General features: G+C 69.4%; 440 protein-coding genes, 1 tRNA gene, 1 other RNA gene, 2 pseudogenes and 1 riboswitch (2 of these 445 cut by a window edge). Of the genes and pseudogenes, 249 read left to right on the forward strand and 195 right to left on the reverse strand.

All coding sequences use genetic code 11. The features are described 5' to 3' along the window. From AB0M51_RS35575 to AB0M51_RS35605, 7 genes are all read left to right on the forward strand, one after another. Positions 1–3,731, forward strand: partial view of an RHS repeat-associated core domain-containing protein gene (locus AB0M51_RS35575; protein WP_363752562.1) — the 3' portion only. It extends 2,614 nt beyond the left edge of the window; the window shows 3,731 of its 6,345 coding nt (coding positions 2,615–6,345); the start codon falls outside the window, past its left edge; its stop codon occupies positions 3,729–3,731. Beyond that, positions 3,728–4,324 carry a DUF416 family protein gene (locus AB0M51_RS35580; RefSeq protein WP_344198643.1) on the forward strand — a complete coding sequence of 199 codons (597 nt, stop codon included), beginning with the start codon at positions 3,728–3,730 and terminating at the stop codon, positions 4,322–4,324. Before AB0M51_RS35575 ends, AB0M51_RS35580 begins: the two co-directional genes overlap by 4 nt. A 49-nt stretch (positions 4,325–4,373) precedes the next feature. Continuing rightward, entirely contained in the window at positions 4,374–4,682 is a 309-nt protein-coding gene (locus tag AB0M51_RS35585) for an RHS repeat-associated core domain-containing protein (RefSeq protein WP_344198641.1), read from the forward strand. Positions 4,683–4,901: 219 nt separating this feature from the next. Beyond that, positions 4,902–5,216 carry a hypothetical protein gene (locus AB0M51_RS35590; protein ID WP_344198639.1) on the forward strand — a complete coding sequence of 105 codons (315 nt, stop codon included), beginning with the start codon at positions 4,902–4,904 and terminating at the stop codon, positions 5,214–5,216. Between the two features lie 118 nt (positions 5,217–5,334). Then, a complete protein-coding gene (locus AB0M51_RS35595; RefSeq protein ID WP_344198637.1) occupies positions 5,335–6,177 on the forward strand; it encodes a nitrilase-related carbon-nitrogen hydrolase in 843 nt (280 codons plus the stop codon). Between the two features lie 78 nt (positions 6,178–6,255). Then, complete coding sequence (gene hydA / locus AB0M51_RS35600; protein ID WP_344198635.1) at positions 6,256–7,662, forward strand: dihydropyrimidinase; 1,407 nt, start codon at positions 6,256–6,258, stop codon at positions 7,660–7,662. Positions 7,663–7,671: 9 nt separating this feature from the next. Beyond that, a complete protein-coding gene (locus AB0M51_RS35605; protein WP_344198633.1) occupies positions 7,672–8,664 on the forward strand; it encodes a TIGR03842 family LLM class F420-dependent oxidoreductase in 993 nt (330 codons plus the stop codon). On the opposite strand, the gene AB0M51_RS35610 is transcribed toward AB0M51_RS35605, so the two are convergent. Continuing rightward, on the reverse strand, positions 8,661–9,071 hold the full coding sequence (locus tag AB0M51_RS35610) for a cytidine deaminase (RefSeq protein WP_344198631.1): 411 nt from the start codon (positions 9,069–9,071) through the stop codon (positions 8,661–8,663). The two genes, AB0M51_RS35605 and AB0M51_RS35610, sit on opposite strands and share 4 nt — an antisense overlap. After that, entirely contained in the window at positions 9,068–10,333 is a 1,266-nt protein-coding gene (locus AB0M51_RS35615; protein WP_344198629.1) for a sugar ABC transporter substrate-binding protein, read from the reverse strand. The genes AB0M51_RS35610 and AB0M51_RS35615 overlap by 4 nt, the downstream gene beginning before the upstream one ends. A 190-nt stretch (positions 10,334–10,523) precedes the next feature. On the opposite strand from AB0M51_RS35615, the gene AB0M51_RS35620 reads away from it, so the two are divergent. From AB0M51_RS35620 to AB0M51_RS35630, 3 genes are read left to right on the forward strand one after another with little or no spacing between them, the layout of a single operon-like run. After that, positions 10,524–11,747 carry an MFS transporter gene (locus AB0M51_RS35620; RefSeq protein ID WP_344198626.1) on the forward strand — a complete coding sequence of 408 codons (1,224 nt, stop codon included), beginning with the start codon at positions 10,524–10,526 and terminating at the stop codon, positions 11,745–11,747. Between the two features lie 38 nt (positions 11,748–11,785). Further along, a complete protein-coding gene (locus tag AB0M51_RS35625) occupies positions 11,786–11,995 on the forward strand; it encodes a type II toxin-antitoxin system VapB family antitoxin (RefSeq protein WP_344198624.1) in 210 nt (69 codons plus the stop codon). Continuing rightward, positions 11,992–12,429: a PIN domain-containing protein gene (locus AB0M51_RS35630; protein WP_344198622.1), complete on the forward strand. Its 438-nt coding sequence runs from the start codon at positions 11,992–11,994 to the stop codon at positions 12,427–12,429. The genes AB0M51_RS35625 and AB0M51_RS35630 overlap by 4 nt, the downstream gene beginning before the upstream one ends. Here the strand turns inward: AB0M51_RS35630 and AB0M51_RS35635 are convergent, their stop codons facing one another. Beyond that, the gene (locus tag AB0M51_RS35635; RefSeq protein WP_344198620.1) at positions 12,430–12,597 is read right to left on the reverse strand and encodes a hypothetical protein; all 168 of its coding nucleotides are present in this window, start codon (positions 12,595–12,597) and stop codon (positions 12,430–12,432) included. It lies immediately after the preceding gene. Beyond that, entirely contained in the window at positions 12,590–12,970 is a 381-nt protein-coding gene (locus AB0M51_RS35640; protein ID WP_344198618.1) for a hypothetical protein, read from the reverse strand. The genes AB0M51_RS35635 and AB0M51_RS35640 overlap by 8 nt, the downstream gene beginning before the upstream one ends. 109 nt (positions 12,971–13,079) lie before the next feature. Here AB0M51_RS35640 and AB0M51_RS35645 point away from each other — a divergent pair, with 109 nt between their 5' ends. The 8 genes from AB0M51_RS35645 to ssrA all read left to right on the forward strand — a co-directional run bounded on the left by AB0M51_RS35645 (position 13,080) and on the right by ssrA (position 19,793). Next, positions 13,080–14,150, forward strand: coding sequence for a PfkB family carbohydrate kinase (locus AB0M51_RS35645; protein WP_344198616.1), 1,071 nt, complete (start codon positions 13,080–13,082; stop codon positions 14,148–14,150). 195 nt (positions 14,151–14,345) lie between these two features. Further along, positions 14,346–15,035: a cell division ATP-binding protein FtsE gene (gene ftsE / locus AB0M51_RS35650; protein ID WP_077013482.1), complete on the forward strand. Its 690-nt coding sequence runs from the start codon at positions 14,346–14,348 to the stop codon at positions 15,033–15,035. Between the two features lie 37 nt (positions 15,036–15,072). Continuing rightward, complete coding sequence (ftsX, locus tag AB0M51_RS35655; protein WP_344198614.1) at positions 15,073–15,984, forward strand: permease-like cell division protein FtsX; 912 nt, start codon at positions 15,073–15,075, stop codon at positions 15,982–15,984. A 207-nt stretch (positions 15,985–16,191) separates the two neighbouring features. Next, complete coding sequence (locus AB0M51_RS35660) at positions 16,192–17,511, forward strand: peptidoglycan DD-metalloendopeptidase family protein (protein ID WP_344198612.1); 1,320 nt, start codon at positions 16,192–16,194, stop codon at positions 17,509–17,511. A gap of 21 nt (positions 17,512–17,532) precedes the next feature. Further along, positions 17,533–18,006, forward strand: a complete 474-nt coding sequence (gene smpB / locus AB0M51_RS35665; RefSeq protein WP_363752577.1) for an SsrA-binding protein SmpB — start codon at positions 17,533–17,535, stop codon at positions 18,004–18,006. Between the two features lie 77 nt (positions 18,007–18,083). Further along, positions 18,084–18,644 (forward strand): DUF1707 and DUF4870 domain-containing protein, encoded by a 561-nt coding sequence (locus AB0M51_RS35670; protein ID WP_344198609.1) that lies wholly within the window; start codon positions 18,084–18,086, stop codon positions 18,642–18,644. 16 nt (positions 18,645–18,660) lie between these two features. Beyond that, complete coding sequence (locus AB0M51_RS35675; protein WP_363752581.1) at positions 18,661–19,329, forward strand: YoaK family protein; 669 nt, start codon at positions 18,661–18,663, stop codon at positions 19,327–19,329. Positions 19,330–19,415: 86 nt separating this feature from the next. Next, positions 19,416–19,793, forward strand: a transfer-messenger RNA (tmRNA) gene (gene ssrA / locus AB0M51_RS35680). A 129-nt stretch (positions 19,794–19,922) separates the two neighbouring features. Here ssrA and AB0M51_RS35685 read toward each other — a convergent pair. Together AB0M51_RS35685 and AB0M51_RS35690 are read right to left on the reverse strand one after the other, a co-directional pair. Further along, entirely contained in the window at positions 19,923–21,161 is a 1,239-nt protein-coding gene (locus tag AB0M51_RS35685) for a type II toxin-antitoxin system HipA family toxin (protein WP_363752584.1), read from the reverse strand. Next, positions 21,158–21,460 carry a helix-turn-helix transcriptional regulator gene (locus AB0M51_RS35690; protein WP_363752587.1) on the reverse strand — a complete coding sequence of 101 codons (303 nt, stop codon included), beginning with the start codon at positions 21,458–21,460 and terminating at the stop codon, positions 21,158–21,160. The genes AB0M51_RS35685 and AB0M51_RS35690 overlap by 4 nt, the downstream gene beginning before the upstream one ends. A gap of 163 nt (positions 21,461–21,623) precedes the next feature. On the opposite strand from AB0M51_RS35690, the gene AB0M51_RS35695 reads away from it, so the two are divergent. From AB0M51_RS35695 to AB0M51_RS35705, 3 genes are read left to right on the forward strand one after another with little or no spacing between them, the layout of a single operon-like run. After that, positions 21,624–22,262, forward strand: coding sequence for a VOC family protein (locus AB0M51_RS35695; RefSeq protein WP_344198605.1), 639 nt, complete (start codon positions 21,624–21,626; stop codon positions 22,260–22,262). A gap of 52 nt (positions 22,263–22,314) precedes the next feature. Next, a complete protein-coding gene (locus AB0M51_RS35700) occupies positions 22,315–23,130 on the forward strand; it encodes an alpha/beta hydrolase (RefSeq protein WP_344198603.1) in 816 nt (271 codons plus the stop codon). A 57-nt stretch (positions 23,131–23,187) separates the two neighbouring features. Then, entirely contained in the window at positions 23,188–24,774 is a 1,587-nt protein-coding gene (locus tag AB0M51_RS35705; protein ID WP_344198600.1) for an MBL fold metallo-hydrolase, read from the forward strand. On the opposite strand, the gene AB0M51_RS35710 is transcribed toward AB0M51_RS35705, so the two are convergent. The 18 genes from AB0M51_RS35710 to AB0M51_RS35795 all read right to left on the reverse strand — a co-directional run bounded on the left by AB0M51_RS35710 (position 24,713) and on the right by AB0M51_RS35795 (position 46,669). Continuing rightward, the gene (locus tag AB0M51_RS35710) at positions 24,713–25,399 is read right to left on the reverse strand and encodes a sugar transferase (protein ID WP_344198598.1); all 687 of its coding nucleotides are present in this window, start codon (positions 25,397–25,399) and stop codon (positions 24,713–24,715) included. The two genes, AB0M51_RS35705 and AB0M51_RS35710, sit on opposite strands and share 62 nt — an antisense overlap. Positions 25,400–25,408: 9 nt before the next feature. Continuing rightward, positions 25,409–26,488: a hypothetical protein gene (locus tag AB0M51_RS35715; RefSeq protein WP_344198596.1), complete on the reverse strand. Its 1,080-nt coding sequence runs from the start codon at positions 26,486–26,488 to the stop codon at positions 25,409–25,411. After that, positions 26,485–27,780: a polysaccharide biosynthesis C-terminal domain-containing protein gene (locus tag AB0M51_RS35720; protein WP_344198594.1), complete on the reverse strand. Its 1,296-nt coding sequence runs from the start codon at positions 27,778–27,780 to the stop codon at positions 26,485–26,487. The genes AB0M51_RS35715 and AB0M51_RS35720 overlap by 4 nt, the downstream gene beginning before the upstream one ends. Next, positions 27,777–29,099: an O-antigen ligase family protein gene (locus tag AB0M51_RS35725; RefSeq protein ID WP_344198592.1), complete on the reverse strand. Its 1,323-nt coding sequence runs from the start codon at positions 29,097–29,099 to the stop codon at positions 27,777–27,779. Before AB0M51_RS35725 ends, AB0M51_RS35720 begins: the two co-directional genes overlap by 4 nt. Beyond that, the gene (locus AB0M51_RS35730) at positions 29,096–30,157 is read right to left on the reverse strand and encodes an aminoglycoside phosphotransferase family protein (RefSeq protein WP_344198590.1); all 1,062 of its coding nucleotides are present in this window, start codon (positions 30,155–30,157) and stop codon (positions 29,096–29,098) included. Before AB0M51_RS35730 ends, AB0M51_RS35725 begins: the two co-directional genes overlap by 4 nt. Further along, positions 30,154–30,654, reverse strand: a complete 501-nt coding sequence (locus AB0M51_RS35735; RefSeq protein ID WP_344198588.1) for a hypothetical protein — start codon at positions 30,652–30,654, stop codon at positions 30,154–30,156. Before AB0M51_RS35735 ends, AB0M51_RS35730 begins: the two co-directional genes overlap by 4 nt. Beyond that, positions 30,651–31,805: a glycosyltransferase gene (locus AB0M51_RS35740; protein WP_344198586.1), complete on the reverse strand. Its 1,155-nt coding sequence runs from the start codon at positions 31,803–31,805 to the stop codon at positions 30,651–30,653. Before AB0M51_RS35740 ends, AB0M51_RS35735 begins: the two co-directional genes overlap by 4 nt. Beyond that, on the reverse strand, positions 31,805–32,806 hold the full coding sequence (locus AB0M51_RS35745) for a hypothetical protein (protein ID WP_344198584.1): 1,002 nt from the start codon (positions 32,804–32,806) through the stop codon (positions 31,805–31,807). The genes AB0M51_RS35740 and AB0M51_RS35745 overlap by 1 nt, the downstream gene beginning before the upstream one ends. After that, the gene (locus AB0M51_RS35750; protein WP_344198582.1) at positions 32,803–34,041 is read right to left on the reverse strand and encodes a hypothetical protein; all 1,239 of its coding nucleotides are present in this window, start codon (positions 34,039–34,041) and stop codon (positions 32,803–32,805) included. Before AB0M51_RS35750 ends, AB0M51_RS35745 begins: the two co-directional genes overlap by 4 nt. A 28-nt stretch (positions 34,042–34,069) precedes the next feature. Continuing rightward, complete coding sequence (locus tag AB0M51_RS35755) at positions 34,070–38,284, reverse strand: PKD domain-containing protein (RefSeq protein WP_363752597.1); 4,215 nt, start codon at positions 38,282–38,284, stop codon at positions 34,070–34,072. Positions 38,285–38,300: 16 nt separating this feature from the next. Further along, positions 38,301–39,761 (reverse strand): RtcB family protein, encoded by a 1,461-nt coding sequence (locus tag AB0M51_RS35760; RefSeq protein ID WP_344198578.1) that lies wholly within the window; start codon positions 39,759–39,761, stop codon positions 38,301–38,303. Further along, positions 39,751–41,217 (reverse strand): nucleoside-diphosphate sugar epimerase/dehydratase, encoded by a 1,467-nt coding sequence (locus AB0M51_RS35765; RefSeq protein ID WP_363752599.1) that lies wholly within the window; start codon positions 41,215–41,217, stop codon positions 39,751–39,753. Before AB0M51_RS35765 ends, AB0M51_RS35760 begins: the two co-directional genes overlap by 11 nt. Then, positions 41,214–42,440, reverse strand: coding sequence for a DegT/DnrJ/EryC1/StrS family aminotransferase (locus AB0M51_RS35770; protein ID WP_363752601.1), 1,227 nt, complete (start codon positions 42,438–42,440; stop codon positions 41,214–41,216). The genes AB0M51_RS35765 and AB0M51_RS35770 overlap by 4 nt, the downstream gene beginning before the upstream one ends. A 100-nt stretch (positions 42,441–42,540) precedes the next feature. Then, positions 42,541–43,254 carry a response regulator transcription factor gene (locus AB0M51_RS35775; RefSeq protein ID WP_363752604.1) on the reverse strand — a complete coding sequence of 238 codons (714 nt, stop codon included), beginning with the start codon at positions 43,252–43,254 and terminating at the stop codon, positions 42,541–42,543. Further along, positions 43,251–43,862 (reverse strand): response regulator transcription factor, encoded by a 612-nt coding sequence (locus AB0M51_RS35780; RefSeq protein WP_363752607.1) that lies wholly within the window; start codon positions 43,860–43,862, stop codon positions 43,251–43,253. Before AB0M51_RS35780 ends, AB0M51_RS35775 begins: the two co-directional genes overlap by 4 nt. Continuing rightward, entirely contained in the window at positions 43,859–44,488 is a 630-nt protein-coding gene (locus AB0M51_RS35785; RefSeq protein ID WP_344198568.1) for an ATP-binding protein, read from the reverse strand. The genes AB0M51_RS35780 and AB0M51_RS35785 overlap by 4 nt, the downstream gene beginning before the upstream one ends. A gap of 452 nt (positions 44,489–44,940) precedes the next feature. Further along, positions 44,941–46,002, reverse strand: coding sequence for a HAMP domain-containing sensor histidine kinase (locus tag AB0M51_RS35790; RefSeq protein ID WP_344198566.1), 1,062 nt, complete (start codon positions 46,000–46,002; stop codon positions 44,941–44,943). 1 nt (position 46,003) lies between these two features. Next, positions 46,004–46,669, reverse strand: a complete 666-nt coding sequence (locus tag AB0M51_RS35795) for a response regulator transcription factor (protein WP_344198564.1) — start codon at positions 46,667–46,669, stop codon at positions 46,004–46,006. A gap of 192 nt (positions 46,670–46,861) precedes the next feature. Here AB0M51_RS35795 and AB0M51_RS35800 point away from each other — a divergent pair, with 192 nt between their 5' ends. Together AB0M51_RS35800 and AB0M51_RS35805 are read left to right on the forward strand one after the other, a co-directional pair. Then, positions 46,862–47,656 (forward strand): alpha/beta hydrolase, encoded by a 795-nt coding sequence (locus AB0M51_RS35800; RefSeq protein ID WP_344198562.1) that lies wholly within the window; start codon positions 46,862–46,864, stop codon positions 47,654–47,656. A 10-nt stretch (positions 47,657–47,666) separates the two neighbouring features. Then, positions 47,667–48,443: a helix-turn-helix transcriptional regulator gene (locus AB0M51_RS35805; RefSeq protein WP_344198560.1), complete on the forward strand. Its 777-nt coding sequence runs from the start codon at positions 47,667–47,669 to the stop codon at positions 48,441–48,443. Here AB0M51_RS35805 and AB0M51_RS35810 read toward each other — a convergent pair. Further along, entirely contained in the window at positions 48,433–51,279 is a 2,847-nt protein-coding gene (locus AB0M51_RS35810) for an FHA domain-containing protein (RefSeq protein ID WP_363752613.1), read from the reverse strand. The genes AB0M51_RS35805 and AB0M51_RS35810 overlap by 11 nt on opposite strands. A gap of 450 nt (positions 51,280–51,729) precedes the next feature. Here AB0M51_RS35810 and AB0M51_RS35815 point away from each other — a divergent pair, with 450 nt between their 5' ends. After that, positions 51,730–54,030 carry a M4 family metallopeptidase gene (locus AB0M51_RS35815; protein WP_344198556.1) on the forward strand — a complete coding sequence of 767 codons (2,301 nt, stop codon included), beginning with the start codon at positions 51,730–51,732 and terminating at the stop codon, positions 54,028–54,030. A 57-nt stretch (positions 54,031–54,087) separates the two neighbouring features. Here AB0M51_RS35815 and AB0M51_RS35820 read toward each other — a convergent pair whose 3' ends face one another. Both AB0M51_RS35820 and AB0M51_RS35825 read right to left on the reverse strand, forming a co-directional pair. Then, positions 54,088–54,291 carry a hypothetical protein gene (locus AB0M51_RS35820; RefSeq protein WP_344198554.1) on the reverse strand — a complete coding sequence of 68 codons (204 nt, stop codon included), beginning with the start codon at positions 54,289–54,291 and terminating at the stop codon, positions 54,088–54,090. After that, positions 54,288–54,545: a hypothetical protein gene (locus tag AB0M51_RS35825; RefSeq protein ID WP_344198552.1), complete on the reverse strand. Its 258-nt coding sequence runs from the start codon at positions 54,543–54,545 to the stop codon at positions 54,288–54,290. The genes AB0M51_RS35820 and AB0M51_RS35825 overlap by 4 nt, the downstream gene beginning before the upstream one ends. Positions 54,546–54,644: 99 nt before the next feature. Here AB0M51_RS35825 and AB0M51_RS35830 point away from each other — a divergent pair, with 99 nt between their 5' ends. Further along, complete coding sequence (locus AB0M51_RS35830; RefSeq protein ID WP_344198550.1) at positions 54,645–55,229, forward strand: TetR/AcrR family transcriptional regulator; 585 nt, start codon at positions 54,645–54,647, stop codon at positions 55,227–55,229. A 35-nt stretch (positions 55,230–55,264) separates the two neighbouring features. On the opposite strand, the gene AB0M51_RS35835 is transcribed toward AB0M51_RS35830, so the two are convergent. After that, positions 55,265–56,443 (reverse strand): hypothetical protein, encoded by a 1,179-nt coding sequence (locus AB0M51_RS35835; protein ID WP_363752618.1) that lies wholly within the window; start codon positions 56,441–56,443, stop codon positions 55,265–55,267. A gap of 125 nt (positions 56,444–56,568) precedes the next feature. Between AB0M51_RS35835 and AB0M51_RS35840 the strand changes: the two genes are divergently transcribed. The 10 genes from AB0M51_RS35840 to AB0M51_RS35885 all read left to right on the forward strand — a co-directional run bounded on the left by AB0M51_RS35840 (position 56,569) and on the right by AB0M51_RS35885 (position 67,044). Further along, positions 56,569–57,486, forward strand: coding sequence for a nucleotidyltransferase domain-containing protein (locus tag AB0M51_RS35840; protein WP_363752621.1), 918 nt, complete (start codon positions 56,569–56,571; stop codon positions 57,484–57,486). Further along, the gene (locus AB0M51_RS35845) at positions 57,476–58,231 is read left to right on the forward strand and encodes a nucleotidyltransferase domain-containing protein (protein ID WP_363752624.1); all 756 of its coding nucleotides are present in this window, start codon (positions 57,476–57,478) and stop codon (positions 58,229–58,231) included. The genes AB0M51_RS35840 and AB0M51_RS35845 overlap by 11 nt, the downstream gene beginning before the upstream one ends. A gap of 127 nt (positions 58,232–58,358) precedes the next feature. Beyond that, entirely contained in the window at positions 58,359–60,476 is a 2,118-nt protein-coding gene (locus AB0M51_RS35850) for an alpha-galactosidase (RefSeq protein WP_363752627.1), read from the forward strand. A 39-nt stretch (positions 60,477–60,515) separates the two neighbouring features. Next, positions 60,516–61,457: a sugar ABC transporter permease gene (locus tag AB0M51_RS35855; protein WP_344198540.1), complete on the forward strand. Its 942-nt coding sequence runs from the start codon at positions 60,516–60,518 to the stop codon at positions 61,455–61,457. After that, a complete protein-coding gene (locus AB0M51_RS35860) occupies positions 61,454–62,335 on the forward strand; it encodes a carbohydrate ABC transporter permease (protein WP_344198537.1) in 882 nt (293 codons plus the stop codon). Before AB0M51_RS35855 ends, AB0M51_RS35860 begins: the two co-directional genes overlap by 4 nt. Continuing rightward, positions 62,332–63,687 carry a sugar ABC transporter substrate-binding protein gene (locus AB0M51_RS35865; protein ID WP_344198535.1) on the forward strand — a complete coding sequence of 452 codons (1,356 nt, stop codon included), beginning with the start codon at positions 62,332–62,334 and terminating at the stop codon, positions 63,685–63,687. Before AB0M51_RS35860 ends, AB0M51_RS35865 begins: the two co-directional genes overlap by 4 nt. Before the next feature lie 170 nt (positions 63,688–63,857). Next, positions 63,858–64,403, forward strand: coding sequence for a DUF1707 domain-containing protein (locus AB0M51_RS35870; protein WP_363752633.1), 546 nt, complete (start codon positions 63,858–63,860; stop codon positions 64,401–64,403). Next, positions 64,400–64,813: a hypothetical protein gene (locus AB0M51_RS35875; protein ID WP_344198531.1), complete on the forward strand. Its 414-nt coding sequence runs from the start codon at positions 64,400–64,402 to the stop codon at positions 64,811–64,813. The genes AB0M51_RS35870 and AB0M51_RS35875 overlap by 4 nt, the downstream gene beginning before the upstream one ends. After that, positions 64,806–66,266: a multicopper oxidase family protein gene (locus AB0M51_RS35880; protein ID WP_363752637.1), complete on the forward strand. Its 1,461-nt coding sequence runs from the start codon at positions 64,806–64,808 to the stop codon at positions 66,264–66,266. Before AB0M51_RS35875 ends, AB0M51_RS35880 begins: the two co-directional genes overlap by 8 nt. Before the next feature lie 43 nt (positions 66,267–66,309). Next, the gene (locus AB0M51_RS35885) at positions 66,310–67,044 is read left to right on the forward strand and encodes a DUF3592 domain-containing protein (protein ID WP_363752640.1); all 735 of its coding nucleotides are present in this window, start codon (positions 66,310–66,312) and stop codon (positions 67,042–67,044) included. Positions 67,045–67,047: 3 nt separating this feature from the next. Here AB0M51_RS35885 and AB0M51_RS35890 read toward each other — a convergent pair whose 3' ends face one another. From AB0M51_RS35890 to AB0M51_RS35915, 6 genes are all read right to left on the reverse strand, one after another. Beyond that, positions 67,048–67,227 (reverse strand): hypothetical protein, encoded by a 180-nt coding sequence (locus AB0M51_RS35890; protein WP_344198527.1) that lies wholly within the window; start codon positions 67,225–67,227, stop codon positions 67,048–67,050. A gap of 87 nt (positions 67,228–67,314) precedes the next feature. Then, the gene (locus AB0M51_RS35895) at positions 67,315–68,412 is read right to left on the reverse strand and encodes a sulfite oxidase (RefSeq protein ID WP_344198525.1); all 1,098 of its coding nucleotides are present in this window, start codon (positions 68,410–68,412) and stop codon (positions 67,315–67,317) included. 44 nt (positions 68,413–68,456) lie between these two features. Next, positions 68,457–69,065 carry a response regulator transcription factor gene (locus AB0M51_RS35900; RefSeq protein WP_344198523.1) on the reverse strand — a complete coding sequence of 203 codons (609 nt, stop codon included), beginning with the start codon at positions 69,063–69,065 and terminating at the stop codon, positions 68,457–68,459. 10 nt (positions 69,066–69,075) lie between these two features. Beyond that, the gene (locus tag AB0M51_RS35905; RefSeq protein WP_344198521.1) at positions 69,076–70,206 is read right to left on the reverse strand and encodes a sensor histidine kinase; all 1,131 of its coding nucleotides are present in this window, start codon (positions 70,204–70,206) and stop codon (positions 69,076–69,078) included. Between the two features lie 35 nt (positions 70,207–70,241). Continuing rightward, positions 70,242–70,976 (reverse strand): ABC transporter permease, encoded by a 735-nt coding sequence (locus AB0M51_RS35910; protein ID WP_344198519.1) that lies wholly within the window; start codon positions 70,974–70,976, stop codon positions 70,242–70,244. Continuing rightward, complete coding sequence (locus tag AB0M51_RS35915; protein ID WP_344198517.1) at positions 70,973–71,881, reverse strand: ABC transporter ATP-binding protein; 909 nt, start codon at positions 71,879–71,881, stop codon at positions 70,973–70,975. Before AB0M51_RS35915 ends, AB0M51_RS35910 begins: the two co-directional genes overlap by 4 nt. A gap of 194 nt (positions 71,882–72,075) precedes the next feature. On the opposite strand from AB0M51_RS35915, the gene AB0M51_RS35920 reads away from it, so the two are divergent. Then, positions 72,076–72,567, forward strand: coding sequence for a DUF1269 domain-containing protein (locus tag AB0M51_RS35920; RefSeq protein WP_344198515.1), 492 nt, complete (start codon positions 72,076–72,078; stop codon positions 72,565–72,567). Positions 72,568–72,603: 36 nt separating this feature from the next. Here the strand turns inward: AB0M51_RS35920 and AB0M51_RS35925 are convergent, their stop codons facing one another. Continuing rightward, positions 72,604–73,902: a hypothetical protein gene (locus AB0M51_RS35925; protein WP_344198513.1), complete on the reverse strand. Its 1,299-nt coding sequence runs from the start codon at positions 73,900–73,902 to the stop codon at positions 72,604–72,606. 255 nt (positions 73,903–74,157) lie between these two features. On the opposite strand from AB0M51_RS35925, the gene AB0M51_RS35930 reads away from it, so the two are divergent. Continuing rightward, entirely contained in the window at positions 74,158–76,389 is a 2,232-nt protein-coding gene (locus AB0M51_RS35930; protein WP_344198511.1) for a chitobiase/beta-hexosaminidase C-terminal domain-containing protein, read from the forward strand. A gap of 54 nt (positions 76,390–76,443) precedes the next feature. Here the strand turns inward: AB0M51_RS35930 and AB0M51_RS35935 are convergent, their stop codons facing one another. Next, positions 76,444–77,370 carry an acetylxylan esterase gene (locus AB0M51_RS35935; RefSeq protein WP_344198509.1) on the reverse strand — a complete coding sequence of 309 codons (927 nt, stop codon included), beginning with the start codon at positions 77,368–77,370 and terminating at the stop codon, positions 76,444–76,446. A gap of 111 nt (positions 77,371–77,481) precedes the next feature. Here AB0M51_RS35935 and AB0M51_RS35940 point away from each other — a divergent pair, with 111 nt between their 5' ends. Beyond that, positions 77,482–78,522, forward strand: a complete 1,041-nt coding sequence (locus AB0M51_RS35940) for a LacI family DNA-binding transcriptional regulator (RefSeq protein WP_344198507.1) — start codon at positions 77,482–77,484, stop codon at positions 78,520–78,522. 1 nt (position 78,523) lies between these two features. Here the strand turns inward: AB0M51_RS35940 and AB0M51_RS35945 are convergent, their stop codons facing one another. Together AB0M51_RS35945 and AB0M51_RS35950 are read right to left on the reverse strand one after the other, a co-directional pair. Continuing rightward, entirely contained in the window at positions 78,524–79,084 is a 561-nt protein-coding gene (locus AB0M51_RS35945) for a GNAT family N-acetyltransferase (protein WP_344198505.1), read from the reverse strand. Beyond that, positions 79,084–79,704: a TetR/AcrR family transcriptional regulator gene (locus AB0M51_RS35950; protein ID WP_344198503.1), complete on the reverse strand. Its 621-nt coding sequence runs from the start codon at positions 79,702–79,704 to the stop codon at positions 79,084–79,086. The genes AB0M51_RS35945 and AB0M51_RS35950 overlap by 1 nt, the downstream gene beginning before the upstream one ends. A 66-nt stretch (positions 79,705–79,770) precedes the next feature. Between AB0M51_RS35950 and AB0M51_RS35955 the strand changes: the two genes are divergently transcribed. The 3 genes from AB0M51_RS35955 to AB0M51_RS35965 are packed head-to-tail and all read left to right on the forward strand — an operon-like array spanning position 79,771 to position 82,760. Further along, positions 79,771–81,225 carry an NAD(P)/FAD-dependent oxidoreductase gene (locus AB0M51_RS35955; RefSeq protein ID WP_344198501.1) on the forward strand — a complete coding sequence of 485 codons (1,455 nt, stop codon included), beginning with the start codon at positions 79,771–79,773 and terminating at the stop codon, positions 81,223–81,225. Between the two features lie 48 nt (positions 81,226–81,273). Next, entirely contained in the window at positions 81,274–82,596 is a 1,323-nt protein-coding gene (locus tag AB0M51_RS35960; protein ID WP_344198499.1) for a hypothetical protein, read from the forward strand. Then, complete coding sequence (locus AB0M51_RS35965; protein ID WP_344198497.1) at positions 82,593–82,760, forward strand: hypothetical protein; 168 nt, start codon at positions 82,593–82,595, stop codon at positions 82,758–82,760. The genes AB0M51_RS35960 and AB0M51_RS35965 overlap by 4 nt, the downstream gene beginning before the upstream one ends. Before the next feature lie 321 nt (positions 82,761–83,081). Here AB0M51_RS35965 and AB0M51_RS35970 read toward each other — a convergent pair whose 3' ends face one another. Beyond that, positions 83,082–83,822, reverse strand: a complete 741-nt coding sequence (locus AB0M51_RS35970) for a MerR family transcriptional regulator (protein ID WP_344198495.1) — start codon at positions 83,820–83,822, stop codon at positions 83,082–83,084. Positions 83,823–83,907: 85 nt separating this feature from the next. Between AB0M51_RS35970 and AB0M51_RS35975 the strand changes: the two genes are divergently transcribed. Genes AB0M51_RS35975 through AB0M51_RS35985 form a run of 3 tightly spaced genes read left to right on the forward strand, consistent with a single transcriptional unit; the run spans position 83,908 to position 87,991 of the window. Beyond that, positions 83,908–85,737: a hypothetical protein gene (locus AB0M51_RS35975; RefSeq protein WP_363752659.1), complete on the forward strand. Its 1,830-nt coding sequence runs from the start codon at positions 83,908–83,910 to the stop codon at positions 85,735–85,737. After that, positions 85,734–86,795, forward strand: a complete 1,062-nt coding sequence (locus AB0M51_RS35980) for an alpha/beta hydrolase (protein ID WP_363752662.1) — start codon at positions 85,734–85,736, stop codon at positions 86,793–86,795. Before AB0M51_RS35975 ends, AB0M51_RS35980 begins: the two co-directional genes overlap by 4 nt. 47 nt (positions 86,796–86,842) lie before the next feature. Then, entirely contained in the window at positions 86,843–87,991 is a 1,149-nt protein-coding gene (locus AB0M51_RS35985; protein WP_363752665.1) for a CoA transferase, read from the forward strand. Here AB0M51_RS35985 and AB0M51_RS35990 read toward each other — a convergent pair. From AB0M51_RS35990 to AB0M51_RS36000, 3 genes are read right to left on the reverse strand one after another with little or no spacing between them, the layout of a single operon-like run. Next, complete coding sequence (locus AB0M51_RS35990) at positions 87,966–89,006, reverse strand: LacI family DNA-binding transcriptional regulator (RefSeq protein WP_344198487.1); 1,041 nt, start codon at positions 89,004–89,006, stop codon at positions 87,966–87,968. The genes AB0M51_RS35985 and AB0M51_RS35990 overlap by 26 nt on opposite strands. A gap of 9 nt (positions 89,007–89,015) precedes the next feature. After that, the gene (locus tag AB0M51_RS35995; RefSeq protein ID WP_344198485.1) at positions 89,016–89,333 is read right to left on the reverse strand and encodes a hypothetical protein; all 318 of its coding nucleotides are present in this window, start codon (positions 89,331–89,333) and stop codon (positions 89,016–89,018) included. Between the two features lie 4 nt (positions 89,334–89,337). Next, on the reverse strand, positions 89,338–90,282 hold the full coding sequence (locus tag AB0M51_RS36000; protein ID WP_363752670.1) for a DUF6772 family protein: 945 nt from the start codon (positions 90,280–90,282) through the stop codon (positions 89,338–89,340). A gap of 137 nt (positions 90,283–90,419) precedes the next feature. On the opposite strand from AB0M51_RS36000, the gene AB0M51_RS36005 reads away from it, so the two are divergent. From AB0M51_RS36005 to AB0M51_RS36055, 11 genes are all read left to right on the forward strand, one after another. Continuing rightward, positions 90,420–91,100: a helix-turn-helix domain-containing protein gene (locus AB0M51_RS36005; protein ID WP_363752673.1), complete on the forward strand. Its 681-nt coding sequence runs from the start codon at positions 90,420–90,422 to the stop codon at positions 91,098–91,100. Next, complete coding sequence (gene nikB, locus AB0M51_RS36010; RefSeq protein WP_344198479.1) at positions 91,100–92,026, forward strand: nickel ABC transporter permease; 927 nt, start codon at positions 91,100–91,102, stop codon at positions 92,024–92,026. Before AB0M51_RS36005 ends, nikB begins: the two co-directional genes overlap by 1 nt. A 2-nt stretch (positions 92,027–92,028) precedes the next feature. Beyond that, positions 92,029–92,910, forward strand: a complete 882-nt coding sequence (locus AB0M51_RS36015; RefSeq protein WP_344198477.1) for an ABC transporter permease — start codon at positions 92,029–92,031, stop codon at positions 92,908–92,910. After that, positions 92,911–93,888 (forward strand): ABC transporter ATP-binding protein, encoded by a 978-nt coding sequence (locus AB0M51_RS36020; RefSeq protein ID WP_344198475.1) that lies wholly within the window; start codon positions 92,911–92,913, stop codon positions 93,886–93,888. Beyond that, a complete protein-coding gene (locus AB0M51_RS36025) occupies positions 93,878–94,879 on the forward strand; it encodes an oligopeptide/dipeptide ABC transporter ATP-binding protein (protein WP_344198473.1) in 1,002 nt (333 codons plus the stop codon). Before AB0M51_RS36020 ends, AB0M51_RS36025 begins: the two co-directional genes overlap by 11 nt. Then, positions 94,876–95,472 carry a histidine phosphatase family protein gene (locus AB0M51_RS36030; RefSeq protein WP_363752680.1) on the forward strand — a complete coding sequence of 199 codons (597 nt, stop codon included), beginning with the start codon at positions 94,876–94,878 and terminating at the stop codon, positions 95,470–95,472. The genes AB0M51_RS36025 and AB0M51_RS36030 overlap by 4 nt, the downstream gene beginning before the upstream one ends. Then, complete coding sequence (locus AB0M51_RS36035; RefSeq protein ID WP_363752683.1) at positions 95,469–96,230, forward strand: endonuclease/exonuclease/phosphatase family protein; 762 nt, start codon at positions 95,469–95,471, stop codon at positions 96,228–96,230. Before AB0M51_RS36030 ends, AB0M51_RS36035 begins: the two co-directional genes overlap by 4 nt. 11 nt (positions 96,231–96,241) lie before the next feature. Beyond that, complete coding sequence (locus AB0M51_RS36040) at positions 96,242–97,744, forward strand: ABC transporter substrate-binding protein (protein WP_363752686.1); 1,503 nt, start codon at positions 96,242–96,244, stop codon at positions 97,742–97,744. A 153-nt stretch (positions 97,745–97,897) separates the two neighbouring features. Continuing rightward, complete coding sequence (locus AB0M51_RS36045; RefSeq protein ID WP_344198465.1) at positions 97,898–99,433, forward strand: sugar ABC transporter ATP-binding protein; 1,536 nt, start codon at positions 97,898–97,900, stop codon at positions 99,431–99,433. Further along, positions 99,430–100,455 (forward strand): ABC transporter permease, encoded by a 1,026-nt coding sequence (locus AB0M51_RS36050; RefSeq protein ID WP_344198463.1) that lies wholly within the window; start codon positions 99,430–99,432, stop codon positions 100,453–100,455. The genes AB0M51_RS36045 and AB0M51_RS36050 overlap by 4 nt, the downstream gene beginning before the upstream one ends. Before the next feature lie 13 nt (positions 100,456–100,468). Beyond that, positions 100,469–101,473, forward strand: coding sequence for a substrate-binding domain-containing protein (locus tag AB0M51_RS36055; RefSeq protein WP_344198461.1), 1,005 nt, complete (start codon positions 100,469–100,471; stop codon positions 101,471–101,473). A 4-nt stretch (positions 101,474–101,477) separates the two neighbouring features. On the opposite strand, the gene AB0M51_RS36060 is transcribed toward AB0M51_RS36055, so the two are convergent. After that, positions 101,478–102,470 carry a LacI family DNA-binding transcriptional regulator gene (locus AB0M51_RS36060; protein ID WP_363752692.1) on the reverse strand — a complete coding sequence of 331 codons (993 nt, stop codon included), beginning with the start codon at positions 102,468–102,470 and terminating at the stop codon, positions 101,478–101,480. Positions 102,471–102,587: 117 nt separating this feature from the next. Here AB0M51_RS36060 and AB0M51_RS36065 point away from each other — a divergent pair, with 117 nt between their 5' ends. From AB0M51_RS36065 to AB0M51_RS36075, 3 genes are read left to right on the forward strand one after another with little or no spacing between them, the layout of a single operon-like run. Next, positions 102,588–104,018, forward strand: a complete 1,431-nt coding sequence (locus AB0M51_RS36065) for an NAD-dependent malic enzyme (protein ID WP_344198457.1) — start codon at positions 102,588–102,590, stop codon at positions 104,016–104,018. Further along, positions 104,015–104,398, forward strand: coding sequence for a VanZ family protein (locus AB0M51_RS36070; protein WP_344198455.1), 384 nt, complete (start codon positions 104,015–104,017; stop codon positions 104,396–104,398). Before AB0M51_RS36065 ends, AB0M51_RS36070 begins: the two co-directional genes overlap by 4 nt. 7 nt (positions 104,399–104,405) lie before the next feature. Then, positions 104,406–104,963: a YqgE/AlgH family protein gene (locus AB0M51_RS36075; protein WP_363752697.1), complete on the forward strand. Its 558-nt coding sequence runs from the start codon at positions 104,406–104,408 to the stop codon at positions 104,961–104,963. 88 nt (positions 104,964–105,051) lie between these two features. Here AB0M51_RS36075 and AB0M51_RS36080 read toward each other — a convergent pair whose 3' ends face one another. Continuing rightward, positions 105,052–105,318, reverse strand: a complete 267-nt coding sequence (locus AB0M51_RS36080) for a DUF3039 domain-containing protein (protein WP_344198451.1) — start codon at positions 105,316–105,318, stop codon at positions 105,052–105,054. A gap of 121 nt (positions 105,319–105,439) precedes the next feature. On the opposite strand from AB0M51_RS36080, the gene AB0M51_RS36085 reads away from it, so the two are divergent. Next, a complete protein-coding gene (locus AB0M51_RS36085) occupies positions 105,440–106,012 on the forward strand; it encodes a Uma2 family endonuclease (protein WP_344198449.1) in 573 nt (190 codons plus the stop codon). 59 nt (positions 106,013–106,071) lie between these two features. Further along, positions 106,072–107,862: a DEAD/DEAH box helicase gene (locus AB0M51_RS36090; RefSeq protein WP_344198447.1), complete on the forward strand. Its 1,791-nt coding sequence runs from the start codon at positions 106,072–106,074 to the stop codon at positions 107,860–107,862. Between the two features lie 45 nt (positions 107,863–107,907). Here AB0M51_RS36090 and AB0M51_RS36095 read toward each other — a convergent pair whose 3' ends face one another. After that, positions 107,908–108,657 (reverse strand): family 16 glycosylhydrolase, encoded by a 750-nt coding sequence (locus AB0M51_RS36095; protein WP_344198445.1) that lies wholly within the window; start codon positions 108,655–108,657, stop codon positions 107,908–107,910. A gap of 47 nt (positions 108,658–108,704) precedes the next feature. Continuing rightward, positions 108,705–109,547 (reverse strand): helix-turn-helix transcriptional regulator, encoded by an 843-nt coding sequence (locus AB0M51_RS36100; protein WP_344198443.1) that lies wholly within the window; start codon positions 109,545–109,547, stop codon positions 108,705–108,707. A gap of 102 nt (positions 109,548–109,649) precedes the next feature. On the opposite strand from AB0M51_RS36100, the gene AB0M51_RS36105 reads away from it, so the two are divergent. Next, positions 109,650–110,378 carry an SDR family NAD(P)-dependent oxidoreductase gene (locus tag AB0M51_RS36105; protein WP_344198441.1) on the forward strand — a complete coding sequence of 243 codons (729 nt, stop codon included), beginning with the start codon at positions 109,650–109,652 and terminating at the stop codon, positions 110,376–110,378. Between the two features lie 34 nt (positions 110,379–110,412). Here the strand turns inward: AB0M51_RS36105 and AB0M51_RS36110 are convergent, their stop codons facing one another. Both AB0M51_RS36110 and AB0M51_RS36115 read right to left on the reverse strand, forming a co-directional pair. Further along, the gene (locus AB0M51_RS36110; RefSeq protein WP_344198439.1) at positions 110,413–110,961 is read right to left on the reverse strand and encodes an NUDIX hydrolase family protein; all 549 of its coding nucleotides are present in this window, start codon (positions 110,959–110,961) and stop codon (positions 110,413–110,415) included. 14 nt (positions 110,962–110,975) lie between these two features. Further along, positions 110,976–111,659: an AraC family transcriptional regulator gene (locus tag AB0M51_RS36115; protein ID WP_344198437.1), complete on the reverse strand. Its 684-nt coding sequence runs from the start codon at positions 111,657–111,659 to the stop codon at positions 110,976–110,978. Between the two features lie 120 nt (positions 111,660–111,779). Here AB0M51_RS36115 and AB0M51_RS36120 point away from each other — a divergent pair, with 120 nt between their 5' ends. Continuing rightward, complete coding sequence (locus tag AB0M51_RS36120) at positions 111,780–112,541, forward strand: phytanoyl-CoA dioxygenase family protein (protein ID WP_344198435.1); 762 nt, start codon at positions 111,780–111,782, stop codon at positions 112,539–112,541. A 29-nt stretch (positions 112,542–112,570) separates the two neighbouring features. Then, entirely contained in the window at positions 112,571–113,803 is a 1,233-nt protein-coding gene (locus AB0M51_RS36125; RefSeq protein WP_344198433.1) for an MFS transporter, read from the forward strand. A 6-nt stretch (positions 113,804–113,809) separates the two neighbouring features. Here the strand turns inward: AB0M51_RS36125 and AB0M51_RS36130 are convergent, their stop codons facing one another. Further along, the gene (locus AB0M51_RS36130) at positions 113,810–114,562 is read right to left on the reverse strand and encodes a hypothetical protein (protein ID WP_344198431.1); all 753 of its coding nucleotides are present in this window, start codon (positions 114,560–114,562) and stop codon (positions 113,810–113,812) included. Positions 114,563–114,617: 55 nt separating this feature from the next. Between AB0M51_RS36130 and AB0M51_RS36135 the strand changes: the two genes are divergently transcribed. Further along, a complete protein-coding gene (locus tag AB0M51_RS36135) occupies positions 114,618–115,262 on the forward strand; it encodes a helix-turn-helix domain-containing protein (RefSeq protein WP_344198428.1) in 645 nt (214 codons plus the stop codon). A 59-nt stretch (positions 115,263–115,321) separates the two neighbouring features. Here the strand turns inward: AB0M51_RS36135 and AB0M51_RS36140 are convergent, their stop codons facing one another. Further along, entirely contained in the window at positions 115,322–115,804 is a 483-nt protein-coding gene (locus AB0M51_RS36140; RefSeq protein WP_344198426.1) for an Lrp/AsnC family transcriptional regulator, read from the reverse strand. 152 nt (positions 115,805–115,956) lie between these two features. Here AB0M51_RS36140 and hppD point away from each other — a divergent pair, with 152 nt between their 5' ends. The 7 genes from hppD to AB0M51_RS36175 all read left to right on the forward strand — a co-directional run bounded on the left by hppD (position 115,957) and on the right by AB0M51_RS36175 (position 122,406). Then, complete coding sequence (gene hppD, locus AB0M51_RS36145; RefSeq protein ID WP_344198424.1) at positions 115,957–117,159, forward strand: 4-hydroxyphenylpyruvate dioxygenase; 1,203 nt, start codon at positions 115,957–115,959, stop codon at positions 117,157–117,159. Positions 117,160–117,298: 139 nt separating this feature from the next. Then, entirely contained in the window at positions 117,299–117,769 is a 471-nt protein-coding gene (locus AB0M51_RS36150) for a hypothetical protein (protein WP_344198422.1), read from the forward strand. Positions 117,770–117,836: 67 nt separating this feature from the next. Beyond that, positions 117,837–119,213, forward strand: a complete 1,377-nt coding sequence (locus AB0M51_RS36155; protein ID WP_344198421.1) for an FAD-linked oxidase C-terminal domain-containing protein — start codon at positions 117,837–117,839, stop codon at positions 119,211–119,213. Positions 119,214–119,341: 128 nt separating this feature from the next. Continuing rightward, positions 119,342–119,938, forward strand: a complete 597-nt coding sequence (locus AB0M51_RS36160; protein WP_344198419.1) for a hypothetical protein — start codon at positions 119,342–119,344, stop codon at positions 119,936–119,938. Between the two features lie 48 nt (positions 119,939–119,986). Continuing rightward, a complete protein-coding gene (gene cseB / locus AB0M51_RS36165; protein ID WP_185759410.1) occupies positions 119,987–120,652 on the forward strand; it encodes a two-component system response regulator CseB in 666 nt (221 codons plus the stop codon). Between the two features lie 17 nt (positions 120,653–120,669). Continuing rightward, positions 120,670–121,914 carry a HAMP domain-containing sensor histidine kinase gene (locus AB0M51_RS36170; RefSeq protein ID WP_344198417.1) on the forward strand — a complete coding sequence of 415 codons (1,245 nt, stop codon included), beginning with the start codon at positions 120,670–120,672 and terminating at the stop codon, positions 121,912–121,914. A 78-nt stretch (positions 121,915–121,992) separates the two neighbouring features. Then, positions 121,993–122,406, forward strand: coding sequence for a hypothetical protein (locus AB0M51_RS36175; RefSeq protein ID WP_344198415.1), 414 nt, complete (start codon positions 121,993–121,995; stop codon positions 122,404–122,406). Between the two features lie 54 nt (positions 122,407–122,460). Here AB0M51_RS36175 and AB0M51_RS36180 read toward each other — a convergent pair whose 3' ends face one another. The 3 genes from AB0M51_RS36180 to AB0M51_RS36190 form a co-directional block, all read right to left on the reverse strand. After that, positions 122,461–126,213 carry an endo-alpha-N-acetylgalactosaminidase family protein gene (locus tag AB0M51_RS36180; protein ID WP_363752714.1) on the reverse strand — a complete coding sequence of 1,251 codons (3,753 nt, stop codon included), beginning with the start codon at positions 126,211–126,213 and terminating at the stop codon, positions 122,461–122,463. A gap of 110 nt (positions 126,214–126,323) precedes the next feature. Beyond that, positions 126,324–127,532 (reverse strand): fumarylacetoacetase, encoded by a 1,209-nt coding sequence (fahA, locus tag AB0M51_RS36185; protein ID WP_344198411.1) that lies wholly within the window; start codon positions 127,530–127,532, stop codon positions 126,324–126,326. Further along, positions 127,532–128,431, reverse strand: coding sequence for a hypothetical protein (locus tag AB0M51_RS36190; protein ID WP_344198409.1), 900 nt, complete (start codon positions 128,429–128,431; stop codon positions 127,532–127,534). The genes fahA and AB0M51_RS36190 overlap by 1 nt, the downstream gene beginning before the upstream one ends. A gap of 69 nt (positions 128,432–128,500) precedes the next feature. Between AB0M51_RS36190 and AB0M51_RS36195 the strand changes: the two genes are divergently transcribed. Beyond that, entirely contained in the window at positions 128,501–129,694 is a 1,194-nt protein-coding gene (locus AB0M51_RS36195; protein ID WP_344198407.1) for a homogentisate 1,2-dioxygenase domain-containing protein, read from the forward strand. A 22-nt stretch (positions 129,695–129,716) separates the two neighbouring features. Next, the gene (locus AB0M51_RS36200; RefSeq protein ID WP_344198405.1) at positions 129,717–130,406 is read left to right on the forward strand and encodes a hypothetical protein; all 690 of its coding nucleotides are present in this window, start codon (positions 129,717–129,719) and stop codon (positions 130,404–130,406) included. 8 nt (positions 130,407–130,414) lie between these two features. Here AB0M51_RS36200 and AB0M51_RS36205 read toward each other — a convergent pair whose 3' ends face one another. Then, positions 130,415–131,206 (reverse strand): polysaccharide deacetylase family protein, encoded by a 792-nt coding sequence (locus AB0M51_RS36205; RefSeq protein ID WP_344198403.1) that lies wholly within the window; start codon positions 131,204–131,206, stop codon positions 130,415–130,417. Between the two features lie 105 nt (positions 131,207–131,311). Here AB0M51_RS36205 and AB0M51_RS36210 point away from each other — a divergent pair, with 105 nt between their 5' ends. After that, the gene (locus AB0M51_RS36210; protein ID WP_344198401.1) at positions 131,312–133,174 is read left to right on the forward strand and encodes a 5'-nucleotidase C-terminal domain-containing protein; all 1,863 of its coding nucleotides are present in this window, start codon (positions 131,312–131,314) and stop codon (positions 133,172–133,174) included. Here AB0M51_RS36210 and AB0M51_RS36215 read toward each other — a convergent pair whose 3' ends face one another. Continuing rightward, a complete protein-coding gene (locus AB0M51_RS36215; RefSeq protein ID WP_344198399.1) occupies positions 133,175–133,966 on the reverse strand; it encodes a hypothetical protein in 792 nt (263 codons plus the stop codon). 157 nt (positions 133,967–134,123) lie between these two features. Here AB0M51_RS36215 and AB0M51_RS36220 point away from each other — a divergent pair, with 157 nt between their 5' ends. Genes AB0M51_RS36220 through AB0M51_RS36240 form a run of 5 tightly spaced genes read left to right on the forward strand, consistent with a single transcriptional unit; the run spans position 134,124 to position 141,093 of the window. Continuing rightward, positions 134,124–136,016, forward strand: coding sequence for a right-handed parallel beta-helix repeat-containing protein (locus tag AB0M51_RS36220; RefSeq protein ID WP_344198397.1), 1,893 nt, complete (start codon positions 134,124–134,126; stop codon positions 136,014–136,016). Between the two features lie 55 nt (positions 136,017–136,071). After that, positions 136,072–137,322, forward strand: a complete 1,251-nt coding sequence (locus tag AB0M51_RS36225; RefSeq protein ID WP_344198395.1) for an extracellular solute-binding protein — start codon at positions 136,072–136,074, stop codon at positions 137,320–137,322. Continuing rightward, positions 137,304–138,218: a sugar ABC transporter permease gene (locus AB0M51_RS36230; protein ID WP_344198393.1), complete on the forward strand. Its 915-nt coding sequence runs from the start codon at positions 137,304–137,306 to the stop codon at positions 138,216–138,218. Before AB0M51_RS36225 ends, AB0M51_RS36230 begins: the two co-directional genes overlap by 19 nt. Before the next feature lie 4 nt (positions 138,219–138,222). Then, a complete protein-coding gene (locus tag AB0M51_RS36235) occupies positions 138,223–139,116 on the forward strand; it encodes a carbohydrate ABC transporter permease (protein ID WP_344198391.1) in 894 nt (297 codons plus the stop codon). Between the two features lie 21 nt (positions 139,117–139,137). Continuing rightward, positions 139,138–141,093 carry a right-handed parallel beta-helix repeat-containing protein gene (locus AB0M51_RS36240; protein WP_344198389.1) on the forward strand — a complete coding sequence of 652 codons (1,956 nt, stop codon included), beginning with the start codon at positions 139,138–139,140 and terminating at the stop codon, positions 141,091–141,093. 54 nt (positions 141,094–141,147) lie between these two features. Here AB0M51_RS36240 and AB0M51_RS36245 read toward each other — a convergent pair whose 3' ends face one another. Together AB0M51_RS36245 and AB0M51_RS36250 are read right to left on the reverse strand one after the other, a co-directional pair. Further along, the gene (locus AB0M51_RS36245) at positions 141,148–141,867 is read right to left on the reverse strand and encodes a GntR family transcriptional regulator (RefSeq protein WP_344198387.1); all 720 of its coding nucleotides are present in this window, start codon (positions 141,865–141,867) and stop codon (positions 141,148–141,150) included. Positions 141,868–141,924: 57 nt separating this feature from the next. Next, positions 141,925–142,725 carry an amidohydrolase family protein gene (locus tag AB0M51_RS36250; RefSeq protein WP_344198385.1) on the reverse strand — a complete coding sequence of 267 codons (801 nt, stop codon included), beginning with the start codon at positions 142,723–142,725 and terminating at the stop codon, positions 141,925–141,927. A gap of 88 nt (positions 142,726–142,813) precedes the next feature. Here AB0M51_RS36250 and AB0M51_RS36255 point away from each other — a divergent pair, with 88 nt between their 5' ends. From AB0M51_RS36255 to glnII, 9 genes are all read left to right on the forward strand, one after another. Beyond that, on the forward strand, positions 142,814–144,679 hold the full coding sequence (locus AB0M51_RS36255; RefSeq protein WP_344198383.1) for a hypothetical protein: 1,866 nt from the start codon (positions 142,814–142,816) through the stop codon (positions 144,677–144,679). Beyond that, complete coding sequence (locus tag AB0M51_RS36260; protein WP_344198381.1) at positions 144,679–145,557, forward strand: aldo/keto reductase; 879 nt, start codon at positions 144,679–144,681, stop codon at positions 145,555–145,557. Before AB0M51_RS36255 ends, AB0M51_RS36260 begins: the two co-directional genes overlap by 1 nt. Positions 145,558–145,630: 73 nt before the next feature. Then, positions 145,631–149,383: an Ig-like domain-containing protein gene (locus AB0M51_RS36265; protein ID WP_344198379.1), complete on the forward strand. Its 3,753-nt coding sequence runs from the start codon at positions 145,631–145,633 to the stop codon at positions 149,381–149,383. A gap of 89 nt (positions 149,384–149,472) precedes the next feature. Next, positions 149,473–150,831 carry a M1 family aminopeptidase gene (locus AB0M51_RS36270; protein ID WP_363752728.1) on the forward strand — a complete coding sequence of 453 codons (1,359 nt, stop codon included), beginning with the start codon at positions 149,473–149,475 and terminating at the stop codon, positions 150,829–150,831. 32 nt (positions 150,832–150,863) lie between these two features. Beyond that, on the forward strand, positions 150,864–151,553 hold the full coding sequence (locus AB0M51_RS36275; protein WP_344198376.1) for a GntR family transcriptional regulator: 690 nt from the start codon (positions 150,864–150,866) through the stop codon (positions 151,551–151,553). A gap of 11 nt (positions 151,554–151,564) precedes the next feature. After that, positions 151,565–152,293: a creatininase family protein gene (locus tag AB0M51_RS36280; protein ID WP_344198374.1), complete on the forward strand. Its 729-nt coding sequence runs from the start codon at positions 151,565–151,567 to the stop codon at positions 152,291–152,293. Positions 152,294–152,381: 88 nt separating this feature from the next. After that, complete coding sequence (locus AB0M51_RS36285; RefSeq protein WP_344198372.1) at positions 152,382–153,278, forward strand: prolyl oligopeptidase family serine peptidase; 897 nt, start codon at positions 152,382–152,384, stop codon at positions 153,276–153,278. Then, positions 153,275–154,807 carry an AbgT family transporter gene (locus tag AB0M51_RS36290; protein ID WP_344198370.1) on the forward strand — a complete coding sequence of 511 codons (1,533 nt, stop codon included), beginning with the start codon at positions 153,275–153,277 and terminating at the stop codon, positions 154,805–154,807. The genes AB0M51_RS36285 and AB0M51_RS36290 overlap by 4 nt, the downstream gene beginning before the upstream one ends. 149 nt (positions 154,808–154,956) lie before the next feature. After that, the gene (glnII, locus tag AB0M51_RS36295; RefSeq protein ID WP_344198367.1) at positions 154,957–155,976 is read left to right on the forward strand and encodes a glutamine synthetase; all 1,020 of its coding nucleotides are present in this window, start codon (positions 154,957–154,959) and stop codon (positions 155,974–155,976) included. Positions 155,977–155,986: 10 nt separating this feature from the next. Here the strand turns inward: glnII and AB0M51_RS36300 are convergent, their stop codons facing one another. From AB0M51_RS36300 to AB0M51_RS36310, 3 genes are all read right to left on the reverse strand, one after another. Then, a complete protein-coding gene (locus tag AB0M51_RS36300) occupies positions 155,987–156,565 on the reverse strand; it encodes a nicotinamidase (RefSeq protein ID WP_344198365.1) in 579 nt (192 codons plus the stop codon). A gap of 65 nt (positions 156,566–156,630) precedes the next feature. After that, a complete protein-coding gene (locus AB0M51_RS36305; protein WP_344198363.1) occupies positions 156,631–157,410 on the reverse strand; it encodes an SDR family oxidoreductase in 780 nt (259 codons plus the stop codon). A gap of 50 nt (positions 157,411–157,460) precedes the next feature. After that, positions 157,461–158,210, reverse strand: coding sequence for a class II aldolase/adducin family protein (locus AB0M51_RS36310; protein ID WP_363752736.1), 750 nt, complete (start codon positions 158,208–158,210; stop codon positions 157,461–157,463). A gap of 165 nt (positions 158,211–158,375) precedes the next feature. Between AB0M51_RS36310 and AB0M51_RS36315 the strand changes: the two genes are divergently transcribed. The 3 genes from AB0M51_RS36315 (at position 158,376) to rhaI (ending at position 162,982) form a co-directional block, all read left to right on the forward strand. After that, positions 158,376–160,664, forward strand: a complete 2,289-nt coding sequence (locus AB0M51_RS36315; RefSeq protein ID WP_363752739.1) for a DUF4838 domain-containing protein — start codon at positions 158,376–158,378, stop codon at positions 160,662–160,664. 68 nt (positions 160,665–160,732) lie between these two features. Further along, on the forward strand, positions 160,733–161,737 hold the full coding sequence (locus AB0M51_RS36320) for a LacI family DNA-binding transcriptional regulator (protein WP_363752741.1): 1,005 nt from the start codon (positions 160,733–160,735) through the stop codon (positions 161,735–161,737). 81 nt (positions 161,738–161,818) lie between these two features. Continuing rightward, complete coding sequence (gene rhaI / locus AB0M51_RS36325) at positions 161,819–162,982, forward strand: L-rhamnose isomerase (protein ID WP_363752744.1); 1,164 nt, start codon at positions 161,819–161,821, stop codon at positions 162,980–162,982. A gap of 18 nt (positions 162,983–163,000) precedes the next feature. Here the strand turns inward: rhaI and AB0M51_RS36330 are convergent, their stop codons facing one another. Continuing rightward, a complete protein-coding gene (locus AB0M51_RS36330; protein ID WP_363752747.1) occupies positions 163,001–164,161 on the reverse strand; it encodes a GDSL-type esterase/lipase family protein in 1,161 nt (386 codons plus the stop codon). Positions 164,162–164,227: 66 nt separating this feature from the next. On the opposite strand from AB0M51_RS36330, the gene AB0M51_RS36335 reads away from it, so the two are divergent. From AB0M51_RS36335 to AB0M51_RS36345, 3 genes are all read left to right on the forward strand, one after another. Beyond that, entirely contained in the window at positions 164,228–166,375 is a 2,148-nt protein-coding gene (locus AB0M51_RS36335; RefSeq protein WP_363752750.1) for a family 78 glycoside hydrolase catalytic domain, read from the forward strand. Next, the gene (locus AB0M51_RS36340; protein WP_363752753.1) at positions 166,372–167,703 is read left to right on the forward strand and encodes a rhamnulokinase family protein; all 1,332 of its coding nucleotides are present in this window, start codon (positions 166,372–166,374) and stop codon (positions 167,701–167,703) included. Before AB0M51_RS36335 ends, AB0M51_RS36340 begins: the two co-directional genes overlap by 4 nt. Before the next feature lie 80 nt (positions 167,704–167,783). Further along, complete coding sequence (locus tag AB0M51_RS36345; protein WP_344198361.1) at positions 167,784–169,328, forward strand: fibronectin type III domain-containing protein; 1,545 nt, start codon at positions 167,784–167,786, stop codon at positions 169,326–169,328. Here the strand turns inward: AB0M51_RS36345 and AB0M51_RS36350 are convergent. Beyond that, complete coding sequence (locus AB0M51_RS36350; RefSeq protein ID WP_344198359.1) at positions 169,325–170,698, reverse strand: alpha/beta fold hydrolase; 1,374 nt, start codon at positions 170,696–170,698, stop codon at positions 169,325–169,327. The two genes, AB0M51_RS36345 and AB0M51_RS36350, sit on opposite strands and share 4 nt — an antisense overlap. 100 nt (positions 170,699–170,798) lie before the next feature. On the opposite strand from AB0M51_RS36350, the gene AB0M51_RS36355 reads away from it, so the two are divergent. Genes AB0M51_RS36355 through AB0M51_RS36365 form a run of 3 tightly spaced genes read left to right on the forward strand, consistent with a single transcriptional unit; the run spans position 170,799 to position 173,344 of the window. Next, complete coding sequence (locus AB0M51_RS36355) at positions 170,799–171,899, forward strand: sensor histidine kinase (RefSeq protein WP_344198357.1); 1,101 nt, start codon at positions 170,799–170,801, stop codon at positions 171,897–171,899. Next, positions 171,892–172,572, forward strand: coding sequence for a response regulator transcription factor (locus tag AB0M51_RS36360; RefSeq protein ID WP_344198355.1), 681 nt, complete (start codon positions 171,892–171,894; stop codon positions 172,570–172,572). The genes AB0M51_RS36355 and AB0M51_RS36360 overlap by 8 nt, the downstream gene beginning before the upstream one ends. Positions 172,573–172,579: 7 nt before the next feature. Next, entirely contained in the window at positions 172,580–173,344 is a 765-nt protein-coding gene (locus AB0M51_RS36365) for a sulfite exporter TauE/SafE family protein (protein ID WP_344198353.1), read from the forward strand. Here AB0M51_RS36365 and AB0M51_RS36370 read toward each other — a convergent pair. Further along, positions 173,341–174,348: a YdcF family protein gene (locus AB0M51_RS36370; protein WP_344198351.1), complete on the reverse strand. Its 1,008-nt coding sequence runs from the start codon at positions 174,346–174,348 to the stop codon at positions 173,341–173,343. The two genes, AB0M51_RS36365 and AB0M51_RS36370, sit on opposite strands and share 4 nt — an antisense overlap. A gap of 36 nt (positions 174,349–174,384) precedes the next feature. Here AB0M51_RS36370 and AB0M51_RS36375 point away from each other — a divergent pair, with 36 nt between their 5' ends. Then, positions 174,385–175,662 (forward strand): D-arabinono-1,4-lactone oxidase, encoded by a 1,278-nt coding sequence (locus tag AB0M51_RS36375; RefSeq protein WP_344198349.1) that lies wholly within the window; start codon positions 174,385–174,387, stop codon positions 175,660–175,662. Here the strand turns inward: AB0M51_RS36375 and AB0M51_RS36380 are convergent. Both AB0M51_RS36380 and AB0M51_RS36385 read right to left on the reverse strand, forming a co-directional pair. Beyond that, positions 175,657–176,118: a MarR family transcriptional regulator gene (locus AB0M51_RS36380; RefSeq protein WP_344198347.1), complete on the reverse strand. Its 462-nt coding sequence runs from the start codon at positions 176,116–176,118 to the stop codon at positions 175,657–175,659. The two genes, AB0M51_RS36375 and AB0M51_RS36380, sit on opposite strands and share 6 nt — an antisense overlap. Beyond that, the gene (locus tag AB0M51_RS36385) at positions 176,115–177,449 is read right to left on the reverse strand and encodes a nicotinate phosphoribosyltransferase (RefSeq protein WP_344198345.1); all 1,335 of its coding nucleotides are present in this window, start codon (positions 177,447–177,449) and stop codon (positions 176,115–176,117) included. Before AB0M51_RS36385 ends, AB0M51_RS36380 begins: the two co-directional genes overlap by 4 nt. A 49-nt stretch (positions 177,450–177,498) precedes the next feature. On the opposite strand from AB0M51_RS36385, the gene clpS reads away from it, so the two are divergent. Next, the gene (clpS, locus tag AB0M51_RS36390; RefSeq protein WP_344198343.1) at positions 177,499–177,786 is read left to right on the forward strand and encodes an ATP-dependent Clp protease adapter ClpS; all 288 of its coding nucleotides are present in this window, start codon (positions 177,499–177,501) and stop codon (positions 177,784–177,786) included. Continuing rightward, positions 177,783–178,337: a DUF2017 domain-containing protein gene (locus AB0M51_RS36395; RefSeq protein ID WP_325042534.1), complete on the forward strand. Its 555-nt coding sequence runs from the start codon at positions 177,783–177,785 to the stop codon at positions 178,335–178,337. Before clpS ends, AB0M51_RS36395 begins: the two co-directional genes overlap by 4 nt. 1 nt (position 178,338) lies before the next feature. Here AB0M51_RS36395 and AB0M51_RS36400 read toward each other — a convergent pair whose 3' ends face one another. Next, the gene (locus AB0M51_RS36400) at positions 178,339–178,917 is read right to left on the reverse strand and encodes a helix-turn-helix domain-containing protein (protein WP_344198340.1); all 579 of its coding nucleotides are present in this window, start codon (positions 178,915–178,917) and stop codon (positions 178,339–178,341) included. A 52-nt stretch (positions 178,918–178,969) separates the two neighbouring features. Between AB0M51_RS36400 and AB0M51_RS36405 the strand changes: the two genes are divergently transcribed. The 5 genes from AB0M51_RS36405 to AB0M51_RS36425 all read left to right on the forward strand — a co-directional run bounded on the left by AB0M51_RS36405 (position 178,970) and on the right by AB0M51_RS36425 (position 182,128). Beyond that, positions 178,970–179,377 carry a nuclear transport factor 2 family protein gene (locus AB0M51_RS36405; protein ID WP_344198338.1) on the forward strand — a complete coding sequence of 136 codons (408 nt, stop codon included), beginning with the start codon at positions 178,970–178,972 and terminating at the stop codon, positions 179,375–179,377. Between the two features lie 10 nt (positions 179,378–179,387). Then, positions 179,388–180,365 carry an aldo/keto reductase gene (locus AB0M51_RS36410; RefSeq protein ID WP_344198336.1) on the forward strand — a complete coding sequence of 326 codons (978 nt, stop codon included), beginning with the start codon at positions 179,388–179,390 and terminating at the stop codon, positions 180,363–180,365. A gap of 71 nt (positions 180,366–180,436) precedes the next feature. Beyond that, positions 180,437–180,895, forward strand: coding sequence for a M67 family metallopeptidase (locus AB0M51_RS36415; protein WP_344198334.1), 459 nt, complete (start codon positions 180,437–180,439; stop codon positions 180,893–180,895). Between the two features lies 1 nt (position 180,896). Then, positions 180,897–181,181, forward strand: a complete 285-nt coding sequence (locus tag AB0M51_RS36420) for a MoaD/ThiS family protein (RefSeq protein WP_344198332.1) — start codon at positions 180,897–180,899, stop codon at positions 181,179–181,181. Beyond that, entirely contained in the window at positions 181,178–182,128 is a 951-nt protein-coding gene (locus AB0M51_RS36425; protein ID WP_344200686.1) for a cysteine synthase family protein, read from the forward strand. Before AB0M51_RS36420 ends, AB0M51_RS36425 begins: the two co-directional genes overlap by 4 nt. A gap of 82 nt (positions 182,129–182,210) precedes the next feature. Here the strand turns inward: AB0M51_RS36425 and AB0M51_RS36430 are convergent, their stop codons facing one another. Continuing rightward, positions 182,211–182,573 (reverse strand): hypothetical protein, encoded by a 363-nt coding sequence (locus AB0M51_RS36430; protein ID WP_344198330.1) that lies wholly within the window; start codon positions 182,571–182,573, stop codon positions 182,211–182,213. A 167-nt stretch (positions 182,574–182,740) separates the two neighbouring features. Between AB0M51_RS36430 and murI the strand changes: the two genes are divergently transcribed. The 5 genes from murI to AB0M51_RS36455 are packed head-to-tail and all read left to right on the forward strand — an operon-like array spanning position 182,741 to position 187,306. After that, complete coding sequence (gene murI, locus AB0M51_RS36435) at positions 182,741–183,544, forward strand: glutamate racemase (protein ID WP_344198328.1); 804 nt, start codon at positions 182,741–182,743, stop codon at positions 183,542–183,544. A gap of 57 nt (positions 183,545–183,601) precedes the next feature. Continuing rightward, positions 183,602–184,348 carry an MBL fold metallo-hydrolase gene (locus AB0M51_RS36440; protein ID WP_344198327.1) on the forward strand — a complete coding sequence of 249 codons (747 nt, stop codon included), beginning with the start codon at positions 183,602–183,604 and terminating at the stop codon, positions 184,346–184,348. Next, a complete protein-coding gene (locus AB0M51_RS36445; protein ID WP_344198325.1) occupies positions 184,329–185,159 on the forward strand; it encodes an alpha/beta hydrolase in 831 nt (276 codons plus the stop codon). Before AB0M51_RS36440 ends, AB0M51_RS36445 begins: the two co-directional genes overlap by 20 nt. A gap of 60 nt (positions 185,160–185,219) precedes the next feature. Continuing rightward, positions 185,220–186,716: a DHA2 family efflux MFS transporter permease subunit gene (locus tag AB0M51_RS36450; RefSeq protein WP_344198323.1), complete on the forward strand. Its 1,497-nt coding sequence runs from the start codon at positions 185,220–185,222 to the stop codon at positions 186,714–186,716. Continuing rightward, positions 186,713–187,306: a TetR family transcriptional regulator gene (locus AB0M51_RS36455; RefSeq protein WP_344198321.1), complete on the forward strand. Its 594-nt coding sequence runs from the start codon at positions 186,713–186,715 to the stop codon at positions 187,304–187,306. The genes AB0M51_RS36450 and AB0M51_RS36455 overlap by 4 nt, the downstream gene beginning before the upstream one ends. Here AB0M51_RS36455 and AB0M51_RS36460 read toward each other — a convergent pair. Together AB0M51_RS36460 and AB0M51_RS36465 are read right to left on the reverse strand one after the other, a co-directional pair. Next, positions 187,294–188,112: an SAM hydroxide adenosyltransferase gene (locus tag AB0M51_RS36460; protein ID WP_344198319.1), complete on the reverse strand. Its 819-nt coding sequence runs from the start codon at positions 188,110–188,112 to the stop codon at positions 187,294–187,296. The two genes, AB0M51_RS36455 and AB0M51_RS36460, sit on opposite strands and share 13 nt — an antisense overlap. Before the next feature lie 167 nt (positions 188,113–188,279). Further along, positions 188,280–189,452, reverse strand: coding sequence for a Gfo/Idh/MocA family oxidoreductase (locus tag AB0M51_RS36465; RefSeq protein ID WP_344198317.1), 1,173 nt, complete (start codon positions 189,450–189,452; stop codon positions 188,280–188,282). Between the two features lie 146 nt (positions 189,453–189,598). Here AB0M51_RS36465 and AB0M51_RS36470 point away from each other — a divergent pair, with 146 nt between their 5' ends. Genes AB0M51_RS36470 through AB0M51_RS36485 form a run of 4 tightly spaced genes read left to right on the forward strand, consistent with a single transcriptional unit; the run spans position 189,599 to position 192,377 of the window. Next, positions 189,599–190,453, forward strand: a complete 855-nt coding sequence (locus tag AB0M51_RS36470; protein WP_344198316.1) for an SGNH/GDSL hydrolase family protein — start codon at positions 189,599–189,601, stop codon at positions 190,451–190,453. 9 nt (positions 190,454–190,462) lie between these two features. Continuing rightward, positions 190,463–191,179, forward strand: a complete 717-nt coding sequence (gene rph / locus AB0M51_RS36475; RefSeq protein WP_344198314.1) for a ribonuclease PH — start codon at positions 190,463–190,465, stop codon at positions 191,177–191,179. Next, on the forward strand, positions 191,176–191,781 hold the full coding sequence (rdgB, locus tag AB0M51_RS36480; protein WP_344198312.1) for an RdgB/HAM1 family non-canonical purine NTP pyrophosphatase: 606 nt from the start codon (positions 191,176–191,178) through the stop codon (positions 191,779–191,781). Before rph ends, rdgB begins: the two co-directional genes overlap by 4 nt. Positions 191,782–191,783: 2 nt before the next feature. Continuing rightward, positions 191,784–192,377: a hypothetical protein gene (locus AB0M51_RS36485; protein ID WP_344198310.1), complete on the forward strand. Its 594-nt coding sequence runs from the start codon at positions 191,784–191,786 to the stop codon at positions 192,375–192,377. Here the strand turns inward: AB0M51_RS36485 and AB0M51_RS36490 are convergent. Together AB0M51_RS36490 and AB0M51_RS36495 are read right to left on the reverse strand one after the other, a co-directional pair. Next, complete coding sequence (locus tag AB0M51_RS36490; RefSeq protein WP_344198308.1) at positions 192,364–192,939, reverse strand: transcriptional regulator; 576 nt, start codon at positions 192,937–192,939, stop codon at positions 192,364–192,366. The two genes, AB0M51_RS36485 and AB0M51_RS36490, sit on opposite strands and share 14 nt — an antisense overlap. Then, a complete protein-coding gene (locus AB0M51_RS36495) occupies positions 192,939–193,316 on the reverse strand; it encodes a hypothetical protein (RefSeq protein WP_344198306.1) in 378 nt (125 codons plus the stop codon). The genes AB0M51_RS36490 and AB0M51_RS36495 overlap by 1 nt, the downstream gene beginning before the upstream one ends. A gap of 243 nt (positions 193,317–193,559) precedes the next feature. Between AB0M51_RS36495 and AB0M51_RS36500 the strand changes: the two genes are divergently transcribed. Next, the gene (locus tag AB0M51_RS36500; RefSeq protein WP_344198304.1) at positions 193,560–194,786 is read left to right on the forward strand and encodes a PEP/pyruvate-binding domain-containing protein; all 1,227 of its coding nucleotides are present in this window, start codon (positions 193,560–193,562) and stop codon (positions 194,784–194,786) included. Here the strand turns inward: AB0M51_RS36500 and AB0M51_RS36505 are convergent. Then, positions 194,764–194,931 (reverse strand): hypothetical protein, encoded by a 168-nt coding sequence (locus AB0M51_RS36505; protein ID WP_344198302.1) that lies wholly within the window; start codon positions 194,929–194,931, stop codon positions 194,764–194,766. The genes AB0M51_RS36500 and AB0M51_RS36505 overlap by 23 nt on opposite strands. A 132-nt stretch (positions 194,932–195,063) precedes the next feature. Here AB0M51_RS36505 and AB0M51_RS36510 point away from each other — a divergent pair, with 132 nt between their 5' ends. Continuing rightward, complete coding sequence (locus tag AB0M51_RS36510) at positions 195,064–196,794, forward strand: DUF222 domain-containing protein (RefSeq protein WP_363752779.1); 1,731 nt, start codon at positions 195,064–195,066, stop codon at positions 196,792–196,794. A 628-nt stretch (positions 196,795–197,422) separates the two neighbouring features. Here the strand turns inward: AB0M51_RS36510 and AB0M51_RS36515 are convergent. Continuing rightward, on the reverse strand, positions 197,423–198,817 hold the full coding sequence (locus AB0M51_RS36515; RefSeq protein ID WP_344191193.1) for an FAD-dependent oxidoreductase: 1,395 nt from the start codon (positions 198,815–198,817) through the stop codon (positions 197,423–197,425). 78 nt (positions 198,818–198,895) lie between these two features. Between AB0M51_RS36515 and AB0M51_RS36520 the strand changes: the two genes are divergently transcribed. The 4 genes from AB0M51_RS36520 (at position 198,896) to AB0M51_RS36535 (ending at position 200,738) form a co-directional block, all read left to right on the forward strand. Next, on the forward strand, positions 198,896–199,264 hold the full coding sequence (locus tag AB0M51_RS36520) for a metalloregulator ArsR/SmtB family transcription factor (RefSeq protein WP_344191191.1): 369 nt from the start codon (positions 198,896–198,898) through the stop codon (positions 199,262–199,264). Between the two features lie 21 nt (positions 199,265–199,285). After that, on the forward strand, positions 199,286–199,504 hold the full coding sequence (locus AB0M51_RS36525) for a MarR family transcriptional regulator (protein ID WP_344191189.1): 219 nt from the start codon (positions 199,286–199,288) through the stop codon (positions 199,502–199,504). Positions 199,505–199,629: 125 nt separating this feature from the next. Next, positions 199,630–200,343: an MIP/aquaporin family protein gene (locus AB0M51_RS36530; protein ID WP_344191187.1), complete on the forward strand. Its 714-nt coding sequence runs from the start codon at positions 199,630–199,632 to the stop codon at positions 200,341–200,343. Beyond that, entirely contained in the window at positions 200,334–200,738 is a 405-nt protein-coding gene (locus tag AB0M51_RS36535) for an arsenate reductase ArsC (RefSeq protein ID WP_325042164.1), read from the forward strand. The genes AB0M51_RS36530 and AB0M51_RS36535 overlap by 10 nt, the downstream gene beginning before the upstream one ends. A gap of 3 nt (positions 200,739–200,741) precedes the next feature. On the opposite strand, the gene AB0M51_RS36540 is transcribed toward AB0M51_RS36535, so the two are convergent. From AB0M51_RS36540 to bcp, 3 genes are all read right to left on the reverse strand, one after another. Beyond that, a tRNA-Leu gene (locus AB0M51_RS36540) sits at positions 200,742–200,822 on the reverse strand. Positions 200,823–200,875: 53 nt separating this feature from the next. Further along, complete coding sequence (locus AB0M51_RS36545; protein WP_344191153.1) at positions 200,876–202,507, reverse strand: substrate-binding and VWA domain-containing protein; 1,632 nt, start codon at positions 202,505–202,507, stop codon at positions 200,876–200,878. Between the two features lie 302 nt (positions 202,508–202,809). Next, a complete protein-coding gene (gene bcp, locus AB0M51_RS36550) occupies positions 202,810–203,277 on the reverse strand; it encodes a thioredoxin-dependent thiol peroxidase (RefSeq protein ID WP_344191151.1) in 468 nt (155 codons plus the stop codon). A gap of 58 nt (positions 203,278–203,335) precedes the next feature. On the opposite strand from bcp, the gene AB0M51_RS36555 reads away from it, so the two are divergent. From AB0M51_RS36555 to AB0M51_RS36565, 3 genes are all read left to right on the forward strand, one after another. Then, positions 203,336–204,379 carry a glucose 1-dehydrogenase gene (locus AB0M51_RS36555; RefSeq protein WP_344191149.1) on the forward strand — a complete coding sequence of 348 codons (1,044 nt, stop codon included), beginning with the start codon at positions 203,336–203,338 and terminating at the stop codon, positions 204,377–204,379. Positions 204,380–204,445: 66 nt separating this feature from the next. Further along, the gene (locus AB0M51_RS36560; protein ID WP_344191147.1) at positions 204,446–204,709 is read left to right on the forward strand and encodes a DUF3618 domain-containing protein; all 264 of its coding nucleotides are present in this window, start codon (positions 204,446–204,448) and stop codon (positions 204,707–204,709) included. Positions 204,710–204,750: 41 nt separating this feature from the next. Continuing rightward, a complete protein-coding gene (locus AB0M51_RS36565) occupies positions 204,751–205,044 on the forward strand; it encodes a co-chaperone GroES (protein ID WP_344191234.1) in 294 nt (97 codons plus the stop codon). A gap of 4 nt (positions 205,045–205,048) precedes the next feature. Here AB0M51_RS36565 and AB0M51_RS36570 read toward each other — a convergent pair whose 3' ends face one another. Continuing rightward, complete coding sequence (locus AB0M51_RS36570) at positions 205,049–206,113, reverse strand: FAD-dependent oxidoreductase (RefSeq protein ID WP_344191145.1); 1,065 nt, start codon at positions 206,111–206,113, stop codon at positions 205,049–205,051. A gap of 68 nt (positions 206,114–206,181) precedes the next feature. Between AB0M51_RS36570 and dapC the strand changes: the two genes are divergently transcribed. The 3 genes from dapC (at position 206,182) to AB0M51_RS36585 (ending at position 209,382) form a co-directional block, all read left to right on the forward strand. Next, positions 206,182–207,282 carry a succinyldiaminopimelate transaminase gene (gene dapC / locus AB0M51_RS36575; protein ID WP_344191232.1) on the forward strand — a complete coding sequence of 367 codons (1,101 nt, stop codon included), beginning with the start codon at positions 206,182–206,184 and terminating at the stop codon, positions 207,280–207,282. Between the two features lie 79 nt (positions 207,283–207,361). Beyond that, positions 207,362–208,621 carry a M15 family metallopeptidase gene (locus AB0M51_RS36580; protein WP_344191143.1) on the forward strand — a complete coding sequence of 420 codons (1,260 nt, stop codon included), beginning with the start codon at positions 207,362–207,364 and terminating at the stop codon, positions 208,619–208,621. Further along, positions 208,618–209,382, forward strand: coding sequence for a hypothetical protein (locus AB0M51_RS36585; RefSeq protein ID WP_344191141.1), 765 nt, complete (start codon positions 208,618–208,620; stop codon positions 209,380–209,382). Before AB0M51_RS36580 ends, AB0M51_RS36585 begins: the two co-directional genes overlap by 4 nt. On the opposite strand, the gene AB0M51_RS36590 is transcribed toward AB0M51_RS36585, so the two are convergent. Then, positions 209,372–210,358 (reverse strand): alpha/beta fold hydrolase, encoded by a 987-nt coding sequence (locus tag AB0M51_RS36590; protein WP_344191139.1) that lies wholly within the window; start codon positions 210,356–210,358, stop codon positions 209,372–209,374. The two genes, AB0M51_RS36585 and AB0M51_RS36590, sit on opposite strands and share 11 nt — an antisense overlap. 128 nt (positions 210,359–210,486) lie before the next feature. Between AB0M51_RS36590 and AB0M51_RS36595 the strand changes: the two genes are divergently transcribed. Genes AB0M51_RS36595 through AB0M51_RS36605 form a run of 3 tightly spaced genes read left to right on the forward strand, consistent with a single transcriptional unit; the run spans position 210,487 to position 213,659 of the window. Next, positions 210,487–211,641, forward strand: a complete 1,155-nt coding sequence (locus AB0M51_RS36595; RefSeq protein ID WP_344191137.1) for an amino acid deaminase/aldolase — start codon at positions 210,487–210,489, stop codon at positions 211,639–211,641. After that, on the forward strand, positions 211,638–212,939 hold the full coding sequence (locus AB0M51_RS36600) for a D-arabinono-1,4-lactone oxidase (protein WP_344191135.1): 1,302 nt from the start codon (positions 211,638–211,640) through the stop codon (positions 212,937–212,939). Before AB0M51_RS36595 ends, AB0M51_RS36600 begins: the two co-directional genes overlap by 4 nt. 9 nt (positions 212,940–212,948) lie before the next feature. Beyond that, the gene (locus AB0M51_RS36605; RefSeq protein WP_344191124.1) at positions 212,949–213,659 is read left to right on the forward strand and encodes a PIG-L deacetylase family protein; all 711 of its coding nucleotides are present in this window, start codon (positions 212,949–212,951) and stop codon (positions 213,657–213,659) included. Here the strand turns inward: AB0M51_RS36605 and AB0M51_RS36610 are convergent. From AB0M51_RS36610 to AB0M51_RS36625, 4 genes are all read right to left on the reverse strand, one after another. Next, positions 213,649–214,056, reverse strand: a complete 408-nt coding sequence (locus AB0M51_RS36610; protein ID WP_344191122.1) for a hypothetical protein — start codon at positions 214,054–214,056, stop codon at positions 213,649–213,651. The two genes, AB0M51_RS36605 and AB0M51_RS36610, sit on opposite strands and share 11 nt — an antisense overlap. A 210-nt stretch (positions 214,057–214,266) precedes the next feature. Next, complete coding sequence (locus AB0M51_RS36615; protein WP_344191120.1) at positions 214,267–215,196, reverse strand: alpha/beta hydrolase; 930 nt, start codon at positions 215,194–215,196, stop codon at positions 214,267–214,269. A gap of 10 nt (positions 215,197–215,206) precedes the next feature. Then, positions 215,207–215,743 (reverse strand): DUF6817 domain-containing protein, encoded by a 537-nt coding sequence (locus AB0M51_RS36620; protein WP_344191118.1) that lies wholly within the window; start codon positions 215,741–215,743, stop codon positions 215,207–215,209. 94 nt (positions 215,744–215,837) lie between these two features. Continuing rightward, positions 215,838–216,770, reverse strand: a complete 933-nt coding sequence (locus tag AB0M51_RS36625) for a LysR family transcriptional regulator (RefSeq protein ID WP_344191230.1) — start codon at positions 216,768–216,770, stop codon at positions 215,838–215,840. Positions 216,771–216,863: 93 nt separating this feature from the next. On the opposite strand from AB0M51_RS36625, the gene AB0M51_RS36630 reads away from it, so the two are divergent. Together AB0M51_RS36630 and AB0M51_RS36635 are read left to right on the forward strand one after the other, a co-directional pair. Then, complete coding sequence (locus AB0M51_RS36630) at positions 216,864–217,598, forward strand: SDR family oxidoreductase (protein ID WP_344191116.1); 735 nt, start codon at positions 216,864–216,866, stop codon at positions 217,596–217,598. Between the two features lie 27 nt (positions 217,599–217,625). After that, complete coding sequence (locus AB0M51_RS36635) at positions 217,626–218,639, forward strand: alcohol dehydrogenase catalytic domain-containing protein (RefSeq protein WP_344191114.1); 1,014 nt, start codon at positions 217,626–217,628, stop codon at positions 218,637–218,639. A 108-nt stretch (positions 218,640–218,747) separates the two neighbouring features. Here AB0M51_RS36635 and AB0M51_RS36640 read toward each other — a convergent pair whose 3' ends face one another. Beyond that, positions 218,748–219,146, reverse strand: coding sequence for a DUF6319 family protein (locus AB0M51_RS36640; protein WP_344191112.1), 399 nt, complete (start codon positions 219,144–219,146; stop codon positions 218,748–218,750). A gap of 39 nt (positions 219,147–219,185) precedes the next feature. Then, positions 219,186–219,803 carry a TetR/AcrR family transcriptional regulator gene (locus tag AB0M51_RS36645; RefSeq protein WP_344191110.1) on the reverse strand — a complete coding sequence of 206 codons (618 nt, stop codon included), beginning with the start codon at positions 219,801–219,803 and terminating at the stop codon, positions 219,186–219,188. Positions 219,804–219,874: 71 nt separating this feature from the next. Between AB0M51_RS36645 and AB0M51_RS36650 the strand changes: the two genes are divergently transcribed. After that, complete coding sequence (locus AB0M51_RS36650) at positions 219,875–220,252, forward strand: nuclear transport factor 2 family protein (RefSeq protein WP_344191108.1); 378 nt, start codon at positions 219,875–219,877, stop codon at positions 220,250–220,252. 96 nt (positions 220,253–220,348) lie between these two features. Here the strand turns inward: AB0M51_RS36650 and gndA are convergent, their stop codons facing one another. Then, on the reverse strand, positions 220,349–221,788 hold the full coding sequence (gndA, locus tag AB0M51_RS36655; protein ID WP_344191106.1) for an NADP-dependent phosphogluconate dehydrogenase: 1,440 nt from the start codon (positions 221,786–221,788) through the stop codon (positions 220,349–220,351). Between the two features lie 118 nt (positions 221,789–221,906). On the opposite strand from gndA, the gene AB0M51_RS36660 reads away from it, so the two are divergent. Genes AB0M51_RS36660 through AB0M51_RS36670 form a run of 3 tightly spaced genes read left to right on the forward strand, consistent with a single transcriptional unit; the run spans position 221,907 to position 226,050 of the window. Further along, on the forward strand, positions 221,907–225,044 hold the full coding sequence (locus tag AB0M51_RS36660; RefSeq protein WP_344191104.1) for a DUF2961 domain-containing protein: 3,138 nt from the start codon (positions 221,907–221,909) through the stop codon (positions 225,042–225,044). After that, complete coding sequence (locus tag AB0M51_RS36665; RefSeq protein WP_344191102.1) at positions 225,041–225,565, forward strand: isochorismatase family protein; 525 nt, start codon at positions 225,041–225,043, stop codon at positions 225,563–225,565. Before AB0M51_RS36660 ends, AB0M51_RS36665 begins: the two co-directional genes overlap by 4 nt. Next, positions 225,565–226,050 carry a DinB family protein gene (locus AB0M51_RS36670; protein WP_344191100.1) on the forward strand — a complete coding sequence of 162 codons (486 nt, stop codon included), beginning with the start codon at positions 225,565–225,567 and terminating at the stop codon, positions 226,048–226,050. Before AB0M51_RS36665 ends, AB0M51_RS36670 begins: the two co-directional genes overlap by 1 nt. Positions 226,051–226,197: 147 nt before the next feature. Here AB0M51_RS36670 and AB0M51_RS36675 read toward each other — a convergent pair whose 3' ends face one another. The 3 genes and pseudogenes from AB0M51_RS36675 to AB0M51_RS36685 all read right to left on the reverse strand — a co-directional run. Continuing rightward, positions 226,198–227,019, reverse strand: a complete 822-nt coding sequence (locus AB0M51_RS36675; protein ID WP_344191228.1) for an NAD(P)H-binding protein — start codon at positions 227,017–227,019, stop codon at positions 226,198–226,200. Positions 227,020–227,066: 47 nt separating this feature from the next. Beyond that, positions 227,067–228,074 carry a tyrosine--tRNA ligase gene (gene tyrS, locus AB0M51_RS36680; protein WP_344191098.1) on the reverse strand — a complete coding sequence of 336 codons (1,008 nt, stop codon included), beginning with the start codon at positions 228,072–228,074 and terminating at the stop codon, positions 227,067–227,069. 52 nt (positions 228,075–228,126) lie between these two features. After that, a pseudogene (locus AB0M51_RS36685) lies at positions 228,127–228,267 on the reverse strand (tyrosine--tRNA ligase); the annotation flags it as partial. A gap of 224 nt (positions 228,268–228,491) precedes the next feature. Here AB0M51_RS36685 and idi point away from each other — a divergent pair. Continuing rightward, the gene (gene idi, locus AB0M51_RS36690) at positions 228,492–229,049 is read left to right on the forward strand and encodes an isopentenyl-diphosphate Delta-isomerase (RefSeq protein WP_344191096.1); all 558 of its coding nucleotides are present in this window, start codon (positions 228,492–228,494) and stop codon (positions 229,047–229,049) included. Here idi and AB0M51_RS36695 read toward each other — a convergent pair. Continuing rightward, positions 229,026–229,895, reverse strand: coding sequence for an NAD(P)/FAD-dependent oxidoreductase (locus tag AB0M51_RS36695; RefSeq protein ID WP_344191094.1), 870 nt, complete (start codon positions 229,893–229,895; stop codon positions 229,026–229,028). The genes idi and AB0M51_RS36695 overlap by 24 nt on opposite strands. 80 nt (positions 229,896–229,975) lie before the next feature. On the opposite strand from AB0M51_RS36695, the gene AB0M51_RS36700 reads away from it, so the two are divergent. After that, positions 229,976–230,884: a GNAT family N-acetyltransferase gene (locus AB0M51_RS36700; RefSeq protein WP_344191091.1), complete on the forward strand. Its 909-nt coding sequence runs from the start codon at positions 229,976–229,978 to the stop codon at positions 230,882–230,884. On the opposite strand, the gene AB0M51_RS36705 is transcribed toward AB0M51_RS36700, so the two are convergent. The 7 genes from AB0M51_RS36705 to AB0M51_RS36735 all read right to left on the reverse strand — a co-directional run bounded on the left by AB0M51_RS36705 (position 230,849) and on the right by AB0M51_RS36735 (position 238,023). After that, on the reverse strand, positions 230,849–231,838 hold the full coding sequence (locus tag AB0M51_RS36705; protein ID WP_344191089.1) for a 2-dehydropantoate 2-reductase: 990 nt from the start codon (positions 231,836–231,838) through the stop codon (positions 230,849–230,851). The two genes, AB0M51_RS36700 and AB0M51_RS36705, sit on opposite strands and share 36 nt — an antisense overlap. Before the next feature lie 109 nt (positions 231,839–231,947). Continuing rightward, a complete protein-coding gene (locus tag AB0M51_RS36710) occupies positions 231,948–232,175 on the reverse strand; it encodes a hypothetical protein (RefSeq protein WP_344191087.1) in 228 nt (75 codons plus the stop codon). Between the two features lie 61 nt (positions 232,176–232,236). After that, positions 232,237–233,196, reverse strand: a complete 960-nt coding sequence (locus AB0M51_RS36715; protein ID WP_344191085.1) for an ABC transporter permease — start codon at positions 233,194–233,196, stop codon at positions 232,237–232,239. A gap of 2 nt (positions 233,197–233,198) precedes the next feature. After that, positions 233,199–234,125, reverse strand: a complete 927-nt coding sequence (locus AB0M51_RS36720; protein ID WP_344191083.1) for an ABC transporter permease — start codon at positions 234,123–234,125, stop codon at positions 233,199–233,201. After that, positions 234,122–235,138, reverse strand: a complete 1,017-nt coding sequence (locus AB0M51_RS36725; RefSeq protein ID WP_344191081.1) for an oligopeptide/dipeptide ABC transporter ATP-binding protein — start codon at positions 235,136–235,138, stop codon at positions 234,122–234,124. The genes AB0M51_RS36720 and AB0M51_RS36725 overlap by 4 nt, the downstream gene beginning before the upstream one ends. Further along, positions 235,135–236,112 carry an ABC transporter ATP-binding protein gene (locus AB0M51_RS36730; protein WP_363752807.1) on the reverse strand — a complete coding sequence of 326 codons (978 nt, stop codon included), beginning with the start codon at positions 236,110–236,112 and terminating at the stop codon, positions 235,135–235,137. The genes AB0M51_RS36725 and AB0M51_RS36730 overlap by 4 nt, the downstream gene beginning before the upstream one ends. A 123-nt stretch (positions 236,113–236,235) precedes the next feature. Further along, complete coding sequence (locus tag AB0M51_RS36735) at positions 236,236–238,023, reverse strand: ABC transporter substrate-binding protein (protein WP_344191077.1); 1,788 nt, start codon at positions 238,021–238,023, stop codon at positions 236,236–236,238. A gap of 166 nt (positions 238,024–238,189) precedes the next feature. On the opposite strand from AB0M51_RS36735, the gene AB0M51_RS36740 reads away from it, so the two are divergent. The 8 genes from AB0M51_RS36740 to AB0M51_RS36775 all read left to right on the forward strand — a co-directional run bounded on the left by AB0M51_RS36740 (position 238,190) and on the right by AB0M51_RS36775 (position 245,840). Then, the gene (locus AB0M51_RS36740; protein WP_363752810.1) at positions 238,190–238,873 is read left to right on the forward strand and encodes a response regulator transcription factor; all 684 of its coding nucleotides are present in this window, start codon (positions 238,190–238,192) and stop codon (positions 238,871–238,873) included. A 2-nt stretch (positions 238,874–238,875) separates the two neighbouring features. After that, complete coding sequence (locus tag AB0M51_RS36745) at positions 238,876–240,291, forward strand: HAMP domain-containing sensor histidine kinase (protein WP_344191073.1); 1,416 nt, start codon at positions 238,876–238,878, stop codon at positions 240,289–240,291. A gap of 117 nt (positions 240,292–240,408) precedes the next feature. Further along, positions 240,409–242,010, forward strand: a complete 1,602-nt coding sequence (locus AB0M51_RS36750) for an ABC-F family ATP-binding cassette domain-containing protein (protein ID WP_363752814.1) — start codon at positions 240,409–240,411, stop codon at positions 242,008–242,010. A gap of 117 nt (positions 242,011–242,127) precedes the next feature. Then, complete coding sequence (locus tag AB0M51_RS36755) at positions 242,128–242,610, forward strand: hypothetical protein (RefSeq protein WP_363752817.1); 483 nt, start codon at positions 242,128–242,130, stop codon at positions 242,608–242,610. A gap of 8 nt (positions 242,611–242,618) precedes the next feature. Beyond that, positions 242,619–243,770, forward strand: a complete 1,152-nt coding sequence (locus tag AB0M51_RS36760) for a histidine kinase (RefSeq protein ID WP_363752820.1) — start codon at positions 242,619–242,621, stop codon at positions 243,768–243,770. After that, positions 243,767–244,399 (forward strand): response regulator transcription factor, encoded by a 633-nt coding sequence (locus AB0M51_RS36765; protein ID WP_363752823.1) that lies wholly within the window; start codon positions 243,767–243,769, stop codon positions 244,397–244,399. The genes AB0M51_RS36760 and AB0M51_RS36765 overlap by 4 nt, the downstream gene beginning before the upstream one ends. A gap of 50 nt (positions 244,400–244,449) precedes the next feature. Next, positions 244,450–244,869: a metalloregulator ArsR/SmtB family transcription factor gene (locus tag AB0M51_RS36770; protein WP_344191062.1), complete on the forward strand. Its 420-nt coding sequence runs from the start codon at positions 244,450–244,452 to the stop codon at positions 244,867–244,869. Further along, positions 244,866–245,840 carry a cation diffusion facilitator family transporter gene (locus AB0M51_RS36775; RefSeq protein WP_363752827.1) on the forward strand — a complete coding sequence of 325 codons (975 nt, stop codon included), beginning with the start codon at positions 244,866–244,868 and terminating at the stop codon, positions 245,838–245,840. Before AB0M51_RS36770 ends, AB0M51_RS36775 begins: the two co-directional genes overlap by 4 nt. Here AB0M51_RS36775 and AB0M51_RS36780 read toward each other — a convergent pair. Then, complete coding sequence (locus AB0M51_RS36780) at positions 245,794–246,312, reverse strand: GNAT family N-acetyltransferase (RefSeq protein WP_363752830.1); 519 nt, start codon at positions 246,310–246,312, stop codon at positions 245,794–245,796. The two genes, AB0M51_RS36775 and AB0M51_RS36780, sit on opposite strands and share 47 nt — an antisense overlap. A gap of 66 nt (positions 246,313–246,378) precedes the next feature. Between AB0M51_RS36780 and AB0M51_RS36785 the strand changes: the two genes are divergently transcribed. The 3 genes from AB0M51_RS36785 (at position 246,379) to AB0M51_RS36795 (ending at position 248,288) form a co-directional block, all read left to right on the forward strand. Continuing rightward, complete coding sequence (locus tag AB0M51_RS36785) at positions 246,379–246,654, forward strand: DUF1905 domain-containing protein (RefSeq protein WP_344191056.1); 276 nt, start codon at positions 246,379–246,381, stop codon at positions 246,652–246,654. Positions 246,655–246,844: 190 nt separating this feature from the next. Then, positions 246,845–247,147, forward strand: coding sequence for a hypothetical protein (locus AB0M51_RS36790; RefSeq protein ID WP_363752834.1), 303 nt, complete (start codon positions 246,845–246,847; stop codon positions 247,145–247,147). Between the two features lie 28 nt (positions 247,148–247,175). Further along, entirely contained in the window at positions 247,176–248,288 is a 1,113-nt protein-coding gene (locus AB0M51_RS36795; RefSeq protein WP_363752837.1) for an epoxide hydrolase family protein, read from the forward strand. Here the strand turns inward: AB0M51_RS36795 and AB0M51_RS36800 are convergent. After that, on the reverse strand, positions 248,278–249,228 hold the full coding sequence (locus AB0M51_RS36800) for a zinc-binding dehydrogenase (protein ID WP_363752840.1): 951 nt from the start codon (positions 249,226–249,228) through the stop codon (positions 248,278–248,280). The two genes, AB0M51_RS36795 and AB0M51_RS36800, sit on opposite strands and share 11 nt — an antisense overlap. 42 nt (positions 249,229–249,270) lie before the next feature. Between AB0M51_RS36800 and AB0M51_RS36805 the strand changes: the two genes are divergently transcribed. Together AB0M51_RS36805 and AB0M51_RS36810 are read left to right on the forward strand one after the other, a co-directional pair. After that, on the forward strand, positions 249,271–249,897 hold the full coding sequence (locus tag AB0M51_RS36805; protein ID WP_344191048.1) for a DUF2461 domain-containing protein: 627 nt from the start codon (positions 249,271–249,273) through the stop codon (positions 249,895–249,897). A gap of 476 nt (positions 249,898–250,373) precedes the next feature. Beyond that, positions 250,374–251,249, forward strand: coding sequence for a helix-turn-helix transcriptional regulator (locus AB0M51_RS36810; RefSeq protein ID WP_363752843.1), 876 nt, complete (start codon positions 250,374–250,376; stop codon positions 251,247–251,249). Positions 251,250–251,629: 380 nt separating this feature from the next. On the opposite strand, the pseudogene AB0M51_RS36815 reads toward AB0M51_RS36810, so the two are convergent. Then, positions 251,630–251,986 (reverse strand): annotated as a pseudogene (locus AB0M51_RS36815) (Scr1 family TA system antitoxin-like transcriptional regulator); the annotation flags it as partial. Between the two features lie 488 nt (positions 251,987–252,474). Here AB0M51_RS36815 and AB0M51_RS36820 point away from each other — a divergent pair. After that, positions 252,475–252,669, forward strand: a complete 195-nt coding sequence (locus AB0M51_RS36820) for a hypothetical protein (RefSeq protein ID WP_344191040.1) — start codon at positions 252,475–252,477, stop codon at positions 252,667–252,669. After that, positions 252,666–252,884 (forward strand): hypothetical protein, encoded by a 219-nt coding sequence (locus AB0M51_RS36825; RefSeq protein WP_344191038.1) that lies wholly within the window; start codon positions 252,666–252,668, stop codon positions 252,882–252,884. The genes AB0M51_RS36820 and AB0M51_RS36825 overlap by 4 nt, the downstream gene beginning before the upstream one ends. Positions 252,885–253,090: 206 nt before the next feature. Here the strand turns inward: AB0M51_RS36825 and AB0M51_RS36830 are convergent, their stop codons facing one another. After that, a complete protein-coding gene (locus tag AB0M51_RS36830) occupies positions 253,091–253,324 on the reverse strand; it encodes a DUF397 domain-containing protein (protein WP_363752846.1) in 234 nt (77 codons plus the stop codon). Positions 253,325–253,607: 283 nt separating this feature from the next. Here AB0M51_RS36830 and AB0M51_RS36835 point away from each other — a divergent pair, with 283 nt between their 5' ends. Next, positions 253,608–254,429: a SigB/SigF/SigG family RNA polymerase sigma factor gene (locus tag AB0M51_RS36835; RefSeq protein WP_344191034.1), complete on the forward strand. Its 822-nt coding sequence runs from the start codon at positions 253,608–253,610 to the stop codon at positions 254,427–254,429. 189 nt (positions 254,430–254,618) lie between these two features. Next, positions 254,619–255,353 (forward strand): hypothetical protein, encoded by a 735-nt coding sequence (locus AB0M51_RS36840; protein ID WP_344191032.1) that lies wholly within the window; start codon positions 254,619–254,621, stop codon positions 255,351–255,353. A gap of 52 nt (positions 255,354–255,405) precedes the next feature. Here AB0M51_RS36840 and AB0M51_RS36845 read toward each other — a convergent pair whose 3' ends face one another. Further along, entirely contained in the window at positions 255,406–256,857 is a 1,452-nt protein-coding gene (locus AB0M51_RS36845) for an alpha/beta fold hydrolase (protein WP_344191030.1), read from the reverse strand. A 43-nt stretch (positions 256,858–256,900) separates the two neighbouring features. Here AB0M51_RS36845 and AB0M51_RS36850 point away from each other — a divergent pair, with 43 nt between their 5' ends. After that, positions 256,901–258,058, forward strand: coding sequence for a geranylgeranyl reductase family protein (locus tag AB0M51_RS36850; RefSeq protein WP_344191028.1), 1,158 nt, complete (start codon positions 256,901–256,903; stop codon positions 258,056–258,058). Here AB0M51_RS36850 and AB0M51_RS36855 read toward each other — a convergent pair. Continuing rightward, complete coding sequence (locus AB0M51_RS36855; protein ID WP_344191026.1) at positions 258,002–258,892, reverse strand: helix-turn-helix domain-containing protein; 891 nt, start codon at positions 258,890–258,892, stop codon at positions 258,002–258,004. The genes AB0M51_RS36850 and AB0M51_RS36855 overlap by 57 nt on opposite strands. Before the next feature lie 148 nt (positions 258,893–259,040). Here AB0M51_RS36855 and AB0M51_RS36860 point away from each other — a divergent pair, with 148 nt between their 5' ends. From AB0M51_RS36860 to AB0M51_RS36875, 4 genes are all read left to right on the forward strand, one after another. Then, entirely contained in the window at positions 259,041–259,883 is an 843-nt protein-coding gene (locus AB0M51_RS36860) for an ABC transporter ATP-binding protein (RefSeq protein ID WP_344191025.1), read from the forward strand. Beyond that, on the forward strand, positions 259,880–260,704 hold the full coding sequence (locus AB0M51_RS36865; protein ID WP_344191023.1) for an ABC transporter permease: 825 nt from the start codon (positions 259,880–259,882) through the stop codon (positions 260,702–260,704). Before AB0M51_RS36860 ends, AB0M51_RS36865 begins: the two co-directional genes overlap by 4 nt. Positions 260,705–260,711: 7 nt before the next feature. Continuing rightward, positions 260,712–261,782: a zinc-dependent alcohol dehydrogenase family protein gene (locus AB0M51_RS36870; RefSeq protein WP_344191021.1), complete on the forward strand. Its 1,071-nt coding sequence runs from the start codon at positions 260,712–260,714 to the stop codon at positions 261,780–261,782. A 210-nt stretch (positions 261,783–261,992) separates the two neighbouring features. Further along, complete coding sequence (locus tag AB0M51_RS36875; RefSeq protein WP_344191019.1) at positions 261,993–262,256, forward strand: hypothetical protein; 264 nt, start codon at positions 261,993–261,995, stop codon at positions 262,254–262,256. A 101-nt stretch (positions 262,257–262,357) separates the two neighbouring features. Here the strand turns inward: AB0M51_RS36875 and AB0M51_RS36880 are convergent, their stop codons facing one another. Then, positions 262,358–263,869: an alpha-L-arabinofuranosidase C-terminal domain-containing protein gene (locus tag AB0M51_RS36880; RefSeq protein ID WP_344191017.1), complete on the reverse strand. Its 1,512-nt coding sequence runs from the start codon at positions 263,867–263,869 to the stop codon at positions 262,358–262,360. A gap of 31 nt (positions 263,870–263,900) precedes the next feature. Here AB0M51_RS36880 and AB0M51_RS36885 point away from each other — a divergent pair, with 31 nt between their 5' ends. Further along, positions 263,901–264,917, forward strand: coding sequence for a LacI family DNA-binding transcriptional regulator (locus AB0M51_RS36885; RefSeq protein WP_344191014.1), 1,017 nt, complete (start codon positions 263,901–263,903; stop codon positions 264,915–264,917). 69 nt (positions 264,918–264,986) lie between these two features. On the opposite strand, the gene AB0M51_RS36890 is transcribed toward AB0M51_RS36885, so the two are convergent. Beyond that, positions 264,987–265,964, reverse strand: a complete 978-nt coding sequence (locus AB0M51_RS36890) for an aldo/keto reductase (RefSeq protein WP_363752855.1) — start codon at positions 265,962–265,964, stop codon at positions 264,987–264,989. Positions 265,965–266,121: 157 nt separating this feature from the next. Here AB0M51_RS36890 and AB0M51_RS36895 point away from each other — a divergent pair, with 157 nt between their 5' ends. From AB0M51_RS36895 to AB0M51_RS36905, 3 genes are read left to right on the forward strand one after another with little or no spacing between them, the layout of a single operon-like run. Then, positions 266,122–267,708: a discoidin domain-containing protein gene (locus tag AB0M51_RS36895; protein WP_344191012.1), complete on the forward strand. Its 1,587-nt coding sequence runs from the start codon at positions 266,122–266,124 to the stop codon at positions 267,706–267,708. Next, positions 267,708–269,120, forward strand: coding sequence for an MFS transporter (locus AB0M51_RS36900; RefSeq protein WP_363752859.1), 1,413 nt, complete (start codon positions 267,708–267,710; stop codon positions 269,118–269,120). The genes AB0M51_RS36895 and AB0M51_RS36900 overlap by 1 nt, the downstream gene beginning before the upstream one ends. Continuing rightward, the gene (locus tag AB0M51_RS36905; protein WP_363752862.1) at positions 269,117–270,106 is read left to right on the forward strand and encodes a hypothetical protein; all 990 of its coding nucleotides are present in this window, start codon (positions 269,117–269,119) and stop codon (positions 270,104–270,106) included. Before AB0M51_RS36900 ends, AB0M51_RS36905 begins: the two co-directional genes overlap by 4 nt. Before the next feature lie 33 nt (positions 270,107–270,139). On the opposite strand, the gene AB0M51_RS36910 is transcribed toward AB0M51_RS36905, so the two are convergent. After that, positions 270,140–270,661 carry an SRPBCC domain-containing protein gene (locus AB0M51_RS36910; protein WP_363752865.1) on the reverse strand — a complete coding sequence of 174 codons (522 nt, stop codon included), beginning with the start codon at positions 270,659–270,661 and terminating at the stop codon, positions 270,140–270,142. Then, on the reverse strand, positions 270,658–271,224 hold the full coding sequence (locus AB0M51_RS36915; protein ID WP_363752868.1) for a TetR/AcrR family transcriptional regulator: 567 nt from the start codon (positions 271,222–271,224) through the stop codon (positions 270,658–270,660). Before AB0M51_RS36915 ends, AB0M51_RS36910 begins: the two co-directional genes overlap by 4 nt. A 119-nt stretch (positions 271,225–271,343) precedes the next feature. Between AB0M51_RS36915 and AB0M51_RS36920 the strand changes: the two genes are divergently transcribed. From AB0M51_RS36920 to AB0M51_RS36930, 3 genes are read left to right on the forward strand one after another with little or no spacing between them, the layout of a single operon-like run. Beyond that, the gene (locus AB0M51_RS36920; RefSeq protein ID WP_363752871.1) at positions 271,344–272,549 is read left to right on the forward strand and encodes an MFS transporter; all 1,206 of its coding nucleotides are present in this window, start codon (positions 271,344–271,346) and stop codon (positions 272,547–272,549) included. 33 nt (positions 272,550–272,582) lie between these two features. Continuing rightward, the gene (locus tag AB0M51_RS36925) at positions 272,583–273,050 is read left to right on the forward strand and encodes a MarR family transcriptional regulator (RefSeq protein WP_344191000.1); all 468 of its coding nucleotides are present in this window, start codon (positions 272,583–272,585) and stop codon (positions 273,048–273,050) included. After that, positions 273,047–274,279, forward strand: a complete 1,233-nt coding sequence (locus tag AB0M51_RS36930; protein WP_363752875.1) for an MFS transporter — start codon at positions 273,047–273,049, stop codon at positions 274,277–274,279. Before AB0M51_RS36925 ends, AB0M51_RS36930 begins: the two co-directional genes overlap by 4 nt. Here the strand turns inward: AB0M51_RS36930 and AB0M51_RS36935 are convergent. The 3 genes from AB0M51_RS36935 to AB0M51_RS36945 are packed head-to-tail and all read right to left on the reverse strand — an operon-like array spanning position 274,241 to position 276,481. Next, positions 274,241–275,173: a formylglycine-generating enzyme family protein gene (locus tag AB0M51_RS36935; protein ID WP_363752878.1), complete on the reverse strand. Its 933-nt coding sequence runs from the start codon at positions 275,171–275,173 to the stop codon at positions 274,241–274,243. The two genes, AB0M51_RS36930 and AB0M51_RS36935, sit on opposite strands and share 39 nt — an antisense overlap. A gap of 10 nt (positions 275,174–275,183) precedes the next feature. Beyond that, positions 275,184–276,050: an LLM class flavin-dependent oxidoreductase gene (locus tag AB0M51_RS36940; RefSeq protein WP_363752881.1), complete on the reverse strand. Its 867-nt coding sequence runs from the start codon at positions 276,048–276,050 to the stop codon at positions 275,184–275,186. A 2-nt stretch (positions 276,051–276,052) separates the two neighbouring features. Next, a complete protein-coding gene (locus AB0M51_RS36945; protein WP_344190992.1) occupies positions 276,053–276,481 on the reverse strand; it encodes a GNAT family N-acetyltransferase in 429 nt (142 codons plus the stop codon). Between the two features lie 55 nt (positions 276,482–276,536). Here AB0M51_RS36945 and AB0M51_RS36950 point away from each other — a divergent pair, with 55 nt between their 5' ends. Next, positions 276,537–277,166, forward strand: coding sequence for a hypothetical protein (locus AB0M51_RS36950; RefSeq protein WP_344190990.1), 630 nt, complete (start codon positions 276,537–276,539; stop codon positions 277,164–277,166). Between the two features lie 2 nt (positions 277,167–277,168). Here the strand turns inward: AB0M51_RS36950 and AB0M51_RS36955 are convergent, their stop codons facing one another. From AB0M51_RS36955 to AB0M51_RS36980, 6 genes are read right to left on the reverse strand one after another with little or no spacing between them, the layout of a single operon-like run. Continuing rightward, complete coding sequence (locus tag AB0M51_RS36955) at positions 277,169–277,879, reverse strand: 2OG-Fe(II) oxygenase (protein WP_363752885.1); 711 nt, start codon at positions 277,877–277,879, stop codon at positions 277,169–277,171. A gap of 36 nt (positions 277,880–277,915) precedes the next feature. Then, a complete protein-coding gene (locus tag AB0M51_RS36960; RefSeq protein WP_363752888.1) occupies positions 277,916–278,929 on the reverse strand; it encodes a hypothetical protein in 1,014 nt (337 codons plus the stop codon). After that, a complete protein-coding gene (locus AB0M51_RS36965) occupies positions 278,926–279,744 on the reverse strand; it encodes a Gfo/Idh/MocA family oxidoreductase (protein WP_363752891.1) in 819 nt (272 codons plus the stop codon). Before AB0M51_RS36965 ends, AB0M51_RS36960 begins: the two co-directional genes overlap by 4 nt. After that, on the reverse strand, positions 279,744–280,754 hold the full coding sequence (locus tag AB0M51_RS36970; RefSeq protein WP_363752894.1) for a Gfo/Idh/MocA family oxidoreductase: 1,011 nt from the start codon (positions 280,752–280,754) through the stop codon (positions 279,744–279,746). Before AB0M51_RS36970 ends, AB0M51_RS36965 begins: the two co-directional genes overlap by 1 nt. Before the next feature lie 23 nt (positions 280,755–280,777). Then, complete coding sequence (locus AB0M51_RS36975) at positions 280,778–281,740, reverse strand: Gfo/Idh/MocA family oxidoreductase (protein WP_363752897.1); 963 nt, start codon at positions 281,738–281,740, stop codon at positions 280,778–280,780. 46 nt (positions 281,741–281,786) lie between these two features. Next, a complete protein-coding gene (locus tag AB0M51_RS36980; RefSeq protein ID WP_363752900.1) occupies positions 281,787–282,302 on the reverse strand; it encodes a dihydrofolate reductase family protein in 516 nt (171 codons plus the stop codon). Positions 282,303–282,377: 75 nt separating this feature from the next. Here AB0M51_RS36980 and AB0M51_RS36985 point away from each other — a divergent pair, with 75 nt between their 5' ends. From AB0M51_RS36985 to AB0M51_RS36995, 3 genes are read left to right on the forward strand one after another with little or no spacing between them, the layout of a single operon-like run. After that, positions 282,378–283,238, forward strand: a complete 861-nt coding sequence (locus AB0M51_RS36985; protein WP_363752903.1) for a LysR family transcriptional regulator — start codon at positions 282,378–282,380, stop codon at positions 283,236–283,238. 32 nt (positions 283,239–283,270) lie between these two features. Then, on the forward strand, positions 283,271–284,299 hold the full coding sequence (locus tag AB0M51_RS36990; RefSeq protein WP_363752906.1) for a hypothetical protein: 1,029 nt from the start codon (positions 283,271–283,273) through the stop codon (positions 284,297–284,299). A 13-nt stretch (positions 284,300–284,312) separates the two neighbouring features. Beyond that, positions 284,313–285,770 (forward strand): peptide MFS transporter, encoded by a 1,458-nt coding sequence (locus AB0M51_RS36995; RefSeq protein ID WP_363752909.1) that lies wholly within the window; start codon positions 284,313–284,315, stop codon positions 285,768–285,770. On the opposite strand, the gene AB0M51_RS37000 is transcribed toward AB0M51_RS36995, so the two are convergent. After that, on the reverse strand, positions 285,751–286,638 hold the full coding sequence (locus tag AB0M51_RS37000; RefSeq protein WP_363752912.1) for an alpha/beta hydrolase fold domain-containing protein: 888 nt from the start codon (positions 286,636–286,638) through the stop codon (positions 285,751–285,753). The genes AB0M51_RS36995 and AB0M51_RS37000 overlap by 20 nt on opposite strands. Then, positions 286,635–287,162 (reverse strand): maleylpyruvate isomerase N-terminal domain-containing protein, encoded by a 528-nt coding sequence (locus AB0M51_RS37005; protein ID WP_363752915.1) that lies wholly within the window; start codon positions 287,160–287,162, stop codon positions 286,635–286,637. Before AB0M51_RS37005 ends, AB0M51_RS37000 begins: the two co-directional genes overlap by 4 nt. Positions 287,163–287,267: 105 nt before the next feature. Between AB0M51_RS37005 and AB0M51_RS37010 the strand changes: the two genes are divergently transcribed. Beyond that, the gene (locus AB0M51_RS37010) at positions 287,268–288,185 is read left to right on the forward strand and encodes a 2-dehydropantoate 2-reductase (RefSeq protein ID WP_363752918.1); all 918 of its coding nucleotides are present in this window, start codon (positions 287,268–287,270) and stop codon (positions 288,183–288,185) included. On the opposite strand, the gene AB0M51_RS37015 is transcribed toward AB0M51_RS37010, so the two are convergent. Continuing rightward, positions 288,182–288,796, reverse strand: coding sequence for a hypothetical protein (locus AB0M51_RS37015; RefSeq protein ID WP_363752921.1), 615 nt, complete (start codon positions 288,794–288,796; stop codon positions 288,182–288,184). The genes AB0M51_RS37010 and AB0M51_RS37015 overlap by 4 nt on opposite strands. Before the next feature lie 131 nt (positions 288,797–288,927). Here AB0M51_RS37015 and AB0M51_RS37020 point away from each other — a divergent pair, with 131 nt between their 5' ends. Together AB0M51_RS37020 and AB0M51_RS37025 are read left to right on the forward strand one after the other, a co-directional pair. Beyond that, positions 288,928–290,934, forward strand: coding sequence for a histidine kinase (locus AB0M51_RS37020; protein ID WP_363752924.1), 2,007 nt, complete (start codon positions 288,928–288,930; stop codon positions 290,932–290,934). Beyond that, a complete protein-coding gene (locus AB0M51_RS37025) occupies positions 290,922–291,575 on the forward strand; it encodes a response regulator transcription factor (RefSeq protein WP_344190960.1) in 654 nt (217 codons plus the stop codon). Before AB0M51_RS37020 ends, AB0M51_RS37025 begins: the two co-directional genes overlap by 13 nt. Here AB0M51_RS37025 and AB0M51_RS37030 read toward each other — a convergent pair. Next, on the reverse strand, positions 291,541–292,248 hold the full coding sequence (locus tag AB0M51_RS37030; RefSeq protein ID WP_363752927.1) for a TetR/AcrR family transcriptional regulator: 708 nt from the start codon (positions 292,246–292,248) through the stop codon (positions 291,541–291,543). The two genes, AB0M51_RS37025 and AB0M51_RS37030, sit on opposite strands and share 35 nt — an antisense overlap. Positions 292,249–292,348: 100 nt before the next feature. Between AB0M51_RS37030 and AB0M51_RS37035 the strand changes: the two genes are divergently transcribed. After that, positions 292,349–293,332 carry an alpha/beta hydrolase-fold protein gene (locus AB0M51_RS37035; protein ID WP_363752930.1) on the forward strand — a complete coding sequence of 328 codons (984 nt, stop codon included), beginning with the start codon at positions 292,349–292,351 and terminating at the stop codon, positions 293,330–293,332. 20 nt (positions 293,333–293,352) lie between these two features. On the opposite strand, the gene AB0M51_RS37040 is transcribed toward AB0M51_RS37035, so the two are convergent. Beyond that, entirely contained in the window at positions 293,353–293,787 is a 435-nt protein-coding gene (locus tag AB0M51_RS37040; protein WP_344190954.1) for a MarR family transcriptional regulator, read from the reverse strand. A 128-nt stretch (positions 293,788–293,915) separates the two neighbouring features. Here AB0M51_RS37040 and AB0M51_RS37045 point away from each other — a divergent pair, with 128 nt between their 5' ends. From AB0M51_RS37045 to AB0M51_RS37060, 4 genes are all read left to right on the forward strand, one after another. Continuing rightward, positions 293,916–295,808: an ABC transporter ATP-binding protein gene (locus AB0M51_RS37045; RefSeq protein ID WP_363752934.1), complete on the forward strand. Its 1,893-nt coding sequence runs from the start codon at positions 293,916–293,918 to the stop codon at positions 295,806–295,808. Positions 295,809–295,888: 80 nt separating this feature from the next. Further along, positions 295,889–298,204, forward strand: a complete 2,316-nt coding sequence (locus AB0M51_RS37050) for a glycoside hydrolase N-terminal domain-containing protein (RefSeq protein ID WP_363752937.1) — start codon at positions 295,889–295,891, stop codon at positions 298,202–298,204. Beyond that, on the forward strand, positions 298,201–299,655 hold the full coding sequence (locus AB0M51_RS37055; RefSeq protein WP_363752940.1) for an FGGY-family carbohydrate kinase: 1,455 nt from the start codon (positions 298,201–298,203) through the stop codon (positions 299,653–299,655). The genes AB0M51_RS37050 and AB0M51_RS37055 overlap by 4 nt, the downstream gene beginning before the upstream one ends. Continuing rightward, the gene (locus AB0M51_RS37060; protein ID WP_363752943.1) at positions 299,648–300,481 is read left to right on the forward strand and encodes a class I SAM-dependent methyltransferase; all 834 of its coding nucleotides are present in this window, start codon (positions 299,648–299,650) and stop codon (positions 300,479–300,481) included. Before AB0M51_RS37055 ends, AB0M51_RS37060 begins: the two co-directional genes overlap by 8 nt. 77 nt (positions 300,482–300,558) lie before the next feature. Here the strand turns inward: AB0M51_RS37060 and AB0M51_RS37065 are convergent, their stop codons facing one another. The 8 genes from AB0M51_RS37065 to sigK form a co-directional block, all read right to left on the reverse strand. Further along, entirely contained in the window at positions 300,559–300,762 is a 204-nt protein-coding gene (locus AB0M51_RS37065) for an antitoxin (RefSeq protein ID WP_344190944.1), read from the reverse strand. A 106-nt stretch (positions 300,763–300,868) separates the two neighbouring features. Next, positions 300,869–301,624, reverse strand: coding sequence for an isocitrate lyase/phosphoenolpyruvate mutase family protein (locus AB0M51_RS37070; RefSeq protein ID WP_363752947.1), 756 nt, complete (start codon positions 301,622–301,624; stop codon positions 300,869–300,871). Further along, positions 301,624–302,574, reverse strand: coding sequence for a sigma-70 family RNA polymerase sigma factor (locus AB0M51_RS37075; RefSeq protein WP_344190940.1), 951 nt, complete (start codon positions 302,572–302,574; stop codon positions 301,624–301,626). Before AB0M51_RS37075 ends, AB0M51_RS37070 begins: the two co-directional genes overlap by 1 nt. After that, positions 302,574–303,902, reverse strand: coding sequence for a DHA2 family efflux MFS transporter permease subunit (locus AB0M51_RS37080; RefSeq protein ID WP_363752950.1), 1,329 nt, complete (start codon positions 303,900–303,902; stop codon positions 302,574–302,576). The genes AB0M51_RS37075 and AB0M51_RS37080 overlap by 1 nt, the downstream gene beginning before the upstream one ends. Before the next feature lie 152 nt (positions 303,903–304,054). Next, positions 304,055–304,690, reverse strand: coding sequence for a DUF3558 family protein (locus tag AB0M51_RS37085; RefSeq protein WP_363752953.1), 636 nt, complete (start codon positions 304,688–304,690; stop codon positions 304,055–304,057). A 113-nt stretch (positions 304,691–304,803) separates the two neighbouring features. Beyond that, positions 304,804–305,238: a PaaI family thioesterase gene (locus tag AB0M51_RS37090; protein ID WP_363752956.1), complete on the reverse strand. Its 435-nt coding sequence runs from the start codon at positions 305,236–305,238 to the stop codon at positions 304,804–304,806. A gap of 29 nt (positions 305,239–305,267) precedes the next feature. After that, a complete protein-coding gene (locus tag AB0M51_RS37095) occupies positions 305,268–305,981 on the reverse strand; it encodes an anti-sigma factor (RefSeq protein ID WP_363752959.1) in 714 nt (237 codons plus the stop codon). Beyond that, positions 305,981–306,589: an ECF RNA polymerase sigma factor SigK gene (gene sigK / locus AB0M51_RS37100; RefSeq protein ID WP_344190932.1), complete on the reverse strand. Its 609-nt coding sequence runs from the start codon at positions 306,587–306,589 to the stop codon at positions 305,981–305,983. Before sigK ends, AB0M51_RS37095 begins: the two co-directional genes overlap by 1 nt. Positions 306,590–306,787: 198 nt before the next feature. Here sigK and aroQ point away from each other — a divergent pair, with 198 nt between their 5' ends. Further along, positions 306,788–307,390 carry a gamma subclass chorismate mutase AroQ gene (gene aroQ, locus AB0M51_RS37105; RefSeq protein ID WP_363752962.1) on the forward strand — a complete coding sequence of 201 codons (603 nt, stop codon included), beginning with the start codon at positions 306,788–306,790 and terminating at the stop codon, positions 307,388–307,390. Here the strand turns inward: aroQ and AB0M51_RS37110 are convergent, their stop codons facing one another. The 6 genes from AB0M51_RS37110 to AB0M51_RS37135 all read right to left on the reverse strand — a co-directional run bounded on the left by AB0M51_RS37110 (position 307,391) and on the right by AB0M51_RS37135 (position 312,753). Continuing rightward, positions 307,391–308,386 carry a hydroxyacid dehydrogenase gene (locus AB0M51_RS37110; RefSeq protein WP_363752965.1) on the reverse strand — a complete coding sequence of 332 codons (996 nt, stop codon included), beginning with the start codon at positions 308,384–308,386 and terminating at the stop codon, positions 307,391–307,393. A 9-nt stretch (positions 308,387–308,395) separates the two neighbouring features. Beyond that, entirely contained in the window at positions 308,396–309,622 is a 1,227-nt protein-coding gene (locus tag AB0M51_RS37115) for an MFS transporter (protein ID WP_363752968.1), read from the reverse strand. A gap of 163 nt (positions 309,623–309,785) precedes the next feature. Continuing rightward, on the reverse strand, positions 309,786–310,688 hold the full coding sequence (locus tag AB0M51_RS37120) for a hypothetical protein (protein WP_344190926.1): 903 nt from the start codon (positions 310,686–310,688) through the stop codon (positions 309,786–309,788). Then, positions 310,685–311,248: a sigma-70 family RNA polymerase sigma factor gene (locus AB0M51_RS37125; protein ID WP_344190924.1), complete on the reverse strand. Its 564-nt coding sequence runs from the start codon at positions 311,246–311,248 to the stop codon at positions 310,685–310,687. The genes AB0M51_RS37120 and AB0M51_RS37125 overlap by 4 nt, the downstream gene beginning before the upstream one ends. A gap of 82 nt (positions 311,249–311,330) precedes the next feature. Further along, positions 311,331–312,269: a pyridoxal-phosphate dependent enzyme gene (locus AB0M51_RS37130; protein WP_363752972.1), complete on the reverse strand. Its 939-nt coding sequence runs from the start codon at positions 312,267–312,269 to the stop codon at positions 311,331–311,333. 73 nt (positions 312,270–312,342) lie between these two features. Further along, complete coding sequence (locus tag AB0M51_RS37135; protein ID WP_344190920.1) at positions 312,343–312,753, reverse strand: MarR family transcriptional regulator; 411 nt, start codon at positions 312,751–312,753, stop codon at positions 312,343–312,345. Between the two features lie 59 nt (positions 312,754–312,812). Between AB0M51_RS37135 and AB0M51_RS37140 the strand changes: the two genes are divergently transcribed. Together AB0M51_RS37140 and AB0M51_RS37145 are read left to right on the forward strand one after the other, a co-directional pair. Next, on the forward strand, positions 312,813–313,541 hold the full coding sequence (locus tag AB0M51_RS37140) for a hypothetical protein (protein ID WP_363752976.1): 729 nt from the start codon (positions 312,813–312,815) through the stop codon (positions 313,539–313,541). 167 nt (positions 313,542–313,708) lie between these two features. After that, positions 313,709–314,275, forward strand: coding sequence for a helix-turn-helix domain-containing protein (locus AB0M51_RS37145; RefSeq protein WP_344190916.1), 567 nt, complete (start codon positions 313,709–313,711; stop codon positions 314,273–314,275). On the opposite strand, the gene AB0M51_RS37150 is transcribed toward AB0M51_RS37145, so the two are convergent. Continuing rightward, the gene (locus AB0M51_RS37150) at positions 314,227–315,195 is read right to left on the reverse strand and encodes an AraC family transcriptional regulator (RefSeq protein WP_344190914.1); all 969 of its coding nucleotides are present in this window, start codon (positions 315,193–315,195) and stop codon (positions 314,227–314,229) included. The two genes, AB0M51_RS37145 and AB0M51_RS37150, sit on opposite strands and share 49 nt — an antisense overlap. A gap of 47 nt (positions 315,196–315,242) precedes the next feature. Here AB0M51_RS37150 and AB0M51_RS37155 point away from each other — a divergent pair, with 47 nt between their 5' ends. Then, complete coding sequence (locus AB0M51_RS37155; protein ID WP_344190912.1) at positions 315,243–316,280, forward strand: tellurite resistance/C4-dicarboxylate transporter family protein; 1,038 nt, start codon at positions 315,243–315,245, stop codon at positions 316,278–316,280. Between the two features lie 76 nt (positions 316,281–316,356). On the opposite strand, the gene AB0M51_RS37160 is transcribed toward AB0M51_RS37155, so the two are convergent. The 5 genes from AB0M51_RS37160 to AB0M51_RS37180 form a co-directional block, all read right to left on the reverse strand. After that, positions 316,357–318,147, reverse strand: coding sequence for a 5'-nucleotidase C-terminal domain-containing protein (locus tag AB0M51_RS37160; protein WP_344190910.1), 1,791 nt, complete (start codon positions 318,145–318,147; stop codon positions 316,357–316,359). A gap of 115 nt (positions 318,148–318,262) precedes the next feature. Then, entirely contained in the window at positions 318,263–319,468 is a 1,206-nt protein-coding gene (locus AB0M51_RS37165) for an ROK family protein (protein ID WP_344190908.1), read from the reverse strand. Between the two features lie 42 nt (positions 319,469–319,510). Beyond that, on the reverse strand, positions 319,511–319,858 hold the full coding sequence (locus AB0M51_RS37170; protein WP_344190906.1) for a DoxX family protein: 348 nt from the start codon (positions 319,856–319,858) through the stop codon (positions 319,511–319,513). A 39-nt stretch (positions 319,859–319,897) separates the two neighbouring features. Next, positions 319,898–320,752, reverse strand: a complete 855-nt coding sequence (locus tag AB0M51_RS37175) for an RNA polymerase sigma-70 factor (RefSeq protein WP_344190904.1) — start codon at positions 320,750–320,752, stop codon at positions 319,898–319,900. Next, positions 320,752–321,132, reverse strand: coding sequence for a VOC family protein (locus AB0M51_RS37180; RefSeq protein ID WP_363752983.1), 381 nt, complete (start codon positions 321,130–321,132; stop codon positions 320,752–320,754). Before AB0M51_RS37180 ends, AB0M51_RS37175 begins: the two co-directional genes overlap by 1 nt. Before the next feature lie 108 nt (positions 321,133–321,240). Here AB0M51_RS37180 and AB0M51_RS37185 point away from each other — a divergent pair, with 108 nt between their 5' ends. Both AB0M51_RS37185 and AB0M51_RS37190 read left to right on the forward strand, forming a co-directional pair. Next, positions 321,241–322,617 carry a nucleobase:cation symporter-2 family protein gene (locus AB0M51_RS37185; RefSeq protein WP_344190900.1) on the forward strand — a complete coding sequence of 459 codons (1,377 nt, stop codon included), beginning with the start codon at positions 321,241–321,243 and terminating at the stop codon, positions 322,615–322,617. A 75-nt stretch (positions 322,618–322,692) separates the two neighbouring features. Beyond that, positions 322,693–323,490 (forward strand): nuclease-related domain-containing protein, encoded by a 798-nt coding sequence (locus AB0M51_RS37190; protein ID WP_344190898.1) that lies wholly within the window; start codon positions 322,693–322,695, stop codon positions 323,488–323,490. Positions 323,491–323,529: 39 nt separating this feature from the next. Here the strand turns inward: AB0M51_RS37190 and AB0M51_RS37195 are convergent, their stop codons facing one another. From AB0M51_RS37195 to AB0M51_RS37225, 7 genes are all read right to left on the reverse strand, one after another. Continuing rightward, positions 323,530–324,246 (reverse strand): sulfite exporter TauE/SafE family protein, encoded by a 717-nt coding sequence (locus AB0M51_RS37195; protein ID WP_344190896.1) that lies wholly within the window; start codon positions 324,244–324,246, stop codon positions 323,530–323,532. Continuing rightward, a complete protein-coding gene (locus AB0M51_RS37200) occupies positions 324,246–325,976 on the reverse strand; it encodes a beta-galactosidase (RefSeq protein WP_363752988.1) in 1,731 nt (576 codons plus the stop codon). Before AB0M51_RS37200 ends, AB0M51_RS37195 begins: the two co-directional genes overlap by 1 nt. Before the next feature lie 25 nt (positions 325,977–326,001). Beyond that, positions 326,002–327,354 carry a sugar ABC transporter substrate-binding protein gene (locus AB0M51_RS37205; protein ID WP_344190892.1) on the reverse strand — a complete coding sequence of 451 codons (1,353 nt, stop codon included), beginning with the start codon at positions 327,352–327,354 and terminating at the stop codon, positions 326,002–326,004. A gap of 14 nt (positions 327,355–327,368) precedes the next feature. Beyond that, the gene (locus AB0M51_RS37210; protein ID WP_344190890.1) at positions 327,369–328,211 is read right to left on the reverse strand and encodes a carbohydrate ABC transporter permease; all 843 of its coding nucleotides are present in this window, start codon (positions 328,209–328,211) and stop codon (positions 327,369–327,371) included. Next, positions 328,208–329,128, reverse strand: a complete 921-nt coding sequence (locus AB0M51_RS37215; protein ID WP_344190888.1) for a sugar ABC transporter permease — start codon at positions 329,126–329,128, stop codon at positions 328,208–328,210. The genes AB0M51_RS37210 and AB0M51_RS37215 overlap by 4 nt, the downstream gene beginning before the upstream one ends. Before the next feature lie 117 nt (positions 329,129–329,245). After that, positions 329,246–330,301: a LacI family DNA-binding transcriptional regulator gene (locus AB0M51_RS37220; protein ID WP_344190886.1), complete on the reverse strand. Its 1,056-nt coding sequence runs from the start codon at positions 330,299–330,301 to the stop codon at positions 329,246–329,248. A gap of 36 nt (positions 330,302–330,337) precedes the next feature. Next, complete coding sequence (locus AB0M51_RS37225) at positions 330,338–332,269, reverse strand: glycoside hydrolase family 43 protein (RefSeq protein WP_344190884.1); 1,932 nt, start codon at positions 332,267–332,269, stop codon at positions 330,338–330,340. A 220-nt stretch (positions 332,270–332,489) separates the two neighbouring features. Here AB0M51_RS37225 and AB0M51_RS37230 point away from each other — a divergent pair, with 220 nt between their 5' ends. Both AB0M51_RS37230 and AB0M51_RS37235 read left to right on the forward strand, forming a co-directional pair. Further along, positions 332,490–335,288 carry a S8 family serine peptidase gene (locus AB0M51_RS37230; protein ID WP_344190882.1) on the forward strand — a complete coding sequence of 933 codons (2,799 nt, stop codon included), beginning with the start codon at positions 332,490–332,492 and terminating at the stop codon, positions 335,286–335,288. A gap of 112 nt (positions 335,289–335,400) precedes the next feature. Continuing rightward, on the forward strand, positions 335,401–336,093 hold the full coding sequence (locus AB0M51_RS37235) for a hypothetical protein (RefSeq protein WP_344190878.1): 693 nt from the start codon (positions 335,401–335,403) through the stop codon (positions 336,091–336,093). Here the strand turns inward: AB0M51_RS37235 and AB0M51_RS37240 are convergent. The 4 genes from AB0M51_RS37240 to AB0M51_RS37255 form a co-directional block, all read right to left on the reverse strand. Next, positions 336,090–336,716, reverse strand: a complete 627-nt coding sequence (locus AB0M51_RS37240; RefSeq protein ID WP_344190876.1) for a class E sortase — start codon at positions 336,714–336,716, stop codon at positions 336,090–336,092. The genes AB0M51_RS37235 and AB0M51_RS37240 overlap by 4 nt on opposite strands. 73 nt (positions 336,717–336,789) lie before the next feature. Beyond that, complete coding sequence (locus AB0M51_RS37245; protein ID WP_344190874.1) at positions 336,790–336,921, reverse strand: LPXTG cell wall anchor domain-containing protein; 132 nt, start codon at positions 336,919–336,921, stop codon at positions 336,790–336,792. Positions 336,922–336,933: 12 nt separating this feature from the next. Beyond that, positions 336,934–337,992, reverse strand: coding sequence for a glycosyltransferase family 2 protein (locus AB0M51_RS37250; protein ID WP_363752997.1), 1,059 nt, complete (start codon positions 337,990–337,992; stop codon positions 336,934–336,936). 206 nt (positions 337,993–338,198) lie between these two features. Further along, positions 338,199–341,621 carry a discoidin domain-containing protein gene (locus tag AB0M51_RS37255; protein ID WP_363753000.1) on the reverse strand — a complete coding sequence of 1,141 codons (3,423 nt, stop codon included), beginning with the start codon at positions 341,619–341,621 and terminating at the stop codon, positions 338,199–338,201. A gap of 140 nt (positions 341,622–341,761) precedes the next feature. On the opposite strand from AB0M51_RS37255, the gene AB0M51_RS37260 reads away from it, so the two are divergent. From AB0M51_RS37260 to AB0M51_RS37280, 5 genes are all read left to right on the forward strand, one after another. Then, the gene (locus AB0M51_RS37260; RefSeq protein ID WP_363753003.1) at positions 341,762–342,733 is read left to right on the forward strand and encodes a hydroxyacid dehydrogenase; all 972 of its coding nucleotides are present in this window, start codon (positions 341,762–341,764) and stop codon (positions 342,731–342,733) included. Between the two features lie 104 nt (positions 342,734–342,837). Further along, entirely contained in the window at positions 342,838–343,758 is a 921-nt protein-coding gene (locus AB0M51_RS37265) for an ABC transporter permease subunit (protein WP_363753006.1), read from the forward strand. Positions 343,759–343,763: 5 nt separating this feature from the next. Next, a complete protein-coding gene (locus AB0M51_RS37270) occupies positions 343,764–344,672 on the forward strand; it encodes a carbohydrate ABC transporter permease (RefSeq protein ID WP_363753394.1) in 909 nt (302 codons plus the stop codon). A gap of 24 nt (positions 344,673–344,696) precedes the next feature. Beyond that, a complete protein-coding gene (locus AB0M51_RS37275; protein WP_363753009.1) occupies positions 344,697–346,256 on the forward strand; it encodes an ABC transporter substrate-binding protein in 1,560 nt (519 codons plus the stop codon). Positions 346,257–346,261: 5 nt separating this feature from the next. After that, on the forward strand, positions 346,262–346,765 hold the full coding sequence (locus AB0M51_RS37280) for a LacI family DNA-binding transcriptional regulator (RefSeq protein WP_363753012.1): 504 nt from the start codon (positions 346,262–346,264) through the stop codon (positions 346,763–346,765). On the opposite strand, the gene AB0M51_RS37285 is transcribed toward AB0M51_RS37280, so the two are convergent. Both AB0M51_RS37285 and AB0M51_RS37290 read right to left on the reverse strand, forming a co-directional pair. After that, positions 346,749–347,813: a LacI family DNA-binding transcriptional regulator gene (locus AB0M51_RS37285; protein ID WP_363753015.1), complete on the reverse strand. Its 1,065-nt coding sequence runs from the start codon at positions 347,811–347,813 to the stop codon at positions 346,749–346,751. The genes AB0M51_RS37280 and AB0M51_RS37285 overlap by 17 nt on opposite strands. Then, positions 347,803–348,870, reverse strand: a complete 1,068-nt coding sequence (locus tag AB0M51_RS37290) for a LacI family DNA-binding transcriptional regulator (RefSeq protein WP_363753018.1) — start codon at positions 348,868–348,870, stop codon at positions 347,803–347,805. The genes AB0M51_RS37285 and AB0M51_RS37290 overlap by 11 nt, the downstream gene beginning before the upstream one ends. A gap of 72 nt (positions 348,871–348,942) precedes the next feature. Here AB0M51_RS37290 and AB0M51_RS37295 point away from each other — a divergent pair, with 72 nt between their 5' ends. Both AB0M51_RS37295 and AB0M51_RS37300 read left to right on the forward strand, forming a co-directional pair. After that, complete coding sequence (locus AB0M51_RS37295; protein ID WP_363753021.1) at positions 348,943–349,698, forward strand: alpha/beta hydrolase; 756 nt, start codon at positions 348,943–348,945, stop codon at positions 349,696–349,698. A gap of 11 nt (positions 349,699–349,709) precedes the next feature. After that, entirely contained in the window at positions 349,710–352,985 is a 3,276-nt protein-coding gene (locus AB0M51_RS37300) for an alginate lyase family protein (RefSeq protein WP_363753024.1), read from the forward strand. Positions 352,986–353,058: 73 nt separating this feature from the next. On the opposite strand, the gene AB0M51_RS37305 is transcribed toward AB0M51_RS37300, so the two are convergent. Next, positions 353,059–354,240 carry an alginate lyase family protein gene (locus AB0M51_RS37305; protein WP_363753027.1) on the reverse strand — a complete coding sequence of 394 codons (1,182 nt, stop codon included), beginning with the start codon at positions 354,238–354,240 and terminating at the stop codon, positions 353,059–353,061. Between the two features lie 26 nt (positions 354,241–354,266). Beyond that, entirely contained in the window at positions 354,267–356,012 is a 1,746-nt protein-coding gene (locus AB0M51_RS37310) for a glycosyl hydrolase family 28 protein (protein WP_363753030.1), read from the reverse strand. Positions 356,013–356,156: 144 nt separating this feature from the next. Between AB0M51_RS37310 and AB0M51_RS37315 the strand changes: the two genes are divergently transcribed. After that, positions 356,157–356,879, forward strand: coding sequence for a response regulator transcription factor (locus AB0M51_RS37315; RefSeq protein ID WP_363753033.1), 723 nt, complete (start codon positions 356,157–356,159; stop codon positions 356,877–356,879). On the opposite strand, the gene AB0M51_RS37320 is transcribed toward AB0M51_RS37315, so the two are convergent. Then, positions 356,880–357,557: a response regulator transcription factor gene (locus tag AB0M51_RS37320; RefSeq protein WP_344190868.1), complete on the reverse strand. Its 678-nt coding sequence runs from the start codon at positions 357,555–357,557 to the stop codon at positions 356,880–356,882. It abuts the gene before it with no gap. Positions 357,558–357,596: 39 nt separating this feature from the next. Beyond that, positions 357,597–358,979 (reverse strand): HAMP domain-containing sensor histidine kinase, encoded by a 1,383-nt coding sequence (locus AB0M51_RS37325; RefSeq protein WP_363753036.1) that lies wholly within the window; start codon positions 358,977–358,979, stop codon positions 357,597–357,599. A 113-nt stretch (positions 358,980–359,092) separates the two neighbouring features. Here AB0M51_RS37325 and AB0M51_RS37330 point away from each other — a divergent pair, with 113 nt between their 5' ends. Genes AB0M51_RS37330 through AB0M51_RS37355 form a run of 6 tightly spaced genes read left to right on the forward strand, consistent with a single transcriptional unit; the run spans position 359,093 to position 364,256 of the window. After that, entirely contained in the window at positions 359,093–360,463 is a 1,371-nt protein-coding gene (locus tag AB0M51_RS37330; protein WP_363753039.1) for an FAD-binding oxidoreductase, read from the forward strand. 2 nt (positions 360,464–360,465) lie between these two features. Continuing rightward, positions 360,466–361,158, forward strand: a complete 693-nt coding sequence (locus AB0M51_RS37335; RefSeq protein WP_344190862.1) for an SDR family NAD(P)-dependent oxidoreductase — start codon at positions 360,466–360,468, stop codon at positions 361,156–361,158. Further along, positions 361,155–362,276: a hypothetical protein gene (locus AB0M51_RS37340; protein ID WP_363753044.1), complete on the forward strand. Its 1,122-nt coding sequence runs from the start codon at positions 361,155–361,157 to the stop codon at positions 362,274–362,276. Before AB0M51_RS37335 ends, AB0M51_RS37340 begins: the two co-directional genes overlap by 4 nt. After that, a complete protein-coding gene (locus AB0M51_RS37345) occupies positions 362,273–363,178 on the forward strand; it encodes a decaprenyl-phosphate phosphoribosyltransferase (RefSeq protein ID WP_363753047.1) in 906 nt (301 codons plus the stop codon). The genes AB0M51_RS37340 and AB0M51_RS37345 overlap by 4 nt, the downstream gene beginning before the upstream one ends. Positions 363,179–363,204: 26 nt before the next feature. After that, positions 363,205–363,504: a PadR family transcriptional regulator gene (locus AB0M51_RS37350; RefSeq protein WP_363753050.1), complete on the forward strand. Its 300-nt coding sequence runs from the start codon at positions 363,205–363,207 to the stop codon at positions 363,502–363,504. Next, complete coding sequence (locus tag AB0M51_RS37355; protein WP_363753053.1) at positions 363,501–364,256, forward strand: hypothetical protein; 756 nt, start codon at positions 363,501–363,503, stop codon at positions 364,254–364,256. Before AB0M51_RS37350 ends, AB0M51_RS37355 begins: the two co-directional genes overlap by 4 nt. Before the next feature lie 6 nt (positions 364,257–364,262). Here AB0M51_RS37355 and AB0M51_RS37360 read toward each other — a convergent pair whose 3' ends face one another. Further along, a complete protein-coding gene (locus tag AB0M51_RS37360; RefSeq protein ID WP_363753056.1) occupies positions 364,263–365,462 on the reverse strand; it encodes a hypothetical protein in 1,200 nt (399 codons plus the stop codon). 83 nt (positions 365,463–365,545) lie between these two features. On the opposite strand from AB0M51_RS37360, the gene AB0M51_RS37365 reads away from it, so the two are divergent. Next, positions 365,546–367,525, forward strand: a complete 1,980-nt coding sequence (locus tag AB0M51_RS37365) for a hypothetical protein (protein ID WP_363753059.1) — start codon at positions 365,546–365,548, stop codon at positions 367,523–367,525. On the opposite strand, the gene AB0M51_RS37370 is transcribed toward AB0M51_RS37365, so the two are convergent. The 8 genes from AB0M51_RS37370 to AB0M51_RS37405 form a co-directional block, all read right to left on the reverse strand. Continuing rightward, positions 367,419–368,078, reverse strand: a complete 660-nt coding sequence (locus AB0M51_RS37370) for a response regulator transcription factor (RefSeq protein ID WP_363753062.1) — start codon at positions 368,076–368,078, stop codon at positions 367,419–367,421. The two genes, AB0M51_RS37365 and AB0M51_RS37370, sit on opposite strands and share 107 nt — an antisense overlap. 4 nt (positions 368,079–368,082) lie before the next feature. After that, a complete protein-coding gene (locus AB0M51_RS37375; protein WP_344191225.1) occupies positions 368,083–369,351 on the reverse strand; it encodes a histidine kinase in 1,269 nt (422 codons plus the stop codon). A gap of 62 nt (positions 369,352–369,413) precedes the next feature. Further along, the gene (locus tag AB0M51_RS37380) at positions 369,414–370,247 is read right to left on the reverse strand and encodes a hypothetical protein (protein ID WP_363753064.1); all 834 of its coding nucleotides are present in this window, start codon (positions 370,245–370,247) and stop codon (positions 369,414–369,416) included. Next, on the reverse strand, positions 370,244–371,173 hold the full coding sequence (locus tag AB0M51_RS37385) for an ATP-binding cassette domain-containing protein (protein ID WP_363753067.1): 930 nt from the start codon (positions 371,171–371,173) through the stop codon (positions 370,244–370,246). The genes AB0M51_RS37380 and AB0M51_RS37385 overlap by 4 nt, the downstream gene beginning before the upstream one ends. Before the next feature lie 85 nt (positions 371,174–371,258). After that, on the reverse strand, positions 371,259–372,509 hold the full coding sequence (locus AB0M51_RS37390; RefSeq protein ID WP_363753070.1) for a hypothetical protein: 1,251 nt from the start codon (positions 372,507–372,509) through the stop codon (positions 371,259–371,261). 39 nt (positions 372,510–372,548) lie between these two features. Then, positions 372,549–373,790: a HAMP domain-containing sensor histidine kinase gene (locus AB0M51_RS37395; RefSeq protein WP_363753073.1), complete on the reverse strand. Its 1,242-nt coding sequence runs from the start codon at positions 373,788–373,790 to the stop codon at positions 372,549–372,551. Beyond that, complete coding sequence (locus tag AB0M51_RS37400; RefSeq protein ID WP_363753076.1) at positions 373,781–374,434, reverse strand: response regulator transcription factor; 654 nt, start codon at positions 374,432–374,434, stop codon at positions 373,781–373,783. The genes AB0M51_RS37395 and AB0M51_RS37400 overlap by 10 nt, the downstream gene beginning before the upstream one ends. A 43-nt stretch (positions 374,435–374,477) precedes the next feature. Further along, complete coding sequence (locus AB0M51_RS37405) at positions 374,478–375,566, reverse strand: serine hydrolase domain-containing protein (protein ID WP_363753079.1); 1,089 nt, start codon at positions 375,564–375,566, stop codon at positions 374,478–374,480. Between the two features lie 161 nt (positions 375,567–375,727). Here AB0M51_RS37405 and AB0M51_RS37410 point away from each other — a divergent pair, with 161 nt between their 5' ends. From AB0M51_RS37410 to AB0M51_RS37420, 3 genes are all read left to right on the forward strand, one after another. After that, entirely contained in the window at positions 375,728–376,492 is a 765-nt protein-coding gene (locus tag AB0M51_RS37410; RefSeq protein WP_363753082.1) for an ABC transporter ATP-binding protein, read from the forward strand. Then, positions 376,489–378,912 carry an ABC transporter permease gene (locus AB0M51_RS37415; protein WP_363753085.1) on the forward strand — a complete coding sequence of 808 codons (2,424 nt, stop codon included), beginning with the start codon at positions 376,489–376,491 and terminating at the stop codon, positions 378,910–378,912. Before AB0M51_RS37410 ends, AB0M51_RS37415 begins: the two co-directional genes overlap by 4 nt. Before the next feature lie 117 nt (positions 378,913–379,029). Continuing rightward, the gene (locus tag AB0M51_RS37420) at positions 379,030–380,250 is read left to right on the forward strand and encodes an SGNH/GDSL hydrolase family protein (RefSeq protein ID WP_363753087.1); all 1,221 of its coding nucleotides are present in this window, start codon (positions 379,030–379,032) and stop codon (positions 380,248–380,250) included. Here AB0M51_RS37420 and AB0M51_RS37425 read toward each other — a convergent pair. Then, the gene (locus AB0M51_RS37425) at positions 380,238–381,212 is read right to left on the reverse strand and encodes a LacI family DNA-binding transcriptional regulator (protein WP_363753089.1); all 975 of its coding nucleotides are present in this window, start codon (positions 381,210–381,212) and stop codon (positions 380,238–380,240) included. The two genes, AB0M51_RS37420 and AB0M51_RS37425, sit on opposite strands and share 13 nt — an antisense overlap. Positions 381,213–381,427: 215 nt before the next feature. On the opposite strand from AB0M51_RS37425, the gene AB0M51_RS37430 reads away from it, so the two are divergent. The 6 genes from AB0M51_RS37430 to AB0M51_RS37455 are packed head-to-tail and all read left to right on the forward strand — an operon-like array spanning position 381,428 to position 390,148. After that, positions 381,428–382,318, forward strand: coding sequence for an ABC transporter permease subunit (locus AB0M51_RS37430; RefSeq protein WP_344190830.1), 891 nt, complete (start codon positions 381,428–381,430; stop codon positions 382,316–382,318). Beyond that, complete coding sequence (locus tag AB0M51_RS37435) at positions 382,315–383,217, forward strand: carbohydrate ABC transporter permease (protein ID WP_344190828.1); 903 nt, start codon at positions 382,315–382,317, stop codon at positions 383,215–383,217. The genes AB0M51_RS37430 and AB0M51_RS37435 overlap by 4 nt, the downstream gene beginning before the upstream one ends. 22 nt (positions 383,218–383,239) lie before the next feature. Beyond that, a complete protein-coding gene (locus AB0M51_RS37440; RefSeq protein WP_344190826.1) occupies positions 383,240–384,865 on the forward strand; it encodes an extracellular solute-binding protein in 1,626 nt (541 codons plus the stop codon). Between the two features lie 25 nt (positions 384,866–384,890). Continuing rightward, positions 384,891–385,943: a Gfo/Idh/MocA family oxidoreductase gene (locus AB0M51_RS37445; RefSeq protein ID WP_344190824.1), complete on the forward strand. Its 1,053-nt coding sequence runs from the start codon at positions 384,891–384,893 to the stop codon at positions 385,941–385,943. After that, a complete protein-coding gene (locus AB0M51_RS37450) occupies positions 385,940–387,118 on the forward strand; it encodes a Gfo/Idh/MocA family oxidoreductase (protein WP_344190822.1) in 1,179 nt (392 codons plus the stop codon). Before AB0M51_RS37445 ends, AB0M51_RS37450 begins: the two co-directional genes overlap by 4 nt. Positions 387,119–387,154: 36 nt before the next feature. Then, positions 387,155–390,148, forward strand: a complete 2,994-nt coding sequence (locus AB0M51_RS37455; RefSeq protein ID WP_344190820.1) for an alpha-N-acetylglucosaminidase TIM-barrel domain-containing protein — start codon at positions 387,155–387,157, stop codon at positions 390,146–390,148. A gap of 4 nt (positions 390,149–390,152) precedes the next feature. On the opposite strand, the gene AB0M51_RS37460 is transcribed toward AB0M51_RS37455, so the two are convergent. Continuing rightward, positions 390,153–390,992, reverse strand: a complete 840-nt coding sequence (locus AB0M51_RS37460) for an SAM-dependent methyltransferase (protein ID WP_344190818.1) — start codon at positions 390,990–390,992, stop codon at positions 390,153–390,155. Between the two features lie 233 nt (positions 390,993–391,225). Here AB0M51_RS37460 and AB0M51_RS37465 point away from each other — a divergent pair, with 233 nt between their 5' ends. The 8 genes from AB0M51_RS37465 (at position 391,226) to AB0M51_RS37500 (ending at position 398,308) form a co-directional block, all read left to right on the forward strand. Beyond that, positions 391,226–392,122, forward strand: a complete 897-nt coding sequence (locus AB0M51_RS37465; RefSeq protein WP_325040680.1) for a zinc ABC transporter substrate-binding protein — start codon at positions 391,226–391,228, stop codon at positions 392,120–392,122. Next, complete coding sequence (locus AB0M51_RS37470; RefSeq protein ID WP_344190815.1) at positions 392,119–392,910, forward strand: ATP-binding cassette domain-containing protein; 792 nt, start codon at positions 392,119–392,121, stop codon at positions 392,908–392,910. Before AB0M51_RS37465 ends, AB0M51_RS37470 begins: the two co-directional genes overlap by 4 nt. Continuing rightward, positions 392,907–393,734, forward strand: a complete 828-nt coding sequence (locus AB0M51_RS37475) for a metal ABC transporter permease (protein WP_344190813.1) — start codon at positions 392,907–392,909, stop codon at positions 393,732–393,734. The genes AB0M51_RS37470 and AB0M51_RS37475 overlap by 4 nt, the downstream gene beginning before the upstream one ends. Beyond that, positions 393,731–394,651, forward strand: a complete 921-nt coding sequence (locus AB0M51_RS37480) for a 5,10-methylenetetrahydrofolate reductase (RefSeq protein ID WP_344190811.1) — start codon at positions 393,731–393,733, stop codon at positions 394,649–394,651. Before AB0M51_RS37475 ends, AB0M51_RS37480 begins: the two co-directional genes overlap by 4 nt. A gap of 33 nt (positions 394,652–394,684) precedes the next feature. Continuing rightward, positions 394,685–394,773, forward strand: a riboswitch (adenosylcobalamin (AdoCbl) riboswitch). 48 nt (positions 394,774–394,821) lie between these two features. Then, complete coding sequence (locus tag AB0M51_RS37485; RefSeq protein ID WP_344190808.1) at positions 394,822–395,028, forward strand: CbtB-domain containing protein; 207 nt, start codon at positions 394,822–394,824, stop codon at positions 395,026–395,028. A gap of 1 nt (position 395,029) precedes the next feature. Beyond that, positions 395,030–395,824: a CbtA family protein gene (locus AB0M51_RS37490; RefSeq protein ID WP_344190806.1), complete on the forward strand. Its 795-nt coding sequence runs from the start codon at positions 395,030–395,032 to the stop codon at positions 395,822–395,824. Further along, a complete protein-coding gene (locus AB0M51_RS37495) occupies positions 395,821–396,492 on the forward strand; it encodes a (2Fe-2S)-binding protein (RefSeq protein ID WP_363753100.1) in 672 nt (223 codons plus the stop codon). The genes AB0M51_RS37490 and AB0M51_RS37495 overlap by 4 nt, the downstream gene beginning before the upstream one ends. Before the next feature lie 295 nt (positions 396,493–396,787). Next, a complete protein-coding gene (locus AB0M51_RS37500; RefSeq protein WP_363753103.1) occupies positions 396,788–398,308 on the forward strand; it encodes a DUF222 domain-containing protein in 1,521 nt (506 codons plus the stop codon). Between the two features lie 355 nt (positions 398,309–398,663). Here AB0M51_RS37500 and AB0M51_RS37505 read toward each other — a convergent pair whose 3' ends face one another. The 7 genes from AB0M51_RS37505 to AB0M51_RS37535 form a co-directional block, all read right to left on the reverse strand. After that, entirely contained in the window at positions 398,664–399,212 is a 549-nt protein-coding gene (locus AB0M51_RS37505) for a hypothetical protein (RefSeq protein WP_363753106.1), read from the reverse strand. A gap of 153 nt (positions 399,213–399,365) precedes the next feature. After that, complete coding sequence (locus AB0M51_RS37510; RefSeq protein WP_363753109.1) at positions 399,366–399,974, reverse strand: VOC family protein; 609 nt, start codon at positions 399,972–399,974, stop codon at positions 399,366–399,368. Beyond that, positions 399,974–400,972 (reverse strand): HEAT repeat domain-containing protein, encoded by a 999-nt coding sequence (locus AB0M51_RS37515; protein ID WP_344190796.1) that lies wholly within the window; start codon positions 400,970–400,972, stop codon positions 399,974–399,976. The genes AB0M51_RS37510 and AB0M51_RS37515 overlap by 1 nt, the downstream gene beginning before the upstream one ends. A 4-nt stretch (positions 400,973–400,976) precedes the next feature. Further along, complete coding sequence (locus AB0M51_RS37520; RefSeq protein ID WP_344190794.1) at positions 400,977–401,642, reverse strand: HEAT repeat domain-containing protein; 666 nt, start codon at positions 401,640–401,642, stop codon at positions 400,977–400,979. Further along, on the reverse strand, positions 401,639–403,720 hold the full coding sequence (locus AB0M51_RS37525; RefSeq protein WP_344190793.1) for an MMPL family transporter: 2,082 nt from the start codon (positions 403,718–403,720) through the stop codon (positions 401,639–401,641). Before AB0M51_RS37525 ends, AB0M51_RS37520 begins: the two co-directional genes overlap by 4 nt. A 65-nt stretch (positions 403,721–403,785) precedes the next feature. After that, the gene (locus tag AB0M51_RS37530) at positions 403,786–404,481 is read right to left on the reverse strand and encodes a response regulator transcription factor (protein ID WP_344190791.1); all 696 of its coding nucleotides are present in this window, start codon (positions 404,479–404,481) and stop codon (positions 403,786–403,788) included. Continuing rightward, positions 404,478–405,686 carry a histidine kinase gene (locus tag AB0M51_RS37535; RefSeq protein ID WP_344190789.1) on the reverse strand — a complete coding sequence of 403 codons (1,209 nt, stop codon included), beginning with the start codon at positions 405,684–405,686 and terminating at the stop codon, positions 404,478–404,480. Before AB0M51_RS37535 ends, AB0M51_RS37530 begins: the two co-directional genes overlap by 4 nt. Positions 405,687–405,850: 164 nt before the next feature. On the opposite strand from AB0M51_RS37535, the gene AB0M51_RS37540 reads away from it, so the two are divergent. Genes AB0M51_RS37540 through AB0M51_RS37550 form a run of 3 tightly spaced genes read left to right on the forward strand, consistent with a single transcriptional unit; the run spans position 405,851 to position 409,053 of the window. Then, complete coding sequence (locus tag AB0M51_RS37540) at positions 405,851–408,124, forward strand: CehA/McbA family metallohydrolase (protein ID WP_344190787.1); 2,274 nt, start codon at positions 405,851–405,853, stop codon at positions 408,122–408,124. Beyond that, positions 408,124–408,522, forward strand: coding sequence for a hypothetical protein (locus AB0M51_RS37545; RefSeq protein WP_344190785.1), 399 nt, complete (start codon positions 408,124–408,126; stop codon positions 408,520–408,522). Before AB0M51_RS37540 ends, AB0M51_RS37545 begins: the two co-directional genes overlap by 1 nt. A 39-nt stretch (positions 408,523–408,561) precedes the next feature. Further along, positions 408,562–409,053 carry a DUF5134 domain-containing protein gene (locus tag AB0M51_RS37550; RefSeq protein WP_344190783.1) on the forward strand — a complete coding sequence of 164 codons (492 nt, stop codon included), beginning with the start codon at positions 408,562–408,564 and terminating at the stop codon, positions 409,051–409,053. A 31-nt stretch (positions 409,054–409,084) separates the two neighbouring features. On the opposite strand, the gene AB0M51_RS37555 is transcribed toward AB0M51_RS37550, so the two are convergent. Further along, positions 409,085–410,092, reverse strand: coding sequence for a LacI family DNA-binding transcriptional regulator (locus tag AB0M51_RS37555; protein ID WP_344190781.1), 1,008 nt, complete (start codon positions 410,090–410,092; stop codon positions 409,085–409,087). Between the two features lie 109 nt (positions 410,093–410,201). On the opposite strand from AB0M51_RS37555, the gene AB0M51_RS37560 reads away from it, so the two are divergent. Together AB0M51_RS37560 and AB0M51_RS37565 are read left to right on the forward strand one after the other, a co-directional pair. After that, on the forward strand, positions 410,202–411,191 hold the full coding sequence (locus AB0M51_RS37560) for a twin-arginine translocation signal domain-containing protein (protein WP_344190779.1): 990 nt from the start codon (positions 410,202–410,204) through the stop codon (positions 411,189–411,191). Positions 411,192–411,214: 23 nt separating this feature from the next. Further along, entirely contained in the window at positions 411,215–413,884 is a 2,670-nt protein-coding gene (locus tag AB0M51_RS37565; protein WP_363753118.1) for a sugar-binding protein, read from the forward strand. A gap of 3 nt (positions 413,885–413,887) precedes the next feature. Here the strand turns inward: AB0M51_RS37565 and AB0M51_RS37570 are convergent, their stop codons facing one another. Next, a complete protein-coding gene (locus AB0M51_RS37570; RefSeq protein ID WP_363753121.1) occupies positions 413,888–414,805 on the reverse strand; it encodes an NADP-dependent oxidoreductase in 918 nt (305 codons plus the stop codon). Positions 414,806–414,880: 75 nt separating this feature from the next. Between AB0M51_RS37570 and AB0M51_RS37575 the strand changes: the two genes are divergently transcribed. Further along, on the forward strand, positions 414,881–415,513 hold the full coding sequence (locus AB0M51_RS37575) for a TetR family transcriptional regulator (RefSeq protein ID WP_363753124.1): 633 nt from the start codon (positions 414,881–414,883) through the stop codon (positions 415,511–415,513). A 28-nt stretch (positions 415,514–415,541) separates the two neighbouring features. On the opposite strand, the gene AB0M51_RS37580 is transcribed toward AB0M51_RS37575, so the two are convergent. Then, complete coding sequence (locus AB0M51_RS37580) at positions 415,542–416,264, reverse strand: hypothetical protein (RefSeq protein WP_363753127.1); 723 nt, start codon at positions 416,262–416,264, stop codon at positions 415,542–415,544. 108 nt (positions 416,265–416,372) lie between these two features. Here AB0M51_RS37580 and AB0M51_RS37585 point away from each other — a divergent pair, with 108 nt between their 5' ends. Next, positions 416,373–416,978: a glyoxalase gene (locus AB0M51_RS37585; RefSeq protein WP_363753130.1), complete on the forward strand. Its 606-nt coding sequence runs from the start codon at positions 416,373–416,375 to the stop codon at positions 416,976–416,978. Positions 416,979–417,109: 131 nt separating this feature from the next. Here AB0M51_RS37585 and AB0M51_RS37590 read toward each other — a convergent pair whose 3' ends face one another. The 3 genes from AB0M51_RS37590 to AB0M51_RS37600 form a co-directional block, all read right to left on the reverse strand. Next, the gene (locus AB0M51_RS37590) at positions 417,110–418,609 is read right to left on the reverse strand and encodes an alkaline phosphatase family protein (protein ID WP_363753133.1); all 1,500 of its coding nucleotides are present in this window, start codon (positions 418,607–418,609) and stop codon (positions 417,110–417,112) included. A gap of 110 nt (positions 418,610–418,719) precedes the next feature. After that, on the reverse strand, positions 418,720–419,649 hold the full coding sequence (locus tag AB0M51_RS37595; protein ID WP_363753136.1) for a phosphotransferase: 930 nt from the start codon (positions 419,647–419,649) through the stop codon (positions 418,720–418,722). 139 nt (positions 419,650–419,788) lie between these two features. Further along, on the reverse strand, positions 419,789–420,472 hold the full coding sequence (locus tag AB0M51_RS37600) for a fasciclin domain-containing protein (RefSeq protein WP_344190763.1): 684 nt from the start codon (positions 420,470–420,472) through the stop codon (positions 419,789–419,791). A gap of 140 nt (positions 420,473–420,612) precedes the next feature. Here AB0M51_RS37600 and AB0M51_RS37605 point away from each other — a divergent pair, with 140 nt between their 5' ends. The 3 genes from AB0M51_RS37605 to AB0M51_RS37615 are packed head-to-tail and all read left to right on the forward strand — an operon-like array spanning position 420,613 to position 423,785. Beyond that, positions 420,613–422,166, forward strand: a complete 1,554-nt coding sequence (locus AB0M51_RS37605; protein ID WP_344190761.1) for a molybdopterin-dependent oxidoreductase — start codon at positions 420,613–420,615, stop codon at positions 422,164–422,166. Between the two features lie 59 nt (positions 422,167–422,225). Next, complete coding sequence (locus AB0M51_RS37610; protein WP_363753141.1) at positions 422,226–423,029, forward strand: GntR family transcriptional regulator; 804 nt, start codon at positions 422,226–422,228, stop codon at positions 423,027–423,029. Then, complete coding sequence (locus AB0M51_RS37615; RefSeq protein ID WP_363753144.1) at positions 423,030–423,785, forward strand: sulfite exporter TauE/SafE family protein; 756 nt, start codon at positions 423,030–423,032, stop codon at positions 423,783–423,785. 51 nt (positions 423,786–423,836) lie between these two features. Here the strand turns inward: AB0M51_RS37615 and AB0M51_RS37620 are convergent, their stop codons facing one another. From AB0M51_RS37620 to AB0M51_RS37630, 3 genes are all read right to left on the reverse strand, one after another. Beyond that, complete coding sequence (locus tag AB0M51_RS37620) at positions 423,837–424,241, reverse strand: hypothetical protein (RefSeq protein WP_344190755.1); 405 nt, start codon at positions 424,239–424,241, stop codon at positions 423,837–423,839. A gap of 71 nt (positions 424,242–424,312) precedes the next feature. Next, complete coding sequence (locus AB0M51_RS37625) at positions 424,313–425,101, reverse strand: maleylpyruvate isomerase family mycothiol-dependent enzyme (protein ID WP_363753147.1); 789 nt, start codon at positions 425,099–425,101, stop codon at positions 424,313–424,315. A gap of 98 nt (positions 425,102–425,199) precedes the next feature. Continuing rightward, complete coding sequence (locus tag AB0M51_RS37630) at positions 425,200–425,457, reverse strand: metal-sensitive transcriptional regulator (RefSeq protein ID WP_363753150.1); 258 nt, start codon at positions 425,455–425,457, stop codon at positions 425,200–425,202. 130 nt (positions 425,458–425,587) lie between these two features. On the opposite strand from AB0M51_RS37630, the gene AB0M51_RS37635 reads away from it, so the two are divergent. The 4 genes from AB0M51_RS37635 (at position 425,588) to AB0M51_RS37650 (ending at position 428,393) form a co-directional block, all read left to right on the forward strand. Next, the gene (locus AB0M51_RS37635; RefSeq protein WP_363753154.1) at positions 425,588–425,890 is read left to right on the forward strand and encodes a rhodanese-like domain-containing protein; all 303 of its coding nucleotides are present in this window, start codon (positions 425,588–425,590) and stop codon (positions 425,888–425,890) included. A 7-nt stretch (positions 425,891–425,897) separates the two neighbouring features. Continuing rightward, a complete protein-coding gene (locus AB0M51_RS37640; protein ID WP_363753157.1) occupies positions 425,898–427,319 on the forward strand; it encodes an MBL fold metallo-hydrolase in 1,422 nt (473 codons plus the stop codon). A gap of 7 nt (positions 427,320–427,326) precedes the next feature. Next, positions 427,327–428,151, forward strand: coding sequence for a sulfite exporter TauE/SafE family protein (locus AB0M51_RS37645; protein ID WP_363753160.1), 825 nt, complete (start codon positions 427,327–427,329; stop codon positions 428,149–428,151). A gap of 74 nt (positions 428,152–428,225) precedes the next feature. Further along, positions 428,226–428,393 carry a hypothetical protein gene (locus AB0M51_RS37650; RefSeq protein WP_363753163.1) on the forward strand — a complete coding sequence of 56 codons (168 nt, stop codon included), beginning with the start codon at positions 428,226–428,228 and terminating at the stop codon, positions 428,391–428,393. A 74-nt stretch (positions 428,394–428,467) separates the two neighbouring features. Here AB0M51_RS37650 and AB0M51_RS37655 read toward each other — a convergent pair whose 3' ends face one another. Then, positions 428,468–428,590, reverse strand: coding sequence for a hypothetical protein (locus tag AB0M51_RS37655; protein ID WP_363753166.1), 123 nt, complete (start codon positions 428,588–428,590; stop codon positions 428,468–428,470). 93 nt (positions 428,591–428,683) lie between these two features. On the opposite strand from AB0M51_RS37655, the gene AB0M51_RS37660 reads away from it, so the two are divergent. From AB0M51_RS37660 to AB0M51_RS37700, 9 genes are all read left to right on the forward strand, one after another. Then, positions 428,684–429,322 (forward strand): HD domain-containing protein, encoded by a 639-nt coding sequence (locus AB0M51_RS37660; RefSeq protein ID WP_363753169.1) that lies wholly within the window; start codon positions 428,684–428,686, stop codon positions 429,320–429,322. 32 nt (positions 429,323–429,354) lie between these two features. Continuing rightward, entirely contained in the window at positions 429,355–429,813 is a 459-nt protein-coding gene (locus tag AB0M51_RS37665; RefSeq protein ID WP_344190745.1) for a carboxymuconolactone decarboxylase family protein, read from the forward strand. Positions 429,814–429,925: 112 nt separating this feature from the next. Beyond that, positions 429,926–431,185, forward strand: a complete 1,260-nt coding sequence (locus AB0M51_RS37670) for an NAD(P)/FAD-dependent oxidoreductase (protein ID WP_363753172.1) — start codon at positions 429,926–429,928, stop codon at positions 431,183–431,185. 258 nt (positions 431,186–431,443) lie between these two features. Further along, positions 431,444–431,833, forward strand: coding sequence for a MerR family transcriptional regulator (locus AB0M51_RS37675; protein WP_363753175.1), 390 nt, complete (start codon positions 431,444–431,446; stop codon positions 431,831–431,833). 170 nt (positions 431,834–432,003) lie between these two features. Next, a complete protein-coding gene (locus tag AB0M51_RS37680; RefSeq protein WP_363753178.1) occupies positions 432,004–432,330 on the forward strand; it encodes a hypothetical protein in 327 nt (108 codons plus the stop codon). Positions 432,331–432,382: 52 nt separating this feature from the next. Continuing rightward, positions 432,383–432,697 (forward strand): LysR family transcriptional regulator, encoded by a 315-nt coding sequence (locus AB0M51_RS37685; protein ID WP_363753398.1) that lies wholly within the window; start codon positions 432,383–432,385, stop codon positions 432,695–432,697. Next, entirely contained in the window at positions 432,594–433,046 is a 453-nt protein-coding gene (locus tag AB0M51_RS37690; RefSeq protein WP_363753181.1) for a LysR substrate-binding domain-containing protein, read from the forward strand. Before AB0M51_RS37685 ends, AB0M51_RS37690 begins: the two co-directional genes overlap by 104 nt. A gap of 65 nt (positions 433,047–433,111) precedes the next feature. Beyond that, entirely contained in the window at positions 433,112–433,672 is a 561-nt protein-coding gene (locus AB0M51_RS37695) for a hypothetical protein (RefSeq protein ID WP_363753183.1), read from the forward strand. Between the two features lie 100 nt (positions 433,673–433,772). Then, entirely contained in the window at positions 433,773–434,927 is a 1,155-nt protein-coding gene (locus AB0M51_RS37700) for a glycosyltransferase (RefSeq protein ID WP_363753186.1), read from the forward strand. On the opposite strand, the gene AB0M51_RS37705 is transcribed toward AB0M51_RS37700, so the two are convergent. Then, positions 434,924–435,496 carry a hypothetical protein gene (locus AB0M51_RS37705; RefSeq protein WP_363753189.1) on the reverse strand — a complete coding sequence of 191 codons (573 nt, stop codon included), beginning with the start codon at positions 435,494–435,496 and terminating at the stop codon, positions 434,924–434,926. The two genes, AB0M51_RS37700 and AB0M51_RS37705, sit on opposite strands and share 4 nt — an antisense overlap. Positions 435,497–435,920: 424 nt before the next feature. After that, positions 435,921–436,394 carry a DoxX family protein gene (locus tag AB0M51_RS37710; protein WP_363753192.1) on the reverse strand — a complete coding sequence of 158 codons (474 nt, stop codon included), beginning with the start codon at positions 436,392–436,394 and terminating at the stop codon, positions 435,921–435,923. A gap of 187 nt (positions 436,395–436,581) precedes the next feature. On the opposite strand from AB0M51_RS37710, the gene AB0M51_RS37715 reads away from it, so the two are divergent. Beyond that, positions 436,582–437,244 carry a hemerythrin domain-containing protein gene (locus tag AB0M51_RS37715; RefSeq protein WP_344190722.1) on the forward strand — a complete coding sequence of 221 codons (663 nt, stop codon included), beginning with the start codon at positions 436,582–436,584 and terminating at the stop codon, positions 437,242–437,244. A 4-nt stretch (positions 437,245–437,248) separates the two neighbouring features. Beyond that, positions 437,249–438,169: a sigma-70 family RNA polymerase sigma factor gene (locus AB0M51_RS37720; protein WP_344190720.1), complete on the forward strand. Its 921-nt coding sequence runs from the start codon at positions 437,249–437,251 to the stop codon at positions 438,167–438,169. A gap of 34 nt (positions 438,170–438,203) precedes the next feature. On the opposite strand, the gene AB0M51_RS37725 is transcribed toward AB0M51_RS37720, so the two are convergent. From AB0M51_RS37725 to AB0M51_RS37735, 3 genes are all read right to left on the reverse strand, one after another. Further along, positions 438,204–439,232 (reverse strand): phosphotransferase, encoded by a 1,029-nt coding sequence (locus AB0M51_RS37725; RefSeq protein ID WP_344190718.1) that lies wholly within the window; start codon positions 439,230–439,232, stop codon positions 438,204–438,206. A gap of 73 nt (positions 439,233–439,305) precedes the next feature. Then, positions 439,306–439,671: a DUF2255 family protein gene (locus AB0M51_RS37730; RefSeq protein WP_344190716.1), complete on the reverse strand. Its 366-nt coding sequence runs from the start codon at positions 439,669–439,671 to the stop codon at positions 439,306–439,308. A 51-nt stretch (positions 439,672–439,722) separates the two neighbouring features. After that, positions 439,723–440,646, reverse strand: coding sequence for a helix-turn-helix transcriptional regulator (locus tag AB0M51_RS37735; protein WP_344190714.1), 924 nt, complete (start codon positions 440,644–440,646; stop codon positions 439,723–439,725). 100 nt (positions 440,647–440,746) lie between these two features. Between AB0M51_RS37735 and AB0M51_RS37740 the strand changes: the two genes are divergently transcribed. Genes AB0M51_RS37740 through AB0M51_RS37755 form a run of 4 tightly spaced genes read left to right on the forward strand, consistent with a single transcriptional unit; the run spans position 440,747 to position 444,020 of the window. Further along, positions 440,747–442,174: an MFS transporter gene (locus tag AB0M51_RS37740; RefSeq protein ID WP_344190712.1), complete on the forward strand. Its 1,428-nt coding sequence runs from the start codon at positions 440,747–440,749 to the stop codon at positions 442,172–442,174. Positions 442,175–442,207: 33 nt separating this feature from the next. Next, the gene (locus AB0M51_RS37745) at positions 442,208–443,248 is read left to right on the forward strand and encodes a zinc-binding dehydrogenase (RefSeq protein ID WP_344190710.1); all 1,041 of its coding nucleotides are present in this window, start codon (positions 442,208–442,210) and stop codon (positions 443,246–443,248) included. A 26-nt stretch (positions 443,249–443,274) separates the two neighbouring features. Continuing rightward, positions 443,275–443,691: a cupin domain-containing protein gene (locus tag AB0M51_RS37750; protein ID WP_344190708.1), complete on the forward strand. Its 417-nt coding sequence runs from the start codon at positions 443,275–443,277 to the stop codon at positions 443,689–443,691. Then, positions 443,688–444,020 (forward strand): carboxymuconolactone decarboxylase family protein, encoded by a 333-nt coding sequence (locus AB0M51_RS37755; protein WP_344190706.1) that lies wholly within the window; start codon positions 443,688–443,690, stop codon positions 444,018–444,020. The genes AB0M51_RS37750 and AB0M51_RS37755 overlap by 4 nt, the downstream gene beginning before the upstream one ends. 1,059 nt (positions 444,021–445,079) lie before the next feature. On the opposite strand, the gene AB0M51_RS37760 is transcribed toward AB0M51_RS37755, so the two are convergent. Further along, a complete protein-coding gene (locus AB0M51_RS37760; RefSeq protein ID WP_363753202.1) occupies positions 445,080–445,376 on the reverse strand; it encodes a hypothetical protein in 297 nt (98 codons plus the stop codon). 46 nt (positions 445,377–445,422) lie between these two features. Here AB0M51_RS37760 and AB0M51_RS37765 point away from each other — a divergent pair, with 46 nt between their 5' ends. Beyond that, a complete protein-coding gene (locus AB0M51_RS37765) occupies positions 445,423–446,436 on the forward strand; it encodes a nucleotide kinase domain-containing protein (protein WP_363753205.1) in 1,014 nt (337 codons plus the stop codon). On the opposite strand, the gene AB0M51_RS37770 is transcribed toward AB0M51_RS37765, so the two are convergent. The 4 genes from AB0M51_RS37770 to AB0M51_RS37785 are packed head-to-tail and all read right to left on the reverse strand — an operon-like array spanning position 446,433 to position 448,824. Then, a complete protein-coding gene (locus AB0M51_RS37770; protein ID WP_363753208.1) occupies positions 446,433–447,257 on the reverse strand; it encodes a hypothetical protein in 825 nt (274 codons plus the stop codon). The genes AB0M51_RS37765 and AB0M51_RS37770 overlap by 4 nt on opposite strands. 35 nt (positions 447,258–447,292) lie before the next feature. Further along, positions 447,293–448,180, reverse strand: a complete 888-nt coding sequence (locus AB0M51_RS37775) for an ImmA/IrrE family metallo-endopeptidase (protein ID WP_363753211.1) — start codon at positions 448,178–448,180, stop codon at positions 447,293–447,295. A gap of 3 nt (positions 448,181–448,183) precedes the next feature. Next, positions 448,184–448,585 carry a helix-turn-helix transcriptional regulator gene (locus AB0M51_RS37780; protein WP_363753214.1) on the reverse strand — a complete coding sequence of 134 codons (402 nt, stop codon included), beginning with the start codon at positions 448,583–448,585 and terminating at the stop codon, positions 448,184–448,186. Continuing rightward, a complete protein-coding gene (locus tag AB0M51_RS37785) occupies positions 448,582–448,824 on the reverse strand; it encodes an acyl carrier protein (protein WP_363753401.1) in 243 nt (80 codons plus the stop codon). Before AB0M51_RS37785 ends, AB0M51_RS37780 begins: the two co-directional genes overlap by 4 nt. A gap of 138 nt (positions 448,825–448,962) precedes the next feature. Here AB0M51_RS37785 and AB0M51_RS37790 point away from each other — a divergent pair, with 138 nt between their 5' ends. Next, a protein-coding gene (locus tag AB0M51_RS37790; protein WP_363753217.1) for a nucleoside triphosphate pyrophosphohydrolase family protein crosses the window boundary here: on the forward strand, positions 448,963–449,599 show its 5' portion. Its footprint extends 236 nt past the window's final position; 637 of the gene's 873 nt are visible here — the first part of the coding sequence; the start codon lies at positions 448,963–448,965; the stop codon falls past the right edge of the window.

The following is a 449,599-nucleotide window of genomic DNA, read 5'->3' on the forward strand; positions in this document are numbered from 1 at the left end:
CGGACAACGACCTGCCGACCAAGGTCACCGACTACGGCGATGCGACCAAGGTCGACGAGACCTGCACGATCACGGCGTACGCGAAGAAGACAGTGCCGTGGCTGGTCGCCCTCCCGATGCGGATCGTCACCTCGACGGGCGCATGCGACTCGACGTCTGGCAACCCGCCGGAGGACCGGGTGTTGTCGGACGTCCGAACGTTCTACGACGGCCTGACGTACGGAGACGCGTCCAAGGGTGATGCCACCACGGTTCAGCGGGTGCACCACTACACGAGCGGTCTCCCGATCTACCAGACCACGGGCACCAAGGCGTACGACGCTCTCGGTCGGGCGACGTCGTCAGGGGATGCGCTCGGCCGGGTCACCACGACCGAGTACACCCCCGCGGCGTCCGGTCCGCTCACCCAGACCGTCGTGAAGCAGCCGACCGTCAACACCTACAGCGGAACCCCGGCGAACTTCGCCACGACCACCACCTACCGTCCCGAGTGGGGTCTGCCGTCCAAGACCGTGGATCCCAACGGCAAGGTCACCGAGATGGCGTACGACGCGCTGGGCCGGCTGACCGCGGTCTGGCTGCCGAGCCAGGCCCCGGCGTCGACGATGCTCGCGAACACGAAGTACACCTACACGCTGTCGCAGACGGCCGCGTCGACTGTGCGGACCGATCAGCTGAATGTCGAAGCGAACGGATACGTCACGTCGTACGCCCAGTTCGACTCGCTGCTACGGCCTCGGCAGACCCAGGCACCAGGCGCGAACGGCGGCCGGCTGATCACCGAGTCCCGCTACGACTCCCGCGGCCAGGTGGTCTACGACAACAAGGACATCTGGGACTCCGGAGCCCCCGCGGCGACGCTGGTGAACGTTGCCAACGCCTCCGTCCCGGATCAGACGTACAACGAGTACGACGGCACCGGCCGGGTCGTGAAGTCGACGTTCATGAGCATGCTCCAACCGAAGTGGTCCACCACCACGGTGTACGGCGGGGACACCACGACTGTGTTGCCGCCGGCCGGGGGGAGCGCGACCTCGACGGTGACGGATGTCCGCGGGCAGGTGGTCGAGCGGCGTGAGTACGACGGCAACGCCGCCACCGGTACGCCGGACGTCACGTCGTACACGTTCGACCTGGCCGGGCGGATGACCCGGATGCAAGGAGCCGGCGGCGTCTGGACGTCCACCTACGACCTCCGCGGCCGGAAGATCCAGAGCACCGATCCGGACACGGGGACGACGACCTCGACATACGACGAGGGCGACCGGATGGTCTCGACCACGGACTCGACCAACAACACGCTCGTGACGACCTACGACTCGCTGGACCGGAAGACCGGGCTCTACAGGTCGAGCGTCGATCCGGCCAATCTGCTCGCCGACTGGATGTACGACAAGACCGGTCTGCTGGGACAGTTGGCGATGTCGACCAGTTACACCGCCGGCAAGACCGGGCCGGCGTACCGGACGATCGTCAACAGCCGGAACGTGCTCTACAAACCGACCCAGGTGACCCGGGACATCCCGTCCGTCGAGGGTGTGGAGATCGATGGCAGCTACTGGACGAACTACGCGTACAAGCCGGACGCGAAGACGCCGGCGCTGATCAGCTACTCCGGTGGCGGCGGCCTGGGCGCCGACGACGTCCAGTTCGACTACAGCCCCCTGGGCCTGCCGACCCGGATGCACAGCACCCGCGGCACCTATGTGAACGACGTCGACTACAACCAGTTCGGCGACGTCACCCGGTACGACCTGGGATCGAACGCGGACATGTTCATCGCGAACGTGTACGAGGACGGGACCAGGCGGCTGAGCCGCACTACTGCGGGTGACGTGAAGGTCGTCTCCGACCACCTGTACAGCTACGACCCGGTCGGAAACGTCACCAAGGACCAGAATCTCGTCGACGGCGGCGACACCCAGTGCTTCGACTACGACGGGCACCTGCGACTGACGTCGGCCTGGACACCAGACGATGCGGACTGCACGAAGGCCCCGACGACCATGGCGCTGGGCGGCGTCGCGCCGTACTGGCAGTCGTGGACGTACACGCCGACCGGCCTGCGCCAGACCCAGACGGACCACTCGGCGGGCGGTGACGTCACCGGTACGTACGCCTACAACACGGATCAGCCGCACACGCTGGCGAAGGTGACGGGGGCCGGCGCCCAGAAGGACTATCAGTACGACGCGCGGGGCAACACGACCGTGCGGCCCGGGCAGACTCTGGCCTGGAACGCGCAAGGCAAGCTGTCCAAGCTGTCGAGCGCGTCGGGTGACACCAACTACGTGTACGACGCGGACGGCAATCTGCTGGTCCGCCGCGGCCCGGCGGAGACAACCCTGTTCCTGGGTGAGCTCGAACTGACCCTGAACAAGGCCACCCGGCAGGTGCTGGGCAAGCGCCAGTACGAGTTCAACGGGCAGACGATCGCCGTTCGCTCGGCCAACGGGACGGCGACCTCGGACTTCTCCTGGCTCGTGACCGACTACCACGAGACGTCGCAGGTCGCTGTGGACGCGGCGACGCTGGCAGCGACGAAGCGGTACGCCAAGCCGTTCGGCGACCCCCGCGGCGTCGCACCGGGCGGTTGGCCGGACGGACACGGCTTCCTCGGCAAACCGGAGGACAAGGACACCGGCCTGACCACGGTCGGTGCCCGCGAGTACGACCCGACCATCGGCCGCTTCCTCAGTGTCGACCCGGTGCTCGACATCGCCGACCCCCAGCAGATGCTCGGCTACACCTACGCCAACGACAACCCGACGTCAGGCTCCGACCCAACCGGCCTGCAGAACGCCCACGACGGCGACGGAGGCGGAGGCTACACCGACGACGACGTCGACAAGCAGTACCCAGTAGCCGGAGCCGTCAACGACAACCCCAACCCCCACCGCGACGACGACGGCGGCACCAACAACGGTAGCGGCGGCGGCAACCACGACGACGGAGGCCACCACAAGAAGAAGCACAGCGGCCTCGGCGGCTGGATCAAGAAACGCCTGAACGACGCCGAGGACAAGATCGACGAAGCCCACGAGTGGGCCGAGGAACATGCCTCGACGATCGGCACCGCCATCACTGTCGGCGCGGCCGTCGTGGGTGGAATTGCCTTCTGCGGAGCGACTGCGGGGATCGGATGCGTCATCGTCGCGGGGGCCATCGCGGGCGCCGCGGGGTCCGGCCTCGGCTACGGGGCGCGTGTCGCTCTGGACGACGAGGAAACCTTCAGCACTGCCAACCTGGCGAAGGAGACCGTCACAGGTGCCGTCACGGGCGCGATCGGTGCGGGTGCGGGTGCCGCTGCCGGAGCAGGCGCGGCCAAGGCTGTCGGCAAGCTTCTGACGGCGAAGCCGGCCCTGAACCTGGGGGCCGAGTTGGGCAGGTTGGAGGGACGCGCCAAGGAAGTGCACGGCGCACTCGACGACATCGCTCAGGCGAAGCGCACGACGGCGGTCGTGGGTACCAGAGAGGGCCGAGACGCCTTGGGAGGCGGGGCCAAGTCCGATCTCACGAGGGTGCAACAGGCACTCGCGAAGCCGGGTGAGGTCCTGGGACGCGAGCCGGGCGCGCATGCGGAGGTCACGGCCTACAACGCCGCCAAGGGGGCAGGACTGACGCCGCTGGGTATCGCAGCTTCGCGACCGTTCTGTCCGGATTGCCGACAGTTCCTGCGGGGAGCGGGTGCGACGATCGTGAGCTCGACGACGGCATACTTCCTAGGGTGACGGAATATGACGAACGGGAGTTGATCGAGCGGATCGGTGTGCTCGGACGGGCCGGGAAGGCGGCCTTCGCCGCGGCCTGTGCCGAGCGCCTGCTTCCGCTCTACCGCCGGTACGTCGACGCGGCCGGTGTGGGCGCCCCGGAGGAACTGGCCGGGATCGTCGAGCAGGTCTGGGAGGTGCTGGGGGGCGCGGATCGCGATCTGACCGACGCTCGACAGGTGGCAGTCGACTTGGTTCCGGACGATGACGCGCCGGGCGAGTGGGTCCTGGAGGGAGCCTATGCGCAGAACGCCGCGGCAGCGGTCGCCTACGCGGTCGGAGCCTGGCTGAGCGACGACGCCCAGCAGGCGGTCTGGGCTGCCCGACAGGTCTTCGACGCGGCCGAGTACGCCGCGCGTCCGCCGGCGAGAGGCCTGGTGATTCGTGAGGCCGGAGCGGACGATCCGACCTTGTCCAGCGCCGTCGTCCAGGCCGCGGTGCGGACCATCGGGGACGATCTGTCGGAGATCGAACGGTTCGGAACGAGCCGGCTGAACGACCTCCGGCAGCGGCTCCGGCGGGAATCGGCCGAGTGGCTCGCGCTCTTCCCGTGAAGCACGCAAATCGGCGATCGGGACGGCGACCTCGGACTTCTCCTGGCTGGTGACCGACTATCACGAGACGTCGCAGGTCGCTGTGGACGCGGCGACGCTGGCAGCGACGAAGCGGTACGCCAAGCCGTTCGGCGACCCCCGAGGCATCGCGCCGGCCGCCTGGCCGGACAAGCACGGCTTCCTGGGCAAACCGGAGGACAAGGACACCGGCCTGACCACGGTCGGTGCCCGGGAGTACGACCCGACCATCGGCCGGTTCCTGAGCGTCGACCCGGTGCTCGACATCGCCGACCCCCAGCAGATGCTCGGCTACACCTACGCCAACGACAACCCGACGTCAGGCTCCGATCCGGCCTGAGCATCCTGCGAACGTCCAGTCGTACATGAAGGAAGCGAGGTCCGGTTCGAGATACGTGGAGTTCGACGTTCCGAACGCGTCACTGGCTACGGCAGGTAAGCCTGGGTGGGCGCAGATACCAGGACCGAACTCGTTACGGGGTCGGCTGGCCGCCAAGAGAGGACAGCCACTTCCTCAGTTCCCGTCGGCACACAACATCGAATGGATCGCATCGAAGCTATGACCGACCTTCTGAGTTACGCGGCAGACTGGGTCGACGAGTCTCGAGCTGCCTTGGGCGACCGCGGGGTGGAGTTCGGTCTCAGCCGTTCGCCCGCTGATCGTGAGAATCCGTCACTTTGGATCGATGTTGATGGGAGCGATCGGATGGTCCGGGTGACGCTGTGGGCCAGTGGCGAGGCTGTACTTGCGGCGGCCGACGGCACCACTGGCTCGATCCTGCTGGAGGAGCAACTGACACTCGCCGACACTGCAGCAGTGGAGGAGACCCTCCGCCGCGCGGTCACGCTGGCGTCGGGCGGCTCGCCGAGCTGAGGATCCCTGCTGTCCGCGTGGGGCGGTCAAGTGGGGACCCGCCGGAACCGGGGGTATCCGTTGACGGGTGGGTGGTGGCGGATGGAGCATGGGGACTCGGCTACTTGGGGAGGTTCTTGTGGCGGAGGTTGTCAGGGCTGCGCTTGTTCAGACGTCGTGGACGGGTGACAAGGAGTCCATGATCAAGGCGCACGAGGACTACGCGCGGCAGGCCGCGGCTCAAGGGGCGCGGGTGATCTGTTTCCAGGAGTTGTTCTACGGGCCGTACTTCTGTCAGAAACAGGACGCGGAGTACTACGAGTACGCCGAGTCCGTGCCGGGCCCGACCACCGAGCGGTTCGCCGCGCTGGCGCGGGAGCTCGGGATGGTGATGGTGCTGCCGGAGTACGAGCAGGAGCAGCCGGGCGTGCTGTACAACACCGCCGCCGTAATCGATGCCGATGGCACCTACCTCGGGAAGTACCGGAAGAACCACATCCCGCAGGTGAAGGGTTTCTGGGAGAAGTTCTACTTCCGGCCGGGCAACCTGGGCTATCCGATCTTCGACACCGCGGTGGGCCGGATCGGCGTGTACATCTGCTACGACCGGCACTTCCCGGAGGGCTGGCGGGCGCTCGGGCTGGCCGGGGCGAAGATCGTGTTCAACCCGTCGGCGACCAGCCGCGGGCTCTCGGCGTACCTGTGGAAACTGGAGCAGCCGGCCTCCGCGGTCGCGAACGAGTACTTCATCGGCGCGATCAACCGGGTCGGCATCGAGTCCGAGTTCGGCGACAACGACTTCTACGGTACGTCGTACTTCGTCGACCCGGAGGGGAAGTTCGTCGGCGAGGTCGGGCACGACCACGACCCGGAACTGATTGTCCGCGACCTGGACCTCGGCCTGCTGGACACGGTCCGGGACCGCTGGCAGTTCTACCGTGATCGCCGCCCGGACGCGTACGGAGACCTGACGAAACCGTAGATACTCTCTTCCCCTCATCCTTCCCTTTCATCCTTCCGGTAGGTGCTCCAAGAGTTTCAAGAGGAGTTGTTGTCGAAGATGTCTTTGCTCGTCAAGGGTGGAACCGTCGTCGGTCCGACCGGGACCCGGCTCGCGGACGTGCTGGTCGAGGGCGAGAAGATCGTCGCGGTCCTCGACCCGTCCTTCACGCCGTCGATCACCGCGGACCGGGTGATCGATGCCGCCGGCAAGTACGTGATCCCGGGCGGGATCGACGCGCACACGCACATGGAGATGCCGTTCGGCGGTACGTCGGCCAGCGACACGTTCGACACCGGGACCCGGGCCGCGGCGTACGGCGGGACCACGACGATCATCGACTTCGCGATCCAGCGCACCGGCGAGGTGGTGCAGGACGGACTCGCGGCCTGGCACGCGAAGACCGAGGGCGAGTGCCACATCGACTACGCGTTCCACATGATCCTCGGCGGCGTTGACGCCGACGCGCTGAAGGCGATGGACCAACTGGTCGCCGACGAAGGCATCACGAGCTTCAAGTTGTTCATGGCCTACCCGGGCGTCTTCTACTCCGACGACGGCCAGATCCTGCGCGCGATGCAGACCGCCCGGGAGAACGGCGCGCTGATCATGATGCACGCCGAGAACGGGATCGCGATCGACGTCCTCGTCCAGCAGGCGATCGAGCGCGGCGAGACCGACCCGATCTACCACGGCATCACCCGCCCGGCGGCGCTCGAGGCGGAGGCGACGAACCGGGCGATCGCGCTCGCCGAGGTCGCCCGGGACTGCCCGCTGTACATCGTGCACCTGTCCGCGAGCGAGGCGCTGGAGAAGGTCGCGGCCGCGCGGCACCAGGGCCGCAACGTGTTCGCGGAGACCTGCCCGCAGTACCTGTACCTGACCCTCGAGGACCAGCTCGGCGCGCCCGGGTTCGAGGGCGCGAAGTGGGTCTGCTCGACCCCGCTGCGCAGCAAGCACGAGTCGCATCAGCGGGACCTGTGGAAGGGCCTGCGGACCAACGAGCTCGCGGTGGTGTCCACCGACCACTGCCCGTTCTGCATGAAGGACCAGAAGGAGCTCGGCCTCGGCGACTTCTCCAAGATCCCGAACGGGATCGGCGGCGTCGAGCACCGCGTCGACCTGGTCTTCCAGGGTGTTGCCGACGGCAAGCTGTCGCTGGAGCGCTGGGTGGAGACGATCGCGACCACACCGGCCCGGATGTTCGGGCTGTATCCGCGGAAGGGCGTCGTGCAGCCCGGCTCCGACGCGGACCTGGTGATCTACGACCCGAACGGTACGACGCGGATCGGCGTCGCGACGCACCACATGAACATGGACTACTCGGCGTACGAAGGGGTCGAGATCCAGGGCCGCGTGGGCACGGTGATCTCGCGCGGCGAGGTGATCGTGGCCGACGGCAACTACCATGGCCGCAAGGGACGCGGGAAGTTCCTGAAGCGCGGCCTCTCGTCGTATCTGATGTAGGGGGAGAGCGTGGACTTCGGTGTGGTGTTCCAGTGTGATCCGCCCGCGTCCACGGTCGTGCAGCTGGCCCGGCAGGCGGAGGACGCGGGGTTCGGCTACGTGTGGACGTTCGACTCGCATCTGCTCTGGCAGGAGCCGTTCGTCATCTACAGCCAGATCCTCGCCGCCACCCGGCGGGTGATCGTCGGGCCGATGGTGACGAACCCGGGGACGCGGGACTGGACCGTGATCGCGTCCCAGTTCGCCACGCTGAACGAGATGTTCGGCAACCGGACGATCTGCGGGATCGGCCGCGGCGACTCGGCCCTCCGGACGCTCGGTGCGAAGCCCGGCACGATCGCCGACCTGAAGGAGTGCGTCGAGGTCGTACGGGCGCTGGCCCGCGGCGAGACGGCCGAGTACCGCGGCCGGCAGCTGACGTTCGCGTGGGTCGACGACGGCGCGCTCGACGTCTGGGTGGCGGCGTACGGCCCCAAGGCCCTGGAGGCGACCGGGCAGGTCGGCGACGGGTACATCCTGCAACTGGCGGATCCGGACATCGCGGAGTGGATGATCACCGCGGTACGCCGGGCCGCGGAGCAGGCGGGCCGTGATCCGCAGGCGATCAAGTTCTGCGTCGCCGCGCCGGCGTACGTGGGGGACGACCTCGAGCACCAACGCGAGCAGACCCGCTGGTTCGGGGGGATGGTCGGGAACCACGTGGCCGACATCGTGGCGCGGTACGGGACGTCAAGCGCCGTGCCGAAGGCCCTGACCGACTACATCGAGGGGCGCAAGGGCTACGACTACGCCGAGCACGGGCGCGCCGGGAACACGCACACGGCGTTCGTCCCGGACGAGGTGGTGGACCGGTTCTGCCTCCTCGGCCCGGTCGAGAACCACCTGTCCCGGCTGGCCGAGCTGAAGGACCTGGGCGTCGACCAGTTCGCCCTGTACCTCCAGCACGACGCCAAGGAACAGACCCTGACGTCGTACGGGAAGGACATCATTCCCAGCGTCTAAGGCGTCCAGCGGTACGCGCCCGGGAGCAGGTCCGTGGCGAGGACCGAGCCGGGGCCGTCGGGTGACGGCAGGATGACGCGGATCGCCGGGTGGTAGTCGACGAAGACCTGGCGGTCGCGGCCGCACGGACCGACCACGCCGCGGCCTTGGTTGCCGACGGCCACGATCGTGGTGAGTTCCCGAGCGCCGTCGGCGCGGGCCCGGCCGAGCGCGACCAGCTCCGCACACGGGCCGCCGGTGAAGTGGTACAGGTTGATCCCGGCGTACATCCGGCCGTCGGTCCCGCGGACCGCGGCGCCCATCGTGTGGACGCCGTCGGGCCCGTCGGTGTTCGCGTCGACCGTACGGCGGGCCAGCTCGATCAGCTCGCGGTCGTCGTCGGTCAGCGGTTGCAGGGCGAGCGTCATCCGGCGATCCGCTTCAGCTCGGCCTCGGTGACCGTGCGGACGGTCTTGATCTCCGCGGCCGGGTCGGCGCCGCTGCGGATGATCTTGTTCAGCGCGTCGGAGTACGCCGAGCTCGCCTTCGGTGACCAGAGCATCGGGTTCTGCGGGTGGCCGTTGTCGTTCAGCAGCTTGACCGCGTCGGCGGCCGGGCCGGACTTCAGCTTCTCGGCCTTCGCCGACAGGCTCTTCCGGGCCGGTACGTGGAAGCCGTACGACTGCGCGAAGTCGAGCTGGTCGTCGGTCTGGTCCACCCACAGCCACTTGACGAACTTCTTCGCCGCGTCCAGGTTCTTCGACTTCGCGTTCACGCAGGCGCCGTACGCCCCGACCGGAACGCTCGGCGCGCCGGTGGTCGCGTTCAGCTTCGGCCACGGCAGTACGCCGTAGTCGCCGGGCAGCGCCTTCTCGATCACCGGCAGCGTCCACAGGCCGGTGAACTGCATCGCGGTCAGGCCCTGCGTGAACGCGGCCGGGTCGGACCAGTCGGTCGGTGCCCCGAGCAACAACACCTTCGACGTCCAGAACTCGCGCAGCTTGCGCAGCGACTCGAAGGCGACCGGGTCGTCGAACCCGAACTGGTTGTCCTTGGTCAGGTAGTCCACGCCGGCCGACCAGAGCGCCGGGCCGCCGAGCACACCGACTCCACCGTCGTTGCCGACGAACAGGCCCTTGACCTTGGCGGTGGTGAGCTTCTTCGCCGCGGCCAGCAGCTCGTCCACGGTCTGCGGCGGCTGGACGCCGGCCGCGCTCAGCATGCTCTTGCGGTACACGAGCAGTTGCATGTCGATGACCTGCGGAATCGCGTACAGCTTGCCCTGGTACGACATCCGGTCCAGCAGCGCGGAGTTGAAGTCGCTCTTCGCGTCGCCGAGCAGATCGGTCAGCTCGACGACCTGCTTGCCCTTGATCATGTCGATCGTCGGGCCGTTCGGATACTCGAAGACGTCCGGGCCTTGGTCGGTGAGCAGCGCGGTCGCGGCCTTCTTCTCGTAGTCGCCCGGAGACCACTGGATGGTCACGGTCGCGTCCGGGTACGCCTTCGCGTACTTCTCGACCGCCTGCTGCGTACCCGCTTCGCCGTACTGGTGGTACCACTGCTGCAAGGCCGGCTTCGACCCGCCGTTCGTGGAGGGCCGTCCGCTGTTGGAACCGCACCCCGCCACCGCCATCGCCGACAGGCCGGCGCCGATCCCCAGCAACCGCCGCCGCGTCATCCCGCTCATGTGCCGCCTCCGTTCAGCGCAGTCCCACAGCCTGCGCACCGAAGACGACCTTACGACCGGAACGGCTGATGCCGGGGCTATTTCTCGCGTATGCTGTGCGGCATGCATTCACCTCGTGACTAGAGAGCGGCTCCCACGCCTGGCGTGGTTCCGAGCCCTCATTCCGTCGTGAATCTCTAGGAGCGTTCCCGTGTCCGGCACCCTTCGTGCCGGGAGCTACCGTGATGTCCTGCTGTTGCCGTCGGCGCTGCGCACGTTCGTGCCCGCGCTGATCGGCCGGCTGTCGTACGGCCTGCTCCCGTTGTCGTTACTGATGACCGTCCGCCACTCCGCCGGTTCCTTCGCCACGGCCGGCGCCGCGGTGGCCGTGTTCGGCATCAGTTCGTTGTCGATGCCGTACAAGGCCCGCCTGGTCGACCGCTTCAGTCAGCGCCGGGTCCTCCCGTTCCTGGCCGCCGGTTCGTCCGCCGGCCTGTTCCTGATCGCCGGTACGCCGAACACCGCCGTACTGCTCGTCCTGGTCGGCGTGACCGGGCTGCTCGCGCCGCCGCTGGGGCCGTCCATGCGCTCGAACTGGCGCCTCCTCACCGACGGCCTCCCGCTGAAGGAGCGCGCGTACGCCCTGGACGCGGTCGCCGAAGAGTGCCTCTTCCTCGGCGGCCCGCTGATTGCCGGCACGTTGATCGGACTCTTCGGCGCACCGGTCGCCCTGGCCTGCTCAGCTGCCCTCATGCTCGTGGGGACCGTGGCGATGACCACCAGCCCGGTAACCACTCACACCGCGCCAGCAGCACCTGCCCGTCATCCACTGGGCCCGCTGGTCCTCCCTGGCCTTCGCCGGATCCTGCTGGTGATCCTGCTGACCGCAGCCGGCATCAGCACGGCGTACCTCTGCATCGCGGCCGTCGCTCAGCAGGCGGGCCACCCCGGCGCGGCAGGGTACGTGGAGGCGGCGATGGCGGCCGGCAGCGCGGTCGGCGGCATGCTCTGGGCCCGTCGCAACCACACTCGGCCCTGGCCGATCCACCTCGCCGGTCTGATCGCCGCACTCGCCGCCGGCCTGATCACGGCGGCGTTCCTGCCCGGGCTGATCGTGGCGTCGTTCGTTCCCGACCTGATCCTGCTCGGGGCGATCCTCGGCCTCGCGGGCGTTGCCGTAGCCCCACTCTTCGTGGTCTGCTACCTGGCCGCCGACCAGGTCACACCGCCGCACCAACGGACCGAGGCCAGCACCTGGATCAACACCTCCAACAACCTCGGCTCGGCGGCCGGCTCGGCACTCGCCGGCCTGCTGGTCCAACACACCGCACCGACCTGGGGCTTCCTCGGTGCAGGCGTCCTGCTCGCGATCGTCGCGCTCGCGTGCTGGTACTCCCGACGGTCCGGCAACGATTCGATCAATTTGTATATCTGATCCTACCGGGGTATATATACGCGCCTTAGGGTCGAACCATGAAGACGGTGATCGACGTGGACGACGAGGCGCTGGAGCTCGCGGCAAAGGAGCTGGGGACAGTGACGAAGAAGGACACGGTGAACGCCGCTCTCGCGTTCGTGGCCCGCCGGAGGGAGCGGATCGAAGCCTTGCTCGACGATCCGTACGGGTTGGGCGTCGGTCCGGACATCACCGACCCGGAGGTGATGCGTGAGGCCCGTCGTTGAGTACGCTCGCCGCTGTCGGCAAGCTGTACCTGGTCGACACGTCGGCCTTGACCCGGACGAAGAACCCGGCGGTGCGGTCGATCATCGCCGGCCTGATCGCCGACCGGGCCGCGGCGACCTGCGTCACCGTCGACCTGGAGACCGGCTACTCAGGACGTAACCACCGGGACGTGAAGACGACGAGGGAACGCCGGCGCTCCTTGTACGTGACGCTTCCGATCACCGAGGCAGTTGCCGAGCGTGCGCGTGACGTGCAGGTCCGGATGGCGTCCCGCGGCAAGCACCGGGCGGCCGGCGTGGTCGACGTACTCACGGCTGCTGTGGCCGAGGAGTACGGAGCGGTGATCCTGCACTACGACGCGGACTTCGAGCACATCGCCGCTGTCACCGGACAGCCCCATCTCTGGGTCGCGCCGCGGGGATCGCTGAACTGATCAGGCGGGGGCGGGGGTAGCGGACTCGTTGCCGTTGTCGGGGTGGGCGTTGGCGATCCGGGCGACCGCCTCGTCGGGCTTGCGGCCGGCGCGGCGGGCCGCTTCGACGTGCAGGCGGGCCAACTCGATCACCTGGCGGGAGACCTTCACGGTCCGCTTGTCAGCCATGGTCACTGTCTCCCTCGACGACCTCGATGTCAGCTTCCGCAATATCAGCGTACGCGTCTGCCCCGACCCGGTCGATCGCTACGGCCGCGGTCAGCGCGGCGACCAGGTCGTAGTCCTCCGGTTGTAACAGCTCCGACCGCATCAGTGAGCGGAGCGTGACCACACCGGCGTCCGTCCCGGCGTCCTCGCCCTCGAGGATCTGCTCGACCGCCCAGCGCACCATCCGCATCGTCTCCTCGCGGTGCCGCCAGGTGTCGAGCTCGCGGTCCGACTTGCGGGTCAGGTACGCGCCGAGCACCACGCCGCCGAGCGCGAGCAGCGGCGACAGCACGGTCACCACGACCCCGACGACCGAGATCCAGGTGGGAATCACAGACACACCCCGGTGCTCATCACTCGTCCTCCCAAATCCGTGGTCTTGACCGGTCGATGATGTTACGAAGGAGCATTCCACCCGCGACCGACAGACCAGCGTGCCCAGCATGACAAGGAGTAGTGTCACCGTGACGGACCAGCAGGACGGGTACGACGTCTTCGTACAAGGGACTGTGTTCTTCGACATCGTCATGACCGGCCTGGCGTCCGCCCCGACCACCGGTACCGAGATCTTCGCCGAGGGGATGGGCTCCTGCCCCGGCGGCGTCGCGAACTTCGCGATCGCGGCCGCCCGGCTGGGTCTGAAGAGCGGCCTGGCCGCGGTCTTCGGCGACGACGTGTACGCCGACTTCTGCTGGCGCACGCTCGCCGACCAGGAGGGCGTCGACCTGTCGCACTCCCGCCGGATCGGGCACTGGCACTCGCCGGTGACGGTGTCGATGTCGATCAACCGGGACCGCGCGATGGTCACCCATGCGCACGAGGCGCCGGGGGACCCGAGCAAGCTGGTCGGCCCGGGGCTGCGGACCCGGTCGGCGATCGTCCCGGTCGCGGAGGAGCTGCCCGGCTGGACCGTCGAGGCCCGGGAGTCCGGCGCGCTGCTGTTCGGGGACGTCGGCTGGGACCCGACGGACGAGTGGTCACCGGCTGTGCTCGACGTACTGGACGGTTTCCACGCGTTCACGCCGAACGCCGACGAGGCGATGGCGTACACCCGGACCGACAGCCCGAAGGCCGCGCTGCACAAGCTCGCCGAGCGGGTGCCGCTCGCGGTGGTCACGAACGGCGCGGACGGCGTCCTCGCGATCGACCAGGCCACCGGCGAGGAGGAGCAGGTCCCGGCGCTGCCGGTGCGCTCGTACGACCCGACCGGCGCCGGCGACGTGTTCCTGGCCTCCCTGGTGCTCGGCACGCTCCGCGGCTGGCCGCTCGCCCACCGGCTGGCGTTCGGCAACCTGTGCGCGGGGCTGTCCGTGCAGCACTTCGGCGGCTCGCTCGCGGCCCCGGGCTGGGGTGACATCATCGACTGGGTCCGCGACCACAGCCGGCACCGCCCCGGCGACGTCGACCCGGACATCCTCCGGTACTACTCGTTCATCGGCGACGTCCTCCCGGAGGGCCCGGTCCCGATCGTCCGCCGCGCCTCCGCGACGATCGCCCGCCTCTCCGACGCCTAGGGCGTGTCTGACACGTCCCTAGGGCATCCGTTTCAAACGCACCGGGTATCGGACGGGCCCGTTCGGACCGGCAGGTCTGGTCGGCGGCACGCCGTGGAACGCCTAGACTGATCGCCGGCCGCTCCGGTGGCGTACGGTGCACTTCGTGGTTACCGTCGCGTCGCTCCCTGTTCCCGACCACGGCCGGATGAATCCGTGATCCGCTTCGAGAATGTTTCCAAGACGTACGAGGGCCAGTCCAAGGCCGCTCTGCTGAACGTCAACGTCGAGATCGAGAAAGGCGAGTTCGTCTTCCTGGTCGGCACCTCCGGGTCCGGGAAGTCGACGTTCCTGCGCCTCGTGCTCCGTGAGCACCGGACGTCCAAGGGCCACATCATGGTGGCCGGTAAGGACCTGAACCGGCTCGCCAGTTGGCGGATCCCGCAGATGCGGCGGCAGATCGGAACCGTGTTCCAGGACTTCCGGCTGCTGCCGAACAAGACCGTCGCGGAGAACGTCGCGTTCGCGCTGCAGGTGATCGGCAAGCCGCGCTCGCACATCCGCAAGACGGTCCCCGAGGTGCTCGAGCTGGTCGGTCTGGACGGCAAGGAGGACCGGCTCCCGGACGAGTTGTCCGGCGGTGAGCAGCAGCGCGTCGCGATCGCCCGCGCGTTCGTGAACCGGCCGATGATCCTGATCGCCGACGAGCCGACCGGAAACCTCGACCCGGGTACGTCGGTGGGCATCATGAAGCTGCTGGACCGGATCAACCGCACCGGTACGACGGTCGTGATGGCCACCCACGACGTGTCGATCGTCGACCAGATGCGCAAACGCGTGATCGAGCTGGAGAACGGTCATGTCGTCCGCGACGAGTCGCGCGGCGTCTACGGCTACCAGCACTGACCGCCGAGCACGGTGACTTACAGGGACTGACTGAAGAATGCGCCTGAACTACATCCTCTCCGACCTCGGCATCGGTCTGAAGCGGAACCTCTCGATGACGATCGCGGTCGTCGTCACCATCTGGGTCTCGCTGTCGCTGTTCGGCAGCGCGCTGCTCGCCCACGAGCAGGTGAACCTGATGAAGGGGAACTGGTACGACAAGATCCAGATCTCGGTGTTCCTCTGCACCAAGGACTCCGGCGGCCGCGGCTGCTCCGGCGCCGAGGTGACCCAGGAGCAGAAGAACCGGATCCAGCAGGTCATCGAGTCGAACCCGGACACCGCGCCGGACGGGGTCTTCACCGAGTCCAAGGCGCAGGCGTTCGAGTCGTTCAAGAAGCTGTACAAGGACTCGCCGATCGTCAGCACGGTCACCCAGGACCAGATGCAGGAGTCGTTCCGGATCCGGCTGAAGGACCCGCAGCGCTACCAGAACCTGGTCAGCGCGGTCGCCGGCCTGCCCGGGGTGGACACGGTCCAGGACCTCCGGCAGTACCTCGACCCGCTGTTCAAGGCGCTGAACTGGCTCCAGGTCGGCTCGTACCTGGGAGCGGGTCTGCTGCTGGTCGCCGCGCTGATGCAGATCGCGAACACGATCCGGCTGGCGGCGTACGCGCGCAGACGTGAGATCGGCATCATGCGTCTCGTGGGTGCGTCCAACTTCTACATCCAGCTGCCGTTCCTGCTGGAGGCCGTGCTGGCGGCCGTCATCGGCGCCGCGCTGGCCTGCGGCACGCTGTGGATGATCGTGTACTTCATGGTCATGCGCCAGGCTCAGGCGACGTTCCGGGTCTGGCAGTGGGTCGGGGCGTCCGAGACGTTCCGCGTCACGCTGATCATGGTGCTGGTCGGACTGGTGCTCGCGGTCATCCCGACATTCCTGACAACGCGGAAATACCTCAAAGTCTGACCCGGGTGACTTATCGTGCAGTATCAGGAGTAACAGCAGTCACTCCAGTACCGCACAATTGCATCCAGAGCAAGGGGTCGACCTGTGGTCCCGCACTTCCCCGGTGCGAACCCGCCTGAGCGGGGGAGCATCAAGCGAGACGACAGCACCGGTACCCCAGCCCCGCCGTACCCGCGATCGAGCACGAGACCGCGGGGGCGGCAGAACGTGGTTACCGCTTGCTGCCTTGTCCTGTCCCTGTCCGCCGGCGTCCTGGCCGCGGTCCCGTACGCTCCGACCGCGGAGGCGAGACCGCCGGATCCAGCCGCCAAGAAGAAACAACTCGACTCGCAGATCAACCAGTCCAAGGCTGATCTCGACGACGCCTCCGACCAGCTCGGCAAGTCCGTTGCCGCGTACAACCAAGCCGTCACGAAGTACCAGGCGGTGCAGGCCCGGTACGCCGCCGCGCAGGGGCAGCTCGCCGCCGCGAAGGCCGCGGACGCGGTTGCCGCGGGCAAGCTTGCCGCGGCCGAGGCGGCACTCCGTACGGCGACCTCCGAGGTGGCGGCCGGTCAGCAGCAGATCGCCGAGAAGCGGTCCGTCGCGGGACGCGCCGTACGGTCTGCGTACCAGCAGCAGAACGGTCTGGTCGGATTGTCGATCGCGCTCCGCGGCGCGGCGCCGGCCGACATCGCGACCGGGATGCAGGTCCAGCGGAACGTGTTCGGCATCCAGAGCAACGCGATCGCGAACCTGAACACGGCGCAGGCGGAGCTGGCCAGCAAGCAGGTCAAGCTCACGGCCGCGGAGAAGGACGCCGAGTCCGCCCGCGCCGCGGCGGCCGCAACCGTCAAGAAGGTCACGGACCTGACCAAGCAGGTCGCGGCCGACCGGGCGGAGGCGGCATCGGTCGCGGCGGTCAAGCTGACCGCGTTCAAGGCCGCGGAGAAGGAGAAGAACTCCGAGCTCGCGCAGTACAACTCGCTGCTGCGGGAGCGGAACCGCGTCCAGCAGATGCTGATCGCGCAGGCGAAGGCCGAGAAGGCCGCGGCCGCCCGCCGGAAGGCGGCAGCCGAGGCGGCCGAGCGAGCGAAGGCTCGCAAGGAGCACCGGAAGCCACGGGACGTGCCGGATCCGGTGCCGTCCGGCGGCGGGCGGCTCGGATACCCGGTCAGCAGCTACATCACGTCGCCGTACGGCATGCGCTTCCACCCGGTGCTGCACATCTGGAAGCTGCACGACGGCACGGACTTCCGCGCTCCCTGCGGTACGCCGGTACGCGCCGCGGCGGACGGGGTGGTCACGGACAAGTACTACAACGGTGGTTACGGGAACCGGCTGTTCATCTCACACGGGGTGATGGGCGGGCACTCGATCACGACGGTCTACAACCACCTGTCGAAGTACAAGGCACATGTCGGTGAACGGGTGAAGCGCGGCGAGATCGTCGCGTGGTCCGGAACGACCGGCTACTCGACCGGCTGCCACTTGCACTTCATGGTCTACAAGGACGGCAACGTGGTTAATCCGATGGGGTGGTTGTAAGCGATCTGGGATACTGGCCGGATGGTGAAACAGTCCGGCCGGGAGAAGCCGATCGCGCAGAACCGCAAGGCGCGACACGACTACCACATCGATGACGTGGTGGAGGCCGGGCTGGTGCTGACCGGGACCGAGGTCAAGTCCCTGCGGCAGGGCCGGGCCTCCCTCGTCGACGCGTTCGCCGCCGTCCGCGGGAACGAGTTGTGGCTGCAGGGGATGCACATCCCGGAGTACGAGCACGGCACCTGGACGAACCACGAGCCCCGCCGGACCCGGAAGTTGCTGCTGCACAAGGACGAGGTGCAGAAACTGATCCGCGCCGTCGAGCAGCAGGGTGTCTCGCTGATCCCGCTGTCGCTGTACTTCAAGGACGGCTACGCCAAGGTCGAGCTGGCCACCGGGCGCGGCAAGAAGGACTACGACAAGCGCCACGCGCTGGCCGAGCGCCAGGCCAACCGCGAGGCCCAGCGAGCCCTCTCCGACCGCCGCCGGGGCTGACCGACTGGGGTCGGGTCAGGGGTCGGTCCGGGCTGAACCCGATGGGGCGGAGAAGCCCTGGCGCGCACAGTGGAAACATGTCCACTTCAGAGTTGCTGGTGACCTCGGCGCAGCGGGATCGGGCCGTCGAGATCCTCAAAGAGATGTACGCCGACGGCCGCCTGGACCACATGGAGTTCGACCTCCGGCTGGACAAGGCCCTGAAGGCGCGGACCCGGGCCGAGTTGAACAGCACGTTCGACGGCCTCGTCGCCCGCCCGGTGCCGACGTTCGCCCCGGCCGCCTTCACCCGGCCGGCGCCGCTGCAGACGTACCAGGGTGACGGCCGCGGGATGGGCACGATCGCGCACTGGCTCGGGTACCCGACGTTCTTCGTCGGCCCGGCGCTGGTCGTCGCCACGGCCGGCCAGAAGAACCCCGCCGTACGCCGGCACGCCGTCGAGGCGCTGAACTTCCAGCTGACGGCGGCCGGGGCGTTCGCGCTGCTCGGGGTGATGACCGGGTTCACGCACGGGTTCCTCGGGTTCCTGTTCCCGATCCTCGGGATCCTCTGGTTCCTGCTCACCGGGATCGGCGGCCTCGCCACCGCGGCCGGCGCCAAGTTCCGCTACCCGTTCACCCTGCGTCTGATCAAGTAGGCCCTACCCTGCTGGAATGGGTGTTCCGGTCGGGGTGCGGTGGGAGGTCGGGGGGTTCCTCGGCCTGACCGCGGCGACCGGGCTGATCGACGCGGTCAGTTACCTGAAGCTCGGACATACCTTCGTCGCGAACATGACCGGGAACGTGGTGTTCCTCGGCTTCGCGGTCGCACCCGGGTCGGGCTTCCGGCTCGGGCCGCCGGTGATCGCGGTCGTCGGCTTCGTCCTCGGCTCACTGCTCGGCGGCCGGGCCGCGCGGATCCTGGAGGCACGGCCTCGGCGCTGGCTCGGGATCGCCTTCGGGTCGCAGGCCGCGGTCCTGCTGCTGTGCGGGCTGCTGGTCGGGGTCGGCGTACTGCGGGAGTCCGGCGGTACGTCGTACCTGCTGATCCTCGCGCTGGCGGGCTGCTTCGGGCTGCAGAACGCGACCGTACGGCACGTCGCGCCGAAGGACATGACCACGACCGTACTCACGCTGACCCTGACCGGGCTCGCCGCGGACAGCGTCCTCGGCAACGGCCGCGCGGCCCCGCCGTACCGCCGGCTCGGTTCGATCTTCGCGATGCTGCTCGGCGCTGCCGCGGGTGCGCTGCTGCTCCAGGTGACCACCGCCTGGGTGATCGCGCTCGCCGGCGCGGTCGTCGCGGGCGCGGCCGCGGTCTTCGTCCTGGCTCCCGCGGGCTGAGGGAATGTCAGGTGCGGGTGGCTGGTTGGACTTGGTAGTGTGGAGCTTCCACCGAGCAGTACGGGTGGGAGTTTGACAACTCAACAGGGGGTGAACGGTTTCGACTTTGGACGTATGTTCGAAGAGAAGCGGGCCGAGGATCCAGGGTTATCTCGTTAACGATCTCTGGAAACCAATAAGTGCCAACGTAAAGCGCACTGACCTCGCTCTCGCCGCCTGACGGCCTGAGCACTTAAAGAGGTGGTCAGCCCGGGGATGCTCTCGCCCCGGTCACTGGCCTCATTTAGAGAGCTTGCTTTGTTAGCCCGGTCACGGGGCTAGCACGGGACATTTACAGTGACTGAGCCTGTCAGCGAGATGTCTGTACAAACGCTGGGGCCGAGAAAAGCGCTATTCAGACTGCGCCCGGAGAAGTCTTCGAGCAACGCCGAAGGACGCGGGTTCGATTCCCGCCACCTCCACCCCTGTGAGAACGCGCAGGTCAGCCCCGCTGACCTGCGCGTTCTGCTGTCTGCGACGACGTCACGGCGACTGGATGCTCGCGAGGTATCGTCCCGTCGGCCTGAAGCGAGTAGGGGCTATCCGGGCGGAGCTCAGTCCGCCAGGGTCTTCATCGGCTCTCGGAGGCCTTCCATCGCTTCCTCGAAACGAGGAAGTTCACGGCTGGGCACTCCGTTGCTGAGCGCGACTTCCTTCCAGGCCGCGGTTCCGTCGAGGATGTCCCGCAGGATCCGGCGAGCTTCTGCAGTCGTGACCCGGAACGAGTCCGCGTACGTCATCAGGCCGTTCAACTCGTCGTCGCGGTGGTACGCCCCTCCGATACCGGTCACCCGTTGCGTTCCGGCCTCGGGGTTCGGGTTGAGGTCGAACGCCGGTGACAGCCGCCAGCCGGACCGGCCGTCGCGGAGGAACCCGTGGTTGCGCAGGTGGTCGTCGGTGTTGTGGACGGCGATCGAGAAGGCGATCCGCCGCCACAGTTGACGCAGGTCTGCGCCGACCTGCGATCCGTACTCAGTCAGTGTCTCAGCCACCTCGAGGTAGTCACCTGGCGTGCCGTCGGATCCTTGGACCAGGGTCATCGCGCTGATGTACCCGATCCGCTGCTGCGACTCGCGGTCGAATCGCTCGAGTACGAGGACGGAACGGCTGCTCACTGAGATCAGTTGCCGGGCAGGCACCTCGATGCCAGATCTCTCGGCGAGGTCCAGGGTCGTCTTCTCCCAGCCGATGACGTCCCAGCCGTCGGCATGATGCGGGAACTTGGCTATGTACAGCCGGTTTCCGTCGCGAATGGATGCCTTTGGCCGGGCGCCGCCCAGTGAGCCCGAGCCGGCGTCGAGCAGGTCTTTCACAGCCGACAGATCGTCGGGATCGCGGGCCGCGGCGTCGGCTGCCTGCAGCAGTCTCGGAAGCTCCACCAATTTGGGAACTGTCAGATCCGGATCGAGGTACGGGCCGTCGGGCGAGGTGCGGAAACGGAGGGCTCCTTGGCGTGTCAGATCGCTGACGCCCAAGAGGTAGTCCACATCGCTCACGGCAGGGCTGGTTCTGCCTTCCCGGAGTGCTCGAAGCCGCACCAGCTTGGCAATGAGATTCCGGCCCCAGCGGTCAGGAGAACAGTCGCTGAGTGCTCCAGGCATCCCGCTGGAGGTGTGATTCCCTTGTGCGAGGGGCATTGCCGGATCGATGGCGTATGCATCTGGTCGCGCCAGATATGTCTCGTCGTACCGGAATGTTGTCGAGAGCACGCTGCGACGACGGCTGAAGTACGCCGTCCCAACGTCGACCGGCCGTCCGTCAAGATCTACCGAGACAATCACGGCGTCGCTCATCGCCGAACCCGTTTCGGCAGTGCCTGATCCGCGCGGGCGCGGCCGAGATCCGTCTCGTACGGGTCGAGCGTCCCGACCACACGGTCGAGAGTGCCGAGGACCCGAGCGACGTTGAGGAACACGTCGAGTCCGACCGTGGTCTCGCCGTGCTCCAGCCTGCGCAGCGTGTCGCGCGAAACGCCCGCACGATCCGCGACCTGTGCAGCCGTCAGGCCTTGCAGTTTGCGCCACGCAGTGAGGTGAGCACCGATCCTCTCCGCGGCCAGCCGCGTCCGCACCGGCACAGGCAACCGGGCCATGCCGTCATACCTCCCTCATAATGACGCTGATAGTCGTCATTATACGAGATAGTGGCTGATATGCTCGCCATTATATCCGTGCTCCGGCGCGAACCTTCACCTGCTGCTTCGCTGCGTTATCCGACTCTGCTTGCTATTCGGTCACGCTTGGTAGTGTCGAAGGGTGCTGAGTCCCGCGGTGGAGCCGAGGCTGGATCATCTGGTGTTCGGGACGCCGGATCTGCGGGGGACCGTGGAGGAGTTTGCGGCGGCTACCGGGATTCGGCCGGTGGACGGTGGGCGGCATGTGGAGCTGGGGACTCGGAACCACCTCGTGGCGTTGGGGCCGGCGTCGTACCTGGAGATCGTGGGGCCGGACGTCGAGAATCCGAAGCCGTTGGGGTCGGCTCCGTTCGGGGTGGATCGGCTGGTTCGGCCGCGGCTGGTGACGTGGTGTGTGCGGCCTCCGGAGATCGGCGAGGCGGTGTGGGCGGCCCGCAGGGCGGGGGTCGACTTCGGGGCGGTGCGGACCGTCGGGCGGGTCACTCCGGCGGGTACGGCGTTGAGTTGGCAGGTCGCGGCGGTCGATCCGCCGCCGTACGACGGGATCGTGCCGTTCCTGGTCGACTGGGGGACGACGCGGCATCCGGCCACGACCGGTGCGCCGACCGTGGAGTTGCTGACTTTCCGGGCGACCCATCCGAAGCCGGCCGACGTCACGGCCGTGACCGGCGCGCTCGGGATCAGCTTGATCGTTACATCGGGTCCGTCCGGGCTGGAAGCCACGGTCGCCGGGCCCGCGGGTACTTATCTGCTCCGCTGACGTCTGTCTCGCCCAGAGCCGTTCGTCGGTGAGGCAGACGAGGGGAGAGGGCATGCTGCAAGAGGTCAACGGTGTCGAGTTGTGGGTGGAGACGTTCGGGGATCCGGCCGATCCGCCGGTGCTGCTGATCGGGCTGCACTGGCCCGACGAGCTGTGCGCCGAGCTCACCGGGCGGTACGTCGTGCGCTACGACCTGCGCGACACCGGCCGTTCGGCGTACGTCGATCCCGACGCGCCGGCGTACGACCTGCGCGACCTGGTGGACGACGCGGCCGGGCTGATCGAGCAGCCGGCGCATGTGGTCGGTCTGGGGGTCGGCGGTTTCGTGGCGCAGCTGCTCGCCCTCGATCACGAGGTGGCCTCGCTGACGCTGGTCTCCACCCGCCCGGTCGCGCCCGGCCCGGTCGACCCTGACCTGGAGGACCACGACCACGCGGTACTGGGGCAGCTGTTCGGCCGTCCGCAGCCGGACTGGACCGACCGGGACAGCGTGGTCGACTACATGACCGGCTCCGCGCGGTTGCTGGCCGGCTCGAAAGGGTTCGACGAACAGGACGCACGGACCACCGCCGGACGCGTCTTCGACCGGGCACGGAAATCGCCCGCGGCGCAGCGCGCGAGCCACCTCGGCACCACGTTCGCCGCCATCGACTGCCGACCGCGGTGGCGCGAACGGCTTCCCGGCATCACGGCGAGAACCTTGGTGATCCACGGCGACGAGGACCCGTTCTTCCCGCACCAGAACGGCGTGGCCCTGGCTGCCGAGATCCCGCACGCCTCCCTTCTCACCCTCCCCGGCATCGGCCAAGGTCTCCCGCGCGCCACCTGGTCGACCGTCGTGCCCGCCCTCCTCAGCCACACGGCGTAGCCGTTCTCGTGCGGGTGGGGGATGTTGCGACGGGCCGCCGTCGGGAGCCTGGTGGGTATGGGCGAGGGGACGGTCACAGCGCTGGGGCATGCCGGACTGCGGATCGACGGGGACCGGATACGGGTTCTCGCGGATCCGTGGCTGTCGCCCGGCGGGGCGTTCCTGGGCGCCTGGTTCCCGTTCCCGGACAACTCGCACCTGCTGACCCCGGAGACGCTCGACGCCGACGTGGTCGTGGTGTCGCACGAGCATCTGGACCACCTGGACCTCGACCTGATCGCGGGGCTGCCGGACGAGATTCCGGTCGTCGTACCGCGCTATCCGTCGACGATCATGCAGCGCCGGCTGCGTGCGATCGGGCGGACCCGGATCGTCGTCCTCGACGCCTGGGAGCGGTACCCGCTGAACGACAAGAGTTGGCTGACCGTGATCCCCGAGCAGTGCCCGATGAGCCACGACGCCGCCGTACTGCTGAAGATCGGCGCGCGGAGCATCCTGCACACCAACGACGCCCGGATCTCGCTCGCCCAGGCACGGCGGGCGATGACCGAGGTCGGCGGGCCGCTGGACGTGATGGGTGTGCAGATGTCGGGGGCGAGCTGGCACCCGGTGCGGTACGAGTACGACGAGGTCGAGCGTGAGCGGATCTCGACGATCAAGCGGGTCGGCAAGTTCAAGGCCGTCACCCGGCTCGTCCGGCAGGTCCGGCCGCGGCTGGTGATGCCGTACGCCGGTCCGCCCTGCTTCCTCGACGACGACCTGTTCGAGCTGAACAGCGGCCTGCAGCCGGGCGGGATCTTCCCCGACCAGGAGGAGGCGGTCACCTGGCTCGCGGACCGGATCCCCGACCAGCGCGGGGCCTACCTGCTGCCGGGCGACCGGATCCACCTCGACGACCTGCGCATCGTCCGGGACCCGCACTGGCAGGACTTCGCCCTGGACGCCGGACCGGAGGAGCGGCGGCGGTACCTGACCGCGTACGCCGCCCGCCGCCGCCCGGCCATCGACGCCGCCTGGGCCGCGAACCCCGTGTCGCGGCCCGGGTTGGCCCAACGCTTCAAGACCCACCTCGAGTCGCTCGGCACGCTGTCGGAGTACTTCCTGGCCCGGATCGGCATGACGCTGCGCTTCGACGTGTCCGGCCCGTACGGCGGGGTGTGGGACGCGCACATCGGACCGGACCGGGTCGTCGTCGACCTCGACGGCGGGCGCGGGCACGCGGACTACACGCTCACCATGGACGGCCGCTGGCTCGACGGTGTGGTGTCCGGCCGGACCCGCTGGGAGGAGCTCCTGCTCTCGCTGCGCTTCACCGCCCGCCGGCAGCCCGACCGGTACAACGACTACCTGGTCGGCCTGCTCAAGCACGCGGACCGCGCCGCACTGCGGGCCGTCGAGCGGTTCGAGGCCGCCCGTGATCCGGAGGAGACCACCGAGATCGTTGTCGGCGGCAAGCAGTTGCTGGTGAGCAGGTACTGCCCGCACGCCGGTGAGGACCTGGCCGAGACCGGCGTGGTCGTGAACGGCGTACTGCGGTGCCTCGGCCACAACTTCGAGTTCGACCTGACCGACGGCAGCTGCCTCAATGCCCGGTGTGACCCGGTTCTGGTGAAGCCGGCGCCGTATGTGGAAGAGGCAGTCTGACAGGCTGCTGCAGATCCGCCAGTCCGACCACGAACAGGCCGGTCACCAGTACGTAGTACAACGTACGGCGGATCGTCGGCCGGTCCAGGTACTCCCGGTCCGCGGCCACCCGGAGCGGCACGAGTACGTCGAGGTACCACCGCTCCACATCCGTCCAGGCATCCGGCGGTACCGCGGAACGCTCGCGGTAGCGCAGCTGCGCGGGACCGGTCAGCCCGGGTCGTGCCTGCAGTACCGGCCGGCACGCGTCCGGATAGCGCGCCGCCAGAATCGCGCTTTCCGGACGCGGACCGACCAGCGTCATCTGGCCGCGGACCACGTGCCACAGCTGCGGCAGTTCGTCGATCGCGGTGCGGCGCAGGAACCCGCCGAGACGGGTGATCCGGGCGTCGGCGGCCGCCGTCACTTGCGGGCCCGAGGCAACAGTTCGCATGGTCCGGAACTTGTACAGCGTGAACGGCTGCCCGTTCTGTCCGACCCGCGTCTGCCGGAACAGTACCGGCCGGCTGCTGGTGACGAGCACCAGTACGGCGACAACCGCCAGCAGCGGGGCAGCGAGCACCAGCAGCAGCCCGCCGATCAGTACGTCCAGCAGCCGCCTGCCCGGACCGACCTGTGCTGACATGATTCTCTCCTAACCGGTGCCGGCGGCAACGAAGATCGCGGTGAACGCCTGCGCGACGAGATCGCACTCGTGATCGAAGGCGGCGGAGTCGGTCGGCATCATCGACGGTGTCATGTGCGTGATCAGGTGGACCCCGATCCGGCGCTGTGCCAGCAGCGAGGTCCAGAGCGGGTTGGTGCCCAGGTCCGGGGCTAGCAGGCTGAAGACCTTGCCCTGGTAGTGCTGCCGCCAGGTCCAGATGTCCACCGCCTGCGCCCCGGCCGAGACGGGTGTCGTGATGTAGGTGGCCGTGTCGGCGGCGGCCTGCGCCGCGGCGCCCTGGTACCCGTCGGCCGCCGCGAGCGCCTTGCGGGACTGCAGGATCGTCAGTGCTTCCCAGCCCTGGGCGCGGACGCGGCTCCAGATCTCGGTCTGCGCGGCCTGCTGCGTGAGCCCCCAGTTCGTGTAGGTGCTCGGGCTGAGCAGCCCGGTGCTGAGGTCCAGCCGATCGATCAGGTGCGCCCGCAGGTAGCCCTCGACCGCGGCGGCGCTCGCCGCCGGGTACTTCTGCCGCACCCGCTGCGCGCACCCCTGCTGGTTGCCGCCGCGCCACGGCAGGCACCCGAGCTCGGGTACGACGGCGTCCACCAGCAGCTGCTTGCCCGGGGCAACTTGTGCGATCGCGCTCCGCGCCTGCCGGAGGAAGGCGGTGGCCTGCGCGGCCGAGGTCAGCCCGTCGCCGTACCCGATCTCGTCGGAGATCTTGAACCCGGCCGTCCCCGGGACCGAGGCCAGCTGGCCGAGCCGGGCGACCGCGCCCTGGAACGCGGCCGGCCCGTCGAGCCAGCGCTTGACCAGGTCGGTCTCCCACCAGATGGCCGCGCCGCGGTGGTGCAGCGCGGTCGCGAGTGCGACGTACCGGTCGCCGGGGAGCACCGCCGGGACGGTGCTGGGCGTCGACGTACCGGGTGGTGGCGTACCCGTACCGGTCGGCGCGCTCGCCGTCGAGCCGCTGTCCGGCGTGGGCGCCGGCGGGCCGGCCGGCGTGCCACCGGAGCAGCCGGCCAGCAACAGCACCAGACCGGCGGTGATCGCGATCGTTTTCCTCATGGTGTTCCTTCCCCGACGGCTACGGCGGGACGGCGGCGTGCGGCCGGCGCGCTGAGCCGCAGCAACAGGCCGATCAGCAGGGCATCGGTGGACAGGTACGTCACGGTGGACGCCACCGCCGCGCCCATGGCGCCGTAGTGCGGTATCAACGTGACGTCGAGGACGACCGTGATGACGAGCCCGGCGCCGAGGACGATCGAGTTCAGGCCCGGACTGCCCCGCCCGTAGAGGTACGCGCTCGCGACACCGGAGGCGCCGGCCAGCACCATGCCCGCGACCAGCACCCGGGCGGGCTGCACGGCAGATCCGAACGACGACCCGTACAGCAGCCGCATCACCGGTCCGGCGAGCAGCGCGATCGGGATCGCGGCCAGGACGACACCAGCGAGCGTCGGGCGGATCAGCCGCCGCGCGAGCCCGGCCGCGTGGTGCTGGTCGAGCTTCGTCAGCCGCGGGTAGAACACCCAGGTCAGCGCGGTACCGGGCAGCCGCAGCAGCTCGGCGTACTTCGAGGCGACCGCATACCCGCCCAGTACGGCCGGGCCGGCGATCGCGCCGAGGATCGCGACGTCCAGCCGGAGATTGAGCAGCGTGATCAGCCCGCCCACCTGACCGCGCAGCCCGTACGACGACACCCGCCGGGCGAGTGCCTTGTCCGGCCGCCCCCACCATCCGAGGTCGCCGCCGGCCAGGCCGAACCGCCGCCAGCCGAGCCGGCGGGACACCCGGCGCCAGGCGTCGACGGCGACCACCAGGTCGGCGAGCCCGAGGCCGAGGACGATCGCCCCGATGCCGTGGATGCCGACGACGAGCGGCAGCACGAAGCACGGCAGGAACGCGAGTTCCTCGGCCGCGATCACCACGTCACCGCCGCGCCGGTCCTCCAGGCCCTGCAAGGAGGTCTTGCCGAGGGTGAGCAGCAACTGGCTCGCCACGGTCGCGCCGGCCGCCGCGATCAGCCAGACCGGTTCGTGCGGGAAGAAGACCTTCGCGAGCAGCGGCGACGCCGCGATCCACAGCGCCGTACCGACCGCCGCTCCGCCGGCACCGATCGCCATCAGCGTCGGCCAGAGCCGCGGCAGGTCGCGTCGCGGTACGGCGAGGAAGTACGCCAGCGCTCCGGGCAGGCCCAGCACGCACAGCACGCCGACCAGGCCCGGCAGCATCCGGAGCAGCGCGTACTCGCCGACCGCCGACGGCCCGCCGGTCCGGGCGACCAGCACGGTGGCCAGCGTCAGCCCGAGGACCGCGAGCAGCCGGGCCGAGCAGTTGGACAGGACGGACCGGATCATGACGCCTCCTCGCGCTGGTCCCGCTGGTCCTGCTGGTCCTGCATGGCGAGCACCAGCGCCGCGATCAGGCCGAGCCAGGTCCACAGATGCCGGAAGTGCAGAACCTCGTAGAACCCGGCGGCGGTCGCCATCACCGGGCCGATGACGGCCAGCAACCACGGTCTGGGGACGATCTCGTCGTACGGTCTCGGCAGGTTCCCGAAGACCAGCCGCAGGCAACGCACGAACATCGCGACGCCGAACAGCAGCAGGCCGACCGCGCCGATCACCCCGCGCTCCAGCAGCGTCGCCAGGTAGTCGTTGTGAGCTTCTTTGACGTACGGCGCCTGGGTGGCCTCGAGTGTCGCCTTGGTCCGGGCGGGACCGTAGCCGGTGGCGTCGCCGTTCAGGAACAGGCGCGCGCCCTCGCTGACGATCGTCGCGCGTTCGCTGCTGGAGCTTCCACTGCGTCCGACGGAGTCGCGGAGCAACGGGATGCTGCCGGCCGCCTCCGCCCGCAGGTGGCTGAGGTCGACCCGCGGCATGACCACCCCGGCCATCAACCCGCCGACGAGTCCGGCGGTCGCGAGGAGCGCGATGCCGGCCACGGCACCGCGACGGCGGTACGTCGTCACCACGACGGACAGCAGCAGCCCGATCATCAGCGTCAGCATCGCGCCGTTCGAGCCGGTGAACCCGATCGCGACCAGCACCAGCAGGTAGGCGATCCGGCGGACGCCGGGTGACCGCGGATGCTTGCACGCGGCAATGACGAACAGTGAGACGACCAGGTAGTTGCCGGCCAGGTTCGGGTCGCCGAAGGTGTACGGCGCCCGGACCCCGTCCTTGGCGGACACCCCGGTGAGCGCGCTGATCCCGGCCAGGTACGCGAGCACCATCACGCCGGAGTAGACCGCCGCCGTGCGGCACCAGGCCACCGTGACCGCACGAACGATGGCGGGGTTGTGCCGGCCGAGCGCGATCGTCATGCCCCACGTGAGCAGCAGCAGGTCCTGGACCAGCACCAGCCCGGTGGACGCCGGCGCGACCGAGACGTACGCCGCGAACGCTCCGCCGAGCATCATGCCCGCGACTCCGGTGGCGTACGGCAGCCTGATCGGCAGGTGTTCGCGGCCGGCCCAGAGCAGACCGAGCACGATGCACAGCAGGATGCCCGCGTCGGCCGCGGCGGTGTTGCCCGGGCCGGCCGGTGTCAGGAACGGCAGCAGACAAGTCGTCAGGCCGGTCATCGCCACGAGCATGTCGCCGCGGGGCAGGCCCGGCGATCCGACGACGCCGATCCGTGGTCCGGGGTCGTGCGCGGGCAGGGTTGTCGTCACAGCACCTCAACTCCGTCCGCGACGTCGGTGAGCGGCCAGTACGGTAGCGATGCCAGCAGTTCCAGGTGGTTCGCGGCGAACTGGTCGTCGTTCGCGGTCGCGGCGATCTCGCCGAGCCCGGCCAGCGCGGCGCCGTACCAGAGGACCGTCGGCAGGCCGAGGCGGTCGAGGCCGGTGCGGAGGTACAGCCGGACGAGATCGGGCAGCCAGCCGGGTTCGAGCAGGCCGTACCTGATCCCGGCGCCGAATCCGGTACGCCGCAACCCGCGGTGCCCGTGCACCTCGCGGCCGGGCCGGGTGTGGCGGTCGAGGTAGAGGCAGTAGCTGAGCACGAACCGGACCAGGTCGCGCAGCGGCGATCCGGAACGGGCGCCGTTCTCCCAGTCGACGACCCCGGAGATCCGGCCGTCGTCGACGAGCAGGTTCCCGAACCAGTAGTCGCCGTGGACGACGGTCGCGGCGACCCGGTGGCGGCGCAGTTGCCGGTCCGCGGCCGCGAGCCGGACCTGCGCGGCTTCCAGCTTCGGGTGTCCTGACCAGCGGGTGCGAACCTCGCCGGAAACGTCACCTGCCCAGGTGATCCGGGCGCGCGGCCCAGCCGTCGCCAGCTGCAGGTGCCGCAGCCAGCCGCCCGCCAGCGCGAAGTCCTCCGCGACGGCCCGCGGGCGGGACGTGTGCAGCCAGCGGTGGTACCCGACGCTCATCGGGACGCCGCGAACCACCGTCGTGACGACGGCCGGCAGCCCGTCGCTGTCGAGCGTCTCGAGGTACCGCGGAACGGTTCTGCCGACTTCGCCGAGGTCGGCCTCGCCGAGCGCGATCAGCATCCGGGTCTCGCGGGAGACGGCGCCCGAGGCGGCCACCGTGACCGGGATCTTGATCGCCACCGGTCCGGCCGGACCGTCTCTGTAGGTCCCGGCCGGCGGAGTCACGATGAAGGTCCGCTTGGCGTCCGGGTCCTTCGACGTCGCGATCAGCACACCGCGGCTGCCGGGCGCGAACAACAGGTCGTGCACGGACCGCGGCCGGGGCTGGAATGCCTTCGGTGCCTCGGTCATCGCCGCCTCCCGACGACCACGCGTGCCGGTGCGAGGCCTCCGGTCCACCGCCACGGGGCCCGCCGTGCCAGCCCGAGCAGGGCGGAGGCCGGTACGGCGAACGCGAGGCCCGGCGGCACCGTCGCCACCGCGGTCCAGAAGTACCGGACAGCTTCCTCGACGTCGTCGACAACCACCATCGGCCGTGCCAGCGTCGGCAGTACGACGAACTCGCGCTCCAGTACGACGCCCAGCGCGCGGGCGGTGCGGCGGAGCCGCCGTCGGCTGCCGGGTCGCTGATCAACCAGCACCACCGGCCCGTCGGCGGACACCTGATCCGCCCGCACCGCCCCGTCACGAAGGTCAATCTCAACCGTCCCGGGCGGACACAACTGCAACCAGGGCGCAACCGGCGCCTCGCGGGCCGCGGACGGACCGCGGTCGCTCCGTCCGCGGCCGGCAGCTCCGGCGAGACCGGCGGCGTACTCGAGCCGCTCGTGTTCGGCCGGGCTCGTCATGACGTCACCAGCTCCGCCCGGCGCCCGGCCGAGTACACCTGGTCGAGGACCTCGGCGAGGCTCTCCGCGTTGTACGTGCTGCCGGCGGCGGCCTGCCCGCGCCGGGCCATTCGTTGGGCCCTCCCACGATCAGCGAGCAGGTCGTCGATCGCGCCGGCCAGCAGCCGCGGGCGCCCCGGCGGCACCAGCAGTCCGCTCTCGCCGGGGACGACCAGATCCGGTACCGAGTTGACCGCGGTCGCCACCACCGGAAGCCCGCAGCGCATCGCCTCGACGACCGCACACGGCAGACCCTCGTACCGGCTGGCCATCGCGAACACGTCGAAAGCGGGCAGTAGCTGCGGTACGTCGGACCGCTCGCCGGCGAACCGGAACCGGTCGGTGAGGCCCAATCGGTGCACCAGCTCCTTCGCCTCGCGTTCGCCCGGCCCGGAGCCGATCCAGACCGCGACGGCGTCGGTGTGCCGCAGTGCGGCGATCGCGGCGATCAGGTGTTCCGGTGCCTTCTGGTAGTCGATCCGGCCGACGGTGCCGATCAGCGGCGTGGTCGCGTCGACGCCGAGCGCGGCGCGGGCCGCCGTACGGGAGCTGTCGGTCCGCGGGACGGTGACCGCGTCCACCACCGGGGTGATCGTGCGCAGCGTGCCCGGGGTCGCGAGCCCGAGCCGGAGCGCCTCGGTCGCGACGCCGGTCCCGATCGCGAGCACGTCGTCGGTGATCCGCGCCAGCCGGCGCTCGATGGCGATGTACGCCGTCCGCCGGACCGGGTTCTGGAACTGGTGGAACGGGAACCCGTGATACGTGTGCACGATCCGCGGCACGTCGGCGCGATGCGCGGCCAGCCGGCCGAGGGCGCCCGCCTTCGCGCTGTGGGTGTGCACGACGTCGTACCCGCCTGCGGTGCACAACTCGGTCAGCCGCCGGAGCGCCCGCCGGTCGTCGCTCGGCGACAGCGGCGCGACCAGGGACGGCTCGATCAGGACGCGCATCCCGGCGGCGGCCGCGCGGTCGGTCAGCGGGCCGCCCTGCCCGGTGATGATCGTGACCTGGTAGCGGCCGGGGTCGAGCGGCAGGACGCCGCGCAACGCGACCCCGCCCGCGCCGGCGATGAACCGGGTGACGACGACCGCGACCTCGAGCCGCGTGCCCATCAGCCGGCCCGTCCTGTCCGGATCGCGGCCAGCGGACGGCGCAGCAGCTCGGTCAGACCGGCTCCCGGTTCCCGGCCGAGCAGCAGCTCGACGGCGGGCAGTCGCGAGCTCAGCCGCCCGGCGACCTCGTCGATCGGCGGATGCACCGGGCCGCAGCCCGTCGCCGTCGCGACCACGGCCGCGAGCGACCAGAACCGCCGGAGCTCACCGGCCGCGTAGGTCCCGGCGACGAGCCGCCGCGCGGCCGCCGCGGCACTCAGGTCGCGCAACTCGGGCGCCTCCTGGTTTCCGCGCCGCAGTACGACGATCAGCTCCGGAGGCAACGACCTGACCCGGTGCGTCCAGGCTTGTTCGCGGCGCCCGTGCAGCGCCCGGCGGCCGGTACCGTCCAGCAGCCGCAGCGGTTCGGCCACGCCGTACGCCGTCGACCCGTCGGAGACCGCCAGGTTGTCGCAGGTCGCCCGCGAACCGTCGGCCATCGCCCGGGCCACCAGCGTGGACTTGCCCACGCCGCCCGGACCGGCCAGCAGGACCACGACCCCGCCGACCTCGACGATCGACACGTGCAGCGGCACGAATCCCTGCTGCAGCGCGAACCACAGGGCCGGGTAATGCAGCAGCACCTGGCTGTTCAGCGCGTGCTGGCGCGCCGGAAGCAACCACCCCGCGGCGGTCTCGCGGTACGACGGGCGCCACCGGCTCGCGACCCGCAGCCCGTCCTCGTCGATCGCCCAGCGCTGGTCGTAGCCGGACCCGCCGACGTTCCGCAGTACCACTTCGCCGCCGGGAGTCGCCCAGACGCCGCGGGTGATCAGCTCCGCGCCGCGGATCCCGAACGGCTGCCGGGTGTCCTCGACCGACAGCACCACGTTCGGCGGGTCCGCGGCCGCGAGGCCGGGTCGCTCCGGCCCGCCCGCGGCCGCGAGCAGCGTCCGTACGACGCCCTCCGAGCCGTGGACGGCGACCCGCTGGCCGGCCGTGTGCAACAGACCCGTGCTCACCGCGACCTGCCGAACCGCCGCGGCGCCGGGCCGCTCACGACGCCCAGGACGGGCCAGCGAACTGCCTTCAGTACGTCGTCGAGGTCGTCCAGCCGGCGCAACAGCACCGTGCCCGTCGACACCACGACCACTCCGGCCGTCATCTCGTCCGCGGGCGTCACCGCCGACAGCCCGGTGAAGCGTACGTCGCTGAAGCCGGACAGACCGCTCTCGTCGAGGCCGAAGACCGGGCTGCCGTCGTCAGGGCCGGCGGGCTGCTTCGACGGTTGCGGAGACGTGCCGGACAGCGCGAACAGCAGCGTGCTCACGGTGTCTTTGTCGCCCTCGTCGGCACCCATCAGCACGACCGCGTCGACCCCTTGCCGGCGGGCGGCCAGGGCCATGGTGTTGCGAAGCGAGCTGATCTCCTCGGTCGACGTCCCGAGCACCGGTGCCTGCAGCAGCCGGGCCAGCGCGCGGATGCCGTTGACCCGTGGGCGGAACGTCTCCAGCAGGGTCGCCGCCGTCAGACCCAGTACGATCCCGAGCAGCAGCGCCAGCGCCAGCTCCGGCAGGATCGAGTTCGGCTCCTGCCGGACGTCGGGCTGGTCGCCCACCAGTACGACCTGGTCCCGGGTCGCGTTGTTGGCGATCAGGGTCGCCCGTTGGCCGCTGAGCTCGCTCAGCAGCTGGTTGGCCGACTGGATCTGGACGCCGAGGTCGGCGCGGGCGGTGACGTCCGCGATCCCGCGCAACTGGGCGACCAGCCGGTCGCGGCGCGCGGTCGCGTTGTCGATCTGCGCGGTCAGCGTGGCCACCGTGCTCCGGTACGTCGCCTGGTCGCCCTGGTTCATGAAGGACGCGACCCTCGGGGCCAGCTCGCTGACGATCCGGCCGGCCGCGACCGCGTCGTCGTCGGTGACGCTGAGCTCGACGATCGAGGAGCCGCCGATCCGCTGCGCCGACACGTTGTTCACCGCGTACACGTCGACGTCCCGCTGGACGTCCGCGGCCTGCAGGGCGGCGCGCAGCACGGTCGACGTCGTCGCCACCGCCAGCACCCGGCTGTTCATGCCCTCGGCCTCGGTCGCCGACTTCGGCGAGCCGGCGATCACCTGCATCCGGAGCGAGGCGATGCTCGGATCCGGCCGCCTCGCCAGCAGCACCGCGGCCCCGGCGACCGGTATCAGCACGCAGACCAGGATCAGCGCGAGGTGGGCCCGGACGATCCGGCGGAACATCTCTTCGAGCGTCATGACAGCGTCCTTCGTCCGTTGCCGGTCATCAGAGGAGAACCAGCACGGTCTTGGTGGTGGAGGAGGACAGCCCGATGGTGTCGGTCACGGTCACCTTGATCGTGTAGAGACCGAGCGAGTTGTAGGTGCAGCTCGTCGTCGGGCTGGTCTGCGGCGGCTTCGTCGTACCGTTGCCGCAGCTGAAGGTGTAGGTGGCGATCGGCGTCTTGTCGACGTCGGTCGACTTGGAGGCGTCGACGTTGACGGCCTGCTTCGACTTGATCGTCGTCTTGTTCAGGCTGAGTACGGCGACCGGCGGCTGGTCGGCGAGGATCTTCACCTGGACCGTTGCCCGGCTCGTCAGACCGCCGGTGTCGGTCACCGTCACCGCCGCGGTGTAGGTGCCCGCGGTCGTGTAGGTGCAGTTGGCCGTCGGCGACGTGATCGCCCCGGTCGTCGTGCCGTTGCCGCAGTCGAACGCGTAGCTCGCCAGCGGCCTGCCGTCGGCGTCGGACGACGTGGACGCGTCGAGCGCCACCGTTTGCGGCACGTACGCCTGGGTCGGGGTCGCCTTCAGGCGTGCGGTCGGCACACCGTTCGGCTTGACCACGATCGGAGCGCCGGTCCAGGTGTCACTCAGACCCGCGTTGTCGGTCACGGTCAGCGTCGGGGTGTAGGTCCCGGAAACCGTGTAGTTGCAGGTGCCGGTCGCCTGGGCGATCGTCGTACCGTTGCCGCAGGCAATGAGGTACGCCGTGATCGGCTGCCCCAGGCCGGCACTGCCGGAACCGTCGATCGTCACGGCCAGCGGTGCGAAGCCCGACGCCGGGGTCGCGGTCGCGCCGGCAACCGGTCCGACGTACTCGTAGGCGCCGAGGTCGGCGTAGGTGATCGTGCCGGCGCCGGTGTTCGCGACCGCCGGGTCGTCGACGGCCGCGGCGCCGTCGTGGTCGGTCGCGCTCCAGCCGGCGGGTGAGGTGTCGGCCGCGTCGATCGCCGGTGAGGAGCTGGTCAGGTGCAGGTTGCGGGTGGCGGCGGCGGCGAACCGCGGGTTCGCCGCCTTGCCCGCGGCTTCCTGGGCGCTCGCGGTCTGGAACGTCGCAAGCGTCGTGTAGTTCGTCCCGGACCACTCGAACAGGGTGCCGCCCGAGGTCTGGAAGACGAGGTCGCGATCGAGGGTGGTCCCCGCGGTGGAGGTCGCGTCCACCCGGATCTCGCCGACGGTCCGGGTGCTGCCGACGGCGTTGTCCATCGTCACGTTGTCGCGGGCGAGCGCGCCGCTCGAGTTGCCCTCGAAGTTGATCCCGGCGGTCGCGTTGCCGACCACCGTGTTGCCGATCACCTGCGACCCCGGCGCCCCGAAGTCGTCGATGCCGTGGTCACCGTTGTCGTAGGAGACGTTCCGGCGGACCAGCGTGCCGCTCGCCCCGGTGTAGGACTCGATGCCGGAGTCGTCGTTGCTGTAGGTCAGGTTGCCGTCGACGACGGTGTTCTGCGCGGACGACGAGACGTCGATACCGGCCGCGATCCGGGTCGAGAGCCGCTTGTTCCGGTACGTCGTCACGCCGGTCACCGTGTCCCGCGCGCCGCCCTGCACGCTGACGCCGTGGAAGTTGTTGTCGTGCGTGACCGACGCCTTGAGGATGCTGTCGGTCGTGTTGAAGAACCGGACCCCGATGGACTGGTTCGCCGACGCCTGGATTCCGCTCAGCGTGACGTTGGCGGAGTTGTCGGCGGTGACGCCCTGGGCGCCGGACTGGGCCGTGTCGATCGTGTCGAGCGACACGCGCTGCACGGTGTCGAAGTACACGCCGCTGAGGTTGGTCTGCCGGACCGCCAAGCCGCTGATGTTCACGTCGCTGACCTGTCGGAGCAGGATGCCGAAGCTCCGGGCGCCGGCGCTGACGGTGTGCCCGGTCGCCGGGTTCGTCCCGCCGGTGTCGACGTACAGCGTGGCTGTCGGGGTGTCGTAGAACCACGTGTTCGTCGTGGTCGTGGTCGCGCTTGTTGCCTTGGCCAACGGTTGACCGTCGAGGAAGACCTGGGACGGCACCGGGGTGTAGGCGTGCTTCCAGGCGGTCGTCGAGGTCGCGGTCCAGCCGGCCGCGTCGGAGACGTCGTTGCTGCCGAGGATGACGGCCGACGGCGACGTCGCGCGCAGCGTGATCGGCGCACCCGGCTGACCGCTGGTCGTGACCTGCACCTGCTCGCGGTACTGGCCGGGCCCGACCAGCACGGTGTCGCCGGCGAGGGCCTTCTTGGTGGCTGCGCCGATCGTGCAGAACGGCGTGGCCGTGGTGCCCGGTCCGGCGTCACTGCAGGACGGGTTCGTCTGCTCGACCGAGTATGTCTGCAGCTGCCGGGTGCTGACGACTTCCTGCGCCGTGGCGGTACCGGTCATCCCCGCGGTGTCGGTGACCGTCGTGGTGACGGTGAACGTACCGGTGGCCGCGTACGTGTGCGTCGCCGTCGCTGCCGTCTGCGGACCGACGACGGTGCCGTCGCCGAAGTCGAAGGTGTACGACGCGATGCCGTTCACGTCGGCGTCGCTCGAACCGCTCGCATCCGCGGTCACCGGCGCCGCCGGCGGCATGCTCACCGCGCTCGGGCTGAGGACCAGCGCCGCGTGCGGCGGGTAGTCCGTCGTACCGGCGACCGGCTGGAACTCGAGCGCACCGCGATCCGCGTACGCCGGCGTACCGGCGCCGGTGTCCGGCACGATCGGGTCGTCGGCGAGCGGGTTGCCGGCCTGGTCGGTGGACACGAAGTTCGTCGCCGAGGAGTCGGCCGAGTCGACGGCCGGTGAACCGCCGGTCAGCCGGAAGTCCGCGCCCGCGGCGTTGGCGAAGTCCGGGTCGACCGACAGCCCGTGGGCTTCCTGGCCGGTCGCGGTGCCGAACGCGGTCAGCGTGTTGTAGATGACGCCGTTCACCTTGGTACTCGGTGCGGCGACGTGGTTGTAGGCCATGTCCCGGTCCGCGGTGAAGCCGGAGTACGACCCGGCGTCGACGTACAGGTCGTACTCGGTCGCCGTGGTGCCGTTGTCCACCAGGAGGTTGTTGAGAACGGTCGCGCCGGTCGAGTTGCCCTCGATCGAGATGCCGTCACGCCGGTTCCCGTACGACGTGTTGTTCAGGTACTGCACGCCGGTGGACGACAGCGTGTCGAAGCCGTGGTCGCCGTTGCCGTACGAGATGTTCCGCGCGACCAGGGCGCGATGGCTGCTGCTGTAGACCTGGATCCCGCTGTCCTGGTTCTGGTACGCGACGTTGCCGATCACCTGGTTGTCCGGCGAGCTGGTGTCGACGTCGATGCCGTTGGCGGTCGCGTTCGGGTTCAGCGACACGTTCGCGTACAACGTGTTACCGGTGAGCAGGTTGCCCGGCGAGGTGGCCAGCCCGATCCCGTGCAGCCCGTTGTTGTGGCTGCTCGACGCGCTGACCGTGACGCCGCTGGACGCGTTGAGCTTGATGCCGGTCGACAGCGCGTTGTCGACGGCCGCGGAGCGGATCGTGATCGAGCTGCTCGGGCAGGTGTCGACGAGTACGCCGTTGCCGGCCGACTGGGACGCGGTGACATGGTCCACGGTGATCGCGGACGACGACAGCAGCCGCACACCGGCGAAGTTGGCGCGGTCGAGTTCGAGGTTGCTGATGACGACGTTCTGCTTGCTGCTGGTGGTGACGCCGAACGACTGGGCGCCGGCCTCGACCTGGTGCCCGTCGCCCGGGTTCGCGCCGCCGAGGTCGACGTACAGAACCTTCGCGGTCGCGTCGTAGAACCAGCTGTTCGGCGTCGTCGTGGTGGCGGAGGTGGCGGTCGCCAGCCGCTGGTCGTCGACGAACACCTGTTTCGGCGCAGACGGCGGCGCGTACGGCGTGGACCAGGCGGTGGTACCGGTCGCGGTCCAGAGGGCCGCGCCGGCCAGCGACCTGGTGCCGAGCACGACGACGCCCGGGGCGTCGCCGGTGACCGTGATCGGGTCGGTGGCGGTGCCCGAGGCGTTCACCGTGACCTGCTCGCGATAGGTGCCCGGGGCAACGTGTACGGTGTCGCCGGGATTGACCGCCTTCTTGGTGCCCTGGGAGATCGTGCAGAACGGCGCCGCCTGGGTCCCGGTGCCGGTGTCGCTGCAGGTGACCGTGTTGTTGACCCAGTAGCCGGTACCGGCGGCGGACGCCGGGCTGCTGTTGACGACCAGCAGCAGGGCCGCGGTCATGCCGATGACCGTCCCCGCCGCCAGGTTCCGTAGCCGGTTGTTCATTGTTCTCTCCCGAGCGTCAGTGCAGAACTGCGACAGGTCGCATCCGCGCGACCGGCCTGACCAGGCCGTGGCGGACGAGGACGTCGAGGGCTGCGTTCACGCCCCGGTCGTCGAAGTGGTGGGCTTCGGTGGGCGCGCCGTCGTCGTACCGGTAGCGAAGCGTCTTGCGTTTCAGCGGGTCGTCGCCGGAGACGCCGCGGGACACCAGGTCGGAGACCACGGTGCCGGCGCCGTGACAGGCGGAGTACAGGCTGGTCGCGGCGCGGTCGCCGGCCACGGCCAGGTAGCTCGAGGTGCGATGCGTGCCGGGCAGCAGCACGGCCTGGCCGGTCTCGGCGAACGTCGTCCCCGGTGTCATCATCGAGGCCGGGAAGGCGCGGCAGGAGTTGTGCCGGTGCACGACGCCGATGCCGTCGCCGACCGGCTCCTCGTAGATGCTGTTGTGCGGCGAGTCGACGACCAGCCGGCCGACGGCACCGCCGAACGAGTCCGCCGCGATCCGGCGCAGCGCGGCGTACGTCGCGGTCCGGAACGCGAAGCCGTAGTTCATCGCGGCCGCGGTCGCCAGCATCAGCCGCTGACCCTCGTCACTGGCCAGTGGAAGCGGCGTACAGCCGGCCGTGAAGTACAGCCCTAGCCGGGCCCGCAGTTGCGCGAAGGAGCGCGCCGAGCGGAGGTGAAACCACGGCTTCAGCGCGGCGTTCACGGCCTTGATCTGCGCCGGGTAGTCCTTGCGGCGGAAGAACAGCCGGCCGATCTCCCCGGTGAACACCCCGCCACCGCCGTGGTACTGGATGGTCAGCTGACCCTCGGTCACCCCGAGCCTGGCGGCCCGCTCCGGGTCCAGGATCTCCTCGACCCGCTGGAGCTCGACGAAATGGTTGGATGGGCCAATGGTCCCGAAGCGGTACCGGGCGAGCTGGAACGCGACCCCGGGCAGCTCGGCCCGGAGCCGGTCGAGCCCGCCGTACCGCTCGAGGTCGATCCGGCCGCCTTCCTCGATCCGCTCCAGGTCCGCGGCCGGTGCGTCCCAGCGCTCGACGCTGAACTCGGAGCCGGCGCCGACCGCCCGGACCACCTCCCGGCGACTGAGCTCGGCGGTCCCGCGGGTCGGGTACGGGTAGCGTTCCCGGACCGCCCGCATGAACACGTCGATCGCCTTCTCGTCCGGTACGTCGGAGTCGACCGCGATCAGCGCCATCCCGCAGTTCACCGAGGAACTGGTCAGCTCCGGCCGGACGGTGCCGCGGGTCGCGACCGCGACGCTCGACGGCAGCTCCATCTTCGACTTGTGGTGGAAGTCCGGCAGCACCACCGGGGGAGCCGCCAGGTCCGCGCCCTCGACGCGATGCCCGAGCGCCGAGATCGTCGCCCGGCCCGCGGGGAGCAGGGTGGGGTCATCGAAGACCGTCGGGGGGTTGGTGACGGTACCGTCGAGGACGCGGACGTCCGGTGGTGGGGTGGCCTCAGTGGTCATGCTCGACTCGCAGTCTGTTCGTCGTCGGGCGGTACTCCGGAACCAGCTGACCCAGGTGCCGGAACACCTCGTCGGGGCGGTTGTGCGCGGCCGCGTCGTACAACTCCCGCAGCCCGGCCCGGAACCCGGCGGGCGGCGGCGGCGCGACCGTCATCGAGATCCGCGGGTGATCGGTCGCGGTGGCTTCCTCGCCGGCGCCGAACAGCTCCTCGGTGAGCTTCTCGCCAGGCCGCAGCCCGGTGTACCGGACGTCGAAGTCGCGGACGTTCAACAGGCCGGCGAAGTTGCTGATCAGGTCCACGATCCGCACCGGCTCGCCCATGTCCAGCACGTACGTCGCGGAGCCGTGCGACATCCGGGCCGCCTCCAGGACCAGCCCGACGGCCTCCTCGATCGTCATGAAGAACCGGCTGATGTCCGGATGCGTGATCGTCACCGGCGCGCCGCTGGCGAGCTGGTCGCGGACCACGTGCAGCAGCGAGCCGCGGCTGCCCAGCACGTTCCCGAACCGGACCGCGGTCAGCACGGTGGTGGCCGGCTGCTGCGACTGCAGCACCAGCTCCGCGAGCCGTTTGGTTGCCCCGAGCACCGACGTCGGGTTCGCGGCCTTGTCGGTGGAGATCAGCACGAACCGCTCGACGTCGTGGGCGACGGCGGCCTCGACCAGGTTCTGGGTGCCGCGGACGTTCGACTTCACGCCCTCGCAGGGATGCCGCTCGAGGATCGGCAGGTGCTTCAGCGCCGCGGCGTGGAAGACGATCTGCGGACGGTACTCGCGGAACAGCTGGAACAGCCGCTCGCTGTCGCGGATGTCGGCGACCACGGTGTTCTCGGTGTCCAGCAGCGCCTCGCCCCACAGCTCGAGCTGGCTGCGGTGCAGGTTGGACTCGTCGTGGTCGAGCATGATCAGCTGCTCGGGCCCGAAGCCGTACACCTGGCGGCAGAGCTCGCTGCCGATCGAGCCGCCGGCGCCGGTGACCAGCACCCGCTTGCCGGCGATCGCGTCCCGGGCGTGCCGGCTGACCACGTGCATCTCCGGCCGCCCGATCAGCGGGCCGACCTGCAGCGCCCGCATGTCGGTGCCGGCGATCTGCCGCTGCAGCGCGGACAGGAACGGCGGCAGGTGCAGGACGGTCGCGCCCAGGGCGGCGGCGCGCAGCCCGAGCTGCCGCACCTCGTGGGACGGCATCGACGGGATCGCGATCACCACCACCTCGACCCGGCTGCGCTCGAGCACCGTCTCCAGGTCGGCCAGGGTGCCGAGCACCCGGCGCCCGCCGTACCGGCGGCCCTGCTTGGCGGCGTCGTCGTCCAGGAAGCCGACCGGCTCCAGCCCGAACGAGCTGACCCGGTGCAGGTCCCGGGCCAGCGCGACCCCGGCCTCACCGGCGCCGACGACGACGGTCCGCAGCAGTAGGCTCCGGTCGCTGTTCTGTAACAGCAGAGGCTGAGTCATTCCGTTCCCTTTCCTGAGATGCCCTGATATGCGATGCCGGTGATCGCCGCGCACACCGCGTCGACCTGTCCGTCAGTCAGCCGCGGGTACATCGGCAGTGACAGCAGCTGGTCGAACAGCGCGTCCGCGCCGGTCAGTCCGGTCGACGGGATCAGGGCGGCCTGACCGAAGTACGCGAGGCGGTGCACCGGGATGAAGTGGACCGACGTGCCGATGCCGCGCTCGGACAGCGCGGCGATGATCTCGTCGCGGTCGATGCCGCCGTTCAGCCGCAGCCGGACCGGATACAGGTGCCAGGCGTGCGTACCGTCGCCCGGTGCCGGGCGGTGCGGAAGCCGGACGCCGGGCAGCCCGGCGAGCTGTTCGTCGTACCGCGCCGCGATCTGCGCCCGCCGGCGCTGCCAGGCCGGGAAGTGCACGAGCTGGGCCCGGCCCATCGCCGCCTGGACGTCGGTCATGTTCGCCTTCAGGCCGGCGTCGGCGACGTTGTACCGCCAGCTCCCGCCCGGCAGGTACCGGCGCCACGCGTCGGCGGTCATCCCGTGCAGGCGGGCCCGGCGCAGCCAGTCGGCGCGCCCGGTGTCGTCGGTGGTGATCATGCCGCCCTCGCCGAGCGGCAGGTTCTTGGTGGCGTAGAAGCTGAAGCAGGTCGCGCCGCACCCGGACCCGACCGGCACGTCACCGGCGTAGGTGCCGAGTGCGTGCGCGGCGTCCACGACCATCCGGTCGAGCGGTACGCCGGCCGCCTCGGCGAGTGCAGGTACGTCGGCCACGTCGCCCGCCCAGTGCACGACGACCATCGCCGCCGGACGCCCGAACGCCCTGGCTGCGGCGCGCACCGTCCCCGGCGTCGGCATCCCGGTGGCCGGGTCGACGTCGACGAGCACCGGCTGGTGCCCGGCGTGCACGATCGCGTGGACGGCGCCGCAGAACGTCATCGTCGAGCTCAGCACCAGCGACCCGGACGGCAGCCCGAGCGACCGCAACGCGAGCTCGATCCCTTGTGTGCAAGACGAAACGGCGACCGCGTCCGCGGCCCCCACCGCGGTGGCGAACTCCGACTCGAACGCCGCCACCTCACGTCCGGTGGTCACCCAGCCGGACTGCAGCACCCGCAGCACGGCGGCCTGCGCGTCCGCGGTGATGTCGCAGTCCGCGAACGGTACGGCGATCTCCTCGGCCGTCGTCGCGGCAGACGGCACAGCAACGATTCGGGTAGTCATCCCGATGCCCCCTCCGAAGCCCCCCACGGGCCTGATGTCCCTCGACGCTACGGGCTGTGACCACCGCCCCGCGCCCGCCGAGGAGACGAGAACGTCTACGTCAAGAGGATGATCCGGGCCGGTCGCCGATTACGGACGCTTCGGTCTCGTCGATGCCGGTCACACCGTGTGAGCGGGCAAAGGCGACCAGTGCGAGTGTCGAGTGCTGCTCCGAGCGGCGCAGCAGACTCTGGATGTGCGTCCGGACCGTGTTGGTGGACACGAACAGGTGCGCGGCGGCCTCGGCGCGGGTCATCCCGGACACCAGGCAGCGCAGCACGTCGAGCTCGCGGTGCGTGAGCTGGTCGACGAACCCCGAGGCGGCGCGTTGCCGGCGTACGTCGCTCATCAGGTGCTGGAGGACCGGCTGCAAGGTCGCCGGCGCGAGGTACATGTTTCCGTCCAGGACCTGCCAGAGAGCTTCGACGAGCGCGCTCAGCCGGGTCGTCTTGGTCAGCCAGCCCTTCGCGCCGGCCTCGAGCGCCTGCACGATCGAGCGCGGATCCGTGCTCCCGGACAGCATCACGACCGCGGGTGGTGCGGGGTCGTCAGCGAGCTCGGCGAGCAGGTCGTTGCCGGACTCCCCGGCCAGCGAGAGATCGAGCAGCACGAGGTCCGGGCGGTCCGAGGCGATCAGGGTCCGGGCAGAATCGAGGTCGGACGCGACGCCGACCGTGCCGATGCCGGGCTCCGCGGCAAGCAGGTTCGCGAGCGCCTCGGCGAAGACGCGGTGATCGTCGACCAGCAGCACCGCCACCCCGGACGGCCCGGTCACTGCTGCCCGTCCGCGGCGAGCTCCTGGACGTCGACGAGTCCGGCGGAGGCGGCGGCGCGGGCGATCTTGCCGCGGGCGTGCACGCCGAGTTTGCGCAGTACCTGCTGGACGTGGGTGCGGACGGTGTGTCTGCTGACACCCAGCCGGTCGGCTATCCACTGGGTCGAGTAGCCCTGCACCACGAGCCGCAGTACCTCGAGTTCCCTGCTGGTCAGCGGCTCGACGACGGCTGCCCGGCGGCGGCGTTCGGACGCCGGCCGGCCGGCGGTCACATGATTGCCTTCAGCAACCGACTCGACCGCGTCCACGAGCGTCTGCAGAGGGCAGGACTTGCTCACGACCGCGTCGACGGTCCCGCGGTCGTACGCGTCCCAGGCGTTCTCGTCCTGCGGATCGGCGAGCAGGACGACGTACGCGCCGGGGTCTCGCAGGCGCTCGGCCGTTTCCGGCGAGTCGAGGACGAACAGCTGCGGCTGCGCGCGGTCGGCCTCGGCGAGCAGTTGGCGGGCGTCATCCGTGCTGAGGACCACCTCGTGACCGTGTTGCGCGAAGGCGGCGGCGAGGACGGTGGCGAACAGCCGTTGGCCGTCGCAGATCGCCAGTTTCATGCCGACCTCACCCTGGGATGCCCGACGGGCAGGCAGAGCCGGACGGTGGTGCCGCTGCCGGGCAGACTGGTGACCTCGATCCGGCCGCCGAACGCCCGGGCCGCGGCCGCGACCACCTGCAGGCCGTGACCGGTGCCGGCGGCGATCTCGCCGAAGCCGGGACCGTCGTCCGACACCTCGACGGACGCCTCACTCCCGGCCGAGTCGACGCGCAGCTGGACGTGACCGCCACCGCCCGCCGCACGGCAGGCGTTGTCGAGCAGGTTGCCGACCGCGCGGCGCAGCAAGGCCTGGTCGGCGGCCACCACCACGCGCGGCGCGCGTTCGAAGATGACCGGCACCCGGTACGTCAGGCGCACCAGCTCGGCGCACTCGCCCGCGAGCTGGGTCAGGTTGACGCCGCCGATCCGCCGCGCGGGCGTCTGCTCGACGTCCAGCAGTTCGGCGATGGCCCGGAACTGCTGGTGGATCAGCGCCAGCCGGCCCGGTCCGCCGAGGTCGGCGGCCTCCGGTTCGGACAGGAACAGTCCCGCGGCGACGTACTGCCGCAGGTCGTGGCACAGCTGTAGCAGCTGCTGCGAGTCGTCGTACCCGATCGTCGTCGGCGACGCGTCGGCAGCGGTCATCGGTGACCCCCCTCAGGTCCACCCGAGCAGGCCGCCCACCGCGGCCGCACGTCGCCAAGCCCTCGATGACCACGGACGGTCACAAGTCGACCGTGGATACTGCTCGAGCCCCCCGGGCCACGCGTCTCGGTCCCAGGCACCAGTAGAGGCCGCTACCAGGCGAAAGAGGCAGGTCTGACCGGGATACGTCATGATTCGGTCATCTTCGCGTCATCTGGTGTTCAGCTTACGGACAACTACATAGAGTGATTCGAGTCGGGAGAACGGGCTGCGTACGCCGGACCGGCCGGCCGGGATGCCGGTCGCGACGAGGGGGTGTCGTGGACCGGGACCGGTACGGCGTCCGGAGCCTGTGGGGTGCGTCCGGCACATCGGCGACGTACGCAGCCATGTTCCCCTGTTGGCAGCGTGACGGCGGACCTCGCCCCGCGGCAAGAAAGATGACGGGGCCGTCATCGAGTGGACAGGCTCCGCACCGGCAGCCGGAGCTCGAAGACGGCGCCGCCGGCCGGCCCGTTCCGCGCGGTGAGGGTGCCGCCGTGAGCGATCGCCGTCGACCTGGCCATCGCGAGACCCAGGCCGGTGCCCATCCGCCCGTTCGGCGGGACCCGGTGCCAGAACCGGTCGAAAACGTGCGGCAGGTCCTCCGGGTCGATGCCCGGCCCGGAGTCGGCGACCTCCACGACACACCAGGGGCCTTCGCGGACGCAGCGCAGGCTGATCACGCCTCCGTCGGGGGTGAAGTTGACCGCGTTCTCGACCACCGCGTCGAGGGCCATCTCGATCCACTCCGGATCGGCGGTGATCGTCCCGGTCGGCGCACAGTCGAGCTGCCAGTTGCGATCCGGGCGGGCCGACCAGTTCGCCGCGAGCTCGTGGACCAGGTGACACAGGTCGACCGGTTGGGTGGACAACCCGTCGCCGGCGTCCAGCCGGGCGACCGCGAGCAGCCGGTTGGACAAGGCGGACATCCGGTCGAGCTGCAGCATCGCCACCGAGAGGTCGGCGCGAACGTCGTCGTCGAGGTCGGCGGCGGCCGCCAGCTCCAGGTGGCCGCGGGCGATCGTCACCGGGGTCCGGATCGCGTGCGAGGCGTCCCGGAAGAACTCGCGTTCCCGTTCGACCGCGCGCAGTTGCCGGTCGGCCATCCCGGCGACCTCGGCGACCGCGGCGGCGCGCCGCCGTACGTGCCAGATCATCACCAGCAGGACCAGCGGCATCAGCGGGATCTCGGCGAGCTCGGCACTCGCCAGCCGGCCCTCGTCGGCGTGCGACGCCATCAGCCAGCCGCTCAGCACCGTGATCACCGCCGTCGCCACGAGCGTCGGGACGACCGGCCAGATCCGGTACGCGTAGGCGATCGCGACCGCGAGGAACATCAGGTGGAAGGGCGCCGCCTCGTGGCCGGGGAGCGCGATCATCAGCCCGAGCATGCCGACCACGACCGCGGCCACCGCCACGTCGATCAGCGCGCTCACCGGCCGCGGTGCCCGGAACGAGGTCGGCGGCGTCACCTCAGGCGCTCTGGAGTTGGTAACCGACGTTGCGCACCGTCAGGATCAGCTCCGGACGGATCTTCGACCGCAACCGGCCGACGCACACGTCGACGACGTTCGTCGACGGGTCGAAGTCGTAACCCCAGACCTCGGACAGCAGCTCCTGCCGCGAGCAGACGGCGTCCGGGTTGCGCATCAGGTACCGCAGCAGCAGGAACTCGCGCTTCGGGAGCACCGTCGGCCGCCCGTCGACGAGCAGCTGCCGGGCCTCCAGGTCGAGGATCAGGTCACCGACCCGCAGCTGGTTCTTCCGCCGGCTCGACGCGTCCTCCCCGAGCCGGCCGCGGACCCGGGCGATCAACTCCCGGATCGCGAACGGCTTCGCCAGGAAGTCCACCGCACCCTGTTCCAGGCACCCGATCCGGAGGTGTACGTCGGCGGTCGCGGACAGGATCAGCACCCGGAACCCGGAATCCTGCGCCAGCAACGCTGACAGCACCGCCTCACCGTGCATCCCCGGCATCACCAGGTCGAGCACGATCAACGCGGGCTGCTGCTCCAGCGCCAGCCGCAGGCCCCCCAGCCCGTCGGTCGACCCCAGGACCTGATACCCCTCCGCCTCGAGCGCCCGCCGCACGAACCGGATCAGATCGGGCTCGTCGTCAATTACCAGAATCTTGGTCATCCGTGCCCCCTCAGGATGATGACCACAGCCATACCACTGCCGCCATTCTGGAATCTCGGGACCGCCCACGGAAGCCCCCGTAACACTTTCGTGCCGCGCTCTGTCAATCACTCGTTTACCTCGGTGAGGCCCGCGTGAGCCGTGCCAGTCGCGTGTCAGGGCGGTGTCAGTGGGGTTTGGCATCCTGTGGGAGTGGGTGAGATCGAGGTGATGGGCGGGGTCGCGGTCGAGAGTTTCGGGGCCGGGCCGGGGGTGGTTGTGGTGCCGGGGACCAACCGGCGGGCGCATCACTACGAGCCGTTGGCGCGGGCGCTGGCCGGGGCACACACGGTGCATGTGGTCGAGCGGCGCGGGCGGGGCGAGAGCGCTGCGCGGGGTACGTCGTACAGCGTGGAGGCCGAGGTCGACGACGTACTGGGGGTGCTGGAGCGGACCGGGGCGCGGGTGGTGTTCGGGCACAGTTACGGCGGGTTGATCGCGTTGCACGCCGGGTTGCGGCAGGCGCTGGACGCGTTGGTGGTGTACGAGCCCGGCGTCAGCCTGGACGGGTCTTTCGACCTCAGCTGGATGGAGGCGTTCAACCGGAAGGTCGCGGACGGGCGGTTCGTGTCCGCGATGACGACGTTCCTGAAAGGCGCACAGCTGTTGCCGTTCCGGGCGACTCCGTTGCTGTGGGCAATCTCCGTGCTGCTGCTCTACGGGCGCGAGGAGCGGGACCTGATGCCGTTGACGCCGGCCGAGCTCGGCGAGATCGCCCGACTGGACTCCGACGGCAGCCGGTACGCCCGGATCACGGCCCCGACGCTGTTGCTCGGCGGCACGAAGACCCCGGCGTACCTGACCGGCGTACTGCCGCAACTGGCGAAGATCCTCCCGAACGCCGAGTACTCGATCCTCCCCGGCCTCGACCACAACGCCCCCGACGAGACCGCCCCGGACGAGGTTGCCCGCCAGCTCCGCCAGTACCTCGTCCGCCAGAGCCGTTAGCGTTCCCGAGGTGGACAGACCGGTTGGGGAGTTGTTGCGGGAGTGGCGTCGGCGGCGGAGGCTGAGCCAGCTGGAGCTGGCGATCCAGGCGGACGTGTCGGCGCGGCACGTGAGCTTCGTGGAGACCGGGCGGACGACTCCGAGCAGTGCGATGGTGCTGCATCTGGCGGAACAGCTCCAGGTGCCGCTGCGGGAGCGTAACCGGCTGCTGGTCGCGGCCGGGCATGCGCCGATGTACCGGCAGGCCGCGCTCGACGACCCGGACGGCACGCGGGTCCGCGCCGCGCTCGAGCGGTTCCTCCAGGCGCACGCGCCGTACCCGGCCCTGGCCGTCGACCGGCGGTGGAACCTGCTGCTTGCGAACGACTCGTTCACCGCGTTCCTCGCCGCCGTCGACACGAAGTTGCTCGAGGCACCGGTCAACCTGATGCGACTCGGCCTGCACCCGGACGGCCTCGCGCCGCGGATCACGAACCTCGAGCAGGTCCGCGGCTACCTCCTGCCCCGTCTCGCCCGCCAGGCCGCGTCGACCGGCGACCCGGTGCTGCATCAGCTGTACGACGAACTCGTTGCCCACGGCCCGGTCGTGGCCGCGCTGCCGGATCCGGCCGAGATCGCACTCCCGATCCAGCTCCGGCACCGGGGCGTCGAGCTGTCCTTCCTGACCGCGGTCACCACGTTCGGTACGGCGTTCGACGTCACGCTCGAGGAGATCGCGATCGAGACCTACCTCCCGGCGGACGCGGCAACCACGGCGTACTTCCGGCGTTTGCGAGCTAGTTGCTGAGGAACACCTTCGGCACCGCGAACGTGGTGGTGCCGGACTTGAACGTGAGCACCGCCTGGGTCGCGCTGTCCGGGAGATGGCCCTTGAACGTGATCGTGCCGTGCTCGCTGCCGCCCGCGTCGATCCGGCTCGGCCAGGAGCTCTTGCCCGGGTCGGCCCGCAGCGCGGTGCCGTCGGCGGCGGTGAACGTCGTACCGTCGATCGGGATCGAGAACGCCTGCTTGCCGCTGTTCGCGACCTGGACCTCGATGCGGGTGAAGTGACTCGTGTACGTGACGTTCTCGACCGTGACGGTGATACCGGAGCCGGACTTCGCGACCGGTTTCACCAGCCGGTCGGCGCCCGACTCGTTGCCGGTCAGGTAGCCGGCGACGTACTCCGTGCCCGCGGTCAGCGCGAACCCGCCGACGCCGACGCCGACCAGCACGAGGACGATCGCGATCAGGACCGGTACGTCGAATCTGCCGGGGCGGTGCGGCTTCGGCCCGGCCGCGTCGATCAGCGCGAGCACCATGCCGGCGACGAGCGCGATGCTCGGCGCGACAAGCCACCGAAGCATGCCGCCGGCGCCGGTGGCGAAGAAGCCGGCGATCAGGTTGACGACCAGCCCGACCACGACGATGCCACCGGACACGACCAGAACCCGCGGCAACCGCACGGTCCCAACCGCCTCGCGTTCTCCCTCCGCAAAACCCGCCCGCTGCCCGGGCTCCCGCTCGAGCTGGTCGCCGCCCCGCCGGTCGTGCGCCCGGCGCCCGCCCCGCCCCTGCCCGGACCGGCCGTCCCACGCCTGCCGGTCGGGACCGCCGTCATACGGGTGCTGGTCGACCAGTCCGTCAACGGGTTGCCGCCCGGGCACACCGTCATGCGGCTGCTGGTCGGACCCGCCGTCGCCGGTTTGCCGCCCGGGCACACCGTCGGCCGACTGCCGGCCGAGGAGATCATCGAGAAACTGCTGCCCGGGCACGCCGCCGGTCGACTGCTGCCCGGGCACGCCGGGGAACTGCTGGCCGGGGAGGTCGTCGGGCGAGTGCTGGCCGGGTACGCCGTCGGGGAACTGCCGACTGGGTACGCCGCCGGGTGGCTGCTGCCCGGGGAGGTCGTCGTCGGGTTGGCCGGATGGGCCGTCCCACGGTTGCTGCCCGGATCGGCTGTCCCACGCGTGCTGGTCGGGTCCGCCGTCATGCGGGTGCTGGTCGAGCACTCCGTCGGCGGGTTGCCGCCCGGGTACACCGTCGGGCGACTGCTGGTTGGGGAGGCGGGTGGTGGGTTGCTGGGCGGAGCGACGGTCGGCGCCGGTGTAGCGGTCTGTGGGGGACGGCCAGCTGGCGGACTCGTTCCAGTTCGGCGCGGACTGCTCGATCTGCCCGGAAACCTCCCACGGCGACCGCACCGGCTCCGGGCTGTCCGCGGACGGATAAGCCGCCCACATCCCCCCGCCTCGCCTCTCGAACCCAGGCACCAGGCCCACCGGCCCATCCTCCGACCCGTCGAACTCACCCTCAGCAGGCACCTCCTCCTCACCAGCACCCACCCCGAACGACCCGCCGCCCACCCCCTCCGCCGCGAACGGGCCGCCACCGGCCCGCTCCGCCTCGAACGGGTTGCCGCCCACCTGCGCTGCCGGGAACGGGTTGCCGCCGGCGTGCTCCGCCTCGAACGGGTTGCCGCCCACCTGCGCTGCCGGGAACGGGTTGCCGCCCACCTGCTCTGCCTGGAGCGGGCTGCCGTCGGCGTGCTCTGCAGGGAGCGGGTTGCGGTCGGCTTGCTGCGCCGCGAACGGGCCGCCACCGGCCTGCTCCGCCGCGAACGGATTGCCGTCGGCGTGTTCTGCTGGGAACGGGCTGTCACCCGACTGCTGCGCCGGGAACGGGCCGCCGCCGGCCTGCTGCGCCGGGAACGGGCCGCCGCCGGCCTGCTGCGCCGGGAACGGGTTGCCGTCGGGGCGCTCTCTCGGGAACGGGCTGTCGCCCGCCTGCTCCGCCGGGTAGGCGCCCGCGTCGGAAGCCGAGCTGTAGGCGGTTGGGTAGCCGGGGGCGCGGTGGGAGCCGCCGGAGGGGCCGGTCGGTGCGGCTTCCCCGGGAGGTTGGAGGTCGGGTACGGCGTACCCGTTGTCCCCAAGCGCCTCCGCCGGAGCCTCCGCGTCGGCGGGTGCGTACGGCGCGGCCTGGTCGGAGGAGATCGGGGCAGGGTTCCCGGCAGCCTCCGGGAGGCTCACCTGCGCGGCAGGTCCACCCTCAGCAGGCGCGTCTGAGTACGAGACCCCACCGGCCGGTTCGGCGTACGCCGCTGCACCTGCAGGGTCCGCGTGCCCCGCCGCTCCTGGAGGGTCGGCGTGTGCCGCTCCTGAAGGGTCGACGTGCACCGCTGCGTTTGAAGGGTCGGCGTACGGCGCCGCACCTGGAGGTCCGGCGTGCGCGGCGGCTCCTGAAGGGTCCGCGTACGCCGCGACATCTGGAGGGTCGGCGTGAGCCGCTGCACCTGCAGGGGCGGTGTGGGGTGGTGGGGTGGTGGTGTCGGTGGGGGGTGGCTGGTTTGTGGGGTGGGTGGGGGTGTGGAACGTGAGGATGGAGCGGCCGATGTGGATTCGGTCGCCGTTGGTGAGGGGGGTGGGGGTGGTGAGGCGGTGGCCGTTGAGGCCGGTGCCGTTGCGGGACTCGTCGTGCAGGGTCCAGGTGGTCGCGTCGCGGGTGAGGCGGGCGTGGATGCGGGAGATCTGGTCGTCGGCCTGCAGGCGGATGTCGGCGTTCGAGGCGCGGCCGACGGTGATCGTGGTGGCGCCGGGCGGAAGCGGCCAGCGCTGGTCGCCCAGGGACAGCACGAATTCGGTTTCCACTCACACCCCAGCCGGCGTCGTCCTGCTCGCGATCCGTCGCGCCGCGCGAGGCGTCGCACCCCGCGGCAGCCGACCCGTCTGCGCGATTCTGCCATTCACACCTGCCCCAGAACACCAGCAGTTCGCTGACCGCGCAACTTGGCGACTGTCCGCGTCGGCACCCCCGCGCGTCGTGATGATTCTCAGCTTCGCCACAGCTATGTCAGCGCTTGGTAGCCATGACAACGCGGTCAGTTGTCATCGGCGTGCCAACGGCACGACAGCGCCTTGCCCACCCCCGGCGCCGGACATAGTGTCTCGCCGCGCGATTCATCGGGATGAAATGGAAAGGGGCTTTCCGAGGCAGCTCCCGAACTGAAGCGGCCGGAGGTTCCAGGGGGACTTGGTGCACCACCTGCAGTCCGGCTCAGCGCGCAACCCGCCCAGCACCATTTTCGCGAAGGGACCACCATGTTCCAGCGTTCCCGCAAGCCTGCCGTCGTGCTCGGGGTCACCAGCCTCGCCGCGGCAGCACTCGCCGGACTCGGTACGTCGGCCGCAGGCGCCGCCCCGAGTGCGGCCCCGCCGCCCCGTCCGTCAGCTGCGCAGTCGAAGGCTTTCGCCGCCGGCTCCGCGTCCTCGCTGGTGGCCGGCCGGCCGAGCGCCCTGCACGCCTCGAAGGACGACAAGTTCACCGCGAAGCCGGTGATCTCGGACCCGTCCGGTCTGCAGTACGTCCCGTACGAGCGCTCGTACAAGGGTCTCCCGGTGATCGGTGGCGACTTCGTCGTCGTCACCGACAACAAGGGGGCCGTGAAGTCCACGTCGGTCGCGCAGACCACCGCCGTACCGGACCTGGCGACGACGGCGAAGGTGACCGCCGCGGCCGCGCAGAAGACCGCGAACAAGCAGCTGAAGCGGGTCGACTCGTCGACCACGCCGACGCTGGCGGTCTACGCCCTCAAGGGCACGCCGAAGCTCGCGTGGCAGAACCGGGTCAGCGGCAGCAGCGGCAAGGAGCCGTCGAGCCTGTCGGTGTACGTCGACGCGCAGACCGGCAAGGTGCTCGGTACCCAGGAGCACGTGATGGCCGGCAATGGCACGGCGGCGTACAGCGGACCGAACCCGGTGCACCTGGACACCACGCTGTCCGGCAGCACGTACTCCCTGAAGGACCCGAACACCACCAACCAGTCCTGCCAGGACGCGGCGAACAACACCACGTTCTCCGGTCCTGACGACAACTGGGGCAACGGCAACGCGACCAGCAGGGAGACCGGCTGCGTCGACGCGCTCTTCACCGCGCAGACCGAGCGGCACATGCTGACCGACTGGCTCGGCCGCAACGGCTTCGACGGCAACGGCGGCGGCTGGCCGATCCGCGTCGGCCTGGCCGACGTGAACGCGTACTACGACGGCTCGCAGGTGCAGGTCGGTCACAACAACGCCGGCCAGTGGATCGGCTCGATGGACGTCGTGGGCCACGAACTGGGCCACGGCATCGACGACCACACGCCGGGCGGTATCTCCGGCAGCGGCACCCAGGAGTTCGTCGCCGACACGTTCGGTGCGGCGACCGAGTTCTACAGCAACCAGGGCTCGGCCTACGACCCGCCGGACTTCTACGTCGGTGAAGAGGTCAACCTGGTCGGCAACGGCCCGATCCGCAACATGTACGACCCGTCGCAGGTCGGCGACCCGAACTGCTACTCGAGCTCGATCCCGGGCTCCGAGGTGCACGCCGCGGCCGGACCGGGCGACCACTGGTTCGTGCTGCTCTCGCAGGGCAGCGGCGGTTCGCCGAACGTCCCCACCTGCAACAGCTCCACGGTGACCGGTGTGGGCATCCAGAAGGCCATCAAGATCATGTACAACGCGATGCTGATGAAGACCAGCAGCAGCTCGTACCTGAAGTACCGGACCTGGACCCTGACCGCCGCGAAGAACCTGTACCCGGGCAGCTGCTCCGAGTTCAACTCCGTCAAGGCGGCGTGGGACGCGGTGAGCGTACCGGCGCAGTCCGGTGACCCGACGTGCAGCACCAGCGGCGGCGTCACGGTCAGCAACCCCGGCAACAAGACCGGCACGATCAACGTGGCGCTCACGCCGTTCACGCTGACCGCGTCCGGCGGCACCTCGCCGTACACCTGGTCCGCGACCGGCCTGCCGGCCGGCGTCACGATCGGTTCGTCGACCGGCACCGTGTCCGGTACGCCGACCGCGAGCGGCACGTTCAACGTCACCGCGACGGCCACCGCGAGTGCGGGTGGCTCGGGTACGGCGCAGTTCACGATCACCGTCAGCGGCGGCACCGGCAGCTGCTCCGGCCAGAAGCTCGGCAACCCCGGCTTCGAAACCGGTACGGCGGCGCCGTGGACCGCATCGTCCGGCGTGATCGACAACAGCACCTCCCAGCCCGCGCACAGCGGTTCCTGGAAGGCGTGGATGGACGGTTACGGCACGACGCACACCGACACCCTGAGCCAGTCGGTGGCGATCCCGGCCGGTTGCTCGGCGACGCTCTCCTTCTACCTGCACATCGACTCGGCGGAGACCACCACTTCGACCGCGTACGACAAGCTCACGGTGAAGGCGGGCTCGACGACGCTGGCGACGTACTCGAACCTGAACAAGGCGAGCGGCTACTCGCTCAAGTCGTTCAACGTTTCGTCGCTGGCCGGCCAGACGGTGACCATCAGCTTCACCGGCACCGAAGACAGCTCCCTGCAGACCTCGTTCGTCGTCGACGACACGGGCCTCAACCTGAGCTGACGTAACCAATGCATCGGCCGCCGTATCCCTTCCGAGGGGTACGGCGGCCGACGTACGTCAGGCGGGAACCGAGTCGAACCGGCCCTTGAGCGCGGCCCGCAACTCCTGCGTGGGCGTCCCGGCCGCGAGCCCGCCGCCCAGCTCGGCGAAGAACCCCTCCAGCCCGGCCGGCGTGACCAGGATCAGCGCGCGGGCGTCGGCGCTCGCGGTGAACCCGTGCCGGGTGCCGCGCGGGACGTACACCCAACTGCCGGGTGTCACCTCGACCTCGTCGGTCCCGATCGTGAAGGTGAACAGGCCGCCGACACCTGGATGCACTCCTCGCGGTCGCGATGGATGTGCGGCGGCGGGCAGGCGGCGTTGCCGCGGAAGTCGATCAGCTCGAACGCGCCACCGGTCTGCGTTCCGCTGAGTGCCACCCGCCCGATCATGGGCAGTTCCCGTCCCTCGTCCGGACCCACCACCAGGGCCTGCGGCCCGGCCGTCGCAACCTCGGACTTCGAAAGCTCGGTCATCGAAAGTTCCCCTTCCCCCTGATCGGCGATAACATGTCACCGAAGTGCCTTTATGGCACACGAGTGACATTAAGCCGCCCGAGGGACGAGGTCAACAGCGTGGCCAGAGACAACCAGAAGCGCCGGACGCGCAAGGCGCTCGTGGAGGCGGCCGGGCGGTTGATCGCGGAGGGACGGCGGCCGTCGGTCGCCGAGGTCGCCGATGCCGCGGACATCTCCCGGCGGACGGCGTACCGGTACTTTCCGAGCGCGGAGCAGTTGTCCGTCGAAGCCACGCTGGAAGCGACGCGGCAGAACATGGAGCTGTCGATCGACGCCGGCCGGTCCGGTGAACCGGTGGCCGACCGTGTCGACCGCCTCGTCGACGCGCTGTCCGCGATGACCTTGGCCAACGAAGCGCTGCTGCGTCAGATGATTCGCTTCACCATCGACCGTGATCCGATCGAGCCCGGTGTGCCGCCACGACCGGCCCGGCGGCTGGAGTACGTCGAACGTACGCTGGCGCCGCTGCAGGGCGGACTGGACCGCGACGAGCTCGACCGGTTGACGCACGCGCTGACCGTTGTCATCGGCATCGAGTCGACCATCGTGCTGCGTGACATCTGCGGACTCGACTCCGCGGAGATCCTCCGCGTCCAGCACTGGGCAGCCGGAGCACTTCTCGCCGCGGCGACGGGGAAGTAGGCCTGGCGCCCGGGCGTCGGGCGCCAGGCCGGGCATCACCCCAGGCTCATCCGGGGTTCGCCGTTGACGAGGCCGGTGCCGGCGATCGCGCAGGTGCCGCCGCGGTTCTGGGTGTAGGTCTGGCGGACACAGTTGCGGAGCGCCAGTTGGGCCCAGTAGTTCGGGTGCAGGGACTCCTGGATGTAGTAGTCGGAGCCGACGGTGGTGACGGTACGGATCTGGTTGATCCACTCGGTCTTGTCGACCGCGGTCGACTGCTTCCACGAGGTGAGGCCGACCTCCTCGTACAGGCCGACGCCCTTCTCGCACAGCCGGCGGCCGTTGAACGCGGACTGCAGTTCGAGCAGTCGGGTGTTGCTCAGCCCGGACCGGCCGATCGCGTCCCGGACGGTGTTGTTGATCGTGACCAGTGCGGTGCTGTTCGCCCAGTCGGCGTCGGCGTTCCAGAACCCGCAGCCGCCGGTGCTCTGCCGGGTGTAGCCGCTCTGGCCGTACCGGAACCCGGTGGCGGCCGGGATCGGCGACGGATACGTCTGTACGACGAGGTTCCACGAGGTGTCGCCGTACCCGGCGTTCCGCATCGCGATGCGCAGGTTCTGGAACGCGGTGACGATCTTCGCCCGGACCGCCGCGATGTTCGTCGACGTGAAGTTCGCGACGACCGACGAGTCGTCCTTGCAGTAGTCAGGGTTCCACGACGGCGACAACAGGAAGTCCTGCACGCACTTGGTGACGATCGACGCGAAGTTGAAGTCGTTGCCGCCGATCGAGACGACCACCTGCTTGACGTTGTGGTTCGCCGCGAACTGCTGCAGCAGCTTCGCCTGCCCGAGATGCCCGGCGCCGTCGTCGTAGAAGTCCAGGCCCGGCTTGAAGTACTCGCCGGTGCCGGTGGTGGTGCGGGCGCCCGAACAGGCCAGGTTCAGTCCGCCGACGCCGCCGCCGAGGTACGCCTCGGCGGACTGACTTCGATGGCACCGCGGGATCACCTCGGCGGTCTGACTCGCGTTGTCGTAGTACGCGGTCGTGCCGAGTGCGTCGGCCGGCGCCTCGGACTCGTTCGAGCTCCCGGCCCAGCGGCCGGCCTCGCCCGAGATGTAGGAGTCCCCAACGGTCACGACGTACGGCGTCCCGGATCCGGGTCCGTCGGCGTGCGCCGGGGGAGCGACCAGGCCGAGCCCGGTCAGGGAGAGCAGGAGAACTGCTGCGGACACTCGACGACGCCGGAGAAGATGGGCAGAGTGCATGGAAGGCCTCTCACGCCGGGGAGTTTCGGTGGACCGAGCGTACTGATACGTACGCGCGCTGTCATGGTCCCGCCGTGCGGCAGGATGTGCGAGTGGCAGTTCATGGACCGCAGTTGCCGGTCGGTACGCAGGTCGTGGTCCGGGTGGCCGGGCCGGACGATCAGGGTGGTACGGCGCAGCGTGGGGCGACCGGGCGGGTGGCCGGCGTGACCGCGGACGGGCGGTACACGGTGCGGCTGGTCGACGGGCGGGAGACCGTGGTGCGACGGGACCAGCTCAGTCTCCGGACGGCGTACCAGGACGAGGCGCTCGGACTCGAGCAGCCGGACGGGGACCGCCTGGTGCGGGAGCACACGATCTATGCGGCCGTGGTTGGTTCGCGGGCGTTCGGGCTGGACACCGAGGACTCCGACACCGACACCCGCGGTGTGTACGTCGCGCCGACCGAGGCGTTCTGGTCGCTCGCGAAGCCGCCGGCGCATGTGGACGGGCCGGAGCCGGAGTGGTTCTCGTGGGAGGTCGAGCGCTTCTGCGAGCTCGCCCTCAAGTCGAACCCGAACCTGCTCGAGGTCCTGCACTCGCCCGTCGTCGTCCGCCGAACACCGCTGGGTGACGAGTTGCTGGAGCTGCGGAGATCCTTCCTGTCCCAGCTCGCCTACCAAACGTATTCCGGCTACGTGCTCAGCCAGTTCAAGAAGCTGGAGACCGACTTCCGCCGCGACGGCAGGCCGAAGTGGAAGCACGTCATGCACCTGATCCGGCTGTTGCTCTCCGCGAAAGAACTGTTGCTCGAAGCAACGCTGGTTGTCGACGTCGGCCCGCACCGGGAACGACTGCTGGCGGTCAGGCGCGGCGAGGTCCCCTGGCAGGACGTGGAACGCTGGCGCCTGCAACTGCACGAGGACCTCGACGCGGCACTGCAGCGCACGATCCTCCCCGCGACGCCGGATGTGCCGACCGTCGACAACTGGCTGCGGTCGGTCCGGAGGAGGAGTCTCGATGGCGCGTGACATGCGGCACCTCGACCACGCCGAGCTGCGCGGAATCATCGGTGAACAGCCGTACCCGTTGCTCTTCGCAACAGTCTCCGGAGCGCACCTGTACGGCTTCCCGTCCCGCGACTCCGACGTCGACCTGCGCGGCGTCCATGTCCTGCCGGCCACCGAGGTCGTCGGTCTCCGGCACGGTCCCGAGACCCGCGACCGCACCTGGTTCGAGAACGACGCCGAGGTCGATCTGGTCACCCATGACCTGGCGAAGTTCGCCCGCCTGATGCTTCGCCGGAACGGCTACGTTCTCGAGCAGGTCCTCTCGCCGCTGGTGGTTCTCACCACGCCGGAGCACGAGGAACTGCGAGAACTCGCGAACGGCTGCATCACCAGGTGGCACGCCCACCACTACCGCGGCTTCGCGAAGACCCAGTGGGAGTTCTTCGAGAAGAAGCGCGAGCTGAAGCCGCTGCTGTACACGTTCCGCGTGCTGCTGACCGGGATCAACCTGATGCGCACCGGGATCGTCCAGGCGGATCTGCGGGAGCTGCCGGGCGGGCCGTCGTACCTGCCCGAGTTGATGGCGGCGAAGGCGGAGGCGGAGCACGCCCCGCTGGACGGGCCGTCCGGCGACCGGCTGGCTGCGGACGTCACGCGGCTACAGAACGTGCTGGACGAGGCGGAGGCGGTCACCGGCCTGCCGGATCGGCCGTCGGTCGAGGACGGGTTGAACGAGTTGCTGGTCAGGGTCCGGCTCGGCCGCTGATCAGGCTCTTTTCCTTCGTTGTAGACACGCTTAGGCTATTTACTTAACTTCGTGAAGCATTGACAACGGGCCTGGCGGGGTAAATAGTTCCGTCCTGAAATCAATCAGAAAGCAGAGTGAATCAACAGTGGCGAACATCGAGATTCTGCAGCTCCGGGCCGCCGGCGTCAGCCTGGTGCTGGACTGCTCCGGTCCGGCGCTGCCGTCCGTCCTGCACTGGGGTGCGGACCTGGGCGAGCTGACCGGGAACGCTCTGCTGGAACTGCGGCGCGGCGCCGGCGCGGTGCAGACCGGCAGCGGCCTGAACGAGGACCTGCCGGTCGCGATCGTGCCGGAGTACTCGGCCGGCTGGTTCGGCCTGCCGGGGCTGAACGGGCACCGCGACGGCCAGGACTTCTCCGCGCACTTCCGCCTCACGAACGTCGCACAGAGCGGCAACACCGTGCAGGTCGACGCGGCCGCCGCGGGGCTCGAGTTGAAGCTCACGATCGAGCTGACCGACTCCGGCCTGGTGAAGACCAAGGCGGACCTGACCAACACCGGTACGACGCCGTACACCGTCGACGGGCTGTTCCTCGCGCTGCCGGTGCCGACCGAGGCGACCGAACTGCTCGACCTGACCGGCCGGCACATCGGTGAGCGGCACCCGCAGCGGCACGCGTTCACCCAGGGCGCACACATCCGCGACAACCGCCGCGGCCGTACCGGCGCCGACGCCACACTCCTGCTGCTGGCCGGCACCGAGAGCTTCGGCTTCCGCACCGGCGAGGTCTGGGGCGTGCACACCGCCTGGAGCGGCAACCACCGTTCGTACGCCGAGCGCGGCATGACCGGGTACGGCGTGATCGGCGGCGGCGAACTGCTCCTCCCGGGCGAGGGCCGCCTGCGATCCGGCGCGACCTACAGCACCCCGTGGATCTACGGCTCGTACGGCGTCGGCCTCGACCAGGTGTCGCACCGCTTCCACGACTACCTGCGTGCGCGTCCGCAGCACCCGAGGACCGAGCGTCCCGTCGTACTGAACACCTGGGAGGCCGTGTACTTCGACCTCGACCTGGCGAAGCTGAAGTCGCTCGCGGACGCGGCCGCCGAGGTCGGCGCCGAGCGGTTCGTGCTCGACGACGGCTGGTTCCGCGGGCGCCGCGACGACCGCGCCGGGCTCGGCGACTGGTACGTCGACGAGGGCATCTGGCCGAACGGCCTGCACCCGCTGGTCGACCATGTGAAGGGTCTCGGCCTGCAGTTCGGGCTCTGGGTGGAGCCGGAGATGGTGAACCCGGACTCGGACCTGGCCCGCAAGCACCCGGACTGGATCCTCGCCGCCGGCGACCGGACGCCGCCGACCGCGCGCAACCAGCAGGGCCTGAACCTCGGCATCCCGGAGGCGTACGACTACATCCTCGAGCGCCTGGACAGCATCCTCGGCGAGTACGACATCGCGTACCTGAAGTGGGACCACAACCGCGACTTCGTCGACGGCGGCAACCAGCTCACCGGTACGGCGGGGATCCACGAGCAGACGGCCGCCGTGTACCGGCTGATCGACGAGCTGAAGCGCCGGCACCCGGGCCTGGAGATCGAGTCCTGTTCGTCCGGCGGCGCCCGCGTCGACCTCGGCATCCTGGAGCGCACCGACCGGGTCTGGGGCAGTGACAGCAACGACGCGCTGGAACGCCAGACCATTCAGCGGTACACGCAACTGCTGCTGCCACCGGAGCTGATCGGCTGCCACGTCGGCCCGCCGCGGGCGCATACCACCGGCCGGACGCAGACGCTGTCGTTCCGCGCGATCACCGCGCTGTTCGGGCATTTCGGCATCGAGTGGGACATCGCGTCGGCGTCGGCCGGGGAACGTGCGGAGCTTGCCGGTTGGGTCGCGTTGCACAAGGAGCTACGCCCGCTGCTGCACACCGGCCGCGTGGTCCGCGCCGACCGCGGTCCCGACGACGTGCTCGTGCACGGTGTCGTGGCGCAGGACGGCTCACGCGCCGTCTTCGGCGTCGTACAGACGAAGCAGTCGGTCACGTCCGCCGTCGGCCGGGTTCGGCTGCCCGGACTCGACCCGCGGACGACGTACCGCATCAGCAAGGTCACGACACCCGGTCCCGAGTCGCGGGCCGCGGCCTGGTCGGCGGACGGTGGAAGCGTGGAACTGAACGGCGCCGCCCTCGCCTCGGTCGGAGTGCTCATGCCCGCGCAGTGGCCCGAGAGCGCGATCTTGCTGGACGTGACAGCGATCGGGTAAGCCCGCCCGATCGCGCGAAACAACAGAAGGAGATCCCCCGTGACCGCCACCACCAACGCACCACCCAGTCAACGAAGTCACGGGGGACAGGCCGCGCCGCCGGGAAGGAAGCGCAGCCTGGGCGACCTCAAGGTCGCGATGATCTTCCTCGCCCCGGCCACGCTCGGCTTCGTGGTGTTCTACATCTGGCCGACGCTGCGCGGCGCGTACCTGAGCTTCACCGAGTACAGCCTGCTCACGCCGCCGAAGTTCAACGGGCTGGCCAACTACGACCGGATGATCCACGACAGCTTCTTCTGGAACGCGCTCGGCGTCACGGTCGAGTACGTCGTGATCAACATCGGCCTGCAGACCGTGCTGGCGGTCGGGATCGCGATGCTGATGTACCGGCTGACCAAGTCGATCACGGTCCGGGCGATCATCCTGGCGCCGTACCTGGTCGCGAACGTGGTCGTCGCGCTGGTCTGGTACTGGATGCTCGACGTCCAGGTCGGTGTCGTGAACACGTTCCTCAGCTGGTTCGGGATCGACCCGATCGCGTTCTTCGGCGACTCGCACTGGGCGATCCCGACCGTTGCCGGGATCAACGTCTGGCGGCACATGGGATACACGGCGCTGCTGGTCTTCGCCGGCCTGCAGACGATCCCGTCGTACGTCTACGAGGCGGCCGAGGTGGACGGATCGACCGAGTGGAAGACGTTCTGGCGGATCACGCTGCCGCTGCTGCGGCCCGTTCTGGTGATGGTCCTGGTGGTCACCATGATCGGGTCGTTCCAGATCTTCGACACCGTCGCGGTGACCACACAGGGCGGTCCGATCAACGCGACGCGGGTCATCTACTACTACATCTACGAGCGGGCGTTCACCCGGTTCGACTTCGGGTACGCGTCGGCGATGGCGCTGGTGCTGTTCGCGATCCTCGCCGTGGTGTCGCTGGTGCAGCTGCGGCTGCTGCGGGCGAAGGAGAGTGATCTCGCATGAGGCGTCAGGTGAGTATCGGCCGTACGGTCGCCTGGATTCTGCTTTTCGTCCTGCTGATCGTCACGCTCTTCCCGTTCTACTGGATGTTGCGTACGGCGTTCTCCGACAACACGCAGCTCCCCGGACATCCGCACTCGCTGCTGCCGGTGGAGACCACGCTCGGCGCGTTCAAGCGAGTGCTCGGGTTGTCGTCGATCGAGGAGGCACAGGCGCAGGGCGGTTCCGGTGCGGCCGTGAACTTCTGGCTGTACCTGCGGAACTCCTTGGTGGTGGCAACGGTCACGACCGTGTGCCAGGTGTTCTTCAGCGCGATGGCGGCGTACGCCTTCGCCCGGCTGCGCTGGCCCGGGCGGGACAAGGTGTTCGCGCTGTTCCTGGCCGCGCTGATGGTGCCGCCGATCTTCACCACGCTGCCGAACTTCGTGCTGATCAAGAACCTCGGGCTGCTGAACAGCTTCGCCGGCATCATCCTGCCGGGCGCGTTCATGACGCCGTTCGCGATCTTCTTCCTCCGGCAGTTCTTCCTCGGCATCAACCGGGAGCTCGAGGAGGCGGCGATGATCGACGGCGCCGGGCACCGGCGGATCTTCTTCGGGCTGATCATCCCGATGAGCGGGGCGCCGATCGCGACGCTGGCGATCCTGACCTACATCAACTCCTGGAACGACTACTTCTGGCCGCTGCTGGTCGGCCAGCAGGAGAACGTCCGGGTGCTGACCGTCGCGCTCGGCGTGTTCCGCTCGCAGACGCCGCAGGGCGGTCCGGACTGGGCCGGGCTGATGGCGGCGACGCTGGTCGCGGCGCTGCCGATGATCATCCTGTTCCTGGCGTTCGCCAAGCGGATCACGAACTCCATCGGCTTCTCGGGGATCAAATGAATCTCTCACGAAGGACCCTGCTGAAGGCAGGACTCGCGTCGCTCGCCGTACCGTCCGTTGCCGCCTGCAACAACGGGGCCACGGCCCGGGGCGACGGCGAGATCATATACTGGCTGTGGGACTCGGCGCAGCTGCCGATGTACACCGAGTGCGCGAAAGTGTTCCACGAGCAGAATCCGCAGTACTCGGTGAAGATCGAGCAGTACGGCTGGAACGACTACTGGTCGAAGCTGGTCACCGGGTTCATCTCGGACACCGCGCCGGACGTGTTCACCGGGCACTCCTCGAAGTACCCGCTGTTCGCCGCCAAGGGGCAGGTGCTGCCGATCGACGAGTACGTGTCCCGGGACAAGGTGGACCTGGAGATCTACCAGAAGGGCCTGGCCGATCGGTGGATCGGTGCCGACGGCAAGCGGTACGGGTTGCCGAAGGACTGGGACACCGAGGTGTACTTCTACAACAGCGCGCTGACCGAGGCCGCCGGGATCAGTGCCGAGCAGCTCAACTCGATGACGTGGAACCCGCACGACGGCGGGACGTTCGAGCAGATCGTCCGCCGGCTGACCGTCGACTCCAAGGGCCGCCGCGGCGACCAGCCGGGGTTCGACAAGGGCAACGTCAAGGTCTACGGACTCGGGTACGCCGACGCCGGCGGTGGTGACGGGCAGACCAGCTGGAGCTGGTACGCCGCGATCAACGGCTGGAAGTACTCCGAGGGCGAGCCGTGGGGGACGAAGTTCTTCTACGGCGACCCGAAGTTCACCGAGACGATCGGGTGGTGGCGCGGGCTGATCACCAAGGGCCTGATGCCGACGTACGCGCAGGCGAAGTCCGGCGTCGACGTGACCACGTCGTTCGGTGCGGGGAAGTACGCGATCACGCCGAACGGGTCGTGGATGCTCGGCACCTACGGCACGCTGAAACAGGTCAAGACGAAGCTGGCGCGGCTGCCGATCGGGCCGATCGGGAAGCGGATGTCGATGATGAACGGACTCGCGGACACCATCTGGGCCGGGACGACCCGGCGCGAGGCGTCGTGGGCCTGGGTGAAGTTCCTCGGGTCGCAGACCGCGCAGGACATCGTCGCCAAGGCCGGGGTCGTGTTCCCGGCGGTCGCGGCGAGCATGCCGGCGGCGAAGGCGGCTTTCGCCAAGAGTGGGTGGGACGTGACGCCGTTCCTGGAACCGGTCGAGGCCGGGGACGTCTTCCCGTACCCGGCCAACCCGAACGCGGCGGACGTCACCGCGGTGATGACGCCGGCGATGGACGCGGTGATGTCGTTCGAGGCGGATCCGTCGTCGCTGGCCAAGGCGAACCGCGACGTGAACCAGATCCTGTCGGTGAACAAGTAGGGGTAGACCCTGGGTGCGACTACGCCCGGGGGAGTACGCCGTACTGCGTCGAGCGGTGCAGTGTGCTCCTCCGGGGGTAGCGGAGGTGTCGCCGCCGAGGCGACGCGGATCGGGGGTCCGGAGCGACAACCTTGGTGCCATCGGAGAACCTTCGAACACCAGGGAGAGTCATGAACGAGGAGAGGCCGGGCGGACCGATCCGCATCGGCGACCGTGAACGCGAGGACGCCGTCCGGCGCCTCGGCGAACATTACGAAGCCGGCCGGCTGACCGCGGAGGAACACTCCGAGCGTGTCGAGCAGGCCCTCAAGGCGAAGACCGAAGCAGACCTGCGGGCGCAGTTCGCCGACCTCCCCGGGTCGCACCAGACCGGCGCCGGCGGCGCGCAGGGCGAGGAAGGCGAGGGTTGGGCCGGCCCGTGGGGCTGGAGCAAGCCGCCGTGGACGGCACCGGAGAACTCCGCAGCCAGTTCCGGGCCGTCGGGACCCGGCGCCGGCAGCGGTGGATTCGGCGGTCCGGGCGGGCGGCCGCCGTGGGCTGCGCGCGGGTTCATCAGCCGGGTGCCGCTGCCGTTGCTGATCGCGCTGGGGGTGCTCGGCGTACTGGCCTCCATCGGCTGCGTGTTCGGCGGCGGGCACCCGCCGATCCTGCCGATCGCGTTGATCGTGGCCGCGGTGTTCGTGATCCGGAAGCGCCGGATGGAGCGCCGGGCATGAGAAACGTGTACCGGATCGTCGGCCTGACGATCGCGATCGCGGTCGTCCTGCAGGTCGCGTCGATCGCCTTGTCCGGCTTCACGATCGCGAAGGACGCGAACGACGGCGCTTCGATCGGCGCCGACTACAGCAACTTCGGCGAGACGTACCACAGCATCGCCGGTTCGGTGATCGGCCTGCTGGCGCTGGTGTTCCTGATCGTGTCGTTCCTTACCGACGTACCGCGCGGCCGGGTCCTGGCGGGGGTCGTCGTCGGCCTGGTGGTCGTGCAGTTCCTGCTCGCGGTGGTGTCGTTCGGCGTACCGGCACTGGGCGTGCTGCACGGCATCAACGGCCTGGTGATCGCGGGCATCGCGAGCGCCGGCGCCCGGCGGGCCGCCGTACCGAAGGAATCCGTGACCAGTGCCTGAGGTGCGGAAACGGAAGTGGGGCAAGCTGGTCGCGCTGGGGGTGGTGCTCGCGGTGCTCGTACCGCTGGGCTACCTCTGGGCGACCAGCCTGGTCCCGGGGCAGTACAACCCGGCCGACATGGGGTACGCCGACTACGGCGGCGGCACTCACTCGATGGGTCACATGGACCACATGGGTGGGATGAGTGTCGCGGACCTGACCGGGCCGAAGACGGGTACGCCGGACGTGAACGTGACGCTGGTCGCGCGGAAGCAGAAGTACCAGCTGGCGTCCGGGGAGACCGTCGACGGGTACACGGTGAACGGCACGTCGCCGGGTCCGCTGATCCGGGCGAAGGTCGGCGACGTGGTCCAGGTCACGTTCGTGAACGAGTCCGTGCCGGACGGCGCCACGCTGCACTGGCACGGGATCGACGTACCGAACGCCGAGGACGGCGTCGCCGGAGTCACGCAGGACGCGGTGCCGGTGGGCGGGAAGTTCGTGTACCGCTTCAAGGCGGAGCAGGCGGGGACGTACTGGTACCACTCGCACCAGGTGTCCAGCGACGAGGTGAAGGGCGGCCTGTTCGGCCCGATCGTGATCGCACCGGCCACTCCTGGTGAGGTGGTCGCGACGATCCACACGTACGACGGGAAACGCACGATCAACGGGCGGACCGGGTCGGCGCGGGTGGACCTTCCGGCGGGTACGCCGGCGCGGGTGCGGGTGATCAACACCGACAACACGGTCCTCCGCGTCGGGCTGCTCGGGTCGTCGTACAAGGTGGTCGCGGTCGACGGTCACGACGTCCACGGGCCCACCCTGACGACGGCCGCCTATGCACTGCCCGCGGGCGGTCGGGTGGATCTCGAAGCGGCCGTCCCAGCGGACGGTCTGCGGTTGGTGGCGGGCGCGTCGTCGTTGTCGCTCGGCATCGCCCCGACGGGCACCGATCCGCCGAGCGGGGACCTGCCTGGTGACACGGTCGACCTGCTGAAGTACGGGACGCCGGCGCCGCTGGGTTTCGACCCGTCGAAGGCGAACCGGAACTTCGAGTACCGGATCGGCCGTACGGCGGGCTTCCTGGACGGCAAGCCCGGCCTGTGGTGGACGATCAACGGCCACAAGTTCCCCGACGTACCGATGTTCATGGTGGCGGAGGGCGACGTGGTCCGGATGAAGATCTCGAACACCAGCGGCCAGGCCCATCCCATGCACCTGCACGGCCACCACGTGGTGGTCCTCTCCCGCAACGGCGTAGCCGCCACCGGCTCCCCGTGGTGGACCGACACGCTGGAGGTCGGAAACAAGGAAACCTACGAGATAGCCTTCGTGGCCGACAATCCGGGCCTCTGGATGGACCACTGCCACAACCTCCCGCATGCTACCGAGGGACTCATGACGCACCTCATGTACGAAGGCGTCACCACCCCCTACCGGGTAGGAGGCCACTCCAAAAACCAACCGGAGTGAAACCAGCTGTTGCCGGGGAGCGTCCATCTCTCATGATGGTCCGATGAGCAGCCGCGACGACGACCTCCACGGTCGCCAGCTGATCCTGCTGTTGCTCTTCTTCTGCACGGTCGGCGGCGGCCTCTACCTCGTGGGCTGGCTCACCCGGCCCAGCTGGCTGTACGACAACCCGCTCGCCTGCGGAATGATCGCCGGCGGGGCCTGCATCCCCGCCCACGGGCTCGTCGAGAACTTCGGCTGGTGGAAACGGTTGGAGCCGCCGACGAAGCGCACCCAGACCCGGCGGGACCGGGCGGTGTCCCGCGCGTTGGCGTCAGCGCGCGCGGCGCGGGACGGACGTCGGCGGCGGCTCGGGTGGCGGACCGTGGTGCTCAGGGCCGCTCGGGTGCTGGTCGGCGTACCGATCGCGCTGGGTTCGTTGGCCATCCTGCCGCTCGGATTCTTGAGCGGACAAGACAACCAGCAGCTGATCGCTCACGGGCCGGTCCAGCAGGCCGTGGTGGTCTCGGTGACCGAGGACAAGTGGTCCAGGTCCCGTGAGGTGACTGTCAAGGTGGCGCGCCCCGGTGACGGTGTCGCGGTTGAGGTGGACGGTGGGGACGAGTTGGATCCAGAGCCGGCGGTGGGAGACCGCATCGACGTGGTGGTCGACTCGGAGGATCCGTCGAATGTGGTGGCTGCGCAGGTCGACTGGTCGATGCCGTGGTGGGCCTGGCCGTTCGCGATCGTCGTGAGCCTGGTGATTCTGGCCGTTGGGCTGGGGATCGCGTTCGGGTGAGGCTCAGGACGCCTGGTCGAGGGCGGCCAGGTGGGCGCAGGCGGCTTCGAGGGCGGCTGGTTGGGTGGTGTAGATGCCGTACCAGAGGGGGTTGTCCGGCTGCGGGTCGAGTTCGTCGTCGACGTCGGCGTACCACTCGTCGGTGGTGCGGAAGATCCGTGCGTGCAGATGGTTGCCGTTCACCGTCACACTCCTGGAAGTGAGAACCGTGTGCCCAACTCCAGGATGTGACGGCGGTACGGCGGAACGTGCGAGCGACACGCGGTGCGGTCAGGTGACCAGGACCGTGATCCGCTGGGCGGTGTTGTTCGCGAAGCCGCCGCGGTTCCACTCGGCCTCGATCGGCTGCTCGCGGCCGCCGGCGTCGTACGCACGGACCGTCAGCACATGCTCGCCGGGCGTCGCCTCCCAGTCGTACGCGAACGCCCGCCAGGCGTACTCGTCGTTGCCCGGGGCATCCAACCGGGCCTCGTGCCAGTTCACCCCGGCGTCCGTGCTGACCTCGACCCGTTCGATCGGCGCCCACCCGGACCAGGCCCGGCCGAACAGCGGAACGGGGCCTGCGGCAACGAACCGGTGCCGGCTCATGAAGTCCGGGAACCCCGGCGGCACCAGCAGCGCCCGTGGCTCGATCCGGGTCACCGGCAGTCCGGGCTCGTCCGCCCCGGTCCGGAACCGGTACGCGACCGCGTTCTGGAACCCCTCGAACGCGTGGTCGATCACCTCGACGGACCGCAGCCACTTCACACTGGCCATCCCGTACCACCCGGGTACGACCAGGCGCAGCGGATAGCCGTGCTGCGGCGGCAACGGCGCACCGTTCATCTCCCACGCCACGATCGCGCCCGAGTCGAGTGCCTCCGCCACGGTCAGCGCCCGCTGGTAGTCCTGCTCGACGCCGCGCTCCACCCCGTGGTCAGCGCCGGTGAACACCACGTCCACCGCGTTGTCGCGCACCCCGGCCGCCCGGAGCAGATCCGCCAGCAGCACGCCCGTCCACTCCGCCGTACCGACGGCCTCCGACAGCCACGGCTGGCTGATCGGCCGCGGCTGCAGGGTCGCCCGCCCGTTTCCGGCGCACTCGAGCGTGACCCGGATCGTCCGTCGGCCCATCGCCCGCAGCTCGGTCAGCCCGAACGACAGCGGCTCCTCGACGCACCCGTCCAGGGTCAGTCGCCAGTCGCTCGCGCCCGTCGCCGGGATGTCGTAGTGCACGAGTACGTAGTGCAGCCCCGGCGGCGTCACGTCGTACCTCAGGCCCTCCAGCGGCATCGCGTGGTTCCGCGCCGCGAGCTGGAGCTCGTCGGGTGTGATCCCCTCACCGGTGTCCGCCAACCGCCCCCGGACACTGAAGTCGCCAACAGACATCTCAGTCCCCTCCCCTTAGGGCAAAGGCTAGTGGTAGGGACCGGCTACAACCACCCGTTGTCGAGCGCGATCCGCGCGGCCTCGGCGCGGGTCCGGGCGCCGGTCTTCCCGATCGCCGCGGACAGGTGGTTCCGGACGGTGCCTTCGGACAGGTGCAGTTCCTTCGCGATGTCGGCGACGGTCCCGCCGTCCCGGGCGGCCCGCAGTACGTCGGACTCGCGCCCCGTCAACGGGCTCGTCCCGGCCACCAGCGTCTCGGCCGCGAGCGACGGGTCGACCACGCGCAGCCCTTGGTGCACCCGTCGTACGGCGTCCGCCAGTTGTGTCGCGGGCGTGTCCTTCACGACGAACCCGGCCGCGCCCGCCTCCATCGCGCGGCGCAGGTACCCGGGCCGGCCGAACGTGGTCACCATCAGCACCCGGACCCCCGGTACGGCGGTCCGCAGCGCGGCGGCCGCCTCGATCCCGTCCAGGCCCGGCATCTCCACGTCGAGCAGCGCGACGTCGGGCTGCGTGTTCTTCGCGGCGTCGAGCACCTCGTCGCCGCGGCCGACCTCGGCCACCACGTCCAGGTCGGGCTCGAGGTCGAGGAGGGCCGCGAGGGCGCCGCGGACCAGCGCCTGGTCGTCGGCGATCAGCAGTCGGATGCTCACTTGTCTATCTTCACACTCCCACTGTGACCGCGAGCCGGAAGCCGCCCCCGGGCGCCTGACCGACGTGGACGGCGGCCCCCGCCTGGTCGGCCCGCTCCCGCAACCCCACCAGCCCGTGCCCGGACGCGCCGCCGCCCGGTGTCGGGCCCTTGCCGTCGTCGAGTACTTCGATCTCCGTGGCGCTGATCTTGATCGTGCAGCGCTTCGCGCCCGAGTGCCGTACGACGTTCGTGACGCCCTCGCGGACCACCCAGGCGAACAGCTCCCGGTTGTCCTCGGGTACCTCGTCGACCGTGGTCGGCAGCTCCGCCTTGATCTCCGCGGCCTGCAGCGCGGCCCGCGCGGAGACCAGCTCACCGGCCAGGCTGAGCTCCCGGTACCCGGCGACCGCCGCCCGTACGTCGGCCAGCGCCGCCCGGGCCAGGCTCTCGACGTCCGCGACCTCGGTGGCCGCGCGCTCCGGGTTCGCCGCGATCAGCTTGCCGGCCAGCTCGGCCTTCACCGTGATCACGGTGAGCGAGTGCCCGAGGATGTCGTGCAGATCGCGGGCGAACCGGTTCCGCTCCTCCTGGACGGCCAGCTCGGCCAGGTCCTTGCGGGTCGCGTCCAGCTCGATACTGCGCTGGATCGCGCGGCGCATCCCGTACACCGCGAGCGCGCCGAGGAAGATCGCGAAGCCGTAGCTGCCGTCGTCCGTCCAGCCTGGCACGACCCGCATCGAGATCTCGGCCCCGCCGAGCAGGACCGCGACGAACGCGATCCCGATCGGCAGCTCCAGCAACATCACGCCCACCGCGGAGATGTAGACCAGTCCGGTGAGCGCGGTCTGCCCAGCGGTCGGGATCATCAGCAGGCACAGCACCAGCATCAGGCCCAGATAGCCGAAGCGATGCCATGACGACAGCTGCCCGCGCAGGGCGACGACCCGGATCAGCCGGAAGAACGCCATGTAGCTCGCCGCGAACAGGATCACCGTGAGGAACCCGAGCACCCGGACGATGCCGTGCTGGTGGTCGGCGACGCTCTGCAACGGCTGCGAAAGGTAGAACAGCCAGATCGCGGCGGCCACCCAACCCCAGCGGCCCGGAGCTCTGCCGACCCGGTCGGCCATGCCTTCCAACGTCGTCGGATTCGTCTTCACGGTGGTCACGGTAATCCTTCGGGACGTGCTCCGGCTCAGGCGCGGGCGGTGTCGGCGCGGAACCGGCGGAGGCCGATGAAGCCGAGTACGACGGTCCACCCGATCACCACGAGCAGCGCGTGGGTGTCCAGGCCGGTCTGGGCGAGCGCGCTCCGGGAGGTCTGCCCGGTCCAGTACGCCGGCGTCAGCTCGGCGACGTACTTCATCGCCTTCGGCATCTGGTCGACCGGCAGCCACAGGCCGCCGAACGCCGCGATCAGCATCGTGCTCAGACCGGTGATCGGCTGCACGCTGTCCGGCTTCGCGATGTACCCGATGACCAGGCCGATCGCCGCGAACGGCAGCGCACCGAGCCAGGACACCAGCGCGACCGTCACCCACTGCGTCACGCTCAGGTGCACATGGCCCATCGTCATCCCGAACAGGAACACCACGAGCAGCGGCGGGATCGCCAGCAGCAGGCTCAGGATCACCTTGTTGACGACGTACGCCTGCGGCTTCAGCGGCGTCAGCCGGAGCGTCCGGTTCCAGCCGCCGTCGCGCTCGGCCGCGATCACGCCGCCGCTGCTCATCGCGGCCGACATCGAGCCGAACATCGCCATGCTCACCATCACGTACGCGATCGCGGAGATCCCGCCCTCGGTGGCCTCCTTCGGGATCGTCAGCCCGAAGATCAGGAACAGCACCACCGGCATCAGGATCGAGAAGATCATCACCCGGCGGTTCCGCAGGGTGCGGCGGATGTCGAAGATCAGATAGTCGCGGTTCATGCCAGTGTCTCCTGTGCCTTGTCCTGATCGGAGATTGCCAGTACGGCGTCCTCGAGATCGGCCGAGGTCACCTCGATGTCGTGCGCCTTCGTGTTGTCCAGCAGGTACCGCAGCGTGTTGTCGGAGTCCGCGCACTGCAGGAGCACGACCTCGCCACGGGTCTCGACGTTCCGTACGCCGGGCAGCGCCGCGAGGGCGGCCAGGTCCGCGCCGGGGACGGTGGCGCGGATCGTCCGTCCGGAGACGCTCGCCTTGATCTGCGCGGCGGTGCCGTCGGCAACGACCTTTCCGTGCCGCATCAGCACGACGCGGTCGGCGTACGAGTCCGCCTCTTCCAGGTAGTGGGTGGCGAACAGCACGGTCCGCCCGCGGGCGGTCTCCTCGTGCATCGACGCCCAGAAGTCGCGGCGTGACTCGACGTCCATCCCGGTCGTCGGCTCGTCCAGCACGATCAGGTCCGGCTGCGGGATGATCGCCATCGCGAACCGCACCCGCTGCTTCTGGCCGCCGGACAGCCCCTTCATCGTCCGGCCGGTCAGGTCGGCGATCCCGGCCCGTTCCAGGGCTTCCTGGACCGGCATCGGGTCCTTGTGCAGGCCGGCCACCAGGTTCAGCAGTTCGCCGACCTTGGCGTCCTCGATGATGCCGCCGCTCTGCAGCATCACCCCGACCTTCCCCTTCGCGATCGCGTCGGTCGGCGTACCGCCGTACACCTGCACGGTCCCGTCGTCCGGCCGTACCAGCCCGAGCAGCATCTCGATCGTGGTCGACTTCCCGGCCCCGTTCGGCCCCAGCAGCGCCACCACCTCACCGGCCCGGATGTCGAGCTCCACCCCGGCGACGGCCTGCACGTCCGCATACCTCTTGGTCACACCCCGCAGGCTGACCGCAGTCGTTGTCGTCATACCAAGAGCATCCCGAAACCTGACCGGCAGTACCTGGACCAGTCGTCACAACCCATCCATGACATCCGTCAGCCCGGTCTCAGGGTGCTTCCTCAGGGGTGGGTTCGGGGTAGGCCGAAGCGGGCCGTTCGGTGGGGGTGAGGGGTGGCGGCATCGGGCGTGGGGGAGTACGGGTTGGGGGAGAGGAGTGGGTGATGGGGACGCTGACGGTGTGGAAGTTCGGCAGTTGGGACGGGGCGAATCAGGCGATCGGGACGTTGGAGGGGTTGGCCAAGGACGGCGTGATTCGGATGCACGACGCCGCGTCGGTGTCGTGGCAGCCGGAGCAGCGGCGGCCCCGGACCCGGCAGTTGCGGAGTATGACCGGGCCGGGGGCAGTCGGCGGCATGTTCTGGGGGTTGTTGTTCGGGACGATCTTCCTGGGGCCACTGGCGGGGGCGGCGATCGGGGCGGCTACGGGCGCGTTGGCGGGGTCGTTGGTCGACGTGGGAATCGACGACGACTTCATCAGGAGTGTGCGCGACGAGGTGACGCCGGGGACCTCGGCGTTGTTCCTGTTGTCCAGTGACGAGGCGACGGACAAGATTCGGCACACGTTCAGGGCCACCGGCCTTCGAGCGCGACTCATCCGGTCGAACCTGTCGGACGAACAGGAGGCAGCAATCCACGAACTGTTCACGGACTAGCCGGGTCAGCTTCTGCGCATCGACTTGTCGCCAAGCCTAGGCATCCGGGTGTGATGACACGAAGGTTTGGAAGGCGGTGTAGGGCGGGTTGAGGGGGGTGCCGTCGGCTTCTGTCAGGCCCCATTGGGTGCCGCCGTCGAGTTCGTAGAACATCGATGACAGGAAGCCTTCGGTGGTTCGGGCCGCCCGGAATTCGGTCAGTTGGGTTTGGATGTACGACGCGCGGTGGGTCGTGCCCTGGTTGGGGTCGGAGTTCCACTCGGTCATCAGGAACGGCTTGCCGAAGCGCGCCTTCACGTACACCGGGAGGTTGAACGAGGGGCCCGCGCCGTCGGTGCCGATGCGGAAGATGTCGCCGTCTCCCTCGTAGTTGTGCCACGTCGTCAGATCCCAGCGAACCTTCGGGTATCCGCCGCTGCCGTCCGGCTGCAGGCCGTCCCACAGTGCGTCCGCCGCGGCGACGTCGGACTTGCAGAAGTTGATCCCGCACAACGCCCCAGGCTGGACGCTCTTCACGCCGTCGATCAGGCCTGTCATGAAGCCGCGCATGATCGGCCAGTTCGTGTTGTCGAAGTCGATCGCCTTGGTGCCGGCGTCGGCCTCGTGCTCGGGCAGGATGATGTACGGGTCGCGGGTGAGCTCGTTGCCGCACTCGTACATGGTGACGCCGTGCGGCGCGCAGGCCTGAGCCACCTGCGCGCCGATCGCGTGCGCCGCGTTGTAGGCGTCGGACTCATTGCCATAGGCAAGGTTGCCGGCGCCGTCCCGGAGGCCGGCGTCGATCACCGGGAACGTCCTCTTGCCGGCGCCGTTCAGGTAGCTCGCGATGTTCGCCGCCGCGGCGATCGTGCTCGAGTTGCCGCCGGTGTTCACCCGGAAGACGGTCGCCCCGAGGCCGGACATCCGGTCCGCGATGGTGGCCGGTGAGAGCGCCGTGTCGTAGTGCCCGTTCACGCCGTACATCAGGCCGGGCGGGGCGGAGAGCGAGACACGTGGATCGGTGCACGGCCGCCAGGTGTCGTTGAGTACGACGTACCACTGGCCGCCGGTGCCGCAGTGGTAGACCATCCCGCCGTACCAGAGCAGGACCGTGACGTTGTAGGTGTTCCCGACGGTGCCGCCGTTGCGGTAGATGACGCCGCCGGACAGCGTCCAGACGTTGCCGCCGTTGTCGGTGAACGACGTGGCCGGCGGGATCGCCGTGCCGTCCGGCGAGGCGTTGGGGGAGTCGGCGGCCAGCGCGGTCCCGGTGGTCAGGCCGGTGGCGAGCGCGATCGAGGCGGTTCCGGCGGCAGCGAGCAGGACTCGGCGGGAGAACGGTGCGGGTTCGGGCATGCGACAGCTCCTCGAGATCCGGGGCGAGATGGATTTGCGCAATCGTGTGCGCAACAAGACTGCGCCGCCGGTACGAGGGCGTCAAGAGCTCGGACCCACCCCGTTGACAAGGTTGTCCCGGCGGCTCTACCGTCCCCGATCATCACCCCATTCACGCGTGAATCATCCTCGAACGACGGAGTCCTCGTGAAGATTCGTCCGCTCTCGGCAGGGCTCGCACTTGTCGTGCTCTGCGCAATCGCTACCCCACCAACCGTGCAAGCGTTTTCGCTCAGTCCCGCAGCCCCGGCGGAGGCCGCCCCGCCAGTCGGCTGCACCCCGGCGCCGGCCAACCCGACCACCGACAACGTCGCCGACTACCGGCTGGACACGAACGTGGTGGCGCCGGGCCGCTGGTCGTACCAGTCGGTCAGCGGCGACACCACCAGCCTGCTGAACAAGGGCGGCTCCGGCGCGTTCGCGGCCGACGAGTGGGCCGCCGACCTGAAGAAGCCGGAACACGCCTGGTTCGTGAAGGCGGACGGCTCGATCGGCACCGACTACCGGTCGATCTCGGAGACCTACACGGTCGCCGACCAGGCCGACGGCAAGACCGTGCACGTCCGCGGCTCGTTCAGTTCGCCGGGCGGCCGGTTCCGGGTCCTGCTCGCCCACGACGGCGACTCCGCCAAGGTCGCCGGTCCCTTCACCGAGCTGTATACGTATTCAGGCAAGGCCGCCTCGTTCGACCTGAATCTGGTCGCGGCGAAGGGCGACGACATCCTGTTCGTCAGCGACCAGGTCAGCACCTGGTGGGTGCCCGGGAAGCTGAAGGCCTCGATCACCACCGAGCTGGCTCCGGAAACGGCCCCGGTGACCGCGACGCCAGGCCCAGGGGCGGTCATGTCCGGCACCACCGTGCGGCTCGCCAGTTCCACCCCGGACGCCTGCATCACCTACACCACCGACGGCACCGACCCGGCCGCCTCGACGACCGCCCAGCCGTACACCGCTCCGATCGCGATTACCGCCGACACCGACCTCAAGGCCGTCGCCGGAGCGACCGGCGATGCGCCGAGCGTGGTTGCGGACCTTCCGTTCGTCCTCGAGGAGCCGTTCCGCGCGTTCGCGGGTGAGAACCAGGGCACCCAGACCGGTCTGGTCGCCGGCATGCAGTGGGACCGGATGGACTTCGACTGGGGCTCGGTCGAGCCGAAGAAGGGCCAGATCGACCAGGCCGCGCTCGCGGAGTATGTCCGCCAGTTCACCCTCGCGAAGGCCCACGGCATCACGATCCTGCCGGTACTGGCGTACACCGCCGGCTGGGCCGCGAACCGGACTGGGTACACGTACGACTTCCACGGCAAGACCTACGAGTACGGCGCCGTGACGTCCGAGAACAACGGCCGGTTCACGCGGAACCTGACCGTCAAGCAGAACGGCGAAGTGCTGTCCTCGAAGGACGTGCAGACCAGCATCGGCCGTACGCCGCCGCAGAACCCGGACGACTGGAAGAACTACGTCAAGCTCGCCGTCGACACCCTGAAACCGCTCGGCATCACGTACTTCCAGATCTGGAACGAGGCCTACCCCGGCTCCGGCTTCTGGGAGGGCGGCATGGACCAGTACATGACCGATATCCACCTTCCGGCCGTCCAGGTGCTGCACGACAACGGCGTCAAGGCCGTGTACGGCGGCTGGATCTGCGGCGCGCCGCTCAGCGAGTACGTCGCTTTGCTGGACAAGTACAAGGCGTGGCAGGGCATCGACGTGTTCGACATGCACTACATGCCGATCGGCACCATGCAGACGATCTACGCGGCGGCACAGAAGCGCGGCGTGAAGGACCCGTCCGTCTGGCAGACCGAGATCGGCTTCACCACCGAGGACAAGTTCGTCGCCGACGTCTACCCGCGGGCCTTCCACTGGGCGCTGAGCAAGGGCGGCAACAACCTCGACCGGTTCAAGCTGCTGTACTTCGCCGAGTGGGCGCCCGACGACCCGAACGCGTTCGGGTACAACCGGACGCTGCGCAACGGCAACAGCCTGAGTCCCAAGGGCAAGACGCTGACCACGCTGGCGGGTCTGCTCCGCGGCGCGAAGGCGGAGACATACGACAACTTCTCCACGACCCCGGAGCTCAGGCCCGAGCTGAACGAGGCGCTGTCCACCGCGAACGGCTTCCGCCTGGACGACAAGCGCGTCGTACTCGCGATCGACCTGAAGCGGCAGAACCAGGCCGACATCTTCGAGGACCCGAACACCGGTGACACCATCCACCTGAACTTCGGCGAGCCGACGATGTCGGTGACGTTCCGGAACGTCGGCAACGTGAAGTCGCTGGAGCGGGTCGACCTGTACGGCAACCGTACGCCGCTGCGGTGGAAGAGCGTCGGCCGGAACCAGGTCCAGGTCGAGGTGCCGATCATCGACCCGGACGAGACCGTGAAGGCGCTGAACCAGACCGAGAACGAGGACGTGTTCTACCTGTCCCTGCAGCAGAACTGACCCATCGCGGCAGTGGGCCGCCTTTCCATCCGGGGAAGGCGGCCCACACACGTATCAGAAGGCGAGCGCCTTCATCCAGTCCTCCTCGAGCAGCGCATGCCCGCCGGGCCGGATGTGGTACCCGATTCCACCCGGGCCGAACGCCGGCCGCGCGGCCTCGACGGCCAGGTACTCGCCGTCTGGGTCCGCCCACGCGTCGTCCTCCGCGCTGCATACGTACACACGCCGCGGTGCGATGCTCGCGAGTAGCTGATGCTGGTCAACGGGCAGCTCGTCCTCCTTCCCGGCGTACTGCGCGAACGACGGGACGAACCAGTGCGGGAACCTCCTGGTGATCGCCTCGATGTCCTCGCCGCCCGGGTGCCGGAACAGCGCGGCGCCGCAGCAGCCGGAGTCGTTCGAGACCGTCAGCCCGAACCGCTCGTCCTGTACGCCGGCCCACAACGCGGCCTTGCCTAGCCGGGAGTGGCCGAGCGCGACTGCCCGTTCCGGGTCGATCCCGTCCACGGTCGACGCGATGTCCAGCAACCGGGACAGGGCCCACGCCCACGCGGCCACGGCTCCCCAGGTCTCCGCCGGGAACAACCCGCGGACGCCGGGCGCCGGCGGGTTCGGGTCGTCCGGCTCGATCTGCTGGTAGTGCGCGGTGAGTACGGCGTACCCGGCCTCGGCGATCTTCCGGTACGGGAAGCTGGTGAGCGTCTCGTCGTTGCCTTCGAAGTTCAGGATCACGACGACCGGTGCGGCGGCGACGCCGGACGGCAGGTGCAGGAGCGTGTCGAACTCGAGAGTGCCCAGCGGGCACCTTATGGTGGCGCGGTGCCGGAGGCGGTCGGCGGTGCCGTCGAGTACGCCGTCCTCGCGGGACCGGAGCACGACCTCGGCGAGCTCGCCGCCGGGCGGCGTCCGGCCGTAGATCGTGCGGGTGAACTCGTCGACGACCTCGGGGCCGAGCGGTGGCAGGGGTGGTAGTTCCGGCATCGGTGCTCCAGTCCGTGTGCGCAAGTACTTTCGCAGCGAATTCTCCCCGGTCAAAGGGCATTCATGCGCAAGTGTTTACACTCTGGTCAGGAAGGGCTGACAGGAGGATCGATGCCGAAGCGGGCCAGCATGAGTGACGTCGCGCGGGTCGCGGGCGTCTCGCTGACCACGGCCTCGCGGGCCCTGAACGGGGTCGGCCGGGTGTCCGCGGAGACCCGGGCCCGGGTGATCGAGACCGCGGAGCGGCTGCAGTTCCAGCCGGACATGCTGGCGCGGTCGTTCGTCACCGGCAGGAGCTTCATCGTCGGCGTCCTCGCGGAGTCCGCGCGCGGCCGGTTCAGCATGCCGTTGATCATGGGAGCGACCAACTACCTCGGCCGGGAGAACATCGCCGCCGTCACGCTGGACGCACGGGGCACGCCGCGGATCCTCAACGACTACCTGAAACGTCTGCGGGCGCGCCGGATCGACGGCCTGCTGGTCGTCGGCGACGACCCGAACCGGGCCAGCCTGGTGCTGTCCGAGGACTTCGCCGTACCCGTGGTGTTCGCGTCCTCGTCCGCGACGCCGGAGACCGACTACGTGGTCGCGCCGGACAACCGCGGCGCCGGGCGGGCGGCCGCCGAGTACCTGATCGGCCTCGGCCGCCGGAACATCGCGCACGTCACCGCGGCGGTCCACGATCCCGCCGTCGATGCGCGCGTCGACGGGTTCACCGAGGCGATGCGGTCCGCCGGGATGCCGATCGCGATGGGCGGCCCGCTGTACGGCAGCTACCTGCAGCGCTGGGGCACGGCCGCGGGGGAGCGGATCCTCGACAGCATGGCGGGCGGGCAGCCCGTCGACGCGATCTTCGCGGCCAACGACGAGATCGCGATCGGCCTGTTCGCGGCCTTCCACCGGCACGGCGTCCGGGTCCCCGACGACATCGCGATCGTCGGCTACGACAACCGGCTGGCCGGCGTGATGCGCCCCGACCATCCGCTCAGCACCTTCGACCCCGACCTCAGCACCGTCGGCGAACGCGCCGCCGAACGCCTCCTGCAAGCCATCGGCGGCACCACCACCCCCGGCATCCACTACGTCCAGCCCACGTTCGTCGAAGGCCGCTCCACCATCGGCCCGACCCTCGAGCCGTACGACATCCTCTGAACTACCAGAGCTTGTCGATCTCACCCGGATAGAGCGCGATGCGGGTCTCCCGGAAGGCTGCCGGGTCCGCGCGCGGGGTGAAGAAGGCAGCGACGGTGACCTTGTCGAAGCCTGGTTGGTCGCTGGGGAACGGACTGCCGGGGGTGCCGCCGATCAGGACGGCGCCGGGGAGGTGGTGCCAGCCGGCGGACTCGTAGAACGGGAGCAGCGCGGAGTCGCAGGTGAAGAGGCCGAGGTCGAGGTGCTGGTCGATCATCGCGGTGCGTGCGGCGGTGACCAGGCGGTGGCCGTGACCGCGGCCGCGGAGGCCGGGACGGGTGACGACGGTGCTCAGGCCGCCGGCCCGGAAGGTGTCGCCGGCGTGCCGCAGTTCCTTGCGCAGGATGTCCAGGGCGGCGATCACCATGCCGTCGTCGACGAGCAGCATCGACAACGGGCGGAGTGCCGGGTCGTGGACCGGCCCGTCGGTGGGGTCGCCCGGCCAGGCCTCGTTCTGGAGGGCGTGGACCTGGCGGCGGAGGTTCTCGGGTACGGCGGACTCGGCGTACGACTCGATCCGCATCAGCTGGACTTAAGGGTGTGCAGGCCCTGCCAGAGGAGGTCCTGGAGGGTGCGGGCGACCTTCTCGGGTGGCGGCGGGTTCGCGCTGCGGGTCCGCCAGATCGCCAGCCGTTCGGTCGCGCCGGAGATGCTCTGGGCAACGATCTGGATCTCGTCGTCGTCGGCCGGGCGGTCCGCCGGTACGTTCATCCGGACCATCGTCGCGATCAGTTCGATGAACGCCGCGCGGACCTCGTCCGTCGCCTCCGCGGCCGGGCCTGCGCTGAGCATGCCCTCGTCGACCAGGACCGACCACGCCTGCGGGTGCTCGTCGAGGAACCGGAACCACGCCAGGAACCCGGCGTACAGCGCGTCCTCCGCGTTCGCGGCCGCCATCACCGCGTCCGCGACGGTGTCCAGCAAGTGACCCCGGAGCCGCGCCAGGCAGGCGAGGAACAGCCCGTCCTTCGAGCCGTAGTACTGGTAGATCAGCGGTTTCGACACCCCGACCTGTGCGGCGACGTCGTCCATCGAGGTGCCCTGGTACCCGCGCTCGCCGAAGATCCGCTCGGCGGCCTCGAGGATCTCCCGCTCACGGGCGGCGCGGTCGCGCCGGCGCTTGGGTGTGGTGGTGGACGTCACTTGCGCAGTCTAACTGACTCCGAGTAACTTACTGGGAGTAAGTTCTAGCCGACGCAGGAGGCCAGGATGGGTGAGCAGCATCGGATCGTGGTGATCGGTACCGGATTCGCGGGGATCGGGATGGCGGTCCGGCTGAAGCAGGCCGGGTACGACGACTTCGTCGTCCTGGAGCGCGCGGACGACGTCGGCGGCACCTGGCGGGACAACACCTACCCGGGCTGCCGCTGCGACGTGCCCTCGCACCTGTACTCGTTCTCGTTCGCGCCGAACCCGGAGTGGTCGTCGACCTTCTCGCCGCAGCCCGAGATCGAGGACTACCTGCGCAAGGTCACCGACGCGTTCGGCGTCCGCCCGCACATCCGGTTCGGCCACGCCGTCGAGTCCGCCGACTGGGTGGACGGCAAGTGGCAGGTCACGACCAGCCAGGGCACGTTCACCGCGGACGTCGTGCTCTCCGGGATGGGCCCGCTCGCGGAGCCGTCGTACCCGAAGCTGCCCGGTATCGAGGACTTCGAGGGCGAGGTCTTCCACTCCGCCCGCTGGAACCACGACCTGAACCTGAGCGGCCGCAAGGTCGCGGTGATCGGCACCGGCGCGTCGGCGATCCAGTTCGTGCCGGCGATCCAGCCGGAGGTCGAGGAACTGCACCTGTTCCAGCGGACGCCGCCGTGGGTGATGCCGCGGCCGGACCGGAAGATCTCCGCTGCCGAGAAGGCGATCTACCGGCGCTTTCCTCTTGCGCAGAAAGCGATGCGGGCCGGGATCTACTGGGGGCGCGAGTCGATGGTGCTCGGGTTCGCGAAGCTGCCCGCGATCATGAAGCAGGCGCAGAAGGTCGCCGAGAAGCACCTCGCGCGCCAGGTTCGCGACCCGCTGCTGCGGGCCAAGCTGACACCGGACTTCACGCTCGGCTGCAAGCGCGTGCTGATCTCGGACGACTACTACCCGGCGGTCGCGCGGCCGAACGTCGAGGTGGTCACCGACGGCATCGCCGAGGTCACGCGGACCGGCATCGTGACCACGGACGGTGTGAAGCACGAGGTCGACACGATCATCTACGGCACCGGCTTCAAGGTCACCGACCTGCCGGTGATGGACATGGTCCACGGCCGCGACGGCGTCTCGTTGCGGCAGGCGTGGGCCGACGGGATGGAGGCCCACCTCGGTACGGCGATCAACGGCTTCCCGAACTTCTTCATGCTGATCGGCCCGAACACCGGCCTCGGGCACAGTTCGATGGTGTTCATGATCGAGTCCCAGATCGCGTACATCGTCGACGCGTTGCGGACCATGGACGCGCGGGGCCTGAAGCAGGTCGAGGTCCGCCGGGACGTGCAGCGCGCGTTCGTCGACGGGGTCCGGTCCTCGATGCGGAACACGATCTGGACGCGCGGCGGCTGCACCAGTTGGTACCTGGACTCCGAGGGCCGCAACACCACGCTCTGGCCGTCGTTCACGTTCCGGTTCCGGCAGTTGACCCGGCGGTTCGATGCCTCGGAGTATCAGACGCTCGCTATGTGACATTGCGCGTGTTACATTCGATCGGTCGGATGATCGGAGGCGCGCGGCGTGCTGGTTCAGTTGCTGGCCCTGCACGGGATCGGCGGTCGAGGGGACCTGCCGGTGCCGCTGTGGCTGGCGATCTACTCCGCCGGCGCCGCGGTCGCGGTCTCGTTCTTCGCGCTGGCCGCCTTCTGGTCGCGCCCGCGGTTTGAGAGCGGGTCCGGGAGTTCCGCGGGGACCGCGGGCGCGCCGTTGATTGTCGGCACGCGGATTGTCGACAGTCGGATTGTTCGCATCGCGCTCAAGGCGCTGGGGGTTGCGGCGTTCGCGGTGCTGCTCGGTGCTGCCTGGTTCGGTGATCCGGGTCCGGCGCCGACCTGGTTGTACGTGTGGATCTGGGTCGGGATCATCCCGCTCTCGCTGATCTGCGGCCCGATCTGGCGGCTCGCGAACCCGCTGCGGACGATCGCCGGACTTGTCCGGCGTACGTCGTACCGGCCGCTGCCCGGCAGGATCGCGTACTGGCCGGCGGTCGCCGGGCTGGCCGGGTTCCTCTGGCTGGAGCTCGTGTACCCGGACGGCTCGGATCCCCGGGTGGTGGCGATCGCGGTCACCGGGTACGCCGTCGTGAACGTCGCCGCGGGCATCGTGTACGGCCCGGCCTGGTTCCCGATCGGCGACAGTTTCGAGGTGTACGCCGAAGTACTCGCCCACCTGAGCCCTGTCGGCCGTGCCGACGGCCGGCTGGTACTGCGCAACCCGCTCGAAGGACTGGCGACGCTACCGCAGCGGCCGGGGATCGTCGGGTTGCTGTGTTTGTTGCTCGGGTCAACGGCTTTCGACGGGATCTCCCGTTCGTCGGCGTGGTCGCTACGCACCGGGGAGCTCAGCCGCCCGCAGCACCTCGTCGTCTACACGCTCGGGCTGATCGTCGCGGTCGCGATCGTCACCGGGCTGTTCCTGCTCGCCGCGCGCACCACCGGCGCGGCCCGGATCCGCCCGGGCGTACTCGGTGAGGCCGGGCTGCCCGGAGCGTTCGTGCACTCGCTGGTGCCGATCGCGATCGGGTACGCCGTGGCGCACTACTTCTCGTTCGCGATGTTCCAGGGCCAGGACGGCTGGCTGCTCGCGACCGATCCGTTCGGCCGCGGGTGGGACCTGTTCGGGACGAGCGGGACGCGGATCGACTACACGTTCCTCGGGACCGGGCTGATCGCCGGCGTACAGATAGGTGCGATCGTGCTCGGGCATGTGCTCGGCGTGGTGTCGGCGCACGACCGGGCGACCGCGCTCTTCCGGCGCCGGCAGTTGCGGCGGGCGCAGTACCCGATGCTGGCCGCGATGGTCGCGTTCACCGCCGGCGGCATCGCACTGGTGACGGCTTCATGATCGGCCTGCACATGGGTGGAATCCCCGAGACGGCGATGGTCCTCGGCCCGGTGTTCCTGATCATCGCGTTCATCCGCATTGCCCGCCGCAACGAGGCCGCGCTGCCCGACGACGAGGACGACTGGGACGCGGACCTCGGTGACCTTCCCGCAGAACGCAAGTGAGGCCCGGAGAACCCCCTGCGGTCCGCCGGGCCCCACTCCCTTCCCCGTTGGTCTCAGAACGGCAGCTTGCGCCCGGACGGCGTCCGGAGGTCGAGAGTGCGGTTCTGGTCCCGGCGGCGGGTCGTCCTGGTGCGCGGCCGCCGGCGGATCTGGATCTGGCGCATCCTCTTCCTCCTGCCCCGGTGTCTGTCCTGACAGCTACACGCTCCCGCATGAGGCCCGGTTCAGACATGCGGAGAACTACCTATCCGAACCCTGACCTTCGCTGAGGGAGGGTCGGGGAACTGACCAGTGCCCGTGCCTGGTGCGCCGGAAACCGCGTCAGCCGGTGGAAGGGAGGTTGCCGGGGTTGAGGCCCAGTTCTTCGTAGGCGACCTGCTCGATCTCGCGGGCCATCGCCTCGCGGAACGCCGCGACCAGGGCCTGGCCGGCCAGCGGGATGATGCCTTCGAGGGTGCGCTGGATGTCCGGCCACCCGTCGGCGGGCATGCCCGCCTTGGTGAAGTCGCGCCAGACGGTCGAGCGGAACAGTTCGACGTACGTCTTGGCGACCGCGTCGGCCTGCGCGAACAGCTTCGGCAGCATCTCGAAGATCGCCTGCATCGGCACGCCGAGCTTGATCACCTCGAGGCCGGTGCGCAGCAGGTCCGGGTTCGTGATCCGCAGCCGGCCGTCGGGCAGCCGCTCCGCGATCCCGAGCTCGACGATCTGTGCGATCACGGCCGGATCGTGCGGTACGCCGGCCCGCTCGGCGAGCTGGTGCTCGTCGAGCTCCTCGGGCTCCGCCGGGGTCCACGGGCTCACCAGCGTCTCGAACACGCCGAGCGCGAGCTCGCCGTCGGGCAGCTCGCCCATCATCCGCTCGACCGCGGCCAGCGTGTAGCCCTTGTCGAGCAGCTCCCGGACCAGGGTCAGGCGGGCCACGTGATCGCGTCCGTAGTACCCGGTCCGGCCGACCAGCCGGGGCGGCGCGATCAGCCCGCGCCCGGCGTACGCACGCACGTTCCGGACCGTCATCCCGACCTTGGCGGCCAGCTGGTCGACAGTGAGCTCCTCATCCACCCTTGACAGTCTTCCAGACTTCACGTTACATAGCGGATGTAACATGCCTCATGGCGCATGCCTCATGTCCCGAAGGAGTACGCCAATGGCAGTCCCGCTGGCCACGACCGGCACCGCGACCTTCGGCCAGATCGCCGTCGTCACCGGCGTGGTCGGAGCTCTGTACCTCGCACTCGCCGTGCTCCTGTGGCGGGAACGCACCGGCCACGGCACCCTGGTAGGGAGGCTCGCGGACACCATCGGGAGACTGGACGGAGTCCCCCGATGGGCCGCGCTCACGCCGTACCTGCACGCGGTGTCGCTGCTGGCCTGCGCGTTCGGCGTCTGGTGGGACATCGCGATCCACATCGACCGCGGCCGCGACACCGGGCCGTTCGGCACCCCGGCGCACTACCCGATCTTCTTCGGCATCCTCGGTGTGATCGTGTCCGGCGTGCTGCCGATCGCCCTGGCCCGCAAACCGCTGCCCGCGCGCACGATCAAGCTCACGAAGGGCTGGCGGATCCCGTGCAGCGCGGCGCTGGTCACCGTGTGCGGGACGTTCGCGCTGGTCGGGTTCCCGCTCGACGACGTCTGGCACCGGCTGTTCGGTGAGGACGTCACGCTGTGGGGGCCGACGCACCTGCTGATGATCGGCGGCGTGGTGTTCTCGATCTTCGCCCGGCTGCTCGCGATCGCCGAGGTGGAGCAGCTGGTGGGCCCGGACAAGCGCCGGATCTTCCAGGAGATGGTGTCGGTCGGCGCGCTGCTGATCGCGTGGGACCTGTTCAGCACCGAGTTCAACTACGGCGTACCGCAGTTCCCGCTGATCCTGCAGCCGATCCTGATCGCGTTCGGCGCCACGCTCGGGTTCACGATCCTGCGGGCCCGGCGCGGACCGGGATCCGCCTTCGTCGCCCTCGGTGTGTACCTGGTGATCCGCGGCGGGATCGCGTACGCCGTCGCCGAGCCGCTCGGCCAGATCGTCGGGCACTTCCCGCTGCTGATCGTCGAGGCGGTGCTGGTCGAGGTGGCGGCGTTTGCCCTCGGCAACAAGAACCGCTTCCGGCTGGGCGTGGTCGCGGGCGTGCTGGTCGGGACCGTCGGCGTGGTCGCGGAGTACGCCTGGAGCCACGTCTGGATGCCGATCGCCTGGCCGCCGTCGATGCTGCCGGCCGCGATCGGGTACGGCGTCGCCGTCGGGATCGGGGCCGGTCTCGTCGGGGCCTGGCTGGCGACCCGGTACGCCGAGGTCGCGGGCGAGGAGCGGGCGACCGGGATCAAGCACATCCGGGCGATCGCGGTCCGGCGTACCCATCAACTCGGTGCCGCCGGACTCGCCGCGGTCGCCGCGACGGTGTTCTTCTGCGTGCCGCGGTCCGCGGATCCGGGCGTGAGCGGGGTCGTGTCGTTGGAGCGGGTGGCCACGGGGGCCGAGCCGACGGCGTACGTCACGATCTCACTCACGCCCGCGGACGCGGCCGACGGGGCACGCTGGTTCGAGGCGCTCGCCTGGCAGGGCGGCGGGCTGGTGTACCACCCGATGGAGAAAGTTGCCGACGGCACCTACCGGTCGCGGGACGCGCTGCCGATGTACGGGAAGTGGAAGTCGATGGTACGGCTGCACCAGGGGCAGCGGGACATGGTCGCCGCCTGGGTGTACGCGCCGGAGGACGCGGCGATCGCGAAGCCGGCCGTGCAGGTGTCGAACGGGCAGACGGTCTCGTTCGTCGACGAGCAGCAGGTGCTGCGGCGCGAGGAGCGGACCGACGTGCCACGATGGATGTGGAACGCCGGGTACGCGCTGCTGGCCGTGGTCGGGCTGCTCGAGGTGGCCGGGATCGCCTGGCTGGTCGGGCGCGGCGCCCGCGGCGGACGGATGCGAGCGGCCCACCTGGCCGCCGGAAGAGACGATCGGGAACGGGAGATCGCGTGACCATCCAGCTGGAGCGCTCCGGGGTCACCACCCCTGACGGAGTGCGCTTGAACGTCGAGGTGTCCGGGCCGGCCGACGCGCCGGTGACGGTGCTGCTGGTGCACGGCTGGACGTGCTCGACCCGTTCCTGGCACAACCAGGTCGAGGGGTTGCCGAAGATTCTCGGACCGGACGCCGTCCGCGTCGTCACGTACGACCACCGCGGCCACGGCCGCTCGGACGCCGCGCCCGCCGGCTCCACCCGCCTGGAACAACTCGCCGACGACCTGCTGACGGTCCTGGACGAGGTGGTGGGCGACGGGCCCGTGGTGTACGCCGGCCACTCGATGGGCGGCATGACGTTGATGGCCGCCGCCGACCGGCACCCCGAACTGTTCGGCCCCCGCATCCGGGCCGCGGCCCTGGTCAGCACCACCTCCGGCCACCTCACGGAAGGCGCCCTCGGCCTCCCCACCCGCTTCGATCCGGCCGCTGTCCGGATCGCTCCTCGGGTGCTGAACGCGGTCGGCCGGCGGATCGACCGCCGCGCGGGCGCCCGTGCCGCGGAGGCCGGCGCACTGGCTGCGGAGGCCGGGGCGCGGGCCGCGGAGGTCGGCGCACGTGCTGCGGAGGCGGGCTCGCGGGCTCGGGCTGCCGGTGATCTGCGGTCCGCGGCGCGGCTGGCCGAGGTGGCGCGGCGTGCCGGTGTCGTCGCGGCGCGGTTGCAGCGGCCGGCCTTGCGGCAGGTGGTGTTCGGCAAGAAGCCGGATCCGGCGGAGGTCGACCTGTTCCTGCAGGACCTGGCCGTGGTGCCGGGGGCGTCGTACGGCGGGTTCTTCGAGACGATGCTCGAGCACGACCGCGGCGACGCGCTGAAGGTGCTGGAGCAGTTGCCGGTGGAGATCATGCACGGCACCCGCGACCGCCTCCTCCCCGCGCGGCACGCCAACCGGATGGCCGCCCAGCTCCCCAGCGCCCGCCTCTGGATCTACCCCGGCGCCGGCCACATGCTCATGCAGGAACGCCCCCGCGACGTCACCCACCGGGTGGCCTCCCTCGTCCGCAAGGCGTCTGCCTGAGAGTCTCGTCACGGCCCACGGCGGCGTACTCGCCTACGCTCGACCTCGTGCAGAACCTTCTCTCGGACGTCGTCGTGGTGGATCTGACCCGTGCGTTGGCCGGGCCGCACGCGGCGATGATGCTGGGGGATCTCGGGGCGCGGGTGATCAAGGTCGAGACGCCCAACGGCGGGGACGACAGCCGCGGCTGGGGGCCGCCGTTCGTGGACGGGGAATCGACGTACTACCTGTCCGCGAACCGGAACAAGGAGTCGGTGACCGCGGATCTCAAGTCCGACGAGGGCAAGGAGTTCCTGGCCAAACTGGTCCGGAAGGCCGACCTGCTGATCGAGAACTTCCGCCCCGGTGTCCTCGACCGCCTCGGCTTCGGCACCGCGCGGCTGCACGAGCTCAACCCCGGTCTGGTGATCCTCTCGATCACCGGCTTCGGGCACGACGGGCCTGAGGGCGGCCGCGCCGGGTACGACCAGATCGCCCAGGGCGAGGGCGGCCTGATGAGCATCACCGGTGAGACCGAGCCGACGAAGGTCGGCGCCCCGATCTCCGACCTGCTGGCCGGGATGTACGGCGCTTACGGTGCGCTGGCCGCCCTGCACGAGCGGTCGATCACCGGCAAGGGGCGGGTCGTCCGGACCAGCCTGCTCGCGTCGGTCGTCGGCGTGCACGCGTTCCACGGTACGAAGTGGACGGTCGCGCACGAACTGCCCGAGCGGGTCGGCAACCACCACGCGCAGATCGCGCCGTACGGGCTCTACCGCACCCGCGACGACATCGTGCAGGTGGCGGTCGGGAGCGAAGGTCTCTGGCGGCTGTTCGCGCCGATCGTCGGGCTCGACCCGGGCGACGAACGCTTCGCGACCAATCCGGCGCGCGTCGCCCACCGCGACGAACTGACCGCCGCGATCGAGGCCGCCTTCGCCGCCGACGCGGCGGACGTGTGGCTGGAACGCCTTGCGGACAAGGGGATCCCGGCCGGCAAGGTCCGCGACTTCCAGCAGGTCTACGACTGGGAACAGACCCGCTCCCAAGGGCTGCTCATCGAGGTCGAGCACCCGGCCCTCGGCACCATCCAGCTCCCCGGCCCACCGCTCCGCTTCGACGACAACCCGTACGCCGGCGCCCGCGAAACCAACCTCCCCCCACCGCGGCTGGGCGAACACAACGAGTCCGTCAGAGCCTGGCTGGACTCAGAGTAGAAGCCCGGACGACGAGCTCCGGCCGGATCAGGGTCTTGCGGGGGCGTTCCGTGGCGGACTTCAGGCGTTGGAGGAGGAGGTCGACGGCGGTGGTGCCGACTTCGGCGGCGGGGAGGCGGACCGTGGTGAGCGGCGGTTGCAGGTACGCCGCGTACGGGTGGTCGCCGTACCCGGTGATCGCGACGTCGTCCGGTACCGCGAGGCCGCGCTCGGCGAGGACCCGGAGCAGACCGAGGGCGAAGTAGTCGTTGCCGGTGACGATGCCGTCCGGCAGGTCCAGCGACTGCGCGAACCGGTACGCCTCCTCCGGCTGCCACGGCAGCGCGAGCGAGTCGTACCGCTTCGTGGGTACGGCGCGGACCTGGTCGTCGGACACCGTCAGCCCGGCGTCCGACATCGCCCGGCGGAACCCGGTGATCCGGTCCGCCGTCGTGGTGATCGGCAGGTCCTCCTCGAGCAGCAGCAGCTTCCGCGCGCCGCCCGCGATCAGGTGGCTGGTCGCCTCGTACGAACCGCGCTCGTAGTCGACCCCGACCATGTCGCAGTCGAGCTCGGGCACGTCCCGGTTCACGAACACGAGCGGGATGCCGCTGTCCCGGACCCGGCGCCAGTGGTCCCATTCGGCCTGCACCGGGACCACCACGGCGCCGTCGACCGCGGACCGCAGCAACGCCTCGGTGGCGCGCTGCTCGTTCTCCGCGCTCTCGTCGGTGACGAGCAGCAGCAACGAGTACCCCTGGGCGCGGACCCGGAGCTCGATGCTGCTGATCAGCTGCGCGTAGAACGGGTTCGACGGGTTGGTGATGACCAGGCCCAGCGTCATCGCGGAGCCGAGTACCAGCGACCGGGCGAGTGTGTTCGGGACGTACCCGATCCGTGCCGCCTCGGCCTGTACGGCGGCCCGGGTCCGGGCGCTCACGCTGTCCTTGTCGCCGAGTGCCCGCGACACGGTGTTCACCGACAGCCCGAGCGCCGACGCGATGTCCCGCAGCGTCGGCCGCCGTACCTCCGTCATCGACCCCTCCTACGCCTTGACGGCCAGGTGGATCCGCACCTGGACCGAGCCCTCGACCTTAGCGCGCAGCCGCAGCCAGTGGCCGAACCCCGTGGCCGGCCAGCTCACGAGTTTCCCGGGCTCCACCACATGTTCCATCTCGTCGAGATCGCACCAGGTGAGGCCGTCCGGCGACACCTGCGTGACGTACGTCGCCGTACCGTCGCCGCCGACGTGCTGCACGAACCAGCGTGCCTCACCGGCCCAGGCGACCTCGTACGGCTCGGTGGCGAACTGGGTGCCGAAAGTGGTGTCACGTTCCAGCACCGCCGTCATGGACTGTCGCATGGGCCTACCAATCAACCGAGATGAGGACGGAGTCGAGGAAGAGGAAGTTGCGCACCGAGCTGTGGGTGCGCACCGAGAAGTAGAAGTTGAGCAGGTTCTCGAGCGTCTCGTAGCGCTCCTCGTACGGCGGGACCGGGACGTCGCGCATGTCCATCACCCGGTCGTTCACCTGGAGCTCGACGTTCTTGCGCTTGTCGGTGTCGATCAGCCAGCGCAGGTAGTGCCAGTTCACCTTGGTCGGGACCTCGTTGTAGCAGAGCTCCTGCGGCTCGCCGAAGGCCTGCCAGTCCTCGGGGTTCGGCGCGGTGAAGTCGGCGGCGTACTCCAGCTTCACCTTGCCCTCGAAGTGCTCGCGCGGCGTCGGCTCGGGCACTGTCGGCGCCATCCACCGTCGGGTGAAGTGGTTGTCGAGATCGGTGTTCTGGTAGCGGGCGACCGTGTGGTAGCGCAGGCCGCCGTCGCCGCACAGGTCGGTCGCGACCGTGAACGCGCCGAACTGCGCCTCGGACGGGTGCGTGTTGCCGTCCCACTGCACGTCGCCGAACTTGTCCAGCTCCGCGTCGCCACCGAGCGTGGCCTCGGACTTGAACGCGAAGTACGTCTCCAGCTGGACGAGGCCGCGGCCGCTCATCGTGAGCCGGCGGATCGCGACGGCGGTGTGGCCCTTGTACGGGCGGGTGGCGAGCTTCAGCGCGTACGTGCCGCTGAGTGCTCCGTGCGTACCGATGTCGAAGAAGTTGCAGGCCGACAGTTGCGGCGGCCGGAAGTCGCGCATGTGGTCGTCGACCGTGCTGAGGTCGCCGCGGCCGTTGTAGTTGCCGAGCAGCTCGGTCCAGCCGTGCGTCCCGCTGTCGAACTCGTCGAACGCCAGGATGCGCGGCAACGGCGAGAACTTGGACAGCTTCGGATCGGCGGACAGGAGGGCGGCCCGGACGTCGGAGGTCGTCATTTGATGAAGTTAACGTTCACGGGAAATGACCGTCAACGGTCCGTTCCGCGTCGCGCAACGGTGGTCTATTGACACGTAAATCACACACTTCTACGGTGCATTAACGCTACCGTTAACGTTCACGGAATCGAGGCAGCATGCAGTCGCTGAGCCGCGCCCTCACCGTGCTCGCCGAGCTCAACCGCGAGGAACGCCCGTACGGCGTGACCGAACTCGCCGGCACCGTCGGTCTGCACAAGAGCACCGTGCACCGCATCCTCACCACGTTCTGCGCCCACGGCCTGGCCGCCCGGGTCGACGACCACCGCTACACCGCCCGCGACGGCCTCGCCGCCCTCCGCCCGCCGGTCAAGCGTCCGTGCGCACCCGAGCACACCCTGATCGCCCTCGGCCGGCGCCTCGGCCGCCTGGTCGTCCTTGCCAAGCCCCTCCCGAAGGCGACCGGCCTGGTCCTCCAGGTGGCAGCCGTCGCCGACGGCGATCGCGGGGCAGCCGAGGTGCGCGCGCTCGGCGCCGCAGCCGTGCTTCCGGGGGATGCGGTCTCGTTGCGGCGGAGTGCGCTCGGCCGGGCTTACCTCTCGGCGCTTCCGGTCGAGCAGGTGAGCGGGACGCCCGATCTGCTGGACACGCTGCGCCGGATCCGGGCGACCGGGTTCGCGCACAACTCGCGGCCGGTCGCCTCGCTGCCGCGGATGGTCGCGGTTCCGGTACGGGCGCGTGACGGCTCCTGTGCGGGCGCACTCGGTGCCGAGCTGACGCAGCCCGGGTCCGTCGACGAGCTGCGGCGCGTGGTCTCGGTGCTGCGGAGCGGCGTCTGATGGGGGCGTACGTCGTCCGGCGGCTGTTCTTCTCGCTCTTCGTCCTCTGGGGCGCCGTCACGATCATCTTCGTCGTACTGCGGCTCGTCCCCGGCGACCCGGCGTACATCATGCTCGGCCCGGACGCGGACCAGGCCCAGGTGGCGGCGCTGCGCGCGCAGCTCGGGCTCGACCACTCGCTGATCCAGCAGTACGCGACGTACCTGGCGAACGTCGTGCACCTGGACTTCGGGCAGTCGTTCCGGCTGAACGCGGACTCGATGACCCTCGTGCTGCAACGGGTTCCGGCCACCATCCAGCTGGCGTCGGCCGCCCTGCTGCTGTCGCTGCTGATCGGCCTGCCGCTCGGCGTGATCGCGGCGTTGCGCGCGCACAGCTGGGTGGACCGGACGATCTCGGTGTTCTCGCTGATGGGGCAGTCGACGCCGTCGTTCTGGCTCGGGATCGTGCTGATCCTGGTGTTCGCCCGCGGCCTCAAGGTCCTGCCGAGCGCCGGTTCCGGGACCTGGTCGCACTTGGTGCTGCCAACGATCACGCTGGCGCTGCCGTTCCTCGCGATCCTGGTCCGGCTGACCCGCAGCGGGTTGCTCGAGGTGGTGCACGAGGGGTACGTCCAGACCGCCCGCGCGAAGGGCCTGGGCGAAGGCACCGTCGTGCTGGTGCACGCGTTGCGGAACGCGCTGATCCCGATCGTGACCGTGGTCGGCCTGCAGTTCGGGGCGCTGCTCGGCGGCACGGTGATCGTCGAGACGGTGTTCGCCTGGCCCGGAGTCGGCAGGCTGCTGATCGACTCGATCGGCCGCCGCGACTACGGCGTCGTCCAGGCCTCGATCTTGCTGGTGGCAACGATCTTCGTGGTGATCAACCTGCTCGTGGACCTGCTCTACGGCTTCCTGGACCCGCGGGTCCGTCTGGCTGGTGACTGACCTTGACTGTCGAGCTCTCCGTGGCAGCGCCGGTGCCGGCGCGCCGCCGTACCAGGGCCGGGTCGGCCCGGATCCGCTTCGGGTTCGCGGTGATCGCGGTGTACGTCGTGGCCGCGGCGATCGGGCCGTGGCTGGTGCACTACAACCCGGTCGCGACCCGGACCGCGGACCGCCTGAGGCCGCCGTTCAGCCGGCTGTCGGACGGGTCGTTCGCGATCTTCGGCACCGACCAGGTCGGCCAGGACCTGCTCGCCCAGATGTTGCAGGGAGCAAGGATCTCGATCGCGGTCGGGCTGGCCACGCTGGTGCTGGCCGGGACGATCGGCGTCACCGTCGGCCTCGCGGCCGGGTACTTCGGCGGCTGGCTGGACGGCGTACTGATGCGGCTCGCGGACATCCAGCTGGCGTTCCCGTCGATCCTGCTGGCGATCTTCATCGCGGCGCTGCTCGGTCCGTCGGTGGTGAACGTGGTGATCGTGCTCGCGGTCGCGAACTGGGTGACGTTCGCCCGGGTCGCGCGCGGGCAGGCGCTGGCGACCCGGCGACGGGAGTTCGTCGACGCGTCGCGGACGTTGGGCGCGGGGACGTGGCGGTTGATCACGCGCTGCGTGCTCCCGGCGTGTGTCGCGCCGGTGCTGGTGGTCGCGACGGTGGAGATCGGGCACGTGATCCTGGCCGAGGCGTCGCTGAGCTTCCTCGGGCTCGGTACGCCGGCGTCGACGCCCAGTTGGGGCGTGACGATCGCGAACGGGCGCAACTACCTCGCCGACGCGTGGTGGATCTCGACCATCCCGGGCATCGCGCTGGCGTTCCTGGTGATCTCGCTCGGGGTGCTCGGGGACGCGCTCCGGGACCGGTACGACCCGCGGCTGAGGAGTCTCTAGATGAATGCCTTGCTGAGTGTCCGGGAGCTGCGGGTCGAGTTCGGCACCTCGGGCGGGGTGGTGACGGCCGTCGACGGTGCGTCGTTCGACGTCGGCGCCGGCGAGACCGTCGCGTTGCTCGGGGAGTCCGGCAGCGGGAAGAGCGTCACCGCGCAGGCCGTGCTGGGGATCGTGCCGAAGCCGGCCGGGCGAGTGGCCGGCGGGAGCGTCCGGTACGACGGGCAGGACCTGCTGGCGCCCGGTGTCGCGAAAGGGCTGCGCGGGCGGGAGATCGCGATGGTCTTCCAGGACCCGCTGAGCTCGCTGAACCCGGTGTTCCGGGTCGGTGCGCAGATCGGCGAGATGTTCCGCCGGCACCGCGGCGCGTCCCGGCGGGAGGCGCGGGCGGCGGCGCTGGAGCTGATGAAGCGGGTCGGGATCCCGGCCGCGTCGAAGCGGCTGGACGACTACCCGCACCAGTTCTCCGGCGGGATGCGGCAGCGGGTGATGATCGCGATGGCGCTCGCGCTGTCGCCGCGGCTGCTGATCGCGGACGAGCCGACGACCGCGCTCGACGTGACCGTCCAGGCGCAGATCATGCAACTCCTCACCCGGTTGCAGTCCGAGGAAGGCATGTCGCTCGTCCTCATCACCCATGACCTCGGTGTGGTCGCCGACGTCGCCGACCGGGTCGTCCTGATGTACGCCGGCCGGGTCGTCGAGACCGGTCCGCTGCGCGAGGTGTACGAGCACAGCAGGCACCCGTACACGTCCGGCCTGATGGCGTCGATCCCCGTGCTCGACGGACCCCGGGAACGGCTCACCCCGATCCAGGGTTCGCCGCCTGACCTGCTGTCGCTTCCGTCCGGCTGTTCCTTCCGCCCGCGCTGCCGGTACGCCGACGCGCTCTGTGCCGACGTACGACCGGAGCTCGCGGGTCCCGCCGATCACCAGACCGCCTGTCACCATCCGGAAGGAGCCCTCGCCGATGTCCGCTGAACCTCTCTTGTCGGTGCGGGAGCTGCACACCTCGTTCCCGCTGCGGTCCGCCGTGCTGCGGCGTCCGGTCGGGCAGATCCAGGCTGTGGCAGGGGTGTCGTTCGACATCCCGGCCGGCGGGACGCTCGGGCTGGTGGGGGAGTCGGGGTCCGGCAAGTCCACCGTCGCGCGGACGATCGTCGGGCTGGAGAAGCCGCGCTCGGGGAGCATCGTGTTCGACGGGGACGAGCTCACCTCGTTGCCCAGGGCATCCATGCGCCGGGTGCGCCGGCAGTTGCAGATGATCTTCCAGGACCCGTACGCGTCGCTGAACCCGCGGGCGACGGTCGAGCAGATCATCGCCGAGGCGTGGCTGATCCACGCGGACGTCGTACCGAAGCAGCGGCACCGCGCCGAAGTACGCGAACTGCTCGAACGCGTCGGTCTCAACCCCGACCACGCCGGGCGGTATCCGCACCAGTTCTCCGGCGGGCAGCGGCAGCGGATCGGGATCGCCCGGGCGCTCGCGCTCCGCCCGAAACTGGTGATCTGCGACGAGGCGGTGTCCGCGCTCGACGTCTCGGTGCAGGCCCAGGTGCTGAACCTGCTGGAGGACCTGCGGCGCGACCTCGGGCTCGCGTACCTGTTCATCGCGCACGATCTGTCCGTCGTACGGCACATCTCGGACCAGGTCGCGGTGATGTACCTCGGGCGCGTGGTGGAGACCGCGCCGCAGGACGAGCTGTTCGCGCGGCCGTTGCACCCGTACACACAGGCGCTGCTGTCCGCGGTACCGGATCCGACACCGTGGGACAAGCCGGAGCGGGAGCAGATCATCATCGGCGGCGACGTGCCGTCGCCCGCGGATCCGCCGTCGGGCTGCCGGTTCCGGACCCGCTGCTGGAAGGCCGAGGACATCTGCGCGGAGCAGGACCCCGAGCTGACCGTACGACTCGACCTGCATCCCGCCGCCTGCCACTTCGCCACCGAACTCGCCGGAGCCGCCCGATGATCGAACTCTTCCTCCTCCGCCACGGCGAGTCCGTCTGGAACGCCGAGGACCGGTACCAGGGTCAGCAAGGGACGGGGCTCAGCGCGCGCGGCCGCGACCAGGCGAAGGCTGCTGCCGAGTACCTGCAGTCGTTCGTGTTCGACGCGATCGTCGCGAGCGACCTCCAGCGTGTGCAGGAGACGCTGGAGCCGTACGTCGGCAACCACGACGTGCAGGTTGATCGTCGCTGGCGGGAGATCGACGTCGGCACCTGGTCCGGCCGGACCTTCGCGGAGGTGTACGCGGAAGAGCCGGAGGTCGTGACGGCCTTCGCCCGTGGCGAAGACGTCGCCCGTGGAGGCGGCGAAACCTTCCGGCAGCTTCGTACTCGCGTCGCGGAGGCGATCCGCGAGCTGACCACGACCACCTCCTCGCGGACTCGGCGGGTGCTGGTGGGGACCCACGGAGGACCGATCCGGGCGGCCGCGGCCGGGGTGCTGGGGTTGCCGGCGGGTCGGGAGATGGTGCTGGAGGCGCCGGGGAACTGTTCGTTGACGGTCCTGCGAAGCGATCGGCTGGTGGGTTACAACGTGCCGACGGGGGTGGAGCGGTGAGCTTCACGTTCGTGGCGATGACCTACAACCTGTGGGCAGACTTCCACCTCGAACAGCGGCGGGACGCGCTCACGAAGCTGTTCACCACACGGCCGCCGGACCTGCTCGCCGTACAAGAGCTTCGGCCGGTGACCAGAGACCTCCTCGACGACGCGCTTCCCGAGCACCAGCGTGTCGACGGCACCGCCGGTTGGGAGACGCAGAGCAACCTGTGGTGGCGGCGCGACCTGTTCAGCCACGTGGAGCACGGCGCCGAGGACGTCGGCATCCTGTCCCCGGACGCACATCTGTTCTGGGCACGGCTGCGGACGACAACCGGTCAAGAGTTGGTCTTCAGCACGGCGCACCTCACCTGGCCCGGGCATCCGGACGAGCGCACCGACCACGTCAACCGCCGCATCGACCAGGCTCGCGCGATCGGCGAGGCCCTGCAACGGATCGCCGGCGACCACGCCTGCCTGTTCACCGTCGACATCAACGACATCGGCCCACCGCAGTGGGAGCTCGGGAACGCCGGCTTCCTGGACAGTTTCACCGCCCTCGGCCGGCACTCTCCGGTGACCCACCCGGTCGTGCCGACGGTCGCCACCGGCCCGATCGGTACCCGGTTGTCACCGCTCGCCTCGCCGCCCAAGGCGATCGACTGGATCTTCGCCCGCGGCCCGCTCGCCGCCCGCTCCAGTGAGGTCGTCGACTTCTTCCACGACGGCCGCGCCCCTTCCGACCACTACCCGGTCGTGGCCACCTACACGCTTTGAGGAGAACCCCTGTGCTGAGGAAGCGATTCGTCGCGGCGCTGGCCGCCGTCACCCTGGGGGTGGCCGCCGCCTGCTCACCCGCCAGTGAACCGAGCAGCGGCGACCAGGTGCTGCGCTACGCGCCGGCGATGTTCCCGGTGTCGCTGGACACCCACAAGTACGCCGGTGAGGAGGCCGTGCAGACCGCGATCCAGCAGATCATGGAGCCGCTGGTCCGCGTCGACGACGGCAAGATCGTCCCGGTCCTGGCCACCTCCTGGCAGAACCCGGACCCGAAGACGTGGGTGTTCAAGCTCCGCTCCGGCGTGAAGTTCTCCGACGGTACGCCGTTCACCGCGAAGGACGTGGTGGCGTCGTACGAACGTCATCAGAAGCTCGACGGCCCGCTCGTGCCGCTGTACTCGACGGTGACCTCGTTCGCGGCGACCGACGACCAGACCGTCACCGTGAAGACCAGCAAGCCGCTCGGCACGTTGCTGAGCTCGCTGACGTTGCTGTTCATCGGGCCGGCGGACAAGATCAACACCGACGGGTTCTTCAGCAAGCCGATCGGGACCGGGCCGTTCACGGTCACGTCGTTCCAGCCCGACGAGAAGCTCGAGCTGGCCGCCAACCCGATGTACTGGGACGGTGCGCCGAAGCTGAACAAGCTGGAGTTCGTGAACATCCCGGAGGTGTCCGGGCGGATCACCGCGCTGCAGAACGGCGAGGCCGACGTACTGACGCAGATCCCGCCGGACCAGGTCGGCTCGGTGCAGGGGAGCGACACGATCAGGTACTCGACGACCCCGAGCTGGACGTACTACTTCGACTGGTTCAACTCGAACCGGAAACCGTTCAACGACAAGCGGGTGCGGCAGGCGATGTGGCACGCGCTGAACCTGGACGGGACGGTCAAGGACCTGTTCGGCAACCTCGCGACGGTGGCGCAGGCGCCGGTCGCCCAGGGCGTGATCGGGGCCCCGAAGCTGTCGCCGTACAGCTACGATCCGGCGAAGGCGAAGGCGTTGCTGGCCGCGGCCGGGTACCCGAACGGGTTCACGACCTCGATGCAGTGGCCGCTGGAGGGCGGGCCGAACATCCGCGCGCTGGCCCAGGCGATGATCTCGGACTGGGCGAAGATCGGCGTCACGGTGAAGCCGCTGGAGAAGGAACGCGCGCAGTGGCTGGAGGACTTCGGCAAGCTCAACTGGGACATGAACCTGCAGACCAACGTGACCGGCACCGGTGACGCGGACTACACGCTGGCGCGGCTCTACGTCTGCTCGGCGAAGCGCAACGGCTACTGCAATCCCGCCGTCGACAAGCTCCTCCTCGACGCCCGTTCGTCGGTGGACCAGGCCGCCCGTCCGCAGCTGTACCAGCAGGCCGGCCAGATCCTCTGGGACGACGCGGTCGGCATCTTCCCGGCCGACCTCGCCTCCAACGCCGCCGTCCGCACCCGCGTCCAGGGCTTCGTGATGCCGCCGAGCGGCCGCCCGCTGTTCGCGAAAGTGACGGTCTCCGGCAGCTGAGGACACCTTTCCACCGAGATCGAACAGCTGCCCCTCCAGCCTGCTCGACCGCGAAGCTTGGTGATGTCGACCGGGTAAGGGGTTGACGGGTTGGAGGGGTGCGGTCTAGCGTCCGGGAAATCGATTACTCGCCCGAATCGCGGAGGTGCTGTGTTGCCTGACCTCGTGACGATGAGTGCGATCGGGAAGCGGTACGGCGGGGTGCAGGCCTGCGACGGGGTCGACTTCGCGCTCGGGGCCGGTGAGGTGCATGCGCTGCTCGGCGAGAACGGGGCCGGCAAGAGCACGCTGATGAAGATCCTGTCCGGCGACGTCACGGAGTACGCCGGCAGCATCGCGATCAACGGCGAACCCGTCCGGTTCAACGGCCCCACCGACGCGCAGTCCGCGGGTATCGCGATGATCCACCAGGAACTCGACCTGGTCCCGGGGCTGTCGGTCGCGGACAACATCTTCCTCGGCCGCGAACTGCGGACGCCGTACCGGACCGTCGACCGCCGCCGGATGGATCGCGAAGCGCGCGAGCTGCTCGCCCGCAGCGGCGTCAGCCTCGACCCGCGGCGCCCGGTCGGCGAGCTCCGCGTCGGCGAGCAGCAACTGGTCACGATCGCGAAGGCGATCTCCCTCGACGCCCGCGTGCTGATCATGGACGAGCCGACCTCCGCACTCACCAGCTCCGAGGTGGAACGGCTCTTCGACGTGATCCGCGAACTCCGGCAGAGCGGTGTCGGCATCGTCTACATCTCGCACCGGATGGAGGAGATCTCCCAGGTCGCCGACCGCGCGACCGTCCTCCGCAACGGCCGGATCGTCACCAGCTTCGACCCGCGCACCCTCAGTACGGCGGAAGTCGTCGAGGCGATGGTCGGACGCCCCGTGCAGACCATGTTCACCACTCCCGACAGCGACACCGGCGACGAACTGCTCCGGGTCGAGGACCTGAGCCTGAGGCCGAGTCGCCCGCGCCCCGGCCGCCGCGACCCGGACGGCATCTCGCTGACCGTCCGCGCCGGCGAGATCGTCGGCCTCGCCGGGCTCCTCGGCGCGGGCCGCACCGAACTCCTCGAGACCCTGTACGGCGTCGCCCCCGGCGGCACCACCACCGGCCGGATTCTCCTGCAGGGCAAGCCGATCCGCCCGCGCAGCCCGCGGCAGGCCCTCGCCAACGGCATCGGGTTCGTCCCGGAGGACCGGCGCGTGTCCGGGCTGGTGCTGTTCCACTCGATCCTCGCGAACACGGTCGTCTCGAGTCTCCCGGCGTACGGCCGGCTCGGGGTCGTCGCACGCCGGCTGGAACGGACCGCCTCCGTGTCGATGGCGGACCGGCTGCGGCTGAAGTTCGGGCGGCTGCAGGACGAGGTCGGCACGCTGTCCGGCGGGAACCAGCAGAAGGTCGTGTTCGGCCGGATGCTGCTCACCGAGCCGAAGCTGCTGCTGCTCGACGAACCGACCCGCGGCGTCGACGTCGGCGCGAAGGCCGAGATCTACCGGCTGCTCGGCGAACTCGCCGCGCAGGGCCTCGGCGTACTGCTCGCCTCGTCCGAACTCCCCGAACTGGTAGGGGTCTGCGACCGGGTCGTCGTCCTGCGGGACGGGCGTGACGTGGCGTCGTTCAGTACCGCGGACTCGGGGGAGGGCGACCTGCTGGCCGCCGCGATGGGACAAATCGAAGTCGGAGGAGTGCAATGACCGACGTACAGGACCGGCCGGCGGTGGCCGCGCCGGCCGAGCAGCGCAGCGTGGCCGCGACGCTGTTCCGGTTCCAGAGCGTCTTCGGGCTGATCGCGGTGTTCGTCGCGGCGATCATCTTCTCGCCGCGGAAGAACGGCGAGATCCTCTTCATCAGCGCGGACAACCTGGCGAACGTGGTCCGCGCGGTGTCCGAGATCGGGATCATCGCGGTCGGGATGACGTTCGTGATCCTGATCGGCGGCATCGACCTGTCGGTCGGCGCGGTGCTCGGCCTGGCCGCGGTCGGGTCCGCCGTACTGATGGTCGAGAACGACTGGGGATTCCTGCCGTCGATCGTGCTCGTGCTGGCGATCGGCCTGGTGTTCGGCGCCCTGCAAGGGATCGCGACCGCAATGATCGGGATCCAGTCCTTCATCGTGACGCTGGCCGGTCTGCAGATAGCCAGAGGTCTGGCCCGGATCTGGTCCGGTGGGCAGGGCGTCGCGATCGCGTACGGCGACGGTCCGAACGAGGCGCCGGCGTCGTTCGCCCTGCTCGGCGAACGCACCTTCGGCGGCCTGGTGCCGATCCCGGTGATCATCTTCGCCGTGGTCGCCGCCGCCGCGGTGGTGTTCCTCCGGGTCAGCGCGTTCGCGCGGCACCTGTACGCGGTCGGCGGCAACGAGAAGGCCGCGCGGCTGTCCGGCGTACCGGTCGTGCGGGTGAAGGTCGCGGTGTTCGCGATCTGCGGGCTGCTCGCGTCGCTGGCCGGCATCGTGCACGCCGTCCAGCTCAATCAGGGCAGCCCGAACGACGGCATCGGCTACGAACTCGACGCGATCGCCGCGGTGGTGATCGGCGGCACCAGCCTCGCGGGCGGCCGCGGCTCGGTGGCCGGGACGGTGGCCGGCGCGCTGCTGCTCGGCGTACTGAACAACATCCTCGCGCTGAACAACATCGACTCCAACATCCAGCTCCTGATCAAGGGACTGGTGATCGTTGCCGCCGCCGCGCTGCAACGGCTCCGCCCCACCTCGTAAGGAAGGTTCCGTCATGCGTTCTCTGAGAGTTCCCCTGGCCGCAGCAGCCGTCGCAGCGATCGTGCTGGCCGGCTGTGGGACCACCAACGAGCGGACCGCCGGCTCCTCGCCGGGCGCGTCCAAGTCCTGCAAGGGGGCCGACGGCAAGTACACGATCGGGATGAGCCAGGCGAACGTCGCCGAGCCCTACCGGCAGCGGATGGACGACGACATCAAGAACGCGGCCAAGGAGGTGCCGCAGTTCGACGTGAAGTTCGCGGACGCGGCGCAGGACAACGCCAAGCAGGTCGCGGACGTGGAGAACTACATCACCCAGCAGATCGACCTGCTGATCATCAGCCCGAACGAGGCGAAGCCGCTGACCGCGGTGGTGAAGAAGGCGTACGACAAGGGCATTCCGGTGATCGTGCTGGACCGGAAGGTCGAGGGCGACGCGTACACCGGGTTCATCGGCGGCGACAACGTGCAGATCGGCCGCGAGGCCGGGAAGTACATCGCGGAGAAGCTGCTGCCGAACGGCGGGAACGTCGTGGAGCTGAAGGGGCTGGCCGGCGCGACGCCGCAGGCCGAGCGGCACGAAGGGTTCGTCGAGGGGATCAAGGAGAACCCGAAGGTCAAGGTGATCGCGTCGGCGAGCGGTGACTGGCTGCGGGAGAAGGGCCAGTCGCAGATGGACGCGCTGCTGAAGGCGAATCCGAAGATCGACGTGGTGTTCTCGCACAACGACCCGATGGCCGAGGGTGCGTACCTGGCCGCGAAGGCGGTCGGCCGGGAGAAGGAGATGAAGTTCACCGGCATCGACGCGCTGCCGATCCCGTCCGGCGGCATCAAGGCGGTCGAGCAGGGGCGGCTGTCCGCGACCTTCACCTACCCGACCAACGGCAAGGAGGCGATCGCCGCCGCGAAGAAGATCCTGGTCGACTGCGGCACGATCCCGAAGACGCAGACGCTGCCGACACGCCTGATCGACCCGTCGAACGCCGCGAAGATCTACGCCGAGGAAAACCCCAACGGCTGAGGCGTCAGTGGTGAGAGCTGGCTCGGGCGATCAGGCGGGCGCCTAGGGTGGTGGCGGTGGGTGGGCGGGTGCTGTCGGCGATTCTCGCGAGCAGGAGGCGGGCGGCGACGGCGCCCAGCTCGTAGGCCGGTTGGGCGACGACCGTCAGCGGCGGGTCGACCAACGCTGCCCACGGGGCATCGTCGAAGGTGACCAGGCCGACGTCCCGGCCGGCTCGCACGCCACGGTCCTGCAGGGCTTGCAGTACGCCGACCGCCATCGCGTTGTTGGCGACGAGCAGTGCGTCCGGCGGCTCCGGCTGCGCGAGCAGGTCGAGCGCCGCCCGGTGCGCACCGGCTGCCTTGTACTCACTGCGCCGTACCAGCTTGGTCGTACTGCGCCGTCGCGCCGCCTTCAGCGCGTCCCGGTAACCGGCCAGCCGGTCGTCCGCGGTCCGCACTCCGGCCGGCCCGGTCACGCACCCGATCCGTTCGTAGCCCTGGGCAACCAGATGCGCGGTCGCCTCGCGGGCCGCCGCCCGGGTGTCGACCAGCACCACGTCGCTGTCCGCCCCGGGCAACGGCCGGTCCACCGCGACGTACGCCGTACCCCGTGAGGCGAGCTTCGCGACCGACGACTCCGGCCCGCTCGGCGACAGGATCACCCCGGCGACCCGCTCCTGCAGCGCGACGTCGAGGTACCGGCGTTCCTTCGCGACGCTCTCGTCGGAGTTGCACAGCACGACGGAGTACCCGACCTCGTGCGCGACGTCCTCGACGCCGCGGGCGATCGCCGTGAAGAACGGGTTCTCAACGTCGGAGATGATCAGCGCGACCACCGCGGCCTCCTGGCGGCGCAGGTTCCGCGCCGGGCCGTTCGGCTGGTACCCGAGCTCGGCGGCCGCGGTCCGGACCCGCTCGGCGAGGCCGGGATCGACCGTCGGCTTGCCGTTCAGAGCCCGGGAGACCGTTGCCGTGGATACCCCGGCGCGTGCTGCCACGTCGCTGACAGTCGGCACGTTCGCTTCCTTCCTGCTCCTGCCTGACCGAACAGTAGCGCGCCGAGTAATGGATTACCCGTGTTCTTAACGTACGGAACCGCCACGCCTTACCAGTGACATGAGAGGATCACCCGCGTGACTGCCTTGCCGAGTGTTTCGTACTCCATCACCGTTCGCCTCGAGGTGCCCGCGGGCGGCTCGACGGTGAGCAAGCTGACGACCGCGGTCGAGCAGGCCGGCGGTCTGGTCACCGCACTCGACGTGACCGCCTCCGGCCACGAGCGGCTGCGGATCGACGTGACCTGTGCCGCGGCCGACACCGAGCACGCCGGCCGGCTGGTCGAGGCGATGCGCGCGGTGCCGGGCGTGGAGATCGGCCGGGTCTCGGACCGGACCTTCCTGATGCACCTCGGCGGGAAGATCTCGATGGAGGCCAAGCACCCGATCCGCAACCGGGACGACCTGTCGATGATCTACACGCCGGGTGTCGCGCGGGTCTGCCTGGCGATCGCGAACAACCCCGACGACGCCCGCCGGCTGACCATCAAGCGGAACAGCGTCGCGGTCGTCACCGACGGTTCGGCCGTCCTCGGCCTCGGCAACATCGGCCCGAAGGCCGCGCTGCCGGTGATGGAGGGCAAGGCCGCGTTGTTCAAGCGGTTCGCCGGGATCGACGCCTGGCCGCTGTGCCTGGACACCCAGGACCCGGACGAGATCGTCTCGATCGTGAAGGCGATCGCGCCGGGCTTCGCGGGGATCAACCTCGAGGACATCTCCGCGCCGCGCTGCTTCGAGATCGAGGCCCGGTTGCGTGAGGAGCTGGACATCCCGGTCTTCCACGACGACCAGCACGGCACGGCGGTGGTCGTGCTCGCGGCGCTCTACAACGCGCTCCGCGTGGTCGGCAAGGACATCACGAGCGTCCGGGTGGTGCTGTCCGGCGCCGGCGCTGCCGGTACGGCGATCCTCAAGCTGCTGCTCGCCGCGGGCGTGAAGGACACGGTCGTCGCGGACATCGACGGTGTCATCCACCCCGAGCGCGACGGCCTGTCGCCGGAGCTGCGCTGGATCGCGGAGAACACCAACGCGGCCAAGTACAGCGGCAACCTGAAGGGCGCGCTGTCCGGTGCCGACGTGTTCATCGGCGTCTCCGCGCCGAACCTGCTGACCGGCGCCGACATCGCGACCATGAACGACGACGCGATCGTGTTCGCGCTGGCGAACCCGACACCCGAGGTCGACCCGGCCGAGGCCGGCGAGCACGCGGCCGTGGTGGCCACCGGCCGCAGCGACTACCCGAACCAGATCAACAACGTGCTGGTCTTCCCCGGGGTGTTCCGCGGTCTGCTCGACGCGCAGTCGTCGAAGGTGTCGGTCGACATGGAGCTGGCGGCCGCGAAGGCCCTCGCCGGTGTGGTCACCGACGAGGAGCTGAACGCGACGTACATCGTTCCCAGCGTCTTCCATCCGGAGGTGCACACCCGGGTCGCGCACGCGGTCCGGGACGCGGCCGGCGGCAAGGCTCCGGCACACGAGAGCTTCCCGGACGACGCGCCGGCCCTGTGACCGTCACCACCGAGCAAAGATCACAGGCCTCGACCTGGGTCTGGCGGATCGCCTTCGTCGCGGCGGTGGCGTTGCAGCTGTACGGCGTCTACGCGCCGCGCGAGGCCGGCCCGAACGTGGGTATCCCGCAGATCGACAAGGTCGCGCACTGCCTGCTGTTCGGCGCGGTCGCCTTCACCGGTTTGAAGGCCGGCGTACCGGCGCGCTGGTTGCTCGGGACACTGGCCGCGAACGCGGTGGTCAGCGAACTGGTGCAGCACTGGTTCCTGCCGCAGCGCGACGGTGACCCGTTCGACGCGCTCGCCGACCTCACCGGGGTCGCGCTCGGTGCCTGGCTGGCGACGTTGCGGCGCCCGCGGGTGCCCCGCCGTACGCCATGATGGAGACATGACGGTCTCGACCCTGACCGGATCGCTGCTGGTGGCGACTCCGTTGCTCGACGAGCCGCCGTTCCGTCGCTCGGTGATCCTGCTGCTGGACCACGACGACGACGGCGCGCTCGGGGTGGTGGTGAACCGGGCCGCGGACCTGTCCGTGGACCGGGTACTGCCGAACTGGTCGACGGCCGTGGACGAGCCCGGCGTGCTGTTCATGGGCGGTCCGGTCGGCACCGACAGCGCGCTCGCGGTCGCCGAGGTGGCCGCGGACACCGACCCGCCCGGCTGGCGGGAGTGCTTCGGGCGGATCGGGCTGGTCGACCTCGACGTACCGCCGGAGCTGCTCGAGGGCGCGATCACCCGGATGCGGATCTTCGCCGGGTACGCCGGCTGGTCCGGCGGTCAGCTCGAGGGCGAGATCGCCGAGGGCGCCTGGTACGTCGTGGAGTCGGAGCCGGCCGACGTGTTCGGCCACGACCCGGAGACGCTGTGGCGACGGGTGCTCCGCCGCCAGAACGACCAGATGGCCTACGTGTCGACGTACCCCGACGACCCGAACCAGAACTAGGGCATGTCTGACAATCCATCGCCTACTGCGGAGCACTCGGCACGGCACCTCCTCGCTACGGCGCTGGATTGTCAGACATGCCCTAGGGCTACTCCTCGCCGCCCTCGTCACCGGGGTTGAGCGAGTCCCAGATCTCCTTGCACTCCGGGCAGACCGGGAAGCGCTGCGGGTCGCGGCTCGGCACCCACACCTTGCCGCACAGGGCGACCACGGGCGTGCCCATCACCATCGCCTCGGTCAGCTTGTCCTTCGGCACGTAGTGCGAGAACCGCTCGTGATCACCAGGCTCGGCCGGCGAGGTCTGGGTCCGCTCGTCGACAACCGTCTCCGCGCCGGGGGTCAGCTGAGTACTCATACCCCCGAGTGTAGGACGTGTCACCAGCCGATCAGGAACTTTTCCACAGCTCGGGGAATCCCGGGGCAACCAGGGGCAGATCACGGCATGTTCTCTGTCGTGACCGACCGAAGGAGGCAGGATGAGTCTCGTGGAACCTCTCCCGACGCAACCCACGGTGCCCTGGCAGCCGTTCAAGGCGCTGACCAAGGACGATCTCGATCGGATGCCCGATGACGGCCACCGGTACGAGCTCATCGACGGGGCGCTGCTCGTGACTCCGGCGTCGGCCGTCCGGCATCAGATCGTCGCCGCCAACCTCAACGATCTACTCAGGCGGGCCTGCCCGGCCGAGCTGCTGGTGCTGTTCGCGCCGGTCGATGTGGTGCTGGCGACAGACACAGTGCTGCAGCCTGACCTGGTGGTTGCCGAGCGAGAGGCTTTCGGGGAGCGAGACCTACCGACCGCACCGCTGCTGGCTGTCGAGGTGCTGTCGCCCAGCACGCGCCGCATCGATCTGATGCTGAAGTGGTCGCGCCTGGAGACAGCGGGGTGTGCGGCGTACTGGGTGGTGGATCCCGACACGCCGAGTCTGATCGCCTGGGAACTGCAGGACGGGGCATATGTGCAGGTCGCGAAGGTCGCCGGGGACGAAGCGGCACACCTCACGAGCCCGTTCGAGGTGACGGTGGCGCCTGCTGATCTGCTCTCGTAACCGATCTCGGGTAACCTTCCTGCCCGGCACACTGTCGACCTTCGGGGGAGTAGCTGTCTGTGGATTCGCACGTGCCGGCCAATCCTGCTGTCCTGCCACCGGCCTACCCGGACCGCGCTGCGTGGGGTACCGCGAGCAAGCTGCGCGCCTGGCAGGCCGAGGCGCTGCAGCTGTACCTCGACAGCAACCCGCGGGACTTCCTCGCGGTCGCGACACCGGGCGCCGGTAAGACGACCTTCGCGCTCACCGTGGCCGCCGAGCTGCTGCACCGGCGGCTGATCGAGCGGATCACCGTGGTGACGCCGACCGAGCACCTCAAGGTGCAGTGGGCGGACGCCGCGGACCGGGCCGGGATCGCCATCGACCCGGCGTTCGCCGGACGTCGCGGGAAGACCAACAAGGACTATCAGGGCGTCGCGGTCACGTACGCCGGGGTCGCGGTGAACCCGCTGGCCTTCCGGGTCCGGACCGAGCGGTTCAAGACCCTGGTGATCCTCGACGAGGTGCATCACGGCGGCGACGCGCTGAGCTGGGGCGACGGCGTCCGCGAGGCGTTCGAGCCCGCCGCCCGCCGGCTCTGCCTGACCGGTACGCCGTTCCGCAGCGACGACAACCCGATCCCGTTCGTCACGTACGAGGAAGGCCACGACGGCGTCGCCCGGAGCAAGGCGGACTACACCTACGGATACGGTCACGCGCTCCGCGACCACGTCGTACGGCCGGTCATCTTCATGTCGTACTCGGGCGAGATGCGCTGGCGGACCAAGGCCGGTGACGAGGTCGCCGCGCGGCTGGGCGAGCCGCTGACCAAGGACCTGACCGCGCAGGCGCTGCGGACCGCGCTGGACCCGGCCGGCGAGTGGATGGGTGCCGTGCTGGCGGCCGCGGACAAGCGGCTGACCGAGGTACGGCGGCACATGCCGGACGCCGGCGCGCTGGTGATCTCGGGCGACCAGAACACGGCCCGTGCGTACGCGAAGACGCTCCGGGAGATCACCGGGGAGTCGCCGACCGTCGTGCTGTCGGACGAGAAGTCGGCGAGCAAGAAGATCGCCAAGTTCTCCGAGGACGAGTCGCGCTGGATGGTCGCGGTCCGCATGGTGTCCGAGGGCGTCGACGTACCGCGGCTCGCGGTCGGGGTGTACGCGACGCCGACCTCGACGCCGCTGTTCTTCGCGCAGGCCGTCGGACGGTTCGTGCGGGCCCGGAAGCGTGGTGAGACGGCGTCGGTGTTCGTGCCGTCGGTGACCCGGCTGCTCGGGTTCGCGGCGGAGATGGAGGTCGAGCGCGACCACGTCCTCGGCCGGAAGAACAGCAACGAGGACGGCGACATCTTCGCCCTCGAGGACGACCTGCTGAAGCAGGCGAACCAGGCCGAGGGTGCGAGCGACGAGCTCGAGGGGAACTTCGAGGCGCTCGGCTCGGACGCCAGCTTCGACCGGGTCGTGTTCGACGGCGGCGACTACGGCACCGGCGGCGAGAACGCGTCGGACGAGGAGCTGGACTTTCTGGGACTGCCCGGCCTGCTGGAGCCGGACCAGGTCCGCGAGCTGCTGCACAAGCGCCAGCAGAAGTCGCTCGCCGCGCAGAAGAAGTCTTCCCGTACGACGGCCGAGCGTGAGGACCCGACGCCGGCCGAGCTGGCCACGCACGAGCAGATCGCGCTGCTCCGTCGTGAGCTGAACGGTCTGGTCGCGGCTTGGCATCACCGCACGGGCCAGCCGCACGGCGTCATCCACAACGACCTGCGTCGCAAGCTCGGCGGTCCGGCCGCGGCGCACGCGTCGTCGATCCAGCTGAAGGAACGGATCGAGCTGATCCGCGACTGGGCGACGCAGCGGCGGGCGTGATCCCCGAGGCCCAGCACCCCGCCCGAGGTGCTGGGCCTCAGTCTGTCAGGGGCGGTACACGTGCACGTAGTCGATCTGCATCGACTCCGACGTCACGGTGGGTGGGATCTTCCCGAACACGAACAGGTCCAGGATCAACGCGTCGCCGGTGCCGCCGTACGCACCCTGGCGACAGACTTCTGTGCCGTCGACGTACCACACCGTCTGGTCCGGTCCCAGCTTCTCCGCGATCGTGTGCCAGTCGCCGGTGAGGTCGGTCGGCGCCTCGTACTTGCAGCTGCCGCCGGGTGCCTGGTGGTTCGTGAGGTACAGCGTGTTGTGATTGTCGCTGTAGAACTCGTAGGTGTCCTGCTCGTTCGAGCCGTTGCCGTTCCAGGTCCACGTCGAGGGCCAGAAGCCCTGCGCCGACGGGAGTTTCAGCCGCGTCTCGACGTAGTCACCGGGCTGCACGAGGAACGAGTTCGACGGCTCGTGTCCGCACGCCTGACCGGTGGTGATCAGTGCGCCCGACCACTCGTAGCCCGGGGCCGGGTTGTTCTTCGTCGCGGTCATCGTGAGCTTGCCGTCGCGCACGGACAGCGCGTCCCAGGTGTGCCACTCGAGCTGGTCGTTGCTCTTGTTCCCGAGGCACTGGTCGCCTTCGGCGTTCGAGTGGATCGCCCATTTCGTCCGGTCGATCGCCGGACCGTCGAAGTCGTCGGCGAACACCAGCTTCCCCGGCTCTGCCGCGTCCGCGGCCCGGAGAGGGACGACCAGCAGTCCGAGTACCACCACAGCCGTAAGTAACTTACGCATCAGGCAACCCTCTCCGTCGGAAAACAACGGATCAAACAGTCGCTTGATCAGGGCTTGGTTGTCAACTCCTGCGTGCCGATCACGTCGAGCAGCCGGATCGCCTGGTCCGACGGCGATCCCGGCTCGGCGGTGTACAGCACCACCCGCTGGTCGCGTTCGGGGACGACGAGCACCTCGCAGATCACGTCGATCCGCCCGACCTGCGGATGGAAGATCGTCTGGCACAACGACTGCTGCCGCCCGACCTCGTGCCGTGCCCAGATCTCCGCGAACTCGGGGCTACCGCGCCGCAGGTCGTCGACCAGCCGTGCGAGTTCCGGGTCGTCGGGGTACGTGCTGGTCGCGGCCCGCAGGTCCGCCGCGGCTTCGTGGGCGAACTCGCGGGTCGCCGCCTCGCCGAACAACTCCGTCTGCCGATCGGTCAGGAACCGCAACCGCAGCAGGTTCCGCTGCCGCGGCGGCATCGCCGAGAAGTCCGTGATCAGCGCGGCCGCGAGCGGATTCCACGCCAGTACGTCGTACTTGGCGTCCAGGACCAGGCCCGGTACGTCGAGGCGCGCGAGCATCCGCAGTACGCCGGAACGCACCTCCGTCGGCGGACCGGGCGGCGGTCCGGGCTGCTCGCCGGCCAGCCGGAACAGGTGGTCGCGCTCGACGTCCGACAGCCGGAGCGCGCGGGCGAGACCGGTCAGCACCGGGCGGGACGGCCGCGGGCCACGGGCCTGCTCGAGGCGCGTGTAGTAGTCGGTCGACATGGTCGCGAGGCTCGCCACCTCCTCGCGGCGGAGGCCGGGGGTACGACGCCGCAGTCCGGCGGGAAGTCCTACGTCGGACGGTCGCAGCGCCTCCCGGCGTACCCGGAGGAACTCCGCCAGCGCATCGCGATCCACGCTCCCAGGATCGCAGGCGGTCGCCGACGGTATCCAGGGACTGCCGGTCCCAGGGTCGGCCCGCTCTGCCTCGGGACGACCAGGGACCGCAGCGTTGAGGACATGAACACGAACAAGGTCGCGCTCGTCACGGGCGCCAACAAGGGCATCGGCAAGGAGATCGCGCGGCAGCTGGGGGAGCGCGGGTTCACCGTGCTCGTCGGGTCGCGGGACGCGGAACGCGGTGCGGTGGCGGTCAAGGAACTGGTTGCCGAGGGCCTCGATGCGGTCGCGCTGCCGGTGCAGGTGACCGCCGCGGAGTCGGTGCGGGCCGCGGCGGCTCAGGTGGAGTCGGCGTACGGGCGGCTCGACGTACTGGTGAACAACGCGGCGATCATCCCGGCAGGGGACGGGGCGGTGTCGGAGGTGGCGGGCGACGTACTGCGGTCCGCGTTCGAGACCAACGTGATCGGGCTGGTCGGGGTGACGCAGGCGTTCCTGCCGTTGCTGCGTCGCGCCGCCTCGGCCCGGATCGTGAACCTGTCGACGTCGCTGGCGTCGTTCGCGCAGGTCGGGGACCCGGAGTCGCGGATGTCGACGGTGCTGACGCTCGGGTACAACTCCTCGAAGACGGCCGTGAACATGGTCACGGTGATGCTCGCCAACGAGCTCCGCGGCACCGGCATCCTCGTGAACGCCGCCGACCCCGGCAACTGCGCGACCGACATGGGTGGCTGGTCTGCCGCCCGCACTCCTGCCCAGGGCGCGGCAGTGGCCGTCCGGTTGGCGACGCTGGACGCGAACGGTCCTACCGGGCAGGTGTACGCGGAGGAGGGCCGCCTGCCCTGGTGAGACACTCGCGGCCTCGCGCGGGGCCGCGGTGGGGTCAGACGATGGCGCCGGACCAGGCGAGGGCCTGCTTGAGGAGCTGGCCGCGGCCGCCTTCGAGGTCGTTCAGGAGGCTCGGTGCCAGGGCCTCCTCCGGCGTCAGCCAGGTCAGCTCCAGGGCGTCCTGGCGCGGGTTGCACTCGCCGGTGACCGGTACGACGTACACCAGCGCGACGGCGTGCTGCCGCGGGTCGTGCAGCGGGGTCATCCCGGGGAACGGGAAGTACTCCGCGACGGTCACCGGGACCAGCGTCGCGGGCAGCCGCGGGAACGCCGCCGGGCCGAGATCCTTCTCGATGTTGCGCTGCAGCGCGTCCCGGATCGACTCGTTGTGCAGCACCCGGCCGGAGACCAGCGTGCGGATGATCTCGCCGGTCGCGGCCGAGGTCCGCAGCAGCACCCCGATGTGCTCGATCTGCCCCAGGGCATCGACCCGGGCCGGCACGGCCTCGACGTACAGGATCGGGACCCGCGTCCGGGTCTCGGCAAGCGCGAACTCGGACAGCCACCCAGGATTCGGATCAGGCGTTTGCACAGACGACGTCATGACCACATCTTTGCTTACGGCCTGAAAGCGGATCGGTACTGGGAGGGGCTGAGGTCGAATGTCGAGCGAAATCTTCGCGTTGCGTGGCTCGGGTCATGCCAGCCGACCAGTGCGCCAATGGTGGCGACGGGGAGTTCGGTCTCGATCAGCAGGCCGGCTGCGCGCTCGGCGCGGATGCGGTTGAGGTAGGCCATCGGCGACATCCCGACGGCCTTCCCGAACACCCGGATCAAGTACCCGGGAGCGAGGTTGACCCGGGCGCCCAGCTGCTCGAGTGTCCACGGCTCGGCCAGGTCAGCCTCGAGCACCCGCATCGCATGCTGCACCGCCGGGTGCACCGCGGGGCCTACCGCCCGTCCCGCCCCGGCCAGCCCAGCGCCGACCAGTCCAGCACCTCCCGGCACCAGCGCTCCGGACAGCAACCCGAACACATCCGGTCCCAGGTAGGCGTTGCGCACGACCAATCCGGCGCATTCGGCATACCCGTGCCACTCACCCGGCCGGATCACCACCACCGAGTCCGGCGACAACTCCACCTCACCCGCCGCGGACACGTGCCTCCCGCGCCCAGCGACCACCACCGCGATCTCGAAGAACGCGTGACTGTGCACAGCCACATCCGCAACCAGCTCGATCCGCTCACCCGCGACCGGCAGCCGCGGATCCGGGAACACCTCACTGCTCAGCACGTTGTGCACAGCCGCTCCCAAGGAGGTGAATTTCCGTCAACCCGAGGTCAACCACATCCTGTCCCCGCAGCCTTCGTGCCGCGACCCTGGAATCACCTTCCAGTACGACGGAATCCGAGGAGCAGACCGATGACCACCACCGACCCTACGGCACCAGCCACCCTCGACGACGAGACGATTTCCGCCTATCGCCGGGACGGCGTCGTCCGGATCCGGAACATCATCGGCCGCGACGAGGCCGCCCGGTTCGCGGCCGCGGCGACCGAGTGGACCGGCGGGGCCGAGGACCTGTTCAAGGAGTCGAAGATCTTCAACCAGTACGTCAACGTCTGGCGGCGGAACGACGTACTCAAGGAACTCACCCTCGACCCGCGGCTCGCCGCCGCCGCGACCACGCTGGCCGGCGTGCCGGTCCGGATCTGGCACGACCAGCTGCTGATCAAACCCCCGCACAACGGCGCCGCGACCGAGTTCCACCAGGACGCGCCGTACTGGCCGCACGCCGGCTCCCGCGCCTCGTTGTCCGCCTGGGTCGCGCTCGTCGACGTACCGGTGGAGCGCGGCTGCATGACGTTCATCCCCGGCTCGCAGAACCACCAGGACCTGCGCAGCCAGGACCTGTCCGACCGCGACGACATGTTCCGCGCGGCGCCCGACCTGCGCTGGGAGCAACGGCTGACGATCCCGCTGCAGGCGGGCGACTGCACCTTCCACAACGCGTACCTGGCGCACTCCGCGACGCCGAACTTCACCGACGACCCGCGGATCGCGCACGTGAACATCTACATCGACGCGGAGGCGACGTACACCGGCGCCGGTCACGTCGTCACCGACGGCCTCGGCCTGACCGTCGGCGCGCCGCTCGATCACGAGCTCTTCCCGGCGGTTTGAATTTCCATGACGTGACATAAGTTGTCTGCGTGCGTCTGCTCACCGACATCCGCCCGCTGCGTGAGTCCGCCGACTTCCGGCGGCTGTGGATCGGGTCGACGGTGTCCCAGCTCGGTCAGCAGATGACCGCGGTCACGGTCTCGATCCAGGTGTACGCGCTGACCCACTCGACGTTCGCGGTCGGGCTGGTCGGGCTCTGCTCGCTGGTCCCGCTGATCGTCTTCGGGCTGTACGGCGGTGCGATGGCCGACGCGATCGACCGCCGTACGCTCGCGCTCGTCTCGTCGACCGGGCTGTGGCTGCTGTCGATGGTGCTGGTCCTGCAGTCGCACCTCGACTGGGGACAGGTGGGAGTCCTGTACGGCGTGGTCGCCTGCCAGTCGGCGTGCTTCGCGGTGAACAACCCGGCCCGGTCCGCGATCATCCCGCGACTGATCCGGCCGGAACTGCTGCCGGCCGCGAACACGCTCAGCCAGGCCGCGTTCAACCTGGGCTTCACCGCCGGGCCGCTGCTCGGTGCCGCGGTGATCGCCTGGCAGGGATTCGCCGCGGCCTACCTGGTTGATGTCGTGACCTTCACCGCGGCGCTGTACGCGCTGTTCCGGCTGCCTCCGGTCCCGCCGACCGGCGAGGTCCGGCGGGCCGGGCTGCGGTCGGTGCTCGAGGGGTTCACGTTCCTGCGCGCGGCCCCGGCGCTGCTGGCGACCTTCCTCGCGGACATCCTCGCGATGGTGTTCGCGCAGCCGCGGGCGCTGTTCCCGGCGGTGGCCGGGGCGTTCTTCGGCGGCGGCGTGCGGACCGTCGGCGTACTGCAGGCCGCGCCGGCGATCGGGGCCCTGATCGGCGTGCTGTTCTCCGGGTGGGTGACCCGCGTCCGCCGTCAGGGTGTCGCGATCGTGCTCGCGATCACGGCGTACGCCGCGGCCGTCGGGCTGTTCGGGCTGTCCCGGACGATCTGGCTGGGCGTCGCCCTGCTGGCGATGTCCGGGGCGGCCGACATGGTGAGTTCGGCGTACCGGAACACCGTGCTGCAGTCCGCGGCGCCGGACGCGATGCGCGGACGGCTGCAGGGTGTGTTCATCGTGGTGGTCGCGGGCGGGCCGCGGCTCGGGGACTTCGTGGTCGGCACGACGTCCTCGCTGACCAGCCCGACCGTCGCGCTGCTCGGCGGCGCCGCGGTCTGCGTCACCGGGCTGCTGATCCTGCTCGCCCGGAACCGTCCGTTCCGGGTGTACGACGCGCGGACCCGGGCGCTGAGCTGAGACGGCCTAGCCGCCGGTGGCGAGCTTCTTCAGCACCGTGAACCAGGAGTCCATGTCCGGGTTGATCGCGGTCATCTCCTTGCCGCCGACCGTGACCAGCTTGCGGTCGCCGAGGGGTTTCTTCAGCTTGATCGGGGTCACCGAGATGTTGCTGTCCGGCGGGCACGGTACGTCGCTGTCGAGGTACACCTTGATCTGGGTGTCCTCCTGCTCGACGCGCAGGTCCGAATCGCACTTGCCGCGGCTGCCGATCACCAGGTCGGCCTCGTCGTACTTCGGGGCGTTCTGGATCCACTTCAGGTACTTCGGCCGCTTGCCCTTCACCAGTTGGTAGTACTGCACCGGCTGCGGGTTCTTCTCGTCCGAGTATCCGGTGCCGTCGCTGAGGAACGTGCCGTAGATCATGTCGTAGCACGGGTCCTTGGCGTCAGGGCCGTCGATCGCGCCGAACGCCCGGGCCGCCTTGTAGCAGCCGACCGCCTCGCGGTTCAGCGAGAAGATGTTGAAGCCGATCAGTGCGATCGCGCCGAGCACCATCGCGATCGCCAGCATCCGGCGGGACCGCAGCTGCCGCGGACCGAGGACGCCGGCCGCCCGGCGGGACTCCTCCGAGGTCGGGTGGTCGGGCAGCGGGGCGGTGCGGAACAGCGCCATGATCGAGCTCGTCCACTGCGGGTTGATGATGGTTGGAACGGCATAGACCAGTATCAGGACCACGATCACGAGCACAGCGGGGAGCAGCGACCAGTAATTTCGCACGGCAGCAAGATACGGGCCCATCGGTCCGCGCCCGAATAGCGGATACGCTTACCGGGTGCCAGCCGAGACCTCGCAGACGCTCGACCGGGGACTCACCGTCCTCGAGTTGCTGGCGGACGCCCCGGACGGGCTGTCCATCACCGAGCTCGCGGCAGCGCTGGGAGTCAGCCGGACGGTGGTGTACCGCCTGGTGAACACGCTGGAACTGCACCGGCTGGTGCGCCGGGACAGCGAGGGACGGGCCCGGCTCGGCCTCGCCGTACTGCACTACAGCCGGCGCGTGCAGCCCACGCTCCGCGACGCCGCCCTTCCGGTACTGCGTTCGCTGGCGGAGGACACCGGCGCCACCGCGCATCTGACCGTCGCCGACGGCGAGGAGGCGCTGGCGATCGCGGTGGTCGAGCCGAGCTGGACCGACTACCACGTGTCCTATCGGATGGGCTCCCGGCACGCGCTCGACCAAGGTGCGGCCGGTAAGGCGATCCTCGCCGGCCGCCGCAAGCCCGACCCCGCCGGCCGCCCCTTCGTCATCACCGCCGGCGAACTGCAGGCCGGCGCCCAAGGCGTCTCCTCCCCAGTCCTCGGCGTCCCCGGGGTGGAGGCCTCGATAGGTGTCGTGGTCCTGGGCAAACTCGACCGCGACTTCGTCGGCCCGCGGGTGGCCCGCGCCGCCGTCGAAGTCGCCAAACGTCTCGCCTGAAGACGGACGCCCGCCAACCTCGTGCGCTTCGGCCGCCTGGGCAGCGCCCGGACGGCCGGCTAGTGAGTGGCGGAGGTCCGCGTCGCCGCCTCGACCAGCGGCAGTACCCGGTGCGGGATCTGCTCGGCCAGGGCGATCACCGTCGACGCTCTTTGGATGCCCCGGACGATGACGACCTGGTCGATCACGCGTTGGAGGTCGGCGTTGGAGCGGGCGACGATGCGGCACCAGAGGTCCTCGGCGCCGGTGATGGTGTGGACTTCCAGGACCTCCGGGATGCGGGCCAGCGCTTCGGCGACGGTGGTGTGACCTGAGCCCTGCTCGATCTGGAGTGTGGCGAACGCCGTCACCGGATAGCCGATCGCGGCGGTGTCGATGTCGGGGCCCCAGCCTCGCACCACCCCGTCGCGCTGCAGCCGGTCCAACCGAGCCTGGACGGTGCCTCGGGCGACCCCTAGGCGCCGTGACGCCTCCAGTACGCCGACCCGCGGTTCGGCGGCGAACAGCTTGAGGATCCGGGCATCCAGCGCGTCGACGGACATACGAATCCTCCACTGATAGTCAGACTGACCAAATAGCCTAGCCATGTCCAGAAGAGACTGGTCAACCTGCCTACTGGAACAGGGAAGTGTTGCGCAACCTGCCCTCCGCGCACAAGGCTCGGTCTACCGATCCGAGACCCGGAGGAGCACCGATGACCAGCACCGACCTCACCCCTGCAGAGCTCGACGCCGATCTCGACCTCGACCAGCTGAAGCAGCTCGTCGGCCTGGTGCCGTACGACGAGAGCACCGACCCGTTCCCGGTCACCGCGATGGACGCCGTGGTGTTCGTGGTCGGCAACGCGACCCAGACCGCGAAGTGGTACCAGCTCGGCTTCGGCATGGACCTGGTCGCGTACTCCGGCCCGGAGACCGGCAGCAAGGACGCGAAGTCGTACGTCCTGAAGTCCGGCTCCGCGCGCTTCGTGATCTCCGGCGGCGTCGGCCCGCGGAGCGCCCTGCTCGACCACCACCGCAAGCACGGCGACGGCGTCGCGGACATCGCCCTCGAGGTCCCGGACGTGGACAAGTGCATCGCGCACGCCCGCAAGGTCGGCGCGGTCGTCCTCGAGGAGCCGAACGACGTCACCGACGAGCACGGCACGGTCCGGCGCGCGGCGATCGCGGCGTACGGCGACACCCGGCACACGCTGATCGACCGCAGCAGGTACGACGGACCGTACCTCCCGGGCTTCGTCGCCGCGCAGACCCAGGTACAGCGCCCCGCGGACCACCCGAAGCGCCTCTTCCAGGCCGTCGACCACGTGGTCGGCAACGTCGAGCTCGGCCGGATGGACGAGTGGGTGGCGTTCTACAACAAGGTGATGGGCTTCGTGAACATGGCGGAGTTCATCGGCGACGACATCGCCACCGACTACTCGGCGCTGATGAGCAAGGTCGTCGCCAACGGCAACCACCGGGTGAAGTTCCCGCTGAACGAGCCGGCGGTGGCGAAGAAGAAGTCCCAGATCGACGAGTTCCTCGAGTTCTACGACGGCGCCGGGGCGCAGCACATCGCGCTCGCCACCAACGACATCCTGCGCACCGTCGACATCATGCGGGCGAACGGCGTGGAGTTCCTGAACACCCCCGACTCGTACTACGAGGACCCGGAGCTGCGGGCCCGGATCGGCGAGGTCCGGGTGCCGATCGAGGAACTGCAGTCGCGCGGCATCCTGGTCGACCGGGACGAGGACGGCTACCTGCTGCAGATCTTCACCGCGCCGATCGGCGACCGCCCGACGGTGTTCTACGAGCTGATCGAGCGGCACGGTTCGCTGGGCTTCGGCAAGGGCAACTTCAAGGCGCTGTTCGAAGCGATCGAGCGCGAACAGGAGCGCCGCGGCAACCTGTGAACGATCAAAACCTTGCTGCTGGCAACTGGACACGGCGTGTCGCCGTCCGATTACCGGAATGACTGTCCGGGCAGGCTCTGTTCGCGTAGTGTGCCTTCCTGAGTGCGCGTCGGGGCGTGTGCTCAGGAAGGGTTTCGTCATGAAGACACTGGGCCTGCTGCTCAGCACCGCCGGTGTGGGGGTGGGCGCGATCGCCCTCTCCGCGATGCCGGCCGCGGCGGTCAACGCCGCCAGTTGCTCCGGCGCGACATCCATCGCGTCGGCGCCGATGCTGCGAAATCACCAGCCGCCGAGCTGGGGCACGATCCGGCTTGTCCGGGACAGTTGTTCGCAGTACTGGGCCGAGATCACCATGGCGTCGCCGGTGGTGGCGAACGCCAAGGCCAACGCCTTCCTGGTGCAGTCCGGCGGCGGTAACAACGGCCGGGTGCTCAGCTGCGACAGCAGCGGGGGCAACGGTGCCGTCATCCAGGGCCAGCGCACCTGCCGGACGCCGAAGGTGAAGGCCACCAGCGGAAGCATCACGTTCACCGCGATCGGCCGCGAGTACCACAACTACGGCGGCGGCTACCAGGAGATCTCGGAAAACGCCACCAAACGCACCCGCTGAGACCAGGAGAGCGTCTGAGCGCGCTCCGGGTGAGCAGTACCGCGCAGTAGTTATTAGGCTCGGCGGTATGAGTGAGGTTGTCGAGCAGCTGCGTCAGGTGCTGCCGCCCGAGGCGTTGGTGACCGATCCGGACCGGATGGAGAGCTACCGGTACGACCGGGCGATGTTCTGCCCGGCCGGGATGCCGCTGGCGGTGGTGCTGGCCCGGGAGACCGCGCACGTGCAGGCGGCGGTGCGGGTCGCGCACGAGGCCGGCGTACCGATCGTCCCGCAGGGGGCGCGGTCCGGCCTGTCCGGCGCCGCCAACGCCCTGGACGGGTGCATCGTGATCTCGCTGGAGAAGATGGACCGGATCCTGGCGATCGAGCCGGTCGACCGGTACGTCGTCACCCAGCCGGGCGTCTACAACGCCGTCCTGTCCCGGGCGGTCGCCGAGCACGGACTGTTCTACCCGCCGGACCCGTCCAGCTGGGAGTTCTGCTCGATCGGCGGCAACCTGTCCACGAACTCGGGCGGCCTGTGCTGCGTGAAGTACGGCGTGACCACGGACTACGTGCTCGGCCTCGAGGTCGTGCTCGCCGACGGCCGGGTGCTGCGGACCGGCCGGAAGACCGTGAAGGGCGTGGCCGGGTACGACCTGGCCAAGCTGATCGTCGGCAGCGAGGGCACCCTCGGCATCATCACCGAGGCGACCCTGATGCTCCGCCCGGCGGCCGCCAAGCCGCGGACGATGGCCGCACTGTTCGCCGACGGCGTCGAGGCCGGGAACGCGATCCTGGAGATCATCCGCAGCGGCGTCTCGCTGAGCCTGCTGGAGATCATGGACCGGACCACGATCCAGGCAGTGAACAAGTACAAGCGGATGGACCTGCCCGAGGAGGCCGGCGCGATGCTGATCGCGCAGTCCGACGCGGGCGGCGAGGCGGGTGCGGCCGACGTCGCCGCGGTAGCGAAGCTCTGCCGCGACCAGGGCGCGCTGGAATGCATCGAGGCCGAGGACGACGCGGAGGGCGAGCTGCTGCTCGAGGGCCGCCGGGTGGCGCTGACCGCCTTGGAGCAACTCGGTACGACGATGATCGACGACGTCGCGGTACCGCGGTCCAGGCTGGCGGAGTTCATCGGCCGGCTGGAGCAACTGTCCGCGGAGCTGGACATCACGATCGGCGTCCTCGGGCACGCCGGTGACGGGAACATGCACCCGACGGTGGTGTTCGACCAGGCCGACCCGGCGCAGGCCGAGCGGGCGCAGCAGGCGTTCGAGCAGGTGATGGCGATCGGCCTCGAGCTCGGTGGCACGATCACCGGCGAGCACGGCGTCGGCGTCCTGAAGCGGACCTGGCTGGCCGAGGAGATCGGCCCGGTCGCGCTCGACGTCCACCGGGCGATCAAGAGCGCGCTGGACCCGAAGAACCTGCTGAACCCGGGCAAGATCGTGGCCGGCTGACGCTGTGACGTAACCGCAACACAACTGCCGAACCCGTTCGACGTCCACGGCCATCGAATGTGACGTCGGGACTGGAGCATAGGAAGCTCGAACTCGCGGAGGACCGGATGCTGGGTAGGAGGCGCCCGATGGGTTGGTGGCGCCGTACCGTACTCCCGGCTGTCGCCGCCGTGGTCGCGACGTGCGTGCTCGCCGGCTGCGGGAACGGCGGCGGACTGCGGGTCGAGGGCCCCGAGTCACCGCCGGACACCCCGACGCCGTCGGTCGAGATCGGCTCCGGGACCCCCTCGCCGCACCCGGTGCGGACCCCGGAAGTGGCCGTTGACCTGTACAAAGTCCGGTCCCGGCTGCTCGCCGACAAGCGCCTGTCCGGGTACGACCGGACAGTGCTTTCGAATTGCACGGTGATTTCGCGTTGCCTCAGCAGGGGTAAGACCGTTGATGTATTGCACAGCGGTACACCTCAGCAGATCGTCCTGATCCACACCCTGGACAAGTTCGTCTTCGGTATCTTCCTGATCGCCGTCGAGCCCTCGGGCCCGCGGCCGATCTGGAACCTGGATGTCGAGCAGCCGACCGTGAACGCCAGCCCCCAGGGGGACCTGGTGGTCGAGTCGAAGATCTTCACGATCAACGACCCGGTCTGCTGCCCGTCGGGTCGCCGGGTCGAGGTCTACCGTTGGAACGGTCGGCAGATGATCAAGGTGAGCTCGACGGACCAGTAGGGAGACTGAAGTTCGGTGGTACCGGAAGAACCGGCAGCGCGCATTCTCATGGTTGAGGACGACGCGGTGATCCGTGAGGCGACCCAGTTGACCCTCGAGCGGCACGGCTACGACGTGACCACGGCCGAAGACGGCCTGGAAGCGATCGAGCGATTCGAGAAGATCCACCCGGACGTCGTGATGCTGGACATCATGCTGCCCGGGCTGGACGGGATCTCGGTGTGCCGGCGGATCCGCGAGACCAGCACGGTCCCGATCGTGATGGTGTCCGCGCGCGGCGACGCGCTCGACGTCGTCCTCGGCCTGGAGGCCGGCGCGGACGACTACGTGACCAAACCGTTCGACACCCAGGTGCTGGTGGCCCGGCTGCGGGCGGTGATGCGGCGCGCGGTCTCCGATCCGGAGCGCCCGGCACCGGCGGCCGGTTCCGGCGTCGAGTCGTTCGGCGACCTCGAGCTGGACCGGGAGGCTCTGGAGGTACGCCGTGGCGGCGCGACCGTCCAGCTGACGCCGACCGAGCTCAAGCTGCTGATCGAGTTCGCGAACAACCCGGGCGTGGTGCTCAGCCGCTCGACGTTGCTGCAGCGCGTCTGGGACTACGAATGGGGCGGCGACGGCCGGCTGGTCGACGTACACCTGCAGCGGTTGCGGACCAAGATCGGTGCCGACCGCATCGAAACCGTCCGCGGCTTCGGGTACAAGCTCCGGGCGTAGCGGATGGGACCTAGCTGATGGGACTGCGCGGCAAGCTCGGTCTCATCTTCCTGCTGGTCTCGTCGCTCGCGATCCTGGTGCTGTGTATCGCGGTCTACACCCAGGCCCAGTCGGCCCGGCTGGACCGGACGCGCAGCTTCGCGGACGAGCGGATCCAGCTCGCGGCGCAGAGCTACGACACCAACGACGTACCGGTGTTCGGGGCGAAGCTCGACGATCCGGATCTGCCGCCGCAGCTGCGGGACGCGGTGCTGTCCGGGAAGCGGGCGACGTTCAAGACCGGGTCGCCGCACGCCAAGATGTGGGCGGCGGTCGCGGTCAAGGACGGCAAGGTGCTGTCGATCGAGCAGGACTACGACAACACCGACGACTCGATGCAGGCGCTCCAGCAGGCGCTGATCCTCGGCGGTATCGGCACGGTCGCGCTGGTCGCGCTGGTCAGCGTGATCCTCGCGGGCAGCCTGTCGAAGAGGATCGTCGCGGTCGCCGGTACGGCGCGGCGGATCGCGGCGGGCGACCTCGACGCGTCCGCGGCCGAGGCCGTTGGCAAGGGCAAGGACGAGGTGCAGTCGCTGGCGACGGCGCTGGACACGATGGCCAGCTCACTGCGTGGTCAGTTGGAGGCGGAACGGCGGTTCACCGCGGACGTGGCTCATGATCTGCGGACGCCGGTCACCGGCCTGACCACCGCGGCCGAGTTGCTGCCACCGGGGCGGCCGAGTGAGCTGGTCCGGGACCGGGCGAAGGTACTGCGGCGGCTCGTCGAGGACCTGCTGGAGATCGCCCGGTTCGACTCCGGCGTCGAGCAGGCGGACCTGGAGCTGGTCGGGCTCGGCGCGTTCGTCGGGTCCGCGGTCGGCCGGTTGCGGATGCAGCAGGCGCTCGCGGCCGACGACGTGATCGTGCATCTCACGGGGCCGGACGAGACGGTGTCCACCGATTCCCGGCGGATCGAGCGGATCCTCGCGAACCTGATCGTCAACGGGCTCCGGCACGGCAGGCCGCCGGTCGAGGTGACGGTCAGCGGGCGGACCGTCGAGGTGGTTGACCACGGCAACGGATACCCGGAGGAACTGATTGCCGAAGGCCCGCGCCGGTTCCGTTCCGGGATGGCCGAACGCGGTGTCGGGCACGGCCTCGGGCTGACCATCGCAGCCGGTCATGCGAAGGTTCTCGGCGCCGAGCTCACGTTCGGCGAAGCGCCCGGCGGGGGTGCCCTGGCGCGGCTCGTGCTGCCCGCCGGACCTGAGACGGAGTCGTAACACAACGCATCAACCTTTCGCCCGCGCGGCGCGTCTTCTCCTCTGAAACACCAACAAAACGAGGGGAATCCAGTCATCATGCGTACTCAGTTCGTTCGTCGTACCGCCGCCACTTTCGCCGGTGTCGCGCTGGCCGCTGCCGGTCTCGGCGTCGCCGGTGCCCTGCAGGCCGACGCCGCTACGACCCAGGTCGCGGCCGTCAGCACGCCGGCCGTGGCGAAGTCGATCACGATCAAGGCCGCCGGCACCTACGTCCCGCTCTGGGCGAAGGTCCCGCTGACCGGCAAGGTCACCGGCATCGCGAAGAACACCGTCGTCCAGGTGCAGCGCCTGCAGAACGGCAAGTGGGTCAACTTCCCGGCCACCACGAAGGTGACCAGCAAGGGCACGTACTCGGTATGGGTCGCCAGCGGCCGGGCCGGCGTCAACAAGTTCCGGGTCGTGGCCGCGAAGACCGCGAGCCCGTCGGTCTCCATCACCTACGTCAAGTGAGACCTGCAGCGGCGCCACTTCCCCAGGGGGCGGGAAGTGGCGCCGCTGTGCTGTTCAGTGGGTGCCGTAGACGTTGAACTCGGCGGCCGACCCGAAGACCGCGCCGTTGAGTGAACTGGTGCCGACGAACTTCACGTACCTGCCGGGCTTGGCGGTGAAGTCCAGCCGCTGGACGGCGATCGAGTCCGGGAACTCGCCCGTCGCCACCGGCGTCCCCCAGTCCTGCCCGTCCGCACTCACGTACAGCTCGTACCCCTTGAACATCCCGTTCGTCCCGCTCTGCCGGGGCAGGTAGCTGAACCCGTTCACCTGGTACGTCGACCCCAGGTCGAGCGTCATGAAGTGCGGGAACCCGGCCGGCGTACTGACCTGGGACCAGGCGGAATGCCAGATGGTGCTGGGGTTCCCGTCCAGCGCCATCGTCGCCGCACCGCCGGTGGCGACATCCTCGCTGTCGACGTCCACCACCGTGATCCGTGACTGCGGAACGATCCCCGGCGGCAGCACGGTCGCCTCCGCGGTGATCGCCGCCCGGCCACCTGTTGCCGTCAGCATGTACTTTCCTTCCGGCGTACCAGCCGGCGGAGTGACGTCCCACGTGGTGGAAACGGTCGCACCAGCAGCAACCGTGGCGTGCGTCGCCGGACTGGTTGCCGTGACGGTCCACCCGTCCGGCGCCGTCAGACCGAGCGTGATGTTGCTAGCGGCGACCACATCGTTGTTGGTGAACGTGGTGGTGACGGTGTTCGCCTCACCGGACACCAGACCGGTCAGCCCGGTGACCGCGACGGACGTGCAGTCCGCCGGCTCCGACGTCGTACCGAGATCGGTCACGGCGAAGTTGTCCATGACGAAGTCGGTCTGGTCGCCGCCGTCGGTGAGCTTCCGCAGCCCGACCCAGTAGTCGCCGCCACATCCGGCCACGAACTCCTGGTCGAACGTCGCCTTCGTCCGCTGCTCACCGATCGGCGTCGCCTTCACCTCGACGGATCCCGGCCGGTCGACGCCCTGGACCCACGCGTACTGCCCGGCACGACCACTCTCGTAGTCGAAGTTGACCTTGTACTTGTGCCCCGCCTGGAAGTTCACCGTCCACGGCGCGGTCCGGTACACGAGGCCCTCATTCTCTTCGTGGGACTTCAGCGACCAGGTGCCGTCCAGCACGTCGTCGACCAGCTTCCCGTTCCAGCCGGCCTGTGTGTACGGCGCATGCTTCTTGGCCAGCACCGTCCGTGGATCGGTGACCCCGCCCGCGTCGCCCTTGATGAACGGGCCCCACCCCTGGTCGACGTCCTCGAACCTCTCAGCCGCTTGAGGCGCGGCGGTCTCGACCACGCGCACATCGTCAAGGCGCACCTGCCCGTCACCAGCTGCTGCCCCGATGGCCAGGTCCGCGGTGCTTCCCTTGGCCTGGAAGAGCACTCGCACTCGCTGGTAGTACATGTCGTGCTTGTCGTCTGCCGCCACCATGTTCTTCACGGTGGACCGGTTCACCACGTTCTTCACCCCGTCGACAGAGATGGTGGTCGGACGGTTCGCCTCCACCCAGGCCGACGCGCTGTACGTGCGTCCCGCCGACAGCCCGGTAATGCGCTGCGTCAACGCGGAAGCCTTCTTCCCGAGCTGCGCGACGTGCTGCCCGTTGTCCAGCGTCGCGATGCTCGCCCCGCCGGTCGCGTTCCATGCCGCGAGGTTGCCCGCGTTGAAGCCAGGGTCCTTCACGTGCGTGCCTTCACCCCAGTTCACCGCCCGCGGCTGTGGCGCGGCCACCGGGTAGATCACGTACGGCTTGCCCGGAATCGCGTCGACCGTGATGGCGCCGTGGTTCGCTCGGACGGTGGTCGGCTTGGTGCGGCCGGTGTCGCTCAGCTGGTACGCCGTGAACGTCTGCACTCCGGCGAACGCCGCCGGCAGCTGCCAGGTCGTCCGGCCGCCGGCCGGGTTGTAGTGGTACAGCTTCTTGTTGTTGTCCCACGGCAGCAGGTACTTGTCGCCGTCCAGCACCTTAGCGTTCCCGACGTACACGGCCCGCTTCCCGTTCTCGACCGCGCCGCGTACGCCGCCCGTGAACGTGATGTCGTCCGCGTTCCAGTCGAGGATCTTCTGCTGCTGCAGGAACTTCGCCGGCAGGTTGCGCTGCCAGATGTTGTTGTAGAACGCGTTCCAGTCGGTCTCGCCGGTCCAGCCCTCGAACTCGACGATGGCCGACTGCCCGAGGATCGGGTCGTTGTTCCAGACGTCCTTCTCGTGGTTCCGGACGAACCGGATGATCTTCGAGTTCAGCCCCTTGTTGGTCGGGCCGCCGTAGTCGAGGTCGTTCGCCCAGTGCGACCACAGCGACGTCCGCTCGTGCTTGTCGGCCCACTCGGTCGCGATCTGCCAGCCCTGCGCGGCGAGCTGCCGGGTGAGGCCGTCGGCGAGCCAGCCGGACTGGTAGTACACGTCGATGTACAGCTCCTGCAGGTTCTTGTCGGTCTCGTCGCGCAACTGCTGGAACCGCTTGACGATGTTGCCGGAGGCAAGGTCCGGGCGCTGCTTGATGTAGTAGCTCTGGTTCAGCCAGTTCCAGCCCTTGGCGTTCTTGTCGACCAGGTCCTCGCTGAACGCGTTCGCCTCCGGGTACGACTCGGTCGCGTTGACGTGCACGCCGAACGCCGCGTTCCATGCCTTGCCCTGCTTGAGCAGCGTGTTCAGATCGGTCAGGCCGCCGGCGCGGAGGTTGTAGTTGCCGCCGTAGTCAGGGTGTCCCGAGTCGTGCCCCTCGGACGCGTATCCCTTCAGCAGCGCCATCTGACCGAGCCCGTCGGTGGACAGCGAGATCCGCTTGACGTCGTCGAGCGTCCGCAGGAACGGATGCGTGGCCTGGCTGGCGAAGTTGAACGGGATGTGTGTGATCACCCGGTCCTTGACCTGGTCGCCGCCGTTCGGCTCGACCATGATCGATCGGAACGCGATCGCGCCGTCCTCCCAGTCCACGGTCTTGTCGTTGTTCGCGTCTGGGGTGACCACGACTTTCGCCCAGGGGAGCGGCTCGGTGTACGGCGAGGTGTCGGCGCGGTACGTCCATTGGCCGCTCCAGACGCCGACCCGGGTACTGCCGTCGCTGTCCTTGCGGGCCTGGTGCCAGAACCGGGCGCCGTCGTCGACCGACGGCCCGGACGGCTTGTCGTACGTCGAGTTCGACTCGATGCCCGCGGCCAGCCCGCCGGTGTTGACGAACGCGTACGCCGCACCCGTCGGGGACGTCTCCACCGGGGTGTCGGCGGTGACCGGCGTGATCTTGTCCGCAGTCCGCGTCGAGTCCGGATCCAGCGTCGTGAACGCGGTCGTCGCGCCGGTGTCCGTACTCGCCACCGACACCAGGTCCTGGTGGGGGATGTCGATGGTGTGCACGCGGGTCGTCGCGGTGTCGCGGACCGCGTCGACCGTGAACGTCGTCACCCGGCCTGCGACGCTCAGGCTGGTGTCCAGCTCGACGCCGGGCAGCGCGTCGAAGCCGAGCGTGTACGACGCCTTCGTGTCGCTGATCGCCGCCGGCGCGACGAGGTGCGCGGTGCGGGCGACCCCGTCGATCGTGACCGTCGAGATCGCGTCCGGTTGTCCGCCGAGCGCCTGCCCGGAGGCGTTGTCGACGTACCTGATCACCCGTGGGAAGTCCGCCCCCACGGTGACCGTCAGCTCCGGCGACCGCAGTTGCCGGTCGCCGTCCGCCTGTTGTGCTGGTTGGGCCTGCGCGCCGGCCGGCGCGATCAGCACAGCGGCGGCCATGGCTACTGCCAGTACTCCACACCCCACTGAACGTTTCATGCCGACGAAGTTCGCACGTAACAGCAAGATCGTCAAGAGAAACGAACACTAATGAACAACATTCGCCTCGCCTTCGCCAGCGACGAGGGAGAGGGCGCGCCAGATGGGGGTCAGGTTGGTTGGGTGGGGATGATGCGGCCGGTTACCTCGCCGAGGCCCAGGCGGGAGCCGTCGGGGCGGGACGCCCAGGCGGAGATCGTGACCTCGTCGCCGTCCTCGAGGAATCCGTGTTCCTCGCCGTCGAGAACCAGTGGTTCGCGACCGCCCCAGGTGAGTTCGATGAACGAGCCGCGCTGGTCCTTTCCGGCGCCGCTGACGGTGCCGGACGCGTAGAGGTCACCGGTGCGGACGGAGGCGCCGTTCACGGTCAGGTGCGCGAGCATCTGGGCGGGGGACCAGTAGATGTCGCGGTACGGCGGGGAGCTCACCAGGTGGCCGTTCAGCCTGACCTCGAAGGTGATGTCGTAGTTCGTGAGGTGCCGGCCGCGGAGGTACGGAAGGACGGGCGGGTCCTGCACGCCGAGCGGGACGGCGGACGCGGCGAGGGCGTCGAGCGAGACGACCCAGGGGGAGACGGAGGTGGCGAAGGACTTTCCGAGGAAGGGGCCGAGCGGGACGTACTCCCAGGCCTGGAGGTCGCGGGCGGACCAGTCGTTGACGATCACCACGCCGTACACGTGGTCCTCGAACTCGTCGACGGAGACGGGTTTCCCGAGCGTCGACGGGGTACCGACGACATACCCGAGCTCGACCTCGATGTCCAGTCGCCGGGACGGGCCGTACGTCGGCGCGCTCGCGTCCGGGGCCTTGCGCTGCCCGGACGGGCGGACGATGTCGGTGCCGCTGGCAACGATCGTGCCGGCCCGGCCGTGGTAGCCGACCGGGAGGTGCTTCCAGTTCGGCAGCAGCGGCTCGGAGTCGGGGCGGAACAGCCGGCCGAGGTTCGTCGCGTGCTGCTCGGAGGCGTAGAAGTCGACGTAGTCGGCGACCTCGAACGGGAGCTGCATGCTGACCGCGGACCGCGGGATCAGGTGGGGCTCGACCGTGTCCCGATCGGCGGAGTTGCGGACCAGGTCGAGGAGCCAGTCGCGGGTGGCCCGCCAGGCGGGGCGGCCGAGGGCGAGGAACGCGTTCAGGGACGGCTGCGCGAACAGTTGGGCGCCGTCCAGCATCTGCGCCGACGCGACCGGTGCGAGGTCGATGATCTGGTCGCCGATCGCGGCACCCACCCGCGGCTCCTCGTCGCCGTGCCGGAACACCCCGAGTGGCAGGTTGTCCGGCCCGAACGGCGAGCCGTCGGGGATGTCGATCCAGCTCATCACATCAACCCCAAGCTCTTCAGGTCCGTGACCGGCTCCTCGATGCTGCACGATCCGAACGAGGTGAACCAGCGGCGGGTGCTCGCCGCCTGGTCGTCGGACAGCTCACGCGCTCGCCGGGCCAGCGCCTCGCCGTCGCGGTCGTCCAGCAGTTGCGCGAGCTCGTCCTGGGTCGCGCCGTCCAGCGAGGCACGGGTGGCGAGCAGCACGTTCAGGAAGCCGTGGTGCTCGAAACCCGAGTCCTCGGCGGTATGACGCACTGCGTTGTGCAACCCCGCGGTGCACTTGAACGGCACTTCGCGGTCGAGGCAGGCGGTGATGAACGCGGCCACCTGGTCGCCGGCCGGGAAGAGGTGCGCGTCGAGCCCGCCGGTGCGGAGTTTGGCGTGGTACCCGGCGTCGGCGACCACGTCGAGCGCGCGCTCCCACGCCCCGTCCATCCCGATCTCGACGTACGCCGTCTCCTCGTCGAGGCAGTCGTCGCACGCCCGCACCACCCGCAACGCGTTCCGCGACAGGTCGTCCTCGTCCCGCAACCGCACCTCGACCGCGGCCACCTCGACGTCCTTGGACCGATCCCCCCACCGCACCACCGGCTCGATCCCCCCGGCCCCACCCGAGATCACCACCGAAACCCGAAGCGGGACGGCGCCCACGCGCCTCTCAGCGCCACGCGCGGCTCCGCCGTCGGGCGCTCCACCCTCTCCACCAGCGCGGGCGGCCTCCGCGACCTTCAGGAGGTTGTCGTCGGTGCAGACGAAGGTGCCGACCAGGTCGGCGTACGGCGACCGCAGGTGCGACTGGTGCGCGGCGACTGCTTCCGCGAGGGGGAGGTTGCCCGGAGGGAACATCGACGCGTCGTCGACCAGGTGGTGGTACAGCGCGGGGACGGTTGACATGTTCCAGAGCCTAACGGATGCTTTCGGTAAGCGGACGCATGCGTTCGATTATCGTTCAACGGAGTGAGTATGGCGTTCTACCGGCAGGTCGGGGAAGTACCACCCAAGCGGCACACCCAGTTCCGCACACCGGACGGCGGGTTGTACTACGAGGAGCTGATGGGCGAGGAAGGCTTCTCGTCCGACTCCTCACTGCTGTACCACGCCGGCGTACCGTCCGCGATCGTCGACTCCCAGGTGTGGGAGCTCCCCGATCTCGCGACCGTCCCGAACCACCCGCTGACCCCGCGGCACCTGAAGCTCCACGACCTCTTCACCGAGACCTCCAAGTCGAACCCAGTCGAGGACCGCAGGCTCGTCCTCGGCAACGGGGACGTCCGGATCTCGTACGTCGTCGCCGAGCAGCCGTCGCCGTACTACCGCAACGGCATCGGTGACGAGTGCGTGTACGTCGAGAAGGGCTCGGCCACCGTCGAGACGGTGTTCGGCGTACTGCACGCGGTCCAGGGCGACTACGTGATCATCCCGCGCGCGACCACGCACCGATGGTTGCCCGGAGCCGAGGGCGTGAGTGCGTACTGCATCGAGGGCAACTCGCACATCGCCCCGCCGAAGCGCTACCTGTCCCGGTACGGCCAGTTCCTCGAGCACTCGCCGTACTGCGAACGCGACCTGCACCCCACCACCGAGCCGCTCGTCGAGGAGGGCACCGACGTCGAGGTGCTGGTGAAGCACCGCGGGAACGGTGCCGGCGGCATCGTCGGGACCCGGATGACGTACGCGACGCACCCGTTCGACGTGGTCGGCTGGGACGGCTGCCTGTACCCGTACACGTTCAATGTGAGCGACTTCGAGCCGATCACCGGGCGCGTGCACCAGCCGCCGCCGGTGCACCAGGTGTTCGAGGGGTACAACTTCGTGGTCTGCAACTTCGTGCCGCGGAAGGTCGACTACCACCCGCTGTCGGTGCCGGTGCCGTACTACCACTCGAACGTCGACTCCGACGAGGTGATGTTCTACTGCGGCGGCGACTACGAGGCCCGGAAGGGGTCCGGGATCGGGCTCGGGTCGATCTCGCTGCACCCCGGCGGGTACGCGCACGGACCGCAGCCGTCCGCGATCGAGGCGTCCCTCGGCGCCGAGCGGTTCGAGGAGCTCGCGGTGATGGTCGACACCTTCCGCCCCCTCGAACTCGGCGAAGGGGGCCGGGCCGTCGACGACGGCGTCTATGCCTGGACCTGGGCAGGCCGGCGCAAGATCTGAGACTCTGTGGGATTCTTACCCCGTGAGTGAGGACGGGGACGCAACGTCACAGGTTGTCGAGCTGGACGACACACCGGAGGTGCAGGTGCCACCAGGCGAGCCGGGGCCGCCGTTCCTGGTCAGCATCGACCGCGACGCGGTGCTGCGCCGGCGCGAGGTGGTGCGGACCGTGGAGCGGCGCGGCGCCTGGGTGACGGCGATCCTCGGCGCGATCGGCATCGTCGCCGCGGTCTACGCGCTGTTCGCGTTCCGCGGCTCCGGGATGTGGCCGTTCGCGCTGCTGCTGATCGCGGCGATGCTCCCGCTGGTGCTCAGCACGCTGCTGGTCTACCGCGTGCAGGCCGACCGGCAGCAGTGGTACGACGCGAACGAGCTGCCGCCGGTCGCGATGCGGATCTCGGGGAAGGGCCTCGAGCTGGCGTGCGACGGCGCGGCCTACCCGGTCGTGCTCCCGTGGGCGACCGTCCGCGGCTTCACCCAGCACAAGCTGCTCGGTCAGTACATGCTCGACCTGGCCCTCGAGCGCGGCGTCGGCGCGACCACCGCGGGCGTCCGCGGCCTCGACCAGCCGTCCGTCCGCAGCGTCGTCAAGCCCAACCCGCTGCTCCGCCCCACCGGCATGTTCCTGATCAAGGCCCTCGACCAGCCTGTCCACGTCATCGACGAGGCCCTCCGCCACTTCTCCAACGGCACCGCCGGCATCCAGCGTTAGGGCATGCCCTAGCAGGGGAGCGGGCGGTAGGTGTAGCCCTGGGCCGTCAGCTTGGTGAGGGCGTGGTCGAGGGCGGCGACGGTCTGGGAGCGGTTGCCGCCGCCGTCGTGCATCAGGATGATCGCGCCGGGTCGGGCGCCGGACATGATCGCGTGTTCGATGTGGGCGGTGCCGGGCTTCTCCCAGTCCTCGGTGTCCACGGTCCACAGCACCTGACGCTGGTGGTACGCCGCCGCGATCGCCTGGATCTTCGCGTTCGTGGCGCCCTCCGGCGGGCGGAGGCACTTCGACATGATGCCCATCGCGATCTCCTGCCGGACCTTCGCCTCGGGCAGCAGCGTCAGCGTCTTGTGGTCGTAGGTGTGGTTGCCGATCCGGTGCCCGGCGGCGCGCTCGGCGGCAACCAGGTCCGGGTACTGCGCGACCTGGATCCCGAGCACGAAGAACGTGGCCTGCGCGTGGTGCTTGCGCAGTACCTGAAGAACCTTCGGGGTCCACTCGTGCTGCGGTCCGTCGTCGAACGTCAGGTAGAGGACCTTCCCGTGACCGGCCAGGTTCCAGTCGTCCGCCGGGGGCTTCGGCGGGGCCGGTCGGACCGGCGGCGTACTGGGCTTGGACGACGACGGTTGACCGCGCTTCGACGTGACCGACGTACTGAGAAGGCCGTGGTGCGGCGTCGTCGAGACGGCAGGCGCGGCGGACGTCAGGGGCTTCGAGGACGGCGAGGCAGCTTGGGCGAGAACGGCACCGCACAACAAGGCGGCGACCAACGGCAGGAGCTTGCCGGGCGGCTTGGTCATGGGGCGCATCTTCTCGTGTGGGTGGGGGCAGGCGTTCGCCGGGTCTCGCTTATCGTGTGCATTCGTGCCGGAGATCCCGGCGCAGCGACCTTGTGAGGCGGGGCGATGACCGACAGCGGTGAGCGGAACACGATGACGCGACGCACAGTGATCGGCGCGGGGATCGGCGTGGGGATCGGCGGTGCGGCGGCGCTGGCCGCGGCCGGGTTCCAGACGGCGCCGGCGTACGCGGGCGGTTCGGGGAAGACGGTCCGGCTGACCGTGATGGGCACCACCGACCTGCACGGCAACGTCTTCAACTGGGACTACTTCAAGAACGCCGAGTACGACGACTCCGCGCACAACGACATCGGCCTGGCCAAGATCTCCACGCTGGTCAGCGCCGTCCGGGACCGCCTCGCCGCGGACCCGCACGCGCCGCGGCCGCTGCTGCTGGACGCCGGCGACACCATCCAAGGCACCCCGCTGGCGTACTACTACGCCAAGATCGAGCCCATCACCGGCGGCCACACGCACCCGATGGCGGCCGCGATGAACCGGATCGGGTACGACGCCGCGGCGCTCGGCAACCACGAGTTCAACTACGGCCTCGACATCCTCCGCAAGTTCCAGCGCCAACTGCGCTTCCCGTTGCTCGGCGCGAACGCCCAGGACTGGACGACCGGCTTGCCCGCGTTCCCGCCGTACGTGCTGAAGCGGGTGCACGTGCCGGGGGAGAAGCCGATCACGGTCGGCATCCTCGGTCTCACCAACCCGGGCATCGCGATCTGGGACAAGGCGAACGTCGAGAACAAGCTGAAGTTCGGCGGCATCGTCGAGCTCGCCCAGCAGTGGGTCCCGAAGGTCCGGGCCGCGGGCGCCGACATCGTGATCGCCTCGGTGCACTCCGGCATGGACCTGTCGTCGTCGTACGGCGACGCGCTGCCGTACCCGGAGAACGCGTCGGTCCTGATGGCCGAGACCGTCCCGGGTATCGACGCCGTCCTGGTCGGCCACGCGCACCTGGAGATCCCGGAGCGCCTGGTCACGAACAAGACGAGCGGCGACCAGGTCGTGCTGAGCGAGCCGCTGAAGTGGGGCATGCGGCTGTCGCTGTTCGACCTGGACCTGCAGAAGGTCCGCGGCCAGTGGAAGGTGGTCGCCCGGCACAGCCAGGTGCTGAACGCGAACACCGTCGCCGCGGACCCGGACGTGGTCGCGCTGCTGGAGAAGGACCACGACAAGGTCGTCCAGTACGTGAACTCCAAGGTCGGCACCTGCACCGAGGCGATGTCCGCGGCGACCGCGCCGTGGGAGGACACCGCCGCCCTCGACTTCGTGAACTTCGTCCAGGCCGACGCGGTGTCGAAGGCGCTCGCCGGTACGCCGCAGGCGTCGCTGCCGGTGCTGGCGATCGCGGCCCCGTTCAACCGGGACGCGGCGATCCCGGCCGGCGACGTGTCGGTCCGCGACGTCGCGGGGCTGTACGTCTTCGACAACACGCTGCTCGCGGTCACCATGACGGGCGCCCAGGTCAAGGACTACCTGGAGTTCTCGGCGTACTACTTCAAGCAGGTCACCGGCACCGGCCCGTTCCCGTCCGACCAGGTCACGAACGCGCCGACCTCGACGGCGCCGAACGGCACGCCGGACTACAACTACGACATCGTCGGCGGCCTGACGAAGCCGCTGACCTACAAGATCGACATCGCGAAGGCGCCCGGCGCGCGGATCACCGACCTGGCGTACGACGGTACGCCGGTCGCCGCCGACCAGCAGTTCGTTGTCGCGGTCAACAACTACCGTCAGTCCGGCGGCGGCAACTTCCCGCACGTCAAGACCGCTCCGGTGGTCTACAACCGGCAGGTCGAGATCCGCCAGCTGATGATCGACTACGTGACCGCGACCGGCACCGTCGACCCGAAGACCTTCCACACGGTCGACTGGTCACTGGTCTCCGACGGCACTCCGATCACGGTCACGGCCTGACTACCCCTTGGCGGCCAGGTACTCCTCGAGTCCCTGGCCGTTGAGGGGGTAGTAGTCGGACAGCCGCCCGCCGTCGTCGAGGCGCCGGCGGGCGAACTCCTCGCGGGCCTGCAGTTCCAGTGAATCGTCGGCCAGCGAGACCGCGGACTTCTGCGGTACGACGACGGCGCCGTCGTCGTCGGCCACGACGATGTCGCCCGGGGTGACGAGGGCGCCGCCCACGCCGACCGGCACGTTGAACGCCGCCGGGAACAGCTCGGTCTGCGACGCGTAGTGCGGCGTGACGCCGGTGCTCCAGACCGGCACGCCGAGCGCCCGGATCCGGGCCGCGTCACGGACTCGCCCGTCGACCACGATGCCGGCGCCGCCGCGGAGCTTGAAGTACCGGACCAGCATGTCGCCGAGGCAGCCGGTGAACTGGCTCGCGTACGCGGACACCACCAGCACGTCGCCCGGCCGGATCGACTCCAGCACGCCCCACAGCGCCGTCTTCTTCTCGGCGTACTCCTGGTCGGCGCTGCTGAACACGTCCTCGCGCTGCGGGAGGAACTGCAGCGTCACGGCCCCGCCGTACACGCGCACGTCCGGCGTCCGGTGCAGCGGCACCGGGCCGTTGATGAACGTCCGGGTGATGCCCTTCTGGTGCAGCTTGGCGCAGGCGGTCGCCGCGCTCACGTCGGTCAGCGCGCCGAGCATCTCGGCGGTCGGCCGGGAGAACGTCGCCGTCTGGACCGGGGACAGTTGCGACTCGTACACCTGCTCGTACGACGCTGTTCCGCGATCGCCGTTCACGTCCATGTGCTGCCTTTCGCCGGTGACTTTATCGCCTATCGATGATAGATGTAACTGCCGGGACACGATTGCTGTCAACTTCTCCGCCCGATCTTGACTCCGGATCGCGTCTCCATAAGATCATCCTCTATCGATAGGCGATCATAGGAGTCGGGTGATGACAGTACAGCGGTGGTACGGGGTCGTCGCGGTTGCCGTGCTCGCGTCCATGGCTGTGGTTCCGGCGGCTGCCGCGGGCCCGGTCACCTACTACGTTTCGCCGTCGGGCGACGATGCCGCTGCCGGGACCTCGTCGGCGGCGCCGTTCCGGCACCTCCAGAAGTGCGCGACGGTGATGGTCGCCGGTGACACCTGCGAGATCGCGGCCGGCACCTACCGGGAGACGGTGCTGCCCGCCGCCTCGGGAACGTCGTCCGCGCCGATCACCTACCAGGCGGCCGCCGGCGCCACGGTCCGGGTCGACGGCACCGAGCCGGTCACAGGATTCAGCCAGGTGACGCAGGCGGACCTCACCGCACTCGAGGCCTCGGACTCCTACCTGGCCGGCTCGGACTTCGCGACCGCCGTCGGGCAGGGCCAGATCTACCGGACGACGGTCAGCCTCGGCGCCGATCCGCAGATCTTCGTCGACGACCAGATGTACATCCAGGCCCAGTGGCCGTATCCCGGTCTCGACCTGATGAACCCGGCCATCGAGCGCACCCAGTCCGGCACCACGAACAGCACGATCGTGGACGCCAACCTGACCAGGCCCGCCGGGTACTGGGACGGCGCGACCGTGCTCATGAGCTACTGGTACGCGTCCCAGACCGGCACGGTCGCCGGCTCGTCCCCGGGAGCCATCACCCTCGCGTCGGCGGCCGGCTGTGCCGGGATCAACGCCGGCGACACCAGGTACGCGCTCTGGGGCAAGCTGGGCGAGCTCGCGCATCCCGGCGAGTGGTTCTACGACTCCGCGAGCAGCAGCCTCTACCTGTACGGCGATCCCGCGGGACACAGCGTGCTGGCGAAGTCTCGCGACCTGGCCTTCGACCTGACCTCGGCCAGCTACACGACGGTCCGGAACGTCGACCTCTTCGGGGCGACGCTCAAGACGTCCGGTACGGGCAACCTGTTCGACGGTCTCGACGCGCGGTACCTCACGCACTACACGCAGCTCACCGCGCCGGGCGCCAGTTGCAACGTCTCGGTCGGCGTGAGCACCGGGCTGCAGCTCCGGGGCTCGAACAACGTGCTGCAGAACAGCAACATCACCTACAGCGCGGGGTCCGGCGTACTACTGGCCGGCAGCGGCAACCGCGTCGACAACAACAAGATCAGCGACGTCGACTACATGGGTACGTACGCCTCGGGCATCGCGGTGACCGGCAGCGGGGCGACCGTCACGCGCAACACGATCACGGACGTCGGCCGCGCGGACGTCTCGGTTGTCTGGGGCAACGGATTCTCGCCGGCCACGATCGCGTACAACGACCTGTCCCGCTACGACCACCTGAGTACCGACGGAGCGGCGATCTACCTGTGCTGCGGGTCGGACATGGCCGGTACGACGGTGCACCACAACTGGCTGCACGACGCGGCCAACCTGCCCGGGATCAACCCGTTCGCGGAGGCCGGGGCCTACGCCGACAACGGGCAGAGCAACCTGGTGTTCCACAGCAACGTCGGCTGGGGCAACCTGCACAACACGGTCATGCTGCACGGCCTCAGCGGCGCCAGTACGAACAACCTCGTCTACAACAACGACGGCGGGGTCTACCTGCTCGGCATCACGAATGCCTCCGGCACCCGGATCGTCAACAACATCGGCGATGTCAGCAACCCGCCGGCCGCCGGTTCCGGGATCACCATCTCGAACAACCTGCCGTCCGGTACCGATCCGCAGTACGTGGCCCCGGCGAGCCACGACTACAGCCTGCGGGCGACCTCGCCGGCCCGGAACGCCGCGACGCCGATCGCGGGCGTGACGGACGGCTCGACCGACCCGGTGCCGAGCCTCGGCGCCTATCAGTACGGGGCAACCTCCTGGATCCCGGGCGCCACCTGGTGACCAGGTGCGACCGGATCACGACCTCGACAACGACAAGCACTGGAGTGTGAACGACATGAGACAACTGTGGCGCCGTGCCTCCCTCGCCGCGGTTGCGGCCACGGCACTGATCGGACTCGCCGCCTGTGGTGGCGGTTCCGAGGCCGGCGGCGGTTCCGGGCAGACCACGTTGCGGGTGATCGTGAACATCACCCCGAACCTCACCGAGGCGTACTGGACCGGCCTGTTCGCCAAGTACGAGGCCGCGCATCCCGACGTCAAGGTGAAGCTCGAGCTCACCGGCACGATCTCCGCGAGTGCCAAGCTCACCCAGGACCTGGCCGCCGGCGACCCGCCGGACATCGCGCAGCAGATCACCCCGACCAAGGAGAACGTCAGCCTGCTGGCCGACCTCACCGACCAGGCCTGGGTCAAGGACACCCCGCTGAGCGAGCAGTACGCGATCGACGGCAAGCGGTACGTCGTCGGCGTCGGCGAGCAGATCCAGTCGCTGGTGTTCTACAACAAGGCGGCGTTCACCAAGGCCGGCCTCGATCCGGCGAACATCAAGACGATCGCGGACTTCACCGCCGCGATGGCCAAGCTGAAGGCCGCCGGGTACACGCCGCTGCAGACCGCGGGGCAGTGGGTCCCGGGCGCGCAGTTCTCGATGATGGCCGACGCCGGCGTACTGACGAAGGACCCGGACTGGGTCGTCAAGCGCACCGGGAAGCAGACCACGTTCAAGGACAGCGGGTACCTCGACTACTTCAAGGACTACAAGTCCTGGATCGACGCCGGGTACCTGGACAAGAGCGCGCTCGGCCTCACCTACGCGGACGGCCAGACGGCGTTCCTGAACGGGAAGTCCGCGATGTACATGATGGGCTCGTACTTCGTGCCGGCCGCCGACCAGGCCAAGAAGAGCGACCAGATCGGGGTCTTCACGATGCCGACCGACGGCGCCTACCCGTCCGGCCAGTTCGGCAACATCGCCAGCCCGTACGTCGTCGTCAACCAGTCCAAGCACAAGAGCCAGGCCACCGAGTTCGTGAAGTGGCTGGTCACGGACCCGACAGCGGTCGAGAGCCAGTTGGCGGCGGACGGCAACCTGCGCAAGGGCTTCACGTACAAGACCTCCAGCCTCGGGACCGGCGTACAGAAGATCCTCGACGCCGCGCCGACGGTGCTGGTGAAGTCCGGTACGCATCAGCCGATCGAGGGCTTCTCGGGCGAGCTGAACACCCGGGTCCAGTCGCTGTTCACCGGCGCCACGCCGGACCAGGTCGCGGACGGGTTGGACAAGTGGTGGAACTCCCAGAGCTGAGCCGGCAGCGGCAGGTACGGATCGCGAGGCTCAGGGAGACGGCGCTCTCCGTGGGCCTCGCGGGTCCCGCCGTGCTGCTGTACACGGTGATGACGATCGTGCCGGTGGGCGTCGCCGTCTACCTGAGCCTGACGAACTGGAACGGCTTCTCCGACGCCGTGTTCATCGGGCTCGGCAACTACCGGCACCTGTTCGACGACCCGAACTCGACGCGGGCCTGGTGGGTGACCGGGATCGTCGCGGTCAGCGGCTCCGTGCTGATGCTCGGCGGCGGGTTGTCGTACGCGCTGATCCTCAAGGAGAAGTCGCTGGTCAACTCGTTCTTCCGGGCGCTGGCCTACTACCCGCACGTGATCAGCGCGCTGATCCTCGGCTACCTGTGGGCGGCGATCCTCGGGACGAACGGCGCGATCAACAACACCCTGCAGAAGTTCGGGGTCGGCCCGGTCGGCTTCCTGTTCTCGGAGAAGCTCGCGCTGGTCACGCTGATCGCGGTCATCGCCTGGGCCGGTTTCGGGTTCAACGTCGTACTGTTCGTCGCCGCGCTGCAGACGGTTCCGGCCGAGCTGCTCGAGGCGGCGCAGATCGACGGGGCGAGCGCGCGGCAGATCAACACGCAGGTGGTGATCCCGATGATCGCCCCGGTGGTGACGGTCGCGACGGTGCTGAACCTGATCGGGCTGATCCGTACGTACGACATCGTGGTCAGCCTGACCGGCGGCGGTCCGGCGGGCGCGACCCAGACGTACGGCTACCTGATCCTGGCGCGCTCGTTCGAGGGCACGAAGGTCGGGTACGCGACCGCGCAGGCGGTGTTCCTGATGGTGGTGTCGGCCGCGCTCGCGCTGCTCGTGACCGCCCTCCGGAACCGCCAGGACCAAGCGGCGACGGGGTAGCGGCATGGCGATCGATCTCGAGACCAGACCTACGATCCAGGCCGCCCCGCCGGCCCGGCCGGCCCCCAAGGTACGACGGCGGGTCGTCCGGCCGGTCATGCTGGCACTGCTCTTCGTCCTGATGACCGTCCCGGTCTACCTGCTGCTGGTGAACAGCTTCAAGAACCAGGAGGACATCCTCAACGGGCCGTTCTCGCTGCCGTTCTCCAAGCTCACGCTGGAGCACCTGAACGGCGCGATCCACAGCCCGCAGTTCAACGTGATCAAGGGCTACGGGTTCACGTTGTTCCTGGTGGTGGCCGTCGACGTGTTGTGCATCCTGTTCGCCGGACCCGCAGCGTACGTGATCGCCCGCAGCATGAAGCGGCGTACGCAGCTGCTGATGCTGTACTTCCTGGCCGGCACCTTCATCCCGGGCGCCGCGCTGATCATCCCGGTGATCTACGTACTGCGGTCACTCGGGCTGGCGAACACCGTGGCCGGGCTGCTCGCGCACGACGTGGCGTCGACGCTGCCGGTGAGCATCTTCCTGTTCGTCGGCTTCATCCGGACGATCCCGGTGGACATCGACCATGCGGCGTCAATCGACGGCGCGGGCCGGTACCGGACGTTCTGGACGATCATCTTCCCGTTGATGCGGCCGGGGGTGGTGACGGTGCTGATCCTGAACTCGATCGGGATCTGGAACGACTTCGTCAGCCCGCAGATCCTGCTCAGCCCTGGCTCCGGGCGGTACACGGTGACGACCGCGATCTACGCGGGCATCAGCCAGTACTCGACCGACCTGACCAAGGTGTTCCCGAACCTGCTGCTGGCGATCGCGCCGGTGATCATCTTCTTCATCTACATGCAGCGGCACATCATCAGCGGCCTGACCGTCGGCGCCGTCAAAGGCTGAACTCCCGGAAGGACGTGCGAAGTGCCGAGAAAACGATGGATACCGGTGGCACTGCTGGCCTGTGTGCCGGGCATCACCCTGCTCGCGCCGGCCGCGGCAGACACGGGCGGGCAGACCTACTACGTCGCTCCGTGGGGAAGGGAGAGCTCCGCCGGACGTACCGCCGCGGCGCCGTTCCGGCACATCCAGCAGTGTGCGGAGGTAATGGTTGCCGGCGACAACTGTGAGATTCTCGCCGGGACGTACGACGAGACCGTGACGCCGGCCCGATCCGGTGTCGCGGGCCGGCCGATCACCTACCGTGCGGCCCCTGGAGCGCTGGTGACCCTCACAGGGACGACGCGGTTGCGCGGCTGGGCCAAGGTGACCGGCGCCGACGTCGCCCGGATCGCACGAACCGATCCGTACGCGGCCGGATCCGCGTTCGAGCAGGCGGTCGGCGACGGCAGGATCTACAGCACTGCCGCTGATCTCGGTGAGGATGTGACGACCGTCCAGGTCTTCACCGACAAGGCGATGGATGTCGAGGCGCAGTGGCCGTACCCCGGTCAGGATCTGCTCGACCCTGCCCTGGCGTACGCCGGTCCGGGCAGCGCGGGTGCGACGATCGCCTCTTCGGAGCTGACCAGGCCGGCCGGCTACTGGGACGGCGCGCGGGCGCTGACCGGCTACTGGTACGTGTCGGCGACGACCACGGTCAAGAGCTCCGACGTCGGCTCGGTCACCCTCGATGCGGCCCCGCCGTGCGTGCACAAGGTCGTCCCGAAGGACACCCGGTACTCACTCGCCGGGAAGATCGGTGAGCTCGCGCACCCGGGTGAGTGGTTCTACGATCCGGTCGCGAAGCGGCTGTACGTGTACAGCGAGGACGACGCCAACCTGCACGAGATCGAAGCCAAGACCCGGCAGCTCGCCTTCGACCTGACCAACACCAGCTACACGAACCTCAGCGGACTCGGTCTCTTCGCGTCGACCGTACGCACCGGTCCGAACAGCACGCACGTGGTCCTCGACCGGATCCGTGGCAAGTACCTGTCGCACTACACCGACATCACCCGCGGCGCCACGGACTGCGGTTCGACCGTGACACGCGGAGTCGCCGACACGGGTGTGGTGATCGACGGCTCGGACAATGCCGTCACCAACAGCGACCTGTCGCTGAGCGCGGGCAACGGGATCGCGCTACGCGGCCACGACAACAGCGTGACCGACACCGTGATCCACGACGTCGACTATCTCGGCACCTACGCAGCCGGGATCGCCGTCCAGGGCAATCGCCAGACCGTCCTGCACAACACGATCTATCGGGTCGGCCGCAGCGGCATCAACCTGCAGTGGGGGACCACGCCGGACGTGGCGCCGGGCCCGGACCGCATCGCCTACAACGACATCTCGCAGTACGCACGACTCAGCCTGGACACAGCGGCGATCTACACCTGTTGCGGTGCCGACATGCAGCGCACCTCGATCGACCACAACCTGCTGCACGACGGCACGCCCACCCCCGGAGTCACGCCGTTCGCGGTCGCCGGTGTGTACGCCGACAACGGACAGAGCAATCTGGTGATCGCCGACAACGCCGGATGGAACAACCTCGAGGGCACCGTGATGCTCAACGGCCTGGGGACCGGGTCGCACGACAACGGCGTCTACAACAACACGGGTGGCATGACGCTGTTCTACGTCAAGGGCCCCGGGCAGTCCACCGGCACCAAGGTCTACAACAACATCGGCGCGATCCGGGGTCTCGACGGCGCGACCAACGGCGGCATGGTGCTGTCGAACAATCTGCCGGCCGACGTCGACCCGCTCTTCGTCGACCCGGCGAACCACGACTACCGGCTGTCGGCGGCGTCACCGGCGCGGAACCAGGCACTTCCGTTGCCGGGCATCACCGACGGCTCGACCGATCCGGCTCCGAGCCTGGGCGCCTATCAGTACGGCGCTCCGCTCTGGACGGCCGGCGTACGCCGCTGACCGTCGCGGAACGGTGCCCGGAGATCCCTCGGTCTCCGGGCACCGGACTGCCGGTCAGCGCTTGCCGGCGCGTTTGTCCTTCTTCTTGGCGGTCCTCGCGTCCGGAACCGGACCGCGCCCGCCCGCGTGGTTCGCGAACGCGGCCGCCGCCTCGGCGGGGTCGGTCTCCCGGAGCAGCTGGACCAGCCGGCCGTGCTCGTTCGCCATCGCGTCCCAGTCGCCCTCGAACAGGGGGTCGCTGATCGCCCGGAGGGCCCGCAGGTTCGGCTCCAGGACCTCCCACATCCGGGTCAGGAACGGGTTGCCGGCGAGTTGGATCACGCGCGTGTGGAAGGCGATGTCGACATCGCGGAACATGCTGACGTCGCCGGACTTGGCGGCCTTGTGCAGCTGGTCGACGAGCTCGTCCAGCTCGCTCAGGTCCTGCTCGCCGATCCGGCCGGCGGCGAGCTCCGCGGCCAGCCGCTCGAGCGGCTCGCGGACCTGGCGGGCGTACTCGACGTCCTGCTGCGAGATCTCCACGACGAAGTTGCCGCGCCGCGGGATGTGCACCAGCAGCCCCTCGCGGGCGAGCTGTTTCACGGCCTCGCGGACCGGCGCCTGGCTGACGCCCAACTGGCGGGCGATCTCGGACTCGACGACCCGCTCGTTCGGGCCGAGCTCGCCGTCGACGATGGCCTGCCGGAGCAGTTCGTACGCCCGCTCGGAGATCAGCGTGGCGCGGAACTGGTCCTTGCTGCTCGCCAGCGTGGAGGCGAAGTCACCCTTGGCCATGAAGTCCCCAATTCGTACGAAGTCCGGAATGCCTTGTCATGATACTTGTCTGATCGCCTAGCAGCTATCGATAACGAGCGTCTCCCTCGCCAGGTTCCCGTCCAGACGATAGGCGCGGACGGCGTTACCGTGCAGGACCTGCGCCCGTTCGTCGTCGGACAGCCCGCCCAGCCCCCGCAGCGCGAGGCCGAGCGAGTCCGCCCGGGACCCCCGCGGCAAGCAGATCGGCCAGTCCGACCCGACCAGGCACCGCTCGGGGCCGAACGCCTCCACCGCTCGCTCCACCAAGCCGGCCACCTCGGGAGGCTGGGTGAGCAGACCGGAGATCTTCAGCAGCACGTTCGGTCGCGCAGCGGCCGGCCGCAGCTCACGCTGCCAGACATCAAGCTCGCGCGGGTTCCCGAGGTGATCCACCACGATGGTCAGTCCTGGGAACCGCTCGGCCAGCTTGGTCGCTGTCGCCAGAGCGTTTGCCGGCAGGTTGACGTCGAGCGTGATCCTCAGCTTCTCCAGCACCGGCAGCAACGCCTCCTGGACGGCCCCGCCGAGCCGCAGGCCGTTCGGCCGCGCCTCGACCATCAACTCCTCGAACTCCTCCGGTACGGCGTCCTCGTACACCTGGAGGTTCCCGACGTACCCGGCGACCAGGTCGGGCCGCGTCGCCCGCAGCTCGCGCAACGCGAGCGTCTCGCCGCGATCCCCGCGCGAGGCTTCGACCAGAACTGTGCCGGCCACTTCCACGCCGCTGTGCTCGAGATCGTCGAGCGTGAACGTCCTGTAGTGCTCAGATCCCGGGCGGATCCACGGGAAGCCGTGGCCCGCCTGCCACAGGTGTGCGTGGCAGTCGATCAGGCGCATCTCGCCGTACCTCTCTCCGCTCTTGACACCCTTGCGCAGGATCAGGCTAAATCATCGGGTATCGATCAGCGATAAGGGGTGTTTCCTCATGCTCAGGGCCGAGCCCGTGCGCGCAACCCGCCGGATCCGCACCGCCCCGGAGTGGGCGATCCTGGAGCGGGAGCTGTTCGCCCAGCAGGACCGGGCCTGGCGGGTGTTCGCCGACCGCTACACCGAGGGCGACGGCCGGCTGGTGTTCCGCGACCGGCTCGGGGTCGGCCTCGACGGCCGCGACGGGGTGGACGACTTCTACGAGCCGTTCTTCAACTGGCCGACGCTGTACCTGCTCGGCGGCAGCTCGGACCTGCTCGACGCATCCCTGCGGCACTGGCGCGGGGTGACCAACCAGCTGACCGAGATGGGCATGCTGGTCGACGGCTACGAGCGCGGCTACGACTGGTTCCACCAGGGCGAGAGCATGGTGCTGTTCTACGCGCTCTGCCTGGCGCTGCCCGAAGACACCGATCTCAAGCAGCTCGCCGCCCGGTTCGCGGACCTGTACCTGCCGGCCGGGCCGAACTACGACGCCGAGCATCGCGTGATCCAGGCACCGCACAACGGCGCGGCCGGCCCACGCTGGGGCTTCATCGACGGCGAGAAGTACTTCCCGTGGAGCCTGCCGCTGCGCCCGTACGGCCTGCCGCTCGACTGGATCGGCGTCTCCTCGTTCGACGAGCTCGTCGACGATCCCGGGAAGGCACGCCGCTACGGGCAGATCATGTGGGACCGGATGGGCCGCGGCGACGTGCTCGCGAACCTCGCGGCGACGGGCCTCGCGACCAACGCCTACCTGTACTCCGGCGACCCGGCGTACAAGGACTGGGTCCTCGAGTACGTCGGCGCCTGGCAGGACCGGCTCGCCGGGCGGGAGGTGATCCCGGACAACGCCGGCCTGCACGGTGAGGTGGGGGAGCACCTCGACGGCCGCTGGTACGGCGGGCACTACGGCTGGGCGTGGCCGCACGGGATCGAGTCCGTCGGCTCGTCCGCGATCGTTGGTGCGGTCAACGCCACCCTGCTCTCCGGCGACCGCGGCTACCTCGACCTCGCGCGGAACCCGTTGGACGCGGTGCTGAAGCAGGCGGAGTACCGGAGTCTCGCGGACATGGGTACGCTGACGAAACGCTGGTTGCGGCACCTGGACCCCGAGCGCCCGACACTGACGATCCCGCAGCGGCACAACGACTCCGGCTGGTTCGACTACAACGTGATGCCGACGCAGCTGCCGATCGCGCTCTGGCACTTCAGCCGCGACACCGGCGACGCCGAGCGGATCGAGCGACTCCGCGAAGGCTCCGACTGGGACTGGAACGCGGTGCACGACCAGCGGAACAAGGACGAGGGCGGCCACGAGGAGCCGTGGTACGAGTTCCTTGCCCGGCGCAACCCAAACTTCCCGGAGAAGATGCTCCGGTCCGCCCTGGCGATCTCCACGGCCCGCCTGGAGACGATCGAGAACGACCCGATCGACCCGGCGGTCGGCCCGGACGCGCTCGACATCCACCATTGGCAGAACATCAACCCGGTCGTCACCGAAGCCCTGCTCCAGCTGACCACCGGCTCACCGCAGGTTCTGTACAACGGCGGCCTCACCCATCTCCACCTGCGCTACTTCGACGCTGACGCCCGACGCCCCGGCCTCCCCGAGGCCGTCGCCGCGCTGGTCTCGGACATCGACCCGGACCACACGGTCGTCGACCTGGTGAACCTGGGCGACGAACCCCGATCGCTGCTCGTCCAGGCCGGCTCCTTCAACGAACACGCGCTGCAGACCGTCGCCGTCGACGCCAACCCGCCGAGGCCCGTACACCACCAGTTGCTGGTCGACCTCCCTCCACAGTCCGAGGTGCGTCTCACGCTGACAATGTCGCTGCACGCTCGTACCCCCGCGAACCAATCACCGTGGGAGCTGTGATGTTGCCGCGGCTGGGTATCGGTACGGCACCGCTCGGCGGGCTGTTCGCCGACGTGACCGAGGACGAGGCCGCCACGACGGTGCAGACGGCTCTCGACGCGGGCATCACCTACTTCGACACCGCCCCGCGCTACGGCCACGGCCAGGCCGAGGAGCGGCTCGGACGTCGGTTGCCCGCTACCACCATCGTCTCCACCAAGACCGGCTGGACACTGGAACCGGACGGCAGTGCTCGCGCGGACTTCAGCGAGCGCGGCATCCGCGAGTCGTTCGAGTCCAGCCTGACCCGGCTGAACCGCTCGTCCGTCGACATCCTGTACCTCCACGACCCGGACGACTACGCCGACGACATCCGGCGCACGGGCTACGAGGCAGTCCGCAAACTCCGCGACGAAGGCCTGGTCGGTGCCATCGGCTTCGGCATGAACCACAGCGCCCCGCTGGCGGCGTACGTGGCCGAGTACGACGTCGACGTCGTACTGATCGCCGGCCGCTTCTCGCTGCTCGACCACGAGGCCGCCGACGTCCTGCTCCCGCTCTGCCAGGACCGCGGTACGTCGGTCGTGGTCGGGGGTGTGTTCAACACCGGCCTGCTCGCGGATCCGAACCCGGCTGCCATGTTCAACTATCGCCCGGTGGACGCCGCCGCGCTCCGGCGTGCCCAGCGGTGCGCCGAACTCTGCGCCGAGTACGACGTACCGCTGCCGGCCGCCGCGATCCAGTTCCCGTACCTGCATCCGGCCGTGACGTCGATCGTGGTCGGCTGCCGGTCCGCCGCCGAGGTGACCGCCAACGTGGCGGCCCTGCGGACCGCGGTCCCGGCGGCGCTCTGGCAGGCCCTCGCGGCCGAGGGCTTCGTCCCGAAGTCGTTGCTCTAGACAACCGCCGTCTCGCCGAAAGGGGTTCTCCACAAGTAGGTATAATCGATTATCGACCAGAAAGACCACTGCGATGAAGCGATACCTTTCCGTCCTTCTCGTCGCCGGCCTGCTGGCGACAGCGACACCGGCGACCGCCACCGCCGACGACGATCCCCGGACCCTCTACGTCGCGACCAACGGCGACGACCACAATCCGGGAAGCTTCGGGCGACCGCTCCGGACCCTCGAAGGCGCCCGGGACGCGATCCGCACGATCAAGAAGCACCACCTGCCCGACGGCGGCGTCACCGTCTACCTCCGCCAGGGCAGCTATCAGCGCAGCTCGACGTTCGCGCTGACCGCCGAGGACTCCGGCACTGCCGACGCCCCGATCACCTACAGGTCGTACCCGGGCGAGACCGCCACGCTGACCGGCGGCACCCAGCTCTCCTACGACGACTTCCACCAGGTCACCGACCAGTCCGTGCTGGACCGCGTGGTCGAGAAGTCCGCGCGCGGCAAGATCCTGCAGGTCGACCTGCGTGGGCTCGGCCTCACCGACTACGGCGAGCTCAGCCGGCACGGGTACTGGCATGCCAACGACGTCAGCAAGACCCCGCCGATGGAGCTGTACGTCGACGGCCAGGACATGACGCTCGCGCGCTGGCCGAACACCGGCACCGTGCAGATGAACAAGATCATCGACCCGGGTCCGACGCACAACGACCCGGACCTGCAGGACCGCGGCGGCACGTTCAGCTACAGCTACGACCGCCCGCGGTACTGGACCCAGGCCAAGGACGTCTGGCTGGACGGCATCTTCGGCTACAGCTGGGAGTGGTCGTACAACAAGATCCAGTCGATCGACACCGCCGCGAAGACCATCACGCTGCGGTACGGCGAGATGTCCGGGCTGATGAAGTCCTGGTTCCCGGACTTCCATTTCGCGCAGAACCTCCTCGAGGAGCTGGACGCGCCCGGCGAGTACTACATCGACCGCGACCGTGGCGTGCTCTACCTGGTGCCGAACGCGTCCTTCCTGGCCAGGCGCGGCGCGGTCACCGTGACCACCCTCGAGGAGCCGATGGTCCGCACCGACGGCACGTCGTACGTCACCTTCGACGACCTGGTGATGGAGTACGGGCGGGCGACGGCCGCGGTGATCCTCGGCGGCAGCCACGTGACGATCGCGCACAGCGACATCCGCAACTTCACCGACGGCGGCGTGCTGATCAACTCGCCCGGCCGCTACACGTACGACGGGATCCCGGTGAACCGCGGCGGGACCGACCATGCGGTGGTGTCCAGCGAGCTGAGCCACATCGGCGGCGTGCCGATCGTCCTGCAGGGCGGCGACAAGACCACGCTCGCGCCCGGACGGAACAAGGTCGAGAACTCACACATCCACGACTTCGCCTACTACCACAAGGCGTACAACGCCGGCGTGATGTTCGACGGCGTCGGGAACATTGCCCGCGGCAACGAGATCCACGACGCGCCGCATCCGGGCATCATCGTGCAGGGCAACGACCAGCTGGTCGAGGACAACGAGATCTACGACGTCTGCAAGACGTTCCAGGACCTCGGCGCGATCTACATGAACGCGGGCTCGACGCCGCAGCAGCGCGGCAACGTGTTCCGGCGGAACTACTTTCACGACATCGGCAAGGGCCGGGCCGGCGTCGAGGGGATCTACGCCGACAACCTGACGATGGGCATCACCATCGATCAGAACGTCTTCGCGGACATGGGCAACGACGCGGTGAAGAGCGGCTCCGGCGACTACGTCACTGCCACCAACAACGTCTTCGTGGACACGCACGTGCCGTACGACAACTACGAGATGTGGATGGGCAACCAGGAGGGGAACGTGGTCGACAGGTCGTACATGCCGGCCTGGAAGAAGCTGTTCGCCGACAACGACAACTTCGTGGGCACGCCGTACCTGACCAAGTACCCGGAGCTGGCGCACTTCTTCGACGACAACCACTACTACCCGGCACACAACACGTACGCGAAGAACGTGGTCTGGAACCCGACGACCACCCGCCAGTCGGACGTGAACGCGCAGGGCGCGCGGGACGTGAAGAACCTGCTGAACTACGACGGCAACTGGGTCGCGTCCGAGGACCCGGGGTTCGTCGACTGGCAGAAGGGGGACTTCCGGCTGCGTCCGGACGCCGCGGTCTTCCAGCACATCCCCGGGTTCCAGCCGATCGCGTTCGACCGGATCGGCACGCACGGGCACATCGGGCAGTCGCGGACACCGGAGGTCGTACCGCTGGAGTCGGTCGCGTTCCCGGCGGAGGACCTGTCGATCGACCTCGGAAAGCAGACGTCGTTCGCGGGCGCCGTCGTACCGTGGAACACCACCCAGCCCGGGCTGGCCTACGCGTCGAGCGACCCCACGATCGCGACCGTCGACGCCGACGGCCTGGTCACCGGGGTCGCGCCCGGTACGGCGACGTTGACCGTGACATCCGCGGCGAACCCGGCGATCAAGGACGAGGCCACGGTCGTCGTGCACGAGGGCGACGGCGTACTGCACTACACGGACTTCGAGTCCGGCGCGAACGGGTGGCCGGTGGACGCCAACCGGAGTGTGGTCGACGACGGCACCGGGAACCACGTGTACCGGATCGTCAAGGGTGCGAACTCGCAGCTGCCCCGGGACTTCACGCAGTACGTCCTGGACTTCACGGTGACGACCCCGGCGACGCTGCCGGACGGAGCGGTGATGCTCGTGTACGACCGGACCGGTGCGACCCCGGGCGGCTTCGTGCGCTACCGGCACCTCGCCTCCGGTCCGGTGTGGACGATCTACGACAGCAAGTGGCAGGTCGTCCAGGAGGTGACGCTCGGCGCGGACGCCGCGTTCACGCCGAACACGACGTACCCGATCAAGGTCGCCGTCCGGCCGACGGGGATCACGGTCGGGGTGAACGGCCGGCAGGTCGTCGCGGGCCGCAACCCCGCACCCGAGGCAGCAGGCAAGGTCGGGTTCTACGTGTCCGGTGCGAGCCGGCTGGACTTCGACAACGTCGGCTTCTCGATCGTGTCGCACGAGGTGACGGGCGTCGACCTCGGTACGGCGCAGCTCGCGCTGGAGACGGGCGAGCGGCGTACCGTCGCAGCGACCGTCACGCCGGCGGACGCCTCGGACACGCGGCTGGCGTGGACCTCCGACAACCCAGCGGTGGCGACCGTCGACAGTACCGGCCGGGTCACCGCGGTCGCGGCCGGTACGGCGAACGTCACGGCGACCTCGGTGTCGAACCCGGCGGTCTCGGCGACGGTCGCGGTCACGGTCCAGGACGGGCAGTACGCCGTCACCGACCTCACCACCCAACTGTCCGACCAGGCGAACTGGACGACCTCGCCCAACCTGGACTTCAGCACCGGCACCGTCAAGGCGACCGGTGAGGGCGTGTACGGGTACAAGGGCCAGAAGTTCGGCGACGGGCTGCTCCGCTTCAAGGCCGAGGTCGGCGCGTTCGCCGGCGGCTGGTACGGGTTCCAGGTGCGCTCGCACGACACCGGCGTACCGGCCTGGCAGAACTCGAACACCGGCTACCTCGTGGTGATCAAGGAGGACACCATCGAGTTCCAGAGCTGGACGCCCGGGCAGACCATGCTCGACGTCATCCCGAACACCGTGATCGCACCGAACAGCACTCACGAGATCGCGTTCGGTGCCGTCGGCAACCGAGTGGTGCTGCGCGTCGACGGCAGGACCGTCTGGACCGACGTGGTCACGGTCCCGAACAACCCGATCGGGGCGGACGGCTACTTCAACCTCTACAACTACCTCAAGGGCAACCCCGTGCGGTTGCTCACCGTCTAGATACGTGAGGCGGCCAGCACCGCACCCCGGTTGCGGTGCTGACCGCCCACCTCAGACCAGAGGATGACCTCTCTGCCGACCTGAGACGGATGTCCGGCGGCCAGGTCTGGCCGCAGCTCGGGAACAGCGGGTACGAGGTGGTCGACCAGCAGCTGGCCGTACGGTTCAACCAGCGGCTGACGGCGTACACCGCGACCACGACACTGACGGCGCGCGCCACCTCGACGTTGAGCCGGTTCGACCTCGATCTGCTCGGTCCGAAGGTGACCGACGTGCGGGTGAACGGCGTACGGACCGCGTGGAAGACCACGGTGGACGGCGAACTGGTGATCACTCCGGCGCGCCCGGTGCGGAACCGGTTCGTGGTCCGGGTCGACGTGCTGAACGACCTGCCGGACGCGGTCGAGGGCGGCAGGCCGCCGTTCGGGCTGCTCCGGCACGACGGCTGGGTGCAGACGATCAACCAGCCGGCCGGCGCGCGCCGGATCCTCGCGGTCAGCGACCACCCCGCGCAGAAGGCGCCGGCGACCATCTCGATCACCGCGCCGACCGCGCTCAACTCCATTGCCAACGGCAAGCTCCTGCGGACGCTGAAGGGCACGACCTACACCACGCGGGTGTTCCGGGAGCAGCGCAAGCTCGCGACCGAGCTGCTGCAGATCGGCGTCGGGCCGTTCACGGTTCTGCACCGGAAGGGCCCGCACGCCCTCGACCTGCGGTACGCCGTACCGACGGCGCAACTGGCGGACATCGAGCCGCAGCTGAAGTCGTTCGACACGTCGGTCCGGTTCCTCGAGCGGCGGCTCGGGCGGTTCCCGGGGACCGAGGCCGGTTCGTTCGTCACGCCGCTCGGCGGCGAGCTGGAGACGCAGGGCCTGACGCTGATGACGGCGAGCGCGATGACCAAGGACGGGTTCGAGCAGAACGGGACCGACGCCGTCGTCCTGCACGAGGTCGCACACGAGTGGTTCGGCAACTCGGTCTCGCCGAAACGCTGGTCGGACCTCTGGCTGAACGAGGGGCATGCCTCCTTCTACGAGGACGTGTACGCCGAGGGGCGGTACGGCGCCGAGCAGGAGGCCGTGATGCGGGACGCGTACGAGAAGCTGGGCGACAAGCTGCTCGCCAACGGCCCGATCGCGGCCCCCGACCCGAAGACCTTCACCGGGGACCGCGCCGACTACCGCCCGTACACCGACGCGGCGTACGCCGGCGGTGCCCTGACGCTCTACGCCCTCCAGCAGAAGGTCGGCGCATCGACCTTCAACGCCATCGAACGCGCCTGGGTCCACCGCTACGACAACTCCGTCGCGAGTACCGCGGACTTCATCAGGACCGCGTCCGACGTGGCCGGCACCGACCTCGGCCCGTTCCTCCGCTCGTGGCTCTACGCCGAGCACCTGCCCCCGATGCCCGGTCATCCCGACTGGAAGCCGCTGACCTCTTGACCGCCGGAATGGCTAAGTGATTTAGTCAGTTTGTGACTTACTCAGCTTCCGAAGCGCTGCCCAGCCTGTCCGACCGGTTGACCGAGTCGATCCTCGGCATCATCCGGGAGGGCGGGCTGCGGCCGGGCGACGCGATTCCGTCGGCGCGGGAGCTGGCCAAGCGGTTCGCGATCACCACACCGACGGTGCGTGAGGCGCTCCGGAAGCTGGAGGCGACCGGGGCGGTGGAGTTCCGGCACGGCTCCGGGACCTACGTCGGCCCGACCATCAACAACGTCGTACTGGCGAACCCGCATCGCCCGCCGATCACCAAGGACTCGGTGCTGCAGCTGATCAGCGCCCGCCTCGTGATCGAGCCGGCCATCGCCGCGCAGTCCGCGCTGGCGCGGCAGCCCGAGAACCTCGAACGCCTGGAGGCCGCGGTCACCAACGCGCTGGTCCCGCCGGGCGGCCCGGCGTTCGCGCTCAACTTCCACGTCGAGCTCGCCGCCGCCTCCGGGAACCCTTTGCTGCAAGAGGTGCTGGCGTCGCTGCTGAAGGTCCGGGTCCGCGAGCAGCAGCAGATCCGTGCGCTGTACGACAACCGGGGGCGTGACCACGAGGAGCACCAGGCGATCGCCGCGGCGGTCCGCGCCCAGGACGCCGGACAGGCCGAGCGCCTGACGCGCGAACACCTGGACAACATCCGCCAGGCCGTCGAGTCGGCTCCGGAGTTCTCGTGAGACTCGCCGAGATGACGACCGACGAGGCGCTCGCGGCGGTCCGGACCGCGCCGCTGGTGATCGTCCCGGTCGGCGCGCAGGAGCAGCACGGCGGCGGCATGGCGATGTCCACCGACACCGTCCGCGCTGTCGGCGTCGCCGAGCGGGTCGCCGAACGGCTGGCCGGCCGCGCAGTCGTCGCCCCGCCGGTTCCGTACGGCGTCTCCCCGCACCACATGGCGTTCGCCGGCACGATGACGTTGTCGCCGGCAACCTTCATGCAGGTACTGCGCGACCTGGTCGCGAGCCTGCACACCCACGGCTGGCGCCGGTTCCTGGTGGTCACCGGGCACGGCGGCAACAACCCCGCCCTCTCCGTGCTCGCCCAGGAGTACGTCGGCAGCGACGTGACGTTCGCGTGGACACCGGTCACGTCCGTGGTGTCGGACCTGATCACGGACGTCAGCGCCGTCCACGGTCACGCCGGTGAGGCGGAGACCGCGCAGATGCTGTACCTCGCCCCGGAGCTGGTCCAGGCCGATCGCCTGGAGCCGGGAGCGCTCACCCTGGACGAGCTCACCGTTCCGGCCCGGCTGGCCCGCGACCCGCGCGGTCCGCGGCTCTCGGTCGGTTTCGACGAGTACCACAAGCGTGGTGTGCTGGGTGATCCCCGCCGTGCCACAGCCGCGGACGGCCGCCTGCTGGTGGAGACCGCCGCCGACCGGATAGCCGCCTTCGCCGACGAGCTGCTGTCGGCCTGACATCAGAGTTCACTGGACCTTCGCTCAGGGAGGTCCAGGCGCGAGCCTGCCCGCCTGCAGGCCGCCTGCCCCGAGGAGGCACCCCCTGATGAAGACCCTTGCTGCCTTGACGGCCCTGGTGACCGTCACCGCCTTCATGTTGCCAACGGCAAGCGCATCCGTTGCCGCCAGCCCCGGTTGCGGCAAGCAGGCCGCGCCGAGCGGCGACTACACGGTCACCAGTGGCGGCCTGACCCGCACCTACCGGCTGCACGTACCGGACAACTACAAGCCCTCCAAGGCTTCCCGGCTCATCCTCGTCTACCACGGCCGCGGGAAGACCGGCGCGCAGACCGAGGCCTTCTCGGGGTTGGACAGGCTCGACGCGATCGTGGCCTACCCCAACGGTGTGATCGGTGACGAGGACAAGCAGGCCTGGCAGGGTGCGCCGTACTCCGCGCCGGGCGTCGACGACGTCGAGTTCACCAACGATCTGCTCGACCAGCTGGAATCGGCGTACTGCGTCGACACCAAGGCCGTCTTTGCGACGGGCAAGTCGAACGGCGCCGGGTTCACCGGCATCCTCGCCTGTCAGCTGGCCGACCGGATCGCCGCGATCGCCCCGGTCTCCGGCGCGTTCTACATCCAGGGCACCCACTGTGCGCCGAGTCGTCCGATCCCCGTGCTCGACATCCACGGCACCGGCGACACCACGATCCCGTACGGCGGGGACGGCCAGCGCGACCTGCCCGACGTCCAGACGTGGGTGCGGGACTGGTCCGTACGCGACCACTGCCGGCAGGACCCGAAGACCGAGCAGCTCGGTGACGACGTCCTGACGTTCACGTACAAGGGCTGCAAGGCGGACGTCGTGCACATCGCGGTCACCGACGGCGGTCACAGCTGGCCGGGCTCCGACTCGACGTCCGGTCCGGGGTACGTCACCCAGACGTTCCAGGCCGCTGACTTGATCGGGTCCTTCTTCCAGGCGCACAAGCTCTCATGAGTACCGCGACCGAGACGAGGGAGTTGCCCCGCCTGGTGCGGGCGATGGCCGGTATCGAACGGGTCGGGAACGCCCTGCCGCATCCGTTCTGGCTGTTCTGGATCCTGTCCGCCGTCCTGGCCGTGGTCAGCGCGATCCTGTCGGCGCTGGACGTGTCGGTGATCTCGCCGAAGAACGGCAAGGAGGTCGTCGTCCAGAACCTGCTGTCCGGCGACGGCTTGCAGCTGGCGGTGTCGACGGCGATCTCGAACTTCGCCGAGTTCCCGCCGATGGCGACGATCGTGGTCGTGATCATGGGTGTCGCGCTCGCCGAGCGGACCGGGTTCCTGCAGGCGCTGATGCGGGTCAGCGTGTCCCGGGTGCCGCAGTCGATGGTGGTGTTCGCGGTCGCGTTCGCCGGCACGATGGCGCATGTCGCGTCGGCGGCGGCGTACATCATCCTGGTGCCGCTGGGCGGGCTCGCGTTCCGCGCGGTCGGGCGGTCGCCGATCCTCGGGATCGTGGTCGCGTACACCGCGATCGCCTCCGGGTACGACGCCAGCCCGATCCCGACGCCGAACGACGCGATCTTCGCCGGGATCACGACCGCGGCGGCCCGTACCGTGCACCCGGACGCGCATGTGTCGGTGCTGTCGAATTGGTTCTTCAACATCGCGTCGTCGGTGCTGCTGGCGCTGGTGATCACGCTCGTCACCCGGCTGGTCCTGAACAAGCGGACCGACCTGGAAGCCGACCCTGACGCTCCCGGCGACGACGCCGATCAGCTGGCCGTGTCGGTTGCCGAACGCAAGGGTCTGCGCCGCGCCGGTCTGGTGTTCCTGGTCGCCGCTGTGGCGATCGTCGCGATATTGCTCCCACACGGCTCCCCACTCCGCGGGAAGGACGGCAGCATCGTCGACTCGCCGTTCCTGGACGGTATCGCGGTCGTGGTCGCGGTCCTCTTCGGTCTGGTCGGTATCACCTACGGCGTCACCGTGCGGGCCATTGAGCGGGCGTCCGACGTACCGAAACTGATGGCCGAGGGCATCAAGCAGATGGCGCCGGTGCTGGTGCTGTTCTTCGCGATCGCGCAGTTCCTCGCGTACTTCGACTGGACCAACCTCGGCGATCTGCTGTCGGCCGAGTCGGCGCGGGTGCTCGGCGACCTGGGTGCTCCCAAGGTGGTCATCTTCCTGGGGATCCTCGCCCTGCTCACCGTCATCAACGTCCTGGTCACCAGCGGCTCGGCGATGTGGTCCCTGACCGCGCCCATCCTGGTGCCGATGATGCTGCTGCTGAACGTCCCCGCCGAAACCACTCAGGCCCTGTTCCGCATCGCCGACTCCGGCTCCACCGCCATCACCCCGATGAGCCCGTACTTCGTGATGGCGCTCGGCTTCCTGCAGCGCTACCGCAAGGACGCCGGCGTCGGCACGCTCGCGTCGTACACCGTCCCGCTGGCCGTCGCGATGACCGTCGCCTGGACCCTGCTCTTCCTGGCCTGGTGGGCCCTGGGCATCCCGCTCGGCCCCGGCGCCCCGGTCAGGTGACGAACGACACCTGTGCAGCGCCGTGTCGGCCGCGAGGCGGTTAACACGGCGTTCACAATCGAGCAACAGGTCCGTAATCGCCGGTTGACACTGTCGACAGCGGCCGTTCAGGAACACCTGAGGGGACGGCCGCGACGAAGGGACAGTCGATGACCTACAAGGCCGAGTACATCTGGATCGACGGCACCCAGCCGAGCGCACGGCTGCGCTCGAAGACCCGGGTGATCGCCGACGGCGCCGAGTTGCCGGAGTGGGGCTTCGACGGTTCGAGCACCAACCAGGCGCCCGGCGACAACTCCGACTGTGTGCTCAAGCCGGTGTTCTCGTGTCCCGACCCGATCCGCGGCGGCGACCACAAGCTGGTGCTGTGCGAGGTGTACCTCGTCGACGGCACCCCGCACCCGACGAACCACCGGGCCGCGCTGCTCCCGATCGCCGAACAGTTCGCCGAGCAGGACTCCTGGTTCGGCATCGAGCAGGAGTACACCTTCTTCCGGGAGGGCAGGCCGCTCGGCTTCCCGGCGGTCGGCTTCCCCGCGCCGCAGGGGCCGTACTACTGCGGTGTCGGCGCCGACGAGGTCTTCGGCCGCGACATCGTCGAGCAGCACCTGGACGCCTGTCTCGACGCGGGCCTGAAGATCTCCGGAATCAACGCCGAGGTCATGCCCGGCCAGTGGGAGTTCCAGATCGGTCCGGCCGGCCCGGTCGAGGTCGCCGACCACCTGTGGGTGGCGCGCTGGCTGCTCTATCGCATCGCGGAGGACCACGACGTCGCCGCGACCCTGGACGCCAAGCCGGCCAAGGGCGACTGGAACGGCGCCGGTGCGCACACCAACTTCTCCACCCGGGCGATGCGCGAGGGCTACGACGCGATCATCACCGCCTGCGAGGCGCTCGGTGCGCCGGGCAAGGTCGAGGAGCACATCGCCGGCTACGGCGACGGCATCGAGGAGCGTCTCACCGGCGACCACGAGACCGCCCCGCACGACGCCTACAGCTACGGCGTCTCCGACCGTGGCGCGTCGGTCCGCATCCCCTGGCAGGTCGAGGTGGACAAGAAGGGCTACATCGAGGACCGTCGTCCGAACGCGAACATCGATCCCTACAACGTCACCCGCCTGATCGTGAACACCTGCTGCAGTGCGCTGGAGAAGGCCGGCCAGGTCTGACCGGACGGCGTCAGGTGAGGTTGACGCCGGAGTTGCGGAGTTCGACCAGGGCCTGGCCGGTGCTGGCTTCTGCTACGCCGGCGGTCAGGTCGGTGAGGACCGTCGTACCGAAGCCTTCCTTGTGGGCGTCGAGGGCGGTGGCACGCACGCAGTAGTCGGTCGCGATGCCGCAGACGTCGACGTCGGTGACGCCCTTGCTGCGCAGCCAGTCGGCGAGCGGGTGCCCGCCTTCGTGCGACTTGCCTTCGAAGCCGGAGTACGCCGCCGCGTACTCGCCCTTGTCGAAGATCGCGTCGAACGGCTGCGGGTCGAGATTCGGGTGGAAGCTGACGCCGTCGGTGCCGGCCACGCAGTGCGGGGGCCAGGAGTTCACGAAGTCGGGAGTCCTGGAGAAGTGGTCGCCCGGGTCGATGTGGTGGTCCCGGGTGGCCACGACGTACGCGTACTGCCGCTCGTCCGGCTCCGCCTCGTGCCACTCGTGCAGCAGCTCGCCGATCCGGAACGCGACGTCGGCGCCCCCGGCGACGGCCAGGCTCCCGCCCTCGCAGAAGTCGTTCTGCACATCAACCACGATCAGTGCCCGGGTCATCGCGCCGCTCCTTTGCCGAGAACTCCTGAGCCCACCGTACAAGCGCCGACGCCGCCGACGCCGGATTACGCCGGGATCAGATCTCCGCCGGTGACGTGCAGCAGCTGTCCCTGGATGGCCCGGGTCCGCGGCGAGGTGAGGAACAGGATCGCGTCGGCGAGCTCGGACGCGTCCGGGAGGTGCCGTGCGGTGAACCCGGCCGCGATCCGCTCCAGCGCGGGCTGGGGGATGACCCGGTGGGCGCCGTTCTCGAGCGTGATCCCCGGCAGTACGACGTTCACGAGTACGCCGTCCGCGCCCAGATCGTGCTGCAGGCTCGCGGCCAGCCCGTGCAGCCCCGCCTTCGCCGCGCTGTACGCCCAGGAACCGGCCATCCCGCGCTCCGCCAGGTCGGTCGACAGCAGCACGAGCCGCCCGTGCTCCGAGCGCCGCAACGCGGGCGCCACCTGCTGCACGAGGTGGAAGTTGCCTTCGAGGTTCGCCCGGATGATCTCGGTCCACCACTCCGGCCGGGACTCCTCGATCTTCGACGGCCGCTCGTCGTACCCGAGCGTGCCCCAGCTGACCGCGTTCGCGACGACCGCGTCGAGCCCACCCCAGTGCTCCACCGTGGACGCCACCGCGGTCGCGATCGTCTCCGGGTCGGCCAGATCCATCGGTACGACGTACGCCGCACCGCCCGCCGCCTCGATCTCCTCGGCGACCGCCTCGGCGGCGTCCTTCCGGGTGTTGTAGGTGATCGCGACCCGCGCGCCTTCCCGCCCGTACGCGACCGCGGTGGCCCGCCCGATCCCGCTCGACCCGCCGGTCACCAGCACCGCCGCGTCCTTGAAACCCAGGTCCATGACCCGTCCTCCTGTATATCGTTAGTCGGCTAATCAGAAAACTTAGCCGACTAATGATCTGACGGCAACTCACCGGCGAGCGCCGAGCGACGGAGCTGTTCGTCCGGCCGGGTGTGGATCCGGTCGGCGAGATGCTGCGGGAGGTACTGCGGGGTCCCGATCGCAAGGCAGTCGCGCAGGATCCGGGCGGTCTTGTCGGCCATCAGGGTGATCCGCCGCGCCTCGTCGCAGGAGTCGCCGAGCGCGACCAAGCCGTGGTTCCCGAGGTAGATGACCCGTGGCCGCTCACCCAACCGCCGGATGTAGTCGAGGATCGCGCCCCGCGACCGCCGGCCGAGTTCGAGTCCGGGGTCGACGTACGGGAGCAGGAGTTGCTCCCGGCCGAGTACGACGATCTGGTCCGGAAACAGTGCGCCGTCGATCAGAGCCGACGCCCGGTCCGAGCAGACGACCGCGTTGACGGACTGCGGATGGCAATGCGCGACCACGGACGCTCCCGCATGGGTGAGCGCGACCGCGTGGAGGAGCGATTCAACCGACGGCTGCGGTGCGGACGGGTCGACCCGGCTGTCCAGCAATGCTTGTTGTACGTCGGAGTCGTCCGCGGTGGGTGCGTCGAGCAGGTCGAGTAGTGGCCGGATCCGGACCTCGACGAAGCTCGCCTGGGACAGCGACGTGCCGCTGGCTTTCACCAGCATCCGGTCCGGGCCGCTGCGGGCGGAGAGGTTGCCCTCGCCGAGGAGGGCGAGCCCGCGGTGCTCCTCCCCGAGCCAGCGGGACAGGGCGGTGAGCTGATTCACGGGTCCTCCGGTTCCGGCCGTCCGCGGCCGTTGACGTGTGTGCCGGTGCGGCGTAACTTCTGAGCAATTGGAGCGCTCCAATAGTGCGCTTCCGACGAGCTCCGCACCACCCCCATCTCGCCGCCGCCGATCACCACCCAGATCACCCGAGACAGGAGTCCTCGCATGTCCGAACATGTCTCCCGCCGCACCGTCCTGCGCACCGGGGCGGTCGGCGGTATGGCCGCCGCGTTCGCCGGTGTCCTCCCCGCCGGGCTCGCGCACGCCGACCGGGACCAACTGCACCTCGCCCGGCGTGGGCGCTCGACGTACGCCGTACTTGCCGGCAGCAAGGATGCGCCGATGGTACGGCGGGCCGCCCGGGAGCTGGCCGACTACCTGAGCCGGGTCTCCGGTGCCGCGATCCCGTTGATCGACGAGAACACCGACCGGTCCGGGGACCACGACCTGATCGTTGTCGGAACCAACAATCCGGCGGCTCGCAGGTTCGGGCGGATCGATCGCAACGCACTCGGCGACGACGGGTTCGCGGTTCGGGTCAGCGGCCAGGACGTGCTGATCACCGGCCCCGGCCCGCTCGGCACGCTGCACGGCGCTTACTGGTTCGCCGAGACCCAGCTCGGCGTGCACTGGTACGCCGAGAACACCGAGACCGTGCCGTCGCGGAGCACGATCGACCTCGACACCGATCCGCTGAACCGCGACTACGTGCCGCGGTTCCGGTTCCGGCAGCTCCACTACGGCGAGGCGTTCAGCGCCGAGAACCGGCACCACCTGCGGCTGAACGGTCGCCGGGACATGTACGACGTGCCGCAGCCGGCTGATCTGAACGTGTGGTCCGGGTACTGGCCCGAGGATCGGCCGACGTTCTTCCGTGACCTGGTGACGGACCAGAGCCTGATCCAGGACGGCAACGTCCAGTTCATGAACCCGGACGCGCGCAGCCAGGCGACCGCGACCGTGATCCGGCTGATCAACGCGCGGATCGCCCGCGGCGAGAACGCGTCGCTCGGGATCATCCAGTGGGACGCGAACCCGTGGCACCCGGACCCGGACAGCCAGGCGTTCATCGACGCGCACGGTGGCGCGGGCTGTGCCGCGATGCTGGACTTCGTCAACGACCTGGCCCGTCGGGTCCGCAAGGTGATCCCCGCCGCCCGCCTGGAGACCGAGGCGTACCAGTGGTCGATCCAGCCGCCGACCGGGATGACGGTCGAGGACAACGTGGTGATCACGTTCTGCCCGATCTACGCGAACCGCGGCAAGCCGATCCTGGACGACGCGAACGCGGACCAACGGGCGTACCTGCTCGGCTGGACGAAGATGGCGAAGAACATCGTGCTCTGGGACTACCAGACGATGTTCTCCAGCTACCTGATGCCGTTCCCGCAGTGGTACGACGGGTTCGAGTCGCTGCGTCAGGTGGCGAAGCTGCCGCAGGTGCAAGGCCTGTTCATCCAGGGCGTCTGGAACACCCGCGGCGGCGACATGGCCTCGATGCGGACGTGGGTACTGTCGCGGCTCGCGTGGGACCCGTCGCTCGACGTACGGCGTACCGTCCGCGAATACCTCGACGGGTACTACGGTGCCGCCGCCGAGCACGTCGAGGCGTATCTGCAGACGCTGTGGGAGTCGAAGGAGGCGAACGGCCCCCTGTCCGAGGCGTCGCAGTACATGTCCCGGATCTACGCGCTCGACGTGGTGCGGGCGGCCGACGGGCACTTCGCCGCGGCGGAAGCCGCCGCACAGGGGGACCAGGAGTTGCTCGATCGGCTCGCGGTCGCGCGCTTCCAATTGGACTACGTGATCTTCATGCGCGCCCCGGCGTACCTCGAGGATCTGGCGAAGGCCGGCCAGACGTGGGACCTGGACCTCGTCAACCGGAAGGCGCGCGCGAAGCGGTCCCTGCAGCTGACCGGGATGAGCCGGTACTCGGAGGGCGGCGGTGACGTCGGCAAGATCGTCGACGAGTACGACGTGAACCCGGTGCCGCCCGGCGACATCACACCGCCGGCCGCGGTCGAGGGGCTGCCCGCGGACCAGTGGGCCGACTTCCAGGAGAGCCGGATCCTGATCGCGGCGCCGTGGATGACCAGCCTCGCGACCGACCTGAAGGCGTCCAACCACCGCGCGCTGCGGATGGACCCGAACGACTCGCAGTGGGGCGTGCAGTTCTGGCTCGACCAGCTGGGCGACGGGAACTGGCGGCTGTTCCTCTCGCTGCGCGCCGACGTCGGGACCTTGGCGGCCGGTACGTCGGTCGCGGAGCTCGGCGTGTATCCGCCGTTCGGGAACACCGTGGCGAAGACCGCGGGCGACCTGGCCGACGGCGAGTACCACGAGATCGAGCTGCCGGGGACCTACAGCCGGGACTCGCAGCACGTGCTGTACGTCCAGAACCTGTCGAAGGTGCCGGCGCTCTGGATCGACCGGGTGTTCGCGATCAGGGTCTGACGGCCGGATCGGTACCATTGACGCGCTCCAGACGATGCCACCGCATCGGTCCGACAGATGGGTCCCGTGTGATAGCGAACATCGAGGACGTCGCCCGGCTGGCCGGCGTCGCCCGGTCCACCGTGAGCAACGTGATCAACCGCCCGGAGATCGTTGCCGAGGCCACCCGGCTGCGGGTGAAGAACGCGATGGACATGCTCGGGTACGTCCCGAACGAGTCCGCACGGGTGCTGGCCGGCGGGATGGGCCGGTTCGTCGGGATGGTCGTCCACGACGCCGGCAACCCGTTCTTCGGCGAGATGGCCCGGGCGGTCGAGGACATCGCGCTGGAGCGCGACTACGTGGTGACGCTGACCAGTACCGGAGCCGAGCCCGGGCGGGAGGACAACGCGCTGCGGCTGCTGATGCGGCAGCGCGCGCAGGGCGTCCTGCTGACCACGACGGCGATGCGCGCCACCTCGGTGGCGAGCCTGCGCGGGATCGGCACCCGGGTGGTGCTGCTGGACACGCCCGGCGGTCCCGAGGAGTGCTCGGTGTCGGTGGACGACGTCGACGGCGGCCGGCTGGTCGGCGCGCACTTCCTGGAGTGCGGCTACCGACAGATCGCCTTCGCCGGGCGGCCCGCGCGGACCATCCAGCACGGCGACCGGCTGGCCGGCCTGCGGCAGGCGCTGGCGGCGGAAAGCCGCGGCCGCGGCGTGCACGTCCAGGAGATTCTGGTCGCCGCGGACGACGTGGCCAGCGGCCGGGAGATCGCGCCCACCGTCGCGAAGGGCGACCTCTCGAGCCCGCTGGCCGTGCTCTGCGGCAACGACCTGATCGCGATGGGCCTGATGTTCGGCCTGCAGGAGCTGGGCGTCGACGTGCCCGGTCAGGTCGCAATCTGCGGGTACGACGACATCGACCTCGCGCAGTACCTGGCCATCCCGCTGACAACCGTCCGGCAGCCGATGGCCGCCATGGGGCGGACCGCGTTCGAGCTGCTGCTCAGCGAGGTGACCGACACCGGCCACGTGCACGAGGCCCGCCGGTTCGCGCCCGAGCTCGTCGTCCGCGGCTCGACCGCTCGCTGACGGGGGCAGACCCCGTCGACGGGTTTCTGTGCAGTCAAGTTGGAGCGATTCAATGCGCCCTGATCACGGAGGAGTGGGACCATGAACGAGCTCGTCGAACGCATCGCCGGCTTCACGATCGAGACCCAGAGCTGGGGCTACGTGAGCACCGGCACCCGGTTCAAGGTGTTCAACACCCCCGGCACGCCGCGGACCGTGTACGAGAAGGTCGACGACGCCGCGCTCGTGCACCGGCTGACCGGCGTGACGCCGACGGTCGCGCTGCACATCCCGTGGGACCGCACCGACTACGCGGAACTCCGGCACTACGCCGAGCAGCAGGGCGTCCGGATCGGGTCGATCAGCCCGAACATCTTCCAGGACGACGACTACCACCATGGCTCGTTCACCAATCCCGATCCGGCGATCCGCGCGAAGGCGGTCGCGGCGTCGGCCGACTGCGTGGACATCATGCGGACCACCGGGTCGAAGCAGCTGTCGATGTGGGTTGCCGACGGCACCAACTACCCGGGGCAGGGCAACTTCCGCCGGCGCCGCGAGTGGCTGCTGGAGTCGCTGCAGCAGGTGTACGACGCGCTCGACCCGGACATGTCGATGATCCTCGAGTACAAACTCTTCGAGCCGGCGTTCTACCACACCGACATCTCCGACTGGGGCCAGTCGCTGCTGCTGTGCCGGCAGCTCGGGGACCGGGCGCAGGTACTCGTCGACCTCGGCCACCACGCGCTCGGCGTGAACATCGAGCACATCGTCGCCACGTTGCTCGGAGAGCGGCGCCTCGGCGGCTTCGACCTGAACGGCAAGCGGTACGCCGACGACGACCTGATGGTCGGGTCCACGAACCCGTATGAGCTGTTCCTGATCATGGCCGAGATCACCGACGGGCTGGCCGATCCGGATCCGGCGATCGCGGCCGGGGCGGCCGGTGTGCTGTTCAAGATCGACCAGTGCGCGATGGTGGAGGAGAAGCTCCCGGCGATGTTGCGCAGTATCGAGGCCTGCCAGATCGCGTATGCGAAGTCCTTGCTGATCGACCGGGACGACCTCCGGCAGCTGCAGGACGCGGGAGATGTGGTCGGCGCGAACACGTTGGTGGACAGTGCGTTCCAGACCGACGTACGACCGTTGTTGTGGCAGGCGCGGGAGTTGCTGGGCGGGCCGGCCGATCCGTTGCGGGCGTACTTGGACTCGGGGTTGCCGGCGAAGCTCGCCGCGGAACGGGTCGGCGTACCGGCCGGTTGGTGAGGATGGTTGCCGCCGGCGTCAGCCTTTGACGGCCCCGAGTACGGCGGCGGCCTCTTCGGCGTAGATCCGGTGGCCGCGGTCGTCGGGGTGGTTGATGCCGTTGCGGAGCAGCGTGGGGTAGGCGACGCCCTCGGCGTACAGGCGGTGCCAGCGGTCGGAGACGGCCGCGAGCGCGACGAACTCCCGGGCGGCGAAGGCGCGCAGGAAGGCGACGTACGGGCGTGGGTCCGGGGCGTCGAGGCGGTCGATGTGCATCCAGTCCGGGCGGGTGAAGTGCGGTTCGAGCAGCAGCAGGTCGGCGCCGGCCGCGCGGCAGCGGGTGAGGATCTCGTCGTACAACCTCGGCCACCGCGATGGATCGAGTTCGGCGTCGTTGACGAACTCGAGTGTGATCAGGTCGGGCTCCGTGGCGGCGACGTTCCGCCAGTCGGCGCCGTTCGGCGCGGTCCCGTCGGACAGCCACTCGTGCGACTCGCTGCCGCCGATCGCGACCGTACGGACCTCGGCCGCGATGCCCACCGTGCGCAGAACACTGCCTAGCTGCGAGGGGTACGTCGTTCGCTCGCTGGACGCCGATCCGCCGGCCGTGACGCTGTCGCCCCAGCAGGTGATGCGCACCGGTCGCCCTTCGGCGATCGCCTTGCGGACAGCGGGCAGACGGTCGGGTTGCGGCGCCGAGAGCGGCGTACGCGCGACGTCCGTCCACGGGATCAGGACCGGCTCGTCGCCGGCGTACGGCACGAAGATTGTGGCCAGGGGCTTGCTGCTGTCGGGGATGGCTGGGGGCTGTGGGTTGCTGAGGTGGCTGTGGCCTCGGAGGATGCGGCCGTCGGCGAGGAGGAGATCGACGCGCAGCAGCGAGTACTCGTACTCGGCGACGGGGTCTTGCAGGGGGCGCCTCCTGGTGAGGGCGGCCCAGTGTTCGTCGACGAGGTAGTCGGTGCCGGGGTCGAGTGGACCGTCGGCGTCGCGCAGTCGCAGGGTGCCTGGCCGCAGGGCGCCGGGTGCGGCCGTGTCGTCGATGCCGCGGCAGTCGGTCATCACGCCGCGCAGCCGGTAGCCGTGCCGCCAGCGGTCCGGTTCGCCGTCCGGCAGTTCGACCGGCTCGTCCACGACCATCCGCCGCTCGGCCGGCGCGATCCCGCCCGCGGCCGCCACCAGGTCCCACAGCTGATCCATTCGAACTCCTTCCAGTGTCCTCGAAGGCTAGTTGAATCGCTCCAATCGTGCCTAGACTTCGGCGCCATGGACGACGACGCGAAGGCGCCGGACCGGCGGACCGGATGGATGACCAGCGCGGCCTGGCAGCAAGACCCCGACGGGCCACTGCCGGTGCTCGGCACCGCGATCGAGGTGACCGGCGAGCCTCGCGACGCCGTCCTGCGCGTCGCCGGTCTCGGCGTCTTCGTCGCCGCGGTCAACGGCCAGGTCGTCAGCGACCCGCTCGAGCCGGGCTACACGGACTACGCGCTTCGCGCCGAGTTCTGCACGTACGACGTCACCGCGCGGCTCGTCCCTGGGCCGAACGTGATCACCATCGAGCTCGGCCCTGGCTGCTACCGCTCTCGTAAGACCGAGGACCGCTGGACCAAGATCGAGACCACCTACGGCGAACTGGCCGCCTGTGCCACTCTCGACTGGACCGACGACACCGGGCCTCAGGAGCTGGGACCGTGGCATGCGACGACCGGTGCGGTGCGGACGGCGAACTGGGTCGGCGGCGAGGACTACGACGCGCACCACGAGCCCGACCTTCAGACGATGGCGTCCTGGCCGGCCGCCGTTCCCGCGAAGACGCCCGTGGAACTCAGGCTGTCCGCCAAGACCATCCCGCCGATCCGCGAGGTCGAACGCCTTACCGCCCGGTCCGTGACCACGGTGCGCCCGGGCGTCCATGTCGTCGACTTCGGCGTGAACTTCGCCGGCTGGGTCGAACTCGACCTGCCACCGAACGCCGAGGTCCGCCTGCGCCCCGCCGAACTGCTCGAACCCTCGGGCGAGATCAACCCCGTCACGCAGGGCTGGGGCCCGGTCTTCCACACGGTCACGACCGCGGACGCCCCGCTGACCTGGCATCCGACGTTCTGCTACAACGGCCTGCGCTACCTGGAGATCTCGGGTGTTCCCACCGCGCCCGACGCCCGCGGCCTGGTACTCGCCGCGGTCGCCGACTCCGCGGGCACGTTCACGTCGTCCGACGCCAAGGTGACTGAGCTGCACCGCATCATCCGCCGTGCGATCACGTCCAACATGTACTCGATGTTCACCGACTGCCCGCAGCGCGAGAAGCTCGGGTACCTCGAGCAGCTGCACCTGGTCTACCCGATCCTCCGCTGGAACTACGACGTACGCGAGCTACTGGCGAACACGTTGCGGATCGTCCGCGAAGCGCAGGAGCCGAGCGGGCATATCGCGCTGTACGTGCCCGAGTGGGACCCGTTCCCGGACCCTTGGCGCGGTGACGTGAACTTCAGCCTCGTGTGCGTCTTCCTGCCCTGGCAGCTCTACCGCACCTACGGCGACCGCGACGTACTGACGGCCAACCACGACACCGCCGTCCGGTACGTCGAGTACCTGCTGGCGTCGCGGGAGGACGGGCTGGTCACCTACGGGTTGGGGGACTGGAACGGTCGGGACTTTCGCTACGTACCGTTCGTCGCGACGGCGACGCTCGCCCGGGCACTCGGCGTACTGGCCGACACCGCTTGGGTGCTGGGGCAGGACGGCCGGCGGTGGGACGACGTACGCGCGGCGGTCGTGGGGGATGTACGGCGGCGGTTCGTCACGGCGGAGGTGGGGAGTGAGTCCGTGGCGGAGCTCGCGGTCGCGATCCACTCTGGCGTGCTCACCGGCGCGGAGGAGGCGGCGGCGGTGGATCGGCTGGAGCGCCGGATCGTTGCCGACGGCTACTACCTGGACGTGGGGGAGATCGCGATGGCGTCGCTGGTCGAGGTGCTCGCGACGTACGACCGGCACGAGACGCTGTACCAGCTGACGCAGGTCGACGAGCGGCCTGGGTACGGGTACATGCTGCGCCACGGGGCGACGTCGCTGACCGAGACGTGGGACGGGCCGACGTTCGGGTTCAGCCAGAACCACTTCATGAACGGGGCGATCGACGACTGGTTCTTCAGCCACGTCGCGGGGCTGCGGCAGGCGGCCGGAGACATCGGCTTCCACCGGGTGGTGATCCGGCCACGGCCGTGCGGCGGGCTGACGTCGGCGGCCGCGGCGTACCGCACCGGGCACGGCGAGCTCCGCAGTGCGTGGACGGTCGAGGACGGCGGGTTCGACCTCGAGGTCGTCGTACCGGCGGAGACGACCGCGGTCGTGGAGCTGCCGGACGGGACGACGTACGACGTCGGTCCTGGGCGGCACCGGTTTGCCGGATGAGGGTCTGCGGGGCCGTCGACCTCGGTGCGTCCGGCGGCCGGGTGATCGCCGGAATCGTTGACAAGGGCGAGGTCGAACTGCGGACCGTGCACCGCTTCGGCCATCGCGCGGAACGCCGCGACGGTCGGCTCCGCTGGCCGTACGCCGATCTGAAGGCGCAGGTGCTCACCGGGCTGCGAGCGCTGGCGCGGGCGTACCCGGACGTCGCGTCGATCGGCATCGACACCTGGGGCGTGGACTACGGCCTACTGGACGAGTCCGGCGTACTGCTGGCTGATCCTGTGTCGTACCGCGACGACCGGACCGCGGGCGTGGTCGACGCGGTGCATGAGCGGTTCGGCGGCGTCGAGAACCTGTACGACGTGAACGGGCTGCAGCCGTTGCCGATCAACACCGTGTACCAGTTGGCCGCCGACGGATGGGACCGGGCCGCGGCGGTGGTGATGCTGCCGGACCTGATCGTCCACGAGCTGACCGGCGAACGCGGGACCGAACTGACGATCGCCTCGACGACGGGGCTGCTCGACGTACGGACGCGGGACTGGTCGCCGGAAGTGCTGACCGCGCTCGGGCTGCCGTCGGAGCTGTTGCCGCCGTTGCGGACGGCTGGGGACGTGGTCGGACCGCTGCGGTCCGAGGTCGTTCGGGCGACGGGGCTGCGTCCCGATGTGCTGGTGGTGCGGGTCGGGTCGCACGACACCGCGTCGGCAGTGGCCGGCTTACACGGTCATGAGGGGCCGGCAGCGTTCGTCTCCAGCGGTACCTGGTCACTGGTCGGGCTGGAGCTTGACGGCCCGATCGTCAGTAGCGAGTCGTTGCGGGCCGGTGCCGGCAACGAGCTCGGGGCGGATGGGCAGACGCTGTTCCTCCGCAACCTCGCTGGGCTCTGGCTGCTCCAGGAATCCCTCGTCGCCTGGGGAAATCCCGACCTGCACCCGCTGCTCGCCGCGGCCGAGGCATTGCCGTCCGGTGGGCCGGTCGTCGATGTCGACAGCAACGAGCTGATCGCGCCGGGTGCCATGCCGGACCGGATCGACGCGCTCGTCCGGGCGACGGGCCAACGCCCGCCGGACGGGGCGCCCGCCACGGTCCGGTGCATCCTGGACTCGCTCGGCACGGCGTACGCCGAGAGCACCCGGGAGCTCGCGCGCCTCGCCGGGACCGAGCTCCGGGGGATCCACCTGGTCGGCGGCGGTTCGCAGAACGAGGTGCTTCGCCGCCTGACCTCGGAGCTGACCGGCCTTCCGGTGGTCGCCGGTCCGGTCGAGGCGACGGCGCGCGGGAACGTGCTGGTTCAGGCGGGCCGGTTGTGGCCGGAGATGAGCTGACAGTTATCGTTTGACGGCGCATTGTCACCGAGTCATGGGGTCGGCATCTTCCGCCGGAGCGGGCCCTTGGGGGTTCGCTCATGAAGAAGGCCGTCCTAGCCGCGGTCACCGCCGCGGCCGTCGCTGCTGCTGCCTTGGTCCCGTCCGGGCCCGCGGTGCAGGCGGCGACGGAGTCCGTGACGCACACCGCACCGCGGGGGTTCGGGTCCGCGTTGTCGTCGGTGGAGCAGCCGTCCTGGCAGACGAACGCGAGTGTGAACGCGGTCGCGGTCGCCGGGGACCTGGTGTTCGCGGGCGGGCTGTTCACCCGGGTCCGGCCGCCGGGCAAGGCGCGGGGTGCCGGGGACGTCGCGCGGAAGTACTTCGTGGTGCTCAACCGGACCACCGGCGTACCGACGAGGTTCGCGCCGAGCGTCAACGGGCCGGTCTGGAGCGTCGCCGCGTCGCCGGACGGGCACCGGGTCGTGATCGGCGGCGACTTCACGGTCGTGGACGGCGTACCGCGGTCCCGGGTGGCGATGTTCGACGTCGCCACCGGCAAGCTCGTGGCCGGCTGGGACCCGGTGGTGAACTACCGCGTCGCGGCGCTGAAGGTCACCGCGAGCACGGTCTACCTGGGCGGGTCGTTCGGCGTCGTGGACAAGGTCGCCCGCGCGCGGCTCGCCGCGGTCGCGCTGAGCACCGGCGCACTGCTGCCGTGGAACCCGGGTGCGAACGACGACGTGCACGCGATCGAGGCGTCGACCGACGGTGCGCGGATCTTCGTCGGCGGCGGGTTCACCACGATCGGCGGCCGGGACCAGCACGCGCTCGCGATGCTGAACGCCCGGACCGGCGCGGTGCTGGCGATGCCGGCCGCCGCTGCGATCCCGCCGGTGTCGGACGAGTGCGACAGCCGGGTGAAAGACCTCGAAGTGCAAGGAAACAAGGTGTTCGCGTCGAACGCCGGCACCAACAGCATGGAGTGCTACGACGGTGTGCTCGCCGCGGACAGCGCGAGCGGCAAGCTGCTCTGGCAGAGCAAGTGCCTGGGAGCCACCGAGGCGATCGTTGCGATCGGCAACTGGCTGTACAAGGGTTCGCACGCGCACGACTGCAGCGCGGACGGGGAGTTCCCGGACAAGACCGGGATGCACCACCTGCTCGTCTACAGCACGATCACCGGCAAGCTCGGCCCGTGGTTCCCGAACACCGACGCCGGCGGTACGACGCTGGTCGGCCCGCTCGCGTTCGCGTCCGGCGGCAACGACCTGTGGGCGGGCGGCGACTTCACCACGGTGAACGGCAAGCCGCAGGAGGGGCTGACCCGGTTCACCGGCGTACCGGGCGGTGCGGCGCCGGCCCGTCCGGCCGCGCCGAAGCTGGCGAGCGCGCGGCCGAACAAGGTGACGATCGCCTTCGGCACCGTGCTCGACCGCGACAACCTGACGCTCACCTACCTGGTGTACCGCGGCAAGACCCGGATCGGCAGCTGGTCGCGGACGTCGAACTCGTGGACCGAACCGACCGTCACCTCGGTCACCGACTCCGGCCTGACCAGCGGTCAGACGCTCTCGTACCACGTCGAGGTCAGCGACGGCCGCAACGTCACCAAGGGCTCCGCGGCCACCGTCAGGGTCCGCTAGCAGCGAGTTCCCGGCTCCGGTACGACGAGATCGGCCAGGTAGGCGTCGATCTTCCCCCGGGCGCACGCGTTGAACTGGTACAACGTGTGCCCCGGCCCGTCGTGGTAGATCGACCCGCTGCCCGGCACCTGGTCGACTACCCGCGACGCCGCCTGGAACTCGCTCCAGTTGCCGGCCATCAGCAGCGGCGGCAGACCGTCCGGCAACGCCGCGGGCCGGTTGCGGACCGGGATCGGCCAGCCCACGCAGGACAGCATCGCCTGCTCGATCGTCGCCACCGCCCCGATGTACGGCGCGGCCGCGCGCATCCGGCGTACCTGCCGCATGAGTTGACGTTGGTCGGCTGGGTGCGGCCAGTCGGTGCACTCCACGACACCAGGCGAGGCCGTGGTCGCGTAGGGCGCGTTGGGCGGATCCGGGACGAACCCGGACGCGTCACCGGTCCTCGCGGCCTTCTCGAGCGCAGCCGCGAGTCGTGAGTACGAGGCGACCCGGGCGAGCGCGACCGCTTGATAGCGGATGTCGTCGGCGCTGTACTTCACGGCGCCCGCCGGGAGCGGTGCACGGGCCATCACCCGCTGCCAGAGGGCGGGGGCGTTCGGGCAATGTCCTTGCGTACGGCACCAATCGAAGAACCGGATCACGTAGCTCTGCACGTCCCGCGCGAGCAGCGGCAGCTCGTGGTCCCAGTCCGCGGCGCTGTGGTTCCACGTCCCGTCCAGCACCATCGCGCGGACCCGCCGCGGGAACAACTGCGCGTACGCCTGCCCGATGAACCCGCCGTACGACGCGCCGTAGAAGCTGGTCTGCTGCTCGCCGAGCGCCTGCCGGATCGCGTCGGCGTCGCGGGCATGGGTGGCCGAGTCCATTGCGCCGAACAGCTCCGGATCCTTCACCTGGCAGCGTTCCGCGGCCGCGCGGTTGGTGGCCGCCAGACGATCGAACTCGGCCTGGTTCCGGGGCAGCGACGGGATCCGGGCGCCGGTCCAGTCGCACGGGAGGTTCGTGCTGAGGCCGGGCGCGTTCGGGCCGCCGCGGAGGTCCCAGGTGACGATGTCCACCTTCTGTCGCAGCCCGGCGAAGGACTCCCCGCCGCCGTACTTGCGCATCAGGTCGATGCTGATGCCGACCGGGCCGCCGAAGTTGACCAGCACGGACCCCTTCGGCTCGGCGGCCGTCGAGCGGAGCCGGCCGATGGTCAGCGTTAGTTGGCGGCCGTTCGGGCGGTCCCAGTCGACCGGGACCTTCAGCGTGGCGCATTCGATCCCGACGGAGCCGGGGCCGCCGGGGCATTCACCCCAGGTGAGCGTCGGCGCGGGTGGGGAGAGGACGTTGGCGGTCAGCAGCCCGACGGCGAAGAGTTTCAGCATGCGCTTCACGGTTCCGCGGATCGCCCGTTCGCACATCGGACCAGGAGCCGTCGGACCACGGTCCGAGGCGGGGCACCTTCGCGTCGGCTAGGTTCGACGCGTGACGGAGTACGGCTTGGCCAGGCGGCAGTTGATCGCCGTGGACTGCGCCGTCGCGCTCGGGTACGCCGTACTCGTCCTGGTCACCGCATCGACCACCGCGGGGCTCGTCGCGGTCTTGCTCGCGGTGCCGATCGCCGGACGGCGGATCTGGCCGGTGCCCGCGTTCGGGTTCGCGGCAGTGGTCTCGGCGGTCGCGGTCCTCGCGGACGCGCTGCGCGACCCGTTCCTGGCAGCGGCGTACGTGCTGTACGTCGTCGCGCTGGAGCGGCGCTCGACCCGCCCGGTGTCGAGCCGTCGGCTGCTCGGGCTGGCCGGCGGCCTCGGGTTCGTCGTACTGCTGCTCGCCGTCGTGGCCGGCGCGCCCGCGGGGCGGTCCGGGGCGGCGATCGTGCTGACCGGGTTCGCCGCGCTGTACGGCGCGTGGGTCCTCGGGCAGGTCGTCCGCGACCGGCGGGCGGCGGCCGCCCACGCCGCGCAGGTGCTCGCCGAGCAGGCCGTCGCCGCCGAACGGTTGCGGATCGCGCGCGAACTGCACGACATCGTTGCCCACAGCATGGGTCTGATCGCGGTCAAGGCCGGGGTCGCGAACCACGTCCTGAAGGTCCGTCCGGAGGAGGTGTCCGACGCGTTGACCGTGATCGAGTCGACCAGCCGCGACGCACTGGTCGAGCTGCGGCACATGCTCGGCCTGCTGCGCACCTCGGACGACGAACCCGCGGACCTCGCCCCGCCGGCCGGGCTCGCGGCCCTGCCGGAGCTGGTCGCCCGCGTCGAATCCACCGGCGTCCGCGTCGACCTCACGCTCGACCTACCCGCGCCGCTCCCGGAGGCCGTCGGGCTGACCGTCCACCGGATCGTCCAGGAATGTCTCACGAACGTCGCCAAACACGCCCGCGCCCGGCACTGCCGGATCACGGTCTCCGGGTGCGCGAACGCCGTACAGGTGGAGGTCGCCGACGACGGCGTGGGCGGTCCGGTGGTCGAAGGGCATGGGCTGATCGGGATCCGCGAGCGCGTCAGCGTGTACGGCGGGACGTATCGCGCCGGCGCCTTGCCGGGCGGCGGGTTCGAGGTCGTCGTACGGCTGCCGCATGAGTGAGATCCGGGTCCTGGTGGCCGACGACCAGGCGCTGCTGCGCGGGAGCTTCCGGGTGCTGATCGACACCACGCCCGGGCTGACCACGATCGGCGAGGCGGCGAACGGTGCCGAGGCGGTCGAGCTCGCGCGCCGGGAGCGGCCCGACGTCGTACTGATGGACGTGCGGATGCCGACGCTGGACGGGATCGAGGCCACGCGGCAGATCTGCGCGGCGCCCGAGACGGCCGGGACGCGCGTGCTGATCCTGACGATGTTCGACCTCGACGACGCGGTGTACGCCGGGCTGCGCGCCGGGGCCAGCGGATTCCTGCTGAAGGACGTGCCGCCGGTCGAGCTGCTGCACGCGATCGAGGTGGTGGCCGCGGGTGAAGGCCTGCTCGGGCCGTCGATCACGCGGCGGCTGATCGCCGAGTTCGCCCGCCTGGCCGAGCCCGGCCAGGCGCCGCTGACCGGGCTGGACGGCGTGACCGACCGCGAACGCGAGGTGCTGACACTGGTCGCCCGCGGTCTCTCCAACCAGGAGATCTGCGACCACCTGAACGTCGGCCGGGGCACCGTGAAAACCCACATCGGCCACCTCCTCGCCAAACTCCACGCCCGCGACCGAGCCCAACTGGTCATCGCCGCCTACGAGTCCAACCTGGTGCGGCCGCGCCGCGCTCCTCGGGGATAATCGTGGGGTGACCGGGCCCGAGCAGTTGGCAGTTGTCGGCGCGGGGCTCGGGGCGGGAATCCTCACGTCGACCGTCGGGGTTGCTTCGTTGTTGAGCTTCCCGGTATTGATCGCGCTGGGGATCCCGCCGGTGGTGGCGAATGCCTCCAACACGCTCGGTCTGCTTCCGGGGGCGTTGAGCGGCGCGTTCGGGTACCGGCGGGAATTGCGGGAGGTGCCCCGCCGGCAGGTCGTGGTCGTCGTACTCGTCTGTGCACTCGGTGCGATCGGCGGCGCGGCGCTCCTGCTGGCGTTGCCGTCCAGGGTGTTCGCCGCGGCGGCGCCGTGGCTGATCCTGTTCACCTGCTTGATCGTCGGCGTCCAGCCGTGGATCTCGCGGTGGCTGCGGTCGCGCTCTCAGCACCCGCACGACCTCCGGCGATCGATGTCTCCGGCAACCATCGTCGGCACGACGCTGACCGGCGTGTACGGCGGGTACTTCGGTGCGGGTGCCGGGGTGATGATGATGGCCGTCCTGGGGATCGGCCTGGACCTGGAGCTCCGCGTCGTCAACGGCCTCAAAACCCTCGCCCTGCTGGCCGCCAACCTGGTAGCCGGCATCATCTTCCTCTTCGTCGCCGAGCTGAACCTCCGCGCCGCCGCCCTGCTGGCGGCCGGCTCCGTCATCGGCGGCTACGCGGGCGCCCACATCGGCCGCCGCCTCCCCGCCACCTTCCTCCGCGTCCTCATCGTCCTGGCCGGCATCACGGCCGCGACGCTCATGCTGTTCTAAAAGTGCGGGACGACCGCGAGCATAGTGATCAGCAGGCAGGCGGCGCCGTTGATGTACGGGTGGCCGGCCAGGATCGCGATGAATTCGCGGATTGTTGCCGTCGGCCAGTAGTACGCGGCGGTGGGGGAGCCGACGACCTGGCCGTTGACCTTCGCCTTGCGGGCGGTGAGGGCGGCGCGGAACGCGTGGAAGTTGTTCGTGACGATCAGGCAGCGGTACTCCGGCCTCAGCTCGGCCATCAGGTCCCGGCTGAAGGTCAGGTTCTCCCAGGTGGTGGTCGACCTGTCCTCGAGGATGATCTGGTCCTCGCGGACGCCCTTCTCGACCAGGTACGCCGCCATCGCGTGTGACTCGGGCAGGTCCTCGCCCGGGCCCTGGCCGCCGGAGGTCACGATCCGCGGCGAGCGGCCCTTGCGGAGGGCGCGTTCGTACACCTGTTGCGCGCGGTCCAGGCGGCTCGCCAGCAGCGGCGGGACCCGCGAGCCGATCAGGCCGGAGCCGAGCACGACGACGAAGTCCACCTTCCGCGACGAGCGGACCCGGCTGTAGAAGAACGCGTACACCAGGAAGCAGAGGAACAGGAACGAGACGTAGGTCAGGATGCCGAGCAGCACCGACCGTACGGCGGCCAGCGGCTCCCACCCGATCCGCTGCACCAGCAGGCTGAAGATCACGAACCCGATGATCCCGAGCCCGACGATCAGCGACAGCAGGTTCGACAGCCGGCGGCGTTCGCGGCGCAGCATCGTGACCCCGTTGACCACCAGGAACACCGCGAGGACGGCGATCGCCACCGGGATCGCGATCACGATCGCCCACACCATCGCGACCGCCACCGGCTTGCTCACCGTCTCGACCGCGAAGATCACGCCGAGCCCGGCGAACATCAGCGTCAGGACGAGGAAGATCCCGTTCTTGAACAGCCGCCGATCCCGCCAGAAGCTGACGCCGAAGATCAGGAACCAGAACCCGGCGATACCGAAGCTGATGACCATCGACGCCATCCAACCACGCACCGTCACCGAGGTGGGGGAGGCTCGGTGTATGGACGGGACGAGGCCGATCCGGCGATGGTGTGCGAGGCTGCGGGCATGACCACGAACTGGGCCGGGAACGTCGAGTTTGCGAGCGAGCTGCAGCGACCGCGGACGGTCGAGGAACTGCAGGAACTGGTGGCGAGGTCCGGGAAGCTGCGGGTGCTCGGGACCGGGCATTCGTTCAACCGGATCGCGGACACTTCCGGCGTGCTGGTGAGCGTGCAGGAACTGCCCCAGGTGATCGAGGTCGGTGAGCACGGTGTGACGGTGTCGGCCGGCACTCGGTACGGCGAGATCACGGCCGCGCTGCAGGCCCAGGGGCTCGCGCTGCACAACCTCGGGTCGTTGCCGCACATCTCGGTGGCGGGCGCCTGCGCGACCGGTACGCACGGATCCGGCGACAGCAACGGACCGCTCGCGGACGCGGTCAGCGCGATCACCTTCGTGAACGCCGACGGCGAGCTCGTCACGCTCACCCGGGACGACGCGGACTTCGACGGCTCGGTCGTCTCGCTCGGCGCGCTCGGGGTGACGGTCAGCCTGACGCTCGACGTCCAGCCGTCGTACCAGATCAGTCAGGTGGTGTACGACGGCGTGCCGGTCGACCGGCTGCGGTCGGACTTCGCGGACGTGATGGGCAGTGCGTACAGCGTGAGCGCGTTCACCGACTGGGCCGACCCGGACGTGATGGTCTGGCGGAAGCGCCGCGAGCTGACCGAACCCGACCCGGAGTGGATGGGCGGCCGGCTCGCGGACGGGCCGCGGCACCCGATCAAGGTGATGCCGGCCGACTACGCGACCCAGCAGGGCGGCGTCCCCGGGCCGTGGAACGAACGCCTGCCGCACTTCCGGCTCGAGTTCACGCCGAGCAACGGCGACGAGCTGCAGTCCGAGTACTTCGTGCCGCGTGCCCGGGCCGCCGAGGCGGTCGACGTACTGCGTTCCCTCGGCGGCCGGTTCGCCCCGGTGCTGCAGGTGTCGGAGGTACGGACGGTCGCCGCCGACGAGCTGTGGCTGAGCCCGAGCCAGGGCCGCGACACGGTGGCGCTGCACTTCACCTGGATCCAGGACGAGGCCGCGGTCCGGCCGGTCGTCGCCGAGCTGGAGGAGGCGCTGGGCCATCTCGACGTACGGCCGCACTGGGGCAAGGTCTTCGCGGCGGACGCGGCCACGCTCGCGGAGCGCTACCCGAAGGTGAAGGACTTCATCGGGCTCGCGGCGAAGTACGACCCGAACGGCAAGTTCCGCAACGAGTACCTGGACACGTTCCTGCCGTTATAGCTGGGTGAGGTCCTCGACGGTCGAGGTGATCGACCAGAGCAGGTTGCGGATGACGCGGCGGTCCTCGGCGGACAGGTTCGCGAGGGCGCGACGGCCGGCCCGGTCGTAGACCTCCTGGACGGTGTGCGCGAGCGCGACACCGCGGTCGGTCAGCTCGATGCCGACCTGCCGCGCGTCGGTCGTGCTCTTCACCCGCCGTACCAGCCCGGCCGCCTCCATCCGCTGGGTGGTCCTGGTCGCGGTCGGCACCTCGACGTCCAGCACCTTCGCCAGCCGCGCCACCGGGAGCGAGCCGTGGTGCAGGAGCTTCGCGAGCACCAGCTCCTGCCCGGTGTGCAGCTCGGTCCCGGCGAGCTCCTCGGCCACGGCCTTCCGCGCGGCCCGGTCCGCGAACCGCAGCGCGATCAGTACGTCGGCCTCGTCGGCGGGTGCGTCCGGTGACCAGTCCTCGCTCATGTGTGACTCCGGGACCGGAACGGGTTGCGGGCGTCGTAGTCGCCGACGTACTCGGTCGGGATCGCGGGCTCGCCGCGGCTCAGCTGGCTGGCGGAGCGGGGGAGCTCGTCGCGGACCTTCTGGTGGTGGGCCTGCGACTCCGCGGGCGTCGTCCGGCCGATGATCTTGCCGGCCTCGACCAGCGGCTTCAGGAGGACGCGGTCGTCGCCGTCGTCGACCGGCTGCTCGCCGACGCCGATCAGTTCGAGTTCCGCGACGCCGGCCGCGGACCGGCGGCGCAGCGCCCACTTCCGGCCGCCGATCGAGATCTTGTCCGGGCTCTTCTTCGCCACCGGCACCAGGTCGCCGCTCGCGTCCTCGCGGGCGACCAGCTTGTACACGAACCCGCAGGTCGGGTAGCCCGAGCCGGTGACCAGCGACGTACCGACGCCGTAGCCGTCCACCGGCGCCGGGGCGAGCGCGGCGATCTGGAACTCGTCCAGGTCGCTGGTCACGATGATCTTGGTCTTCGTCGCGCCCAGCGCGTCGAGCTGCTCGCGGACCTGGCCGGCCAGCGACGGCAGGTCGCCGGAGTCCAGCCGCACGGCGCCCAGGTCCGGGCCGGTCAGCTCGATCGCGGTGCGGACCGCCTCGGCGACGTCGTACGTGTCGACGAGCAGGGTCGTGCCCTTGCCGAGCGCATCGATCTGGGACCGGAAGGCGTCCCGCTCGCGGTCGTGCAGCAGTGTGAACGAGTGCGCCGCGGTCCCGGTGCTCGGGATGCCGTACCGGCGGGCGGCCTCCAGGTTCGAGGTGGCGCCGAAGCCCGCGACGTACGCCGCCAGCGCGGAGGCGACCGCGGCCTCCTCGTGGGTCCGCCGGGAGCCCATCTCGATACAGGGCCGCCCGCCCGCCCACCAGGTCATCCGGGAGGCCGCCGACGCGACCGCGGAGTCGTGGTTCAGGATGGAGAGGAATACGGTTTCCAGGAGCACTGCCTCGGCGAACGACGACTCCACCACCAGCACCGGCGAACCGGGGAAGAAGATCTCGCCGTCGGCGTAACCGGAGATGTCTCCGCTGAACCGGTAGCCCGCCAGCCAGTCCCGGGTAGCCTGGTCGACGATGCCGCGATCGGCCAGGAAGGCGATCGTCTGCTCGTCGAACCGGAACTGCTCGAGCGCGTCCAGCAGCCGGTTGACGCCGGCGACCACGCCGTACCGGCGGCCGTCGGGGAGCCGCCGGGCGAACAGCTCGAACACCGAGCGGCGTTCCGCCGTGCCGTCCGCCAGGGCGGCCTGCAGCATGGTCAGCTCGTAGTGGTCGGTCAACAGGGCCGTCGAGTGGGTCACAGGAGCAGCCTATTGTGAGACCGGAGCCGATGATGGAGAGAATGGTCAGGTGAGCACCGCACCGAGCGAGCTGGAGAGCCCCGAGGTCGACGAGGCGATCGAGCTGAGCCCACCTTGGGTGACGATCGTCTGGAACGATCCGGTCAACCTGATGGACTACGTCACGTTCGTCTTCCAGACGTACTTCGGCTACTCCAAGTCGAAGGCCGAGAAGCTGATGATGCAGGTGCACTCGGAGGGCAAGTCGGCGGTGTCGAACGGCAATCGGGAAGCAATGGAACGCGACGTGGAAGCCATGCACTCCTACGGCCTCTGGGCCACCTGCGAGAAGTCGTGACGCGGTTCCGCAAGCGCCGCAAGACGGTCGTCGTCAGCTTCGCCGAGCACGAGGCAGACATCCTGGCGAACCTCCTGCGGAACCTGGTCGAGCTGCTGTACGACGGGTTGCCGCCGCGCACCACCACTCCCGCGGATCCGCTGGAGGCGCTGCTCAGCGACAACGACGGCCCGACCTCGCCGCCGGAGGACGTCGTACTGCAGCGGCTGCTGCCGGACGCGTACAAGCAGGACGACCAGGCGTCGGCGGAGTTCCGCCGGTTCACCGAGCGCGGGCTGCGCGAGGGCAAGGTCACCGACGCGAAGCGGGTGCTGTCCGCGCTGGAGGAGTCCGGCGCCGACGAGATCGCGCTGGAGCCGGACGAGCAGTTGGCCTGGTTGCGCGCGCTGAACGACCTGCGGCTGGCGATCGGCACCCGTCTCGACATCAAGGACGAGGACGACTACGCCACCTGGGAGAAACTCGACGACGACGACCCGCGGCGGCTGACGTACGACCTGTACGACTGGCTCGGGTACCTGCAGTCCGCGTTGCTGCACAACATGCGCTGAGTTATCGCCCGGAGCGGTAGCCGTCGCGGACCAGGTCCAGGAGTGCGTGGAGCTGCGGGCCTGACGATCCGGTGAGGGCGATACCGCTGACCACGATCAGCAGGTCCCTGGTCGTCAGGTCGGCGCGGATGGTGCCCGCGGTCCGTGCCCGGTCGAGGAGTCGCTGCGCGGCGAGGTGCATGGTGGCGTGCCAGCCGGCGTACAGCGCGCTCCGGTCGCCGGCCGGGTCGTCGGGTACGGCCTGGGCGAGCTCGCGTTTCGTCGCGACGTGGTCGGCGAAGGCGCGGAGCCATGCGGTCAGCGCGCGGTCGGGGTCGGCCTGTGCGGTGAGCTCGACGCTGTAGCGGTCCAATCCGGCGACCTCGTCGGCGTACACGGCCACGAGCAGGTCGGCGCGGGTTGGGAAGTGCCTGTAGAGGGTGGCGTTGGCGACACCGGCGGTCTTCGCGATCTCGTCGAGCGCGACGTCGGGGCCGCGCTCGGCGAACAGCCGTCCGGCAGCGGCGAGCACCGCGTCGCGATTGCGCTCGGCATCCGCGCGGCGGCGTCGTACCGGCTGGGGCTGGTTTTCCGGGGACATCCCCGTTAGCGTAGCGGAACTAACCGGGGAACTCCGCGGAAAGGACTCGGACATGCTCAGCGCCGACGACAAATGGGCCATCGGGGAGACGCTCGCCTTGCACGGGCACCTGTTCGACGAGGGCGAGCTCGACCGCCTCAGCGAGCTGTTCACCGACGACGTGGTGTACGACGTGAGCGAGATCGGGGGCGACGTCCTGGTCGGCGTCGACGCCGTCCGCGCGGCCGCGCTGGAGCTCGGCGCCGGGAACCCGCTGGCGCACCTCGTGACCAACGTCGTGATCACCGGGAGCCCGGACGACGACACCGCGACCGTGCGGTCCAAGGGCCTCGCCGTACTCGCGGACCGTGGCTGCGGCACCGCGACGTACGTCGACACCGTCCGCCGCGGGCCGAAGGGCTGGCGGATCGCCCACCGGCGGATCCTCCCGCGCCGCGTCCCGCTCGGCGGGCTCACGTAGGTTTGTGTCCATGGAGACGCGGCGGCTCGGGAGGACCGGGCGGGATGTGGGTGTGGTCGGGCTCGGGGCGTGGCAGCTCGGAGCGGACTGGGGCGCGGTGGAGGAGAGCGACGCGCTCGCGGTGCTGCGGGCGGCGATCGACGGCGGGGTGACGTTCATCGACACCGCGGACGTGTACGGCGACGGGCGGTCGGAGCGACTGGTCGGGAAGGTGCTCTCGTCGTACGACGGGCTGACCGTGGCGACCAAGATGGGCCGCCGGGTGGAGCAGGTCCCGGAGAACTACACCGCGGCGAACTTCCGCGCCTGGAACGACCGCTCCCGGCGGAACCTCGGCGTCGACACGATCGACCTGGTCCAGCTGCACTGCCCGCCGACCTCCGTCTACTCGAACGACGCGGTCTTCGACGCCCTCGACGCGATGGTCGACGAGGGCCGGATCGCGGCGTACGGCGTGAGCGTCGAGACCTGCGCGGAGGCGCTGGCCGCGATCGCCCGCCCGCACGTGGCGACGGTCCAGATCATCCTGAACGCGTTCCGCCTCAAGCCACTCGACGAGGTCCTCCCCGCCGCGCGGGCGGCCGGCGTCGGCATCATCGCCCGCGTCCCGCTGGCCAGCGGCCTGCTGTCGGGCAAGTACGACGAACACACCACGTTCGCCGCCGACGACCACCGTACGTACAACCGCCACGGCGAGGCCTTCGACGTCGGCGAAACCTTCTCTGGCGTCCCGTTCGGCACCGGCCTCGAAGCAGTCCGCCGGCTGATGCCCTGGCTCCCGGCCGGCGCCACGATGGCCCAGTTCGCCCTCCGCTGGATCCTCGACCAACCGGCCGTCTCGGTCGTCATCCCGGGCGCCCGCAACCCGGTCCAGGTAGCCGGCAACGTGTCCGCCGCGGCACTCGAGCCCTTGACTCCGGACCGCCTCGACGCGGTCCGCCAGACCTACGACGACCTGATCCGGCCGGCGATCCACGACCGCTGGTAACGCACTGTCCGCATTCTGGACCGACTCCGTGGTTGGCGGGGTCGCCCGCGCCGCCGCCGTACCGTGGGGTTGTGCTGGTCATCGAGAAGGCGACGTACGACGCGATCGTCGCGCATGCCCGCAAGGATCATCCGGACGAGGCGTGCGGGGTGGTCGCGGGAGCGGAAGGGTCGGATCGGGCCACCCGGTTCGTGCCGATGCTGAATGCCGCGATGTCGCCGACGTTCTACGAGTTCGACTCGGGTGATCTGTTCCGGCTCTACCGGGAGATGGACGAGCGGGACGAGGAGCCGGTGGTGATCTACCACTCGCACACCGCCACCGAGGCGTACCCGTCGCGGACCGACATCAACCTCGCGCAGGAGCCGGGGGCGCACTACGTCCTGGTGTCGACGCGCGACGGCGCGCACGACCCGGCGTACGACGGGCCGGTCGAGTTCCGGTCGTACCGGATCGTCGACGGCGAGGTCACGGAAGAAGAAGTACGCGTGGTTGGTTCCTATACAGAAACACTCGAAGGAGAAGACTGAGATGGCGATCGAGCTGCGCGTGCCGACGATCCTGCGCACCTACACCGGCGGGGCGAAGGCGGTCACCGGCGACGGGGCCGACCTGGCCGCGTTCATCGACAACGTGGACGGCAACCACCCGGGCCTCAAGGAGCGCATCGTGGAGGGCGACCCGGAGGAGCTGCGCCGGTTCGTGAACGTCTACGTGAACGACGAGGACGTCCGGTTCACCGGCGGCCTGAAGACCGAGGTCAAGGACGGAGACGTGGTCGTCGTACTTCCGGCCGTCGCGGGCGGCGCGGTCTGATGCGTTTCGACAGCCTGCTCGACTCGGTCGGCGGTACGCCGCTGGTCGGGCTGCCCAAGCTGTCGCCGTCGAGCGACGTACGGCTCTGGGCGAAGCTCGAGGACCACAACCCGACCGGGTCGATCAAGGACCGGGCCGCGCTGCGGATGCTGCTGGACGCCGAGAAGGACGGCCGGCTGCGTCCGGGCAACACGATCCTCGAGCCGACGTCGGGCAACACCGGCATCTCGCTCGCGATGGCCGCGAAACTACGCGGCTACCGGATGGTCTGCGTGATGCCGGAGAACACCTCCGAGGAGCGCCGGCAGATCCTCCGGATGTGGGGTGTCGAGATCATCTCGTCCCCGGCCGCGGGCGGGTCCAACGAAGCGGTGCGGGTCGCCAAGCAGGTCGCGGAGGAGCACCCGGACTGGGTGATGCTCTACCAGTACGGCAACCCGTCGAACGCGCTGGCGCACTACGACGGCACCGCGCGCGAGATCCTCGACGACCTGCCGTCGGTGACGCACTTCGTGGCCGGCCTCGGCACGACCGGCACGTTGATGGGCGCCGGCCGGTTCTTCCGCGAGCACAAGCCGGAGGTGAAGATCGTCGCCGCCGAGCCGCGGTACGGCGAACTCGTCTACGGCCTGCGCAACCTGGACGAGGGCTTCGTCCCCGAGCTCTACGACAAGACGCTGATCGACGCGCGCTTCTCGGTCGGACCGCGGGACGCCGTCCGCCGGGTGCGCGAGCTGCTCGACAACGAGGGCATCTTCGCCGGGATCTCCACCGGCGCGATCCTGCACGCGGCGCTCGGCCAGGCGGCCAGGTGCGTGCGGGACGGCGAGCAGGCGGACATCGCCTTCGTGGTCGCGGACGGCGGCTGGAAGTACCTGTCCACCGGCGCGTACGAGGGCACGATCGACGAGGCCGAGGATCGCCTCGAGGGTCAGCTCTGGGCCTGAGCCGGACCGGCGGGCGGAGATCCGGCCCGGACCCGGTGCCCTGATTGTTGCTTCGGGCACCTTTTGCAGGGGTTAGGTCATCCTACGGTTCTTTGAACAGGACCCGGCGGCCGAGTCGTGGGTGGACCCCGCGGCCCTTGCAACTGTTGCAGGGGCGCTGGGCGTAACTGAAGATGCTGCCGTGGTGCCGGCCGGCACCCTTGCACCTGTTGCACTTGGCATTCGGGTGCAGCGACAGCGAGACGACGTACACAGCGACGATCGCCATCAGCAGCAACAGCAGCAGACCTGTCGGTCCGATCGAGGACGCGACGTCCGCGGCTGTGCTGTTGTTCGACTCCGCACTCTGGCTCGCCGCTTGTCCTGCGACAGCGACGTGGTCGGGCTGCGGAGTTGGTGCGGCGGTGGTATTCAGGGCCACCGCGAGGTGATGCAGCAGGTTCATGGCATCACGAGGGGCGGTCGAACAAACATCGCTCCAGAGTGGCGTGCATCACGCGAAAAGGCAATTCCATAACGTAAAGATGTGGACAACCCCGGCGTGTCGACCGTAAAGCTTAGGTAAGGCTGGGTTCCGATCTGCCCGCGACCGGACCTGTATAAGCTCTTCCTGTGGCTGACGCACCGGTGGGGATCTTCGACTCTGGCTTCGGGGGACTCACCGTCGCCCGCGCGGTTCTGGACCAGTTGCCGCACGAGCCGATCCTGTACCTCGGTGACACCGCCCGGCAGCCGTACGGACCGAAGCCGATCGCCGAGGTCCGCGAGTACGCGCTCGAATGCCTCGACCATCTCGTCGACGCCGGCGTGAAGATGCTGGTGATCGCCTGCAACTCGGCCAGTGCCGCGATGCTCCGGGACGCGCGGGAGCGGTACGACGTACCGGTCGTCGAGGTGATCCTGCCGGCCGCCCGGCGGGCCGTTGCCGCGACCCGCAACCAGCGCGTCGGCGTGATCTGCACGAAGGCGACCGCGCAGTCGCTGGCGTACGAGGACGGGTTCGCGGCCGCGCCGCAGGTGGAGCTGTTCACCCGCGCCTGCCCGCAGTTCGTGGACTTCGTCGAGTCGGGCGTGACGTCCGGGCCGGAGCTGCTGGAGGCCGCGCACGAGTACCTGGACCCGCTGGTCGAAGCCGGCGTGGACACGCTGATCCTCGGGTGCACCCACTACCCGTTGCTGACCGGCGTGATCTCGTACGTGATGGGCGACAACGTCACGCTCGTCAGCAGCGCGGAGGAGTGCGCGAAGGACGTGTACTCCGTGCTCACCAAGGCGAACCTGCTGCGCCCCGACCACCTGCCCGCGCCGGAGCACCGTTTCGTGACCACCGGCAACCCGGCCGAGTTCGCCGCGATCGGCTCGCGCTTCCTCGGTCCGGCGCTCGCCAACGTGGACCAGTTCGCCTGGGTACGTTGACGGTGTGTGACCTGAATCGTCCTGCGCCGGAGGCGACTCGCCGGTAGGGTTCCAGGTATGAAGCTCACCGTGATCGGTTGCTCCGGGTCCGTACCCGGGCCGGACTCGGCCGCCTCGAGCTATCTGGTCACCGCCGACGGGTTCCACCTGGTGCTCGACCTCGGCAGCGGCGCGCTCGGTTCGCTCCAGCGGCACCTCGCGGTGCCGGAGATCGGGGCGATCGGCCTGTCCCACCTGCATCCTGACCACTGCATGGACCTCTGCGGCCTGTACGTCGCGGCGCGCTACGCGCCCGGCTCGCCGATCCCGCGGATCCCCGTCCTCGGCCCGCCCGGGACGGCGGAGCGGATGGCGCTGGCGTACGACCTGCCGCTCGATCCCGGGATGGAGGAGGAGCTGGAATTCCATACCTGGCAGGAAGTCCAGCAGGTCGGACCGTTCACGATCCGCACCGCGCCGATGGTGCATCCGGTGCCGGCGTACGCGATCCGCGTCGAGTACGGCGAGAGGTCGCTCGTCTACACCGGGGACACCGGGCCGAACGACGCGCTGGTGGAACTTGCCCGGGGCGCCGATGTGCTGCTGTCCGAGGCGGCCTTGCAGGACAACGATCCGGGCAACCCGGCCGACCTGCACCTGACCCCGTCGGACGCCGGTGAGCACGCGAAGAAGGCCGGGGTGAAGCGGCTCCTGATCACCCACGTGCCGCCGTGGTACGACCGCGAGACGCAGGCCGAGCACGCCCGCCGTACCTTCTCCGGCCCGGTCGAGATCGCTACCCCGCATGCCGTTTTCGACATCTGACGGCGTGCGGTTGTGGACCGCAACGACCGGGACGGCCAGTGCGGAGCGCCCGCCGGTCGTGATCCTGCACGGCGGGCCGGGGCTCTGGGACGACCACGAAGTACTGGCCGGGATGCTCGGCGACCTGACCGTCGTGCACCGCTTCGACCAGCGCGGCTGCGGCCGTTCGGGTCCGTCGGACACGCAGTCGATGGCCCGCAGCGCGCAGGACATCGACGAGCTCCGCACGTACTTCGGTCATCAACGGATCGTTGTCCTCGGCCACTCGTTCGGCGCCTCGCTCGCGATGGCGTACGCCGCGTCGTACGGCGATCACGTGGCCGGCGTCGTGTACCTCGACGGGGTCGGCGTCGGCGACTGGCGGACGGCGTACCGCGAGGAACGCGCGCGCCGGATCACGCCGGAGCAGGACGCCCGGCTGGAGGAACTGTCCGGCCGGCCGCGGTCGCAGGCGGAGGAGATCGAGTTCCGGGCGTTGTCCTGGTTCACCGACCACGCGGATCGGGAGCGCGCGATGGAGTGGGCGTACGCGAGCGCGTCGGTCGACCTGCCGATCAACTTCGCCGCCAACCGCGCGCTGGGGGCGGCCGGGCGTGCCACGGACGACGAGCTGAGGGCGCGGGCGGCGACAATCCGCGCGCCGGTCACCTTCGTGCACGGTGAGGGCGATCCGCGGCCGGCCTGGGCTGTTCGCGACCTCGCGGACCAGGTCCCGAATCACACCTTCCACCTGATCCCGGGTGCCGGTCACTCGCCGTGGCTCGAGCAGCCCGACCTGGTCCGGGAGGTGCTGCGCGGCGCCGTGCGCTAGACAAATCACAATTCTGAGATCTACTCTCAAATTAGAGCTGATCTCAGAAAGGTGTTCGTCATGCTGGATCCGCGCCGGTGGTGGGCCCTGGGGGCGATGTCGGTCAGCCTGATCGTGATCGGGCTGGACCTGACCGTGCTGAACGTCGCGTTGCCGACGCTCGCAACCGACCTGAAGGCGTCGACCAGTCAGCTGCAGTGGTTCGCGAACGCGTACACGCTGGTGCTCGCGTCGCTGCTGCTGCCGGCCGGGCTGCTCGGCGACCGGTTCGGGCCGAAACGGCTGATGCTCGGCGCGCTCGTGCTGTTCGGGCTGGCGTCGGCGGCGTGTGCGTTCGCGCAGACTCCGGGACAGCTGATCGCGGGCCGCGCAGCGCTGGGCATCGGGTCGGCGTTCCTGATCCCGCTCTCGATGTCGCTGCTGAACCTGCTGTTCGCGCCCGCGGAACGGCAGCGCGCGATGACGATCTGGCTGACGGCGAACTCGATCGGCATCCCGCTCGGCCCGTTGCTCGGCGGCTGGCTGCTCGACCACTACCGCTGGGGCTCGGTGTTCCTGATCAACCTGCCGCTGGTCGCGGTCGGGCTGGTCGCGGTCGCCGTACTGATCCCGAGGACGGCCGGACACCGGGCGCGGCGGATCGACGTACCGGGGATCGTGCTGACGGCGGTCGGGCTGGTCGCGCTGACGTACGGGTTCATCGCCGCGGGGGAACACGGGTGGGGCTCGGCGTGGGCGCTCGGCGGGATCGCGGGCGGGCTGGCGTTCCTGGTGGCGTTCTGGGCGTGGGCCCGGCGTACAGCGGATCCGTTGATCGAGCTGTCGCTGTTCCGGTCTGCGGGCTTCACTTGGGGGACGGCGCTCGCGACGCTGGCGTCGTTCGCGTTGGTGGGGCTGTTGTTCGTACTGCCTCAGCTGTTCCAGGCCGTGCAGGGCGCCGACGCGTTCCAGGCCGGATTGCGATTGTTGCCGATCATCGGCGGGATGCTGGTCGGCGCGAAGATCGCCGAACGCCTGCTGGAGAAGGCGGGGGCGAGGGTGGCGGTGGTGTTCGGGTTCGGGCTGATGCTGGTCGGGCTGGCGGTCGGTGCGCTCACGAAGGCCGGCGACGGGTACGGGTTCACAGCGCTCTGGGTCAGCCTGGTCGGGCTCAGCATCGGGTTCACGCTGCCGCCGATGAACGGGCTCGCGCTCGCCACGCTGCCGCTCGACCGCAGCGGCTCGGGGTCCGCGCTGATCCAGGCGTTCCGGCAGGTCGGCGGCTCGCTGGGCGTCGCGATCCTCGGCACGGTGCTCAACGCGGCGTACCGCAGCCACCTGGACGTGACCGTCCTCCCACCCGCGGCGGCCCATGTCGCCCGCGACAGCGCGTCCGCCGCGATCGCCCTGGGCTCTCCGGAACTGACCCGCTCCGCTCGCGCCGCGTTTGTGCACGGGATGGACGTGACGCTGTGGGTGTGCAGCGGGCTCGCGGCGGTGTCGATCGTGCTCGCGCTGGTGTTTCTTCCACGCCGTACGGCCGCCGTCGAGCCGGAAGCAGTCACAATCGACGTATGACCGGCTTGCGGGAGCGGAAGAAGGCGAAGACCAGGGCCTCGATCCAGGAGCATGCGCTGCGGCTGTTCCGGGAGCAGGGGTACGCCGAGACGACGGTCCAGGAGATCGCCGCCGCGGCCGAGGTGTCGCCGGCCACGTTCTTCCGGTATTTCCCGACCAAGGAGGACACGATCGTCTTCGACCGGCTGGACCCGGTGATGATCGAGCTGTTCCGCGGGCAGCCGGCCGGGATGCACCCGACCGAGGCGCTCCGGGCCGCGATCCGGCAGAGCCTGGACGTGCTGAGCGAGGACGAGTGGGCGCTGGAGTCGGAGCGTCAGCGGCTCGTGATGAGCGTGCCCGAACTGCGGGTCCGGATGCTCGATCAGCTGTACCGCGGTATCGACCTGCTGGCCGGTCTCGCGGCCGAGCGCACCGGACGCGCCGCCGACGACTTCGCGGTCCGCGCCTGGGCCGGCGCGGTCGTCGGCGTGGTGATGGCGACGTACCAGTTCCTGGCCGTCGACGCACCGCTGCCCGAGTACCTGAAGACGATGGACAAGGCCTTCGACCAGCTCGCCGGCCTTTCGCTGGAGCCTCACGCCACTTGAGCGCCGGCGGCTTCCAGCACCGGGTCACCGGGGCGGAGCCCGAACTCGGCGGCCGCCGAACCGCCGCGGATCACCAGTTCGGTGAACCCGGTGCCGGAGCTGCCCGGCACGAGGCCGGGGGAGTTCCGCGGTACGGCGGTCAGGTGCGGGTAGACCGTCACGTCGACGACCGTCGTACTGCCGTCATCGTTGCGGCGGGCAACGGGTAGCGTGCCGCCGACCACCAGGTCGAGGCCGCGGTCGAGCTTGCAGTTGCCGAAGTTGTCGACGTGCGCGACCACCGGCTCGGCGTCGACGGGCTCCGGTACGGCGGTCTCCGTCGCGGGGACCGGGTGCCCGTCGGCGACCCATTTCGCCAGCAACGGCACATACCAGAGGCTGCGGAACTGCGTGCCGGCGATCTTCTCGACGTCCGCCGGCCCGAACCCGGCCGCGGTCACCGCCTCGCGGATGTCGGTGACGTGGACCTTCTCGATGCCGAGCTCCCGCCGTACCAAGGACAGCACGCGGGCGTTGAAGGTGCTGACGACCAGGTGTTTGCCGTAGTGGAAGAAGCAGAACGGTACGCCGTTCGGCCAGAGGCCGTCCCGTGGTGCGATGTTGAGCAGCGTGATCGTCGGATGGCCCGCTTCGCCCAGCAGATCCAGGGATATCAGGCAGTCGAGGAGGGTGAGCGCGGCGAACGACTCCGGATCGGGCCCGTCGGCGGCGACGATCGTCGGGGCCTGCCCGAAGAGCGCGCCGATCCGGGTGCTGAGTCTGGCCCGGGCGTTGCCGTCGTGACAGTCGGTGATGTACGTGATCATGTGGCACTCCAAGGTGGTCTGCAGCTTCGGGTCAAACGAAAAGAGGCCCCCGACATCGGGGGCCTCTCGCTGCAAGCACACGTGCCTACGCCGCTGAAGTCCTCCCGCATCGAGGGCTCAGCATTCGCATCGCGGCGTACCTGGTCACGTCGATGAGAGTAGCACCCTCAACGTGCTTGCCCGTTGTCGAAGTAGCTGACCAGTGCGGGGTCCAGCGGCGGGACGTCCTGCGGTACGCCGTCGGCGCGCAGGGACTGGGTCGCGGCGTACCCGGCGGCGACCGCGGCCCGGGCCGCGACCGGGGAGGTCAGCGTCGCGCCGCCGTCCCGGACGAAGTTCACGAACTCCGCGACCAGGTGCGGGTCGGCGCCGCCGTGGTTCTCGGTGTCGCCCTCGATCTCGACGACCTGGTCGGCGTCCTCGCGGTACCCGGAGCGCTTGCTGTTCCACACCTTCACCACGCCGCCCGGCCCGTCACCGAAGTTCTCCAGCCGGCCGTGGGTGCCGATCACCGTGTAGTTGCGCCAGTAGTCCGGCGTGTAGTGGCACTGCTCGTAGGTCAGGAAGACGCCGTTGTCGAGCCGCAGGTTCGCCATCGAGATGTCCTCGACGTCCATCACCGGCGCCAGGCCCTTCTGCTCCAGCGGCGGCCAGTTGTCGCTGGAGACGAAGTCCTTGAACCGCTGCCCGGAACGGTCCTGCCGGTCGGTGATCCCGCCGTACAGCGTGAGCGCGCCCATCGCGTTCACGCGGGTCGTGTAGCCGCCGGCCAGCCAGTGCATCACGTCGATGTCGTGCGCGCCCTTCTGCAGCAGCAGGCCGGTGGTCCGGCTGCGGTCGGCGTGCCAGTCCTTGAAGTAGAAGTCGCCGCCGTGGCCGACGAAGTGCCGGCACCAGATCGCCTTCACGTCACCGATCGCGCCGTCCTGGATCAGCTTGCGCATCGTCAGGACGACGGGCATGTGCCGCATGTTGTGACCGACGTACAGCCGCGAGCCGGAGTCGTACGCCGCCTGCAGCACGCGGTCGCAGCCCGCGGTGGTGATCGCCAGCGGCTTCTCCACGAAGACGTTCACGCCGGCCTGGAGGAAGTCGATCGCCGGGTCCTCGTGCAGGTCGTCCGGCGTGGTGAGGAAGACGCCGTCGAGCTTCTGGTCGAGCAGATCGGTGTGGTCGGCGTACGCGGTCGCCTCCGGGTAGAGCTCGAGGGCCGCGTCCCGCTGCGGGGCGGACGGGTCGGCCAGGGCCACGACCGCGGAGCCCTCGCCGGGACGGTGCGCGTACTGCGCGATGCGGCTGCGGGCGCCGAGGCCCACGACGCCAAACCGAAGATCAGTCATACCAGGCAACTCCTGCACATAGTTGTTTGCAACACCCTAACTCCGAGCAATTCTGTCAATCAATCACCGATCCTCTCTCTGGAATTGGGCTACCCGTCACCCGCCGCACATCGAGGTATCGCTCCGTGCCGTCACCATGGCGGAATGTGAGCCTCCACTACGTGGCACTGGGGGACTCGACCACCGTAGGGGTCGGGGACCCGCTGAACGGCAGCAGTACGACCGACCTGTCCGGTGCCGGTGCGCGCCCGGGCGAGGGGTGGCGGGGCTGGGCCTCGCTGCTCGCCGACTCCCTGGCCAGCTCCCACCGTGTGACGTTCTCCAACTTCGCGACCAGTGGCGCTACCGTGCCGGTGGTCGCGACCGAGCAACTGCCCTCGACCGGTGACGGTCCGATCGACATCGCCTCGCTGATCGTCGGTGTCAACGACACGCTGCGGTCCACCTTCGACGCGGGCCGGATCCGCGACCACCTCGACCTGATCGCCGGCCGGCTGACGTCGCGCGGCGCCCTGCTGCTCACGGTCCGGTTCCACGACCACGGTCAGGTCTTCGGCCTGCCGCGGTGGCTGCGCCGGCCGCTCTGGCGGCGGATCGAGCAGGTGAACCTGGTGTTCGACGAGCTGCACACCCGGTACGGCGGGATCAGGCTCGACATGGCCGACTACCCGGAGGTGTACCGGCGGGACTTCTGGAGCGTCGACCGGCTGCATCCGGGGGAGCGCGGGCACCGCAAGCTGGCGCGCGTGTTCGCCGACGAGCTGGCCGTCCGCGGCCTGCCCATCGACGTACCGCCGGAACTGGACTGCGCGTACCGGCCGCCGAGCAAGTGGGCGGACGCGGTCTGGCTTGCCAAGGAAGGCGTGCCGTGGGTCGGGCGGCGGGCGCACGACCTGCTGCCCTGGGCCGCCCGGATGGCGGTCAGCCAGGTCCGGCCGGCGTCCGGTCCGCTCGCCCTTCCGCCCTCGTCCAATGCGGAGGTCCGGCGCCTGGAGGCATAGGGTCTGAGCATGGCCCGTATCGATGGACGTAATGCTGACCAGCTCCGCCCGGTGAAGGTGACCCGGAACTGGCTCGACCACGCCGAGGGCTCGGTCCTGGTCGAGTTCGGGCGGACCCGGGTGCTGTGCGCGGCGAGTGTGACCGAGGGCGTGCCGCGCTGGCGCAAGGGCTCCGGGCTCGGCTGGGTGAGCGCGGAGTACGCGATGCTGCCGCGTGCCACCAACACCCGTTCGGACCGCGAGTCCGTGAAGGGCAGGATCGGTGGCCGTACCCACGAGATCTCCCGGCTGATCGGCCGCTCGCTGCGGGCCGTGATCGACTACAAGGCGCTCGGCGAGAACACCATCCTGCTGGACTGCGACGTACTGCAGGCCGACGGCGGCACCCGGACCGCGGCGATCACCGGGGCGTACGTCGCCCTCGCCGACGCGGTGTCCTGGCTGCGCGAGCGGAAGCTGCTGAAGAGCGAGCCGCTGACCGGATCGGTGTCCGCGGTGTCGGTGGGGATCATCGACGGTACGCCGATGCTCGACCTCTGCTACGAGGAGGACGTCCGGGCCGAGACCGACATGAACCTGGTGATCACCGGCGACGGGAAGTTCATCGAGGTGCAGGGCACCGCGGAGGGCGCGCCGTTCGACCGCTCCGAGCTGGACAGCCTGCTTTCGCTGGGTGTTGCGGGCTGCGCGGACCTCTCGAAGATCCAGCAGGAGGCGCTCGCGTGAGCAAGGTATTGCTTGCCTCGAACAACAAGAAGAAGCTCGAGGAGCTGCGCCGGATCCTCACCCCGATCGTGCCCGGGATCGAGGTGCTCGGGCTCGGCGACGTCCCGCCGTACGACGAACCGGCCGAGACCGAGCCGACGTTCGAGGGGAACGCGCTGCTGAAGGCGCACGCCGCGCTGAAGGCGACCGGCCTGCCGTCGATCGCGGACGACAGCGGGATCTGCGTGGACGCGCTGAACGGGATGCCCGGCGTACTGTCGGCGCGCTGGTCGGGGCCTGCGAAGGACAACCACGCGAACAACCTGCTGCTGCTGGGACAGTTGGAGGACGTGCCGGACGAGCGGCGCGGGGCGTCGTTCGTCGCGGCGGTCGCGTTCGTGCGGCCGGACGGGCCGGACGAGATCGTCCTCGGCGAGATGCGCGGGTCGGTGATCCGCTCGTTGCGCGGGACCGGCGGGTTCGGGTACGACGTACTGTTCCAGGCGGAGGGCTACGACCGGACGACGGCCGAGCTGTCGGTCGAGGAGAAGGATGCGATCAGCCACCGCGGCAAGGCACTACGGTCCTTGGCGCCGATCGTCGCGAAGGCATTGGGGAGTTAGTCATGTTGTTCGCCGGGTCTGATCGGGACGGTGTCGCGGACGGGCGGATCACCGTCGCCTATCGGCGGTGGGCCGAGCCGCGGGTCGTCGAGGGACGGGTGTACCGCACGAACGCGGGGCGGATCGAGATCGACAGCATCCGCGAGGTGAATCCGGAGCTGATCGCGGACGCCGACGCCGACGTACGGCTGGCCGACCGGCAGAACGCCCGCGACGTCCGCCGCCGGCTGCGCGGCGACGAGTCGCTGCCGACGTTCCTGATCCGGTTCCATCTCGTCGAGGGACCGGATCCGCGGGAGGAGCTGGCGTCGCAGTCGGTGCTGTCCGACGACGATCTGGCTGACCTGCGGGAACGCCTGGCCCGCTTCGATGCCCTCAGCAACCACGGCCCGTGGACCGCGCAGACGCTCCAGCTGATCGAGAACACGCCGGCCGTCCGCGCCGCGGACCTGGCGGCGTCGGTCGGGCGGGAGACCGCGCCGTTCAAGCTCGACGTACGAAAGCTGAAGAACCTTGGTCTGACCTACAGTCTTGAGGTTGGGTACCGGATCTCGCCGCGGGGTGCGGCGTACCTGGACGCGACTAGGAGCGAGTGAGTCCGAGCGTCGCGAGCAGGTCCTCGTGCAGCTCGAACCAGACCCGGTGACACGAGTCCACATCGCTCCGATCGATCCATTGGTTCTGTAACGCTCTGGAGAACCGTAGGTCGTACCCCTGGAACCGCGGCAGCACCTCCGTCAACCTCCTGTTGAGCGGCGCGAGCTGTGCGTTCAGGACCCGAAGCTCGTCCAGTACGCCGGCATCCCAGGCGGGATCCTCGTGATCGTTGGCGGCCAGCGGATCCTCGTCGGTCGGCTTCAGCTGCCAGTCGGTGCAGGCCTGCTGCAGCAGCGCATTCAGCGGCAGGAACTCGTCGTACACCTCCTGCACTGCTTCCGTGCCACCCTCGGTCTTCAGTAGACGCTCGTTCTCCGCGCGCCCGTCCTCGGTGAGCGACCACCCCGAGGTGCCGGCGAAACTGCTGTACGTCGTCCAGTCGCGCGCCTGGGCATCCTCGAGCGCGGCCTGTGTCTCGCTGACGTCCAGGTCGAAGCGCCCGGCCACGGCACGGGTATCCGCGAACCCCAGCAACCGCACCGCATGCAGCACGAGCGACATCACGACGCACCGTCCTGTCGTGCGGCGAGCCGGTTGAAGCGCTGCTGACACGCCTGCGGCGAACTGAACCCCATCGCGTCCGCCATCTCTGACCAGGTCAACCCCGAACTCCTTGCCAGGAACAACAACCCCGCCTCGACCTCGTCCACCTCGGCCCGCGCCGCCGGCAACAACGCCAGCGCCGCCAGCAGATCCTCGTCGCTCAACTCCGCCGACCGCCAGGCCGCGAACTGCGTGAGATCCACCGCCGACAACGGCACCGGCGCCGGCCGCCACGGTCGCGCCGGTACGTCTTTGGCGCCCTTGGCCAGCAGTTGCTCCCGGGCGGCTCGCTGCCGCTCGGCCTGCAGTTGGTCCGCGTTCTGGTTGCGTCGCATGCCGCTACAGTGGATCATCAACAAAACGTTGTCAACGTTCCGTTGATAGAAGGTCGACCGATGTTGATCCCACTGACCCGAGCCACCCCCACCACCTGCGGCCCCAAAGCCGCCTCCCTAGCCACCCTCCTGACCACCGGCCTCCCAGTCCCACCCGGCCAAGTCATCCCCTTCCCACCCGCCTCTACCGCAGGTGGTGAGGAACTGTCAGGGGATGAGGTGGAGGAGTTGCGGAGGTGGTTGGTGGCTGCCGGGGATCCGGTGGTTGCCGTGCGTTCGTCGGCGTCCAACGAGGACGGTGCGCTGGCGTCGGCGGCGGGGCAGCACGACAGCTTCCTCGGCGTACAGGGGATCGACGCGGTCGTCGAGGCCGTACGGGCGTGCCGGGCGTCGCTCTGGTCCGACCGCGCGACGGCGTACCGGAAGAACGTACCGACGCCCGCGATGGCCGTGATCATCCAGTTGCACGTGGACGCCGACGTCTCCGGCGTCCTGTTCACCTCGCTGGACGGCTCGACCTTGATCGAGTCCTCCTGGGGCCTCGGCCCGAGCGTCGTCGAAGGCCGCGTGACTCCCGATCGCTACGAAGTCCACAACGGCCACGTAACCCGCACGATCGCCGACAAGCCCACCGCACTGATCCGTGAAGGCACCCGCCTCGTCACCCACCAGGTCCCTGCCGACCAACGTCGTACGCCGACCCTCCCCGACGCCACCGCCGTACACCTGGCCGCCCTGGCCCACCAAGCCACCACCGCCTTCGGCGCCCCCCAAGACATCGAATGGGCCATCGCCTCGAACACCATCTGGTTCCTCCAGTCCCGCCCCATCACCACCCACCCCCCAACCCCTCCCAACCCCACACCACCCACATCCCCGCCGCCCTCCGCACCCCTCAAACCACCCGCACCCCTCACACCACCCGCGCCACGCACACCACCCGTGCCACCCGCACCCCTCACACCACCCGCGCCGCGCGCAGAACCCGCGCCACGCACACCACCCGTGCCAGCCGCGCCGCTCACATCGTCCACGCCACCGGCGCCGCGCACACCACCCGCGCCACCGGCGCCGCGCACACCACCCGCGCCACCGGCGCCACGCACACCGCCCGTGCCGCCGGTGCCGCTTGTGCTGCCCGCTCTCAGTGGGACCCCGGCTAGTCGTGGCGTGGCGAGTGGGCCTGCGCGGGTCGTTCGCGGACCGGGTGACTTCGCCTCCGTCCGCCCGGGTGACGTCCTCGTCTGTCCGCAGACCGACCCGGCCTGGACCCCGCTCCTGTCGATCGCCGCCGGTGTCGTGACCGAGACCGGCGGCGTCCTCTCCCACGCCGCGATCGTCGCCCGCGAACGCGGCATCCCCGCCGTCGTCGCCGTCCCGCACGCGACCGAGCGCATCCCCACCGGCGCCGGCATCACCATCGACGGCTCAACCGGCGCCGTCCAGCTCACCTCCGCCTCAGAAACCTGAGGTAGAACGCGAGAAACACCAACACGATCCCGACGTTCACGAACAGCCGCGGCCAGAACTGGTGCCGGAAGAACAACACATCCACACCAACCACGACCACGACCATCACAGCCACGTACACACCGGCGAGCACCTGTCTGCCCATACTCCGATGCTACCGCCACTTGTCCACAACAGCACGCCGACAGCTGACCCAAATCTGTGGATAACTAATCTCCTTAAAAACAAGGCGATCCCGGCTGTGAAAACTGTCGGAGGCGGCATCTAGAGTTTGGTCATGGACATTCTCGGCGGACGGTCAGTGGTTGCCATCGGCAATCACGAGGTGCTGTCTGCCCTGGACAAGGTCGACGCCGACATCAACCGGCTCCTAGGTGTCCGCCTGCAACTGATCGCCCGCGCCGAGGCCGACGGCCTGGCCCAGGAGGTCGGTGCCCGCGACACCGTCGAACTCCTCACCCTGCGCCACCGCCGCGACCGCGCCGAGGTCTGGCGCGACGTCCGCCTGGCCCGCGCCTTGCCGAAGTACAAAGCCGTCGACACCGCCCTCACCCACGGCGTCGAATCGGCCGACGGGACGGTACTTCCGCTGCAGACCGCGCAGGCGGCCGCGATCATCACCGAACTCGAACGCGTCCGCCCCCGCGTCGCAGCAGAAGTCCTCGACGTCACCGAACACCAACTCGTCGGCCTCGCCGCCACCCACAGTCCCAAAGAACTCCGCGCCGCCGCCAAACAGCTCTGTGACCGGATCGACTTCGACGGCCCCGAACCCGAGGAACACAAGGCGTACGCGCGGGAGTCCCTGACCCTGCGCCCCGCGGAGAACGGGGTGAAGTTCACCGGTTTCCTGGCCAACGAGAACGCCGAACTCCTCCGCGCGATCGTCCACACCGGCGCCCGCCCCCACAAAACCGCCGACGGCGACCACGACCCCCGGCCCCGCGACAAACGCCAGGCCGACGCGCTCACCACCGCACTCACGGTCGCGGCGAACGCGTGGGACACCGACACCGCGGGGCATGGCGCGAAGGCGAACATCACGGTGACGATCGACCTGGACGACCTGAAGTCGGCGACCGCGCACGCGACCGGCCAAACCATCTACGGCGACGACCTGTCCGCGGCCACCATCCGCCGCCTGGCTTGCGACGCGAACGTGATCCCGCTGGTCCTGGGGTCGGACTCTCAGCCGCTGGATGTCGGCCGCCGTGAACGGCTGGTCACCCGGCATATCCGCCACGCCCTGATCGCCCGCGACCACGGCTGCGTCGTCTGTGCGGCACCGCCGGTAATGTGCGACGCCCACCATCTCATCCCCTGGCAGGACGGCGGCCCCACCACCATCAACAACCTCGCCCTGCTCTGCCGCCGCCACCACGTAGACCTCCACAACGGCCGCTGGACCATCACCATCACCAACGGCCAGGTCCACGTAGCCCGCCCCACCTGGGCCGATCCGCCGCGTGCCGTGCCTGCCTGGACTGATCCGCCGGGTGCCGCGCCTGGCCGGGCTGAGCGGCCCGATAGCAGACCCAGACCGGCCGCACCCAACGATCCGCCGGGTGCGGTGCCTGCCTGGGCCGATCCGCCGGGTGCGGTGCCTGCCTGGGTTGATCCGCCGGGAGCCGCGCCTGGCCGGGCTGAGCGGCCCGACAGCAGACCCAGACCGGCCGAGCCGAACGATCCGTCGGGTGCGGTGCCTGCCGGGACTGGTCTGTCGGGTGCGGTGCCTGCCGGGACTGGTCTGTCGGGGGTCGTGCCTGCCGGGACTGATCCGTCGGGGGTCGTGCCTGGCTGGGGTGAGCGGTCCGACAGTAGAGCCAGACCGGGCGAACCCGACGAGCCCCCAGGCGACGCCTGGGGCGATACGGCCGTGCCCGCTGCTCGGGGCAGTCGGTGGGAGGCTGATGAAGCCACGCTGACTGCTGCAGCTCGTTTCGCGGTGTGGGGCGAGCGTGCGCCGACCGGGCCCGCCACCGGGCCGCCGTCCTTCGTCACCGTTTGAGCTGGGGTTCCGGTCGGCGGCCGGGACTGGTGTGCCCGCGTGAAGAGCTGGCATGCGGCATAGTCCGAGCCGACGGGTTCCCTGGCTCGATTCTCCTGGCCCGATTTTCGTGGCTCGATCGCGAAGGAGTTGCACGGCGTGAGGCGGCTCGTGCTGTATTCGGGGATGGTGCTGGATGTGGGCGCCGGTGAGGTCCGGGCCCTCGTCGGACGTCTGGCCGAAGTGCTGCGCGACGCCGACGCAAACTCCGCCTGGCCGGCATCACCGCCCGCCGCGAGGAAGCCCAGCTCCCGGCGGTACGGGGTGATCGTCGGACATCGGACGCGGGTGGCCCGTGGTGAGCTCGGGGGCGAGACTTGTCGACGTCGGTGTTGGGTTGGAGGGGTCGGACGGGATCGACTGCGCCGGGTCGCTCGCCGTGCCCGGGCTTGTGGATTGTCATACGCATGTGTGCTTCGGGCCGCCGGGGATGTGGCGGAAGCGGCGACGCTCACTGCTGCCGCTCGCTTCGCTGTGTGGGGTGAGCGCACGCCGAGCGGTCCGCCTTCATTCGCAACCGTCTGAGGTCTTCTTTCGCAAGCAGCCTGAGGTGGTTCCGGCCGAAGGCGGACCGTTGAGAAGCGGGGCGTCAGCCGCAGCAGCCTGACGACTTGGTGGAGGGGGTGGCGTCGATGACGGTCAGGAGGCCGCCGCTGATCCCGGTTGCCAGTCCGCGGCCGGCGGGTGCGGCTTGCGGTGCGGGACCGCAGCAACCGCCCGCCTCCTCTGCGCTGCCGCCGTACGCGAGGTTGGACGAACAGACGCCGGTCTCAGGCAGATCCAACTGCACATCCCGCGCCGCCTCCCAGTCACCGGCCAAGGCCGCGACCACCGACCGAGCCTGCTCGTACCCGGTGGCGAGCAGGAACGTCGGAGCCCGCCCGTACGACTTCGCGCCCACGGCGTAGTACCCCGGCTCCGGATGCGCGAGCTCGTCGACACCATGCGGCGGGACCGTGCCGCACGAGTGCTGGTTCGGGTCGATCAGCGGCGCGAGTGCTCGGGTCGACCCGAGGATCGGGTCGAGGTCCAGGCGTAGTTCGGAGACCATGTCGTGGTCGGGACGGAAACCGGTCGAGTTCACCACGGTGTCCGCGACAACGGTCCGTTCGCCGGCGCCGAGTACGACGCGACCGTTGGCCGTACCCACGGACTCGATCCGGAACGAGCTGACCAGCTCGACACGCCCCGACTGCACCAGCTGCTTCAATCGCGAGCCGAGCGCACCACGCGCGGGCAGTTCGTCCGCATCGCCGCCGCCGTACGTCCGGGCCTGGTCGGCCCCGCGCACGACCCACACGATCTCGGTGCCGGGCTCCTCGTCGGCGAGCCGGCCGAGGTCGAGCAGGGTGGTGGCGGCCGAGTGGCCGGCGCCGACGACCGCGGTACGGCGGCCCGCGTAGCGGTCACGGTTCGCACCGAGTACGTCGGGCAGCGCGTGCGCGATGCCGTCCGTACCGAGTTCGCCGCGGGCCGGGATTCCCGAACCGCCGAGAACGTTGGGCCCGCGCCACGTACCGGCCGCGTCGATCACCGCGGAGGCCAGCAGTTCGGTCCCGTCGGCGAGTCGGAGCAGGAACGGTGCGTTCTCGCGGCCGGCGGTGCGGATGCGGTCGAATCCGACACGCGTCACGGCGACGACCTGGGCGTCGTACCGGATGCGGTCGTTCAGCTCGGGCGTCTTGGTGAGCGGCTCCAGGTAGGCGTCGATCAGGTCGCCGCCGGTCGGGAGCGTCGCGAGGTCGGGTTCGGTCCAGCCGGTCTGGTCGAGCAGGCGGCGGGCGGCGGTGTCGATGTCGTAGCGCCACGGGCTGAACAGCTTCACGTGCCGCCATTCCTCGATCGCCGCCGCGACGCCCGGCCCGGACTCGAGTACGACGAAGTCCAGCCCGCGTTCTGCGAGGTGTGCGGCTGCCGCCAGGCCGATCGGGCCTGCGCCGATGACCACGATCGGCGCCTCGGACGGCGCTGTCTGCTCCACCACGGTCCCACTCCCTGTCTAGAAGATCATCGAAACAACAGCCAGCTTGCCTCTTGATTCGACAAGAGTCAAGATAGATCCATGTCGAAACAAGAGATCACGCTGACCCCCGTCGCGACCGGTGGCTGCTGTGCGCCGATCTCTGATGCCGCCCTCGGTGAGGCCGGGGCTGTGGAGGGTGCGGCGGTGTTCAAGGCCCTCGCCGACCCGATCCGGCTGCGGCTGTTCTCGATGATCACCTCGGCCGGTGACGAGATCTGCGTGTGTGACCTGACGCCGCAGTTCGAGGTGTCCGGCCCGACGATCTCTCACCACCTGAAGGTGCTGCGTGCGGCCGGCCTGGTCGACTGCGAACGCCGCGGCACCTGGGTCTACTACTGGCCGGTGCCCGAGAAACTGCGCTGGGTGGCCGGCCTGCTCGCCGTTCCGGAATCCGCGCCCAGCCGCTGATCAGCGATTGTGGACACTCTGATGACCGGCGACGCCGCGCCCGGTGTACTCGGTGCGGCGCTGGACCTGCCGACCAACCTGGTCGCGCATCACCTAAAGGTCCTCGAAGACGCCGGCCTCGTCGTACGGACACGCTCCGAGGGCGACAGGCGCCGTACCTATGTACACCTCGAACCCGAGGCCCTGGAAGCGATCGCCGCCCCTGCCGTGCTCGCCGCGAAGCGAGTGGTGTTCGTGTGACACCGACGCGGCCTTCGAAGCTGCGTACTCCGAGATCGCCCGCCGCGTCGACCGGTTGGCGCCCGCCCTGTCCGACCTCACCGGGAGCATGTGATGACCGACCTCGCCGTACCGGTGAGCCGCGGATGAACCTGTGGCGCAAAGCGCTCGCCGAAGCGCTCGGCACCGGACTGCTGGTGACCGTCGTGGTGGGATCCGGGATCGCCGCCGCCAAGCTCTCGCCCGGTGACGCCGGCCTTCAACTGCTGGAGAATTCGTTCGCCACCGCGCTCGGGCTCGCCGTACTGATCCTGATGTTCGCAACGGTCTCGGGCGCCCACTTCAACCCTGTCGTCTCGCTGGTCGACTGGTGGCTCGGCCGACGCGCCGGCACCGGTCTCACCGCACAGGAGGTCTCCGCGTACCTCCCCGCGCAGATCGTCGGCGGTATCGCCGGAGCGATCCTGGCGAACCTGATGTACGGCGAAGACGCCGTCAGCTGGTCGTCAACCCACCGCTCGGCCGGCCACCTCTACCTCGGCGAAACCGTCGCCACCGCCGGACTGATCCTGCTCATCTTCACCCTGGCCAAGACGGGCCGTGCCGCCGCCGCACCACTCGCCGTCGGCGCCTACATCGGCGCGGCGTACTGGTTCACCTCGTCGACCTCGTTCGCCAACCCCGCCGTCACCATCGGCCGCGCTTTCAGCGACACCTTCGCCGGCATCGCGCCCAGCTCCGTGCCCGGCTTCATCGTCTTCCAACTGGTCGGCGCCGTCATCGGCGCGGCCGTGGTCGTGACCCTCCATCCCGAAGCAGTCGCGCCGCACACCGAAACCACCGCAGGAGCATCCTCGTGAGCAAGCCCAGTGTCCTGTTCGTCTGCATCCACAACGCCGGCCGCTCGCAGATGGCCGCAGGCTGGCTACGCCAGCTCGCGGGCGACGAGGTCGAGGTGCGTTCGGCAGGTTCCGAACCAGCCGACCAGATCAACCCCGTCGCCGTCGAAGCCATGCGCGAGGTCGGTATCGACATCACCGGCACGACACCTCAGCTGCTGTCGACCGACGACGTACAAGCCAGCGATGTGGTCATCACCATGGGCTGTGGCGACGCCTGCCCGTTCTATCCCGGCAAGCGCTACGAGGACTGGAAACTGACCGATCCCGCAGGCCAACCCCTTGAGGTCGTCCGCCAGGTCCGCGACGAGATCCGCGCCCGGGTCGTCCAACTCGTGGCGGACCTTAACAAGTAGCTGTGCCAGAGGCGGGAGTTGAACCCGCACGCCCGGGGGCGCCGGCACCTAAAGCCGGTGTGTCTGCCGTTCCACCACTCTGGCTGAGAAGGCGTTGCCGCCTCCCCTGGGGATACATCCTAGGGGAGGCAGCCAGGTCAGCGGCTCTGGAGGGCGTCGATGAAGACGCTCTTGAGGTCGCCGGGGTTCTTCGCGACGTACGCCTGGCCGCCGGTGGCCTGGGCCAGGGCGGTGAGTTCGTTGGCGTTCGCTTCGGGGCCCATACCGAGGGCGATGATGCGGACCGGGCGCGACGGGTCCTGGAGGCCCTGGAGGGTCTGGACGGCCTTGTCCAGGGTCGGGCTGCCGGGGTCGTCGTTCTTGCCGTCGGTGAACAGCAGGATGGTGTTCACGGCGCTCGACTTGTACGTCCGGCGGACCTGGCGGACGGCCGCGATCGCGGTGTCGTACAGGCCGGTGCCGCCGCCGATGATCGGGTGCTGGGTGGTCAGCTGGCTGATGATGGTCTGGCGCTGCGCCTTGGTCAGCGGCGCGATCGGTACCAGCGGCTTGTAGTCGGCGTTGTCCGAGCCGATCTTGGTCGAGAAAGTCCAGAGGCCGAGCTCGGCGCTGTCCGGGAACAGGTTCAGGCCGCTCGACGCCGCCTCGACGGTGAGCTGCCAGCGGGTCTTGTTGCCGACCTTCTCGGCCATCGAGCCGGAGACGTCGATGACGGCCAGCGAGTGTGTGGACAGCGACAGCCGGGTCCAGTTCTGCAGCGTGGTCTCGACCGCGGAGTTGGTCGGCTTGGTCAGCTGGGTGACGTCGCCGACCCCGCGGCCGCCGCTCAGCGGGCTGAGCGTGGTGTCGCGGAAACCGGCCTGGTCCCGTGCCTGCGCGGCCGAGTCGGTGAGCAGTTCGGTGGCCAGCGCCTGCGCCGCGTCGCTCGCCTGCTGGTTGTCGGACTTCGCGGTGACGACGATCGGGTAGTCCAGCGTCAGCGTGCCGGTGGCCGGCAGGATCGCCTTCAGCTGGGCGTCCGGGTGCGCCTCCTGGTACTTCACGAAGCTCTGCTCGGACGCCGGTACGACGGTCTTGCTGCCGTCCTGGTCCGCCCGGCCGAACAGTGCGTTCACGTCGGTGTACGGCTTGGCCATCGAGCCGAGCCGCTGCGCCAGCAGTGCGACGACCTGCGACACCTGGGTGTCGGAGGCGGAGGTCTTCTGCCGCTCGGACTGCACCGCGAGCAGCGTGAGCGCGCCCGGCGAGGTGTTCAGCGGGTCGAGCAGCGCCGGCTCGGTGGCGCCGAGCAGCCGCAGCCAGCTGGAGGTGTCGGCGAAGTTCTCGTCCCGGCCGACCAGGACCAGCGGTGAGGTGGCGATCGAGGGGATCGCGATGCTCGGGACGGTCTCGCCGTCGTCGGCCTGTGAGACCCACAGCGAGGAGTCCGGCACCCAGAGGTCCGGGCGGGCGTCGCTGCCGTGCGAGACGTCCCGGGCGACCGTCGCCGACGGCGCCGCGGTGATCGTGATCTGGTAGCAGGCGTTGCCGTCCTTGCCGCCCTTCGCGGACAGCGACTTGGCGGCGGCCTCGAGCGGGGCCTGCATCTCGGGCGTGGTGGACAGCCGGATCTGGGTCGGGTCGGAGCACGCCTTCCCGCCGGAGAGCAGGCCGTCCGTCCCGGAGCCGGCACCGAAGGACCGGACCACGAAGACCGCACCGAGCGACAGCACCAGTAGCCCGACCGCGGTGAGATACACCGTACGGCGGTTGCTGTTACGTCCCGTCACCGCAGAGGAGTGTTTTCCCATCGCGGCAGGTCCCTCCCTCCCAGATGCTGCCAGAGGCTGACTGCGCGCGCAGATTACCGAATTTCCGCACGTCACGGTGACGGCGGGAACGGTCGTGACCCACCCGTCGCTGAACCGGAACCGTCTCCCGAGTACGGCTCTTTCACAGGAACGCTGGAAAACTCACCCTGCGTGCCGACTCTGCTGCGGTCCGCTGAGATCCTGCTGTGACCCAAATCACAGGACGGGTTTGCTCAAACGACCGTTCCATGGACCATCGCCGTGAAACGGTCGAAAGTTTTTCACAACCCCAGGTCGCGGCGGAGTTTGGCGACGTGCCCGGTGGCCTTCACGTTGTACTGCGCGACGGCGATCTTCCCGTCCGGGTCGACGACGAACGTGGACCGGATCACGCCGGTCACCTTCTTCCCGTACATGGTCTTCTCGCCGAACGCGCCGTACGCCGTCAGCACCTCCTTGTCCGGGTCGCTGAGCAGCGGGAAGGTCACCCCGTCGCGCTCGCGGAACTTCGCCAGCTTGGCCGGCTTGTCCGGGGAGATGCCGAGCACCGCGTACCCGGCGGCCTGCAGGGAGTCGAGCGAGTCGCGGAAGTCGCAGGCCTGCTTGGTGCAGCCCGGGGTCATCGCGGCCGGGTAGAAGTAGACGATCACGTTCTTCCCGCGCAGGTCCGCCAGAGCCACGTCGTTGCCGTCGGCATCGGGCAGGGTGAAGTCGGGTGCGGTGTCGCCGACGGACAGGCGTTCGGACATCAGGTCCTCCACGGGATAGGGCTGCTGGCGCCATGTTACGTGCGGTTAGCCTGTGGCGATGCGGGCCATGACAGTCACGCCGGGCAAGAGCGACTCGGCGGCAGTGGGCGACGTACCGGAACCGCCGGCGGTCGACGGATCGATCCTGGTGGAGGGCCTGCTGACGGGCATCTGCGGGACCGACATCGAGCTGGTCACCGGGATGTTCGGCAGCGGCCGGCCGGGTGCGGACACGCTGGTCATCGGGCACGAGTCGCTCGGCCGTGTGCTGCAGGCGCCGGTGGGTTCCGGCTTCGCCACCGGGGACCTGGTGGCCGGAGTGGTACGCCGTCCGGACCCGGAGCCCTGCCCGGCGTGCGCGCGGGGTGAGTGGGACTTCTGCCGCAACGGGAAGTACACAGAGCGCGGTATCAAGGACATGGACGGATACGGCGCCGAGCGCTGGCGGGTCGACCCGTACTTCGCCGTACCGGTGCCTGCCGCGCTCGGGAACCTCGGCGTCCTCGTGGAACCGGCCAGCATCCTCACGAAGGCGTGGGAGCAGGTGGACCGGGTAGGGGCACGGTCTTACTACGCCCCGCAGCACGTGCTCGTGACCGGCGCCGGGCCGATCGGCCTGCTCGCTGCACTGATCGCGCGGCAGCGTGGGTACGACGTACACGTGCTCGACCGGGTCGACGACGGGCCCAAGCCGGAGCTGGTACGTGAGCTCGGTGCGACGTACCTGACGGACCTGCAGCAGCTGGACGTCGTACCAGATGTGGTGATCGAGGCAACGGGGGTCGGGCAGCTCGTTTACGACTGCGCGTCGCTCCTGCCACCTGCAGGGGTTATGTGCCTCGCCGGGATCCACCCAGGCCCCGCGACTGTCGACGTACAGCTGGATGCTCTCGTACGGCAGCTGGTGGTACGGAACGCCGCACTCGTAGGGACGGTCAACGCCGGCAAGAGGCACTACGCGGACGCGGTGGACGTGCTGACGGCAGCCGACAGGTCCTGGCTGGAGCGCCTGCTCACCCGGACCGTGCCGCTGTCCGAATGGCCGGACGCGTTGGTCCGGGAACCGGAAGACATCAAGGTGGTCGTGGACTTGCGGAGCTGACCTGCGAGGATGGGTGTGACCAGGGGCAGACCGGGGCATGCCCCGCCGACGGAAGGGAGCCGACACGTGTCGGACACGAAGGCTCGGACCGCCGAGCAGATCGAGGCGGACATCGCCGCCACCCGGGAGCGCCTGGCCTCCACCGTGGACGAGTTGGTCGACCGGGCGAGCCCGAAGGCCGTTCTCGAGCGGCAGGTCGAGCAGGCCAAGTCGCAGGTCTTCGACGAGAACGGGCAGCTGCGCACCCAGAAGATCGTCGCGGTAGCCGGTGCGGTCGTCGGCGTGGTCGGCGTGCTGCTGGTGATCCGCCGGCTGGTGGGCCGCCGGTGACTTCTCGCAAGCGGCTCTCCGACGACAAGCTGCCGATCCGGATGCTGCACGACCGGGTCCTGGTCTCGCTCGAGCAGGAGGGCGAGCGGAAGTCGTCGGCGGGCATCCTGATCCCCGCCACCGCCCAGATGGGCCGCCGCCTCGCCTGGGCGAAGGTGGTCGCGGTCGGCGCCAACGTGCGCACCGTGGAGGTCGGCGACCGGGTGCTGTTCGACCCGGAGGACCGGGCCGAGGTCGAGGTGCGCGGCGACGACTACGTGCTGCTCCGCGAGCGCGACCTGCACGCGGTCGCGGCCGGCCGCCTCGAGGACGGCCAGACCGGCCTCTACCTCTGAGAATTCAGCTCCGAAATCTGAAGCGCGCGGGTGTTTCCCGGCCGCCGGTCACCAGGTCGCGGACGAGTTCACCGACCAGAGGCACGAACTTGAAGCCCTGGCCGGAGAACCCGGCGGCCACCGTGACCGGCCCGGCGCGGTCGATCACGAAGTCCGCCGTCGGCGTGTTGTCGTACAGACAGCTGATCGCCGTGGACCTTGTCGGATCCAGCCCGGGGTACCACTCCTCGACGTACCGCAGTAGCTGTGCGTCCCGTGAGGGCTCCGGCTGGAAGTCACGGGTGTCGGGGTCCACCACCGGCCCTGTCGCATGCAGCCCGACCTTCACGCCGGACCCTGGCTCGTACAGGCCGTAACTGGTCGGTCCGTGGTGTACGAAGCTCGGCCATTCCAGCCCGTCCGACAGTGGTGCGAAGAACCGTGGCTGTTCCTGTGTGACGGTGAACGGCGGCAACGACACCAGCCCGTCCACCAGCTTCGGCGTCCACGGTCCCGCTGTCACCACCACGTGCCGCGCCCGCACAGCACCACCTGGTACGTCGAGCTCGACCAGACCGTCGCGGGTCCGGAGCGCCCGTACTGGCGATTGCACGCGGAACTCGACGCCCGCACGACCAGCCACGGCCTGAAGCGCATGCACCGCCCGCTCGGCGTACAGGCGTCCAGAGCCGGGCTGGAAGAGCACCGGCGTCTCGCAGCGCAAGCCGGGCCACCGCTCAGCGGCCTCCGCCGCCGACAGCACCGTCCCGGTTGCCCCATGCAACGACCGGAAGGCCTCGACCATGGCCTGACTCACGCCGTGGTCGATTCCACCGGTCTCCTCGAGCAGGACCTCGCCGGACTCCGCTTCCAGTTGCCGCCACAACGGCTTGGCCCGCTCTGTCAGCTCGGCGATCTCGCTGTCGTCCACGGCTGCTCGGTACAAGCGCGTGGCGCCGTGCGACCCGCCCCGCTCGTGCCCGAGAGTGAACTGCTCCAGTACGACGACTTCGCGGCCCGCCGCGGCCAATGCCCGAGCAGCAGCCGATCCCATCGCTCCGGCGCCCACCACGGCCACGTCGTACGTCACGGCACCGATCGTAGTGTTGTGGACAACCGATCACAGCCGCTCGGCGTTTGGGGGAGAATGGGCGGGTGATCTTCGAGACCTCCAGCCGCCTGCCGGACTTTCCGTGGGACAAGCTTGCTCCCTACCAGCAGAAGGCGGCCGCGCATCCCGACGGCATCGTCGACCTCTCCGTGGGCAGTCCGGTGGACCCGGTGCCGGACCTGGTGAAGCGGGCGCTGGCCGAGGCGGCGGACGCCCCGGCGTACCCGACGACGATCGGTACGTCGGCGGCCCGGCAGGCCGCGGCGGACTGGATGGAGCGGCGGCTCGGCGTCACCGGTGTCGACCCGCAGAGCGCCGTGCTGCCCGTGATCGGCACCAAGGAGCTGATCATGATGCTGCCGACGCTGCTCGGCATCGGCACCGGCGACACGGTCCTGATCCCGGACCTGGCCTACCCGACCTACGAGGCCGGTGCCGCGCTCGCCCGGGCGACCAGCGTGCCGGTCGCGGACCCGGCGGCGTACGACGGGCCGGTGCGGGTCGCGTACCTGAACTCCCCGCGTAACCCGTCGGGCGAGATCACCCCGGCCGCGGACCTGCGGCGCGCGGTCGAGTGGGCGCGGGCGAACGACGTACTGCTGGTCAGCGACGAGTGCTACACCGAGTTCGGCTGGGACGAGAAGCCGGTGTCGGTGCTGCACCCGGACGTGTCCGGCGGGAGCTTCGACAACCTGCTGGCGGTGCACTCGCTCTCGAAGCGGTCCAACCTGGCCGGATACCGCGGCGGCTTCGTGGCCGGTGACCCGACGGTCGTGACGGAGTTGCTCGCCGTCCGGAAGCACGCCGGGTTGATGGTGCCGTCCCCGATCCAGGCCGCGATGGCGGCCGCGTTCGCGGACGACGTCCACGTGGAGGAGCAGCGCGCTCGGTACCTGCGTCGCCGGGCGGTGCTGCGGGATGCCCTGACCGAGGCCGGCTGGGAGATCACGCTGTCGAACGGCGGGCTCTACCTGTGGGCATCGCATCCGTCGTACGACGCCTACGGCTCGGTGGGCGCCTTGGCGGACAAGGGGATCCTGGTCGCGCCCGGTGCTTTCTACGGGACAGCGGGCGAGCGGCACGTGCGGGTCGCGCTCACCGGCACCGACGAGCGCGTCGACGCGGCAGTGAAGCGGCTCTCGGAGTAAAAGTTCGCGGTTTCGTGTGACGCCTTCCCGGTGTCATCGCCTCTAACAGAGGTAGGTGATGTCGAGGGAGGGAAGGCGCATGCGGTTGCATCTGCTCGGGGTCGTGGCGGTACTGCTGGCTGGTGTCACGCCAACACCAACGCCGGCGCCAACTCCGGCACCGTCGCCGACACCAACTCCCGCGGCGGTCACGCCCACGCCGACGCCGGCCTGGTCGATCACGCTGGACCAGCCGGCCGCGTCCTGGGAGGACAAGCCGACCGTTTTCACCGGCAAGATCAGCAAGCCGATCACAGGCTCGTACATCACGCTCTGGCAGCGCGTCCCCGGCGCCTGGGTGCTCCGCGGCTCCACCAGGACCACGGCCGGCGGCGGCTACCGGTTCAGCTACGTCTCGGCCGCCACCGGCAGCTGGGCGTTCCGCACGATGATCGGCGTCAAGGCCGAGACCGCGCTCGCGATCTCCGGCTACCGGACCGTCCCGATCCAGGACCGGAAGCTCGTCCTCAACACCCCGGCGTCCTGGTACGCGACGCTCACCGGCGTCTCCGTCACCGGGAAGCTGGTCCCGGCCGAGCCGGGCAAGGAACTCGCGCTCCAGCAATACCTCGGCAGTGGTAAATGGCAACTCCTGAACGTCGCCACCATGGATGCCAAAGGCAACTTCCGGCTCCGGGTCCCCGACGACGTGCCGGCCACCCGCACCGTCCGCGTGGTCACCCGCGGCGTCAGCCAGGCCGCGATGGAGTACTCCGCGCTCGCGAAGATCGTGGTCAGAGCAGCACTCAACCCCAAGGTGTACGCCGTCTCCGCGGCGATGGTGCCGAACACGTACCGGGCCGGCTGTCCCGTGAAGCCGTCGTCGTTACGCCTGCTGCAGCTGAACTACTGGGGCTTCGACGGTCGGGTGCACCGCGGCGAGCTGATCCTGCGGGACGCCGCGGTCGCGAAGATGATCGCGGTCTGGACCTCGACGTTCGCGGCGAAGTTCCCGATCCGGCAGATGCGCCGGGTCGACGTCTTCGGCGGCAACGACATCCGGTCGATGGCGGCGGACAACACGTCGGCGTTCAACTGCCGCCGCGTGACGGGTGACCCGTACTCGCTGTCACCGCACTCGTACGGCTGGGCGATCGACGTCAACACCGTGGAGAACCCGTACCTGGCCGCGAACGGCGTCTGGTACCCGTCGAACGGACTGGCGTACCGCAACCGCGAGGTGGTCCGGCCAGGCATGCTGTTCGCGAACAGCGTTGCCACGAAGGCCCTGATCGGCCAGGGCTACTTCTGGGGCGCCGGCTGGGCCAAGCCCGACTACCAGCACTTCGAGCCGAAGTGAAAGCCCTCCTGGCCGCGTGTGCGCTGACACTTGCGCTGGCAGGCTGCACCTCCAAGCCCGTGGCCGAGCAACAGCCGACCACGTCAACGGCAATCCCCAGCACTGTGAGCGGCACAGTGCCTGTGCCCACCAACACGCTGCCCACGGACGAGCCGACAGACGCAGCTGTCCCGCCGCAGCTCCCGGAACAAGCGACCGCTCCACCACCAGCCAACGCCGGACCGCTCACCGCCGACAACCTCCCAGCAGCGGACAAGCTTGGCGCCGGTTGGAAGACCTACACAGACCCAGGCGGCGCAGAGGCCGGCTTTATCGGCAACAACACCTGGACCCGCCGCCGCGACCCCCACCAGGCTTCCTACGAAGCCCTGCCATCCGGCTGCTCCGGCCAACCGGTCAACGGCTCCCTGCCGGTCCCCAGCTTCGCCCTGACCGGCAGCTACCGCACCAACGACGCCCAGCCCGCCACAGCCTTGCTACTGCGTTTCAAGCGCGCGGCTGAAGCGAGCACCTACTACGAGGGCTACCAGACCCGCATGCAAGCGTGTGGCAAAGGCGGCGACCTCGCCGTCCAACAGCTCTGGTCGACCACCACAGCAGCCGCCGCAGTGCGTTCGTACGCCGGAGCGGAGTCCTACGTAGACGTATCCGTGCTGAAGGGCGCAACAGTGGCTCTCCTGGCGACGACATCCGCCCACCCGGAACAACAGTCCGACTGGGCGCACACCGTCGTACCGGCGTTGGAAGCCGTCATCGACTGACGTCCACGACCGCTCGGGCGAACTCCCGCGGGGCCTCCTGCGGCACGTTGTGCCCGACGTCGAACGTCCGGTGCTCGTAGCGGCCGACGAAGTGGTCCCGGTACGACGACCCGTTCCCGGCCGGCGTGAACGGGTCGTACTTCCCGTCGATCGTGATCGTCGGTACCGCGATCTTCGGCGTCTTCTGCAGCACGGCCTCCAGTTCGGCGTACTCCGGTTCGGCCGGCACCAGGCTCTGCCGCCAGCGGTAGTTCCCGATCACGATCGCCTCGTAGTCGGGGTTGTCGAACGCCGCCGCGGTCCGGGCGTACGTCGTCGCGCTGTACTTCCAGGTCGGCGAGTTGAACTTCCAGATGAACTCGCCGAGCTCCCGCTTGTACTCGTGCAGCCCCTGCACGCCGCGCTCGGTGGTGAAGTAGTACTGGTACCACCAGGCGTTCTCGGCCGCCGGCGGGAGCGGCTTCTTGTTGAACTCCAAGTTGGTGATCAGGTACCCGGTGACCGACACCAGCGCCTGCACCCGCTCCGGCCACAGCGCCGCGATGATGTCCGCGGTCCGCGACCCCCAGTCGTAGCCGGCGAGTACTGCGCGCCGGATGTGCAGGGCGTCCATCAGCGCGAGGATGTCGAGCGCGAACGCGGCCTGGTCCACGTTGCGCGGCGTCGCGGCCGAGCGGAACGTCGTACTGCCGTGGCCGCGGAGGTACGGGATCACGACCCGGTAGCCGCGCCGGGCGAGCAGCGGACCGACCTCCTCGAAGCTGTGGATGTCGTACGGGAAACCGTGCAGCAGGAGGACTGGTGTGCCGGTCGCCGGGCCGAGTTCGACGTACCCGACGTTGAGCACGCCCGCGTCGATCTGCCGCACGGGCCCGAACGGCAGGTTCGGCGATGCCGCGGCCGCGCCGGTGAGGAACGGGGTCGCCGCGACGGCGGCGCCGGTGGTCTTGAGGAGAGTGCGACGGCTGATGTTCATGAGCGACCTTTCCGAGTGGGTTCGCCTTCACTCTCGCCCGCGGGGGTCGTGGGTCGCGCCCGTGAGAATCCCTGGTCGACGGTCAAAGATGTATTACCTTTCAGTATTTCGTGACCTACACTCCGGTTATGGGTGACTTCGACCGGTATGCGCGCCTGACCGCGCAGCTCGACGCGCCGTACGCCGTGATCGACCTGGCCGCGTTCCGCCGGAACGCCGACGACCTGGTCCGCCGGGCCGCCGGTACGCCGATCCGGATCGCCTCGAAGTCGGTCCGCTGCCGGCCGCTGATCGCCGCGGCCCTCGAGCGGCCCGGGTTCCACGGCGTGATGAGCTATGCGCTGCCCGAGGCGCTCTGGCTGGCCCGGAACGGCGTCGACGACGTCCTGCTCGGCTACCCGACCACGCATCGGACGGCGCTCCGCGAACTCTCCGAGGACCCTGAGGCGGCGTCCCGGATCACGCTGATGATCGACTCGCCCGAGCACCTCGGGTTCGTCCGGGCCGCCGCGACCGGCACCGCGCGGATCCGGGTCTGCCTGGACGTCGACGCCTCGCTGCGGATCTTCGGCCAGCACCTCGGTGTCCGGCGGTCCCCGCTGCGGACCGCAGCCGAGGTCGCGACCCTCGCCCGTACGGTGGCCGCCGACAGCGCGTTCGAGCTGACCGGCGTGATGTTCTACGAGGCGCAGATCGCCGGCCTGCCGGACACCTCACCGGCCGTCCGCTGGGTGAAGCGCCGCTCGGCCGCCGAGCTCGCGGACCGGCGCGGCGCGGTCGTCGACGCGGTCAAGCAGGTCGCTCCGCTGCGGATGGTGAACAGCGGCGGCACCGGCAGCCTGGAGATCAGCAGCGCCGACCCGGTCGTCACCGAGGTCACCGCCGGCTCCGGCCTCTACGGCCCGACCCTGTTCGACAAGTACGACGTCTTCCAGCCGGAGCACGCGATGGCGTACGCGCTGGACGTCGTACGCCGGCCCGCGCCGCGGATCGCCACCCTCTTCGGCGGTGGTTACGTGGCGTCCGGTCCGGCGAAGAAGTCGCGGCTGCCGCTCCCCGCCTCGCCCGCCGGGCTGAAGCTGCTCGGTACCGAGGGCGCCGGCGAGGTGCAGACCCCCGTCCAGGGCCCGGCAGCCGACCGGCTGCGGATCGGTGACCGGGTGTGGATGCGCTACGCGAAGGCAGGCGAGATGCTGGAGCGGTTCGACGTCGTGCACGCCGTCGACGGCGAGGACGTCCGCGAGCTGAAGACCTACCGGGGCGAAGGGAAGAACTTCGGATGAGCACCTGGCGGAACTGGTCCGGCACCGAGTCGGCGACCGGCATCGAGGTCCTGCGCCCCGGGTCGGTCGACGAACTCGCGGCGGCGGTGAAGACCGCGGCCGCGCAGGGCAAGAAGCTCAAGGCGATCGGCTCCGGGCACTCGTTCACGGGCTGCTCGGTGCCGGAGCAGGTGATGGTCCGGCTGGACGGCCTGTCCTCGATCCTGCATGCGGATCAGGCGTCCGGCCGGGTCACGGTCGGCGCCGGCACCGGTCTGCGGAAGCTGAATGCGGGCCTCGCCGCGTTCGACCTGGCGATGGCGAACCTCGGGGACATCGACAAGCAGACCGTCTCCGGCGCGATCTCCACCGGTACCCACGGGACCGGTGCGAAGCTGGGCGGCCTGGCCACGCAACTCGTCGGTCTCGACCTGGTTACCGCGGACGGCTCGGTGCTGCACTGCTCGGCCGAGGTACACCCGGACGTGTTCGCCGCGGCCCGGATCTCGGTCGGCGCGCTCGGTGTGATCAGCTCGCTGACCCTGCAGTGCGTGCCCGCGTTCCTGCTGCGGGCGCAGGAGATGCCGCTGCCGCTGGCCGACGTACTCGACGGGTTCGACGAATTTGCCGATGGCAACGACCACTTCGAGTTCTACTGGTTCCCGCACACCGAGATCGCGCTCACCAAGCGGAACAACCGGGTCGGCGCGGGCGTCGCCGCGGCGCCGGTCGGCCGGGTCCGCGGCTGGGTCGACGACGAGCTGCTGTCCAACAAGGTGTTCGAGCTGACCAACCGGCTCGCGGTCCGGCGGCCCGGGACGGTGCCGCGGATCAACCGGCTCGCGTCCCGCGCGCTCTCCGCCCGGGAGTACGTCGACGCGTCGTACAAGGTGTTCTGTTCGGAGCGGAACGTGGTGTTCCGCGAGTCGGAGTACGCCGTACCGCGGGAGAACGTGGTCGAGGTGCTGCGCCGGCTGCGGGACTGGATCGACACGTCCGGTGCGCGGATCCCGTTCCCGATCGAGGTCCGGGTGGCGGCGGCGGACGACATCTGGCTGTCCACCGCGTCCGGCCGGGCGACGGCGTACATCGCCATCCACCAGTACCACCGGCTGCCGCACGACCCGTACTTCCGGGCCTTCGAGCGCATCGTCGCCGACTACGGCGGCCGCCCGCACTGGGGCAAGCTGCACACGCTCACCGCGACCGACCTGCGCGCCCGCTACCCGCGCTTCGACGATTTCCTCGCCGTCCGCGACCGCCTTGACCCCCACCGCGTCTTCGCGAACGCCTACACCCGCCAGGTCTTCGGGGACTAGCCTGCGGGCATGGAGCTTGAACCGGTTGTCGAGGATTGGCACAAGGCGCTCGCGGTCGTGGCGCACCCGGACGACCTGGAGTTCGGTACGGCGGCCGCGGTCGCGCGGTGGACCGGGCAGGGCAAGCAGGTCGTGTACTGCCTGCTGACCTCCGGGGAGGCCGGCATCGACGGCGTCGACCCGGCCGAGTGCGGACCGCTGCGGGAGGCCGAGCAGATCGAGTCGTCCCGGATCGTCGGGGTGTCCGCGGTCGAGTTCCTCGGCCAACCGGACGGCACGATCGAGTACGGCGTGGCCCTGCGCCGCGTGATCACCGCGGCGATCCGCCGGCACCAGCCCGAGATCGTGATCACCAACAACTTCCGCAGCACGTGGGACGGCGACGTACTGCTGAACCAGGCCGACCACATCAACACCGGTCACGCCACCCTCGACGCGGTCCGGGACGCCGCGAACCGGTGGATCTTCCCGGACGCCGGCGACAAGTGGGACGGCGTACGGCAGGTCTGGGCGGCCGGCTCACCGAACGGCAGGCACGGCGTGGACACCACCGCCACGTTCGAGATCGGCGTGCGGTCGCTGAAGGCGCACAAGGCCTACATCGACGGGCTGAACTGGCCCGACTTCGACCCGGAGGAGTTCCTCGAAGGGACGTCGCGACCGGCCGGCACGCTGCTCGGCACGAAGTACGCGGCGCGGTTCGAGGTCTTCACTCCTTGAGGTACTCCTGCAGGTGCGGCGGCGTCGGCTTCGGCCGGCGCGGCTCGCGGTCGCCGGCGGAGCCGGGGCCGGGCGGGTTGTTCGGTCCGGCCCAGGAGCGGATCAGCGCCCGGCCGCCCTTGCGGGTCATCCGGTGCAGGTCGATCCGCTGGATGTCGCCGGCCGGGATGCCCAGCTGGGCGAGGCTCCGGTTCGCCATCGCGCAGGCCGCGTCGTGCTTGAGCGGCGACATCTTCCGCTGCAGCACGATCGCGATCGAGCCGTCCGGCAGGTCCTCGATCCGCTGGAACCTCATCCCCTTGTCCAGCGACCAGGAGTGCAGCGCCAGGTCGATGTAGTCGGCGTTGGAGAGTCGCCGATCGGGCTTCGCACGCGCCACCACTTCGTATCGGGCCATATCCCGATCATCCGTCGTCGGCCCCGGGATTTCCAGGAATCTGCGTTAGGGCGCGTCTCCCAATCCCACGCCTACTGCGGGGCACTCGGCACGGCACCTCGCCGCACGGGTGCAAAGGGAACGATGCTCCGCATCGACCCCTTCGCCCCCGCGCGCCGATGCACCGCACCGAGCACCTCCTCGCTACGGCGTGGGATTGGGAGACGCGCCCTAGCGAAGTGTGTCGACCGCCGCCGCGACCTGGGCCGGGTCCGAGATCAGGGTGAGGTGGTTCGCGTTCGGGATCAGCGTCGGCGCGGGCGCGCCGATCCGGGTCGCGGTCTCGGCCGCGTTGCCGCCGTTGGTGTCGTTCGCCCCGAACACCACCACCTTGGGGAGCTTCAGCTCCTTCAGCTTGGCCAGCCGGTCGGCCGGAACCGCGGGGATCCCGTTCGCGGTCATCTGCCAGATCGCCTGCTCCGCGCCCGGCTGCCGGAACGGCCGGGTCCACTCGTCGACGTTCATCTGGGGGCAGTTCGGCGAGCAGACGCTGTTGTAGACCTTCTTCAGCAGCCAGCCCTGGCCGAGCACCAGCCGGAACAGCGACGTCCGGTACGGCGGGATGATCAGCCAGCTCGGCGGTCCGGGCTTCCCGCCCGGCAGCGGCAGGCCGTCGCCGTCCAGGAACATGATCCCGCCGACCCGGCCCGGCGCCTCCAGCGTCGCCTCGGCCGCGACCCCGGCGCCGAGCGAGTGCCCGACCAGGATCGGCCGCGGCTCACCGGGCCCGCCGAGGTGCATCGCGTCCAGGAACCCGAGCAACTGCCCCGCGAGATGCTCGATCGTGTACGGCGCCTTGCGCTCGGAGTACCCGTACCCGGTGATGTCGTACGCGTACACGCGGTGTGTCTTCGCGAGCAGCGGGACAAGCCGCGACCAGGTGTCGACGGACTCCGCGGCGCCGTGGACGAGTACGACGGGCGTGCCCGACGTACCCCAGGTCTCGTAGCGGGTGTGGATGCCGCCGGATTCGACGTACTCGAGGCCGGGCGGCGGCGCGGCGGTCCCGTTGGTGGCGAAGTTGTAGCCGAACGACGCGACAGTGACGATCAGCCAGAGCCCGAGGAGTCCCAGGAACCCCCGCCACAGGAACCGTTTCACGGCTCCAGTGTTACAGGTTCACGATCCGTCCGGCCTCGGTGAGGACGGCGGGGGAGGCGAGCGACTGCCAGCGGGGCAGCAGCTCCTGGAGGAACGGGCGCAGCTGCGCGGCCCGCTTCGCGTCGTTGTCGAGGACGTCGAGCTCGTTGACGATCGTCAGGTCGACGAAGTCCCGCAGGTCCGCGGCGCCGAGCTCCTCCGACGTCCCGGTGAAGCGGTCGGTGACCGTGCGGTGCTCGGCGAGGTCCCGCCAGGTCGTCTCCCGGTCGCAGGCGCCGTACCGGTAGACGATCGCCTCGGCCTCGCGGCCGATCACCGATTCCAGCACCGGACGCTCGGTCTGCCAGTCGAACAGGTGCGTCGGGTAGCCGTCGGTCCCGTACGCCGCGTGCGCCAGCCCGGCCACCACCAGCGTGTCGGAGGCGCCGAGCGACCCGAGGCGCTTGGCAACCCGGTGCAGGTGCACGTAGAGCGTGCCGCCCGCATGGTCGAGCTCGTCGGCGCCGCGCACCAGCAGCAGCGAACCCAGGTCCTCGAGAGTGCTCATCTGACCCCTTCTCACCCGGAGCGGCCAAACCCGCAGGTCACCTACGGTAAGGCCTGCCCCCGCCCGCTGCCACCACTTCGGCGTGCCGTTCCGGTCACACCGTGTTCATGCCCCGTTCCGCGGTTGTTGCTGTCGGCAAGGGAGTGAGGGCGCGCCGGGTCTGTTCCAGGAGCAGGTGGAGCATCGGGTCGGCGGAGTGCTTGGGCCAGATCAGGGCCAGCACGTTCGGCTCGGCGTCGACCAGCGGGAGCCAGGTCAGCCGCGGGTGGGCGAAGTACGTGACCGTGGACGCGGGCGCGATCCAGCAGCCGTGACCGGCGGCCACCAGGTGCAGGCACTCCTCGGGTGTGCTCGCCTGCGGCCCGAAGACCGCCCGGGTGCCGTCCGGGCGCGGGTCGATGAACCAGAAGTCCACGACGGCCGCGGGCATCCCGTCCCGCGGCCCGATCACCGGTACGCCGGTCAGGTCCGCGACCCGCAACGACGTCCGGGACTCCAGGGGATGCCCGGGCGGCAGCGCGACCCAGCGGTCCTCCGGTATCAGCGGATGCACGGTGAACCGCGGGTCGTCCCCGATCGGCAGCCACAGGAACGCCGCGTCCGCCCGCCCGGACACGAGCGCGTCGAGCTCCTCGGGCAGCGTGTGCGACGCGATCGGCCGGAGCTCCAGGTCCGGTGCCTCCGCTCGCAGGGCCGCCTCGACCGCCGGCATGAAGTGCGCCGTACTCTGCGCCTTGAACGTGATCCGCAGCGGGTCCCGCCGTCCGGACGCGGCCAGCCGCGCCTCCGTCACCATGGCCTGCGCCGACGACAGCAATGCGGCGCCTTGTTTGCGGAGGACCTCGCCGGCCGCGGTCAGCTCGATCCCGGTCGGGCGGCGTTCGACCAACGGCGTACCGACCACGCGCTCCAACTGCCGGATCTGCCCGCTGACTGCCTGCTGTGTCAGGTTGAGCGTGCGGGCAGCCCGGGTCATGCTGCCCTCCGCCGCGACCGCGTCGAGCGCCTGCAACAGCCGCAAGCTCATGTCCACCGTTTCATCGTGCCACAACGATCCGTTGTGCCCTCGCCAGCAAATCTCTGTTTCCGCCGGGGCGCTGGTGCGCGGGACGATCGGTCCATGGCACAAACCGCGCTGGTCACCGGTTCGTCGAAGGGCTTGGGCCGGGCGATCCTGCTCCGGCTCGCGGCCCGGGGAACGAACGTCGTCGTGAACTACTCGCGCGACAAGTCCGCTGCCGACGAGGTGGTCGACGCCGCGAAGGCGCTCGGCGTCCGGGCGATCGCGGTCGCCGCCGACGTCTCCGAGGTCGACGGCATCCAGCGGCTGTACGACGCGACGTTCGAGGAGTTCGGCCGGCTCGACATCGTGGTCGCGAACGCCGGCATGGAGAAGGTGAACGTCCCGTTCGCGGACGTCACCGAGGAGGACTTCGACCTGCTGTTCCGGGTGAACACCAAAGGTCCGTACTTCGTGCTGCGCGAAGCCGCCCGGCGGATCGCCGACAACGGCCGGATCATCACGATCTCGTCGAACACCACGACCGTCCCGCAACTGGGGGTCGGTCTCTACGGCACCAGCAAGGTCGCGACCGGGTACCTGGCCCGCGTCCTCGCGCTGGAGCTCGGGCCGCGCGGTGTCACCGTGAACACGATCGTCCCCGGGCCGATCGACGGCGCCGGGATCTTCACCGATCCGGCGAACGACGAGTACAAGCAGTCGCTGGTCGCGATGGTGCCGATCGGGCGGCTGGGAACGACCGAGGACGTGGCCGGGATCGCCGCCTTCCTCGCGAGCGACGAGGCCGGGCTGATCACCGGCCAGCAGATCGTCGCCGACGGCGGAATGCACTGACTTGCGAGCAGAGACACGAGGAGAACAATGACTGGAACCATGCGTGCGGCCCAGGTGCAGCAGGCCGGCGGCCCGTTCGTCGTCACCGACGTACCGATCCCGGAGCCCGCCGCGGGGCAGATCCGCGTGCAGGTCCACGCCTGCGGGATCTGCGGCGGCGACGCGATCCCGCGGAACGCGCTCTTCGGTACGACGCTGCCGCGGATCCCCGGGCATGAGATCGCCGGCGTGGTGGACGCGGTCGGCACGGGCGTGACGCTCTGGGAGCCCGGGCAGCGGGTCGGCGTCGGCTGGTCCGGCGGGGTCGACTTCACCTGCGAGTACTGCCGGCGGGGCGACTTCACGAACTGCGTGCACCGGACGATCGTCGGCACGTCGTACGACGGCGGGTACGCCGAGTACCTGGTGGTACCGCAGGACGCGGTGGCGCGGATCCCGGACGGGCTCAGCTTCGAGGACGCCGCGCCGTTGATGTGCGGCGGCATCACCGCGTTCAACGCGCTCCGGCACGCGCACGCCGGGCCGGGGGAGACCGTCGCGGTGCAGGGGGTCGGCGGCGTCGGGCACCTGGCGATCCAGTTCGCCGACAAGATGGGCTTCCGGACGGTGGCGATCAACCGCGGGCGGGACAAGGAGAAGCTCGCCCGGCAGCTCGGGGCGGACGAGTACATCGACAGCACCGAGGGCGACGCCGGCGAGGCACTGAAGGCGCTCGGAGGTGCGGCCGCGATCCTCGCGACGGTGTCCCGCGCCGAGCTCCAGACCGACCTGGTGAAGGGCCTGCGCCCGAACGGTCAGCTGATCGTCCTGGAGGGTGGCGACCCGATCGAGGTCACCGGCCACACGCTCGCCGACGGCCGGCTCTCGGTCTCCGGCTGGTACTCAGGGGTGGCCCAGGACTCCGAGGACACGCTGAACTTCGCCGTCCTGAAGAACGTCCGGCCGATCATCGAGACCTACCCGCTCGAGCAGGCCGAGGAAGCCTGGCAGCACCAGCCCAAGGCGAACCTCCGGATCGTGCTCAAGACCCGGCCCGAGTAGTAGTTACCAGGACCCGCCCGCAACCACCTCACACAGTTGCGGACGGGCCCTGCCCGTGGTCATCAGGGAAGTTGACCACCACGGGAAGCATGCGTCGGGATGCCGGTGTCAGTCCAGGTCTGCCAGGGCCTTGCGAGCAGCCTCGAGCTCGGCCTCGAGGGCAGCGACCTTGGCGGCCTGCTGGGCGCGGGCCTCCTCGATCACCTCGTCGATCGGGGTCGACAGGTCCTCGTGCAGCTCCTTGGCCGCGCGCGACACCGCGGCCGCGGCGACGGCCAGGTCGCGCGCCAGGTACGTGGTGCCCTGCTTGAGCTCGGCGCGCCACTCGCCGTCCGCCGTACCGGTGACGGTCAGCGTGAGCTCGATGGTCTTGGTCTTCTTGCCGGCCGCCTTCTTCGCCGGAGCCTTCTTCGGCTTCGGCGCCTCCACGACCTCGGGGCTGTCGACAACCTCGGGAGTGTCGACGAGGTCTGACGGCGCTTCTACTGCAAAGGTGTCTACAGTCATCGTTGCGGCGATCTCCTTCTGACTGGCGCTGGACCGCTATTAGAACATATGTTCGACCGGCACGCCAACCAGCTTGACCAGGAAGCGATCGACCTGGTCTGCCAGCGGCGGCAGCGCAGCCTCCGGCTCGTTGATCCGGATCGAGACCGCGCCGTGCACCGCCGACCGCAGGTCGAGCGCCACCGCCGCCGCATTGTCCGCCGGTGCGAGTCCGGCGTCCATGCACGCCTGTACGGCGGCGATCGCGCGAACCGACAGCTCCTCCTTGAAGATCAGGTGCATCCGCCGGTTCAGGGTGCTCTCGTGCAGCACCTTGTAGAGCCCCGCATGGTCACGCGTCCAGCTGCCGAGGAACAGCAGTCGCGCGCGTAGCCGCCGTACCGGATCCTCGCCGGCGCTGTCCTCGGCCTGTGCGAGGTCGCGCAGCAGGTCGGCGGTGCTCTGCTCGAGTGCCGCGAATACCAGTTCGTCGCGGTCGGCGAAGTGGATGTAGACCGACGTGGCCGCGATCCCGACCTGGCGGGCGACCGCGCGCAACGACAGCGCCTCGTCGTCACCGAGTTCGTTCAGCATCCGCAGCGCCGCGTCGATGATCTCGCGCCGCAGCAGCTCCCCCTGCCCACGCCGGTTCCGGCTTCGCGTCGTTCCACCGTCCATGAATCCGATTGTATTGCAACGCACGTTGCCTTACGGTCGTAGCACTACAACTGTTCACTTAAGGATCGACGATGAGCGAACGCAACAAGCAGACCGTCCTCGACTTCTACGAGGTGGGCCTGAACCAGAAGGACTTCCACGCCGCCGCCGAGTTGTTCGGCGACCACTACGTGCAGCACAACCCGCGGATCGCGGACGGGATCGCGGGCTTCGAGGAGTTCCTCGGCACGCTCCGCCGGGACTTCCCGGAGCTGAAGGCCGAGGTCAAGCGGATCTTCGCGGACGGGGATCACGTGATCGCGCACGTGTCCGGCGTCCGGGTGCCCGGGCAGCCGGCGACCGCGATCGTCGACATCTTCCGGCTGGACGACGACGGCCGGATCGTCGAGCACTGGGACGTCATGCAGCCGGTCCCGGACGCCGCCGCGAATCCGAACGGGATGTTCTGATGACCGCCGTCGAGGGTGGGTTTGCGCCGTCCCGGACGCCGGCTCCGACGGTTCGGTAGCCGGCGCCGTGGGGACGACGTCGTAGCAGTTGGCTGTCTACTGGGCGCTCTCGGAGCGGTCGCCCGACCACTCGAGGTGGAAGCTGCCGTCGCGGTCGACCCGCTTGTAGGTGTGCGCGCCGAAGAGGTCGCGCAGGCCCTGGATCAGTGCGGCCGGGAGACGCTCCGCACGCAGGCCGTCGTAGTACGAGAGTGCGGCGGAGAATCCCGGAGCCGGTACGCCGACCGTGGCCGCGGTCGCGACCACCCGGCGCCACGCCTCCTGGCCGCTGACGACCGCGTCCCGGAAGTAGTCGTCGACGAGCAGCGACGGCAGCTCCGGGTTCCGGTCGTACGCCTCCTTGATGCGGTCCAGGAACCGTGCCCGGATGATGCACCCGCCGCGCCAGATCTTCGCCATCGCGCCGAGGTCGATGTCCCAGCCGTACTCCTCGCTGGCGGCCCGGATCGCGTCGAAGCCCTGCGCGTACGCGACCAGCTTCGACGAGTACAACGCGTGCCGTACGTCGTCGATGAACTGGTCCCGGTCCACGTCCGCCTTCACGTCGCCCGGCCCGGCCAGGACGCCGGCGGCCGCTTCCCGCCGTACGACGTCACCCGACAGCGACCGCGCGAAGACGGCCTCGGCCATGCCGCTCACCGGGATACCGAGGTCGAGCGAGGACTGCACCGTCCAGCGGCCGGTGCCCTTCTGCTCGGCCTGGTCGAGGACGACGTCCACGAACGGGCCGCCGGTGGTCGGATCGGTCTGGCTCAGCACCTCGGCGGTGATCTCGATCAGGAACGACTCCAGGTCGCCGGTGTTCCAGTCCCGGAACACGTCCGCGAGCTCGGCCGGGGACAGTCCGAGCACATGCCGGAGCAGGTCGTACGCCTCCGCGATCAGCTGCATGTCGGCGTACTCGATGCCGTTGTGGAGCATCTTCACGAAGTGGCCGGCGCCGTCCGGGCCGACGTGCACGCAGCACGGCTCGCCGTTCACGTGCGCGGAGATCTTGGTCAGCATCGGCTCGAGTGCGGCGTACGACTCGGGAGAGCCGCCGGGCATGATGCTCGGCCCGTTCAGCGCGCCCTCCTCGCCGCCGGAGACGCCCGAGCCGACGAAGTGCAGGCCTTTCTCGCGCAGTGCGGCCTCGCGGCGGCGGGTGTCCAGGAAGTGCGCGTTGCCGGCGTCGACGACGATGTCGCCCTCGTCGAGCAGCGGCACCAGTTCGTCGATGACCGCATCGGTCGGGGCGCCGGCCTTGACCATCACGATCACCCGGCGCGGCGGCTCCAGCGACTCGACGAAGCCCGCCAGGTCGGTGGACGGGACGAACTCGCCCTCGGAGCCGAACTCCGCCACCAGCGAGTCGGTCCGTGCCTGGGACCGGTTGTGCAGGGCGACGCGGAACCCGTTGCGCGCGAGGTTCCGGGCCAGGTTGCGGCCCATCACCGCGAGGCCGGTGACACCGATCTGGGCTTTATCAGAGCTCATCGAATCTCCTGCAAGTCTGAAGTTGTGTGCGGGGTCCAGTCTGCCTGAGGCCTTCTCATCGGGAAACATCGGTGGTAGACATCTCAGAAATCGATTTCCCATGACGAAGGAACCGCCCATGCTCCGTCGTGTCGTCGCCCTCCTTGCCTGCGCAGTCCTCGCCCTACCGACCTCCGCGGCGTCGGCCGCACCACCAGGAAACGACAACGGCCCGGTCGGGTGGGACGTGTACCGGAATCTGGACCGGTTACCCGAGCTCCAGACCGGCGTCCGTACCAAGCAGTTCTCCAGCTTCGGCCGTGACGGCACGAACAACGACGGCTTCGACGGCACCTACTCCTGCCTCCGGACGACGAGCGCGGGCTGCGTGATCGCGGAGGCGAGCGGCGCCGGCGAGGTCGCGTCGATCTGGTTCACCCGCGACGACGGCAACGTGTCCAGGACAGGCACGATCACCGTCGAGCTCGACGGCAAGCAGGTGCTGCACGGGTCGCTGCAGGACATCGTCGACGGCAAGCTCGGCGCCCCGTTCAGCTACCCGCTGGTCGCGAACGGCGCGCAGAGCAGCGGCGGCGTCTACATCCGGGTGCCGATGCCGTACCGGTCCTCGATGCGGATCACCACCCAGAACAACCCGCTCTTCTACCACGTCGACTACCGCCGGTTCCCGGACGCGAACGGCATCTCGACGTTCGACCCGGGCGACAAGGCCGAGGACGTGCTGAAGCTGCTGAACGCGGCCGGTACCAAGGACCCCAAGCCGGCGCAGCCCGGCGCGCGGACCACGTCCACCCCGCTGAACCTTGCCCCGGGCAAGCAAGCGACACTGGCCGACACGTTCGGTCCGGGCGAGCTGAGCGCGCTCCGGCTGAAACTGCCGGACATCGTCGGTCTGGACCTGAAGAGCGTGACGGACGACGGCCGCGCGTTCCTCGGCGGCAGCTCGTTCACGATGAAGATCGACCCCGCGAACACCGGCGTGAAGCTGACCCGCCGGATGGACCTGCGGATCGGAAACCAGCGCGCGAAGATCCTCGTCGACGGCGCACCGGCCGGCGAGTGGGCACCGCTCAAGGCGCAGGGTGCGCAGTGGTACGACCAGACCGTCGACCTGCCGGCGTCGCTGACCGCGGGCAAGTCGCAGATCACGATCACCAACCAGTTCATCTCGTCCGACCTCGACTTCAACGAGTTCGCGTACTGGGTCGACTCCGGGGACAAGCTCGACGTCGGCCCGAACCACGTCGCCGACGAGCAGGCCCACAACTACTCGATCAGCAAGCAGAACTGGGCCGGTGAGCACGCGATGACGTACGCCGCGACCGACGCCGACGCGGCCCGGGTGAAGCCGTCCGACACGCTGCTCGCCGGCATCCGCGTCCAGGTGACGATCGACGGCCAGAAGCGGGTCGACGCCCCGCTCGGCGAGTTCTTCGGCTCCGGCCTCGGCGAGAACCCGGTGCACTCGTTGTTCTTCGCGATGGACCCCGACGGCTGGTACTCGTCCTGGTGGCCGATGCCGTACGTCGCCCACGCGACCGTGAGGCTGGTGAACCCGACGTCGTACCCGCTGAAGGGGCAGGCAGAGGTGACGGCCGCGCCCGACAGGAGCAAGGCGACCGAGCTGGCGACCGGGAAGATCGGGTACTTCACCGCGATCTCGAAGCGCGGCGAGACCACGCAGGGCAGCGACTGGACGTTCGCGGACGTGGCCGGGCGTGGGAAGTTCGTCGGCGTCTCCCAGACCATGGAGGGACTGCTTGCCGACGGCAACACCCGCGGGTACCTCGAGGGCGATGAGCGGGTGTACGCCGACGGCGAGCGGACACCGGCCATCCACGGCACCGGCACCGAGGACTTCTACGAGTCCGGCTGGTACTTCAACGCGGGCACCTACTCGACGCCGTTCCACGGCAACTCCGCGCACGAGGTCCGGGCCGGCTTCTGCACGAACGAGTGCGACGGCGCCTGGCGGCTGCACATCACCGACTCGGTCGCGTTCGAGAACCAGCTCGACTTCGGCATCGAACACGGTCAGCAGGACGACCACCCGGCGATCTACGGCTCAACGGCGTTCCTCTACAAGGCCGCCGGTTTCGGCGCCCGTGAGACCGACCGCATCGACGTCGGCTCCGCCGCCGGCCGTCAGCAGCACGGGTACGCCGACAACGGCACCCAGACCGAGCTGACCTCGGTCTACGAAGGTGACCACGACGACATCTCCCTGACCGACCAGGTCCGCTCCAGCACCCAGCCGATCCGCTTCCGGGTAGCGATCGACCCGGCCAACAAGGGTGTGACCCTGCGCCGCACCAGCGACCAGAACAGTCCAGGGCAGTCCGCGCAGGTGGTTGTCAACGGCAAGGATTCGGGCACCTGGCTGCAGCCCCTCGGGAACACCCACCAACGCTGGCTCGACGACAACTACCAGCTCCCGGCAACTGTCACCGCGGGCCGCGACCACCTGGACATCGAGCTCCGTCCGACCGGTCCGGCGTGGACGGCGTCGTCGTACGTCGTCCAGTCACTCACCCAGCCGTACGCCGACCGCCGCGCCCCCGCGGCCGTCACCGGGCTCGCGGCCGTCGGACGACCGGACAACGCGATCAACGTGACGTGGTCGGACGTGCCTGACGAGAGCGGAATCGCCTACTACAACGTGTACGGCACGAAGGCGGGTGGGACCGAGAAGCTGCTGGGGACGAGTCCGCTTCCCGGGTTCCTGCACCGAGGCCTGGGAATGGGGGAGAGCTGGAGCTATCGCGTGGCGGCTGTTGACTTGGCGGGGAACGTCGGCGCCAAGTCGGCGGCGGTGCAGGGGACGAGTGGCCGGACCTTGCGCATCGAAGGCGAGTCGATGCTACCGCCGGTGTCGTCAACTGTTGCCGTTGATCCGCAGGGGAACTGTTGTGGCGTGAGCTGGTCCGGTGGCGCGCAGGCGTGGATCCACGGCGCGAAGGCCGGCGACAAGGCCGTGTTCGCGTTCACCGTCCCGACGACCGGTACCTACCAGCTGTCGACGGTGCTGACGAAGGCCGCCGACTACGGCATCGTCGGGGTCCAGGTGGACGGTGGGACACCGGTACCGTTCGACGGGTACCAGGCCTCGGGTGTCGGGACCCAGGCCGTTGACCTCGGCACCCTTCAGCTGAGCGCAGGCACTCACCAGTTCACCGTGACCGTTACCGGCAAGAACGCGGCAGCTATCGGCTATCTCGCCGGGGTCGACGTGCTCGACCTTAAGCTCGGCACGTGAACGCTTTGGAAGGACGCCGTACCGCGCTCGTCCTGATCGACCTGATGCCACGGATCGTGGCGTTGCCGACCGCGCCGCTGAGCGGTCCCGACGTACTGGAACGGTCCGTGGCACTGGCCGCGGCGACCCGCGAGGCCGGCGGGCTGGTGGTGAACGTCCGGGTGGAACGCCCGGGTGTCGAGGTCCAGCCCGACGGCAGCGGCTTCGCGCCCGGGGCCGAGCCGCGGCCCGGGGACCTGGAGATCGTGAAGCGCACGATCGGCGCGTTCGGCCGGACGGTGCTCGACGGCGAGCTCCAGTCCCGCGGCATCGCGAACGTCGTCCTGGCCGGCATCGCCACCAACTTCGGGGTCGAGTCGACCGGGCGGGCGGCGTCCGACCTCGGGTACGAGACCTTCTTCGTCACCGACGCGATGACCGGCCTCGACGGTGACGCGCACGCTTTCGCGGTCGGCTACGCTTTCCCCCGGTTGGGCAGTACCTGTAGTTCGGCGGAATACCTGGAAGCGCTGGGGGTGTGATGGGTTCGTTCGACGTACTGCTGGACGATGAGCGTACGCAGCTGGAGGCGTTCCTCGAGGAGCATCGCGGTGCGATCGAGGCGACGCTCGACGGGCTGACCGAGGACCAGGTCCGCCGTCGGCTCGTCCCGTCGGCGACGACGTTGCTCGGGTTGCTGAAGCACCTCACGTGGATGCAGCGGATCTGGTTCGAGGAGTGCGTGGGCGGCACGTCCCGGCAGGAGCTCGGGATGGGGCAGAACCCGGACGACTCGTTCCGGCTGGCCGACGACGAAACGATCGCGTCGGTGACAGCTGCCCATCAGAAGGCGTGCGCGACCGCACGGGAGATCGCCGCCGGCCTGCCGCTGGACACGGTCGTCACCGGGCACCCGAGAGGCCCGCGCACGCTCCGCTGGGTGTACCTGCAGGTGCTGCGCGAACTCGCCCAGCACCGCGGCCACGCCGACATCCTGCGCGAACAACTGCTAGGGCATGCCTCCTGATCCCACGCCTACTGCGGGGCACTCGGCACGGCATCTCGCCGCACGGGCGCAAAGGGAACGATGCTCCGCATCGACCCCTTCGCCCCCGCGCGCCGAGCTACCGCACCGAGCACCTCCTCGCTACGACGTGGGATCAGGAGACATGCCCTAGCCGAATAGCGAACTGTTCTCCTGCACCCAGGTCTGCAACGTGCGAGCCGGGTGACCGGTGACGTCGGCGACGGTCGTGTTCACCGAGGTTTCGTCGATCGTCCGGTCGCCGAAGAACGACTCGATCGCGGCCGCGTACGGCTCAGGCATCGAGGCGTGCAGCTCCGCATGGGTCTCCGCACGACTCATCGGGTACGCCGTCAACGGCCGGCCGAGGCCCTCCGCGAGGATCCCGACCTGCTCGACCGGTGTCAGCGCGACCGGCCCGGTGAGCCGCAGTACCTCGGAATCGTGCGCGCCCTGCAGCGCCCGGACCGCGAGGTCGCCGATGTCGAGCGGGTGGATCGTCGACACCGGGACGTCGGGGAACTGCACGCGGACCTCGTCGCCCGCGCGGAGCTGGTCGAGCCAGCGCAACGTGTTCGACATGAACGAGTTCGGCCGCAGGAACGTCCACGCCAGCCCGGATGCCCGGACCGCCTCCTCGGTGGCGTGGTGGTACGCCGCGACCGCGTTCACCGGCTCGCCGTCGAGCGAACTGCTGGACAGTACGACGACCTTCCGGATCCCCGCCCGTACCGCGTTCGCGAGCAGTTCGTCGAGCCGCTCGTAACCGCTGAGCAGGAAGATCCCGGTGACGCCGGGTAATGCGTCGGCGAAGGACTCCGGCCGGTTCAGGTCGCCGGTCACCGGCTCGATCCCGGGCGGCAGGTGTGCCGCCGCCCGGACCAGCCCGCGGCCCGGGATTCCTTGGGCCGCCAGCGACTGTGCCACCGCGCCGCCGGCGTTTCCGGTCGCACCCGTGATCAGGATCGTCATTGCCCAACTCTGACACGGGACGGGTGGCATCGCGGACCGCCGTCGGTCTAGGCGGTTGGTGAGTGCTGGGCGTCCACCCTGTGCCAGGTCCGGGCGCCCGACTTCAGGACGACCGGTCCGCGGAGCTCGACGACGGCTGTCGGATCGTCCAGGCGGGCGCCGTCGACGGATACCGCGCCCTGGCGGAGGAGGCGGCGCAGCTCGGAGTTGCTGGCGTTCGGATGCGCGGCCCGGAGCAGGTCGAGGACCGTGGGGCGGTCCAACGCAACGCTGATCTCCGGCATGTCGGCCGGCTCGGACCGATCGCTGAACGTACGGCGGAACGCGTCCAGCTCCGCCTTCGCCACCCCCGCGCCGTGGTACCGCGTCACGACCGCGGCCGCCAGCCGGAGCTTCGCGTCCCGGGCCGCCGGTCCGGACGCGTCCGCGAGTGCGGCAACCGTCTCGAGCGGCAGTTCGGTGTACACCCGCGCGTACGCCTCCACCAGCTCGTCCGGAATGCTCATCAGCTTCCCGAACTTGTCGCGTGGGCTGTCGGTCAGCCCGATGTAGTTGTTCAGCGACTTCGACTGCTTGGCGCGACCGTCGATCCCGGGCGTGATCGTGGTCGTGATCACCACCTGGGGCGGCGCCCCGAGCCGCTGCTGGAAGTGCCGGCCGAGCTGCTCGTTGAACAGCTGGTCGGACCCCACGATCGTCAGATCGCTCTGCATCGCGAAGCTGTCGTATCCCTGCAGCACCGGGTACACCAGCTCGTGGACGGCGATCTCCCGCCCGGCCGCGACCCGGTCGCGGAACATGTCCCGCGCCATCAACTGGGCATGCGTGACCTGCGCGAACAACCCGAGCAGTTCCGCGACGGGCATCGCGTCGTACCACTCGGAGTTCCGCCGTACCTCGAAGACGGCGGGATCGGTCCGCAACACCAGCGACACCTGCGACAGGAACGACGCCGCGTTCGCGTCGATCTGCGCGGGCGTGAGGACCGGGCGGGTCTCGGAGCGCCCGGTCGGGTCGCCGACGCGGGTGGTGAGATCGCCGAGCAGGAACACCACCCCGGTGCCCGAGGTCCTGCAGCTGGCGCATCATCCACAGGTTGACCGCGTGCCCGAGGTGCAGGTCGGGCGCGGTGCAGTCGACGCCGTACTTGATCCGCAGCGGCCGCCCGGAGTCCAGGCGTTCACGCAGGTCGTCCTCGCCGACGATCAGGTCGGTGGTACGTCGTAACCGGTCGATCACAGCATTCATGGGGTTCCTCTCAGGGCGAGGCACCCGCGAACCAGTGCCTCCGGCGAACGGAAAGAGGCAGGAACCGGACGGTTCCTGCCTCGGAGGCTCTGGGTGGTGCGGACTGCGGGGACTACCGGACGCCGGCCCCTCCCAGAGCCGGTCGATAGATCACGCAGTGCTTGGTCACACCGTGAGGCTAGCAGCCACTGGAACCCGGGCGGAACCCGATTAGGCTCGGTCGCGTGACCGACGAGCGGGTGGTACTGGTGGACGACGGCGGGCGGGCGATCGGGACCGCGGCGAAGGCCGCGGTCCATCACGCGGCGACCCCGCTGCACCTCGCGTTCTCCAGCTACGTCGTCGACGCCGGCGGGCGGGTGCTGCTCACCCGGCGGGCACTGCACAAGCCGACCTGGCCGGGTGTCTGGACGAACAGTTGCTGCGGGCATCCACTGCCGGGGGAGCCGGTCGCCGACGCGGTCCGGCGCCGGCTCGTCGACGAGCTGGGAATCGTGGTCGACACGGTCGACTTGGTGCTGCCCGGGTTCCGGTACCGCGCCGAGATGCCGAACGGCATGGTCGAGAACGAGCTCTGCCCGGTGTACCGGGTGTGGTGGACCGGTGACCCGACGCCGAACCCGGCCGAGGTCGCGGACTTCCGCTGGGCCTCGTGGGAGGAGGTCCGCACCACTACCGACCTCTCGCCCTGGTGCCTCCTGCAGCTCGACGAACTCCGGAACCCGCCGGCTGACTGGCCGATCGCCGACCCGTCCCGGCTACCACCCGCCGCCCAGATCTGACTCGAGCAGATCACCGTGTACGGCGACAGCCGCCGTACTGGCCTGCCCTGCCGCACCGATCGCGAGCAACGCCGGCGCCGCCGTCGTACCGGCCGCGTAGACCCCGGGAACGGTGGTCCGTCCGCCCTCGTCGACCACGACCGCCCCGTCGGTGACCTGGCATCCGATCCGCTCCGCCAGATCGCTCTGCTGATGCTGCCGCACCACCACGAACACCCGCGCCGCGGCCAAGGTCTCCCCGTTGACCAGCCGAACCCCTGACCCCACGTCGGCGACCCGCTCGGTCCGCACCTTGACCCCGGCCACGGCGAGCCGATCCAGCTGCGTCCCCGTCAGAACGTCGCCGTCCGTGCACAGCACCACGTCGTCGCTCCACCGGCTGAGCAGCAACGCCCGCGCCACCGACCGATCCGGTGCACCCCGCATGCCCAGCTGCACCAGCGGCTGATCCCGCACCTCCCACCCGTGGCAGTGTGGACACGCCACGACGGACTGCCCCCAGCCGTCCGCCACCCCTGGTACGTCGGGCAGTTCGTCCCACAACCCGGTCGCCAGTACGACAACCCGCACGTGCCGCCCGCCGACCACGAACCCGTCGTCGTCCGGCGTCACCTCCTCGACCCTGCGTTCCTGTACGTCGACGCCGTACGCCGCCAACTGCTGCCGCCCGACGGCCAGCAGTTCGTCGGGCGCGAGGTCCGCGACGCCGAGGTAGTTGTGCACGTGCGACGCCGCCCGGTTCCGCGCCCGCCCGTCGTCGAACAGCACCACCTGCCGCCGCGCCCGCCCCAACGTCAACGCAGCCTGCAGTCCCGCCACACTTCCACCGATCACCGCGACATCCATACTGCCATCATACGAGACGATCAGTCTCATAGTTTGAAATTCACTGGCCGTTCCCACCTGCCGGACCGCCTAATGGCCGGGTGATCCGGATCAGGCCCGTCGAGACCGACGCCGACTACGAGGCCTGGCGTCAGGTGCGCCTCGCAGTGCTGCCGTACGAGCGCGCGCCGAGTGTCGCCGAGCTGCGGAAGGCCCACACCCCGCAGCGGCTGATGCTGCTCGCCGAGCTGGCCGGTGAGGTCGTCGCGCACGGCAACTCCGACCGCTCGAACGAGGCGGATCGGGCCTCCGTGACCGCGCGGGTCCGTCCCGAGGCGCGCCGGCACGGCGTCGGTACGGCGTTGCTCCGGGTGCTGACCGAGCATGCGGCGGGACAGGGCTACACGATCGCCGGATGCACGATCGACGACGACGGCTCGCTGGCGTTCGCGAAGCGCTTCGGGTTCACCGAGTTCCTCCGCCAGGTCGAGCAGGTCCGCCGGATCGCCGACGAACCCTGGCCGGATGTGCCGGCCGGGTACGCCGTCGTACCGGTCGCGGAGCGGCCCGAGCTGTGGGCCGCGGCGTACGAGCAGGTCGCGATCCCGACGCTCCCGGATCTGGACACCACGTCGCCGATGCACGTGACGGCGGAGGAGTGGGCGACGGAGTGGATCAACGATCCGGCCTCGATGTTCCTGGCCGTGGCCGGTGACGAGGTGATCGGCGTCGCCGGGCTGTGGCTCGACACCGACGTACCCGAGCGGGCGGAGGTCGGCTACACCGCGGTCCGGCCGGACTGGCGGGGCAAGGGGGTGGCGTCGACGCTCAAGCGGACGAGCATGGCGTGGGCGGCTGAGCACGGCATCACCGAGATCTACACCTGGACCCAAGAGGGCAACGAGAACATGCGGCGCCTGAACGAGCACCTCGGCTTCACGTACCGGACGGTGAGCGTCAACGTCCGTGCGGAGCTACCGTTGCAGTTCCCGGAGCAGCTCGGGTCCTGACCAGGATCTCCGGTCGGTCTCGGCCTCCCGGATCAGGTCGACCAGCTTGCCGTTCACCGGTGCGGTCCGGCCGAGCGACGCGGCCAGCCGGACGACCTCCCCGTTCAGGTAGTCGATCTCGGTCGGACGGGCCGCCTCCAGGTCCTCCCACATCGACGTCCGGGCCAGCGGGTCGACGGCCAGCACCTTGCCCGCCAGGCGCCGGAACAGGAAGTCCGGCAGCCGCAGCACGGCGGGGAAGCGTTCCATCGGTACGGCGAGCAGCCGCGCCGGGCGGATCCCGGCCGCGGCGAGCAACTCCAGCGCCTCGGCCTGTGCGACCGCCAGGCAGCGGCGATACGCGCGCTGCGAGAGCTCTTCACGCAACGGCAGGTCGGAGAGCGCGTTGATCGGGTTGTTCAGGTTCAGCAGGAGCTTCGACCACTGCACGGGCAGGATGTCGTCGTGCTGGGTGAGCGGCAGCCCCGCGCGCTCGAAGGACCCGGCGTACGGCGCGAGTGCCGGATCCCGTTGTACGTCGAGCTTTCCCTCGGTGCCCTGGTGGAAGACGCCGGCGCCGCGGTTCAGCACGTTGAACGGCACCATCCCGGCCACTACGACCTGCTCCGGCAGCCGCGACCGCAGCACCTCGGCGTTCCGTACGCCGTTCTGGAAGCTCACCACGACGGCGCCCGGCGACAGCACCGCCGCCAGTTCCTCCGCCGCCTGCGCGGTCGCTGCCGACTTCACCGTCACCAGCACAAGCTCCGCGCCGTCCGCACCGTCCGGCGTCGTCTCGAAAGGCACGTCGGCAACCCGGAGATCGGCGCCCAGGTAGTCCGTCAACCGCAACCCGTGCGCCGCCACCGCGGCCGCCGTCCGTGGCCGCCCGACGAACGTCACCGGCGTCCCGGTCGCCGCGAGCCGGCCGCCCACGTAGCAGCCGATACCGCCCGCACCGTAGACCGCGATCATGAGGACAAGGTACCGAAGGACAGGAAGTGCCCGGACGGATCGGGCACGTCCTGTCCTTGTGCAGAGATCCCGGGCCAACCCGACCAAAGGAAACCCGGGGTACTCCTGCTCAGCGGGGGCGGTTGACCGGCCGCCGGCCGTATCCCGCCAGCGGACGGGTGGAGACGTGATGGTGGTCTCCGGGTTCGTAGTGAGCGGCACACTCACCCGAACCGTGACGGCGTGCCGACTTGGCGAACGTGAACGTTTCGAGACCGACGGCGTACAGACTCCACAGGGCGAAGCCGAGTGCGCCCACGGCGATCAGGATCAGTGGAAGCGCGATAACAGCACCCATGACGGGCCTCCGTTTCTGCCGGTCTCCCCGGTACCCCGTTTTCCGGGATTTCAGCCGTCCGCTAGTGCAGCCGCACCCGTGGGTCGAGTACGGCGTAGCCGATGTCTACGAGGATGTTCGCGACGACCACCGCCGCCGAGGCGAACAGGACGATGCCGATGATCACCGGCAGGTCCTGCTGGTTGATCGCGACCACCGCTGTCTGCCCGAGCCCCGGCAGGCTGAACACGGTCTCGGTCACGACCACGCCGCCGATCAGTTGCCCGAGGTCGATGCCGAACTGGGTGACCACCGGCGTCAGCGCGCTGCGCAGGCCGTGCACGTAGATCACCCGGTTCTCGCGGAGTCCTTTCGAGCGGGCCGTCCGGATGTAGTCCTCACCGAGCACGTCCAGCATCGAGGCCCGGGTCAACCGGGTGTACGTCGCCGCCAGCAACAGCGCGAGCGCGATCCAGGGCAGGAACAGGTGCTGGAACCAGGTCCCGAACCCGCCGGTCAGCGGCGAGTAGCCGCCGGCCGGGAACCAGCGGAAACCTGCCAGCGTGAGGCGGAAGTACAGGAAGTACAACAGCAGCAGGCCGAGCAGGAACGACGGGAACGAGTAGAAGAACAGCGAGAACAACGTCAGCCCGCGGTCCGCCAGCGACCGGGGGTGGACCGCCGAGACGACCCCGTTGAACACACCCAGCAGCAGCCAGAGCACGGAAGCGCCGAGCGCCAGCGAAAGTGTCACCGGCAGGGCCTGCCCGATGATCGTGGTCACCGGCACCTGGTGGTAGTAGTCGTACCCGAGGTTCCCCTTCAGCGCGTTGCCGAGGAAGTGCAGGTACTGCTTCCAGACCGGCAGGTCCAGGCCCAGCCGGTGCTTGATCAGCGCGATCGTCTCCGGCGTCCCCTGCCGGCCCGCGAGCGTCTGCGCGACGTTGCTGGGGGCAACGAAGAACAGCCCGAACACCGCGACGCTGATCAGCCACAGGACCAGGAGCCCGTGACCGATCCGTCGTACCAGGAACATCGCCATGGTCAGGTCCGATCTGCGCGGGGGTCGAAGGCGTCCCGGACCCCGTCACCGAAGAGGTTGAAGGCGAGCGTGGTGATCAGCAGTGCCAGACCGGGGAACAGGATGAACCACCACGCGGTCGTGTAGTAGTTCTGCGACTCGCTGATCATCCCGCCCCAGTCCGCCGTCGGCGGCGGCAGCCCGAGCCCGAGGAACGACAGTGTCGCCTGTGTGACGATCACGACCGGGATCAGCAACGTCGTGTAGACGATCACCGGTGCGATCACGTTCGGCAGTACGTCGACGTACATGATCCGGCCGTCGCCGGCACCGAGTGACCGGGCGGCCTCGACGTACTCGCGTTCCCGGATCGACAGCACCTGGCCGCGGACGATCCGGGCCACCGACGCCCAGCTGAAGAAGCCGATCACCAACACGGTCACGGTCAGGCTCGGGCCGGTCACGGACACCAGCGCGATCGCGACCAGCAGGAACGGCACCGACAGCACGACGTCGATCAGCCGCGCCAGGATCGTGTCGACGATCCCGCCGAGGAACCCCGCGGCGAGACCCAGCACGACGCCGATCGCGACCGTGATCGCGGTCGCGATCACGCCGACCAGCAGCGAGATGCGGGCGCCGTAGGCGATCCGCACCAGGATGTCCCGGCCGAGGTCGTCGGTGCCGAGCCAGAACGTGCCGTTCGGCCCGCGCGGCAACCCGTCCGGGGTGAGCCCGATGGAGCGGTACTGCTCGTTCGGCGGGTGCCCGGTGACCGCCGCGAACAGCGGTGCCAGGAGTGCCATCAGCACGATCAGCACGATCACGCCCAGCGAGATCATCGCCACCTTGTCCCTGCGCAACCGCCGCATCGCGAGCGAGAACGGACTGCGCCCCTCGATGGCCCTGGGCTCGTCGACGACGTCGACGAGTTCGATGGCGGTGGTCATGATGCCTTCAGGTCAGGTACGGCGGTGGACAGGTCCTCGCCCACCGTCAGCGGGTAGAAACAAGCCGTGCGGTGCTCGGGTTTGTCGTCAAGCACCGGCTCCAGCGGCGGCACCTCGGCCGCGCAGTCGAGCCGGGCCTTGGGACACCGCGTATGGAACCTGCACCCCTCCGGCGGGTTCGTCGCGGCCGGGATGTCGCCCCCGAGGATGATCTGCTCACGGCTGTCGGCGGTGTCCGGGTCGGCCACCGGCAGCGCGGAAAGCAGCGCCCGCGTGTACGGGTGCCGGGTCATCCCGAACAACTGGTCGGTCGGCGCCAGCTCGACGATCTTGCCCAGGTACATCACCGCGATCCGGTCGCTGACGTGCCGGACCACGGACAGGTCGTGCGTGATGAAGACGTACGTCAGGTTCAGCTCCTGCTGCAGGTCCGCCAGCAGGTTGATGATCTGCGCCTGGATCGACACGTCCAGCGCCGACACCGGCTCGTCGCAGATCACCAGCTTCGGCCGCAGCGCGAGCGCCCTGGCCACCCCGATCCGTTGCCGCTGGCCACCGGAGAACTCGGCCGGGAACCTGTTGTAGTGCTCGGGGTTCAGCCCGACCAGCTCCATCAGCTCCTGGACCTTCTTCTTCCTTTCGTTGCCGGAAGCAATGTTGTGGATGGCGAACGGGTCGCCGATGATCGAGCCGACCCGGCGGCGCGGGTTCAGCGATCCGTACGGGTCCTGGAAGATCACCTGGACGTCGCGGCGCAACGGCCGCATCGCCTTCCGGGACAGCTTGGTGATGTCGTGGCCCTCGAACCACACCGAGCCCGAGGTCACGTCGTACAGCCTGGCCATACACCGGGCCAGCGTGGACTTGCCGCAGCCGGTCTCGCCGACCAGTCCGAGGGTTTCGCCCTTGTGCACCTCGAGGGAGACACCGGCGACGGCCTGGACCACCTCCTTCGAATGGGTCGGGAACTCCTTGCGGACGTCGTCAACCTTCAGCAGTACTTCGTCATTCACGATGCGACCGCCTCGTTCACGTTGTGGGGAAGCCAGCAGGCGGACTGGTGGCGCGGATCGCCGCCGACGTTCAGCAGCGGTGGGGTCTCCGAGCACTTCTCGAACACGTGCGGGCAGCGGGCCGCGAACGGGCAGCCCTTGGGCAGGTTGATCAGGCTCGGCGGCGTCCCCGGGATCGGGGTCAGCCGGTCACCGCTGCGGGCCGGCAGCGAGGCCAGCAGCCCCTGGGTGTACGGGTGGTGGTTGCGGTAGAAGATGTCGCGGCGCGGCGCGCGCTCCATCACCGACCCGGCGTACATCACCACCACCTCGTCGGCCATCTCGGCCACCACGCCGAGGTCGTGGGTGATCAGGATGATCGCGGTGCCGAACTGCTCCTGCAGCCGGCGCATCACGTTCAGCACCTGGGCCTGTACGGTCACGTCCAGCGCGGTGGTCGGCTCGTCCGCGATCAGCAGCGCCGGGTCGAGCGCCATCGCCATCGCGATCATCACCCGTTGCCGCATCCCGCCGGAGAACTGGTGCGGATAGTCGTCGATCCGGTCCGCCGCCCGCGGGATGCCGACCAGCGTGAGCAGCTCGGCGGCCCGTTTCCGGGCCGCCTGCTTGCTGATGTCCTGGTCGTGCGCCCGGATCATCTCGACGATCTGCCAGCCGACCCGGTACTGCGGGTGCAGGCTGGACAGCGGGTCCTGGAAGATCATCCCGATCCGCGCCCCTCGCAACCGGCGCAGCGTACGTTCGTCGGCGGTGATCAGGTCCGTGCCGTCGAAGTACGCCGTACCGGACACCTTCGCGCCCCGGGTGAGGCCGGTGATGGTCTGGGTGGAGACGCTCTTCCCGGATCCCGACTCACCCACCACGGCGAGGGTCTGGCCGGCTTCCACGTCGTACGACAACCCCCGGACGGCACGGACGGTGCCGTCCGGGGTGTCGAAGGAGACCTTGAGGTCCCTTACTTCCAGCAGGGGCATCGGGCCTCCCGGTCTGGACTGAGGAGCGGAGGGAGCGCAGCGACCGGAGCGACGAGGGAAGACCGGGAGCCAAAGCCCGATGCCCCCCGCGCCGGAGGCGCGGCATGCGACACAGCCATCAGGTCAGCCCTGCTTGTCCTTGTCGATCCACACGTTGGTCGGGTCGAAGTTCTGGATCGCGGGGACGTAGTTGGCGTTGTGCACCTGCGCCGCGTGGTAGTTCGGGTTCTTCGGGTTGGTCAGCGGGAAGAACGGCGCGTCGGCCATCACCTGCGCGTCGGCCTTGGCCCACGCCGCGGACGCCTGGTCCAAGGTCGGTGCCTTGATCGCCTGGTTGATCAGGTTGTTCGTCGCCGGGCTGTTGTACAGGCCGAAGTTGCTGCCGATCGGCGGGAACGACGGCTCGCCGGAGAACAGCGGGTTGAAGAACGACAGCGCCGCGTTGCCGTACCAGTCAGCGCCCCAGCCGGCCAGCGACAGGTCCCACACGCCGCGCTTGGCGACGCTCGGCACCTGCAGGTACTTCACGTAGAAGTCCGCGTTCGGCGACGGTACGCCGACGACCTTGACGCCGACCTTCGACAGGTCCTGCTGGATCGTCTGGAAGGCCTTGCTGCTGCCCTCGGAGGCGTTCCGGTACAGGAACTTCAGCGTCAGGTTCGGGAAGCCGGCCGCGGCCAGCATCTGCTTGGCCTTGTCGGGGTTGTACGGATACGGGTCGTTCTTCTTGGAGCCGACGATGTTGTCGGGCAGCACCTGGGTCAGCGGCGGGTTGATGGTCGGGCCGCCGAGCACCTGCAGGATGTTGGAGCGGTTGATCGCGTAGCTGATCGCCTGCCGCACCTTCACGTTCGCGAGTGCCTTGTTGTTGTTCGGCGACGCGGTGTTGTAGACGACGTACGGGTTGCTGGACGCGGTCGGGCCCAGGTTCAGGTTCGGGTCCTTCTTGGCGATCAGGGCCGGCAGCTGCGACGGCGGCGGTCCGGCGTCGAACTCCATGTCGGCCGTCGGGGTCCCGGTCTGCAGCTGTTGCTGGATCGAGTCCTGGCTGACCGTCTCGTTCACGACGATCTTGTCCACGTACGCCTTGCGGACCGGGTCGGAGGCGGCGTCCCAGGCGGGGTTGCGGGAGTACGTGATCGACTTGGTCGGAACCCAGGAGTCGACCTTGTACGGACCGTCGGACGGGAAGTGGTTACCGAGCTCGGTGCTGGCCGGGAGGTAGTTCAGCGACTCGACCGGAGCGGGTGAGAAGGCCGGCAGCGTCAGCATGTCGACGAAGTACGTGGCCGGCGAGGTCAGGTGGAACACGACCGTGGTGTCGTCCTTGGCGACCACGCCCGGCAGCGGCGTCTTCTCGATGTAGTCCTTGATCCCGGCGACCGTCTTCGGCGCCTTCGAGAAACCGTCGGAGAACGCCTTGTACCCGGTGATCAGGTTCGCGAAGTCCGGGATGCCGCCGAACGGCTGCTGCGGGTTCGCGGTCCGCTTGACACCGCGGACCACGTCGGCCGCGGTCACCTGCCGGGCCGGGGAGGTGCTCCACTTGGCGCCCGGGCGGATCTTGATCGTGTAGGTCAGGCCGTCGCCGCTGACCTCGCCGTTCGCGGTGGTCGGCATGTCCGTGGCCAGATCGGCCACCGGCTTGGTGTTGTCGCTACCGGGATCGGCCGGATAGGTGAACAGCTGGCGGCTCCACATCCGCAGGTTCAGGTAGCCGATCGAGTAGTAGCTCACGTTGGGATCCATGTAGTCGACGTCGCCCGTCCCGAGCATGTTCAGGGTGCCGCCGGTGACCGGGGTGCCGGCCGTGCCGGATCCGGACGGTGTGTTCCCGCCGTTGCTACATGCCGCGAGCGTGATGCTCGCGACCGCGGCAAGGGATAGCGCCGCGAGCCGTCTTCTGGCCATTGGTCCTCCTCCGGGACTCGATACGGCCGAAGCTAGGACTTCCGCATCTGCCCGGAACCCCGGTCACCGAACCGTCAAGGAGATGTCACCGGCGCCGCGCCCGAATATGTCGGATTCATGACATCCGTTACCGACGGTCAGCCCGCGGGTGAGCGACACTGGTCCTGTGGCACACAGCCTGCTGTTGGTCGACGACGAACCGCGGATCCGGCGGGTACTGCGACTTGCCCTGGAGGACGAGGGCTACGAGGTCGCGGAGGCCGCGAACGGGTACGACGCGCTGGCCGCGCTGCGCCGGGAGCCCCCGGACGTGGTGCTGCTGGACCTGATGCTGCCGGACCGGGACGGATTCACGGTCTGCCGGGAGATCCGCCGCTCCAGCGACGTGCCGGTGATCATGGTGACCGCGCGCACCGACAGCCACGACGTGGTCGCGGGTCTGGAGGCGGGCGCCGACGACTACGTGACGAAACCGCTTGTTGCCAAGGAGTTGTCGGCCCGGATCCGGGCGCTGCTCCGCCGGGTCGAGCCGGCGAACGCGCGGCAGGCCGACCTGCTCGCGGTCGGCGACCTGCGGATCGACGTACCGGGCGCCGAGGTGACCCGGGACGGCGAGGTGCTGCCGTTGACCCGGACCGAGTTCAAGCTGCTCGCCGAGCTGGCCGGTGCCGAGGGCAAGGTTCTCAGCCGGGAGCAGCTGCTCTCGAAGGTCTGGGGCTACGGGTACTTCGGGGACAGCCGGATCGTCGACGTGCACGTCCGGCGGCTGCGGCTGAAGATCGAGCGCGACCCGGCCAGCCCGAAGCACCTCGTCACCGCCCGTGGCCTGGGCTACCGACTGGTGAGCTGACCTTGCTGGGGCGATTCACCCTCCGGGGCCGGGTGATGCTGGCGTACGGTCTGCTGGCCCTGGGGCTGTCGGCCGTACTGGCGATGGTCACCTGGGGCGTCGTCTCGGACTACCTGACCCACCAGCGCGAGCAGTCCGCGAAGCTCGTCACCGAGGAAAGTACGACGGCCCTGCGGTACGGGCTGTTCGGCGTACCGGATCCGTGCCAGCCGGCCCGGGAACACACCGAGTGCCCGGAACCGACGCTGCAGCCGGGCGTCTCCCCGATGGCGGTGCTGAACAGCCTGCCGTCGACGGACGCGGCGGCGTCGATGCTGTACGTCGACGAACACTGGTACGCGCTGACCGGGAAGCCGTCGGACCTGCCGCCGGACCTGATCCAGTCCGCCCTCGGAGGTACGCCGGTGCAGCGCCGGATCGACATCAACGGCCGGCCGGTGCTCGCGGTCGGCGTACCGCTCGGGGCCGGCACCCGGGGCGACGCGTTCTTCGAGTGGCATCCGCTGTCGACGCTGGACGCCACGCTGGACACGCTGAAGATCACGCTGATCGCGGCAGCGGTCGCGACCACGCTGATCGGCCTCGCGGTCGGCCGGCTGGCGAGCACCGTCGCGCTGCGCCCCTTGGCCGAGCTCGCCGGGGTCGCGGACGCGATCGCGCACGGCAAGCTGGACGCCCGGTTGCAGGCCGAGAACGACAAGGACCTGGGCGGTCTGGCCCGGTCGTTCAACCGGACGGCCGCGGACCTGGAACGCCGGGTGGCCACGGACGCCCGGTTCGCCGGCGACGTCAGCCACGAGCTGCGGACGCCGCTGATGACGATGCTGAACTCGATGCAGCTGATCCAGAACCACCGCGACGAGCTGCCGGCCGCGGTCCGGGAGCCGGTCGAGCTGCTCGGCGACGACCTGGACCGGTTCCGGCGGCTGGTGATCGACCTGCTGGAGATCTCCCGTGACGACGGCGGCGACCGGGGCAGCCGGGAGACCGTCCGGATCGCCGACCTGGTGCGCGCCGCCGCCGACGCGGCGGCCGGGCGCGAGGTGACCGAGGTGGAGCACGAAGCCGAAGGGCTCACGCTGCAGGCCGACAAGCGGCGGCTCGAGCGGGTGGTCGCGAACCTGGTCGAGAACGCCGAGGACCACGCAGGCGGCTGCAAGGGCGTCGGGGTCCGGACCGGCGGTCTCGGCGTGGTGATCACCGTCGACGACGCCGGTCCCGGGATCGCGGTCGAGGACCGGGCGCGGATCTTCGAGCGGTTCGGCCGCGGTGAGACGTCCGGCCGCGGCCGCGGCGTCGGACTCGGCCTGGCGATCGTCGCCCGGCACGTCCAGTGGCATCGCGGAACCATCCGCGTCACCGAGCGCCCGGGCGGCGGCGCGCGGTTCGTCATCGAGCTGCCGGCGAAAACCAGCTGACGGCAGTTGGCCGCTCCGGTTACCGTGGGGCACATGGCTACTTGCCTCTGTGTCTAGCTGGCGCACTCACTCCCACAGGTGAAGTGCGTCTACTAATAATCACGGAGAGTAACCATCATGATCACCGTTCGCGGTGTTGATATTCGCGTCGCGGCCCAGCTGCTGCTGGCCGGCCTCTCGTTCACCGTCGGCGCCGGGGACCGCGTCGGGCTGGTCGGCCGCAACGGCGCCGGCAAGACCACGCTGATGAAGACCCTGGCCGGCGAGGCACGTCCGGCCGCCGGGGAGATCGCCGTCACCGGGTCGGTCGGCTACCTGCCGCAGGACCCGCGGGCGGCCGACCCCGCGATCACCGTCACCGACCGGATCCTGTCCGCCCGCGGTCTCGACGAGGCCGTCCGCCGGTTGCGCGCGGCTGAGACCGCGATGAGCACGGCGGCGACCGGAGCGGCCCAGGAGAAGGCGATGGCGGCGTACGCGCGCGCCGAGGCGGCGTTCCAGGCGGGCGGCGGGTATGCGGCCGAGGCGGAGGCGGCGCGGCTCGCGGCCGGTGTCGGCCTGCCGAACCGGGCGCTGCAGCAGCCGATCGGCGAACTGTCCGGCGGGCAGCGCCGGCGCGTCGAGCTGGCCCGGATCCTGTTCGCGCAGCACGACACGCTGCTGCTCGACGAACCGACCAACCACCTGGACGCGGACTCGGTGCTGTGGCTGCGGCAGTTCCTGCTCGGGTACCCGGGCGGCCTGATCGTCATCAGCCACGACCGGGAGTTGCTGAAGGCAACGGTCAACCGGGTCTTCCACCTGGACCCGCAGCGGCTGACGATCGACCTGCACAACACCGGCTGGACGAAGTACCTCGAACAGCTGCAGCTGGACGAGCGGCGGCGGCAGCGGGAGCGCGCGGTCGCCGAGCGGAAGGCCGCCGCCCTGCACACGCAGGCGGCGAAGATGCAGGCGGGTGCGAACACCGCGGTCGCGGCCAAGAACATGGCGCGACGCGCGGACAAGCTGCTCTCGGACCTGGAGCCGGTACGGCGGGCGTCCCGGGTCGCGAAGATCCGCCTCCCGGCCCCGGCGCCGTCCGGCCGGACGCCGCTGTCCGCGGTCGGCCTGAAGAAGTCGTACGGCGCCCTCCAGGTGCTGGACGGCGTGGACCTGGCCGTCGACCGCGGCAGCCGGGTCGTCATCCTCGGGCTGAACGGTGCCGGCAAGACCACGCTGCTCCGGCTCCTCGCGGGGCGGGAACAGCCGGACGCCGGTCGCGTCGTACCGGGGCACGGCCTGCGGCTCGGGTACTTCGCCCAGGAGCACGACACGCTGGACCTGGCGGGCACCGTACGGCAGAACCTGGCCGCGGTGGCGCCCGGTCTGACCGACGGCGAGGTGCGGAACGTGCTCGGGTCGTTCCTGTTCAGTGGCGACGACGTGGACAAGCCGGCCGGTGTCCTGTCCGGCGGCGAGAAGACACGGCTGGCGCTGGCCGGGCTGGTCCACTCGAGCGCGAACGTGCTGCTGCTCGACGAGCCGACGAACAACCTCGACCCGGCCTCCCGGGACGAGGTGCTCGGCGCGGTCGGCAGCTACCCGGGCGCGATCGTGATGGTCACCCACGACGAGGGCGCGATCGAGTCGTTGCGCCCGGACCGTGTGCTGATCCTGCCGGACGCCACCGAGGACCTGTGGTCCGACGACTACCTGGACCTCGTCTCGCTGGCGTAGGTCAACCCTGGGGTTGAGGCCCGGGATCCACCCGGGTCTCACCTCCGGGCTGACGTCCGGGAGGACGAATCCGAGGAGTGTTGTGACCAACAACGAACCTCCTCGGAAGGAACTGAAATGTCGGCCCTGATCGGAATCCTGATTGGCGTCCTGGTGCTGGTACGGGTGATCGGCCGGCAGGTGACCGGCTCCCTGATCACCTCGAAGTCGCTGTTCCTGATGCCAGTGATCCTGCTGGGCGTCGGCGTCCTCTCGCTGGCCTCGGTTGTGCACACCGCGACCGCGGGCGAGCTCGGCTTCCTCGTCCTCGAAGGCGTCGTACTGCTCGGCCTGGGGGTCGCCCGGGGCACGAGCATCCGGCTCAGCCCGACCGACCGCGGACTCTTCCAGAAGGGCACCGCCGCGACCCTCGTACTCTGGCTGGTCACCATCGCCTTCCGGGTCGGTACGACCTTCGCCGCGGCCGCGCTGTGGCCGCACAACACCTTCGGACAGGCGTCGATCGCGCTCACCGTCGGCCTCACGATCGGCGCCCAGAACGCGATGGTCTACCGCCGGGCGCTCGCGATGAACGTCCCGCTCGCCGCCCAGCAGGCATGATGTGAAGCATGAGTTGGACGCTGTCGGGCCAGGTACGGGACTCCTCCGTGCCTGGCCTGCTGCTGCGCGCGGTGCCCGGCGTGATCACGATCATCTCGGTGGTGGTCGGGGCGCACAGCGACGACCGGCGGGCGCCGTACTGGGTGGTGCTGGTGCTCGGCGCCGTCGTTGTCCTGGGCAACCTCTCGCTGTTCCCGCTGAGGTACGGCGAACCGCCTGGCGCGGCCGGCTACGGAATGCTGGCCTTCACCGTCGCCGGCTCCGCGCTCTGGTACGTACTGCCGTCCAGCGCGATGCTCGTCATCCCGTTCTGGGCCAGCCGGGCCGCGGTCCGGTACTTCCGCGCGAAGCCGCTGGAATGGGTGATCGTCGGAGCGAGCATCGTCGGGGCGAGCGTGCCGCTGTACCTGACCACGCACTCGCTGCCGGGGTCGTTCGGCGCGGCGTTCGGGGTGATCGCGCTGACGCTCGCGGCGATCAACCGGCGGTCGCGGGAACAGCGGCTCGAGGAGCTCGAGGTGTCGCTGGCCCGGAAGCAGGCCGCGATCGAGGAGCACGGCCGGGCCGCTGCGCTGGCCGAGCGGGCGCGGATCGCCCGCGACGTGCACGACGTACTGGCGCACTCCCTGGCCGGGTTGTCGCTGAGCCTGCAGGGGGCGCGGCTGATGCTGGTCCGGGACGGGGCGTCGCCGGAGGCGATCGAGCAGGTGACGCGGGCGCAGGGGCTGGCCGCTGAGGGGCTGGCCGAGGCGCGGCGGGCGGTCGCGGCGCTGCGGGAGGACGCGGTTCCGGACGTACGGGCGCTTGCCGATCTGGTCACGGCGTACCGGCTGGAGAGCGGGGCTGCCGCGGTCTTCGAGGTGGACGGCGCGGAGCGGGAGTTGCCGGCGGAGGTCCTGAGCACGCTGTACCGGACGCTGCAGGAGTCGCTGGCGAACATCCGCAAGCATGCGCCGGGGGCGCCGGTGCGGGTGCGACTGTCGTACGGCCCGGTGGTTGAGTTGACCGTGGACGACGAACAGGACAAGCGCCCGGAACGGGCGGCGCCGGGCGGCTATGGTCTGCTCGGGATGCGCGAACGTGCCGACCTGGTCGGCGGATCACTGGAGGCCGGCCCGACATCCACGGGCTGGCGGGTAGAACTGAAGGTGCCTGCGTGAGCTTGCGAGTGGTGGTCGCCGACGACCAGACCGTGGTCCGGGACGGGTTGGTCACGTTGCTGAAACTGCTGCCCGGGATCGACGTGATCGCGGCCGCGTCCGACGGCCGGGAAGCCGTCGCCCTGGTCGCGGAGCACGATCCCGACGTACTGCTGGTGGATCTTCGGATGCCGACCATGGACGGTGTGGAGGCGACCCGGATCGTACGCACGGAACACCCGCGGACCGAGGTCGTGGTGCTGACGACGTACAGTGACGACGACTCCGTCCTGTCCGCGCTGCGCGCCGGCGCCCGCGGCTTCCTCACCAAGGACGCCGACGCCGAATCCATCGGCCGCGCCCTGGAAGCGGCCGCCGACGGCCAGTCCATCCTCGACGCCGACGTCCAGCGCCGCCTGATCGAAGGCACCACGACCGCTCCGAAGCCGGTCACGGACTCAGGCCTCACCCCCCGAGAACTGGAAGTCCTCCGCCTGATCGCCGAGGGCCTCTCCAACACCGAGATCGCCCGCCACCTGGTGGTCAGCGAAGCCACGGTCAAAACCCACATCAACCACCTCTTCGCCAAAGCCAACCTCCGCGACCGAGCCCAAGCCGTCGCCTACGCCTACCGCCTAGGCCTCGCCTGACGCACGGTGTTGCGGTTGCGGGCCGCGAGGGACTGCTCTACCGTGAATATATGAAGAGTTCTGCAGATGTTCAGCAGGATGCCTGTCGGGTTCGGTTGGTGGATCCGGAGCGGGTGGCGAGTGTTGATGCCAGGATGCCGGGGGAGCAGGACATCGTCGACACGGCGGACGTGTTCGGGTTGCTGGGGGATCCGCGGCGGTTGAAGCTGCTGGTGGCGTTGCTCGACGGGGAGTTGTGCGTCTGCGATCTGGCCGCGATCACCGGGCTCAGCGAGTCCGCGACCTCGCACGCGCTCCGGCTGCTGCGTGCGCACCGTGTGGTCGCCGTACGCCGGGACGGGCGGAACGCCTTCTACCGGCTCGACGACGCGCACGTGCGGATGCTGCTGGATCTCGCCGTCGCGCACACCGAGCACACGGACGCCATCCATCCGGAAAAGAACGGCCATCCGGAGAGGGTCGAAGCGTGAGCGCCGGTCACGGGCACGGTCACGCCGTCAACGCGGCCGCCGACCGCAAACTCCTCAGCGGCGCCCTCGCGCTGATCCTCGGCTTCATGGTCGCCGAGGTGATCGTCGGACTCGCGGCCGGCTCGCTGGCGCTGGTCACCGACGCCGCCCACATGCTCACCGACGCGATCGCGATCGCCCTCGCCCTGCTCGCGATCCGCCTCGCCGCGAAACCTCCGCGCGGCGGTTTCACCTACGGCTTCAAACGCGTCGAGATCCTGTCCGCGCAGGCGAACGGCATCACGCTGCTGCTGCTCGCCGCGTACTTCGTGTACGAGGCGATCAACCGGCTGATCCACCCGCCCGAGGTCCAGGGCGCGCTGGTCCTGATCACCGGCCTGGCCGGCATCGTGGTGAACCTCCTCGCCACCTGGCTGATCAGCAAGGCGAACCGCACCAGCCTGAACGTCGAGGGCGCGTTCCAGCACATCCTCAACGACCTGTTCGCGTTCGTCGCGACCGCGATCGCCGGTCTGGTCGTGCTGCTCACCGGGTTCACCCGCGCGGACGCGATCGCCGCGTTCGTGGTCGCCGTACTGATGCTGAAGGCCGGCATCGGGCTGGTCCGCGACTCCGGCCGGATCTTCCTCGAGGCCGCGCCGGCCGCGATCGACCCGCAGGCGCTCGGCGCCGAGCTGTGCGCGGTGCCGGGTGTCGTCGAGGTCCACGACCTGCACGTCTGGGAGATCACGTCCGGCGAGCCGGCCGCGTCCGCGCACATCCTGGTCGCGGAGGGCCTCGACTGCCACCAGATCCGGATCCGGATCGAGGAGGTGCTTGCCGAGCGCCACCAGCTGACGCACTCCACGCTCCAGGTCGACCACGCGACGGCGGACCGCGCCGAGGAGCACTGCGCCGACGCGCACGGCGCCGTGCACCGGTCGCCTACAACCGCTGCGCCAGCACCTGACCCGGCCAGTCCGGCGCATTGACCCGCGGTACGGCGAACTCGGCGTCCCGCGTGAACCCCTGCCGCTCGTAGTACCGGACGAGCGCCTGATCGTCGCCCGCGAAGCAGTCGACGCGCAGCAGCCGGACACCGTCGGCGCGGGCCAGTTCGCGGGCGTGATCGAGCAGCGTGCCTCCGAGGTTCTGCCCGGCGGAGGCGCGTTCGGTGACGAGCAGCCGCACGTACAGCTCGGGCTCGGCCGCGCGCGGCACGTAGTCCAGCGCGGCGCCGACCGCAAGCGCCCCGACCACCCGGCCGTCGGCCTCGGCGACCCACATCCCGCCGTCGTCCGCGAAGCCGGTGACCTGCTCGATCCGGCGCGGGCTGGTCGAGTGCGGCTCCGTACCCCACTGTCCGGTCCGCCCGCGGGCGACCAGCCACTCCGTCGCCCCGTCGAGAAGACCCAGAACCGCCGGTACGTCGTCCCGCCCGGCCCGGCGGATCGTGAGCTGCACGATGTCCAGAATAGTGTCGAAATCCCGACGGCAGCCTCTACCCAGTGGTGTAGAGAGGAGCTCACGATGAGCAAGCTGGACAAGACGTTCACCGCGCCGCTGCTGAAGAGCGACGCCAAGGGTGGCTGGACCTACGTGCAGATGCCGGGTTCGGCCGAGTACTTCGGGACCCGCGGGCTGGTCAAGGTCCGCGGCACGATGGACGGGCACCCGTTCGAGAGTTCGTTCATGGCGCTCGGTGACGGAACCCACAAGCTTCCGGTGAAGGCCGCGCTGCGGGCGCGGCTCGGCAAGCAGCCGGGGGACCCGGTCACCGTGCATCTGGAAGAACGTCTCGGGTGAAAGTGACTTCCATTTGATCTGAGATCACCGTCACAGCGGGTCATGTTCTGAGTAAGGACTCTGTGAAGAATCGGTGCTGACCCGCTGCTCGGGGTGGGGATCCTTCCGGCCGGACCGTAAGTTCGGACCGGGTGGTCCGACGAAGAGGAGTGAACGAAGTGCTACGGGGCGCAGCCGGCATGCCGTTGGCATGCCCAACATCAACGGGTCCGGAAGTTCCGTGACCGTGCTGAACAAGGTGCTCGGCGTTCTCGGGGCGGTGCTGCTGCTCGGCGGCGCGCTGCTCGGGTTCCGGACGGTCTCCTCCGGTGGGACGAGTTGCGGTTCGGCGTTCCGGCCGGCCGGCGGGATCACTCCGATGTCCTGCGACAACGCGCTGAACAGTGCCAGCACCTTGACGACGATGGTCATCGTCGCGGGTGTGCTGTGCCTGATCGGGGCGATCGCGGTGAAGATGCTCAGCGACCGGGGGCAGCAGAAAGTCACCGCCTGATCCGCACGTTCTGTGGCACAGTGCGGCGGTGACCATCGAACCGTTCCGGCTGGACGTGCCGGAGACCGAGCTGGACGACCTGCGCCTGCGGCTGGACCTGGTGCGGTGGCCGTCGGAGCTGCCCGGCGCCGGCTGGTCGCGCGGCGTACCGCTCGATTACCTGCGGGACCTGCTCGCGTACTGGCGGGACGAGTACGACTGGCGTGCGGCTGAAGCCCGCTTGAACACGTGGCCGCAGTACACGACGGTCATCGACGGCGCGACCGTGCACTTCGCGCACCTCCCGTCGACGTCGCCGGACGCGATCCCTCTGGTGCTGACGCACGGCTGGCCCGGATCGATCGTCGAGTTCACGTACGTCGCCCCGTTGCTGAGCGACTTCCACCTGATCCTGCCGACCATTCCCGGGTTCACGCTGTCCGGCCCGACCCGGGAGGCCGGCTGGGAGTACCAGCGGGTGGCCCGCGCGTGGACCTCGCTGATGACGCGGCTCGGGTACGAGCGATACGGCGTACAGGGCGGCGACTGGGGCGCCGCGATCTCGCGTGAGGTCGGGCGGATCGATCCGGAGCGCGTGCTCGGCGTACACCTGAATCTGATCCCGGGCGCGGGTGCGACGTCCGAGCCTTCCGCCGCGGAGCTTGCCGGGCTGTCCGGCGCCGAGCAGGAGCGGACGTGGGCGTCGTGGCGGCGGCAGCAGGAGTTCGCGGCGGAGCAGCAGGGGTACGCCGACCTGCAGTCGACGCGGCCGCAGACGCTGGCGTACGCGCTGACGGACTCGCCGGCCGGGCAGTTGGCGTGGATCGCGGAGAAGTTCGCGACCTGGTCGGACACCCCGATCGACCGCGACATCCTGCTCACCAACGTGATGCTGTACTGGCTGACCCGGACCGGCGGGTCGTCCGGCGCGATCTACTACGAGCGCGCGCACGCGGCCTACTGGGGTCAGCCGCCCGAGCCGTCGCGGACGCCGACCGCGCTGCTCGACCTGGCGCACGAGAACTTCATCCCGCTGCGGCACAAGGCCGAGCAGACCAACAACATCGTGCGCTGGACATCGCATCCGCACGGCGGGCACTTCGCCGCGCTGGAGCAGCCGGAGGTGCTGGCCGCCGACATCCGCGCGTTCTTCAGGGCTTGAGGATCAGCTTCCCGGTGGTCCGGCGGGCCAGCAGATCCTCGTGCGAACGGCGGGCCTCCTCCAGCGGGTACTCGCCGCCGACGAGCGGGCGGAGTTGCTTGCGGGCGGTGAGATCGAGCATCGCGGTCAGCGGGTGTTCGTACATCCCGGGCAGGTTCATCGCCGGCACGAGCCAGAAGCCGGCCACCGAAAGGTTGCGTTGGGCAAGCGCACTCGGGTCGATCGGCGGCCGCCCGTCACGCCCGGCGTTGCCGTAGTTCACCAGCCGGCCGAAGTCCGCCAGGCAGTCGAGCCCGGCCTGCGTCGCCGCCCCGCCGGTGGGATCCAGGACGATGTCGACACCGCCGCCCGCGGCCGTTCGGACCCGTTCCACATAGCCGTCCAGGTCGTTGTCCACGGCAACATCAGCACCGAGCTCCAGCGCCAGCTCGCGTTTCGCGGGCGTGGACGCCGCCGCGATCACCCGGTCGGCGCCGAAGTGCTTGGCGAGCTGGATCGCGAGCGAGCCGACCCCACCCGCGGCGGCGTTCACCAGCACGGTGTCGCCGCAGTCCATCCGGGCGCTCTTCCGCAGTACGTGCCACGCCGTCAGGCCCTGGATCAGCAACGCGAGCGCCTGCCCGTCGGTGACCTCGTCGGGTACGTCGACGGCGCGGTCCTTCGGCGCGACCGCGTACTCGGCGTACCCGCCGCCGGACGCGAAGATCGGGGCCAGGATCCGGCGGCCGGCCGACGTCCGGCCGACGATCTCCACGCCCGGCACGAACGGCAGCGTCACACCGCCGCGGTACGAGCCGTCGGTGCGGTGCGTGTCGGCGAAGTTCACGCCCGCCGCAGTCACCTCGACGAGCAACTGGTTCCGGCCGGCGACGGGCCGCTCGACCTCCGCCGGGACGAGTACCTCGGGGCCGCCGAACTCGGTGACCTGGATCGCGCGCATAGGGGTTCCGGTCCGATCTGCTGGGCGAACTATCGTTACCACATGAGTTTTACCGGTTTCCCGGCTGCCGCGCTGGATTTCTACGACGATCTCGAAATGGACAACACCAAGAGCTTCTGGACGGCGCACAAGCACGTCTACGAGGAGTCGGTGCGGGCCCCGATGGCGGAGCTGATGGCGGAACTCGAGGAGGAGTTCGGTACCGCGAAGCTCTTCCGTCCGTACCGCGACGTCCGCTTCGCGAAGGACAAGACGCCGTACAAGACCCACCAGGGCGCGTACGTCGCGGTCGCACCCGCCACCGGCTGGTACGTCCAGGTCTCCGCCCCCGGCGTCCGCGTCGGCGCCGGCTTCTACGAGGCCGCCTCCGACCGGCTGGCCCGGGTCCGCACGGCCATCGCCGACGACCGCCGCGGCAAACAGCTCGAGAAGATCCTCGCCACCCTCACCAAGGCCGGCTGGACCGTCGGCGGCGAAAAACTCAAAACCAGCCCCCGCGGCTACGACCCCGACCACCCCCGGATAGACCTCCTCCGCCACAAATCCCTCAACGTAGGCAAGAACTACGGCTTCGACCCCTTCATCCACACCCCCGCCCTCACCACCCAGATCCGCACCGACTGGCAAGCCACCAAACCCCTCATCACCTGGCTCACCGACAACACCTGACCGAAGCGACCGGAGCGGGATCCGGTCACGACTCCGGGGCATCCGGACATACCGGCTCGTTCGTGATGCGTAGGGAGGCGAAGCGGCGGCGCATTGCGGATTCGTACTCGCACGCTGACGCCTGATCGGAGACGCGGTCGGCGATGACGTGGTCGCCGAACCACACGCGGACTCGGCGGTCGGTCGGGAGCGGTAGTCGGGTCGCGGTCATCGGTCGTTCAGGTTTCGGGTGATGTCGCGGATCATCAGGATCGCGACCAACACCGTGCCGACGATGAGTGCCCACATGCTCGGGATCACCGCTGTGCACCTCGTTTCGTGTTCGATATGGCAAGAACGTACGGAGCGTGACGCCTCTTGTACCATTCGAACTTGGGGGACGGAGCAGGCCGAGCATCTCGTGCAAACGGTCGGCAGGGCGACCGATCCGCTCTCGACATGTACTTTGCCGGGCCCGAAACGAGAGGTTGTGGACGATGCCGAGACCAGCCGGCCCGCCGACCGTGCGGCTCCGACGGCTCGCAGCCGAGATGAAGTCACTGCGTGCGGAGGCGAAGCTGACCCGCGAGCAGGTCGAGGAACAGACCGGCGTCAACCAGGGAACCCTCTGGCGCATCGAGAAGGGCCACGCCAAACCGCACAACGGCACTCTGGAGACCCTCTTCGACCTGTACGACGTCCCCAGTTCGCGCCGCGCCGAACTGATCGAGCTGACCAAGGGCGCCCAGCAGCCAGGGTGGCTGGAGCAGTTCAAGGACGCGCTGCTGAAAGAGGTGATCACGGAGGGCTATGCCACGTACATCGGCTTCGAGTCCGAGGCGAAAGCTGTGAACACGTACGAGTCTTTGTTCGTTCCTGGTCTGCTGCAAACCGAGGAATACGCACGCACCGTGATGGTTGATGGATGGCCGATGGAGTCGGACGCCGTCGAGCAGCGAGTTCGGACCCGGGTGGCGCGCCAGTCCGTGCTGACCGAGAGGCCGGCCGGGCGGGATCCGCTGGACTTCTGGGCGGTGATCGATGAGGCGGTTCTTCGCCGGCAGGTCGGTGATCGGGCTGTTATGCGCGCCCAACTCGCGCGACTCCTGGAGCTGAGCGAGAGATCGAACGTCACGCTGCAGGTGGTGCCCTTCGATCGGGGTGCCCATCCGGGAATGAGCGGCGCTTTCAGCTGTTTCAAGTTCGGGGCCGTGGCGCCCGACATCGTCTACACCGAGAGCCTCGCCGGTGCGGTCTTCCTGGAACTCGAAGAGGAGATCGAGCGGTTCGGCATCGCGTTCGATCATCTGCGGGCGATGGCTCTCAGCCCACGTGACTCCGGTGCCTTCATCGCGGGCTTGATCGAGCAGTAGGCGGCAGCGAACTTATCCACAGCCTTGCGTTTCGGCTGTCGTACGGTGCTGTCGGTCGGTCAGAAGGGCCGGAGCAGTCCCGATCCCCGTCGGGCCGGGCGTCTTCGGTGCCGCAGGTACGTATGGTGCTGCATCGCTCAGGATTCGTACGGTCGTGGCATGGCGATCGCAGCGACGAGTTCGGTTCTCCGGCCAGAACCACACTGTGGTGACGCCGAGCGGTCGACGCGGCGCATCTTGTACTGCTACGTGGCCGGGTGCCTCGCACGTACGTTGCGCGACCTGACAGAGGTTCAGCGGATCGCCGGCCAAGCGGCCGTCGATCTGGGCTACCAACTAGGCCCGCTGTTTGTCGAGGAGAACTTCTCCGGGCAGGCGATGTACTCGGCCGTCTGCAACAGGCCGGGAACGAACTGCAGTTCGTAGACGCGGATCATCTGTGCTGCGGCTTCGAGGTCGATGTAGCTGTGGAACCAGTTGGGCAGTACGTCGCCGTACCGGTGCCACCAGCCGGGGTTGTTCGCCTGGCGGGCCAGTTCGAGCAAGCGCTCGCGCTCTTCAGCGTCGTCGAGTCCGTACAGGGTGAGAAGATCGCTGACGTCGCGTTCGCGCAGGCCGACCCGGCCCAGCTCCATCCGGCTGATCTTCGACTCCGAGGACCGGATCTCCCAGCCGGCGTCGGACCGGCTGATACCGGCTGCCACCCGCATCCGCCGCAGGTGACCTCCGAGAACCATCCGCAGCGCGGTCGGCCCGCTTTGCGCGCCCGACACGGTCACACCCACCTCCCAGCGGCCCCAGCAATCTCGTCACAACCTCACCCGCAGGTGCACATCATCGCACGTCGGTGCGCCGAACGGCCGAAGTTCCTACAGAAGAGTCTTCGCTGCGAGGCCCCACGATCGCACTGCGTAAGCATAGCCGCAGGACGTTCGGCGACTTTGTCAGTACATTCGCGATGCGTCAAACGGTCACGAACACCGTTCGACGACGCCCGATCCGGCCCGGATCACGTCTACGGGGACCAAATCTGGTCTCGAATTGGAAAACGTGCGGATGCACGTGCATCGGGCGCTTGCATTCGCTACGTGCTGACGCCATGATTGCTTCATGCACAGAAGGTGAGCTGGATCGTGCGATACGTGACATCGCATGAGCCGGCAGGCCGGTCCTACAGAGCGCCGACGGCCCCCCGTTGGCATGACTGGTTGGGGAACCCGAGTCGATGAACGACGACGACAGTGAACTGGTGACCAGCGCCGCCGGAACGGCTGGTGGCGGCGCGCCCGAGGAACTGACGGAACGGGAGATCCGAGACTTGGTCGCGCGCTGCCCCGAGCAGCAGCGCTGGGCTTTCGAGGGCTGGTTGCGTGGGGTCCGTCAGCTCGACGGTGACCCGATCGTGAGCTTGGCCCCATGACCACTGAGACCTCAGGAGGAGGACGGAAAATGGTACGGATCTGGCTGGGTGATCACCTGATTGCCGAGTATGCCGCCGAGCCGGACCGCGCCTCGCGGTACCAGCGGGTGATGACCCCGAAGTTCACCGGATTGCGAATCACTGTTGACAATTCGGTCACTGGGAAGGCGTCGGAGCTGCCGAACGAGCAGCTCTGGCCGCTCACCGTTCAGTAAGTCCGTACCTGCCCCTCAGGCACGTCAGGGCCGACTCTCGCCGGAGAGTCGGCCCTGACGTTTTCCAGCCCGGCGTACGGCGTCTTGCGGCGTCCCTCAGGGCATCCGGCGCAGGCCGGCGTACTGCCTCTCCGCGGGCACAGGAAAGGGCCCCTTCGTCACTCGCCTGGCGAAGGGGCCCTTGCTTTCGGTGCTGCCGGTATTGCTCAGATCAAGTCGTCGAACTCGCCGTCGTGAACGCCGCCGAGGAACGCTTCCATCTCTGCCTTGGTGAATACCAGAGCCGGGCCATCGGCGAAGCGCGAGTTGCGCACCGCGGTGCCACCGTCCGGCAGTTTCGCTACCTCGACGCAGTTTCCTTGCGGACCGCTGCGCTGACTCTTCTTCCAGCTGAGGCTGCTGTCGGAATCGCCTGGCATGCCGTTGTAGATCTCGCTCATGAGGCTGCACCTCTCGTATGCGACTGCAGATGCACGTGCATTTGGGCTTGCATCTGCATCGTACACACTTTTGGGTCGTGTGTCCGCACCCTTACTTGTTGTGATCGCGATGGCCGTGAAACGAGCGTTCGATCACCGGATTCGGTCGCGATCGGTGACAGTTCAGAGTTTCGGAACGGCCGCGTGCATGAGATTCGCGGAGCTTGGGTACGTTTCTGTTGCAGGCATGACCGTGGTTCAGCGAAGTGCCACGCCGTGACAAGACAGTCGCGAGGTCATACCAATGGTCACGAATACGATGGAGCGGGCTTCGGCCCGGTACGGCGCCCCGACCGATCGGGCCGCCCGCGAGACAGCCACCCGGGAACTGATGGAACGCCGGGCGGCGAGCACCGCCGAGGATGAACGCCAGGAACTCCTCGAGCAGGTCGTGGAACTCAACCTGGAGATGGCCAAAGGCATCGCGCGCCGCTTCCGCGGCCGGGGCGCCGAGGCCGACGACCTGGAGCAGGTCGCGTACCTGGGGCTGGTGAAGGCAGCACACCACTACCGGCTGGACGCGGACACCCCGTTCATCGGGTTCGCGATCCCGACCATCCGGGGTGAGGTCAAGCGGTACTTCCGCGACTGCGCCTGGACGGTCCGGATCCCGCGCCGGCTGCAGGAGATGCAAGGAACGATCGCGAACAAGCTCCCGGAGCTCGAGCAGGAGCTGAATCGCGAGCCGACACCGGCCGAGCTGGCCGAGCACCTCGAGGTCGAGGTCACCGAGGTCGAGCAGGCACTCGCGGCCAAAGGCTGTTTCAACGTGCTCTCGCTCGACAGGCCGGCCGAGGCGGACGCCGAGCTCACGCTGGCGGACGTGGTCGCGGACGACGACGACGCGAGCATCGACCAGCTGGAGACGGTCGAGATGCTGGAACCGGTGCTGGCCGACCTGGGTGAGCGCGATCGCCGGATCCTGCAGCTGCGGTTCGTCGAAGGCTGGACCCAGTCCGAGATCGGCGAGGACATCGGTGTGAGTCAGATGCAGGTGTCGCGGGTGCTGCGCCGGATCCTGGACGACCTGCGGGACAAGCTCGCACCGGAGCAGCACGCCGCCTGAGGACCGCCAGGCCATCACAATCGTCGCCGGCGGGCGTGTCTGAGCGCGACGCGCCTCCGGAGTTGGCGATTGTGATGGCCTGGGTGTCCGCGCCCTCGCGACTCGCTGGTGCCGATCTCACTCCGAATGCCGGGGGAGCGGCACAATGGGAGTGGACGAGGGGATGAGTCGTTGTTGTTGGCTTTGCGGATGTTCCGGACCGTGCCCGCGGACGCGGTCGCGGTTCTTCGTGCGTATCCGCCGATGGTGGTCTGCTTCGCCGCCGCGCTGACGGGCACGGCGCTGGTGTTCGACGTGTTCTATCTCGTCGCCAGCCCCGGGCTCACGCTCGCGCTTGTCTATACAGTCCCGGTGCTCGCAGGTCTGATCGCCGGACTGGTTGCCGCGGCCGACGATGTCGGCCTGGAGCGGCGGGTGCTGCTCCGGACCGTCGCCCTGGCCGTTGCCCTCGGCATCACCAACGCGATCGTGGTCGCGATGGTCGCCGCGATGTCCCGCACCGACCCGTCGAACTGGGCCGCCGGCGGCCAGTCGGTACTGTTCGCCGCCTGCAGCGTGTTCGCGGTCGCTGTCTCGATCGTTGCCGGCCGCAAGCTGATCGATGCGCTCGGCATCGAACTGCGGACCAGGCTCCCGCACCGCCGCTCGCACCGGCAGCCGCGCAGCCCGATCGCCGCTCCCGCGGTGGCGGCGCCGCGGCCCCGGGTCAGCAAGGAGGCGGCAGCTCGCGCCGAGCCACCGCCTCCGCCGCCGCCCGAGCCGGTCGCCGAGGAGGAGACGATCCCTGTCTTCGTCCCGCCGCCCCCGAAGATCGTCGACCTCGACGAGGCCCGCCCGGTCACCTCAACCTCCGGCGCTACCGCGCCCCGCCCGCGCAGGCCCACGCGCCGCCCCAACAAGCCAGGCCGCCGCCCGGGTACCTGACCGGGGCGCCACCCACACCGGCCGGGGAACCTGAGCGGGTCGGCCAGTACGGCTAGCAGGTTTGATCGGCCGGCAGTTGGCCGCTGAGGAGATAGGCGATGACCTTCGTGTCGGCGCAGTCGTTGCCGTACTCGCCGAAGATGCCGTGCTTGCGTGCGTTCCGCACCGTGATCATGCGCGCCGACGGCAGGTCCTTCCGCAGCGCGACGGCGTACGGGTAGATCGCGCGCGGGTCGCCGTCGGCCGCGACGATCAGGGCCCGTTCCGGGTTGCCGATCCGCGTCGGCGGCTCCTGCGGTCGCACCGGCCAGGACGCGCACGGCGAGATCATCCGGGTCAGCGACGCGAAGTGCGGTTCCGTACGCCGATGCGCCTGGATGTCGCGCCAATACACCTGAGGATCCCGCGGCACCGCCCGATCGCCGCAGAGGATCGCGATCTGCGCACTCGCGAGCTGCGACGACGCCGGCGTCAGCACCGAGTCCAAGAACCCGCCCAGCTCCTCCCCAGGCTCCACCGGCCCGTACGTCGCGTCGAACAGCGTCCGCACGAACCCGGCGTACGTCGCGCGCGCCGCGTCCCGGTCGTCCGCCAGCGGACCGAACAGCAGCAACGGCACCACCCCGTCGTCGAGCCGGTACCGCCCGACCTGCAGCCCGCTCCGTCCCGCCACCCGCAGTACCCGATCCACCGATGCCAGCACCTGCGTCGTCGTCACCCCGAGGTGGTACGTCGCGTCCCGCGCGGCCGCCCATCCCGCCCAGGCGCGCAACGCCGCTTCGTTGGCCGGACCAACGGTACGGAGTAGTCGTGGACCGTACGGCACCGGATCGATCGGCCCGTCCAGCACCACCCGGTCCGTCCGCCCCGGGAACAGCTGCAGATAGACCGACCCGAGGTACGTCCCGTACGAGTACCCGAGGTACGAGATCTTCCGCTCGCCCAACGCGACCCGCACCTGGTCGATGTCCCGCGCCGTGTTCCGGGTGTTCACGTACCGCAGGTACTGTCCCGCGTTCGCGCCGCATCGCCGGGCCACGTCCGCGACCTGCGCGGAAGCCCGGTCGAACGACGCCCGATCGGCGCCACCCGCCCACGGCCACGCGGCGTACGGGAGCTTGCAGTCGATCGGCGTACTCCGGCCGACGAACCGCGGGTCGAGTCCGATCAGGTCGTACCGCGTCCCGGCCGCCTTCATCGCGGGCCGTAGCCGCAGCGGCATGCTCAGCCCCGGCCCGCCCGGTCCGCCGTCGTTCAGCACCATCGCACCGATTCGGTCGCCGGAGGCCCGCAGCCGGGACAGCGCCAGCGTGATCTTCGGCCCGTCCGGCCGCCGGTAGTCGAGCGGCTCCTGCAGCTCGCCGCACTCCGCACCGGCCTTGTCGAGCGCGGCCCCTTCGTCGTCCGCGGCGTTGAGCCGGCACTGATGCCATTCGATCCGGCCATCCTCGACGGGGGCCGAAACGGGCAGTCCCAGCAGCGCGAGCACCATCAGCAGTTTCATGTCGTCGACGCTAAAGACCGCGAGAGCCGAGCACAGTGAACCCATGACCCGGCCCATGGTCGCGCATGCGCTACCCGGAGCTGCGACACTGTCGGACGTGTGGGATCTGATCGTGGTGGGGGCGGGGCCGGCGGGCGCGGCGGCCGCATTGGGGGCGTTGGCGGCGGACCCGACTCTGTCGGTGCTGCTACTCGACAGACACGACTTTCCGCGGGACAAGGCGTGCGGTGACGGGATCGCCCCGCACGTACTCGACCTGCTGGCCGGCGTCGGCGTGACCGGAATCCTCGACGACTGGACGCCGGTACGCCGGTTCGTTCTGAACCGCGGCGCCGTCGGCGTCGACCGGGAGCTGTCCCGGCCGACCTGGGTGGTGCCGCGGACCGTCTTCGACCACCGGCTGGTGGAGGCGGCGCAGGCGGCGGGGGCGCAGTTCATCCGGCGGCGCGTGCGCGGTGTCGCGGTCGGGCGTACCAAGGTCACGGTGGACGACCTCGACGCGCGCTTCGTCGTCGGCGCGGACGGCGCACATTCCGTCGTACGGCGGGAACTCGGGGAGAAGGCCGGGCCGGTGGCGCTGGCGATCCGCGGGTACGCGCCGACTCCAGCCGCCCGCGCGGCGACCCAGGTGATCGCGTACGGCCCGGGCCGGCAACCGTCGTACGCCTGGTCCTTCGACCGCGGCGACGGCTGGTCGAACGTCGGGTACGGCGAACTCCTCGCCGGCACCCGCCCGAGCCGCGCCGACCTGCTGCGGAACCTCGAACGTCTGCTGCCCGGCGCGACCGACGGCGGTGAGTCCTGGTGGGGGCACCACCTCCCGCTGGCCGGCTGGACCTGGCGACCGCGCCGCGGACCCGTACTCCTCGCGGGCGACGCGGCCGGGCTGATCAACCCGATGACCGGCGAAGGCATCTACTACGCGGTCGCCACCGGTCTACTCGCCGGTCGCTCGATCGCGGACGCACTCCGGGCGGGTTCGTCGGACGCCGGTACGCCGTACCGCCGCCGCACGTCCCGCCTGCTCTCGAGGCATCTGCGCGACACCGCACTGGTCGCCCAGCTCAGCCGCTCGGACCGCATCCTCGACGCCGGGATCCGCGCGGCGGCCGGCGATCAGCACATCTTCGACGACCTGGTCGAGCTAGGCCTCGCGGACGGCGGCCTCACCCGCCGCCTGCTCCGCACCATCCTGCCCTGAGCACTTCGCGGCGTACTCCAGTGTGTCGACGACTCGCTGCACCGGCCAGTCCAGTGCGGCGGCGAGCTCGGCGGGGTCGAGTGACGGTCGGGCGACAGCGATGACCGCGAGGCAGTCCTGGAATCCGGCGCCGCCCGACATGTCCTCGCTGAGCCGCTCGAAGAAGGCAGCCATGTGGGAGAGCCGCTGTCCTGCGGGCGTGTCCGGTCCGAGCAGCTCGATCCCTTCGGCGGCGGTCTCCGCCCAGTTGTGGTTGGTGCGCGCGCTCACCTCCCATGCCTTGAGCCAGACGTCGTCGGCGATCACGTAATGCTGCAGGCGGCGGACCGGGTCGGGCTCGCGGTGCACCATGCCGACCTGCTCGAGGTATCCGATCGCCTTCGAGATCGACGCGGGGCTGACGCGCAACTCGTGCACCAGTTCGGCCGCGGTCAGCGTGCGCGTGTCGGAGGTGTAGAGCAGCGCGAGCACCCGCGACGCCATCCGCGGCAACCCACCCTCGACCATCATCGAAGCGAACCGCTCCACATAATCCCGCCGAGGATCACCCGCGCCGGCCGCGCCCACCCGGCCCGCGGGCCCACCCGCGCTGCCCGGCCCGCCCGCGCTTCCACCCGCGCCGTCGGGTGTAGCGCGGCGGCGCGCTCGCGCAGCGGTCGCATGGTGCGCGTACTCGGCCCGGTAGCCGCCCGCCCCGCCGTTCCGCGCCACCTCCCGGCTGATCGTCGACGTCGGCCGGTCCAGCCGCCGCGCGATCTCGGCGTACCCGAGCCCGTCCGCGAGCCCGTCCGCGATCTGCCGCCGGTCCTGCTGGCTCAACCTTCCACCGGGCATCGCATTCACCGTCATCTCATTGCAACGAATTGCGTTCCTCGTCATCCTCATTGCACAGAATGCCATATATACAAGAAGAAACCGATCCAACCAGCGCCCAGCAAGATTGCCGATCGAGTAAACGCAACCTACCTTCACGATTATGGTGATGACAGTTGACGGCCTCCGCATGCGGTACGGCGCCACCGACGTCCTGCACGACGTCTCGTTCGAGGCCCGCCCCGGCGAGGTGCTCGCGCTACTCGGCCCGAACGGCGCCGGCAAGAGCACCACGATCGAGATCCTCGAAGGCTTCCGGCTCCGCTCCAGCGGGACCGTCGACGTACTCGGCGCCGATCCGGCCACTGCCGGCGAACGCTGGCGCTCCCGGATCGGCATCGTGTTGCAGTCCTGGCGCGACCACGGCAACTGGCGTGCCCGCGAACTCCTCGAGCACCTAGGCTCGTACTACGCGCCCTATCGCGCGCCCTGGCCGGCCGCCGAACTGCTCGACGCCGTCGGCCTGACCGCGCACGCCGGGCAGAAACTGAAGACGCTCTCCGGCGGCCAGCGCCGGCGCCTCGACGTGGCGATCGGAATCGTTGGACGTCCCGACGTTCTGTTCCTGGACGAGCCGACCGCCGGCTTCGATCCGGAGGCCCGCTCGGAGTTCCACGAGCTCGTCCGCCGGCTCGCCGCCGAGCAGGGCACGACGGTCCTGCTCACCACTCACGACCTGGCCGAGGCGAGCAAACTCGCGCACCGGATCCTGGTGCTCGCCGCCGGCCGGATCATCGCGTCCGGCAGCGTCCCCGAGCTGACCCGGCTGATCGCGGCCGAGGACGAGGTCGGCTGGACGGTCGACGGGCAGCGGTTCCGCAGGTCCACCCCCGACTCGACCGCCTTCGTCCGCGACCTGTTCGCGACGTACGGCGATGCGCTCGGCGAGCTCGAAGTACGCCGGGCATCCCTCGAAGACACCTACCTCGCACTCGTCCGGGAGCAACGGTGAGAGCCGGTTGGCGCCGCGGGCTGATCGAACTGCGGCAGTCCTTCACCAACGGTCCGGAGCTGGTCAGCCACTTCCTCTGGCCCGTCCTGATGCTGGTCGCACTGTTCTTCCTGCGGCATCGCGACTTCGGCGCGACCGGGTTCCGCCTCGGTGCGCTCGCCCTGCCGAGCATCCTCGGGATGAACGCGGCGATGGGCATGGTCAGCATGAGCCAGCTGCTCACCGCGGACCGCGAGGACGGGACGCTGCTCCGCGCCAAGGCCATCCCGAACGGTATGGCAGGTTACGTGCTCGGCAAGGTCGTCTCGGTCGCGGGTGGGCTGGTCGTGGACCTGGCGATCCTGCTGATCCCGGGCCTGTTCCTGGTCGGCGGGTTCGCGGTCGGTGCGGCGCACTGGTTCACGTTCGCCTGGGTGCTTGTGCTCGGTCTGGTCGCGACGCTGCCGATCGGTGCGATCCTCGGTTCGGTGTTCACCACCGCGCGGTCGCAGGGCCTGATCCAGTTGCCGATGCTCGGGCTGATCGCGATCTCCGGCATCTTCTACCCGATCACCGCGCTGCCCGGCTGGCTGGCGTGGATCGGCCAGCTGACGCCGGTGTACTGGCTGGGCCTCGGGATGCGGTCGGCGCTGCTGCCGCCCGAGGCAGTGGTGGTCGAGGTCGGTCACTCGTGGCGTCACCTCGAAACGGTCGCCGTCCTCGGCCTCTGGGCGGTCGCCGGGTTGCTGCTGGCTCCCGTCGTACTGCGGCGGACGGCGCGCCGCGAGTCCGGCTCGAAAGTCGCCGAACGACGGGAGCGCGCACTGCGCCGGGTCGCATGATGGGGTCATGGACGAGATGCAGGCGTGGGCGGTCGCACAACCGGGTCCGATCGACGGTGGTCCGCTCCAGCGGGTGCGCCGTACTGTGCCGGAAGCCGGCGCTGGGGAGGTGCTGATCAAGGTCGAGGCCTGTGGCATCTGCCGGACGGACTTGCACCTGGCCGAGGGCGACCTGCCGCCGAAACACGCAGGTGTCGTCCCAGGCCACCAAGCGGTGGGCACGGTGGTGGCCGTAGGCCCAGGCGGTGGGTCGGGCGGTGGGTCGAGCGGTGGTCAGGATGCGGTCACCGGCGGTGCGACTGTCCCGCGGTTCCGGAGCGGCGAGCGGGTGGGGATCGCCTGGTTGCGGGGGACGTGCGGTGTCTGCGAGTACTGCCGGAGCGGCTCCGAGAACCTCTGCCCACGGTCGACGTACACCGGCTGGGACGCCGACGGCGGATTCGCGGAGTACGCCGTGGTGCCGCAGGAGTACGCCTATGCGCTGCCGGACGACCGGCCCGCCGCGGAGCTCGCGCCGTTCCTGTGTGCCGGCATCATCGGTTACCGCTCCCTGCTCCGGGCGAACCTGCCGCCCGGCGGCCGGCTCGGGATCTACGGGTTCGGGTCCAGCGCGCACCTGACCGCGCAGATCGCCACCGCCCAAGGCGCCGAGCTGTTCGTGATGACCCGCGGTGAGGGCAATCGCACGCTCGCCCGGGAGCTCGGCGCGGCGTTCGTGGGGGAGACCGCGGACCGCCCGCCGGTGCCGCTCGACTCGGCGATCGTGTTCGCGCCGGCGGGTGACGTGGTGCCGTATGCACTCGAGGCGGTCCGGCCGGGTGGGACGGTCGCGGTGGCCGGCATCTATCTGTCCGACGTGCCGACGCTGAACTACGAGCGGCATCTGTTCCACGAGCGCGATCTGCGGAGCGTCACCTCGAACACCCGCCGGGACGGCGAGGAGCTGTTCCGGCTGCTCGCCCGGCTCCCGGTGACGGCGCACACGACGACGGTCCCGTTCGATGCGGTCGGCCGCGCGCTCGCGGACGTCGCCCACGGGCGCGCGAGCGGGTCGCTGGTCGCCGTACTCGACGGCTGAAATCGGCTGAACCGGTCTGCACCACGCTGCGTTAGAACTGGGTGAAGATTCCACCAACGGATCGTGCGGAACTTCAGCAGTGGCTGCTAGCTGCGTTAGATTTGATCAAATCTTACCGAGCTGCCAGGGAGCGAACGTGCGGATGTGGGATCTGACCCACCACTTGTGGTCGGTCCTCGTCGTGTTCGCGGGCAGCCGAGAGGCGGGCCGGTGCTGAGCAAGCTCCTCGGCGCAGTAGGTGCGGTCCTGCTGATCGTCGGGGTGGTGCTCGCCGTTCGCCCGGTGCACGCGGGCGGCGACGCCTGCGGCTCGGTCTTCCAGCCCGACGAGGGCATCACGCCGATGCAGTGCGACGCCCGGCTGAACAGCCGCGGCACCCTCGCCGCCGGGTTCGGCGCCGGCGGCCTCGCGCTCGGCATCACCACCTTCACGCTCACCGCCCTCCGCGACCGCCGCACCCGCGTCACTCCCTGACCCGGACGTCCAGCACTCCTCAAGTGCGGTGACGCGTACCGCCTTGAGCGGGACGCGGTCGCCTGGCACCGGGTTGATGAGTGCTGGACGTCCGGGGCAGGTCAGAGCTCCAGGCTGACCGTTGCGAACGAGTGCGGTGGCAGCGTCACTCGGAGCCCACGCGACTCCGGTTCCACCATGAGCGGGGCCGGGGCGACGGCGTCCGGAGCGGCTGCTGTGTTGTGCGTCTGCGGGGTCGATGCCGTCAGCAACCGTCCGATCGGCTCCACCGGGTCCGCGCCGCGCAGGTCGAGGACGACGTCCAGCGAGGACTCCGGATCGAGGTTGCTCAGCGACACCAGCGCCCGGCCGTCCTTCACCGACGCGGACGCCGACACCAGCTCCATCGCCGTACCGTCGAGATCGTGGGTGCGACCCTCGACCACGTGCACCGGCAGCACGGCCGCGTCGTGGTGGCCCTTGTTCATCTCGAAGACGTGGTACGTCGGGGTCCGGACCAGCGCGCCGTTCTCGTCGGTGAGCAGCATCGCCTGCAGCACGTTCACGGTCTGCGCGATGTTCGCCATCACGAGCCGCTCCGAGTGCCGGTGGAAGACGTCGAAGTGCAGGCTCGCCACCAGCGCGTCGCGCATCGCGTTCTGCTGGTACAGGAACCCGGGGTTCGTGCCGGGCTCGACGTCCCACCAGGTGCCCCACTCGTCCAGCACCAGGCCGATCTTGCGCTCCGGGTCGTACGCGTCCATCAACGCCGAGTGCGCCTTGATGACCCGCTCGATGCCCTGCGCCTTCTGGATCGTCCGGTAGTAGTCGTCCAGGCCGAAGTCGGTAGCGCTGCCCTTGTGCTCCCAGCTTCCGGCGACCGTGTAGTAGTGGAACGAGATCGCCTGGAAGATGTTCTTCGGATCGCGCCCGCAGCCCAGGCAGCTGACCGCCTTCAGCAGCGCCTCGGTCCACGCGAGGTCGTCGTCGGCCGCACCGGCCGCGATCCGGTACAGCTTGTTGTCGCCGTGGTCCTTCAGGAAGGTCGCGTACCGCCGGGCCAGGTCGGCATACGCCTCGGCGCGCAGGTTCCCGCCGCAGCCCCAGGCCTCGTTGCCGATGCCCCAGAACGGCACCTTCCACGGCTCGTCCCGCCCGTTCGCCTTGCGCTGCCGCACCATCGGGCTGTCGCCCTCGCGGGTCAGGTACTCGACCCACTCGCTCATCTCGCGGACGGTGCCGCTGCCGACGTTCCCGTTCACGTACGGCGCGGCGCCGAGCAGCTCGCACAGCGCCATGAACTCGTGGGTGCCGAAGTGGTTGTTCTCCTCGACGTTGCCCCAGTGCGTGTTCACCATCGAGGGCCGGTCCGCCTTCGGCCCGATGCCGTCCTTCCAGTGGTACTCGTCCGCGAAGCACCCGCCCGGCCAGCGGAGGTTCGGGATCTGCAGCGCCCGCAGCGCCTCGACCACGTCGAGCCGGATCCCACCGGCGTTCGGGATGTCCGAGTCCTCGCCGACGTAGAACCCGCCGTAGATGCACCGCCCGAGGTGCTCCGCGAAATGGCCGTACAGGTGCCGGCTGATGGTCGCGCCGGGTACGTCGAGGTCGATGACGACGCGTGCTTCAGGCATTGAGCCCTCCGTTGTCCTTAGAGTGTGCGGCATGGGGAAGCCGTCGAGCGTGGTGACGATGGCCGACGTTGCGCGGTTCGCCGGGGTCTCGACGATGACGGTGTCGAACGTGATCAACGGCCGGCCGCGGGTCGGTCCGGAGACCCGTGAGCGGGTGCTGGCCGCGATCGGCGAGCTCGGGTACCAGGTCAACCTGGCCGCCCGGCACCTGCGCGCCGGGCGCACCGGCGTGGTCGGTCTCGCCGTACCCGAGCTGGAACGCCCGTACTTCGCGCAGCTCGCCGGCCGGCTGGCGGACCGCTTCGAGGCGCACGACCTGCGGATCGTGACCGAGCGGACCGGCGCCAGCCGGGAGGGCGAGATGGCGGCGGTCGCGTTCTCCCGGCTGCGGATGTACGACGGGTTGATCCTGAGCGTGGTTGACATCGACCCGGCCGAGCTCGGCCAGTTGCGCACCGACGCCCCGGTGGTGATGATCGGCGAACGCGCGCTGCCGTCCCGCTTCGACCACGTGATGATGGACAACGTCGACGGTGCCCGCCAGGCCGTCGCGCACCTGCTCGCGCACGGCGCCCGCCGGATCGCGATGATCGGCGGCGACCCGGGCGGTACCGCGACGATGCCGGCGTTGCGCGCCGAGGGCTACGCGATCGCGCACGCCGAGGCCGGCGTACCGGTCGATCCGGAGCTGAACACCCGCTGCTCGTTCGGCCTGCGGGACGGGTACGACGCGATCCGGGGCCTGCGTGATCGCGGGATCGGGTTCGACGCCGTGTTCGGGCTGACCGACGTGGTCGCGATGGGGGCGTTGCGGGCACTCGCCGACGCCGGGCTGCGGGTGCCGGACGACGTCCAGGTGATCGGCTTCGACGACATCGAGGAGTCGGCGTACCTGGTCCCGTCGCTGTCCACGGTCAACCCGGGGCACGAGGCGATGGCGGACGCGATCACGTCGCTGTTGACCGCCCAGCTCGCCGGTGCCGCAGGCGCCGAGCCGCAGGAAGTGGTCGTACCGGCGCGGCTCGTCCTCCGCGGCACCACGAGATGAGTTCGGCACGGAGTAGGTATATCGATAAACAAGCGGATCGGGCAAGGCCTGAGGCCCTGCCCGAGGTCGTCATGCAGCCAGCAGCCCGGCGATCTCCGCGAGCTGCTCGCCCCGCAACGGCCCGTGGGTCATCGCGGCGGCGTTCTCCTCCGCCTGCGCGACCGTCCGGAAGCCGGGGATCGGGATCGTCCGCGGGCTGCGCGCCCACAGCCACGCCAGCGCGCCCTGCGCCAGCGTCCGTCCGTCGCTCTCCAGCACGTCGCGGATCGCCGACACCTTCTCCCACCACTCCGGCGCCGGTACGCCGCCTTCGCCGAAGTACCGCAGCCAGGACGGCGGGAGGGTGCGGATGTCGGCGCCGGTCGCCGGCCGGCTCGCGTCCCGGCGGCCGAGCAGGCCCATGCCGAGCGGGGTCCGGTTGATACTGGCGAGGTTCTCGCGTTCGCAGAGCGCGAAGAACTCCGGCGCGTCGTGCAGCACGCTCGCCTCGTGCTGGACCGCCGCGCAGTGCTTGCCCTGGGCAAACAGCTCGGCGCTGTGCGGGGTGTCGGTGCTCCACCCGTACGCGCGGATCAGGCCCTCCCGCACGAGCTCCTCGCAGGCCTGCCGGAGCGGCAGCGCGATCTCGTCCGTGGTGTCGAAGTGCAACTGATAGAGGTCGAGGTAGTCGGTGCCCAGACGGTCGAGCGAGGCCCGGACGGCTTTGAATACGTATTCAGGCGTGCTGTCCTGGTGGTGCATGATCCGCGTCGACTCGTCGAACGTGTTGCCCCACTTGGTCGCGATCACCACCTGGTCGCGGATCCCGGCCAGCGCCTTGCCCAGCACCCGCTCGCTGTGCCCGGCGCCGTACACGTCCGCGGTGTCGAAGAACGTGACGCCGAGCTCGACCGCCCGGCGGATCGCCCGAACCGACTCCGCGTCGTCGACCTGGCCCCAGCCCAGCGGCTCGCCGGCCGGGTTCGCGAACGGTCCGCCGATCGCCCAGCAGCCGAATCCGAGCGGGCTGACCTCGATTCCTGAACGTCCCAACGTGCGCATCTCCATGCCGTCAAGCCAACAGGTATCGCGATAGCTCCGTCCAATGAATCTTTCGCCCACAGTTGATGTGCTTGGCGTATGTAACGAAACCAGGGCCTTTACCTACCAATCACTGTTAGGTAACCTTCCTAACAATTCTGCTCCGCGCCCCCGGAGGTATCTCATGAGATTGCGCCTGCTCGCGCTGGTGCTCCCGATCGGTCTGGTCGCCGCCCTCGGTGCGGCCGCCGCCGATGCCCGAACCACGGCCGACACCCTGCTCTCGCAGGGCAGACCGGTCCTCGCCTCGACCGTCGAGGACGACACCCTGACCGCCGCGAAGGCCGTCGACGGCAGTACGACGACCCGCTGGGCCAGCGTCGAAGGCGCCGACCCGCAGTGGCTCCGGGTCGACCTCGGCCAGCCGTCGTCGATCAACCGCGTCAAGCTGAACTGGGAGGCGGCGTACGCGAAGGCCTACCGGATCGAGGTCTCCGACGACGGCACGAACTTCACCACGGTCAAGGAAGTTGCTGACGGCAACGGTGCGGCCGACGACCTGACCGGCCTGCAGGGCCACGGCCGGTACGTCCGGCTGGTCGGCACCCGGCGCGCCACGTCGTACGGCTACTCGCTCTGGGAGATCGAGGTGTACGGCGTCGCCGACTCCACCGGCGACACCCAGGTGCCGACGGTCCCGACCGGCCTGAAGAGTACGGCGGCCACCGCGACCTCGGTGGCGCTCAGCTGGACCGCCTCGACCGACAACGTCGGCGTCAGCCAGTACGACGTACTGCGGGACGGCAAGGTGGTCGCCTCGACGGCGGGTACGACGTACAACGACACCGGGCTGACCGCGAACACGGCGTACAAGTACTCGGTGCGCGCCCGCGACCTCGCGGGGAACGCGTCCGCGGAGAGTGCGGCGGTCACCGTGACGACCGGCACCGGCGGGACCGGCGGGTTCGTGCTCGCCGCGGCGGGTGACATCGCGGACCGGTGCACCGCGTCCGACTCGAGCTGCGTGCACCCGAAGACCGCGAAGCTGGTCGAGGCGATGAATCCGGCCGCGGTGATCACGATGGGCGACAACCAGTACGACGACGCGCATCTGGCGGACTTCCAGAAGTACTACGCGAAGACGTGGGGGAAGTTCAAGAACATCACGCACCCGATCCCCGGGAACCACGAGACGTACGACGACACGCCGTACGAGGGATACCACGAGTACTTCGGCTCGATCGCGACGCCGCAGGGCAAGAACTACTACAGCTGGGAGATGGGCAACTGGCACTTCGTCGCGCTCGACTCCAACGACTTCGTCAAGGAGGAGGGGTTGAAGGAGCCGGCGCAACTGACCTGGCTGAAACAGGACCTGGCGAAGAACACGAAGGGCTGCATCGCGGCGTACTACCACCACCCGCGGTTCAGCTCCGGTGACCACGGCGACAACCCGGACGCCGACCCGCTGTGGAAGACGCTGGTGGGGGCCGGGACCGACCTGATCCTCAACGGCCACGACCACCACTACGAACGGTTCTACCCGCAGAACGCCGACGGCAAGAAGGACCCGGCCGGGCCGGTGCAGATCATCGGCGGGATGGGCGGTGCGCCGCTGTACCCGATCAAAGCCGCGCATCCCGCGACCGCGAAGCTGATCTCGGACTTCGGGGTGCTGAAGCTGTCGATGACCGACAGCACCTTCGCCACCCAGCTGATCGGGCTGGACGGCAAGGTCCTGGACAGCAGCCCGACGTACAGCTGCCACTGATGTACCTCGCCTCCGTCGGCCCGCTCCGGACACCGCTGCGGCGGGTCCCCGGGAATGTCGTTGCTTTGGGCATCGTCAGCCTGGTGACCGACGTCTCGGCCGAGATGGTGACCGCGATCCTGCCGCTGTACCTGGTCTTCGGGCTCGGGCTGAACCCGCTGCAGTTCGGCCTCCTCGACGGCCTGTACGCCGGAGCGACCGCAGTACTGCGGCTGGTCGGCGGACACGTGGCCGACCGCTGGCGACGGCTCAAAACCGTCGCCGGCGTCGGCTACGCGCTCTCCGCAGTCGCCAAGCTCGGCTTCCTCGCGGCGGGGTCCACCGTCCCCGCCATCGGCGCCGTCCTGGCGGTCGACCGCGCCGGCAAAGGCATCCGCACCGCACCTCGCGACGCCCTCATCTCCCTGAGCAGCGACCCCGCCACCCTGGGCCGCTCCTTCGGGGTCCACCGGGCCCTGGACACCATCGGCGCCTTCCTCGGCCCACTGGTAGCCACCCTCGTGCTCTGGGCCAGCGTCAACAACTACAACGCCGTCTTCGTCACCAGCTTCTCCCTGGCTACCTGCGCCGTCCTCGTACTCACAACCTTCGTCCGCAACCACACCCCAACCCCACCCCCCGCCCAACCCACCCCGACCGAAACCTCCGCCCAACCCACCCCGACCGAAACCTCGGCCCGACCCGCCCCGACCGAAACCTCGGCCCGACCCGTCCCGACCGGCACCTCGGCCCGACCCGCCCCCGGCCAGGGTCCGGTGACCGGCTTCCCCGACCACACCTCGGCCGCCGGCCAACCTGAGCCAGGCATGGCTGTCGGCCGGTGCGGGGAGGTTAGGGCAGGTGCGTCCGTCCTCGGCCTCCTGCGGGATGCGGACTTCCGTAGGTGCTGCATCTGGGCGGCATCGCTCGGTCTGTTCACCATCACCGACTCGTTCGTCTACCTCGCCGTCCAACGGCGATGGGACATCGGGACGAACTTCTTCCCGCTCCTCCCGCTCGGCACCGCCGGCACCTTCCTCCTGCTGGCGATCCCACTGGGACGGTTGGGGGACCGGATCGGACGCTGGAAGATCTTCCTGGGCGGCCACCTGGCCCTCATCCTCGCGCTCCTCCTCGTCTGCGGCCCCGCCGGCACCTGGTGGCTGGTGCTCGCCCTCCACGGCGCCTTCTACGCCGCCACCGACGGAGTACTACCCGCGGCCGTCGGCCCCCTCCTCCCGGAGCACCTCCGCGCCAGCGGTCTCGCCGTACTGCAAACCGGCCAAGCCCTGGCCCGGATGGCAGCAGCCGTCGGCGTAGGCCTGCTCTGGACCCTCTGGGACCTCCGACCCGCCCTCCTCTCGATCACCGCCGCCCTACTCGCGGTCACGATCGCCGCCGCGATCTTCAAACCCCTGGAGGTACGCCGATGACCCGCCGCCTGCTCGGCACCGCGATCGGTGTCCTCGCCCTGCTGGCCGGCGCGCTCACCTACATCGCCCACGCCCGCAACGGCGGGGCGGCCGCAGCGAGTGAGAACGCCGTACCGGTCGTCACGGGGCAACCGATGCGGCTCGACGGGCGCACGCTGTTCTTCCGCAACCTCGCCGACGGGCCCGACCACGGCAAGCTCGCCGCCGTACCGGTCGCCGACCCTTCCGCCGCCCGCCGCGTCGGCGATCTGCACTGCGACCGCTTCGCGGCGGCCCACGGTACGGCGGTCTGCCTGCGCCTGAAGCCGTCCTCGCTGCCGCCGGAGACCGAGCTGATCGTCCTGGACGCGAACCTCCACGAACTGCACCGCGACACCCTCCCCGGTACGCCGAGCCGCGCGCGGGTCTCGCCGAACGGGCGGACCGTGAACTGGACGATGTTCGTCACCGGCGACTCGTACGCGGCCACCGGGTTCTCCACCCGCACAGGGTTGTACGAGGTGCCGACCGGTCGGCTGGTGAAGACCGTCGAGGAGTTGGCGGTGTTCGTGAACGGCAGACGGTACTTCGCCTCGGACGTGAACTACTGGGGAATCACGTTCGGTGCCGACGGCAACCGGTTCTACCTGACCATGGCGAGCAAGGGGAAGACGTACTTGATCGAGGCCGACTACCGTGACTACCGCGGCACCGCGATCGCGGAGAACGTCGAGTGCCCGTCGCTGTCGCCGGACGGCCGCCGGATCGCCTACAAGCAGAAGGTCGGCAACGGAGTCTGGCGCCTCGCCGTCCTGGACCTCGCCACCCGCCGGATCACCCACCCGCCGGAGCCGCGCTCGCTCGACGACCAGCCGGTCTGGCAGGGCAACAACACCCTTCTCTACCCGATCCGCAACCCCGACACCACCACCGACATCTGGTCCACCACCCTCACCGGCCCCCCGAAACTCCTTGTCCCCAAGGCCACCAGCCCGTCGCTCAGCTGAACCCCGCCTGGCGGAACGCCAACCGGACGACCACTACCCGTTCTTCGGTACGCCCATCGCGCGCGCGGCCAGGGCCCGGTTCATCGCGTCGAACTGGGGCTTGATGCTGCTCTTCAGCCAAGACTGGGTGAACGGTACGGCGGCGCCGGCGAACTTCTCCTCCTGGACCAGACGGGTGCGGCCGCCGGCGAGCGGGGTGAGGCGGAACGAGTGCTCGCCGTCGAAGAAGGCGCCGGGCGGGACCTTGCCGATCCAGCGGAGTTCCTGGTTCGGGACGACCGCGAGCAGGGTCGGGTCGAACCTGGTCTCGCTTCCCTTGGTGTCGCGGAGCACGTTGACGATGGTTCCACCGACCTTCAGGTCGCCGGTCGACGAGGTGATGAACGGATTCCAGTCCGGGTACGACTGGCGGTCGGTGAGCACCTTCCAGACCTGCTCCGGTGACGCGTCGATGTCGAGCTCGGTGTGCAGGACGAACGGTCGCGCGACCGTGTAGACCGTCCAGCCGGCGAGCACCACCAGAACGGTGCCGAGGGCAACGAGGAACTTCTTCATGACTGCTCCGGTCCGAGGGTGCTGAGCACCAGCGCCCTCACGTAGGCGGGATCGATCGGCTCGCCGGTGACGAGGAGCCGGTAGTACAGCGCGCCGACCAACTGGTCGACGATGATGCGCGGATCGGCGTGTGCGGGCATCAGCCCGTCCGCCTGCGCCTGGGTGATCGCTTCCGAGACGGCGGCGTGCCGGTGCGCCCAGAGTGCGCGCACACCGACGCCGACGCGCGGCTCACGGGCGGCCGCGGCCACCAGATCGGCGACCAGGGTGGTCGGGATCGCGTCCAGCGCCGCGGCGATCCCGGCGACGAACTCGCCGAGGTCCCGGCGCGGGTCGCCGGTCGGGTCGAACGGTACGGCGCTGGTCAGCTCGGTGATCATCGCCATCACCAGCTCGGCCTTGCTCGGCCAGCGCCGGTAGATCGTGGTCTTCGCGACACCGGCGCGTTCGGCGACCCGGTCGACCGACATCCCGTCGTACCCGCGAGCCCGCATCTCGGTCATCGCGGCGTCCAGCACCTTCGCCTCGATCTCGGTGTCCCGGGGGCGTCCGCGACCGACCATGTTCCGTCTCCTTTATCGCTACTGCGGTATCGAAAAGAACCGTAGCAGCATTTACGCAACTGCGGTAGCGGAAATAAACGCTGCCACTCCTTGTCAGGTATGGCTGTCACCGTTGGTGGGTGACTTCACGGAACCGGTTGCTGCTACCTGCAGCGTTCATCACGTCCCTCGGGAACAACATCCAGCTACTCGGCGCCGCCTTGCTGCTGGTTCGGGCGCAGGGGTCGATGCTCGATGTCGGGTGGCTGTTCATCGCGGTCGCGGTCCCGCAGGCGGTGCTTTCGCCGTACTTCGGCCGGCTGGCGGACCGGTTCGACCGGCGGCGGTTGTGGGTGGGGTGTGACGTGCTGAGCGCGGGTGCGGCGCTCGCGTTGCCGGTCGGTCTCGCGCTGGGGGTCGCGCAGCAGCCCCTTGTCTATGCGACCAACTTCGCGCTGGCGGTGATTGCCGCCCAGTTCACCCCGGCCAGCGCCGCCCTCATCCGGGAACGCGTCCCCGCGGACCGTCTCCGCCACTTCAACGCTCACTACGAGATAGCCCTGCAGTCCGGCATGCTCCTCTCCGCGGCGGCCGGCGGCGTAGCCCTCCAGTACTTCGGCCCCCAGCCCCTCTTCACCTTCAACGCCTGCACCTTCGCACTCTCGGCCCTCCTGGTAACCGCGGTGGGCGCGAGGCGGGGGACGGTCTCGAGCGAGCCGTCGTACAGACCTCGGCCAACGAACCGCAGGTCATCTGTTGGGCTCGGGCCGTTGGTGGTCTTGTTTGCGCAGGGGTTGGTGGTGGTGACTGTGTTCAACGCGCTGATGCCGGTGCTCGTGGTGGGGGAATGGCATCGGGGCGCGAGTGTGCTCGGGATGACGGATGCGCTGGGTGGGGTCGGGTTCTTGCTGGCGGCGGCGGTCTACCGATGGTCGGGGAGCCGGTTGGGGGACGTCCGGTTGGCGGTAGGCGGATTTCTGGTTTGCAGCTGTCTGCTGGTGCTGCAGCCGCTCTTCGGTGTCCCCGCGCTGATGGCGTTCGTGCTGCTCGGGGCGTTCCTGTTCGGGCAGTCGCGGATCGCCACCCGCTCGCTGCTGATGACCTCGGTCGACGAGTCCCGCGTCGGTCACGTGTTCGGGATCGCCAACGGCTACGGTCTCGCCGCGACCGTCGTCGTGATGCTGCTCGCGTCGGTCGTCACCGGCCGCTCGGACACCCGCTTCGGGTTCGCCGTACTCGCGCTGATCGGCGTACTGTCCGCGACCCTCGCCGCCGCCTGGATCTCAACCAACTCCCGCCGGGCCGCGTCCCGGCAGCTTGAGCACGCGGCCGTCCAGCAGAAATAACAGTACTTATATAAGTGCTGTTATTATCGCCGCATGGAGGATCCCACCGAACAGAGTTTGTGGCGGCCGTTGCACGAGCTGCTGGCCAGGATGGACGGCGAGATCGGCCGGATCTACACGGACCGGGCGATCCAGGGACTGAAGCCGACGTACGTCCGTGAGCTGCTCCAGCTGCATCTCAAGGGCCCGATGACGATCACCGAGCTGGCGGACGCGATCGGGCGGACGCACTCGGCGCTCAGCCAGAAGGTGGCCGCGATGCGTGCCGCCGGCCTGGTCCGGACGGTGCCGGGGGCGGATGCGCGCAGCAAGCAGGTCACGTTGACCGCGAAGTCCAGGAAGCTCGTCGAGCTCCTGGCGGCGGAGTGGCGGGCCACCGAGGAAGCGCTCGCCGAGCTCGAGGCAGAGCTGCCGTACCCGATGTCCCAGGTCGTCAGCGACGTCGAGGAAGCTCTTGCGAAGAAGAGCTTCCACGACCGGATCGCGGAGAAGCTGCGGTGAAGAACGCACTCATCGACCTCGCCCCGCTGAAGGTCCTGACGTACCGGCGGTTGTGGATCGGGCAGGTGCTGTCCGGTTTCGGCGGTCAGCTGACGTTCGTCGCGGTGATGTTCCAGGTCTGGGACCAGACCTCCAGCCCGGCGTGGACCGGCGCGGTCGGGCTGGCGCAGGCTCTGCCGTTGATCGTGCTCGGGCTGTTCGCGGGCACGCTCGTGGATCGGCTGGAGCGCCGCAAGATCTACCTCGTCACCACGATCGGTCAGTGGATGGTCGCGACCGTGATGGCGAGCCAGTTGCTGTTCGGCCGGGTCCCGGTCGGCGTGCTGCTCGCGCTGATCGCCGTGCAGTCGTCGTTCGGCGCGACTGCCGGACCGGTCGCGCGGACCGTGCTCCCGAAGCTTCTCGGCAGGGACCAGCTCGCCGCCGGGATCGCGCTCAACCGGATCGGGTTCCAGGGCGCGATGCTGCTCGGCCCGGCGCTCGGCGGCGTGATCATCGGCGCGTGGGGCGTCGGCGTCTGCTACCTCATCGACGCCCTCAGCTTCCTCGCGGCGCTGTACGGCGTACTCGGACTGCCGCGGATGCAGATCGAGACCACCGCGAAGCCCGGCCTGCGCGGCGTGTGGGACGGGTTGCGGTTCATCAGCGTGACGCCGGTGATCCGCGGGGCCCTGGTCACCGATCTCGCGGCGACCGTGTTGTCGATGCCGATCAGCCTGTTCCCGGTGATCAACGCCGAGCGGTTCGGTAACAACCCGCGGACGCTCGGGCTGTTCCTGACCGCGATCGCCGTCGGCGGGGTCGCCGCGTCGCTGTTCTCGGGCTCGTTCACCCGGCTCCCGCGGCACGGCGTGGTGATGCTGTGCGGTTCGGCGGCGTGGGGGATCGCTCTGTTGCTGTTCGCGTTCTCGCCGGTGCCTTGGCTGGCGTTGGCGTGTCTCGCGATCGCCGGCGCCGCGGACACGGTCGCCGTCGTGTCCCGCAGTACGATCGTCCAGCTCCATACGCCGTCGGAGTTGCTCGGCCGGGTGAGTGCGGCCGAGCAGATCGTCGGTCAGGCAGGACCCGACCTCGGGAACCTCCGCGGCGGCGTCGTCGCTCAGCTGACGTCGCCGGTCGCATCGCTGGCGTCCGGGGCTCTGCTGTGCGTCGCGGCCGTCGCGGCGGTGGCGGCGACGACCCCGGGGTTGTCAGCGAGCGACAGTACGGAAGCCGGCGTTGCCCATTGACGACTCCGGCGTGTTCGACGAGCGGGCGGCGTTGCGGTAGCGGTTGCAGTACGAGTCGTGGCAGAGGTACGAGCCGCCGCGCATCACCCGGGCGGCGCCGAGCGAGGGACCGGGCGGGTTCGCGGCGGGGGAGAACTTGTAGTAGCGCGGCCCGAACCAGTCGCCGCACCACTCCCAGACGTTCCCGACCATCTGCCACAGGCCGTACCCGTTGGGTTCGAACGTGCGCACCGGCGCGGTGGTGAGGAAACCGTCCTCCTCGGTGTTCGTCTTCGGGAACTCGCCCTGCCAGATGTTGCACCGCCACTCATCGGCGATGAGCTCGTCCCCCCACGGGTACCGCTTGCCTTCCAGTCCACCGCGGGCGGCGTACTCCCACTCGGCCTCGGTCGGCAGCCGCCGCCCGGCCCACTTGCAGTACGCCGTCGCGTCGTTCCAGCTGACGTGCACGACCGGGTGGTCCGCGAGCCCGTCCAGGTCGGACCGCGAGCCGCCCGGGTGCCGCCAGTCGGCGCCGCGAACACCGGCCCACCACGGGGTGCCGGACGCTGGCCCCATCACCTCGTCCGGGTCGGCGGCGATCGCGAGGTGGAACACCGCGGAGTACCCGAAGGTCTCCGCCTCGGTCCGGTATCCGGTGGCGTCGACGAACCGCGCGAAGTCCGCGTTCGTCACGCTGGTCGCGTCGATGCTGAACGGCGCCAGCTCGACCTGGTGGACGGGCGTCTCGCCGTCGCCGGCGTTCTCGTCGCCGTTGCTGTTACCCATCGTGAACGTGCCGCCACTGAGCTCGACCTGCTCGATCAGGTGCTCCCCGTGACCGGCCGGCGCCGGGGGAGGCGCCGCACTCTCACCACGCGAGGGCGCACAGCAGGACGGGTGCTCGTCGGTCATGCCCGCCAGTTTAGATTCCCAGTTTCGGCGGTCCTTGCTCGATCCGGCGCAGGACCGGGTCGAGGCGGTAGAAGTCGGTCCCGGTGATCAGCTGCCGCTCGTCCCACCAGGTCGCGCCCGCCTCCGCGAGCGGTTCGACGATCGACCGGGCGTCAGCGGCCGGGCTGATCCCGCCGACGATCACGTCGTACGGCGTACTCCGGTCCGCGCGCTGCTCGTCCAGGAACGCGATCAGCTCGCGGACGTCCGCGACCGCCGGCGCCTGCCCGTGGTTGGCGTTCGCGAACAGCGGTACGGCGCCGTCCCAGCGGGCCGCGCGCCGCATCGGGGCCTTGCGCGGCCAGTACCCGGCGATCCAGACCGGCGGGCGCGGACGCTGAACTGTTGCCGGAAGCAACTCCACGTCGTTGGCGCGGTAGTGCTTGCCGTCGTGGTCGACCCGCTCGCCGGACCAGTACGCGGCCATCAGGTCGAGCCCCTCGTCGAGCTTCTCGGCCAGTACCCGCGGATCGGTCTCGTCGCCGAAGCTGCCGAACTCGTCGTCGATCGGCCCGCCGAGCCCGGCGCCGAAGATCACCCGGCCGCCGCTGAGCGAGTCCAGCGTCGCGACCTGCCGGGCGAGCTGCTCCGGACGCCGCCGCGCGACCGGTGTGACCAGCGTGCCGAGCTTGATCCGGGACGTTGCCAGCGCGGCCGCTGTCATCAGCATCCACGGATCGCCGAACGGCTGCCCGCGCCGCTGCTCCTTGCTGTGCACGACGTGATCCCAGAGGAACAGGCCGTCCCACCCGGCCTCCTCGGCGGCCTTCGCGACCCGGACCACGACGTGGGCGTCGGCGAAGTCGCCGAAGTTCGGAATGTTCACAGAGAAACGCATGGTCACAACCGTAGTTCGACGAACGGAATCGTGTCGCCCGGCAGCAGGTAGGTCTCCACCTCGACGAACCCGCGCGCCTTCGCGAACGCCAGGCCGTCGACGTTGCTGCTCAGGATGTGCGTCTCGATCCCGTCGCCCAGCTCCCGCCCGCGGCGCAGGCAGTGCTCGTAGATCGCCGTACCGAAACCACGACGCCGGTACGCCGGGAGCACGCGGGCGATCACCACCGCCGCCGCGGTCTCCTCCGACGGCGGCCGGACCGTCGAGCAGCCGACCAGCACGTCGTCGTCGTACGCGACCTCGAGCACGTTCCGGGTCGCGCGTTCGCGGATCTCGTCGACCGACAACGGCGCCGTCGGGATGATCTCGTTGTGCACGCGCTGCCAGTCCAGCAGCGTCGCGTCGTCCTCGACCCCCACCATCCGCAACATCCCGACAGCCAACAACGCCAGGCGCCGCGGGTCAAATGAGTAGTAGCGTTCGGTCGTGCGCATTCTCTTCGTCGGGAACAGCTTCACATCCAACAACAACCTGCCCAAGCTGCTGAAGGATCTGGCCGGGGCGCGGGGGATCGAGATCGAGCACAAGGTGATCTCGGTCGGCGGCGCCTCGCTGCGGCAGCACCTGAACGCGGGCAAGGCCCTGGACGCGATCGCGAACGGCGGGTACGACGTCGTCGTACTGCAGGAGCAGAGCACGCTGCCGATCAAGAGTCCGGACCGGTTCCGGGAGAGCGCCCGCGACTTCCACAAGGCGATCGCGGCGGCCGGTGCGCGGACAGCGTTCTACCTGACGTGGGCCCGGAGCAACGCGCCGGAGACACAGCAGGCGCTGACCAGCGCGTACGCCGGGGCAGCGTCCGAGCTGGGCGGGACGTTGATCCCGGTCGGCATGGTGTGGGAGCGGTTCCTCGCCGCCCACGACAAGCCGGTGCTGCACGAGTCCGACAACAGCCACCCGACCCTTGCGGGCAGCTACCTCGGCGCCTGCGTCTTCCTGATCGCGCTGCTGCAGGCGGACCCGGTCGGCATCGACGTACCGGTCAAGGGCCTCGACGACGACACGAAAGCCCTTGTCCAGCAGGCCGCCTGGGACATCTGCAACGACCTTGTTTAGGGTCACTTAGCGTCGTGGAAGACCAGTCCGAGCGTATGGCGTTCGCCTGAGCGGATCGCGGAGACGCCGTGCCGGACGGGTGCGGCCGACCAGCCGCGGGACGAGCGGACCGGGCGGTCGCGGGTGGTGAAGACCAGGCCGTGTCCGTGCGGGATCAGGGTCGACGTACCGCGGGACTGCGCGCGGGGGCGTTGCTCGACCAGCAGGAACTCGCCGCCGGTGTGGTCGACACCGGGCTCGTTCAGGTTGATCACGACCTGCAGCGGGAACACCTTGTCGCCGTACAGGTCGCGGTGCAGCGCGTTCCAGTCGCCGGCGCCGTACCGCAGCAGGATCGGCGTCGGGCGGGTCTGCCCGGCGCGGTGGCACACGTCCAGCCATTCGTCGAGCGTGTCCGGCCATTCGGCGTCCCGTCCGAGCCTGGCGTACCAGTCCCGGGCGATCGGCAGCAGGCGAGGGTAGAGCGCGTGCCGCAGGGCGTCGACCGCCTCCGGGAACGGCTCGTCGAAGTACCGGTATTGGCCCTCGCCGAACCGGTGCCGGGCCATGTCGATCGTCGCCCGGAACCGGTGCGCCTCGTCGTACAGCCCGGCGACCGCCGCCGCCTCGGCGGGCGTCAGCAGCTGCGGCAGCAGCGCGCACCCGAGATCGTTCACCTCGGCGGTCACCGTCTCCCAGTCCGCCCTGGCCGCTCGGCGTTCGTACTTGTTCATGGGTATGGAACGCCGAGGGCCGCGAACGTGTGAGGGCTACTGCGGGTAATACACCCCGCCGGCTCCCCAGACGCTCGGGAGCAACAGGAGACTGCCGTAGTGGTGCATGGCGATGCCCGCGAACGCCGGGGACGTGGACTCGGCGGCGTACACCTTGTCCAGCTCGGACTCCATGTACGTCCGACCCTCCTCGTAGAACGTCACCGACGGCGGATCGCTGGTGCCGGACAGGTCCTTGCTCTCCACCCCGATCACCACCGACTTCGGCTTGCCGATCGCAGCGGCGTACGCGAGCTCGTGGTCTGCCCGCGCGATGATCCCGGCCGCGGTGTCGGTGTAGTCCATCAGCGCCACATAGTCGGTGAGGTCCTGCACGTGGTCGCTCAGCGGCGCGGTCTTGCCGTGCCAGGTGATCGCCGTACAGCAGGTCGAGCTGTCGAACCAGAACGGGATCGCCGGGCCGACCAGCAGTCGCTGACCGGACTTGTCGCGCAGGTCCACGAACTTCTGCAGCAGGTTCAGCCAGTCCGTCGGCAGCGTCGTACCCGGCTCCTTCCACTCCGGCAGCAGGTACGGCTCGATGTCGACGTTCACCCCGTCGAACCGGGCGTCGGCGGGGACGGAGCGGTTGTAGTCGAGCACCTTCTTGAACTCCGCGACGGCCAGGTGCTGGTACTGGGGCAGCGCCCCCAGGTACGGCGGCGTGGTCCCGCCCGCGATCACCGCCTGGACGTGGTATCCGCGGCCGCGTGCCCACCGCACGAACGACGCGACCTGGTGGCGGGAGTCCCGCAGCATGTCCTTGCCCTGGTACGCCGCGACGCCGAGGTAGATCGTCCGGATCGGGTCCGAGCCGAAGGTGGTGGTGTTGTCCATCATCCGCCCGAGCTTGTCCCGCGCCGCGCGGTCGAGGACGGCCGGGTACGAGTTCTGCTCCCACACCCACATGGCGCGGTCCTGGTTGTACGTCTGCTGCGCGGGTGACGCGCCCGCTGGTACGACGGCGGCCAGCCCCAGCAGCAGGGCGAGGACCGCGACGAGCCGCTTCACACCTGCGCCAGCACGGTGATCGGCGCCAGCATGGTCGCGTCGTCGAGCGGCCGCTCGCCCGTCTCCAGCATCCGGAGGAAGACCTTCAGCCCCGGTACGACGTACTCCGAGTCGAGCCGGATGTCGCTGCTGACGAGCTTGGTACGCCCGACCAGCTCCGCGTGGAACGGGACGCGTCCCGCGTCGGTCGGCTTGACCAGTTGCAGCGTGACGAGGACACCGTCGCACTGGTACCGCACGACGACGGTCGAGCCGACGCGATCGACCTCGACCGGACCCGGCTCGCCCGGCGCGAGCCGCTGCGCCAGGTCGGCCGCGTGGATCCCGTAGAAGAAGATCCCGCTGTACTCGCTGCCCGGGTCGGCCGGCCCGGTGACTGTGATCGCCTGCAGGTCGTCGATCCCTGAGTTCGCGAGGGCATCGGCGTCCGCGACCCACCGGACGGCGGAGTACGACGTGACCGCCGCGTCACCCCGTCGCGCCGCGTCCAGGATCGCCTGCGCGTCCGCCGTACCGGCCGCCAGGGGCTTGTCCACCCAGACCGGCACGCCGGCTTCGAGGAACGGTACGGCGTGCTCGCGATGCAGGGCGCCGTCGCGGTTCGTGACGATCAGCGCGTCGACCTCGCCGAGGAGTTCCTGCGAGGTCGGGACGATCGTCGTGATCCCGCCGGCCGCGGCGAGCTTCTGGTTCCGCTCGTCGTCGGCACCTGCGAGCGCCACGATGCGGGTGTCGCCGGCGATCTGCTCGACGTTCAGGTGCCTAACGATCTCGTCGGCGTGGCTGTTCTCGGTACCGACCAGGGCGATGCGCATCAGGCCTCCAACTCGACAGGACGCCCGGTGCGGGCGGACTCGTACACGGCAAGCACAGTCGCCAGCGACCGGCGGCCCGCTTCCAGCGTCACCGCGGGCGGGCGGCCCTCACGAACGGCGGCGACGAAGTCGCGGTACTGCTCGAGATGCGCCAGCTCGGTCGCGCCCCATCCGTCCGGACCGGCCGGCGCGAGCGCCGACGGCGGCTCGCCGTTCGCGGACGCGAAGTACGCCAGCGCGTCGTCGTCGAGGACCGCCGTACCTTCGTCGCCGTGGATCGTCAGCCGGACCGGCCGCCCCGGGTACGCCGCCGTACTCGCGAGCATCAGGCCGATCGCGCCGCTCTCGAACACGATCGACGCGCCCGCCAGGTCCTCGACCTCGATGCCCTCGTGCGCGAGCCGGCCGGTCTGCGCGCTGACCCGCACCGGGCGGCCGAGCATCCAGACCAGCAGGTCGAGCGCGTGGATGCCCTGGTTCATCAGCGCGCCGCCGCCGTCGACCGCGAGAGTGCCGCGCCAGTCGTCGCCGTCGTAGTACGACTGCGGGCGGAAGAACGCGGACTCGGCGATCCCGGAGGTGACCCGGCCGAGTGCGCCGCCGTCGATCGCCGCCCGGATCTGCGCGACCGGCGGCTGGAACCTGCGCTGGCTGATCACGGACACCGTCAACCCGGTCGCGCGCTGCGCGGCGATCAGCCGGTCCGCCGCTTCGAGCGTGATGTCGACCGGCTTCTCGACGATCGCGTGCTTGCCGGCCTCGAGAGCCTCGATCGCGACATCCGCGTGCAACGCGCTCGGGAGACAGATCCCGACCGCGTCGAGCTCTTCGGTCGCGTAGGCCTCGGCCGGCGTCGCGTACGCCCGCGCGCCGTACTGCTCGGCGAGTTTCCCTCCCCGTTCGAGGTTCTGGTCGACCACGGCGACCAGCTCCGCCTCGTCGCCCAGTGCGTCGATCAACCGCGCATGCACGGTGCCGATCGCCCCGGCACCGATCACAGCAAAACGCATGAGGCCTCTCTTCATTTGATGGTTCAGCTGACGGTCCAGTCGATGGGTACGCCGCCGTGCTCGGCCGACTGCTGCGCGAGCAGTGCGATCCGGGTGGCGAGGATGCCGCGCGCGGTGCCGATGTCCGGTTCGTTGCCTGCGGCAAGCGCCTGCAGCGGGAGCTCGGCCGGGCGGTAGCCGGCCGGCAGCGGTACGTCGTGCGGCGCCGCGTCGTGCGTGGTGAGGACGAGCCGGTTGCGGGCCCACAGCAGCTCGGCCGTCCCCTGCGTCCCGATCAGCTTCATCCGGTAGTCCCCGTGCACCGGCGACCCGGCCGGGTTCAGCCAGTCGACGCCAGCCGTGACCACGGCACCGGCTCCGCTCAACGTGGCCACGCCGTACGAACCGCCGACCACCGCGCCGCTGACCGTTCCGCTCGTCAGGCCGGTGAACAGCAGGGCCGCGTCGATGTCGTGGACGGCGAGGTCGTTCAGCACTCCGCCGTACCGCTCGGGCTCGAAGAACCAGTCGGGCCGCGTCGGCCGGTTGAGCTTGTGCGGCCCGGACGACGTCACCCCGTGGATCGTCCCGAGTTGACCCACGATCTCCCGCGCGGCGAGTGTCACCGGGTAGTACCGCTTCTCGAACAGCACCGTCACGTGCCGGCCGGTCCGCCGCGCGGCCTCCTCGATCGCCGCCAGGTCCTCGAGGGTCGTGCACAACGGCTTGTCCGCCAGCACGTGCGCTCCCGCGTCGAGCGCGTCGACGACGGCCCGGCCGCGGTCGCCGTAGATCCCCGCGACCATCACCACGTCCGGCGCGGTCTCGCGCAGCATCTCCCGGTGATCTGTGAAGACCTTCGCGCCGTACGGCGCGGCCCACCGTTCGGCGGTCTCCCGGGACGGATCCGCGACCGCGACCAGGACGGCTCCGGGGAGGTGGTCGAGCTCGGCGGTCAGGTAGCTCACGTGCGGGTGAGCGGCGCCGGCGATCGCGATCCGAGTCATGGTCGTGAGTTCACCATGCAACCGGTTGCATTGCAACCGCTGCGGCCTACTTCACCACTGCGAAGCGGAAGTTCAGGCCCTCGGACGTGAGCACCTTCAGGCGGGTCGGCGAGACCCCGGGACTGTCGTAGAAGCGAGTCCCTTCGCCGAGCAGGACGGGGCTGAGGTGCAGGACGATCTCGTCGACCAGTCCTGCCTCCAGCGCGAGGCGGGGTACGGCGCCGCCGGTGACGACCAGGTCCTTTCCGCCGGCCGCCTTCACGCCGTCGGCCACCACGTCGCGGATGTCGCCGGAGACGTACGTGAACTCCGGGACGACCCGCGTCGCCGGGTCCTTGCGGGTGTAGATCAGGACCGGCCCGGACCACTTCCCGCCGTACGGGCGGTTTTCGCTCATCACCTCGACCAGCCGTCCGCCGCACAGGAACGCGCCGCAGTTCGCGACCACCTCGGCGGCCAGGCCGGACGGGGTCCCGCCGGCGTGGAACATCCAGTCGACGCCGTCGTGGCGGTCGCCGATGAAGCCGTCGAGGGACATCGTCATGTGCCAGATCACTGTCATGCCCACAGCGTGCGCCCGATCGGATCCATGCGTCCAATGCCAATATGACGACAAATACATAGATATCATCGATACATGCTCGATCTCGTCCGGCTCCGGGTGCTGGCCGCGGTCGCCGCGCACGGTTCGGTCACCGCGGCGGCCGCGGCTCTGCACTACACCCAGCCCACCGTCAGCCATCACCTCGCCCGGCTGGAGGCCGCGACCGGTGCGAAGCTGGTCCGCAGGTCCGGCCGCGGCATCCGGCTCACCCCGGAGGGCGAGGTGCTCGCCCGGCGCGCCGCCGAGATCGTCGGCCGGGTCGACGCCGCCGACGCCGAGCTCGCCGAGCTCGTCGGCCTGCGCACCGGGCGGGTCCGGGTCGGCGCGTTCAGCTCCGCACTCAGCGAACTCGTCCCGCCCGCGGCCGCCGCCCTCCGCGGCGATCACCCGAACCTCGAGCTCGAACTCACCGACCTGCACCCCCGGGTCGCCCTGGAGCAGCTGCGGGCCGGCGAGCTCGACCTCGCGATCGTCTTCCGGTACGACGACGAGCAGCCGAACGACGGCATCCGCTCCACGTACCTGCGGGACGACCCGATCCACCTGCTCAGCCGCCGTACCGGGGAAACGCCGGCCGACCACCGGGACTCGGACTGGATCGCGGGCTGCGTGAACTGCCGCAGCGAGCTGCTGCAGCACTGCGCGGAGGCCGGGTTCACGCCGCGGATCGCGTTCACCAGCGACGACGTCATCGTCAAGCAGGCCCTCGTCCGGGCGGGCCTGGGCGTCACCACCGCCCCCGGCCTGGCCCTGCGCTCCCACCACGCCGCCGGCGTCCGCTCCACCGAGCTCCCGATCGTCCGCCGCATCTACCTGGCCACCTACGGCGAACCGCCCGACCCGCCCGCGACAAGAGCCTTCATAGAAGCGCTGAAACGAGTAACACTGGAGTAGGAGCCGTCCGACTCCGGTTGGAGGACCGGGTGATGGGGCACTTGGTGAGAATGGTGGACGTCGGGCTGCGGTATGAGCGGATCTGGCGGGCAGCCGTGGGGTTGCTTGCCGGGATCGGGGTGCTCACGGCGCTGGTGTTCGTGTCACCGGCGACCAACTTGGCGGCGTTCCTGGTGGCGGCGTTCACGATCGGCGCGGTCTGCCTGAGTGTCGGCCTGGGTCGCGACCTGCCGAACGCCGACCTGCTCCGGGCGGTGCCGCGCGGAGCGGTGCTCGGGGCGTTGTGCGTGCTGGCGATCTGCGGGTACGCCGCGGCGGTCGGCGCGCGCACCGTGATGCTGGTGCTGCTCGTCCTCGGCGTCTCCCCGCCCGTCGTCAGCTGGCTGCGCTCAGGCTCCGCGCCCAGCGAACCCGCCTGGACCAACCATGGCGGTCCCGGGCGGGCGGGCGCGGGTGCCGCGTGGGGGACGGCGGGGCGCACGGGCACGCCGTGGGGGCCACTGAGCCGTGGTGACACCTCCGGCAGGAGCGATGGTTCCGCCTGGGGCAACGCGGACCGGAACGACAGCTCGGGGCGCAGCGTGGGCTCCGGGGAGGGTGTGTCGGCCGGTTCGGGTAGCGGCGGAGGCTCGGGGCGGGCGAAGCCGGACCGGCGCGGAGAAGCGGGCGAGCGGGACCGGCGCGAAGACTCGGGCGAGCGGGAGCGGGGGGACAGGCCGCCGCGGTTCGGGCGGTTGCGGCGGCGTCGGCGGATGGACAGGAAGTTGCCGTCGGCTCCTTCTCTGCAGCAGCAGTTGCCGCTGCCGAAGTACCTGACTGCCGTCGTCCGCGGTGTCGGCGAGCTGACCGACGAGGAGCTGTGCCTCGCCTGGCGACGGAGCTTCACCCAGCTGGAGCGGGCGATCCGTCCCGACCACCGCCAGGCGATGGTCGACGTACGCCGCGCGTACCTGGACGAACTCGAACGCCGGCACCCCGAATCCTTCGCCAGCTGGCTCGCCTCGAACCCGCGCGCCGCCGGCAACCCTGCCCGGTTCTTCACCCACAGAGCAGACCACTAGGAGAGATCTCGTCGTGAGCGGGACCGAGACCGCACACAAAGGCCGCACGTTCTTCGGGCACCCGCCGGTGCTCGCCAATCTTTTCGGCGTAGAGCTGTGGGAACGGTTCTCGTTCTACGGCATGCAGGGCATCCTGCTGATCTACCTGTACTACTCCGCCGAGCGCGGCGGCCTCGGCATCGACGAGGGGACCGCGACCAGCATCGTCGGCGCGTACGGCGGGCTCGTCTACCTGTCGACGATCCTCGGCGGCTGGCTCGCCGACCGGCTGCTCGGTGCCGAACGCACCTTGTTCTACAGCGCGATCGTCGTGATGTGCGGCCACATCGCGCTCGCACTGATCCCGGCGCTCGGCGGTGTCGCGGTCGGCCTGGTGCTGATCGGCTTCGGCAGCGGCGGCGTGAAGGCGAACGCGACCTCGCTGGTCGGCACCCTGTACGGCGAACACGACGAACGCCGCGACGGCGGATTCTCCCTGTTCTACCTGGGCATCAACCTGGGTGCTTTGGTCGGGCCGATCCTCACCGGCCTGCTGCAGAAGAGCGCGGGCTTCCACTACGGCTTCGGTCTCGCCGCGGCCGGTATGTTCCTCGGCATCGTGCAGTACGGCGCGGGCCGCCGCCGTCTCGGTGCCTCCGCGCGGGAGGTTCCGAACCCGTTGCCGGTGGCAGCATTACGACGTACGGCGCTCATCGTCGCCGGCGGACTGATCGTCGTCGTGGCGCTGCTGATCTCCGGCGTCCTCCCGGCGTCCCGGTACGCGACGGCGGTCGCGGTGATCAGCGCGGTCGCGGCGGTCGTGTACTTCGCGGTGATCCTGAGCAGCAAACAGTTGACCGACGTCGAACGGCGGCGCGTGCAGGCGTTCATCCCGCTGTTCATCGCCAGTGCGGCGTTCTGGTCGCTGTACCAGCAGCAGTTCACGGTCGTGACGATCTACTCCGACCAGCGCCTCGACCGGAACATCTTCGGCTGGCAGATGCCGGTGTCGTTCGTGCAGTCGATCAACCCGGTGATGATCATCGTGCTGTCCGGGGTGTTCGCCGCGCTGTGGACGAAGCTCGGTCCGCGGCAGCCGTCGACGCCGATCAAGTTCAGCGCCGGGCTGGCGGTGATGGGTGTCGCGTTCCTGCTGTTCCTGACGATGGCGGGCGGCGGCCCGAACAGCGCGCCGCTGCTCGGGCTCACCGGCATCCTGCTGGTGTTCACGATCGCGGAACTGCTGCTGTCCCCGGTCGGCCTGTCCCTGTCGACAAAGCTCGCCCCAGCAGCGTTCCGGACCCAGATGGTTGCCCTGTTCTTCCTCTCGGTCGCCTTGGGTACGGCGATGTCCGGCGTACTCGCGAAGCTCTACAGCACCAGCCACGAGCGCGCGTACTTCGGCGTGATCGGCGGCGTCGCGCTGGTGCTCGGCGGACTGCTCGCGCTCGCGGTCCGGCCGATCCGCCGGCTCATGAGCGGCGTGCACTGAAGGCGGCCTGCAGGTCCGCCGAGATCAGCTCGACCGCGTGCCTCCCGGCGGACAAGGCCGCCGGGAAGTTCAGGAACGCGTGCATGGTGTCGGCGTACTCGACCAGTTCCGTCGGTACGCCGTCGTGAGCGAGCCGGGCCGCGTATGCGAGCGCGTCGTCGCGCAACCAGTCCCGGCCGGCCGCCAGCATCAGCGTCGGCGGAAGGCCTGCGAGCGAAGCCGCCTGCAGCGGTACGGCGCCCGCCGGGATCTCGCGGGTACCGAAGTACCACTCGTGCCAGTCGGAGCCCGGGTGCAGGTCGAGAACCGGGTAGCAGAGGATCTGCCGATCGGGGAGCGGTGTACCGGCGTCCCGCGCGAGCAGGCAGGCACCGGCAGCCAGCGCACCGCCCGCGCTCTGGCCGCCGATCGCGATCCGGCCGTCGCCGTCGAGGTTCTCCCGAAGCCAGGCGAGCGTGTCGTACACGTCCTGAAGCGCTGCTGGGCAGGGGTTCTCGGGCGCCAGACGGTAGTTGAGTGAGACAACGGTGACGTTGCCGTAGGCAGCTATCAGCGACGTCGCGTACTCGATGTCGCGGAGGTCTCCGCCTACGAAACCGCCGCCGTGCAGCCAGAGGAGGATCGGGCGCGGCCGGACCGCGTGCCGGTAGACACGGGCCTGCAGCGTTCGCCCGGGGAGCTCGACGGCGATGTCCTCGGTGGCGACCCGGGGGTCGGGCTCGCCGGCGATCGCCGGGTCGGGGAGGTCCTCGCGATCGAGGAGCAGTGCCTCGTACGGGTCGAGGTCGGGCGTGGTCGGCAGCTCGGCGAGGTGCTTCAGCAGCGCGTCGGTCTCCGGGCCGAACTGTGGATTGTCGACAATCGTCATGCGGACACCGGCTGCAGGTGCCGCGCCGCGTGCGCGAACAGCATCCCGTCGGGCGTGCTGGATACGTATTCCGCCAGCGCTCCGATCCCGCCGTTGAAACCGGCCCCGGTGGACGGATCCGCCCAGGCGGCTTCGTCGTACTGCGTGATCTCGGCGACCAGTGCGTCGCCGACGCTGCGGAACCTGTGCAGGACCAGTTCCGGCGGGATCCGCCGGCCCGCCTCGACGCCGCCGCGGTTCAGGGCGCTGCCGATCTCCGCGGTCTCCCAGCGCGGGTCCAGGCTCCAGTGCAGCCGTCCCGCCCGCGCCTCCTGCAGTACGGCGAGGTTGATCTCGTCCCACATCAGCACGTGCGCGACCAGGTCGTGCAGCGAGTCGCAGAAGTGCCCGAGCGGCCCGTCGTGGACGTCGTACGGCGTCCGCAACTGGTCCTCGGTCTTCCCGGCGACCCGGCTCAGCAGCAGCTCCTGGTCGCGGCGGATCATTCCGGCCGCCTGGGCGGGTGTCGTCGTCGGTGTGCGCATGACCGCCAGCCAACCAGCCGCCGGCGGTCCGGACCGCCGGATTGCGTGAACTCGTCAATCCGCGGGCTCCTATCATCAGTTGGACCGCGAACAGAGGAGACGGGTGTGAAGATCGGGATCGTCGGCGCCGGCGGTGTGGGTGGGTACTTCGGCGCCCGGCTGGCCGCGGCCGGGCAGGACGTCGCATTCGTGGCCCGCGGCAAGCACCTGGAGGCGATCAGGTCGGCCGGGCTGGTCGTGCACAGCCCGGCGGGAGACCTCCGGCTGCCGGTGGCCGCCACCGACGACCCGGCCGGGATCGGCGCCGTCGACTACCTGCTGGTCTGCGTGAAAACCTGGCAGTTGCCCGGCGTGATCGAGACGATCCGCCCGCTGGTCGGACCGGACACCGCGATCGTGACGGTGCAGAACGGCGTCGAGGCGCCCGGCCAGGTCGCGCAGGTCTACGGACAGGACGCCGTCCTGCCCGGCACCGCCGAGGTGATCGCGTACGTCGAGGGTCCCGGCGTGATCCGGCATCTCGGCAACGGGAAGCTCAACGTCGGCGAGTGGGCGAACGGATCGACCCCGCGGCTCGAGCGGCTCCGGGACGCGGTCGCCGGGGCCGGGCTGCAGGCGACGATTCCGGACGACATCTGGGCCGCGCTGTGGACGAAGTTCCTGTCGGTCGTCCCGACCGGCGGCCTCGGCACGGCGACCGGCGCCGGGTACGGCGTACTCCGCACGCAGCCCGCCACCCGCCAGCTCCTCACCGAGGCCACCGGCGAGATCCGCGACCTGGCCCGCGCCCGCGGGGTCCAGCTGGCAGCCGACGTCGTCGACCGCACCCTCGACTGGATCGACCAGCTCCCCGCCGACGGCACCACCTCACTCCAGCGCGACCTGATCGCCGGCCGCCCGTCCGAACTCGACGCCTGGACCGGCGCCGTCGCCCGCCTCGGCCGCGAGTCCCGCGTCCCCACCCCGATCAACACGCTCCTCTTCGAACTGGCCACCGCCCGCGTACTTGCCAACAGCAACTAACTTTCGACCCTGGTGCGGATCCGCGGCTCCGTGGCGGGCCGGCTGTCGTGGGTGCGGACCGCCGCGAACAGTACGCACAACGCGACGCCGTAGATCGCGACACCGAGCGGCAGCGCGCTGGTCGTGCTGAGGCCGATCATCACCACGGCCCAGCCGCCGGCCACAATCGCGGCGTACCGCTGCCAGCCGGTCCACGAGCGCAGGACGACGACCCCGGCCACCAGCAGGCCGATCGCCGTGAGTGCGACACCGGCGCCGAAGAGCGCGCCGACCACCTTCGGCCCGGTATCGGTGAGGCGCCGGTCGGCGATCGGCATCGACAGCAGTTCGGCGATCAGCAGGACCAGCGTGCCGGCGCCGGCGATCGCGGCACCGATCCGGCCGCCGCGGGACGTCAGCGCGCGGAACAGCGCGACCATGCCGAGGAACACCAGCAGATGGAGTACGGCGTACGCGACGGAGACCGGTACGAGCGCGCCGGCGCTCCACGGATAGCTCCATTGCTGGTCGGAGATCGTGGACGCCGGCTTGACGAACGCCTCGACCGCGATCCCGGTCAGCGTGGTGACTGCGGCACCGATCAGGCCGATGCCGGACAGACTGCGGTTCATGGTTCCCACCTTTCGACGAAGTGCTTCGACGGTAGGAACGGGGCGCCGGCGTCCGCATCGGCAGCAGTACGGCCTTCGATGTAGGTGCCAGCACTGTTGGCGGGAACGCACGGTGCTGCCACGATGGTGCCGTGGGTGGGCGTCGGCCGGCGATTGCCGGGATGTTCGGGGTGAGCGTGCTCGCGGAGATCGCCGCGATCATCCTGTTGTGGCGGCTCGAGCCGGTCTACGACACGCTGCTCTACGTCCTGTTCAACCTGGCCACGGCCGGGGCCGGCGCGGTGATCGCCTGGCGGCGGCCGGGGAACCCGATCGGCTGGCTGTTCCTCGGGTTCGGCCTGCTGAACACGCTCGCCTCGGACCTGTCCCACGGATGGGGTCTCCGCGCGGCCGCGGAGGGGTGGCCGGGCGGCCCCGTCGGCGAGGGAATCGCGGCGGTCAGCTGGTTGCCGAGCGGGTACGGGTGGACGCTGACGTTCCTGTTGTTCCCGACCGGGCGGTTGCCGGGGCGGCGGTGGCGTGCGGTGCCGTGGCTGGGGGCAGCCGGGCTGGTGGTCAGTATGTCCGCCTGGACGTTGAGCCCGGAGCGCGGGCGGGACTTCGTCTCGGGGCGTAACCCGATCGCCGTGGCGGGGCTGCCGACCGGACTGCTGCTCGCGATCGGGATGCCGTTGTTCCTCGGGGCGCTGCTCGCGGCGGTGGTGTCGCTGGCGATCCGGTTCCGCCGGTCGGAGGGGCTGGAGCGTCAGCAGCTCAAGTGGTTCGTGCTCGCGGCGGTGGTCGCCGCTGTGGCCCTGCCGACGAGCTTCGTGCTCTGGTACGTGAGCCCGGCGGCGGGGGTGATCGCCGCGGTCGCGCTGACCGGTCTGCCGCTGGCGGCGGTGGCGGCGATCCTGCGGTACCGGTTGTACGACGTCGATCTCGTGATCAGCCGGACGGTCGGGTACGCGGGACTGACCGTGCTGCTGGTGGCGTCGTACGCGATCGTGACCGTTGCCCTGGGCGCCTTCCTCGGGCGCGGGTCGGGATGGACGGTCGCCGTCGCGACGCTGGTCTGTGCGGTGCTCTTCCGGCCGCTGCGGGCGCGGATCCAGGGCGCGGTCGACCGTCGGTTCAACCGCTCGCGGTACGACGCCCTGCACCGGATGGGCGCCTTCCTCGACGACGTACGTGCTGGTCGCCGGCTTCCGGAGGACGTGGAGGTGCTGCTGCGGGAAATCCTCGCCGACCCCACTCTGGAACTCCTCGTGTTCCTCCCGGAGACCCACCGCTACGCGGACCTCACCGGTGTGTCCCGCGACGGGCTGACCGGCGACGGGCGGCAGCGGATCGCGATCGAGCGCGGCGACCAGCAGATCGGGGTGGTGCTCTGCGACGCCACCAGCCCGCTCGGACCCGAGCTGGTACGGCGGGTGCTCGAGCACGGCGGACTGGCGGTGGAGATTGCCCGCCTGCGCGCCGAACTGAATCTCCAGCTGACCGAGGTGAAGGCGTCCCGGGCCCGGATCGTTGCCGCCGCCAACGCCGAACGCCGCCGGATGGAAAGAGACCTCCACGACGGAGCCCAGCAACGCCTGGTGTCCATCGGCCTGGCCCTCCGGCACGCCCAGCACCAACTCGGGTCGCCTGGAGGGGCCGTAACAGCTGGTGCCGGGCCGGGCGGCGCTGACATCGCCGCGGTTCGGGCGACGTTGGACGGGGCCGTGGCCGAGGCGGCGGTGGCGATCGGGGAGCTGCGGGAGTTGGCACGGGGGTTGCCGCCGGCGCAGCTGGATGCGGGGTTGGGGCCGGCGTGTGCGGAACTGGCGCGCCGGGCGCCGCTGCCGGTGTCGGTACGGATGCCGGATCGGCGCTTCGACAGCGGCGTCGAGGCAGCCGTGTACTTCATCTGCTGCGAAGGCCTCACCAACGCCGTCAAGCACGCCTCCGCGACCCGTGTCGACCTGATCGCCGCCCACCGCCGCGAGCACCTCGTGGTCCGCGTCGTCGACGACGGCGTCGGCGGCGCCGCGCCCCGGAACGGCACCGGCCTCACCGGGTTGGCCGACCGGGTCGCCGCGCTCGGCGGGTCCTTCCGGGTACAGAGCCGGCCGGGTGCCGGTACGACGCTCGTCGCGGAGCTGCCGTGCGGATCGTGATCGCCGAGGACCAGGTCCTGCTCCGCGAAGGCCTCCGGATGCTGTTCGCCGACGGCGGCCACGAGGTCGTCGCGACCTTCGGCGACGCGGACGGCCTGCTCGACGCGGTCACGACGTACGGTCCGGATCTCGTGGTCGCGGACATCCGGATGCCGCCGACGCACACCGACGAGGGCGCGCGGGCCGCGCAGGCGGTGAAGCGCGCGCACCCGGACCTCGGCGTACTCCTGCTGTCGCAGCACATCGAGACGCAGTACGTCGTGGAGCTCGTGTCGCTCGGCGGGTTCGGGTATCTGCTGAAGGACCGGGTGCTCGACGTGGCCGAGTTCCTGGCGGCCGCCGAGCGGGTCGCGCGCGGCGGCTCGGCGCTGGACCCGCAGGTGGTCGCCGGGCTGATGGCGCGCCGCGATCCGCTCGCGACCCTGACCGAGCGCGAACGCGGCGTCCTCGCCCTGATGGCCGAAGGCCTGACGAACACCGGGATCGCGAAGCGCCTCTACCTCAGCGAACGCACGGTCGAGGCGCACGTCCGCCACCTCTTCACCAAGCTGGACCTGCCCGAGACCGAGGACGGCCACCGTCGCGTCCTCGCGGTACTCGCCCAGCTCAGCGCGCCGAACCCTCGAAGCCGAGTTCGCTGAGGATGTCGTCGACCGGGCGGCCGGGGGCGGCCGCGGTGACGAGGCCGTGGATGCAGGCGGTCATCACCATCCGGAAGTAGGCCTCACTGCTGATGTCGGGGAGTTCGGCCTGGGCGCCGCCGAGGACGGCGTCGCCGGCGAGCAGGGCGTACACCTTCTCGAGCTCGCGACGGTGGGAGCCTTCGAAGTACGGGCGATGACGTTCCTCGGCGGCGCTCAGGTTGATCGCGAGCGCGGCGACGCTGCCGGACAGCATCAGTGCGACACCCGGACCGTACCCGCGCCGCCCGAGCGCCTCGACCGCCTCCCGCTGGAGCCTGACGCCGGCCTCGCCCCGCGGGAACAGGCCCTGCATGTAGCCGGCCAGCCCCGGGTGGCCGAGGACGAAGTCGCGGATCTGCTGCGCGAACGACAGCAGGTGCGCCTTGATGCCCTCTGCCGGATCGTCGACGATCTGCAGATCCCGCAGCACCGCCTCACCGACCAGCGCCTCGAGGCCGAGCTTGCCGTCGACGTGCCGGTACAGGGCCGTCGGGCTGACGCCGAGCGCGGTCGCGACACCGTTGACGGTCAGGTTGGTCAGGCCGAGCCGCAGCCCCTCACGCTCGATGTCCGCGACCGTGATCTGTGCCTGGCGACCGCCGGTCTTCCGGCGGGGCGGATTCGCTGTCACAACCCTCCTCTGTCGGGGCTGACCCCAAAGTTATGCTACTAACTTAGATCGACGCCGTCACCGACGGTGATCTGTTCTGTCCCTTACTCCTCAGGAGATCATGGTGAGCGCACCTCGCCCCACCCGGCGCACGATGCTCAAGGCCGCCGGCGGGCTGACCGTCGCGGCCGGCCTCGGCGCCGGCACCATTCTGGCCACCTCCCTCGCGGCGAACGCGGCCGACGACGGATTCGGCCTGCACATCACGGATCGGAACGAGAGCGATCCGCGGATGTGGTACTACCGCTTCCAGACCGCCGAGATCAGCTGGGCACCGGGCGTGAACGTCCTGCTGCCGAGTGACTATCACACCAGCGGGCGCACGTACCCGGTGCTGTACCTGCTGCACGGCGGCATGGGCGACTTCATGGAGTTCGACCACCACCACATCCGCGAGCTGACCGCCGACAAGCCGCTCATCGTCGTGATGCCCGACGGCGGCCACGCCGGCTGGTACTCGAACCCGGTGAGCAGCAACTCGGGCCCGCACAACTGGGAGAGCTTCCACCTCAACCAGCTCGTCCCGTGGGTGGACGCCAACTTCCGCACGTACGCCGAGTTCGCCGGCCGCGCCGTCGCCGGGTTCTCGATGGGCGGCTTCGGCGCGCTCAAGTACACGGCCAAGTACTACGGCCACTTCTCCTCGATCAGCGCGCACTCCGGTCCGCCGAGCCTGCGCCGGGACAACGGCCTGGTCGTGCACTGGGCAAACGTGTCCTCCGCGGCCGCCGACCTGGCCGGTGGCACGATCTACGGCGCCCCGGCCTGGGACGAGACCCGGGTCACGAACGACAACCCGATGCAGAACCTCGAGCGCTACCGCGGCAAGCGCATCTTCATGGTCGCCGGCACCAGCCCGGGCCCCGACCCGTTCGACCTCGCCAACGAGCGTGAGGTTCTGGCCGGCCAGCGCGAGTTCAAGGCCGCCCTCGACGCGGCCAACATCCCGTTCACCGCCTACGAGGATCCAGGCGGCCACATGATCCGCGAAGACCGCCTGGCCGAAGACCTGGCCGGCATCGTCGCCCACCTGAAGAAGGCCTGACCCGCCAGCGGCCGGGGCGATCATTCCTCGGCGAGGCGGCGGAGGAGGTGGGCGAGGGTTTGCTGCTCGGCGGAGGTCAGGCGGGAGAGTTGGTTGAGCATGACGTCTCGGCGCTTCTGGCGGAGAGTGGTGAGGATCTGGCGGCCGTCAGCCGTGAGATCGACGAGGGTGGCACGGCGGTCGTGGGGGTCTGGTTGGCGGGCTACCAGGCCGGCTGTCTCCAGGTCGTCGACGACGGAGGTTGCCGACCGCGGGACGATGCCGAGGCGGGCGGCGAGTTCGCTGAGGCGGATCGGCCGGCCGGCATGGTCGAGCGTGCGCAGCACCCGGAACTGCCCGTGCGTGACGTTCTCCCCGAACCCCTCCCGGGAGGCCCGGCGCTGCCGTCGGATGATGCCGTCCAGGAGCGCCGTGATCTGCTCGGCGGAGTCGTCGAGGTCGTCGGGGTCACGCATGTGCAGAGCCTAGTGGCCGGCGTACGTCGGCCGCCGTCGCGCACGCGTGGGAACAACCAGGGATCTTGTGAGGTTTGCTCATAGTGAGTTAACCTCAGTATATCTTGATCCCTGGCGAAAGGAACTGCATGTCGCAGCTTTCCGGATTCCCGGGCGGGGGCGGTGGGGGCGGTCGCGCGATGCGGTCGCTGCTCAGGGACTCCTCGGTCCGGCATCACAAACTGTCGGCGGGCACGCTCCGCCGGATCCTCGGGTTCGCCCGTCCGTACCGCGGCTACCTGGCCGCCTTCCTCGTCCTGGTGGCGTTGGACGCCGGCACCGGCGCCGTCACCCCGTTGCTGTTCAAGGCGATCATCGACAAGGGCATCGTGCCCCGGCACGCGGACGTCGTCGTCTGGCTGGCCCTCGTGGTCGCCGTCCTGGCGCTCGCGAACGGCGCCGTCACGCTCGGCGAGCGGTGGTTCTCGGCGCGGATCGGTGAAGGTCTCGTGTACGACCTGCGCACCGCCGTCTTCGACCACGTCCAGCAGTTGCCCGTCGCGTTCTTCAGCCGCACGCAGACCGGCGCGCTCATCCAGCGGCTGAACGGCGACGTCCTCGGCGCGCAGCAGGCGTTCACGTCCACGCTCTCGAACGTGGTCAGCAACCTGCTCAGCGTCGTGCTGGTTCTCGGCGCGATGTTCGTGATGTCCTGGCAGATCACGCTGCTCGCCCTCGTCGTCCTGCCGCTGTTCGTGATCCCGGCCCGGCTGCTCGCCGGAAAGTTGCGCGAGGCAACGGCTGAGACGTACAAACTGAACGCCACCATGGCGCAGACCATGACCGAGCGGTTCAACGTCGCCGGGGCGGTGCTCGCCAAGGTCTTCGGCCGGACCCAGGACTCGTCGCGCGACTTCGCCGGCAAGGCCGCCCGGGTCCGCGACATCGGCGTCACCACCGCGATGTACGCCAGCGTCTTCCGGGTCTCGCTGACCCTGGTCGCGGCGCTCGCGGTCGCGCTCGTGTACGGCGTCGGCGGCGTACTCGCGGTCGCCGGGACGCTCGGCATCGGCACGGTCGTCGCGCTGACGGCGTACCTGAATCGGCTCTACGGGCCGCTCACCGCGCTGTCCAACATCCAGGTCGACGTGATGACCACGCTGGTCAGCTTCGAGCGGGTGCTCGAGGTGCTGGACCTCCCGCCGATGGTTGCCGATCGCGAGGACGCGAAGGTGCTGCCGGCAACGGCCGAGCCGTCGATCGAGTTCGACCACGTCTCGTTCCACTACCCGTCCGCCGAGGACGTGTCGCTGGCCTCGCTCGAGTCCGTGGCGACGCTGTCGGCGGAGACCGGGGACGAGGTCCTGAAGGACGTCACGTTCACCGTCGAGCCCGGGCAGCTGGTCGCCGTCGTCGGGCCGTCCGGCGCCGGCAAGTCCACGCTGTCGTCGCTCGTCTCCCGGATGTACGACGCCACCGGCGGAGCCGTGCTGGTCGGCGGGTACGACGTACGCGAGGTCACCCAGAGCTCGCTGCGCGCGGCGATCGGGGTGGTCACGCAGGACTCGCACATGTACCACGACACGATCCGCGCGAACCTCCAGCTGGCCCGGCCTGACGCGACCGACGCGGAGCTGCACGAGGCGCTCGAGGCCGCACAGATCGCGACACTGGTCGACAGCCTGCCCGACGGGCTGGACACGGTCGTCGGCGATCGCGGGTACCGGCTGTCCGGCGGTGAACGGCAGCGGCTGGCGATCGCCCGGCTGCTGCTGAAGTCGCCGTCGATCGTGATCCTCGACGAGGCGACCGCGCACCTGGACTCCGAGTCCGAGGCCGCCGTACAGACCGCCCTCGCGAATGCGCTGGTCGGCCGTACGTCGCTGGTGATCGCGCACCGGCTCTCGACGATCCGCAACGCCGACGTGATCCTGGTGCTCGACGACGGGCGGATCCAGCAGCGCGGCACGCACGACGAGCTGCTCGCGCAGGGCGGGCTGTACGCCGACCTGTACGCGACCCAGTTCGCCAAGGCGGCGTGAGAGGGCGGCTGACCAGTACCCGGACCCCAGGTCGCGAGCGGCACCGCGGCCGGGGGAGGATTCCCGGTATGAGAGATCGGATGACTGCCACTGAGCTGACGTACGACGCTCCCGCGGCGAACTGGCTGGAGGCGCTGCCGCTCGGCAACGGCCGGATCGGGGCGATGTGGTTCGGCGGTACGGCGCAGGACCGGATCGCGCTGAACGACGAGACGTGCTGGTCGGGGAGCCCCGCGACCACGCGCCGGCTGGCGACTCCGAACGGCGAGGTCGGACCGGACGCGCTGGCGAGGGTCCGGGAGGCGCTCGCACGGGGAGACGTGCGGGCGGCGGAGGAGTTGGCGGGCGGGTTCCAGAGCGGGCACTCGCAGGCGTATCTGCCGCTGGGTGATCTGGTGCTGGACTTCGAGCGCGGCGGAGAGGTCACCGGGTATCGGCGACGGCTGGATCTGGACGAGGCGGTCGCGCGGGCGGAGTACACGGTCGCCGGGGTCGAGGTCTGGCAGGAGGTGTACGTCAGCGCACCGGCGGGAGGATTGATCCTACGTCTGGGTGCTTCGCAGCCACTCACGGTGACGCTCAGCCTTACCTCGCAGCTCCGCTCGACCACCCAGGCCCTCGGCGGCAACGGCCTGGCCCTGCTCGCCACCTGCCCGTCTTCGGTCGCCCCACCCCACAAGGGCACCGGCCGGCCGATCCAGTACTCCGATGCCGACGACCGCGGCATGAACGCCGCCGTCGTACTCCGCGCCCAGTCCGATGGCACCGTCACCCCCTCAGCCGACAAACTGACCGTCACCAACGCGACGGACCTCCTGGTGGTCCTTTCCACCGCCACGGGCTACGAAGACCCTCACACCGCCCCGACCCGCACCCACACCGACTGCCGCGAACAAGCGGACACCACGGTGTGCACCGCGCTGTCTCTGGGTGAGATGTTGCGGGAGGAGCATGTGCGGGACTACCAGGGGTTGTTCCGGCGGTCTGTGCTGGTGTTGCCGTCCGGGGTGGACCTGACGACGGATCGGCGGTTGGTCGACGCAGGGGGTGATCCGGGGCTGGCTGCCCTGATCTACAACTTCGGGCGTTATCTGATGATCGCAAGCTCGCGGCCAGGTGGACTTCCGACCAATCTGCAAGGGATCTGGAACGAGCACCTGCAGCCGCCGTGGAGCAGCAACTACACGGTGAACATCAACACCGAGATGAACTACTGGCCCGCCGAAACCACCTCGCTCTCCGAGTGCCACGAGCCGCTGCTCACCTACATCAAGAGCCTCGCCCGAGCCGGAAAGCACACAGCACGAAACCTGTACGGCGCCGCCGGCTGGGCCGCCCACCACAACGCCGACGCCTGGTGCTGGACCGCGCCGGTGGACGGCAACCCGAAGTGGGCGAACTGGCCGATGGCCGGCGTCTGGATGTGCCGCCACCTCTGGGACCACTATGCGTTCACCAACGACCGTGAGTACCTGCGCGACGTCTGGCCGACGCTGCGAGGCGCCGCCGAGTTCGCCATGGACTGGCTGGTCGAGCTCCCCGACGGCACCCTCGGCACCACGCCGTCCACCTCTCCCGAGAACGAGTTCGTCGCACCGGACGGTCAGCCGGCCTCGGTGACGACCTCGTCCACGATGGACCTGTCGCTGATCGCCGACCTCTTCGACCGCTGCGCCCTGGCCGCCGCCGAACTCGATCTCGCCGACCCGCTCGTCGACACTCTGCAGGCCGCCCGCAAGCGGATCCCGGACCCCAGGATCGGCGCCCGCGGGCAACTCCAGGAATGGCTCGACGACCTCCCGGAGGCGGAACCGCAGCACCGGCACACGTCGCACCTGATCGGCCTGCACCCCGGCGACCAGATCACCCCGGACGGTACGCCGGACCTCGCCGCGGCCGCCGCCCGTACCCTGGAACTCCGTGGCGACAAGAGCACCGGCTGGTCGCTGGCGTGGCGGATCTCGTTGTGGGCAAGGCTTCGTGACGGTGCCGCCGCGCACCGCCTGGTCCGCGAACTGCTCACCCCGGCCGGTGACTCCGGCACCGACTACGTGGGCGACGGCTCCGGCCTGTACCCGAACCTGTTCTGCGCGCACCCGCCGTTCCAGATCGACGGCAACTTCGGCGCCACCGCCGGGATCGCCGAGATGCTGCTGCAGAGCCACACCGGCGAGCTCGAGATCTTCCCCGCGCTTCCGGAGGCCTGGCCGGACGGCTCGATCACCGGTCTCCGCGCCCGCGGCGGCGTCGGCGTCGACCTGACCTGGTCACCGCGGTCGGCGACCGCAGTACTCACGGCCGACCGCGACACCCGGGTCGTCGTCCGCCACCGGGACCGTCGCGAGGAGGTGTCCCTGACCGCGAACGCCCCGTACACCTGGACAATCAGGGGATGAGTTTCGTCATCGGCGTCGACATCGGGACCGGCAGTACGAAGGCCGTTCGCTGCACGCTCGACGGTGAGGTGGTCGCGGTCGCCCGCCGCGACCACGCGCCGACCCTGCCACGACCGGGCTGGGCCGAGATGGATCCCGAACGCGACTGGTGGGGTGACGTCGTCGAGGTCCTCGCCGAGCTGGACCCCACCGACGTCGCCGCGGTCTGTGTCTCCGGCCTCGGCCCGTGCGTCGTACAAGCCGGCGACGACCTGCGCCCGCGGCGCCCGGCGATCCTGTACGGCGTCGACACCCGGTCGACGCGTGAGATCGCGGAGATCACCGAGCAGCTCGGCGCCGACGCGATCCTCGAACGCTGTGGGAAAGACCTGTCCAGCCAGGCGATCGGGCCGAAACTCGCCTGGCTCAGGCGCGACGCCGGCGACGCGTGGCGCCCGCAGGACCGGTGGTTCAGCGCCCACACGTACGTCGTCGCCCGGCTGACCGGCGAGTGGGTCCTCGACCATCACACGGCCAGCCAGTGCGACCCGTTCTACGACATCCACCGCCAGGACTGGGCCGCGGACTGGGTCGAACAGGTCCTGCCGGGGCTCGCCCTGCCACGCCTGGTGTGGCCGGCCGAGCAGGTCGGGACCGTACGCCGGGAAGCTGCCGCACAGACGGGCCTCGCCGAAGGTACGCCGGTCGTCGCGGGCACCGTCGACGCGTGGGCGGAGGCGTTCAGCGTCGGCGTCCGGCGCCCGGGCGACCTGATGCTGATGTACGGCTCGACGATGTTCTTCGTCCAAGTGTTGGCCGCACCAACGAGTGTGCGCGGACTCTGGACGACGTCCGGCGTCGAGCCCGGATCGCACACGCTGGCTGCCGGAATGGCGACCTCGGGCACCGTCACGACCTGGCTGCAGGCCCTCACCGGCGGCGTCCCGTTCGACACCCTCCTGCAGGAGGCGGCGGCGGTACCCCCGGGCAGCGAAGGGCTCGTCCTGCTCCCGTACTTCAGCGGCGAGCGAACCCCCGTCTACGACCCGCTCGCGCGCGGCGTGATCGCCGGGCTCACGCTCCGCCACGGACGGGGTCACCTGTTGCGCGCGACCTACGAAGGGATCGCCTGCGGGGTGCGGCAGATCCTCGACGTGTTCGGTACGGCGGAACGTATCGTGGCGGTCGGCGGCGGTACGCAGGGCGGCCTGTGGACGCAGATCGTCAGCGACGTCGCGGGCGTCCGGCAAACCGTTCCACAGCAGACGATCGGGGCCTCGTACGGCGACGCGCTGCTGGCCGCGATCGGCGTCGGCGCGGTACCCCCGGACACGGACTGGACCCGCCCTGATCACGTCGTCGTACCCGATCCGGCCACGGCGGCGACGTACGACACGCTCTTCGAGGCGTACACCGAGCTTTATCCGGTTACCCGCGGACTGGTCCACCGTCTAGCCTCGGCTGGTGACTGACTGGGACTGGCAGTGGGACGAGACGTTGTACGCCGGCAGTGCGCAGCACTACGCGGTCGGCCGGATGGCTTACCCGGCGGCGCTGGGCGAGGCACTCCGGGATGAGCTGGAACTGGACGGCAAGGACCGACTGCTCGATGTCGGCTGCGGCCCGGGACCGGTGACGTTGTTGCTGGCGCCGTACTTCGCACAGGTGGTCGGTGTCGACGCGGACGCCGACATGCTCGACGTGGCGGCCGAACGGGCCGCCCGGACCGGCGTACGCAACGCGAAATGGCGGCAGCTACGGGCGGAGGAACTGCCCGCGGACCTCGGGACGTTCGAGGTGGTGACGTTCGCGCAGTCCTTCCACTGGATGGACCAGGCGCTGGTCGCGGACCGGGTCCGCGGGATGCTCGCGCCCGGCGGCGCGTGGGTACACGTTGGCGCGACCACGCATCGGGGGCTGGACGGTACGGCGGAGTTGCCGCATCCGCGGCCGCCGTGGTCCGCGATCGACGATTTGGTGACCCGCTACCTCGGTCCGGTACGCCGGGCCGGCCGGAGCGCGCTGCCGACCGGGACGCGCGGCGGCGAGGAGGATGTGATGCGCGCCGCCGGGTACGCCGGCCCGACGAGGCTGGTCGTCGGCGGGGACGAGGTCGAGGACCGGACCGTCGACGAGGTGGTCGCCGCGGTGTTCTCGTTGTCGGGCTCGACACCGCACCAGTTCGGCGCGGACCGGCCGGCCTTCGAGGCCGACCTGCGTGAGCTGCTCACGAATGCCGCAGGCAACGGACTGTTCTCGGAACAGCGCCGGGAGATCGAAGCGGTGATCTGGCGCTGAGCGCCGGCTGAGAGGCGAGCCGGGACACGCGGCGGCCGCGGCGAGTCGCCGCGGCCGCTGGGTGTGCTGCGTCAGGACTACTGGTTGTTGTCCTGGTTGTCGTCGCCGCCCTGGCCGCCGAGCCGCTCGCGGGCGAAGTCCTCGCCCTGCTCGATCTGGTCCCCGAACTTGTCGCCGGTCTTCTCGTTCACGAAGTCACCGGCCTTGTCGAGGCCCTCGTTGACCTGGTCCGGGTGGTCCTTGGCCAGCTCTTCGGCCTTGTCCTTCATTTCGTCGAACATACCCATCGTCTTTCCCCGTTCCTTCGATGGTTGCCTTCCACTACCTAGCCGTCTTACCCGATCCGATGGATTCCACACAAGGACTCGCCGGGCGTTGACGAAGCGTTCATCCGGTAAACGGATTCCGGCCCGCCTGCAGCGCGGGAAGTACGCTTGCGGCGAACACGCCGTACAGGTGCCGCTGGAACATCGGGCCGAAGCTGACCCGGGCGGCGCCGCGGGCCGCGTAGTCGGCGATCGAGTGGGCGCCCTGCCCGTAGACGACGTTCACCGGGCCCTCGAGTTGCGTGCTCAGCGTGCCGATCAGGTCCAGGTCGACGACCCCGATCGGATACACACAGTCAGCCCCGGCGGCCAGGTATTTCGTACCGCGATCGATGGCCGTCCGTAACTGTTCCTCCGCCGTGCCGGCCTTGCGGAGGAAGACGTCGATGCGGGCGTTGATCACCAGCGCGTCACCGGCCGCTGCGCGTACGGAGGCGAGGAAATCGGCCTGCTCGCCGGGGTCGACCATGGTGCCGGTGGCCGGGTCGGAGTCCTCCAGGTTGAGGCCGGCGGCCCCGGTGGCGACGAACCGTTCGACGAGTTCGCCGGGCTTCAACCGGTACCCGCGTTCGAAGTCGACCGTCACCGGGACCGACACCGAGCGTGCGATCCGGGCCGCGCCGGCGAGAACGTCGACGACCGGCGCGTGCTCGCCGTCGTCGTACCCGAGGACCGCGGCGGTCGCGTTGCTACTGGTGGCGACCGCGCCGAAGCCGGCCTCCTCGATCAGCCGCGCCGAGGCGGCGTCCCACGCGTTGGGTACCACCAACGGCGTACCGGGAACGTGCAGGTCTCGCAAAGTAGTTGCCAGGGACATCAGGATCTCCCACAGATCAGAGGCAGCCCGAAGGCCGGGAACAAAGCAGGTTGGTGGAACGCGAGCACCGCCGAGACCGCGTTCTTCGTGAGCGTCAGCACCTTCACCGAGTGCGCGTGGAACTGGTCGTCGGCGCCGCGGATGTACATCGCGAACGCCGGCTGCCCGTTGGCCGAGGTGGCGACCAGCCGGCGCCGGTCCGGACCCGGCCGGAGCTTCGAGTCGAGCAGCCGCAGTACGTCGGCACGCCCGCTGAACCAGGTCGGGATCGGCGGCATCTCCCAGCGCGCGTCCTCGGTGAACAGGCCTTCGAGCAGCACCAGGTCCTTGCTCTCCATCGCGGCCTGGAACTGGTCGAGCAGCGCCCGCCTGAGCGGTTCGTGCGGTTCGCTCAGCTCGTCCTCGCGCGGCCGCAGCCGGGCGAGCTCAGCGCGGGCCCGCTGCAGGGAGCTGTTCACCGCGGTGGTCGTTGTGTCGAGCAACGAGGCGACGTCGGCGGCCGGCCAGGTGAGCACCTCGCGGAGGATCAGTACGGCGCGTTGCCGCGGCGGCAGGTGCTGCATGGCGGCGACCATCGCGAGCCGCAGACTCGCTCGCTCGCCGACCACGGTGGCCGGGTCGGCGCCGAGCAGCTGGTCCGGGAACGGCTCCAGCCACGGCACCTCCAGCGCCTGGGCGTGGATGTCCTCCGGATCGTTGCCCGGGGCACCCAGTGCCGACGGGACGATCCGCCGGCTGCTGTGCTGCAGGAGGTTCAGGCACACGTTGGTGGCGATCCGGTACAGCCAGGTCCGGACCGACGAACGGTGCTCGAAGTCCGCGTGACCGCGCCACGCGCGCAGGTACGTCTCCTGGACGGCGTCCTCGGCGTCGTGCAGCGAGCCGAGCATCCGGTAGCAGTGCGCGACCAGCTCGCCCCGATGCTCCGCGAACTCCTCCTCGAGGTTCATCAGACTCCTTCCGCGACCTTCGCCTTCGCAGCCGGCCGGGTGGTGCGGCTGCGGGCCGCGATCGCGAGACCCGACAGCGCCGCGAGCAACGACAGTACGCCGCAACCCGCGAGCGCCCGGGTGAAACCGTGACCGGCGTACCCGCCCGCGGCCGTGAACACCGAGCCGAGGACCGCGACCCCGGCCGCGCCGCCGAGCTGGCGGTTCATGCTGTAGACGCCGGACGCGATCCCGACCGACTCCCGCGGCAGCGCGGACATCGCCGCGCTCTGCGCCGCCGGCATCGCGAGGGAGATCCCGGAACCGGTGACCATCAGCGGTACGACGAGCTCCCAGTAGTGGCTGGTGCCGCGGCTGACCCAGAACATGCCGGCCGCCTGCAACGCCATACCGACGACGACCAGCGGACGTTCGCCGACCCGGTCGACCAGGCGTCCCGCGATCGGCCCGATCACGAACAGCGTCGCCGTCCACGGCAGCAGCTGCAGCCCGGCCTTCAGCGGCGCCGACCCGAGCCCGACCTGCATGTACTGCGAGAGGAAGAACACCGCACTGAACAGCGCCGCGCTGAGGAAGAACCCGGCCGAGTTCGCCGCGGTGAACGTCCGGTTCCGGAAGAGCGCCAGCGGCACCATCGCGTGGCGGGTACGGCGTTCCCACAGCCCGAAGGCGAGCAGCATCACGACACCGATCGCGAACGCGGACAGTACTTCGGCACTCGTCCAGCCCGCCGACTCGCCGCGGACTGTGCCCCAGACCAGCCCGAGTACGGCGAGGCTGATCAGCACCGCGCCGACCAGATCGAGCCGCCGCGCCGGGCCGGTGCTCTCCGGGATCTTCGCGAGCACGAGCACGATCGCGAGTACGCCGATCGGCACGTTGATCCAGAAGATCCACTGCCAGGACAGCCCTTCGGTGACCGCACCGCCGATCAGCGGACCGCCGAGGACCGCGATCCCGGTCACGCCGCTGAACACCCCGATCGCCCGCCCGCGCCGCTCCGGCGGGAACGCCGCCCCGAGCAAACTCATCGCCAACGGCATCACGAACGCCGCCCCGGCCCCTTGCACGGTGCGCGCGACGATCAGGAACGGCAGCGAGGTAGCCAAAGCACAGGCGACCGACGCCGCGGTGAACAAGGCCAGGCCGGCCGCATAGGTACGCCGCCGCCCCAGACGGTCACCGATCGCGGCAGCCGTCATCAGAAGCATCGCAAAACTCAACGCATACGAGTTGACCGTCCACTCCAACTGCTCGGCCGAAGCACCGAGGTCAGCCCGGATCGTCGTCAGCGCCGCGGCCACCACCAGGGTGTCCAACGCCACCATGAACGAACCGAGAGAGGTCAACCCCAAAACCCATCGTTCTCGCACAAGGCCCTCCAGGGATTGCTGTCACCCCTGTAGACCGGCGAAACCCCCCGAACTCATCGCTGCGATGAGTACGAGTTCTCGGCTCCTGGCAAGCTGCGTCGTCTTGATCAGCGCAGGGCCGTGATCACGTCTGCGGCGATCTCCGGCATGACGGCGCAGTTCACCGTGCGTCCTTCGACCGGGCCGGTGACGTTGTAGTCGACGACCGCGTGCTGGCCCTCGTGAGTGTCGATCACGACCTCGCAGGTCGGCCGGACCCGCATCCGCGCTCCGGACCAGGCCGGGAGTCCGCCGACCTCGATCTCCTTCGGCTCGGCGTCGCTGAAGATCGTCCCGTCGTAGACGCTTTGCTGGTACACGATCACCGTGAGCGAGTACGGTGGCTGACGGTAGGCCCAGGTGCAGACCAGGGTGCCGGTCTTCCCGAGCCACTCCGCGACCGGCTTCCCCTTCTTCAGTTGCCACCTCTCGACCGGGATCCGATCGAGAGCGGTGCAGTCCCGGACCGTCGAGAGGTCGAGTTCTCCGGTCCGTGGGCGAGGGGACGGGACCCATGACCCCGCGGTCCGGCTCGGGGGCGCCGACGGTTCGCTGGGGCTCGCCGACGAAACCGGTGTTTCGGAAGGTCGGCTCAACGTCGGCTGTTCGATCGGCTTCACCTCGGGCGCCGTCACCGAACACGAACCCGTCCAGACGACGGCCGCGACAACGGCGACCACCCGACCGAAACTGATCTTCAGCATGAAAAGCATTCCCCTGGAGAGCCGGCCGGGGGACCGCTGCCCCCAGTCCGGCCGCACTTTAGCGAAACGACAGGTCCGAGCCGGACGGACGCGCGGTAGCCGCCTCCGAACCCTCAGCGTTCGGTGCGGGCCTCGATCTGGATGAGGGTTTGCTGACCGGCGGCGACGAGCGTGCGGGTGGTGGGGGTGATGCCGAAGACCTCGAGGCGGCAGATGGTGAGGGTGCGGCCGGGTTTGATGACGGTGCCGATTGCCTCGAGGTGGTCGCCTTCGGCGGGGGCGAGGAGGTTGATCTTGAACTCGACGGTGAGGACCGACGTGCCCTCGGGGAACAGCGTGAACGCGGCGTACCCGCCGGCGCTGTCGGCGATCGAGCTGGTGGCGCCGGCGTGGAAGTAGCCGTGTTGCTGGGTGACCTCGGGGCGGCTGGGTAGCTGGATGTGCACCTCGCCGGCGCCGATGTACGAGATCCGCGCGCCGAGGTGTTCCATCAGCCCCTGGCGGTCGAAACTGGCCTGTACCCGCTCGCGCACCTCGGCCGTCACCATGGCGGGAGACTACTAGGACCTGTCTGGTCCTAAAGCGGAATCAGCGCCGCCGCCGGCATCGTGGGGGTTCGCGAGCCGCCGTCGGGCTCCACGGTGAGGCCGAACGTCGTCATCCCGGTGGTCGAGCCGTTGATCACCCGGGTCAGGTCGCCGGCCGCGAGGCCGATCGAGTGCGCGGTCTGTTGCGGGTCGATCATCCACAGCTGCCAGGTCCGGCCGGACGGGAGCTTCGGCAGGTCATGCAGTACGACGACCGACTTGTCTGCCCGGTCGGACGTGACGACCGTGGCCTGGCCGCCGCCGCGGACGGTGCCGTGCACGGTGCGTGCGTCGGGCTCGGCCAGTACGGCGGCCACTTGCCGGCTCGCCTGCTCCGCGCTCGTCCGGCCTCGGTACTGGTCGATCGCGATTCCGCCGCTCGCCGCGACCAGTGCGCCGGCCGCGGCGAGTGCGAGGACCGAGCGGCGGCCGAAGCGCCGCCGTACCAGAGGCGCAGGCTCGTGGACCACCGGCGGGAGCTGGCGGACGTGCTCGATCGCGGCCATCACGTCGGCCTTGAGTCCGGGCGGCGGCGGGGTCGCGACCTGGGTGGCGAGCTTGACCGCGGCGGCGCGCAGTTCGGCGACCTCGGTGCGGCAGAACGTGCAGCCGGCCAGGTGCGCCTCGAAGCGGGCGCGTTCGTCGTCCGGCAGTGCGTCCAGGACGTACGGGCCGGTGAGGGTGTGCACGTCGGATTCGGTCATCACGCAGGCCCCTTCGTGGTTCCGAGGCAGTCGCGGAGCCGGATCAGGCCGTCGCGCATTCTCGCTTTGACGGTCGGAAGCTTGGCGCCGAGCTGCTGGGCGACCTCCGGATAGCTGTAGCCGTTGTAGTACGCGAGCTCGATCGACTCGCGTTGCAGCTCGGTCAGGGTCCCGAGGCAGCGGCGTACCTGCTCGGCCTCGAGCCGGGTGCTGACGGTGTCCGCGACCTGGTCGAACTCGACGTCGGCCGAGCGCGCGCCGACCTGTTCGGCCCGGTCGGCGGCGGCCTGCTCGGAGCGGACCCGGTCGACCGCGCGGCGGTGCGCGATGGTCAGGATCCACGAGTGCGCGGAGCCGCGCGCGGCGTCGTACCGGGTCGCCGTCCGCCAGACGTCGAGCATCACCTCCTGGGTGACCTCCTCGGACTGCGCCGGGTTCCGCAGGATCCGGCGGACCAGGCCGAACACCGCGGGCGACACCCGGTCGTAGAGCGTGCTGAATGCCGCGGCGTCGCCGGCCGCGGTCAGCGTCAGCAGGTCGCCGTCCGTGGTCGCGCCGGGCCGCTGTTGCGGTCCGCCGGGCCAGGGCAGCGCGGTGGGTTCGGTCACGATCAGCTCACCGTAGCGTTCGCGGGCATGACGTCGGGCCTTCCTCGGGGGTGCTGTCGGGGGTGCTGTCGCGGGTACTTCGGTGCCGGCCGCGAATCGGATGGGTGACTTCGACGACGGTGAAAGTGAAGGTTCGTGCACCCTGGGCGGCGTACAGTCGCCTGCCGGTCGGTAACCGTTCGTGGAGAGGTGGAGCAAGTGCTTCGACAGCTGATCACCGGAGCCGTGGCGGCGGCCACTGCCGGTACGTCGTTGGTCCTGATGCCGGCCGCGGACGCGGCACCTGTACCGTCCGTGCAGCTCGGGGGAGTGCACGACGGTCAGGTGACGTTCGACGGGCTGACCGAGCTGGTCATCCAGCGGATCCTGGTCGGCGACGACGTGGCCGCGTCGAAGTACTTCAGCGGCAAGCCGGTCGACGACCCGGTCCGGGAGCAGCAGATCCTGACCTCGGTCCGGGCGTCCGCCGTCCAGCTCGGCATCGATCCGGACGCGACCGCGGCGTTCTTCCAGGCGCAGATCGAGGCCAGCAAGGTGGTTCAGCGCGGACTGCTCGCGTACTGGGCGGCGCACCCGGACAAGGCGCCGACCAGCGGCCCGGACCTGAACGTGATCCGGCAGAAGCTCGACACGATCACCACCCAGCTGCTGGCCGAGCTGGTCCGCGTGGACCACCTGCGCCGGAGCGGCCTGCACTGCGACATCGCGCTGGTGGTCGCCGACGCGACGGGTGCCGCCCGCCACCACCTCGACCCGCTGCACCGACGAGCGCTGCGGACCGCCTCGGCCGCTACCTGCTGATCACCCCATCCGGGCGAGGGCGGCCTCCGACAGTTCGTACCGCAGGGGCTGCCCGGCGGCGTACCGCTCGATCTCGTCGGCGGTGATCGCGCCCATCCCGAAATAGCACTCGACGGTCGCGGCGGCCTGGTGCGGCGTGAGCAGCACGTTGGGCAGCCCGCGGAACGGGCTGTCCGCCGGCAGCGGCTCCTCGTCGAACACGTCCAGCGCGGCGTCCAGCCGGCCGGATCGCAGCTCGTCGAGCAGCGCGTCCATGTCCACCAGCCAGGAACGGGCCGTGTTCACCAGCGCGGCGCCGTCGGGCATCAGTGCCAGTTCGCGGGCGCCGATCAACCGGTGCGTCTCGGGCAGAGTCGGCGCATGCAGCGCGACCACCCGGCTGCTGCGGAGCAGTTCGTCGAGGTCACACCGCCGTACGCCGAGCCCGGCCGCCCGCTCGTCGGTGAGATAGGGGTCGTAGGCAACCACCTCGGCCCCGAGCGCGACCAGCATCCGGATGTACTCGGCACCGGTCCGGGACGCCCCGACGACCCCGATCCGGGAAGCGGTCAGCCCGTGCTGCGGCGGCACCGGGTCTCGCCAGCGGCCGGCGTGCATCCCGTGGTCGAACCGCTGGATCCGGTGCAGCAGGCTCAACGTGAACGCGAGCGACACCTCCGCGACCGGCTCTGCCATCGCCTGCCCGGCCTGGGTGATCCGCAGTCCGCGCCGGAACATCTCGTCGGTGACGAAGTGCTTCACCGACGACGCGCTGTGCGCGACCAGCCGCAGTTGGTCCGCGTGATCCAGCACGTCGGCGGTGAGCGGCGTCGCACCCCAGGACGTGATCAGCACGCCGGTCCCCGGCAACGCCGCGCACAGCGCGCCGGCATCACCCGGATCGTCCAGTACGACGATCTCGCCGAGCGCCTCCAGCCGCGCCACGCTCTCCGGCGCGAATACCATCTCCCGGTACGACGGCGTCGCCGCCAGCACGATCCGCAGCTTTTCGGCCATGACCGAATCCTACGCCGCGGCTCCGGCGTTCCGGGCGGCGCGGGCGACCAGCAGATGCAGGCCGACCGTGATCGCCAGGATGGCGGCCGACACGCCGAGCAGGCCGTTCGGGGCCGCGCCCGCGGTCAGGGCTATGCCGCCCAGACCGCTGCCGAGGGCCGAGCCCAGTGAGATCGCGCTGCCGTTCAGAGCCATCACGATCGCGGCGGAGTCCGGCGCCATCGACGCGAGCCGCGCCTGCTGCGGCACGGCGCCGCCGCCGTTCCCGACGCCGGCCGAGAAGAACCACACCAGACCCCAGACCGCCGCCACCATGGCCGGCGCGAACATCAACGCGACCATGCCGAGGACCGCGTTCAGGAACAGCCCGACCAGGACGACGGTGAGCACCTTCAGCGCGGTGAACCTGTCGACCAGTCGTCCTGTCACGGCGTTGCCGGCCATGCTGGACACGCCGTACCCGAACATGATCGCGATCATCGCCCACTTGACGTGGAAGTGCGGCTCGAGGATCAGGGTCGCGTACGTGAAACATGCGTAGCTGCTGCACAGGATGCCGGTGGTGACGAGCAGGCCGGCCACCAGTCGCGGTTGTCCGAGCGGGCGCAGCCGTTCGACCAGCGTGCCGCCGGGCAAGTGCAACTGGGGGAGTCGCAGCAGGATCCCGATCAGCGCGACCGTGCCGACCACCGCGACCATCACCATCGGGAACCGCCAGCTCGACTGCCCGATCACCAGCCCGATCGGTACGCCGAGCGCCGTCGCGGTCATCCACCCGCCGAGCACGAACGACAACGCCTTGCCGTGGTGCTCCGACGGGGTCAGCGCGATCACGTACCCGGTGACGGCCGCGTTCAGCAGGCTGCCGCCGAGCGCCGCGAGCACCCGGCCGCTGAGTGCGACCGGGTAGTTCGTCGCGACCGCGACCACCACGTTCCCGAGCACGAACACGCCCAGCGACAGCGCGATCGTGGTACGGCGTTCCCAGCGCGACGTGAGCGTGCCGAGCACCGGACCGGCGAGTGCGGCGGTGAACGCGAAGACCGACATCAGCTGACCGGCCGCCGCCGGCGTGACCGACAGGTCGCCGGCGATCTGCGGCAGCAGGCCGGCCAGCACGTAGCCGTCGATGCCCATCGAGAACGTCGCGACCGCCAGCCAGATGAACGGGCGGTAGGAGAACCCCCGCCCCTCCGTTCCTGACTGGTCTGTGCCGGCGGGTCGCGTGTCCGTCATCTGCCCATCTCACCCCGAGCGGATCGCTCACGGCAAGAGGAAGTTGATCAAATCTGCCAGGAACTGCGAACTCAGGTGCAGTTCTGATCACAATTACGCAGACTGTATTCCATAGTCGTGGATCTTCCGGTAAACAGTGGCCCGGGCCCCCGGCCCTCCGTGCTCAGGAGGGCCAGCGGTACTCGACGCACTCGGGCCGCGTCGGCGTCTGCGGGACCGTGTCGGTCTTGCCGTTCGGCAGCGTGACGAACACCAACGGGCAGGTCACTGTCGGCGCGCTGGGGTTGATCCCGCTGTCGGTGCCGAGCAACGTGCCGTTCACGTCGTACGCCCGGACCACGAAGTCGTTGCGGCCCGGATCGTCGGAGTCGTACGGTCCCCAGTTGGTGCGCCCGACGGTCGGGGCGAACCAGAACCCGTCCTGGAGCACGGCTTCCAGCGGCGGCTGACCCTTCGGCTGGACCGTGATCCGGTCGACCGACTTGGTGTAGACACCGGCGTTCCGGGCGATCCGCATGAACGGGCTGCCGGACAGCCGGGCTCCGGGGCCGAACCGGATGCTCGGCTCGCTGATCACGCCGCCCTTGGTGCGGCTGCACAGCCAGTACGTCGGAGTGCTCCGCTCCGGCAGCGGCGGCACCCCCTTCGGCCTCGGGAACTTCTCGACGCCGTACCCGATCAGCCAGGTGCTGACCGCCTTCGGGTCCTGCACGCCGCTGAACTCGAACGCTCGCTGCACCTTGAAATCGGTGAACGGGTGCGGCAGCGACTTGCTGGTGATCCGGTCCGCCTCGGTCAGGCACTGCGTGCGCAGGGTCGCGGTCTCGGCGGCCGTCAGTGCTCTGGTCGCGTTCGGCCGGGCGGCGGGCGGCTCGGTGTGCGGTTTCGACATCCGCACCGCGACCACCAGGCCCGCGACCACGACGAGTACGGCGGCGGCCGCGACGAGCGGTGCCAGTGTGCGGCGCGGTGTGGTTTCGATGGCGGCCAGCAGTTCCGCGCGGAGGCGCTCATGCGTCTCGGGCGGCAGCGGGCGGTCGGGCCGGCGGGTGAGCAGTTCGTTCATGACAGCTTCTCCAGGGAATCCGACGGTACGACGACGCTGAGCTCGCGGAGGCGCTTGCGCGCCCGGGCGAGCCGGGACTTCACGGTGCCGAGCGGTACGTCGAGCGCGACGGCCGCGGACTGCGCGTCGAGGCCGCTCCAGAAGCAGAGCTCGACGATCTCCTGCTCGTGCCGCGGCAACTTCTCCAGCAGCGCCCGCAACCGGCGGGCTTCGCGTTCGTCGTCGATGCGCGCGACCACCCGGTCGGCGTGGTCGGGCTCGTCCGTGGCCGGCACCTGCTTGTGCACGTTCAGCCAGCGGAACCGTTGCCGCCGGCGCTCGTTCCGCACCACGTAGTCCGCCGTCCGCAGCAGCCAGGGCAGCGCCGAGTCGTGCACCAGTACGACGTCGCTCCGCCGCCGCCAGGCGTGCAGGAACACCAGCGAGGTCAGGTCCTCGGCGTCGCTCCAGGACCCGATCCGCCGGAACACGAAGTTGTAGACGACCTTCGCATGCCGATCGAACAGCACCCCGAAGCCGTCCGGCCCCCGCTCCCACAACTCCCCGTCGCCCACCGCCACCTCCAGATCGTCCCGCAGTCACCCCCTTCATGTCCCGACCCTCCGCCCGGGGTCCCGCCCGGGGCGGTGCGGTCGATCGGGGTCAGACGCCCTCGGTGCTGATCAGTACGACGGAGGTTGCTTGCAGTGCGGCTTTCTGGGCGCCTGCGAGGGCTGCCGCGCCACACGGGCCGGCCTGGATGTTGTGGGCGTGGAGGACGTGCATGGCGGCGCGGGCCTCGTCGTCGGTGACGGTGACGGCCATGTCGAGGTGGTCACGGATGGTGGGCCAGGCGATCGAGGAGACGGTGCCGCAGTTGAGGCCGGCCATGATGGTCGGGGTGGAAGTGTCGACTGAGACCGGCTTTCCGGCCTCGAGGGAGGCGCCGACGCAGGCGGCGGTGGTGGGCTCGACGGCGAGGACCCTGGCACGGCCGCGGTAGTGCTCCAGCGCGGACTGGAGGAGCGAGCCGACGCCCGTCGGGACGACGACCAGGTCGGGAACGCCCTTCCCCGCCCGCGTGCAGCGGGGAAGTTGCTCGTCGATCTCCGCGAAGAGCGTGTCGTAGCCGGCGACGATCCACCGCGGCACGTCCTCGTACCCGGGCCACGCCGTGTCCTGGATCAGCACGTCGCCGGTGGTGACGCTGCCGGCGGCGAGCTGGACTGCTTCGTCGTACGGGCGTCCGGTGTCGATGACGGTCGCGCCCTCGGCGCTGATCACCTGTCGGGTGGACTCCGGGAGCCCGCCGGGGAGGTAGATCCGGGACGTCAGCCCGAGAACCCGCGCGAGGTAGGCGAGCGCCCGGCCGTGGTTCCCGTCCGTTGCCGTCACCAAGGTCACCGGCCGGACCTTCGCCGCGAGCTCGGCGAACGTGCGCGCCGGTCCGAGTGCCTGGTTCACCGCCCACGACGCGCCGAGCACCTTGAACGCCGGCAGTCCGAACCGGTTCGACTCGTCCTTCACCCGGAACCCGCCGAACTCGATCAACGGCGTCGGCGCGTAACCGGGCATACTGCGGTGGAACTCGAGGGGGTTCACGAGGGGACCGGCCGTACGACAGTGTCGTCCTGGATCTTCGGATCGAAGGGGATCATCGTCGTCCGCACGGCGCTCAGAGCTCGGTCCACTCGGGGAGCGTGAGGACCGCGGACATCCGCTGGAGCTCGTCGCGGTGCAGTGCGCTCAGGCGGGCGAGGGCGTGCTCGCCCTCCGAGGTCAGGCGTACCTGGACGGCGCGGGCGTCCGCGGGATGCGGATCCCGGCGTACCAGCTGCTGCGCCTGCGCGCGGTCGACCAGCTCGACGACGCTGTGGTGGCGTAGCTGCAGCCGGTCCGCGAGCTCACGCAGCGTCGCCCACTCGCGGCCGGGATAACCCTTCAGCGCCAGCATCAGCTGGTACTGCTGCGGGGTCAGGCCGTGTTCGCGGACGGTCTGCTCGCTGAACCGCAGGTACCGCCGGATGCCGAAGCGGAACCGGGCCAGCGCCTCGAAGTCCGCCTTCGTGAGTGCCTCCGTGGTCATGGCTCCAGAGTATCGTGTTACGATACAAATCCGCGCGAAGCGAGCGTGGAGGACGAGTGATGGCGATGGTCTGTCGGGTCGGCTGGGTCGTGTTCTGCGGTGTCGCCGGGGTGGCCGGCCTGCTCGGAGCCGCGGACTGGCCGGTGTCCGTGCTGGTGTTGCTGTTCGCGGTGGCCGGAGCCACCGGCGGGATGATCGCGCTGGTCGTGCTGAACCCCGACGAGACCACCCGGCGGCCGCGCGAGGTGTGGACGACAGTCGCCAAGTGCACCGTGCTGTCCGGCGCCGGGACGATCGTGATCGCCGGCCTGGGCTCGCTGGCCGGCACGTGGACGGCCGTCTTGGTCGGGCTGTTCGTGATCGGTGGTTCGCCGTACGTCGTGCCGCACTGGATCGGCTGGTTCCGCGAACCGCCAGCCCCTCGCCCGGCCCCTCGGCCGGCCCGCAAGCCGAAGAAGCAGGCGAAGGCGAAACACCAGCCCGCGGCGCGGCCTGTCGAGGATCTGACCGATCTGACCGACTTGAGCGACGAGGCGTTGTGCCTCGCCTGGCGGGCGAGCTTCCCCGGTCTGCAGCGGGCCGCCTCGCCCGTCGACCAGTTGCGCGTCGTCGAGGAGCGCCGGGCGTACCTCGACGAGCTCGCCCGCCGGCACCCGGACGGCGTCGCGGCCTGGCTCGCCTCGAACCCGCGCGCTGCCGGCGACCCGACCAGGTTCGTCCGCGGCGACGTCGCGCTCGGTCAGCACACCATCGACTGGAACAGCCTGATCCAGGGCACCGACAACTGAGCTCGCTCCGGCATCCGAAACCCCGCTCCGGAATCCGAACCGTGTGCTGGCGTTTCGGCTGCGGACGTGCGTCACTGCGTCGCAGGGTGTGCCAGAATTCGTCGCAGAGCAGCTGACCCCGGACCCGTGTCGTGGCTCGTGACGGACACGGACCGGGAGGGGATGCGATGGCGGCCGGGGAGCTGATACGGGACTACCGGACGCGGCTGACCGAGCTGCTCGGCGAGCCGCTGATGGTCGACGATCCGTTGATCACGACCGCGCAGGCCGCGGTCCTGCTGGGCGTTTCGCCGCAGCGTGTCGCCGGACTCGTCCGCGCCGGCCACCTGCCGGCCCGGTCCCGGGCGCACCGCCGGCTGTTGCTGTCCGACGTGGTCCAGTCAGGTCTCGACCAGTGGATGTCGGTCGCGGAGGCCGGTCAGGTCCTCGGCCTCGGCCAGACCGGCGTACGGCGGCTGATCTCCGCCGGGTTGCTGACGGCGCACGGCAAGGAGTTGCCGCTGCGCCGCGACGACGTGGAGGTGCTGGCCAAGCTGCGCGACGGCTGGCTGACGCTGTCGACGGCCGCGACCGCGCTCGGTGTCGAGCTCGACGAGGTCCAGCGGATGCTGCGGAACCGGCATCTCACCCACACGTGCGACGTGGCCCGCCCGGTGTACCGGCACGAGGTCGCGTCGGTCCTCGCTCAGCGGCGCAGCGTCTCGCCCGGCGAACACCCGTACGCCGCCCGGTAATGCCGGGTGAACCAACCGGTTGACGTGAAGCCCCAGCGGAGCGCGATCGCCGCGACCGTGGCGTCGGGGCCGGCCTCCTGCAGTTCACGGTGCGCGCGTTCGAGCCGGACCTGGCGCAGGTACTCGCGAGGTGTGCACTCCAGGTGGCGGCGGAACCCGTACTGCAGCGCTCTTGCACTCGTCCCCGCCGCGGTCGCGATGTCCTCGACGGTGACCGGCTGATCCGCGTTCGCGTCGACGTACGCGACCGCCCGGCGCAGGGTCGCCGTACCGACGGCTCCCGGTGACGGCACGCGGGACAGTTGCATGGTCGCGTTCGGGAAGACCGCGAGCATCGACGAGGCGACGTACTCGAGCAACTGCCCGGCGATCAGCGGGTGCTCCGCGACCGACGGCGCCGCGGCCAGCGTCTTGCGGACGTAGCCGGACAGGACCTGCCAGTGGGTGTTCATCGCCCGCGACACCGGACGGCTCGCGACCGGCCAGAGATCCGGCGGTACGGCGCCGAAGTGCCGTGACGCGACCCGCTCCACGTCCGCCCGGCCCACCCGGACCACGACCAGTTCCAGCGGCTGGGGGTGGAACCGCATCACGTCCTTGACCGAGTACAGGAAGCTGTCGCCCGCGGTCAGCGTGTGCTCGCCGGTCCGGTCACCGAGGCGGAGCCGGCCCTTCACCAGCCAGATCGCGTTCAGGTCCCGCCATGGATCGGTGAGCGCGTCGAACCGCATCTCCATCCGGCATCGATCGGCGCCGACTCCGCCGTGGTCCGCGGTGCTGAGGGCCAGCGACCCGTTGTCCCGGGTTCGGCCGACCAGGCGTAGGCGGTTCGGGTAGATCTGGTTGAGCAGGTCGACCGTCGCCTCGAGGCCGGTACTGCGCACAGTCTCCCGCTGCACGCCACCCGGAGCTGGTGTCATGACGTAGTCATACACGAGCAAATACGAGACGTGACAGACTCACGAGGGTGGACGATGGGGTGCGGTCAGCGGTCCGGGGGCTCCCGCCCGCGTACTTCGCGCTGGTGATGGGCACCGGCATCGTCTCGGTGGGGATGAGCCTCGAGGGCTTCGTACTGCTCTCGCGGACCCTGCTGGTGATCTGCGCGGCGGCGTTCGTCGTACTGCTGGTGCTGAACGGCTGGCGGCTGGTCCGGTACCGGGACGCGCTGGCCGACGACTTCCTGGATCCGCGGCGGGCGTTCGGGTTCTTCACGTTCGTTGCCGGGATCAACGTTCTGGGCGTGCGGCTCGGGCTGGCCGGCGTGCCGACGGCGACGCTCGTACTGCTGCTGGTCGCCGGGCTGGCGTGGCTGGTGCTCGGGTACGTCGTGCCGTGGACGGCCGTGCTCGGACGGGCCGAGCGCCCGGTGCTGGTGACCGCGAACGGGACCTGGTTCGTCTGGGTGGTGGCCAGCCAGTCGGTGGCGGTGGCCGCCGCGACGGTGGAGCCGGTCGTCGGCGCCGGACGCCGCGAACTCGCCGTACTCGCCGTGGTCTCGTGGTCGGTCGGGGTGTTCCTGTACGGCGCGGCCGGGATCTTCGTCGCGCTCCGGCTGATGCTGTACGAGGTGAAGCCGGCCGACCTGACGGCGCCGTACTGGGTGTCGATGGGGGCGCTGTCGATCACCGTGCTGGCCGGCGCGCGGATCGTGGAGATGGCCGACGCGCCGATGGTCGCGGCGACCCGGCACCTGATCGCCGGGCTGGCGGTGGTGTTCTGGGGCTTCGCGACCTGGCTGATCCCGGCGCTGGTCGCGGCCGGCTGGTGGCGGCACGTGCGGCACCGGATCCCGCTGGTGTACGACGCGACGTTGTGGAGCATCGTCTTCCCGCTCGGGATGTACGCGGTCGCCGGTATCTACCTGGGCCGCGCCGACGACCTCCCGGTGGTGGGCGCGGTCGGGCGCTGGGAGCTGTGGGTCGCGTTCGCGGCCTGGCTCGCCGTGTTCGCGATGATGGTACGGCGGCTGGTGTCGACGCTCGTGCGGTCCGCGGGCAGGTGACGATCGGCGGACGGACCGACCGAGAGGTCCGGGTCGGCGGCGTGACGCCGCCGACCCTGCTGTGGGGCGTCCGCCGTCAGCTCACCGGACGTGCGCGGTCGAGCGTGGACGGGGTGAGCACCGGGTGTGCCCGCAGGTACGCGATGAAGCCCTCGTGGTCGCGGTCGTTGCGGACCGGATCGGTGAAGCCGGTGAACACCGTCGTACCGTCGCCGCCGATCAGCGTGTACGCGAGCGCGGCGACCCGGTAGTTCCGGTTCAGGTCGAGCGGCCGGCCGTCGATGAGCACCTTTGCGGGGTCGACCCGCTGTCCGATCGGCTTGCCGGTGTCGTAGCTGTAGCTGACGTTCTGTGACACCGCGAACGGCGCGAACTTCACGGTCCCGTTCGCCTGGGGCACCCACTGCGCCTCGAACGCGGCGTGCAACTGGGTCCCCGGCAGCGTCACGGTCAGGATCGGGTTGCCGTACCCGAACGCGTTCCACGCCTCGCCGAACAGCACGGTTCCGTCCGCGTCGGCCGCATTGGTGCCCTTGGCAAACAACAGGTCACCGGTGAGCGCGTTCGACCCCGACACCGGCTTGGTCGAGATCAGCGCGAGGTCGGCCTGGCCGTGCTGGTTCGCGTCCCAGTGCGCGAAGTCCGCGGCCAGGTTGCCCATCGTGCTCTCGCCGGACGCGTTGGCCGTCCGGGTGAAGTCGCCGGTGACCTTCGCGAGCGGGGTGGCGTACCGTTTCTGGCCCTTCGCGGTCCAGTAGTCGGCGATGTCCTGCAGCTCCTCGTCGACCGGTACGTCGCGGGTGTTCGCATGGTTCGTGGAGGTGGTGAGCTCGCGGATCACCTCGCCGGTGCGCGGGTCCAGCTTGAGGTTGATCTCGTTGATCAGCGAGCCGTGGTTGCCCGCCTCGACCACCGGGCGCGGCACGCCGTTCGGGTCCGGGACCATCATGTTGAACCGGCAGTGCCAGTGCCCGGTGACGATCGCGGCGATGTCCGGCGAGGCGTTCGCGGCCAGCTGGAAGACCGGCCCGGACGGGTTCGTGCCGGCGTTGTAGTCGTTGCCGGCGACACCGCCGTCGTGGATGTTGATCACGATCGCGTTGACGCCGCGCGCCTTCAGCTGGGCGGCCAGCTTGTTCGCCTGCGCCACGTCGGACAGCGCCTTCAGCCCCGGCTGGTACGACGTGGAACCGGTCGGCGTGTCCATCACCGTGAGGTGGATGAACGCGACGGGCAGCTTGCGCCCGTGCCCGGCGTCCACCCATTCGATGTTGTACGGCGGGACGATCGTCCGGCCGGTGTCGGCGTACACGATGTTGGCCGTGTAGAAGCGGAAGTTCGCGCCGCGGAACTTGTGCCCGGTCGAGTCGACGAAGTTGTCGTCGCGGCCGTTCACCGGGTACGGCACGCCGTGCTCCATGTGGTCGACGAGGAAGCTCACGGAGTGGTCGAGTTCGTGGTTGCCGACCGTGCTGAACTGCAGGCCCAGAGCGTTGAGCGCCTCGACGGTCGGCTCGTTGGCGTGCGCGTCGACCTCGAACGGCCAGCCGGAGAAGTTGTCGCCGGAGGAGAAGAAGATCGAGTTCTTCCGGCCCTCGCGGAGCTGCTTGAGGTGCGTCGCCAGGTACCCGACGCCGCCGACCGTCACCTGGACGCCACCGGCGCCGGTGATCACGCTGCCCTGGCTCGGCGTCGTGGGCTGCAGGTAGCCGTGCAGATCGGTGATGTTCAGCAGTTGTACGTCGACGTATTCGGGGGCGTCGTCGAGAGCGTGCGGAGTGGCGTAGGCGACGTCGCCGACCGCAGTGGCGGTGGCGAGGGCTCCGGTGGCGGTGAGGAACGTCCGGCGGCGGATCCGACTGTTCACAGCGAACCTACTTCCTGGCAGGGGATGCGCGTTCTTGCGCATTATTGCCTCTTTCCGACATTATTAAGCCGCGAGATCGGATGGCCGTCAACGCCCTGCTGAACAAAGGCGGAACTCAGATACTGCGGGCGGCCAACTGGGGGAGGGGGCCGCGGGTGGGAGTGAGGAGACGCTCGTCGAGCGCGTCCAGAGCAAGACTGGCGGCACCGAGTGCGACACAGAGCGCGCCGAGCGCCGAGGCTCGTACTTCGGGGACCCGGGGGCAGACGCGTTCGAGCTCGGCGGTGAGCGGTTCGAGCAGTACGTCGGCCGCCTGGGAGAACGCGCCGCCGAGGACGAGCACGCGCGGATCGACGATCGCGATCGCTGTCGCCGCCGCTACCGCCATCGCCTGCGCGTACTTCCGCACGGCGGCCCGCGCGGCCCGATCCCCGGCACGCGCGGCGGCAAACGCCCGCTCGGCCTTGTCGACGGTCGGTACGGCGTCCGGCACAACTGCGTGCAGGTACCCGAGCGCTGCCTCCCAGGCAACACCCTTCAACGCCGACATGTCAGCAGCCGCTCCGAACGCTCCGCGCCGTAACTTCCCGTCCAGGACCAGCGCAAGACCGGTCCGTCGCCCCGCGTGCAGAAACACCATGTCCGCAGGCCCGCCGGAGCTCGGAGGGACGTCGGGGGTGGCAGCGTGGGCCGCCGGCATGGCGTCGGTTGCTGGGACGCCCCGGCGTTGTTCGGCGAGGGCGGCCAGCTGGCTGTCGTTGTCGGCTACCACCAGGCGGGTGGCGAAGTGGGTGGTCAGGTTGGTGCCGGCCCAGTCGGGGATGGCGTTCGCCCGGACGACGGTGCCCGTCGGGTCGACGAGTCCCGTCGTACCGGCGCCGACCGCCCACACCTTCGAGACCGGCACTCGCGCCGCGGCCGCGCAGGCGGCGATCACCTCCTCCGCGGCGGTGAGTCGTACCGCCCGCGGTGCTTCCGGAGTGACGGTTCGCCGGGTGTTCGCGAGCGTCCGCCCGTCGAGGTCCGTGAGTACGCCGCGAACGGAGTGCGCGCCGATGTCGAGCCCGACGACGTACCCGGCTTCGGCCCGGAACCGGTAGCTCCGCGCCGGCCGTCCGCGACCGCGGATCGCCGGACTCTCCTCGACCAGCCACCGGCGCTCGACCAGGCTGGCCAGCACTTCTTCGACGGCCGTACGCCCGAGCCCGCTCTGCTCGACGATCTGCGCGACCCGCGCTTCCCCGGCGCTCCGCACGGCGGCGAGCACCGCCCGCTCGTTGAGCTGCCGCAACCGCGGCTGATCCGCCCCGTCCGACCCCATGATCGGCCCAGCATAAACGGCCCCGCCCGCACCTCGCGCCGCTCAGCGGTAGAGCAGCGTGGTGACGAGTGCGGCGGTGCAGGTCAGGAAGTACAGGGACCAGGGCGCGAGGCTCAGCGCGCGGGCGCGGAGGTGGGCGGCGAGTGCGCCGAGGAAGTACAGGACGAGGCCGGCCGCGGCGAGCAGGCCCAGCGTGGGTACGGCGATCCCGGCCAGCAGACCGGCCGCGCCCGCGCCGAGGAGGAGGCCGAACGGGACGATCCACTTGTGGTCGACGTGCACCAGATCGGCCTGGGCTTTCGGGTAGCTGTGGCCGATCAGGTTCGCGACTGCCGCGCTGCCGGTGAGCGCGGCGGCGAGCAAGGTGGTGGCCAGGTAGGCGACGTGCACGAGATCTCCATCCGTAGGGGTGCCTCACGGACGAGACAGCTACGCCGGATGTGACAGTCCGCCGAGTTTCTCCGGATTGCTGACCACATGGATCGTTCGTACGGCGCCGTCGACCTGGTGCAGCGTGATCGCGAGCACCGGACCGTCCGCCGACCGGATCGTGATGCCCGGCGCGCCGTTGAGCTCTTCGATCGCGTACTGCGAGCCGATCGGGCGACGGTTCGATCCGACCAGGAATGCCCGCGCCACGGACAGCGGCCCGACGACGGGTTTGCGCGGTGCGCCGGTGAGTCCGCCGCCGTCGCTGATCAACGTGACGTCCGGTGCGAGGACCGCCATCAGCGCTTCGACGTCGCCGTTCTCGCAGGCGGCGAGGAAGCGTTCGGTCACCTGTCGCTGGGTGCCGCGGTCGGTGTCGTACCGCTGTCGCCGGGCGGCGACCGCCTTCCGCGCCCTGTGTGCGAGCTGGCGGACGTCGGCGACCCGGCGGTCGAGGATGTCGGCGATCTCGGCGTAGCTGTAACCGAACGCCTCGTTGAGTACGAACACGGCCCGCTCGGTCGGCGACAACGCCTCGAGGACCAGTAGTACGGCGGTCGACACCGCGTCCGCCCGTACGACGTCGTCGGCCGCGTCGGGGGAGGTGATCATCGGCTCCGGCAACCACGGTCCGACGTACGACTCCCGCCGGACCGCCGCGCTCCGCAACCGGTCGATCGCCAGTCGGGTGACCACCCGGACGAGATATCCCTCGACGTCCTGCACCGAGTCGGCATCCACCTTGCTCCAACGCAACCAGGCGTCCTGGACGACGTCCTGCGCGTCGGCCACGCTGCCGAGCACCCGATACGCGACGGCGTACAGCAACCCCCGATGCTCGGCGAAACGGTCCATCACAGGTAGTTGCTGAGCTCGATCAGGTTCTGGTCCGGGTCGCGAACGTAGACGCTCAGGATCGGGCCGGTCGCGCCGGTCCGCTCGACCGGACCTTCCTCGATCTCGACGCGCTGTGCACGCAGCTCGGCCCGCACCTGATCGATCGGGTCGTCGACGACGAAGCAGAGGTCGGCGGTGCCGGGCGCGGGATGAGCTGCTTTGGGCTCGAACTCGTGACCGGCCTGGTGCAGGTTGATCTTGCTGGTGCCGAACGTGAGGGCGTGGCGGCCGCCCTTGAAGGTGACGGCCTGCGTTCCCAGCACCCGTTGGTAGAAGTCGACCGTCGCGTCCAGGTCCCGCACCGTCAGCACCAGATGATCCAGCCGGTTCACCTTCATGCGCGTCACCCTAAGCTTCAACAAACCGTTGACGACGCGTGGGGGCTGTGTCACTCTGTCGCTGTTCGGAATCTTCTTTCCGTAGAGCGGAAAAGCGTTGGAGGCAGCATGGCATCCACCACCCCTGCACCCGCCCGCCCCGAGGACGAACGCCTGCCTTTCGGGCAGTTGGTCGTCTACGGCACCCAGCACATCCTGACGATGTACGGCGGTCTGATCGCGCCGCCGCTGATCGTCGGGAGTGCGGCCGGGCTGTCCGCGCAGGACATCGGGTTGCTGGTCACGGCCGGCATCTTCGTCAGCGGCCTCGCGACGCTGCTGCAGTCGTTGGGACTCGGACCGTTCGGTGCCCGATTGCCCATCGTGCAAGGGATCTCGTTCGCGAGCGTGTCGACGATGGTGTCGATCGCCTCGCACGGCGGCGTCCGGCCGGTGTTCGGCGCGATCCTCGTCGCCGGGGTGATCGGCGTGGTCGCGTCGTCGTTCTTCGCCCAGTTGGTGAAGCTGTTCCCGCCGGTGGTCACCGGGTCGATCATCACGGTGATCGGGGTGTCGCTGCTGCCGGTCGCGTTCGACTGGGCGCTCGGCGGGGTCGGCGCGAAGAGCTACGGGAACCCGGGCAACATCGCGCTCGCCGGTCTGACGTTGCTGGTGATTCTCGTGATCAGCCGGGTCTTCCAGGGGTTCGTGTCCCGGTTGTCGATCCTGATCGGGATGATCGTCGGCACCCTGGTCGCCGTCCCGTGGGGCAAGGCCGACTTCTCCGCCGTACCGCACGGCAAGATCGTCTCGTTCCCGCCGATCTTCGGGCTCGGTACGCCGGTGTTCGACACCGGCGCGATCGTCGCGATGACGATCGTGGTCTTCGTGATCATGACGGAGACGATGGCGGACATCATCGCGATCGGCCAGATCGTCGAGACCCCGGTCGACCACCGGCGGGTGGCGAACGGGCTGCGCGCGGACATGCTGTCCAGTACGGTCGCCCCGGTCTTCGGGGCGTTCCCGGCGAGCGCCTTCGCACAGAACGTCGGCCTGGTCGCGATCACCGGCATCAAGTCCCGGTTCACGGTCGCGGTCGGCGGCGGCGTCCTCGTCCTGCTCGGCCTGGTCCCGATCTTCGGCCGGGTCGTCGCCGCGATCCCCGCACCCGTGCTCGGCGGCGCCGGCATCGTCCTCTTCGGCTCGGTCGCCGCGAGTGGCATCCGTACGCTGTCCCGCGTCGAGTACAAGGACAACCTGAACCTGGTGGTCGTCGCGGTCGCCGTCGCGATGGGTCTCGTCCCCATCGCCCGCCCGCACTTCTGGGACAAGTTCCCTGCCGGCGTGGGCGTGGTCCTCGACTCCGGCATCAGCGCCGCGGCCGTGACCGCCGTACTCCTGAACCTGTTCTTCAACCGCTGGCAAGCCCTGTCGAAAGAAAAGCCCTCCGTCTTCGCCGCCGCCCCCGACGAACGCGGCACCACCCTCCCCTCGGAGTCCTGACCTTCCCCACGGTGTTACTGCGTGTCACCATCAGGATCTGTGGTCGGGGGGACCACCTTTCCTGTGGGGGGATCGATGGAGGCAGAGGATTCGCGGGTCGACCTGTGGGCGCGTGCGCCCGGGCATGCGGTGATCCACGCGTTGCTGTCACGGCCGGGGATGCTGCGGAACCGCGGTGCGGTAGCGCGGCTGGTGGGGTGCTCGCCGGTGACGGACGCCGGCAAGAGTTGGTACTCGGGCGCGCTCGGTGAGCTCGAGGTGGGGCGGATGCTGCGGAGACTCGGTCCGCGGTGGACGGTGCTGCATGCGCTTCCGATCGGCGGAGGGGACACCGACATCGATCACCTGATCGTCGGCCAAGCCGGCGTGTTCACGGTCAACACCAAGCACCATCCCGGGCAGCGGGTCTGGGTCGCGGGGCATGGTTTCCTGGTGGGTGGGCAGCGGCAGGGCTACATCCGCAAGAGCCAGACCGAGGCGCAACGGGTTGCGCGGCTGCTCGGGAACGCTGTTGGCTGGCCGGTGCCCGTCCAGGCCGTCGTCGCTGTGCTCGGGTCGGCGTCGTTCACCGTGAAGGCCCCGCCGATCGGCGTACACGTGATAAAGGCGGGCGCGCTGGTGCGCTGGCTGAAGCGCCGCCCGCCGGTACTCACCGGGCAGCAACTCGAGGCGGTGCTGGGAGTCGTCGGTACGGCGACCACCTGGCGCGCGCACCCGGACGACGACGCCGACCTGAACCGGCACCCACAGTTCGACCGCCTCCACCGCGAGTACGGCCGGGCCCGTCGCAGGCGGTTGCTCCTAGCAACAATCCCCGTGGTCGGTGTCCTGCTCGCGGGCTGGGCCTACCTTCCGGGGGTCTTCGGAAGATAGTTGGCGTTATGTGGCGGATTTGTTCCGGAAAGGGTGGGGTCAGAGGGTGGTGAGGCCTTTGGCGGCGGTGGTGAGGCCGCCGGCGAGGGCGAGGAGGAGGACCAGGCGGCGGGCGGTGGGGTTGGGGATGTGTGGGGCGAGGAAGGAGCCGAGGGTGGCGCCGGTGAGTAGGGCGAGGGCTGACACGAGCCACTCGGATGCCCGCAGCGGTGGGATGCCTCGGGTGAAGAGCGAGAAGACGTTGACGATCGCGCCGTAGAACAAGGCGTTGGGGACGAATTCCCGGATGGTCCAGTTGGCGTTGACGGCGTACAGCGAGACCGGGGGACCGCCGAGGCCGGCGGCAGTGTTCATGAAGCCGCCGGTGGCGCCGGCTGTGAGGGCGCCGGCCAGCCCTTTCAGAGCAGGGACTCTCAGGCCGATCAGGAGTACGACGGCCGCGGCGGTGACCAGTGCGCCCATGACCAGCAGGAGGACCGGGGCCGGAAGCGCGCGGGCGAACCACGCGCCGAGGGGCGCAGTACAGGCGGCCGCGACGATCAGCGGAACCATCGCGCCCAACCGCACGTAACGCCAGCCGCGCAGTAGACCGAGTACGCAGACGACGCCGGCGGCGCAGTTCGCGAAGGTGACGCCGTGCGCCGGGCCGAGCACGATCACCAGCGCCGGGACCGACACGAGTGCGAAACCCATGCCGGTCAGCCATTGTACGAAGGCGCCGAGCAGGACGACGCCCCCGAGAACCAGCAGCTCCACTACAGGTCGGTGTAGCCGAGCCACGGGCCGGCAGCGAAGGCGGCCGTCGGCTCCAGGGTCTCGAGTTCGAGTACGACGAGCTCGTTGGGGCCGTCGACCAGCAGCGGACCTGGGACGTAGAGCGTCTGCTGGGGACCGCGGCGCCAGTACCGGCCGAGGTTGAAGCCGTTGATCCAGGCGTAACCCTTGCCCCAGGCATCGATTCGGAGGAACAGGTCGGTGCGGGTGTCCAGCTCGAACGTCGCCCGCCACGCGGTGGGGCCGGGGGCCACGGCCGACGGGGTCGCCTGCCACAGCTGCGGGACCCGGTCCAGCTCGACGCCGCACACCGACCAGTCGTGCAGCTCGACGTCGCCGAGCAGGACGGGACCGATCAACCCCTTGGCCTCGCCGATCCGCGGCCCGTAGTTGACCCGCCCTTGGTCCTCGACGACCAACTCCAGCCGGCCGCGGGTATGCGGGAGCATCAGCGAGCGCTCGTGCCGTTCGCGTTCCAGGATCCCGACCGGCGCGCCGTCGAGGAACACCTGCACCCGGTCGCGGATCTCGCCGAAGGTCAGCAACGCCGGACCGCCCAGCCGAAGCTCGGTCCGGAAGATCGCCAGCCGTGCGTCGAGCTCGTCCAGAGAAGGCACCTGGTCGTGCTCGGACCACGTGCCGCCGGGACAGGCGAGCAGTCCGACCGGATCCGCCAATGCAACGTTGAACTCAGGGGCAGGCGAAGCCGCGGACGGCACCGACGAGGGCACCGGCGCATACCGCGAGATCACGTCCCGGAAAGCGAAGTACTTCTCCGTGGGATGCCCGGCCTCGTCCAGCGGTGCGTCGTAGTCGTACGACGTGACCGTCGGCCGGTACACGCCCTTGTCGTTAGCCCCGCTCGTCAGCCCGAAGTTGGTCCCGCCGTGGACCATGTAGATGTTCACCGAAGCGCCCGCGGCGAGCAGCGCGTCGAGCGCGGCCGCCGCGTCGGCCGCCGAGGTCGTGTGATGCCGTCCGCCCCAGTAGTCGAACCACCCGTCCCAGAACTCCATGCACATCAACGGCCCGGTCGGCTGGTGCTTGCGCAGCGTCTCCAGCCGTTCCGCGACCCGGGATCCGAACGATCCGGTCCGCAGTACGCCGTCCAGCCCGCCAGCGCTGAGCATCTCGTCCGTCGGCTGGTCGACGGTGACGAGCGGCACGGTCGTCCCCGCACCCCGGATCACCTCGGTCAGCGCCTTCAAGTAGGTCTGGTCGTCACCGAAGGCGCCGTACTCGTTCTCGACCTGGACGAGCAGCACCGGGCCGCCCCGGTCGATCTGCAGCGGCCGGACGATCGCCAGCACATCCTGCAAATAGCGTGTCACCGCCGCCATGTACTGCGGTTCGAACCGCCGTACGCCGAGACCCTCCGTGCGCAGCAGCCAGGGAGGCAGCCCGCCGTTGTCCAGCTCGGCGCAGATGTACGGGCCGGGGCGGACGATCGCGTACATCCCGGCCTCGGCCACTTCGCGCAGGAAGCGGCCGAGGTCGAGGATCCCGGCGGTGTCGAACTCACCGGGCCGCGGGCTGTGCAGGTTCCACGGGACGTAGGTCTCGATCGTGTTGAGCCCCATCTGCCTGGCCTTCGCGATCCGGTCGGCCCAGCAGTCCGGATGCACCCGGAAGTAGTGCAGTGCACCGGAGATGATCTGGAACGGGCGGCCATCCAGGAGGAAGTCGGATGCGCCGATCGTGAAGTCAGGCACGGGATCTCGTTTCAGGTCGGGGCGGTCAGCCGTTTACTTGGAAGCCCTGCTGGTTGCCATAGGTCACCAAGGCATCCTGCCAGGCCTTCAACCCGGTGTTGAGGTCGGACTTCGACTGGTACGACTTGCCGACGGTGTCGCCGTAGATGCTGTTCGCGTAGAGCTCGTACGGCAGGTACGTCCAGCCCTTGACGACGGAGTCGGCGGCGCCGGTCAGCACCTCGTTGATCTTCTGACCGCCGAAGTACGCGCTCGCCTTGCCGACGAACGCCGGGTCCTTGAGGTCGGCCGTGGTGGCCGGGAAGCCGCCGCTGGCGAGGAAGGTCTTGACGCCCTCGTCGTGGTTCAGCCAGCGGACGAACGCCGCCGCGAGTGCCGGGTTCTTGCTCTGCTTGAGAACGGACTCGGTACTGCCGCCGTTCTCCGCCGTCGCCGGTTGGCCGTCGTACGTCGGCATCGGCGCGACCGCCCACTTGCCGGCGCCGGCCTTCACCGAGGACTCCATCACGCCGGGCATCCAGGCACCGGTCGGCAGCGTCGCGATCGTGCCGTCGCCGAGCGCCTTGTACCACTCGTCGGTCCAGCCCGGGATGTTCGACACCAGGCCGCCCTGGACCAGCTGGTTCCAGGTCGAGGTCCACTTCTTGGTGCCGTCGTCCTGCAGGTTGATCGTGACGTTGTTGCCGTCGGTCTTGAACGGCGTACCACCGGCCTGCCAGATCATGCTGGTGGTGAACCCCGCGTCGCCGGAGTCGTTGGTGATGTAGGCCTTCGGGTTCGCGGCGTGCAGCTTCTTCGCCGCGGCGACGTACTCGTCCCAGGTCTTCGGTACGGCGATCCCGTACTTGGCGAAGACCTCCTTGTTGTAGAACAGCGCCATCGGCCCGGAGTCCTGCGGCAGCCCGTACAGCCCGCTGCCCGCGTGCACCGACGCCCAGGTGGACGCCGTGTACGACGACTCGTACTGCGAGAACCCGTACTGGTTCAGGTCGACCAGCGAACCCGGCAGCGCGAACTGGGGCAGCGCTTGGTACTCGACCTGGGCCACGTCGGGCGCGCCGGAGCCGGCCTTGATCACGTTCTGCAGCTTGGTGTACTGGTCGTTGCCGGTGCCGGCGTTGACCAGGTTCACCTTGACGTTCGGGTACTGCTTCATGAACGCGGCGACCTGGGCCTGCGCGGACGGCGTCCAGCTCCAGTACGTGAGCTCACCGCCGGCCTTGAGCGCCGCGTCGACCGCGTCAGCCGATCCTGTGCTCGTACTGCTCGACCCGCCCGAGTTGCCGGATCCGCCACCGCAGGCGGCGACGACCGCGAGGGCCGTGACCGCGGCTCCGGCAACCACCAGCTGCCGGATGCCCCACCGATGTACCTTCATCTTGTTGTTGCCTTTCACTTGACCGAGCCTGCGGAGAGGCCGGACTGCCAGAACCGCTGGAGTAGCAGGAAGGCGATCACCAGCGGAACGATGGTCAGCAACGATCCGGTGATCACCAGGTTGTAGATGGGGCGGGCGCCCACTCCGGTCGCCTGGTTGCTCCACTGGGTGAGCCCGACCGTGAGCGGGTACAGATTCGGCTTGCTGAGCATGATCAGCGGCAGGAAGTAGTTGTTCCAGGTCGAGACCATCGCGAACAGCAGGGTGGTGACGATGCCCGGGCTGAGCAGCCGGAGCCCCACCGTGAAGAACGTGCGGACCTCGCCGGCGCCGTCGATCCGGGCCGCCTCGAGCAGCTCCGGCGGGACCGCGTCGGCGGCGTACACCCACATCAGGTACAGGCCGAACGGGCTGACCAGCGACGGGATGATGATCGCCCACACGGTGTTCGTCAGCCCGAGGTTCGAGAACATCAGGAACGTCGGAACGGCGAGCGCGGTCCCCGGTACGGCGACCGCTCCGAGCAGTACGGCGAACACCGCGCGGCGGCCGGCGAACTTGTACTTCGCCAACCCGTACCCGGCCGCGGTCGCCAGCAGAGTCGCCCCGCCGGCGCCGACCACGACGTACAGGACGGTGTTGCCCAACCAGCGCAGGAAGATCCCGTCGCCGTACGTCAGGGTGTCCTTGATGTTGGCGAAGAACGCGAAGCTCTTGCCGAACCACAGGCCGGGCGTGGACAGCAGGTCGTCCTGGGTCTTGGTTGCGCTGAGCAACAACCAGAGCAGCGGGACGATCGTGTAGAGGAGATAGAGGACCATCACACCGGTCAGTACTTTGGAGCGCTTGGTCTTCACAGCGCCTCCCGGGAGCCGCGGAGCTGGACGACGTACGCGATGATCGCGGTGATGACGCCCATCACGATCGCGACGGTGGCGGAATAGTTGAACTGCTGCCCGGCGAACGAGAGGTTGTAGGCGTACATGTTCGGCGTGTAGTACGTGTTGATCACGTTCGGCGCCAGCGTGCGAAGGATGTTCGGCTCGTTGAAGAGCTGGAAACTGCCGATGATCGAGAAGATCGTCGCGATCACGATGGCTCCGCGCAGCGCCGGCAGCTTCACCGCGAGGATGGTCCGGAACGTCCCGGCGCCGTCGATCGCGGCCGCCTCGTACAGCTCACCCGGGACGGTGCGCAGTGCCGAGAAGAAGATCAGCATGTTGTAGCCGACGAACTCCCAGGTGACGATGTTCGCGATCGACGGCAGGATCCAGCCGCCGCTCAACGGCTTCAGCGCGGTGCCGAGCAGGTCGTTGAGGTTCGCCGCGAGGCCGAAGTTGTCGCCGTAGATGTAGCCCCACATCAGCACGGCGACCACGCCCGGCACGGCGTACGGCAGGAAGATCACGATCCGGAAGAAGCCGGCCGCGTGCAGCCGCGCGCTGTCGATCGCGAGCGCGGCGAGCAGCGCGAGGACCAGCATCACCGGCACCTGGACCACCAGGAAGATCGCCACCCGGCCGAAGGACTCCCAGAACTTCGGGTCCTGCAGCGCCTCCGTGTAGTTGGACAGGCCAACGAACGTGCGACCGCCGAAGAACGCCTGCTCGCGGAACAGGCTGAGGTAGATCGCATACCCGATCGGGGCCAGGAAGGTGACCGCGAAGACGGCCAGGAACGGGCCGACGAACAGCCAGCCCTTGCCGTCCTTCGACTTCCGCCTCCGCCGGGTCGCAGCCTTGACCACCAGCTGCTGGGCCACGGACTCCGCCATGTCCGTCGACCTCCGTTTCTGTTCGTTTCTGTTTACGCAAACATCTGAGCCGGACGCTAGCTTGTTTACGTGAACATGTCTAGAGGCGCGGGATCGCCGGACGATGTGATCTAGGAATCAGCGGCGTTTGCGCGGCGCGGCGGTACTCTCGCGCACGATCAGCGGCGCGGCCACGGTGCCGTGGAAGTCGGTCAGCGGGGCGCGCTGCCGGAGCTGGCGGAGGATCAGCTCGACCAGCTCGTTGCCGATCTGCTGGAACTGCTGGCGGACCGTGGTCAGCGGCGGCCAGAAGTGTTCGGCCAGGTCGATGTCGTCGAAGCCGACGACGCTCACGTCCTGCGGTACGGCGCGGCCCGCCTGGTGCAGCGCGTGGATCAGGCCGCACGCCATCTCGTCGTTCGCGGCGAACACCGCGGTGACGTCCTTGCGTTTCGCGAGCAGCTTGCCGAGCTCGTACCCGGAGTCCGCGGACCAGCTGCCGCGGAGGATCGCGGGAACTTTGCGGCCGGCCTCCTCGAGGGTCTGCCGCCAGGCGGTGGCGCGCAGGTCGGCCGGTCCGGAGTCGTCCGGTCCGGCGAGGTGGTGGACGGTCTTGTGACCGAGGTCCAGGAGATGCTGTACGGCGGCCCTGCTGCCGCCGGCCTGGTCGGCGCCGATCGCGGGGTGGTGGCCGATGAACCGGGAGTCCGAGACCGCGACCGGGAGCGTCGGCGGGAGGGCGAGCGCGGTCGGGGTGGCGGTCTCGGCGCGGATGATGATCAGGCCGTCGATCGCCTGGTGGTTGAGCTGCTGGACGGCGTCGCTGACGTCGCTCGAGGACGGGGTCTCGACGTCGACCAGGCTGACCGAGTAGCCCTCGCGACGGGCGGCCTCGATGACCGCCTCGATGGTCTTGGACTCGCCGGTGCGGATCACCTGGTGCGCGATCAGCCCGATCGAGCGGAAGTTGCCGCGGCGGAGCGCGCGGGCGGCGTGGTTGGGGGTGTAGCCGAGCTCGCGCATCGCGTCGAGGACGCGTTCCTTGGTCTCCGGGCGGACCGGGTCGGCGCCGGTGGAGACGCGGGAGACGGTCTGCGCCGAGACCCCGGCCAGGCGCGCCACGTCACCGATCGAGGGGCCCGACTTCGGATGCCCCTTGACTCCGCGACGTGACGGCTTGGCCTGGTTCGACATGGGATCAATATAAGTAGTTGGGTGCGACGGGGCGGGTCACCCCGCCCAGCTGTCGCGGGAGACCATCAGCCAGCTGACCTGGATGTCGGGGGAGCGGGTGGGGGCGATCGTCACGGTGATGTTGCCGTCGGCACCGACGGTGATTCCGCCGTAGGAGGCGGCGACGCCGGTTGCCGTGAAGAGGCGTTGGCTGTCGACGACCGTGCCGTTGACGGTTACCTGGGCGGCTCGGTTGGCCCACGGCCACGGGTCGTAGTAGCCGGCGTGGACGGTGTACGTTCCGGGTGCGAGGCCGCCGAAGGTGTAGACGAGCGGCTCGTGGTTCTTGGCGTAGCGGAGCGTGGTGTAGAGATCACCGGTTCCGGACGGAGCGCTGGAGCCGGTGTAGCCCCAGGTCGTACCGGTGGTGGGGTCGGTGCCGAGCGGTTGCTCCGGGGTGGAGTTGAGGAGTGGCCCGCCGGCCGCGGCCAGCGTGGCCCAGTCGGGCGTGGCCGTGCCTCCGGCGTTCACGGCGTACCGCAAGCCGTGCGGTACGACGACGACCGAGCGGGTGAAGGTTCGGCCGTCCGCCAAGGTGCCGCGCAGGCTCGCCGGTCCGGCCTGGGAGACGCTCGCCGGATCCCAGCTGACGGCCACCTGCCCAGACCCGCGCGCCGTGGTGACGGTGACGGAGGACGGCAGGTTGCTGACGTCGTTCAGCCAGACGTGGTCCGGGATGGTGCTCGTGACGGTCCACCGCGTGTACGGCGTGAGGTCGCCCAAGGACCACTCGGTGTCCGGCCCGACGGTCAGCGAGCCGCCTTCACCGAAGCTCATCGGCATCCACACGTACGGCGCGTTCGCGAGGTCGCTCGGCGTCCACCGGTCGCCCATGAACAGGAACTTGTTCTGCTTGGCGTCGAGCGTGATCACGTTGGTGCTCTGCGACTGGTACGTCGTCGCCGCGCCGGCCCCGGTGATCGGCACGCCACGGTCGGTGAACTGGCCGAGGATGTTCTGCGAGGTCGCGTAGTGCAGCGGGTTCGGGTCCCAGCCGGTCGCCCCGGACGTGAGCAGGTAGTACGTGCCCTCGGACTTGAACATCGCGGGCGCCTCGCGCTGGTTGCACACCAGCGTCCGGGTGAAGTCCTTGCCCTGCACGGCCTGGTCCGGCGGCGCCGACAGGTACGTGTACGACTTGTTCAGCTTGGAGATGTACATCGTCCGGTTCTCCTCGGACGAGTAGATGATGTACGCCGTACCGTCGTCGTCCACGAAGAGATTCATGTCCCGCGCCATCCCGCCGGCCGGGTCGAAGGACGACCCGCTGCCGCACCACGGGACCGAGTCGCTCGGCACGTGGTCGAGCCGGTACGAGTCGATCCAGCGGAACGGGCCCTTCGGCGAGTCCGCGATCGCCACGCCGGCCTCCGCCCGCGCGTAGTTCGACGTACTCGTGGGCGACGACGGCCCGTCGGAGTGCACCCACATGACCCACTTGCCGGTCGCCTTGTTGTAGATGACCTTCGGCCGCTCGAGGATCGACGACGTCGCCCAGCCGTCGGTCCGGACGTTGTTCGTCGAGAGGTCCCGCCAGACGATCTCCCGCTGCGCGGGCGTGTAGTGCTTGTACAGCTTCGCGAAGTACTTGTCGTTGTCGAACTGGTCGACCGAGCTCATCGCCCGCAGCGCGAGCCCCTCGTCCTTCCAGTTGTAGAGGTCGTACGACGAGTACAGGTGCACGCCGGGGCTGTTGTAGTACCCGTTGCTGCGGTCCTCGCCGTACCAGTAGTAGATCCGCCGGCCGTCCTCGTCCTTCGCGGTGACGACCTGGCCGCCGTGCGCCTGGATCACCTTCCCGCTCGTGTCGAGCCAGGGCTGCCCCGGGCGGAACGAGCCGTCCGGCGCCGCGGTACTCATGGGCACCACCAACAAGCTGAGGCCGAGCGCGGCCAGCAGCGCACCAATCACCATCCGAGTCCTGTGCACATCTGCTCCTCGGTTGCCACCAGGAATGTTTACGTGAACAGAGTCGGGGCGGCGGCCGCCGCGCGCCACCCGAACGCGTGTTGCAGGTGTTGACATCGCGGCGGGGAGGATTCCGGCGCAGACCTCTGACATACTCCCCGCGTTCGTAACTCTCGATCTGGGGGGCGTTGTGTCGGTTCGTCCTGTTCAGCTGCTGCGGTGGGGGCTGCCGGCTGCGTTGGTGGCTGGTTCGTTGGTCGCGGTGACCGGGTCCTCCGGGTCGGCGGCGGAGCCGGGGCTGCACCGGCCCGGGTTCGCGCGGCACGCCGCGTCCGTCGCGGACGTCGAGCCGAACACGGTGCTGGTGAAGTTCAAGCGCAAGGCCACCGCGTCGGCGCGGAAGGCGGCGGCGTCGAAGTTCGGCGCGGTCGACGAGACCTCCGGTGACGTCGTCGAGGTGAAGGGCGACCTGCCCGCGCGGGACCTGCTGAAGAAGGCCAAGGCCGACCCGACGGTCGAGCTCGCCTCGCTGAACTACCGGCGGCAGGTCGCCGCGGTCCCGAACGACCCGTACTTCGCCTCCAGCCAGGCGGCGTACCTGAACACGGTCCGGGTGCCGCAGGCCTGGGACGTCTCGAAGTCCACCGGAAACCAGATCGTCGCGGTCCTCGACACCGGCATCGACGCCGGCCATCCGGACCTCGCCGGGCACCTGGTCGCCGGGTACAACGCGGTCTCGACCACCCGGCCGAACCCGGTCGACGACAACGGCCACGGCACGATGGTGGCCGGCATCGTCGCGGCCGGCACGAACAACGGCGCCGGGGTCGCGGGTGTCGGCTGGAGCTCGAAGGTGATGCCGGTCAAGGTCGCCGGCTCCAACGGGATCGCCAACGACCTGGACCTGGTCGAGGGCATCGACTGGGCGGTCGCGCACGGCGCCACCGTGCTGAACATCTCGATCGCGAACCCCGGTGACAACCCGGTCCTGCACGACGCGGTCAAGCGCGCGGTCGCCAAGGGCGTGATCGTGGTCGCGGCCGCCGGCAACGACGGCAGCGACGTCGCGCAGTACCCGGCGGCGTACCCCGAGGTGATCGCGGTCGGGGCCACCACCGCGAGCGGCGTGCTCACCGACTTCAGCTCGTACGGCGACTGGGTCGACCTCGCCGCCCCGGGCTGGGACATCGTCACCACCGGCGCGCGGAACCTGAGCCAGTCGCCGTACTGGCTGTGCAGCGGTACGTCGTGCGCCGCGCCGATCGTGGCAGGTGTCGCCGCGCTGGTGAAGAACAAGTGGCCAGGGTTCACCCCGGCGCAGCTCGAGGCCCGGCTGAAGGCGTACGCCCGGGACGCCGGACCGCGCGGGGCCGACCCGTACTTCGGCGCCGGCATGCTGGACGCGTACGCCGCGCTCGGCGGCCGCTGGGCCGCGGACTTCCCGATGGGCTCGATCGACCTGAACGACTCCCCGGAGCGCGCGATCCCGCTGTCGAGCTCGATCACCACGACGATCAGCACCGAGGGCGAGACCGACTGGTACGAGGTGGTCAGCTCCGCCGCGCGGAACCTGAGCGTCTCGCTGACCGGCCCGGAGTTCAACGGCGACAAGTACGCGCTGAACTTCGGCCCGCGGATCGACCTGTACGACGGCAACCTGAAGTCGCTCGTGTCCGCGGTGACGCCGTACCCGGCGACCGACCCGGCGACCGGCGGCCCGAAGTGGGGACCGTTGACCGCGTCGACCAAGGTCAGCGCGCCGGCCGGCAGCACCTTCATCGCGGTCCGGAACGCCAACGGCTCCCGCGACACCCGCCCGTACACGCTGACCGTCGAGGACACCGACACCGGCAGCACCAAGCCCGGCATCGACTACCCGGTGCGGGACGTGTCGCCGCCGGACCTCGCGAGCGGCCAGGGGCTCGACACCCGTCCGAGCGTCACGTTCGCGCGGGACGTCGTCGCGAGCAGCGTCAACGCCACCACCGTGCGGCTGCGGAACGGCAAGACCGGCGCGACGATCGGCGCCACGGTCGCGTACGACGCGGAGAACCGGCTGGCCGTCCTGACCCCGTCGGCGGCGCTGCTCGACAACACGCCGTACCGGATCTCCGTGGACGGCGTCCAGGAGGCCGACGGGACTGCTCTCGAGCCGTTCACCAGTGTGTTCTCGACGCTGGACGCCGCGCCGCCGAAGCTGACCTTCGACGCGAGCGGCGCCTACCTGGCGGCCGCCCTGACCTGGAAGGTCCCGGCGCTGCCGGACCTCGACCAGATCGTCGTACGGCGGAACTCGGGCAGCCAGGTCCCGGCGCCGACCACCGGCACGCTCGTGTACTCGGGCACCGCCGCGGCGTACAAGAACACCGGGCTCGCGCAGGGCGTCACGTACACGTACGCCGCCTGGGCGAAGGACCGCGGCGGCAAGCTGAGCCCGGTCGCGGTGTCGCAGCTGCTCGGGATGAGGACCACGATCAGCGCCTCGGCGGCCTCGCTGAACTACGGCGGCACGCTCACCCTGCGCGGCAGCACGGTCCGGATCGACAACAAGGCGTACGCCGGGCTGCCCGTCAACCTGTACGTCCGGCCGAAGAACTCGTCGACGTTCAAGCTGCTCGCGGCGCTGAAGACGACCTCGACCGGGACGGTCAGCTACGCGTACAAGCCGCTCACCTCGTCGGTGTTCATGATGACGTTCCCGGGCAACGGCGACCTGATGGGCACCCGCAGTGTCGACCTGACCGTGCAGGTCGCGCCGACGATCTCGGCCACGCTGGCACCGACGTCGATCCGCCTCGGGCAGGCGGCCAAGTTCAGCGGGTACGTCGCGCCGGCGCACTACGGCAAACCGGTCTACCTGCAGCAGTACGTGAACCGGGCATGGAAGTCGATCGCTTCGGTGAAGCTGAGCACGTCGGGCGCGTACGCGTTCGGGATCAAGCCTGCGACCCGCGGCCAACTCGTCTACCGGGTGTGGTTCCCGGCCGACGCGGACCACGCCCAGGCGTTCACCCCGAACAGGATCCTGACCGTCGGCTGAGGCCGGATATAACGTTCGAATAGCCCTACTTGCGCGAAGCAGTTGGTATAGCCCACAGTTCCTGTCTGTGGGGAGTCTGAGAGCACTGAAACCGAATCGCAGGCAGCTGTTCGTGGCGGGGGCCGCAGCCGCCGTCGCAGGGGTCGGGGTGGTGGCAGCCGAGACCGCGAGTGCCGCGGATCTGTACGGATCCGGAGAACTGGGGGACTGGACGATCCTCAGCCGGTCGATCTCGACCGCGGCGACGGTCGCCTATGTGCGCGACCACGACGGTGTGTGCATGTTCGGTGACAGCATCGCCGTCCAGGACGGCAAGGCGCTGGCGAGCAAGCTGCTGGGCCGCGGCATCAGCCTCGCGGTGCACAACTGGTCCGGGCGGCCGACGATGCCGGCCGTCGACGCGTTGGAGAACTGGGCGCTGAAGTACGGGCTGCCGCGCCGGATCCTGATGGCGACCGGGACCAACGACATCTTCAACCCGCCGGTGTTCGCGGCGCAGGTGGACCGGACGATGCGGATCGTCGGCAGCAACCGCAAGGTGGTCTGGGTGAACACGCAGATCTCCCGGGTCGCGAAGTCCGCGGCGATCCAGGTCGCCGACCAGCGCAACAGCGCCTGGATCAACTCCCAGCTGCACGACGCCGAGAAGAAGTACCCGAACTTGGACCTCGTCCGCTGGGCCGAGTTCCTGGCCGCGAAGCCGTCGCGTCTCACCCAGCTGCTCCGCGAAGGCGTGCACACGACGGTGCCGGCGGGCCAGGACGCCCGCAACGACCTGATCGTCCAGGGCCTGCTGGCGGCCTAGGACTTCTTGCTGACCTTCACGAGGTGGCCGAAGGCTACCGATCGGTCCGGGGAGTGGAAGAGGTCCTGGCAGGTGGTGAGGGTGATGAGGGATCGGGTGGGCGTGGTGCGTTTGCCCGGGACCGGGTCGAGCACCCACGTCTGCGAAGCGTTGACGGTGAGGTCGCGGGGGGAGCCGTCCAGTTCGTACGTGTAGGTGGCGTTCTGGGTTTCGACGATGATCTGGTCGCCCTTGCCCAGGTCGAGCAGGTGGCGGAACGGTGAGCCGTGGGTGACGCGGTGACCGGCGATCGCGAAGTTGCCGGGTTGGCCCGGGAGCTGGGTCTGCGGGTAGTGGCCGATGCCGCGGGCCAGGTCGTCCGCGGTGACGCCCTCGACGATCGGCTTCACCCAGTCGGCGCCGAACTTCGGGATCCGGAGCAGCTCGAACGGCTTCCCCGCCGCCGGCTCCGCGGTAGTGGGCACGGCGGGCGCCTTCCACTGGTTCCGCAGCGCGTTCTCGGCCTGGTCCATCTGCTGGTTGGACGCGATGCCGGTACCGAAGTACTGCCAGCCGACCCAGCCGAGCACGCAGAGGCCACCGACCAGTAGTGCGACCCCGAGCCCCCGTATGACTCCCCGCATGACTTCAGTATGCCTTCCGCTGGGCATTGGGTTTGACCGGGCGAAGGTCCCCGCTCCCGCGCCCGGTCCGGTGTTACTGGTCGTCGGTGGTGCGGCGGAACGTGCCGGCCGCGCGCCACAGTGCGATGCCGAGCATGACCAGGGCGAAGCCCGCGAGGGGGAGCCAGAAGGCCGCCGCCGCGCCGGTCGACGCGAGTTCACTCACGCTGTACACGATTTACCACCTCCTCTCGCGTCCGGTTGCCGCGTGCAGGTAGGCGGTCGCCTGCACGCCCTGCAGGAACATGTCGTAGAGCATCTCCACGACGAGCGTCGCCGCCACCGCCATCGCGAGCTTTCCGCGGCGGCGGACCGTGACGACCCGCTCGGCCATGAAGAGGACCGTCACCCCGAGCCAGAACCCGTGCACCCGCATGCCGTGCAGGGCGCCGTACACCAGCGAGAACAAGTACGCCGCGGTGATCAGCACGCCGATCGCGCCGAGCGCCTGACGGCCCCAGTACGGGCGCGTGACGCGGGTCCAGCCGTAGTCGAAGAGGTTCTCCAGCGCGCCGCGCTTCCACCGGACGCGCTGGTTCGCGAGTGCCCGCCAGCTCTGCATCGTCTCGGTGGTCAGCGTGCAGCCGGACGGCGAGCGCAGGATGTACCCGAGCTTCATCAACGCGAACGACAACTCGTTGTCCTCGGTGAGTACGCGCGTGTCGTACACCCGCGGCTCCCCGGGCAGCCGTCCGTCGGCCCGCGCCCGGACGACCTCCCGCAGGACGCCGACGCGCAGCAACGTCGCCGTACCGGTCAGCACCAGCACCTTCCCGCGCTGCCGGCGGATGTCGAGTTCGTACCGGGCGTATTCGTTCGCCTGCAGCCATTCCACGAAACGGCCCCACCGGGTGCCGGAATCGATCCGCCCGCGGAACACCCCGCCCACTCCACCGACATTCCCGGCGTACGCCTTCAAACCCGCCTCGATGAATCCGGGGTCGAGAAAGGAGTCGGCGTCCTGGACCAGGACGACGTCGTCGTCGGCCAGGCCGGGCAGCAGGAGCTCGAGTACCTGGTTCAGCCCGCCGGCCTTCTTGTGCAGGTTGCCGACGGTCTCGTAGACCTCGACCTGGTGGGCGCGCGCGACCTCGACGGTCCCGTCGGTGCAGTTGTCGGCGATCACGATGACGTGGTCAGGACGCCTTGTCTGCTGGCGTAACGCGGCCAGTGCGGAGGGTAGCGATGCTTCCTCGTTGTGTGCCGGCAGCAGTGCCACCACCGTGACGGCAGGCATACGTGGATCCCCAGTCATGCATCTTCCCCGTGGACACGGGTCCCCCAGTTCGCCGTGTCAAGAACGCATTGATTATTACCACGGGAGCCGCAGTCGTGGGGGCCACCAATGTAAGAATGGCGCAAATTCCACGCGACTGCGGCCCGGCGTGACAATCTCGTCGCGCACGGTCGCCGACATTGTCAGGAAAACCGTGGTGGCCGGTTTCAGTCGGTGAGCAGCTGCACCTCCGCGAGGTTGGTGAAGCCTCCGTGGGTGTCGGCGATCCGGACCATCGGGTACGTCGCCCGTGCCGTCAGCGGGAACGCGTACCACTGGTCGCCGGACGTGACTCCGGTGACGGTGGCAAGCGTCGTCCAGGTCGTGCCGCCGTCGGCCGAGCCCTGGACGAGGTCGCCGTTGGCGCGGTCCGGGAGGTTGCTCCGCGGCCGGACCCGGACCGTGTCGAAGATCAGCGTCGTACCGGCGGGCGGGGTGACGGTGACCCAGCCGGTGCCGGTCGTGGTGTCGGTGAACGTGGTCAGGTCGCCGTCGAACATCCGCCAGCCGTTGGCCTCGGGAGTGCCCACGCCGGGGTACGCCGGACTCGATGCGGTGACCCAGCTCTTCTGGACCGGCACGGTGCGGACGTGGGTGTTCCAGAGTTCGAGCGAGGTGCCGTCGGTGGTGTCGACGACCGTCGCGCCAGGCTGTCCGGCCGCGGTCGTGTAGTCGACGCTGAACCGCAGCGCCCGCCCGTATGCGACGTCGTCGGGCAGCGTGACGGACGCCGTCCAATGCCGGTCGTCGGTCCGCGCGACCTGCGCGGAGACGCCTTCGATCGACGCTTCCACGCGGCTCAGCGGCTCGGTCGCGGCCATTGTCAGCGTGACGGTGTCACCGTTCTGCGCGACCTTCGGATCGGTGCCGGACGACGACAGCGAAACCCTGTTCATCGCCGTACTCATCTCCGCCCGCTGCCCGTAGATCCGGAACTCACTGAAACTGGAGATCCCCGGGTACGCCGGATCCGTCGGCGGGCCGGGGTGGTCCACCTGCAGCTTCAGGAACCGGAAGCCGAGGCCCTTGACCTCGTCCCGAACCGGGATCTTCTCCAGTGCGAACCCCTGGTTCGACGTGTCGGTGGTCTCCCGCGACGTCAGCAGCGTCCAGGTCCGCCCGTCGTTCGAGCCGTACACGTTGGCGCCCTGCGTCCGGTTGCCGAAGTTGTAGCGCGCCTGCAGGCCGAACGCGTCCGCGGTGACCCGGAAGCCGGCGCCGAAGTCGATGACCGCGGGCGCTCGCAGGTCCCCGGAGTAGGTGTTGAAGTCCCCGTCCAGCATGTTGCCCAGGGCAACCTGTGACAGGGACGCCGACGTCGCACCTCCCCAGTAGTCGAACGAGCCGTCGTCGCTCATCGTCGGTGTCAGCTTCTCGAGGTGCGCGACCGCGCTCTGCAGTGCGGCCAGGTCCGCGGAGAAGGTCGACGGGTCGGCGCTGCCGGCCGCTGCCTCGGCGGTCGTCTTCGCGGCGTCCACCGCGGCCCTGGACGAGCGGACGTACGTCGTCCCCGCGTCGTAGCCGGAGAGCGCCGCGTCGATGGCGTCCTGACGCGTCGCGCTGACGCTCAGCCGCACCCGCAGTACGACGTCTGTGGTCGCGTTGGAGGCGACGACGAACGTGTCGTGGTCACCGACCTGGGCGGCCGTCGGTTGCCAGGTCACCGCACCGGTCGTGGCGTCGAGCGACGCTCCCGCGGGAAGAGTCGCGCTGTAGGACTGGGCGTCGGCGGCGGAAAGTGTTGTGGAGAAGGGCTCCCCGGCCACCGCGAGCAGCCGTACGTCGGATCCCTGCGCGAACTGCGGCGGCGTGAGCTGCGTCTTCGCCTGCAGGTTGATCGCGTCGACGTCGACCGTGACGGCGGGCGATCCGGTGACGGTGTAGTACGCGAGCGAATCGCCGCCGGTGCTCCCGCGCAGCTTGCTCGTGTCCATGTCGTACGTGACATACCGCCAGGCGCCGTGCGTGTCCGGCAACGTCAGCGTGTAGTACGGCGCGAGTCCCTGTTCCTTCCGGATCTGCAGCGTCGCCGTGCCGTTCGTACGGATCCGTACGCCGACCGGGCTGTACCCGTTGCGGTTGTCGTACAGCATCGTCCGTACGGCGATCTTCGTACCGCCGGGCAGCGGCCGCATCCGGACGTACCCGTCGCCAACCGTCGTGCCGGGAGTCAGCGGCGTGCTTCGGGTCTCCGCCTGCACCAGTGCGTCCTGCTGCACCGGAGGCGCCGCGCCGGCGACCGAGGCGGGGAAGGACAGCCACGAGTCCGGGTTGAAGTCCGGGTTGCTGTTCCAGAAGTTGTACGGCGAAGTGCCCCAATAGAACCGTGGTCCCGAGTCCTGCCGGGTGGCGACCTCGGTGATGCTCGGCGCGATCGTGGCGATCGCCGGGCCGAGCTTCTGCCGGTAGATCGTGTAGAGCTCGTTCGTGGGGTCGAAGATCCGCCCGCGGTACGCCTGCGACAGCACGCCGCCGCGCCGGGTGGTGTCGATCCACGGGATCGTCTTGCCCAGCATGAACGCGAAGAACTGCTCGGCGCCGCGGAGCAGCCGATTGCCGCCGAACGCGTACACCGAAACCGCGTCCGGGCGGGTCGACACGGTGCCGTGGACCGGGTCCAGCTTGGTGCCCTGGATGTCGATGACGCGGGCGAGCTGCGTCAGCATCGTCACGTCGTCCCAGGCGTGCGCCTGGTCGCGGCCCATCTCCTGCAGTTGCACGAACGTCCGGTGGTACGGGTTCCGCGGGTCGTCCTTGGAGATCACCGGCATCACCTTGCTGAGCGCGCCGTTGGTGTCGTCGTCGGGGTTGGTCGAGTTCACCGAGAACCACTCGACGGCCTCGCGGTAGCGCGGCAGGTTGTCGGTGAACACGTAGCCGGCGATCGCGCCGATCAGCGAGTAGCTGTGCTGGTTCATGAAGTTGCGGTTCCGGTACAGGAACGTCTGCGTGAGCGGCACGATCAGGTTGCCGGTCAGGTCCGCCGTGTCGGCGTCGGTCCAGGTCAGGTCGTAGCCGTCGGCGGCCGGTGCGGTGACGGACGAGTAGCGCAGGATCTCGGCGGCCGCGAGCATCCGCAGCAGCGGTGCGCCGCTGTGGATGTGTGCGTCCGGGTAGTAGACGTACGCGTTCGGGTCCATGTGCGCCCAGATCCGGATCAGCTTCAGGGCGTTCTCGCGGTAGACCGGGTCGCCGTTGACGAAGTACAGGATCGCCTGCGTGTACGCGCGGAACGCGTCGTCGATGAACTTCGACTCGACGCCCTGTGAGTTGAACGCAGCGGTCCCTGGGCGGTCGACGACGCTGCCTCGGTTGCGGGAGCTGAACGTCGTCGAGGCGTACGTCGTGGCGGTCATGGCGGCGTAGTACGACGCCCACGGTTCGACGCCCGCGCGGGTCTGCTTGCGGGCCAGCTCGAGCGACGACGCGCTCACTGCCAGCCCCGGGTGAACGAAGCCGGCACTCGACCGCACCGGGGTGAGCACGGGCAGCGGATTGTCGGTGGGAGCGGCGACCGCAGCCGGCGCGACACCAAGGACGGCGAGCAGCACGGCCAGCGCAGCCAGCGCAATCGATCTGACACAAGCCATCAAAACACTCTCCAACGGTATGAGTGGGTGGTGAGGGCGGGGTGGAGCTTGGCATTGGGGGTGGGGGGTTGGTAGGGCGGGGCGGGGGGCGAAAATTTTGGTCTCGTGATGGTTAACGTTTTCTATGCCAGCCTGAGCGCATGTCATCTGAGAAACCGGCGGCGCTGGTCGTCATGTCGGTCGAGCACTGGCCGTTGTTGTTCCCGCCGGACGTCCGGCGCCGGCTCGAGCGGCTGGTGGACCTGGACGGACCGGTCGACCGCTTCGACCTGGATCGCCTGGCCGAGGTGGAAGTTCTGATCACCGGCTGGGGCTGCCCCGCCGTCGACCGGCAGGTCCTGGAGGCGGCGCCGAAGCTGCGCGCCGTACTGCACGCCGCCGGGAGTGTGAAGGGACACCTGAGTCGCGAAGTGTGGGAGCGCGGCATCGCGGTCTCCACCGCCGCCGACGCGAACGCCGTACCGGTCGCGGAGTTCACGCTCGGCGCGATCCTGCTGGCCGGCAAAGGTGCCTTCGACCTGCGCGAACGCTACCGGCGCGAGGGCACGTTCGAGCTCGGCTACATCCACCCCGGCGTCGGCAACCACGGCCGTACGGTCGGGCTGATCGGCGCCTCCCGGATCGGCCGCCAGGTGCTCGACCTGCTGCGCCCGTTCGGGCTCCGCGTCCAAGTGTACGACCCGTACGCCGTCGACGTACCGTCCGTCGACCTCGAGACCCTGCTCAGTACCAGCGACATCGTCAGCGTCCACGCCCCGCTGACCGCGGAAACCCAGCAACTGCTGGGCTCCGCACAGCTCGCCCTGCTCCGGGACGGTACGACGCTGATCAACACAGCACGCGGCCCGATCGTCGACACCGAGGCACTGATCCGGGAGCTGAGATCCGGCCGGATCAGCGCGATCCTCGACGTCACCGAGCCCGAGCCGCTGCCCGCCGACTCGCCGCTCCTCACGCTCCCGAACGCCTTCGTCACACCCCACATCGCCGGCTCGCACGGCAACGAGCTCGCGCGCCTCGGCGGCTGCGTGACCGCCGAACTCGAACGCCTCCTGGCCGGCGAACCGCTGCGCTTCGGCATCAGCGCGACAGACCTCGACCACGCCGCCTGAGTCAAAAGACAACGTTTGCCATCCAGATCACGGCCTTGACACCTCAAAACCGACAGCGCTACCTTCACGGCAGATGGAAAGCGCTTTCTAGAAGGAGTCTGGAGATGACCACCCGAACCCCTCTGCGCACCAGCCTCCGGCTGGGGTTGCTGGCGCTGCCGGCGGTCGCGTTCTTCCTGGTGTTCAGCTACGCGCCGCTCGCCGGTCTGGTGGTGGCGTTCAAGGAGTTCGACATCAGCAAGGGCATCTTCGGCAGCCCCTGGAACGGCCTCGCGAACTTCCGGTACTTCTTCAGCTCCGGCGACGCCCAGCGGATCCTGCTCAACACGATCGTGCTGAACGTGCTGTTCCTGGCCGCGACCCTCGCGGCCGGCGTGACGCTGGCGATCATGCTGAACGAGATCCGCGGCCGGTTCTTCAAGCGCGCGGCGCAGTCGACGATCTTCTTTCCGTACTTCGTCTCGCCGGTCGTGATCGCGATCATGCTGCAGGTGCTGCTGTCCGGGCCGAACGGCTCCGGCGGCGTCGTCAACGACGCGCTCGCCGGGTTCGGGCTGCCGACGGTCAGCTGGTACACCGAGCCCGGACCGTGGCCGTGGATCCTGACGTTCGTCAAGGTCTGGCAGCTCGGCGGCTACATGAGCGTGATCTTCTTGGCCGCGATCACCTCGATCCCCGAGGACGTCTACGAGGCCGGCCAGATCGACGGCGCGAGCCGTGCGCAGATGGCGTTGCGGATCACCCTGCCCCTGCTCAAACCGACGGCCGCGGTGCTGCTGGTGCTCGGCGTCGGCCGGATCTTCTACGGCGACTTCGGCACGATCTACGCGATCGTCGGCGACAACGGGACGCTGTTCCCGACCACCGACGTGATCGACACGTACGTGTTCCGGTCGCTGCGCCAGATCGGCGACTTCGGCACCACCGCCGCGATCGGGCTCTTCCAGTCGGTGGTCGGTTTCGTGCTGGTGTCGACCGCGGTGCTGATCCAGCGCCGGTACTCCAAGGAGACGAGTCTGCTGTGACCACGATGACCTCGAGCCTCGCGAAGGCGGCATCCCGGACGAAGGTACGAAAGTCCGGTGGCCTGGAGCCGTTCACGGTGATCAGCATCGTCGGCGTCGGCCTGTTCATGCTCGTCTGCCTGATCCCGTTCTGGGTGATCCTGTCCGGCTCGTTCACCGACGAGCAAACCCTGGCCGGCAAGGGGTACAGCCTCATCCCACAGCCATTCTCGACAGCGGCCTACAAACTGATCTTCACCGGTCCGACGCTGGTCAGCGCGTACGTCGCCAGTGTGTTCATCACGCTCGTCGGTACGGCGCTCGCGCTCAGCTTCACGTCCGGCCTGAGCTGGGTGATCGCCCGCCGGCTCCCGTACGTCAGCAGGCCGCTCGCGATCTTCGCGTACATCCCGATGCTGTTCAGCGGCGGACTCGTCCCGCTCTACCTGCTGGTCACGCAGTACCTGAAACTTCAGAACAGCTACTTCGCGGTGATCCTGCCGTTGCTGGTGGCCCCTTTCCTGGTGTTCATCCAGGTGTCGGCGTTCCGTCAGCTGCCGGAGGAGATCCTGGACTCGGCCCGCGTCGACGGCGCCGGGGAGCTGGCGATCTTCTTCCGGATCGGGCTGCCGCTGTCCAAGCCGATCTTGGCCGTCGTCGGCCTGTTCTACGCGGTGCACTACTGGAACGAGTGGTTCACCGCCTTGCTGTTCATGTCCGACGTCCACAAGTACCCGCTCCCGCTGCTGCTGCAGAACCTGATCTCGAACGTCACGTTCTCGCAGATGCTGCCGACAGCGGCCCAACAGACGACGCCGGTCTACCAACTCCGGCTCGCGCTCACGGTCGTCACCATCGGCCCGATCCTGCTCGCGTACCCGTTCGCGCAGCGCTACTTCGTCAAAGGCATCACGCTGGGCGCCACCAAAGGCTGACGCCCGTAATCATCAGGAGGCATCGTGCCCGCCACATCTCCAGCCGGCCTCAGCAGGCGCGGCTTCTTGGCCGCCGGCGGCGGCCTGTCCCTCGCAGCCGCGTTCGGCCTCAGCGCCTGCGGCGGATCCTCGACGGGTGGTTCCGGCAAGTCCGCCGACACCCTCGCGCTGCTGCTCCCCGGCGACGCCCCGGCCGGCTGGGACGCCGTACTCGCCAAGGTCAACGAGAAGCTCGAGAAGGACCTCGGCTTCACGATCGCGCCGCAGTTCACCGCCTGGTCGAACTACCAGCAGCAGACGCTGCTCAAGTTCACCGCCGGCGAGACCTTCGACACCGCGCTGCAGGCCCGCTGGCTGAACATGATCCAGCTGGTCGCGAGCAAGTCGCTGGTCCCGGTCGACGAGCTGATCCCGAAGTACCCGAACCTGAGCAAGAACCTCGCTCCCCAGCTGCTCGAGCAGAACAAGTGGTCCGGCAAGCTGTACGGGATCCCGCAGGTGAACTCGGCCGCCCGGTTCCACCACTTCACGGTCCGCCAGGACCTCGCGGACAAGCTCGGGATCGGCGACATCACGACGTTCGACCAGCTGGAGAAGTACTGGTACGACGTCAAGCAGAAGGCGAAGATCACCCCGGTCGGGATCTCCTCGAACATGCCGAAGCTGCTGGTCGCGTTCGCGCCGGTCGGCTGGCTGAACCAGCACGACTGGGAGAACCCGCACGTCAGCGTGCAGACCTTCAGCGGTGGCTCGTTCCCGTTCTTCCTGGCGCAGGACGGCAAGAGCACCGGGTCGGCGCACCCGATCCCGTTCTGGGAGGCGCCCGGTGTGGTGGACGCACTGCGCAAGGTCCGCCAGTACTACCTCGACGGGATCATCAACAAGGACGCGCTGAACGTCGACTCGAGCACGATCGGCTCGCAGTTCGAGGCCGGCCGGATCGCGACCCGGTGGGCGATGACGGACGGCCTCTCCTCGCAGTCGCTCGCGCCGCTGCGCAAGGCGGTCCCCACCGCGCAGATCGCGAACGTCGTCCCGCTCCGCGGCGGGAAGGCCGCGAAGCCGAACCAGACGTTCCAGGCGGACAACTTCGTCGTACTGAACGTCAAGGGGCAGAGCAACGAGCGCGCGATGCAGCTGGAGGACTGGGTCTCGATCAAGGAGAACCATGACCTGATCAGCTACGGCGTCGAGGGCAAGGACTGGAAGCCGGTCGGCACCGACAAGTTCGAGCAGCTCTCGCAGTACAGCTTCCCGGGGTTCGCGCTGTGCTGGCGGCAGAAGCTCGAGCTGAAGATCAAGGACATCACCCCGACCGAGGACGCCTGGTTCGAGTGGGCGCAGAGCTACGACAACTTCACGCTCGACCCGTACGCGTCGTTCGTCCCGGACGTGACGCCGGTGAAGCGGCAGGACAGCCAGGTCAGCGCCGCGATGACGCAGTACGGCAACCCGCTGTGGATCGGCGCGGTCGACGTCGACAAGGGGCTGGACACGTTGAAGAAGGCGGTCGAGAAGGCCGGGCTGAACGACCTGCAGGCGGAGATGGAGAAGCAGGCGAACGCGTACCTCAAGGGTCAGTGACCCCGATGTCCGCCCCACGGAGGAAGCTGGCGGTGGTCGCCCGCGAGGCCGGTGTGTCGATCTCGACGGTGTCGAAGGTTCTGCGGGCCTACCCGGACGTCGCGCCGGCCACCCGGACGCGGGTGCGCGAGGTACTGCGGCGTGCCGGGTACCCGGTGGACTGTGATCGTCGCGAGGAGTCCGTGCTCGTCGACGTGGTGGTCGCGAGTCAGAGCAGCGGCCGGGCAGGCGACGTACTCGCCGGTCTGGCCGATGCCGCCCGCGAGCCCGGGCTCGCGCTGGTCGTCACCACGGTGAACGGCGGAGAACCGGTACCCCGGCTCTGGCTGGAGCGGTTGTTCGCCCGCGGTACACGCGGGGTCGTCGGTCTCGACGTGGAGTTCTCCGACACACAGCTGGCGTATCTCGCGGCGTACGAGATCCCTTGTGTGGCAGTGGATTCCCGCGCTTCGATCCCCGAGGTGCTGGCCGCTGTCCTCGACGGGACGTACCTCAGCCGAGCCGGCTGACCGAGCTGCGGACCACGACGTGGGTCGTGAAGAGCCGGTGGTCGCCGGTCCAGTCCGGCTGTTGGTGCCGGGTGTCCAGCGCGATCTGAGCCGCGGTCCGGCCGAGCTCCTCGTACGGGACGTGCACGGTGGTCAACCGCGGCCGTAGGTCCTGGGCCAGTTCGACGTCGTCGTACCCGACCACCGACAGGTCGTCGGGGACGGTGAGGCCGAACTCGGCCGCGGCGGCGTACACTCCGGCAGCGACGACGTCGGTGGCCGCGAAGACCGCGGTGAAGTCCTGGCCGGCGGCCAGCCGGTTCTTGCTCAGCTGGTAGCCGGACGCGCGGGTGAACACGCCGTGCTCGACCAGCGTCCCGTCGTCCGGTACGCCGTAGTCGCGGAGCGCCCGGCGGTGACCCGCGAGACGCTGCATGCTCGTGCTCTGCCGCTCAGGCCCGGCCAGGAACAGGATCCGCCGATGCCCCTGCGACAACAGGTGGCTGGTCATCGCGTATGCACCCTGCTCGTTGTCGTACTCGATCACGGCCGTCGGCACGTCGTCGCCGAGCGCCGGGCGGCCGCACAGCACCAGCAGCGAACCCGCGGCGTGCAACGACCGGGCCAGCTCGGTCATCCGCGCGCGGTCGTCGGCCGATTCGTTGGCGATGCCACCGATCAGGATGACCGCGCCCGCGCGCTGCTCGCGCATCAGCTGAACGAGCGCGAGCTCGCGGGCCGAGTCACCCTGGCTGGTCCCGATCAGACTCAGCCAGCCGCGCCGGGACGCCTCCTGCTCGACGCCGTGCGCGGCGTCCGCGAACGACTGCCCGCGCACGTCGGCGAGGATGAACGCGATCGTCTTCGACTGCACTCCGGCCAACGCCCTCGCGTGCGTGTTGGCTGCGTAGTTCAGCTCGCGGATCGATCGCATCACCCGCTGATTCGCCGACCGGGAGACCGGGTAGTTGCCGGCCAGCACGCGGGACACGGTGGCCGGTGAGACGCCCGCGTGCGCGGCGACGTCGGCCAGGGTCGGCGAGTTCGTGGTCTTGCGCTTACCGGGCATCTCTCTCCTCGGGCGGAGCGGTCGAGTCCCGGATCACCACGTGCGTGCCGAGCATCAGATGCTGGTCCAGCGCGTACTCGTCGCGGTGCAGTGCCAGCCGCACGGCGGCCCGCCCGAGCTCCTCGTGGGGGATGTGCACGGTGGTCAGCGCCGGGCTGAGGTCCGCGCTCAGCGGAATGTCGTCGTACCCGGCGACCGAGATGTCCTCCGGGACTCGCAGCCCCGCCTCGTGGAGTGCGGCGAGGATACCGCTCGCGACCATGTCGGTGATCCCGAGGATCGCGGTCATGCCGGTGTCGCGGGCGAGCAGTGTCTTGGTCTGCCGGTAGCCGGACTCGCGGTCGAACGTCCCGCCGACCACCAGGTTGTCGTCGACGTCGAGACCGTGCGCGCGGTGCGCCCGGGCGAAACCCTCGAACCGTGCGCTGGTGGTGGTGTGGTTCGGCTCGGCGGCGCCGATGAACGCGATCCGCCGATGACCGAGCGAGATCAGATAGTTCGTCACGGCGAACGCGCCGCCCTCGTTGTCGTACTCGACGACCGTCGCCGGGGCGTCCGGTCCGATCGGCGGGCGGCCGCACAGTACGAGCCGGGAGCCGACGCGTTCGAGCGAGCGGGCGATCTGCGCCATCCGCTCGACGTGTTCCGGCGTACGCAGGCCGCCGCCGACCAGCACGACCGCTTCGGCCTGCTGCTCGCGCATCAGCTCGATCAGCTCGAGCTCGCGGTCGGCGTCGCCGTGATGCGTGCAGACCAGGCAGACCCGGCCCTCGGCGGTCGCCTGCTGCTCGACGCCCTGCCCGATGTACGCGAACAACGGGCCGACGAGGTCGCGGACGACGAACGCGACGGTCCGGGTCGAGCCGCCGACCAGCGCGCGGGCCTGCGCGTTGATGACGAAGTCCAGGTCCTGCACGGCGCGGAGCACGCGGTTGCGGGTCGAGGCACTGACCGGATAGTTGCCGGCCAGCACGCGCGACACGGTCGTCGCGCTGACGCCTGCGGCGAGCGCGACGTCCTTCACCGTCGGGCGGCCCCCGGCGATCGCTCTGGCCACGCGGGAACTCCTGTTCCGTTCGAAAATTTCTGCCCCTGCACCGCGTAGAAAACGTTAACTATGCTGCCATCCATGACGGCGATTGTCGAAGCCGGGGTGCCGCTCTCGGTCCACGACACCGGTGCGGGTGAGGCGCTGCTGCTGGTGCACGGCTGGGGCGGCGACGCCCGCGCCTGGAGCGGCCTGGACTTTGCCCGGCGCCGGGTCGTGACGGTCGACCTGCGCGGCCACGGGCGCTCGCCGGTACTGCGGAAGGGGTACCGGCCGGTCGACTACGCGCGCGACCTCGCGGGCGTCCTCGAACGGTTGGAGCTCGGCCCGGTCGTTGCCGTCGGCCACTCGATGGGCGGGCAGATCGTCGTCCAGCTCGCGCTCGAATATCCGGAACTGGTGCGGGCAGTGGTGGCCGTGGACCCGGCGTACGGCGCGGACGCGGCCGAGGCGGCGACGTTCGCGGAACGCCTTGCCGCGCTGCGTGGGGACGGCGCCATCGCGGCCGTCCGTCAACTGGGGCTGCGGGCCGGGCCGGTCCGGGACCAGCTGCTCGCTACTCCGGGACATGTTCTCGCCGAGAGCTACGCCGGCATGTACACGGATCCGGATGCTTTCGGTGCGCGCCCGGCGGCGGCTGCCCGGTTGGCCGGCCTCACCCAACCCTTGCTGACCTTGCGACCGGTCCCGTCGATGGCGGCCTGGGACATCGGGCTGTCGTTGCCGTACGGATCACGAATCGTGCTGTGGAACGGCTGCGGACACTTCCTGCACCACGAGCGTCCGCGCCAGTTCGTCGACCTGGTGGAGAGCTGGCTGACCGCCCTCCGCCCTTGAGAGGAGCTCAGATGACCGAATTCAGCCGCCGTACCTTGCTCATCGCCTCCGGTGGTGCAGCGCTGGCGAGTCAACTCAGACCGGCCGCGGCGTCGACCGCGATGCTGGAGATCTTCAGGCATCCGGGAGTGCTGCACGACGCCGACGACCTGGAGCGGATGCGGGCGTGCGTGGCCGGGCGGATCAGCCCGGTGTACGACGGGTTCCGGGCGATGGCGGCGAACAGCAGGTCCTCGTACGACTATGTGATCCGGAACGTCGGCCAGATCACCTCATGGGGGCGTGGGCCGTCGAACTACATGAGTGAGGCGGTCAACGACTCCGGGGCGGCCTATCAGAACGCGTTGATGTGGGCCGCGACCGGTGACGTGCGGTACGCCGACAAGGCGCGGGACATCCTCGACGCCTGGGCGGACAGCCTGACCGCGATCACCGGCGCGGACGGTCAGCTCGGGGCCGGGCTGCAGGTGTTCAAGTTCGTGAACGCCGCGGAGATCCTGCGCGGGTACGACGGGTGGACGCCGGAGGCCGTCCGGCGGTGCCAGGAGTCGTTCCGCACGGTGTGGTACCCGGCGATCTCCGGGAACGCGTTGTTCGCCAACGGCAACTGGGATCTCGCGGCGCTGCAGTCGATCCTGGCGATCGCGGTGTTCTGTGACGACCGGGTGATGCTGGAGGACGCCGTTCGGTACGCCGTGGCCGGCGCGGGGAACGGGCGGATCGAGCACATCGTGGTGTCGGCGACCGGGCAGGGGCAGGAGAGTGGTCGGTCGCAGTCGTACGCGCAGCTCGCGCTCGGGTTGCTGGCGAACTGCGCGGCGGTAGCCTGGAACCAGGGGATCGATCTGTTCGGACACCTCGACAACCGGATCCTGCGCGGGTTCGAGTACACGGCGGCGTACAACCTGGCCGATTCGGTGCCGTTCACCGTGGATCTGGACCGGACCGGGAAGTACATCAAGACGGTCATCTCGCCGATCAATCGTGGGGCGTTCCAACCGATCTACGAGCTGGCGTACGCGCACTACGTCAGCCGGAGAGGGCTCGCGGCGCCGAACGTCGAGCGGGTGCTGTTCCGCGGTGGAGCGCGCGTGGTCGAGGGCAACAGTGATGATCATCCGGCCTGGGGGACGTTCACGCAGGCTCGGGATCCTGGTAGCCCGCCGCTGTCGGCGCCGCCCGGTACGCCGAGTGGGCTGACGGCCCGTGCGACCGACGCTGGAGTCGTGGTGAGCTGGGCGGGGTCGGTGGAGCCTCGTAGTGGCGCCGCCGCGAGCAGTTACACGATCATCCGCGACGGGCGAGTTGTTGCTTCGGGCATCCGATCAACATCGTGGACGGACGCGTCGGCCCGTGGGCGGGTCTCGTACCAGGTGCAGGCCGTGAATGTCGTCGGCGAGAGTGCGATGTCGCTGCCGGTGACGGTTGCCCGAGCGGAGCCGTGGACGAGCCGGGACGTCGGGCGGGTGGTGGTGCCGGGCGCCACGGCGTACGACGGGGAGACGTTCACCGTCGAGGCGGGTGGCGCGGACATCGGCGGGGTGGAGGACAGCTTCCGGCTCGTGTACGTGCCGTTGCGCGGCGACGGGGTGCTGACGGCGCGGGTGGTCTATCCGGTGAGTTCGCAGTACGCGACCGTCGGGGTGATGATGCGGCAGAGCCTGTCGGCGTCGTCGGCGCATGCGTCGATGCTGATCAAGGGTTTGCCGTTACACACGTGGAGCGGCGTGTGGACGGTGCGGACGGGCGGGGACACCTCGGCGACCGGGAGTATCGCCGTACCACCGACGCAGCAGCAGTGCATCACCACCGCGGCCGGCTTCCCGATCTCCGACCTCGGGACGCTTCCGCAGTCCGCGACCCCGTTGCCGCCGCCGTACGTCGAGGCAGCGAGCGACGGGTACCGCCTGCGTCGGCCGTACTGGGTCCGGCTGATCCGCCGCGGTGACGTCCTCACCGGCCTGATCTCCTCGGACGGCAGCACATGGACCCAGGTCGGCCAGTCCCGGGTGAACCTGGGCCGCGACGTGTACGCCGGCTTGGCGGTCTGCTCGGCCCTCGGGGTGGACCAGTCGTATGCCGAGTCAACCACCGCAGCATTCGACAACGTGACACTCGAAACCCCCTCGCGCTTGGGTAGCGGAGCGCGCCAAGGGTGGGTCGGCGGCACACCCGGGACCCCGGCGGGGGAGTTGCGGGGCGGCGACGGTGAGTTGGCGTGGTCCGACCTCGACGTGTCGGCGACGTACACCGTCAAGCGGCGGCAAGGGTCTGGGCCGTATCGGGTGATCGCCACGGGAGTACAACCAGTCGGGTTCGGGGTGGAGACGCGGTATCGGGATGTGTCGGCGGTGCCGGGGCAGAGGTACGACTATGTGGTCGCGAAGACGAATGTCGCCGGGAGCGGGCCCGACTCGCCGAAGCTCACGCTGACCGCGCCGACGCCGCGCGTGCCGGTGATCACCAGCGCGACCGCCGCGTACGCCAACGTCGGCGTCGACTTCCGCTTCCGAGTCGCCGCGAGCAACGATCCGGGCAGCTTCGCGGTGCGCGGTCTGCCGGACGGGTTGACCATCGATCGACAGAGCGGAGTTGTCAGTGGTAAGCCGCGCCGGACGGGGACTGTTCGGCTGGCGGTCTCGGCGCGCAACGCCGCGGGAGTGGGGGAAACCGAGTTGACGCTCACCGTGGGCGCTCCGCCGCCGGCGCCCTGGCATTACGGCGATATCGGCGACTACGTGCTGGACGAACGTCAACTCGGCAGCTTCAGCGCCGTCGCGATCAGGACGCCGGGTATCACCAGCTACGACGGGCGTTTCGTCGTCCGCGGTGCCGGTTCCGACCTGAACGTGATCGGGCAGGGGATGACCGTCCAGTTCGCCCGTCTTCCGGTGACGGGCGACGCGACGTTCACGGCGCGGCTGGTGAGCCGTGAGGGGCCGGGCCGGGTGGGGCTGCTGCTGGCCAAGTCGCTGTCGCCGTTCGACCAGGTGTCCGGCGTGGTGCTGGACAGCAGCGGTACGCCGCAGTTCGTGCAGCGGCTGCGCGTCGCGACGGGCCTCGTGACGACGACCGGCAGCGGTACGCCGGGATGGTTGCGTCTTCGCCGTACCGGGAACGCCTTCGCCGCCGAGGTCTCGACCGACGGGGTGAGCTGGACTGCGGTCGGGGCACCGGGCGAGATCCCGACGTTCGGGTCGGCGCCGTACTACGCCGGCCTGGCTGTCGTCTCGGGGGACCCTTTCACGCTGAGCACCGCGATCTTCGACAACGTGTCCTTGACCTGAGACAGCGCAGTGGCCCGGCCGTGATCGGCCGGGCCACTGTTCGTTCTACTTGGCTGGTTCTACTTGGCTGGTTCTACTTGGCGTAAGCGAGGGTTCCGAAGCCTGTCTGGTCGAAGCCGCCGCTCGTCGAGCCGTAGTCGCCACCGCCGCCCTCGGGACGGACCTGCGCGGCCATCGCCGAGATGTACGGCACCGAGAGGTACTTGCGGCGGGTGTAGTGGAAGTGCAGGATCTCCCAGACCGGGCGCAGTTGCCCGCGGCTGGCGCTCGAGATCACCGTGTGCTCCTGATACGCGCAGTTCTGCCCGGTTCCCCAGGTGTACTTCGTGAAAGGCACGTCCTCACCCAGGTTGTACTTCGCGACGTACTGCGCCGCCTTCATGAAGCGGTTGTTGTCGTACCCGTACAGGTCCTCGCCCTGGTTCCAGGCCATCTCGCAGAACGCGCCCATCTGACCGATGCCCATCATCGTGTGGCCTTGGTCGCGCCCGGACTCCTGCCACTGCGCGAGGCCCTGGTCGTCGTACACGAACGGCACCGCATGCTTGATCGAGCCGTTGCCGGCGCCGTTCTTGAAGTAGTTCACGGCCTGGTCGTACTTCGCGGCGTCGTCGCAGAGGATGCCGATGGCAAGGACCGAGTTCATGTTGCAGAGGTCCCAGTTCGCCCAGTAGTTCGTGATGCAGGCGTCGTTGTGGTTGGTCAGGAACGAGTTGTTCATCGGGTAGAAGACGTTCAGCATCATGGTCTTGAACCGGGTCAGGTCGAAGCCCGGGTAGCCGCGCATCAGTTCGGCGACGTTCGCGAACTGGTACCCGTAGATCCCGGCCGCCAGGAACCGGTCCGCGTTGCCGCTGACGGTCGTCAGGGTTGCCGACCAGGCGTTGAGGATGTTGCGGGCGCAGTCGCCGTTGGCCGTGGTGCCCTGGACGTGCCAGCGCAGCGCGTTCTGGTAGGCGGCGTGGATGTCGTTGTAGAGGATCCCGTAGTTCTCGCCGGTGCCGCCGCGGATGATCGTGGCCTGCGGGTTCGGCTGCCAGGTCGACTGGGCGTGCCCGTTGGCGATCAGCCGGTTCCAGCCCGACAGCCACGGATTGTCGCCGGCGGCAACGCGGACCTTGGCCCGGTTGAGGTCACCCCAGTTGTGCAGTGCTCCGGGGTGGGTGAAGGTCGCCGGCGCGGCGGATGCGGTCCGGGCGAGGGTGCTGACCCCGACGGTGGCCGCGACGGTCTTGAGCAGTGTGCGTCGTTTCATCCTTCTCCTTGGGGCGGTTGAGGGTGCTACTTCACGGTGAGGATGAGGTTCTTGGTGGTGCTTCCGGCCACGTTGGTGACGGTCAGCGCGACGTCGTACGTGCCGCCGGCCGCCGTACCGGAGATGACGCCCGTCGGACCGTCGACAGTCAGGCCCGGCGGCAGGCCTTGGGCCGTGAACGCTGTCGGGTAGCCGGTCGCGCTGATCGTCAGGACGACCGGCGCAGCGGCGACGAGCTCCGCGGTGTCAGGGGTCGTCAGCACCGGCGGTGCCGTCGTCGGCGCGGTCGCTGCGTCCAGCCAGCGCAGGTTCGTCACGTGCTCATTCACGTGCATGTTCACCATGTCGGCGACCGTGAACCACCCGGGCTTGCGCATCGTCGAGGCCATCACGGTGCCGTTCAGCACCAGGTTCTGGAACGTCACGTCGTTGATGCCGTGCGCGGCGTCGTACCCGAGCATCATCGCGGTCTGCGCGTGCTGCCCGGTGTACGTGAGGTCTTTGACGTAGACGCCGTCGATGCCGCGGCCTGCGGACGTGTTGTACGACTTGTTGTACGCGACCCGCAGGTGCAGGAACTGGCCCCAGCGGAAGTCCTCCACCCGGACGTTGTCGATCCGGACGTTCCGGACCAGGTTGCTGTCGCCCGGGTTCAGCGCGATCGCGCCCTGGTACCACTTCTGCGGTTCGCGGTGGTCGAGGATGTCGACGTTGCTCACGGTCAGGTTCTCGATCACCTCCGGTGCGTCGGTGTTGCCGTGCGTTCCGACGTTGACCGGGTGCGCGACGTCCGCCCAGAGGCTGGTGTTCCGGATCGTGACGTTGCGGGTGTCGCCGTAGTAGTCCCAGCGGTGCCCGTAGATCGCGATGCAGTCGTCGGAGCAGCGCAGGAACGAGTTGTCGATCAGTACGTCGCTGCTGGAGAACAGGTCGATGCCGTCGCCCCATTGGCCGGCGCTGAAGTACCCGAAGTCGGTGATCGCCACCTGCTCGGACTCGCCCGCGGTGATCGCGTAGCCGGTCTTGAGGTTCAGCATCGTGATGCCGTCGACGCGGATGTGTTTCGCCTTCACCATCGTGCAGCCACCGCCGCTGGTGCCGTAGATCAGGCCGCGGCCGATCAGCGCGCCGTTCGTGGTGCCGGTGAAGTTGACCGACCCCTTGAGTACGGCGCCACCGGCCAGGTACACGGTCTTGCCGTCCGGTACCTCCACGATGCCCGAGGTGGTCGTGTGGACGCCGGGTCCGAAGTAGATCACGTCCGGGTCGTCCGGAGCCGGCGCGTCGGTCTCCACCGCGCGGGCCAGCAGGTGCAGGCAGTCGAAGATCTCGCCGTTCACCTCGACGACGACCTTCCGCGGCCGGTCCAGCGTGAACACGAGCGTGTCCCCGTGCTCGACGTACGGCGTCATCCCGTACGACAACGGCCGGATCCGCGCCGTCCGGATCCGCCCCTTCGTGTACCGGACCCGCACCTGCACGGACCCGGTGAAGTCGAAGTAGGCCATCGACGACTTGTGGATCTGCCCCGCACCGGTCTGCGCGTCGATCAGCTTCAGGTCCACCGAGTACGTGTCCACCGACGTCCACCGCCCACCGGCGGCCCGCACCTCCACCTCGAAGGTCGACCCCCGCGGGATCCCGTCCGGCACTGCATACGTAACCACCGCGGGCGCCGCCTCCGCTACCTCTGCCGTGGTCGTGATGTAGCCGGCGGCAACAGTCGCACCCGCAGCCTGCAACAGCCGCCGCCGGGTAATGTCCAGAGTCATTCGTCAGGCCTCCTCGAACTCCACCGAAAGAGCCCTGAAACCTTGCCCAGCAGCGCCGAACCCGAGCAATACCAAGGACCGTCAACGAAAATTTCGCCCCGGGACTCAGCTCGTCCTCAGTCGGGCGGTTTTACCTTCTGAGATGTGAAGTGCACGGCCGTCCGTACTCCGGTGGTCGTCGTCGAGGACGATGACCGGATCGCGGCGTTGCTCGAGCACGCGTTGACCGGGAACGGGTATGAGACGTTCCGGGCGCGGACCGGCCGGGGCGGCCTGGCTGTCGCGCGTCGGGAGCAGGCCGAGGTCGTCCTCCTGGACCTCGGCCTGCCCGACGCCGACGGTGCGGAGCTGGCGCGGCGGTTGCGGGCGGAGTTGCCGGGACTGTTGCTGGTGATGCTGCACGCGCGCGGCGAGGAGATCGACATCGTGTCGGGGCTGGACGCCGGGGCGGACGACTACCTGGTCAAGCCGTTCAGCCTGACCGTGTTGCTCGCCCGGTTGCGGGCGCATCTTCGTCGACGCCCGGCGTCGCGGCTCCAAGGGCCGGTGGCGGTCGCGGACCTGATCGTGGACACGGCAGCACGCCGCTGTACGGTCGCCGCCGCCGAACTGCCGCTGCGCCCGAAGGAGTACGAACTCCTGGAAACGCTGGTCCTCAACGCCGGTGCGGCGCTGTCCCGCGAGGACCTGATGGCGACCGTCTGGGACGAGAACTGGTTCGGCTCGACGAAGACCCTCGACGTCACGATTGCCGCCCTGCGTCGCCGCCTGGACTCCGCGCGGGCCGCCGTACCGTCACTCCGGCTGCCGACGGTGTCGACTCTGCGCGGCCACGGCTATCGGCTGGACCCACCCGCGACCGGCTGATCAGCCGCCGTCGGGGTCGAGGCGGTAGCCCATGCCGCGTTGGGTCTGGATGGCGTTGCGGTCGAAGGGTGCGTCGAGTTTCAGGCGGAGGTAGCGGATGTAGACCTCGACGACGTTCGGGTCGCCCTCGAAGGCCGGGTCCCAGACGCTGTTCAGGATCTCGGACTTGCTGACGGTCTCGCCGCGGTGCCGCATCAGGAACTCGAGCAGGCCGTACTCGCGGCGGGTCAGCACGATCTCCTGGCCGGCGCGTTCGACCCGGCGCCGGACCGGGTCGAGCTTCAGGTCGCCGGCGGTCATCACGATCGGGCGTTCGGGGGCGCCGCGGCGGATCAGCGCGCGCAGCCGGGCGACCAGCACGATGAAGCTGAACGGCTTGGTCAGGTAGTCGTCGGCGCCGAGGTCGAACGCGTCGGTCTGGTCGTAGTCGCCGTCCTTCGCGGTGAGCATCAGCACCGGCGCCCAGACGCCGCGCTCGCGGATCTGCTCGAGCACCTTGTAGCCGTTCAGCTTCGGCAGCATGATGTCGAGCACGATGACGTCGTACGGGTTCTCGGTCGCCGCCCAGACGGCGTCCTCGCCGTTGTGCACGACCTCGACCACGAACCCGTCCTCGGTCAGCCCGTGCCGAACCGTCTCGGCCAGGGGGACCTCGTCCTCGACTATCAGTACCCGCATGTTTCCAGTGTCCTGCCAGATTGCTGAGAACAACCTGAGTCAGGGTGCCGGGAGCGGCAACGTGACTGTTGCGACGGTTCCCTGTGAGGCCGCCGGTGCCAAAGTGACGGTTCCGTGATGGGCCTTGGCGATCTCCTGGACGATCGCCAGCCCGAGCCCCGACCCGCCGCTGGCCCGCGCCCGGCTGGTGTCGAGCCGGACGAAACGCTCGAAGACCCGCTCCCGGTCGCTCTCCGGGATCCCGTCGCCGTCGTCCTCGACCGTGACGACCGCCTGCCCGTCCTGCTCGGAAGCGCTCAGCCGTACCGTGCTGTGCGCAGCGGTCGCCGCGTTCTCGACCAGGTTCCGGAACAGCTGACTGAGCCGCAGCGGATCCCCGACGACCCGGACCGGCCGTACGTCGGCCCGCACCTCGAGTCGCTGCGCCGCGCGGAGCCGCCGTACCTCGGTGTCGAGCAGGTCGTCCAGGTCGACGTCGGCGCGGTGCAGCGGGAGCGCCGCGTCGTCGGCCTTCGCGAGCAGCAGCAGGTTCTCCACCAGCCGCTGCATCCGGTCGGCCTCGCCCTTCATCAGCTCGTGCAGCCCCTCCCAGGCCTGCCCGCGGGCCGACGGCTCGATCACGTCCAACCCCGCCGACACGGTCGCGAGCGGCGATCGGAGCTCGTGGCTGGCGTCGGCGACGAACCGCCGCTGGTTCGCCTGCCCGGCCTGCAGCCGGTTGAGCATCTCGTTCATCGTCGCGGCCAGCCGGGCGATCTCGTCGTCGGTCTCCGGGACCGGGACGCGTTCGGTCAGGTCGGTCGACTCGATGCCCTGCACCCGCGACCGGATCCGTTCCACCGGCCGCAACGCCTGCCCGGTCAGCATCCAGCTCGCCGCGCCGACCACGATCAGCAGCACCGGGAACCCGAGCAGCAGGTACTGCGTGACCGTGGCGATCGTCGCCCGCTGGGTGTCCACCGACGACGCGACCACCGCGGTGTACGTGGTCCCGGCGTACTCGATGCCGCGGGCAACGATCAGGTAGTCGTGGTCGTCGTCCAGCAGCGGCATCTCGCCGACCTCGGACCGTAGTACCTTCCCGGCGGCGGGCCGCAACCGGGTCAGCGGAACGGTCTCGGCCCGCGCCGACGAGGCCGCGACCACCTGCCCGGAGCTGTCCAGCACCTGCACGATCTGGCTGGCCCGCGTGGTCTTCGCGAGATCGGTGCCGAGGTTGGCGACGCCTTCCTGGCTGACCTGGGCGGCGACGTCGGCCACCCGTCCGTCGGCGGCGTCCGAGGCGGCGCTGATCAGCGCCCGCTGCAGAAGCAGCAGCAGTACGCCGGCACCGACCACCATCGCCGCCGCGACGACGACGATCGCGGCCGCGGTCGACCTGCTCCGTACGCTCGCACGACGAAGCCAGGAGATCGACGGCAAACCGGTTGCTCCTTCCCGGGAATCCCTCGGACAAGTGTTGTCGGTGGGACCTGAGCAGCACCTGAGTGCGCTGACTCAGCACGCTCTCAGTGCGCCGTGCCTAGCTTCGAAAGGTGACACCCGAAGATCACGGCACCGCGTCGCTGTCCGGCTGGGGCCGCACGATGCGCCGCACGTGTGAGGTGCGGCGACCGACCTTCGACGGCGGGCTGGTCGACGCGGTCCTGGGTACGCCGCGCCTCACCGTGCGCGGTGCCGGAAAGAGCTACGGCGACGCCGCGCTGCCGGCTGACAACGCGGTGCTCGACCTGACCGCGTTCGACCGGATCGTCTCGTTCGACGAGGGCAACGGCGTCGTGGTGGTCGAGGGCGGGGCCCTTCTGAAGGTCCTGATCGACCAGACCCTCCCGATCGGCTGGAAACTGCCGGTGGTCCCCGGGACCGAGCGGATCACGGTCGGCGGCGCGATCGCGGCGGACGTGCACGGGAAGAACCACCCGGGCGCGGGCTCGTTCGGGCAGCACGTGCTGTGGATCGCTCTGCTGCGTTCGGATGGCACGATCGCCCAGCTGTCCGCGGGGCAGGACCCCGACGGCTTCTGGGCCACGATCGGCGGCATGGGACTGACCGGGGTGATCCTCCGCGCGGCGATCCAGCTGCAGCGGGTGGACACCGGCTGGATGATCCGGAACCGCCGCCGGACCCGTTCGCTCGACGAGACCGTCGCCGCGATGCGCGCCGGCGCCGGCCGCCAGGAACTCGACCCGGAGCGGCACGTCATCGCCTGGCTGGACGCGCACGCCCACGGGGCGGGCCTCGGCCGCGGCATCGTCGACGAGTACTACGGCGCGTCGACGCTGGACCTCCCGGGCGCCGTGGCGCCGTTCCCCGAGACCAGGTCGCCGGGCAGCCGCCCCCGTCGGTCGCTGCCCGGGCCGGGTGTGGTGACCGGCGCAACGATCGCCGCCGCATCGGTCGCGCGCTGGCACCTGAGCCGGTCGGCGAACTCGCAGCTCGTCGCGATGCGCCCCGCGTTGTGTCCGCTCGACCGCGCCGACGGTTGGCCCGCGGCATTCGGGCGGGACGGGCTGGTGCAGTATCAGTTCGCCGTACCGCCCGACGAGGTCGGCACGATCCACGGAGTGCTCGCCTACCTCGGCACGCACGGGTTGACGCCGGCACTGGCGACGCTGAAGAACCTCGGCTTCGGCACGGCGGGCGCGCTGTCGTTCCCGATCCCGGGGTGGACGCTCGCGGTCGATCTGCCCGCACGGCACCTGCGGCCCGGCGCCATGCACCCGATCGACAAGCTGGTCGCGGGCGCCGGCGGCCGCGTGTACCTGGCGAAGGACGCGGTCACCGACCCGGAGCTGATCCCGATCATGTACCCGCGGTTGCCGACCTGGCGACGTACGCGCCAACGGCTCGATCCGGCCGGGCGCTGGACGTCCGGGCTGGCCGAGCGGCTCGGACTGCTCTCATGACCATGGGGTCTGTCCTCCTGGTCGGAGGTTCCTCCGAGATCGGGATGGCGGTGCTGACGCAGCTGCTCGGCCCAGCGCCGCGGCGCGTGATCCTGGCCGGCCGCCCGAGCGGCGAGCTCTGGCGCAACGCCGAGAAGCTCCGGGATGCCGGGTATCCGGTGCACACGACGGAGTACGACGCGGCGCTCGGCACCGGCGAGCTCGACGGGATGCTCGACCACGCGTGCGCGAACCACCCGCTGGAGCTGGCGATCGTCGCGGTCGGGTCGATGGCGACGACCTCGTTCGAGGAGGGGCTGCTGGTGAACGGTACGGCCATCTCGCTGCTGCTGCAGGCGTTGGTACGGCGGAAGCCCGAGCAGGTGGTGCTGCTGTCGTCGGCGGCCGCCGTCCGGCCGCGGACGTCGATCGCGGCGTACTCGCTCGGCAAGCAACTCGCGGACTCGACGGCGCTGCTGCTCGCGCGGCAGTCCGGCGTCCGGGTGCTCGTCGTACGCCCCGGGTTCGTGACGACGCGGATGACGGCGGGGTTGCCGAAACCGCCGTTGGCGACGACTCCGGAGCGCGTGGCGCGCCGGGTCGCCGCGGCCGTCGAAGTACACAAGGCGATCGTCTGGGTGCCGGGCGTGATGAGTCTCGCCGTCCGGGTGCTCAACCTCGTGCCCCGCAGACTCCTTCCGGCGGCGTGGCGATGAAGCGGCGCCGGTTCCGCAAGCGGTGGATCGCCGTGGCCGTCTGCCTGTTGTTGGTCGTACCCGCGGTCTCGTATGTCCGCGCACTGCTCTATCCGGGGAACGCGAGCTTCAGCGTGCGGACCGTCGAATGGTTCCGCGACCACGGCGGCGGCGGTCTCATCGACGCGATCGAGACCTGGAAGTACTCACGCCAGCAGCCGCCTGCCACCGGCGCACCGATCGATGTCACGGCTCCGACCGCGACGAGCCCGACGACCGGTCGGCGGCGGGTGCGCCCGGCATCCGCCGCTCTGCCGACCGTCCGGCTGCTGCCGGGCGTCACGCCGCTGGCGCACGAGGGCGTCTGGTCGGTGGCGAGGCAGTCGAAGGGCGGCGTGCCGCTGATCTGGACGAGCTGGTTCCGCACCGACCCCGGCCACCTGCCGGTGACGGCCGCGGCCGCACTCCTGCCGCGCGGAAGCTACGACCTGCACCTGATGCCCGGCACCCGCGAGCCAATCGTCGGCATGCCCTCCAGGAAGGGGTACTCCGTCCCGCAGGCGGACCGGTCGTCGCTGGTGGCGACGTTCAACGCCGGGTTCAAGATGCGCGACTCGCACGGCGGCTGGTGGACGACCGAGTCCGCCGCCGTACCGCTGGTCGACGGTCGCGCGTCGGCGGTGATCTACCGCGACGGCTCGGCCCGGATCGGAACCTGGAACCAGACGGTACGGATGACGAAGGACGTCGTCGCGGTCCGGCAGAACCTCGACCCGGTGATCGTCGACGGCCAGATCGTGCCCGGGCTCACGGTGAACGCGAACGGGCGCTGGGGAACTGTTCGCAGCCAGTTCCAGTACACCTGGCGATCCGGGCTGGGGACAGATGCCTCCGGCAACCTGATCTACGTCGTCGGCAGCAAGCTCACGCTCGCCACACTGGCCGGGGCGATGCACCAGGCCGGCATCGTGCAGGGCATGGAGCTCGACATTCATGCGGCGATCGTGAGCTTCGACATCGAGCAGCCGGGGCCGAACGGAACGGTCACCGGGCACCGCCTGCTGCCGTCGATCAGCTCTCCGGCCGATCGCTACCTGGTCGACGACCAGCGCGATTTCTTCTATGCGACGTCGAAATGACCAGCGTCCAGGCCCCGGTCCCCGTCGCCCGGCGGGAGGGTACGGCGCGGTCGCTGCTGCGGCTGAGCCGTCCGCAGCAGTGGCACAAGGCGGTGATGCTGTTCGCGGCTCCGGCCGCTGCGGGCGCGTTGGAGTCGCCGGGCGTCGTCGGGCGAGCAGCGATCGCGGCAGCCGGGTTCATCCTGCTGTCGGTGGCGATCTACGCGTTCAACGACATCCGGGACGCGCCGGACGATCGGCAGCATCCGCGGAAGCAGTCTCGGCCGGTGGCGTCGGGGGCGTTGAGCCCGCTGGTGGCCGCGGTGTTCGGTGTCACGTCCGCGTTGCTGGGGTTGGCGATTGTGAGTGGACTCGGCTGGAAGACGCTTGGGCTGGCTGCCGCATACCTGGTGGCGCAGGCGTCGTACGTCGCCGGGCTGAAGCATGTCGCGGTGATCGATCTGATCATCGTTGCGCTCGGGTTCGTGCTGCGGGCGGCGGCGGGTGGGACGGCGGCCGGGTTGCCGGTGTCGCACTGGTTCCTGCTGGTGTCGTTGTTCGGGGCGATGTTCCTCGTCACCGGAAAGCGGAAGGCCGAGCTTCAGTCGGCCGGACCTGCGATCAGCCGGCCGGTGCTGGCGGCGTACCCGAGTTCCTGGCTCGATCAGGTGATGACCGTTGCGCTGCTCGGGACCGCGATGTCGTACGGGACGTGGGCGTTCCAGTACCTCGGGCACGATGTGTACCGGCAGTTGCTGGCGATCTCGTTCCTGCCGTTCTTCACCGGGCTGCTGCGGTACGCGCTGCTGGTGTCGAAGGGACGAGGTGAGGAGCCCGAACACGAGATCTTCCGGGACCGGGTGCTGCTGGCCGCGGGGCTGAGCTGGGCGGCGTTGCTGGCGGTCGGGCTGTACTGCGCATGATACGCGTTGCGTAGTACTGTGGCGGGATGCAGGCCAACGACTCGCAGACGCTGGTGCTCTCGGTGCTGGCGGACGGTCCGAAGCACGGCTACGCGATCAACAACGCGATCGAGGAACTGACCGGGCAGCGGTTGGGAGCCGGCAGTTTGTACGGCGCGCTGACCCGCCTGGAGGCCAAGGGCCTGATCGAAACCCTCGAGGAGCAGGGCCGGCAGCGCCCGGTCCGGCTCACCACCGCCGGTCGCGAGGTCCTGGAGAAGGAACTCCGCGCGATGGCGAAGGTGGCGAACGCCGGCCTCCGCAGCCTCGGAGTACCGCTCACGTGAGCGTCGCGGCGCGGGTGTTGGTCCGGTTGTATCCGCGGGCGTTCCGGGAGCGGTGGGGTGCGGAGCTGGTCGGGGAGGTCGACCGGGCCGGGTGGCGGGGGATGCCTCAGCTTGCCTGGGCGATCGCCGGGATGTGGCTGCATCCGGCGATCTGGCCGGCCGATTCGATGGTCGAGCGCCGGCGGCGGGTGGCTGCGCTGGCGGTCGTGGTCACGGCGGCCGGGTGGCTGACCGCGCACGCCGTGCTCGAGCTGACGGGGGCTGTGCCGCGGGCGTTGGCGCATTCGTGGTTCCTGACGGTCTGCGACACCATGACGTTCTTCGGCTTCCTGCTCGCGTTGCCGGTTCCGCGGTTGCGTTCGGTCGTCCGGCTGGCGGTGCTCGCGGTCCGGCGGATCGCCTTGCCGGTCGCGATCGGGGCGGCTGTGGTCGTCGTGGTGCACCGTGATCTCGCCGTACCTGCCGTGGTCAAGATCGCGGTGGTCGGCGCCTGGTGGCTGGCGTTGACGATGGTGGCCGGCCAGGTCGTCCGCACGGTCGCGGACGTCGACCTCGACGCCGTCGCGGTGCCGAGCCCGCAACGCCTCCGCCTCGGGCTGTGGACGACCGCCGCGGGGCTGGCGGGCAGCGGCCTGACTCTGCTGACCGCCGGCGGGGATCCGGCCGGCGTACTCGGCGGTGTCACCGTCCTCGCCCTGGCCGCTGCCGTCAACGGCACAGTCCACGACCTCGCCGAAGTCCGGACCACCTGAGCCGGCTCACCGCGGTGCGGTGAGCTGGGTCGCCGGGTATTTCGTGTGCAGGTCGGCGATTGCGGTGGCCGGTGCGTTGCGTACGGCGTGGTCCAGGAAGGCTGTGACGTAGTCGTTCTGGATCGAGAGCGCCTGGCGTGGGTTGACGGACCCCAGCCCGATCAGGCTGCGAAGCGGTGGGCCGAGGAAGTACAGGTCGTAGTCGGTGAAGTTCAGGTGGTGGGCGCCTTCGACCACGACCTGCCAGTGCGGGCCGGTGCTTGCCTGCAGCAACTTCGTGGCGGTGGTCCGCTCACCGCCCTGGTCGGTGGCCTTCGGGCCGCAGGTGCCGGTGGTGCAGGAGTCCTCGGCGCCGATGATCATGAACGGCTTCGTAAGCCCGGTGTCCACGACCCGGCCGAACTGCGTACCGTCGAGGTCGACCGCACCGGCGCACCGCGCGTCCACCCGGCAGGCCTCGAGCGACGACGCCCCGCCGAACGAGTGCCCGACGTACGCCACCTTCGGCTCGAGTCTGCCGCCGAACTGCCCGGTCTGCCCGAGCGCCAGCACCTGCCCGGCGACGAAGCGCGCATCCGTCGCCCACTCGGCCGCCAGCCGATCGCCGGTCTGCTGGCTCTCGCCGGTGTGCCCGCCGACGTCCGGCGGATTCCCCTCCCGGTTCGAGGTGACGGCCTGGCCGCCGAGCACGGTCAGGTTGGCGCTGTACGTCGGCGTCAGTCCGGCGACGACATACCCGTGGCTCGCGAGGCTCTCGGCGAGCGCGCTGTACTGCGGTGCCGCGAACCCCATGCCCGGCTCGAGCACCACGACCGGGAACCGCCCGTCCGCCACCGCGGCGCCGTCGATCGAGCGCACCCGGATCTTGCCGAAGTCGGTCTCGAACCACCCGACCGGCGCCCCGAACGCGAGCTTCGACCAGAGCCCCGGAGTGTAGGCCGGATGCGGCCCCTGCGCGTCCGCCGGCGCGGGGTACCAGAGCCAGACGGACAACCGCCGCGGTCCGTGATGCGGGTCGAGCGGATCCGCACGCCCGGCGTCGACCCACTCGAAACTGGTCCGGCCGACCTGGTACTGCCCTGTCAGCGCGGGCAGCACCACCTGTCGCGCCCCGAACGCCGCCATCGCCATCACGTACCAGGCCAGCAGCACCAGCACGCTGCCGATCCCGATCAGTACCCGCCGTCGCCATCGATGTGCACGCATGCCGGCCATAGTACACACTGCGTACTACGTGATGCGTACTAGCGCTCAGCCGGCACTCAGGGAACCGTGGATACGGTCCAGTCATGGCACGGATCGGGAGACGTGCCCTGGCGGCGTTGCTGCTCGGGTTCCTCGCCCTGGGCGCGGCGGCTCCGGTGTCCGCCGGAGCCGATGCGGCGCGCGTCGTGGTGCTCGGCGTGAGCGGCCTGAAATGGTCGGACGTGTCGGCGGGTACGACGCCGAATCTGTGGCGCCTGACCGGGGAGTCCGCTGTGGCGGCTGTGTCGGTACGGACCGTGGACGTGGTGGGTTGTCCCGCGGACGGCTGGCTGACGTTGAACACCGGCGTACGAACGGCGGCGCCGCGGGGCGAGGACGGTGGCTGCGTCGCGCCGGACCAGTTGACGGCCCAGGGGAGAGTGTTGCGGTGGTCTGACGTCGAGTTGCTGGGGGCGCAGTCGTCGTACGATCCGGAATTCGGGCTGCTGGCGGCGGGGGCTGCGCAGCGCGGGTGTGCGAGCGCGGTGGGTCCGGGGGCTGGGCTGGCGCTCGCCGATGCTCGCGGTCAGGTGGCGCGCTACAGCCCCGAGTTACGGTCCGCGGACCTGACGGCGTGTCCGTTGACGGTCGTCGACGTGCCGCCGAGTGGGCTGGAGGCGGCGATCGCGAAGGTGCGCGCCACGGTGCCGGCGGCCGAACTGGTGATCGTGGGTCTGCCCGACGGGTCGGCTCCGCACTTGCAGACGCTGGTCGTCCATGGGCGCGGGACCGGGGTGCTCGATGCGAACTCGACCCGGCATCCGGGTCTGGTGCAGCTCACCGACCTGACGCCCACGATTCTCGATGCCTTGGGCGTCAGCCCGTCCGATCGAGCCGTGGGCTCGGTACTGCGCACCACTTCCGGCTCCGCGCAACGGGTGGGGGACTTCGATCGGGCGGCGCAGACGATCGATCGCAACGTCACCGCGTTCTACTGGCTCGTTGCTCTCGGGGCTCTGGTCGTCAGTGGGCTGGTGATCGCGTTCGAGCGGCCGCGGTGGCTGCTCCTGGTCAGCGCGTCATTGCCAGTGGCATCGTTCCTGGCGAATCTCCTGCAGTGGTGGCGATTCCCGGCCGCCTCGCTCGTGCTGTGGGTCGGCGTGATCGCCTGGGCGGTCGTCGTCGGAACGGCGGCCAGGTTCGGTCCGTGGCGACGGGAGAGATTCGGGCCGGCGGGATTCGTGGCCGCGGCGACGGCGGTCGTGCTGGCGGCGGACGTGGTTTCCGGGTCGCGGTTGCAGCTGTCGAGTCTGTGGGGGTTGTCGCCGCTCGACGCGGGACGGTTCTACGGGGTCGGGAACGTTGCCTTCGGCGCCTTCGCGATGTCGGTGCTGATCTGCTGTGCGTGGGCCCGGAGCGTGCTCCCGCGGCGCGCGGCGCTGCTCGCCGTCGCCGCGATCGGCCTGCTGGCCGTGGTCGTGGACGGATGGCCGTCGTACGGTGCGGACTTCGGAGGAGTGCTCGCGCTGATACCGGGCGTGGTGATCGTTGCCGGGGTCCGGGTCCGCGCCCGATGGGTGCTGGTGGCCGGCGCCGTCGCGATCGCAGCGGTCACGGGGATCGCCGTGCTCGACTGGTCGCGCGGTCCGGGTAGCCGGTCGCACCTGGGGAACTTCGTACAGCAGCTGATCGACGGGACCGCCGGCAGCACCCTGCACCGCAAGCTCGACGCCAACTTGCAGTCGTTCGCGGGCCGCCCGTGGCTCGCCGTACTGATCGTGTTCGTCGTCGTGCTCAGTGCGGTCCTGGTGATCCGGCCCGGACGAAAGGCCACCGAGCTGTTCGAGGCCGAGCCGATCCTGCGCTCGGTCGTCGCGGCCTGCCTGGTGACGGCGGTCGTCGGACTGGCGGTCAACGACTCGGGTGTCATCGTGCTCGGCGTCTGTTGCGCCGTGGCGGTCCCGCTGCTCGTGCACGTCATGCGGGATTCGGCGACGCCAGCCCCACGTCGTACGCGAAGATCACCGCCTGGACCCGATCCCGCGCTCCGATCTTCGCCAGCACGCGGCCGACATGAGTCTTGACCGTCGACTCGGACAGGTGCAGACGGGCGGCGATCTCCGGGTTGGTCCAGCCGCGGCCGATCGCGATCAGGATCTCGCGCTCGCGATCGGTCAGTGCGCGGAGCTTGTCGCTGTCGGCGGACGCGGCGGGGAGCTGGTAGGCGTACGTGTCCAGCAGTCTGCGGGTCAGCGCGGGTGCGATGATCGCGTCGCCGGCCGCGACCGCGCGGATGCCGCCGAGCAGCTCCTCCGGGCGGGCGTCCTTCAGCAGGAACCCGCTGGCGCCGGCCCGGAGCGCGGCGTGCGCGTACTCGTCGAGGTCGAAGGTGGTCAGCACCAGGATCCGCGAGCGATTGCCGCTGGCAACGATCCGGCGGGTCGCCTCGATACCGTCCATTCCGGGCATCCGGATGTCCATCAGCACGACGTCGGGGTGCAGCTCGGCGGTCCGGCGTACCGCCTCCGAACCGCTCTCGGCCTCGCCCGCGACCTGTGTCTCCGGGACGGACTCGAGCAGGATCCGGAGGCCGAGGCGCTGCAGCGGCTGGTCGTCGACGATCAGTACGGTGGTCATGAGGTCATGGCGTCCTTTGCGGGGCGAGGTCGAGTTCGGTCTGCACGCGCCAGCCGCCGGCCGGAGTACGCCCGGTGCGTACGACGCCGCCGTACAGCGCGGCCCGCTCCCGCATGCCGATCAGGCCTTGCCCGGCCGCGGATTCGGGGACGAGTGGTACGCCGACCGGCCCGGTGTCCTCGACCCGGATCCGGAGCTGCTGCCGGACGACTTCGAGCGACACCTGCGCCTCGGTGTCCGGCCCGGCGTGCTTGAGGGTGTTCGTCAGCGCTTCCTGGACGATCCGGTACGCCGCCAGTTGGAGACCGCGGTCGGCCGGGAACTCGCCGGCGGTGCGGTAGCTGACCCGCGGCCCGGCGGCCCGGAAGCGCTCGCACAAGGCGTCGACGTCCGCGATCCCGGGCTGCGGGCTGAGCTCCGGTACGACGGTGTCGTCGCGCAGCGCAGCGAGCGTCCGGCGCAGGTCGTTGAGCGCCTCGCGCCCGGTCTCGCCGATCAGCGTCAGCGCCTCGGCGGTCCGCTCCGGATGCACCCGGACGGCGTAGGCGCCGCCGTCCGCGAGCCGGATGATCACCGACAGGTTGTGGCCGAGGATGTCGTGCATCTCGCGGGCCACCCGGGCCCGCTCCCCGGCGACCGCGAGCAGGGTGCGCTGGTCGCGCTCGATCTCCAGCCGGGCAGCACGGTCGCGGAGCCCGGCCAGCTGCGAGCGCCGGATGCGGACCACCAGGCCGAGCGCGATCGCCGCGGTCATCGCGCTGACCAGGAAGAAGGCGATCTCCGCCACCGACTTGATCGGCGCCACCCGGACGACGGCGAACGCGAACACGGCGATCGTGATCGCACACGCCCAGAGCAGCCGGCGCAGCGAGCTGTGCAGGGTGAGGCTGTAGAGCGCGATCAGCAAGGCGACGTCTGCCCGCAGGAACACGAGCAGTGACCACTGCACGGTGAAGGCGACCGCGGTCAGTACGAACGCCGTCATCGGCGCGCGCCGCCGTACGAAGAGTGGCAGCACGAGACCGGCCTGGAGCGCGATCATGCCCCACCGGGGCGGTTGCATGAACACCCCGCCCAGCCCGCGCGGATCGACGCCCCGCACGAGGTCCGGTACGCAGAACAGCAGCACGGCACCGATCACCACGAGCGTGTCGAGAACCCACGGACGGGTGCGATCCGCGCGGCGCAGCCGCCGGGCGACCTGGCTGAGGCGGACCACCCAAGGGTGCCGCCACAGCGGATCAGGATCGACCGGCGGCACCTGGCCACCCATCACCGTCACGAGTCCATTGTGACCGTCGGCGTCCATGGTCACCGGCGCTTCTCAGCCGCCGCTCAGGCGTCGCTGCGCGACAACCGCCACGCCGCCCCGGCCAGCGCCAGCGCGGTCCAGGCCGCGAAGACCAGGAATCCCGGACCTGCTGACAGCGTGTGCGGTCCGTGGTGCAGCGAGTACATCGACTCGCCCGCGATGCTCGGCAGGTACGGCTGGATCGCGTTGTGCCACGACGTCGACAGCAGCGAGACCAGACCGGGCACGAGCATCAGCCCCGCGACCAGCACGGAGATGGCGCCGGCAACGGAGCGCAGCAGAGCGCCGAGCGCGACGCCGATGACGCCGATCAGCCCGAGGTAGACCGTCGCACCGAGCAGACTCCGGACGACCCCGCTGCTGGAGATCGACAACGCGGCCGGCGTGTTGTGCACGATTCCGCTGTCCACGAAGAAGGTCACGAACGACCCGACCAGGGCGATGGCCAGCGCCACCACGCCGTACACCGCGGCCTTCGACCACAACACCGGCAACCGCCGCGGGACCGCCGCGAGGGTCGAACGGATCGCTCCGGTCGAGTACTCGCCGGCCGTCACCAGCACCCCGAGCACCCCGAGCGCGAGCTGCGACAGCGGTATGCCGAACAACGACAAGCTCAGGGCCGTCGAGTCCCGGAAGTCCGGGTCCAGCTGCCGCCCGGACGTGACGCCGGAGTAGTAGCGCCAGGCCGCAATGGTGCCGAAGGCAATCAAAAACAGGAGCGCCAGGCCGAGCGTGATCCAGGTGGACCGCAGCGACCACAGCTTGGTCGACTCCGACCGCAGCACATGTGTCCCGGTGACCCTGTACGCCGGCCTCGTGGCCGCGGCGGGCGGTTTCTGTGCGACGGCGGTCATGCGGCACGCTCCTGCAGGTCGGTCGTGCCGTGATACACCACGTCGTCGCGGGTGAGGTCCATGAACGCCTGCTCGAGCGACACCTGCACGGTGGTCAGCTCGTACAGTGCGATCCCGTGCTCGGCGGCCGTCGTACCGACGGTTCGCGCCGACAGACCGGTGACCTCGAGCTTCTCGGAGCCGGCCTCGCCGACGATCTGCACGCCCGGCCCGGCGAGCGCGTCCCGCAACCTCGCGGGGTCCGCGGTCGCGACCCGTACGGCGTCGCCGCCGGACTGCCGGACGAGTTCGTCGACGCTCGTGTCGGCGAGCAGCTTGCCGCGGCCGACGATGATCAGCCGGTCCGCGACCAGCGCCATCTCGCTCATCAGGTGCGACGACACGAACACCGTCCGCCCCTCGGCCGCGAGTCGGGTGAGCAGGTTGCGGATCCACAGCACGCCTTCGGGATCGAGCCCGTTCACCGGCTCGTCCAGCATCACGGTCGCCGGGTCGCCGAGCAGCGCGCCGGCGATCCCGAGCCGCTGCCCCATCCCGAGCGAGAACTGACCGGCCCGCTTCCGCGCGACCGACTGCAGACCGGTCAGTTCGATCACCTCGTCCACCCGCCGGCGTGGGATACCGTGCGTCTGCGCCTGGGTGAGCAAGTGGTTGAAGGCGGACCGGCCAGGGTGCACGGACCTCGCCTCGAGCAGCGCGCCGACCTCCTGCAACGGCGACGGATGCTCCCGGTAGTGCTTGCCGTTCACCGTCACCGAGCCGCTGGTGGGCGCGTCCAGGCCGATGATCATCCGCATCGTCGTCGACTTCCCGGCACCGTTCGGCCCGAGGAACCCGGTGACCGCGCCCGGCCGGACCGTGAACTCCAGCCCGTCGACCGCCGTCGTCTCGCCGTACCGCTTCGTCAGCTGTTTCGCCTCGATCATGCAGCCAAAGGTAGGAAGCCCGGACCGCCGCAACCGTAGTACCGGGGCCTGATCTTCCAGCCTTCGGTGGTACCGGGGTACTACGTCACCCGAGCGTCGTGAGCAGGGCCGTGATCGCCGCCTTCTCGGCGGTCGGGTCCTTCTTCTCGCGGACCGCGGTGAACAGCGCGTCGTTCTGCCCGTCGATGAAGTCCCAGGCGGTGCCGTCGAGCGGCTTCAGCTTGTCCTGGTCGTCGTCCCACGCCTTCTCGTACGCGTTCACGCCCTGGTTGAGCGCGGCCTGGTCGCCCTTCGCCAGCGCGACGTCCATGCTCTTGACGAGCGTCCGGAACTGCCTGACGTCGGCGCCCGGGAAATGCGCGAGCGCCTGCTGCGAGCTGAGGTGGATGCCGGACGCCGGGTTCGGGCCGTCGCCCTCGGCCGCCGCGTTCGCGTGCGGCTGCGCGGACGCCCAGTTCATCAGTACGCCGGCCGCGATCGCGGAGGCGGCCATCACGCCGGCCATCGGCCATTCCCGGCCGCGCCGGTGGTACTTCGGGACCCGGGTCTGCTGGTGGTCCTCGATCACGTCGGACTTGGTCAGCGTCAGGTACACCACGGTCGCGAGGATCGCGGCCAGGAAGATCAGGCTGGTGACGAGCGTCCCGAGGCCGAGGCCCTGGTCGGGGACCTTCGGCGATGCCAGCCAGTCGCCGAGGTTCGCACCCAGCGGGCGGGTCAGCACGTACGCGAGCCAGAACGCCAGCACCGGGTTGGCGCCCATCCGCCAGCAGGCCACGATGATCGCGATCAGCGCCAGCGGCAGCAGGACCGAGACCCCGGGGCTCCAGCCGGTCAGCTCGAGCGTCCAGTCACCGGCCGCCGTACCGAGCGCGAAGGTGACCAGCACGGCCAGCCAGTAGAACGCCTCGCGCGGCCGGCTCACGATGCTGTGGATCGACAGCGTCCGCTCCCGGGCGAACCAGATCCCGAACACCACCGCGAGCCCGGCGGCGAACACCGACGTGCTGATCCACAGCGGTACGCCGAGCTGATCGGTGAGGATGTCCGTGTAGAGCGTGCCGGTCACGCTGACCACCACGACGGTCAGCCAGTACGCCGCCGGTCGATACCGCGACGTGCTGAACTGCCAGATCAGGACGGCCGCGAACACCACGGTGAAGATCACCGCGGTGGCGACCAGCCCGACACCGAGCTGCATGTTGATCCAGTCCGCGAAACTCTCGCCGACCGTCGTACAGAGAATCTTGATCAGCCAGAACCAGATGGTGACTTCGGGCACCTTGTTCAGCAGCACCTTGGGCGCCGCTGTGCGGGTTGCGGTGTTGGTGGTCATAACGGGCAGCCTCGCGCGAACAACCTGCACGAGACCTGACTAGCGCCGCGGGAACCGGACTTCGACGTGTCCGCGGCCGTCGGCGATCGCGCGGACCGTGATGCCGGTCGCGGTGGCGATCCGGCGGACCACGGCGAGGCCGAGGCCATGTCCGTTTGTGCGGCTGTGGCCGGGGGTGAAGACGCGGTCCAGGTCGTCCTCGCGGAAGCCCGGGCCGTCGTCGAGGACGTGCACGAGGACGTGGTCGTCGTACCCCTCCGCCGTCAGCGAGACCGCGGACCGCGCGTGGTGGGAGGCGTTGTCGAGCAGCGGTGCGAGGACGGCGACCGCGACATCGGCGGGTACGGCGACCTCCAGGTCGGGCGGGAGATCGCCGTACCCGATCTGTTCGAGGACAGGTGCCAGCCGGCAGCTCGCCTCGCGGGGCATCCGGGAGCGGGCGGCGTCGAGGATCGCGGTCACCGCAGTACTCAACCGGTCCGTCTCGGTGCGGACCAGCTCCGGGGCGACCTCGGACCCGGTCAGCTCCGCGAGTTGCGCCTCGCCGCGCAGGACGGCCATCGGGGTGCGCAGTTCGTGGGCGATCTCGTCCGTCAGCCGGCGCTCGTCGGCGATCGCGTCCGAGACCCGGTCGAGCAACCGGTCGAACGTGTGCGCGAGCTCGCCGAACTCGTCCCGCGGCGGCCCCATCCGGAACCGCCGGTCCGGGTCGTGGTCACCCCACTCGTCGGCCAGCGCGGACATCCGCCGTACGACGTGCAGCGAGCGGCTGACACCGACGTACGCGATCACGCCGGCGAGCACGATCGCGAACGCGCCGAGGATCAGCGACATCACCAGGCTGCGCTGTTCGGACCGCTCGTAGGGGGCGAGGTCCACCATCACGACAACGGTCACGTGCCGTCCCTGGACGGGCAGCGGCGCGCCGTACAGCAGGAAGCGCCGGGTGGTCACGAACTCGTTCCGCCCGGACCGGCCCAGCTGCTGTACGTCGTCGGCGGTCGGCGGATGGAGTACGCCGTCGATCAGCCGGCCGTCGGCGTACACCCAGGCGACCGTGTCGAACGCGTCGCCCGTGCCCTCGACCAGGCGGAGCTCCCCGGCGACGACCTCGACCGTCGCGGCAACCGCCTCGGCCCGGGTCCGGGCGAGCGTCCTGGTGTCGGCCTCGGTCGCCCGGGTCAGCAGGACATGACTCAGGACGACGAGGACCGCGACGACCAGGGTCGCCGTCAGCACCGCGAGCGAAACGATCCGCCCGCGGAAACCCGTCAATCCCATCGGTAGCCGACCCCGCGGACGGTCGCCACCCGCTCCGCGATCCCGAGCCGGTCGAGCTTCACCCGGAGCCGGCGCAGGTACGAATCGAGCGTGTTCTCGCTGACGTACGCCCCGTGCGGCCAGCCCGCCGCGACCAGCGCGTGCCGCCGTACCACCTCGCCCGGGACCGCGATCAGCCGCCCGAGCAGCCGGAACTCGGTGGGCGTCAGCGCCTCGCCGGTCGTTCCCCGCCGTACCTCATGGCTCGTCGGGTCCAGCACCACCTCGCCGGCCGCGACGTTCACCGTCGTCCGCCGGAGCAGCGCGCGGACCCGGACCAGCAGCTCCGGTACGTCGAACGGCTTGGTCAGGTAGTCGTCCGCGCCCGCCTCGAAGCCACTCACCTTGTGGTGCAGCCCGCTCAGCGCGGTCAGCACCAGCACCGGCGCATCGACCCCGTGCGCCCGCAGCGCCAGGCAGACGTCCCGCCCGTCGGCGTCCGGAAGGCCCAGGTCCAGGACCACCGCGTTCGGCGCCGGCTCCAGTTGCGCGAGCAGCTCACGACCGTTGGCAGCGGCAACGACCGAGTGCCCGTCGCCCTCCAGCGCACGCCGCAGGACGCCACGTAACGCACGATCGTCTTCACACACCGCAACTGTCGCCATCCGGCGCAACCTACCCATCCGTAGCTGAGCGCCGGCTGAATTCCTACTGGCAGAGGGCCGTGTCGAGGGCGGCGGCCACCCGTTTGGCGTCGGCTTCGGTGGTCGGCATCGAGGTGACCGCCAGGGCAGCCTCGCGGCCGTCGGTGGTGACCTCGTTGCGAGTCTCGAAGCCGAAGATGTCGCCGCCGTGGCCCCACGCGTAGCCGCCGCAGGGCAGCGGCCGGGCGGCGATGCCGAGGCCGTACCTGCCGCCGGGCGTCACGTCCAGTCCAGGCGCGGGGACGGTGGTGAGCATCTCCTTCAGCTGCGCGGGGCGCAGAAGCCTGCCGTCGATGAGTGCGGTGAAGAAGCGGTTCAGGTCGGCGGGCGTGGACACGATCGCGCCGGCGGACCAGGCGGGCGACGGCTCGAGTTCGGTCACGTCGACGTTCCGGCCGTTCGGCGTGGTCTTGTAGTAGCCGTGCGGGTGCGGACCCGCGATGGTCTGATCGCCGAGCGCCGGCCAGTACGTGTCCCGGAGGCCGATCCGGTCGATCACCCGCCGGGTGATCTCCTCGCCGACCGGTCGTCCGGTCACCTTCTGCACGAGTAGTCCGGCGAGGATGTAGTTGGTGTTGCTGTACTCCCAGCTCGTCCCCGGCGGGAACGACGCCTTGTGCTTGAGCGCGACGTCGACCAGCTCCCGCGGTTCCCAGTACACGTGCTGCAGCTTCAGGTAGTCGCCTGCCAGTACGTCGTCGTAGTCGGGGATCCCGCTGGTGTGCTGGAGGAGCTGCCGAACGGTGATCCGCCGCCCGTCCAGACCGTCGCCGCGGACCATTCCGGGCAGGTACCTGTCGATCGGCGCGTCCAGGTCGACCTTCCCCTCGCCGACGAGCTGCAGTACGACGGTGGCGGTGAACGGCTTGGTGTTGCTTCCGACACGCACCCGGCTGTCGCGCGGGACCGGCCCGCGGGTGGTCAGATCCGCGACTCCGGCGGTGTAGGTCCGGACCCGGCCGCCGCGGTCCCGGACGGTGGCGATCGCGCCCGGAAAACTGTTGCCCTTGGCAAGGGCGTCGAGTTGTTGCTGTACGGCGTCGCGCCGCTGGACCGTGGCGATGGCAAGCGTGAACTGTGAGCGTTTGGGCATGTCCCAAACGCTAGGAACGATGCCGTCGGCACGCGATCCCGCCGACGCCCGGTGTGCGGTAGAGCGTGCTCTACCATCGGTCGGCCCGGTCGCTGGATGGTTGCCGCGCGGCCGTCTTCGTAGCGTTTTCGTGTCAGTGAACGGAGACGGAAGGCACGGAGATGTCGGTGCAACTTGCGGTGCGGGTGGAGCAGCTCGTGCGGCGGTACGAGGCCGGGGGACAGCATGTGACCGCGCTGGCGGGGGTCGATGCCGCGTTCGCGCGGGGGACGTTCACCGCGGTGATGGGGCCTTCGGGGTCGGGGAAGAGCACGTTGCTGCAGACCGCGGCGGGGCTGGACCGGCCGACGTCCGGGCGGGCGTGGATCGGTGGGACCGAGCTGTCGAAGCTGTCGGAGACGGCGTTGACCCGGTTGCGGCGGAGCAAGGTCGGATTCGTGTTCCAGGCGTTCAACCTGGTCGATGCCTTGACGGTCGAGGAGAACATCACGCTGCCGATGCGGCTGTCCGGGACCCGTCCGGATCGCCGGTGGGTGGCGGAGGTCGTCGAGCGGGTCGGGATGGGCGACCGCCTGCACCACCGGCCGGCGCAGCTGTCCGGCGGGCAGCAGCAGCGGGTGGCGGTCGCGCGGGCACTGGCGATGCGCCCGGAGGTGGTGTTCGCCGACGAACCGACCGGCGCGCTCGACGGTACGACGGCCGCGGAGGTGCTCGCGCTGCTGCGGTCGATCGTCGACGAGCAGCAGCAGACCATCATCATGGTCACCCACGACCCGCTCGCCGCCTCGTACGCCGACCGGGTTCTGGTCCTCGCCGACGGCCGGATCGTCACCGACCTCCCACAGCCCGGTGTCTCCCGCATCGCCGCTGAGCTGGCCTCGCTCCACCCGAAGGAAGCTCGCGTGAGCGCGGGGGTGCGGGCATGACGGGGCTTGCGGTTCGGCTGCTCCGGCATCGTCCGGGCAGCGTCCTGGCAACCCTGATCGCGTTGGCGATCGGGGTGATGATTCTGACGAGTATGGGTTCGCTGGTGGAGTCCGGGCTGCGCTTCCGTCCCGACCCGCAGCGCTACGCGGCCGCCGACCTCGTCGTCGCCAAGCGCGACATCACCTTCGAACACAAAGAACTGGGCGATACCACCCGCACGACCCTCCACCTACCCGAAGCCGGCACCGTGCCGACGACCCTGGCCGACCGCATCCGCCGCGTCCCCGGCGTCGCCGCCGTCGTGGTCGACCAGTCGATCCCGGTCCAGGCCGGCTCCCACGTGACAACCGGCCACACCTGGTCCGGCGCCGAACTAGTTGCCGGAAGGAGTCCCAAGACCGACGACCAGATCGTCGTCGACACCACCCTCGCCACCAAACCGGGCCGGCAACTCACCCTGGTAACAGCGGGCGTCCCGCACCGCTACACAGTCAGCGGGATCACCACCCAACCGGGTGTCTACTTCACCCAGCACCGCGCCACGGAGCTCGCGCCCCATCCCGGCCGCGCCGACACCATCGCAGTCACCGAAGCACCCGACGCCGACCGTTCAACCGTCGCCGCCGCAGTGGACGCCCTGGCAACCTCCGAGTCGGCCAAGACCTACTCCGGCAACAACCGCGGCCAGGTAGAGCACCCCGACCTCATCGCGGCCCGCGACCTCCTGATCCAGATAGGCGCCGCTTTCGGCGGGTACGTCGTACTCCTGATCGTCTTCGTCGTCGCCGGCACGATCGCGCTCTCGATCCGCAACCGCCGCCGCGATCTGGCGTTGCTCCGGGCAACGGCCGCGACCCCGTGGCAACTTCGCCGCATGCTGATGGCCGAAGCCGCCGTGCTGGCAGCAGTCGCCTCGGTCATCGGCGTGCCGGCAGGTCTGCCGGCAAGCCGCTGGGTCGACGCGCAACTGATCGCGCGAGGCTTCATCCCGGCTGATTTCCCGCTGAAGACCGGCGTACTCGCCGCCCCGAGCGCTGTCCTGCTCATCGTCCTGCTGGCGGTCCTGGCAGCACTCCTAGGCGCTCGTCGCATCTCCACGATCCGCCCGGTGGAGGCCCTCGCCGAGACTGCGGTCGAGCAATCGCCTCCAGGAAAGGTCCGCCTCGGCTTCGGTCTCGCCTGCGTCGCTGGTGCCATCTCCGCCAGCGCGGTCTCCGTCGGTGCCGGCGGTCAGACCGCCCTCGCGGCGGCCTCGGGAATGCTCTACCTGTTCGTGATCGGCGTAGCCCTCCTCGCGCCGTGGATCAACGCGACCGCCGCCAAGCTCCTCGCCCCGGTACTGCGCGTCTTCTGGGGCAACAGCGGCTACCTGGCCGGTCGTAATCTGGCCGCCAACGCGCGCGGCATGGCGACCGTCCTCACCGCGCTCGTACTCGCTGTCGGCTTCGGCGGTTCGGTCTGGTTCCTCCAGGACAACCTGGAACGTCGTACCGTCGAGCAGGTCGGCGCAGGCACGCTCGCGCAGTACGCACTGGTCGCACCGGCCGGAATCTCCGACGCCACGATCCGCCAACTGCGCGGGATCCACGGCGTCGAGGCGGTGACCGCGAGCCGACGTACGTCGGTCGTCGTACGAGTCCTCGACAGCGCCGAGGCCGTACCGGCCCGCGCGATCGACCCGGACGGCGCGGCCGCGACGCTCGACCTCGACGTGACGAGCGGCGACCTGGCTGCCGTCAACCGGGACAACATCGCGGTGTCGGCGACCCGCGCCGCGTCGCAGGGGTGGAAGGTCGGCAAGACGGTCGAGCTGTGGCTGGGTGACGGTACGCCGCAACGGGTCCGGGTCGCGGCGATCTACTCGCGCGGTCTCGGGTTCGGTGACGTGGTGCTGTCGACCGACACCCTCGGGCTGCCCGCGGACGAGGCGTTTATCCGGGTCGCGCCGGGCGTCACGCCGCACCTTCCGGGCGCGACGCTCATCCCGACCAGCCGGCTGACCAGCGGGATCGCCGACGACCTCGCGATCAGTGCCTGGCTCAACAAGCTGCTGATCGGCGTGATGATCGGGTACGCCGCTCTGTCCGCTGCCAACACGATGATCCTCGCCGCACTCGCGCGCCGCCGCGAACTCGCCGTACTGCGCCTGACCGGCGTGACCAGCCGTCAGGTACGCCGGATGGTGAACGCCGAACAGGCGGGCCTGCTGGGCGTCTCGCTCGTGATCGGCGGAACCATCGCCGCCGTCGCCCTGACCGCGGTCGTCCGCGCGATCACCGGTAGCGCGTTGCCATATATCCCGGCCGTCGGCTGGGTGGCCGTCGTCGGGGGAGCGACACTGCTCGCGATGACGACCACCGTCGCCCCGATCGCCTGGCTGCTCCGCAAACCGTCCATCTCACAGACCGGAAGCCGCTGACCGTTCGTAGCAGGATTGCCACCGTTCGGCTCTGCCGCCCGCGGGCGCGCTTGCCGGGAAAACCCCCGGCAGGCGACGGTCTTCCCCGGTCCAGTCGTCGGAGATCGGAGCTGTGGCGTGCGCGAACTGGTACGGAAGGCACTGATCGGCGGGCTCGGCCTGATGCTCGCACTGCCTGCGGTCAACGCCGGAGCGGCCCCAGGAGCAGGACATCACTGGACAGCCACCTGGACAGCGAGCCCGACGGCCGCGATGGCGTCCGGCCTGTCGCACAACGGCCTCACCGACCAGACGATCCGCAACATCGTCTACCCGACCATCGGCGGTACGTCGGTCCGCGTCCGGCTGACGAACCGGTACGGCGCTCGTCCCGTCACGTTCGACCAGGTAACGGTTGGCCAACCCAACGGAACGAAGATCCCGCTGACCTTTCACGGCGGTACGTCGGTGACGATCGCGGCCGGCGCCGACGTGGCCGGCGACCCGGTCGCGCTCCCGGTCGAGCAGCGGCAGCCGTTGGCGATCAGCCTGTTCAGCGCCTCCGCCACCGGCCCGGCGACGTACCACAACGCCGCGCACACCACGTCGTACCTGGCCGCCGGTGATCACGCCGCGGACACGAGTAGTGATGCGTTCACGAGCAAGACCACGTCCTGGCTGTTCGTGGACGGCATCGACGTGGTGGCAGCGCCGCACGTCGGGACGATCGTCGCGCTCGGCGACTCGATCACCGACGGGACCGGGACGGCCGACAACAGCAACACGCGATGGAGCGACGCGCTGTTCGCACGGATCGCGGCCGGACCGCCCGGCCACCTGCAGGCGGTGACGAACTCCGGGATCGGTGGCAACGAGGTGACACTCGACCGCCAGCCGCCGTACTTCGGGGTCAGTGCCCAGCACCGGCTCGACGCGGATGTCCTCGACCAGCCAGGAGTCTCACTGGTGCTGGTTGCCGAAGGCATCAACGACCTGACTGCGAGCAACGTCCCCGCGGACAAGGTGATCGGCGGCCTGCAGGGCATCGCCGACCGGACGCACGCGGCGGGTCTGAAGATCGTTGGCCTCACCATCACCCCGTGCGGTGGGTACGGTGTCTGCGGCGCCGGGCCGCTCGGCCGGCGGGCGATCGTGAACAACTGGATCCGTACGTCGGGAGCGTTCGACGCGGTGGTCGACTTCGACGCCGTGGTCCGCGACCCGGCGAACCCGGACCACCTGCTGGCCGCTTACGACAGCGGCGACCACCTGCACCCGAACGCCGCCGCCTACCAGCAACTGGCGGACTCGATGGACCTGCCGCTGCTGGGCCGGCTGGTCAGTCGTCATCCACGGTGATCGCGCGGCGGCGCCGTCGACTCGCGGAAGATCAGGCGGTTGATCTTCTGCTCGGGAGGTGTCGGGGCCGGCTCGCCGCGGATCTCGGCCAGCAGGCGCTGGATCGCGACCCGGCCCTGCGCCTCGCGGTCGACGGCGACCGTGGACAGCGACGGCGTGGCGAACCGGCCGATCTCCTCGTCGTCCCAGCCGAACACGCTCAGGTCGTCCGGCACTTTCCATCCGCGGGCGAGCGCGCCGCGCACGACACCCATCGCGACCACGTCGTTCGCCGCCACGACCGCGGTCACCTCGGTGTCGTCCGGGAGCGCGAGGATCGCGTCGTACCCGCGCTGTGCCGACCAGTCGCAGTCGATCGCGCCGGCCGACCGCAGCCCGAGGCGCTCGATCGTCTCCAGGTACACGCTTTTCCGGTTCCGCGCCGAGGCGAAGTTCTCGATGTCGCCGGAGACGTGCAGGAAGGTCCGGTGTCCCAGTGACGCCAGGTGCTCGATGATCTCCCGGACCGGGCTCGCGTCGGCGAGCTCGGCCAGCCCGTGCAGGTTGTCGTCGTACGTGCTGCTCTCGACGATCGGCACCCGGTTCGTCTTCTTGCCCTTGAGGGCGAGCGGCGAGAACGCCAGGATGCCCTCGACCTGGCCCGACCTGGCCAGTTCGTCGACGCGGGCCGAGCGGGCCGCGGATCCGCCCTCGACGCTGACGATCTCGACCTGGTACCCGGCCTCGTGCGCGGTCTGGGAGGCCGCGGCGAGCAGCCGGCCGGGGAAGTGCATGCCGGAGGCAAGCACGATCGCGAGCCGGTTGGTGTGCCGGGTGCGCATCGACCGGGCGACCAGGTTCGGCCGGTAGTCGAGGGTCTTGACCGCGAACTCGACCTTCACCCGGGTCTTCGGTTTCAGGCTGTCCTTGTCCTGCAGGTAGCGCGACACCGTCGTGTGCGAGACCCCGGCCAGGCTGGCCACTTCGTGAATGGTGGCCGGCCGTCTGGGTGCTGACTCTGCCACGAACCCCCTCCTTCTCCCCGGGATCCTCCGAGGCTCCGCAGCCTATCACCGAGGTCTTGACACCCAAACAATGCTGCGGTTAGCTACCGGCTCAGAAGTGGATCGATCACTTTTTATTCGAGCGACCGACCAGAGGAGAGTCCGTGGGTGAAAAGCGCTCGCTGGGAGCGCGTTTGAGGCGTGATTACCCGGTGCTGCTGCTGGCGGTTCCGGGTCTGCTGATCCTGCTGGCGTTCCAGTATTACCCGCTCTGGGGAAATATCATCGCCTTCCAGGACTATCAGCCGTACCTCGGCGTCGGTAAGAGTCTCTGGTCGGGTTTCCAGAATTTCTCGGTGATCTTCAACGGTGACGGAGAATTCCTCAACGCGGTCAAGAACACGCTGATTCTGACGCTTATTCAGACCGTTATCGTGTTCCCGGCACCGATCGTGGTGGCGCTGGTCCTGCACAGCCTGCTGTCCAACAAGCTCCGGCAGTTCGTGCAGACGATCATCTACCTGCCGCACTTCATGTCCTGGGTGATCGTGGTGGCAATCTTCCAGCAGGTGCTCGGCGGCACCGGAATGATCAACAACTGGTTGCGCAGCCACGGCTACAGCCCGATGCACATCATCGGCAACGTCGAGGCATTCCGCGCGCTGCTGACTTCGCAGGTGCTCTGGAAGGACACCGGCTGGGCGACGATCCTGTTCCTCGCCGTGCTGTCCCAGATCGACCGCTCGCTCTACGAGGCGTCGGCGGTGGACGGCGCCGGGCGCTGGCGGCAGACCTGGCACGTCACGCTGCCCGGGCTGAAACCGATCATCATCCTGCTGCTGATCCTGAAGCTCGGCGACTCGCTGACCGTCGGCTTCGAGCAGATCATCCTGCAGCAGCAGGCGGTCGGTGTGGACGCCAGCGACGTCCTCGACACGTACGTCTACAACAACGGCATCCTCGGCGGCAACTGGGGGGTGGCAGCGGCGGTCGGCCTGGTGAAGAGCGCCGTCGCCCTGGCCCTGGTGCTGTCCGCCAACAAGATCGCCCACCGCCTCGGCGAGGAAGGCGTGTACCGCGGATGAACACCAAACGGACCATGGTCGGCGGTATGCCGATGCCGGGAGTCACCGAGCGCGTCGTCAAGGCGGTGTTCCTGACGATCATCTGCGCGGTCGTGATCCTGCCGTTCGTCGGCGTGATCTCGACCAGCCTCGCACCGGCCGAGGAGGTCACCAAGGCCGGCGGTTTCGTGATGTTCCCGACCAAGGGGATCGACTTCACGGCGTACCGCTCTATCCTGTCCGGCGGGACCGTGACGCAGGCGCTGCTGATCAGCGCGTTCGTCACCGCCGTCGGGACGACGATCGCGGTCGCGCTGACCTGCACGCTCGGGTGGGCGCTGAGCCGCCGCGGCACGATCGGCAACAAGGCGCTGTTGCTGCTGGTGCTGATCAGCCTGCTGTTCAACCCGGGCCTGATCCCGTCCTACCTGACCGTCCAGCAGTTCGGCCTGCTGAACAGTCTGTGGGCGGTGATCGTGCCGGTCAGCGTCAGCGCCTTCAACGTGATCGTCGTCCGATCGTTCTTCGTTGGACTGCCCAATGAGATCATCGACGCCGCACGGATCGACGGCGCCTCGGAATGGAAGCTGTTCCGGTATATCGGCCTGCCGCTGTCCAAGGCCGTGATCGCGGTGATCGGCCTGTTCTACGGCGTCGGCTACTGGAACAGCTTCTTCAACGCGATGCTCTACCTCAACGACAGCGCCAAGTGGCCGCTGCAGCTGGTGCTCCGGACGTACGTCGTGAACGGCGTCGAACTCGGTGGTCAGGACCTCGGGCTCGCGGGCGAGGCCGCCCCGCCGCAGACGTCGATCCAGATGGCGATCCTGATGATCTCGGTGGTCCCGATCCTCTGCGTCTACCCGTTCATCCAGCGCCACTTCGCCAAGGGCGTACTGACCGGCGCCGTCAAGGGCTAAAACTTCTGAGAGAGGAACACCCATGAACGTCAACGATGCGCGGCTCGGCCGGCGGGCCGTCCTCGCCGGTGCCGCGGCGCTCGGGTTGGCCGGTACCGTCGGCTGCTCCAACAACGGCCGCGGTGCGTCGGGAGCGGGGAACGACGCCGCCACCAAGACCAAGATCCGGCCGGCGTACGAGCGGTACGACGGGGTCAAGCCGGACCTCGCGGGCGCCGAGTACAAGATCCCGGACGCGTTCAACAAGTACCCGGCGAATCCGGTGCAGGCGATCACCCAGGCGCCGGGTGACGGCAAGCCGATCACGGTGACGACGTACACCAACACCCCGATCCCGCCGAAGCTCGAGCAGAACACGTTCTGGCAGGAGTTCAACAAGCGGGTCGGGTCGCCGGTACAGGTGAACCTGACGCCGTCGGTGGACTACGACAAGAAGTTCGCCACCGTGGTCGCCGGCGATCAGCTGGGCGACGTCTTCACGGTCGGCAACGTACCGCAGACACCGCAGATGCTGGCCGCGAAGGCCGTCGACCTGACGCCGCACCTGTCCGGCGAGAACATCAAGAAATACCCGTACCTGGCGAACCTGCCGGAGCTGGCCTGGAACTCGGGCATCTTCGACGGCAAGATCTACGGCGTCCCGATCCCGCGCGGCGCGATCAGCTCGCAGGTGATGTACAGCCGCGGCGACATCCTCGAGGCGCAGGGGCTGAAGGCCGAGGTGAAGAGCTCGGACGACTTCCTGGAGCTCTGCAAGGCGCTGACGAACAAGAAGCTGAACCGCTTCGCGCTGGCCACCGCGCCGACGCAGTTCGTGCGGAACATGTTCGACGTCCCGAACGGCTGGAGCAAGGACGGCGACAAGCTGGTCAGCTCGCTCGAGCACGACGGCCAGGAAGAGGTGCTGAAGATCCTGCAGCAGCTCTGGAAGTCGGGCTACATCCACCCGGACGCGTACTCCGGCCAGAACCTGGACATGAAGACCCGGTTCGCGAACGGCTCCAGCCCGCTCGTCCAGGACACCTTCAGCGGCTGGCCGACGTACCTGCAGACGATGACCGACCCGAAGGCGTCGATCTCGATCATCGCGCCGCCGAAGCACGACGGCTCGGGGAAGGGAACGATCTGGCTGGGCGCGCCGGCGATCGGCGTGACCGCGATCAGCAAGAAGGCCGAGAGCCGCGTCGAGACGCTGCTCGGGTACCTGAACTTCCTGGCGACGCCGTTCGGCACCCAGGAGTACCTGTTCCGCAAGTTCGGCCTGCCGGGGGTGCACCACCGGCTGGTGGACGGCAACCCGGTGCTGAACGCGAAGGGCTTCAGCGAGGTCCAGCTGGGCCTGATGTACCAGGCGGACGCGCCGTGGACGATCTTCCTGCCCGAGCACGCGGGCAGCGCCGAGACCCAGTTCAACGCGATGAAGGGGGTCGTCCCGACCGCCCTCGACAACCCGGCCGCCGGTCTGTACTCGGAGACCAGCAACCGGAAGAACAAGCAGCTCACCGACGCGATCAACCAGGTCACCGACGACATCGTGCAGGGCCGCAAGCCGATCTCCGCCTGGGCGCCCGCGGTGAAGAAGTGGAAGAGTGACGGCGGGGACAAGATCGCCGAAGAGCTCGCCCAGGCGCTGAAGTCCTCGCGCTGAACACCACCTTTACGGAAGGAACACCTTGACCTCCAGTCAGCACGTCAGGTTCGCCGCCGTCGGGCTTGACCATTCACATATCTTCGGGCAGGTCGCCGGCCTGCTCCGCGCCGGTGCCGAGTTCGTCGGGATGGCCACCGACGATCCGTCCGCCGCGGTCGCGGTGCAGCTTCGCGAGCGCTACTCCGACGTACCCTTCGCCGACGACCCGGACGAGCTGATCGCCCGGGACGGGATCGACGTGATCGTGACCGCGGCCGTGCCGGACCGGCGCGGGCCGATCGCGGTCGCCGCGCTGCGGGCCGGCAAGGACGTGGTCGCCGACAAGCCCGGCTGCATCACGCTCGACCAGCTCGCCGAACTGGAACGGGCGGTCGCGGAGACCGGCCGGTTCTGGTCGGTGACGTTCTCCGAGCGGTTCGAGGTGCCGAGCGCGATCAAGGCCGGTGAACTGGTCCGCGAGGGCAAGATCGGCACGGTCGTCCAGACCCTCGGCCTCGGGCCGCACCGGATCGGCGACCGCGCGCACCTGGCCGGCGGCGCGGGCCGCCCGGACTGGTTCTACGACAAGGCGCGGTACGGCGGGATCCTGGCCGACATCGCGTCCCACCAGGTGGACCAGTTCCTCTGGTTCACCGGCGCGAAGACCGCCGAAGTGGTCACCAGCACGGTCGGGAACTTCGGCAACCCGGACGACCCGGGCCTGCAGGACTTCGGCGAGATGCTGCTCCGCAGCGAGCACGCCCAGGGCTACATCCGGGTCGACTGGTACACCCCGGCCGGGTTGCCGACCTGGGGCGACGGGCGGTTGATCATCCTCGGCACCGACGGGTACATCGAGCTGCGCAAGTACATCGACATCGAGGGCCGCGAGGGCGGCAACCACCTGTTCCTGGCGAACCAGGAAGGGACCCAGTACATCGACTGTTCGGACGTCAAGACCTCGTACTACGACGACCTGGTCCACGACGTCCGCGAGCGGACCACGACGGCCGCGCCGCAGGAGCACACCTTCGAGGCGACCCGGCTGGCGCTGGTCGCCCAGGAGACCGCGGTGCTGCGCGGAGCCGCCCGATGACAGTCGATCGCGGAGCCGACGTGCTGAAGGTCGCGATCGTCGGCTGCGGCAACATCAGCCGCCGGCACGCCGAGGCCTACGCGAGTACGGGCCGGACAGAGCTCGTCGGTACGGCGGACATCCACGAGGAGAAGGCACGGACGCTGGCCGAGCGGTTCGGCGGGCGCCCGTACGGCAGCCTGACCGAGCTGCTGGCGGCCGAGGAGCCGGACCTGATCTCGATCGCGACCCCGCCGGAGAGCCACGGCGAGCTCGCGGTCGAGGCACTGGCCGCGGACCGGTCGGTGTTGCTGGAGAAGCCGCCGGTGCTGAGCCTGGAGGAGCTGGACCACGTCGCGAAGGTCGAGGCGATCAGCGCGGGATCGGCGTCGGTGGTGTTCCAGCACCGGCACGGCTCCGGGGCGATGCGGGCGCACGACCTGCTCGCCCGCGGCGTGCTCGGCAGGCCGCTGGTCGCGGTCTGCGAGACGCTGTGGTTCCGGCCGGTCAGCTACTTCGACCCGGAGTGGCGCGGCACCTGGATCGGCGAGGGCGGCGGTCCGACGCTCGGGCACGGCATCCACCAGATCGACCTGCTGCTACACCTGCTCGGGCCGTGGAAGTCGATCGACGCCACCGCGGTCCGGCTGGACCGGCCGGTCGAGTTCGAGGACGTGTCGATGGCGTCGGTGGTGTTCGAGAGCGGCGCGGTGGCGACCGTGATCAACAGCCTGCTGTCGCCGCGGGAGCTGAGCCGGATCCGCATCGACACGGCCGGCGGCACGCTCGAGGTGAACCACGTCTACGGATACTCCGACAAGGACTGGACGTTCCACCCGGCGCCGGACGCGGCGAAGGCGGCCACCCTCGGCCTGGACCCCGGCGTCCGGAAGGCCGAGTCCGCCGGGTCCGCGGCGGCTGCCGATCCGTGGTCGGCCTCGGCGGGTGCCGACGTACCGAGCAACCACGAGGCGCAGATCGGTCACCTGGTCGACGACCTGCTGGCGGGGCGTCCGCACGGCACGTCACTGGCCAGTACGCGCCCGACGATGGAATTCGTCACCGCGCTGTACGCGTCGGCGATCACCGGCACCCGCGTCCGCCGTACGGACCTGACCCCGGAGCACCGCTTCTACGGCATGCTGCACGGCGGGTTCCGTAAGGACGAGATCGTCGAGGCCTTCCGCACCACCTGAGGTTCCACCGGTCACTCGGGGGAGTGAGGTGAGATCATGCGTCGGTTCGTGCTGGTGATCGCAGGGATCATGAGCTTGGTGATGTCGCCGGCGGCCGCTGCCCCGGCCGCCCCCGGGAGGCAGGGTTTGGAGTCCCACGACTGCCGGGCGGCGTCCGCCCCGGCCCAGCAGGCGATGTTCGCCCGGGTGGCCGGCTCGGTCGCCGCCCGGCAGGTGTGTTTCGAGATCACCCCGGCCGCCGACGGCGTCGAGCGGTTCACGATCTCGGGCCGCACCGGGCACGTCACGATCAGCGCCACCACCGCCTCGGCCGCGAACCAGGGCGCCGGCTGGTACCTCAAGTACGTCGTGCACGCGGCGGCGAACCTGGGCAACCCGCACCCGGTGGTCCCGATCCCGGTCCCGGCACCGGCGCAGCCGATCACCCAGGTCGCGAACACGGCGAACCGGTACGTCGGCAACGACACGCAGGACGGCTACACCGATCCGTACCTGGACTGGGCCGGTTGGCAGGACCTCCTCGACGTCTACGCGCTGCACGGCATCAACCAGGTGTACGTCCTGCCGGGCACCGACGCCGTGTACCAGAAGGTGCTCGAGGACTTCGGGTACTCCGCCGAGCAGACCCGCGCATGGATCCCGTTGCCGACCACGCAGCCGTGGTGGGCGATGCAGAACGTGTCGAACTACGGCGCCCCGATCCCGCAGGCGCTGCTCGACCGGCGCGCCGAACTCGGGCGCAGCATCGCCGACCGGGTCCGCGAACTGGGCATGGTGCCGGTGCTGCCCGGCTTCATCGGGACCGTTCCGACCGACTTCGCCGCGCACGCCCCGGCCGGTACGACGATCCTTCCGCAGGGCAAGTGGTCCGGCGTACCGCGGCCGTCCTGGCTGGCGCCGACGGATCCGTTCTTCGCCGAGGTCGCCGCGTCGTACTACCGGCACGCCGACGAGATCCTCGGCAGCAGCACGCTCTACCGGATGAACCCGCTGCAGGAGGGCGGCTCGTCCGGCGGCATCCCGCAGCAGGACGTCACCGCGAGCATCATGGCGGCGTTGCAGGCGAACGAGTCCGGGGCCACCTGGATGCAGCTCGGCTGGGAGCACAACCCGACCACCGCGCAGCTGGCCGGGATCGCGGACAAGAGCAAGTTCGTGGTCAGCGACGGCCTGTCCGACGCGGTCGCGACGTTCGGGCGCGAGAGCGCCTGGCCGGATACGAAGTACCTGTTCGGCTCGATCTACGCCTACGGCGGGCACACCGTGATGGGCGCCACCGGGCAGCTCTGGATCGACCGGTACTACCGGCAGTTGAGTGCCCCGGGCAACAACATGACCGGGATCGCGGTGATGCCCGAGGGATTCGAGGACCCGGCGGCGTTCGAACTGCTGTCCGAGCTGCCGTGGCACGCGGCGGCGTTCGACCTGGCGGGCTGGATGCGGGACTACGCGTACGGCCGGTACGGGACGACCGCGGCCGGAACCGCCTGGGAGATCATCGGCTCGACCGCCTACTCGCTGCCGCGGCCGTCGAACGGGACGCACGCGGAGCCGGCCGAGACCCTGTTCGTCGCGCAGCCGAGCCTGACCGCGCGGAACGCCGACCCGGCCTCGCCGAAGCAGCAGCCGTACGACATGAACCGGTTCGCGACGGCGCTCCCGCAGTTGTTGCTCGCCGCACCGGACGTGGTGCAGCGGGCGGCGTACGACTTCGACCTCGCCGACGTAGCGTCGACCGTGACGGGGAACGAGACACGGACGTTGCTGCCGCGGATCAACACGGCGTACCTGCTGAAGGACACGGCCGCGTTCGACCGGCTGACCGCGCGGTGGCTCGAGTTGCTGGACCGCACCGACGAGGTGATGGGCACGGTCCCGTGGTTCATGATGGGCACGTACGCCGCCAACGCCGGCGCGGAGAAGGACTCGCTGCTGTACCTGTGGACCAGCTGGGTCGATCCTGCCGACGGGTACAAGTCACCGGGGCTGAACAACTACGCGAACCACAGCTACAGCGGCCTGCTCAGCGGGTACTACAAGGAGAACTGGAAAGCGTACTTCGCGACGCTGGCCAGGGCCCTCCAGGACGGCACCGCGCCCGCGCCGATCGACTGGATCGCCCGCGCGAGCAGCTACGTGACGTCGGGCCCGACGTACCCGACGGAGCCCTCCGGGAGCACGGTTGCCGCCGCCGGCGCGATCGCGGACACCCTCGGGCTGTCGCCGCTCGTCGTGACCGACCCGGCCGCCGACGCCTGGTTGCCCGGGTCCCCGGTACGCATCGGGGGCCTCGGCGTCCCCGGCGGTACGGTCGTCGTCCGCGAGAACGGCGTACGACTGTGCTCGACCGTTGTGCGCGCCGACCACACCTGGAGTTGTCCGCCGCCTGCACTGCCCGAAGGTCTGCACAACCTGACGGTGACGGAGGACCGGTACACCGCGACCGCCCGGTTCGCGATCGGTCTGACGCTGGTCGACCACTGGACGATGGACAGTACGACGGTCACGGACGAGGCCGGCGGGTACGACGGGACTGTCCTCGGCGACGTCACCGTGCAGCCCGGAAAGGTCGGCGGGGCGATCCGGTTCACCGGCGGGAGCGGGACGATCCAAACGACCGCCCCCGACCTGCCGAGCCCGTGGTCGGTCGGCGCCTGGGTCAACCTGACCGGCGGCCCGAGCAGCATGGCGCTGCTGAACAGCGACACCTCGATCGTGAAGATCAACTCCAGCTCCGGCAAGGTCGGTGTCACCCGCCGCAACGTCGCCGACTACACCGTCAACTACGTCGTACCGAAGTCCACCTGGACCTACCTGACGTACGTCGACGACGGCACGCAGATCACCGTGTATGCGAACGGAGCCCCGGTCGGCACGATCGCCACCACCACGCCCCTCGGCCGCGCCGCCCTCGGCAGCTTCCCCCCGAAGGACGCGACAACCGGCGCCGTCGACGACGTCAGGATCTACTCCGGAGCCCTCACCGCCGCCCAGGTCCGGAACCTCTACCTGAACGGCACGCCGGGCTAACCGGCTACGGCTTGCGGCCGACGCCGACCCAGAGGCTGCACATGATGTCGGTGAATTCGCCGCGGTCGACGTACGCCTGGGTCTCGTCGTCCGGGAACCAGCGGAAGGGGGACACGACACCGGGCTCGACGAGCTCGGTGCCCTCGAAGAAGCGGGTCACCTCTTCCTTGCTGCGGACCTGAGCCTCGCCGCCGTCGGCCTTGTAGACGACCATCGCGCGCTCCCACAGCTCCGGCGCGAAGTCCGGCGTGCAGTGCGAGAAGATCAGCAGCGAGCCCGGCGCGAGCGGCTCGACCAGCTGGCGGACCAGGTCGTACGGCTTCAGGTGGTCGGGCAGGTAGTGGAAGACGCCGACGATGCTGAGCGCGACCGGCTTGCCGAAGTCGATCAGGTCCTTGACCTCGGCGGACTCCAGGATCGCCTGCGGGTCGGTGACATCGGCCTCGAGGTAGGCCGTCCTGCCCTCCGGCTTGCTGACCAGCAGCGCGCGGGAGTGGGCGAGCACGATCGGGTCGTTGTCGGCGTACACCACGTGTGCCGACGGGATGATCTCCTGGACCACCTCGTGCAGGTTCGGCTCGGTGGGGATGCCGGTGCCGATGTCGAGGAACTGCGTGATGCCCTGCTCCGCGGCGTAGCGCGCGGCGCGGTGCATCCACATCCGGTTCGACTGGGCGGCGGTCCGGAACCCCGGGAACGCCTGCAGCAGATGTTCCGCGGCCTGCCGGTCGGCGGCGAAGTTGTCCTTCCCGCCGAGGAAGTAGTCGTACACCCGGGCCGGGTGCGGCTTGTCCAGGTTCAGCTGGTCGTACATCCCCGGTTCGGCGTCGTGCGATTCGGCCATGAACATCCCATTTCGCAGTGCGGTTCAGAACTGAAAATCATCGTAACCGGAGCACAACTGACCGTGACACCGGCACCAGAACCCTACTCCGGTCAGGCGTCACTTCGGCAGGCTTCGGCGCGTCCCGGAGGCGCCCTTGACCGAAGCTTTGCACCGGGCCGGCTGGCGTCCCGGAGCGGGATGCGATAATGATAACGGTTGTCATTTCACTCCGCTCGAAGGTTGGTCGTACCGTGAATCGCAGACTGCTCGTTCTGCCCGCTGTCGTTGCCGCTGTGACCCTCGGGGCCGGCGCCTGCTCGTCGGAGGACGAAGCCGCCGCCGGCTCAGCTCCTGGAAAGCTCGAGGTGGTCGCGTCGACCGACGTCTGGGGCGACCTGGCCGCCCGGGTCGGCGGCGACAAGGTCGAGGTGACCTCGATCATCACCAGCCCGGACGCCGACCCGCACGAGTTCGAGGCCGGCACCCGGAACCAGGCGGCCGTGGCCGGCGCGCAGGTGGTGATCGAGAACGGCGGCGGCTACGACGACTTCATGGACCGGATGCTGAAGACCGCGAAGAACTCGTCCGCGACCGTGCTGAACGCGGTCACGATCTCGGGCCGGACGGGCAACGAGCACGTCTGGTACGACTTCCCCTCGGTGGTGAAGGTCGTCGACCGGATCGAGCAGGCGTATGCGAAGGCCGCGCCCGCGGACGCGTCGACCTTCCAGCAGAATGCCGCCGCGCTGAAGCAGAAGCTCGACGGCCTGGTGCGACAGGAAGCGACGCTCAAGGCGAAGTACGCCGGGCAGCCGGTCGGCATCACCGAGCCGGTGCCGGTGTACCTGCTCGACGCGGTCGGCCTGCAGAACAAGACGCCGGCCGAGTTCAGCGAGGCGATCGAGGAGGGCAGCGACGTACCGGCGAAGGTCCTGGACGCGACGCTGCAGCTGTACAGCAAGCACGAGGTGAAGCTGCTCGCGTACAACGAGCAGACCAGCGGCCCGGAGACCCAGAAGCTGCTCGACGCCGCCAAGCAGAACAACATCCCGGTGGTGCCGGTCACCGAGACGCTCCCGAACGGCAAGGACTACATCGGCTGGATGACCGCGAACCTCGATGCGGTCGGCGCCGCGCTCGGGCGATGAGCGACGTACTGACCCTCGAGCAGGCCGCGGTCGGCTTCGGGTCCCGCACACTCTGGGACGGTCTCGACCTGCAGGTGCACAGCGGTGAGCTGATCGCCGTACTGGGTGCCAACGGATCCGGGAAGTCCACCCTGCTCAAGGTGATCCTCGGACAGCTCAGGCTCCGGTCCGGCTCCGCGACCTTCCTCGGTACGCCGGTCCGTCGCGGTGACCGGCGGATCGGGTACGTCCCGCAGCAACGGCTCGCGGAGGACGGCGTACCGCTGCGGGGCCGGGACCTGGTCGCGCTCGGCGTGGACGGGCACCGGTGGGGTGTGCCGCTACCGTCGCGGCGACGCCGGCAGCGGGTGAACCAGCTGCTGTCGTCGGTCGGGGCGGAGGCGTACGCATCCACCCCGGTGTCGTCGTTGTCAGGCGGCGAGCAGCAACGGCTGCGGATCGCGCAGGCGCTGGCGGCCGAGCCGCGGCTGCTGCTGTGCGACGAGCCGTTGCTGTCGCTGGACCTGCCGCACCAACGGCTGGTCAGCGATCTCGTCGACGACGCCCGCCGGCGGCTGGACCTCGGCGTCCTGTTCGTCACCCACGACATCAACCCGATCCTGGACAAGGTCGACCGGCTGCTCTACATCGCGAACCAGCGGTTCCGGATCGGTACGCCGGACGAGGTGCTGACCACGGAAGTACTGAGCGACCTGTACGACGCACAGGTCGAGGTCATCCGCCACAACGGGCGGATCCTGGTCGCGGGCATCCCCGAGCAGCACCACGAACCGGCCGGTGCGCGATGAGCGCGATCTTCGACTTCTCCGGGTACGCCGAACTGCTGCCGCTGCTGAGGAACTCGATCATCGCGTGCGTCGTGCTCGGCGTCGTCGGCGGGCTGATCGGGGTGTTCGTGATGATGCGCGACATGGCGTTCGCGGTGCACGGCGTCAGCGAGCTGTCGTTCGCCGGAGCCGCGGCAGGGCTGTTGTTCGGCGTCAGCGTCGTCACCGGGGCGCTGGTCGGGTCGCTCGTCGCGGCGCTGCTGATCGGCGTACTGGGTGCGCGGGCGCGGGACCGGAACTCGGTGACCGCCGTACTGATGCCGTTCGGTCTCGGGCTCGGGATCCTGTGCCTCGGGCTCTACCACGGGCGGGCGGCGAACAAGTTCGGCCTGCTGACCGGGCAGATCGTGGCGATCGACGACCCGCAGGTGAAGTCGCTGATCGTCATCTCGGTCCTGGTCGCGGCCGGGTTGGTGCTGGTGTGGAGACCGTTGCTCTTCGCAAGCACCGACGCCGACGTCGCCGCCGCGCGCGGCGTCCCGGTCGGTGTGCTGTCGATCGTCTTCATGATCCTGCTCGGCCTCGCGGTCGCGGTCTCGGTGCAGATCGTCGGAGCTCTGCTCGTCCTCTCGCTGCTGGTCACCCCGGCCGCAGCGGCCCTCCGGGTCTCGTCGTCGCCGATCGTCGTACCGCTGCTGAGTATCGCCTTCGCCGTCACTGCTTCGGTCGGCGGAATCCTCCTGTCCGCGGGCAGTTCGGTGCCGATCAGCCCGTACATCACGACGATCTCGTTCCTCGTCTACCTCGTATGCCGCCTGCTGTCCTCCTTTAAGCTGACGCGGTGAACGATCTGTCTACGTTGCTCGGGAGTGGCCGTCCTACGGAGTTGTTGCTGTACGGGATGACGCCGCCCCGGCGTTCGATCGCCCCGGACGCGCTCGAACGCTTCACCGCGGTGACACGGACCCGGCTCGAGCAGCTCGACATCGACGCGCTGATCCTTTACGACATCGACGACGAGGCGGAGCGGATCCCGGAGGAGCGGCCGTTCCCGTTCAGCCCGACGATGGATCCGGCGGACTTCCTCGCCGACCACCTGTCCTGGTGGGACCGGCCGACGATCGTGTACCGCTCGGTCGGCAAGTACACCGAGGCCGAGCTGGACTCCTGGGTACGGCGTACCCCGGGCCGGCTCGGCACCGTGATGGTCGGCGCCCCGACGAGTTCCGCCGACGTACGGACGACGCTACCGGCCGCGTACGACCTGTGGCAGCGCTCCGGGTCGGCGCTGCCGCTCGGCGGCGTGACGATCCCCGAACGGCATTCGTCCCGCCTGGACGAGCACCACCGGCTGCTCCGGAAGCAGCGCAGCGGTTGCTCGTTCTTCGTGACGCAGATCATCTACGACGTCGGCGCCGCGATGGACCTGGCGTCGGACTACCTGTACCTGTGCCGCGCCGAGAACGTCGAGCCGGTGCCGATCGTGTTCACGCTGTCGATCTGCGGCTCGGTGAAGACGCTGGAGTTCCTGGCCTGGCTCGGCGTTCGCGTACCGCGGTGGCTCCGCAACGAACTGGTTCACTCCGTCGACCCGGTCGCGGACTCGTACGCGCACTGCGTCGCGATCGCCCGCACGCTGTCGACGTACTGCCGCGAGCGGGGCCTCCCGTTCGGTTTCAACGTGGAAAGTGTGTCCACCCGGCGGATCGAGAACGACGCCAGTGTCGAGCTCGTCAAGGAGCTTCGTACGTTCGTCGGTTGACGTTCAGGGGCGGGATCCGTACGCTCCCAGACAGTGACGGCGCAAGGAAGCCGATGGGAATTCGGCACGGTCGCGCCACTGTGAGCCGGACTGGTCCGGCAAGTCAGATACTTCGCCGTCGCGATGCTCCACCGATAGCGGGACGCACGATCCCCTGAAGGAGGCTTCACGTGAGTGATCTGTCTGCGCCGACGACCGCGGTCGTTCTGCCGGTGTCGAAGGCTGCGCTGTGGCTGGTCGGTACGGCGGTCCTGGCATTCCTGGCGTACTACTTCATCGGCGTCGACCAGGGTGCGTACTCGATCTTCGGCAAGGACCTGCACGTCCACGAGTTCGTGCACGACGCGCGGCACTTCCTCGGCTTTCCCTGCCACTGAGATGGAGCGCCAACTGATCCTCCGCGGCCTGCTGGCCGGCGGAGCCGGTGGCCTGGTCGCGTTCGGGTTCGCGCGGATCTTCGCGGAGCCGCAGATCCAGGCCGCGATCGACTACGAGAACGGCCGTGAAGCTACGCACTCCGAGCCGGACCTGTTCAGCCGGACGGTGCAGGCAAACGTCGGTATGGGCGTCGGCATGGTCTTGTTCGGGATCGCGATGGGCGCGCTGTTCGCGGTCGCGTACGCGATCTGCCTTGGCCGCGTCGGCCGCCTTCGTCCGCGGACACTGGCGATGCTGGTCGCGGTCGGCGGTTTCCTCGGCTTCTACTTCGTACCGTTCCTGAAGTACCCGGCGAACCCGCCCGCGATCGGCCACGAGGAGACCATCCAGGCCCGCGCCAACCTGTACCTGGTGATGGTCGTGTGCTCACTGCTGTTCCTGCTCGGAGCCGTTGCCCTGGGCAAACGTCTGGCGCCACACTTCGGCAACTGGAACGCGACTCTGCTCGCGCTCGCGGCGTACGTCGTGGTGATCGGTATCGTGATGGCCTTGCTGCCTTCGCTTGGGCATCTCGCAGCCAACGTGCAGGAGTACGGCCGGCATGCGACCGAGACTCCGCTCCCGCTGACCGACTCGCACGGGACGATCGTCTCTCCCGGCTTCGACGCCGACCGGCTGTACGCGTTCCGGCTGTACTCCGTCGGTGCGCAGGTACTGCTCTGGGGCGTGATCGGCCTGGTGTTCGGCCCGCTCGCCGACCGCTTGCTCCGCAGCCCCGCCCAGGTCGCGGTGTGACGCTCTTCGCCGCTCTAGGCCCCTTCTTCAGCGTCGAACAGCATGCGGCGCCGACGCCGAAGCCGCCCTGGCGCCGGCTGTCGGAGCTCGTCGACGATCCTGCGATCCTGGCAGACCGCATCGCCCACACCCGCGCCTACCTCGGCACGGCAAGCGGCCAGCCCGCCGAGGCCATCGAAGTACGCGTGGCCGCCTCGGTGACCCACCTCGGCCTGGTCGCCCGCATCATCTCCCCAGCCCTCGCCGCCGTAGTACTCGAGGACCGCGTCCCGGACCTCGCCCTCGACCACCTCCACTGGCAGCCCGTCCTCGGCGGCGCGTTCCCACTGTCCCTACCTCCGATCCCGCCGGCCGGGGGAGACCTGCACCGCGAACTCTTCGACGGACCGCTTCCCGCGATCGCCCAAGCCTTTGAATTGTCGGACCACATCTTGACCGGCAACGTCGCCTCAGCCGTCAACGGCGCAGCCACCGCCCTCTCGAACGCCGACCCCACCCTCGCCACCCGCGCCCACACTGTCACCACCGACCTTCTGGCCCTCCCGCCCCTCCGCGACGCCCACACCCCCAACCCCTTCCGCCGCCGCAGCTGCTGCCTCATCTACCGCGCAGCCCCCAACCACAAAGGCCCCCTCTGCGGGGATTGCGTTCTCAACGAATCCCGTTGAAAACAAGGCGATCTCAGCTCTGAACCTGTCTGTGCCGCCAGCTGGGGTTCTTCGCATGGACATTCTCGGCGGACCCAAGAACCCGGCGCCCGCGACACCGCCGGGGAACACCGGAAGAGCTAACAGATGCTGTAGCCGCGCGAGGCGAAGGCGTCGCCACGACACGACCTATCCTCGACGAATGATTTCCACAGCCCACCGGGGGAGAAGTGGTCGAATCTGTGGATAACTAATCTCCTTAAAAATAAGGGCATTCTGCTTTGGAACTGTCGGAGGCACCAGCTAGAGTTTTGTCATGGATACTCTCGGTGGACGCTCAGTGGTTGCTCTAGGCAACCACGAGGTTCTGCCCGCCCTCGACGAGGTCGACGCCGAGATCAACCGCCTCGAGGGTATCCGCGTCCAGTTGACCGCCCGCGCCGAGACCGACGGCCTGGCCCAAGAAGTCGGCGCCCGCGACATCGTCGAACTCTTGACCCTGCGCCATCGCCGAGACCGCGCGGAAGTCTGGCGCGACGTCCACCTCGCCCGAGCCCTCCCGAAGTACAAGGCCGTCGACGCAGCCCTCACCGACAACCCATTGATGCGAACCGGTCACGCCGCGGCGATCGTCACCGAACTCGAACGCGTCCGGCCCCGCGTCCCGGTCGAGAACCTGGACGTCGCGGAGGAGCAGCTGGTCGGCCTCGCCGGCACCCACACGCCCAAGGAACTGCGCGCCGCCGCCAAGGAACTGTGCAACCGGATCGACTTCGACGGCCCTGAACCCGAAGAACAGAAGGCGTACGCGCGGGAGTCGCTGACCTTGAGCACCGCCGAGAACGGGGTCAAGTTCAGCGGCTTCCTGGCCAACGAGAACGCCGAGCTCCTGTGCGCGATCGTCCACACCGGCGCCCGCCCCCACAAGACGGTCGACGGTGACCACGATCCCCGCCCCCGGGACAAGCGCCAGGCCGACGCCCTCACCACCGCCTTGACCGTCGCGGCGAACGCGTGGGACACCGACACCGCGGGGCACGGCGCGAAGGCCAACATCACCGTGACGATCGACCTGGACGATCTGCGCTCGGCGACTGCGAACGCGACTGGCCAGATCGTGTACGGCGACGACCTGTCCGCGGCGACCATCCGTCGTATGGCGTGCGACGCGAACGTGATCCCGCTGGTCCTGGGCTCGAACTCCGAACCTTTGGATGTCGGGCGCCGCGAACGCCTGGTCACGCGCCACATCCGCCACGCGCTGATCGCCCGCGACCGCGGCTGCGTGGTCTGTACGGCACCCCCGGTGATGTGCGACGCCCACCACCTGACCTCCTGGCTAGATGGCGGAGCTACATCTGTAGAGAACCTGCTGTTGCTGTGCCGTCGTCATCACGTAGATCTGCACAACGGGCGCTGGCACATCACCATCACCAACGGCAAGGTTCACGTAGCCCGCCCAGCCTGGGCCGACCCCACCGCGGTGTACGCCACCCAGCCACCCGCCGCCCCCACCCAACCGCCACCTACGGCTGCCGCCCAACCACCGGCCGCTGGCCCGGCCGGCCCTGAACCCGTACCCAGCGCCGACCCGCACACGCCTGCCCCGCCAGGCGCCGAACCGGCCTACCCCGAGCACCCCGACAACAGACCCACGCCACCCGAACCCGACAGCCCACCAGCCGACCCCTGGGGCGACCCACCCACGCCCACCCCACGAACCAGCCGCTGGACAGCCGACGAAGCCACCCTCACCGCAGCAGCCCGCTTCGCCGTCTGGGGCGACCGCACGCCCACCAACCCCGCCACCGGCCCACCCTCCTTCGCCACCATCTGACCCCCGACCAACCTCGGGCAACACCCCACCAACCCGTCGAGCGCGGGTCCCCACCCACCCGCGCTCGACGCTCGGGCATGCCCGCGACTCCCGCGACGCCTGCCGTGCTGCGTACGCGAAGGTACCTGCGTGCGCGTGGCACCTTCGATACGCGCACCACCGCGGCACTGGTCGCGCGCGGCAGCCGCCACACCCCGCGGTATCCGCCGTACCTACGGGACACGAGGCACCTGCCGTGCCTGAGACGCCGTCGTACTGCCCGTACTCGCTGTGCCGCCGTACCCTGCGGTACTCGACGGCGAGGCAACTGCGGTACCCCGCCGTGCTTGCGGCACCCGCGGCACCTACCGTGCGCTCACCCCGCAGCACCCGTCGTACCTGCGGAGACAGCGGCCCCCCACACTCGCGGGTACGTGCCGCAGTTGCCGCAGCACCTGCCGTACGATTGGTGCGTGTGGTGGCCGCCGTACTCGCGGTACATCCGCCGCCGGCCGCACACGTCATGCCGGCTGCACCCGTCGTACCCGTCGTACCCGTCGTACCCGTCGTACCCGTCGTACCCGTCGTACCCGTCGTACCCGTCGTACCCGTCGTACCCGTCGTACCCGTCGTACTGGCGGTGTCCGTCGTGCTGGCCGTGTTCGGTGTGCTGCCGTATGCCGCGGTACTCGACGGCGAGGCAGCCGCCGCACTCGCCGTGATTGCGGTACTCGCGGCGCCAGCTGTGCGCCCGTACCTGCGGTACTCGTTCTCCGCGCCGCACTCGTCGTACTGCGGAGGCAGCGGCGCTCGCCATACTCGCGGTGCGTGCCGTACCAGCCGCAGCACCTGCAGTTCGCGTGGTAGGTGTGGCGGCCGCTGTACTCGCGGCGACCAGTCGTACTGCGGAACTCGCGGCACGCATTGTGTCCGCCGTACGTGCGGTGCTCGCCGCATGTGGGCTGGCGTTCGTGCTCGTCGTACCTGTGGTGCCCGTCGGGTGGAATCTGTCGTGTCCGCGGGTGTTGTTGGGTGGGATTGCCTGCAGCCGCGGCACGACGCCCTCGTATGGCTGCGATCAGTCGAGGTAGCCGGTTAAGGGGTTGATGCCGGCGAGGAACGACGCGATCGCGCGGCGATGGTCCATGTCGGTGCGAGTAGGGGCAGCAGGGCCTGATTCGGTGAAGCCGTAGTTGGGGTTGGGGCCGGTGAGCCAGGTGTAGTCGTAGGTGCCGGGATGGCCTGGGCGGGTGGAGATCTGGAAGCGTTCGCCGTTGATCTCCAGCATGTTCGCCGGTGACTGGAAGCGGAGCAGGTACCCGTCCGGATCCGTCACAAGGAACTGCTCTACCCCGACCTCGCCGCGATCGGTCCGGTACCACTTGGTCTCCGGCTCCATGAACAGCTGCCGCCCGGCCCGGTGCAGCCCTTCCACAACTGGCACGATCGACGGTACGGCGATCTGCAGGTTGATGCCTCGCCCGAGCGGGCGCTCCAGCGGCGCGGTGACCCAGTTCCGTCCGACGCCGGCCTGTTCGAGCATTACGTGTGCGTCGCCGAGTACGACGTACGCGAATCCTTCCTCAGGCCGCTCGTACAGGATCTCGAACCCACAAGCCGCGCACCAGAAGTCAATGCTCTCGGCAACCGATTCGACAAGCAGTTCCGGGACAAGTGCTGGCTCCATCAGCTCATCTTCTCAAAGGCACGAAGCAGCGCCTTCGCGGTGAGGGCTACGGGGGTCTGCTCGTCGTGGGTCAGCGATACGAGGGTGTCGTGGGTGACGGACGGCGGGAGTTCGCCGAGGGCCTGGACCAGGCGGAGGCGGGCCTCGGGTGAGCTGCGCGGGAGCTTGTGGGTCAGGGTGGTGAGGATGTGCGTGGCGGTGCCGGGGTCGGCGGCGAGGGTGCCGAGGGCCTCCGCGGCGTCGACGTCGTTGGCGCCTTCGATGATCAGGGCAACCAACGCGGGTACGGCGGATCGCTCGCCGCGGGCGCCGAGCGACAGCGCGGCGTGCTTGCGGACGGCGAGGTCGGGGTCCTTCAGCGCGGCCGTCAGTACCGGGACCGCGTCAGCAGTGGAGATCTCGGCGATCGCGACGACGGCGCGTCGGCGGATGGTGACGTCGGCCGAGCGAAGGGCGGGTGTCAACGCGGCCAGTACGTCGTCGGTGGAGCGGGCCAGCGCCCACCGCAGAGCGCCGGCGACGTTCGGGTCGGACTCGGTGAGGAGGGCGGCGGCGAGGATCTCCGTCGGCAGTTCGTCGTCGGTGGGCGCGAGGACGGCCTGCTGGCGGCGGGCGGCGCTGGGGGAGTTGAGGCTGTGCAGCAGTTCGACGACCCGCAGTACGTCGGGCCAGTCGTCGGGGGTCGCGGCGTCGATCGCGCGCAGCCGGTCCAGGAGCTCCTGCTCGCGGTGCAGGCGTTCCTCGGTACGCCGGATCAGGTCGCCGAGCAGCGCGGGCGCCGCGAAGCCGGGATCCTCCAGCGCGCGGCCGATCTCGCGCAGCGACAGGCCGAGCGAGCGCAGCGCCTCGACGTGGAAGATCCGCCGGATGTCGTCGTCGGCGTACTCGCGGTACCCGCCGACCGTCCGGCCGGTGGGCCGCACCAGCCCGAGGGACTCGTAATGCCTGAGCATTCGCGAGCTCACCCCGGACCGGCGGGCCACCTCACCGATGAGCATGCCGCTACCGGACCTGTTGGGGGCCGAGGGCAACGGCTCGTTTCGCCTCGTCGAGCAGCGCACCGAAGTTCGCCTCCGGGTCGTGCAGCAGCCGCTCGGTGGCCCGGGCGTGCGCCTGGACCTTCGGCCTCGGACTCGACACTCCGCTCGCCAGCGCCTCCGAGGCTGCATCGCCCAGCTCGACCAATGCCCGGCTGAGACTCAGCTGTACGTCGCGATCGCCGCGCCCGAGCTCCGTCGCCAGCTCCGCCGCGAGCTGGTGCTCCTGGCCGGCCGGAACCAGCCCGACCGCAGTACGCCAAGCAGTACGCCTGACCTCGTCGTTCGGGTCGTGCAGCAGTCCCCGGGTGACCGCCGGCCAGGTCGCCGGGTCCTTCAGCTTCGACAGCGTGTGCAGCGCCTGGCTCCGGGCCTGGGCGTTCGCGGACTCCAGCTCCGCGACCACCGCCGGCACCGTCACGTCGCGCGGCAGCTGGATCAGCGCCCAGGTGAGCATGTCGCGCACGAAGAAGTCCGGCTCCACTCCGCACCGCGCCACCAGCACCTGGACGGCCGACGGATCGGCCTCGGCACCGACTGCCATCGCCGCTCGCAGGCGGGTGGACGTGTCCGCTGACTGCAGCGGGTCGTACTTCGGGTTCACGCGAACCACCTCCTGCCCGTCAGTCAAGACCTTGACACTGTGTCAAGGTCAAGCATCGCACCCGGCCGCCCCGAGTCGAGCAGCCGTTCCAGCCACCCGGGGATCCACCAGTTGAGGCGGCCGAGCAGCTCCATCGAGGCGGGGACCAGCACCAGCCGGACGATCGTGGCGTCGACGAAGACCGCGACGGCGAGGCCGAATCCGAGCTCCTTGACGCCGACATCGGCACCGAGCATCACCGACAGGAAGACCGCGATCATGATCGCCGCACCGGCCGTGATCACGCGGGCGGTCCGGGACAGCCCGTCCTGGACGGCGGCCCGGGTGCTGCCGCCGGCGACGTACGACTCGCGGATCCGGGAGATCAGGAACACCTCGTAGTCCATCGAGATCCCGAACAGCACCGGGAACATGATCATCGGCACCCACGCGGTCACCGGCATCGTGGCCGGGAAGTTGAGCGCCCGGTGCAACCAGCCCCACTGCAGTACGGCGACCAGCACGCCGAACGCGGCGCCGATCGAGAGCAGGTTCATCAGGCCGGCCTTCAGCGCGAGCGTCACCGAGCGGAAGATCCCGACCAGCAGGACGAGCGAGAGCCCGACCACGACCAGAATGATGAACGGCAACCGGTTCGCGGTCAGCTGGGCGAAGTCGACGGCGGCCGCGGCGGCTCCGCCGACCAGGATGTGCGGGTCGACCGCCCGCAGCCGCTGGACCAGGTCGGTCGTGGCCGGGTCCTGGCTGCCGGTCGTCGGCTGGACCGCGATCACGGCGATCGACCCGTCCGGGCTGACCTGCGCGGGACTGACGGACGCAACTCCCGCCACACGCGAGACCTCCGTGGCAACGGCAGCGGGATCCGCGCCGGGCAGCTCGACCGTGACGAGCAGGGTCGAGGTGGCACCCGGCCCGAAACCGTCGGTGATGATCTTCTGCGCGGCGTACCCGCTGGTGTCGTGCGGCTGCGTGCTCGCGTCGGGCATCCCGAACCGCAGGCTCAGCGCAGGCGCAGCGAGGACGAGCAGGGCCGCGGCGGAGACGACGGTGGCGAGTACGGGACGACGTGCGATCACGCCCGCCCAGCGCGCGGACCACGGGACCTTCGCAGACTTCCGCCGTACGGCGAGCCGGCGACCGGTGAAGCCGAGCAGTGCGGGCAGCAGTGTGGTCGCGGCGGCCATCGTCATCGCGACGGTGACGGCCGAGCCGAGGCCGACGCCGCGCATGAAGTCGAGGCCGAGGAGCAGCAGCCCGCACAGCGCGATCACGACGGTCCCGCCGGCGAACAGCACCGATCGCCCCGCGGTGGACGCGGCGACGACGACCGCGTCATGGGGCGTACGCCCGGTGGCGAGCGCCTCGCGGTACCGGGTGACGATGATCAACGCGTAGTCGATGCCGACGCCGAGCCCGATCATGGTCGCGAGGATCGGCGCGAACGACGGCGCCGGGAACGCGTTCTGCAGCAGTTCGAGCCCGGACAGCCCGACCGCGATCCCGAACAGCGCGGTGACGATCGGCAGCCCCATCGCGAGCACCGATCCGAACGTCAGCAGCAGTACGACGGCCGCCACCGCCAGCCCGACCGCGTCCGCGGGACCACCGCCCGGAGTCTCGACCGCGTCCACCGCGGTCCCGCCGAGCGCGAACTGCACGCCGTTCCCCGTCGGCAAGTCCTTGAGCAGTCCCTTGATCGTTGCCGCAGGCACCTTGTCGGCGGACACGTCGAGCGTCGCCACGGCGTACCCGGTGCGGCCGTCGGCGGACAGCTGCCGCGGGTTCTGGTACGGCGTGACGACCGACGCCACGTGGTCCGCGGCCTCGAGCCGGTGGACGGTCCGCAGTACGGCGGTCCGCACGGCCGGGTCGTCCAGCCGCCGGTCGGCGTGCACCGCGAGCGTCAGCGTGTCGGCGGCCTGCCGCGGGAAATGCTGCTTGAACAGGGCGAGGGCCTGGGACGACTGGGCCGAGCCGGTACCCAGCTCGGTCGCCGCGGGACCGCCGTACTGCTTGGCGAGTCCGATCGACGTGATGGTGAGCGCGATCCAGCACAGGACGACGAGCAGCCGGTGCCGGTAGCAGAAGCTTGCGATTCGGGTCATACCAGGAGGGTCGCGAGAACGCGCCGCCCGATCGTCCGCCCGCCGCAGACAGTCGCGGGGCCCGGCTACGGCGGCCCGCTACTCCCGGGGGAGTACCCGCCCGGTACGACGAGGCCGCTCTCGTACCCGAACACGACCAGCTGCGCCCGGTCTCGCGCCCCGACCTTCGCCATCGCCCGCGACACGTGCGTCTTCGCGGTCAGCGGGCTCACGACGAGGTGCCGGGCGATGTCGTCGTTCGAAAGGCCGGCGGAGACGAGCTGGACGACCTCACGTTCGCGCTGCGTGAGGAGCCCGAGCTCGGGCGGCGTACGGCGCTCAACAGGTCCGGCGTCGGTCGTCGTGAAGCGGGCGATGACCGAGCGGGTGACCCGCGGCGAGAGGAGCGCCTCGCCGCCGGCGACCGTGCGTACCGCCTGCAGCAGCTCCTCGGGTTCGGCGTCCTTGACGAGGAATCCGCTGGCGCCCGCCCGGAGCGCGGCGAAGACGTCGTCCTCGTCGGTGAACGTGGTCAGCACCAGCACCCGGACCGCGCTCAGCCGCGGGTCCTCGGTGATCCGCCGGGTCGCGGTCACGCCGTCGACCTCCGGCATCCGCAGATCCATCAGCACCACGTCGGGCAGCAGCGCTCGGGTCGACGCGACCGCTTCACCGCCGTTCGACGCCTCGCCGACGATCTCGAGGTCCGCGGCGCTCTCGAGCAGGCCGCGGAACCCCGCCCGGACCAGCGCCTGGTCGTCCACCAGCAGCACCCGGATCATCGGTCACCTCCGCCGGCACGATCGTCGCGAACCGGCAGCGTCGCACGAACCGGCAGCGTCGCACGAACCCGGAACCCGCCGCCCGGCACCGCGCCGGTCTCCACCCGTCCGCCGAGCGCCGCGGCTCGCTCGCCCATCCCCTTCAGCCCGTACCCGCCGCCGGCCCCGGCCGGTCCAGGTCCAATTCCAGGGCCGGGGCCAGTCCCGTCGTCGGCCACCTCGACCTCCAGCGCGTCGTCGGCCTGCTCCAGCCGGATCCGCGCGCGGGCGTCCGGCCCGGCGTGCCGCAGTACGTTCGTCAACGCCTCCTGCAGGATCCGGTACGCCGCCTGGTCGACCGCCTCCGGCAGGGCCGAAACCCGCGACGCAATCTCCACCTCCAGGCCGGCCGCGCGGACGGCGTCCAGCAGCGCGGGCAGCCGGGACAGCCCGGCGTCGTTCTCCGGGCTCACGGCCGGCTCGCCGTCCGACCGCAGTACGCCGAGCGTGCTGCGCATCTCGCCGAGCGCCTCCTTGCCGGTACGGCGGATCGCGGTGAGCGCCTCGCGGGCCTTCTCCGGGTCCTGGTCGAGCATGAACAGCGCCGTACCGGATTGCACCGTGATCGTCGAGATCGCGTGCGCGACCGTGTCGTGCAGCTCGCGGGCGATCCGCAGCCGTTCCTCGACCAGCCGCCGTTCGGCCTCCCGCTGCTGCTCGGCGGCGGCCGCGCGCAGGCGTTCCTGCGACTGCGCGGCGAGCGCCTGCCTGCTGCGGACCAGCGCACCCAGCAGTACGGCGACCGCGACCAGGGCGTACTGCGGCAGGAAGACGTCGACAGCGTCGAGCGGTGTCGTGCCCTTGCGCAGCGAGACGACCACTCCCGCCGTCAGCAGCAGCACCGGTACCGGGATCGCGCGTGCGATGCGCCCGGCGTACGCCGCGTCGTACAGCGGCACCGCGAGGACGAGGGCAGGCGGAAAGCCCGGGTAGCCGATCGCGTAGTACACGAACAACGCGGCGCCGACCAGGTAGACCTCGGCCAGCGGGTTGCGTCGCCGGAGCAGGATCGCGCCCGCCATCACACCGCCGAGCACGTACGCGAACCAGTTCCGCGGCAGCGACCCCGGCTCTCGCCCGGCGAGGATCGCCACCTCGGCAGCCACCAGCACGACACCGACCAGCCCGGCGTCCACCAGACGAGCCCGCCGCTGCAGAGACGTCACCTGCTCACGATAGGCGCCGCATCCGCCGTGCCACGTCCTCCCGGCGCAGGACGCTCCGGATTTCGGGTACTCCGGCCGGAGTACGACGACGGAGTACGAAAACCTGAAGCCAGTCGCGGGCATCGGGACTAGTCTCGATGGCTGGCCCACGACGAGGAGGTCCTGTGTTCCAGCCGCTGCTGGCATCCGCGACTCGTGCCGTTGAGAAACTCCGGGACATCGGTGAACCGCTGCCCGACGATCTGACCGACCGGCTGGCCGAAACGGCCGACGCCGCGAAGGTCGACGAACTGCTCCGCCCGTACGTCGTCGTCGAAGTCGAGATCGACGAGCAAGGGCTCACCGCCTGTACGCCGGGGGCCGCGCCGCCGCGGCTCGTCCAGCACGGCTGGCGGAGCTTCCTGGTCCGGGTCGCGAACCCGCACGGGCTGGTCGGCGACCTGTCCGCCGTCTCGAACCACGTACTCCAGAACGTCGACTTCCACAGCCATTCCGCGCGGATCGCGATGCCGGACACGCTGACCGTCGTACCGCGGATCGAGAAGAGCTGGCTGGAGGTGAAGCTCACCGGCGCGACCGATGTGTCCGGGGTGGACGTCGAGTACAAGGTGATCAGCCTGTACAGCCGCGACGACGGCACCCGGAGCGGTGAACTGATGTTCGTGATGGCCGTCGAGGAGGCGTACGAGAGCATCACCCGCGGGCCGCTCCGGAAGGCCTGGCAGCGGATGGGGTTCGAGTCCCGTCCGTACGCCGCGAAGTACGACTTCGAGTGCGCGCCCGCCCGCGACATCCGGCTCGACGTCCGGGAGCCCGACGGCAGCAGCACCGTGGCGACGTTGACGGTCCGCGATGCACAGCGCCGCGCGTACCCGTCGAAGGCGATGCGGCTGGCGCCGGACATGTTCTTCCATGACCACGTCTACCGGGCGACCGGTGAGGTGATCACGCTGCCGGCCGGTCGGTACGAGATCTCCGCGCGCCGCGGGCCGGAGTACCGCGAGGTACACCTTCAGGTCGACGTCGCGGCCGACACCGAGAAGCTGACGATCGACCTCGACCGGTGGACCGATCCGGCGGCGCACGGGTACTACTCGGGCGACCCGCACATCCACGCCGGCGGCTGCTCGCACTACAACGTGCCCTCCGAGGGCGTGACGCCGGAGACGATGATCCGGCACGTCCGCGGCGAGGGCCTGTGGATGGGCAGCGTGCTCACCTGGGGGCCGTGCTACTACCACCAGAAGCAGTTCTTCAGCGGTTCCTCGATCAGCCCGCGCGCCGAGCTCGAGCACCCGGCGATGCAGCAGGCGCAGGGGATGACCTGGGACCCGCAGGACACCGACCGCGACGGGCAGAGCCTGCTGCGGTACGACCTGGAGGTGTCCGGGTTCCCGTCGAGCCACTCGGGGCACGTCATCCTGCTCGGTCTCACCGACCAGGACTATCCGGGGACGCAGATCATCGAGGACTGGCCGTCCTGGAACCTGCCGGTGATGCGGTGGGGGCACGCGCAGAACGCGCTGGTCGGATACGCGCACTGCGGCCTCGGGCTCGCGGTCGACACCGACGAGCTGCCGAACTACCTCGTACCGGGGTTCCAGTCGATCGGGTCCAACGAGATCATCGTGGACGTACCGCTGGGGGCGGCCGACTTCCAGTGCGGCGCCGAGTTCACGCCTGCGGCCGAGCTGAACATCTGGTACCACCTGCTGAACGTCGGTTACCGCACGCTGATGCTCGGCGAGACCGACTACCCGTGCATCTACGACGACGGGCCGGGCGTCGGGCGCACCTACGTCCAGCTGCCCGAGCCGCCGCACGGTCCGCAGGCCCTGGAGGCGTGGCTCGGCGGGTTGAAGGACAGGGCGTCGTACTTCGGGGACGGCCGCAGCCATGTCTACGACTTCGCGGTGAACGGGTCGGCCTCGCGCGAACAGTCCGTCGAGGCTCCGGGTACCGCGCGCGTCACGGCGACAGTCGCGGCCTGGCTGCCCGAGGAGCCTCCGGCGGCACCGACGGCGGGACAGCCCGTGTACTCCGCGCCCGTCGGCTGGCACCTGGAACGGTCGCGGATCGGGCGGACCCGCAACGTCCTCGTCGAGGTGCTGGTGAACGGCGTACCGGCCGGGTCCCGGGAGATCGTTGCGGACGGCAACGAGCAGGCGGTGGAGTTCGACGTACGGCTGGAGCGGTCGTCGTGGGTCGCGGTGCGGATCCTGCGCAGCGTCCACACCCAGCCGGTCTTCGTCGAGATCGCCGGAGAGCCGATCCGGGCGTCCCGGCGCAGCGCGCAGTGGTTGCACGACTCCGTCGACGCGCTCTGGACGGCGAAGTCGGGCTTCATCCGCGAGAGCGAGCGGGCGGCCGCGCGGTCGGCGTACGACGAGGCGCAGGCCGCCTACCGGACCCGGCGCGACGAATGCGAGGTGGACTGATGGCGGGTTGCTGCGATCCGGTCGAGACGACCGCGCCGATCTCGGTGGTGATCAATCCGGAGGCGCGGGTGAACGTCGCCACCACCGGCAACCGGGTGCCGAGCCTGGCCGCCGGTGAGTGGCACACGATCGAGTTCCCGATCGTCAACACCGGCTTCGTGACCGGCCGGCTGGTGATCGAGACCGACCCGGTGCCGGGCGTAGAGCTGGACCTCCCGGTGCACGAACTGACCGGCGGGCCGACCCAGGACGGGACGCTCCGAGTGCGCTTCGACGGCCCGGCGGTCGTCGACGTGACGCTGCGCTTCCGGGCACTGGGGTCGCTCGGCGGGCTCGCCCTGCACAGTTCGCTGCACCTGATCCTCCGATCGCACCGGGCGCTGCTTCCGCTCGCCTGAGCATGTCGAGATCCCCCGCCCGGCTTCGACGTACTTGATGTGAACACGCTGACGCTGGTCTTCGGTACGACGGGGTTGTACTGCCTGTGGCGGCTGGCGACCGGGCGCGGGCGGGGGATCGAGGTCTTCACCGACGTGAACCACGTCGTGATGAGCGCCTCGATGCTGGCGATGCTGTGGTTGCCGTCGGGCGGTGTCGCGCGCTGGGTGCAGGTGGTGGCGTTCGGGGGAGCGGCGATCGTGTTCCTCCAGCACCTGGCGAGGTCGGCCGAGGTCGCCGCACGGGCCGGCGCGCTGATGCACGCGGCGATGAACCTCGGCATGGTCTGGATGCTCACCACGATGCCGATGACGCTGCGGACCTGGACGGGGATGCTGAGCTGGGTCGTCACCGGCTCGCTCGCCCTGGCCGCGGGCTGGTGGGCACTGCGCGCCGCCCGCTGCTCAGGGCACCGGCTGATGTGCTGTTGCCACGCCCTGGCGACCGGCGGAATGGTGGTAATGCTGGCGATTATGAACCCGATTATGTGAAACTGGTTTCACGCCGTTCTTCATCGTGAATTCAAACACGACTGGACGGCCCGATCGCGAGCGTCGGGGTGCTGAAGTGCTCGCCCGGGGCGTGGTCCGCGGCCGCCATGCTCGCGGCGCCGAGCCGGCCGAGCTCCATCAGTTCGAGGTCGACCGAGGTCAGCTGTCGTGATCCGTCCTGGTCGACGACCGTGCCCTCCCAGTTGTCGACGCCGACGAGTGCGACGTCGTCGGGAATCCGGACGCCGGCCGCCGCGCAGGTCTCCATCGCACCGAGCGCGATGTGGTCGTTGCCGCAGAACACCGCGTCGAACATCGCACCCGACTGCAGCAGCTCGGCCATCGACGCGGCACCGCACACCCTGGTCCAGTCGCTGCGGGTGATCGGCCCGACCGGCTCCAGCCCGGCGGCGGTCAGCGCGTCGGTCATGCCGGCCAGCCGGCGTTCGGCCGCGATGCTGTTCTGCGGGCCGCCGAGGTGGGCGATCCGGGTGTTGCCGGTGTCGAGCAGGTGCTGCGTCGCCAGCCGCCCCGCCTCGCGGTTGTCCGGTAGGTAGAGCACGTCGTTGGGGTCGCTGGACGCGGTGAAGATGTATCGCACCGGCACGTCGAAGTTGTGCGTCAAGGACGGTGACGTGTGCTCGTGGCCGTCACCGATGACCAGCAGGCCGTCGATCCGCCGCGCCCGCAGCTCGCGCAGGCTGTCGGACATCGCCTTGCTCTCCTTGACGTCGCCGTCGTACACGAGCGCCGCCTGGTTCTGCGCGCCGAGCTGCAGGATCGCCCCCATCGCGACCGGCTGGGCGAACGTGTTCTTCGCGCGGTGCGTGAGGACGCCGATGGTCCCGCTGCGGCCGGACGCGAACGACCGGGCCAGCGCGTCCGGGCGGAAGTCGAGCCGCTCGGCGGCGACCCGGACGCGTTCCCGGGTGGCCTCCGAGATGCGCGTGTTGCCGTTGAGAGCCTTGGACGCGGTCGCCAGTGACACGCCCGCGACCGCCGCGACATCGCTCAGGCGGACACTTTTCTCTCTCGGCACGCCGAAAAGCATATCCCGTTGCCGAGGCCTTGACGGAAGGCCCGAACAGAACGGATGCTTCGGCGAAGTGTGAAACCGCTTTACCACCTCATCCGGGAGGCAGTTCACCATGATTAACCGCCGGACATTCCTCAAACTTTCCGCCGCCGCGACCGCCGCCGTACCGCTGGCCGCGCTCACCTCGCAGACCGCGTCCGCCGCGACCACGCTGACCGCGTGGGGCGTTTGCGGGCACCCACCGTCGATCGACGACACGTCGTACCCGGCCGACGGGGTCTGGGACCAGCTCGCGCTGGCCGCGTCCCTCGGCGTGTCGTACTACCGCGTCGACTTCATGATCCCGACCACCGACAGCGCGTCGACCGACTGGACCTGGTACGACGCGGTCGTCGCCGCGGCCCGCGCGAACGGCATCCAGCTGATGGCGATCCTGACCGTGCCGGACGCGATCGCCGACGCCGGCAACGGCTGGATCCAGAGCCAGGTGTCGATGCTCGTGACCCGGTACGCCGGCCAGATCCCGCTCTACCAGATCCAGAACGAGATGGACGGCGTCGCGATCAACGGGCCGGGCGTCGACGGGTCCTCGATCAACGACTACAACCCCGATGTGTACGGCCCGGTCCGGGACCGGATGTGGGCGATCTGCGACGGCGTACGGGCGTCGGACTCGCAGGCCGGGCGGGTCGTGAACATCACCTGGAAGCACACCGGGTTCCTGCAGTTGCTGAACAACGACGGCCTTCCGTACGAGGTCAACGGCCTCGACTGGTACTGGGGCATGGAGGACCTGATCGCCGTACTCGAGGTGATCAACCGGTTCCAGCAGCGGGAGATCCTGCTCACCGAGCTGAACATCACCGGCGGGACGCAGTCGTCGTCCGAAGCGGAGCAGGCGGACTACATCGCCACCGCCGTGCAGACGCTCCGGGCGTCCGCGCCGGACAAGGTGCACGGCGTCTACGTGTACGAGCTGCTCGACCAGCCGGCCTGGGACGACTCCCAGGCGCACTACGGCCTGGTGAACGTGAACCCCGACGGCAGCTGGGGGGATCACAAACAGGCCTTCGACACCTTCCACCAGATCATCACAGGTTGACGAGCCGAGTCGGAGACAACGCAATGAAACGCAGAACGTTCCTCAGCGTCAGCGCCGCTACCGCAGTCGTCCCGTTCACCGCCGGCCGAGCGGTGGCCGCGCCCGCGGCCTCGACTCCACGGCAGGCCCTGGCCGCGTCCAATGTGTTCGTGGTGCCAGATGTGCCGCGGCTGGTCGTACCGAACGTCGAGCCGGGGGAGAACGCCGGGATCACGGTCACGGTGCCCGGCGGCGACCGGGCCTGGTCGGGGACTGCGCGGGCCGGGACCACTGTCGTGGTGCCGGTCGGGACCGGGTACTTCGACGTCAGCTACGAGTTCGCCGGACAGTCGGTGACCGACACCTTCTGTGTGTTGAGCAAGATCGCCGGGGTCGTGCCCGGTCTGGGGGTGAACACGCACTTCGGGTTCGGGCCAGACCCGTGGGATCCGAACGTGCTGGCTCCGATGGTCGCGGCGGCCGGGATCGCGACCGTGCGCGACACCGAGGAATGGTGGGGCGCCGAGCCGACCAAGGGCACGTACGACTTCACGCTCTACAACACGTACCGCGACGCGCTCCGGCAGCACGGGCTGACCGACCTGCCGGTGCTGAGCTTCAACAACGCCAATTACGACGGCGGTGCGACACCGTACACCGACGCGGGCCGCTCAGGGTTCGCGTCGTACGCGGTCGAGCTCGTCAGGCAGAACCCGGACGTCGCGGCCGTCGAGGTGTTCAACGAGTTCAACATCCCGACGTTCGGTGCCCGTGGCAACAGTCCGGCGAACTGCCGCCCGGACTACTACTTCCTGTTGCTCAAGGCCACGGTCACGGAGCTGCGCAAGCACTACCCGCACCTGAGATACGTCGCGCCCGCGACGGCCGGCGTACCGCTCGACTGGATGAAGGTGGTGTTCGACAGCGGCGGCCTGGACTACATCGACGGGGTGTCGATCCACCCGTACAACTACCCGGCGTCGCCGGATTCGCTCGCCCAGCAGATCCGCAGCGTGGCGACCCTGATCGAGTCGTACGGCGTGCAGCGGGACATCTGGATCTCCGAGCTCGGCTGGCCCGCCGGTACGGCGCATCTCGCCGTCGACACGCGGTCCCAGGCGGCGTACGCCGTCCAGGGTGCCGCGGCCGCGTATGCCGCGGGCGTGACGGACTTCTTCTGGTACGACTTCATGAACGACGGCACGAATCCGGGCGAGACCGAGCAGAACTTCGGCATGGTGACGATGGTGCAGGGCGGCGCGAGCCGTCCCAAGCCGGCGTACGTCTCCTACGCCAACCTGGCGCGGCAGCTCTCCGGGGTCAAGAAGAGTGGTCTGAAGCAGGACTCGCCGGCTGCCGGGGTGAGCCGCGTAGTGATCCCGAACGGGCCTATGACGACCTGGATGCTCTGGGCGGACTCGTCGACGGCGTTCGGCATCGACGCCTCCAGGTCGGCGACCTTCACCGACGCGTACGGCGAGACCGCGCACGTCGACGGCGAGCTGTCCGTGACGGTTGGGAAGGAGCCGGTGTACGTGTCGACGACCGGTGCCATCGCCGTGGCGCCGACGGTGCGGCATCAGCTCACGGCACGGGAGACCAAGCGCGGCGAGGATCTCGTCGGATTGTGGATTGTTGACAATACGGCAGGGACGTCGACGGCTGCCGCGAAGCTCTCCGCGGGCGGGCAGGTCGTTGCGTCGGTCAAGGTTCCGGCCGGGGCGAAGCGGAGTACCGAGGTCTCGTTCGGGACGGTGTCCGCGGTCGGGTGGCGGACGGTGCACGCCTCGGTCACGGAGGCGGGTGCCGTGGTCGGCAAGCTCGTCGCCGACTACCAGGTCACCGAGCCGCTCGAGCTCGCGGTGCAGCACGTCCTGAGGGACGGCACGGACCAGTTGCGCATCCGGGTCGCCAACAGCAGCAGCGCCGCGCAGAGCGTGCCGACGATCGCGTGGACGGTGGGCTCGGCGCAGGGCTCGGCGTCCGATGTCGCGATCGCAGCCGGCGCGGTCGACGAGCGTTTCATCCCGCTCAGCAGCGGGACGACGTACAGCGTGACCGCGACGATGAGCGACGGTACGCCGCTGACGGCGAGCGGTACGGCCGTCCTGGTGGCGGCCTCCGACCTGCACCACGTCGCGAATAAGACGATCGCGATCAACGGCGTGAACCAACTGACGGGTACGACGCCTACCGGTACGTCGAGCGAGGGCACCGTGCAGGTCACCGGGTACAACGGCCCCCAGGACCTGTCGTTCGACTTCTGGGTCACGCATGACGCCGACCGGCTCTACCTCACGATCGAGGTCACCGACGACGTCCACCACGCCACCGCGGGCGGGGACCAGATCTGGCAGAACGACTCGCTCCAGTTCGCCGTCAGCTCCGGTACGCCGGGCGAAGCCGCCGGCTGGAACGAGATCGGCGCGTCCCTGGTCGGCGCCGACATCGACACCTGGCGCTGGTCGGGCCCCGGCACCGGTCCGCTTCCCGCGGGCGACGCCGCGATCACCCGCGCCGGCACGACCACGACGTACACCGCCGGCGTCGCGTGGACCGACCTCGGCATCGACCCGACCGGCAACCTGATCAGCGTCTCACTCCTCGTCAACGACAACGACGGCCAAGGCCGTAAGGGCTACATCGAATGGGCCTCCGGCATCGGCAACGGAAAGGACTCGGCCCTCTTCAAGGCATTCGTGCTCGACGCCTGAGCCTCAGGGGCGGACGTGGATGACTGTTTTGCCCTTGGTGCGTTCGGTGGAGTTGAAGGTGGCGACGGCTTCGTCGAGCGTGGCCACGGTGCCGATGTTGGTGCGGAGGCGGCCGTCGCGGACGCGTTGGACGATCTCGGTCAGCTGGGCGCGGTCGGCCTCGACGACGAAGTCGATCGCGAGGCCGTCCGCGGGCCGGGACTCGACCGGGCCGACGACGGTGACGAGCGTGCCACCAGGGCGAATCAGTGCCGCGGACTGCTTCTGGACGTCGCCGCCGATCACGTCGAACACCAGGTCGACGCCGCCGACGTCCGCCAGCTTGTCGTTGCCGAGGTCAACGAACTCGTGCGCACCGAAGTCCAGCGCCTTCTGCCGGTCGGCGGTGCGTCCGGTGCCGATGACGTAGGCGCCGGCCTCGCGCGCGAGCTGCGTCACCATGGTGCCGACCGCTCCGGCCGCGCCGTGCGCGAGCACGGTCTGCCCCGCGCGCAGCCGGCCGTGGTCGAACAGTCCCTGCCAGGCGGTCAGCCCGGAGATCGGCAGGCTCGCACCCACGGTGAAGTCGACGTCACCCGGCAGCGGCGCGAGGTTGCGCGCCTCGACGGCGACGTACTCGGCGAGCGTGCCGTCCCGATGCCAGTCGGTCAGCCCGAACACCCGCTGCCCGATCGACAGCCCGGTGGTCCCGTAACCGAGACCGGTGACCACCCCGGCCATTTCGTGGCCGAGGATCGACGGCGACCGGTCGCGGTCGGCGCGGTCGGTCCAGGTCGACGGCCAATCGACCTCGGTCGGGACGTATCCCGACGCGCGGACCTCCACGACGACGTCGTTGATCGCTGCCGGCGGCTCGGGGCGCTCGGCCAGCGTCATCCCGGCCGTTCCCGCGGCCTGGTCCGTCACCACGATCGCCTTCATCAGGAACCTCCCACGATTGGACTATTTCGTCCAGAACGATACACCCTGCAGTGCTCGGGCGGTAGCGTTGGGATCGTGACTCGAGGAACCGCGGCGGACGCCCCCTCCCGCCGCCTGACGTCCCGCGGCCTCGCGACCCGGGCGCGCATCGTGGAAGCGGCCGCGGACCTGATGTACGTCCGTGGCGTCAACGCGACCACCCTCGACGACGTCCGGGCGGCGAGCGGCACCAGCAAGTCACAGCTCTACCAGCACTTCGCCGACAAGGACCAATTGGTCCGAGCCGTGGTCGTGCTGCGGGCCGGACAGGTCCTCGAACGCGAGCAGGGCTACCTGGAACGGCTGCGTTCGTTCCGCGGCCTGCTGCGCTGGCGGGACGCTTTGGTCCAACGCAACGCCCTGCAGAACGGTGCGTACGGCTGCGCCCTCGGCTCGATGGCCAGCGAACTGTCCGACCAGGACGACGAGGCCCGCACCACTCTGGCCGAGACCTTCGCGGCGTGGACCGGCCTGATCGCCGCGGGCCTCCGCCGGATGCAGATCAGCGGCGCCCTCGCCGAAGCAGCCGACCCTGACAAACTCGCTGTCGGCCTGATGGCAGCCCTCCAGGGCGGCTACCTCCTCGCCGAGACCCAGCAGGACATCGCCCCGATGGAAACCGCCCTCGACATGGCCCTCGACCACATCCGCTCGTTCCTCACGAAGTGAACACGTCCCGGCCGAGGGCTTGTGCGGGTCAGTAGCTGAGGTAGTTGCGTTGGGTGGCGATGTGGTCGGCGATGTATTTCGCGTCGTGCCAGACGCCCCAGATGAAGCTGGAGCCGCGGCGGGAGAGCCAGGGGAGGCCTACGAAGTAGACGCCGGGTTCGGTGGAGACGCCGCGGCGCTGGCGGGGGCGGCCGGACTCGTCGAACGCGTCGACCTGGAGCCAGCTGTAGTCGGTGGCGTAGCCGGTGGCCCAGAGGATGCAACTGATGCCGGACAGGTCGAGTTCGAGGAGGGGATCGGTGACGGCCTCCGGGTCGGGGCCGAGGCTGCGGGCCGACGGTTCTTCGGGGAGGTCGAGGCCGTTGCGCTCGACGTACGCGTCGGCCTGGTCGAGCAGGGCCAGGTAGTTCTCGTCGCCGCGGGCGATGTTCTCGCCGAGGTCGTTCGCGAACCGCAGTACGCCGTCCTGGTACGACGCGGTCATGCCGACCAGCTGGATGCCGCTCGAGGCCAGGGCGCGGAAGTCGACGGTGTGGCCGCCGTTCGCGCCGCTGACGGCGATCGTGACGTGCTCGGCCCCGGCCGGCGGGGTCTCCAGGTCCCAGAGGCCGAGTACGCCGAGCCACCAGCAGAAGTCGCGTCCGAGGAACCGATGCGCTCCTGGCTCGTACGCGAGGTCTTCCCGGGCGAGGATGTCGAAGGCAACGAACTCTCGGCGATCGAGCGCGCCGTCCACCAAACCGTCTACCACGTGAGCGGAACGTGCGGCATTGGCGTCGCCGAACGTGCCGCCGACCTGATCCTGGCATCGATCAGGAATCGAGAAGCGAACGCGGGCCCGGCTTCCTAAATTGGAGGCATGACAACTCTTGACAGTGTGGTTCTGGAAGCAACCGACGTCGCAACGACCGAGAAGTTCCTGGTGGACGCCTTCGGGCTCGCCGGCCAGGTGCGGGTGCGCGAGTCGGCCGCCGAATCGGCCGGATTCCGCGGCTTCACGTTGTCGCTGACGGTGGGGCAGCCGAGCACGGTCACCAGCCTGTTCGACAGTGCGGTGGCTGCCGGCGCGACGGTGATCAAGCCGGTGACCAAGTCGCTGTGGGGGTACGGCGGTGTTCTCCAGGCGCCGGACGGGACGATCTGGAAGGTGGCGACCTCGGCGAAGAAGGAGACCGGTCCGGCGACCCGGGCGATCGATTCCGTCGTACTGCTGATCGGCTGCGAGGACGTTGCTGCGAGCAAGAAGTTCTACGTCGACCACGGACTGACCGTGGGCAGGAGCTTCGGCCGCAAGTACGTCGAGTTCGAAGGCGACGGACAGGTGAGGCTGGGACTCTACGGACGCAAGGCGCTCGCCAAGGATGCCGGCGTACCGATGGAGGGGACTGGCTCGCACCGGATCGCGCTCGCCGCGGACGGGAGCGACTTCACCGACCCCGACGGGTTCTCGTGGGAGTCCAGCTAGGCCCGGTGCGAAGGCGGTTGCATCCGGCAACGGTGATGCCGCTGAGCGGCGGATGGTCTGGTGGACCTGCCTGGCGCACGGATCCAGGCTGAGTCCGGACGCCGGGGCCCAGGTGCCGGTGTGCAGGCGGGTCAGCGGGTGTGTGGTCGGTGGCCGGGTTCCTGATGCGGCGGCTGCTGGACGGTCGGGATCACCGGCGGCGGGAGGGTCGCGACCTCGTGCTGCTCGAGTTCGAACTGCGCGACCGTGTCGGCGTACGTCGGGATCCCCTGGGGGAAGTTGCGTTTGCCATTGCCGTCGAGGCGGAGCGCGGAGGTGAGGTCACCGACGGTGGCCCGTCGCCACGCGCTGATGTTCGGCTCGCGGACCCCGAAGCGGCGTTCGAGGAACTTCAGCGTCGAGGTGTGGTCGAAGACCTCGCTGCACACCCAGCCGCCCTGGCTGAACGGCGAGACGACGATCGTCGGGACGCGGAAGCCCAGCCCGATCGGCCCGGCGATACCACCGGACGCGGCGGGCAGCGGCGACACCGTTACGTACTCGTCGGGTGTGCCGGGCGGCGGGACCGGCGGTGCGACATGGTCGAACCGGCCGTCGTTCTCGTCGTACGTGATCACGAACATCGTCTTCTGCCACACCTCGGGCGTGGAGGCGAGGGCGTCCAGGATCGTCGCGATGTACTCCGCACCGCCGGCGACCAGGTTGTTCGGTCCTTCGGCGCCCTCGGGTAGGCCGTACACGTTCGGCAGGTACTGCGCATCCAGCCAGGTGACCGACGGCAGTTCGTCGCGGCGGATGACGTCCGCGACCATCGCCGGGGAGTACCGCACCATGCCGTTGTCGTACAGCGGGTCACCCGGCTTGGACTCGGCGAAGTTCTTGAACCAGCCGTGGCCGGTGTCGTACGGGTTGGCGGTGAAGTACTTCCAGCTGACACCGGCGCGCTGCAAGCGTTCCGGGTACGTCGTCCAGGTGTAGAACTCCTTCGGTGCCGCGCTGTCCAGGACCGGGCCGTTCCCGAGCCCGTGCGGGTCGAGGGTGCCGCTCATCGCCATCACCCGGTTCGGGTGCGTCGGGCCCATGACCGAGCAGTGGTAGTTGTCGCAGACGGTGAACGCGTCGGCGAGCGCGTAGTGGAACGGCAGGTCCTCGCGCGTCAGGTACCCCATCGTGAACGGCCCGTGCGCGCCGTCGCTCGCGGTGTGCTCGACGACCCAGTTGTCCATCGCGCCGTTGTTCCAGGACTTGTGCTGAACGTCCCACGCGTGCCCGGTGCCGTACGCCTTCGCGGAGTTCGTGGTCTTGGTGTTCTGCCGGAACGGAAGCAGGTAGCCGTCCGGATGATTCGGATCCGGCTGCCGGAACACCGACTCGCCGGACGGCAGCCGCATCGCGGTCGGGTCGTCGAACCCGCGGACCCCGCGGAGCGTGCCGAAGTAGTGGTCGAACGACCGGTTCTCCTGCATCAGGAAGATGACGTGCTCGATCTGCCGCAAGGACCGGAGCTCCGGCGCGGGCGCGGCCAGCGCCTTCTGCATCGACGTGGGCAGTGCCGTCACCGCCGCCGCCCCGGCAGCCGCGCCGAGCAGGCGCCTGCGGGTGATTCCCTGGGTTCGCTGCGAGTCCACCATGGTCTTCAGCAAAGACCGTGAACGATGCCCTGCGAAGGAAGCGGATGTGCAGTGCTGGTGAACACTCCCGAGCGTCCGGGTGGCGCGCACTCAGCTGCGTTTCAGGTTCGTCAGGGGAGCAGCGTCTCAAGATCGGGAAGTCGTTCGAACAGAGCGGGCAGGCCCCGTACGCCGTTGAGCGCCGACTCCTGCGACAGCGCGAGGTCCGGCCCGGTGCTCGCCTCCACGCCCGCGAGGCAACGGAGAATGTTCCACCGCGTATGGCCGAGCCAGCCGCCGATCATGAACACGAACCAGCTGGGCCCCGACGGCGGCAGTGTCCCGCCGCCGGCGACGTACCCGTCGAGGACCGCGCGGAAGACCGCAGGCTCGATGCTGTCCAGGCCCGGCCCCTTGGCGACGCTCAGCGCCGTCGACCCGAGCTCACCGGACAGGTCGAGCAGCCCCGACAGCTCCCAGTCGAGCAGCACCGGCCGCCCCTCTCGAGCGAGCAGGTTCCACGGCTGGATGTCCTTGTGGGTCAGTACGACGGGGCCCGGCCGCTCGCAGCTGTCGACGAAGCGCGCAATCGCGAGGAAGGTCTCGACCCGCGAAGCAAGCTCGTCGGCCCAGGGCTGGCCGGTTGCCCTGGCCCGCTCGGCGAGCTCAGCCCAGTCCCACGCCGTCGGTTCGTCGGCCACCCCGTGGGTCCACTCGACGTCGAGCGCATGGATCCGCGCGAGGATCTCGCCGATCTCGAACGCGAACGCCTCCGATACCGGCGCTTCGGGCACCTTCTCACCCTCGACCCACCGATGGACGAGCACGCCGCGATCGGCCGAGACCGGCTCCGGCATCGGAATGCCGGCCGCGAACGCCGCCCGCTCGAACCGGAACACGTCATCCACGTGATAGGTCACCCGCCGGTCGGCCAGGTTCAGCTCCTTCACCGCGAACGACCCTTGCTCGGTGTCGAGCCGGTACAGGCGATTCGCGTACCCACCACCAACTCGCACCATCGGCCCGACCGGCACGCCGAGATGCTCGAGCCCTGAAGTCATACTCACCTTTCCGGGTTGGTCGTACGCCGCGCGGATCGTCTGGAGGAACCTCGGCAGCCTACATTCCCCGGCCCTGAAGAGCCCCCGTCAACGAACCGCGGAAACTTCGGCGGATACCTCGACGGGGGCTGACGGTCGATCAGGCGGCGGGCGGCATGAGGACGCTGTCGATCAGGTAGACGGTGGCGTTGGCGGTCTTCACGCCGCCGCAGATCACGTTGGCGCCGTTCACCTTGAGGGCGTCGCCGGAACCGGTGACGGTGACGTCCTGCTTCTCCACGGTCGGGTGCTTGCCGACCACCGCGGTCGGGTCCAGTTGCCCGGCGACCACGTGGTACGTGAGGATCTTGGTGAGCAGGGCGTTGTCGGTCTTCAGCGTGTTGACGGTCGCGGCCGGGATCTTCGCGAACGCGGTGTCGACCGGCGCGAAGACGGTGAACTCGCCGCCGTTGAGGGTCGAGACCAGGTTGACCTTCGGGTTGAGCTTGCCGGACACCGCCGCGACGAGGGTCTTGAGCATCGGGTTGCCGGAGGCCGCGGTGGCCAGCGGTGCGGCGGCCATGCCGTCGATCGAGCCGGCGCCGGTCGGGTTGGCCTTCGCGTACGCCGCGCAGCCCGGGCCGACCATTCCGCCGGCGGCGTTGCTCGCCGACGGGGTCTCGCTGGTGGTCATGCTCGGGCTGTCGGCAGGCGCCGAGGACGAGGTACTGGTGGAAGGCGAGCTGCTCGAGTTGTTGTCGCTGCTGCCACCGCAGGCCGCGGTGGTGAGCAGCAGAGCTGCGGCGGTGGTGGCGAAGCCCGCACGGACGATCTTTCGGGACATGACGATCTCTTTCCTGATGGGAAACGCGAGCGGCTCCGCTCACCTGACAGCCGTCCTTCGGCGCCATGGACGTGCCGGATGGGTGCCGTCGGCAAAGTCTTCGGACCCATCTGCGGCAGGGCCTGTACCGAACCGGCACCATGAGTGAGACCGGGAAGCGACGTACCGCAGGTGCCCTGGGCGGATTGATCGCGGCCGGAGCCGCGCTCGGGCTGGGCTATCTGGCCGCTGAGCTGTCCGGCGGTCCCTGGCCGGTCGATGCGGTCGGGGTGCAGGTGATCGACTGGTCGCCGGGCCCGGTGAAGGACTGGGCGGTGCGTGAACTCGGGACTGCCGACCGACCGCTGCTGCGGGTCGGCATCTGCGTCACGCTCGCGGTGGTCGCGGCGTTCGCGGGACTGCTGGGCAGCAGTGAGCATCCGCGGGTACGGCGCTCAGCGCCAGGTATCGCCGTCCTGGTAGGGGCCGTCGGCATCGTTTTTGCGATCACCAGCCGCTCCGCGACCTCGAACGTTCTGGTCCGGCTGATCCCGGCAACAGTGACCTTGATCGTTGCGGTGGCCGGCATGTACCTCGTGGTGGGCGCGCTGCGCCATCGGGACAGCGAAGTAGAGCCGGAGCAGCCCGGCGGGTTCGACCGGCGCCGGTTCCTGTTGACGGTGTCGGCGCTGGTTGTTGCAGGTGCAGGCGGTGTGGGAGTGTCGAGGCTGGTGTCGACGGGGACCGGGGAGGCGGCGCGGTCGACGTTCCGGGTTCCGCGTCCGACCGAGCCCGCGCCGGCGATACCCGCTGCCGCACAGGCGGACGTCGCGGGAGCGGCTCGTTTCGTGACGCCCAACGCGAACTTCTATCGGGTGGACACTCTGCTGGAGGTCCCACGCATCGATCCCCGGAACTGGGAGTTGCGCGTGCACGGGATGGTGGATCACGAGCTGCGGTTGTCGCTGGGTGATCTGGTGAGCCGACGGTTGATCGAGCGCGACATCACGTTGACGTGTGTCTCCAACGAGGTCGGCGGTCCGTACGTCGGCAACGCACGATGGATCGGCGTACCGATCGCTGACGTGCTGAAGGAGGCCGGGGTGCGCGCGGGCGCGGATGCGGTGCGGTCGACCAGTGTCGACGGGCTCACGATCGGTACCCCGTTGAGTGCGCTGACCGACGGGCGGGACGCGATGTTCGCGGTCGCGATGAACGGCGAGCCGCTGCCGTTCACACACGGCTTCCCGGTGCGGATGGTGGTGCCCGGGCTGTACGGCTACGTGTCGGCGACGAAGTGGATCGTGGACTTCGAGGTCACGCGCTTCCAGGACTTCACCGCGTACTGGACCGAGCGCGGGTGGGCCGTCGAGGCGCCGATCAAGACCGCGTCGCGGATCGACGTGCCGAAGGGGTTCGCGACGATCAAGGCCGGCCCGGCGGTTGCCGCGGGTGTCGCCTGGGCGCAGCGGCGCGGAATCCGCAAGGTCGAGGTGCAGGTCGACGACGGCCCGTGGCAGCCGGCACAGCTGGCCGCCCAGGACACCGTGGACACCTGGCGTCAGTGGATCTTCCGCTGGAACGCCACGCCGGGCACGCACAAGCTGACCGTGCGGGCCACGGACGGAACCGGCCGGCTGCAGACCGCTGACCAGGCGCCCCCGCGCCCCAATGGTTCGAGTGGTCTCCACAACACCGTCTTCATGGTCGAGTAACCCGTCAGACCGGGCACTGAAAGTGGCGGAACTCTGGCGGAACTACTAGGGTGTCGGGTATGACATCCGCGGAGAATGCGGCGCGCGGGCGGCGGATTCCGGCCGGTTGGACGTCGGCGTACCCGCGGTCGCAGCGCGCCGAGCGTCTCGCCGGCGAGTTGCGCGACCAGATCCTGGCCGGACGTTTCGGCGAGGGTGAGCGCCTGGAAGAAGCCGTTCTCGCGGCGCGTCACACCGCATCCCGGAACACGGTTCGCGAGGCGCTGGAGTTGCTGCGGCGTGAGGGGCTGATCGAGCGAAGGCGTGGTGCCGGTACGACCGTGCGCGCGCCGAAGTACGGTCACGGTCTGGATCGGCTCACCGGGCTTGCCGAGGCGCTCGCCGGCTACGGCACGGTCCGCAACCGGGTGGTCTCCGCGGAAAGGTTGCCTGCGGCACCTGATCGCATCCTCGACTGGCTCGAGCTCGAACCGGGGTCCGGAGTTGTCCGGCTGGAACGCCTGCGGTTCGTGAACGACGAACCGTTGTCCTACGACATCTCGTACCTCCCGGCCGACATCGGAGTGCCGCTGCTGGACGCCGATCTGGTCACGAACGACGTCTTCGGCTTGATCGAGCAGACGAGCGGTCAGTCTCTCGGGCGCGCCGAGCTCACGGTCCATGCGACCAACGCCGAGCCGGATGTCGCCGCGCAGCTCGGGCTGATCACTGGCGCGGCGATCTTCACCATCGAACGGCTGACCCGGCTGGCCGACGACCGGCCGGTCGACTCCGAGGTGCTGCAGATCAGGGCCGACCGGTTCGCGCTCGAAGCCGTCGTGCACCGCGACCGGCGTGCAGACCTCCCCGGCAGGGCCAACTGAATGGGCGAGCTGACGCCGCTCGCCGGCCTGATGCTCGCGCTGCTGGGCCTGGCGGGCGGGATCGGCATCACCGCGATCGGCCCGGGCGGGGTGCTGCCCACGGTCGGCCTGGTCGCTCTGACCACGCTCACTCCCGCCCAGGTGGCGGGGACCGCGATCGCGACCCACGTGGCGACCGGAGCTGTGGGTACGGCGGCGTACGTCCGGTCCGGCCAACTGCGCGCCCCGCAGGCCCGGACGACAGCTCGACTGCTGGCCGGCACCGCCCTGATCGGAACCGTGGCCGGCATCATCGTCAACTCACTTCTGGCGCCGCACGTGTTCAGCATGCTGCTCGGCGCGCTGGTCGCGGCGGTTGCCGCCCTCGTGCTCGTCCGCGGCCGACGGCGTCGAGCGCGGGGTCATCCGTCGCGGACCGTTGTCGCCGTCATTGGTCTCCTGGTGGCCGTGACCGCTGGGATCGTCGGGATCGGCGGCCCGATGCTCACTGTGCCGCTGCTGGTCGCGGCGGGATGTGAGGTGCTCGAGGCACTGGCTGCTGCCCAGGCGCAGTCAGTTGTCATCGCCACGGTCGGGACGGTCGGCTATCTGCTCCAAGGCAGCATCGACTGGTTTCTCGCGGTGCTGATCGGCATCCCCGAACTCGCGGGCGTCCTCATCGGCTGGAGAGTCGCGCGTTCGCTGCCCACCCGGACGCTGCGAACTGCGATGGTCGTTGCCTTGTTCGCCCTCGCCCCGTACCTGGCCCTGCACTGAACCACCTCTCGTCGGGTCGAGTGACTTGGCTCAGTTTGGCCGAGGGGCAGGTTAGAAGTACCAGAAGGTGTACATGTGGTGGCTGTGGGTTGTTGCGTGGCGGGCGACTGTGGCCAGGCCTTTGACGGTGTAGTCGCTGTATGAGGCCGCTGCCGTTGACAGGGTCTCGGCGTCGGCGGCGGCCAGTGCGTGGGTGAGTGTGTCGGTGATCGTCAGCAGTGCGGCCTCGGTGACGCCGGCGCCTTCGTCGAAGATTTGGGTGATTTGTGCGCAGTGCCTGGGGTCGGCGGCAATGTCCTGGGCGTTTCGGCCGGTGAGGTGTGTTTCCAGGTCGGCCAGTACCTCGGGACGGAGTCCGTCGTCGTTGTGGGTGGGGGAACCCGGTAACAGGTCCCCGAGTCTCGCGATGGCGGTCTCGTCGTCCGGGGCCGCGAAGACTATGTTCATCTCTCCCACGAGCCCAGATTATGGTCAGAAGAAGAGAGGGTCGGCAATCCCCTGGACCTGATCCGGGCGCCGCAGGTGCTTCAGTAGCCAGGGAAGGCCGCGCGCAGAGTCTGCCAGGTGATCGGGCCGGTCAGGTCGGCCGAGTCCGGGGTGTGGTCCGCGTCGAGGCGGCCTGCGACCAGCCGTAGCCAGGCTTCGGCGGGCAGCGTCAGTGAACCGTCGGGCTGTTCTGCCGGAATTGGGTCGATGCTGACCGGGTCGGCCAGCCGCAGCGTGAACTTGGTCGCCGGGTTGGTCGTGGCGACCGTCAGCGTGGCCTCCTGGCCGTTCAGGTTGGCCGGTTTGGTGATCCAGCCCAGATTGCTCGTAGCGATGTCGAGCAGGTGCGGTACGGCGTCCCCGTCGAGGGTCGCCGCCGGATCGGCGATGCTGCGCACGTCCCAGGAGTGGTAGGAGAGCTCGCTGAGCCGCAGGCGTGCCACGGTCGCCACGTCTGCCGGTGCGGGCAGGTAGCCCAGATCGATCCGGAGGTTCTCGCGCTGGTCGCCGTCCAGTGACTCGAACAGGGTGGTGAGTTTCTGGTTCCAGGTGAGGAAGCCGGCAGCCTGCTCCTGGCGCGACGAGGAGTCCCAGCGCGCCCACACCTTCTGGTTGAAGTCGCTCTCAGCCGTCTTGCCGTCCAGTGCGAGCTGGATCGTGTTGGTCATGATCTCCGCGCCGCTGCCGAGGTGACTCAGCACGGTCGCGATGTCCCAGTTGCTCGCTGCTGACGGACCGGCCAGGGCTTCGTCGTCGAACGTCCGGACGAACTCGGCGAGCCGGTCGAAGCCGGTGCGCAGTGCGGCGATGACAGTATCGGCGTTGCTCAAGGTGTGCCTCCGCAAACAGGTCTCTTCTACTCTCAGGAACTTGAACCGCCTCGGCGTCCGCAAGATTCCTCCGGCTGCGGCGACAGAGCGACTCGGAGTCACGCCAGAGCGAGGAAGAGCTTTTCCATCTTCGTGACGTCGACGTCGCTGTCCGGTTCGGTGAGGCAGTGCTGGAGGCCGGTGCTCACGACGGCGTACCCGGCTCGTGAGAGCGCCTTGTTGACGGCGGCGAGTTGCGTGAGGACGGACTCGCAGTCCGCGCCTTCCTCCATCATCTTGATGACGCTGCCGAGATGTCCGTGGGCGCGTTTCATCCGGGCGACGATCGGCTTGACCTCGTCGGGTGCGAGGTCCATCAGAGTGCTTCTCCCTTGTCTTCGGTCCCTTCAGGCTACATCCCCCCGGGGGGATGTGTTAACCTCTCTTCATATCCCCCCGGGGGGATATCGACCGAACCTGAACAACCGCCTGGAGAAGGGAATCCCGATGCGGGAGATCGATACCGACCAGCTCGCCTCCGCGCTCGGTTCGCGCGCCACGGTGGTGGATGTCCGCGAGCCCCGCGAGTACGCAGACGGCCACGTGCCCGGGGCCGTCAACATCCCCATGGGCCGATTGAGCGACCGTCTCGACGAGATCGACCGGTCGGCGCCGGTCTATGTCGTCTGCGCCACCGGCAATCGGTCGTCGGCGATGACGGACTTCCTGACCGCGGCCGGCTTCGACGCCTACAACGTCGTCGGCGGCACCACCGCCTGGACCCGGTCCGGGCGCCTGACCCACAGCTGAGAGTCTGATGAGCGACCACCACACACTGACCGCTACTGATTCGCCGAGCCGTCTGCAATCGGACACAGGTCTGACCGTCCGCGCGATCGAGACACCGTCGCTGGGTGACCGCAGCTATCTCGTCCATGACGGCGAGGTGGCGTTCGTCATCGATCCGCAGCGCGACATCGACCGCATCCTGGCGATCCTCGATACCGACAGCGTTCGGCTGACCCACGTCTTCGAGACCCACATCCACAACGACTACGTCACCGGCGGGCTCGCGCTGGCCCGAGCCACCGGAGCGGCGTACCTGATCAATGCCGACGACAAGGTCTCCTTCGAGCGCACACCGATCCATGACGGCGAGGTCGTCGAGATCGGTGACCGGATGCGGGTGCGCGCCATCCACACACCGGGTCACACCTTCACCCACATGTCGTATGCCCTCACCGCCATCGACGAACCGGTCGCAGTCTTCACCGGCGGATCATTGCTGTACGGCGCAACCGGCCGGCCCGACCTACTCGGGCCGGACCACACCGACGCCCTGGCGCGTCACCAGCACGCCTCGGCGCACAAGCTCGCCGCGACGTTGCCTGACAAGACCGAGGTCTACCCCACGCACGGGTTCGGGTCCTTCTGCTCCGCGAACCAGTCCGAGGCGGCGGAATCGACCATCGGGCACGAAAGGCGTGCGAATCCGGTGCTGACCCGGAGCGAGGCGGAGTACGTTCGCGAACTGCTCGCCGGACTCGGCGCATGGCCTGCGTACTACGTGCACATGGCGCCCGCCAACTCGGCGGGCCCATGCGACCCCGATCTGTCCCTGCCGGAGAAGGCGGACGCGGCGGAACTGCGCCGCCGCATCGAGGCGGGCGAATGGGTGGTCGATCTGCGCACCCGAACGGCCTTCGCGGCCGGTCACGCACCGGGGACGCTGAACTTCGGGCTGAACGGCGCGTTCTCGACGTACCTCGGCTGGCTGATCGAGTGGGGAACGCCGTTGACCTTGCTCGGAGAGACGGCGGCGCAGGTCACCGAGGCACAGCGTGAGTTGGTGCGGATCGGGATCGACCGTCCGGCGGCCCACGCCACCGGTGGACCGGAGCAGTGGAGCAGCGGCGCGCCGGCATCGTTCCCGACCGCCAGCTTCGCCGATCTCGAGCAGGTCCGTCACCATCGTGAGGTCGTGATCCTGGACGTCCGCCGGACCGAGGAGTACGTGTCCGCCCGGATCCGCGACGCGGTCAACCTCCCGATCCACGAGTTGCCGCAGCGACTGGCAGAGGTCCCGCCCGGCGAGGTGTGGGTACATTGCGCGGCGGGCTACCGCGCATCGATCGCCGCGTCGTTCCTGGATGCTGCCGGACGCCTGCTCGTCGCCGTCGACGACCAGTTCGAGAACGCGGCGAAGGCCGGGCTCGACGTGGTCGGACCGGAGGCGTGAAGTACCCGTGACGGTCGTCCTCGTCGTCGTCGCCGGGGCGCTGATCGGACTCAGTCTGGGCGCGCTCGGCGGCGGTGGCTCGATCCTCGCGGTGCCGGTGCTGGTTTACCTGCTCGGGCAGTCCGCCGTGCAGGCGACCACGGGCTCGCTGGTCGTGGTCGGCGTGACGTCGGTCCTCGGCGCGATCACGGCGTACCGGACCGGCAACGTACTGCTCGGCCGTGGTGTCGCCTTCGGCTCCGTGGCGATCGGTGGCGCGGTACTCGGCGCCCAGGCCTCCACGCACGTCCCACAGAAGGTGCTGATGGCAACGTTCGCGGTGCTCATGCTCATCGTGGCCGGCATCATGGCCTGGCGTCGGTCGCGTCGTTCCCGCCGTACCCCGCACCGACTCGCCGGACGTCCGTCGCTGGACGATCCGATCATCACCTTCAGTCCGACCTTCGCCTGCGCCTGTCCGCGTGCGGCCGGAGTGCTCGTCACCGCGACTGTGGTCGGCCTGCTGACCGGGTTTCTCGGCGTAGGCGGTGGTTTCCTCGTCGTGCCGGCACTGCTACTCGCTCTCGGGCTGCCGATCCGGTTCGCGGCCGGGACCTCCCTGGTCGTGATCACCATCACCAGTGCCGCAGCGCTGGCCGCCCGTGCCGGATCCGGCGCCGGTCCCGACTGGGGTGTGGTGCTCCTGCTCACCGCAGTCTCGGCGAGCGCGGCCGTCATCGGCGCCCGCTTTGCCAACCGGGTCGACAGCGATCACCTGTCGGCAGCCTTCACCGTGCTTGTGCTCGGCGTCGCTGTCTACACCGCGATCCAGGCGCTCCCCGCCCTCGCCTGACACCTCCGACCCCTCCCAGCACCGTCCGTCAATTCGAGAACTCGCCAACCACAGCCCGACAAAGGAGACGAACTATGTGCCGACCCGTGACCTGCAAGACCTGCGGCAAGACCACCTGGGCAGGCTGCGGCCAGCACGTCGGTCAGGTCAAAGCGATGATCCCCGCCGCTCAGTGGTGTCCGGGCCACCCGAAGTCCGAACGGCAGGGAAGTAGCTGGCTCGACAAGTTGCTCGGCCGCTGACGCCCGGGACCGCTGCGTCGTACGCTCCAGCAAGTTCTTCGCGGACCGCGAGTGCTGCTGGTCGGCGACCGGAGCTAGCTCGCGCCGGCTGGACCCGCGCCGTCGAGCACCTTGACGCCGTCGTACACGAGGATCGCTACCTGGTGCGACCCGGACGGCGTCTGTGCGGCAGACGTGTCCGGATGCGCGTGCTTCATGGCCGTACCGAGGTGGCGCGCGAGACGGGTACTGCGTGACCGTGGAAACCGGGCGAACCGTTCGCCGCAACGACACCGGAAAGTGCGAGGTCCATGTCCGAGATCATCGCAGCAGAGCGCATCCCCGAGACACCGGCGGCGGCCGAGGCCGCGCAGTGGGTCCGTGAGCACTCGAGCCCGCTCATCTATCACCACTCCCGGCGCGTGTTCGTCTTCGGGATGCTGCACGCCCGGCTGCTGGGACTGGAGCCGGATCCTGAGCTGGTCTACCTTTCCGCTCTCTTCCACGACGTCGGTCTGCTCACGCCGTTCTCCGGTGCCGAGCAGCGGTTCGAGCTGGACGGCGCCGACCATGCCCGCCGGTTCCTGCTGGAGCACGGGTTCAGCGACGGCGCGGCGGAGGTGGTGTGGACGGCGATCGCGTTGCACACGACGCCCGGGGTCCCCGCCCGGATGGGGCCGGAGATCGCCGTCACGACGTACGGCGTACTGACCGACGCGATCGGCTTCGGCCTCGACCACCTGGACCCGGCGGACGTGGCGGCGGTCACGGCGGCCGATCCGCGCGGGGACTTCAAGCAGGAGTTCCTCCAGACCTTCGTCGACGCGCTGAAGGACCGGCCGGACACCACCTTCGGCACGATGAACGCCGACGTGCTGGCGGAATTCGTACCGGGCTTCCAGCGGCTCAGCATGGTCGACCGCGTCAGGTCAGCCCCCTGGCCGACCTGAACTCGATTACCACCCCAAGAATTGGAGGAATTGTGACGAACACGCAGCGGGTCAGCATCGACAAGCAGCACCCGACCGCCTACAAAGCCCTCATCGCCCTTTCCGCGGAGGCGGAGAACAACGCGGCCACAGTGGGCCTCGACCCGCTCCTGGTCGAGCTGGTGAGGATCCGCGCTTCCCAGATCAACGGCTGCGCGTTCTGCCTGCGCATGCATACCGGTGATGCCCGCAAGAAGGGCGAAAACCCCGACCGGATCGCCGTGCTGCCCGCCTGGGAGGAGACCGGATACTTCTCCGAGACCGACCGCGCGGCCCTACGCCTGACCGAAGCGATCACCCTCGTCGCGGACGGGCACGTCAGCGACGAGGACTACAACGCCGCCGCGGCCGTCCTCACCGCAGACCAGATCTCGGCAGTCGCCTGGCTGGTCATAGCGATCAACGCCTTCAACCGCGTCGCCATCACCAGCCGCTACCCCGTCGCCGACTGATTCGGTCATTCTTGGCTGGTGGGTTGTCGTGGTCGTTCCTGAGCGGGCGAGAGGAGGAAGGGTCACCGGCTGGTGGCTCTGACAGCTGATGAGCGGTGCGCGGGTGGTAATCGTGGGTGCGGGGTTTGCGGGGTATCACGCGGCGCGGGGGCTCCAGCGGGTCGCGCCTGAGGCCGAGATCGTGCTGATCAACCCGACGGACTACTTTCTGTACCTACCGTTGCTGCCGGAGGTCGCGGCCGGGGTTCTGGAACCGCGGCGGATCTGCGTGTCGCTGCCGGACCGGTTGCCGAAGGTGAAGCTGGAGCTCGGCACGGTCACGGGCATCGACATCAACGGCCACGGCGTCGAACGCGTCGACCCCGAGGGACGACGCAGTACGATCGAGTTCGACCGGCTCGTGCTGGCCTCGGGCAGCGTCAACAAGCTGCTGCCGATCCCCGGCGTCTCCGAGTACGCACACGGGTTCCGGAGCATCTCCGAGGCGCTGTTCCTGCGCGACCACATCACCCGTCAGCTGGAACTCGCGGCGGCCACCGACGACCGCGACGAACGGGACGCACGATGTACCTTCGTCGTGGTCGGAGCCGGATACACCGGTACCGAGGTCGCCGCCCAAGGCCAGCTGTTCACCCGCCGGCTGCTCAAGCAACTACCCGCGCTGCGCGACCAGCGGGTGCGCTGGGTGCTCGCGGACCTCGCGGACCGGCTCCTGCCGGGTCTCCACCCGCGGATGTCGTCAACCGCCGAGCGCGTACTACGCAAGCGCGGCGTCGACGTCCGCACGGGCGAGTCCGTCGAGTACGCCGCGCCGGACTGCCTGCGCATGACCAAGGGCGAGCAGATCCCGACCAGATCGCTCATCTGGTGTGTCGGAGTACGGCCGGACCCGTTGGTCGACGGGCTCTCGCTGCCCACCGATCGCGGCCGGCTCCGGGTTCACGAGACGCTTGTCGTAGAAGGCCGCTCGCACGTGTTCGCGGTCGGGGACTGCGCCGCCGTCCCCGACGTCACCCAGCCCGGGTCGGTCACCGGGATGACCGCGCAGCACGCCCAGCGCCAGGGCAAGCTGGTCGCCCGGAACGTCGCCGCCTCGTTGGCAGGCGCCGATCTCGAGCCGTACAAGCACCACGATCTCGGCTTTCTGGTCGACCTCGGCGGATGGCAGTCGGCCGCCAACCCGCTCGGGATCCCGTTGTCCGGCCTCCCCGCCAAGGCGGTCACGCGCGGGTACCACCTGCTCTCCCTGCCGGGAAACCGCACCCGGGTCGCGACGGACTGGGCGATCAACACGCTCATGCCGCCCCAAGCGGTACAGCTCGGCCTGATCGGGGCCGACCAGGTACGCCTCGAATGCACAGCCCCCAGCTGACGGTCCGCGATCAGCCCCGGAAGGCGTGACTGCGCAACGCCGCCAGGGCAGCCTCGGCGACCGGCGCCCCAGGCCTCACCTCAGACGCCGACCGACGGGCTGAAGAGCGGCAGGTGGTCCAGAAGGCGTCACAGCACGAAGGCGACACCGTCGCCACAAATCGTTCCGTAGTCGGGCGCTGTCTCCTGGGGGCAGAACCACGCCCTTGTCACGCCCATCCGGGTCGACATGTCGTCGATGCTGCGACTTAATGTTGACATGAAGCCAAATGCTGATTCCCGGAGCATCGGCGACCTCGCGGCGAGCTTCGGACTCGAGCCGCACGTCCTGCGGCACTGGGAGGCGATGGGTCTGCTGTCACCCGCGCGGACCAGCGGCCGGCGGGTGTACGGCGATGCCGATGCGTACCGGGTCTCGGCGATCCTGCGCGGCAAGGCGGCCGGCCTCAGCCTCGACCAGTTGCGGAACCTGATCACAGCAACCGATCCTGCGCAACGCATCGAGGCGCTGCGGGCCCACCAGCAGGAGTTGCAACGAAAGGCCGCGGCCATCGAGCAGGCACTTTCGATGATCGGCTCGGTCCTCGCGTGCACCCACGAAGACTTCACCGAGTGCCCGAACTTCCGCGCCGCGGTCGCGCACTCATAAGCGAAACTCTGGGGATGTCCAGGGACAATGGCGGAAGCGTCCGCCACCTCCCACCTTCTCGTTGAAACGGAACCGGTGTGACTTTCAGTTGCTCTTTCCGGCAGTCGCGAGATCCGGCTGATCCTCGCGGTGCCGAGCAGTGGGCCCGAGCAGCATTTGAGGACGCACCGGTGCTCCTACGGTGGTTTCTCCTGGCCGGATGGCGCGGGGTGTTGGGGCTGAGGCTCGGTCCGCTTCACGATCCGGCCTACGTCCATGGGTGGCAGATCAGTGCTGCCGAGACCAACCGGCTGACGTTGAACCTGGATTCCTGGCTGATCGAGGCCGTCAACATCATCGACGTCGAAAGCGACCAGGTCGCTTGGACGACGAAGGTTGTCTACCGTCGCCTGGGTGCACGTCTGCTGTGGGCGTTCGTTCTTCCGATTCACAAGCTCACCATCCCGTACGTGCTTCGCCGGGCCGCTGCACGTAGGGCGCCGAGCGACCGGAGTTGACGGCATGAGCGCACTGTCGCCCTCGAGGGTGCGGCTGGATCCCAGGCGCCTGATGATCTTCCGGGCGGTTGCCCGCGCAGGATCGATCAGTGCCGTGGCTCGGGATCTCGGCTGGACTCAGCCGGCAGTGAGTCAGCAACTTGCGGCGCTCGGACGCGGTGGCAGGCCAGTTGGAGATGGCCCGAGAGGAACTGGACTCGCTGATACACCTACGAGGAGGTCGAGTGCGGATTGCGGCCTACCCCTCAGCGCTCGCGACGGTCGTGCCGGCCGCGGTTGCCGCGCTCAAGACCAGTCACCCCGATGTCGACGTCAAGCTGGTGGACGCCGAACCTTCGGAGGCTGTCGCGCTCGTCGAGTCTGGTGAGGTCGACGTGGCGGTCGCGTTCACGTACCACGACGACTACGAGGTTGGCGCCGGCCTCACGTGGCGACCGACCGGCACCGAGCGGGTTCGGCTCGTACTGCCGCCACGGTACGCCGGCTCGCGCCGGCCGGTGGCGCTCGGCGACTTGGGCCGGGAGCCGTGGATCGTGGGCTGCTCTCGATGCCGGGCACACCTGGCTGACGTGTGCCGGCAGGCAGGCTTCGATCCGATCGAGCATCACGCCACCGATGACTACGTCGTCGGACAGAGCCTCGTGGCTGCGGGACTCGGTGTCATGCTGCGAGAGCCCGGCGGAGATCGAGGTTACGATGGGCATGCGCCCACTTGAGTGGGTGAGCCCGTTTGTCCACGAGCCAGGCGAAGAGGTGTGCGATGCCACCGACGGGTGTGTCGTTGAACGATCCGCGAGAGGCGTTGTTCGCGGCGGCCGAGCGCGTGCTCGTACGAGACGGTGCCGTGGCTCTCACCAGCCGTGCGGTGACTGAGGAGGGTGGGGTCGCCAAAGGCGTGCTGCACAAGTACTTCTCGGACTTCGACACGTTCCTGGCCGAGTTGATCATCAGCCGTACGGCGTACGTGGCGACGATCGCCGACGAACTCGCCAGGACCGCCGGACGGAACGAGGTCGAGGAGAACCTGGCGGCGGCCATGTCCCGCCTGTTCGAGACCCCTGCGATCCAGTACATCAAGATCGCGATCGCCCGGGACGAGGTGCGCAATCACCTGGTCGCCCTGGGACAGGAACGGCTGCCGATCCTGTTGCAGGCTGTCGCTGCCGTGAGCAGTTACATCGGCGCCGAGCAGCGGGCCGGCAGGATCCGGAGGGACGCGAATCCTGCCGCGGTCGCCCCGATGCTCGTCGGAGCGCTTCACCTGCTGGCGACGGACGAGCCGACGGCAGCCACCGACTACGCCCGCGTACGCGAACTCGTGGTCGAGGCGATCCGGCGCTGACACAGGGCTTCGAGAAGGTCGGCCTGGAGTGCGAGACCTCGGCGTTCGAGGAGGCCGGGAGGTTGACTTCATGTCGACATCAAGTCGGAGGATGAGCGTCATGCCGAACCCATCTGATGCCAATCCGGGTATACAGCCATTGCGGATCGTCCATGTGATCCGCGACGGAGGCGGCACCGCCGCTGTCGAACTGACCGTCGCGACCAAGTTGCGCAACCGCGGGCACCACGTGACGGTGTTCGGTCCGCCCGAGGTTCGGGACGACACGACTCGTGCCGGTTTCGAGCTCGAACTGCTCGAGTGGAGTCCCCAGAGACGACGCGAACCTGAAGACCTGACTCCCCGGATGATCGCCGCCGCGGTGCCGTGGGCGCAGCAGCTGATGCCTGTCTTGCGCGGGCAGGCCGACGTTATGGTTGCCGACTGCACCGCTTTCGGTGCGCTGATGGCCGCTCGCATCACTGGCACGGTTTCGGCGTCGATGATGCCAACCGTGTATGTCGCCGGAAGGCAGGACTCCCAAGCGGCCGAGCTCCAGGACGCCTGGGCAGCGGCACGTGCAGGGATCAATCGGGCGCGCGCCGAGTTGGGACTGGGCACGATCGTCTCGGTCACCGAGCAGATCATCGATGCCGACGTGCTCTTGATGCTCACCGCGCACGCGTTCGAACTCCCGAAGGTGCAGCCGCCTGCGAACGCGCAGTACGTCGGTCCGCAGCTCCCGCGAGGCGCGTCGACGACGTTCACACTCCCGGAAGGCACTGAGCCGTTGGTGCTGGTCAGCCTGAGTACGAGTGATCAGAGTCAGGAGGGCGTCCTGCAGCGGATCATCGACGCGCTGAGATCCCTTCGCGTGCGTGCGGTGGTGACTGTGGGTCCCGCGGTTGACCTGGTCGGTCTCCGTGCTCCGGAGCATGTACAGCTCGAGCGGTTCGTGCCGCACGACGCCGTGCTCAGGGACGCTGACCTGGTGATCACGCACGCTGGTCACGGCACGGTGATGGCGGCGGTGTCGGCCGGCGTACCGTTGGTCTGCGTTCCGATGGGCCGGGACCAGCCTGCGGTGGCGAGCCGGGTCGAGCATCACGGACTCGGTGTCAGTGTCGATCCGAATGCCTCCGAGGACACCTTGCGTACTGCGATCGAGCGGGTGCTCGGCGATTCGTCGTACCGAACTGCCGCTGAGAAGATGGCGGCGCAACTAGAGCCTGACGACCGCGTCGCGACGGTGATCGAGTCCTTGACGGGGGCCTAGGGCATGTCGCCCGTTCGGCGCTGGTAGGCCCAGGTCAACGTGAGGAGGGCCGGGCCCCAGAGATTCAGGGGCGCGTAGCAGATGGTGAAGACGGCCGCCCAGAACGCGCTGACCATGGGGCCTGGCCGGCCACCTGTCCAGACGTTCCAGAAGCCGACGGTCCAGATCAACATCAGCGCCACGGAGCCCGCGGAGGCGGCAACGATCACGGCCTTCGGGTGAACTGCGCGGCCGCCGAAGATCGGCACCCACCGCGGCACTTCCTCTCCCAACGGCTGGACCAGTCCGAACGCGGTGAGAGCTACGGCTTCCGCCAGGAGGCTGATAGCGGCGACGTAGACCGCCGGCCAGCCGCGCACGACGGCAGGCTCTCCGACGTCGTTGAGCATGCCCATCGGGAAGCCGAACGCGACCGCAAGGCGCCATACGCTGGAGGGCAGAACGAAGAACGGGATCACATGCGCCAGACGCGCAGCCCATCGTGGCGCTGCGCTCTGCGTCGGTGGCACCAGGGCCCGGGTGCCGTCCGAGTTGGAGTCCTGGCCGGGAGCCGTGGGCGAGATCGTCACACGACCACGTTCCCAACAACGCAGCGGCCGGACATCCTCCTGCGGAGGGAAAACACCCCCTCGGGCGAGGGTGGTCGCGAGAGCCGAGGCGTGATACGAGGCGACCGCACTGATTCGGCAGACCGTTGCTACTGGCAACCGGCAGCGCGGCGCCGACGACGATCAGCGCCAGTTGCCGTATTGCTCGGCATAGGCCAGACCGGGGATGGTGGCGATCCACCGGGTGCCGTACCGCTTGCATTGACCGGGCTGGTCCAGAAGTCGGAGGTGAGCTCACTCTGGGCGTAGTACTTGTCAGTGATCGCGATCAAAGTCTGCGGTGCACCGCTGAGCGGTCTTGGCGGTTGATCCGTGCGTCGGCGTTGTGACTGCCAAGAGGGTCGCCGACACAGCGGCGATCGCGGCAACGGCCCGACGTTGCGTGTTACGCATTCGGACTGGTGGCGCGGGTGAGTACGGCGAGATTGATGATCACGGCGGGGACGACGACCAGTTGCGCCAGCAGCACCACGTCATGACCCGACAACGATGGCCCGGTCGCGAACTTGTCCCATCGGGCCGCTGCCACGGATCCCGCCAGCGAGGCCCACAGGACAGTTTCGAGGGCGGCCAGCCATTCGCGGTTGCGCAGGTGGAAGCCGCTGGCCATCAGCGAGATGATCACGATCCCGATGCCGGCCAGGGGAGTGGTCCACTCGACCCGGTCGACCAGGACTGGCACGATCAGACCGACTGCCGCGGCGATCTCACAGGTGCCGATCAGTATCGTCATGCCGCGCGGCACCTCATCGAAGCCGACCCAACGGTCGATGCCCTTGCCGAAGATCTTCGGCAGGCCGGCCAATGCGAAGAACAACGCGAGGAAGCCTTCGGCCACCCAGACAGTGATGTTGAACAAGACAGCTCCCTTGTGCTCGTGCCCGGAATCTCCTGGCAGTGAGTACGTCGGGCCGCGGGCAACCAATGTGACGGAATCTCCCCGGAAGCTGGTGCGGAGCGGGATCGGTCACGTTTGGCCCACGTGATCCGACATATGGGTGTGAACCGGCATCGTCGCCGCGAAGAGCAATCTGACAGGAGTAGCAATGAGTGACACGACAGAGAGCGCGGAGCAGGCGTACGCCCGTCGTGCTGAGATCCCGGGCACGATCGACTTCACGATGATGTACGTCGCCCACGACGCGTTCAACCGTGACCTGGGTCGACTCTGCGCCGCCGCGGACGCGGGGAAGTCCCTGAGCCCGGCAGCACTGGTGACCTGGCAGATGTTCAGCAGGCAACTTCACTTTCATCACACCGCCGAGGATGTGGCGTTGTGGCCGCGACTGTACGAGGTCGTCACCGAGGCGACCGAAAAGCAGATCCTCGAGGACATGGAAACCGAGCACGGCGCTCTGGACCCGCTGCTCCAGCGGATCGACGCCGCCATCGTCCGCGGCGATGAGCGCACACTCGGCGAGAGCCTGACTGCCCTTGCTCAGGGGCTGACCGTACACATGTGTCACGAGGAAGAAGACGCACTTCCGCTGATCGAACGTCGGCTCGGGCAGGCTGGATGGGATGCCTTCGGCAAACATGTCCGGTCGGAGGCGGGCCTCAAGGGCGGTGCGCAGTACCTTCCCTGGGTGCTCGACAGCGCAAGACCCGCCTACGCGACGAAGGTTCTCGGGATGCTGCCTGCCCCGGCGCGACTTCTGTACAGCCGACGCTGGGAACCCCGCTACCGCCGAACTCAAGGTTTGCGGTGACACCATGGATGACACTGGGGATGACACCGGGGATGACACCGTGACGGACGACCGGCAGTGGTTCGCCGACCACTTCGCAGAGCAACGGCCGCGCCTCCGGGCGGTTGCCTACCGGATGCTCGGCTCCATGTCGGAGGCCGAGGACGCGCTCCAAGAGGCCTGGATCAGATCCATCCGCTCCGACAGCACCTCGATCAACAACATCAACGGATGGCTGACCACCGTGGTCGGTCGTGTGTGTATCGACATCCTGCGCGCCCGGCAGGCCCACCCCGAAACTCCGGCCGGTACGTCGCTGCCCGAACCACTGGTCTCCGCCCACGGTGAGCGGGCCGATCCGGAAACCGCGGCACTTCTCGCCGATTCGGTCGGGCTGGCGCTGCTGGTCGTGCTGGACACGCTGGACCCCGCTGAACGGTTGGCCTTCGTGCTGCACGACATGTTCGGCGTACCGTTCGACGAGATCGCACCGATCGTGGACCGGACCCCGGCCGCCGCTCGTCAGCTCGCCAGCCGCGCTCGCAGACGGGTGCGCGGCACGTCGTCGGTACCGGATGCCGATCTCGCGACTCAACACCGGGTCGCGACTGCCTTCCTCGAGGCAGCACGCGCCGGCGACTTCGAAGGCTTGATCAAGGTGCTTCATCCGGATGTCGTGTTCCGCGTCGACACCGGCCCGCGTACCTGGCTGGCGCCCGCATTGCTGGTCGGTGCCGATGCCGTGGCCGAGCACGCCGCCGCCCACGGCCCACGGTTCGCCACCCTCTGCCACCCTGCCGTGGTGAACGGCGCCGCCGGCATCGTCGCGAAAACCCGTGGCGGGATCATCGCCGTCGTCGGCATCACGGTTGTCCAGGAACGCATCGTCGAGATCGACCTGATCCTGGACAGCGACAAGCTGACCAGGGCGACGTTCGGCGAATGAGCGACGGTTCCCGTTCAGCTGGTATGGGCCAGGTTCAGTGGGGCAGGGCGAGACACTGACGGGCAAGGCTCATCCTCCAGGCGGCATCCTGTGCAGGTGTTGGCGACACGTCATGGCGCGCGGTCAACAGGCAATGATTCGCGTTGCGGGCGGCCATGAGTGTCGGTAGGTGTTCCTCGAAGGCCGCGGGTAGTGGCCGCGTGGTGCGGTAGCCGGCCAGGAACGCGTCCCGGAGGCGCGGGTACTCGGGATTGTCCACGATCGCACCCGGATATCCCGCGAGGTTGCCCAGGAGCGGGCACAGGTCGTAGAGGAAGTAGCCCCATCCGCAGTCGTCGAAGTCGAAGACACTGGTCCGCCATTCGGAGCCGGCTCGTTGCAGGAAGCAGTTCCCGAGGATGTAGTCGGCGTGGATGATTCCGAAGGAGTCGCCGGCGGAGTCCAGGCTGGTGAAGACGGCCCGGGTCCGGTCGGCGATCTCGGCGTACAGGTCGAGATCTGGCCGATCCAGGAGATCTTCGATGCCGAGCTGGGGTTGATACGGGGACGCCGATGGCACGAACATGCCGTCGGCATCCCATCGAGGTAGGGAGAAACCGCCTGGTGGACTGAATTGCGCGGACAGGTTGTGCAGCGACGCCAACGCGTGGCCCAGCCGACGGACCGTAGCTTCGGTCAGGCCTTGCCCAGGCACTAGGACGGCTCCGTCCACCCAGGTCGTGACGTCGCAGCTGAGTACCGATTCTCCGGCGGTGACCTCGGTCACGAGGTCACCTTTTCGATTGGTCATAGGCCAAGGAGCAAACAGCAACGCCTGATCGTTCCAGTGCTCCGCGACGGCTCGCACGAACTGCAGTTCGGACCGGATCTGGTCGCTGGTGCGGTAGCCAGGTCGATGCACGCGAAGCGCGTATCGCTTGCTGTTTGCCGTGACCTCGAAGACTGTGTTGAGACCGCGTGCGTGCAGGCGAAGGGCGACTGGGCCGGCCAGATCGTAGGCCGCCAGCGCGTTCCGCGCCTGCGATTCCAGGCTCGCATCCGAAGCATCTGTCTCCTGCGTCATGGCTCATCACGATAGTCAGGCTCGTCGGGTGGAGCCGGTCGACCGGCGGGTGCGGCGGTTGGTGGCGGCGCGATCAGCGGGGTTCGATGCGCAGGGTGGTCTGTTTGGCCGCGGCGTTGGTGATCGCTCGGGTCGGTGACCCGTTGCCGTACTTGGCGAAGTAGGCCTTGTCGATCTGGTCGTCGGCGGTGGCGTCGGAGATGTAGGTGACATCGCGGGTCTGACCGTCGAAGGCGATTGCGCCTTCGTGGTGGCGGGTGACGCCCTTGTACCAACTGCCCTCGGTGCCGCGCACCGACCGTACGTACAGGCGGTCGTTGACGACTACGTGCCACACGATGGTGAGTGTGCGCACCGTCTGATCCGCGCGGCGGCCGGCAACGCGGATTTCGGTCAGCTGGTCGAGGCGGCGCAGTTCGTCGGTGGTCCAGGTGCTCATGTCTTCCGGTCCTTTGGTTGTTGCTCGCGGCCGAGTGGTCGGAGCCGCATGTCAGTCCTTCGTGTCGTGATGGATGACGGACGTGTCTGCCGCGGGCTGCGGTGCGGTCCAGCTGGCCAGGAGGTTCAGCGCTTCCTCGGCCGGCGAGTCCGGTGGTGCGGTGTAGACGTTGATGCGCTGGCCGGGGTCGCCGGCGAGTTCGAAGGCTTCGTAGTCGAGTTCGAGGTCGCCGACGAGTGGGTGGTGGAAGCGTTTGCGGCCGGTGCGGTGGTAACGGACGTCGTGGGCTGCCCAGCGGCGCCGGAAGTCCTCGCTGCGGGTGGACAGTTCACCGACGAGGTCGGACAGGTCCTTGTCGTAGGGATCGCTGCCGGCTGCGGCGCGGAGGAACGCGACGCAGTCGTTGGCGGCCTTGTCGTAATCGAGGAAGAACTCGGTCGCACGCGGGTCGAGGAAGCAGAAACGGGCGCTGTTGGGCGGCTGTCCGGGGGTGTGGGCCGCGGCTTGGTCGTACAGCGGGCTGTAGAGGGCGCGGCCGAGGTCGTTGGCGGCGAGGACGTCGAAGCGGCTGTTGCGCAGGTACGCCGGCATCGGCATCTGCTCGAGGATGCGCTGCACGACCGGGCGCACGCGCTTCTTCGCCGGAGTACGCCGCGACGCCCGGCTTGTGGATGTGCTCGCGGCGCGGACCAAGCGGTACAGGTGGTCGCGCTCGGCCTCGTCGAGCTGGAGCGCGTGGACGAGGCCGTCCAGGACGCTGTCCGAGACGCCGCCGGCACTGCCGCGCTCCAGGCGGGTGTAGTACTCGACGCTGATACCGGCCAGGAGCGCGACCTCCTCGCGGCGCAGACCGGTCACGCGGCGGTTGGCGCCACCGTAGACGGGCAATCCGGCCTGCTCGGGGGTGATCTTGGCCCGGCGGGTGGTCAGGAACTCCCGGAGATCGTTGCTGTTGGAGGCGTTCGTCGCGGCCATACCTTCACGCTACGTCGTCGTCGAGACTCTGCCAGACCCTGCCAGTACCCCTCTCAACAGTGACTGTTGCGCCCGCAACGGCCGGGGTTGTCTGGTGTCCGTGACCACCTCCCTCGACCACCCCACCACGAGCGCCGACAAGGAGCGATCTGCGCCGCCGGCCGGACCCGCGCACCCGCGAGCCATTCTGGCGATCATTTTGATCAGCTATTTTCTGATCCTGCTCGACAACTCCGTCATCTTTACCGGCCTGCCCTCGATCGCGTCTGCGCTGCGCCTGGACGCAGCCGGTCTGTCGTGGGTGCAGGACGCCTACACGCTCGTGTTCGGAGGGCTCCTGCTGCTCGGCGCCCGGCTGGGCGACCTTCTGGGTCGCCGCCGTGTTTTCGTGTTCGGCCTGGCGGTGTTCGTCACCGCGTCGTTCCTCATCGGCGTGGCCCCGACGGGGTGGTGGCTGATCGGGTCGCGTGCGCTGCAGGGAGTGGGCGCTGCGATCGTGGCGCCGTCCGCGCTCTCGCTGCTGACCGCCAGCTTCCCCGAAGGTGAGCGCCGCTCGCGGGCGGTGGCCTGGTATGCCGCCACCGCCGGCATCGGCGCCAGCCTGGGGCTCCTGGTCGGCGGTGCAGCCGCCGAATGGATCTCCTGGCGGGCAGGATTTTTCATCAACGTTCCGCTCGGCATCGCCATGGCAGTTCTTGCCCCGCGCTACCTGCCCGCCACCCAGCGCCAGCGCGGCCGGTTCGACCTGCTGGGCGCATTGAGCGCCACCCTGGGAGTCGGCGCGCTCGTCTTCGGCATCCTCGAGTCGGCCGGACGCGGCTGGGGCAGTCCAGTCGTTGTTGGCGCAATGGTTGCCGCAGCCGTGCTGCTTGCCGGGTTGGTGGTGCACGAGCGCCGGACCGCGCAGCCGATCCTGCCGCTGCGGCTGTTCGCCGATCGGCGGCGCTGGGGAGCCTACGCGGCCCGGGCGCTGTACCTCGGCGCGATGATGGGTTTCTTCTTCTTCACGACCCAGCTCATGCAGGACGCCTTCGGTTTCACCCCGTTCCAGGCCGGGCTCGGGTTCCTGCCGATGACCGCCGTGAACTTCGCCGTCGCCACCGTGCTGCTGCGCGTCGTACGGCGCGCCGGCGAAGCTTCGACGCTGGTCGCCGGCGTCGCCCTCACGCTGGCAGGCATGGCCTGGCTGGCCCAGGTCGGCGCCGTCGGCTCCTACCTCGAAGGTGTCGCGTTGCCGATGGTGCTCATCGGCGCGGGCCAGGGGCTGGCCTTCGCGCCGCTGACCAGTTACGGCATCGCCGGAGTCCGCGCCGAAGACGCCGGCGCGGCCAGCGGCCTGGTCAACACCGCCCACCAACTCGGCACGGCCACCGGCCTGGCCCTGCTGGTCGCCGCCTCGGCCGGAGCCACCGATCTCACCGTCCGTGTGTCCACCGCACTCACCTGGGGGACCGGCTTGCTGGCCTTCTGCCTGATCGCCGCGGTCACGGTCATCATCCCCGGCCGCCGTACCTCGGCGACCAACTGACCATCACTCACGCTGAGCAGCAAGGAGATATCCGTGAAGGCAGCGATCTTCAAAGGCGAGCGCGCCATCGAACTCGGCGAGCGTCCCGATCCCCGGATCGAGAACCCGACCGACGCCGTCGTGCGCGTGGTCCGCGGCTGCGTCTGCGGCTCGGACCTGTGGTACTTCCGCGGCATCAACCAGCACAAGGTCGGCAGCATCGGCCACGAGTACATCGGCGTTGTGGAAACCGTCGGCGACGACGTGACGAGCCTTGCGGCCGGCGACTTCGTGATCGCGCCGTTCACCTTCAACGATGGCACCTGCCCCGCCTGCCAGGCCGGCTTCGAGTCCAACTGCGTGCACGGCGGCTCGTTCGGCGATGGAGTCACGGACGGTGGGCAGGGCGAAAAGGTGCGCGCGCCGTACGCCGACGCCACCCTCGTGAAGGTGCCCGGATCGGACTTCACCGACGAACAGCTCGCGTCGTTCACCGCGTTGTCCGACGTCGCGAGCACCGGCTATCACGCCGCCGTCAGCGCCGGGGTGAAGGAAGGCAGCACCGTCGCGGTGGTCGGGGACGGCGCGGTCGGTCTGTCCGGGGTGCTGGCGGCGAAGAAGCTCGGCGCGAGCCGGATCATCGCGCTCAGCCGAAACCCCGCCCGCCAGGCCGTCGCCAAGGAGTTCGGCGCCACCGACATCGTCGAGGAACGCGGCGACGACGCGGTCAAGGCCGTCCTGCGGCTGACCGACCACACCGGCGTCGACGCCGCACTCGAATGCGTCGGCACCGACCAGTCGATCGAGACCTGCGCGGGAATAACCCGCGCCGGCGGCATGATCGGCGCCGTCGGCGTACCTCTGTACGAGACGTTCGAGTACAAGACGCTGTTCTGGAAGAACATCGGCATCAAGGGTGGCGTCGCGCCGGCCCGCCGCTACATCCCCGAACTGCTCGACGACGTCCTCGCCGGACGGATCAACCCCGGCCTCGTCTTCGACTACACCACCGACCTCGACCATGTGGCCGATGCCTACGCCGCCATGGACGAACGCCGCGCCATCAAGTCTCTGCTCACCGTCAGCCACCCCTGACCTCTTCACCACTTCAAGGAGCGATCGTGCAAGTAGTCCCGCGCCCAGCGACCACCAAGAATCCGCCCGACAAGTTCACCGGCGACGTCTGGCTCGACCCAATCGCCTCCCCGCGCGACGAAGGTCAGCGGATGACGGTCGCGAAGGTCCGATTCGCGCCCGGTGCCCGGACCGCGTGGCACTCCCACGCCCTCGGGCAGACGCTGTACATCACCCAAGGAGTGGCGTGGATCCAGTCCCGCGGCGGCCAGAAAGTCACCGCACACCCGGGACAGACGATCTACTGCCCACCAGGCGAGGAACACTGGCACGGCGCTACACCCGACGCCTTCATGGAACACCTCGCGATGCTCGACAACGCTGACGACCCTGCCACCACGACCACCTGGCTCGAACACGTCAGCGACGACGAGTACGCCGCGACCGGTCAGGAGATTTCATGACGACCACCGAAAACCAGACACCAGCTCAGCGTCTGATCGGCGACTTCGCACCCAAGCTGGTGTCACTGACCGACGACGTGCTGTTCGGAGACGTCTGGGCGCGGCCCGAGCTCAGCCCGCGCGACCGCAGCCTGATCACCTGTGCCGCACTGGTCGCCGGCGGCAACACCGAACAGCTCCGCGGCCACCTCGCCCGCGGCCTGCACAACGGACTCACCGAGACCGAGCTCAAGGAAGCCATCATCCATCTCGCGTTCTACGCCGGCTGGCCGCGCGCGATGTCCGCGATCACGGTCGCCAAGGAGGTCTTCGGCGACAAGGACAACTGATCGACCACTGCAACAGCCCAGCCTCGGCTCACCGGGACTGTAAGTGTTCGCCAACACCAGCCGTGTACTCGACCATTGGGTCCTGCGGTACCTCGGGGCCTCGTCCATGCCTGCCTGGCAGTCGCCAGACTCCAGCACACCGCAGAGCTTGCGGTTGTCGTCGGTCTGCGCGATCCAGCTGGTGATGTCGCCCCGGTTCCGATGCTCAGCGCTGGCCACGGCCGCGAACCGGCGAGGTCGGCAGGGATGCGCGAACTGATGTGATGTGACGCACAGTCACGATCAGATGACGCCGTCTCGAGCCAAGCGGAGCATGCGGCAGCTGGATTGAGTGTGTAAACAGTGCGCGCCAGACATGACAAAGCCCAGGCCACCACGGTGACCTGGGCTTTTGTGCGCCGCCAGGGACTCGAACCCCGAACCCGCTGAATTCCACCTGAGGATGACCATCGTTTGCCGACGATGAGCGAAACCTCTTATAGACAACAGGTTTCGTGGTGTTGTGTTGCGCATAGGTTCTCATCGGCAACCATCCTCTCGCGCTGATTGAGGTGCGTAAAGAGGTGTGTGACGAGCCGCCGACGTTGTCAGCGCGTCTCGCATGACGAGGTCGTCGAGTGCGCCTCGGTCGACGCGAACACGGCGCGTCGAGGAGCGGCAGATCTGCATTCAGGGCTTCGCCATACTTTGCAACTAGTCGCCGGCAGATTTGCAGATCGGGTGGCGGCAGATTTGCAGCCCGATGAGCGATGATCTGGAACGCCGAGATGGCGTGGCAGGACGCGCGCCAACGGCGACTCGTTCGCGGACTCGATCGCACCATCGGCACGACGCGACGACCTGTACCGACCGTCAGGCCGATGAACCTGACGCCTCGCTGCGGGCGTCCACGGCGACGCGGTGGGCGAACTTCCGGTGACGAGCCAGACGGTCCAGGGCTCAGTGTCAGCGGCCGACGGCTTCTCAAGCGGTTGTATGGCGGACCGCCTGTATGTCGACATGACCGGCCAACGGCTGGTACCGACGCGTCTGGTGACTAGCGGTGAATGGCACCGCATCTCAAGCTGGCTTCGATGAGCGGCGCCGACCTGATCTGCGGATCGCGGGTAGATCATCGCGCCCGTTCTGTTCGGCAAGAGCATCTGCCGAGAGCCGCCGGTAGGAATGTAGGAGGCGAATCAGCGCATCCGGATCGGTATCTGCGGCGCTGACCATCGCGGCCAAGATCTCCACGCGTGACGTCCGCTCGCCGGCCAGCGCTGCCAATCGCACCAGGACATTCAGGCGGGTGTCGACATCCAGTGGCCAGGCGATCGAAGTCGTGCGCCGTTCCTCTTGATGACACAACTTGTCCACGGCCCTCCGTTCGTGACAGAGATATATAAAAATTATATAATCAAGCATGCCGGTCACGCTGCAGAACCGAGAGAAGTCGGGTCACCTCTACGTTGGGTCACCCCTGCGAGTGGCCGGCCGAACGCTGAGTCCGACGGCTGTCTTCGACACGTACTGGCGCTTTGCTGCTGCGAGGCAGCAGGTCTACGAATCGCGACTGGCCGGGAAGCCTCAGCCGTGGACGGATGACGCGATCCTCATGCAGCATCGGTTCACGAACTGCTTCCGCGCGGCAGATCGTGTTAGTCAGACACTCATCGCTGACGTGATCTACAGCGGACCGGTGGCCTGGGAAGAGATCTTCTTCCGGACGATGCTGTTCAAGGTCTTCAACAAGCAATCGACCTGGAGCCTGTTGTCCGCCGTACTGGGCGAGATCTCCTGGGAGACCTACGACTACCGCCGATACGACGATGTGCTCTCGAAAGCGTTCGCCAAGAATGATCGGCTGTACTCGGCGGCGTACATCGTCCCACCGCCGGCGTTGGGGGCTGATCGCAAGCACCGCAATCATCTCCGGCTGCTGGAGATGATGATGAATTCAGGTGCGCCGGAGCGCATCCTGACGGCGCCGTCGATGCGGCAGGCCTACGATGTACTGCTTGGCTACCCCGCGATTGGGCCGTTCCTTGCTTATCAGTACCTGATCGACCTCAACTACGCCGACGAGATGCCCTTCGCCGAAAGCGACTTCGTGGTGCCTGGGCCCGGCGCGAGAGACGGCATCCGCAAGTGCTTCGGCCCAGCCGCAGATGGAATCGAAGCCGACATCATCAGGTACATGGCTGACACTCAGGCCGATCACTTCGAGCGGCTGGGACTGTCGTTCGGAGGGCTGAAGGGCAGGCCGCTACAACTGATCGACTGTCAGAACCTGTTCTGCGAGGTCGACAAGTACGCGCGAGTTGCGCACCCCGATGTGCAGGGGCTCAGCGGCCGCAGTCGCATCAAGCAAACCTATCGACGCGACCCCGAGCCGCTGACGGCATGGTTCCCGCCCAAGTGGGGTCTGAATCTCTAGATAGACACCATCGGCTCAGTCTCGCGGAGCAGCGGTCGGACCAACCGGGTCTTCTCGAGCCACGCGTAGCCGGCCATTACGGTCAACGCGCCGGCCCGCAGACCTGCGCAGCCCGCGACATGGGCAAGGAGACGCCCGAGGCCGATGTAGTTCCCGTACGCCTTGTCCAGCATGTAGTGGTAGCGGTAGAACGCGGTCAGATGGACAGTTCGACCCTTCTCCAGTTGGAACGAGCAGTGGCTCAGACAGGGAAAGCCTCGGGTGTAGTTGTCGTGGCCTCCGCGGTGCACGTGCGCGTCCATCGACAGGATCGGATCATCGGCGATCTCGCTGTCGAAGGCCGGGTGGGCAACATCAACTTCGTACGCGGCCGTCATGGGGCCGCGGGACGCTGCCTCGCTCTTGAGTCGTTCGATCACCTTTCCCAGTTGGTCGATGGGGGGCTTGCTCCCCGGGCCGGGATAGGCGATCAGCCGCCCGAAGTAGGTGTCGCGGTGATTCTTGGGAAACAGCCGGACACGACCGTACATGTTCCTGTAGCGAGTGACGAGATCCGCGTGACTTCCACTCGACGCTGCCAACGCTCGGGGGAAGATCGTGTTGGCGACCGTTTCGATCGTCGCGTAGTCGTCGGCCGGCAGTGCGCGCTCCCGCACTCGTTCGAGATCGCTTCGAAAGGTTGCATCGTCCTTGCTTGGGTCAGTGATGCGCACGACCGTGTGGAAGGCGGTGCGGTCCGGATTTGTCCTGCGGTCCAGCTCGGTGCAGGCCGCGATCCAAGCAGCCGTGACGTCGGGCTTCTCAACGACGAACGTGTACATGGAACTCCTCGGGTCTGGGCAGGCCGACGGGACCATCATGGCCAGATGTCGTCGATGCCACTTCTGCAGGACTCTCGTGCTAGCCGGAGCGCCAGCGGTTCGTGGCTTGTTGACGTGTGCAGGGTGACAGTGGAGGTCGAGGTCAGCTCGTCAGTGACGGCGACTGCCGGGGCATAGCCGGCCTTGCCGGACTCGGTCCACGGTGTCAGCTCCGGTGAAGAACCGAAGTGCGCGTCGGGGATGTAGAGGACAAGGACGTCCCCGACGTCCACATGAAACACTTCATCGACCGTGCTGGGGAGGATCACGTGTACGTGGGCGGTGCCCGCGACCGGTCGGCCCCCAGTCAGTTCTCGCTTCAGCTTCGAAGGGGGAATCGAGGCCCACTGGCTGGCCGCAGCCCGTGAGATGAGCCTGAGGTTAAGCAATTGCCGTACCGTCCCGGCGTAGGACGTTCCGAGCGCTCGACCGATCAGATAGGCATGTGTCGGTTGCAATGATCGCTCCCCGGCGACGCGTTGCGTCGCGGCGAGAACTGCGGGCTGCGGCATCAGGAACCAGGCGGCGAATGCTTCGGCGACCTTCTCGTGATCTGGCCAGGTGCCATCGCCCCAGGTGATCGAGCGATCGAGCTCGTCGTCGGCGGCGGTGTCGTGGTGCAGGCGATGATGCCCGAGTTCGTGCGCTGCTGTATGCCGCTGGCCGGTGATATCCAATCCGGAGTTGAGTAGGACAGCCGGCCCGTCGTCCGCTGCAGAGAGATAGACCCCGAACAGTCGCGGCATCGACTTCGCCATTCCGATCAGGCCGGCAGTACCCAAGGCCCGGTAGACGGGGACATACGTCGTACGGTCGATCTCGAGATCACGGTGGGCCTGATTAGCCGCCATGCCAGCGATGCGATGCGCGAGCTTCCAATCCATCGGTCATCCCTGGGGTTTCGGGTCGCTGCCGTCTGCCTTCTCTGCTGCTTGCCGGAAGCGCAGGTATCTGGCGAAGTCGAGCACCTCCTGCTGGTCCCCCTGTGTCAGCTCAGCGAGAGCGCGTGGCAGGCCGGCCAGGACGTGCTCGCCGATGTCCGGTTCATCCTCCTCGGAGAGGAACCAGGAGACCGGCTGGCGATAGAGCTTGGCGAGCTTCTTGAGCTCGAGGCTGTCGACGCGTCGCGCGCCGCGCTCGATGTCGCTGACCGCGCTGCGAGGGATGCCGGTGTTGTCGGCTACGTACTGCTGTGACATCCCCAGGTAATCGCGAGTTGTCCGGAGCCTTTCGCCAAGGCGCTCGAGCTCTGGATCGCGCGAACGAGAGTCGGGTGATAGAGGCGTCATGGTTGTTGCCCTTCGATGATCGAGCCTAGAACGGTCCGCGAGAACGCGCGGACCGATCGAGTTGAGCGCGCAGCCTCGGCGTCGGCTGGAATGCTGATACCGAAGTGCTCTTCTAGCCGGGTGAGGATCTCGACGATCAGTAGAGAGTCCACAGGCAGCTCCGAACCCCCGACCGAGAGCTCGGCCCGAAGCTCGTACGGGTCCTTGTCCTGCAACTCCCCTAGGAAGTCGATGATCACCAAGGTGATCTCCTCGGCGGCAGGGATCTGGGTGCTCAGATCTCCTCCTGTTGTCTTGTTTTCCGACGATCATGTCCTACTATACGACAGTAGTCGAGAAATCCAACAACGTGTCGGCGGATCCGACGAGGAGGATCAGTGGAGTTCGACCAGTACCAGCAGGCAGCCATCAAGACTCTCCAGCCCGCGGCGGAAGGCACGGACCCAGTCACTGTTCCGCTGTTGGGACTGGCTGGAGAGGCAGGATCGGTGGCGACGGTCTACAAGAAGATGCTGCGTGACGGCGCAGCCTTCGAGCAGGGAAAGGGGCAACTACGTGACGAACTCGGTGACGTCCTCTGGTACGTCGCGGCGCTGGCCCATCGATTCGACCTGTCGTTGGACGACGTCGCGGTCGCGAGCATCGAGAAGATCAAGGATCGGTGGCGCACTACCCCGGAATCTGAGAGATCGTTCTTCGATGGGGACTTCCCGGTGAATGAGCAGATCCCGAGGAAGACGGTCGTTACGTTTGCGACGGAGGTCAACGGTGACGGTCGCGAGGTCGTGACCGTCACCAGGGCGGACGGGTCGCCGGCCGGCGACCCGTTGACGAACGCCTCGCGTGTTGACGACGACTACCGCTACCACGACGTCTTCCACCTCGCACATGCAGCGGTGCTCGGGTGGTCGCCGGTCAGTCGATTTCTTCTCGGTTGCAAGCGCAGGAGCCGTCCCGAGTTCGACGAGATGGAGGACGGGGGACGTGCCATCGCGATCGAGGAAGGCATCTCGG

Source organism: Kribbella sp. NPDC051137, from assembly GCF_040682535.1.
Lineage (GTDB): Bacteria > Actinomycetota > Actinomycetes > Propionibacteriales > Kribbellaceae > Kribbella > Kribbella karoonensis.

What these genes read in the sequence shown, in the direction of transcription:
- AB0M51_RS35590 (WP_344198639.1), top strand. Translation starts at nt 4,902, where the DNA reads ATGACCGACCTTCTGAGTTACGCGGCAGACTGGGTCGACGAGTCTCGA.
- hydA (WP_344198635.1), top strand. Translation starts at nt 6,256, where the DNA reads ATGTCTTTGCTCGTCAAGGGTGGAACCGTCGTCGGTCCGACCGGGACC.
- AB0M51_RS35610 (WP_344198631.1), bottom strand. Translation starts at nt 9,071, where the DNA reads ATGACGCTCGCCCTGCAACCGCTGACCGACGACGACCGCGAGCTGATC.
- AB0M51_RS35615 (WP_344198629.1), bottom strand. Translation starts at nt 10,333, where the DNA reads ATGAGCGGGATGACGCGGCGGCGGTTGCTGGGGATCGGCGCCGGCCTG.
- AB0M51_RS35625 (WP_344198624.1), top strand. Translation starts at nt 11,786, where the DNA reads ATGAAGACGGTGATCGACGTGGACGACGAGGCGCTGGAGCTCGCGGCA.
- AB0M51_RS35635 (WP_344198620.1), bottom strand. Translation starts at nt 12,597, where the DNA reads ATGGCTGACAAGCGGACCGTGAAGGTCTCCCGCCAGGTGATCGAGTTG.
- AB0M51_RS35645 (WP_344198616.1), top strand. Translation starts at nt 13,080, where the DNA reads ATGACAAGGAGTAGTGTCACCGTGACGGACCAGCAGGACGGGTACGAC.
- ftsX (WP_344198614.1), top strand. Translation starts at nt 15,073, where the DNA reads ATGCGCCTGAACTACATCCTCTCCGACCTCGGCATCGGTCTGAAGCGG.
- smpB (WP_363752577.1), top strand. Translation starts at nt 17,533, where the DNA reads ATGGTGAAACAGTCCGGCCGGGAGAAGCCGATCGCGCAGAACCGCAAG.
- AB0M51_RS35670 (WP_344198609.1), top strand. Translation starts at nt 18,084, where the DNA reads ATGTCCACTTCAGAGTTGCTGGTGACCTCGGCGCAGCGGGATCGGGCC.
- AB0M51_RS35675 (WP_363752581.1), top strand. Translation starts at nt 18,661, where the DNA reads ATGGGTGTTCCGGTCGGGGTGCGGTGGGAGGTCGGGGGGTTCCTCGGC.
- AB0M51_RS35685 (WP_363752584.1), bottom strand. Translation starts at nt 21,161, where the DNA reads ATGAGCGACGCCGTGATTGTCTCGGTAGATCTTGACGGACGGCCGGTC.
- AB0M51_RS35690 (WP_363752587.1), bottom strand. Translation starts at nt 21,460, where the DNA reads ATGGCCCGGTTGCCTGTGCCGGTGCGGACGCGGCTGGCCGCGGAGAGG.
- AB0M51_RS35700 (WP_344198603.1), top strand. Translation starts at nt 22,315, where the DNA reads ATGCTGCAAGAGGTCAACGGTGTCGAGTTGTGGGTGGAGACGTTCGGG.
- AB0M51_RS35705 (WP_344198600.1), top strand. Translation starts at nt 23,188, where the DNA reads ATGGGCGAGGGGACGGTCACAGCGCTGGGGCATGCCGGACTGCGGATC.
- AB0M51_RS35710 (WP_344198598.1), bottom strand. Translation starts at nt 25,399, where the DNA reads ATGTCAGCACAGGTCGGTCCGGGCAGGCGGCTGCTGGACGTACTGATC.
- AB0M51_RS35715 (WP_344198596.1), bottom strand. Translation starts at nt 26,488, where the DNA reads ATGAGGAAAACGATCGCGATCACCGCCGGTCTGGTGCTGTTGCTGGCC.
- AB0M51_RS35720 (WP_344198594.1), bottom strand. Translation starts at nt 27,780, where the DNA reads ATGATCCGGTCCGTCCTGTCCAACTGCTCGGCCCGGCTGCTCGCGGTC.
- AB0M51_RS35730 (WP_344198590.1), bottom strand. Translation starts at nt 30,157, where the DNA reads ATGACCGAGGCACCGAAGGCATTCCAGCCCCGGCCGCGGTCCGTGCAC.
- AB0M51_RS35735 (WP_344198588.1), bottom strand. Translation starts at nt 30,654, where the DNA reads ATGACGAGCCCGGCCGAACACGAGCGGCTCGAGTACGCCGCCGGTCTC.
- AB0M51_RS35740 (WP_344198586.1), bottom strand. Translation starts at nt 31,805, where the DNA reads ATGGGCACGCGGCTCGAGGTCGCGGTCGTCGTCACCCGGTTCATCGCC.
- AB0M51_RS35750 (WP_344198582.1), bottom strand. Translation starts at nt 34,041, where the DNA reads ATGACGCTCGAAGAGATGTTCCGCCGGATCGTCCGGGCCCACCTCGCG.
- AB0M51_RS35755 (WP_363752597.1), bottom strand. Translation starts at nt 38,284, where the DNA reads ATGAACAACCGGCTACGGAACCTGGCGGCGGGGACGGTCATCGGCATG.
- AB0M51_RS35760 (WP_344198578.1), bottom strand. Translation starts at nt 39,761, where the DNA reads ATGACCACTGAGGCCACCCCACCACCGGACGTCCGCGTCCTCGACGGT.
- AB0M51_RS35765 (WP_363752599.1), bottom strand. Translation starts at nt 41,217, where the DNA reads ATGACTCAGCCTCTGCTGTTACAGAACAGCGACCGGAGCCTACTGCTG.
- AB0M51_RS35770 (WP_363752601.1), bottom strand. Translation starts at nt 42,440, where the DNA reads ATGACTACCCGAATCGTTGCTGTGCCGTCTGCCGCGACGACGGCCGAG.
- AB0M51_RS35780 (WP_363752607.1), bottom strand. Translation starts at nt 43,862, where the DNA reads ATGAAACTGGCGATCTGCGACGGCCAACGGCTGTTCGCCACCGTCCTC.
- AB0M51_RS35785 (WP_344198568.1), bottom strand. Translation starts at nt 44,488, where the DNA reads ATGACCGCTGCCGACGCGTCGCCGACGACGATCGGGTACGACGACTCG.
- AB0M51_RS35795 (WP_344198564.1), bottom strand. Translation starts at nt 46,669, where the DNA reads ATGACCAAGATTCTGGTAATTGACGACGAGCCCGATCTGATCCGGTTC.
- AB0M51_RS35815 (WP_344198556.1), top strand. Translation starts at nt 51,730, where the DNA reads ATGTTCCAGCGTTCCCGCAAGCCTGCCGTCGTGCTCGGGGTCACCAGC.
- AB0M51_RS35825 (WP_344198552.1), bottom strand. Translation starts at nt 54,545, where the DNA reads ATGACCGAGCTTTCGAAGTCCGAGGTTGCGACGGCCGGGCCGCAGGCC.
- AB0M51_RS35845 (WP_363752624.1), top strand. Translation starts at nt 57,476, where the DNA reads ATGGCGCGTGACATGCGGCACCTCGACCACGCCGAGCTGCGCGGAATC.
- AB0M51_RS35860 (WP_344198537.1), top strand. Translation starts at nt 61,454, where the DNA reads ATGAGGCGTCAGGTGAGTATCGGCCGTACGGTCGCCTGGATTCTGCTT.
- AB0M51_RS35865 (WP_344198535.1), top strand. Translation starts at nt 62,332, where the DNA reads ATGAATCTCTCACGAAGGACCCTGCTGAAGGCAGGACTCGCGTCGCTC.
- AB0M51_RS35870 (WP_363752633.1), top strand. Translation starts at nt 63,858, where the DNA reads ATGAACGAGGAGAGGCCGGGCGGACCGATCCGCATCGGCGACCGTGAA.
- AB0M51_RS35875 (WP_344198531.1), top strand. Translation starts at nt 64,400, where the DNA reads ATGAGAAACGTGTACCGGATCGTCGGCCTGACGATCGCGATCGCGGTC.
- AB0M51_RS35885 (WP_363752640.1), top strand. Translation starts at nt 66,310, where the DNA reads ATGAGCAGCCGCGACGACGACCTCCACGGTCGCCAGCTGATCCTGCTG.
- AB0M51_RS35895 (WP_344198525.1), bottom strand. Translation starts at nt 68,412, where the DNA reads ATGTCTGTTGGCGACTTCAGTGTCCGGGGGCGGTTGGCGGACACCGGT.
- AB0M51_RS35910 (WP_344198519.1), bottom strand. Translation starts at nt 70,976, where the DNA reads ATGAACCGCGACTATCTGATCTTCGACATCCGCCGCACCCTGCGGAAC.
- AB0M51_RS35915 (WP_344198517.1), bottom strand. Translation starts at nt 71,881, where the DNA reads ATGACGACAACGACTGCGGTCAGCCTGCGGGGTGTGACCAAGAGGTAT.
- AB0M51_RS35920 (WP_344198515.1), top strand. Translation starts at nt 72,076, where the DNA reads ATGGGGACGCTGACGGTGTGGAAGTTCGGCAGTTGGGACGGGGCGAAT.
- AB0M51_RS35925 (WP_344198513.1), bottom strand. Translation starts at nt 73,902, where the DNA reads ATGCCCGAACCCGCACCGTTCTCCCGCCGAGTCCTGCTCGCTGCCGCC.
- AB0M51_RS35935 (WP_344198509.1), bottom strand. Translation starts at nt 77,370, where the DNA reads ATGCCGGAACTACCACCCCTGCCACCGCTCGGCCCCGAGGTCGTCGAC.
- AB0M51_RS35940 (WP_344198507.1), top strand. Translation starts at nt 77,482, where the DNA reads ATGCCGAAGCGGGCCAGCATGAGTGACGTCGCGCGGGTCGCGGGCGTC.
- AB0M51_RS35945 (WP_344198505.1), bottom strand. Translation starts at nt 79,084, where the DNA reads ATGCGGATCGAGTCGTACGCCGAGTCCGCCGTACCCGAGAACCTCCGC.
- AB0M51_RS35955 (WP_344198501.1), top strand. Translation starts at nt 79,771, where the DNA reads ATGGGTGAGCAGCATCGGATCGTGGTGATCGGTACCGGATTCGCGGGG.
- AB0M51_RS35965 (WP_344198497.1), top strand. Translation starts at nt 82,593, where the DNA reads ATGATCGGCCTGCACATGGGTGGAATCCCCGAGACGGCGATGGTCCTC.
- AB0M51_RS35975 (WP_363752659.1), top strand. Translation starts at nt 83,908, where the DNA reads ATGGCAGTCCCGCTGGCCACGACCGGCACCGCGACCTTCGGCCAGATC.
- AB0M51_RS35990 (WP_344198487.1), bottom strand. Translation starts at nt 89,006, where the DNA reads ATGACGGAGGTACGGCGGCCGACGCTGCGGGACATCGCGTCGGCGCTC.
- AB0M51_RS35995 (WP_344198485.1), bottom strand. Translation starts at nt 89,333, where the DNA reads ATGCGACAGTCCATGACGGCGGTGCTGGAACGTGACACCACTTTCGGC.
- AB0M51_RS36000 (WP_363752670.1), bottom strand. Translation starts at nt 90,282, where the DNA reads ATGACGACCTCCGACGTCCGGGCCGCCCTCCTGTCCGCCGATCCGAAG.
- AB0M51_RS36005 (WP_363752673.1), top strand. Translation starts at nt 90,420, where the DNA reads ATGCAGTCGCTGAGCCGCGCCCTCACCGTGCTCGCCGAGCTCAACCGC.
- nikB (WP_344198479.1), top strand. Translation starts at nt 91,100, where the DNA reads ATGGGGGCGTACGTCGTCCGGCGGCTGTTCTTCTCGCTCTTCGTCCTC.
- AB0M51_RS36020 (WP_344198475.1), top strand. Translation starts at nt 92,911, where the DNA reads ATGAATGCCTTGCTGAGTGTCCGGGAGCTGCGGGTCGAGTTCGGCACC.
- AB0M51_RS36025 (WP_344198473.1), top strand. Translation starts at nt 93,878, where the DNA reads ATGTCCGCTGAACCTCTCTTGTCGGTGCGGGAGCTGCACACCTCGTTC.
- AB0M51_RS36030 (WP_363752680.1), top strand. Translation starts at nt 94,876, where the DNA reads ATGATCGAACTCTTCCTCCTCCGCCACGGCGAGTCCGTCTGGAACGCC.
- AB0M51_RS36050 (WP_344198463.1), top strand. Translation starts at nt 99,430, where the DNA reads ATGACCGACGTACAGGACCGGCCGGCGGTGGCCGCGCCGGCCGAGCAG.
- AB0M51_RS36055 (WP_344198461.1), top strand. Translation starts at nt 100,469, where the DNA reads ATGCGTTCTCTGAGAGTTCCCCTGGCCGCAGCAGCCGTCGCAGCGATC.
- AB0M51_RS36075 (WP_363752697.1), top strand. Translation starts at nt 104,406, where the DNA reads ATGACGGTCTCGACCCTGACCGGATCGCTGCTGGTGGCGACTCCGTTG.
- AB0M51_RS36080 (WP_344198451.1), bottom strand. Translation starts at nt 105,318, where the DNA reads ATGAGTACTCAGCTGACCCCCGGCGCGGAGACGGTTGTCGACGAGCGG.
- AB0M51_RS36085 (WP_344198449.1), top strand. Translation starts at nt 105,440, where the DNA reads ATGAGTCTCGTGGAACCTCTCCCGACGCAACCCACGGTGCCCTGGCAG.
- AB0M51_RS36095 (WP_344198445.1), bottom strand. Translation starts at nt 108,657, where the DNA reads ATGCGTAAGTTACTTACGGCTGTGGTGGTACTCGGACTGCTGGTCGTC.
- AB0M51_RS36105 (WP_344198441.1), top strand. Translation starts at nt 109,650, where the DNA reads ATGAACACGAACAAGGTCGCGCTCGTCACGGGCGCCAACAAGGGCATC.
- AB0M51_RS36110 (WP_344198439.1), bottom strand. Translation starts at nt 110,961, where the DNA reads ATGACGTCGTCTGTGCAAACGCCTGATCCGAATCCTGGGTGGCTGTCC.
- AB0M51_RS36120 (WP_344198435.1), top strand. Translation starts at nt 111,780, where the DNA reads ATGACCACCACCGACCCTACGGCACCAGCCACCCTCGACGACGAGACG.
- AB0M51_RS36140 (WP_344198426.1), bottom strand. Translation starts at nt 115,804, where the DNA reads ATGTCCGTCGACGCGCTGGATGCCCGGATCCTCAAGCTGTTCGCCGCC.
- hppD (WP_344198424.1), top strand. Translation starts at nt 115,957, where the DNA reads ATGACCAGCACCGACCTCACCCCTGCAGAGCTCGACGCCGATCTCGAC.
- AB0M51_RS36150 (WP_344198422.1), top strand. Translation starts at nt 117,299, where the DNA reads ATGAAGACACTGGGCCTGCTGCTCAGCACCGCCGGTGTGGGGGTGGGC.
- AB0M51_RS36155 (WP_344198421.1), top strand. Translation starts at nt 117,837, where the DNA reads ATGAGTGAGGTTGTCGAGCAGCTGCGTCAGGTGCTGCCGCCCGAGGCG.
- AB0M51_RS36160 (WP_344198419.1), top strand. Translation starts at nt 119,342, where the DNA reads ATGGGTTGGTGGCGCCGTACCGTACTCCCGGCTGTCGCCGCCGTGGTC.
- cseB (WP_185759410.1), top strand. Translation starts at nt 119,987, where the DNA reads ATGGTTGAGGACGACGCGGTGATCCGTGAGGCGACCCAGTTGACCCTC.
- AB0M51_RS36170 (WP_344198417.1), top strand. Translation starts at nt 120,670, where the DNA reads ATGGGACTGCGCGGCAAGCTCGGTCTCATCTTCCTGCTGGTCTCGTCG.
- AB0M51_RS36175 (WP_344198415.1), top strand. Translation starts at nt 121,993, where the DNA reads ATGCGTACTCAGTTCGTTCGTCGTACCGCCGCCACTTTCGCCGGTGTC.
- AB0M51_RS36180 (WP_363752714.1), bottom strand. Translation starts at nt 126,213, where the DNA reads ATGAAACGTTCAGTGGGGTGTGGAGTACTGGCAGTAGCCATGGCCGCC.
- fahA (WP_344198411.1), bottom strand. Translation starts at nt 127,532, where the DNA reads ATGAGCTGGATCGACATCCCCGACGGCTCGCCGTTCGGGCCGGACAAC.
- AB0M51_RS36190 (WP_344198409.1), bottom strand. Translation starts at nt 128,431, where the DNA reads ATGTCAACCGTCCCCGCGCTGTACCACCACCTGGTCGACGACGCGTCG.
- AB0M51_RS36195 (WP_344198407.1), top strand. Translation starts at nt 128,501, where the DNA reads ATGGCGTTCTACCGGCAGGTCGGGGAAGTACCACCCAAGCGGCACACC.
- AB0M51_RS36205 (WP_344198403.1), bottom strand. Translation starts at nt 131,206, where the DNA reads ATGACCAAGCCGCCCGGCAAGCTCCTGCCGTTGGTCGCCGCCTTGTTG.
- AB0M51_RS36210 (WP_344198401.1), top strand. Translation starts at nt 131,312, where the DNA reads ATGACCGACAGCGGTGAGCGGAACACGATGACGCGACGCACAGTGATC.
- AB0M51_RS36220 (WP_344198397.1), top strand. Translation starts at nt 134,124, where the DNA reads ATGACAGTACAGCGGTGGTACGGGGTCGTCGCGGTTGCCGTGCTCGCG.
- AB0M51_RS36225 (WP_344198395.1), top strand. Translation starts at nt 136,072, where the DNA reads ATGAGACAACTGTGGCGCCGTGCCTCCCTCGCCGCGGTTGCGGCCACG.
- AB0M51_RS36235 (WP_344198391.1), top strand. Translation starts at nt 138,223, where the DNA reads ATGGCGATCGATCTCGAGACCAGACCTACGATCCAGGCCGCCCCGCCG.
- AB0M51_RS36245 (WP_344198387.1), bottom strand. Translation starts at nt 141,867, where the DNA reads ATGGCCAAGGGTGACTTCGCCTCCACGCTGGCGAGCAGCAAGGACCAG.
- AB0M51_RS36250 (WP_344198385.1), bottom strand. Translation starts at nt 142,725, where the DNA reads ATGCGCCTGATCGACTGCCACGCACACCTGTGGCAGGCGGGCCACGGC.
- AB0M51_RS36255 (WP_344198383.1), top strand. Translation starts at nt 142,814, where the DNA reads ATGCTCAGGGCCGAGCCCGTGCGCGCAACCCGCCGGATCCGCACCGCC.
- AB0M51_RS36260 (WP_344198381.1), top strand. Translation starts at nt 144,679, where the DNA reads ATGTTGCCGCGGCTGGGTATCGGTACGGCACCGCTCGGCGGGCTGTTC.
- AB0M51_RS36265 (WP_344198379.1), top strand. Translation starts at nt 145,631, where the DNA reads ATGAAGCGATACCTTTCCGTCCTTCTCGTCGCCGGCCTGCTGGCGACA.
- AB0M51_RS36270 (WP_363752728.1), top strand. Translation starts at nt 149,473, where the DNA reads ATGTCCGGCGGCCAGGTCTGGCCGCAGCTCGGGAACAGCGGGTACGAG.
- AB0M51_RS36280 (WP_344198374.1), top strand. Translation starts at nt 151,565, where the DNA reads ATGACGACCGACGAGGCGCTCGCGGCGGTCCGGACCGCGCCGCTGGTG.
- AB0M51_RS36285 (WP_344198372.1), top strand. Translation starts at nt 152,382, where the DNA reads ATGAAGACCCTTGCTGCCTTGACGGCCCTGGTGACCGTCACCGCCTTC.
- AB0M51_RS36290 (WP_344198370.1), top strand. Translation starts at nt 153,275, where the DNA reads ATGAGTACCGCGACCGAGACGAGGGAGTTGCCCCGCCTGGTGCGGGCG.
- glnII (WP_344198367.1), top strand. Translation starts at nt 154,957, where the DNA reads ATGACCTACAAGGCCGAGTACATCTGGATCGACGGCACCCAGCCGAGC.
- AB0M51_RS36300 (WP_344198365.1), bottom strand. Translation starts at nt 156,565, where the DNA reads ATGACCCGGGCACTGATCGTGGTTGATGTGCAGAACGACTTCTGCGAG.
- AB0M51_RS36305 (WP_344198363.1), bottom strand. Translation starts at nt 157,410, where the DNA reads ATGGACCTGGGTTTCAAGGACGCGGCGGTGCTGGTGACCGGCGGGTCG.
- AB0M51_RS36315 (WP_363752739.1), top strand. Translation starts at nt 158,376, where the DNA reads ATGTCCGAACATGTCTCCCGCCGCACCGTCCTGCGCACCGGGGCGGTC.
- rhaI (WP_363752744.1), top strand. Translation starts at nt 161,819, where the DNA reads ATGAACGAGCTCGTCGAACGCATCGCCGGCTTCACGATCGAGACCCAG.
- AB0M51_RS36330 (WP_363752747.1), bottom strand. Translation starts at nt 164,161, where the DNA reads ATGGATCAGCTGTGGGACCTGGTGGCGGCCGCGGGCGGGATCGCGCCG.
- AB0M51_RS36335 (WP_363752750.1), top strand. Translation starts at nt 164,228, where the DNA reads ATGGACGACGACGCGAAGGCGCCGGACCGGCGGACCGGATGGATGACC.
- AB0M51_RS36340 (WP_363752753.1), top strand. Translation starts at nt 166,372, where the DNA reads ATGAGGGTCTGCGGGGCCGTCGACCTCGGTGCGTCCGGCGGCCGGGTG.
- AB0M51_RS36345 (WP_344198361.1), top strand. Translation starts at nt 167,784, where the DNA reads ATGAAGAAGGCCGTCCTAGCCGCGGTCACCGCCGCGGCCGTCGCTGCT.
- AB0M51_RS36350 (WP_344198359.1), bottom strand. Translation starts at nt 170,698, where the DNA reads ATGCTGAAACTCTTCGCCGTCGGGCTGCTGACCGCCAACGTCCTCTCC.
- AB0M51_RS36360 (WP_344198355.1), top strand. Translation starts at nt 171,892, where the DNA reads ATGAGTGAGATCCGGGTCCTGGTGGCCGACGACCAGGCGCTGCTGCGC.
- AB0M51_RS36370 (WP_344198351.1), bottom strand. Translation starts at nt 174,348, where the DNA reads ATGGCGTCGATGGTCATCAGCTTCGGTATCGCCGGGTTCTGGTTCCTG.
- AB0M51_RS36380 (WP_344198347.1), bottom strand. Translation starts at nt 176,118, where the DNA reads ATGAGCGAGGACTGGTCACCGGACGCACCCGCCGACGAGGCCGACGTA.
- AB0M51_RS36400 (WP_344198340.1), bottom strand. Translation starts at nt 178,917, where the DNA reads ATGTCCCCGGAAAACCAGCCCCAGCCGGTACGACGCCGCCGCGCGGAT.
- AB0M51_RS36405 (WP_344198338.1), top strand. Translation starts at nt 178,970, where the DNA reads ATGCTCAGCGCCGACGACAAATGGGCCATCGGGGAGACGCTCGCCTTG.
- AB0M51_RS36410 (WP_344198336.1), top strand. Translation starts at nt 179,388, where the DNA reads ATGGAGACGCGGCGGCTCGGGAGGACCGGGCGGGATGTGGGTGTGGTC.
- AB0M51_RS36420 (WP_344198332.1), top strand. Translation starts at nt 180,897, where the DNA reads ATGGCGATCGAGCTGCGCGTGCCGACGATCCTGCGCACCTACACCGGC.
- AB0M51_RS36430 (WP_344198330.1), bottom strand. Translation starts at nt 182,573, where the DNA reads ATGAACCTGCTGCATCACCTCGCGGTGGCCCTGAATACCACCGCCGCA.
- AB0M51_RS36440 (WP_344198327.1), top strand. Translation starts at nt 183,602, where the DNA reads ATGAAGCTCACCGTGATCGGTTGCTCCGGGTCCGTACCCGGGCCGGAC.
- AB0M51_RS36445 (WP_344198325.1), top strand. Translation starts at nt 184,329, where the DNA reads ATGCCGTTTTCGACATCTGACGGCGTGCGGTTGTGGACCGCAACGACC.
- AB0M51_RS36450 (WP_344198323.1), top strand. Translation starts at nt 185,220, where the DNA reads ATGCTGGATCCGCGCCGGTGGTGGGCCCTGGGGGCGATGTCGGTCAGC.
- AB0M51_RS36455 (WP_344198321.1), top strand. Translation starts at nt 186,713, where the DNA reads ATGACCGGCTTGCGGGAGCGGAAGAAGGCGAAGACCAGGGCCTCGATC.
- AB0M51_RS36460 (WP_344198319.1), bottom strand. Translation starts at nt 188,112, where the DNA reads ATGATCACGTACATCACCGACTGTCACGACGGCAACGCCCGGGCCAGA.
- AB0M51_RS36465 (WP_344198317.1), bottom strand. Translation starts at nt 189,452, where the DNA reads ATGACTGATCTTCGGTTTGGCGTCGTGGGCCTCGGCGCCCGCAGCCGC.
- rph (WP_344198314.1), top strand. Translation starts at nt 190,463, where the DNA reads ATGGCCCGTATCGATGGACGTAATGCTGACCAGCTCCGCCCGGTGAAG.
- AB0M51_RS36485 (WP_344198310.1), top strand. Translation starts at nt 191,784, where the DNA reads ATGTTGTTCGCCGGGTCTGATCGGGACGGTGTCGCGGACGGGCGGATC.
- AB0M51_RS36490 (WP_344198308.1), bottom strand. Translation starts at nt 192,939, where the DNA reads ATGTCGCTCGTGCTGCATGCGGTGCGGTTGCTGGGGTTCGCGGATACC.
- AB0M51_RS36495 (WP_344198306.1), bottom strand. Translation starts at nt 193,316, where the DNA reads ATGCGACGCAACCAGAACGCGGACCAACTGCAGGCCGAGCGGCAGCGA.
- AB0M51_RS36505 (WP_344198302.1), bottom strand. Translation starts at nt 194,931, where the DNA reads ATGGGCAGACAGGTGCTCGCCGGTGTGTACGTGGCTGTGATGGTCGTG.
- AB0M51_RS36510 (WP_363752779.1), top strand. Translation starts at nt 195,064, where the DNA reads ATGGACATTCTCGGCGGACGGTCAGTGGTTGCCATCGGCAATCACGAG.
- AB0M51_RS36520 (WP_344191191.1), top strand. Translation starts at nt 198,896, where the DNA reads ATGTCGAAACAAGAGATCACGCTGACCCCCGTCGCGACCGGTGGCTGC.
- AB0M51_RS36525 (WP_344191189.1), top strand. Translation starts at nt 199,286, where the DNA reads ATGACCGGCGACGCCGCGCCCGGTGTACTCGGTGCGGCGCTGGACCTG.
- AB0M51_RS36530 (WP_344191187.1), top strand. Translation starts at nt 199,630, where the DNA reads ATGAACCTGTGGCGCAAAGCGCTCGCCGAAGCGCTCGGCACCGGACTG.
- bcp (WP_344191151.1), bottom strand. Translation starts at nt 203,277, where the DNA reads ATGTCCGAACGCCTGTCCGTCGGCGACACCGCACCCGACTTCACCCTG.
- AB0M51_RS36555 (WP_344191149.1), top strand. Translation starts at nt 203,336, where the DNA reads ATGCGGGCCATGACAGTCACGCCGGGCAAGAGCGACTCGGCGGCAGTG.
- AB0M51_RS36565 (WP_344191234.1), top strand. Translation starts at nt 204,751, where the DNA reads ATGCTGCACGACCGGGTCCTGGTCTCGCTCGAGCAGGAGGGCGAGCGG.
- AB0M51_RS36580 (WP_344191143.1), top strand. Translation starts at nt 207,362, where the DNA reads ATGCGGTTGCATCTGCTCGGGGTCGTGGCGGTACTGCTGGCTGGTGTC.
- AB0M51_RS36590 (WP_344191139.1), bottom strand. Translation starts at nt 210,358, where the DNA reads ATGAACATCAGCCGTCGCACTCTCCTCAAGACCACCGGCGCCGCCGTC.
- AB0M51_RS36595 (WP_344191137.1), top strand. Translation starts at nt 210,487, where the DNA reads ATGGGTGACTTCGACCGGTATGCGCGCCTGACCGCGCAGCTCGACGCG.
- AB0M51_RS36600 (WP_344191135.1), top strand. Translation starts at nt 211,638, where the DNA reads ATGAGCACCTGGCGGAACTGGTCCGGCACCGAGTCGGCGACCGGCATC.
- AB0M51_RS36605 (WP_344191124.1), top strand. Translation starts at nt 212,949, where the DNA reads ATGGAGCTTGAACCGGTTGTCGAGGATTGGCACAAGGCGCTCGCGGTC.
- AB0M51_RS36610 (WP_344191122.1), bottom strand. Translation starts at nt 214,056, where the DNA reads ATGGCCCGATACGAAGTGGTGGCGCGTGCGAAGCCCGATCGGCGACTC.
- AB0M51_RS36620 (WP_344191118.1), bottom strand. Translation starts at nt 215,743, where the DNA reads ATGAGCACTCTCGAGGACCTGGGTTCGCTGCTGCTGGTGCGCGGCGCC.
- AB0M51_RS36625 (WP_344191230.1), bottom strand. Translation starts at nt 216,770, where the DNA reads ATGAGCTTGCGGCTGTTGCAGGCGCTCGACGCGGTCGCGGCGGAGGGC.
- AB0M51_RS36630 (WP_344191116.1), top strand. Translation starts at nt 216,864, where the DNA reads ATGGCACAAACCGCGCTGGTCACCGGTTCGTCGAAGGGCTTGGGCCGG.
- AB0M51_RS36635 (WP_344191114.1), top strand. Translation starts at nt 217,626, where the DNA reads ATGACTGGAACCATGCGTGCGGCCCAGGTGCAGCAGGCCGGCGGCCCG.
- AB0M51_RS36640 (WP_344191112.1), bottom strand. Translation starts at nt 219,146, where the DNA reads ATGACTGTAGACACCTTTGCAGTAGAAGCGCCGTCAGACCTCGTCGAC.
- AB0M51_RS36645 (WP_344191110.1), bottom strand. Translation starts at nt 219,803, where the DNA reads ATGGACGGTGGAACGACGCGAAGCCGGAACCGGCGTGGGCAGGGGGAG.
- AB0M51_RS36650 (WP_344191108.1), top strand. Translation starts at nt 219,875, where the DNA reads ATGAGCGAACGCAACAAGCAGACCGTCCTCGACTTCTACGAGGTGGGC.
- gndA (WP_344191106.1), bottom strand. Translation starts at nt 221,788, where the DNA reads ATGAGCTCTGATAAAGCCCAGATCGGTGTCACCGGCCTCGCGGTGATG.
- AB0M51_RS36660 (WP_344191104.1), top strand. Translation starts at nt 221,907, where the DNA reads ATGCTCCGTCGTGTCGTCGCCCTCCTTGCCTGCGCAGTCCTCGCCCTA.
- AB0M51_RS36670 (WP_344191100.1), top strand. Translation starts at nt 225,565, where the DNA reads ATGGGTTCGTTCGACGTACTGCTGGACGATGAGCGTACGCAGCTGGAG.
- AB0M51_RS36675 (WP_344191228.1), bottom strand. Translation starts at nt 227,019, where the DNA reads ATGACGATCCTGATCACGGGTGCGACCGGAAACGCCGGCGGCGCGGTG.
- AB0M51_RS36695 (WP_344191094.1), bottom strand. Translation starts at nt 229,895, where the DNA reads ATGGATGTCGCGGTGATCGGTGGAAGTGTGGCGGGACTGCAGGCTGCG.
- AB0M51_RS36705 (WP_344191089.1), bottom strand. Translation starts at nt 231,838, where the DNA reads ATGATCGCGGTCTACGGTGCGGGCGGTATCGGCTGCTACGTGGGCGGC.
- AB0M51_RS36710 (WP_344191087.1), bottom strand. Translation starts at nt 232,175, where the DNA reads ATGGGTGCTGTTATCGCGCTTCCACTGATCCTGATCGCCGTGGGCGCA.
- AB0M51_RS36715 (WP_344191085.1), bottom strand. Translation starts at nt 233,196, where the DNA reads ATGGCGATGTTCCTGGTACGACGGATCGGTCACGGGCTCCTGGTCCTG.
- AB0M51_RS36720 (WP_344191083.1), bottom strand. Translation starts at nt 234,125, where the DNA reads ATGACCACCGCCATCGAACTCGTCGACGTCGTCGACGAGCCCAGGGCC.
- AB0M51_RS36730 (WP_363752807.1), bottom strand. Translation starts at nt 236,112, where the DNA reads ATGCCCCTGCTGGAAGTAAGGGACCTCAAGGTCTCCTTCGACACCCCG.
- AB0M51_RS36735 (WP_344191077.1), bottom strand. Translation starts at nt 238,023, where the DNA reads ATGGCCAGAAGACGGCTCGCGGCGCTATCCCTTGCCGCGGTCGCGAGC.
- AB0M51_RS36750 (WP_363752814.1), top strand. Translation starts at nt 240,409, where the DNA reads ATGATCACCGTTCGCGGTGTTGATATTCGCGTCGCGGCCCAGCTGCTG.
- AB0M51_RS36755 (WP_363752817.1), top strand. Translation starts at nt 242,128, where the DNA reads ATGTCGGCCCTGATCGGAATCCTGATTGGCGTCCTGGTGCTGGTACGG.
- AB0M51_RS36760 (WP_363752820.1), top strand. Translation starts at nt 242,619, where the DNA reads ATGAGTTGGACGCTGTCGGGCCAGGTACGGGACTCCTCCGTGCCTGGC.
- AB0M51_RS36770 (WP_344191062.1), top strand. Translation starts at nt 244,450, where the DNA reads ATGAAGAGTTCTGCAGATGTTCAGCAGGATGCCTGTCGGGTTCGGTTG.
- AB0M51_RS36785 (WP_344191056.1), top strand. Translation starts at nt 246,379, where the DNA reads ATGAGCAAGCTGGACAAGACGTTCACCGCGCCGCTGCTGAAGAGCGAC.
- AB0M51_RS36790 (WP_363752834.1), top strand. Translation starts at nt 246,845, where the DNA reads ATGCCCAACATCAACGGGTCCGGAAGTTCCGTGACCGTGCTGAACAAG.
- AB0M51_RS36800 (WP_363752840.1), bottom strand. Translation starts at nt 249,228, where the DNA reads ATGCGCGCGATCCAGGTCACCGAGTTCGGCGGCCCCGAGGTACTCGTC.
- AB0M51_RS36805 (WP_344191048.1), top strand. Translation starts at nt 249,271, where the DNA reads ATGAGTTTTACCGGTTTCCCGGCTGCCGCGCTGGATTTCTACGACGAT.
- AB0M51_RS36810 (WP_363752843.1), top strand. Translation starts at nt 250,374, where the DNA reads ATGCCGAGACCAGCCGGCCCGCCGACCGTGCGGCTCCGACGGCTCGCA.
- AB0M51_RS36820 (WP_344191040.1), top strand. Translation starts at nt 252,475, where the DNA reads ATGAACGACGACGACAGTGAACTGGTGACCAGCGCCGCCGGAACGGCT.
- AB0M51_RS36825 (WP_344191038.1), top strand. Translation starts at nt 252,666, where the DNA reads ATGACCACTGAGACCTCAGGAGGAGGACGGAAAATGGTACGGATCTGG.
- AB0M51_RS36830 (WP_363752846.1), bottom strand. Translation starts at nt 253,324, where the DNA reads ATGAGCGAGATCTACAACGGCATGCCAGGCGATTCCGACAGCAGCCTC.
- AB0M51_RS36835 (WP_344191034.1), top strand. Translation starts at nt 253,608, where the DNA reads ATGGTCACGAATACGATGGAGCGGGCTTCGGCCCGGTACGGCGCCCCG.
- AB0M51_RS36840 (WP_344191032.1), top strand. Translation starts at nt 254,619, where the DNA reads ATGTTCCGGACCGTGCCCGCGGACGCGGTCGCGGTTCTTCGTGCGTAT.
- AB0M51_RS36845 (WP_344191030.1), bottom strand. Translation starts at nt 256,857, where the DNA reads ATGAAACTGCTGATGGTGCTCGCGCTGCTGGGACTGCCCGTTTCGGCC.
- AB0M51_RS36850 (WP_344191028.1), top strand. Translation starts at nt 256,901, where the DNA reads ATGACCCGGCCCATGGTCGCGCATGCGCTACCCGGAGCTGCGACACTG.
- AB0M51_RS36855 (WP_344191026.1), bottom strand. Translation starts at nt 258,892, where the DNA reads ATGCCCGGTGGAAGGTTGAGCCAGCAGGACCGGCGGCAGATCGCGGAC.
- AB0M51_RS36860 (WP_344191025.1), top strand. Translation starts at nt 259,041, where the DNA reads ATGACAGTTGACGGCCTCCGCATGCGGTACGGCGCCACCGACGTCCTG.
- AB0M51_RS36870 (WP_344191021.1), top strand. Translation starts at nt 260,712, where the DNA reads ATGGACGAGATGCAGGCGTGGGCGGTCGCACAACCGGGTCCGATCGAC.
- AB0M51_RS36880 (WP_344191017.1), bottom strand. Translation starts at nt 263,869, where the DNA reads ATGCCTGAAGCACGCGTCGTCATCGACCTCGACGTACCCGGCGCGACC.
- AB0M51_RS36885 (WP_344191014.1), top strand. Translation starts at nt 263,901, where the DNA reads ATGGGGAAGCCGTCGAGCGTGGTGACGATGGCCGACGTTGCGCGGTTC.
- AB0M51_RS36890 (WP_363752855.1), bottom strand. Translation starts at nt 265,964, where the DNA reads ATGGAGATGCGCACGTTGGGACGTTCAGGAATCGAGGTCAGCCCGCTC.
- AB0M51_RS36895 (WP_344191012.1), top strand. Translation starts at nt 266,122, where the DNA reads ATGAGATTGCGCCTGCTCGCGCTGGTGCTCCCGATCGGTCTGGTCGCC.
- AB0M51_RS36900 (WP_363752859.1), top strand. Translation starts at nt 267,708, where the DNA reads ATGTACCTCGCCTCCGTCGGCCCGCTCCGGACACCGCTGCGGCGGGTC.
- AB0M51_RS36905 (WP_363752862.1), top strand. Translation starts at nt 269,117, where the DNA reads ATGACCCGCCGCCTGCTCGGCACCGCGATCGGTGTCCTCGCCCTGCTG.
- AB0M51_RS36910 (WP_363752865.1), bottom strand. Translation starts at nt 270,661, where the DNA reads ATGAAGAAGTTCCTCGTTGCCCTCGGCACCGTTCTGGTGGTGCTCGCC.
- AB0M51_RS36915 (WP_363752868.1), bottom strand. Translation starts at nt 271,224, where the DNA reads ATGGTCGGTCGCGGACGCCCCCGGGACACCGAGATCGAGGCGAAGGTG.
- AB0M51_RS36925 (WP_344191000.1), top strand. Translation starts at nt 272,583, where the DNA reads ATGGAGGATCCCACCGAACAGAGTTTGTGGCGGCCGTTGCACGAGCTG.
- AB0M51_RS36935 (WP_363752878.1), bottom strand. Translation starts at nt 275,173, where the DNA reads ATGACCGACGAGCACCCGTCCTGCTGTGCGCCCTCGCGTGGTGAGAGT.
- AB0M51_RS36940 (WP_363752881.1), bottom strand. Translation starts at nt 276,050, where the DNA reads ATGCGTTTCTCTGTGAACATTCCGAACTTCGGCGACTTCGCCGACGCC.
- AB0M51_RS36945 (WP_344190992.1), bottom strand. Translation starts at nt 276,481, where the DNA reads ATGTTGCGGATGGTGGGGGTCGAGGACGACGCGACGCTGCTGGACTGG.
- AB0M51_RS36955 (WP_363752885.1), bottom strand. Translation starts at nt 277,879, where the DNA reads ATGAACAAGTACGAACGCCGAGCGGCCAGGGCGGACTGGGAGACGGTG.
- AB0M51_RS36965 (WP_363752891.1), bottom strand. Translation starts at nt 279,744, where the DNA reads ATGCGCATCGCCCTGGTCGGTACCGAGAACAGCCACGCCGACGAGATC.
- AB0M51_RS36970 (WP_363752894.1), bottom strand. Translation starts at nt 280,754, where the DNA reads ATGCGTTTTGCTGTGATCGGTGCCGGGGCGATCGGCACCGTGCATGCG.
- AB0M51_RS36975 (WP_363752897.1), bottom strand. Translation starts at nt 281,740, where the DNA reads ATGACTCGGATCGCGATCGCCGGCGCCGCTCACCCGCACGTGAGCTAC.
- AB0M51_RS36980 (WP_363752900.1), bottom strand. Translation starts at nt 282,302, where the DNA reads ATGACAGTGATCTGGCACATGACGATGTCCCTCGACGGCTTCATCGGC.
- AB0M51_RS36985 (WP_363752903.1), top strand. Translation starts at nt 282,378, where the DNA reads ATGCTCGATCTCGTCCGGCTCCGGGTGCTGGCCGCGGTCGCCGCGCAC.
- AB0M51_RS36990 (WP_363752906.1), top strand. Translation starts at nt 283,271, where the DNA reads ATGGGGCACTTGGTGAGAATGGTGGACGTCGGGCTGCGGTATGAGCGG.
- AB0M51_RS37000 (WP_363752912.1), bottom strand. Translation starts at nt 286,638, where the DNA reads ATGACGATTGTCGACAATCCACAGTTCGGCCCGGAGACCGACGCGCTG.
- AB0M51_RS37005 (WP_363752915.1), bottom strand. Translation starts at nt 287,162, where the DNA reads ATGCGCACACCGACGACGACACCCGCCCAGGCGGCCGGAATGATCCGC.
- AB0M51_RS37015 (WP_363752921.1), bottom strand. Translation starts at nt 288,796, where the DNA reads ATGAACCGCAGTCTGTCCGGCATCGGCCTGATCGGTGCCGCAGTCACC.
- AB0M51_RS37035 (WP_363752930.1), top strand. Translation starts at nt 292,349, where the DNA reads ATGGTGAGCGCACCTCGCCCCACCCGGCGCACGATGCTCAAGGCCGCC.
- AB0M51_RS37040 (WP_344190954.1), bottom strand. Translation starts at nt 293,787, where the DNA reads ATGCGTGACCCCGACGACCTCGACGACTCCGCCGAGCAGATCACGGCG.
- AB0M51_RS37045 (WP_363752934.1), top strand. Translation starts at nt 293,916, where the DNA reads ATGTCGCAGCTTTCCGGATTCCCGGGCGGGGGCGGTGGGGGCGGTCGC.
- AB0M51_RS37050 (WP_363752937.1), top strand. Translation starts at nt 295,889, where the DNA reads ATGACTGCCACTGAGCTGACGTACGACGCTCCCGCGGCGAACTGGCTG.
- AB0M51_RS37055 (WP_363752940.1), top strand. Translation starts at nt 298,201, where the DNA reads ATGAGTTTCGTCATCGGCGTCGACATCGGGACCGGCAGTACGAAGGCC.
- AB0M51_RS37065 (WP_344190944.1), bottom strand. Translation starts at nt 300,762, where the DNA reads ATGTTCGACGAAATGAAGGACAAGGCCGAAGAGCTGGCCAAGGACCAC.
- AB0M51_RS37070 (WP_363752947.1), bottom strand. Translation starts at nt 301,624, where the DNA reads ATGTCCCTGGCAACTACTTTGCGAGACCTGCACGTTCCCGGTACGCCG.
- AB0M51_RS37075 (WP_344190940.1), bottom strand. Translation starts at nt 302,574, where the DNA reads ATGAACCTCGAGGAGGAGTTCGCGGAGCATCGGGGCGAGCTGGTCGCG.
- AB0M51_RS37080 (WP_363752950.1), bottom strand. Translation starts at nt 303,902, where the DNA reads ATGGTGGCGTTGGACACCCTGGTGGTGGCCGCGGCGCTGACGACGATC.
- AB0M51_RS37085 (WP_363752953.1), bottom strand. Translation starts at nt 304,690, where the DNA reads ATGCTGAAGATCAGTTTCGGTCGGGTGGTCGCCGTTGTCGCGGCCGTC.
- AB0M51_RS37090 (WP_363752956.1), bottom strand. Translation starts at nt 305,238, where the DNA reads ATGGTGACGGCCGAGGTGCGCGAGCGGGTACAGGCCAGTTTCGACCGC.
- AB0M51_RS37095 (WP_363752959.1), bottom strand. Translation starts at nt 305,981, where the DNA reads ATGACCGAATCCGACGTGCACACCCTCACCGGCCCGTACGTCCTGGAC.
- AB0M51_RS37110 (WP_363752965.1), bottom strand. Translation starts at nt 308,386, where the DNA reads ATGGCCGAAAAGCTGCGGATCGTGCTGGCGGCGACGCCGTCGTACCGG.
- AB0M51_RS37115 (WP_363752968.1), bottom strand. Translation starts at nt 309,622, where the DNA reads ATGACGGACACGCGACCCGCCGGCACAGACCAGTCAGGAACGGAGGGG.
- AB0M51_RS37120 (WP_344190926.1), bottom strand. Translation starts at nt 310,688, where the DNA reads ATGAACGAACTGCTCACCCGCCGGCCCGACCGCCCGCTGCCGCCCGAG.
- AB0M51_RS37135 (WP_344190920.1), bottom strand. Translation starts at nt 312,753, where the DNA reads ATGACCACGGAGGCACTCACGAAGGCGGACTTCGAGGCGCTGGCCCGG.
- AB0M51_RS37140 (WP_363752976.1), top strand. Translation starts at nt 312,813, where the DNA reads ATGGCGATGGTCTGTCGGGTCGGCTGGGTCGTGTTCTGCGGTGTCGCC.
- AB0M51_RS37145 (WP_344190916.1), top strand. Translation starts at nt 313,709, where the DNA reads ATGGCGGCCGGGGAGCTGATACGGGACTACCGGACGCGGCTGACCGAG.
- AB0M51_RS37150 (WP_344190914.1), bottom strand. Translation starts at nt 315,195, where the DNA reads ATGACACCAGCTCCGGGTGGCGTGCAGCGGGAGACTGTGCGCAGTACC.
- AB0M51_RS37165 (WP_344190908.1), bottom strand. Translation starts at nt 319,468, where the DNA reads ATGGGGTCGGACGGGGCGGATCAGCCGCGGTTGCGGCAGCTCAACGAG.
- AB0M51_RS37175 (WP_344190904.1), bottom strand. Translation starts at nt 320,752, where the DNA reads ATGGACCGTTTCGCCGAGCATCGGGGGTTGCTGTACGCCGTCGCGTAT.
- AB0M51_RS37180 (WP_363752983.1), bottom strand. Translation starts at nt 321,132, where the DNA reads ATGAAGGTGAACCGGCTGGATCATCTGGTGCTGACGGTGCGGGACCTG.
- AB0M51_RS37185 (WP_344190900.1), top strand. Translation starts at nt 321,241, where the DNA reads ATGGCATCCACCACCCCTGCACCCGCCCGCCCCGAGGACGAACGCCTG.
- AB0M51_RS37190 (WP_344190898.1), top strand. Translation starts at nt 322,693, where the DNA reads ATGGAGGCAGAGGATTCGCGGGTCGACCTGTGGGCGCGTGCGCCCGGG.
- AB0M51_RS37205 (WP_344190892.1), bottom strand. Translation starts at nt 327,354, where the DNA reads ATGAAGGTACATCGGTGGGGCATCCGGCAGCTGGTGGTTGCCGGAGCC.
- AB0M51_RS37215 (WP_344190888.1), bottom strand. Translation starts at nt 329,128, where the DNA reads ATGGCGGAGTCCGTGGCCCAGCAGCTGGTGGTCAAGGCTGCGACCCGG.
- AB0M51_RS37220 (WP_344190886.1), bottom strand. Translation starts at nt 330,301, where the DNA reads ATGTCGAACCAGGCCAAGCCGTCACGTCGCGGAGTCAAGGGGCATCCG.
- AB0M51_RS37240 (WP_344190876.1), bottom strand. Translation starts at nt 336,716, where the DNA reads ATGCGGGGAGTCATACGGGGGCTCGGGGTCGCACTACTGGTCGGTGGC.
- AB0M51_RS37250 (WP_363752997.1), bottom strand. Translation starts at nt 337,992, where the DNA reads ATGCCTGCCGTCACGGTGGTGGCACTGCTGCCGGCACACAACGAGGAA.
- AB0M51_RS37255 (WP_363753000.1), bottom strand. Translation starts at nt 341,621, where the DNA reads ATGGCTTGTGTCAGATCGATTGCGCTGGCTGCGCTGGCCGTGCTGCTC.
- AB0M51_RS37260 (WP_363753003.1), top strand. Translation starts at nt 341,762, where the DNA reads ATGTCATCTGAGAAACCGGCGGCGCTGGTCGTCATGTCGGTCGAGCAC.
- AB0M51_RS37265 (WP_363753006.1), top strand. Translation starts at nt 342,838, where the DNA reads ATGACCACCCGAACCCCTCTGCGCACCAGCCTCCGGCTGGGGTTGCTG.
- AB0M51_RS37270 (WP_363753394.1), top strand. Translation starts at nt 343,764, where the DNA reads ATGACCTCGAGCCTCGCGAAGGCGGCATCCCGGACGAAGGTACGAAAG.
- AB0M51_RS37280 (WP_363753012.1), top strand. Translation starts at nt 346,262, where the DNA reads ATGTCCGCCCCACGGAGGAAGCTGGCGGTGGTCGCCCGCGAGGCCGGT.
- AB0M51_RS37285 (WP_363753015.1), bottom strand. Translation starts at nt 347,813, where the DNA reads ATGCCCGGTAAGCGCAAGACCACGAACTCGCCGACCCTGGCCGACGTC.
- AB0M51_RS37295 (WP_363753021.1), top strand. Translation starts at nt 348,943, where the DNA reads ATGACGGCGATTGTCGAAGCCGGGGTGCCGCTCTCGGTCCACGACACC.
- AB0M51_RS37300 (WP_363753024.1), top strand. Translation starts at nt 349,710, where the DNA reads ATGACCGAATTCAGCCGCCGTACCTTGCTCATCGCCTCCGGTGGTGCA.
- AB0M51_RS37305 (WP_363753027.1), bottom strand. Translation starts at nt 354,240, where the DNA reads ATGAAACGACGCACACTGCTCAAGACCGTCGCGGCCACCGTCGGGGTC.
- AB0M51_RS37310 (WP_363753030.1), bottom strand. Translation starts at nt 356,012, where the DNA reads ATGACTCTGGACATTACCCGGCGGCGGCTGTTGCAGGCTGCGGGTGCG.
- AB0M51_RS37320 (WP_344190868.1), bottom strand. Translation starts at nt 357,557, where the DNA reads ATGCGGGTACTGATAGTCGAGGACGAGGTCCCCCTGGCCGAGACGGTT.
- AB0M51_RS37335 (WP_344190862.1), top strand. Translation starts at nt 360,466, where the DNA reads ATGGGGTCTGTCCTCCTGGTCGGAGGTTCCTCCGAGATCGGGATGGCG.
- AB0M51_RS37340 (WP_363753044.1), top strand. Translation starts at nt 361,155, where the DNA reads ATGAAGCGGCGCCGGTTCCGCAAGCGGTGGATCGCCGTGGCCGTCTGC.
- AB0M51_RS37345 (WP_363753047.1), top strand. Translation starts at nt 362,273, where the DNA reads ATGACCAGCGTCCAGGCCCCGGTCCCCGTCGCCCGGCGGGAGGGTACG.
- AB0M51_RS37350 (WP_363753050.1), top strand. Translation starts at nt 363,205, where the DNA reads ATGCAGGCCAACGACTCGCAGACGCTGGTGCTCTCGGTGCTGGCGGAC.
- AB0M51_RS37360 (WP_363753056.1), bottom strand. Translation starts at nt 365,462, where the DNA reads ATGCGTGCACATCGATGGCGACGGCGGGTACTGATCGGGATCGGCAGC.
- AB0M51_RS37365 (WP_363753059.1), top strand. Translation starts at nt 365,546, where the DNA reads ATGGCACGGATCGGGAGACGTGCCCTGGCGGCGTTGCTGCTCGGGTTC.
- AB0M51_RS37370 (WP_363753062.1), bottom strand. Translation starts at nt 368,078, where the DNA reads ATGACCACCGTACTGATCGTCGACGACCAGCCGCTGCAGCGCCTCGGC.
- AB0M51_RS37375 (WP_344191225.1), bottom strand. Translation starts at nt 369,351, where the DNA reads ATGGGTGGCCAGGTGCCGCCGGTCGATCCTGATCCGCTGTGGCGGCAC.
- AB0M51_RS37380 (WP_363753064.1), bottom strand. Translation starts at nt 370,247, where the DNA reads ATGACCGCCGTCGCACAGAAACCGCCCGCCGCGGCCACGAGGCCGGCG.
- AB0M51_RS37385 (WP_363753067.1), bottom strand. Translation starts at nt 371,173, where the DNA reads ATGATCGAGGCGAAACAGCTGACGAAGCGGTACGGCGAGACGACGGCG.
- AB0M51_RS37390 (WP_363753070.1), bottom strand. Translation starts at nt 372,509, where the DNA reads ATGACCACCAACACCGCAACCCGCACAGCGGCGCCCAAGGTGCTGCTG.
- AB0M51_RS37395 (WP_363753073.1), bottom strand. Translation starts at nt 373,790, where the DNA reads ATGGGATTGACGGGTTTCCGCGGGCGGATCGTTTCGCTCGCGGTGCTG.
- AB0M51_RS37400 (WP_363753076.1), bottom strand. Translation starts at nt 374,434, where the DNA reads ATGGCGACAGTTGCGGTGTGTGAAGACGATCGTGCGTTACGTGGCGTC.
- AB0M51_RS37405 (WP_363753079.1), bottom strand. Translation starts at nt 375,566, where the DNA reads ATGCCCAAACGCTCACAGTTCACGCTTGCCATCGCCACGGTCCAGCGG.
- AB0M51_RS37410 (WP_363753082.1), top strand. Translation starts at nt 375,728, where the DNA reads ATGTCGGTGCAACTTGCGGTGCGGGTGGAGCAGCTCGTGCGGCGGTAC.
- AB0M51_RS37415 (WP_363753085.1), top strand. Translation starts at nt 376,489, where the DNA reads ATGACGGGGCTTGCGGTTCGGCTGCTCCGGCATCGTCCGGGCAGCGTC.
- AB0M51_RS37435 (WP_344190828.1), top strand. Translation starts at nt 382,315, where the DNA reads ATGAACACCAAACGGACCATGGTCGGCGGTATGCCGATGCCGGGAGTC.
- AB0M51_RS37440 (WP_344190826.1), top strand. Translation starts at nt 383,240, where the DNA reads ATGAACGTCAACGATGCGCGGCTCGGCCGGCGGGCCGTCCTCGCCGGT.
- AB0M51_RS37450 (WP_344190822.1), top strand. Translation starts at nt 385,940, where the DNA reads ATGACAGTCGATCGCGGAGCCGACGTGCTGAAGGTCGCGATCGTCGGC.
- AB0M51_RS37455 (WP_344190820.1), top strand. Translation starts at nt 387,155, where the DNA reads ATGCGTCGGTTCGTGCTGGTGATCGCAGGGATCATGAGCTTGGTGATG.
- AB0M51_RS37460 (WP_344190818.1), bottom strand. Translation starts at nt 390,992, where the DNA reads ATGGCCGAATCGCACGACGCCGAACCGGGGATGTACGACCAGCTGAAC.
- AB0M51_RS37470 (WP_344190815.1), top strand. Translation starts at nt 392,119, where the DNA reads ATGAGCGACGTACTGACCCTCGAGCAGGCCGCGGTCGGCTTCGGGTCC.
- AB0M51_RS37475 (WP_344190813.1), top strand. Translation starts at nt 392,907, where the DNA reads ATGAGCGCGATCTTCGACTTCTCCGGGTACGCCGAACTGCTGCCGCTG.
- AB0M51_RS37490 (WP_344190806.1), top strand. Translation starts at nt 395,030, where the DNA reads ATGGAGCGCCAACTGATCCTCCGCGGCCTGCTGGCCGGCGGAGCCGGT.
- AB0M51_RS37500 (WP_363753103.1), top strand. Translation starts at nt 396,788, where the DNA reads ATGGATACTCTCGGTGGACGCTCAGTGGTTGCTCTAGGCAACCACGAG.
- AB0M51_RS37505 (WP_363753106.1), bottom strand. Translation starts at nt 399,212, where the DNA reads ATGCGTGCCGCGAGTTCCGCAGTACGACTGGTCGCCGCGAGTACAGCG.
- AB0M51_RS37510 (WP_363753109.1), bottom strand. Translation starts at nt 399,974, where the DNA reads ATGGAGCCAGCACTTGTCCCGGAACTGCTTGTCGAATCGGTTGCCGAG.
- AB0M51_RS37515 (WP_344190796.1), bottom strand. Translation starts at nt 400,972, where the DNA reads ATGCTCATCGGTGAGGTGGCCCGCCGGTCCGGGGTGAGCTCGCGAATG.
- AB0M51_RS37525 (WP_344190793.1), bottom strand. Translation starts at nt 403,720, where the DNA reads ATGACCCGAATCGCAAGCTTCTGCTACCGGCACCGGCTGCTCGTCGTC.
- AB0M51_RS37530 (WP_344190791.1), bottom strand. Translation starts at nt 404,481, where the DNA reads ATGATCCGGGTGCTGCTGGTGGACGACCAGGCGCTGGTCCGGGCGGGG.
- AB0M51_RS37545 (WP_344190785.1), top strand. Translation starts at nt 408,124, where the DNA reads ATGGCGGGTTGCTGCGATCCGGTCGAGACGACCGCGCCGATCTCGGTG.
- AB0M51_RS37560 (WP_344190779.1), top strand. Translation starts at nt 410,202, where the DNA reads ATGATTAACCGCCGGACATTCCTCAAACTTTCCGCCGCCGCGACCGCC.
- AB0M51_RS37565 (WP_363753118.1), top strand. Translation starts at nt 411,215, where the DNA reads ATGAAACGCAGAACGTTCCTCAGCGTCAGCGCCGCTACCGCAGTCGTC.
- AB0M51_RS37570 (WP_363753121.1), bottom strand. Translation starts at nt 414,805, where the DNA reads ATGAAGGCGATCGTGGTGACGGACCAGGCCGCGGGAACGGCCGGGATG.
- AB0M51_RS37585 (WP_363753130.1), top strand. Translation starts at nt 416,373, where the DNA reads ATGACAACTCTTGACAGTGTGGTTCTGGAAGCAACCGACGTCGCAACG.
- AB0M51_RS37590 (WP_363753133.1), bottom strand. Translation starts at nt 418,609, where the DNA reads ATGGTGGACTCGCAGCGAACCCAGGGAATCACCCGCAGGCGCCTGCTC.
- AB0M51_RS37595 (WP_363753136.1), bottom strand. Translation starts at nt 419,649, where the DNA reads ATGACTTCAGGGCTCGAGCATCTCGGCGTGCCGGTCGGGCCGATGGTG.
- AB0M51_RS37600 (WP_344190763.1), bottom strand. Translation starts at nt 420,472, where the DNA reads ATGTCCCGAAAGATCGTCCGTGCGGGCTTCGCCACCACCGCCGCAGCT.
- AB0M51_RS37605 (WP_344190761.1), top strand. Translation starts at nt 420,613, where the DNA reads ATGAGTGAGACCGGGAAGCGACGTACCGCAGGTGCCCTGGGCGGATTG.
- AB0M51_RS37610 (WP_363753141.1), top strand. Translation starts at nt 422,226, where the DNA reads ATGACATCCGCGGAGAATGCGGCGCGCGGGCGGCGGATTCCGGCCGGT.
- AB0M51_RS37615 (WP_363753144.1), top strand. Translation starts at nt 423,030, where the DNA reads ATGGGCGAGCTGACGCCGCTCGCCGGCCTGATGCTCGCGCTGCTGGGC.
- AB0M51_RS37630 (WP_363753150.1), bottom strand. Translation starts at nt 425,457, where the DNA reads ATGGACCTCGCACCCGACGAGGTCAAGCCGATCGTCGCCCGGATGAAA.
- AB0M51_RS37635 (WP_363753154.1), top strand. Translation starts at nt 425,588, where the DNA reads ATGCGGGAGATCGATACCGACCAGCTCGCCTCCGCGCTCGGTTCGCGC.
- AB0M51_RS37640 (WP_363753157.1), top strand. Translation starts at nt 425,898, where the DNA reads ATGAGCGACCACCACACACTGACCGCTACTGATTCGCCGAGCCGTCTG.
- AB0M51_RS37650 (WP_363753163.1), top strand. Translation starts at nt 428,226, where the DNA reads ATGTGCCGACCCGTGACCTGCAAGACCTGCGGCAAGACCACCTGGGCA.
- AB0M51_RS37655 (WP_363753166.1), bottom strand. Translation starts at nt 428,590, where the DNA reads ATGAAGCACGCGCATCCGGACACGTCTGCCGCACAGACGCCGTCCGGG.
- AB0M51_RS37660 (WP_363753169.1), top strand. Translation starts at nt 428,684, where the DNA reads ATGTCCGAGATCATCGCAGCAGAGCGCATCCCCGAGACACCGGCGGCG.
- AB0M51_RS37675 (WP_363753175.1), top strand. Translation starts at nt 431,444, where the DNA reads ATGAAGCCAAATGCTGATTCCCGGAGCATCGGCGACCTCGCGGCGAGC.
- AB0M51_RS37685 (WP_363753398.1), top strand. Translation starts at nt 432,383, where the DNA reads ATGATCTTCCGGGCGGTTGCCCGCGCAGGATCGATCAGTGCCGTGGCT.
- AB0M51_RS37700 (WP_363753186.1), top strand. Translation starts at nt 433,773, where the DNA reads ATGCCGAACCCATCTGATGCCAATCCGGGTATACAGCCATTGCGGATC.
- AB0M51_RS37715 (WP_344190722.1), top strand. Translation starts at nt 436,582, where the DNA reads ATGAGTGACACGACAGAGAGCGCGGAGCAGGCGTACGCCCGTCGTGCT.
- AB0M51_RS37720 (WP_344190720.1), top strand. Translation starts at nt 437,249, where the DNA reads ATGGATGACACTGGGGATGACACCGGGGATGACACCGTGACGGACGAC.
- AB0M51_RS37725 (WP_344190718.1), bottom strand. Translation starts at nt 439,232, where the DNA reads ATGACGCAGGAGACAGATGCTTCGGATGCGAGCCTGGAATCGCAGGCG.
- AB0M51_RS37730 (WP_344190716.1), bottom strand. Translation starts at nt 439,671, where the DNA reads ATGAGCACCTGGACCACCGACGAACTGCGCCGCCTCGACCAGCTGACC.
- AB0M51_RS37735 (WP_344190714.1), bottom strand. Translation starts at nt 440,646, where the DNA reads ATGGCCGCGACGAACGCCTCCAACAGCAACGATCTCCGGGAGTTCCTG.
- AB0M51_RS37755 (WP_344190706.1), top strand. Translation starts at nt 443,688, where the DNA reads ATGACGACCACCGAAAACCAGACACCAGCTCAGCGTCTGATCGGCGAC.
- AB0M51_RS37765 (WP_363753205.1), top strand. Translation starts at nt 445,423, where the DNA reads ATGCCGGTCACGCTGCAGAACCGAGAGAAGTCGGGTCACCTCTACGTT.
- AB0M51_RS37770 (WP_363753208.1), bottom strand. Translation starts at nt 447,257, where the DNA reads ATGTACACGTTCGTCGTTGAGAAGCCCGACGTCACGGCTGCTTGGATC.
- AB0M51_RS37775 (WP_363753211.1), bottom strand. Translation starts at nt 448,180, where the DNA reads ATGGATTGGAAGCTCGCGCATCGCATCGCTGGCATGGCGGCTAATCAG.
- AB0M51_RS37780 (WP_363753214.1), bottom strand. Translation starts at nt 448,585, where the DNA reads ATGACGCCTCTATCACCCGACTCTCGTTCGCGCGATCCAGAGCTCGAG.